The 461,373-nt window shown below is 65.2% G+C and carries 413 protein-coding genes, 4 tRNA genes, 3 rRNA genes, 2 pseudogenes and 1 riboswitch (2 of these 423 cut by a window edge); of the genes and pseudogenes, 290 read left to right on the top strand and 132 right to left on the bottom strand.

From position 1 onward, the window contains the following. Window positions 1-75 carry the 3' end of a rhomboid family intramembrane serine protease gene (locus H4V95_RS14460; RefSeq protein ID WP_196867779.1) on the top strand. Its footprint begins 522 nt before the window's first position, so the window shows 75 of its 597 coding nt (coding positions 523-597); the start codon falls outside the window, past its left edge; it ends in the stop codon at window positions 73-75. Window positions 76-84: 9 nt separating this feature from the next. Here H4V95_RS14460 and greA read toward each other — a convergent pair whose 3' ends face one another. Next, window positions 85-582 (bottom strand): transcription elongation factor GreA, encoded by a 498-nt coding sequence (gene greA / locus H4V95_RS14455; protein ID WP_196867778.1) that lies wholly within the window; start codon window positions 580-582, stop codon window positions 85-87. A 256-nt stretch (window positions 583-838) separates the two neighbouring features. Then, window positions 839-1,285 (bottom strand): DUF4307 domain-containing protein, encoded by a 447-nt coding sequence (locus H4V95_RS14450; protein WP_196867777.1) that lies wholly within the window; start codon window positions 1,283-1,285, stop codon window positions 839-841. Window positions 1,286-1,353: 68 nt separating this feature from the next. On the opposite strand from H4V95_RS14450, the gene mca reads away from it, so the two are divergent. Both mca and H4V95_RS14440 read left to right on the top strand, forming a co-directional pair. Beyond that, on the top strand, window positions 1,354-2,283 hold the full coding sequence (gene mca, locus H4V95_RS14445) for a mycothiol conjugate amidase Mca (RefSeq protein WP_196867776.1): 930 nt from the start codon (window positions 1,354-1,356) through the stop codon (window positions 2,281-2,283). A 132-nt stretch (window positions 2,284-2,415) separates the two neighbouring features. Then, the gene (locus tag H4V95_RS14440) at window positions 2,416-2,745 is read left to right on the top strand and encodes a hypothetical protein (protein ID WP_196867775.1); all 330 of its coding nucleotides are present in this window, start codon (window positions 2,416-2,418) and stop codon (window positions 2,743-2,745) included. 109 nt (window positions 2,746-2,854) lie between these two features. Here the strand turns inward: H4V95_RS14440 and H4V95_RS14435 are convergent, their stop codons facing one another. From H4V95_RS14435 to H4V95_RS14425, 3 genes are all read right to left on the bottom strand, one after another. After that, window positions 2,855-3,337, bottom strand: coding sequence for an SRPBCC family protein (locus tag H4V95_RS14435; RefSeq protein ID WP_209730920.1), 483 nt, complete (start codon window positions 3,335-3,337; stop codon window positions 2,855-2,857). Then, a complete protein-coding gene (locus H4V95_RS14430; RefSeq protein ID WP_395939843.1) occupies window positions 3,334-3,708 on the bottom strand; it encodes an ArsR/SmtB family transcription factor in 375 nt (124 codons plus the stop codon). The genes H4V95_RS14435 and H4V95_RS14430 overlap by 4 nt, the downstream gene beginning before the upstream one ends. Window positions 3,709-3,787: 79 nt before the next feature. Further along, window positions 3,788-4,441, bottom strand: a complete 654-nt coding sequence (locus H4V95_RS14425) for a hemolysin III family protein (RefSeq protein WP_209730919.1) — start codon at window positions 4,439-4,441, stop codon at window positions 3,788-3,790. A gap of 176 nt (window positions 4,442-4,617) precedes the next feature. Here H4V95_RS14425 and H4V95_RS14420 point away from each other — a divergent pair, with 176 nt between their 5' ends. Together H4V95_RS14420 and H4V95_RS14415 are read left to right on the top strand one after the other, a co-directional pair. Further along, window positions 4,618-5,391: an isoprenyl transferase gene (locus H4V95_RS14420; protein ID WP_196867772.1), complete on the top strand. Its 774-nt coding sequence runs from the start codon at window positions 4,618-4,620 to the stop codon at window positions 5,389-5,391. Between the two features lie 251 nt (window positions 5,392-5,642). Next, window positions 5,643-7,070: a PhoH family protein gene (locus H4V95_RS14415; RefSeq protein ID WP_245345721.1), complete on the top strand. Its 1,428-nt coding sequence runs from the start codon at window positions 5,643-5,645 to the stop codon at window positions 7,068-7,070. Between the two features lie 77 nt (window positions 7,071-7,147). Here the strand turns inward: H4V95_RS14415 and H4V95_RS14410 are convergent, their stop codons facing one another. Next, the gene (locus H4V95_RS14410) at window positions 7,148-7,891 is read right to left on the bottom strand and encodes a hypothetical protein (protein ID WP_196867771.1); all 744 of its coding nucleotides are present in this window, start codon (window positions 7,889-7,891) and stop codon (window positions 7,148-7,150) included. A gap of 59 nt (window positions 7,892-7,950) precedes the next feature. Between H4V95_RS14410 and H4V95_RS14405 the strand changes: the two genes are divergently transcribed. Next, window positions 7,951-8,463 (top strand): A24 family peptidase, encoded by a 513-nt coding sequence (locus H4V95_RS14405; protein WP_196867770.1) that lies wholly within the window; start codon window positions 7,951-7,953, stop codon window positions 8,461-8,463. 4 nt (window positions 8,464-8,467) lie between these two features. Then, window positions 8,468-8,938 carry an NUDIX domain-containing protein gene (locus H4V95_RS14400; protein ID WP_196867769.1) on the top strand — a complete coding sequence of 157 codons (471 nt, stop codon included), beginning with the start codon at window positions 8,468-8,470 and terminating at the stop codon, window positions 8,936-8,938. Here H4V95_RS14400 and H4V95_RS18470 read toward each other — a convergent pair. Beyond that, window positions 8,935-9,405 carry a hypothetical protein gene (locus H4V95_RS18470; RefSeq protein ID WP_395939884.1) on the bottom strand — a complete coding sequence of 157 codons (471 nt, stop codon included), beginning with the start codon at window positions 9,403-9,405 and terminating at the stop codon, window positions 8,935-8,937. The two genes, H4V95_RS14400 and H4V95_RS18470, sit on opposite strands and share 4 nt — an antisense overlap. Window positions 9,406-9,598: 193 nt before the next feature. On the opposite strand from H4V95_RS18470, the gene H4V95_RS14390 reads away from it, so the two are divergent. Then, window positions 9,599-9,778, top strand: coding sequence for a hypothetical protein (locus H4V95_RS14390; RefSeq protein WP_209731426.1), 180 nt, complete (start codon window positions 9,599-9,601; stop codon window positions 9,776-9,778). On the opposite strand, the gene H4V95_RS19010 is transcribed toward H4V95_RS14390, so the two are convergent. The 4 genes from H4V95_RS19010 to H4V95_RS14370 form a co-directional block, all read right to left on the bottom strand. Continuing rightward, window positions 9,715-9,906 (bottom strand): helix-turn-helix domain-containing protein, encoded by a 192-nt coding sequence (locus tag H4V95_RS19010; protein WP_209730918.1) that lies wholly within the window; start codon window positions 9,904-9,906, stop codon window positions 9,715-9,717. The genes H4V95_RS14390 and H4V95_RS19010 overlap by 64 nt on opposite strands. A gap of 88 nt (window positions 9,907-9,994) precedes the next feature. Continuing rightward, the gene (locus H4V95_RS14380; RefSeq protein WP_196867767.1) at window positions 9,995-11,422 is read right to left on the bottom strand and encodes a class II fumarate hydratase; all 1,428 of its coding nucleotides are present in this window, start codon (window positions 11,420-11,422) and stop codon (window positions 9,995-9,997) included. Between the two features lie 91 nt (window positions 11,423-11,513). Beyond that, the gene (locus tag H4V95_RS14375; protein WP_196867766.1) at window positions 11,514-12,128 is read right to left on the bottom strand and encodes a carbonic anhydrase; all 615 of its coding nucleotides are present in this window, start codon (window positions 12,126-12,128) and stop codon (window positions 11,514-11,516) included. Between the two features lie 38 nt (window positions 12,129-12,166). Beyond that, window positions 12,167-12,796, bottom strand: coding sequence for a DUF4245 domain-containing protein (locus H4V95_RS14370; RefSeq protein WP_312884051.1), 630 nt, complete (start codon window positions 12,794-12,796; stop codon window positions 12,167-12,169). A gap of 179 nt (window positions 12,797-12,975) precedes the next feature. On the opposite strand from H4V95_RS14370, the gene glpX reads away from it, so the two are divergent. Next, window positions 12,976-14,013 carry a class II fructose-bisphosphatase gene (gene glpX / locus H4V95_RS14365; protein WP_312884050.1) on the top strand — a complete coding sequence of 346 codons (1,038 nt, stop codon included), beginning with the start codon at window positions 12,976-12,978 and terminating at the stop codon, window positions 14,011-14,013. Window positions 14,014-14,095: 82 nt separating this feature from the next. Further along, window positions 14,096-15,148 (top strand): peptidoglycan bridge formation glycyltransferase FemA/FemB family protein, encoded by a 1,053-nt coding sequence (locus tag H4V95_RS14360; RefSeq protein WP_209730917.1) that lies wholly within the window; start codon window positions 14,096-14,098, stop codon window positions 15,146-15,148. Between the two features lie 34 nt (window positions 15,149-15,182). On the opposite strand, the gene H4V95_RS14355 is transcribed toward H4V95_RS14360, so the two are convergent. The 5 genes from H4V95_RS14355 to H4V95_RS14335 all read right to left on the bottom strand — a co-directional run bounded on the left by H4V95_RS14355 (window position 15,183) and on the right by H4V95_RS14335 (window position 21,588). Beyond that, window positions 15,183-16,820, bottom strand: a complete 1,638-nt coding sequence (locus H4V95_RS14355; RefSeq protein WP_209730916.1) for an ABC-F family ATP-binding cassette domain-containing protein — start codon at window positions 16,818-16,820, stop codon at window positions 15,183-15,185. Between the two features lie 194 nt (window positions 16,821-17,014). After that, window positions 17,015-18,277, bottom strand: coding sequence for a mannose-6-phosphate isomerase, class I (manA, locus tag H4V95_RS14350; RefSeq protein ID WP_196867763.1), 1,263 nt, complete (start codon window positions 18,275-18,277; stop codon window positions 17,015-17,017). Between the two features lie 13 nt (window positions 18,278-18,290). After that, entirely contained in the window at window positions 18,291-19,883 is a 1,593-nt protein-coding gene (locus H4V95_RS14345) for an LCP family protein (protein WP_196867762.1), read from the bottom strand. Next, window positions 19,880-20,410, bottom strand: coding sequence for a 5-(carboxyamino)imidazole ribonucleotide mutase (gene purE, locus H4V95_RS14340; RefSeq protein ID WP_196867761.1), 531 nt, complete (start codon window positions 20,408-20,410; stop codon window positions 19,880-19,882). The genes H4V95_RS14345 and purE overlap by 4 nt, the downstream gene beginning before the upstream one ends. Beyond that, window positions 20,407-21,588 carry a 5-(carboxyamino)imidazole ribonucleotide synthase gene (locus H4V95_RS14335; RefSeq protein ID WP_209730915.1) on the bottom strand — a complete coding sequence of 394 codons (1,182 nt, stop codon included), beginning with the start codon at window positions 21,586-21,588 and terminating at the stop codon, window positions 20,407-20,409. Before H4V95_RS14335 ends, purE begins: the two co-directional genes overlap by 4 nt. Window positions 21,589-21,782: 194 nt before the next feature. Here H4V95_RS14335 and H4V95_RS14330 point away from each other — a divergent pair, with 194 nt between their 5' ends. Further along, complete coding sequence (locus tag H4V95_RS14330; protein ID WP_196867759.1) at window positions 21,783-22,388, top strand: GtrA family protein; 606 nt, start codon at window positions 21,783-21,785, stop codon at window positions 22,386-22,388. On the opposite strand, the gene H4V95_RS14325 is transcribed toward H4V95_RS14330, so the two are convergent. Then, the gene (locus H4V95_RS14325; protein WP_209730914.1) at window positions 22,366-23,094 is read right to left on the bottom strand and encodes a TIGR03089 family protein; all 729 of its coding nucleotides are present in this window, start codon (window positions 23,092-23,094) and stop codon (window positions 22,366-22,368) included. The genes H4V95_RS14330 and H4V95_RS14325 overlap by 23 nt on opposite strands. Before the next feature lie 330 nt (window positions 23,095-23,424). Between H4V95_RS14325 and H4V95_RS18465 the strand changes: the two genes are divergently transcribed. The 3 genes from H4V95_RS18465 to H4V95_RS14310 are packed head-to-tail and all read left to right on the top strand — an operon-like array spanning window position 23,425 to window position 29,353. After that, window positions 23,425-24,012 carry a WhiB family transcriptional regulator gene (locus H4V95_RS18465; RefSeq protein WP_245345720.1) on the top strand — a complete coding sequence of 196 codons (588 nt, stop codon included), beginning with the start codon at window positions 23,425-23,427 and terminating at the stop codon, window positions 24,010-24,012. Window positions 24,013-24,041: 29 nt separating this feature from the next. Continuing rightward, window positions 24,042-27,641 (top strand): glycosyltransferase, encoded by a 3,600-nt coding sequence (locus H4V95_RS14315; RefSeq protein ID WP_395939842.1) that lies wholly within the window; start codon window positions 24,042-24,044, stop codon window positions 27,639-27,641. Further along, window positions 27,638-29,353, top strand: coding sequence for a DUF5719 family protein (locus tag H4V95_RS14310; RefSeq protein WP_245345719.1), 1,716 nt, complete (start codon window positions 27,638-27,640; stop codon window positions 29,351-29,353). Before H4V95_RS14315 ends, H4V95_RS14310 begins: the two co-directional genes overlap by 4 nt. A gap of 15 nt (window positions 29,354-29,368) precedes the next feature. Here H4V95_RS14310 and H4V95_RS14305 read toward each other — a convergent pair whose 3' ends face one another. Beyond that, entirely contained in the window at window positions 29,369-29,869 is a 501-nt protein-coding gene (locus H4V95_RS14305) for a metallopeptidase family protein (protein WP_196867757.1), read from the bottom strand. A gap of 113 nt (window positions 29,870-29,982) precedes the next feature. Between H4V95_RS14305 and H4V95_RS14300 the strand changes: the two genes are divergently transcribed. From H4V95_RS14300 to H4V95_RS14280, 5 genes are all read left to right on the top strand, one after another. Beyond that, entirely contained in the window at window positions 29,983-30,366 is a 384-nt protein-coding gene (locus tag H4V95_RS14300; RefSeq protein WP_209730913.1) for a DUF3499 domain-containing protein, read from the top strand. Between the two features lie 97 nt (window positions 30,367-30,463). Continuing rightward, window positions 30,464-30,688 (top strand): Trm112 family protein, encoded by a 225-nt coding sequence (locus H4V95_RS14295; protein WP_196867755.1) that lies wholly within the window; start codon window positions 30,464-30,466, stop codon window positions 30,686-30,688. 39 nt (window positions 30,689-30,727) lie between these two features. Then, the gene (gene ahcY, locus H4V95_RS14290) at window positions 30,728-32,224 is read left to right on the top strand and encodes an adenosylhomocysteinase (RefSeq protein ID WP_209730912.1); all 1,497 of its coding nucleotides are present in this window, start codon (window positions 30,728-30,730) and stop codon (window positions 32,222-32,224) included. Window positions 32,225-32,332: 108 nt separating this feature from the next. Beyond that, window positions 32,333-33,166, top strand: coding sequence for an Ig-like domain-containing protein (locus H4V95_RS14285; RefSeq protein WP_209730911.1), 834 nt, complete (start codon window positions 32,333-32,335; stop codon window positions 33,164-33,166). Window positions 33,167-33,173: 7 nt separating this feature from the next. Beyond that, window positions 33,174-33,611: a L,D-transpeptidase gene (locus tag H4V95_RS14280; RefSeq protein ID WP_209730910.1), complete on the top strand. Its 438-nt coding sequence runs from the start codon at window positions 33,174-33,176 to the stop codon at window positions 33,609-33,611. A gap of 85 nt (window positions 33,612-33,696) precedes the next feature. Here H4V95_RS14280 and H4V95_RS14275 read toward each other — a convergent pair whose 3' ends face one another. Beyond that, window positions 33,697-34,500, bottom strand: a complete 804-nt coding sequence (locus tag H4V95_RS14275; RefSeq protein WP_209730909.1) for an RDD family protein — start codon at window positions 34,498-34,500, stop codon at window positions 33,697-33,699. Window positions 34,501-34,639: 139 nt separating this feature from the next. Here H4V95_RS14275 and H4V95_RS14270 point away from each other — a divergent pair, with 139 nt between their 5' ends. The 3 genes from H4V95_RS14270 to H4V95_RS14260 all read left to right on the top strand — a co-directional run bounded on the left by H4V95_RS14270 (window position 34,640) and on the right by H4V95_RS14260 (window position 38,671). Next, window positions 34,640-35,632: a stage II sporulation protein M gene (locus tag H4V95_RS14270; protein ID WP_209730908.1), complete on the top strand. Its 993-nt coding sequence runs from the start codon at window positions 34,640-34,642 to the stop codon at window positions 35,630-35,632. A 172-nt stretch (window positions 35,633-35,804) separates the two neighbouring features. Continuing rightward, entirely contained in the window at window positions 35,805-37,517 is a 1,713-nt protein-coding gene (locus tag H4V95_RS18815) for a TIGR01906 family membrane protein (RefSeq protein ID WP_312884048.1), read from the top strand. Between the two features lie 596 nt (window positions 37,518-38,113). Further along, window positions 38,114-38,671, top strand: coding sequence for a DUF222 domain-containing protein (locus H4V95_RS14260; protein WP_245345718.1), 558 nt, complete (start codon window positions 38,114-38,116; stop codon window positions 38,669-38,671). A 51-nt stretch (window positions 38,672-38,722) separates the two neighbouring features. Here H4V95_RS14260 and istB read toward each other — a convergent pair whose 3' ends face one another. Both istB and istA read right to left on the bottom strand, forming a co-directional pair. Beyond that, window positions 38,723-39,502, bottom strand: coding sequence for an IS21-like element helper ATPase IstB (istB, locus tag H4V95_RS14255; protein WP_245345517.1), 780 nt, complete (start codon window positions 39,500-39,502; stop codon window positions 38,723-38,725). 20 nt (window positions 39,503-39,522) lie between these two features. Further along, a complete protein-coding gene (gene istA / locus H4V95_RS14250) occupies window positions 39,523-41,061 on the bottom strand; it encodes an IS21 family transposase (protein WP_312883904.1) in 1,539 nt (512 codons plus the stop codon). A gap of 109 nt (window positions 41,062-41,170) precedes the next feature. Between istA and H4V95_RS18460 the strand changes: the two genes are divergently transcribed. Further along, the gene (locus tag H4V95_RS18460; protein ID WP_312884047.1) at window positions 41,171-42,043 is read left to right on the top strand and encodes an HNH endonuclease signature motif containing protein; all 873 of its coding nucleotides are present in this window, start codon (window positions 41,171-41,173) and stop codon (window positions 42,041-42,043) included. 14 nt (window positions 42,044-42,057) lie between these two features. Here the strand turns inward: H4V95_RS18460 and H4V95_RS14240 are convergent, their stop codons facing one another. The 3 genes from H4V95_RS14240 to H4V95_RS14230 form a co-directional block, all read right to left on the bottom strand. After that, window positions 42,058-42,171, bottom strand: coding sequence for a pentapeptide repeat-containing protein (locus H4V95_RS14240; protein WP_209730907.1), 114 nt, complete (start codon window positions 42,169-42,171; stop codon window positions 42,058-42,060). An 80-nt stretch (window positions 42,172-42,251) separates the two neighbouring features. Further along, window positions 42,252-44,075 (bottom strand): long-chain fatty acid--CoA ligase, encoded by a 1,824-nt coding sequence (locus H4V95_RS14235; protein ID WP_196867749.1) that lies wholly within the window; start codon window positions 44,073-44,075, stop codon window positions 42,252-42,254. Between the two features lie 44 nt (window positions 44,076-44,119). Then, window positions 44,120-45,601 (bottom strand): dolichyl-phosphate-mannose--protein mannosyltransferase, encoded by a 1,482-nt coding sequence (locus tag H4V95_RS14230; RefSeq protein WP_245346202.1) that lies wholly within the window; start codon window positions 45,599-45,601, stop codon window positions 44,120-44,122. 281 nt (window positions 45,602-45,882) lie between these two features. Here H4V95_RS14230 and rsmI point away from each other — a divergent pair, with 281 nt between their 5' ends. Together rsmI and H4V95_RS14220 are read left to right on the top strand one after the other, a co-directional pair. Beyond that, window positions 45,883-46,764, top strand: coding sequence for a 16S rRNA (cytidine(1402)-2'-O)-methyltransferase (rsmI, locus tag H4V95_RS14225; RefSeq protein ID WP_312884106.1), 882 nt, complete (start codon window positions 45,883-45,885; stop codon window positions 46,762-46,764). 170 nt (window positions 46,765-46,934) lie between these two features. Continuing rightward, window positions 46,935-48,416 (top strand): NAD-dependent succinate-semialdehyde dehydrogenase, encoded by a 1,482-nt coding sequence (locus H4V95_RS14220; protein WP_209730905.1) that lies wholly within the window; start codon window positions 46,935-46,937, stop codon window positions 48,414-48,416. Window positions 48,417-48,447: 31 nt separating this feature from the next. Here H4V95_RS14220 and H4V95_RS14215 read toward each other — a convergent pair whose 3' ends face one another. From H4V95_RS14215 to H4V95_RS14205, 3 genes are read right to left on the bottom strand one after another with little or no spacing between them, the layout of a single operon-like run. Continuing rightward, window positions 48,448-50,880: a DUF3488 and transglutaminase-like domain-containing protein gene (locus H4V95_RS14215; protein ID WP_209730904.1), complete on the bottom strand. Its 2,433-nt coding sequence runs from the start codon at window positions 50,878-50,880 to the stop codon at window positions 48,448-48,450. Further along, on the bottom strand, window positions 50,877-52,334 hold the full coding sequence (locus H4V95_RS14210; RefSeq protein ID WP_196867745.1) for a DUF58 domain-containing protein: 1,458 nt from the start codon (window positions 52,332-52,334) through the stop codon (window positions 50,877-50,879). Before H4V95_RS14210 ends, H4V95_RS14215 begins: the two co-directional genes overlap by 4 nt. Window positions 52,335-52,341: 7 nt before the next feature. Further along, window positions 52,342-53,397 carry a MoxR family ATPase gene (locus H4V95_RS14205; protein ID WP_196867744.1) on the bottom strand — a complete coding sequence of 352 codons (1,056 nt, stop codon included), beginning with the start codon at window positions 53,395-53,397 and terminating at the stop codon, window positions 52,342-52,344. 178 nt (window positions 53,398-53,575) lie between these two features. On the opposite strand from H4V95_RS14205, the gene H4V95_RS14200 reads away from it, so the two are divergent. Both H4V95_RS14200 and rsmA read left to right on the top strand, forming a co-directional pair. Beyond that, entirely contained in the window at window positions 53,576-54,505 is a 930-nt protein-coding gene (locus H4V95_RS14200) for a TatD family hydrolase (RefSeq protein WP_209730903.1), read from the top strand. Between the two features lie 46 nt (window positions 54,506-54,551). Continuing rightward, entirely contained in the window at window positions 54,552-55,442 is an 891-nt protein-coding gene (gene rsmA, locus H4V95_RS14195; protein ID WP_209730902.1) for a 16S rRNA (adenine(1518)-N(6)/adenine(1519)-N(6))-dimethyltransferase RsmA, read from the top strand. A gap of 83 nt (window positions 55,443-55,525) precedes the next feature. Here rsmA and H4V95_RS14190 read toward each other — a convergent pair whose 3' ends face one another. The 3 genes from H4V95_RS14190 to H4V95_RS14180 are packed head-to-tail and all read right to left on the bottom strand — an operon-like array spanning window position 55,526 to window position 57,395. Then, window positions 55,526-56,113: a DUF3618 domain-containing protein gene (locus H4V95_RS14190; protein ID WP_209730901.1), complete on the bottom strand. Its 588-nt coding sequence runs from the start codon at window positions 56,111-56,113 to the stop codon at window positions 55,526-55,528. Then, a complete protein-coding gene (locus H4V95_RS14185; protein ID WP_209730900.1) occupies window positions 56,110-56,559 on the bottom strand; it encodes a phage holin family protein in 450 nt (149 codons plus the stop codon). Before H4V95_RS14185 ends, H4V95_RS14190 begins: the two co-directional genes overlap by 4 nt. Then, entirely contained in the window at window positions 56,559-57,395 is an 837-nt protein-coding gene (locus tag H4V95_RS14180) for a hypothetical protein (RefSeq protein WP_209730899.1), read from the bottom strand. Before H4V95_RS14180 ends, H4V95_RS14185 begins: the two co-directional genes overlap by 1 nt. Window positions 57,396-57,524: 129 nt before the next feature. Here H4V95_RS14180 and H4V95_RS14175 point away from each other — a divergent pair, with 129 nt between their 5' ends. The 5 genes from H4V95_RS14175 (at window position 57,525) to H4V95_RS14155 (ending at window position 63,162) form a co-directional block, all read left to right on the top strand. Next, window positions 57,525-58,499, top strand: coding sequence for a 4-(cytidine 5'-diphospho)-2-C-methyl-D-erythritol kinase (locus H4V95_RS14175; protein WP_196867955.1), 975 nt, complete (start codon window positions 57,525-57,527; stop codon window positions 58,497-58,499). Between the two features lie 65 nt (window positions 58,500-58,564). Continuing rightward, on the top strand, window positions 58,565-60,373 hold the full coding sequence (locus tag H4V95_RS14170) for an ATP-binding cassette domain-containing protein (protein ID WP_196867956.1): 1,809 nt from the start codon (window positions 58,565-58,567) through the stop codon (window positions 60,371-60,373). Window positions 60,374-60,470: 97 nt separating this feature from the next. Next, window positions 60,471-60,542 (top strand) — tRNA-Gln (locus H4V95_RS14165). Between the two features lie 197 nt (window positions 60,543-60,739). Continuing rightward, complete coding sequence (gene glmU / locus H4V95_RS14160; protein WP_245346199.1) at window positions 60,740-62,185, top strand: bifunctional UDP-N-acetylglucosamine diphosphorylase/glucosamine-1-phosphate N-acetyltransferase GlmU; 1,446 nt, start codon at window positions 60,740-60,742, stop codon at window positions 62,183-62,185. Beyond that, window positions 62,182-63,162: a ribose-phosphate diphosphokinase gene (locus H4V95_RS14155; protein ID WP_196867958.1), complete on the top strand. Its 981-nt coding sequence runs from the start codon at window positions 62,182-62,184 to the stop codon at window positions 63,160-63,162. Before glmU ends, H4V95_RS14155 begins: the two co-directional genes overlap by 4 nt. 40 nt (window positions 63,163-63,202) lie before the next feature. Here H4V95_RS14155 and H4V95_RS14150 read toward each other — a convergent pair whose 3' ends face one another. Then, window positions 63,203-64,516, bottom strand: a complete 1,314-nt coding sequence (locus H4V95_RS14150; RefSeq protein ID WP_196867959.1) for a UDP-glucose/GDP-mannose dehydrogenase family protein — start codon at window positions 64,514-64,516, stop codon at window positions 63,203-63,205. A 363-nt stretch (window positions 64,517-64,879) separates the two neighbouring features. Between H4V95_RS14150 and H4V95_RS14145 the strand changes: the two genes are divergently transcribed. The 14 genes from H4V95_RS14145 to H4V95_RS14080 all read left to right on the top strand — a co-directional run bounded on the left by H4V95_RS14145 (window position 64,880) and on the right by H4V95_RS14080 (window position 91,001). Then, entirely contained in the window at window positions 64,880-65,503 is a 624-nt protein-coding gene (locus H4V95_RS14145; protein ID WP_196867960.1) for a 50S ribosomal protein L25/general stress protein Ctc, read from the top strand. Between the two features lie 20 nt (window positions 65,504-65,523). After that, window positions 65,524-66,111 (top strand): aminoacyl-tRNA hydrolase, encoded by a 588-nt coding sequence (pth, locus tag H4V95_RS14140; RefSeq protein WP_209730898.1) that lies wholly within the window; start codon window positions 65,524-65,526, stop codon window positions 66,109-66,111. A 314-nt stretch (window positions 66,112-66,425) separates the two neighbouring features. Beyond that, entirely contained in the window at window positions 66,426-68,762 is a 2,337-nt protein-coding gene (locus tag H4V95_RS14135) for a LuxR family transcriptional regulator (protein ID WP_196867962.1), read from the top strand. Then, window positions 68,759-71,464 carry a LuxR C-terminal-related transcriptional regulator gene (locus tag H4V95_RS18810; protein ID WP_196867963.1) on the top strand — a complete coding sequence of 902 codons (2,706 nt, stop codon included), beginning with the start codon at window positions 68,759-68,761 and terminating at the stop codon, window positions 71,462-71,464. The genes H4V95_RS14135 and H4V95_RS18810 overlap by 4 nt, the downstream gene beginning before the upstream one ends. 455 nt (window positions 71,465-71,919) lie before the next feature. Then, on the top strand, window positions 71,920-74,571 hold the full coding sequence (locus tag H4V95_RS14125) for a LuxR C-terminal-related transcriptional regulator (protein ID WP_209730897.1): 2,652 nt from the start codon (window positions 71,920-71,922) through the stop codon (window positions 74,569-74,571). Further along, the gene (locus tag H4V95_RS14120; protein ID WP_209730896.1) at window positions 74,564-77,254 is read left to right on the top strand and encodes a LuxR C-terminal-related transcriptional regulator; all 2,691 of its coding nucleotides are present in this window, start codon (window positions 74,564-74,566) and stop codon (window positions 77,252-77,254) included. Before H4V95_RS14125 ends, H4V95_RS14120 begins: the two co-directional genes overlap by 8 nt. A gap of 695 nt (window positions 77,255-77,949) precedes the next feature. Then, window positions 77,950-79,368: a sugar transferase gene (locus H4V95_RS14115; protein WP_312884046.1), complete on the top strand. Its 1,419-nt coding sequence runs from the start codon at window positions 77,950-77,952 to the stop codon at window positions 79,366-79,368. Beyond that, the gene (locus H4V95_RS14110; RefSeq protein ID WP_196867967.1) at window positions 79,368-79,859 is read left to right on the top strand and encodes an adenylyltransferase/cytidyltransferase family protein; all 492 of its coding nucleotides are present in this window, start codon (window positions 79,368-79,370) and stop codon (window positions 79,857-79,859) included. Before H4V95_RS14115 ends, H4V95_RS14110 begins: the two co-directional genes overlap by 1 nt. Next, window positions 79,859-81,079, top strand: coding sequence for a DUF1972 domain-containing protein (locus tag H4V95_RS14105; RefSeq protein WP_245345717.1), 1,221 nt, complete (start codon window positions 79,859-79,861; stop codon window positions 81,077-81,079). Before H4V95_RS14110 ends, H4V95_RS14105 begins: the two co-directional genes overlap by 1 nt. Continuing rightward, complete coding sequence (locus H4V95_RS14100) at window positions 81,076-81,906, top strand: CDP-alcohol phosphatidyltransferase family protein (RefSeq protein WP_196867968.1); 831 nt, start codon at window positions 81,076-81,078, stop codon at window positions 81,904-81,906. The genes H4V95_RS14105 and H4V95_RS14100 overlap by 4 nt, the downstream gene beginning before the upstream one ends. Then, window positions 81,903-82,757 (top strand): hypothetical protein, encoded by an 855-nt coding sequence (locus tag H4V95_RS14095; RefSeq protein WP_209730894.1) that lies wholly within the window; start codon window positions 81,903-81,905, stop codon window positions 82,755-82,757. The genes H4V95_RS14100 and H4V95_RS14095 overlap by 4 nt, the downstream gene beginning before the upstream one ends. Before the next feature lie 2 nt (window positions 82,758-82,759). Beyond that, window positions 82,760-87,274 (top strand): PKD domain-containing protein, encoded by a 4,515-nt coding sequence (locus tag H4V95_RS14090; protein WP_312884045.1) that lies wholly within the window; start codon window positions 82,760-82,762, stop codon window positions 87,272-87,274. Window positions 87,275-87,451: 177 nt separating this feature from the next. Continuing rightward, window positions 87,452-88,327, top strand: coding sequence for a hypothetical protein (locus H4V95_RS14085; protein WP_209730893.1), 876 nt, complete (start codon window positions 87,452-87,454; stop codon window positions 88,325-88,327). A gap of 28 nt (window positions 88,328-88,355) precedes the next feature. After that, complete coding sequence (locus H4V95_RS14080) at window positions 88,356-91,001, top strand: PKD domain-containing protein (protein ID WP_209730892.1); 2,646 nt, start codon at window positions 88,356-88,358, stop codon at window positions 90,999-91,001. Here the strand turns inward: H4V95_RS14080 and H4V95_RS14075 are convergent. From H4V95_RS14075 to H4V95_RS14065, 3 genes are read right to left on the bottom strand one after another with little or no spacing between them, the layout of a single operon-like run. Further along, window positions 90,998-91,966, bottom strand: a complete 969-nt coding sequence (locus H4V95_RS14075) for a glycosyltransferase family 2 protein (RefSeq protein WP_245345716.1) — start codon at window positions 91,964-91,966, stop codon at window positions 90,998-91,000. The genes H4V95_RS14080 and H4V95_RS14075 overlap by 4 nt on opposite strands. Window positions 91,967-91,996: 30 nt before the next feature. Then, on the bottom strand, window positions 91,997-93,472 hold the full coding sequence (locus H4V95_RS14070; protein WP_196867798.1) for a lipopolysaccharide biosynthesis protein: 1,476 nt from the start codon (window positions 93,470-93,472) through the stop codon (window positions 91,997-91,999). Between the two features lie 26 nt (window positions 93,473-93,498). Continuing rightward, window positions 93,499-94,632, bottom strand: a complete 1,134-nt coding sequence (locus H4V95_RS14065) for a glycosyltransferase family 4 protein (protein WP_312884044.1) — start codon at window positions 94,630-94,632, stop codon at window positions 93,499-93,501. A 303-nt stretch (window positions 94,633-94,935) separates the two neighbouring features. Between H4V95_RS14065 and H4V95_RS14060 the strand changes: the two genes are divergently transcribed. From H4V95_RS14060 to sufU, 6 genes are all read left to right on the top strand, one after another. After that, a complete protein-coding gene (locus tag H4V95_RS14060) occupies window positions 94,936-96,324 on the top strand; it encodes a polysaccharide biosynthesis tyrosine autokinase (protein ID WP_209730891.1) in 1,389 nt (462 codons plus the stop codon). Between the two features lie 39 nt (window positions 96,325-96,363). Next, window positions 96,364-97,728, top strand: coding sequence for a hypothetical protein (locus tag H4V95_RS14055; RefSeq protein ID WP_209730890.1), 1,365 nt, complete (start codon window positions 96,364-96,366; stop codon window positions 97,726-97,728). Between the two features lie 3 nt (window positions 97,729-97,731). Continuing rightward, on the top strand, window positions 97,732-99,180 hold the full coding sequence (locus H4V95_RS14050; protein WP_209730889.1) for a glycerophosphodiester phosphodiesterase family protein: 1,449 nt from the start codon (window positions 97,732-97,734) through the stop codon (window positions 99,178-99,180). A gap of 327 nt (window positions 99,181-99,507) precedes the next feature. Continuing rightward, window positions 99,508-101,232 carry a hypothetical protein gene (locus tag H4V95_RS14045; RefSeq protein ID WP_209730888.1) on the top strand — a complete coding sequence of 575 codons (1,725 nt, stop codon included), beginning with the start codon at window positions 99,508-99,510 and terminating at the stop codon, window positions 101,230-101,232. A gap of 143 nt (window positions 101,233-101,375) precedes the next feature. Then, window positions 101,376-102,674, top strand: a complete 1,299-nt coding sequence (locus H4V95_RS14040; protein WP_245345715.1) for an aminotransferase class V-fold PLP-dependent enzyme — start codon at window positions 101,376-101,378, stop codon at window positions 102,672-102,674. Next, the gene (gene sufU / locus H4V95_RS14035) at window positions 102,674-103,126 is read left to right on the top strand and encodes a Fe-S cluster assembly sulfur transfer protein SufU (RefSeq protein ID WP_196867804.1); all 453 of its coding nucleotides are present in this window, start codon (window positions 102,674-102,676) and stop codon (window positions 103,124-103,126) included. Before H4V95_RS14040 ends, sufU begins: the two co-directional genes overlap by 1 nt. 18 nt (window positions 103,127-103,144) lie before the next feature. On the opposite strand, the gene nhaA is transcribed toward sufU, so the two are convergent. Genes nhaA through H4V95_RS14020 form a run of 3 tightly spaced genes read right to left on the bottom strand, consistent with a single transcriptional unit; the run spans window position 103,145 to window position 105,290 of the window. Continuing rightward, window positions 103,145-104,497: a Na+/H+ antiporter NhaA gene (gene nhaA / locus H4V95_RS14030; protein WP_196867805.1), complete on the bottom strand. Its 1,353-nt coding sequence runs from the start codon at window positions 104,495-104,497 to the stop codon at window positions 103,145-103,147. A gap of 54 nt (window positions 104,498-104,551) precedes the next feature. Next, window positions 104,552-104,773, bottom strand: coding sequence for an SCO4848 family membrane protein (locus tag H4V95_RS14025; protein ID WP_196867806.1), 222 nt, complete (start codon window positions 104,771-104,773; stop codon window positions 104,552-104,554). 13 nt (window positions 104,774-104,786) lie between these two features. Continuing rightward, window positions 104,787-105,290, bottom strand: coding sequence for a DUF2505 domain-containing protein (locus tag H4V95_RS14020; protein WP_196867807.1), 504 nt, complete (start codon window positions 105,288-105,290; stop codon window positions 104,787-104,789). Window positions 105,291-105,506: 216 nt separating this feature from the next. On the opposite strand from H4V95_RS14020, the gene mfd reads away from it, so the two are divergent. The 4 genes from mfd (at window position 105,507) to H4V95_RS14000 (ending at window position 112,712) form a co-directional block, all read left to right on the top strand. After that, window positions 105,507-109,136: a transcription-repair coupling factor gene (gene mfd, locus H4V95_RS14015; RefSeq protein WP_196867808.1), complete on the top strand. Its 3,630-nt coding sequence runs from the start codon at window positions 105,507-105,509 to the stop codon at window positions 109,134-109,136. A 164-nt stretch (window positions 109,137-109,300) separates the two neighbouring features. Then, complete coding sequence (gene deoC / locus H4V95_RS14010; protein ID WP_209730887.1) at window positions 109,301-110,320, top strand: deoxyribose-phosphate aldolase; 1,020 nt, start codon at window positions 109,301-109,303, stop codon at window positions 110,318-110,320. A gap of 11 nt (window positions 110,321-110,331) precedes the next feature. Beyond that, window positions 110,332-111,837 (top strand): aldehyde dehydrogenase family protein, encoded by a 1,506-nt coding sequence (locus H4V95_RS14005; RefSeq protein WP_209730886.1) that lies wholly within the window; start codon window positions 110,332-110,334, stop codon window positions 111,835-111,837. Continuing rightward, window positions 111,834-112,712, top strand: a complete 879-nt coding sequence (locus H4V95_RS14000) for an aldehyde dehydrogenase family protein (RefSeq protein WP_196867811.1) — start codon at window positions 111,834-111,836, stop codon at window positions 112,710-112,712. The genes H4V95_RS14005 and H4V95_RS14000 overlap by 4 nt, the downstream gene beginning before the upstream one ends. A gap of 114 nt (window positions 112,713-112,826) precedes the next feature. Here H4V95_RS14000 and H4V95_RS13995 read toward each other — a convergent pair whose 3' ends face one another. From H4V95_RS13995 to H4V95_RS13980, 4 genes are all read right to left on the bottom strand, one after another. Beyond that, a complete protein-coding gene (locus tag H4V95_RS13995; RefSeq protein ID WP_196867812.1) occupies window positions 112,827-113,108 on the bottom strand; it encodes a hypothetical protein in 282 nt (93 codons plus the stop codon). A 77-nt stretch (window positions 113,109-113,185) separates the two neighbouring features. Continuing rightward, window positions 113,186-113,506, bottom strand: a complete 321-nt coding sequence (locus tag H4V95_RS13990) for a winged helix-turn-helix domain-containing protein (RefSeq protein ID WP_196867813.1) — start codon at window positions 113,504-113,506, stop codon at window positions 113,186-113,188. A gap of 110 nt (window positions 113,507-113,616) precedes the next feature. Next, complete coding sequence (locus H4V95_RS13985) at window positions 113,617-115,353, bottom strand: phospho-sugar mutase (RefSeq protein ID WP_196867814.1); 1,737 nt, start codon at window positions 115,351-115,353, stop codon at window positions 113,617-113,619. Window positions 115,354-115,379: 26 nt separating this feature from the next. Beyond that, window positions 115,380-116,183 carry a purine-nucleoside phosphorylase gene (locus H4V95_RS13980; RefSeq protein WP_196867828.1) on the bottom strand — a complete coding sequence of 268 codons (804 nt, stop codon included), beginning with the start codon at window positions 116,181-116,183 and terminating at the stop codon, window positions 115,380-115,382. Between the two features lie 126 nt (window positions 116,184-116,309). Between H4V95_RS13980 and H4V95_RS13975 the strand changes: the two genes are divergently transcribed. The 4 genes from H4V95_RS13975 (at window position 116,310) to H4V95_RS13960 (ending at window position 121,379) form a co-directional block, all read left to right on the top strand. Continuing rightward, complete coding sequence (locus tag H4V95_RS13975) at window positions 116,310-117,710, top strand: NAD(P)H-quinone dehydrogenase (RefSeq protein WP_196867815.1); 1,401 nt, start codon at window positions 116,310-116,312, stop codon at window positions 117,708-117,710. Between the two features lie 180 nt (window positions 117,711-117,890). Continuing rightward, on the top strand, window positions 117,891-119,303 hold the full coding sequence (locus H4V95_RS13970) for an MFS transporter (RefSeq protein WP_196867816.1): 1,413 nt from the start codon (window positions 117,891-117,893) through the stop codon (window positions 119,301-119,303). Between the two features lie 127 nt (window positions 119,304-119,430). Next, the gene (locus H4V95_RS13965; RefSeq protein ID WP_196867817.1) at window positions 119,431-120,717 is read left to right on the top strand and encodes a serine/threonine-protein kinase; all 1,287 of its coding nucleotides are present in this window, start codon (window positions 119,431-119,433) and stop codon (window positions 120,715-120,717) included. Beyond that, window positions 120,714-121,379: a hypothetical protein gene (locus H4V95_RS13960; protein ID WP_196867818.1), complete on the top strand. Its 666-nt coding sequence runs from the start codon at window positions 120,714-120,716 to the stop codon at window positions 121,377-121,379. The genes H4V95_RS13965 and H4V95_RS13960 overlap by 4 nt, the downstream gene beginning before the upstream one ends. Before the next feature lie 50 nt (window positions 121,380-121,429). On the opposite strand, the gene H4V95_RS13955 is transcribed toward H4V95_RS13960, so the two are convergent. The 4 genes from H4V95_RS13955 to H4V95_RS13940 all read right to left on the bottom strand — a co-directional run bounded on the left by H4V95_RS13955 (window position 121,430) and on the right by H4V95_RS13940 (window position 127,239). Continuing rightward, entirely contained in the window at window positions 121,430-123,226 is a 1,797-nt protein-coding gene (locus H4V95_RS13955) for a biotin carboxylase N-terminal domain-containing protein (RefSeq protein WP_196867819.1), read from the bottom strand. Between the two features lie 170 nt (window positions 123,227-123,396). Then, on the bottom strand, window positions 123,397-124,023 hold the full coding sequence (locus tag H4V95_RS13950) for a nucleoside triphosphate pyrophosphatase (RefSeq protein ID WP_196867820.1): 627 nt from the start codon (window positions 124,021-124,023) through the stop codon (window positions 123,397-123,399). A gap of 60 nt (window positions 124,024-124,083) precedes the next feature. Beyond that, on the bottom strand, window positions 124,084-125,421 hold the full coding sequence (locus H4V95_RS13945) for a dicarboxylate/amino acid:cation symporter (protein ID WP_196867829.1): 1,338 nt from the start codon (window positions 125,419-125,421) through the stop codon (window positions 124,084-124,086). 147 nt (window positions 125,422-125,568) lie between these two features. Then, window positions 125,569-127,239: a DUF885 domain-containing protein gene (locus H4V95_RS13940; RefSeq protein ID WP_196867830.1), complete on the bottom strand. Its 1,671-nt coding sequence runs from the start codon at window positions 127,237-127,239 to the stop codon at window positions 125,569-125,571. 208 nt (window positions 127,240-127,447) lie between these two features. Between H4V95_RS13940 and H4V95_RS13935 the strand changes: the two genes are divergently transcribed. Continuing rightward, window positions 127,448-128,707, top strand: coding sequence for a serpin family protein (locus H4V95_RS13935; RefSeq protein ID WP_245345714.1), 1,260 nt, complete (start codon window positions 127,448-127,450; stop codon window positions 128,705-128,707). A 25-nt stretch (window positions 128,708-128,732) separates the two neighbouring features. Here the strand turns inward: H4V95_RS13935 and H4V95_RS13930 are convergent, their stop codons facing one another. The 3 genes from H4V95_RS13930 to H4V95_RS13920 all read right to left on the bottom strand — a co-directional run bounded on the left by H4V95_RS13930 (window position 128,733) and on the right by H4V95_RS13920 (window position 132,785). Then, window positions 128,733-130,823, bottom strand: a complete 2,091-nt coding sequence (locus tag H4V95_RS13930; RefSeq protein ID WP_245345713.1) for an acyltransferase family protein — start codon at window positions 130,821-130,823, stop codon at window positions 128,733-128,735. A gap of 73 nt (window positions 130,824-130,896) precedes the next feature. Further along, window positions 130,897-131,169: an acyl-CoA carboxylase subunit epsilon gene (locus H4V95_RS13925; protein WP_312884043.1), complete on the bottom strand. Its 273-nt coding sequence runs from the start codon at window positions 131,167-131,169 to the stop codon at window positions 130,897-130,899. Further along, window positions 131,166-132,785, bottom strand: coding sequence for an acyl-CoA carboxylase subunit beta (locus tag H4V95_RS13920; RefSeq protein WP_209730885.1), 1,620 nt, complete (start codon window positions 132,783-132,785; stop codon window positions 131,166-131,168). Before H4V95_RS13920 ends, H4V95_RS13925 begins: the two co-directional genes overlap by 4 nt. Before the next feature lie 211 nt (window positions 132,786-132,996). Between H4V95_RS13920 and H4V95_RS13915 the strand changes: the two genes are divergently transcribed. The 9 genes from H4V95_RS13915 (at window position 132,997) to H4V95_RS13875 (ending at window position 142,089) form a co-directional block, all read left to right on the top strand. Continuing rightward, window positions 132,997-133,857 (top strand): NAD(P)-dependent oxidoreductase, encoded by an 861-nt coding sequence (locus tag H4V95_RS13915; protein WP_196867822.1) that lies wholly within the window; start codon window positions 132,997-132,999, stop codon window positions 133,855-133,857. Window positions 133,858-133,938: 81 nt separating this feature from the next. Then, entirely contained in the window at window positions 133,939-134,820 is an 882-nt protein-coding gene (locus H4V95_RS13910; protein ID WP_196867823.1) for a biotin--[acetyl-CoA-carboxylase] ligase, read from the top strand. Between the two features lie 18 nt (window positions 134,821-134,838). Then, window positions 134,839-135,399 carry a PH domain-containing protein gene (locus H4V95_RS13905; RefSeq protein WP_209730884.1) on the top strand — a complete coding sequence of 187 codons (561 nt, stop codon included), beginning with the start codon at window positions 134,839-134,841 and terminating at the stop codon, window positions 135,397-135,399. A 34-nt stretch (window positions 135,400-135,433) separates the two neighbouring features. Next, the gene (locus tag H4V95_RS13900) at window positions 135,434-136,609 is read left to right on the top strand and encodes an adenylate/guanylate cyclase domain-containing protein (protein ID WP_196867834.1); all 1,176 of its coding nucleotides are present in this window, start codon (window positions 135,434-135,436) and stop codon (window positions 136,607-136,609) included. A 106-nt stretch (window positions 136,610-136,715) separates the two neighbouring features. Further along, window positions 136,716-137,471 carry a protein phosphatase 2C domain-containing protein gene (locus H4V95_RS13895; RefSeq protein ID WP_209730883.1) on the top strand — a complete coding sequence of 252 codons (756 nt, stop codon included), beginning with the start codon at window positions 136,716-136,718 and terminating at the stop codon, window positions 137,469-137,471. A 188-nt stretch (window positions 137,472-137,659) separates the two neighbouring features. Then, window positions 137,660-138,373, top strand: a complete 714-nt coding sequence (locus tag H4V95_RS13890) for a VOC family protein (protein WP_209730882.1) — start codon at window positions 137,660-137,662, stop codon at window positions 138,371-138,373. Between the two features lie 238 nt (window positions 138,374-138,611). Then, on the top strand, window positions 138,612-140,792 hold the full coding sequence (ligA, locus tag H4V95_RS13885; protein WP_312884042.1) for an NAD-dependent DNA ligase LigA: 2,181 nt from the start codon (window positions 138,612-138,614) through the stop codon (window positions 140,790-140,792). Continuing rightward, entirely contained in the window at window positions 140,789-141,640 is an 852-nt protein-coding gene (locus H4V95_RS13880; protein WP_196867259.1) for an inositol monophosphatase family protein, read from the top strand. The genes ligA and H4V95_RS13880 overlap by 4 nt, the downstream gene beginning before the upstream one ends. Next, window positions 141,637-142,089 carry a DUF2087 domain-containing protein gene (locus tag H4V95_RS13875; protein ID WP_196867260.1) on the top strand — a complete coding sequence of 151 codons (453 nt, stop codon included), beginning with the start codon at window positions 141,637-141,639 and terminating at the stop codon, window positions 142,087-142,089. The genes H4V95_RS13880 and H4V95_RS13875 overlap by 4 nt, the downstream gene beginning before the upstream one ends. 19 nt (window positions 142,090-142,108) lie before the next feature. Here H4V95_RS13875 and H4V95_RS13870 read toward each other — a convergent pair whose 3' ends face one another. The 3 genes from H4V95_RS13870 to H4V95_RS13860 form a co-directional block, all read right to left on the bottom strand. Further along, a complete protein-coding gene (locus tag H4V95_RS13870; protein ID WP_196867261.1) occupies window positions 142,109-142,945 on the bottom strand; it encodes a formate/nitrite transporter family protein in 837 nt (278 codons plus the stop codon). Window positions 142,946-143,047: 102 nt separating this feature from the next. Beyond that, window positions 143,048-143,440, bottom strand: coding sequence for a VOC family protein (locus tag H4V95_RS13865; RefSeq protein ID WP_196867262.1), 393 nt, complete (start codon window positions 143,438-143,440; stop codon window positions 143,048-143,050). Then, a complete protein-coding gene (locus H4V95_RS13860) occupies window positions 143,437-143,718 on the bottom strand; it encodes a helix-turn-helix transcriptional regulator (protein WP_196867263.1) in 282 nt (93 codons plus the stop codon). The genes H4V95_RS13865 and H4V95_RS13860 overlap by 4 nt, the downstream gene beginning before the upstream one ends. Window positions 143,719-143,775: 57 nt before the next feature. On the opposite strand from H4V95_RS13860, the gene H4V95_RS13855 reads away from it, so the two are divergent. The 5 genes from H4V95_RS13855 to H4V95_RS13835 all read left to right on the top strand — a co-directional run bounded on the left by H4V95_RS13855 (window position 143,776) and on the right by H4V95_RS13835 (window position 147,666). Beyond that, the gene (locus H4V95_RS13855) at window positions 143,776-144,462 is read left to right on the top strand and encodes an ABC transporter ATP-binding protein (RefSeq protein WP_245345712.1); all 687 of its coding nucleotides are present in this window, start codon (window positions 143,776-143,778) and stop codon (window positions 144,460-144,462) included. Further along, window positions 144,449-146,020, top strand: coding sequence for a DUF6297 family protein (locus H4V95_RS13850; protein ID WP_209730881.1), 1,572 nt, complete (start codon window positions 144,449-144,451; stop codon window positions 146,018-146,020). The genes H4V95_RS13855 and H4V95_RS13850 overlap by 14 nt, the downstream gene beginning before the upstream one ends. 94 nt (window positions 146,021-146,114) lie before the next feature. Beyond that, window positions 146,115-146,726, top strand: a complete 612-nt coding sequence (locus tag H4V95_RS13845; RefSeq protein ID WP_209730880.1) for a hypothetical protein — start codon at window positions 146,115-146,117, stop codon at window positions 146,724-146,726. Continuing rightward, entirely contained in the window at window positions 146,727-147,242 is a 516-nt protein-coding gene (locus H4V95_RS13840) for a GNAT family N-acetyltransferase (protein ID WP_196867266.1), read from the top strand. A 7-nt stretch (window positions 147,243-147,249) separates the two neighbouring features. After that, the gene (locus tag H4V95_RS13835; protein ID WP_196867267.1) at window positions 147,250-147,666 is read left to right on the top strand and encodes a hypothetical protein; all 417 of its coding nucleotides are present in this window, start codon (window positions 147,250-147,252) and stop codon (window positions 147,664-147,666) included. Window positions 147,667-148,081: 415 nt separating this feature from the next. Here the strand turns inward: H4V95_RS13835 and H4V95_RS13830 are convergent, their stop codons facing one another. Together H4V95_RS13830 and H4V95_RS13825 are read right to left on the bottom strand one after the other, a co-directional pair. Further along, a complete protein-coding gene (locus tag H4V95_RS13830) occupies window positions 148,082-148,420 on the bottom strand; it encodes a transcriptional regulator (protein ID WP_196867268.1) in 339 nt (112 codons plus the stop codon). Continuing rightward, window positions 148,410-148,874 (bottom strand): hypothetical protein, encoded by a 465-nt coding sequence (locus H4V95_RS13825; RefSeq protein ID WP_209730879.1) that lies wholly within the window; start codon window positions 148,872-148,874, stop codon window positions 148,410-148,412. Before H4V95_RS13825 ends, H4V95_RS13830 begins: the two co-directional genes overlap by 11 nt. Here H4V95_RS13825 and H4V95_RS13820 point away from each other — a divergent pair. The 13 genes from H4V95_RS13820 (at window position 148,873) to H4V95_RS13760 (ending at window position 170,858) form a co-directional block, all read left to right on the top strand. Next, window positions 148,873-149,133, top strand: coding sequence for a hypothetical protein (locus H4V95_RS13820; RefSeq protein WP_196867270.1), 261 nt, complete (start codon window positions 148,873-148,875; stop codon window positions 149,131-149,133). The two genes, H4V95_RS13825 and H4V95_RS13820, sit on opposite strands and share 2 nt — an antisense overlap. Window positions 149,134-149,295: 162 nt before the next feature. After that, window positions 149,296-150,924, top strand: a complete 1,629-nt coding sequence (locus H4V95_RS13815) for an HNH endonuclease signature motif containing protein (protein WP_209730878.1) — start codon at window positions 149,296-149,298, stop codon at window positions 150,922-150,924. Window positions 150,925-150,936: 12 nt separating this feature from the next. After that, window positions 150,937-151,527: a DUF1349 domain-containing protein gene (locus tag H4V95_RS13810; protein ID WP_196867272.1), complete on the top strand. Its 591-nt coding sequence runs from the start codon at window positions 150,937-150,939 to the stop codon at window positions 151,525-151,527. A 77-nt stretch (window positions 151,528-151,604) separates the two neighbouring features. Beyond that, window positions 151,605-151,901 carry an Asp-tRNA(Asn)/Glu-tRNA(Gln) amidotransferase subunit GatC gene (gene gatC, locus H4V95_RS13805; protein WP_171586331.1) on the top strand — a complete coding sequence of 99 codons (297 nt, stop codon included), beginning with the start codon at window positions 151,605-151,607 and terminating at the stop codon, window positions 151,899-151,901. Window positions 151,902-151,903: 2 nt separating this feature from the next. Continuing rightward, window positions 151,904-153,475, top strand: a complete 1,572-nt coding sequence (gene gatA / locus H4V95_RS13800; RefSeq protein WP_196867273.1) for an Asp-tRNA(Asn)/Glu-tRNA(Gln) amidotransferase subunit GatA — start codon at window positions 151,904-151,906, stop codon at window positions 153,473-153,475. Next, a complete protein-coding gene (gene gatB, locus H4V95_RS13795; protein WP_245345711.1) occupies window positions 153,475-154,989 on the top strand; it encodes an Asp-tRNA(Asn)/Glu-tRNA(Gln) amidotransferase subunit GatB in 1,515 nt (504 codons plus the stop codon). Before gatA ends, gatB begins: the two co-directional genes overlap by 1 nt. Window positions 154,990-155,091: 102 nt before the next feature. Next, window positions 155,092-156,045 (top strand): aminoglycoside phosphotransferase family protein, encoded by a 954-nt coding sequence (locus tag H4V95_RS13790; RefSeq protein WP_209730877.1) that lies wholly within the window; start codon window positions 155,092-155,094, stop codon window positions 156,043-156,045. Window position 156,046: 1 nt separating this feature from the next. Beyond that, complete coding sequence (locus H4V95_RS13785; protein ID WP_196867275.1) at window positions 156,047-156,799, top strand: hypothetical protein; 753 nt, start codon at window positions 156,047-156,049, stop codon at window positions 156,797-156,799. Window positions 156,800-156,923: 124 nt separating this feature from the next. After that, complete coding sequence (gene tdh / locus H4V95_RS13780) at window positions 156,924-157,967, top strand: L-threonine 3-dehydrogenase (protein WP_196867276.1); 1,044 nt, start codon at window positions 156,924-156,926, stop codon at window positions 157,965-157,967. An 11-nt stretch (window positions 157,968-157,978) separates the two neighbouring features. Next, a complete protein-coding gene (locus tag H4V95_RS13775) occupies window positions 157,979-159,175 on the top strand; it encodes a glycine C-acetyltransferase (RefSeq protein ID WP_196867277.1) in 1,197 nt (398 codons plus the stop codon). 20 nt (window positions 159,176-159,195) lie between these two features. Continuing rightward, window positions 159,196-160,269, top strand: a complete 1,074-nt coding sequence (locus H4V95_RS13770; protein ID WP_196867278.1) for an FAD-binding oxidoreductase — start codon at window positions 159,196-159,198, stop codon at window positions 160,267-160,269. Window positions 160,270-160,416: 147 nt separating this feature from the next. Then, on the top strand, window positions 160,417-167,235 hold the full coding sequence (locus H4V95_RS13765; RefSeq protein ID WP_209730876.1) for a hypothetical protein: 6,819 nt from the start codon (window positions 160,417-160,419) through the stop codon (window positions 167,233-167,235). Next, on the top strand, window positions 167,232-170,858 hold the full coding sequence (locus tag H4V95_RS13760) for a hypothetical protein (protein ID WP_209730875.1): 3,627 nt from the start codon (window positions 167,232-167,234) through the stop codon (window positions 170,856-170,858). The genes H4V95_RS13765 and H4V95_RS13760 overlap by 4 nt, the downstream gene beginning before the upstream one ends. Window positions 170,859-170,926: 68 nt before the next feature. Here the strand turns inward: H4V95_RS13760 and map are convergent, their stop codons facing one another. Then, entirely contained in the window at window positions 170,927-171,697 is a 771-nt protein-coding gene (map, locus tag H4V95_RS13755) for a type I methionyl aminopeptidase (RefSeq protein WP_196867281.1), read from the bottom strand. A 154-nt stretch (window positions 171,698-171,851) separates the two neighbouring features. Here map and H4V95_RS13750 point away from each other — a divergent pair, with 154 nt between their 5' ends. Continuing rightward, window positions 171,852-172,334, top strand: a complete 483-nt coding sequence (locus H4V95_RS13750; RefSeq protein WP_196867282.1) for a cation:proton antiporter regulatory subunit — start codon at window positions 171,852-171,854, stop codon at window positions 172,332-172,334. A gap of 7 nt (window positions 172,335-172,341) precedes the next feature. Then, the gene (locus H4V95_RS13745; RefSeq protein WP_196867283.1) at window positions 172,342-173,532 is read left to right on the top strand and encodes a cation:proton antiporter; all 1,191 of its coding nucleotides are present in this window, start codon (window positions 172,342-172,344) and stop codon (window positions 173,530-173,532) included. A gap of 22 nt (window positions 173,533-173,554) precedes the next feature. Here the strand turns inward: H4V95_RS13745 and H4V95_RS13740 are convergent, their stop codons facing one another. Continuing rightward, on the bottom strand, window positions 173,555-174,379 hold the full coding sequence (locus H4V95_RS13740; protein WP_196867284.1) for a siderophore-interacting protein: 825 nt from the start codon (window positions 174,377-174,379) through the stop codon (window positions 173,555-173,557). A gap of 54 nt (window positions 174,380-174,433) precedes the next feature. Then, entirely contained in the window at window positions 174,434-176,011 is a 1,578-nt protein-coding gene (hutH, locus tag H4V95_RS13735) for a histidine ammonia-lyase (RefSeq protein WP_209730874.1), read from the bottom strand. Window positions 176,012-176,136: 125 nt separating this feature from the next. On the opposite strand from hutH, the gene H4V95_RS13730 reads away from it, so the two are divergent. The 6 genes from H4V95_RS13730 (at window position 176,137) to H4V95_RS13705 (ending at window position 182,965) form a co-directional block, all read left to right on the top strand. Then, window positions 176,137-176,823: an IclR family transcriptional regulator gene (locus tag H4V95_RS13730; RefSeq protein WP_196867286.1), complete on the top strand. Its 687-nt coding sequence runs from the start codon at window positions 176,137-176,139 to the stop codon at window positions 176,821-176,823. Next, on the top strand, window positions 176,820-178,514 hold the full coding sequence (gene hutU, locus H4V95_RS13725; RefSeq protein ID WP_209730873.1) for a urocanate hydratase: 1,695 nt from the start codon (window positions 176,820-176,822) through the stop codon (window positions 178,512-178,514). Before H4V95_RS13730 ends, hutU begins: the two co-directional genes overlap by 4 nt. 168 nt (window positions 178,515-178,682) lie before the next feature. After that, window positions 178,683-179,909, top strand: coding sequence for an allantoate amidohydrolase (locus H4V95_RS13720; RefSeq protein WP_209730872.1), 1,227 nt, complete (start codon window positions 178,683-178,685; stop codon window positions 179,907-179,909). Then, window positions 179,906-181,255 (top strand): formimidoylglutamate deiminase, encoded by a 1,350-nt coding sequence (locus H4V95_RS13715; protein ID WP_196867289.1) that lies wholly within the window; start codon window positions 179,906-179,908, stop codon window positions 181,253-181,255. Before H4V95_RS13720 ends, H4V95_RS13715 begins: the two co-directional genes overlap by 4 nt. Then, complete coding sequence (locus tag H4V95_RS13710; RefSeq protein WP_196867290.1) at window positions 181,252-182,457, top strand: amidohydrolase family protein; 1,206 nt, start codon at window positions 181,252-181,254, stop codon at window positions 182,455-182,457. The genes H4V95_RS13715 and H4V95_RS13710 overlap by 4 nt, the downstream gene beginning before the upstream one ends. A 136-nt stretch (window positions 182,458-182,593) precedes the next feature. Further along, window positions 182,594-182,965, top strand: coding sequence for a glyoxalase superfamily protein (locus H4V95_RS13705; protein WP_196867291.1), 372 nt, complete (start codon window positions 182,594-182,596; stop codon window positions 182,963-182,965). A 28-nt stretch (window positions 182,966-182,993) separates the two neighbouring features. Here the strand turns inward: H4V95_RS13705 and H4V95_RS13700 are convergent, their stop codons facing one another. The 3 genes from H4V95_RS13700 to H4V95_RS13690 form a co-directional block, all read right to left on the bottom strand. Next, window positions 182,994-183,908, bottom strand: a complete 915-nt coding sequence (locus tag H4V95_RS13700) for a carbohydrate ABC transporter permease (protein WP_196867292.1) — start codon at window positions 183,906-183,908, stop codon at window positions 182,994-182,996. A 2-nt stretch (window positions 183,909-183,910) separates the two neighbouring features. Further along, window positions 183,911-184,846: a carbohydrate ABC transporter permease gene (locus tag H4V95_RS13695; protein WP_196867293.1), complete on the bottom strand. Its 936-nt coding sequence runs from the start codon at window positions 184,844-184,846 to the stop codon at window positions 183,911-183,913. An 86-nt stretch (window positions 184,847-184,932) separates the two neighbouring features. Next, window positions 184,933-186,180, bottom strand: coding sequence for an extracellular solute-binding protein (locus H4V95_RS13690; RefSeq protein ID WP_196867294.1), 1,248 nt, complete (start codon window positions 186,178-186,180; stop codon window positions 184,933-184,935). Window positions 186,181-186,475: 295 nt separating this feature from the next. Here H4V95_RS13690 and H4V95_RS13685 point away from each other — a divergent pair, with 295 nt between their 5' ends. From H4V95_RS13685 to H4V95_RS13660, 6 genes are read left to right on the top strand one after another with little or no spacing between them, the layout of a single operon-like run. Beyond that, window positions 186,476-187,396, top strand: a complete 921-nt coding sequence (locus tag H4V95_RS13685; protein ID WP_196867295.1) for an SIS domain-containing protein — start codon at window positions 186,476-186,478, stop codon at window positions 187,394-187,396. A gap of 5 nt (window positions 187,397-187,401) precedes the next feature. Beyond that, window positions 187,402-188,361: an ROK family protein gene (locus tag H4V95_RS13680; protein ID WP_196867296.1), complete on the top strand. Its 960-nt coding sequence runs from the start codon at window positions 187,402-187,404 to the stop codon at window positions 188,359-188,361. A gap of 35 nt (window positions 188,362-188,396) precedes the next feature. Further along, window positions 188,397-189,464 (top strand): hexose kinase, encoded by a 1,068-nt coding sequence (locus H4V95_RS13675; RefSeq protein ID WP_312884041.1) that lies wholly within the window; start codon window positions 188,397-188,399, stop codon window positions 189,462-189,464. Then, window positions 189,461-190,327, top strand: a complete 867-nt coding sequence (locus H4V95_RS13670) for a class II fructose-bisphosphate aldolase (protein WP_196867298.1) — start codon at window positions 189,461-189,463, stop codon at window positions 190,325-190,327. Before H4V95_RS13675 ends, H4V95_RS13670 begins: the two co-directional genes overlap by 4 nt. After that, window positions 190,324-191,124, top strand: a complete 801-nt coding sequence (locus tag H4V95_RS13665; protein WP_196867299.1) for a DeoR/GlpR family DNA-binding transcription regulator — start codon at window positions 190,324-190,326, stop codon at window positions 191,122-191,124. Before H4V95_RS13670 ends, H4V95_RS13665 begins: the two co-directional genes overlap by 4 nt. Before the next feature lie 29 nt (window positions 191,125-191,153). After that, complete coding sequence (locus H4V95_RS13660; protein WP_245345709.1) at window positions 191,154-191,963, top strand: CPBP family intramembrane glutamic endopeptidase; 810 nt, start codon at window positions 191,154-191,156, stop codon at window positions 191,961-191,963. Between the two features lie 60 nt (window positions 191,964-192,023). On the opposite strand, the gene H4V95_RS13655 is transcribed toward H4V95_RS13660, so the two are convergent. After that, on the bottom strand, window positions 192,024-192,665 hold the full coding sequence (locus tag H4V95_RS13655; protein WP_209730870.1) for a VOC family protein: 642 nt from the start codon (window positions 192,663-192,665) through the stop codon (window positions 192,024-192,026). A 131-nt stretch (window positions 192,666-192,796) separates the two neighbouring features. After that, a riboswitch (SAM riboswitch) is annotated at window positions 192,797-192,931 on the top strand. A gap of 54 nt (window positions 192,932-192,985) precedes the next feature. Between H4V95_RS13655 and H4V95_RS13650 the strand changes: the two genes are divergently transcribed. Beyond that, window positions 192,986-194,080, top strand: coding sequence for a homoserine O-acetyltransferase (locus tag H4V95_RS13650; protein WP_209731374.1), 1,095 nt, complete (start codon window positions 192,986-192,988; stop codon window positions 194,078-194,080). Here the strand turns inward: H4V95_RS13650 and H4V95_RS13645 are convergent. Beyond that, the gene (locus tag H4V95_RS13645) at window positions 194,077-194,922 is read right to left on the bottom strand and encodes an SGNH/GDSL hydrolase family protein (RefSeq protein WP_209730869.1); all 846 of its coding nucleotides are present in this window, start codon (window positions 194,920-194,922) and stop codon (window positions 194,077-194,079) included. The two genes, H4V95_RS13650 and H4V95_RS13645, sit on opposite strands and share 4 nt — an antisense overlap. Window positions 194,923-194,984: 62 nt before the next feature. On the opposite strand from H4V95_RS13645, the gene H4V95_RS13640 reads away from it, so the two are divergent. Further along, window positions 194,985-195,692, top strand: a complete 708-nt coding sequence (locus H4V95_RS13640) for an alpha/beta hydrolase (RefSeq protein WP_209730868.1) — start codon at window positions 194,985-194,987, stop codon at window positions 195,690-195,692. Between the two features lie 41 nt (window positions 195,693-195,733). Here the strand turns inward: H4V95_RS13640 and H4V95_RS13635 are convergent, their stop codons facing one another. Further along, on the bottom strand, window positions 195,734-195,979 hold the full coding sequence (locus H4V95_RS13635) for an RNA-binding S4 domain-containing protein (protein WP_196867303.1): 246 nt from the start codon (window positions 195,977-195,979) through the stop codon (window positions 195,734-195,736). Window positions 195,980-196,069: 90 nt separating this feature from the next. On the opposite strand from H4V95_RS13635, the gene H4V95_RS13630 reads away from it, so the two are divergent. From H4V95_RS13630 to H4V95_RS13620, 3 genes are all read left to right on the top strand, one after another. After that, a complete protein-coding gene (locus tag H4V95_RS13630) occupies window positions 196,070-197,038 on the top strand; it encodes a DMT family transporter (protein WP_196867304.1) in 969 nt (322 codons plus the stop codon). 199 nt (window positions 197,039-197,237) lie between these two features. Further along, window positions 197,238-198,626, top strand: a complete 1,389-nt coding sequence (locus H4V95_RS13625) for a glycine--tRNA ligase (protein WP_196867305.1) — start codon at window positions 197,238-197,240, stop codon at window positions 198,624-198,626. After that, complete coding sequence (locus H4V95_RS13620) at window positions 198,626-199,564, top strand: GNAT family N-acetyltransferase (RefSeq protein WP_209730867.1); 939 nt, start codon at window positions 198,626-198,628, stop codon at window positions 199,562-199,564. Before H4V95_RS13625 ends, H4V95_RS13620 begins: the two co-directional genes overlap by 1 nt. 9 nt (window positions 199,565-199,573) lie before the next feature. On the opposite strand, the gene H4V95_RS13615 is transcribed toward H4V95_RS13620, so the two are convergent. From H4V95_RS13615 to H4V95_RS13605, 3 genes are read right to left on the bottom strand one after another with little or no spacing between them, the layout of a single operon-like run. Further along, complete coding sequence (locus tag H4V95_RS13615) at window positions 199,574-200,413, bottom strand: lysophospholipid acyltransferase family protein (protein WP_209730866.1); 840 nt, start codon at window positions 200,411-200,413, stop codon at window positions 199,574-199,576. Then, window positions 200,410-201,240 (bottom strand): DUF1295 domain-containing protein, encoded by an 831-nt coding sequence (locus H4V95_RS13610; RefSeq protein ID WP_196867330.1) that lies wholly within the window; start codon window positions 201,238-201,240, stop codon window positions 200,410-200,412. Before H4V95_RS13610 ends, H4V95_RS13615 begins: the two co-directional genes overlap by 4 nt. Before the next feature lie 50 nt (window positions 201,241-201,290). Next, window positions 201,291-202,043 carry a dienelactone hydrolase family protein gene (locus tag H4V95_RS13605; RefSeq protein ID WP_209730865.1) on the bottom strand — a complete coding sequence of 251 codons (753 nt, stop codon included), beginning with the start codon at window positions 202,041-202,043 and terminating at the stop codon, window positions 201,291-201,293. Between the two features lie 195 nt (window positions 202,044-202,238). On the opposite strand from H4V95_RS13605, the gene H4V95_RS13600 reads away from it, so the two are divergent. From H4V95_RS13600 to H4V95_RS13575, 6 genes are all read left to right on the top strand, one after another. Beyond that, window positions 202,239-203,534: a YibE/F family protein gene (locus H4V95_RS13600; RefSeq protein ID WP_245346182.1), complete on the top strand. Its 1,296-nt coding sequence runs from the start codon at window positions 202,239-202,241 to the stop codon at window positions 203,532-203,534. Between the two features lie 84 nt (window positions 203,535-203,618). After that, window positions 203,619-204,815: a tRNA dihydrouridine synthase DusB gene (gene dusB, locus H4V95_RS13595; protein WP_196867332.1), complete on the top strand. Its 1,197-nt coding sequence runs from the start codon at window positions 203,619-203,621 to the stop codon at window positions 204,813-204,815. A 7-nt stretch (window positions 204,816-204,822) separates the two neighbouring features. Continuing rightward, window positions 204,823-206,106 (top strand): deoxyguanosinetriphosphate triphosphohydrolase, encoded by a 1,284-nt coding sequence (locus H4V95_RS13590; RefSeq protein ID WP_209731373.1) that lies wholly within the window; start codon window positions 204,823-204,825, stop codon window positions 206,104-206,106. Window positions 206,107-206,213: 107 nt separating this feature from the next. Beyond that, window positions 206,214-208,163 (top strand): DNA primase, encoded by a 1,950-nt coding sequence (gene dnaG / locus H4V95_RS13585; protein WP_209730864.1) that lies wholly within the window; start codon window positions 206,214-206,216, stop codon window positions 208,161-208,163. 55 nt (window positions 208,164-208,218) lie between these two features. Then, a tRNA-Asn gene (locus tag H4V95_RS13580) sits at window positions 208,219-208,294 on the top strand. 87 nt (window positions 208,295-208,381) lie between these two features. Then, window positions 208,382-209,851 carry an SDR family oxidoreductase gene (locus H4V95_RS13575; RefSeq protein ID WP_196867310.1) on the top strand — a complete coding sequence of 490 codons (1,470 nt, stop codon included), beginning with the start codon at window positions 208,382-208,384 and terminating at the stop codon, window positions 209,849-209,851. A gap of 67 nt (window positions 209,852-209,918) precedes the next feature. Here H4V95_RS13575 and H4V95_RS13570 read toward each other — a convergent pair whose 3' ends face one another. Beyond that, window positions 209,919-211,139, bottom strand: a complete 1,221-nt coding sequence (locus H4V95_RS13570; RefSeq protein WP_196867311.1) for a multidrug effflux MFS transporter — start codon at window positions 211,137-211,139, stop codon at window positions 209,919-209,921. 322 nt (window positions 211,140-211,461) lie between these two features. Here H4V95_RS13570 and H4V95_RS13565 point away from each other — a divergent pair, with 322 nt between their 5' ends. The 6 genes from H4V95_RS13565 to H4V95_RS13540 all read left to right on the top strand — a co-directional run bounded on the left by H4V95_RS13565 (window position 211,462) and on the right by H4V95_RS13540 (window position 216,765). Next, a complete protein-coding gene (locus H4V95_RS13565; protein WP_209730863.1) occupies window positions 211,462-212,265 on the top strand; it encodes a phage holin family protein in 804 nt (267 codons plus the stop codon). A gap of 74 nt (window positions 212,266-212,339) precedes the next feature. Beyond that, on the top strand, window positions 212,340-212,987 hold the full coding sequence (locus H4V95_RS13560; RefSeq protein ID WP_312884039.1) for a CDP-alcohol phosphatidyltransferase family protein: 648 nt from the start codon (window positions 212,340-212,342) through the stop codon (window positions 212,985-212,987). Between the two features lie 51 nt (window positions 212,988-213,038). Further along, window positions 213,039-213,932 carry a DMT family transporter gene (locus H4V95_RS13555; protein WP_196867313.1) on the top strand — a complete coding sequence of 298 codons (894 nt, stop codon included), beginning with the start codon at window positions 213,039-213,041 and terminating at the stop codon, window positions 213,930-213,932. Window positions 213,933-213,989: 57 nt separating this feature from the next. Beyond that, on the top strand, window positions 213,990-215,186 hold the full coding sequence (locus H4V95_RS13550; protein ID WP_196867314.1) for a glycosyltransferase: 1,197 nt from the start codon (window positions 213,990-213,992) through the stop codon (window positions 215,184-215,186). Window positions 215,187-215,259: 73 nt separating this feature from the next. Next, a tRNA-Ile gene (locus H4V95_RS13545) sits at window positions 215,260-215,333 on the top strand. 694 nt (window positions 215,334-216,027) lie between these two features. After that, on the top strand, window positions 216,028-216,765 hold the full coding sequence (locus H4V95_RS13540; RefSeq protein ID WP_196867315.1) for a flavodoxin family protein: 738 nt from the start codon (window positions 216,028-216,030) through the stop codon (window positions 216,763-216,765). A 46-nt stretch (window positions 216,766-216,811) separates the two neighbouring features. On the opposite strand, the gene H4V95_RS13535 is transcribed toward H4V95_RS13540, so the two are convergent. Next, complete coding sequence (locus H4V95_RS13535; protein WP_196867316.1) at window positions 216,812-218,164, bottom strand: NAD(P)/FAD-dependent oxidoreductase; 1,353 nt, start codon at window positions 218,162-218,164, stop codon at window positions 216,812-216,814. 1 nt (window position 218,165) lies between these two features. Next, the gene (locus H4V95_RS13530; protein WP_196867317.1) at window positions 218,166-218,495 is read right to left on the bottom strand and encodes a thioredoxin family protein; all 330 of its coding nucleotides are present in this window, start codon (window positions 218,493-218,495) and stop codon (window positions 218,166-218,168) included. 53 nt (window positions 218,496-218,548) lie between these two features. Here H4V95_RS13530 and H4V95_RS13525 point away from each other — a divergent pair, with 53 nt between their 5' ends. Then, entirely contained in the window at window positions 218,549-218,956 is a 408-nt protein-coding gene (locus H4V95_RS13525) for a heavy metal-responsive transcriptional regulator (protein WP_196867318.1), read from the top strand. Window positions 218,957-219,002: 46 nt separating this feature from the next. Here H4V95_RS13525 and H4V95_RS13520 read toward each other — a convergent pair whose 3' ends face one another. From H4V95_RS13520 to H4V95_RS13505, 4 genes are all read right to left on the bottom strand, one after another. Continuing rightward, entirely contained in the window at window positions 219,003-219,545 is a 543-nt protein-coding gene (locus H4V95_RS13520; RefSeq protein ID WP_196867319.1) for a carboxymuconolactone decarboxylase family protein, read from the bottom strand. A 105-nt stretch (window positions 219,546-219,650) separates the two neighbouring features. Beyond that, the gene (locus H4V95_RS13515; protein WP_245345708.1) at window positions 219,651-220,349 is read right to left on the bottom strand and encodes a Crp/Fnr family transcriptional regulator; all 699 of its coding nucleotides are present in this window, start codon (window positions 220,347-220,349) and stop codon (window positions 219,651-219,653) included. 98 nt (window positions 220,350-220,447) lie between these two features. Continuing rightward, the gene (locus H4V95_RS13510; protein WP_245345707.1) at window positions 220,448-220,915 is read right to left on the bottom strand and encodes a hypothetical protein; all 468 of its coding nucleotides are present in this window, start codon (window positions 220,913-220,915) and stop codon (window positions 220,448-220,450) included. Window positions 220,916-221,039: 124 nt separating this feature from the next. Then, complete coding sequence (locus H4V95_RS13505) at window positions 221,040-221,189, bottom strand: hypothetical protein (RefSeq protein WP_196867321.1); 150 nt, start codon at window positions 221,187-221,189, stop codon at window positions 221,040-221,042. 585 nt (window positions 221,190-221,774) lie between these two features. Between H4V95_RS13505 and H4V95_RS13500 the strand changes: the two genes are divergently transcribed. After that, a complete protein-coding gene (locus H4V95_RS13500; RefSeq protein ID WP_209730862.1) occupies window positions 221,775-222,920 on the top strand; it encodes a hypothetical protein in 1,146 nt (381 codons plus the stop codon). An 18-nt stretch (window positions 222,921-222,938) separates the two neighbouring features. On the opposite strand, the gene H4V95_RS13495 is transcribed toward H4V95_RS13500, so the two are convergent. The 3 genes from H4V95_RS13495 to H4V95_RS13485 form a co-directional block, all read right to left on the bottom strand. Beyond that, the gene (locus H4V95_RS13495; RefSeq protein ID WP_209730861.1) at window positions 222,939-223,238 is read right to left on the bottom strand and encodes an antibiotic biosynthesis monooxygenase; all 300 of its coding nucleotides are present in this window, start codon (window positions 223,236-223,238) and stop codon (window positions 222,939-222,941) included. A gap of 41 nt (window positions 223,239-223,279) precedes the next feature. After that, window positions 223,280-223,654, bottom strand: coding sequence for a co-chaperone YbbN (locus H4V95_RS13490; RefSeq protein WP_209730860.1), 375 nt, complete (start codon window positions 223,652-223,654; stop codon window positions 223,280-223,282). Window positions 223,655-223,715: 61 nt separating this feature from the next. Further along, complete coding sequence (locus tag H4V95_RS13485; protein ID WP_209730859.1) at window positions 223,716-224,366, bottom strand: cysteine hydrolase; 651 nt, start codon at window positions 224,364-224,366, stop codon at window positions 223,716-223,718. A 328-nt stretch (window positions 224,367-224,694) separates the two neighbouring features. On the opposite strand from H4V95_RS13485, the gene H4V95_RS13480 reads away from it, so the two are divergent. The 6 genes from H4V95_RS13480 to H4V95_RS13455 all read left to right on the top strand — a co-directional run bounded on the left by H4V95_RS13480 (window position 224,695) and on the right by H4V95_RS13455 (window position 229,757). Next, window positions 224,695-225,984, top strand: coding sequence for a bifunctional alpha/beta hydrolase/OsmC family protein (locus H4V95_RS13480; RefSeq protein WP_209730858.1), 1,290 nt, complete (start codon window positions 224,695-224,697; stop codon window positions 225,982-225,984). A 71-nt stretch (window positions 225,985-226,055) separates the two neighbouring features. Beyond that, window positions 226,056-226,442 (top strand): four-helix bundle copper-binding protein, encoded by a 387-nt coding sequence (locus tag H4V95_RS13475; protein WP_245345706.1) that lies wholly within the window; start codon window positions 226,056-226,058, stop codon window positions 226,440-226,442. Between the two features lie 133 nt (window positions 226,443-226,575). After that, a complete protein-coding gene (locus H4V95_RS13470; protein ID WP_209730857.1) occupies window positions 226,576-227,397 on the top strand; it encodes an alpha/beta fold hydrolase in 822 nt (273 codons plus the stop codon). Window positions 227,398-227,401: 4 nt separating this feature from the next. Then, the gene (locus tag H4V95_RS13465; protein ID WP_196868210.1) at window positions 227,402-228,076 is read left to right on the top strand and encodes a haloacid dehalogenase type II; all 675 of its coding nucleotides are present in this window, start codon (window positions 227,402-227,404) and stop codon (window positions 228,074-228,076) included. A gap of 127 nt (window positions 228,077-228,203) precedes the next feature. Next, entirely contained in the window at window positions 228,204-228,593 is a 390-nt protein-coding gene (locus tag H4V95_RS13460; protein WP_196868209.1) for a DUF1622 domain-containing protein, read from the top strand. Between the two features lie 426 nt (window positions 228,594-229,019). Continuing rightward, window positions 229,020-229,757: a hypothetical protein gene (locus tag H4V95_RS13455; RefSeq protein ID WP_209730856.1), complete on the top strand. Its 738-nt coding sequence runs from the start codon at window positions 229,020-229,022 to the stop codon at window positions 229,755-229,757. Window positions 229,758-229,855: 98 nt separating this feature from the next. On the opposite strand, the gene H4V95_RS13450 is transcribed toward H4V95_RS13455, so the two are convergent. Then, window positions 229,856-230,779: an IS30 family transposase gene (locus H4V95_RS13450; protein ID WP_312884105.1), complete on the bottom strand. Its 924-nt coding sequence runs from the start codon at window positions 230,777-230,779 to the stop codon at window positions 229,856-229,858. Between the two features lie 170 nt (window positions 230,780-230,949). Between H4V95_RS13450 and H4V95_RS18450 the strand changes: the two are divergent. The 3 genes and pseudogenes from H4V95_RS18450 to H4V95_RS13440 all read left to right on the top strand — a co-directional run. Beyond that, window positions 230,950-231,210: pseudogene (locus tag H4V95_RS18450) on the top strand (SRPBCC family protein); the annotation flags it as partial. A gap of 24 nt (window positions 231,211-231,234) precedes the next feature. Further along, window positions 231,235-231,378 carry a hypothetical protein gene (locus H4V95_RS18445; protein WP_245345705.1) on the top strand — a complete coding sequence of 48 codons (144 nt, stop codon included), beginning with the start codon at window positions 231,235-231,237 and terminating at the stop codon, window positions 231,376-231,378. 111 nt (window positions 231,379-231,489) lie between these two features. Then, window positions 231,490-231,654: pseudogene (locus H4V95_RS13440) on the top strand (recombinase family protein); the annotation flags it as partial. Window positions 231,655-231,854: 200 nt separating this feature from the next. On the opposite strand, the gene H4V95_RS13435 reads toward H4V95_RS13440, so the two are convergent. Genes H4V95_RS13435 through H4V95_RS13425 form a run of 3 tightly spaced genes read right to left on the bottom strand, consistent with a single transcriptional unit; the run spans window position 231,855 to window position 234,864 of the window. Continuing rightward, window positions 231,855-232,883 (bottom strand): ArsA family ATPase, encoded by a 1,029-nt coding sequence (locus tag H4V95_RS13435; protein ID WP_196866357.1) that lies wholly within the window; start codon window positions 232,881-232,883, stop codon window positions 231,855-231,857. Next, window positions 232,874-233,146 (bottom strand): cory-CC-star protein, encoded by a 273-nt coding sequence (locus H4V95_RS13430; protein ID WP_196866356.1) that lies wholly within the window; start codon window positions 233,144-233,146, stop codon window positions 232,874-232,876. Before H4V95_RS13430 ends, H4V95_RS13435 begins: the two co-directional genes overlap by 10 nt. Before the next feature lie 14 nt (window positions 233,147-233,160). Further along, complete coding sequence (locus H4V95_RS13425) at window positions 233,161-234,864, bottom strand: carbon starvation protein A (protein ID WP_209730855.1); 1,704 nt, start codon at window positions 234,862-234,864, stop codon at window positions 233,161-233,163. A 264-nt stretch (window positions 234,865-235,128) separates the two neighbouring features. On the opposite strand from H4V95_RS13425, the gene H4V95_RS13420 reads away from it, so the two are divergent. Next, window positions 235,129-236,319: an acyl-CoA dehydrogenase family protein gene (locus tag H4V95_RS13420; RefSeq protein ID WP_196866354.1), complete on the top strand. Its 1,191-nt coding sequence runs from the start codon at window positions 235,129-235,131 to the stop codon at window positions 236,317-236,319. A gap of 66 nt (window positions 236,320-236,385) precedes the next feature. Here H4V95_RS13420 and H4V95_RS13415 read toward each other — a convergent pair whose 3' ends face one another. Next, window positions 236,386-236,991, bottom strand: coding sequence for a murein hydrolase activator EnvC (locus H4V95_RS13415; protein WP_209730854.1), 606 nt, complete (start codon window positions 236,989-236,991; stop codon window positions 236,386-236,388). A 409-nt stretch (window positions 236,992-237,400) separates the two neighbouring features. Here H4V95_RS13415 and rpsB point away from each other — a divergent pair, with 409 nt between their 5' ends. The 6 genes from rpsB to H4V95_RS13385 all read left to right on the top strand — a co-directional run bounded on the left by rpsB (window position 237,401) and on the right by H4V95_RS13385 (window position 242,541). Continuing rightward, window positions 237,401-238,351 (top strand): 30S ribosomal protein S2, encoded by a 951-nt coding sequence (rpsB, locus tag H4V95_RS13410; RefSeq protein WP_209730853.1) that lies wholly within the window; start codon window positions 237,401-237,403, stop codon window positions 238,349-238,351. 107 nt (window positions 238,352-238,458) lie between these two features. Beyond that, window positions 238,459-239,295 carry a translation elongation factor Ts gene (tsf, locus tag H4V95_RS13405; protein ID WP_171586280.1) on the top strand — a complete coding sequence of 279 codons (837 nt, stop codon included), beginning with the start codon at window positions 238,459-238,461 and terminating at the stop codon, window positions 239,293-239,295. 165 nt (window positions 239,296-239,460) lie between these two features. Next, a complete protein-coding gene (gene pyrH / locus H4V95_RS13400; protein WP_196866351.1) occupies window positions 239,461-240,198 on the top strand; it encodes a UMP kinase in 738 nt (245 codons plus the stop codon). A 112-nt stretch (window positions 240,199-240,310) separates the two neighbouring features. Then, window positions 240,311-240,868, top strand: a complete 558-nt coding sequence (gene frr, locus H4V95_RS13395; protein WP_196866350.1) for a ribosome recycling factor — start codon at window positions 240,311-240,313, stop codon at window positions 240,866-240,868. Continuing rightward, window positions 240,868-241,926, top strand: a complete 1,059-nt coding sequence (locus H4V95_RS13390) for a phosphatidate cytidylyltransferase (protein WP_245345704.1) — start codon at window positions 240,868-240,870, stop codon at window positions 241,924-241,926. Before frr ends, H4V95_RS13390 begins: the two co-directional genes overlap by 1 nt. 36 nt (window positions 241,927-241,962) lie before the next feature. Beyond that, on the top strand, window positions 241,963-242,541 hold the full coding sequence (locus H4V95_RS13385; protein ID WP_196866349.1) for a DivIVA domain-containing protein: 579 nt from the start codon (window positions 241,963-241,965) through the stop codon (window positions 242,539-242,541). Window positions 242,542-242,548: 7 nt separating this feature from the next. On the opposite strand, the gene H4V95_RS13380 is transcribed toward H4V95_RS13385, so the two are convergent. Genes H4V95_RS13380 through H4V95_RS13365 form a run of 4 tightly spaced genes read right to left on the bottom strand, consistent with a single transcriptional unit; the run spans window position 242,549 to window position 246,406 of the window. Beyond that, a complete protein-coding gene (locus H4V95_RS13380; RefSeq protein ID WP_196866348.1) occupies window positions 242,549-244,036 on the bottom strand; it encodes a cation acetate symporter in 1,488 nt (495 codons plus the stop codon). A gap of 3 nt (window positions 244,037-244,039) precedes the next feature. After that, complete coding sequence (locus H4V95_RS13375) at window positions 244,040-244,423, bottom strand: hypothetical protein (protein WP_312884038.1); 384 nt, start codon at window positions 244,421-244,423, stop codon at window positions 244,040-244,042. Window positions 244,424-244,433: 10 nt separating this feature from the next. Beyond that, window positions 244,434-245,168 carry a LytTR family DNA-binding domain-containing protein gene (locus tag H4V95_RS13370; RefSeq protein ID WP_196866347.1) on the bottom strand — a complete coding sequence of 245 codons (735 nt, stop codon included), beginning with the start codon at window positions 245,166-245,168 and terminating at the stop codon, window positions 244,434-244,436. Between the two features lie 47 nt (window positions 245,169-245,215). Continuing rightward, on the bottom strand, window positions 245,216-246,406 hold the full coding sequence (locus tag H4V95_RS13365) for a sensor histidine kinase (protein WP_196866346.1): 1,191 nt from the start codon (window positions 246,404-246,406) through the stop codon (window positions 245,216-245,218). A 237-nt stretch (window positions 246,407-246,643) separates the two neighbouring features. On the opposite strand from H4V95_RS13365, the gene H4V95_RS13360 reads away from it, so the two are divergent. Together H4V95_RS13360 and H4V95_RS13355 are read left to right on the top strand one after the other, a co-directional pair. Continuing rightward, window positions 246,644-247,027 carry a DUF485 domain-containing protein gene (locus tag H4V95_RS13360; protein WP_196866345.1) on the top strand — a complete coding sequence of 128 codons (384 nt, stop codon included), beginning with the start codon at window positions 246,644-246,646 and terminating at the stop codon, window positions 247,025-247,027. Beyond that, window positions 247,024-248,646, top strand: coding sequence for a cation acetate symporter (locus tag H4V95_RS13355; RefSeq protein WP_196866344.1), 1,623 nt, complete (start codon window positions 247,024-247,026; stop codon window positions 248,644-248,646). The genes H4V95_RS13360 and H4V95_RS13355 overlap by 4 nt, the downstream gene beginning before the upstream one ends. 128 nt (window positions 248,647-248,774) lie before the next feature. Here the strand turns inward: H4V95_RS13355 and H4V95_RS13350 are convergent, their stop codons facing one another. After that, window positions 248,775-249,251, bottom strand: coding sequence for an Lrp/AsnC family transcriptional regulator (locus H4V95_RS13350; protein ID WP_196866343.1), 477 nt, complete (start codon window positions 249,249-249,251; stop codon window positions 248,775-248,777). A gap of 203 nt (window positions 249,252-249,454) precedes the next feature. Here H4V95_RS13350 and pdhA point away from each other — a divergent pair, with 203 nt between their 5' ends. Genes pdhA through H4V95_RS13335 form a run of 3 tightly spaced genes read left to right on the top strand, consistent with a single transcriptional unit; the run spans window position 249,455 to window position 253,118 of the window. Further along, window positions 249,455-250,579, top strand: a complete 1,125-nt coding sequence (pdhA, locus tag H4V95_RS13345) for a pyruvate dehydrogenase (acetyl-transferring) E1 component subunit alpha (protein WP_196866342.1) — start codon at window positions 249,455-249,457, stop codon at window positions 250,577-250,579. Beyond that, window positions 250,579-251,586 (top strand): alpha-ketoacid dehydrogenase subunit beta, encoded by a 1,008-nt coding sequence (locus H4V95_RS13340; protein WP_196866341.1) that lies wholly within the window; start codon window positions 250,579-250,581, stop codon window positions 251,584-251,586. Before pdhA ends, H4V95_RS13340 begins: the two co-directional genes overlap by 1 nt. 8 nt (window positions 251,587-251,594) lie before the next feature. Further along, complete coding sequence (locus tag H4V95_RS13335; protein ID WP_209730852.1) at window positions 251,595-253,118, top strand: dihydrolipoamide acetyltransferase family protein; 1,524 nt, start codon at window positions 251,595-251,597, stop codon at window positions 253,116-253,118. 172 nt (window positions 253,119-253,290) lie between these two features. Here the strand turns inward: H4V95_RS13335 and H4V95_RS13330 are convergent, their stop codons facing one another. Further along, the gene (locus tag H4V95_RS13330; RefSeq protein WP_196866340.1) at window positions 253,291-253,758 is read right to left on the bottom strand and encodes a GNAT family N-acetyltransferase; all 468 of its coding nucleotides are present in this window, start codon (window positions 253,756-253,758) and stop codon (window positions 253,291-253,293) included. A gap of 50 nt (window positions 253,759-253,808) precedes the next feature. Next, window positions 253,809-254,417 (bottom strand): TetR/AcrR family transcriptional regulator, encoded by a 609-nt coding sequence (locus H4V95_RS13325; RefSeq protein WP_196866339.1) that lies wholly within the window; start codon window positions 254,415-254,417, stop codon window positions 253,809-253,811. Between the two features lie 160 nt (window positions 254,418-254,577). On the opposite strand from H4V95_RS13325, the gene H4V95_RS13320 reads away from it, so the two are divergent. The 18 genes from H4V95_RS13320 (at window position 254,578) to H4V95_RS13235 (ending at window position 273,090) form a co-directional block, all read left to right on the top strand. Then, on the top strand, window positions 254,578-256,182 hold the full coding sequence (locus H4V95_RS13320; RefSeq protein WP_196866338.1) for a carboxyl transferase domain-containing protein: 1,605 nt from the start codon (window positions 254,578-254,580) through the stop codon (window positions 256,180-256,182). A 6-nt stretch (window positions 256,183-256,188) separates the two neighbouring features. After that, window positions 256,189-258,318 carry an acetyl/propionyl/methylcrotonyl-CoA carboxylase subunit alpha gene (locus H4V95_RS13315; protein WP_196866337.1) on the top strand — a complete coding sequence of 710 codons (2,130 nt, stop codon included), beginning with the start codon at window positions 256,189-256,191 and terminating at the stop codon, window positions 258,316-258,318. A 3-nt stretch (window positions 258,319-258,321) separates the two neighbouring features. Next, complete coding sequence (locus tag H4V95_RS13310; RefSeq protein ID WP_196866336.1) at window positions 258,322-259,482, top strand: acyl-CoA dehydrogenase family protein; 1,161 nt, start codon at window positions 258,322-258,324, stop codon at window positions 259,480-259,482. Between the two features lie 34 nt (window positions 259,483-259,516). Beyond that, window positions 259,517-260,323, top strand: coding sequence for a CoA transferase subunit A (locus H4V95_RS13305; RefSeq protein WP_196866335.1), 807 nt, complete (start codon window positions 259,517-259,519; stop codon window positions 260,321-260,323). A 3-nt stretch (window positions 260,324-260,326) separates the two neighbouring features. Further along, on the top strand, window positions 260,327-260,980 hold the full coding sequence (locus H4V95_RS13300; RefSeq protein WP_196866334.1) for a CoA transferase subunit B: 654 nt from the start codon (window positions 260,327-260,329) through the stop codon (window positions 260,978-260,980). Beyond that, window positions 260,973-261,497, top strand: a complete 525-nt coding sequence (locus H4V95_RS13295) for a MaoC family dehydratase (protein WP_196866333.1) — start codon at window positions 260,973-260,975, stop codon at window positions 261,495-261,497. The genes H4V95_RS13300 and H4V95_RS13295 overlap by 8 nt, the downstream gene beginning before the upstream one ends. Further along, a complete protein-coding gene (locus H4V95_RS13290; RefSeq protein WP_196866332.1) occupies window positions 261,494-262,312 on the top strand; it encodes a CoA ester lyase in 819 nt (272 codons plus the stop codon). The genes H4V95_RS13295 and H4V95_RS13290 overlap by 4 nt, the downstream gene beginning before the upstream one ends. A 66-nt stretch (window positions 262,313-262,378) precedes the next feature. After that, on the top strand, window positions 262,379-263,050 hold the full coding sequence (locus H4V95_RS13285; RefSeq protein ID WP_196866331.1) for an SDR family oxidoreductase: 672 nt from the start codon (window positions 262,379-262,381) through the stop codon (window positions 263,048-263,050). 144 nt (window positions 263,051-263,194) lie between these two features. Next, window positions 263,195-264,412, top strand: coding sequence for a 1-deoxy-D-xylulose-5-phosphate reductoisomerase (gene dxr, locus H4V95_RS13280; RefSeq protein ID WP_196866330.1), 1,218 nt, complete (start codon window positions 263,195-263,197; stop codon window positions 264,410-264,412). A 15-nt stretch (window positions 264,413-264,427) separates the two neighbouring features. Beyond that, window positions 264,428-265,783, top strand: a complete 1,356-nt coding sequence (locus H4V95_RS13275) for an RIP metalloprotease (protein ID WP_196866329.1) — start codon at window positions 264,428-264,430, stop codon at window positions 265,781-265,783. A gap of 92 nt (window positions 265,784-265,875) precedes the next feature. Next, window positions 265,876-266,484, top strand: coding sequence for a helix-turn-helix domain-containing protein (locus H4V95_RS13270; protein WP_196866328.1), 609 nt, complete (start codon window positions 265,876-265,878; stop codon window positions 266,482-266,484). A gap of 125 nt (window positions 266,485-266,609) precedes the next feature. Beyond that, window positions 266,610-267,071: a hypothetical protein gene (locus H4V95_RS13265; protein WP_196866327.1), complete on the top strand. Its 462-nt coding sequence runs from the start codon at window positions 266,610-266,612 to the stop codon at window positions 267,069-267,071. A 19-nt stretch (window positions 267,072-267,090) separates the two neighbouring features. Next, the gene (locus H4V95_RS13260; protein ID WP_196866326.1) at window positions 267,091-267,381 is read left to right on the top strand and encodes a YciI family protein; all 291 of its coding nucleotides are present in this window, start codon (window positions 267,091-267,093) and stop codon (window positions 267,379-267,381) included. A gap of 59 nt (window positions 267,382-267,440) precedes the next feature. Beyond that, window positions 267,441-268,607: a flavodoxin-dependent (E)-4-hydroxy-3-methylbut-2-enyl-diphosphate synthase gene (ispG, locus tag H4V95_RS13255; protein WP_171587380.1), complete on the top strand. Its 1,167-nt coding sequence runs from the start codon at window positions 267,441-267,443 to the stop codon at window positions 268,605-268,607. Continuing rightward, window positions 268,561-269,511: a GNAT family N-acetyltransferase gene (locus H4V95_RS13250; RefSeq protein WP_245345703.1), complete on the top strand. Its 951-nt coding sequence runs from the start codon at window positions 268,561-268,563 to the stop codon at window positions 269,509-269,511. Before ispG ends, H4V95_RS13250 begins: the two co-directional genes overlap by 47 nt. 60 nt (window positions 269,512-269,571) lie before the next feature. Further along, window positions 269,572-270,366: a hypothetical protein gene (locus H4V95_RS13245; RefSeq protein ID WP_209730851.1), complete on the top strand. Its 795-nt coding sequence runs from the start codon at window positions 269,572-269,574 to the stop codon at window positions 270,364-270,366. 108 nt (window positions 270,367-270,474) lie between these two features. Continuing rightward, window positions 270,475-272,274, top strand: coding sequence for a proline--tRNA ligase (locus H4V95_RS13240; RefSeq protein ID WP_209730850.1), 1,800 nt, complete (start codon window positions 270,475-270,477; stop codon window positions 272,272-272,274). 9 nt (window positions 272,275-272,283) lie between these two features. Next, the gene (locus H4V95_RS13235) at window positions 272,284-273,090 is read left to right on the top strand and encodes a sulfite exporter TauE/SafE family protein (RefSeq protein ID WP_196866323.1); all 807 of its coding nucleotides are present in this window, start codon (window positions 272,284-272,286) and stop codon (window positions 273,088-273,090) included. A gap of 89 nt (window positions 273,091-273,179) precedes the next feature. Here H4V95_RS13235 and H4V95_RS13230 read toward each other — a convergent pair whose 3' ends face one another. From H4V95_RS13230 to H4V95_RS18805, 3 genes are read right to left on the bottom strand one after another with little or no spacing between them, the layout of a single operon-like run. Next, entirely contained in the window at window positions 273,180-274,184 is a 1,005-nt protein-coding gene (locus H4V95_RS13230) for an aminoglycoside phosphotransferase family protein (RefSeq protein WP_196866322.1), read from the bottom strand. A 40-nt stretch (window positions 274,185-274,224) separates the two neighbouring features. Further along, window positions 274,225-274,998, bottom strand: coding sequence for a VIT1/CCC1 transporter family protein (locus H4V95_RS13225; RefSeq protein ID WP_209730849.1), 774 nt, complete (start codon window positions 274,996-274,998; stop codon window positions 274,225-274,227). Window positions 274,999-275,018: 20 nt separating this feature from the next. Continuing rightward, window positions 275,019-276,149: a DUF4439 domain-containing protein gene (locus tag H4V95_RS18805; protein WP_209730848.1), complete on the bottom strand. Its 1,131-nt coding sequence runs from the start codon at window positions 276,147-276,149 to the stop codon at window positions 275,019-275,021. A gap of 105 nt (window positions 276,150-276,254) precedes the next feature. Here H4V95_RS18805 and rimP point away from each other — a divergent pair, with 105 nt between their 5' ends. The 5 genes from rimP (at window position 276,255) to rbfA (ending at window position 282,149) form a co-directional block, all read left to right on the top strand. Next, window positions 276,255-276,929: a ribosome maturation factor RimP gene (rimP, locus tag H4V95_RS13215; RefSeq protein ID WP_209730847.1), complete on the top strand. Its 675-nt coding sequence runs from the start codon at window positions 276,255-276,257 to the stop codon at window positions 276,927-276,929. Next, entirely contained in the window at window positions 276,930-277,901 is a 972-nt protein-coding gene (gene nusA, locus H4V95_RS13210; RefSeq protein WP_196866318.1) for a transcription termination factor NusA, read from the top strand. A 68-nt stretch (window positions 277,902-277,969) separates the two neighbouring features. Continuing rightward, window positions 277,970-278,299 carry a YlxR family protein gene (locus H4V95_RS13205; RefSeq protein ID WP_196866317.1) on the top strand — a complete coding sequence of 110 codons (330 nt, stop codon included), beginning with the start codon at window positions 277,970-277,972 and terminating at the stop codon, window positions 278,297-278,299. A gap of 152 nt (window positions 278,300-278,451) precedes the next feature. After that, window positions 278,452-281,346 carry a translation initiation factor IF-2 gene (gene infB, locus H4V95_RS13200; RefSeq protein ID WP_209730846.1) on the top strand — a complete coding sequence of 965 codons (2,895 nt, stop codon included), beginning with the start codon at window positions 278,452-278,454 and terminating at the stop codon, window positions 281,344-281,346. A 338-nt stretch (window positions 281,347-281,684) separates the two neighbouring features. Beyond that, entirely contained in the window at window positions 281,685-282,149 is a 465-nt protein-coding gene (gene rbfA / locus H4V95_RS13195) for a 30S ribosome-binding factor RbfA (protein WP_196866315.1), read from the top strand. Window positions 282,150-282,241: 92 nt separating this feature from the next. Here rbfA and H4V95_RS13190 read toward each other — a convergent pair whose 3' ends face one another. Next, entirely contained in the window at window positions 282,242-283,429 is a 1,188-nt protein-coding gene (locus tag H4V95_RS13190) for a ScyD/ScyE family protein (protein WP_209730845.1), read from the bottom strand. A 183-nt stretch (window positions 283,430-283,612) separates the two neighbouring features. Next, entirely contained in the window at window positions 283,613-284,812 is a 1,200-nt protein-coding gene (locus H4V95_RS13185; RefSeq protein ID WP_209730844.1) for a pyridoxal phosphate-dependent aminotransferase, read from the bottom strand. A 127-nt stretch (window positions 284,813-284,939) separates the two neighbouring features. Here H4V95_RS13185 and truB point away from each other — a divergent pair, with 127 nt between their 5' ends. From truB to H4V95_RS13145, 8 genes are all read left to right on the top strand, one after another. Next, a complete protein-coding gene (truB, locus tag H4V95_RS13180; RefSeq protein ID WP_312884037.1) occupies window positions 284,940-285,920 on the top strand; it encodes a tRNA pseudouridine(55) synthase TruB in 981 nt (326 codons plus the stop codon). Then, window positions 285,917-286,288, top strand: a complete 372-nt coding sequence (locus H4V95_RS13175) for a hypothetical protein (RefSeq protein WP_209730842.1) — start codon at window positions 285,917-285,919, stop codon at window positions 286,286-286,288. The genes truB and H4V95_RS13175 overlap by 4 nt, the downstream gene beginning before the upstream one ends. Beyond that, window positions 286,285-286,755 (top strand): hypothetical protein, encoded by a 471-nt coding sequence (locus H4V95_RS13170; RefSeq protein WP_209730841.1) that lies wholly within the window; start codon window positions 286,285-286,287, stop codon window positions 286,753-286,755. Before H4V95_RS13175 ends, H4V95_RS13170 begins: the two co-directional genes overlap by 4 nt. A gap of 64 nt (window positions 286,756-286,819) precedes the next feature. Beyond that, window positions 286,820-287,491 carry a DUF4345 domain-containing protein gene (locus H4V95_RS13165; RefSeq protein WP_209730840.1) on the top strand — a complete coding sequence of 224 codons (672 nt, stop codon included), beginning with the start codon at window positions 286,820-286,822 and terminating at the stop codon, window positions 287,489-287,491. 73 nt (window positions 287,492-287,564) lie between these two features. Beyond that, the gene (locus H4V95_RS13160; protein ID WP_196866308.1) at window positions 287,565-288,557 is read left to right on the top strand and encodes a bifunctional riboflavin kinase/FAD synthetase; all 993 of its coding nucleotides are present in this window, start codon (window positions 287,565-287,567) and stop codon (window positions 288,555-288,557) included. 136 nt (window positions 288,558-288,693) lie between these two features. Beyond that, a complete protein-coding gene (gene rpsO, locus H4V95_RS13155; RefSeq protein WP_019483462.1) occupies window positions 288,694-288,963 on the top strand; it encodes a 30S ribosomal protein S15 in 270 nt (89 codons plus the stop codon). Window positions 288,964-289,244: 281 nt separating this feature from the next. Then, window positions 289,245-291,518, top strand: a complete 2,274-nt coding sequence (locus H4V95_RS13150) for a polyribonucleotide nucleotidyltransferase (RefSeq protein WP_196866307.1) — start codon at window positions 289,245-289,247, stop codon at window positions 291,516-291,518. A 3-nt stretch (window positions 291,519-291,521) separates the two neighbouring features. Continuing rightward, window positions 291,522-292,988, top strand: coding sequence for a pitrilysin family protein (locus H4V95_RS13145; protein ID WP_209730839.1), 1,467 nt, complete (start codon window positions 291,522-291,524; stop codon window positions 292,986-292,988). A gap of 96 nt (window positions 292,989-293,084) precedes the next feature. On the opposite strand, the gene H4V95_RS13140 is transcribed toward H4V95_RS13145, so the two are convergent. Genes H4V95_RS13140 through H4V95_RS13130 form a run of 3 tightly spaced genes read right to left on the bottom strand, consistent with a single transcriptional unit; the run spans window position 293,085 to window position 295,979 of the window. After that, window positions 293,085-293,972 carry a 3-hydroxyacyl-CoA dehydrogenase family protein gene (locus H4V95_RS13140; protein WP_209730838.1) on the bottom strand — a complete coding sequence of 296 codons (888 nt, stop codon included), beginning with the start codon at window positions 293,970-293,972 and terminating at the stop codon, window positions 293,085-293,087. Between the two features lie 2 nt (window positions 293,973-293,974). Continuing rightward, a complete protein-coding gene (locus H4V95_RS13135) occupies window positions 293,975-294,751 on the bottom strand; it encodes an enoyl-CoA hydratase/isomerase family protein (protein WP_209730837.1) in 777 nt (258 codons plus the stop codon). Window positions 294,752-294,761: 10 nt separating this feature from the next. Further along, window positions 294,762-295,979, bottom strand: coding sequence for an acyl-CoA dehydrogenase family protein (locus H4V95_RS13130; RefSeq protein WP_196866303.1), 1,218 nt, complete (start codon window positions 295,977-295,979; stop codon window positions 294,762-294,764). A gap of 276 nt (window positions 295,980-296,255) precedes the next feature. Here H4V95_RS13130 and H4V95_RS18435 point away from each other — a divergent pair, with 276 nt between their 5' ends. Then, entirely contained in the window at window positions 296,256-297,371 is a 1,116-nt protein-coding gene (locus H4V95_RS18435; protein ID WP_245345700.1) for a TAXI family TRAP transporter solute-binding subunit, read from the top strand. Beyond that, the gene (locus H4V95_RS13125) at window positions 297,361-299,388 is read left to right on the top strand and encodes a TRAP transporter permease (RefSeq protein WP_243400598.1); all 2,028 of its coding nucleotides are present in this window, start codon (window positions 297,361-297,363) and stop codon (window positions 299,386-299,388) included. The genes H4V95_RS18435 and H4V95_RS13125 overlap by 11 nt, the downstream gene beginning before the upstream one ends. 36 nt (window positions 299,389-299,424) lie before the next feature. On the opposite strand, the gene H4V95_RS13120 is transcribed toward H4V95_RS13125, so the two are convergent. Continuing rightward, window positions 299,425-300,333 (bottom strand): LysR substrate-binding domain-containing protein, encoded by a 909-nt coding sequence (locus H4V95_RS13120; RefSeq protein ID WP_209730835.1) that lies wholly within the window; start codon window positions 300,331-300,333, stop codon window positions 299,425-299,427. A 210-nt stretch (window positions 300,334-300,543) separates the two neighbouring features. Here H4V95_RS13120 and H4V95_RS13115 point away from each other — a divergent pair, with 210 nt between their 5' ends. From H4V95_RS13115 to H4V95_RS13105, 3 genes are read left to right on the top strand one after another with little or no spacing between them, the layout of a single operon-like run. Further along, window positions 300,544-301,746 carry a CaiB/BaiF CoA-transferase family protein gene (locus H4V95_RS13115; RefSeq protein ID WP_209730834.1) on the top strand — a complete coding sequence of 401 codons (1,203 nt, stop codon included), beginning with the start codon at window positions 300,544-300,546 and terminating at the stop codon, window positions 301,744-301,746. Window positions 301,747-301,782: 36 nt separating this feature from the next. Further along, window positions 301,783-302,988, top strand: a complete 1,206-nt coding sequence (locus H4V95_RS13110; RefSeq protein ID WP_196866300.1) for an acyl-CoA dehydrogenase family protein — start codon at window positions 301,783-301,785, stop codon at window positions 302,986-302,988. A gap of 40 nt (window positions 302,989-303,028) precedes the next feature. Then, window positions 303,029-304,207: an acetyl-CoA C-acyltransferase gene (locus H4V95_RS13105; protein ID WP_196866299.1), complete on the top strand. Its 1,179-nt coding sequence runs from the start codon at window positions 303,029-303,031 to the stop codon at window positions 304,205-304,207. Window positions 304,208-304,238: 31 nt separating this feature from the next. Here H4V95_RS13105 and H4V95_RS13100 read toward each other — a convergent pair whose 3' ends face one another. Further along, window positions 304,239-304,502, bottom strand: coding sequence for a MoaD/ThiS family protein (locus tag H4V95_RS13100; RefSeq protein WP_209730833.1), 264 nt, complete (start codon window positions 304,500-304,502; stop codon window positions 304,239-304,241). Beyond that, complete coding sequence (moaA, locus tag H4V95_RS13095; RefSeq protein ID WP_196866297.1) at window positions 304,503-305,582, bottom strand: GTP 3',8-cyclase MoaA; 1,080 nt, start codon at window positions 305,580-305,582, stop codon at window positions 304,503-304,505. It abuts the gene before it with no gap. Between the two features lie 93 nt (window positions 305,583-305,675). Here moaA and H4V95_RS13090 point away from each other — a divergent pair, with 93 nt between their 5' ends. The 7 genes from H4V95_RS13090 (at window position 305,676) to H4V95_RS13060 (ending at window position 311,498) form a co-directional block, all read left to right on the top strand. Continuing rightward, complete coding sequence (locus H4V95_RS13090) at window positions 305,676-307,259, top strand: molybdopterin-dependent oxidoreductase (protein ID WP_245345699.1); 1,584 nt, start codon at window positions 305,676-305,678, stop codon at window positions 307,257-307,259. Window positions 307,260-307,367: 108 nt separating this feature from the next. After that, window positions 307,368-308,729, top strand: a complete 1,362-nt coding sequence (gene glp, locus H4V95_RS13085) for a gephyrin-like molybdotransferase Glp (protein ID WP_196866296.1) — start codon at window positions 307,368-307,370, stop codon at window positions 308,727-308,729. 40 nt (window positions 308,730-308,769) lie between these two features. Continuing rightward, window positions 308,770-309,255 carry a cyclic pyranopterin monophosphate synthase MoaC gene (moaC, locus tag H4V95_RS13080; RefSeq protein WP_196866295.1) on the top strand — a complete coding sequence of 162 codons (486 nt, stop codon included), beginning with the start codon at window positions 308,770-308,772 and terminating at the stop codon, window positions 309,253-309,255. Then, window positions 309,252-309,734 carry a molybdenum cofactor biosynthesis protein B gene (locus tag H4V95_RS13075; protein ID WP_196866294.1) on the top strand — a complete coding sequence of 161 codons (483 nt, stop codon included), beginning with the start codon at window positions 309,252-309,254 and terminating at the stop codon, window positions 309,732-309,734. Before moaC ends, H4V95_RS13075 begins: the two co-directional genes overlap by 4 nt. After that, complete coding sequence (locus tag H4V95_RS13070; protein WP_196866293.1) at window positions 309,724-310,206, top strand: molybdenum cofactor biosynthesis protein MoaE; 483 nt, start codon at window positions 309,724-309,726, stop codon at window positions 310,204-310,206. The genes H4V95_RS13075 and H4V95_RS13070 overlap by 11 nt, the downstream gene beginning before the upstream one ends. A 42-nt stretch (window positions 310,207-310,248) precedes the next feature. Then, the gene (gene dapB / locus H4V95_RS13065) at window positions 310,249-311,007 is read left to right on the top strand and encodes a 4-hydroxy-tetrahydrodipicolinate reductase (RefSeq protein ID WP_196866292.1); all 759 of its coding nucleotides are present in this window, start codon (window positions 310,249-310,251) and stop codon (window positions 311,005-311,007) included. An 8-nt stretch (window positions 311,008-311,015) separates the two neighbouring features. After that, window positions 311,016-311,498: a hypothetical protein gene (locus H4V95_RS13060; protein WP_196866291.1), complete on the top strand. Its 483-nt coding sequence runs from the start codon at window positions 311,016-311,018 to the stop codon at window positions 311,496-311,498. A gap of 40 nt (window positions 311,499-311,538) precedes the next feature. Here H4V95_RS13060 and H4V95_RS13055 read toward each other — a convergent pair whose 3' ends face one another. Then, complete coding sequence (locus tag H4V95_RS13055; RefSeq protein WP_196866290.1) at window positions 311,539-312,714, bottom strand: heparan-alpha-glucosaminide N-acetyltransferase domain-containing protein; 1,176 nt, start codon at window positions 312,712-312,714, stop codon at window positions 311,539-311,541. Window positions 312,715-312,802: 88 nt separating this feature from the next. Between H4V95_RS13055 and dapA the strand changes: the two genes are divergently transcribed. The 6 genes from dapA to H4V95_RS13025 all read left to right on the top strand — a co-directional run bounded on the left by dapA (window position 312,803) and on the right by H4V95_RS13025 (window position 320,168). Next, entirely contained in the window at window positions 312,803-313,747 is a 945-nt protein-coding gene (gene dapA / locus H4V95_RS13050) for a 4-hydroxy-tetrahydrodipicolinate synthase (protein ID WP_196866289.1), read from the top strand. Beyond that, the gene (locus tag H4V95_RS13045; RefSeq protein ID WP_196866288.1) at window positions 313,744-315,435 is read left to right on the top strand and encodes a ribonuclease J; all 1,692 of its coding nucleotides are present in this window, start codon (window positions 313,744-313,746) and stop codon (window positions 315,433-315,435) included. The genes dapA and H4V95_RS13045 overlap by 4 nt, the downstream gene beginning before the upstream one ends. Before the next feature lie 63 nt (window positions 315,436-315,498). After that, entirely contained in the window at window positions 315,499-318,435 is a 2,937-nt protein-coding gene (locus H4V95_RS13040; RefSeq protein ID WP_209730832.1) for a DNA translocase FtsK, read from the top strand. A gap of 9 nt (window positions 318,436-318,444) precedes the next feature. Next, complete coding sequence (gene pgsA, locus H4V95_RS13035; protein WP_209730831.1) at window positions 318,445-319,071, top strand: CDP-diacylglycerol--glycerol-3-phosphate 3-phosphatidyltransferase; 627 nt, start codon at window positions 318,445-318,447, stop codon at window positions 319,069-319,071. 11 nt (window positions 319,072-319,082) lie between these two features. Next, window positions 319,083-319,601, top strand: coding sequence for a CinA family protein (locus tag H4V95_RS13030; RefSeq protein ID WP_196866285.1), 519 nt, complete (start codon window positions 319,083-319,085; stop codon window positions 319,599-319,601). A gap of 126 nt (window positions 319,602-319,727) precedes the next feature. Next, entirely contained in the window at window positions 319,728-320,168 is a 441-nt protein-coding gene (locus H4V95_RS13025) for a helix-turn-helix domain-containing protein (protein ID WP_192477265.1), read from the top strand. A 74-nt stretch (window positions 320,169-320,242) separates the two neighbouring features. On the opposite strand, the gene H4V95_RS13020 is transcribed toward H4V95_RS13025, so the two are convergent. Further along, window positions 320,243-320,716, bottom strand: a complete 474-nt coding sequence (locus tag H4V95_RS13020; protein WP_196866284.1) for a MarR family winged helix-turn-helix transcriptional regulator — start codon at window positions 320,714-320,716, stop codon at window positions 320,243-320,245. 109 nt (window positions 320,717-320,825) lie between these two features. On the opposite strand from H4V95_RS13020, the gene H4V95_RS13015 reads away from it, so the two are divergent. From H4V95_RS13015 to dapF, 7 genes are all read left to right on the top strand, one after another. Beyond that, complete coding sequence (locus H4V95_RS13015; RefSeq protein WP_196866283.1) at window positions 320,826-321,044, top strand: DUF3046 domain-containing protein; 219 nt, start codon at window positions 320,826-320,828, stop codon at window positions 321,042-321,044. Between the two features lie 190 nt (window positions 321,045-321,234). Next, window positions 321,235-322,308: a recombinase RecA gene (gene recA / locus H4V95_RS13010; RefSeq protein ID WP_196866282.1), complete on the top strand. Its 1,074-nt coding sequence runs from the start codon at window positions 321,235-321,237 to the stop codon at window positions 322,306-322,308. 246 nt (window positions 322,309-322,554) lie between these two features. Beyond that, window positions 322,555-323,091: a regulatory protein RecX gene (locus tag H4V95_RS13005; RefSeq protein WP_209730830.1), complete on the top strand. Its 537-nt coding sequence runs from the start codon at window positions 322,555-322,557 to the stop codon at window positions 323,089-323,091. Between the two features lie 204 nt (window positions 323,092-323,295). Beyond that, window positions 323,296-324,660 (top strand): lytic transglycosylase domain-containing protein, encoded by a 1,365-nt coding sequence (locus tag H4V95_RS18430; RefSeq protein WP_312884036.1) that lies wholly within the window; start codon window positions 323,296-323,298, stop codon window positions 324,658-324,660. A 60-nt stretch (window positions 324,661-324,720) separates the two neighbouring features. Continuing rightward, window positions 324,721-326,280 carry a tRNA (N6-isopentenyl adenosine(37)-C2)-methylthiotransferase MiaB gene (miaB, locus tag H4V95_RS12995; RefSeq protein WP_395939841.1) on the top strand — a complete coding sequence of 520 codons (1,560 nt, stop codon included), beginning with the start codon at window positions 324,721-324,723 and terminating at the stop codon, window positions 326,278-326,280. 2 nt (window positions 326,281-326,282) lie between these two features. Further along, window positions 326,283-327,212: a tRNA (adenosine(37)-N6)-dimethylallyltransferase MiaA gene (miaA, locus tag H4V95_RS12990; protein ID WP_209730829.1), complete on the top strand. Its 930-nt coding sequence runs from the start codon at window positions 326,283-326,285 to the stop codon at window positions 327,210-327,212. 4 nt (window positions 327,213-327,216) lie between these two features. Then, a complete protein-coding gene (gene dapF, locus H4V95_RS12985; RefSeq protein ID WP_209730828.1) occupies window positions 327,217-328,161 on the top strand; it encodes a diaminopimelate epimerase in 945 nt (314 codons plus the stop codon). Between the two features lie 24 nt (window positions 328,162-328,185). On the opposite strand, the gene H4V95_RS12980 is transcribed toward dapF, so the two are convergent. Continuing rightward, window positions 328,186-328,794 carry a class I SAM-dependent methyltransferase gene (locus H4V95_RS12980; protein ID WP_196866279.1) on the bottom strand — a complete coding sequence of 203 codons (609 nt, stop codon included), beginning with the start codon at window positions 328,792-328,794 and terminating at the stop codon, window positions 328,186-328,188. A gap of 77 nt (window positions 328,795-328,871) precedes the next feature. Beyond that, window positions 328,872-329,225, bottom strand: a complete 354-nt coding sequence (locus H4V95_RS12975) for a hypothetical protein (RefSeq protein ID WP_209730827.1) — start codon at window positions 329,223-329,225, stop codon at window positions 328,872-328,874. Window positions 329,226-329,368: 143 nt separating this feature from the next. Here H4V95_RS12975 and hflX point away from each other — a divergent pair, with 143 nt between their 5' ends. Continuing rightward, the gene (gene hflX, locus H4V95_RS12970; RefSeq protein ID WP_196866277.1) at window positions 329,369-330,913 is read left to right on the top strand and encodes a GTPase HflX; all 1,545 of its coding nucleotides are present in this window, start codon (window positions 329,369-329,371) and stop codon (window positions 330,911-330,913) included. Further along, a complete protein-coding gene (locus H4V95_RS12965; RefSeq protein WP_209730826.1) occupies window positions 330,906-332,924 on the top strand; it encodes an ATP-dependent DNA helicase in 2,019 nt (672 codons plus the stop codon). The genes hflX and H4V95_RS12965 overlap by 8 nt, the downstream gene beginning before the upstream one ends. Here the strand turns inward: H4V95_RS12965 and lexA are convergent. Next, complete coding sequence (gene lexA, locus H4V95_RS12960; RefSeq protein ID WP_245346162.1) at window positions 332,921-333,577, bottom strand: transcriptional repressor LexA; 657 nt, start codon at window positions 333,575-333,577, stop codon at window positions 332,921-332,923. The genes H4V95_RS12965 and lexA overlap by 4 nt on opposite strands. Before the next feature lie 452 nt (window positions 333,578-334,029). Between lexA and H4V95_RS12955 the strand changes: the two genes are divergently transcribed. From H4V95_RS12955 to H4V95_RS12920, 8 genes are all read left to right on the top strand, one after another. After that, on the top strand, window positions 334,030-334,389 hold the full coding sequence (locus H4V95_RS12955; RefSeq protein WP_196866275.1) for a LysM peptidoglycan-binding domain-containing protein: 360 nt from the start codon (window positions 334,030-334,032) through the stop codon (window positions 334,387-334,389). Between the two features lie 242 nt (window positions 334,390-334,631). Next, window positions 334,632-335,741, top strand: a complete 1,110-nt coding sequence (locus H4V95_RS12950) for a histidinol-phosphate transaminase (RefSeq protein WP_196866274.1) — start codon at window positions 334,632-334,634, stop codon at window positions 335,739-335,741. Window positions 335,742-335,852: 111 nt separating this feature from the next. Then, entirely contained in the window at window positions 335,853-336,470 is a 618-nt protein-coding gene (hisB, locus tag H4V95_RS12945; RefSeq protein ID WP_196866273.1) for an imidazoleglycerol-phosphate dehydratase HisB, read from the top strand. Continuing rightward, a complete protein-coding gene (gene hisH / locus H4V95_RS12940) occupies window positions 336,467-337,105 on the top strand; it encodes an imidazole glycerol phosphate synthase subunit HisH (protein WP_196866272.1) in 639 nt (212 codons plus the stop codon). The genes hisB and hisH overlap by 4 nt, the downstream gene beginning before the upstream one ends. Window positions 337,106-337,125: 20 nt before the next feature. Next, window positions 337,126-337,266 carry a hypothetical protein gene (locus H4V95_RS12935; RefSeq protein ID WP_196866370.1) on the top strand — a complete coding sequence of 47 codons (141 nt, stop codon included), beginning with the start codon at window positions 337,126-337,128 and terminating at the stop codon, window positions 337,264-337,266. A gap of 42 nt (window positions 337,267-337,308) precedes the next feature. Further along, window positions 337,309-338,067 (top strand): bifunctional 1-(5-phosphoribosyl)-5-((5-phosphoribosylamino)methylideneamino)imidazole-4-carboxamide isomerase/phosphoribosylanthranilate isomerase PriA, encoded by a 759-nt coding sequence (gene priA, locus H4V95_RS12930; RefSeq protein ID WP_196866271.1) that lies wholly within the window; start codon window positions 337,309-337,311, stop codon window positions 338,065-338,067. Further along, on the top strand, window positions 338,064-338,900 hold the full coding sequence (locus tag H4V95_RS12925) for an SseB family protein (protein WP_196866270.1): 837 nt from the start codon (window positions 338,064-338,066) through the stop codon (window positions 338,898-338,900). Before priA ends, H4V95_RS12925 begins: the two co-directional genes overlap by 4 nt. A 35-nt stretch (window positions 338,901-338,935) precedes the next feature. Continuing rightward, window positions 338,936-340,243 (top strand): MFS transporter, encoded by a 1,308-nt coding sequence (locus H4V95_RS12920; RefSeq protein WP_196866269.1) that lies wholly within the window; start codon window positions 338,936-338,938, stop codon window positions 340,241-340,243. A 3-nt stretch (window positions 340,244-340,246) separates the two neighbouring features. Here H4V95_RS12920 and H4V95_RS12915 read toward each other — a convergent pair whose 3' ends face one another. After that, the gene (locus H4V95_RS12915) at window positions 340,247-340,708 is read right to left on the bottom strand and encodes a DUF1844 domain-containing protein (RefSeq protein ID WP_196866268.1); all 462 of its coding nucleotides are present in this window, start codon (window positions 340,706-340,708) and stop codon (window positions 340,247-340,249) included. Between the two features lie 343 nt (window positions 340,709-341,051). Here H4V95_RS12915 and infC point away from each other — a divergent pair, with 343 nt between their 5' ends. The 4 genes from infC (at window position 341,052) to H4V95_RS12895 (ending at window position 343,878) form a co-directional block, all read left to right on the top strand. Next, window positions 341,052-342,056, top strand: a complete 1,005-nt coding sequence (gene infC, locus H4V95_RS12910) for a translation initiation factor IF-3 (protein WP_395939840.1) — start codon at window positions 341,052-341,054, stop codon at window positions 342,054-342,056. Window positions 342,057-342,167: 111 nt separating this feature from the next. Next, complete coding sequence (gene rpmI / locus H4V95_RS12905) at window positions 342,168-342,362, top strand: 50S ribosomal protein L35 (RefSeq protein ID WP_019483418.1); 195 nt, start codon at window positions 342,168-342,170, stop codon at window positions 342,360-342,362. A gap of 99 nt (window positions 342,363-342,461) precedes the next feature. Then, window positions 342,462-342,890 (top strand): 50S ribosomal protein L20, encoded by a 429-nt coding sequence (gene rplT / locus H4V95_RS12900; protein ID WP_196866267.1) that lies wholly within the window; start codon window positions 342,462-342,464, stop codon window positions 342,888-342,890. An 82-nt stretch (window positions 342,891-342,972) separates the two neighbouring features. Beyond that, window positions 342,973-343,878, top strand: coding sequence for an RNA methyltransferase (locus H4V95_RS12895; protein ID WP_196866266.1), 906 nt, complete (start codon window positions 342,973-342,975; stop codon window positions 343,876-343,878). Here H4V95_RS12895 and H4V95_RS12890 read toward each other — a convergent pair. Beyond that, window positions 343,871-345,100 carry an MFS transporter gene (locus H4V95_RS12890; protein WP_196866265.1) on the bottom strand — a complete coding sequence of 410 codons (1,230 nt, stop codon included), beginning with the start codon at window positions 345,098-345,100 and terminating at the stop codon, window positions 343,871-343,873. The two genes, H4V95_RS12895 and H4V95_RS12890, sit on opposite strands and share 8 nt — an antisense overlap. 102 nt (window positions 345,101-345,202) lie before the next feature. Between H4V95_RS12890 and H4V95_RS18685 the strand changes: the two genes are divergently transcribed. Then, window positions 345,203-345,328: a hypothetical protein gene (locus H4V95_RS18685; RefSeq protein WP_281064533.1), complete on the top strand. Its 126-nt coding sequence runs from the start codon at window positions 345,203-345,205 to the stop codon at window positions 345,326-345,328. Window positions 345,329-345,383: 55 nt separating this feature from the next. Next, window positions 345,384-345,827 carry a (deoxy)nucleoside triphosphate pyrophosphohydrolase gene (locus tag H4V95_RS12885; protein ID WP_196866264.1) on the top strand — a complete coding sequence of 148 codons (444 nt, stop codon included), beginning with the start codon at window positions 345,384-345,386 and terminating at the stop codon, window positions 345,825-345,827. Between the two features lie 44 nt (window positions 345,828-345,871). Here the strand turns inward: H4V95_RS12885 and H4V95_RS12880 are convergent, their stop codons facing one another. Beyond that, window positions 345,872-346,936 carry an Rv2578c family radical SAM protein gene (locus H4V95_RS12880; RefSeq protein WP_196866263.1) on the bottom strand — a complete coding sequence of 355 codons (1,065 nt, stop codon included), beginning with the start codon at window positions 346,934-346,936 and terminating at the stop codon, window positions 345,872-345,874. 85 nt (window positions 346,937-347,021) lie between these two features. Between H4V95_RS12880 and H4V95_RS12875 the strand changes: the two genes are divergently transcribed. Both H4V95_RS12875 and H4V95_RS12870 read left to right on the top strand, forming a co-directional pair. Further along, entirely contained in the window at window positions 347,022-348,035 is a 1,014-nt protein-coding gene (locus H4V95_RS12875) for an ABC transporter ATP-binding protein (RefSeq protein ID WP_196866359.1), read from the top strand. Window positions 348,036-348,079: 44 nt separating this feature from the next. Further along, a complete protein-coding gene (locus tag H4V95_RS12870) occupies window positions 348,080-348,907 on the top strand; it encodes an ABC transporter permease subunit (RefSeq protein WP_245345697.1) in 828 nt (275 codons plus the stop codon). A 69-nt stretch (window positions 348,908-348,976) separates the two neighbouring features. On the opposite strand, the gene H4V95_RS12865 is transcribed toward H4V95_RS12870, so the two are convergent. Further along, a complete protein-coding gene (locus H4V95_RS12865; protein WP_196866262.1) occupies window positions 348,977-350,596 on the bottom strand; it encodes an ABC transporter permease in 1,620 nt (539 codons plus the stop codon). 3 nt (window positions 350,597-350,599) lie between these two features. Next, window positions 350,600-351,595: an ABC transporter ATP-binding protein gene (locus H4V95_RS12860; protein WP_209730824.1), complete on the bottom strand. Its 996-nt coding sequence runs from the start codon at window positions 351,593-351,595 to the stop codon at window positions 350,600-350,602. A 212-nt stretch (window positions 351,596-351,807) separates the two neighbouring features. Between H4V95_RS12860 and H4V95_RS12855 the strand changes: the two genes are divergently transcribed. Both H4V95_RS12855 and pcp read left to right on the top strand, forming a co-directional pair. Further along, window positions 351,808-353,004, top strand: a complete 1,197-nt coding sequence (locus tag H4V95_RS12855; protein ID WP_209730823.1) for a cysteine desulfurase-like protein — start codon at window positions 351,808-351,810, stop codon at window positions 353,002-353,004. Between the two features lie 111 nt (window positions 353,005-353,115). Next, a complete protein-coding gene (pcp, locus tag H4V95_RS12850; RefSeq protein WP_196866259.1) occupies window positions 353,116-353,757 on the top strand; it encodes a pyroglutamyl-peptidase I in 642 nt (213 codons plus the stop codon). Between the two features lie 27 nt (window positions 353,758-353,784). Here pcp and H4V95_RS12845 read toward each other — a convergent pair whose 3' ends face one another. Both H4V95_RS12845 and H4V95_RS12840 read right to left on the bottom strand, forming a co-directional pair. Beyond that, window positions 353,785-354,798 carry an Ig-like domain-containing protein gene (locus H4V95_RS12845; RefSeq protein ID WP_209730822.1) on the bottom strand — a complete coding sequence of 338 codons (1,014 nt, stop codon included), beginning with the start codon at window positions 354,796-354,798 and terminating at the stop codon, window positions 353,785-353,787. Further along, window positions 354,795-355,496 (bottom strand): hypothetical protein, encoded by a 702-nt coding sequence (locus H4V95_RS12840; RefSeq protein ID WP_196866257.1) that lies wholly within the window; start codon window positions 355,494-355,496, stop codon window positions 354,795-354,797. The genes H4V95_RS12845 and H4V95_RS12840 overlap by 4 nt, the downstream gene beginning before the upstream one ends. Window positions 355,497-355,610: 114 nt before the next feature. Between H4V95_RS12840 and H4V95_RS12835 the strand changes: the two genes are divergently transcribed. Beyond that, window positions 355,611-357,113, top strand: a complete 1,503-nt coding sequence (locus tag H4V95_RS12835; RefSeq protein WP_196866256.1) for an HNH endonuclease signature motif containing protein — start codon at window positions 355,611-355,613, stop codon at window positions 357,111-357,113. Here H4V95_RS12835 and H4V95_RS12830 read toward each other — a convergent pair. Both H4V95_RS12830 and H4V95_RS12825 read right to left on the bottom strand, forming a co-directional pair. Further along, window positions 357,079-357,693, bottom strand: coding sequence for an SIMPL domain-containing protein (locus tag H4V95_RS12830; protein WP_196866255.1), 615 nt, complete (start codon window positions 357,691-357,693; stop codon window positions 357,079-357,081). The two genes, H4V95_RS12835 and H4V95_RS12830, sit on opposite strands and share 35 nt — an antisense overlap. A gap of 44 nt (window positions 357,694-357,737) precedes the next feature. Continuing rightward, window positions 357,738-358,217, bottom strand: coding sequence for a hypothetical protein (locus H4V95_RS12825; protein ID WP_196866254.1), 480 nt, complete (start codon window positions 358,215-358,217; stop codon window positions 357,738-357,740). Between the two features lie 154 nt (window positions 358,218-358,371). On the opposite strand from H4V95_RS12825, the gene pheS reads away from it, so the two are divergent. Both pheS and pheT read left to right on the top strand, forming a co-directional pair. Then, complete coding sequence (pheS, locus tag H4V95_RS12820) at window positions 358,372-359,463, top strand: phenylalanine--tRNA ligase subunit alpha (protein WP_196866253.1); 1,092 nt, start codon at window positions 358,372-358,374, stop codon at window positions 359,461-359,463. A 2-nt stretch (window positions 359,464-359,465) separates the two neighbouring features. Next, window positions 359,466-362,006, top strand: coding sequence for a phenylalanine--tRNA ligase subunit beta (pheT, locus tag H4V95_RS12815; protein WP_196866252.1), 2,541 nt, complete (start codon window positions 359,466-359,468; stop codon window positions 362,004-362,006). A 262-nt stretch (window positions 362,007-362,268) separates the two neighbouring features. Here pheT and H4V95_RS12810 read toward each other — a convergent pair whose 3' ends face one another. After that, window positions 362,269-363,234 (bottom strand): quinone oxidoreductase, encoded by a 966-nt coding sequence (locus H4V95_RS12810; RefSeq protein ID WP_196866251.1) that lies wholly within the window; start codon window positions 363,232-363,234, stop codon window positions 362,269-362,271. 123 nt (window positions 363,235-363,357) lie between these two features. On the opposite strand from H4V95_RS12810, the gene argC reads away from it, so the two are divergent. From argC to H4V95_RS12760, 10 genes are all read left to right on the top strand, one after another. Beyond that, on the top strand, window positions 363,358-364,389 hold the full coding sequence (gene argC, locus H4V95_RS12805) for an N-acetyl-gamma-glutamyl-phosphate reductase (RefSeq protein WP_196866250.1): 1,032 nt from the start codon (window positions 363,358-363,360) through the stop codon (window positions 364,387-364,389). Further along, window positions 364,386-365,555, top strand: coding sequence for a bifunctional glutamate N-acetyltransferase/amino-acid acetyltransferase ArgJ (gene argJ / locus H4V95_RS12800; protein ID WP_196866249.1), 1,170 nt, complete (start codon window positions 364,386-364,388; stop codon window positions 365,553-365,555). Before argC ends, argJ begins: the two co-directional genes overlap by 4 nt. Window positions 365,556-365,591: 36 nt before the next feature. Next, complete coding sequence (argB, locus tag H4V95_RS12795; RefSeq protein WP_196866248.1) at window positions 365,592-366,500, top strand: acetylglutamate kinase; 909 nt, start codon at window positions 365,592-365,594, stop codon at window positions 366,498-366,500. Beyond that, window positions 366,497-367,792: an acetylornithine transaminase gene (locus H4V95_RS12790; RefSeq protein WP_196866247.1), complete on the top strand. Its 1,296-nt coding sequence runs from the start codon at window positions 366,497-366,499 to the stop codon at window positions 367,790-367,792. Before argB ends, H4V95_RS12790 begins: the two co-directional genes overlap by 4 nt. Further along, window positions 367,789-368,754 carry an ornithine carbamoyltransferase gene (gene argF, locus H4V95_RS12785; protein ID WP_209730821.1) on the top strand — a complete coding sequence of 322 codons (966 nt, stop codon included), beginning with the start codon at window positions 367,789-367,791 and terminating at the stop codon, window positions 368,752-368,754. The genes H4V95_RS12790 and argF overlap by 4 nt, the downstream gene beginning before the upstream one ends. Continuing rightward, window positions 368,751-369,275: an arginine repressor gene (locus H4V95_RS12780; RefSeq protein WP_196866245.1), complete on the top strand. Its 525-nt coding sequence runs from the start codon at window positions 368,751-368,753 to the stop codon at window positions 369,273-369,275. Before argF ends, H4V95_RS12780 begins: the two co-directional genes overlap by 4 nt. Window positions 369,276-369,372: 97 nt before the next feature. Further along, window positions 369,373-370,575: an argininosuccinate synthase gene (locus H4V95_RS12775; protein ID WP_196866244.1), complete on the top strand. Its 1,203-nt coding sequence runs from the start codon at window positions 369,373-369,375 to the stop codon at window positions 370,573-370,575. Window positions 370,576-370,577: 2 nt separating this feature from the next. Beyond that, window positions 370,578-372,071 (top strand): argininosuccinate lyase, encoded by a 1,494-nt coding sequence (gene argH / locus H4V95_RS12770; RefSeq protein WP_196866243.1) that lies wholly within the window; start codon window positions 370,578-370,580, stop codon window positions 372,069-372,071. After that, the gene (locus tag H4V95_RS12765) at window positions 372,068-372,841 is read left to right on the top strand and encodes a maleylpyruvate isomerase family mycothiol-dependent enzyme (protein WP_196866242.1); all 774 of its coding nucleotides are present in this window, start codon (window positions 372,068-372,070) and stop codon (window positions 372,839-372,841) included. Before argH ends, H4V95_RS12765 begins: the two co-directional genes overlap by 4 nt. Window positions 372,842-372,902: 61 nt before the next feature. Then, window positions 372,903-373,778, top strand: a complete 876-nt coding sequence (locus H4V95_RS12760; protein WP_196866241.1) for an SRPBCC domain-containing protein — start codon at window positions 372,903-372,905, stop codon at window positions 373,776-373,778. On the opposite strand, the gene H4V95_RS12755 is transcribed toward H4V95_RS12760, so the two are convergent. After that, the gene (locus H4V95_RS12755) at window positions 373,751-374,332 is read right to left on the bottom strand and encodes a methylated-DNA--[protein]-cysteine S-methyltransferase (protein WP_196866240.1); all 582 of its coding nucleotides are present in this window, start codon (window positions 374,330-374,332) and stop codon (window positions 373,751-373,753) included. The two genes, H4V95_RS12760 and H4V95_RS12755, sit on opposite strands and share 28 nt — an antisense overlap. After that, complete coding sequence (locus tag H4V95_RS12750) at window positions 374,332-375,855, bottom strand: AlkA N-terminal domain-containing protein (RefSeq protein ID WP_196866239.1); 1,524 nt, start codon at window positions 375,853-375,855, stop codon at window positions 374,332-374,334. The genes H4V95_RS12755 and H4V95_RS12750 overlap by 1 nt, the downstream gene beginning before the upstream one ends. A 95-nt stretch (window positions 375,856-375,950) precedes the next feature. Here H4V95_RS12750 and H4V95_RS12745 point away from each other — a divergent pair, with 95 nt between their 5' ends. The 20 genes from H4V95_RS12745 to H4V95_RS12650 all read left to right on the top strand — a co-directional run bounded on the left by H4V95_RS12745 (window position 375,951) and on the right by H4V95_RS12650 (window position 400,579). Then, window positions 375,951-376,586, top strand: coding sequence for a DNA-3-methyladenine glycosylase (locus tag H4V95_RS12745; protein WP_209730820.1), 636 nt, complete (start codon window positions 375,951-375,953; stop codon window positions 376,584-376,586). Continuing rightward, complete coding sequence (locus tag H4V95_RS12740) at window positions 376,583-377,134, top strand: adenine phosphoribosyltransferase (RefSeq protein WP_312884033.1); 552 nt, start codon at window positions 376,583-376,585, stop codon at window positions 377,132-377,134. The genes H4V95_RS12745 and H4V95_RS12740 overlap by 4 nt, the downstream gene beginning before the upstream one ends. 76 nt (window positions 377,135-377,210) lie before the next feature. Then, entirely contained in the window at window positions 377,211-379,463 is a 2,253-nt protein-coding gene (locus tag H4V95_RS12735) for a UvrD-helicase domain-containing protein (RefSeq protein ID WP_209730819.1), read from the top strand. Window positions 379,464-379,476: 13 nt separating this feature from the next. After that, entirely contained in the window at window positions 379,477-380,817 is a 1,341-nt protein-coding gene (gene tyrS, locus H4V95_RS12730) for a tyrosine--tRNA ligase (protein WP_209730818.1), read from the top strand. Between the two features lie 481 nt (window positions 380,818-381,298). Next, window positions 381,299-382,825: ribosomal RNA gene (locus H4V95_RS12725) — 16S ribosomal RNA — on the top strand. Window positions 382,826-383,418: 593 nt separating this feature from the next. Continuing rightward, window positions 383,419-386,583 (top strand): 23S ribosomal RNA (locus H4V95_RS12720). Window positions 386,584-386,827: 244 nt separating this feature from the next. Next, a 5S ribosomal RNA gene (gene rrf, locus H4V95_RS12715) occupies window positions 386,828-386,944 on the top strand. The 16S, 23S and 5S rRNA genes sit together here, the layout of an rRNA operon. 209 nt (window positions 386,945-387,153) lie before the next feature. Continuing rightward, complete coding sequence (locus tag H4V95_RS18425) at window positions 387,154-388,647, top strand: hypothetical protein (RefSeq protein WP_245345695.1); 1,494 nt, start codon at window positions 387,154-387,156, stop codon at window positions 388,645-388,647. Continuing rightward, window positions 388,640-389,659, top strand: a complete 1,020-nt coding sequence (locus H4V95_RS12705; RefSeq protein ID WP_209730817.1) for an HAD-IIA family hydrolase — start codon at window positions 388,640-388,642, stop codon at window positions 389,657-389,659. Before H4V95_RS18425 ends, H4V95_RS12705 begins: the two co-directional genes overlap by 8 nt. After that, window positions 389,656-389,853: a hypothetical protein gene (locus H4V95_RS12700; protein WP_209730816.1), complete on the top strand. Its 198-nt coding sequence runs from the start codon at window positions 389,656-389,658 to the stop codon at window positions 389,851-389,853. The genes H4V95_RS12705 and H4V95_RS12700 overlap by 4 nt, the downstream gene beginning before the upstream one ends. Further along, complete coding sequence (locus tag H4V95_RS12695; RefSeq protein ID WP_209730815.1) at window positions 389,840-390,712, top strand: TlyA family RNA methyltransferase; 873 nt, start codon at window positions 389,840-389,842, stop codon at window positions 390,710-390,712. Before H4V95_RS12700 ends, H4V95_RS12695 begins: the two co-directional genes overlap by 14 nt. After that, window positions 390,709-391,632, top strand: coding sequence for an NAD kinase (locus tag H4V95_RS12690; protein WP_209730814.1), 924 nt, complete (start codon window positions 390,709-390,711; stop codon window positions 391,630-391,632). Before H4V95_RS12695 ends, H4V95_RS12690 begins: the two co-directional genes overlap by 4 nt. Then, window positions 391,633-393,360, top strand: coding sequence for a DNA repair protein RecN (gene recN / locus H4V95_RS12685; RefSeq protein WP_209730813.1), 1,728 nt, complete (start codon window positions 391,633-391,635; stop codon window positions 393,358-393,360). Beyond that, on the top strand, window positions 393,354-395,057 hold the full coding sequence (locus tag H4V95_RS12680) for a CTP synthase (protein ID WP_312884032.1): 1,704 nt from the start codon (window positions 393,354-393,356) through the stop codon (window positions 395,055-395,057). Before recN ends, H4V95_RS12680 begins: the two co-directional genes overlap by 7 nt. A 2-nt stretch (window positions 395,058-395,059) precedes the next feature. Then, complete coding sequence (locus H4V95_RS12675; protein WP_196867691.1) at window positions 395,060-395,752, top strand: NUDIX hydrolase; 693 nt, start codon at window positions 395,060-395,062, stop codon at window positions 395,750-395,752. Then, window positions 395,749-396,723: a site-specific tyrosine recombinase XerD gene (gene xerD / locus H4V95_RS12670; RefSeq protein WP_209730811.1), complete on the top strand. Its 975-nt coding sequence runs from the start codon at window positions 395,749-395,751 to the stop codon at window positions 396,721-396,723. The genes H4V95_RS12675 and xerD overlap by 4 nt, the downstream gene beginning before the upstream one ends. Window positions 396,724-396,817: 94 nt before the next feature. After that, window positions 396,818-397,324: a sigma-70 family RNA polymerase sigma factor gene (locus H4V95_RS12665; protein WP_312884031.1), complete on the top strand. Its 507-nt coding sequence runs from the start codon at window positions 396,818-396,820 to the stop codon at window positions 397,322-397,324. 1 nt (window position 397,325) lies between these two features. Next, window positions 397,326-398,570 (top strand): hypothetical protein, encoded by a 1,245-nt coding sequence (locus H4V95_RS12660; RefSeq protein ID WP_209730809.1) that lies wholly within the window; start codon window positions 397,326-397,328, stop codon window positions 398,568-398,570. A gap of 69 nt (window positions 398,571-398,639) precedes the next feature. After that, complete coding sequence (locus H4V95_RS12655) at window positions 398,640-399,116, top strand: 8-oxo-dGTP diphosphatase (RefSeq protein ID WP_209730808.1); 477 nt, start codon at window positions 398,640-398,642, stop codon at window positions 399,114-399,116. 155 nt (window positions 399,117-399,271) lie between these two features. After that, the gene (locus H4V95_RS12650) at window positions 399,272-400,579 is read left to right on the top strand and encodes an ISL3 family transposase (protein WP_196868266.1); all 1,308 of its coding nucleotides are present in this window, start codon (window positions 399,272-399,274) and stop codon (window positions 400,577-400,579) included. 55 nt (window positions 400,580-400,634) lie between these two features. On the opposite strand, the gene H4V95_RS12645 is transcribed toward H4V95_RS12650, so the two are convergent. From H4V95_RS12645 to H4V95_RS12630, 4 genes are read right to left on the bottom strand one after another with little or no spacing between them, the layout of a single operon-like run. Further along, window positions 400,635-401,783 (bottom strand): bifunctional 2-methylcitrate synthase/citrate synthase, encoded by a 1,149-nt coding sequence (locus H4V95_RS12645; protein ID WP_209730807.1) that lies wholly within the window; start codon window positions 401,781-401,783, stop codon window positions 400,635-400,637. Then, window positions 401,780-402,733: a methylisocitrate lyase gene (gene prpB, locus H4V95_RS12640; RefSeq protein ID WP_209730806.1), complete on the bottom strand. Its 954-nt coding sequence runs from the start codon at window positions 402,731-402,733 to the stop codon at window positions 401,780-401,782. Before prpB ends, H4V95_RS12645 begins: the two co-directional genes overlap by 4 nt. Then, the gene (locus H4V95_RS12635) at window positions 402,734-404,269 is read right to left on the bottom strand and encodes an MmgE/PrpD family protein (RefSeq protein WP_209730805.1); all 1,536 of its coding nucleotides are present in this window, start codon (window positions 404,267-404,269) and stop codon (window positions 402,734-402,736) included. It lies immediately after the preceding gene. Continuing rightward, window positions 404,262-404,945: a GntR family transcriptional regulator gene (locus H4V95_RS12630; RefSeq protein WP_209730804.1), complete on the bottom strand. Its 684-nt coding sequence runs from the start codon at window positions 404,943-404,945 to the stop codon at window positions 404,262-404,264. The genes H4V95_RS12635 and H4V95_RS12630 overlap by 8 nt, the downstream gene beginning before the upstream one ends. 257 nt (window positions 404,946-405,202) lie before the next feature. Between H4V95_RS12630 and H4V95_RS12625 the strand changes: the two genes are divergently transcribed. From H4V95_RS12625 to H4V95_RS12585, 9 genes are all read left to right on the top strand, one after another. Further along, window positions 405,203-407,182 carry an AMP-binding protein gene (locus tag H4V95_RS12625; protein WP_209730803.1) on the top strand — a complete coding sequence of 660 codons (1,980 nt, stop codon included), beginning with the start codon at window positions 405,203-405,205 and terminating at the stop codon, window positions 407,180-407,182. 137 nt (window positions 407,183-407,319) lie between these two features. Beyond that, complete coding sequence (locus H4V95_RS12620) at window positions 407,320-408,198, top strand: ParA family protein (protein ID WP_171585444.1); 879 nt, start codon at window positions 407,320-407,322, stop codon at window positions 408,196-408,198. A gap of 30 nt (window positions 408,199-408,228) precedes the next feature. Continuing rightward, on the top strand, window positions 408,229-409,089 hold the full coding sequence (locus H4V95_RS12615; RefSeq protein WP_209730802.1) for a ScpA family protein: 861 nt from the start codon (window positions 408,229-408,231) through the stop codon (window positions 409,087-409,089). Next, window positions 409,086-409,736: an SMC-Scp complex subunit ScpB gene (locus H4V95_RS12610; protein ID WP_196867702.1), complete on the top strand. Its 651-nt coding sequence runs from the start codon at window positions 409,086-409,088 to the stop codon at window positions 409,734-409,736. Before H4V95_RS12615 ends, H4V95_RS12610 begins: the two co-directional genes overlap by 4 nt. Window positions 409,737-409,760: 24 nt before the next feature. Continuing rightward, window positions 409,761-411,125: a pseudouridine synthase gene (locus H4V95_RS12605; protein ID WP_209730801.1), complete on the top strand. Its 1,365-nt coding sequence runs from the start codon at window positions 409,761-409,763 to the stop codon at window positions 411,123-411,125. A 3-nt stretch (window positions 411,126-411,128) separates the two neighbouring features. Next, a complete protein-coding gene (locus H4V95_RS12600; RefSeq protein ID WP_196867704.1) occupies window positions 411,129-412,241 on the top strand; it encodes a prephenate dehydrogenase in 1,113 nt (370 codons plus the stop codon). After that, on the top strand, window positions 412,238-412,933 hold the full coding sequence (gene cmk / locus H4V95_RS12595) for a (d)CMP kinase (RefSeq protein WP_209730800.1): 696 nt from the start codon (window positions 412,238-412,240) through the stop codon (window positions 412,931-412,933). Before H4V95_RS12600 ends, cmk begins: the two co-directional genes overlap by 4 nt. 17 nt (window positions 412,934-412,950) lie before the next feature. Beyond that, entirely contained in the window at window positions 412,951-414,495 is a 1,545-nt protein-coding gene (gene der, locus H4V95_RS12590) for a ribosome biogenesis GTPase Der (RefSeq protein ID WP_209730799.1), read from the top strand. Window positions 414,496-414,702: 207 nt separating this feature from the next. Further along, a tRNA-Pro gene (locus H4V95_RS12585) sits at window positions 414,703-414,776 on the top strand. Window positions 414,777-414,878: 102 nt separating this feature from the next. Here the strand turns inward: H4V95_RS12585 and H4V95_RS12580 are convergent. From H4V95_RS12580 to H4V95_RS12560, 5 genes are all read right to left on the bottom strand, one after another. Continuing rightward, window positions 414,879-415,169 (bottom strand): hypothetical protein, encoded by a 291-nt coding sequence (locus H4V95_RS12580; RefSeq protein WP_209730798.1) that lies wholly within the window; start codon window positions 415,167-415,169, stop codon window positions 414,879-414,881. 183 nt (window positions 415,170-415,352) lie between these two features. Then, entirely contained in the window at window positions 415,353-416,051 is a 699-nt protein-coding gene (locus H4V95_RS12575; protein WP_245345693.1) for a Crp/Fnr family transcriptional regulator, read from the bottom strand. A gap of 98 nt (window positions 416,052-416,149) precedes the next feature. Further along, the gene (locus H4V95_RS12570) at window positions 416,150-416,617 is read right to left on the bottom strand and encodes a hypothetical protein (protein ID WP_245345692.1); all 468 of its coding nucleotides are present in this window, start codon (window positions 416,615-416,617) and stop codon (window positions 416,150-416,152) included. Window positions 416,618-416,941: 324 nt separating this feature from the next. Further along, entirely contained in the window at window positions 416,942-417,643 is a 702-nt protein-coding gene (locus H4V95_RS12565) for a type 1 glutamine amidotransferase domain-containing protein (RefSeq protein ID WP_196867709.1), read from the bottom strand. A 244-nt stretch (window positions 417,644-417,887) separates the two neighbouring features. Then, window positions 417,888-418,412 carry a redoxin domain-containing protein gene (locus H4V95_RS12560; RefSeq protein ID WP_196867710.1) on the bottom strand — a complete coding sequence of 175 codons (525 nt, stop codon included), beginning with the start codon at window positions 418,410-418,412 and terminating at the stop codon, window positions 417,888-417,890. A 326-nt stretch (window positions 418,413-418,738) separates the two neighbouring features. On the opposite strand from H4V95_RS12560, the gene H4V95_RS12555 reads away from it, so the two are divergent. From H4V95_RS12555 to ligD, 4 genes are all read left to right on the top strand, one after another. After that, window positions 418,739-420,361, top strand: a complete 1,623-nt coding sequence (locus H4V95_RS12555; RefSeq protein ID WP_209730796.1) for a polysaccharide deacetylase family protein — start codon at window positions 418,739-418,741, stop codon at window positions 420,359-420,361. A 171-nt stretch (window positions 420,362-420,532) separates the two neighbouring features. After that, a complete protein-coding gene (locus H4V95_RS19005) occupies window positions 420,533-420,811 on the top strand; it encodes a CBS domain-containing protein (protein WP_395939839.1) in 279 nt (92 codons plus the stop codon). A gap of 192 nt (window positions 420,812-421,003) precedes the next feature. Next, window positions 421,004-421,510 carry a magnesium transporter gene (locus H4V95_RS12545; RefSeq protein ID WP_196867713.1) on the top strand — a complete coding sequence of 169 codons (507 nt, stop codon included), beginning with the start codon at window positions 421,004-421,006 and terminating at the stop codon, window positions 421,508-421,510. A gap of 825 nt (window positions 421,511-422,335) precedes the next feature. After that, a complete protein-coding gene (ligD, locus tag H4V95_RS12540; protein ID WP_196867714.1) occupies window positions 422,336-423,358 on the top strand; it encodes a non-homologous end-joining DNA ligase in 1,023 nt (340 codons plus the stop codon). 40 nt (window positions 423,359-423,398) lie between these two features. Here the strand turns inward: ligD and H4V95_RS12535 are convergent, their stop codons facing one another. Continuing rightward, window positions 423,399-424,445, bottom strand: coding sequence for an ATP-dependent DNA ligase (locus H4V95_RS12535; protein ID WP_196867715.1), 1,047 nt, complete (start codon window positions 424,443-424,445; stop codon window positions 423,399-423,401). Window positions 424,446-424,581: 136 nt separating this feature from the next. Here H4V95_RS12535 and gcvH point away from each other — a divergent pair, with 136 nt between their 5' ends. From gcvH to H4V95_RS12510, 5 genes are all read left to right on the top strand, one after another. Then, window positions 424,582-424,968 (top strand): glycine cleavage system protein GcvH, encoded by a 387-nt coding sequence (gene gcvH, locus H4V95_RS12530; protein ID WP_196867716.1) that lies wholly within the window; start codon window positions 424,582-424,584, stop codon window positions 424,966-424,968. Window positions 424,969-425,075: 107 nt separating this feature from the next. Beyond that, window positions 425,076-425,573 carry an FHA domain-containing protein gene (locus tag H4V95_RS12525; protein WP_196867717.1) on the top strand — a complete coding sequence of 166 codons (498 nt, stop codon included), beginning with the start codon at window positions 425,076-425,078 and terminating at the stop codon, window positions 425,571-425,573. Window positions 425,574-425,583: 10 nt separating this feature from the next. Next, complete coding sequence (locus H4V95_RS12520; protein WP_245345690.1) at window positions 425,584-426,333, top strand: MerR family transcriptional regulator; 750 nt, start codon at window positions 425,584-425,586, stop codon at window positions 426,331-426,333. A gap of 11 nt (window positions 426,334-426,344) precedes the next feature. Further along, window positions 426,345-426,854, top strand: a complete 510-nt coding sequence (locus H4V95_RS12515) for a bifunctional nuclease family protein (protein ID WP_209730795.1) — start codon at window positions 426,345-426,347, stop codon at window positions 426,852-426,854. Window positions 426,855-427,050: 196 nt separating this feature from the next. Continuing rightward, complete coding sequence (locus H4V95_RS12510) at window positions 427,051-427,644, top strand: MerR family transcriptional regulator (protein WP_196867719.1); 594 nt, start codon at window positions 427,051-427,053, stop codon at window positions 427,642-427,644. A gap of 71 nt (window positions 427,645-427,715) precedes the next feature. Here the strand turns inward: H4V95_RS12510 and H4V95_RS12505 are convergent, their stop codons facing one another. After that, window positions 427,716-428,552: a ParA family protein gene (locus H4V95_RS12505; protein WP_209730794.1), complete on the bottom strand. Its 837-nt coding sequence runs from the start codon at window positions 428,550-428,552 to the stop codon at window positions 427,716-427,718. A 209-nt stretch (window positions 428,553-428,761) separates the two neighbouring features. Here H4V95_RS12505 and H4V95_RS12500 point away from each other — a divergent pair, with 209 nt between their 5' ends. Next, window positions 428,762-432,169 (top strand): pyruvate carboxylase, encoded by a 3,408-nt coding sequence (locus tag H4V95_RS12500; protein WP_209730793.1) that lies wholly within the window; start codon window positions 428,762-428,764, stop codon window positions 432,167-432,169. 127 nt (window positions 432,170-432,296) lie between these two features. Beyond that, window positions 432,297-433,700, top strand: a complete 1,404-nt coding sequence (locus H4V95_RS12495; protein WP_209730792.1) for a mycothione reductase — start codon at window positions 432,297-432,299, stop codon at window positions 433,698-433,700. 5 nt (window positions 433,701-433,705) lie between these two features. Here H4V95_RS12495 and H4V95_RS12490 read toward each other — a convergent pair whose 3' ends face one another. Beyond that, entirely contained in the window at window positions 433,706-435,514 is a 1,809-nt protein-coding gene (locus H4V95_RS12490) for a long-chain fatty acid--CoA ligase (RefSeq protein ID WP_209730791.1), read from the bottom strand. A 138-nt stretch (window positions 435,515-435,652) separates the two neighbouring features. Between H4V95_RS12490 and H4V95_RS12485 the strand changes: the two genes are divergently transcribed. From H4V95_RS12485 to H4V95_RS12460, 6 genes are all read left to right on the top strand, one after another. Next, window positions 435,653-436,765, top strand: a complete 1,113-nt coding sequence (locus H4V95_RS12485; RefSeq protein ID WP_245345688.1) for an ROK family glucokinase — start codon at window positions 435,653-435,655, stop codon at window positions 436,763-436,765. A gap of 237 nt (window positions 436,766-437,002) precedes the next feature. After that, window positions 437,003-437,674 (top strand): DUF6318 family protein, encoded by a 672-nt coding sequence (locus H4V95_RS12480; protein WP_209730789.1) that lies wholly within the window; start codon window positions 437,003-437,005, stop codon window positions 437,672-437,674. 438 nt (window positions 437,675-438,112) lie between these two features. Then, window positions 438,113-438,628 carry a PKD domain-containing protein gene (locus H4V95_RS12475; RefSeq protein ID WP_209730788.1) on the top strand — a complete coding sequence of 172 codons (516 nt, stop codon included), beginning with the start codon at window positions 438,113-438,115 and terminating at the stop codon, window positions 438,626-438,628. A gap of 88 nt (window positions 438,629-438,716) precedes the next feature. Next, window positions 438,717-439,319 carry a helix-turn-helix domain-containing protein gene (locus tag H4V95_RS12470; protein ID WP_209730787.1) on the top strand — a complete coding sequence of 201 codons (603 nt, stop codon included), beginning with the start codon at window positions 438,717-438,719 and terminating at the stop codon, window positions 439,317-439,319. Then, window positions 439,316-440,047: a B3/4 domain-containing protein gene (locus tag H4V95_RS12465; protein ID WP_209730786.1), complete on the top strand. Its 732-nt coding sequence runs from the start codon at window positions 439,316-439,318 to the stop codon at window positions 440,045-440,047. The genes H4V95_RS12470 and H4V95_RS12465 overlap by 4 nt, the downstream gene beginning before the upstream one ends. After that, complete coding sequence (locus H4V95_RS12460; RefSeq protein WP_245345687.1) at window positions 440,044-440,931, top strand: DMT family transporter; 888 nt, start codon at window positions 440,044-440,046, stop codon at window positions 440,929-440,931. The genes H4V95_RS12465 and H4V95_RS12460 overlap by 4 nt, the downstream gene beginning before the upstream one ends. Before the next feature lie 47 nt (window positions 440,932-440,978). Here H4V95_RS12460 and H4V95_RS12455 read toward each other — a convergent pair whose 3' ends face one another. After that, window positions 440,979-441,470 (bottom strand): hypothetical protein, encoded by a 492-nt coding sequence (locus H4V95_RS12455; protein ID WP_209730785.1) that lies wholly within the window; start codon window positions 441,468-441,470, stop codon window positions 440,979-440,981. Further along, window positions 441,467-442,231: a carboxylesterase gene (locus tag H4V95_RS12450; RefSeq protein WP_209730784.1), complete on the bottom strand. Its 765-nt coding sequence runs from the start codon at window positions 442,229-442,231 to the stop codon at window positions 441,467-441,469. Before H4V95_RS12450 ends, H4V95_RS12455 begins: the two co-directional genes overlap by 4 nt. A gap of 132 nt (window positions 442,232-442,363) precedes the next feature. On the opposite strand from H4V95_RS12450, the gene H4V95_RS12445 reads away from it, so the two are divergent. Both H4V95_RS12445 and H4V95_RS12440 read left to right on the top strand, forming a co-directional pair. Then, window positions 442,364-443,215: a 1-acyl-sn-glycerol-3-phosphate acyltransferase gene (locus H4V95_RS12445; protein WP_209731364.1), complete on the top strand. Its 852-nt coding sequence runs from the start codon at window positions 442,364-442,366 to the stop codon at window positions 443,213-443,215. Window positions 443,216-443,554: 339 nt separating this feature from the next. Continuing rightward, entirely contained in the window at window positions 443,555-444,937 is a 1,383-nt protein-coding gene (locus tag H4V95_RS12440) for a class II 3-deoxy-7-phosphoheptulonate synthase (RefSeq protein WP_312884102.1), read from the top strand. A gap of 96 nt (window positions 444,938-445,033) precedes the next feature. On the opposite strand, the gene H4V95_RS12435 is transcribed toward H4V95_RS12440, so the two are convergent. Together H4V95_RS12435 and H4V95_RS12430 are read right to left on the bottom strand one after the other, a co-directional pair. Next, window positions 445,034-447,163, bottom strand: a complete 2,130-nt coding sequence (locus H4V95_RS12435) for a protein kinase domain-containing protein (protein ID WP_209730782.1) — start codon at window positions 447,161-447,163, stop codon at window positions 445,034-445,036. An 83-nt stretch (window positions 447,164-447,246) separates the two neighbouring features. Then, a complete protein-coding gene (locus H4V95_RS12430) occupies window positions 447,247-448,623 on the bottom strand; it encodes a LysM peptidoglycan-binding domain-containing protein (protein WP_209730781.1) in 1,377 nt (458 codons plus the stop codon). 261 nt (window positions 448,624-448,884) lie between these two features. Between H4V95_RS12430 and H4V95_RS12425 the strand changes: the two genes are divergently transcribed. Next, window positions 448,885-449,238, top strand: a complete 354-nt coding sequence (locus H4V95_RS12425) for an Rv2175c family DNA-binding protein (protein ID WP_196867734.1) — start codon at window positions 448,885-448,887, stop codon at window positions 449,236-449,238. 62 nt (window positions 449,239-449,300) lie between these two features. Here H4V95_RS12425 and H4V95_RS12420 read toward each other — a convergent pair whose 3' ends face one another. Continuing rightward, on the bottom strand, window positions 449,301-450,425 hold the full coding sequence (locus tag H4V95_RS12420) for a polyprenyl synthetase family protein (RefSeq protein WP_209730780.1): 1,125 nt from the start codon (window positions 450,423-450,425) through the stop codon (window positions 449,301-449,303). Between the two features lie 111 nt (window positions 450,426-450,536). Between H4V95_RS12420 and dinB the strand changes: the two genes are divergently transcribed. From dinB to murD, 10 genes are all read left to right on the top strand, one after another. Continuing rightward, entirely contained in the window at window positions 450,537-451,748 is a 1,212-nt protein-coding gene (gene dinB / locus H4V95_RS12415) for a DNA polymerase IV (protein ID WP_312884030.1), read from the top strand. Window positions 451,749-451,974: 226 nt separating this feature from the next. Then, a complete protein-coding gene (locus H4V95_RS12410; RefSeq protein ID WP_196867736.1) occupies window positions 451,975-452,355 on the top strand; it encodes a DUF3040 domain-containing protein in 381 nt (126 codons plus the stop codon). A gap of 355 nt (window positions 452,356-452,710) precedes the next feature. Further along, on the top strand, window positions 452,711-453,142 hold the full coding sequence (gene mraZ / locus H4V95_RS12405) for a division/cell wall cluster transcriptional repressor MraZ (RefSeq protein WP_196867950.1): 432 nt from the start codon (window positions 452,711-452,713) through the stop codon (window positions 453,140-453,142). A 199-nt stretch (window positions 453,143-453,341) separates the two neighbouring features. Then, on the top strand, window positions 453,342-454,352 hold the full coding sequence (rsmH, locus tag H4V95_RS12400; protein WP_209730779.1) for a 16S rRNA (cytosine(1402)-N(4))-methyltransferase RsmH: 1,011 nt from the start codon (window positions 453,342-453,344) through the stop codon (window positions 454,350-454,352). Further along, entirely contained in the window at window positions 454,349-454,984 is a 636-nt protein-coding gene (locus tag H4V95_RS12395; protein WP_209730778.1) for a hypothetical protein, read from the top strand. The genes rsmH and H4V95_RS12395 overlap by 4 nt, the downstream gene beginning before the upstream one ends. 45 nt (window positions 454,985-455,029) lie before the next feature. Then, the gene (locus H4V95_RS12390) at window positions 455,030-456,799 is read left to right on the top strand and encodes a penicillin-binding protein 2 (protein ID WP_209730777.1); all 1,770 of its coding nucleotides are present in this window, start codon (window positions 455,030-455,032) and stop codon (window positions 456,797-456,799) included. 75 nt (window positions 456,800-456,874) lie between these two features. Continuing rightward, on the top strand, window positions 456,875-458,494 hold the full coding sequence (locus H4V95_RS12385) for a UDP-N-acetylmuramoyl-L-alanyl-D-glutamate--2,6-diaminopimelate ligase (RefSeq protein WP_209731362.1): 1,620 nt from the start codon (window positions 456,875-456,877) through the stop codon (window positions 458,492-458,494). Between the two features lie 6 nt (window positions 458,495-458,500). After that, a complete protein-coding gene (gene murF, locus H4V95_RS12380) occupies window positions 458,501-460,027 on the top strand; it encodes a UDP-N-acetylmuramoyl-tripeptide--D-alanyl-D-alanine ligase (protein ID WP_209730776.1) in 1,527 nt (508 codons plus the stop codon). Further along, a complete protein-coding gene (mraY, locus tag H4V95_RS12375) occupies window positions 460,024-461,127 on the top strand; it encodes a phospho-N-acetylmuramoyl-pentapeptide-transferase (protein ID WP_209730775.1) in 1,104 nt (367 codons plus the stop codon). Before murF ends, mraY begins: the two co-directional genes overlap by 4 nt. Then, a protein-coding gene (gene murD / locus H4V95_RS12370) for a UDP-N-acetylmuramoyl-L-alanine--D-glutamate ligase (RefSeq protein WP_209730774.1) crosses the window boundary here: on the top strand, window positions 461,124-461,373 show its start. 1,301 nt of this gene lie beyond the right edge of the window; 250 of the gene's 1,551 nt are visible here — the first part of the coding sequence; its start codon is at window positions 461,124-461,126; its stop codon lies beyond the right edge, outside the window. Before mraY ends, murD begins: the two co-directional genes overlap by 4 nt.

Genomic DNA, 461,373 nt, shown 5'->3' with positions numbered 1-461,373 from the left:
CTCGCGGCCCTGGTACTGAAACGGCGGCCCGCCCCGGAGGGGACGGACCGCCGTCGGCAGTCAAGTGGGCGCTAGGGTGCTGGCTCAGCCGACGTAGGGCTTGGCCGAAAGGACCTCAACCTCGATGGACTTGCCGTTCGGGGCCGTGTAGGCGACTTTGTCACCGGACTTCTTGCCCTGGATGGCGGCGCCTAGCGGTGATTTTTCGCTGTACACATCGATGTCGGTATCCCCGGCTACCTCGCGGCTGCCCAGCAGGAAGGTGGAGTCGTCGCCGGCAATCCTGGCGTGGACCAGCATGCCCGGCTCCACAATGCCGTTGTCCTCGGGAGCTTCGCCGACGTGGGCGTTCTCGAGCAGGGCGGTGAGCTGACGGATGCGGGCCTCGGACTTGCCCTGTTCCTCCTTGGCGGCATGGTAGCCACCGTTCTCCTTCAGGTCCCCCTCGGAGCGGGCCTGCTCAATGCGGGCAACCACCTCGGTCCGGCCGGGGCCGGACAAATGCTCAAGCTCAGCCTTGAGGCGATCGTAGGACTCCTGGGTAAGCCATGCGACAGGTGCACTGTTGGTGGACACGGGCATCTCCTTAGCTATGTCCGGAACCCGACATACGGGAGGCTCCGGCATGGTGACAGCCTGCACAACGAGATGTAAGCAGGCTTAGCAACAAATAAAGGCTCCACCCTTGGATGACCACATACACCGTTGATCACCGGTAGGGGAGAGCCGAACGTATTGCCCCCAGTGTAGTCGGCTTCGTGAGGATAACCCAAGGTAGGGCAGGGGGGTCGCCCCGGAAATGTAGTGAAAACGAGACGTTTCGGCCGTGGCGGACAGGCTACGGCGAAGGTGTCCCCTCGAGGACCCAACAGGCGTTGACGCCCCCGGATACGCCGATGGCCTCGGTCCTCAGGAGAGTGCGGTGCGCGGTGGTCCGGCCTCCGTCGGTGCCTTCGTCGGTGCTGTTGGGGCCGATCTCGACCACCTGCCAGCCCACCACGGCGTAGGTCTCGCTGAGCACCTGGATGGCGCACTGCACGGCGGTCTCGGGGGCCTTCGTGATCTCGTAGTCGACGCTTGCACGCCCAGCGTCCTGGATGTTGAAGCCCACGTCCTTGCTCGACACCTCAGGAATGGCCGTCTGCACACTGAATACGGCCGTGGCCAGCACCGCGACACCCAGGGTGATCCAGATCAACCGCTTCCAGGTTCGGCGCGACAATCCCGGCTTGGGGGTGCCGTAGCGATTGGCTACTCTTGATACTGGCGGTTGGTTGGTATCCATCACACACCATTTTATCCCCGCCAGAATTTATCGCCTAAAGCGATTAACCAAAACCACAGGAGCAGTCGTTGCCCAGCCCGGAAAACACCCCATCATCCAGCGCGTCCGCACCGGGCCAGGGCTACCGTCTGCTGGCAGTCCACGCCCACCCCGACGATGAGTCGAGCAAGGGCGCGGCAACTATGGCTCGATACGCGGCCGACGGCGTCGAGGTCATGGTTGCCACCTGCACCGGCGGGGAGCGCGGAGACATCCTCAACGAAAAGGTTGCCGGTGAAGCCCACGCACTGCGTGACCTGGCAGGGCTGCGTCGTCTGGAAATGGCGCAGGCCGCCAGCGAGCTGGGCATCAGCCAGCGCTGGCTGGGCTTCACCGACTCGGGCCTGCCCGAGGGCGACCCGCTGCCGCCGCTACCTTTCGGCTGCTTTGCGCTGCAGCCCCTGGAGCGCGCGTCGGCGCCCCTGGTGAAACTGATCCGGGAATTCCGCCCGCACGTCATTCTGAGCTACGACGAAAACGGTGGGTACCCACATCCGGATCACATCATGGCCCACAAGGTGGCAGTCGAGGCCTACCACGCGGCCGGCGACCCCGACCGGTACCCGGGAACCGGGGATGCCTGGTCGCCCTCCAAGCTGTACTACGATCGCGCCTTCAACCCCGAACGGTTTCACGCACTCCACGTTGCATTGGAACGGGCCGGCCTGAAGTCGCCTTATGCGGAGCGGATCGCGGCCTGGCTGGAAGCCGATTCCGAGGGCCATCAGGCCCCGGCGCCAACCCACGAGACCACGACCCAGATCCAGTGCGGCGAATTCTTCGAACATCGCGAACGTGCGCTGCGCTCCCACCGCACCCAGGTTGACCCGGAGGGCTTCTTTTTTGCCGTTTCCTCCGACCTGCAGCGTCAGGTCTGGCCTTGGGAAGACTACTCACTGATCCACTCCCGGGTGGAATCCACACTGCCCGAAGCTGACTTCTTCGCGGGCATAGAATAGGTAGGTCTGGCCTGTGGCCCGTCGTTCCCCTGAAAGTGGTGCATTGTGAATTACCTGCTCAACCTGGCGTCTGCCGTGAGCCCCACTCCCGATCAAGAGGACGGGCTGAGGCCGGGACTTGATCCTTCCCAGGTGACTCCCGGACTGTTGGGTTTCCTCGCCACGCTGGTGTTGGTGGTGGCGGTCATCTTCCTGGTCAGGGATATGTCCCGCCGGATACGCCGGGTGCGATACCAGTCAATGGCGGACGACGCCGCGTCGGACGGCTCAGTGCCGGACGGCTCAAAGCCGGACGGAGCACGGCCGGACGTATCACGGCCGGACGGAGCGGCCGCTGACCGCTCCGAGATGCTGCTCGACGACGACAGTCTCGACGGCACTCAGGATCGGTCCAACGTGAACGACTCCGGAGCGCCGGGTACCTCCGACACCCGTCCGGGGTCTACGCCGAGCGACCGCTAGGTAGTCCCTGGGCGGCTGACGCAGCAGCGAGCCCCGATCCTGTCGAGGCCCAACAGCCAGACCCGATGCTGCCGGAGTGAAACTGTTGGGTCGATCCGGTGACTGTGAGTCAGACGTTCCCCGACGCGAGCAGCTCCTCCAGCCGTTCGTACCCCTCTGACATCCCTCCCTCCATCACCGAGGCAGCCATCCCGTCACGCGCCTGAAGGGTGGGATAGACCGCATGGCCGGCGAGCCGGCAGCGCCCGTTGCCGAGATCCTCGAAGGTGAGGAACTCGATGCTGACGACGTCCGGGTACCCGCCAAACTCGAAGGTCTGGATGGCGAACTCATTCTCCCGCACGGTGTGGAACACGCCGCTGAACGTGTAGGTCTCACCAGTGGGGCCGGTGTGCCGGTACAGGTAGGTTCCACCGGACCGGAAATCGTAGTGGTCAACCTCGATCGCGTTCCGGCGCGGTCCCAGCCATTTCCCGATCAGATCGGGCTTCGCATGGGCTTGAAAGACGAGCTTCACCGGGAAGTCGAACTCGCGCTCGAAGTCGATGAAGGGGAGTCCGTCGGGAACAGTGAGTTTCAATGCAGTGCTCATGATGAATCCTTTGTGCTCTCGTGGTGCTGGTTGCCGCTCGGAGCGGCCAGTGACTGCAGCACAGCGTCGAGGCTTCGGAACTGCTCTTCACGCACCAGACGGTACTGGTCAATCCAGGCGGTGAGGGCCTCCAACCGTGCGGGGTCCAGATGGACGGGCCGGCGTTGGGCATCCCGTGTGCGGGTGACCAACTGTGCCTGCTCGAGGACCTGGATGTGCTTCGAGATCGCCTGCTTGCTGATCTCGAAGGGTTCGGCCAGTTCGTTGACCGTGGCGGGTCCGCGGCTCAGCCGCGCGATGATGCGTCGCCGGGCAGGGTCGGCCAGGGCCAGGAAGGCCCGGTCAAGGAACTCGTCGACCGGATCATCCACGCTAATCAACCTAACTTTTGATCAACCAATTGGTTGATCAAGAGCGTACTCCAACGCCCAATGACGGTCAAGAGGTTCCTCAGACGGGATTCAAAACGGCGATGACAATGGCGATGAAGTGGACAGTAAACGCTGCCACCGTAAATGCGTGGAACAGTTCATGGAAGCCAAACCACGTTGCGCTGAAATTGGGCCGCTTCAGGGCGTAGAACACGGCGCCGGCGATATACAGAGCTCCGCCCACAATCATCAGGATTGTCGCCGCGGGACTCGCGGCGAAAAAGTCAGGCAGGTAGAACAGGGCACCCAACCCCAGGGCCACATAGACCGGTACATAAAGCCAGCGGGGAGCGTTCACCCACAGCACCCTGAACAGGACCCCAGCGATCGCACCCGACCAGATCACCCACAACAAGACGTTTGCCTTCGCCGGTTCCAGGAGGGCCCAGGCGAGTGGGGTGTAGCTCCCGGCGATCACCAACATGATATTGGTGTGGTCCAGGCGCTTGAGGACCACGCGGGTCCGGTCGGTCCAGGTGCCCGTGTGATAGACGGCGCTGATGCCGAACAGGAGCACTCCGGTGAACGCGTAGATGGCCGAGGTGATCTTTCCGGCTGCCGTAGGGGCGATCGCAACCAGGACAATTCCGGCCGCCAACGCCAGTGGAGTGGCGCCGGCGTGCAGCCAGCCGCGCAGCTTTGGTTTGAGGGCGCCGGGGGAGCTGAGGGTCATGCGGCAATTCTATCCGCCGGGCAGCTATGTTACTGCCCGGTAATGTGTCGATTGTGGGGAGTTCTGGTGAGCGCCACGGTATCGACGGCGGCGCATCGGGTCCATGACGGTACCTTTGGAGTAGATCAATCGAGCGACGCGCCGGTGCAGCCGAAGCACCTCAGGAAGTAGGACAGGTGAACCACCCCACGAAGTTTCCAGGATTCGCCTACAACTTCTATGAACGCAGGCTGCAGCGGTCCCTGAGCTCCGACCGGATTCCACACCACATTGGGGTGATGGTCGACGGTAACCGACGGTGGGCCAAGCTTGCGGGCGCCCCCACCCGCGACGGGCATCAGGCGGGAGCCGACAAGATCCACGAGTTCCTCGGGTGGTGCGAGGAACTCGGCGTCGAAGTAGTGACCCTCTACATGCTGTCCACCGACAACATGAGCCGGTCTCCGGAGGAGATCGAGCAACTCCTCGACATCATCGCCAACACCCTTGACCGGCTGGGGGAGAGCAACCGGGTGCGGGTGCAACCCGTCGGGGCGCTGGAACTGTTGCCGGCTGATCTGTCGGACAAGCTGTGCTCCCTTGCCACCCACACCCGTGACATCGACGGCCTGCACGTGAACGTTGCGGTGGGCTACGGCGGACGCCGGGAGATCGTCGACGCCGTGAAGGAGTTGCTCCTTGCCGCGGCGGCGGCCGGCCAAACCCTGCCCGAGGTCGCAGAGGGTCTTACCGACCAGCAGATCTCCTCTTTCCTCTACACGCGGGGGCAGCCGGACCCGGATCTGGTGATCAGGACCTCGGGAGAGCAGCGACTCTCAGGATTCCTGATGTGGCAAAGCGCGTACAGCGAGTTCTACTTCTGTGAAGCTCTGTGGCCCGATTTCCGCCGGGTTGACTTCCTCCGCGCACTGCGCGACTACGGGCGGCGCCAGAGACGGTTTGGCGGCTAAGGTCGCGGGCAAAAGTTCACCTCGAATTATTGCTCGACACGCCGCGTGATATCTTCCAGGCTCGGATGCCGGGCGTATTCTCGACTCCATCAGGGGGCACCAGCGCCGCCTGATGTGGAGGCCACCGATGCAGCGAACAGGGCACACCAGCACCTCGCCACGTCTGGGGAGGCCGTGCCAGGCCTCGAGGCCCCACTGCCTCACCCCTTCATCACAAGTCGGGGATTGCACGCCCCGCCCGTGGAGTCCACATGACAAGAACTGATACCCCGCAGCGTTCATTTGACTCAGACCACAGCCTCCCATCCACTGCCACCACGAAGGCCCGCACCAGCACTGATGATGAAGTCATCCTTGCCGAGGCGGGCCTTTCGTCTGTCGAGAGCCTCGGCAGCCGTAGCTACGTGGTGGACACCTCGGTACTGCTCTCGGATCCGCGGGCAATCCTGAGGTTCGCCGAACACGAGGTGATCTTGCCGATCGTGGTGATCAGCGAGCTGGAGGCCAAACGTAACGACCCCGAGCTGGGCTTCTTCGCGCGCAAGGCGCTTCGGTTGCTCGATGATTTGCGGGTGCAGCACCATGGGCTCAACCAGGCGATCCCTCTCGGGGAAGAGGGCGGAACGCTGCGGGTCGAGTTGAACCATATTTCCACCGAGGTGCTGCCCGCTGGCTTCAGAAGTTCAGACAACGATTCACGGATCCTTGCCGTAGCCAAGAACCTCTCGGACGAGGGCAGGAACGTCACTGTCGTCTCGAAGGACCTGCCGATGCGGGTCAAGGCCTCGGCGATGGGCCTGAAGGCCGACGAGTACCGGAGCGAACTGGTCACCGATTCCGGCTGGACCGGGGTCGCCGAGCTGGATGTGGCCGAGGCTGACGTCACCACACTCTACGACCACCAGCCGGTCTTCCTTCCGGCGGCCGCCGAGATGCCGGCCAACACCGGACTGGTGATGCACTCCCCGCGGGGGTCCGCCCTGGGTCGGGTCGGTGCGGACAAGCAGGTGCGTCTGGTCCGGGGCGACCGGGACGTCTTTGGCCTCCACGGCCGGTCAGCCGAGCAGCGGCTCGCTATTGACCTGCTGATGGATCCGGAGGTGGGGATCGTCTCGCTGGGCGGGCGCGCCGGGACCGGAAAATCGGCGCTGGCCCTCTGCGCTGGTCTGGAGGCAGTCTTGGAACGCCGTGAACACCGGAAAGTGGTGGTCTTCAGGCCGCTGTACGCCGTCGGTGGCCAGGAGCTGGGGTACCTGCCCGGCAGTGAGAGCGAAAAGATGAATCCCTGGGCGCAAGCCGTCTTCGACACGCTGGGTGCCCTCGTTTCCCAGGAGGTGGTGGAGGAAGTGATGGACCGCGGCATGCTCGAGGTGCTCCCGCTCACCCACATCAGGGGCCGTAGCCTGCACGATTCGTTCGTTATTGTCGACGAAGCCCAGTCACTGGAGAAAAATGTCCTTCTCACGGTGATGAGCAGGATCGGGCAGAACTCGAGGATTGTCCTGACCCACGATGTGGCTCAGCGCGACAACCTGCGGGTGGGGCGCCACGACGGGATTGCGGCGGTGGTCGAAACTCTGAAGGGACATCCGCTGTTCGGCCACATCACTCTCACCCGGTCGGAGCGGTCGCCAATCGCCGCGCTCGTCACCGAGCTTCTGGAGGGCGCCGAAATCTAGGAGGCAGGTCGGGAGCGCTCAGATCTGGGCACAGAAACCGGGAGTGCTCACGGAATGTCAGCTGATGCGGGGAGCGGTCAGCTGACATTCCACGGAATGTGGGAGCTGACGTCCGTGAGGCCCATGCCCGAGTCCACGAAATGGTCGTCGATCATGTACTCATCGACTCCCAGAATGCGCAGCCAGTGCCCGCCCCCGGCGAACGCCCCGTCCAGTGCCCGCGTCGACACGCAAATCCCCGTACCCAGGTCCACCTTCACCTCGGTATGGCCGCGACCGATCAGGGGGTAGCCCGGGGTGAAGGGTTTGTAGGTGAGGTTCGGCGTGACGATGGCGCTGAGCACCGGCCGGCCCTCGAATTCCTCCTCGACGACGTTCTCCAGCTCCACACGGTTGGCGAAGGGGGATTCGAAGGGGACGGGTGAATCGCCGGCGAACTCGACCGGGTCCAGCATGGCGGCCCACCGCGGGTCGCCGAACGCCGGTTCACCGTAGGCGGCCTCCGGACGCCTGAGCACAAAGCCGGCGTCGTTGTAGACGGGGGTGATCAGTCGCGGCGCCAGCAGCCACGACTTGCGGGTGGCGCTGACGTACAGCGCGTCGCGGGAGCCCGAGGTGCCGGTGGTGCTGTGCAGCAGCACGCCGTCGTCGTCCTCGACCCGCAGTGCCGCTGGCCGACGCAACCATGCCTTCAGCGGCCGGGAGTCCGATTCTGCACTTCGCCAGGCCACGACAAAGCGCAACGTCTCCCATTTCCACGGGGACGACCGGCACAGCGAACGGAACGTGGCTGCGGGGGTTGCGCTGTGTGTTGCCGACATATCCACAGTGTAACCGCCGCCATTCACGGCGCCGGGGTGCAGGCAGTAGCTTGGGATCCATGATCGAGATCATCGCCCGGTACGCCGCCGGGAGCTCGCTGGCGGCCCTGGTTCTCGCCCTGGCAGTGGGTGTCCTGCTGGCGGTGGGGCTCCGGCTCGCCGTCGTCGATCTTCGCACCCACCGGTTGCCGAATCGAATCATCTTCCCTACCTACCCGGTCGCCGCGGTGCTCCTGGGGATGAGTGCCCTGATCGCCGGAGAGCCAGCGCGGGTGCTCTCCATGCTCACCGGAGCGGTGCTGCTCTGGCTGCTCTACTTCATGCTGCGGGTCGCCTACCCGGCGGGAATGGGCTTCGGGGACGTCAAGCTCGCCGGCCTGCTGGGGCTGTATCTCGGTTTCGCCGGGTGGGGATACCTGCTGTGGGGGGCGTTCGCAGCGTTCTGCCTCGGCGGGCTGTGGGGGTTGGCCCTGATTGCCAGCCGTCGCGGCACCCTGAGGTCGGCGATTCCGTTTGGCCCGTTCATGATCGGCGGCGCGGTGCTGGTCCTGGCGCTCCCGTCGCTAGGCTGAGGGGATGCCGACCCCTGACTATGTCCTGTCCCTCCGCGAGAAGATCGGGCACGCACCGCTCTGGCTGCCCGGCGTCGGCGGCGTGGTGTTCGACGACGACGGCAGGGTGCTGCTCGGCAAACGCACCGACAACGGGCAGTGGACGGTGATCACCGGAATGCTCGAGCCCGGCGAGGAACCGGCGCCGGGGATCGTGCGGGAAATCCTTGAGGAAACCGGGGTGGTGGTACGGGTGGAGCATCTGATCCGGGTGGAGGTGGTGGGTCCGGTGACCTTCCCCAACGGAGACGTGTGCACCTTCCTTACGACCGACTTCAGCTGCCGGTACGTCTCGGGGGAGGCCCGTGTGAACGACGACGAGTCCACCGACGTGCAGTGGTTCCCCATCGACGACCTCCCGGAGTTGAACGCCCGGCACCGCCAGCTCATCGAGTCCGCCCGCACGGCTGACGGGGTTCCCCACTTCGTCAGCTAGCGGGAATCCGGTCCGGGAGCGGGTCGGGTCTCCGGGGCGGCGTCCGTGTCAGCTGCTGCCGCTGTCCCTCCGCCCGTGCCGTTCGCAGGGGTCCTGGCGGCGGACACCGAGGCCTGTTCACGCTCGAGGCGTTCGGCGTCCTCGCCGCCAATCGCTTCGCCCCTCGGGACCATGCCTGAGGTCTCGGACAGGGGAATGTGTTTGAGGGTGATCGCCAGGACCAGGGCGATGACCAGAAACGGTACGAGGTACCAGAACACCGGCGCGAGTGAGTTTGCGTAGTCGGCCACGATGGCGTCCCTGAGGGGGCCGCCGAGCTGTCCCGCGATGGTGGGCATCGCCGTCGAGACGATGGTCTGGTCGAGGCTCGCCAGCAGCATGCCGGCGATGAGTGCGGAGAAGATGATCCAGATGCGCTTCTGGGTCAGCAGCAGCGGCCCCGTTTCCGTCTGGGCGGTCGAGCTCATGGTGTTCCTTCGGGGGTGTGGTGTGGGCCGCCGGTGACAAAGAGATACCCTGCGGCGTCGATGTGGGATTCAAGGATGTCGCGGTAGCTTCGACCCTCCTCTGTCGCGCGATCAGGGCCGCGAACTCCTTGTTCCGGACCGCCGAGTCGCCGAACAGCTTCACGAGCAGCTGGGGTTCACGCTGCATGAGAGCGTGCATCTGCGGGAACTCCTCCCGCGTGATGGCCAGGCGCTCGCCGGTGGAGGCGGCCAGTTCGGCCAGCGCTCGGAGCAGTGGGACGGATCCGGCACTGGCAAGGAACGCGTCCATCAGGTCTTTTGGCTGATGGTCCTCGCTGTGGCCAAGCACCGCGTCTTCCTTGGTGGGAAGTAGTTGAAGAAGGTGCGCCGGGAAATGCCGACCTGCTCGCAGAGCTCTTCGACGGTGAACCCGCTGAGGCCCTTGTCGATGGTCAGCCGGCGGGCGGTGTCGCAGATCGCTGATCGGGTGTTTTCGAGCAAGAAACTGCCCCGGGGGAAAGGCGCGCCGATTGCTTGCGGCGGGTCTTTCCCCCGGGGCAGTTTTTGTACTCCAGGGACCTGGAGGAGGTTACTGCGGCGGGCGGGTCATCGACAGGACGTCGAGTGAGTCATCCAACTGCTGTTCGGTGAGTTCACCGCGCTCCACAAACCCGAGGGCGACGACGGCCTCCCGGACCGTCAGTCCCTCAGCCACTGCCTTCTTGGCGATCTTTGCGGCATTCTCGTAGCCGATGTACTTGTTCAACGGGGTCACGATCGAGGGGGAGGCCTCGGCGAGGAACCGGGCCCGTTCCTCGTTGGCGGTGATGCCGTCGATCATCTTGTCGGCCATCACCCGGGTGGAGGTGCTCAGGAGCCGCACCGATTCCAGGACGTTGCGGGCGATGACGGGGATGCCGACGTTGAGTTCGAACGCGCCGTTGGTGCCGGAAATGGCAACGGTGGCGTCGTTGCCCATCACCTGGGCGCACACCATGATGACCGCTTCGCAGATGACCGGGTTGACCTTGCCGGGCATGATTGATGACCCCGGCTGCAGGTCGGGCAGGGCGATCTCGCCGAGGCCCGTGTTGGGGCCGGAGCCCAGCCAGCGCAGATCGTTGTTGATCTTGGTCAGCGATACGGCGATGGTCCGCAGCATCCCCGACACCTCGACGAGGCCGTCACGGTTGGCCTGCGCCTCGAAGTGGTCGCGTGCCTCGGTCAGGGGCAACCCGGTGTCGCTGGCGAGGAGTTCGATGACCCGCGCCGGGAATCCGGCCGGGGTGTTGATGCCGGTGCCGACGGCGGTGCCGCCCAGGGGTACTTCGGCGACCCGGGGGAGGGAGGCGTGGATGCGCTCGACGCCGTAGCGCATCTGCGCGGCGTAGCCGCCGAACTCCTGGCCGAGGGTGACCGGCGTGGCGTCCATCAGGTGGGTGCGGCCGGACTTGACGACGGTCTTGAACTCGTCGGCCTTGCGTTCCAGCGATGCGGCCAGGTATTCCAGTGCGGGCACCAGGTCCTTCGTTAGCGCTGACGCAGCGGCCACATGCACCGAGGTGGGGAACACATCGTTGGAGGACTGGGAGGCGTTGACGTGGTCGTTCGGGTGAACAGTGGTTTCGCTGCCCGCGGCGGCGAGGGCGCGGGTCGCCAGGGTGGCGATGACCTCGTTGATGTTCATGTTCGACGACGTGCCGGAGCCGGTCTGGTAGATGTCGATCGGGAAGTCGCCGTCGTAGTGGCCCTGGGCGACTTCCTCGGCGGCGGCCTCGATGGCACGGGCACGCTCGTCGTCGAGCACTCCCAGCTCGGCGTTGGCAGTGGCGGCGGCCTTCTTGATCCGTGCCAGTGCTTCGATGTGGGCGCGCTCCAGGCGGGTGCCGGAGATGGGGAAGTTCTCCACGGCGCGTTGGGTTTGCGCACGGTACAGGGCGTTGACCGGAACCCGGACCTCGCCCATCGTGTCGTGTTCAATACGGAATTCGGCGTCGGATCCAGGCGATTGAGTCATGCGCCAATTCTCTCCGGTGGGGCTGCAGCGAACCAAATCCTACGCAGCACCAAATCCCTGGCGATAGCAAAACCCTAACGGGTTCTCCTTCCTACAGATCGCCGATGCCGGAGACGATCTCGGCCTTGCCGTCCTCCAGCCGGTAGGTCACACCCATCACGGCTGTTGAGCCCTTCTCGACGGCGTCGGCAATGACCCGCGACGAGTCGACCATGCGCTTCGAGGTCTGTTTGATGTGCTCGACAACCGTCGCGTTGAGATCGGTAACCCCGTTGCGGCGGGATGTGAGGACCGACGGTGTGATCCGCTCCACGAGTTCACGGAGGAAGCCCACCGGCATCACGCCGGAGTCGAGGGACTCAATGGTGGCCGATACGGCACCACAGCGATCGTGGCCGAGCACCACGATCAACGGCACGTTCAGCACACCGACACTGAACTCAAGGGAGCCCAGGACGGCGTCGTCGATGACCTGGCCGGCGGTGCGCACCACGAAGATGTCGCCCAGGCCCAGGTCGAAAATGATCTCAGCGGCCAGCCGGGAGTCCGAGCAGCCGAAGATGACGGCGAACGGGTGCTGGGTCTCGACCAGGGAGGCCCGGTGCAATGCGTCCTGGTTCGGATGCGAGGACGTCCCCGTGACGAACCGCTGGTTTCCTTCGCGTAGTCGCTGCCAGGCATCGGCAGGAGTCAGTTGGTGGTCCACGGCCCTACCTTACGCCGGATGACCCCGGTTTCCCGAGCCTATGACGCAGAGAGTTCGTCGATGAGCGCGGCGCCGAGCACATCGAACTCGGCGAGGTCGGCGGTGCCATTGAGGATCAGGGTGAAATCGTCGGTCTCGGAGGTCAGGAAGGAATCCCCTGATGAGGAGTCGAACAGCTCCCAGTCGAGGGTTTCGATGGTGCGCTGGCCCGAGAGCTGGGCGCCGTCGAGACGCTGGGCGGTCCAGGTGGGGTTCGCGTTGTCGGTCTGGGTGAGCTGGATGAACTGCCGTCCGGGGGTGAGGTAGCCGACCTCCCAGAAGGGGACGCCGTCACTGCCGCCCGGGTTCCACCGGGCAAAGTTGGAGGTCCAGCCGTCCGGCAGATCGGGTGCCAGTGGCACATAGCCGGCAATGTCAGCGGCCTCGGCTGAGACGTTCTGAACGTCGATGTCCCGGGCGTAGGTCTCAGCGGTATGGGTCGGGTTGAGCAACAGCACCGGGAGGACAAGGCCGAAGGTCGCGGCGATCGCGATGAGCATGCCGATCACGGTGGAGTTGGCCCGCTTCGCCTGCTTCTTGGTGAGGACAGGCGTGAACTGCGGGTCAGCGTCGGGACGGGGGTCGCTGTCGGCGGGATTGTTGGATGATCCGGGCTGGGGGGTGCTCACGGTTCTATTTTCCACCACACCAGGGGCGCCTGCCTAAACGATGGTCCGCGTGGAGCGCGGGGCGCCCGCCGTCACGCATAGTGCGGCTGGACCGGTGCCCACTATGATTGGGCGCAGGGGACAAGTCCCGCAGCTTTCGCCAGTGATGGCACAGCACCGCTTCGACGATGAGGATTGACGTGTCTAACACCGCCAAATCAGCCCAGTACTCAACGCTCTCGCGCGCCCTCGCCGTCGGCGACGACGAGCCGGACCGCAACCTTGCGCTGGAACTGGTGCGCGTGACCGAAGCCGCAGCGATTGCCGGGGGCCACTGGGTCGGCTACGGGGACAAGCTCAAAGCCGACGGTGCGGCGGTGGACGCCATGCGCTCCCTGCTCTCCACCGTCCACTTCAACGGCGTGGTGGTCATCGGTGAGGGCGAGAAGGATGAAGCCCCGATGCTGTTCAATGGCGAGCGGGTGGGCGACGGCAGCGGACCGGAGTGCGACGTCGCCGTCGACCCGATCGACGGGACCCGGCTGACGGCCCTCGGCATCAACAATGCAATCGCCGTTTTGGCAGTCGCCGAGCGCGGCACCATGTTCGACCCCTCCGCCGTGTTCTACATGGAGAAACTGGTCACCGGGCCCGAGGCCGCCGACATGGTCGACCTGCGCCTGCCTGTCAAACAAAACCTGCACCTGATCGCGAAGGCCAAGGGGAAGTCGGTCAACCAGGTCACCGTCATGATCCTGGACCGCGACCGTCACCGTCCGCTCGTCGACGAGATTCGCGCCGCCGGTGCGCGCACCAAGTTCATCATGGACGGGGACGTGGCCGGGGCCATTGCCGCGGCCCGTGAGGGCACCGACGTCGACGCCCTGATGGGAATCGGCGGCACCCCCGAGGGGATCGTGGCCGCCTGCGCCATCAAGTCCCTCGGCGGCGTCATCCAGGGCCGCCTGTGGCCCACCAGCGACGAGGAAAAGCAGAAGGCGCTCGACGCCGGCCACGACCTCGACCGGGTGATGTCCACCTCCGACCTCGTGACCAGCGACAACTGCTACTTCGCAGCGACCGGCATCACCGATGGCGACCTGGTGCGCGGCGTGCGTTACAACAAGGGCAAGGTCCTCACCCAGTCCATCGTGATGCGTTCCAAGTCCGGAACCATCCGCGTGGTCGATGGCGAGCACCAGGCTCATAAGTGGGAAAGCTACGCCCGCCTGAAGTAGGAGCACTGAGGGAACACGACAGACGTGGCCGGTCCGGGGTAGCACGTGAGGCTGCCCCGTGATCAGCGCTAGGGTTGAGGGCATGACCCTTTCTGTTGTGCAGTGCACCGACGCGTCCCGGTGGGACGCCTCCGTCAACGCCTTGCTTGGGCATCCCCAGCAGCTCTGGGGATGGGGCCAGACCAAGGCCAGCCATGGCTGGAGCGTCGACCGTGTCCTGGTGCAGGACGGCGGCGAACTCGTAGGATCAGCCCAGCTGCTGCTGCGGAAGCTGCCCCTGCCGTTCCGTGCGCTGGCCTACTGCCCGCGCGGACCGCAGACCCTCCCCGGACGGGAAGCGGAGGTGCTGGCCGCGCTGGAGGTCTACGCGCGCCGCGCCCATCGGCCGGTGGCGCTGAGCATCGAGCCGGACTGGGAGGCTGACGCCGCCCCGGCACGCGCCCTCGCTGGTGCGGGCTGGCGCAGCACCAAGAGCACCATCCTGATCGGGCGGACCCTCATTCTCGACCTCACCCTCAGCGAGGATGAACTGCTGGCCGCGATGAGCAAGAAGCACCGGCAGTACATCAGGAAGTCCGGGCGGGAGGACCTCCAGTACCGGGAAGTGACCCGCGCGGAACTTCCCGCCTGCCTCGCGGTCTACCGGCAGACCGCCGAACGTGCCGGGTTCGGCATCCATGAGGACCCCTACTACCTGGACATCTTCGACAACCTGGGAAGCGCGTCGCCCGTCTACGCGGCGTTCCAGGGCGACGACGTCGTGGCGTTCCTCTGGCTCTCGGCCAGCGACCATACCGTGTTCGAACTTTACGGCGGGATGACCGCCGCGGGTGAACACCTCCGCGCCAACTACGCGCTGAAGTGGCTGGCCATCCAGGCGATGAGGGAGCGCGGGGCGGCGCGCTATGACTTCAACGGGCTGCTGAACGACGGTGTCTCCAAGTTCAAAATGGGCTGGGCCAAGCACGAGAACCAGCTCGCCGGCACCTGGGACAAACCCCTCTCACCCCTCTACCCTGTGTATGCCCGGGCGATGCCGCTGGCCCGCGACGGGTTACGCTTCGCGCAGTCCACCGCGGCCAGGGTCAAGGCGACACTGATCTCAGGGATTCCGGGCCGGTCCCAGGCCCGCTGAGTCGGTTCGCTGAATCGGCCCGCTGAATTGACCGTTAGCTGGCGCTGACCTTCCCACCGGCGACCGTCCACCGGGTATCCAGCCGCACGTTCTCGAGCAGCCGGCGATCGTGCGAGACCAGGAGCAGTGCGCCGTCGTAGTGTTCCAGCGCTTCCTCCAGCTGTTCGATGGCCGGTAGGTCCAGATGGTTGGTCGGCTCGTCCAGCACCAGCAGGTTCACCCCGCGGGACTGGAGCAGTGCGAGCGCTGCCCGGGTGCGTTCACCGGGGGACAGGCTGGCCACCGTGCCGCCGACCTGGTCGGCCTTGAGCCCAAACTTCGCGAGGAGGGTCCTGACTTCGGCGCGGTTCAGGCTGGGCACCAGCGCCTCGAAGGCATCGCCGAGCTTCTCGGTCCCCGCAAACACGCCGCGCGCCTGGTCGATCTCGCCGACGGCAACACTCGCTCCCAGGGCCGCACCGCCGTCGTCGGGAACCAGTTGGCCCAGCAGCAAGGCCAGCAGAGTGGATTTCCCGGCACCGTTGGGGCCGGTGATCCCAATCCGGTCTCCGGCGTTGACCTGCAGTGATACCGGCCCGAGGGTGAACCCGCCGCGGCGCACCACCGCGCGGTTCAGGGTCGCCACCACCGAGCTGGAGCGGGGGGCCTGACCGATGCTGAATTGCAGCTGCCACTCCTTGCGCGGTTCGGCCACCTCATCAAGACGGGAAATCCGTGATTCCATCTGGCGGACCTTCTGCGCCTGCTTCTCCGAGGACTCCATGGACGCCCGGCGCCGGATCTTGTCATTGTCCGGACTCTTCTTCATCGCGTTCCGGACACCCTGGGAGCTCCATTCCCGCTGGGTGCGGGCACGGGAGACCAGATCGGCCTTCTTGTCAGCGAACTCCTCGTACGCCTCCCGCGCGTGGCGCCTTGCCACGGCGCGTTCCTCGAGGAACGCGTCATAGCCGCCGTCGTACACGGCGACACTGCCCTGCGCGAGGTCCAGTTCCACCACGGTGGTGATGCAGCGTGCCATAAACTCGCGGTCGTGGGAGACCAGGACGACGCCGCCCCGCAGGCCCCGCACAAACTCCTCCAGGCGGGCCAGTCCCGCCAGATCGAGATCGTTGGTGGGCTCATCCAGCAGGACGATGTCGAATCGGCTCAGCAGCAGTGCGGCCAGCGCCACCCGGGCGGCCTGCCCGCCGGACAGGCCGGTCATCGGCGTATCGAGGCCGAGGGTCAGGCCCAGCTCCGCGAGGACGGGCGGGATGCGTTCGGTGAGGTCCGCCGCGCCGCACGCCATCCAGCGGTCCAGGGCTGCCCCGTAGGCGTCGTTCGCGGCGCTGGTACCGGAGGCCAGCGCGTCGGCGGCGGCCTCCATGGCCGCGGTTGCCGCCGTCGTCCCGGTCCGGCGTCCCAGATAGCCCTCAATGGTTTCGCCGGGCAGTCGGTCGTGCTCCTGCGGCAGCCACCCCACGAAGGCGTCCGTGGGGGTGGTGGTGACCGTGCCGCCCAGGGGAGTGTCTGCCCCGGCGAGGAGCCTGAGCAGCGTGGACTTGCCGGCGCCATTCGCACCGACCACGCCAATGACGTCGCCGGGCGCGATCGTCAGATTCAGGCCGGAGAAGAGGGTGCGGTGGGCGTGTCCTCCGGAGAGGTCCTTTGCCACGAGGGAAGCAGTCACCCGTCCATCTTAGGGAAACCCGGCCAGCACCCCTGACCATCAGCCGTCGTCGGGACGGGGTCCACAGCGCAAAAAAGTGCCGGAGCTGCACGAAAGTGCTGACGCAGCAGCGGTTCTGCGGCTGCAGCACTTTTGCGGGGCAACCGGTCGGGGTGGAGCCTGGCAGGGGTGGGGTTTGGTAGGGGCGGTCCTGTTCAGCCGGGGAGGGTGACGGCGAAGGCCAGGGCGCCGTCGTCGTCGTTGTCGGCGTCCGGACCGGTACCAGAGGCGAGCTTCACCATGACGGGGGCCTCGTTGGCCGGGACGAAGGCACTGGATCCCCGGGGGACCAGGAGGTCACCCCGCGGTGAATCCAGGACGATGCTCCCGGAGACGGCGAGGACCAGCACGGGCCCGTTCTGGGCCAGCGGTACGTCGGAGGACGCCATCGAATCGGAGCCGGTGCGCAGGTCGAGGCGCTGCAGGGCAAACTCCTCGAAGGGCGGGCAGTACACCTCCTGGCCGAGTGGGGTATGGCGGACCTCGACGGCGGGTACCTTCGCCGTCTCGAACCGGACGGTGCGCAGCAGTTCGGGGACGTCAATGTGCTTGGGAGTGAGACCTCCGCGCAGGACGTTGTCTGAGGCTCCCATCACCTCAATTCCGAGGCCGCTGAGGTAGGCGTGAACGTTCCCGGCGGGCAGGTAGATGGCCTGGCCGGGTTGTAGCGACACCCGGTTCAGGAGCAGGGCGACCAGTACCCCGGGGTCGGTGGGGTAGTGCGCCGCGAGGTCTCTGACCGTCGCGGCATCCTTCCCGGGCGCATCGGCGAGGGCGGACGCGACGGCCTCCACCGCCTGCGGGGCGCCGTCGTCGGTGAGGAGGCGGGTGAAGGCGCTGCGCAGCGCCTCTCCCTGATCCGGGTGACGGAGGTCGCTGACGACGTCGGCCAGCAGCGCGGGGATGTCCACTCCGGAGCCCTCGACCACGGTGGCCAGGTGCTCAAACACGCCGGCGGCCTCCGACGCAGGACGGAACCCGCACAGCGCCTCGAAGGGGGTGAGGGCGAAGAGCATCTCCGGCTTGTGGAATCCGTCCCGGTAGTTCCGGTGGGGGGCATCGGCGGGAACCCCGGCGGCGTTCTCGGCCTCAAACCCGGCCGCCGCCTGGTCGCTGCTGGGATGGACCTGGAGTGAGAGGGGGGCGGCCGCGGCGAGCACCTTCAGCAGGAACGGGAGCCGGTCGCCGAAGTGCTCACGGGTTGCTGTTCCCAGGGCACGGTCCGGGTCCGCGGCGATCAGCCGGTCCAGCTCCTCCTGCGTGCCGTCCTCGAGCAGGACCCGCGACGGTGAATCCGGGTGGGCACCAATCCACAACTCCGCCTCCGGTCCACCCGTCGGAACCCGGCCGAGCAGCTCGGCAATTGCCGTTTCGGATCCCCAGGCGTAGGGCCGCAGGGTGTTCTCCAGCAGGTACATGGGTCTCGTTTCGTTAGGCGGGGCTGCATTCCCCATTGTTGTCCAGCAGGGTGCTGAGGGTCGGAATGTCACCGTTGATGGCCAGTTGTTGCAGGTATTCTTCGGTGACCTCGGGGTCGGTGAGCTGCGCAGGAACCATGCCTGGCAATTGCGTGGACTGGAAAACGGTCGTCATGTCCGGGGCGCCGGAAGTCCCCGGCACCGGCAGGTCCGCCGCTGAGGCAGAGACGTCCTCGGCGAGGGTCGCCTGGACCCGGGAATGAATTTCTTCGAAAACGGGATAGGTGACGAAGTTGTCGGCCGCGGTACCGAAGTCGGGTGGGCCGATGGTGAGGCGGCGGGTTTCATGGTTCTTGGCCTTCAGCGCCAGGTCCACGAAGCTCCCCAGCTGGTCCAGGGCGATGTCCGTTTCGACGATCTCGGCCCCGGCACTGGCCAGGTCCTCGAACCGGGTCAGCACGGTCGCTGGATCCAGCTGGGCGATCATCGCCTGCTGCACGCACTGCTGCCGGGCGATCCGGTGATAGTCGGTCACGAATTCCCGTGACCTGGCGTACCAGAGGGCCTGATACCCGTCGAGGGTCTGCACCCCGGGGGCGATCCACCCGGAGGGCGGGTAGTGCCGGATCGGGTTGGTGCCCGGAATCTCGGCGGAGGTAATGGGAACCCAGCCCCCGGCGTCAATGGTGATCCCGCCCATGGCGTCGATCACCTGTGAAAAGCCCTCCATGTCCACCAGAATGTAGGCCTGAACCTCAATGCCCAGAACCCCGCCGGCGGCGTCCATCATGGCTTCGGCGCCCGGGTCGTCGGAATCGGGATACAAGTCTGGGTGCTGCTGGGCGACCACCGGGTAGAGGCTGTTGATGATGCATTCGTCCCCGCAGTTGTACCCGTCCGGGTAGATCTGCCACAGCGGGGAGTCCTCGGTGAACGGGGCGTTCTGCAGGTTGCGGGGAATGCTGAAGGTGACGGCGGCGCCGGTGGAAGCGTCAACGCTGATCACCGAGATGCTGTCCGGCCGGCGGCCGGTGCGGTCCTCGCCGGCGTCGCCGCCCATCAGGAGGAAGTTGTAGCGGCCATCCACTGGGTCGAACGCGGGACCGGTCTGGAAGATAGAACCGAAGGTGCCGCGACTGACGTTGAGCAGGTAGGCACCGTAGGCGAGGGAGCCGCTGGTGACCACCATCAGGGCTACCAGCGATCCGGCCACCAGTGGACGCATCGATCGCTCCAGCAGGGGAGGCCTGATGATCCGCAGCGTGTTCAGGAACAGAATCGCCCAGGACACCGCCAGTGCCAGCAGGACGATGATCAGCACCAGCGACCACCACTGGTGGGTCACCACGCTCACCAGTACGGTGCGGTTGGTCGCGGCGACGACGATTCCTGCCACCACAGCCAGCCAGACAAAGAAGGTCACCACCAGGGCGCGCCGGCCCAGAGAGCGGTCGCCGGCAACGATCTGAGCGGAACCCGGCAACACCAGGGTCAGGAGGAGCAGGACGAACGCGCGTTTGGTGCGGACCCTGGGCGGGGCGGACTGGGGGTAGCGGACCGGGTCGGTCAGCTGCCAGTGACCCTCGGAGCCGGGGTGCTGGCTCATACGCCGCTGCCCTCCGGGGTCGCCGCCCGGGCGCGGAGCGCGGCCCCTTTGTCAACGGCGCTCTGCCGCAGATCGGAAGCGAAGACGACGAGCTCGCCACGGAGGCGGTCGGCCAGGTCCCCTTCGCCGGCCGCGAGGATCCGCACGGCGAGAAGCCCCGCGTTGCGGGCACCACCGATCGATACCGTCGCCACCGGAACCCCTGCGGGCATCTGCACGATCGACAGCAGCGAGTCCATCCCGTCAAGGAACTTCAACGGCACAGGGACACCAATCACGGGCAGAGGGGTGACCGACGCCAGCATCCCCGGCAGGTGGGCGGCGCCACCTGCACCAGCGATGACGACCCGAATCCCGCGCTCGTGGGCACCCTGCCCGTACGCGATCATCTCCGTGGGCATCCGGTGCGCGGACACCACGTCGACCTCGTAGGGAACCGAAAACTCGGTCAGGGCCTGCGCGGCGGCTTCCATGACCGGCCAGTCCGAATCGGAGCCCATCACCAGGCCCACCAGGGGGTTGTTCATGTGTTTTCCTTCCGCATTGCTGGACCGTCCTGCCCATCCCTGAGGATGGCTGCGGTCCGCTCCGCCCGGTCCCGGACGGTGGAGAGGCTTTCGCCGGCCAGTGCCACGGCATTGACGTGGCCGATCTTGCGACCCGGCCGGACATCCTTGCCGTAGGCATGGATTTTCGCGGCGGGTTCTGCCGCCAGTGCTACCGGGTAGGCACTATAGAGGTCAACGTTGCTGCCGCCCAGATAGTTCTTCATCACTGTCACCTCGCCCAGCGTCGCGGTGCTTCCCAGTGGCAGGTCCAGGACCGCCCGAAGATGCTGCTCGAACTGGCCGGTGACCGCACCGTCCATGGTCCAGTGGCCCGAGTTGTGGGGCCGCATGGCCAGTTCATTGACCATGAACCCTGCCTCGGTTCCGGGGGTCTGGAACAGCTCGACCGCCATCACCCCGGTCACCCCCAGCTCGTCGGCGATTCGCAGCGCAGCGGAACCAATCGTCGTCGCAAGGTCGGCGGGAAGGTCGGCAGCGGGCGCGATCACCTCGTCGCAGACGCCATCCACCTGGATCGAGTGCACCACGGGCCAGGCCCGGGACGAACCCGACGGGGTGCGGGCCACCAGGGCGGACAGTTCGCGGCTGAAGTCCACCTTGGCTTCGGCCAGCAGAGTGCCGCCCGTGAACCAGGAAGCTGCGCGGGAGGTGTCGGCAGGTGAGTCGAGGATCATGACGCCCTTGCCGTCGTAGCCGCCGCGCGGGGTCTTCAGGACCACCGGCCAGCCAATCCGGTCGCCGAACGCGCACAGTTCCGTCACCGAGGACACCTCGTCCCACTCCGGGTTGGGCAGGCCCAGCCGGTCGATGGCACGGCGCATCACGATTTTGTCCTGGGCGTGGGCGAGGGCGGACGACGGCGGCTGTACGTTCACGCCGTCGGCCTCCAGTGCCCGGAGCAGCTCCCCGGGGACGTGCTCGTGGTCGAAGGTCAGCACATCCACGCCGACGGCGAACGCTCTCAGCTCCTCGAGGCTGCGGTAGTCGCCCACCGTGGAGGAGGCGACGGCTGCCACCGCCGACACGTCGGGGCCTTCGGCCAGAACGTGCAGGGTGAAGCCGAGCTGGACTGCGGCAGGGGCCATCATGCGCGCCAGCTGGCCGCCGCCAACCACGCCGATTACAGGAAAAGTCACGTACTCAGGGTACCCACTGCCGGGCGCGGTACTGGCACGCTGGGCCCAGGTGGGGTGGGTTTCTAGGAAACTCCCATCCTTGGCAGCTAAAATGTTTCATTGGCCGTTGTGCATGCAGCATGGTGGTACCACCCCCTACGATTGCACGTCCGCGATCATGGGTTAACCAGCATGCAACCGGACCGCGGAGGGTCATGTTTTCCACAGTGGCAGAGCGCATCAGGGGCCTCGCGTCCCTGTTTTGGCGAGAGGTTGCCAAGTTTGGCGCCGTCGGCGGTGTGGCTTTTGTCATCGACAACGGCCTGTTCTGGTATCTGATCCACGGCCCCATGTCCGACAGTGAGGTCAAGGCTCGCTTCGTGTCAGCATCGGTGGCCACCGTTTTCGCCTGGATCGCGAACCGCTACTGGACCTTCCGGCGCCGTCGGCAGCCCAACCCGATGCGCGAACTGACCATGTTCGTGTTCATCAACCTGATCGGCATGGGGATCGCTGCCGGCTGTGTGTGGATCGCCAAGTACCCGATGGACATCACCGACCGCCCAACCCTGTTCTTCGCCGGCATTGTGGGGACAGTCCTCGCCACTATCCTCCGGTTCGTCGCCTACCGGTTCTGGGTGTTCAACGTGGAGCTCGATGAGGATCCGGCATTCAGCCACGACCGGGAACTATTCGGACAGCCAGGTGACAGGGCAGAGGAAGGACCGGTAAACGCGACAGCCGGCGCCGGATCAGGACCGGCAATTGTCGACAGCCTGAACGCGGAACCCCGCGAACCTACGCTCCCACGCGATCAGTAACCCGTTCGCTCGCCAGCAGGTCAGCGGACAGGTCAACAGTGGAGTGCACCACGATCAGCGTGCCGCCGGTGGTCCAGCAGTGCACGGCCGCAGCCAGAGTCGTCTCAAGGGGCAGCTCGGCCGGGACCAGGAGCACTCCGCCCGGAGTCCAGTCGCAGGCCTCAGCCCGATCGAAAAGCACCGCCATGCTCAAGTCCCCATCGGTGAGTTCCATCGCGGTCTGGTCCTCGATCGCTGGAGGAAGGTCGAGGAACTCATCCCCGTAGCCCCGTACCTCCGCCGCATAGTCAACGGCACCGGCGGGAATGGTTCCGGGGTACTTCAGGTCGAGGGCGCCCAGCGCCACCAGCACCAGCAGTTGGGCGGGCGAGTTCACCGCTACCGTGTCATCGGAGCTGACCACGATGTCCGCGGCGGGGTCGGCCGTGACCGGGCTGGCGGCCGGAACCGCACCCACCTGCCAGCAGGCCAGAGCCCACACCAGGGTCTTCCAGTGGCCCGGCAGCAACAGGCTGACCCGTGTCCCGGGTTCGGCGTCGAGTTCCTCGACCAGCAGGTTGGAGGTCTTCGCCACCCAGTTGTCCAGCACCCGGCCGGAGAGCTCAATGCGCTCACTGTTGGGGCCGTACCAGATCAGCCGGGGAGCCGAGGGGTTGACCGTGCGGAGCTGCTGCATGAGGTGGGGGACTGCCGTGGATGCTGTCATGGCGGGTTGACGCCTTCCTGGTGCCTGGGTGCGAATAATTTTTTTGGCGGAGCAACCCCCGAACGCGGATTTGCCAGTGTCACAGGGGACACGCCGCAGCCGAAGTGACAAACTCTCAGCGTGGCGTGAACGGGTTCCCGGGAAATAACTCTATAAGATTCCTCCCGGCGCTTGACTGAACACGTATTACACACGTGTAATTAGGTAACGGAAAGTTCCAGCACATCGGATACTTGGGCCGCACAGTCTCTCGCAAAACACCTTTTGCTCAGTAGTCGTGCCTGAATCCACCACAGTAGCTGCTGGAACGGCAACACCGGGAGGGCTGACATGGGACAGGCAGAAAAGGTCCACAACCGTACGACCATTGAGGCACAGGCTTCGGCGCGCTACGGCTCACGTGGCGTCCCCAGCGACTGGTTTGTCGACCCGGCAGACCCTGAGGCAGCAGAGCGGTACCGGCAGAGCACCGCAAGTTCACTTGAGGACCAGGCGACCGCCTTCCTGACTGCTCACGAAGATCTGACCGCTCACGGAGAGCTGGCGGACCCCGAGGGCGAGTCACCCTCGGCGCTCGTGGCGCCGCAGCGCTTCACCCCCAGTGAGGCCCCCGGGCCGAGCCGGCAGACAGCTGAGCGGAGCGATCAGGCCGTCTGGATCGGTCTCCCCGGTATCGGCCAGGATTTCGATGACGAGGGCGAGTTGGGCTGGCAGGCCGATTCGCTGTGCGCGCAGACCGACCCCGAGGCGTTCTTCCCCGAGAAGGGCGGGTCCACCCGGGACGCCAAAAAGGTCTGCGGCGCCTGCAACGTCCGCTCGCAGTGCCTTGAGTATGCGTTGGCCAACGATGAGCGCTTCGGTATCTGGGGTGGGCTTTCCGAGCGCGAGCGTCGTCGGCTACGAAAGCGAGCGGTCTGATTCTGCAGCACCCCCGCGTCACGGCCGTAGTGGTTGCCCACAACGGTTCAGCATTTCTTTCGGCCACCCTCGCGGCTCTGGGAGCGCAGGAGTACCCGGCCGATTTTGTGATTGGCGTCGACGCCGGGTCAACTGATGACTCGGCGTCCATTTTGCAGTTGGAATTGCCGGTCGGGTCCCCCGTGGTGGGGGCGCCGTCCCGCGCGGGCTTCGGAGCGGCGGTGCGGGTGGGTCTGGCCGAGATGCCGCAACGCCGCCCACCGGTTGACGGTCCGGATGCTGGCCACGAATGGCTGTGGCTTCTCCACGACGATTCGGCCCCCGAACCCCGGGCGCTGGAGGAGTTGCTCCTCGCCGTCGAACGCGCCCCCTCGGTCACCGTCGCTGGTTCCAAGCAGGTTCAGTGGGGCAACCGGCGGAAACTGGTCGACGTCGGGCTGTCCATCAGCCGGTGGGCTGAACGTCTGACGCTGATCGACGTCGACGAACTCGACCAGGGCCAGTACGACTCGCGGAGCGACGTGTTCGCCGTCAATTCCGCTGGCATGCTGATCCGGAGGGACATCTGGGACCTTCTGGAGGGGTTCGATCCGGCATTACCCGGCACCGGCGACGACGTCGACTTCTGCTGGCGGAACCGGCTCGCCGGACACCGCGTCGTGGTGGTCCCGAGCGCGGTCATCTGTCACGCCACCTCCCGCACCCACCCCACCGTGGCTGACCGTGCAGCCCGCAAGGCGGAGGTCTACCTGCGGTTAAAGCACTCGACCCTGTGGAAGCTCCCCTTCCTGGCGGTCGGGGCGATCATTGGCGGATTCGGCCGCCTGGTGCTGGGGCTCCTGGCCAAGGACCCCGGCTACGGGTTCAGCCAACTCTTCGCCAGCGTCTCAGCAGTCCTGCGTCCCGTTGACCTGCTGCGGTCCCGCCGCCGCGCCACCCGCACGAGGAAGCTCCCGCGCAGCACGGTCCGTGCGCTCCGTACCTCCCGCCGCGAAGTCTGGTCGCACCGCCGGTCGGTGATGGATGCCTTCTCGGCGAAGGGACACCTCAGCGAAGCCGAGATTGCCGACCAGCAGAGCGCCTACATTCCCTCCGGCGACGCCGTTGAAGACTTCAGTTCCCTGGCCGCACCATCGCGCACCTGGGTCGGCGTGGGCGCCATCGTGGCCGCCGTCGTCCTGACGGCCGTGTCCCTCGTGGGCCTCTTCCGGCTTATCGGTGCACCCGCGCTGGCTGGGGGAGCCCTGCTGCCGGTCTCCGCGTCGATGGCGGATATCTGGAGCAACGCGTCCACCTGGTGGATTCCCCTGGGGTCAGGAATGGCCGGGCATGGCGATCCCTTCGGATATGTCCTGTGGCTGCTCGCCGCCCTGGGGTTCGGCAACGGCAACGTCGCCCTGCTCATCCTGGTACTGCTGGCGCTCCCGCTGGCAGGACTCTCCGCCTGGTTCGCCGCCGGAGCACTGACCCGGAGCCGAAAACTGCGCTTGTGGGCAGCTTTCTTCTGGGCAGCCGTCCCGGCGCTGCAGGTGGCCCTGGGCAGTGGACGCCTTGGTGCGCTGCTGGTGCACCTGCTGCTGCCGCTGGCGGGACTGGCACTGATCCGCGCAGTGGGCGGGGCACGCGCACCGCGGCCGGGAGCCCACCCGCAGGCGTCCGGTGTGGCTCAGGCGACGTCGAGCCCGTACGCCTCCCAGTTTGACGACGACGACGCCTACGCCCGCCGGCGCCCGGTCGAAGTGATGCTGAAGCCGGGCATCAGCGGGATTCCCAGCTGGACCGCCGCCGCGACCGCCGGCCTCCTCCTGGCAGCGATCACGGCGGCGGCGCCGTCCCTGCTACCCCTGACCGTGGTGGGAATTCTCACCGCAGCCTTCCTGCTCCGCCGCCGCGCCAAGACCCTGTGGTGGTCCCTGCTGCCCCCGCTCGCCCTCTTCGTTCCCTTCATCGGCTCAACAGCTGACCAACTCCGCGCCGTGCTGGCCGATCCCGGCGTCCCCGTCCAGTTTGAAGCTGCCGCGCTGTGGCAGCAGCTACTCGGCTACCCGGTGGCCTTCGAACCGACGGCCACGCTCGCGGCCCTGCCGTTCCTCCCCGAGGGGCCGTGGGCGCTGGCCGCTGCCCTGCTGGTCGGCGGTCCACCCCTCCTGCTCGCTGCCGCGGCGCTGTTCCTGCCCGGCCGCGGCACCGTCCTGGCCCGTGGGTTCTGGCTCCTCGGCCTGTCCGCCCTGCTGCTCTCCACTGCCCTGTCATTTGTTGCCGTCTCGGTGGGGTCCTCAGCGCTGATTACCCCATTCACCGGACCGCTGGTCTCGGTGCTGGTGCTGTCCATGGCGGGAGCGGCCCTCATCGGAGCTGACAAGGGCCTCACCGCGCACCAGACCCGAACCGCACGCACGGCGCGTACGGACGCCTCCGCTCCACGCCGCCGCACCGGGCCCGCACTGGTTGCTGCAGCCGTGGTGCTGGGAATCGGGCCGGCGGTCAGTCTTGGCCTGTGGGTCATCCCGACGCCAGCTGATCCCGCAACCGTCACGCTGTCCGGCGATACCCTGACCACCGACACCCTGACCACCGACGGCCTGATCACCGACAGCACGTCGTCGACGGCGAGCACCGGTACCCGGTTCGGGGCTGACCTTCTCCTCGCGCCCAGCGCCGAGCGCACCCTTCCCGCAACAGCCGCTGACCGTGGGAACAGCCCCGAGCGCATCAAGTCCCTGGTGCTCACCGTGGACGGCAGCAACAACGTCAGTGCCGCGCTGATGCGCAGTAGTGGGACCACCCTTGACCAGCTCTCGCAGATTTACTCGGCCCGTGGCCTTTACGGCCCGCTGGGATCGGCCCAGCTGCGCGCGGACGACGAAGCGACCGCCGCCATCCGGAGCACCGTCGCCGTGATCGTGGCCGGTACCGGCTACGATCCCCGGGAGGAACTGAATCAGCTGGGCGTCGGATTCATTGTGCTTCAACAATCGGATTCAGCCGCCGAGGTACTCGCCGGACAGATTGACGCCGTGCCGGGCCTGGTCGCGGTGGGTAACACCACCTCGGGATGGCTGTGGAGGGTGGCGCCCATGACGGGTCCGGATGGCGCTGCCACGACGGCCGACAGCACCAGCCTGGAGAGCACCGCCGGAGCACGGGTGCGCATCGTCGACGCCGGAGGAAGCACCGTCGAGGCAGTCACCTCAGGGCCCAGCACCGTCTCGACGGTCATCCCGGCGGGCGATGCGCAGCGGTCCCTGGTGCTGGCGGAGCGCTCCGACGCCGGCTGGCGGGCCACCCTCGACGGAGTCGCGCTGACCCCGCGGACCACAGCCTGGTCCCAGGAGTTTGAGCTGCCCGCCGACGGCGGCCGGCTGGAGGTCAGCTATGTCACGGCGTGGGAACCCTGGGCAGGCATCGGGTCCGCGGTCATCATCGGCCTGACCGTCCTGCTGGCCATTCCGATGCCGTCACGCCCGCGCTTCGTCAGGGCCCACCCGGGCCGGCGCGGGCAGCCGGCCACCGTGGTGCCGCAGCCGGTAGGGGCTGACGCGTTCGTCTCCGACGGACAGCCCGCCGAATCCATGGGCGAGCAGCCAGTCGACGACACACCAATTCTCACCGGCCAGGGGCGACCATGACCGAACCGGGTGCACACCACCATGACCCTGCCAGTGCTGTGAACCGTCCGGCGACGGCTGACGCCGCAGACGTGACGGGAGCCGGCTCAGCGCCAGCCACCCGGCCACGATCCAGGCGGCGACGCCCGGACGCATTACGCCGGGGAACGGGGATCGGTGCATCAGTGATCCTTCTCGGTGCGTGCGGCGCCCTGGTGGTCGGGATCTCCGGGTTGGAGCTCACCGGCGCCGCAGCCCAGTTCCCTATCCCCGTCGCCGAGGTACCCGCGGGGGAGTACACCGGGATCTGCCCCGGCCCACCTCGCCTGATCGCCAGCGGCACCGCCCTCACCGACCCGGAGTTCAGCCCGGAGTCCGAAACCGCCAGCAGCGCGGTCAGCGCCCTGGTGCTGAGCAGCCTCGGGTCGGTCCTGCCCGGCAGTGACCTGACAGCACTCGGCGCGCGGGATCCTCTCGCCACCATTGCCAGCAGCGAATCCGGCGAGGATCCGGTCCCCGAATCGGTCACGGATGAGGATGGGCTGACAAACCGGACGGCCGGGGTGCTCGCAGACCAGCCAGTCGACGAGATGAGCGTCTTTTCCGCCCAGCCCGTGGGCAACCTCCCCGCCACCGCCGGCGCAGTAATCAGCTACCGCGCCACCGACGGCGACCTGGGAGGGCTCGCCCTGGCCCACTGCACCCCTCCCCGCAGCGACTTTTGGATCGTCGGCGCGTCCACCACGGTGGGGGCCACGGCCGTACTCACCCTGTCCAATCCGTCCGGCACCCCCGCAACGGTCGATCTCGAGCTCTACGGGGCAGCGGGGCCGATCGAGGCCGGCGGCAGCAGGGGTTTACTGATCGCGCCCGGAGCCACCGAGTCAATCGTGCTCGCCGGCCTGGCCACGAACCAGGACCAACTGGCCGTCCGCGTTCTGAGCGACGGCGGGAGGGTGACCGGACACATCCAGCAGAGCCTGCTCCGTGAGCTCACTCCCGGCGGGGTGGAGCTGCTTCAGCCCGCTGCACCCGCTGCCAGCACCCAGGTGATCTCGGGGGTGCGGGTCCAGGACGAGGACATCACCGACGAAATCACCGATCAGGACGGCTACGAAACTGCCACCCCTGGCCTGCAGGTAGTGGTGCCGGGCAGCACCGACGCCGTCGTGAACGTCAGGGTCTACGGGGCCAGCGGCGAGGTGGAACTTCCCGACGGCGGCGTCGCCACCGCCGCGGCGGGCACCGTGACCAGCGTGGCCCTGGACAGCCTCCCGGCGGGCGACTACACCATCGAGGTCACGGCCGATGTGCTCATATCCGCGACAGCACGGGTCAGCCGCGGCACCGAAGCTGAGGAACCGGTCGACTTCGGGTTCGCTCCGTCGGGAACCCGGCTCGGCAGCACCCAGGTAGCGGTGTTCCCAGCGGGCTCCCGTGCCGCCCTGACCTTCGGCGCCCCCACTGGCCGGTCGGAAGTGCAGCTCACTCCCGTTGATGAGGACGGAATACTGCTGGAGGAACAGACGGTCAGTATCGCCGGGGGCACCACCGTCACGGTGGCGGCAGCCGACCTCGGCGACGACGTCGTGGCGGTCCTCATCGCGGCCTCAGGCGACCCGGTGTACGGGGCGCAGGTGCACCAGATCGACAGCGAGCCGGGTATCTCGGTGACGCCCCTCCCACCCGGCAGCGGCGGTCAACCCAACGTTGCGGTCAATCTGGGGTACTAAGCGGCTCCGTGAAGGTCAGGCCTTGGACCGTCCGTAGGCAGGATCGACAGCTTCGGGCGTCATCCCCAACAGTTCGGCGGTCTGTTCAACCACCACATCGTGGACCAGCTCATTGGGAGGGATGAAGCCTCCCGCGGCGAGTTCCACCGGATGGCGGTACACAATGATGGTGGGGGGCCGGTTCGCGGCCCCGGGGATCGATGTGCCGAGCAGCCCGCGAAGCGAGTGGGCGGACATTGACTCAAGATTCGCGGGAATATCCTGCACCACCATCTGCAGGTCGAGGATCCGTTCACCCCAGAGCCGTTCCAGCCGCTGGGCCGATTCCATCACCCACTCATCGAACCGCTCGGCCCGGCTTCTGGCGCCGGGAAGGTGCGGCGGGATCAACTGCCCGCGCAAGCCGCGGCCATGGCGGTTACGGCGACGGCGGCTGAAACCCGGGCCGGAGGGTCGCGGCCGCGCGGCGTCGTCAGGGTCGTCCAGTCGCACCGAGAATGTAGAACTGTCCCGCATGTAATGACTGTAAACCCATTGGCCCCCAATGCAAGGGCCGGGGGCTCAGACGGCGCGCGGGCCCGCCCCGGGATCCCCGCCACCCTGGGGTTGAGCCGGTAGGCTCAACAGTCGTGGGATCCCTTCGAACTTGTTCACGCTCAGCCTGCCAGCACGCCGCAGTCGCAACGCTCACCTTCGTGTATGCCGATTCCACCGCGGTGCTGGGCCCGCTGGCCACCTACGCGGAACCGCATTGTTACGACTTATGCGCCACCCACGCCGAGACCCTCACCGTGCCACGGGGCTGGGAAGTAGTCCGGCTGGCGCTGCCTTCGGCCCGTGCCGAGCCCCACCCCGACGACCTGCTGGCACTCGTGGACGCGGTCCGTGAAGCTGCCACCGACCGGAGCCCCGAGACGGGTCCCGCCGTACGGGGCAGCAAGGGGGCACTTGAACCGCCTGCTAACGTCAGCAGCGTCCGGCGCGGTCACCTGCGGATCCTCCGGGAACAGTAGCTGGGCGGTTCAGCCAGGCAAGCCCCTCCCACTGTTCCCCGTGCGGGTTTCGCGCGCACGTTATCGGTGCAACCCGAGCCCGCGATAGTCTTGAGCCATGAGCTCCATATCCCCTGATCTGCTCGCTGTTCTCCGCTGCCCAGTCACCGGCTCAACCCTGGCCCACGAGGGGGAGTTTCTGGTCTCCTCGGAGCCCGACAGCACAGGAAGTCCGGTGCGATACAGCATCGACGAAGGCATCCCTGTGCTCCTCCGCCCCGAATTACTTGTAGCCGCGACCGCGGCTGGCTCCGACGAGCACGATGGGCCCCCAGCACACTAGTCCCTTCAGCAGCACCAACGAACAGGAATGCGCCACACCATGACCTTCGATTTCAAAGTTGCCGACCTCTCCCTCGCCGAGGCGGGACGCCACCAGATCCGTCTGGCCGAGCACGAGATGCCCGGCCTGATGGCCCTGCGCCGCGAGTTCGGTGCAAGCCAGCCATTGAAGGGCGCCCGCATTGCCGGCTCCCTGCACATGACCGTGCAGACCGCGGTCCTGATCGAAACCCTCACCGCTCTCGGCGCCGAGGTGCGGTGGGCTTCGTGCAACATTTTCTCCACCCAGGATGAGGCTGCCGCCGCGATGGTCGTCGGCACCGGCACCGCCGAGGAGCCAGCAGGAGTCCCGGTGTTCGCCTGGAAAAACGAGACCCTCGAAGAGTACTGGTGGACCACCACCCAGATCCTCAGCTGGCCTGGCGGCGCCGGCCACGGGCCGAACATGATCCTTGACGACGGCGGCGACGCCACCCTCCTGGTCCACAAGGGAGTGGAGTTCGAGGCCGCGGGAGAAGTGCCCGCGGGACCGAACGAGGACGATCTGGATTACTCCCACGAATTTTCTGTGGTGCTCGACGTGCTGCGCGGCACCCTGGCTGAGGATCCCGAGAAGTGGACCCGGATCGCCGCCGACATCAAGGGCGTCACCGAAGAGACCACCACCGGCGTCATGCGCCTGTACCAGTTGGCGCAGCAGGGCAAGCTGCTGTTCCCGGCCATCAACGTCAACGACTCCGTCACGAAGTCCAAGTTCGACAACAAGTACGGCATCCGCCACTCTCTCCCGGACGGTCTCAACCGGGCCACCGATGTGCTCATCGGCGGCAAGGTTGTCGTGGTGTGCGGCTACGGCGACGTCGGCAAGGGTGCCGCCGAGGCGCTTCGCGGCCAGGGCGGACGGGTGATCGTCACGGAGATCGACCCGATCTGCGCACTGCAGGCGGCAATGGACGGGTACCAGGTGGCCAAGCTGGAGAGCGTCCTGGCGCAGGGTGACATCTTCATCACCACCACCGGCAACAAGGACGTCATCATGGCGGACCACATGGCAAACATGAAGCACCAGGCCATCGTGGGCAACATTGGACACTTCGACAACGAGATCGATATCGCGGGCCTGGCCAAGATCCCGGGAGTCCGCAAGGTGGAGATCAAGCCTCAGGTGCACGAGTGGGTGTTCGCCGCCGATGAGGCTGCAGGCACCGCCGAGCACTCGATCATCATGCTGTCCGAGGGGCGTCTGCTGAACCTGGGCAACGCCACCGGCCACCCCTCGTTCGTGATGAGCAACTCGTTCGCCAACCAGACGATCGCCCAGATCGAGCTCTATACCAAGTGGATGCAGAACAACCTCGAAGGGACCCGCGAGTACGCGAACCAGGTCTACGTGCTCCCCAAGATCCTCGACGAAAAGGTGGCCCGGCTGCACCTCGACGCGATCGGGGTGGAGCTGACCGAGCTCACCAAGAGCCAGGCCGAATACCTGGATATTGATGCGTCGGGCCCCTACAAGTCGGACCACTACCGATACTAAATAGATAGCCCGACGTGGCTGCCACGTCGAATTGAACTGCAACGGCCACCCCAGGACGTAAAATCTGTCATGGGGTGGCCGGTTTTTTATTGGATGCAGGCAGGGTAGATGAGGGATCAGCAGCAGGGCATGAGTAAAAGCCATCAGGGCCTGGTCATTGGTGGGGTTTCGGTGGCAGCCATCCTGATCGCTGCGGCCGCCGCGGTAGCAGTGGCCCCCAATTGGGCAGGCACCGGTGACAACGTGCCTGCTGCCATCTCGACGTCCACGAGCGCTGCACCCACGCCAACCCCGACGACGGCATCAAATGCGCCCGAGCCGACCGTTGCAGCCGGTCTCGCCTACAACGCGTTTCCCGCTGACGGCGCTGCACAGGTGAACCCTGTGACCGCGCCGGAAATCCGTGCTGAGGGCGGCGTCATCGAAAGTGTCACCCTCCGGACTGCCGGCGGGGAGCCGGTGACCGGGACGCTCAGCGAGGACAACTCAGTCTGGACCGCCACCGACCGGCTCGCTTTCGCGACCGGCTACATCTTCGAGTTTGTGCTGTCGGATGCCGATGGGAACGCCGTGACCGAGTCGCACAGTTTCAGTACCGTCATGCCCGCCAATGAGGCGGACGCGGCGATGTATCCGCGGGACGGTTCGACAGTGGGAACCGGACAACCCATCGAGATCAACTTCAGCGAACCTGTCATTATCCGTGATGAGGTTGAGTCCGCGATTACCGTCACCAGTTCCAGCGGCCAGACCGGTGCGTTCTATTGGCTCAGCGACACCAAGGTGCGCTACCGGGCCGAAGAGTTCTGGGCGCCGAACAGCACGATCACCGTCGACATGGAACTATTCGGGGTCGACTACGGCAACGAGATGATCGGGAACTTTGACGACCAGCTCGTGTTCAACACCCACAACACCCGGCTGGCCGTCGTTCGACAATGAGACGAAAATGATGAAGGTCTACATCGACGGAAACCTCGCCGAAACGTTCCCCATCACGCTGGGCACCGAGGAATGGCCGTCGACCATCGGGTTCCACGTGGTGATGGAACAGTATGAGTCGACCAGGTTCACGGCCGAGTCTATTGGCCTGGAACCGGGCGACGAAGCCTACTACGAGCCCACCGTGGTGAACCACGCGAGCCGGATTTCCAACGGAGGGGCGTTCGTGCATGAGGCGCTTCCCGCGGCGCAGGAGGCGCTGGGCAACTTCAACGTCTCCCACGGCTGCATCGGAATGTCGCCGGAGGGGGCGAAGTACTTCTATGACACGTTCGGGCCCGGCGACGTGGTCGAGGTCCGCAACACCGGCTACGGTCCAATGTTCATGTGGGATGGCTTCGGGGACTGGAATACCCCGTGGAGTGAGTACAACAGCCAGCCCTAGAGGGTCACGCAGAGCCAGCCCCGGAGGGCCTGTCCTGCAGTGCGCGGCCTGCCGTGCTCGTCCTGCCGTGCACAGGCTCCGGTTGCTACTGGCTGAACGGCAGCTTGTGGAGCCGGTCGGTGGTCCGGGTGGTGCGTTCGCGCTGGCGGCGCAACCGGCTAAGGTCCCTGTTCCGGCGTTCGGCAAGCACCGCGTTGAGGAAATCCTCCGGGTGGGTGCCCGATGGGGGTGGCGGTGCAACAAAGGGTGAAACTTCCGTTGCCAGGTCGACGGCGAGGGTGTGGCGGGCCAGGGGAGTGAGCCGGGAGGCCTGACCGATGAACGCCGTCACGCGCCGGGCCAGCGCGTCCGGGAGTGCCATGACGTCGGCTGTGGCAAGCCAGCCTGCCAGCTGCGGGGGAACCACCGCGAGGGTTCGCGGTTTCTCCACCACCCGCTCGTGCATCGAGTATGTGCCGGCCAGGAGGTCGCCCAGCCTTTTGGAGCGTTCGTTGAACACGGCCACCAGGAAGGCAAGAGACCCGAACAGCAGGTAGATCTCGAGGACGCCGAGCATGCCGCGAATGAAGGCGTGCCGGAACCGGATGGCGCCGCCGTCGTCGCGAACTATCCGCAGCCCCATCACCAGCCGGCCGAGGGACTTGCCCCGGGTGATGGTCTCCACGGTCACCGGGACCACCAGTATCACGAAGATCAGGAGCACCAGCACCAGCGCCTGGGTCAGCGCCGGATCGAACGAGCCGCCCAGGGTCCCACTCACGCCCAGGATGATTGCCAGGACCAGGATCGCCTGGGCAACAATGTCGATGAGCAGGCTGATGCTCCGGGCGCCGAAGGAGGCAGGCCTGAGTTCGAGGACTACCGCCTCGCCAGTGACGACCGAACTCATACTGCGTCCCCCTGCCTTGTGCGCTTATACCCGCCCAGTTTGTCCCTCTGAAGCCCAACGCCCTCATCGAAGCCCGAACAGCGTCAGTGAGGGCTTTCCTTCTGAAGCTTATCTGGCGTCGCCCGGCTAAGCTGAACGGGTGGATGTCGATGCTTTCGTTGAGGTGAACCGCCCGGACTGGGAGCGGCTTGATGAGCTGGTGCGGCGGCGGAAACTCTCTGGCGCGGAGGCCGACGAACTGCTGGTCCTCTACCAGCGCACCTCCACCCACCTGTCAATGATCCGGTCGATTGCGCCCGAAAGTGCGCTCTCCGGTGCCCTGTCGATGCGGCTGTCGCGGGCGCGGACCCGCTTCACCGGTGCGCGCTCCAACTTCATGGAAGACGTCGCCGGGTTTTTCGTGGCGTCCCTCCCGGCAGCGTTTTACCGGGTCCGCTGGCTGACCGTCGTCGTCGGCGTGTTGTTTATCGGGGTCGCCTGGCTGTACGGGGCCTGGGTGGCAGGCACTCCCGGTGTCATCGCGGCGATGGGTGGTGACGAGTTCGCCGAGCAGTATGTGCAGGAAGATTTCGTCAACTATTACTTCGAGAATCCGGCGGCGTCGTTCGCGGGTCTGGTGTGGACCAACAACGCGTGGATTGCCCTGCAGGCGGTTGCCTTCGGGGTGACAGGCGTGTGGGCGCCATGGATCCTCTACCAGAATGCCCAGGCCGTGGGCATGGCCGGTGGCACGATGGCCGCCTATGGGGAGCTCGATACCTTCTTCATCTACATCCTGCCGCATGGACTCATGGAGCTTACAGCCATCTTCATTGCCGCCGCCGCAGGCCTGAGGCTGTTCTGGGCGTGGGTGTCGCCGGGCGCCCGGAGCCGCGCGAATGCGCTCGCCGAGGAGGGGCGCTCCCTGATCACCGTTGCGCTGGGCCTGGTGCTCGTCCTGTTCATCTCCGGACTGGTCGAGGGTTTCGTCACCCCCAGCCCACTGCCAGCCTGGCTGAGAATCAGCATCGGCTTCCTCGTGTTCGCTGCGTACTGGGTGTACACCCTCCTGCTCGGTCGCCGGGCGGTCAACGCGGGGTACACCGGCGACTTGTCGAGCATTGACCGCGGCGAGACCGTTCGCACGGCCTGAGGGTACCCACTGGCTTCGGCTGTTCCCGGTATGAGGGGTCCGGCGCCCAAGGTCCTGTGTCCAGCCGACTCCGGTTTCTGTTGCCCGACGTCGGTCCGGCCTCCGCAGGTAAACGGGGTTCGGCGGTACGCTCGAACGTAAGTACTTGCGCAATTTTCTAGGAGATAACCCAGTGGCTCAGAACGACGAGACCGACCAGCATCCCGGAGCTGACTCAACCTCCCCGGAGGCCAGCGCCGCTGCCACCCCAGCGCCCGTCGAATCTACCGAACCTGCTGACGAACCTGCCACTGCCTTGCGCAGTTCGCTGCCCATGCGCAAGGCAGGCACCATGCCGGATCTTAGCCGGTTCGAGGGTCGGACCATTGATGGCGACGAGGCGGAGAACGATCCGCATGATCGCGAGTCGGCCACGGCTGAGCCCGCGGACAGTGAGCCTTCGGGCGGCCTGCCCGCGGAAGGACAGCCTGCGGGAGGCCAGCGGGAAGATGCGCTCGCGAATGACGTCTCCGCGAACGACACCTCCTCGAACGAGACTCCCTCGAACGACACTCTTACTGGTCGCTCTTCTGACGCGGGAGGAGCCTACTTGTTTGCGGACGCGCAGAACACCTCCGACACTTTGGGCGCCCACGACGCCGATGATAGTCATGACACCCACAGCACCGCGGGCAACTACAGCACGGTAGATTCCAGCACTGGAGGCCACGACAGCACGGGTGACTCCAGCAGCGCGGGCCACGACAGCACGGGTGACTCCAGCACTCTTCCGGGTTCGCCGGTAGCCGCTGGTACTCACGCTGCTAATGCAGCCGCAGCTGGACCGGGTACCGATGAGGAGCACGAGGTCTCCTTGGCGCACAATGCCACCTCTGCTGAGACGGAGTCCTCGGAATCGGAGACCGTCGAGTCCGACGCTCAAGACGTTTCCGAGGCTAAAGAAGATCCCGAGTCGCACAGCTCCACCGCCACAGCGGTCGCTGCTCCCGTGTCGGCTGCGGCGGTTGCCAGTGCCGGGACTGAGGACGGCTCCCGCACGAGCAGCGACGACGCAGAGTCCGCCCCCTATGATCCGGAGCCCGAAACGGCAGCACTGTCCACCAGGGCATCCGAGGAGGAGGCACGCCGTCGGGCCGCCGAAAGAGACGGTGCGCTGACCGGAAAGCCGGTGATGGCGAGGGTTTTCCAGGTCCTCATTGCTATCTTCTTCCCCATCATCCTCCTGGCGGGCGCAATTCGGGCCGTCACATCACCGCTTTTCCTCTGGGTGGAGTACCACCGTCCCGGATTCCCCGCGGACGGATTCGGCTTCAACACTGAGGATCGCATGACCTACGGGTCCTACACGGTCGACTACATCCTCAACTGGGCACCCCCTCGTTATCTGGGCGAGCTGGTCAACGCCGACGGCGACCAGCTGTTCCTGGACAGCGAGGTGGGCCACATGCTTGACGTCAAGCTGGTCCTGGTGATCAGCTTCGCCGTGGCGCTGGCAATGCTCGTCTTCACCATTGCCGCCTGCTGGCACCTGGCACGCACCTATCCGGGTGGCGTCCGCCGCAGTCTCTTCGCCGGAGCCCTGACCACGCTGGTGTTGATGATTGCCCTCACGGTGACCGCCATCCTCGGCTGGCAGACCTTCTTCACCCAGGTGCATGCCCTGTTCTTCGCTGATGGTACCTGGACGTTCAGCGTGGACGACACCCTGATCAGGCTCTTCCCGGCGCAGTTCTGGATGGACGCCGCGATTACCGTGGCGGCACTCGTACTGATCGTCTCGGTGGTCACACTGATTCTGACCTGGCCTACCAAGGCCCGCCGGCAGAAGTCCCGCCTGGCAGCAGATGCTGCCCGGCAGCGTCAGATGGACTCGCTCTCACTCTAGGGGCGGGGCGTTTGACCGCTTCTGGTCGGGTGCAAAAAATACTTAAGAAAAGTTTTCCAGGCCCCCGGATCGGACCCTATTTTGGGGGTGGCGGGTGATGAACTTAAGGTATGAAAGGCAGAGAAGCTTCTTCTACCGGACCGGAGATCCCTCCCGGATCTGGCGCGGATTCCGCTTCCGATAGCGAGACCCCGGAAGCCACTGCGGACACGTCCACAGGAACTTCGACGGATACGCCTACGGATACCTCCACTGGGACTTACGCCGGGGCTTCCACCGGGTCTTCTTCTGGGTATGGGCCGGCCGGTCCGTTGGGTGTTGAGTCAGTGTGGACGGCCCCGGTCGTTGAACAGCCGGAGTCCAATTCGAGCGACACGGACCCGGCTGAAGCTAATCCGAACGATGCAGATCCCGCCGGAGAAGATTCTCCGGAGTCAGAATCCACTGAGTCGGAATCAGCAGAGTCTGATTCGGCGTGGTTGTTCTCTGAATCGTGGGGTTCCTTTCACCTGGGAGACGACCCGGATGAACGAGTCCGTTCCAGCAGTGCACCTCCCGCACTGACTGGGCAGCTTCAACTGGCGGCGGTGGGTGGTTTGGACGCCTGTCAGGCGTTGGACACGTTGAAAGACATCGACGAAGCACGGTCCTGGCTCGACGCCCAGGAAGCCAAGATTGTTACCCGGGTCCTGAACCTGCAAACCGAGCAAACCCGCCACGACCCCCGAGGTTGGGGTTACGAAACAACGCTCACCGCCACTGAAATTGGGGCGGCGTTGCATTTGCCGGACCGGACGGCCGGGTTCCTGGTCGAACACAGCACCCTGCTCACCCGGTACTACCCGGCCACCCTGGAGGCATTGGAGGCCGGGAAACTCAGCCGGCGGCACGCCTGGGCCGTCGTGGAGGAAGCGACCAGCATCCCCGACACCGACCCCACAGCGACAGCCGAGTTCGAGGCTCGGCTTATCGGGATGGCGTCCCTGACCACTGTGGTGAAGTTTCGGCAGCAGGCGAACCGGCTCCGGGAAAAACTCCACCCCGAAACGATCACCACCAGGCACAAGAGAGCCGTGAAGGAACGCGGGGTGTACTTGACCCCTTCCTACGACGGGATGGCCTGGCTCGAAGCCTACCTGGGAATAGCAAGTTGATTTGGCCCCGGGTTCGCCGCTTGTTTTGGCCCCACCCTGTTGGTGTTCCGGTCAGTTTTGCCGGGACTTGTTGATGGTCTGTTGGGTGGTTTTCAGCCGGTAGGAATCGGTGCCGGTGTTGATGATGTGGCCGCGGAAGGTCAGCCGGTCCACGACCGCCGCCGCGAGGCGCGGGTCGGTGAACGTCTGGCCCCACTCGCTGAACGGGGCGTTGCTTGCGCAGGCGATGGACGCCCGTTCTTCCCTGGCCGTGATGATCTGGAACAAAAGCTCGGCGCCGTGGGTATCGAGCTTGACGTAGCCGACCTCATCGAGGCAAAGGAGATCCAGGCGCGCGTATTTGCCCACCAGCTTTGATAGCTCCTTGTTGTCGGCAGCCTCGACGAGTTCGTTGACCAGCGCGGCCGTGGTGATGTAGCGGACCCGCCGTCCCTGCTCGGCGGCGGCCATGCCCAGGCCGATGAGCAGGTGTGTTTTCCCGGTCCCGGAATTGCCGAGGAGTACCAGTGGTTCCCCGGCATCGATCCACGCGCCGGTGGCCAGGTGTGTCAGGGTCGCCGGCGGCAGGTCAGGGATCTGGGCCAGGTCCAGGTCTTCGAGGCGTTTGCTGCGAGGGAACTTCGCTTCCTTGATCCGCCGGGCCCGGGCGCGGTTATCGCGTTCCTCGCATTCATAGGTCAGGACCTCGGCGAGGTAGGCCTGGTGGCTGAGGCGCTGCCGGGCGGCTTCGGCTGCCATGGACCCGGCGACCTGCGCGGTGCCTCTCAGATACAGGGTTTTGCAGGCTGCGCCGATCGCCGCCGCGGCGGCGGGCTCACTGAGCTGGCCCATGGACGGTCCTTGCCCGGCGCTCATCGGCTGCCCGCCGCGGCCAGCAGCCCGTCATAGCCGGCCAGCGAGGGCTCCCAGCGGTCGGGCAGGTGCCTGATCCGTCCGGAAACTTCATCAGGTAGCGCCGCCGGGACGTGGTGGAAGCTCTGGCTGGCACGGGCGTGGATGGCCAGATGATCGGGGTCGAAGTCCCCGGTCCTCACGGCGTTCTCCATGGCGCCGGTGACCGCGGCGGCCGGCAGGGTCCGGGCCATCAGCAGGACCTCGATCAGGGCCTTCGTGCCGGCCTTGTCGCCGAGCGCGGCCCGGGCCCTGTCCCAGTATTTCTGGTGGGCTCCGGTGAAGGCCCCGGAGGCGCGGGCGGCCATCAGCGCTGTTGCCCCGGCCAGGGCGCCGGGTTTGCGGGTGAGGACCTCAAGGTAGTGGTCCAGTTCCAGGACGTAGGAATACTTGTGGATGGCCCGGACGTGGGACGCGATCCGGGCGCCTTCGGCGAACATCTCGATGGTGCGGGCACCGAGCCGGACGCTGACCCGGCGCCCGGCATAGCGGGCCGGGACCGAGTAGTAGGACTGGCGGACGCAGACCTGGGACTTGTGGTCGGCCTTGAACGAGAACGTCGAGGCGGCCTCGAACGTGTCCGCCGGCAACGGCCGAAGCATGCCGGCTTCCTCCGCTGCCGCGGCACCGACGGTGACGGGGCGGCCCGTGATGACGCGGTGGTCGTCTTTGACATCGCAGCCAGCCATATACGCGTTCAGCCCGGCCAGGGTATCGAACTCCGGAACCGGGGTCAGCCAGCGGCGGCGGAACCTGCCGACTTCACCTTCGACGCCGCCCTTTTCGTGGGCGCCGTCGATGCCGGGCAGGCAGAAGAACGAGTCGAACCCGTAATGGGAGCGCAGGGCGATGAAGCGTTCGTTTTCCAGCCGTTCACGGCCCAGGATCACGGTGGTGACAGCGGGTTTGAGGTTGTCGTAGCGGATCATTTTGGCCGGGATCCCGCCGAAGCGTTCGAACGCGGTGTTATGCCCGTCCAGAAAGGACTCCTGCGACTGGTTCGCGTAGGCCACATGCGCGGCGCGTCCGGAGTAGGACAGCCGCATCACGAACATGAACAGCTTCGCCTGCACGCCGCCGATCACGGCCTGGAACTCGCCGAAATCGACCTCGGCTTCCCCGCCCGGGGTGTGGGTCTGCGGGACCGCGACGTCAGCCTGCGTGTCGACGAGCCCGCGGCGGATCCTGGCCACAGCGTGGGCGACCGTGGACTCGGCAACCACGACGCCGTGTTCATCGACCAGCCGCTGCCAGATCCGGCGGGCCGTGTGGCGCTGTTTGCGCGGTGACTTCTGGTCCGCGGTCAACCAGGCCCGGATGGTGTCCTCCCAGGGCCCCAGCTTCGGAGCCTTCCGCTCCGGCGTCTTCCGTGCCGGCGGCGTGGCCTCCGCCAACGCGGCCCGGACGGTACGGCGGTGAACGCCGTGCACCCGTGCCAACTCTCTGACCGACATATCTTTATCCCTCGCATCAAGGCGGATACGCTCGAATTGCTTCACTCTCGATCTCTCTTTCAAACCCGTTCCGATCTCTTCGTCTTGGCCGACAAAAAGAACGCTACGGGCGGGTCGAGGGTGGGGCCACTTCAAACGGCTAAAAGTCCCCTAAGTGGGGCCATTTCAGAGTGCCATACCCACCTACCTATCCCTCGACCAGGCTGCCGGGATTTTCCACCGCGTCGACACCGCCGCCCGCGCATTACAAGGCCCCGACGAATCCCGGACCCTCACCCAGTTACGCGCCGACGTCCTCACCGATGTCCTGACCAGCGCCGGCGCCACCGGGCACATGAGTGCCGTGGAACCCGCCACCGGAGAACCCGCCGGCGAGGCCGCTGCTACCGAAGAACCTGTCACCGACGGTGCCAGCGAACCGGATGGCACGGATAGCCCGGATGCAACAGGGGTGCCGGATGGAACAGGTGTGCCGGATGGCACGGGTGGGCTGGTGGGCCGTGGTGGTGCAGGTGCCTACTGGGGTGTGCAGGCGAAGGTGTTCGTTACTGTCCCTGTGATGACTCTCCTCGGCGGTGATGCACCGGGTGAACTCGAAGGGTACGGGCCGATCGACCCCGACACTGCCAGGAAACTCGCCGGGCACGCACCATCTTTCACGAGGATCCTCACTCACCCCTTCACCGGTGCCAGGCTCGGCGCCGACGCCACCACCTACCGGGTCCCCAAAGACCTCCAGGACGCAGTCAGAGTGCGGGACCGGACCTGCCGGCATCCGGGGTGTAACCGGTTGGCGGTGTTCTGCGAACTCGACCACACAACGCCTTGGTCACAAGGCGGGAAAACCAGCTACGGCAACCTGGCAGCGTTGTGTAAACGCCACCACAAGCTCAAATCCGAGGGCTACTGGCATTACCGACAACCTGAGCCAGGAATGATCATTGCGATCTCACCGATGGGCGAAACCTACCTCACCCGGCCAGATCCACCACCGGCACCACTCCCGGAAACCCCGCCACCCTTCTAAGTGAGCGCAGTCCTTCAAAGCCAGGCACGTTCCAGCCGGGCACGTTCCAGCAAGGCACGTTCCAGCCGGGCACGTTCCAGCAAGGCACGTTCCAGCCGGGCACGTTCCAGCAAGGCACGTTCCAGCAAGGCATGTTCCAGCCGGGAACGTTCCAGGACCCCTTGTTTCCGGCAGCACTGCTGTTCCAGAGGCAGATTGCTGCAACGGCTCAGGGGGTGCTGTAGAGGTTCTCCAGTTCGCTTTTCAGGTCGGCGACAACGGCTGCGCGCTTGAGTTTCAGGGTGGGGGTGAGGTAGCCGGAGTCCGGTCCAAAGTCCTGGTCGCGCACAGTGAACTTGCGGATCTGCTCGGCGGCAGAGACGTGGGAGTTGGCCTCGTCCACGGCGGACTGCAACTCCGCGCGAACCCCGGCATGTGATGCTGCCTCGGTGACGGTCAGCCCACCCAGACCTGCTTCCGTTCCCCAGGTCGCCACGGCTTCCGGGTCGAGCGTCAGGAACGCCCCGATAAAGGGCCGACCGTCACCCACCACGACCGCGTGGGCAATCAGCCGGTGTTCCCGGAGGGTCTCCTCCAGCGGCCCGGGCGCCACGTTCTTCCCACCAGCGGTGACCAGTAGGTCCTTCTTGCGGCCGGTGATGGTCAGGAACCCGTCCTCGTCCAGCTGGCCAACGTCGCCGGTCCGGAAGAAGCCGTCCTCGGTGAAGGCGTCAGCATTGGCTTGCTGATTGTTGTGATAACCCTTGAACACCCCCACGCCCTTGATCTGGATCTCGCCGTCGGTGTCCATCCGCACGGTGGTGCCAGGCATCGGAATGCCAACGCTGCCCACCCGGGTCAGTGCAACAGTGTTGGCCGTGCACGGCGCCGTGCTTTCGGTCAGACCGTACCCCTCCTGCACCTGGATACCCGCGCCGCGGAAGAAGTGCGCCAGGTGTTCGCTCAACGGGCTCGCGCCGGACACCGTGTAGGTCACTTCGCCACCAAAGACCCCCCTGAGTTTGGGGTAGAGCAGCCGGTTGAATAGTGCATGCTGTGCCTTGAGTACTACCGAGGGGCCACGGCCGCCACGGGCAGCAGTGTCCAGGGCCCGGGAGTAAGACACGGCTGTGGCGGCACTGATCTCGAACAGGCGGCCCTTGCCGGCATCTTTGGCTTTCTGCTCGGCGGTTGCGTAGATCTTCTCGAAGATGCGCGGCACGACCAGCAGGAACGTCGGCCGGTAGGCCGAAAGGTCCTCCAGCAAGTCGGCGGCGTTGGCCGTGTGTCCGAGCTTCACACCACCGGCCAGGCACACCACCTGGACAGCGCGGGCAAGCACATGCGCGAGTGGCAGGAACATCAGCGTCCGCGCGTCCTTCTCGCGGAGCAGCTCAGGCAGGAACTCAAGAGTGTTCACTGCAAACAGGGCGAAGTTCCCGTGCGTGATTTCGCAGCCCTTCGGGGCGCCGGTGGTCCCGGAGGTGTACACGAGCGACGCGACGTCGTCGAGGTTGCGGCTGGCACGGGCAGCTTCGAGCTCGTCATCCCCAATGGCCGATCCCTCCGAGACAAGCGCTGCAAAGGTGTCCCCGCCGTCGTCGTTGTTCATCAGGTACAGCCGATTGTCCGAATCCGTGCCACCGAGCGCGCTCCGGACCACCGCCGCTTTGGCGTCGTCCTCGACAAAGATGATGCCGGCGGCAGAGTCCTGAAGGATCCAGGCCACCTGCGACGCCGAGGAGGTCTCATAGATCGGAACGGTGACAGCCCCGGCGAACCAGATAGCGACGTCGGCCAGAGTCCACTCATATCGGGTTTTCGACATCACGGCGACCGTGTCACCGGGGCGCACCCCCCGTGAGATGAGCCCCTTGGCGAGAGCCTGCACCTGGTCGAGGAATTCGGACGCGCTGATGTCCTGCCACTGGCCACCCTTCTTCACCGAGTACAGGGCGCCGTCGGGAGCCCTGCGGTGCTGCTCCAGGAGCAGGTCCGTGACATTGGTGTCCGCGGGGAGGTTCACCAGGAGTTCGGTGGTTGATTCACGCATGGGGCAGGTTTGCCTTTCACTAGGTGCGTCGTCGGGATGCAAAATCAGATCCAGCTGGGCATCCACATGCGGAGCCGCCACTGGCTGTAGGGGATCAGTTCTGCCGTCCAGATTGGCAGGAAATAGGCAGAAAGCAATACCGCCGCCGCCACGAACCCGCCGACGAGGATCAGGCCCAGACGCCGCCGGCTGGGCGGTTCGAAGGGCCTACCCAACACCAGGCCCAGGCAGTACACCAGGCCAAGGATCAGGAACGGCTGGAACGCGATGGCGTAGAAGAAGAAGGTGGTGCGTTCCGGGTACAGGAACCAGGGCAGATAGCCGGCCGCGACGCCCGCCAGGATGGCGCCGGCGCGCCAGTCCCGCCGTCCCACCCAGTAGAAAACCAGCACGATCAGGGCGATTGCCGCCGACCACCAGATCAGCGGGTTCCCGACCGAGCTGATGGCCCGGGAGCAGGCGTCGACGGCGCACCCCTGATCGGCCCCCAGATCGCCCTTGTAATAGAAGGACACCGGGCGTCCCATCACGAGCCAGGACCAGGGAGTCGATTCGTAGGGGTGCTCGGAGCCGAGGCCCTCGTGGAAGGTATAGGCGGCCCGATGATAGTCGGCCAGCGATCTGATCGACGCTGGCAGCCACTCCCATGCGGGCGCCGGATGGTCTGCTGCCCACTGGCGGTTGTACGCATCGGAGGACAGGAACCAGCCGGTCCAAGACGCCAGGTACGTCAGCGCTGCGAGGGGCACCATCGAAGCAAACGCCTGCAGCCCGTCCCGCAGGATGGCACCCGTGATCCAGCGGTGCACTCCCACGATCCTGCGGGCGTTCATGTCCCACAGCACCGTCATCAGGCCAAAGACCGCTAGATAGGGGATCGCCGACCACTTGGTGCCGACCGCGAGTCCCAGGCTGATGCCTGCGACGATCCGCCACGGCCGGAAACCCAGCCACGGCCCATAGAGCAGGTCCGCCGCCGACGGCCGCCCCGTCGGGGACGCTGCAGCCCGCTCCGACACCTTCTCCGCAAGGGTCCGCCGCGCGCGATTCCGGTCCAGCAGCAGCGCACCGAAGGCGACCACCAGCCAGAACATCAGGAACACATCCAGCAGGGACGTGCGGGAGTGCACCAGGTGATGGCCATCGACCGCGGTCAGCAGCCCAGCTACCGCACCGAGGATGGGAGACCCAAAGAGCCGCTGGGCTATGAGGGCAATGAACAGGATGGACAGGGTCCCCACGAGGGCCGCCGAGAAACGCCAGCCGAACGGGTTGTCGGAACCAAACAGTGCCATCCCCAGGGCGATCATCCACTTCCCGACCGGCGGGTGCACCACGTAGTCGGGGCTGCCCAGGATGATCCCGGTATTGCCGCTGTTGAAATCGGCGTCGGGCTCCTCCGGCCATTCCCGCTCGTAGCCGGACAGGAGGTAGGAGTAGGCGTCCTTGACGTAGTACGTTTCATCGAACACCAGGGTTGCCGGGTCCCCCAACCGGACAAACCGCAGCACCCCGCCGATGACCATGACCGCTAGCGGCAACAACCAGCCGAGGAGTCCCAGCGGCAGGCGTTCACCCAGCAGGCGGCGTCGCAGCACCAGCGCGTCATAGGCAGTTCGGGGGGTATGTACCCAGTCATGAGCCGACACCGCTGCCACCGGTGGTGGGGTAACGGCGGTATGGCTCACCCTGCTTATGCTACTGCCAGTGGGTGATCCCGCCCTCGGTGATGCGGGTCTACGCTGGGATGGTGAACAGCACTGGGAACGAAGCGGATTCTGACGACGACTACACCGATGGCGATGACGTGTCCCACCCGGACTTCGAGCCAGCGGCCGACGTCGGGACCGTCCACCCGGGTGGACGGCTGGTGTTGGCCGCGACGCCGATCGGCAACGCGGCCGATGCATCCGCCCGCCTGGTGTCGCTCCTGCAAACCTCTGACATTGTCGCGGCCGAGGACACCCGCCGGTTGCAGCGCCTGCTGAGGGCGCTCGAGATCAGGGTGCCAGGGCGCATTATCAGCTATCACGAGCACAACGAGGCCAGCCGGACGGCCGAACTGCTCGAGCAGGTGCAGGACGGCAAGACCATTCTCATGGTGACCGACGCCGGCATGCCGTCGGTTTCCGATCCAGGCTACCGGCTGGTGGAGGCGGCGATCGCCGGCGGGGTCACTGTGACCATGGCGCCCGGCCCGTCGGCGGTGCTGACGGCGCTCGCCCTGTCAGGGCTGCCCACTGACCGTTTCTGCTTCGAAGGGTTCCTGCCACGCAAGACCGGTGAGCGGAACTCACGCCTGGCGGAGTTGGCTGACGAGCGACGCACCATGGTCTTCTTTGAGGCTCCGCACCGCCTGGAGGTGATGCTGAGGTCGCTGCACCAGGTTTTCGGCCCCGACCGTCCGGCGGCAGTGGCCCGGGAGCTTACCAAACGCTATGAACAGGTGCTGCGGGGTCCTCTGGCGGAACTCCTGGCATGGGCAGAAAGTACCGAGGTGAGGGGTGAGATTGCCGTCGTCGTCGGCGGTGCACCACCTGCCGCGCCAGCGAAACCGGAGGACCGGGTAGCCGCGGTCGCAACACTGATGGACCAGGGCATCCGGCTCAAGGACGCGGTGGCCGCGGTCGCTGAGGAGTCGCGGATCAGCAAGCGGGAACTCTACGCAGCGGTGATCGCGGCCCGCTGACCGGGCGATGGCGCCGGGCGGGCGTTGTGCACCCGGACAGCGGGAAGTAGATCCGGCCGTGCAGGCTGGCATGGACAGTCCTGCAAGCGCGGGACTAGCGTGGTGCCCAGGCGGCAGATCGGCCGCGTCATGAATTTCCCGCAACGAAGAACCTCTTGGAGGCACCGACTATGGCAGTTACCACCCAGCGTGAGCAGGAACTTTTGGCGCAGGTTCCCACCGGACTGCTGATTGGTGGTCACTGGCGGGACGCCTCCACCGGGAAGACCTTCGACATTGAGGACCCCGCCACCGGCGAAACCCTGCTCACCATTGCGGACGCCAGCCCCGAGGACGGCATGGCAGCGCTGGACGCCGCCGCCGCCGCGCAGGACAGCTGGGCCCGCACCGCACCCCGTGAGCGCGGCGAGATCCTGCGCCGGGCCTTTGACCTGGTCACCGCCCGGGCGGACGACTTCGCCCTCCTGATGACCATGGAAATGGGGAAGCCGCTGGCCGAAGCACGCGGCGAAGTGACCTACGGCGCCGAGTTCCTGCGCTGGTTCTCCGAGGAAGCAGTCCGGACCACCGGCAGGTACTCCACCTCGCCCGACGGCAAGACCCGTATCCTCGTCAACAAGAAGCCTGTGGGCCCGTGCCTGCTGATCACCCCGTGGAACTTCCCCCTCGCGATGGCCACCCGCAAGATCGCCCCAGCCATCGCCGCCGGCTGCACCATGGTGCTCAAGCCCGCCAACCTCACTCCGCTGACGTCGTCGCTGTTCGCCGCCGTCCTGGAAGAGGCGGGCCTGCCCAAGGGCGTGCTCAACGTCGTCCACACCTCCGACGCCCAGGGCGTCACCGGGCCACTGATCGAGGATCCCCGGCTCCGTAAGCTGTCCTTCACCGGCTCGACGCCGGTGGGCCGGAACCTGCTGGCCGCCGCAGCCAAGAACGTGCTGCGCACCTCGATGGAACTCGGTGGCAACGCCCCGTTCGTGGTCTTCGAAGACGCCGACGTCGACGCCGCCGTAGCCGGGGCGATGCTCGCGAAGCTCCGCAACATGGGCGAAGCCTGCACGGCTGCGAACAGGTTCATCATTCACTCATCGGTGGCCGGGGAGTTCGCCGAGAAGTTCGCGGCAAAGATGAAGACCCTCCAGACCGCTCGTGGCACCGAGGACAACTCGACCCTCGGCCCCCTGATCGACGAGAAGAGCCGGACCAAGGTCCATGAACTGGTGACATCGGCAGTCGACGACGGCGCGACGGTCGTCGTCGGCGGCGCAGCCGTCGAGGGGCCGGGCTACTTCTACCAGGCGACGGTGCTCACCGACGTGGCGCCGGGATCCCGGATCCTGCAGGAAGAGATCTTCGGGCCGGTCGCCCCGATCATCACCTTTGAAACCGAGGACGACGCCGTTCGCCTCGCCAACGACACCGAGTACGGGCTCGTTGCCTACGTTTTCACCCGGGACCTCAACCGCGGGCTGCGCATCGGTGAACGGCTGGATGTGGGGATGCTCGGGCTCAACGCCGGGGTGGTCTCCAACGCAGCCGCACCGTTCGGCGGCGTCAAGCAGTCCGGGCTCGGGCGCGAGGGCGGTTCCGAGGGCATCGAGGAGTACCTCTACACCCAGTACGTGGGCATCGCCGATCCGACGGCTTCCTGACGTTCCCGGGGCGCCAGCTGGCCACATACAGCTAGCCCCGGGCGTCACCGGACAGCGACCGGGGCAGCAACAGCGCCCTGATCCTGGTTGCCCGGCTGCTGCGGTCGCGGAGCGCCCCGGCAACCGACTGCACGTCGTCCCAGCCGTCGGGCGGGGCCAGCTTCGGTGTGGTTTCCGTCCGGATGCCTGCCGGGGCACCCCCACTGCTGGGGGCAGGTGTTGGTAAGGTTCCGGAGACCGCGCTCAGCAGCGTGGGGTCCGCGTACTGGGCGGCTTCGTAGGCGGTCCGGAGCCGGACGAGAGCAGACCCCGCCGCCCCGTCGATCCCCGTGGTGGCGGCCAGCCGGGCCGTGAAGGTCCGCGGGGTGTCGACGGGCAGGGCGGGGTGACCATAGTCGGCGGCGAGATCCACGACCTCTGCCCAGGCAAGTGCTGCGGCAGCCCTGCCCCCGCCAGCTCCACTGAAGCGGCGTCGACGGCGCTGGCGGCGCAACACCCGCAGTAGCAGCGGGACGAAGAGCAGCAGCACACTTCCGAGCAGGACGCCCAGGACGAGCGTCGAGGTGTCGCGGGCACGGTCAGCTGTCTCTGACTCCGGCGGCAGGTCCTCGGCACCCTGGTCGGGGGTGCCGATGGTGCCAGGATCCGTGAGCGGGTTCCCACCGGGATCCAGGTTATCGGGGTTGGTTGCAGGGGCCCCGGGCGCGAACGCCGTCTGCGCGTACTCCGGGACCACGCCGCGGGACGGGGTCGGTTCGAACTTCACCCAGCCGAGATCATCAAAGTACAGTTCGGGCCACGCATGGGCGTCCAATGAGGTGACCGTGAACTCGGTGAGTTCCACGCCGTCGGGACCGGAGACCGATTCGCCGGTCGGGGTGCCCGGCGCGTACCCGACAGCAACCCTGCTGGGGATCCCCACCACCCGGGCCATCACGGCCATCGCACCCGCGTAGTGGACGCAGTAGCCGGACTTCGACTCCAGGAAGCGCGCGACGACGTCGAGACTGTTGCCGTCATACCCGCCCTCCACCGGGGCGTCGACGGAGTAGGTGAACGACGGTCCCCGAAGGTAGCTCTGGATTGCCAGGGCCTGCTCGTAGGGATTGACGATATCTTCCGTCAGTTGCACGGCGGTCTGCTCGATGATCCCGGGGGTGGTGTCCGGCAGGCGAAGGAACTGGGCGTCGACTGCGCCTTCGGGCGCCGGGCCGACGGCCTGCAACCGGGATCGGGTGAGCGCTGGGCCGGCACTCCGGACGACGTACTGCTGCTGTGCCGTCGACCCGTTGTCGGTCGCGATGACGCTGTGGTTCAACGGGTCCCAGGACCAGCGGCCCGCCAGATCGGAGAAGCCCACCGGAGCGTAGGGCGCCAGCAGCCACGGGCTGGTGAACGTGTCCGTGGTGATCCGGGTGGTCGTGACGGCGCCCTCGTCGATGGCCGCCCGCACCTCCTCGGTGCCCATCTCCTCGACCCCGGGCAGCCTCACGCCGTACCGCTGATCAGGTTCCCAGCGCTCCCCATCGAAGTCCTCAAGGGTCACCGCCCGCAGGTACAGGGCCTCGGGGGAATTGGTGGCGTAGGTGATCCGGCCGAAACCGGTGGGGTTCCGTAGGTCATTTCCCAGCGTCACTACCGGATTCAGTCCGGTCGCTGTGCCCCAGAGATTGACCCGAGCACCCTGGGGGAACAACCCCACATTGAATCCGGGGATGGCCAGGGGCACCAGGATGGTCACCGCGAGGGCTGCCGCGCCGATCGACAGTCCACGGGCAAGCCGCCCGCCCGACGCGTCCCGCGACGCCCCAGGTGTCTGGCTATCCCGCCACTGGCTGCAACCCAGCAGGATCAGGAAGCCGACGACAGCCGCCACAAAACCGGGCACCACGACGCTTTGCGGCCGCACCACGGCCGGCACCACCAGGATCGCAAGCAACGCCAGGCCGCTGGTGGCGGGCATCCGCAGGGTGGTCGCCAGCGTGTCGGTGAGGATGGCGATCAGACCCACCGCGGCGCAGACCACCATAAAGATCCCGGTTCCCGGAAGGACCGGGGCCACCTGGGACACCACAGTGTTCTCCGCGTGGTTCAGCAGGACGGTGAGCCGGCCGGCGGCGCCCTCGCCGGGGAAGATGCCGAAGACGCTTTGAGCGGGGAAATACTGCCACACCAGTGCACCCACCAGTGCCACGATGCCTGCCGCGGGGACCAACGCACCGGGCAGCCGGGCGCTGCGCGCCGCGCCCATGACGATCAGCACGGCGCCCACGGTGAAGGCCAGCGGGTTCAGCCAGGTCCACCCGAACAGCACCGAGTTCAGGTTCAGCGAGGTCAGCATGACCGCGGCGAACACGGCCGCCGTCGACAGCCAGTGACGCTGATCCCTGCGGAGCCGCCCACCGGAGCGGGGCTCCACCCGTTGCGGCGTCGGCATGGCAGGGCGGGGGAGGGTTGAGGTCATGATCGACCTCCCGTCCAGCCGCCCGCGGACGGCACCGTGGTCTTGGCGGTCGAAGCGCTGGCCGCGCCGGGCGAATCGAAGTAGGTCCAGGCCGCCGTCAGGTCGGCGAAAGGAGAGACGGCTACCGCATGCCACCCCGCGGCGCGCAGAATCTCCATCACCGGGTGCAGGTCCTGGGGGCGGTCCGCGACGAGGATCGCAAACGACGCCGAACCGAACTCTGCTGCCGCCGCGAGGTCGTGCGCTTCCGCCGCCGTGATGGCGCCGAGGATGGCGAGCAACGGGCCGCGGTGTTTGTAGGTGGCCAGTTTGTCCATCATCGGGTCACCGAACGGCGTGAACCGGTTCGGGCCGGCCTGGGTGGACCGTGACGGGCTCGCGGGGCGCCGGGACGGGCGCCGGGTGGTCCCCCGTTTCGTCGGATCGGGGGAGAGTTCCAGGGCGGCCAGCCCCTCGGCGACGTTGTGGATGCCGGTTTGGCCCTGGTGCTCCTCGTCGTCCGGCCAGGGGGCGGAGACCGACGAACGCAGTGCTGGCGCACCGGTCTCGTCGACGAACCGCAGGGCATAGTTCCGCTCGAGCAGGTGCGCGGTGATGGACATGGCGGCGACCACCGCCCAGTCGAACCCGGGGGTGGAAAGCAGGGCTGTGCCGTCGTCGTTCTCGACCCCGAAGGCAGTATGGAAGCCGGAACTGTACCTGGCCTGCCGATGATCGAGGATCAGGGTGGCCTCCGGGGTGGTGACCGACTCTTCCTGGCGCACCATCAGTTCGTTGTGGCGGGCGGTGGCAGCCCAGTGGACCCGGCGCATCGGATCGCCGGCCCGGTACTCGCGGGTCATGACGTCGTCGTCGCTGGGGTTGGCGTTGCGCCGGGTCGCGGCGAACCCGTCGGCCCCGCGGGCACCTGTCAGTGGTGAAGGCGGCAGGTCCAGGGCGGCGGGGGTGACGACAAGCCGTTCCGTCCCTCCCAGCGTGTGCCGGGACATTCCCAGACCAAACGGGTCGGTGAAAGCGGCGGTCACCGGGCCGACGTCGTACACGCCGCGGGCGGAGGAGCGCAGCCGGTACTCGTAGTGGCTGGCACCCTGGGCCCCGGGATGGCGGGAGGGGAACTGGAACTGCGGTGCATCCCCGAACCGGGCGGGAATCCTTTCCTGCATCACCACCGTCCCGCTGAGCGGACCACTGGAGGCGACCGACAGGGTGACGGTGGAGGTGAACCCGGTTTCCATCGTTTGCGGGGCAAATGTTCGCTCCACCGTAAAACGGGGTTTGATCAGGCGCAGCATCAGCACAGACAGGAGGGGGAGGCAGACCAGGAGCACCCCCACGTAGAGCAGGTCCCGGCGGCCCAGGATCTGGGCGGTCAACAGCGCCAGGACACCTGTGATGACCAGCCCCCAACCACGCGAGGTGAGGACCCGGGAGGGCAGTCTGGCCAGCAGGTGCATGGCGGGCCTAGGTTCGAAGGTAGGAGTTCGAGGCAGCGCGTTCCACCGGTACCTTCGAGAGGATTCCCGCCACCACTGATTGGGGCGTCTCCCCGGTGCTCAGCGCCTTGCGGTCCAGGATCAGGCGGTGCGACAGGACCGGCTCGGCCACCGCCGCGACGTCGTCGGGCAGCACGAAATCCCTGCCGTGCAGCGCCGCCCCCGCTTTCGCGGCCCGGAGCAGCTGCAACAGGGCGCGGGGGCTGGCACCCAGACGCAACTGGTGGTGCCCGCGGGTACCGTGGCCGATGGCCACCGTGTACTCCCGCACCGCGGGGGAGACGTAGACGCGTCGCACCCGCTCCATCATCGCTGCAATATCAGCCACATTCGCGGTCGGCCGGACCGCTTCAAGAGGCGACACGGACTGGTGGGTCTGCAGCATCTGCAGTTCGGCATTCCGGTCCGGGTAACCCATGGAGATGCGGGCCATGAACCGGTCCCGCTGCGCTTCGGGCAAAGGGTAGGTGCCCTCCATCTCGATGGGATTCTGGGTTGCCACCACCATGAACGGCTCGTCGAGGCGATAGGTGCCGCCGTCGACAGTGACCTGGTGTTCCTCCATGCATTCCAGCAGGGCCGACTGCGTCTTGGCGGAGGCACGGTTGATCTCATCGCCGATGACAATGTTGGCAAACACCGGGCCCGGCCGAAACTCGAACCGGTGGGTGTCCTGGTTGTAGATCGACACGCCCGACACATCCGAGGGCAACAGGTCCGGGGTGAACTGGATCCGGTTGACCGTGCAGTTGATGGTCCGGGCGAGCGTCTTGGCCAACAGGGTCTTTCCTACTCCCGGCACATCTTCCAGCAGCAGGTGCCCCTGCGCCAGCAGCACCGTCAGGGCCAGGCGCGCGGCATCCGGCTTGCCGTCGATCACCGTGTTGATCGACCCCAGGATCCGGCCCGCCAACTCGTCGAAGTGTTCACCGGACATGGGGCGTGTGCCACCCGCGGGATCGTCACGATCGGTGGTGACGTTGGGTGAGGCATTCGGTGAGGCGTACTGATGGTGGGCGTCCATGCGAACCTTCCGCGAGCACTGCACCCCGGTGTGCAGCTGAGTCGGTCAGCCCTGGTCGGATGCCCACCGCCGGTTTGGCAGTGGGCACGCAGCAACTGCTTGAGTACAGATTACTAGGACAACTTGCGGCCGTGGGGATAAGTTCCGCACTCAGTTCGCGGGTGGTTAGGGTTGAGTCATGCCTCATACAGCCATTCCGGCGGCGTACCAACCGGCGCCGTCCCGCACGACTCCCGACGGCGGCGCACCCGACGCTGGCGGGCGGAGCCAAAAGCAGCAGTACCCGCCAGCACCCGAACCGCTTCCCGTTCCCGTGATGGACAACCACACGCATCTCGACTTCCGCAGCGGGCTACCCCTGGTCAGTGTCGCCGCGGCCCTCGACGCGGCGGAAGCGGTCGGCGTCTGCGGTGCGGTGCAGGTGGGATGTGACCTGGAATCCTCCCGTTTCACCGTTGAGGCCATTACGCAGGAGCCCCGCCTGCTGGGAGCGGTCGCGATCCACCCGAACGACGCCCCGCTGCTGGCCGAGCAGGGCGGACTCGAGGCTGCGCTCGCGGAGATCGAGCAGCTCGCCGCCCATCCGCGGGTCCGGGCGATTGGCGAAACTGGCCTCGACTACTACCGGACCGCCGCCGCGGGACTCGACAGCCAGCAGTACTCCTTCCGCCGTCATCTCGACATCGCCAAACGGCTGGACCTGGCGCTCCAGATCCATGACCGGGACGCCCACGACGACGTCGTCGCCACCCTGCGCTCGGAAGGTCCACCCGACCGGGTGGTCTTCCACTGCTTCTCCGGCGGTGCGGACCTGGCCCGGATCTGTAACGAGCACGGCTGGTACATGTCCTTTGCCGGGACTGTGACGTTCAAGAACGCCGACAATCTGCGGGACGCGCTGCGCATTGCCGACCCGTCGCTGGTGCTCACCGAGACCGACGCCCCCTTCCTGACCCCGCACCCGTTCCGCGGGCGACCCAATGCGCCGTACCTGGTGCCCTACACGGTCCGGTCGATGGCCGACGTCCTGGACACCGATCTGGCACGGCTCTGCCAGTCGATCGCCGACAACACCCGTCGGGTCTACGGCCAGTGGGCCGATCAGTGACGATGCGCAGTGATCAGGGGTGCGCCGCACGACTACCATGGTTTAGGTGACTGCGCCTTCCAAACCCCAGCCGATCCAGCCCCTGCTCGGCGCCGGTGACGTCCGCCGCCTGGCCGCCGCCCTGGATCTGAAGCCCACCAAGACGCTTGGCCAGAACTTTGTCATCGACGGGAACACCATCCGGCGGATTGTGGCTGCCGCCCACCTGGGCCCCGAGGAGACGGTGCTGGAGGTGGGTCCGGGTCTCGGATCGCTGACTCTGGGCCTCTTAGATGCCGCCCGTCGGGTGGTGGCGGTGGAGATTGACCCGGTGCTTGCGGCGCGGCTGCCCGAGACGGTGGCGCGCTGGCGACCGGATACCGCGGCAAACCTGGACGTGGTGCTCGCCGACGCCATGCGTGTCACGGAGCTCCCACATCCGCCGACAGCCCTGGTGGCCAATCTGCCCTACAACGTGGCGGTGCCCGTGGTCCTGAACCTGCTGGAGAATTTTCCGTCCCTGCGCCACGGCCTGGTCATGGTCCAGGACGAGGTTGCCGACCGGCTGGCCGCCGGACCGGGATCCAAAACCTATGGGGTGCCCTCGGTCAAGGCTGCGTGGTACTCGACGATGCGCAAGTCCGGGGTGATCGGCATGAACGTGTTCTGGCCGGCACCGAAGATTGCATCCGGCCTGGTGGGGTTTGTCAGGCATGATCCGCCGACGACTTCCGCCAGCCGGCGTGAGGTCTTCGCGGTGATCGACGCGGCCTTCGCCCAGCGGCGCAAAACTTTGCGCGCGGCGCTCGCCGGCTGGGCCGGAAGCTCGGTGCTTGCGGGGGAAGCTCTGGCGGCGGCCGGCGTTGACCCCAGCCTGCGCGGCGAAATGCTCGACATTGCCGCCTTCGCCCGGATCGCCGAGGCGAAGCCGGCGCAGCTCCCGCAGGGGCAGGCTTAGCCCAAGCCCGGATTTACGGCAGTGCGTGAGCGAAAGTGTGGCGTGCGGGCCTGGGCCCGCACGCCACACCAGGTGCCAGCCGCTTAGGAGCGGCTGGCCTCGTTCTGGACGTTGTCCTTCGCGTCCTGGGCCTTGCCCTTCACATCGGCTGCCGCGGATGTGCCTTCATTCTTGACGGTGTTGGCGGAGTTGGTGGCTGTTTCCTTCACCGAGTCCATTGCCTGCTGTGCCGGTTCCTTGAGGTCCTCGGCAACGGCCTTCGCTGCGTCGGTGACACTGCTGGTGAGGGGCTCAGCCTTCTCCTTCAGTGCAGCTGCAGCTTCCTTCTCCTTCTCGCTCGCCGGGATCAGCGAGGAGATGAGCATTCCGGCTCCGAAGGCGATCAGCCCGGCGGCCAGCGGGTTGCCCTGAGTCTTGCGGGTGAGCTGCTGAGGAGCATCCTGTACGGCGCCACTGACGTTGTTCGCAGCGGACCGGGTGCCAGCGGACGTCTGGTCCGCTGATCCCATGACCGAGGTCTTCAGGCCTCCCACCGCGTTGCGCACCTTGTCACCCTGACGCTGGGCGATGCTGGCGGGGCTTACCTTGTCGGCTACGGCATCGACGTCGGTGCCGAGCTCGCGGCGGGTCCGTTCGATGTCTGCACGAATCTGTTCTGGGGTCTGGTTCATGGGGTCTTCGCACCTGGTTTCAGAGTGGGGGGAATGTCTTTGACGGTTTCGGCGGTGACCGGTAGGCCGCGCACGCTCTTCAGTTCCTTTTTGCCGGTCAGGGCGAGGACGGCGGCGATGATGCCCCAGATGACTGCGACGATGACCGCAGACCAGCCCAGGCCAACAAGTTCAGCCAGTCCCCACATCAGTGCCAGGGACAGGAAGAGCAGCACAAAGTGGCCGGCGATGGCGGCGCCGCCCAACATGCCCGCGCCCTTGCCAGCCTTCGTGCCGCTTTCACGCAGTTCAGCCTTGGCGAGCTCCAGCTCCTGACGCATCAGGGTGGACAGATTACGAGTCACATCGCTGAGCAGCGATCCCAACGACTCATTGGCTGCCCGATCCTCGGCCGTGGTGTGTGACGGTTCGTACGCCTGGGATCCTCCGGTGTGAATACCGCTCATTAGCGCAGGTCCCTATCGAGTCGCTCGTTCTGGGTGCGGGTACCCGGGACGATGACTGGCTCGGCCGCCAACGGGTCCGCCAGCGGATCGTTCGAAATCTGCCGGGCGTCATCGGCCGAGGTCAGGCCGTTGTCCATCATCGGAGTTGTCTCGGTAGCGGGCGTGGCTGGTGCAAACGCTGGGCCAGTGCCGGCTGCGGGCTGAGAAGGCACGGTCGGTGGGTACTCCGGCGCCGGGTTGGCTGGCGTCGTGCTCGAAGAGTCCGATCCTGCGCCAGCAAGCCCACGGGTGAGGCGACCGGCGAGCAGGCCTGCTCCCGCAGCGACCATCAGGAAGGTACCCGGACGGCGACGGGCGAAGTCCTTGACCTCGTCCAGCAGCGATCCTGGATCCCGGCCTTCCAGCCAGCCAGCAACGTCTCCCGACCGCTGGGCAGCCTGGCGGACCAGGGAGTTGGCGGGGCCGTTATGGTCCCCGTTGTCTGCCATGGAAACCAGCTCATCACTGATGGACCGTAGTCCCTCGGCGGCTTTCTGCTGGCTCGCGCCCGCCTGATCCTTGAGGTCCGAACCGAGTTCGCCCAACAGGTTTTTCGCCTGCGTGCTGGCTTCAGCAGCAACATTCTTCGCCTCGGTGGTCGCAGTCTGGGCGACTCCCTGGGCTGCATTCAGCCCGTCGCGGCCCACCTTTTTGGCCTGGTCCTTCGCCTGGTCCTTGACACCGGCGGACCCGTTGCTCTCGCCGACCGGTGTGTTGCCTGCTGGTGAATCGGGCCGGACACGCTCGCCGGAGGGCGCAGCTGTCAGGGGATCCTCTGACCAATTCTGGGTAGTCATAGTTCTTCCTTCGGATAGTAATCCTGCTTACAAACTGCAATGTAAGCACGCTTACTATCTTTACGCAACGGTCAGGCAGGAGGCCGACAGGATTCCCGGTTCAGGGCCCGGTGATCTAGGTTGGAGACTATGGAGGTAGGCAAAACGGCAGGACTCTTCAGCGGTGCTCCCGCGAGGGTGAGCGTCCGCGCGCCCGGAAAGATCAACGTTTCGTTCAGGGTGGGGCCGCTTCGCGAGGACGGCTACCACAGCGTGGCGAGCGTGTACCTGGCCGTCTCCCTGTATGAGGAGGTCACCGCGACCGTCACGGCCGAGCCGGGCATCGTTGTTACGGTCAACGGGCAGGGATCTCTGAACCTGCCGGTCGAGAGCATCCCGCTGGATGCCACCAATCTTGCTGCGCGCGCTGCCACCCTGCTCGCTGATCTTAGCGGCGGCTCAACCGGGCTGCTGCTCGATATCACCAAGCGGGTGCCCGTGGCCGGGGGGATGGGTGGGGGGTCCGCTGATGCGGCTGCGACGCTCCTGGCCTGCGATGCCCTCTGGAACAGCGGATTCTCCCGGGACGAGCTCGCGGAAATGGCGGCCGACCTCGGCGCCGACGTCCCGTTTGCGCTGGTCGGCGGCACAGCGGTCGGAGTCGGGGTGGGGGAGCAGCTCACGCCAGCAATCTCGAAGACGCCCCTTCACTGGGTGCTCGTGACGTCCGCTTTTGGGCTCTCCACCCCCGAGGTCTACCGGACGCTCGACGAACTCCGGCTGCGGGACGGGACCGAACCGGCCACCCCGCCGGACATCGACCCGCGGATCCTCAGCGCGATGCGTGCAGGCGACGCGGTCGCACTCGCCGAACTACTCCACAACGACCTCCAGGCGGCGGCACTCGAACTGGCTCCGGATCTCGCCGGGATCCTGCAGGCGGGCACCGACGCGGGAGCCCTCGCCGGGCTGGTCTCCGGATCGGGGCCCACCATTGCGTTCCTCGCCGCGGACGAAGCGCATGCGGCAGCGCTCGCCGATCAGCTCTCGAGCGGCGGCTTGACCGCGACGGCAGTGCATGGTCCGGTGCACGGTGCCAGAATTGTTAACGACTACACCGCTTGACCCGTGGCCCTTGCAGGGGCCAGCTCAAGCCTTTCATCCCCCCACCATCAGGAAGCAGTACACCCTTGGCACATCTTCTGGGCGCTGAAAGCGTCAGCGTCACGTTTGCCACCCGCACCGTTCTCGACGGCGTTTCCCTCGGCATCGAGGATGGCGACCGGATCGGTATGGTCGGTCGCAACGGCGACGGCAAGTCCACCCTCATGCGTCTCCTGGCGCAGCGCGCCACCCCCGACGAGGGCCGGGTCACGCGCCGCCGCGACGTCCACGTGGGTTACCTGGACCAGACCGACGTCCTGGACGGCGACCTGAGTGTCGGCGAAGCAATCGTGGGCGACCAGGCGGACCACGAATGGGCCTCCAATCCCAAGATCCGCGACGTGATGGGCGGTCTGGTCGCTGAGGTTGACTGGCACGCCAAGGTCTCTTCGCTCTCCGGTGGGCAGAAGCGCCGGGTTGCCCTGGCTAAACTCCTGATTGGCGACGACGACGTCATCATGCTCGACGAGCCCACCAACCACCTCGACGTTGAGGGCGTGGCCTGGCTCGCCCGCCATCTGGCCGAGCGCTGGCGTCCCAGCGACGGCGGGCTCCTGGTCGTCACCCACGATCGCTGGTTCCTCGACGAAATCTGCACCCGCACCTGGGAGGTGCACGACGGCGTCGTCGACGGGTTCGACGGCGGTTACGCCGCCTACGTCCTCGCCCGGGCGGAGCGTGACCGGATGGACTCGGTGGTCGAAGGCAAGCGGCAGCAACTGGTCAAGAAGGAACTTGCCTGGCTGCGCCGCGGGGCCCCCGCACGGACCGCCAAACCGAAGTTCCGGATTGAGGCAGCAAACGCGTTGATCGCCGATGTGCCCGAGCCACGCGACTCCCTCGCCCTGAGCAAGATGGCCATGGCCCGGCAGGGCAAGGATGTCCTGGACCTTGAGGATGTCTCACTGGCGCTCGGAGAGAAGAATCTCTTCGACGGCATCACCCTGCGCCTCGCCCCCGGGCAGCGGCTGGGGCTGGTCGGGGTTAACGGGTCAGGCAAGACCACCCTGCTGCGGATGCTGAACGGCGAGGTGACCCCTGACGCCGGCAAGGTGAAGAAGGGCAAGACGGTCCAGACGGCAGTCCTTTCCCAGGAGGTCAAGGAACTCGACGAGCTGGAGCACTTGCGCGTCACCGAGGTCATCGAGCAGGAGAAGCGTGTTTTCAGCGTGGGTGGGCGTGAGGTGTCAGCCACCCAACTGGTGGAGCAGCTTGGTTTCACCAACGCGAAGCAGTGGACCAAGGTCAAGGACCTCTCCGGTGGTGAACGCCGCCGGCTGCAGCTGCTCCGCCTCCTGGTGGGTGAGCCCAATGTGTTGATGCTCGACGAGCCAACCAACGACCTGGACACTGACACCCTGGCGGCGATCGAGGACGTCCTGGACGGCTGGCCCGGCACCCTGGTGGTCGTCTCCCACGACCGGTATTTGCTGGAGCGGGTCACCGATTCGCAGATGGCGCTCCTGGGCGACGGTAAACTGCGTGACCTGCCGCGGGGAGTGGACCAGTACCTCGAACTGCGCCGCGCCGCGGAGTCCGGAGCAGGCGCTTCCCCCCTCAACGCTGACGATGCCCAGGCCAGCGCCGGATCGGCTACCGCGTACAGCTCCGAAGAGACACGCCAGGCGAAGAAGGACCTGACCCGCATCGAACGCCAGCTCGGCAAGGCCGCAGCGCAGGTGGAACGCATCCAGCAGCAGATGAATGACGGGGCCGGCGGTGACGTCGACTTCGACAAGATGGCCACGCTGAACACGAAGCTGCAGGCGGTCCAGGCCGAGCAGCAGGACCTGGAGCTGCAGTGGCTTGCAGCAGCCGAGGTCGTCGGGAAATAACACCGCAGCGGGGGCTTCCAAGTCGCAGGAAGCCCCCGACTCATGGCAAACTGGATAACCGTGCGTCCGGGACCCGAGAGGGGCTTGGTTGGCACAGTCCGCCCTGGTGTAATGGCAGCACCCCAGCCTTTGGAGCTGTGGAGTATAGGTTCGAATCCTATGGGCGGAACAATCGGAAAGTATTGCCGCGGGTAGTATTGCCGGTGTGAGCCTGTACTTTTCCGGTTGACAGTGAAAACTACAGGCAGGAGTGTCTCCTCAATGGGTCCGCAGACCTCAAACACCCACTCTCAGGAACAGATCCCCGAGGCAGGCGCGAAACGCCCAGCGGCAGTCATCGTGCTGGCCGCCGGAGCCGGAACACGAATGAAGTCCCGGACCCCGAAGATCCTCCACACCCTCGGCGGACGGTCAATGGTGGGGCACGCCGTCGCCGCCGCACGCGGCGTGGTCCCCGATGCACTCGCCGTCGTCGTCCGGCACGAACGCGATCGCGTTGCGGGCCATATCGCCGAGCTGGATCCGCAGGCAGTCATCGTCGACCAGGATGACGTGCCCGGCACCGGACGCGCCGTCCAGGTGGCCCTCGACGCCCTCGACGGGGACGCGGGCGCACCCCTGAAGGGCACGGTCGTGGTGACCTACGGCGATGTGCCCCTGCTGACCTCCGACACGCTCGCCCAGCTTATTGAGGCGCATATCGGCGGGGACAACGCCGTCACGGTGCTGACCGCGGTGCTCGGCGACGCCTCCGGTTACGGCCGTATCCTGCGGGCCGACGACGGCACGGTCACCGGGATCGTCGAGCACAAGGACGCGACCGACGCCCAGCGGACCATCAACGAAATCAACTCGGGAATCTATGCGTTCGACGCGGCGACCCTGCGTGACGCGCTGACCTCGGTGACCGCCGGCAACTCACAGGGCGAAATGTACCTGACAGATGTCCTGGGCATTGCCTCACGCCGGGGCGGTCGGGTGGCAGCAGTCGTCTCGGACGACCCGTGGCAGGTTGAAGGTGCCAACGACCGGGTGCAGCTCGCTGCACTCGGCGCTGAACTCAACCGGCGCACCCTCACCCGCTGGATGCGGGCAGGCGTATCGATTATCGACCCCGCTACCACCTGGATCGACACGTCGGTGCGCTTGGCCGAGGACGTGACGATCCTCCCCGGCACCCAGCTCCACGGTGCCTGCGATATCGCCCGGGACGCCGTCGTCGGCCCGGACAGCACCCTGACCGATGTCGTAGTCGGGGAGGGGGCGCGGGTACTGCGCACCCACGGGTCGGGCGCCCAGATCAGCGCCCGCGCCGCCGTCGGCCCATTCACTTACCTGCGGCCCGGCACGGTTCTCGGGGAGGACGGAAAGATCGGCGCGTTCTATGAGACCAAAAACGTGACCATCGGGCGCGGCTCCAAACTGTCCCACCTGGGGTATGCCGGGGACGCAGAGATCGGTGAAGACACCAACATTGGGTGCGGCAACATCACCGCCAATTACGACGGCGTCAACAAGCACCGCACCGTCATCGGCGCCAACGTGAGGACCGGATCGAACACGGTGTTCGTGGCGCCCGTCGTGGTCGGGGATGGTGCGTACACCGGTGCGGGCGCCGTCGTCCGCAACGACGTGCCCCCCGGCGCCCTCGCCATCAGCGTTGCACCGCAGCGCACGGCCGAGGGCTGGGTGCAGGCCAAACGGCCCGACACTGCCGCCGCCACCGCTGCCGCCGCAGCCCAGCGGGCTCCGGCCACCGCCGACCTCCCCAGCACGACCCCGGGCACCACAGACGAAAGCGACCGTTCATGAGTGAGATCACCGCACGCGGCGAAAAGAAACTGGTCCTGGCCTCCGGACGGGCCCACCCCGAACTGGCCGAGGAGATCGCCCAGACGCTTGGTACCGAGCTCCTCCCGATCTCCGCCTACGACTTCGCGAACGGCGAGATTTACGTCAGGTCCGGGGAGAGCGTGCGCGGCACCGACGTGTTCGTGATCCAGGCACATCCCGCGCCGCTGAACAACTGGCTGATGGAACAGCTGATCATGATCGATTCCCTGAAGCGGGCCTCGGCCAAGCGCATCACAGTGGTCTCCCCGTTCTACCCGTACGCACGGCAGGACAAAAAGGGCCGCGGCCGCGAACCGATCTCGGCCCGGCTTGTCGCCGACCTCTACAAGACAGCCGGCGCCAACCGCCTGATGTCGGTTGACCTGCACACGTCGCAGATCCAGGGCTTCTTCGACGGCCCAGTGGATCACCTGATGGCCATTCCGCTGCTTGCCGATTACATCCGTACCCGGGTCGACGCCGACAACGTCACTGTGGTCTCGCCCGATACCGGCAGGGTCCGGGTCGCCGAGCAGTGGGCCGAACGGCTGGGCGGATCGCCCCTGGCCTTCGTGCACAAGAGCCGTGACCTGACGGTCCCGAACCAGGCAGTCTCCAAGCAGGTGGTGGGCCAGGTTGAGGGTCGGACCTGCGTGCTGATCGACGACATGATCGACACGGGTGGAACCATTTCCGGCGCCGTCCAGGTGCTCAAGAACGCCGGTGCCAAAGATGTGATCATCGCCGCCACCCATGCTGTCTTCTCGGATCCGGCGGCCCGCCGCCTCTCGGAGTCCGGCGCCCGCGAGGTGGTGGTGACTAACACCCTGCCGATCCCCTCGGAGAAGAGGTTCCCCCAGCTCACCGTGCTGTCGATCGCACCGCTGATCGCCCGGGCCATCAGGGAAGTCTTCGACGACGGATCCGTGACCAGCCTGTTTGACGGCAACGCCTAGGGGCTGGTCCCGGAGTTACCCGGCGGGAGTCCGGTGTGAGTTATGGCCGGCCGATGCCCTGGTATTTCCAGCCGGCTGCACGCCACTGGACGGGGTCCAGGACGTTCCGTCCGTCGAGGATGTTCTTGCTGGCCACCTGCGTGGCCAGCTCCGCCGGATCGACTGAACGGTACTGGTCCCACTCAGTGAGAATGAGGAGCGCGTTGGCCTTCGCGACGGCTGCACCGAAGTCGGGTTCGTAGTTCAGCTCGGGGAACCGTCCCCTCGCGTTGGCCAGGGCCTCGGGGTCAGTCACCGTGACATCGGCGCCCTGGAGCTGGAGCTGGGCCGCGATGCTCAGGGCGGGGGAATCCCTCACGTCGTCGCTGTTGGGCTTGAATGCCACCCCCAGGACCGTGATGCGCTTGCCGAGCAGGGATCCGCCCACCAGCTGGCGGGTCAACTCAACTACCCGGATCCGACGTCGCAGGTTGATGTCGTCCACCTCGCGGAGGAACGTCAGCGCCTGGTCGGCACCCAGTTCACCGGCCCGGGCCATGAATGCGCGGATGTCCTTCGGGAGACAGCCACCGCCGAAGCCAATCCCCGCGTTAAGGAATTTGCGGCCAATCCGATCGTCCATGCCAATCGCGTCGGCGAGCAGGGTGACGTCCGCCCCGGCGGCGTCGCATACCTCTGCCATGGCGTTGATGAAGGAAATCTTGGTGGCGAGGAACGAGTTGGCGGCCGACTTGACCAGTTCCGCCGTCGCATAGTCGGCCACCAGTCGGCGTGTCCCCAGCCCCAGGGGGCCGGCATACACTTCATCGAGCAGGGCCGTCGCGCGGTTCCCGTCCTCCCCGGCGGGAACGCCGTAGACCAGGCGGTCAGGGCTGAGCGTGTCCTTCACGGCGAAGCCCTCCCGCAGGAACTCGGGATTCCAGGCCAGGCTGGCGTCCGGGAACCGGTCCAGCAGGTCATCGGCCAGCCGGGCTGCGGTGCCGACCGGAACCGTCGACTTGCCCACCACCAGGTTCCCCTCCTCGAGGGAGTCGACGAGGGAGGCAAAGGCGGCGTCCACGTACCGCAGATCGGCAGCGTACTCGCCCTTGCGCTGGGGGGTACCCACGCACAGGAAGTGCACCTGCGCTCCGCGGGCATCACTGATCTCGGAACTGAACTTCAACCGGCCCGTCTGGAGAACCTCGTCGAGAAGTTCTGGCAGGCCGGGCTCGAAGAAGTGTGACCGGCCGGCCTGCAACTCGCTGATCTTGCGTTCGTCGACATCGATAGCGACGACGTCGTGCCCCAGCTTTGCCATGCAGGCCGCGTGCACGGCTCCCAGGTAGCCACAACCTATTACTGAAATTCGCATGCTGATCCTTTGTCCGGCAGCTCCGGGGAGCTTTCGACGAGATGCTTCCCGCTGGTTGCTTGCCAGCGGTTCCAACAGACTTCAACGGTACGACTCACACATTAGAGGATGATGAGGAACCTCCTGCCGGTCCGGGCCCCAACGGATTCTGGAGCGCGGGTGCAGGGCAGGCCCGCAAGTGCTGTACCATTGAACGCGATGCCTAGGCGAGGGAGCATCCCGGTACCACCCGGGATTGTTCCGTGATCGACGGTGGTTAGTGACGAGAGTCCAACACTGAATGTGTTGACGATGAACTGTTTCTAGACAGCTGCCGATCGTTTGCCCAGCAACGATCCACTACTCGTCAACACAGGAGACTCAATGTCTGACCTCACACTCCCCGCAGAAGTACGCACTGAATTCGGCAAGGGCGCGGCGCGCCGTGCACGCCGCGAAGACAAAATCCCTGCGGTCATCTACGGCCACGGTGCGGATCCCATCCACGTACTGTTGCCTTCCAAAGCAACCACCCTCGCCCTGAGGACGTCCAACGCGCTGCTGACTCTCGATGTTGAAGGGGAGAAGCACCTGGCCCTGGCCAAGTACGTTGTCCGCAACCCACTGAAGCGCATCGTGGAGCACCTTGACCTACTCACCGTGCGTCAGGGCGAGAAGGTCACTGTTGACGTCTACATCCACGTCGAAGGCGAGCTGGCGCCGGGCGCCGTCATGAACCTCGAGCACAACTCGGTCGAGGTCGAAGCCGAAGCCACCCACCTGCCTGATTCCCTCACCGTCAACGTTGAGGGTCGCACCGTTGGCGAGCACATCCATGCCTCTGACATCGTGCTTCCCAAGGGCGTCACCCTGCTGATCGAAGCGGACACGCTGATCGTCAACATCAGCGAGCCGACCGTCCAGGATCTCGGCGATGAAGATGAAGAGACAGTTGCCGAGGGCGACGTTGTCGCTGCCTCCGGCGAGAAGTCCGAAGAGGGCGAGTAACTCCATCTACGGGAATACCCGTGGCGAATGACACGTGGCTGGTAGTCGGGCTCGGGAACCCAGGGCCCGACTACAGCCGCAACAGACACAATGTGGGTCAGATGGTTCTTGACACGCTGGGCGAACGGCTCGGCGGGAAATTCAAAAGCCACAAGGCGCACGCGGCTGTCCTCGAAGGCCGTCTGGGCATCGGCGGACCGAAGCTGATCCTCGCCAAGCCGTTGACCTACATGAATCTCTCCGGAGGCCCGGTCGGAGCCCTCTGCCGTTTCTACGACATACCCGCTGAACGGGTCATTGCCGTGCACGACGAGATCGACATCGACTTCAACACGGTCAAGCTGAAGGCTGGCGGCGGTGAGGGCGGACACAACGGTTTGCGGGACATCTCCAAGGTTCTCGGTACCAAGGACTACCTAAGGATCAGGGTCGGGGTGGGCCGCCCCCCGGGGCGGCAGGATGCAGCCGATCATGTGCTCCGTGACTTCGGAACGGTCGAAAAGAAGGAGCTGGGCTTCCTCCTCGAGGACGCGGCTGATGCCGTGGAATCGCTTATTACCGAGGGGCTTGTCAGCGCTCAGCAGAAATACCACTCGGCAGGGAAATAACGGATAAAATTAGATTCACGATCAGTGGTGACATGGTGAAATGATCCAGACCGCTGAGCCATTGCGGCCCCAAATGCGGGGGCCGACGTTGGGCGGCCTCTGAGACTGGGCCACCCCCATCCCAACGTCGGTCCCTTTTTTGATGCTCATCCTCGAAACGAAGACTGCCGAGTACCCCGGCCCTACGGATCCAAGTAGCCGATGCGTAGTGCGAGCGAAAAATTCGGGTAGTCGCTACTCATGCGGGTGCCGGGCGGGAGTTCTACCGTGATCAGTACTTCACAACGCTGGGAACGCGAAGAAAAGGTCTCTCAATGAGTTTCAACATCAGTACGCATGCCCACCCGCCTGCCCCGATTGAGTGGCGTCAGGCGTCTCCCGAGCCACGGACGGGGGCCAGCAGTGCGACGACGCCCCCGAGGGGCGCCCGCGCGTACCTTCCCCAAACTCTCAATGATCTGCTGCTGGAGGGGTCTGCCCCCTCATCGGTCCTGCTGACCGGCGAATCAGGAAGCGGCAAGACAGCACTCCTGCGGTCGATGGTGGACCACCTTCGGGCCACCGCCTGCCTGATCCACCTTCGGGGCTCTGGTCGTAACGTGCGGGAACCCTACGGTGCCCTTCGGGTCCTGCTGGCGGACACGGGAGAGCACGTCCTCAGCCATCCGGTCCGGGTGATCAGCGCCCTCACACGCGTGCTCAAAGGCAAGGCGCTGGGCCTACCCGTGATCGTTGTGGTCGACGACGCCCACTATCTGGACGAGGCGTCGACAACGGTGCTGGGCCAGATGGTGCAGGCCGGGACCATCCGGCTGGTCGCTGCCTGCAGCGATCTCGCGGACGCCCCCGTTTACTTCCAGACGTTGTCCCTGAAGGGCACCCTGGTGCGGATGGACCTGGCGCCCCTGTCCCAGCAGGAGGTCGCTGCGTACCTTGCGGCGACCCTCGGTGCCGGTGCGTCCCGGGCCTCGTCGCTCGCTCTGCACACCCACAGCGGCGGAAATCCCAGGCTTCTCGGCGCACTGGTGCGCGACTATGTCGCTGCTGGTGCGCTCAGCTGCGGTGCAGGCGTCTGGGTTCTGACCGCGGACAAGGTGCGGCCCAGCGAAGCCACCACCGCCCTGATCGCCGACCGGATTGTCATGCTTCAACCCGCCCAGCGCCGGCTGCTGGGCGCCCTCGCCGCCGCTGGGACGACACCACTCGCCGCCGTCCCAGGCGACGCCCTGGGAGATCTGGATGATCTCCAGGAGCAGGGAATGCTCTCCATTGCCAGCGACCGGTGGGCCACCGTCTCCGTGGCGACCCCGCTCCTCAGCGACGCGGTGCTCGGTCTGACGAACCCGGTCGATGGCTTCAGTCCCCACCTGGCAGCCAGCAGGTCCGCATCCGGCCCGCTGAGTCGACCGGTCGGCGAACCCCGAAAGCAGCAGGCAGCGAGAATCCTCGAGCGTGCACGCCAGGCCGCAGCCAAGGGCCATTTTCGGGATGTAGTGACCGAGCTGAAGTCTTCAGAGTTTATTCCCGGTGCGCTCGAGCCTGACCACCGTCGTCTGGCTGCCGCGTGGCTGTGCGAGGCGCTCGCGTTCACCGGCCGGGTGGATGATGCGAAGGAAGCTGCCGTTGCGCTGCACTCCGACATTGCCGGCCAACCGCCGCTGCCGTCCCGGATCGCCATGACGCTTGCTACCCTCGAGGCAGTGTCGGGCAACCTGACAGGTCTGCTGGAGGTGTCGGCGTACCACCTGCTGAGCCTGGGCCCCGGCACTGGAACCTATGAGGAGCTTGCCGAAGGACTGATCTACGCGGCGGCCGGACGACCCGCCGAGGCGGAGCCGTTACTCCACCCGGCACTGCGACAACTTCAGGTGCACGACCCCGCGGGTGCGGCGCCCCTCGCCGCCGCGGCGCTGGCCTTTGTCAGCGCTCCGGATAATCCGGCGCAGGCGGCTGACTACCTCGCGATCGCCAGTATCCCGTCCCGGACGGCATCCTGGACGGTGCGACGCCTGACCAAGCACTTCGCGGCGTTGGCCCTGGCGGGCACGGCATCGGCTGACCGGTCAGCTTTCGAATTGCGTGAGCTCAGCAGGGAGGACGCGGCGCTGGGCAATAGTTCCTGGGAGTTGATGACCCTGTGCGGCGCGATGCGGCAGGGAGACACCGGGGTTGCCCAGCCAATCCTCAAACTCAGCGCAACCTGCCAGGGACGGTTCGCTGCCCTGAGCCAGCTCTATGCCAAGGGCGTCGATGCGGAGGACGCAGAGCTGGTGTTGCAGGCAATGGAACTGGCGCAGCACCTCGGCGACCAGTCTTTTGCCCGTGACGCGGCCGCGTCGGCGGTGCAGCTCGCCGCCCAATCCGGCGAGCGCGCGACCATTGCCTACGTCGCGGACCGCGTTCGCGGCGTCGTCGGTGTGTCCGGCACCGCGCTCGGAGCACGGCGACAGCTTGCTTCCCTGACCCGGCGCGAGGTCGAAGTGGTCACCGCAGTGGTTGACGGCAAGACCAACCGGGACCTGGCACTAGCCATGGATGTCAGTGTCCGTACCGTCGAAGGACACCTGCACCGCGTGTACACGAAACTTCACGTCCGGACCAGGGCTGAGCTCCTGGCGAAGGTGAATCTCAGCACCGCGTTCAGACGGTGAACGCCCAGCTCGGGGCTGGCGGACTGATCGGGCGGTCCGCCGACATAGACCAGGTCTCAGCCAGCATTCTGGACCCGCTCATGAGCGGAGCCTGGGTGTGTGGCCCCGCCGGCATCGGCAAGTCGGCGGTGGCGTCACAGGTCCTGATGAGGCTGGAAGGCACGGTAGTGCCGCTGGCCATCCACGCGGATTCCTCGCTGAGTCGCGTACCCTATGGGGCGCTGGCGCCTCTACTGCTCGATTCAGCTCCCGGCGATCTCGAGTCCCGGCTGGCAGTACTGCGGCTGATCAGGGCAGCCCTGAACTCCGTTTCTTCTGAAGCCGGACTGCCGGTGCTGGTGACCGTCCACAGCGCCCACCACCTGGATCAGGAGAGCAGCCACCTCCTCGGCCAGCTCGCGTTGGCCCGGGAAATTCGCCTCCTGGTGCTCACCCGGTCACTGGGGAATGTGCCAGAGGAACTTTACTCACTCTGCCGGGACGGCCTGCTCATGCGGTGTGAACTTTCGGCGTTGGGCCGGGAACAGGTGGCAGTGCTCTCCCAGCGGGATCTGGGCGGGATTGTCAGTTCCAACGCAACTTCATTCCTCACCGATTGGTCCCAGGGGAATCCCGCTATCATCAGGGCGCTGATCTCCCACTTGCGCTCCACCAGGGCACTCGTTGAGCGCAACGGGGTGTGGCTGTTGGTTTCAACCCCGAAATCCGCCGGAGACGAACTGGTGGAGCGGGTCAAGGCGCTTCTCCTCGGCTGCACACCTGCTACTCGCGGAGCCATCGAAATGGTTGCAATGCTGGGAGGTATTCCCACCACCGCCGCACGGCATCTGCTGGACCCCACCGCCATGGAACAGGGGCTCGCGGTGAATCTCCTGGCCTATTCGGGACGGCCCGGCAGCCGCAGGAGCCGTGTCACGGTCGAACCGCGGGTGTATGGGGAAGTGATTCGACACCTCCTTCCTCCCGGTCGGCGGGTCGAGATCCTCAGAACCCTGCGAGCATCCCAGCATGGACGCGAGGTACTGGCAGCCGCGGGAGCCAGCACCAGTGTGGGCTGGGCAATGGATCTCGGCGATGGAATTCCGGATCAGGAGTTATTGGCAGCCGCCCAACAGGCCAACAACGGGTTCGCGCCCCGCCAGGCGCAACGATTCTCGGCAGCAGTCACCACGCCCGAGTTCGCCACGGCTACCAGGGTGGAATCGGCACGAAGTTTCCTGTACCTGGCCGACACCGAAGCGGCCGCCGCCGAGATTCGCGGACTCATCGAAGAGGCGGCAGATCCGGGGATCCTGGCGGAGGCCGCCGTCACCGAGGCCCAGATCACCCTGCAGCGAGGGGGCAGTGCTGAGGACCTCCTCGGTATCGCTGACCGCTGGGCGGTGGTGGGCCAGCGGTTGAACGCCGCCCAGAACCGGCAGGACGACCCAGCAAAGAGGGACCAGGTCGAGTGTGGCGCGGCGATCCTGAGGCACGTTTCGCACTGCCTGGCCGGTGACTACAGCACCGCGATCCGGGGCCTGCGCGGCATCGTCGGTGGCACGGTGCCCTCATCCACCGTTGGCCTGCTCTCGCGAATGTTGCTGGGAGAAGCCCTGGGTGCGACGGGAAAGACCGCTGAGGCAAAGGATCTGACCCTTGCAGCGGTTGCGACCACGGGGGAGAACGGGGACCTTGCCCGGCACTACCGCACCGCGATTACCCGCCATGGGGCGCTGCTGGTGCTGACCATGGACGAGGCAGGATTCGCACTCCTGCGCGAATCGTTTGACCAGTCAGCGCCGCCAGCACTGCAACACTTCGGCGGCAACCTGATGACGTTGCAGGGCGTGCTGGACTTCAGATGCGGGCGCATCGATGCTAGCTGTGACTTGCTGGCCGCCGGAATCGAGGAACTCCGACGCCACGACCCCGAGATGCTCCTCCCCCTGGCCCTGGGAACCGCCGCCTTTGCCAGCCGATTGGTGGGGGACAATGAGCGTGCCCTGGGGTACCTCCAGGACTACAGGGTGCTCCCGTACCGGGGGTTCCTGCCGCAGCGTTTGGTGGCGGACGGGTACATTTCCGCCGCCAAGTCGTGGTTGGCGGTGACGAACCAGGAGGTGGCGGCGATCGAGGCAGGAGCCGCCGAGGCAAAGTCACGGGGACTGGTCAACGCGGAGGCCGAGATCCTCGAACTGCTTTTCCTCCTGCAGCGTCCGGTTAGTGCCGGGCGCCTTGAGGAGTTGGCCAACGAACTGGGTGCCACCGACTCTGACACCATCCGCATCATCGCACTCGCTGCAGCTTCGTCAGACCCGGCCCAGCTTGTGGCGTCCGGGGCACAGGCACTCAGTGCCGGCCGGCATCTCCTGGCGGCCGAGTGCCTGGCGCGTGGCGCCTCAGAGTACGGACGGAGGGGGGAGGAAAGGGTGCAGCGTATGGTCCGACAGCAGCTGCGTGGCTTGATTCCCATGCTTGGAAGGGTCCGGACCCGTGCCGTCACCGATCAAGCCCTGACCCGGGTGGCCTTGACCCGTAGGGAACAGGAGATTGCCAGGCTTGCGGTGAGGGGTGCGTCCTCCCAGGAAATAGCCACCTATTTCACCGTTTCCCGCCGGACAGTTGAGGGACACCTCTACCGGATCTACCTCAAACTCGGCATCGGGGGCCGGGATGATCTGGTCATCGGGCTGTTGGAGGAAGGCTCCCACGAGCCTTAGAGCCGCGTAGACCGGGCGCTGAGTGAAGTAGCCGCTGGCACGAAGACGAGTAGCCACTACGCGTGTGGGGAAGGTATGTGGACCGTAGTCTGACTGTGTCACCCGGGCCATGTGCCCAGGGAGACCCTTTCCGCCCTCACCGGCGGAACCCATGGTCGGGCCGGCGGCGGCCAGCCTTCTGAGACCGGGCTGATCCCCAGCCCGCCGTCGGCCCTACCATGGGTAGTACCCTCACTCGATGCCGAGGCCAGGGTCCCGTGAGACCGCTCACATTTTTTGGCCACTTCGCGTGCCTTAATCCTCAATCCAGCGTATGGTTATTCCCAAGTACTTGAGAAGCTGAGGCGGACTCTGCAACTTTCGTCAAAGCTGGAACGGGGACCGTTTCCTCCTTCCTTGAATCTGTCGGGCTGGGACGACTCGCCGTGCCGACCTGCACCATGTAGTGGGGCGCTATGTTTGGTGTACAAGGAGCCTGGCCACTTGTTGGCCGGGACAGTGAGTTATCAGTTCTGCGGGATGCCGTGGTCCCTCAAGACTGCCAGGGCGCCGTTCTTACCGGCCAGGCAGGCATCGGCAAGACCGTGCTGGCGCAACGGGTCTCCCGCGACGTCGAGGCCAACTTTGATCTTCTCTACATCAGGGGGAGCGCACTCACCGCAGACATGCCTTACGGCGCACTGAACTTCGTGCTGAGCGACCTTGATGATGCGGCAGTCGACAATCCGCTCATCCTGCTGCGGAGCCTCCAGGAGCTCTTCGCTGGGCGGTCAGGCGGCAAACGGACCCTCATCCTTGTGGACAACATCGAGGATCTGGACAGTGCCTCGGCGACGGCGATTGCCCACCTGGTGAAGAGCGGGGCTGTGAAAGTGCTGCTCGTGTGCCAGACCCTCCACGCAGCTCCCGACGAGTTCAGCGACCTCTGGAAAGATGAGCTCATCCGCCGGGTGGATATCGAGCCCCTATCGCTGGCCGACACAGCGGAGCTGCTGACCCTCGGCCTTGGAGGGCCAGTCTCCCGGTCTGTCGTGCTCGACACCTGGCACGCCAGCGGGGGTAACCCGCTGTTTCTGCAAGCCATCGGCAGGGAACAGGTGGAGTCCGGGTACATCACTACCCAGGACGGAATCTGGGTGGCGGGTCCACGGAGGTCACCCGATCCCGGCCGCATCATCACTGAGCGGATCTCCACCCGTCTGGCCCGGCTGTCTCCCGACCAGCGACGAACCGCCGAGATCGTCTCCATCGTCGGGGCGATGCCACTGGAGCTGCTCTCCGATTTCGCCGGCGGGGACGAAGTGGACGCGCTGATGGAAACCGGGATCTTCGAGATCGAGCTGACGCAGCAACCCATGGTCCGGGTCGTCACCGGCCTGATCGGCGAGGTAATTCGACGCCAGGTACCCGTTGGCCGGAGCAGGGAGCTTGTCCAGCAGTTGGCTGCCGCCTCCCTCAAACTCCCCATGCCTGCACTGAGCCGGATGAACTATGCGGCCTGGTGCCTGGACAGTTCACTGGAGATTGACCCTGTCCTGGCGATCGAGGCGGCCCAGCTTGCGAACCGCTACTTCGACACGGAGGGTGCACTCCGGTTCCTTGGCGCGGTTCCGCCAGAGAAAGTGGGTGCTAGGGAAGTCACCGAAAAAGCGCGGGCCTATGGAATCCAGGGCGATACCATGCGGGCCCTGCAGATTCTGGACGCGTTCATCTCCTCGGAGCCCCAGGACCCGAACCTCCACGAGTGGGTGTCCATGCAGGTGCTCAGGTGCAGGTTGCTCAGCCGGGACCAGGTGAGGTTCGCCGAGGCGGATGTCCTTCTGGCGAAGATCCGCGAACGACTGATCCGGGAAGGACAGTCAGGCCTTGAGGGTCTTGCAGGCCTGCTCGCTGAGACGGACTTGCTCGACGCGGAGCTCAGCGCCCACAACGGGCGGTACGCAGCCATGATCGAGCCCATCGATGACCTCCTGAGACAGGGCGACTCAATGGATCCGACCGTCCGGCACCAGCTGTGCGGCTGGCTGGCCGAAGCCCTCAGCATGACGGGACGTCAGGACGACGCGGTGCAACTCAGCCGGTTGGTGGTATCCCGATTGGCGGACTCCACCGAGGACCCCCTGCTCGCCGAGTCAGCCCAGGTGCGGCTGTTCTCAGTCATGCTGATTTCTGGTCAGTGGGAGCGGTGTCTGGCGATGATCAGCGACCATCAGGAGGGATCTCTCGCGGGAATCTTCGATGGGACCTCGCTCGAGTTGGCGGAGGGCTGCCTGTATGCCTACGCCGGGCGTGGGACCGAGGCTCTGACCAAACTGCTCCCCGCACTGAGCCAACTGCGGATCCGCGATCGGCAGGAGTTCCTCAGCCTGGCCGAAGCGGCCACTGCCTATGCGTACACCCTCATCGGTGATGCCCAGCTGTCGATGTCCCACCTTGGGAAGGTGGACCTGGCCGCCCGGCGGTTCGACTGGCATACCGCGCGGGCCACCAGATACTTCTCCGTCCTGGCTTCGACTGCGACGCGGGACCGCCTGCAGGCCGCCGGGGAGATGCTCCAGCTGGCCGACGAGGACCGGGCGGCAGGCAACTTCGGACACGAACTGTTCTTCCTCTGCCAGGCGGTGCAACTGGGGATGACCGACGTCGGGGAGCGGCTTGCGACAAGCGGCATGGATGGCCAGGGAGTGTTCGCCGAAATCTGTGCCCTGTACGGCAAGGGAGTGGCCTCCGGCGACACCGCCCAGATCCTCAAGGCTGCGAAGCTGGCGGCCGACGTCGGTAATCAGCGGTTGGCCGCGGACGCAGCCAACCTGGTGCAGCGGATGTCGGCCGACAGCCCCGGTGAGGGGGAGAAGCGGGCCGCCATGGCGGCAAGCGGCATCCTGCGCACGGTGGGGCGCGGTGGCGGGGAGTTGCGCCAGCGCGTCCTGGACAAGCTCTCCGAACGTGAACGGAGCATCGCCCGGCTGGTTGCCGAAGGATCAAGCAACCGCGATATCGCGGCAATGCTGACGCTGTCCATCAGGACGGTCGAAGGGCATATGTATCAGGTGTATGCGAAGTTGGGGGTCTCCAACCGTAGCCAACTGAAGATGATCCTTGAATAGTCCTGAACCCGTGGTTGGCGTTACTCCGCCCTCCACCAATTTGGTCGGCAGGCAGCTCCTGGTCAGGGACATCCTGTCGAAACTGTCGGAGCCCCACCTGTTCGGCGCCATCGTGGTGGGTGATCCCGGGCTGGGTAAGACTGCGCTGGCCCGGACGGTTGCCGATGGACTGGGCGGGGACGTCACGGTGGTGCATATCGGTGCCCAGCCTTCGCTGAAAAAGGTGCCGTTCGGCGCGCTCGCTCCCTATCTGAGAGAACTGTCGGTGGCCGACGCCGGATCGCCCATCGCCATCTACCGCGCTTTGACCCGGCACCTGGGGCAACAGGGCACAGGCGGCACGGTTCCCCTGTTTATCGTGGACGACGCCCACGACCTCGACGACAGCACCAGTGTCCTCCTCGCACAGCTCATCGCCACCCGACGCGCCCGGGCCTTGGTGCTCGCCCGGCCCAACCCCGGCCCACCCTCGGAGTTCCTGGCGCTGTCCCACGACGGTATGCTGTACCGGTACGATCTCAATCCGCTGAACCGGCAGCAGATCCACGAACTATGTGTCAGGGAGCTGGGCGATGAGATCCTCTCCAGCGTGAGCGCCGTCCTCAGCAAGGCCTCCGAAGGCAACCCGATGTTTCTCCTGGCCCTGCTCCACCCCGATGCGCGGTCCAAGTACCTGGTGCAGCGGAACGGAGTATGGTGCCTTTCCGGTGAACGGCCCGGGATCGACCTGCGGCTCACGGACCTGATCCAGGGACAGCTCCGGGGCCGCTCGACGGCAGAGCTCGAGGTGCTGGAGACCGTCGCGCTCGCCGAGCCAGTAGCACTGAGCGTCCTTCGCGAAACCTGCGACCCCCTCGCCGTCGATACCCTGGTCGATGACCAGCTCCTCTCCCTTACCCCCGGCCCCGACCCGCGGGTGGCGCTCGCCCACCCGCTGTACGGGGAGGCTATCCGTGCGCAGGTGCCGATTGGTCGGAGCAATGCCATCCGCCGGCGTCTCCTCAAACTGATCGAGGACCAGGCCGATTCGATCGAAGGGTTCCTCCGCTGGGTGTCCTGGGGACTCGACTGCGGGGCCGTGCTTGACGACGCCACATTGCTGAAGGCCGCAATCGTGGCAAACCGGCTCTACGACCCCACCTTCGCGCTCCGTGCGGCGCGGGTGGTCCAGGCACCCGAGTTGAAGTCGCGTGCCCTGGTGGAAATTGCGCACGCGCGGATGACGCGCGGCGACTTCGCCTACGCACGCGAACTGGTTGACGAGGCCCTCATCAACTGCGGGAGCCTGCGGATCGCCAAGGAGGCTACCCTCCTGTCGATCGACCTGCGAATGAGGGGAGGAGGGAATTCCCAGGAGATTCGGGAGGACGTCCACCGTTGGGAGCAGACGGTGGACCGCATCGAACAGCAACGGAACGGATCGTCCAGCCGCTCCATCAGGCTCTCCCGGATGGGGAGCCAGATCCTGTCCTGTTTCGTGCTCAACCTGGAGGGGCATTACCTCGAGTCGGAAACCCATCTGGTCGCCATCAGAGACAACCCAGAGGGCACCGAGGAAACCCGTCTGGCTGCCCTGGCCCTGCTCGGTGAGGCACTCGGGTCGACGGGCCGGCCGCTGGCAGGTGCAGCCGCCACCACCGAGGCGCTCGAGATCATCGCGGCGAGCGGGCACCGCTTCCTGCGCCATCAGGAGTTCGTAATCACCCGGCACGGGATGTCACTGATCCGCGGCGGGCAGTGGAAGGCGATCGGCTCGCTCCTGGCCGCGTACTCGCAGGCCGCCGACGGCGGAATGGTGTACTTCGGCGGAATTCTTGAGTACTTCGAAGGCATCATTGCGCTGCGTCAGGGTCGGATGCGGACCGCACGGAAACGCCTGATGCTTGCTGTCGAAGGATTCCGTGAATCAGACATCGCCCAACTGCTGACCATGTCCACCGGGATGGCGGCCTACGCCTGCGCCATGGCGGGGGACACAGCGGGCGCCCAGCGCTACTCGAACGAGTTCGCAGCCCTTCCCGCCTATGGGTCGCTTCAGGCCCGGCTGCAGGGAAAAATTCACGCCGTGGGAGCGAACGCGCACCTGGTGGGCGCCTCGGCGGCGATCACAGAACTCCGACGGATCGCCGAGGACGCCGAGTCCACTGGCATGGCAACCCTCGCCGCGTCAGCATTCGAACTGGCGGTCCGCCTGGGCGACTCCGCCTCGCTCACCGCCCTGCAGCGAATCACCGCCACCTTCGAGGGGGCCGATGGAGCGATGGTCAACGCGATGGCCGCCGGGATGCTGGCCAAGGACCCCACTGCGCTGGAAGTTGCCGCCCAGCAAGCCCGGGACGCCGACTACTTCCTGATTGCCGCCGAATGCCTGGGTACGGCCATCAACCTATTGTCCGCGCAGGGCCAGACCCAGCGCTCCCGTGCATTGCAACCCACACTGAACGCTGTGGTGGACAAGCTGGAGGGACTGCACGGGCACCAATTCTCGGAGGCCCAGTCAGCCACCAAGCTGACCCAACGGGAACAGGATATCGTCACCCTTGCTTCCCGCGGCCACTCCAACCGCGACATTGCCGAACAGCACGGAGTGTCGGTACGCACCGTGGAAGGGCACCTGTACCGGATTTTCGCGAAGCTCGGCATCAGCCGCCGCGAGGACCTGCAGGATCTCAACCCGTCCTAAATTGACTTAGGTAGCACCCGCCAGACCGCCAGCGGATCCTGCGCGTCCGGCTCGGGTCCTGCGTGTCCGCGAGCCCAAGGCGGCCAGCGGACCAGGTACCGACAGCCTCGGGTCCATTGCCCGCACCCGGACCGCCGCGGGACTCGCGCGTAGCCGGCGGTCATCCAGCGAGTACTACCCGCGGCGGGGGTGCCAGCACGAGTAGTGCTACCTGCCGGAAGTCAGGTAGCTACCACTCGTGTCCGGTTCCGGGCGGATTCATAGGCTTGCCCCCGAAGGCAGTACTTGGGAATTGCAGTACTTGGGCATTTATGAAGCGGGTCTCGATATGTTGAACAACTCAACCTGCGGCGCAATCCGCCGGTTTTCTGGAGTTACGCGTTTCCACCTACTACCAGCTGGCGGAACAGTGGCCGGGCTAGGCCACGTCATTCCGTCCTGGACGCAGCGGGGAGCATGCCGGATGGTACCTGTCCAGCACCTCGGTATGCGTCCTCCTCATGCGGAGCCGGCGACGTCGGAGCCTTCCGAGACCAAGGCTCGTCCCCAGCCGTCGTCGGCTCCTTTCACGAAAGACGGCCGGCGTTTCAGCGCAGGCCGCCGGACAGCTGTGTGACATGTATCAGACTCAGGAACAGACCCTAAGATTCCCGTTCCCCGCGCTCACGCGGCGTCCCAGAGTCCGCGCAGCAGCCGTGTCGGGAGTTCCCTGGCGTCAGCGCTACCAGATGTCCCTGCGGGTCACCGACACCCTGATCATCCTCACGGCAGTGATCATCAGCACAGACTGGATCCTGAACAGCATGGTCAGCGGTGCGGCCACCACCGAAACAGTGACGTTCGCCGTTGCAGTCTGCGGGGGGTGGCTGGCCATGCTGTCAACGTTCAGGACCCGTGACCCGCGGCTGATCGGTGTGGGTGTCTCCGAATACAAGCGGATCGTTCAGGCGAGCGCCGCCACTTTCAGCTGGATGGCAGTCGCAGTGGTCCTGTTTGGTGCCCACGACTTCCGCAACTTCCTGATTATCACCCTCCCCGCTGGCCTGGTCGGGCTGCTGGGGAGCCGGTGGATCTGGCGGAACTGGCTCATGCGCCAGCGGGAGTTCGGACTGTTCCTGTCCAAGGTCATCGTGGTGGGACGGCACGACGACGTCCAGTACGTGGTCGGCCAGCTGGCGAAGAAGACCGGGGCGGTGTATGACGTCGTCGGGACCGTCCTGGAAGGCAAGGACCGGTCGCAGGTCATTCAGGCAGGCGAGCGGCAGATCCCGGTGGTCTACGGGCTGAGCAGGGTGGAAAAGTCGGTCGCCGACACCGGGGCCGATGCAGTGATCGTCGCTGGCCACCTCCACAAGGGAAGCAAATACATCCGTGAACTCGGTTGGCGGCTGGAACGCACGGCAACCGAACTGGTGCTGGCGTCAACGCTCACCAATGTTGCCGGCCCCCGGATCCAGATGCGTCCGGTTGAGGGCCTGCCCCTGATGCACGTCGAAATGCCACAGTTCGCTGGGGGACGCCACGTCGTGAAGCGGTTGATGGACGTGGTCGTGTCCCTTACAGCCCTGATCGCATTGGCCCCCGTCTTCGCCATCGTGGCGCTGCTGATCAGGCGCGACACTAAGGGCCCGGTGATTTTCAAGCAGCACCGTGTTGGCCGGGGATCCGCCGAGTTCCCGATGTACAAGTTCAGGTCGATGGTCACGACCGCGGAGGCGGACCTGTCCGGTCTCAAGGCATGCGACGAGGGCAACGGGGTCCTCTTCAAGATGCGTGACGATCCCCGGGTCACCCGGGTGGGCCGGTGGATCCGCAAGTACTCCATTGACGAACTCCCGCAGCTCCTCAACGTCCTCCGCGGTGACATGGCGCTGGTCGGGCCCCGGCCGCCGCTTCCCAGCGAGGTTTCTGGTTATGCAGGACATACCCACCGCCGGTTGTTCATCAAGCCAGGTCTCACAGGTCTCTGGCAGATCAGCGGCCGGTCGGATCTGGGCTGGGACGAGAGTGTTCGCCTCGACCTGTACTACGTCGAGAACTGGTCGGTCACCGGGGATCTGATGATCATGTGGCGAACCTTCAAAGTACTGGTCAAACCGACAGGAGCGTACTGATGACCTACGACTCAACAGGCAACGAGCAGGTGCAGGGTATCCGCATCGGGTACGCGGCGGGAGCCTTCGACCTGTTTCATGTGGGACACCTGAACATCCTGCGGCAGGCGAAATCCCGCTGTGACTTCCTCATCGCGGGGGTGGTCTCCGACGACATCCTTGAGGTCACGAAGGGACGCCGGCCTGTGATCCCCTTGGCCGAGCGGATGGAGATTGTCGAGAACATTGGCCTGGTCGACCGGGTCTGCGCCGAAACCGTACCGGACAAGATGGCCGTCTGGGATCAGCTGAGGTTCAACATCTTCTTCAAGGGCGACGACTGGCGGGGAACCGAGCGGGCTCGGCGGCTCGAACAGGAGTTCGCTGTGCGGAACGTCTCGGTCGTCTACTTTCCGTACACCGTCCACACCTCCAGTACCGCGCTACGGAGGGCCCTGGAGAACCTGAACCGTGAACACCACGAATATCCACTGTTGAATGGGACCAACTAATGTTGAAATCACTGAACAATCCGCTGGGCTCGCAGCGAATGACACCGCTCAGCATTGCGCTGGTCGGTACCCGGGGGGTACCCGCACGTTACGGCGGGTTCGAAACCTGCATCGAAGAGGTCGGCAGCCGCCTTGCGGCGATGGGCCATGAAGTGACCGTCTACTGCCGTCCGGTGACCCCAGCGGACGCTGACGTGCGGGAGCACCTCGGCATGCGGCTCGTCCATCTTCCGTCCCTGCGCAAGCGTTCGCTGGAAACCCTGAGCCACACCGGGTTGTCGGTTGGCCACTTGTTTCGGCACCGCACCGACGTCGCGATCGTGTTTAACGCGGCCAACGCGCCCTGGCTGCCCGTGATTCGCGCGGCCGGGATTCCCGTTGCCACCCACGTGGACGGTCTGGAATGGAAGCGTGCCAAATGGGGCAAGGTGGGGAAACGCTACTACCGCGCCGTCGAAGCGCTCGCCGTCAAATGGTCCGACGCGTTGATCGCCGACGCCATCGGCATTAAGGACTACTACCGTGAGCGGTTCAACGCACCCACCGAGTACATCGCCTACGGGGCACCGTTGATTGACAACCCCGCCAGCGACAAGGTGCAGGAGTTGGGCCTGGAGACCGGCAAATACCACCTGGTCGTGGCGCGGTTCGAGCCGGAAAACCACGTCCACCTGGTTGTTGATGGCTACCGCAGGAGTGCCGCCCAACTGCCCCTCGTGGTGGTGGGCACCGCACCCTACGCGGACACCTACATCCGGAAGGTCCACTCACTTGCCGATCAGCGGGTGCAGTTTCTTGGGGGAGTGTGGGATCAGGAACTCCTCGACCAGCTGTACGCCAACGCCCGGGTGTACTGGCACGGGCACTCGGTGGGCGGTACCAACCCCTCGCTGCTCCGCGCAATCGGTGCAGGAGCGGCCACCAACGCATTCCAAGTGGACTTCAATTCGGAAGTGCTGGGCGAGGCGGGCCGCTATTTCGCCGACAGCGACGACGTGATGCGCCTCGTGCACTCCGCCGAACGCGACCCCGTTGACTGCGAACGGCGTGGCCGGCTCGCACGGCGCGCTGCCGAACGGTACGACTGGGACGACGTCGCTGAACGCTACGAAAAGCTGTGCTACTCCCTGGCGAAGACCCCGGCGCGTCGTCTCGGCGGACGCCGCCGGACAGCCGACGCCACGAGCATTGTTACGGCACCCAAGGTGGTGACGACATGAGCCAGACTCTCACCGAACGCCGTTCCACCGGCGGGACCTATCGCCGGACAGTGCTGTCCCTGGCCGCCGCGCAGAAGGTCGCCGCACCCGGGGCCCCGCCCTACTCGGTCTACATCAACCGCCGTGCCGGGAGGTATCTTGCGGCCGCGTGCCACCGTGCCGGTCTGACCCCCAACGCCGTCAGCGTCATCAGCGCCGCATTCACCTTCACCGGAATCGGGATGATTGCCTTCGGGAACCTCTCCTGGGGGCTCGGGATTGCTGTCTGGCTTTGCCTGGCCGTCGGGTACGCGTTTGACGCGGCGGACGGACAGGTCGCTCGCTTGCGCGGCGGCGGATCGCTCTCCGGCGAATGGCTCGACCACGTGGTGGACAGCGCGAAGCTTTCCAGTATCCATCTGGCGGTACTGATCGGCGCCTACCGCGGCTTTGACCTGTCCAGCCCGCTCTGGCTGCTGGTTCCGTTGGGTTTCTGCGTGGTTGCAGCGGTTGCCTTCTTCTCCATGATCCTCAACGATCATCTGAAAGAAATCCACACCCTTAAAACCGGGGCGGTTCCCTCGAAAGGGTCGGGATCCCGGCTCAAGTCGCTGCTGCTGATTCCCACCGACTACGGGTTTTTGTGCCTCACCTTCGTCCTGCTCGGGGCGCCGTCAATCTTCATGGCCCTCTACACGGTGGTGTTTGTCGCCAACCTCGGCCACTTGGTCCTGGCGTCAGTCAAATGGTTTAGGGACATGGGCAGGCTTGATGCCACGGCCCGGAACCGCCCTGACGCACCCAGCAGGGCCCGCCACGCCGACGTCTCCGGGAGTGCAGCACAGTGAATGATCCAAGCGCAGTGAATGATCCGATTGACGCCGGTACACCGGAGGAGACAGCTCCCCACAGCACAGGACGAAAGGTTATGGCGGGGGTGCTGGCCTGTGGGCTGGCACTCACCCTGGGCATCGGCTATTTGGTGTCCAGCCAGGCAGCCACTGACGTCAGTGCTGAAGGCACCCCCACCCCCACCGTCTCCGTCCCAGCGGCGGGCACTGCATCGCCGACTGACGCCGGACCGGAGGAGCCGGACGCTTCGACACCCGCCAACGCCCCGTCGACCGAACCAGCTGCCGGGGACGAGGAGGCCGCGCCAGAGACCGACGAGGCAGCAGCGACCACCGATGCAGCAGCACCAGCCGATATCGAGTCCGCTGAGGCTGAGGAGGCTGAGGAGGCTGAGGAGGCCGCGACCACCGATGCGGAACTCGCCGCCATCGAACAGCCCGTGTCCGAGCCGGTGACCCTCGACGAGCCGTCCGCCTTCGCCAAGGGCATCACAGCGTCCGTGAGCTCGATGGAGGCAATCGACGCCGAAGCCTACGGGATCGGCGAGATCGCCGGACCGGCTCTGCGGTTCGTCATCACCGTGGAGAACACCACCGGCGAGGCGGTATCGCTGACCAACTCAGTGGTGAACGTCGAGTTTGGCCCGGACAGCCTGCCAGCGGTTCAACTGACTGGATCCGGTGCCACCGAATTCCCGGCAACCGTCGACGCGGGCGAATCCGCAGCGACCACCCTCGTCTTTTCGATTCCCGCCGATCAGCGGGACCAAGTACGGATTCTTTTCAACAGGGAAGCATCCTCCCCCATCGCTGCATTCGAAGGTGCGGCACCAGGCGAAGAAGGTTAGTCGTGAAAGCACAAGAACCGGCTCATCGGCGGACCGCGGGTCCTCTCCAGAATGCCCAGAAAAGTCCTGGAGGAAATACTCGATCGCTGTTCCGCAACCTCACCTCGCTGTTGTGCGCGCTCGCGGTAACCGTATCGATGGCCATCGTGGGAGTGACGCCCGCTGCAGCAGACAGCGCACCGATAGACCCTGCGAACCCAGCCAGCCCCACGACCGTGACCGCTGATGCGCTGCCGACGGTTCAGATCGACGGCGTTGTCTGGCAGCAAACCATCGTCGGCAATACTGTCTACGTGGCTGGCAACTTCACCACTGCACGCCCGGCTGGCTCCCCAGTGGGTGCGAATACCGTTCAGCGCAACAACATCCTCGCCTATGACATCCGCACCGGTGTGCTCATCGATTCTTTTGCGCCGAACCTCAATGGCCAGGCCACAGCGATTGCGTCTTCTCCGGACGGATTACGGATCTATGTAGGCGGCGCCTTTACCACCGTCAATGGCGCAACGGTGTGGCGGGTCGCGGCCCTGGATCCTTCCAACGGGCGCCTCCTGACGAATTTCGTGCCGAAGATGGACGCATCAGTGCGAGCCATCGTGGCGACAAACGACACAGTTTATCTTGGCGGTGTATTCACCGGAGTAGGCACCGTCGTCAGGTCCCGACTTGCCGCATTCAGAGCCACCGATGGCGCCCTGCTTGACTGGGCGCCAGTGGCCGGTGATGGACAGGTCAACGGCTTGGCCCTGTCACCCGATGGCACGAAGATGGTCGTTGGAGGATCGTTCACAACACTCAATGGCTCCAACCGTCCGGGATATGGTCTTGGCGCAGTGGACGTCGCGACGGGTCAATCCCTGCCTTTTCCGATCAACAATATCGTTCGCAACGGCGGCCCGAGTGGTTCCGTTACCAGTCTTGCGTCCGACTCCACAAACGTTTACGGCTCCGGTTATACCTTCGGGCGGGACAGTACACACGAGGGAGTTTTCTCGGTCAAGTGGTCGGACTTCTCTACTGACTGGATTCAGGACTGCCACGGTGACACCTATTCCGTATTTCCGGTGGGAGATGCCATCTATTCAGCTGGCCACGCCCACTACTGCGGGAATATCGGCGGGTTTCCCCAGGAAGCTCCGTGGCAATTTAACCGTGCTTTGGCATTCAGCAAGAGCGCCACGGGTACGATCACTGATGAACCATTCGGCTATACAAACTTCGAGGGCAACCCGTCACCGACGCTGCTGAACTGGTTTCCGACTATCCTCGACGGACGGTTCACCGGTCAGAACCAGGGGCCGTGGTCGGTCACTGGTAACAATCAGTACCTCGCCTATGGCGGCGAGTTTCCGTCAGTCAATGGCGCGGCGCAGCAAGGATTGGTTCGCTTCGCAGTGAAAGGGATTGCGCCGAACCTGCGGGGTCCCCGCGTAACCGGCACTAACTTCAATCCAACCCTGATTTCGACGGCGCCGGGAACAGTGCGTGTTCGCTGGCAGGCCAACTGGGACCAGGACAACAAGAACCTGACCTACCAGGTTCGCCGGGATACGGTCGTGATTCACACGAAATCACTGGAATCGACGTTCTGGGAGCGTCCGGGTATGTCCTTCACCGACACCGGTCTTGTGCCGGGTAGGCAGTATGGCTACCGGATCTTCGTCACGGATCCGGCTGGCAACGAGGTTCGTTCCGACACAGTGACTGTCACGGTGTCGGGCGAAGAACAGCAGGCCAGCGCCTATCAACAGACCGTGAAAAGGGATGAGCCAACAACACACTGGCGGCTGGGTGAACCAGTTGGTCCCACCGTATTCGATTCGGTGGGCGTAGAGGACCTGACGGCGTCCGCCGGGGTCACCTTCGGCACAGCAGGAGCCCTGAGCGGCGAGGCGAACACGAGTGTGAGGCTGAACGGCACCACGAGCGGCATTATTGCTAACCCAACCCGCGCCAAGCGGCCCAACACGTTCAGCACCGAGGCATGGATTAAGACCACCACTACGTCAGGTGGCAAGATCATTGGGTTCGGAAATGCACTCAGTACGTTGTCCGCTGATGTAGACCGGCATGTTTATATGGATAACCTCGGCAGAATTTTCTTCGGGGTTGCTCCGAAAGGTGTGCGGCGCACAGTCAATAGCACCACCCGTTACAACGACGGCGCCTGGCACCATGTCGTTGCAACTCTTGGGACAGGTGGAATGCAGCTTTACGTTGATGGCGCGCGCGTCGCTGGCCGCACCGACACCACGACGGGCAGATCATTTGACGGATACTGGAGGATTGGTGGCGACAACCTGGCGGGCTGGGCTTCAATTCCAACCAGCAGATACTTTCAGGGCGACATCGACGAAGTGGCAATCTACCCGACGGCCCTGAGCGCTGGGGCGGTCAAGACCCACTTCGACGCCGGAACCACCGGGGTATTGCTCAACGCGCCCCCAACGGCGGCGTTTACGTCGACGGTGAGTGGGTTGGGTGTTGCGGTGGATGGTTCGGGGTCGTCTGATTCTGATGGGACGGTTGCCGGGTATGCGTGGGACTTTGGCGATGGTGGCACGGGTACCGGGGTGAATGCGACGCATACCTATGCCACCGCTGGTACGTACACCGTGCGGTTGACGGTGACTGATGACGATGGTGCTACTCACAGCACCACGAAGGACGTCACAGTTGCTGCGGCGCCGGTGAATGTGGCTCCGGTGGCGGCGTTTACGTCAACGGTGGATGGGTTGAAGGTTTCGGTGGATGGTTCCGGGTCGACCGATTCGGATGGAACAGTTGCCGCTTACGCCTGGGATTTCGGCGATGGTGGCACAGGTAGCGGGGTGAACGCGACATATTCGTACGCGGCGGCCGGTACCTACACCGTGCGTCTTACGGTCACCGACGATGACGGTGCAACCCACAGTACGACCAAGGATGTGACGGTGGTTGCGCCTCCTGCAGGAAACGGGGTTCTGGCGGTGGATACGTTCGACCGCTCTGTTTCCTCGGGGTGGGGGACCTCTGATCAGGGCGGTGCGTGGACCCTGGCGGGTTCGGCGTCGTTGTTCTCGGTGGCGAATGGTGTTGGATCGATCCGGATGGCTAGCGCGGGTTCGGGTCCTTCCGCGTATTTGAACTCGGTGTCATCAACGAGCACCGAGTCCTTGGTGAAGTTCGGGTTGGACAAGATCGGATCCGGCGGTGGAACGTTCATGTATGTGGTGGGTCGGAGGGTTCCGACGGCGGAGTATCGGGGCAAGGCCTGGGTGTCATCGACGGGTGCTGTGACAGTTGATGCGACCCGGGTGGTCAACGGCGCAATGACCACTCTCGCGACGCGAACCGTGCCCGGGCTTCAACTCGCCGCGGGGGAGCAGCTGCAGGTGCGCGTGCAGGTCACGGGAACCTCTCCGACCACGATCAACGCGAAGGTGTGGAAGGTCGGTACCAGTGAGCCGGCAGCGTGGACGGTCACGGCGACCGATACCACAGCGGCATTGCAGGCTCCAGGAAGCGTTGCCCTGCTGACCTACCTCTCCGGGTCAGCGACCAACGCCCCGGTTACCGCCCGTTTCGATGACTTCACCGTAACCACCGTAGGGGCAGTTGCTGCGGCGCCGGTGAATGTGGCTCCGGTGGCGGCGTTTACGTCAACGGTGGATGGGTTGAAGGTTTCGGTGGATGGTTCCGGGTCGACCGATTCGGATGGAACAGTTGCCGCTTACGCCTGGGATTTCGGCGATGGTGGCACAGGTAGCGGGGTGAACGCGACATATTCGTACGCGGCGGCCGGTACCTACACCGTGCGTCTTACGGTCACCGACGATGACGGTGCAACCCACAGTACGACCAAGGATGTGACGGTGGTTGCGCCTCCTGCAGGAAACGGGGTTCTGGCGGTGGATACGTTCGACCGCTCTGTTTCCTCGGGGTGGGGGACCTCTGATCAGGGCGGTGCGTGGACCCTGGCGGGTTCGGCGTCGTTGTTCTCGGTGGCGAATGGTGTTGGATCGATCCGGATGGCTAGCGCGGGTTCGGGGCCTTCCGCGTATTTGAACTCGGTGTCATCAACGAGCACCGAGTCCTTGGTGAAGTTCGGGTTGGACAAGATCGGATCCGGCGGTGGAACGTTCATGTATGTGGTGGGTCGGAGGGTTCCGACGGCGGAGTATCGGGGCAAGGCCTGGGTGTCATCGACGGGTGCTGTGACAGTTGATGCGACCCGGGTGGTCAACGGCGCAATGACCACTCTCGCGACGCGAACCGTGCCCGGGCTTCAACTCGCCGCGGGGGAGCAGCTGCAGGTGCGCGTGCAGGTCACGGGAACCTCTCCGACCACGATCAACGCGAAGGTGTGGAAGGTCGGTACCAGTGAGCCGGCAGCGTGGACGGTCACGGCGACCGATACCACAGCGGCATTGCAGGCTCCAGGAAGCGTTGCCCTGCTGACCTACCTCTCCGGGTCAGCGACCAACGCCCCGGTTACCGCCCGTTTCGATGACTTCACCGTAACCACGGTGCCATAACAAATGTGTCTGGCCGGGTTCACCGTCACAAAGGAACCCGGCCAGCTTGGAAAGGATCGAATGAAACCCGGACCGTTCTCAGCTACACCGGCCCCATCGCCTCTTCGCCTAGGCGCCCGGATGCTGCGCAGAGGTACCCGCCGGTTCAGGAACCATCTCCTGTGGTTCTATCTCCGGATGCGCAATCTCACGGTACGCCGTGCGGTCACGGGGGCAACACCGGTAGCCGTATCCCTCACCACCTATGGGCGGCGTATCAACGCCGCCGCCATCGCTATTGAGTCGATTGCCCTCGGCAGTTCCAGACCTTCCCGGATCACGCTTTGGCTTGACGATCCTGAGCTATATGCAGCTCTTCCTGCAGCTCTGCGTCGACTCGAGCGCCGCGGATTAAAAATTTCGCTGACGGACAACCTGGGGCCGCACACCAAATACTTCCCGTACGTTAAATCGGTGCAGGACCACTACTTGCCGTTGGTCACGGCGGACGACGACATCATGTACCCGAGGTACTGGCTGCGCCGACTTTATGATGCCCATCTTAAACATCCGGCAAGTGTCAATTGCCACTGGGCAAGTAAGATTATTCTCGACGACGGCAAGCTGAACAGCTATCACACTTGGCCGAACTGCAAAGACACTGAACCGCGCTTCTCCAACTTCGGGCTCGGAGTTTCGGGGATCATCTACCCGCCGGAGATGCTGGTCGAACTGGCGAAACACGGGACAGCCTTTCGCGAGCTCAGCCCCACAGCCGATGACGTTTGGCTCCACTGGGTAGCGCTGCGCTCCGATTATCCGGTGCGTCAGATATCCGCAACTCCGCGACACTTCGCCTTGATACCCGGAACCCAGGCCGAGGCACTCATGAAGACCAATAATGTTGAAGGATCCGGCAACGATGCTTGGATCCACGGGCTTTACTCGGAGAGCGACCGGAGAAAAATTGCCGGCGTGTCATCCGTTGTGCCCGCGTTCGCCGTTACCGGCATTCGCGGGCGATCACACGGTCCGTTACCGGTCGCTGCCGGAAACAGACCGATCCTTCAGTAGTCCAGTGCTCGACTAAGGCAGGACCGTTATGACCGACTACCCAGCGTTACGGGAGGGGACGGTCCATAGCGCTGTCTCCGCCGGTCCAACCTTCAGGACCAGGCACGCAGGACGGGCCTTTACTGCTGCCGCATTGTGTCTTTTGCTAGCGTGTTCAATCGCGATCATCGGCGCGCCCGCTAGCGCAGATACAGCACCAGCGGACCCTCTAGACCCTGCTACCCCTGTCACAGTTTCATCCGATGCCCTGCCGACCGCTCAGATCAACGGCGTCGCCTGGCAGCAGGTCATCGTCGGCAACATCGTGTACGTGGCTGGCAAGTTCAGCACGGCGCGACCGGCTGGTGCGGCTCCGAACTCGAATACAGTCACGCGAAACAATATCCTGGCGTACAACTTGACCACTGGTGCGCTTCTGTCTTCCTTCGCGCCGAACCTCAACGGTCAGGCGCTCACCATCGCGGCTGCACCCAACGGCTCCCGGATATACGTGGGTGGCGATTTCACTTCGGTAAATGGAACCTCCCGGCTCCGGGCGGTAGCACTGGACCCTTCCTCCGGAGCGGTCATATCCAGTTTCAACCCTCGGATGGGCGGGTCAGTTCGAGCCATCTCCGCCACCAACGATACCGTCTACCTGGGTGGAACATTCGGTTCCGTCGGGTCAGCCTCGCGAACGCGGCTTGCTGCCGTGCGGGCGTCCGACGGCGGCCTCCTGCCGTGGAATCCGATAGCGAACGAGCGGGTGAACGCTCTGGTATTGTCGCCCGACGAAACACAGGTCATCATCGGGGGAGCTTTCACCACCCTCAACGGGTCCAACCGGCCGGGCTACGGCCTTGGGCGGGTGAATGCGACGACCGGTGCGTCCCTGACGCTCGGTGTTAATGATGTCATCCGCAATGCGGGCACGGATTCAGCAATCCTTTCCCTTTCCTCAGACGGAACCAACTTTTACGGCACTGGCTACATCTTCGGAACCGGAGGGAACCTGGAGGGGGCCTTCGCCGGAAACTGGTCAAACGGCAACCTCAAGTGGGTAGAAGACTGCCACGGCGATACGTACGGTGTCTGGGCCTCCTCCACCGCTGTATACACAGCGGGCCATGCCCACTACTGCGGCAACATCGGAGGATTCCCGCAAACCGAGCCGCGGACGTGGTGGCGCGCCGTGGCATTCAGCAAAGCTGCAACCCGAACCGCCACGGCCGACATCTACGGTTATCCTAGCTTCACGGGTCGGCCGGCACCGGAACTTCTCACCTGGTTCCCACAGTTGGATACCGGAACGGCGACGGGGCAGTCTCAGGGGCCATGGACAGTAACCGGCACTGAACAGTATGTTGCCATGGCCGGGGAGTTCCGGAATGTGAATGGCAGGGCACAACAGGGGCTCGTCCGGTTTGCGGTGCGTGACATCGCTCCCAATGATGACGGCCCCAGGATCTCAGGCAGCGCAACGAATCCAGCCTTGACCTATGTGCGGGCCGGTGAGGTGCGCGTACGGTGGCAGACCAACTGGGACCGCGACAACGAAAACCTCACCTATAGGGTCATCCGCGACGGCAATACAGCTACACCAGTGCACACCACCATCCGGCAGTCCACCTTCTGGAACCGGCCGAACGTCGAGTTCACCGATGTCGGGCTGTCAGCGGGAACCCACACCTATCGAATAGTCACCAGCGATCCGTTCGGAAATACGGTGGGCTCGGGCACGGTCAGCGTCAACGTTCCCGTGGGCAGCACAGAGCCACCAGCTAATGCAGCCCCGGCCGCATTGTTCACGTCTAACGTCAACGGTCTGACCGTCACGGTGGATGGTTCCGGGTCAAGTGATTCTGATGGGACGGTTGCTTCTTATGCGTGGGACTTTGGCGATGGTGGTACGGCGACCGGCGTCACTGCGGCCCATACCTACGCCACGGCGGGGACGTACAGTATCCGGCTCACTGTGCGGGACAACGACGGCGCCTCCGCCACAGTGGTGCGCCAGGTTGGAGTCTCCGCTGATAACCCGCCACCGGCGGGAGATACGCTGGCACGCGACGCTTTCGGACGGAACGTGGCATCGGGGTTCGGTTCTGCAGACCAGGGAGGAGCATGGGCACTGGGTGGTTCGGCATCCCTGTTCTCTGTCGGCAACGGTGTCGGAACGATCAACCTTAACCAGCCTGGGATTGGTCCGTCGGCGAGCCTCAACGCCATATCTTCGACCCGGACTGATTCCAGCGTGCAAGTGCAGTTGTCGAAAGTGGGCAGCGGCAGCGGAACCTATCTATGGCTGTCCGGTCGTACCGTGGGCGCTTCCGTACGCTATCAGGCGAAGCTGCATATCTCAGGAAGCGGCGCTGTCCGCCTGGACGCGACGCGGGTGGTGGGTGGTGGCGAAACGTCCCTGATGTCCCGGACGGTTCCAGGCATTCAGTACGTTGCGGGACAAAAATTACAGATCCGGCTGCGGGTCGTTGGGGTGTCGCCCACCATCATCACCGCAAAAGTCTGGACGGAAGGGACCGCGGAACCATCGGATTGGCTGGTGTCTGCTTCCGATTCAACCGCAGCCTTGCAGGTGGAGGGCGGCGTCGGCCTCTTCACCTACCTGTCGAGCGGCGCGGGGAATGCACCTGTCCTAGCCCAATTCGACAATCTGACGGTCGATCAGGTGCCCTAGCCGGCGGCGGCGGCGGTTGGTTGCGCCCGCCGGTACTCCCGGTACACGTAGCCAACCGCTCCCGACACCATTCCCGCGCCCCGGGCGATGGTACGCAACCCTTTGGCCCTGTGTTTTACCGACCCGGTCACTAACCCCTGAAAGCCTCGTACACACCCTCCGCCAATGCGGACTAGTCCAGCTGCGAGCAGCTTCAGACGCGACCGCAGTTGAACAAGGAGGCTGCCGTGGCTGCCGCTGGCCAGTTCAAGATCAACTCGGCTCCAGCTATTGCCGCTGCTGAACGCCCGTCGGAGCACCCAGGATCGAGTGAGTCGTTGAGCGGGTACGCGATCCATCACGATTGCTTCATCGCACCACACAATTTTGCCCCCTCGTTGCACCAGGAGCCGGGTGAACAGGGTGTCCTCGCCCCCCAACAACCCAAACCGGAGGTCGAAGTCCAGACCCATCGCTCGGACCTGATTCAGATCCAAGAGCAGGTTGTTCGTCGCTGCGACGGTGACAACAGTGCCAGTGGGCATTCTGCGGCGGATGAAAAATTCTCCCGCCATGATCCACCGCTCAGGCGGGTGGACGTATTCTGAGATGACCGGACCAACGACGGCGGCCGCTCCCGTGCTTCGCTGGACCTCCACGAGGAGGTCCAGCCAACCGCGCGACGGCAGCTCATCGTCGTCGATGAACACCAGCAGAGCCATCTCTCTGGCTTCAGCGAGTGCTCGGCTCCGGGCCGCGGCAATACCAGGAACCGGTTCGTGAACGTAACGCACCAGTTCTCGGTCTTTGCCCTCCACAAGAGCGCGGGCACCCGCATCCGGGTCATTGTCGATGACCAGGATGGTAGCCGGGATGCTGCTGGATCGCGCCTGGGAGATCAGCTCTGGTAGAGCTACGGCAAGATCATCGGGCCGGCGGTAGGTTAACACCGCGATTACCATCTGTTCCCGGCTGGAGATAGCCATGTTGCTCCTTTCGAGGTGAACTGTGATCGCCTATTTTCGCAGGTTGGTCAAAGTCCTCAGACGGGATAGAAAAACCAGGGTCCGCCGACGATGGAACGCTGTCAGCACCAGAATGGCCACACCCATGAAAGCGATGAATCCTGCAGCCAACCGGACGATGTCCGGCATTTCTAGAAGACCAACAGCGATGTAGGCCGCCGCACCCCACGCGCTGCAGTGAACCGCGGGCCAGATCGTCCCCAACTGCTCGCGGACGCTAGCGCCGCACAATCGTGATTGGATGATGAGAAGGACCGGTGTCAACAGAAACCCGCCGGCGGCGTAACCGACGGCCACCCAAAACAAACCAAACTGGAGTCCGACGATTATCCCCGTCACCTGGGCGATCGTCGCTAGAATCTCGTATTTCAAATTCAGGCCAGCTTTGCCCATGCCTCGCATCAGCGAAGGCGCAATGAAGAAGATGGTTTCCCGGGCGCCTGCTATCGCCAATACGCTGAGAAGCGGTGCCGCCTCGGCCCAAGCATCCCCGAGAACAAGTTGCACGAGGAGGGGGGAAGCACACGCTGTGAAGGCCATCACTGGCACCACGAGCATTGATAGCACTTGCATCGATTTGAGGAGGTTACCCGAGACAAGGTCTCGGTCAGTGGAAGTACGCGAGAATACGGGGAACATGACCCGATTCACTGTCTGGCCGAAGAGCATAACTGGCACAGCGAGCACCCTGTACGCCATCCCGTAAAGAGATAGCGAGGTTACTCCAAGAAATCTTCCAACCAGGATGTTGTCAATGTTGCGGGAGAAATAGGCCAAGGCGTTGACGCCGAAGATGCCCATGCTGAAGCGCAAAAGAGGCCGAACCTCGTTAAGGTGCAAATTCGGGGCAGGGCCCTTCGCAGCAACGAGCAAGATCAATCCCGCAACGATGTCAGTGGCAATCACCTGGTAAACCACAGCAAAGTAGCTGGCACCCAGAAGCGCCGCGGCCACACCGCAGATCGCACCGATCGCAGCGCCGACAATATCTGACACGGCCATACCGCGAAATTTGAGTTCCCGGGACAACATGGCGCGGGGGACAATACCGATCGCTTTGAGGGGAAGAGCGACAGCTAGTATCTGCAGGACAAAAACCAGCTCGGGGACGCTGAAGAAATCCGCCAGTGGAGGGGCTGCGAGCCAGGTGAGGGCTCCCAGCAGAATAGCAGTGATCAGATTCAGGGAGACGGTTGCGCCTGCCGCTCGGGGCGCCAGTTGCGGACGCTGAACAAGCGCGGCAGAGAGGCCCTGATCGAGGAGGAGCGTCACCAGGACGATGTAGATGCTCGCCACGCTGATGATTCCGTAGCTTGCAGGGCCAAGTAGTCTCGCCAGAACCAGGGCGCTGCAGATTTGGAAGCCCTGACGACCGATCACGGCGAGCAGCGACCAGCGGACACCATGGACAGCCTTCCCCTGATGGTATCCGTCGTTGGCCGCCGCTGGGCTGGTGCTCGGTGGCATGCCAGTCCGGTCGACCGATCCGCGTTTCACCGGGTTGCACACACAGTTCGCTCAATGAGATCGGAGAGGGCGTCGCGATAGGACTGCGTACTGTGTTTGGTTGCCGCCGCTGTGGAATCCAGTGCCGCGGTCCGGCGGAAGTAGTCCCACTCATTCACAACGCGATGGAGGGCGTCAGCGAGTTCCTGGACGCTGCCTGGACTCACGAACTGGGTACTCTGATAACCCTCTGCGGCCTCCTTGAGGCCGGAGGTTTCACTCACAACGAGGGGGCGGCCTGCCAGCAGTGTCTCGACCGCTGTGTTGCCGAAAGGCTCGTCGAGTCGTGATGGCACAACAGCCACATCCGAAGAAGCTCTGAACGCCGACACATCGTTGTGGAACCCGTGGAACGTCACGAATTCATCGAGGCCCTGGTGACCGACGCTATCCCTGAGGCTTTGCTCGTAGGGTTCGTATCCGGGATACACGGAACCGACGACGTCGAGCACTACCGGGACCGACCGCCGATGGAGTTCTCCGACTGCATCGATCACGACATCCACCCCCTTGCGATGGGACAGTCGGCCCACATAGAGCACTCTGAGAGGTTGCGGGCGATCGGCGCGCGCAGGTGATGCCGTGGCCGGTCCGGGAACGCCGTTGTAGACTATCTCGGCCCTTCCCCTCAACCGTGGGACTACGGATGCATGGACTCCAGCGCTGTACCGGCTGTTGGCAACAATTGCGGTGGCAGCCAAGAGGGGTGCGGCCAAAGCGATCCTGAGGATACGCGGAGCGCTCCCCTCCGCCTCATGGACGTGGGTGAGGACGGGGCGGCCACTGAGGCGCCCCAGGACTGGCCAGAGCGGAATTGTTATCGTATTAACGTAGATAATGTCGGGTTTAAATTCCAGGATGACGCGAATTCCTTTAACCGCGCCTATCAGAGAGGCAAAGACCAGCCGGATGACGCCAGCCGGGGATAAAAGACTTTTCCGGAGCACTGGGGAACTGCACCGGTAAACAATCACCCCTCGATCCTGTAGTTCCGGTACAAGAGGACCAGTGACAGGTAGCGCAACCGCAACGGTCCAATGCTGTTCCAGGAAACCATCGACGCTCTCTAAAAGAACCCGGTCTGTTCCGTACAACTCACTGCTTGGATGTGTGACCAGCACTCGCAATTTTTTATTCGTCACCTTGCATGCCCCCTGTCCAGAGGTGAAGCGGAGACCTGATAGCCCGGTCGAGGCGCGACACCGTGCATCTACGAATGATTGTATGCAGTTCTGTCAATGGGGTTACGCCCGCCTGAATTGTAGGTAATACTGATCCGAAGCGCTTACCTGTGCCCAAAGCCGGGTTCGCTCCCAGCCGTGTCCGAGTGTATTGCCCGGAGCGCGGCCAGGATCCTAGACGAAGGCAGGTCTCAACCAATGCTGCAGAATTCATTCGCCCGATCGGCACGCAGGAATTGGTGGATGATTCTCATTTCGGTTTTACTGTGCACCGGGATTGCGGGCGCAGTTACCGCCGCGACCGTCCCGGTCTATCAAAGCACCGTGCGGTTCTACGTCTTCGCTCCGACTGCGGAGGGGCAGACGGCCCTGCAGGCGGACGAACTCGCTCGCTTGCGAATCATCGGGTATGCGACCCTGCTGACCAGCGAAAAGATCGTTGAGCAGATTTCGAAGGCCAGTGGCGTTGAGGAATCCGTTGAGACGGTGACAGATATGATCAGCGCGAATGGCGACGCTGACACACTGATACTCACCGCGAATGTGCGAAGCGAAGACCAGGACGAAGCGACGGCACTTGCGTCATCGATTGCCACGAATTTTAATCGCCTGGTCAACGACCTTGAAGGCGCCGGAAGCCCTGAGGGTGCTGAAACCGTCCTCAATGTGGTTGCGGGACCAACCCAGGATGACAATCCTGTCTCTCCCAGCGAGATGCTGAACTACGGGCTGGGAATACTGGTCGGGCTGGCGCTGGGCGTGGGACTCATTATTCTTCGCAGCCGCGCTGACAACACGCTCCGCTCGATTGATAATCTCGAGGAAGCAAGCGGGCTGCAGCTTCTTTCGACGGTGCCCGCTGACCGAAAGGTGGATCGTGGAAGCCCCGGCGTGTCGGTCCGAAATTCCCTACAATTCGAAGCCTTCCGAAATCTGCGTACCAACCTTCATTTCCGTTCTGACGCCGACTCCTTACGGGTCATCGCCGTCACTTCAGCGACTGTCGGTGAGGGTGCGTCCACCGTTGCCTTCAATCTTGCTGCTGCCTGCGCGGAAGCGGGCTACCGGACTCTCCTTATCGAAACCGATATTCGCAACCCGCAGCTCGCGCCTGGTCTCGGATCCGTGCATAAAGACGGATTAGCAGAGGTGCTGCAGCACGGGCGTGAATTCGGATCGGTCATCAATTCCGGACCGTATGAACAACTCTCGATTATGTGCGCAGGCACGGCATCCGGCCGGGCCTCGGAACTCCTCAACGCCGCCGCTGTGGAGGCTGTCCTCAGGAAGGCCAAAGAGGCCTACGATCTGGTGGTCCTCGATACCGCTCCGCTTCTCCCCTTCGCGGACTCGCGAACGGTTGCCGCTCTCTCAGATGGGGTGATAGTCGTTGCCCGGTATGGCTACTCCACGCCCAACGGTGTGAGAGCGGGAGCGGAGACATTGGAACTGGTGGGTGCCAAGGTTCTGGGAATTGTCCTTAACGCTGTGCCTTTGCCCAAGCGGATACGAGCCCGCTTTTCATCAGAGCATGAAGGTCACACGGACGCGGACCCCACCGAAGACCCCGGCACCTTCCCCACAGAGCCAGAGAGCAAGGAAAAGCGCGGTCAGCATGTGGAGAGCCAATGACCAGCGCTGTAATTCGGGCGACTCGCCAGGGGGCCTAGGGTGCAGCTTCTTGCGTGGATAGGTCTCTGCTTTGCGGTTGCTTTTCTTCTGCGTAACCGGCCGACCGCCGCAATAATCTGCATCATTGCCCTCTGGTTTTTCGTTCCGACCGTGGGAAGTTACCTACTGACAGGCCAGCGCATCGGTCCGCTGACCTTCCATGCTGCGACCTGGTTGACGTTCGCCGTGATCTGCGTGCAGATGGTTCAGGATCCCCGGTCGTTGCTCAACGCGGTGGCACGCAACAGTTATCTGTTTCTCATCCTGCTGCTGGTCCTGGCGACTTCCCTTCTGACGACGAGGACAGTGCAGACCGGCGGCGGTATCGTCTTGCTCACCGATCAAATGATCGTCCCCGCGGTGCTCTTCCTGCTGATTATTTCCGTGGGAGGAAACTCCCCAACGCTGGTGTACACACTCCGCAACTTTCTGTTCCTGTTCGCCAGTATTGTGACGCTTATCGCGATGTGGCAGTGGTCTTCACAAAGCGTTCTGCTGTACGAATCAGGCTTCCTGACACAGTTCTGGTTCAACCCTGAAACTCAACGGTGGATGGGTACTTTCGACCAGCCACTGGCGTTGTCGCTTGTACTGTGTGCGCTGATGCCTTTGCTTGCCGGTGTCCGTAGGCTCTTCCTCGCGGTTCCGATGTTAGCGCTGTTCATGGCTGGAGTAATGATCACTCAGTCACGCGTAGGAATGATCGTTGCCTCTGCCGGAGCCGTCTATGCAATTGCCTTCTCCCGCCACCGGCGATCAATCAAAGCTCTTGTTCTAACTCTGGTGGGGGTGGGGTTTGTGGGCCTGCTCGCCTCACCTCTCGCTGCGGGAATACTCGAAAGGGTCGCCGACGACACCGGATCCACCGAGGCCAGAAACAAGGCTTATGGAGTGTTCGCCCGTGACTGGGAACAGTACTTTTTCACCGGGCAAGGTGTCACATCTAGCTATGAAATATCCGAGTACGCTGGCCTGCAGACCAGTTTTGAAAGCTCGGTGCTCATGTATGCCGTAGATATCGGAATCTTTTTTGCCATTCTGTACTTCGGTTTGCTGCTCTTCGTGGTGCTGAGGAATCACTCGAGACACCATGTCCCGGGACTTACTATTGCAGGACTTGTTGTAGCAATCATCCCGCACACCTACAGCGGACTCGCTACGCGGTCTGTTGCCGGCGTCGTCGTATGGACTGTCGTCGCCATGACGGTGATCGCGGCCCAACGATCGGTCGGCAATCCTCGAATCAGGACTAGCGCTGGGCAACGCCCGCGTTCACCAGCGGACGAAGATGTGCTCCCTGACTCCGCGGCTCAGCTGAAACCCCGGCACAGCATCGGTTCGGACACAAGCTGGATAGGTCGATGACAGATGGAATCGATCGAGAACGGACATTTGCTGTTTTCCCGGCGACGATTTCTTGCAGGCGCGTCCGGAGCGATCCTGCTCGCCGGATGCTCCGCTCGGAACCCCGTGCAGCAGGTACATCCGGTCCACACGGTTGACGGGCTGTTGGCAGAGGCGGTGTTCTATGTCGCGCACCGCGGCTCAATGGATAACTGGCCTGAACATACTGCTGATGCTTATACACAGTCGCTGGCCGCCGGAGCGAAGGCAATCGAGATTTCTCTTAGCGCAACCGCTGACGGAGAGCTCGTATGCCACCATGATCTCAATACACTCAGAATGACCGGCGTCGATCGGGTGATTGCCGAGACGAAATTCGATGGGCTTCGAAGTTTGCAGAACAATGCCCGACAGTGGCTCGGGCCCAATAGCTTCCTGCTGCCGATTCCGCGACTTCAGGACGTCCTGGACAGCCACGCTGCCCACTCGGTGATTTTCATTGAAGATAAGCAGGGGACGAACACGGCAGCTCTGCTGGACCTCATGGATTCCTATCCGGATTCCACCCAGCATTTTGTGTGGAAGCAGCCGGCATTGGTTGATGTTCCTGATGAGGTTACGCGGCGCGGATACAAAACATGGGGCTACTTACCCGCCGACGATTTCGGCGTTCTTGAGGAGGGCCTCGAAAGACTCGTGTCGAGGTATGACCTCCTCGGCATTCATCATTCGGCACCCGACGATCTCATTCGTACCTTGGTCCAGGGCGGTATACCCGTGATGGTGTGGGAAGTACACACACGCTCGATGCGAGACCGGCTTGTTGGCCTCGGCGTGAGGGGAATGATGTGCTCAAACATTCCGTATGTCACAACGTCAAGTGCGCGGTCCAGAGCGGATATCTTTGCGACCGGTCTGCGCGGTCACGGAGATTTGCCATGGGCGCTGGCCTGGACACACCAACCAGAAATTATCAGCTCCGGGTCGTCGATTCTCTTGGCGCATAGCGACAAGGCAAGCTACTGCATGGGATCGCTGTGTCCCGTCCCGACGTCAAATTACAGCATCAACTTTGAAATGCGCTGGCCCGAAACTTTACCCCGTGACAGGGACCACGCGGGGGTTGCTTTTGGGCAACGGGATGACTCGCCCTACCGGGTGCGGGCGCCCGCCGACTCTGGCGGATACCACCTGATTATTCGACGCGACGGAGAGCTTGTCCTTTTTGGCCGGGTGGCCGGCGAAGTTGACGGGTACCCGCTGGGCCGGGTTCTCACTTTGCCGCCAGTCGTTGGCGAGTGGATGCGCTTCCGCATTGAGGTCACTTCCAGCACCTTACGATGCGTCAGGCTGGATGACGGGAGTGGCACGGTGACTGCCCGAACCGATGTCTACCGTGGGGGATACTTTTCCCTGTGCCGCAACTACTGGGAATATCCTCCGGTCGAATTCCGCGGCGTGTCCGTAACTTAGTTTCCCCCCATAGATAGTGCGTTACGTTTCCGTGATACAGTCTTCCCTGACCATCGGCTATCGGAACCTGCCGGTGAGTTTTGGTTACAGGATCGTTCCCACCGCTCGGGTTGGGACGAGGTCATGGGTCGTGGTCCGTCCTCCCCAACGGAGAAGATCAACCAGGAAACTGGCTGGCACGATTCTGGTCAATTAACCACCCCAATTGCACGCCGCCTACGCGGCATAGCAGCGCACTGAACACTGAGAGCTGGGCTTAGTTGCTAGGAATGCGCGAGATCGTGATTTGCGTTCTTGCCACTCACCGCACCTACCAGAGGACCCTCTATGAGGAAAACAACCACCCGTACTATCGGATACTTGCTCGCAATCTCCCTCCTGCCCCTCACGGGCACGGCCGCCGTTGCAGCTGATGAGACGACATGCGACGCTATGAATCAAAACTTCTATCGGAGCATCAATCCTGGGAGCGGCGCCACACTTCTCAGTTCATCGACGGCTGAAATTGCTGCGGCCAAGGAAGACTTCGGCTTCACCGAGGAAACCGGACTGGTCTTTGCAGCCGCACCAGCCGCAGCCGAAGGGCTTCATCCGGTCTACCGGATGTATAAAGACGGCAACTTCGTCTGGATGCCTGATACCCCCGGTATCGGGGAGTACGAGAAGGCCATCAGCAACCACGCCTACCAGAGCCAGAAAATTGAGTTCTATGCCTCGACGACTGCTATGGACTGTGGAATCCCTGTGCACAGATTCCTGAAGGGCGACATTCACCGGTTCGCGACGACTCCGGCGGAACGGACCGCCCTTTCGGGGGATGGATGGGCTGACGAGGGCGTCAAGTTCTGGGTAGAGGCTCCGGACGCCACGGCAGCGCCGGTGGCTGCTCCGGCTCCGGCCCCCGCACCGGCACCTGCTCCGGCCCCCGCACCGGCACCTGCTCCGGCTCCCGCACCGGCACCTGCTCCGGCTCCCGCACCGGCACCTGCTCCGGCTCCCGCACCGGCACCTGCTCCGGCTCCTGCTCCGGCGCCTCCCGCCGCCAGCAATTGGGTGCTCTGGGAGAATGTGGCAAAGCCCGGCGAGAATATCAATACCGTCCTCGCGAAGCCCGAGCTCGCAGGGAAAGTTCTCAAACTCCCCGCAGGCGTCTTTGAAGTCTCCAACTTCCGTGACCCGGCTGCTGCGATCCGAGTGCCATCGACTGTCAAGGGCATCATCGGGGAGGGCCGCGACACAATCATCCGGATGAAAGCAAACACGTCTTCGTTCGGGTCGACGGTCCCGGCGCAGGGAAGCGGTCAAACAAACCAGCTCTACCTGATGAGAATGAACGATGGTCAGGACCAGATCCTCTCCGATTTCTGGCTTCAGGGAACAGTGCAGGGACACCTGTACAACGGCATCATGGTGGGCCAGTCATCGCCCGGAACCACGGTTCGGGACATCCTTATCACGGGCGTCCCGGGAGACGCAGGGACTCCTCCGGGAGAAACTTTCGGCCTCAACTGGTGGCGAGGTAGCGATTCCGTGACCCGGGACGTTGAAATCGATGGTTACCGCTGGACCGGTAACTCCTTTGGATCTCGTGTTAAAGGTCCCATCGTGGGGGCATCCCCCATTGGGTACAACAACCATGACCGGGCGAAGCTCTACAACGTGTTCACTCACGACTCCCTCGTCGGCATGCCGACCTTCTGGTACTCCAATAACGCGGAAACCTGGAACCTCCAGTCAATCCGCAACGTCACAGGGATCAATCATGAAGAGAGCTTCAACATTGTTCATAACCAGCCGGTGATTCACAGTTCGCACACCCGCCGCCACGTGAATTTCATGTCCAATCAGTCGGACGGAAAACTCACAATCATTGGTGCAATTACGGATGAGTGGATAAGCGGAAGCGAATCCGGGCCCATCGGGAAGGGAAAGCGAATTCTCATGCTGACCCCGAACAGTTACCGGACGACAAATGACAATACGATTAAGACACCGCCGAAGGTCGTTCTCGATGACGGTGTGACACCTGTGCCATATACCTGGGCACACTAGAAACTAGGCAGCACCACCCCTCATGTACCGGGCGCCCGGTCATCCCGACAGCGGGGTGACAGGGCGCCCAGTGCGTGAGGGGTAAACCTTCCGGTCGGGGCGCGTAGAGTGTAGGTGCCCGCGCAACCACTGAGGAGAAACGTTTGTCCATTCCGTCTGCTCCGCATCACCCTCTGACCGACACCGAGGTGCAGCGGATCCGCAACGACTTTCCGATCCTGGCTACCGAGGTCAATTCCCGGCCGCTCATCTACCTTGACTCCGGCGCCACCTCCCAAAATCCGTCGACCGTGCTGGAAGCGGAACAGGAGTTCTACGAGCAGCGAAACTCAGCCGTCCATCGTGGGGCGCACACGCTCGCCGTGGAGGCGACTGACGCCTACGAGGCGGCCCGGGAAACCGTTGCTGCCTTCGTCGGCGCCGCCGTGGACGAGATTGTGTGGACCTCCAATGCCACCGAGGCACTGAACCTGGTGGCGTACTCCTTCTCGAATGCATCAGTGGGACGTGGAGGACCCGCCGCTGAACGATTCATTCTGGGCCCCGGTGACGAGATCGTGGTGACCGAGATGGAGCACCACGCCAATCTGATCCCCTGGCAGGAGCTCGCCGCCCGCACCGGTGCCACGCTGCGCTGGATACCTGTGGACGACGACGGCGCGCTTCGGCTCGAGGACGCAACCGCCATCATCGGCCCCGCCACCAGGGTCGTCGCTTTCACCCATGCGTCAAACGTGCTCGGGACCATCAACCCGGTTGCTGAACTCGTTGCGATGGCGCGCCAGCATGGCGCCCTGACAGTCCTCGACGCGTGCCAGTCGGTGCCCCACCTGCCCGTCGACGTGCACGCGTTGGGCATCGACTTCATGGCCTTCTCCGGGCATAAGATGCTCGGACCCACCGGGATCGGGGCCCTGTATGGCCGTTCGGAGTTGCTCAACGCGATGCCACCCTTCCTCACCGGCGGGTCGATGATCACCACCGTCACGATGGAACGCGCCGAGTACCTTGAGGCGCCAGCACGCTTCGAGGCCGGGACCCAGCGGATTTCCCAGGCCATCGCCCTGGCGGCCGCAGCAAATTACCTCACCGAAACCGGGATGCGGCGGGTGCAGGAGTGGGAGGAAACCCTGGGCCGCCAATTGGTGGAAGGACTCAGCCAGCTGCCGGGCATCCGGGTACTGGGCCCAGCAGCAGGGACGGAGCGAATCGGATTGGCAGCGTTCGACGTCGACGGTGTCCACGCCCACGACGTCGGCCAGTATCTTGACCACGCGGGCATTGCGGTGCGGGTGGGCCACCACTGCGCCCAGCCCCTGCACCGCCGGCTCGGCCTGACGGCCAGCACACGCGCCAGCACCTACCTGTACAACACCAGCGACGAAGTGGATGCCTTCCTGGCGGCCGTCGCCGGTGTCCGCCCGTTTTTTGGAGTGAAGTGATGTCCGACGACCTGCAGCAGCTCTACCAACAGATCATCCTGGATCACGCGAAGGAACGCCACGGTGCTGGTCTGCGGGACCACGACGGCGCTGGCAACCAGGGGCAATCCCATCAGCTGAACCCGGTGTGCGGCGATGAGATCACGTTGCGAGCCGTCCTGGTGGACGGCACGCTCACCAGCGTCAGCTGGGATGGGGCCGGATGCGCAATTTCGATGTCGTCCGCGTCGGTCCTGACCGATCTGGTGGTCGGTCAGGACCGCGACACGGTGATGGACCTTGTGGACGAGTTCCGGACGGTGATGCGCTCACGGGGCAGGGTCCCCGCAAACGAGGAGGTGCTCGGGGACGCGGCAGCCCTGGCCGGAGTCTCCAAGTACCCTGCGCGGGTCAAGTGCGCCATGCTGGCGTGGGTGGCGCTGGAGGAAGCGCTGCTCGCGGCGAACCAGTAGGTCCACGCCCGATTAGCCCTAGCGGTCCCGCCCCTCGAAGAGGTCGGGCACGCCGTCGTTGTCCGCGTCCACCTGTTCGGCTTCCTCGATCCCGCGGTAATGCTTGTTCCGGCTCCGGAGGATCACTGTGGCGGCGAGGGCAGCGATCAGGGACGCGCCGAGAATGGCGACCTTCGCATGGTCGTTCTGCTCGGTTCCCTGGGCGAAACTGAGGTCATTGACCAGCAGCGACACGGTGAAGCCAACCCCTGCGAGCAGGCCCACTCCCAACAGGTCGATCCAGCGCAGATCCGGGTCCAGGTTGGCGCGGGTCGTTTTGGTGAGCACAAAGGTGGTCAGCAGGATCCCGATCGGTTTACCGATTACCAGTCCCGCGATAATGCCGAGGGTGACGGTGTCGCCGAGGGCCGACAGCAGGCCTTCGGTCCCACCAACCGCCACACCTGCCGAGAAGAACGCGAACACCGGGACAGCGAATCCGGTGGACAGCGGGCGGAAGCGGTGCTCGAATATTTCGGCCAGCCCCGGTTTGTTCGGCCGGGGCATCTTCACCGTGCCGTCCTTGGCCTTGCGGAGCACCGGCACGAGGAAGCCGAGCAGGACACCGGCGACCGTGGCGTGAACGCCCGACGCATGCATCAGGATCCAGGTGGCGATACCAATCGGGAGGAGGATCAGCCAGGCGGCAGGGGTGTGGCGGCCAAAGTACTTGGGGTTCTTCTGCGCCAGGAAGCCAAACAACGCCAGGGGCACCAGCATGAAGAGCAGGTAGGTGAACTCGACGTCGTCGGAGTAGAAGAAAGCGATGATGGCAATCGCGATGAGATCGTCCACGACGGCGAGGGTCAGGAGGAAAACTCGCAGCGCGCTGGGGAGGTGGGAGCTGATCACTGCCAGGACGGCGAGGGCAAAGGCGATGTCGGTTGCCGTCGGAATGGCCCACCCCCGCAAGGACTCGGGGGAGGACAGGTTCACGATCACGTAGAAGAGGGCGGGCACCAGGACGCCGCCGGCGGCAGCCGTCACCGGCACCACCGCCCGGCTGAACTTGCGCAGGTCACCAGCAACAAACTCCCGTTTCAGTTCGAGGCCCACCAGGAAAAAGAAGATGGCAAGCAGCCCGTCCGCGGCCCAGGCCCCGACGCTCAGCCGCAGATGCCAGGGCTCGTACCCAAACTCGAAATCCCGAATCGCGAAATAGCTGGCTGAGGCTGGCGAGTTAGCCCAGATCAGGGCCGCGACGGCGGCGATCAGCAGCAGGATGCCACCGACCGTTTCCTTGCGGAGGATCTCATTGAGCCGCAGGTACTCCGGGTAGCTCGACCTTTCGAGGACCCGCTTTGGTGCCTTTGGTTCCTGGTTGTTGCTCACGGTGCGACCTTCTCTGATTTCGCCAATTCGATACTGACAGCCAACTCGATGCTTCTAGCCAACCAGGGCGCGGACGCCGATCACGAGGGTGGCTACGCCCAGGATCATTGAGGTGGTAATCAGCATAAAGTGCACCTTGAGGAACCGGGTAGGTGCACCCGACTCATCTTTGGAACGTGGGTCCTTGAAGACGCGCCGCAGGAAGGGTGGCCAGACGATCAAAGTCCAGATGCCGGCCAGGATGAGGATCAGGGCCAGGGGGGTGGGAAGCGACATGGTGATGAACTCCTTAGCCCTGGCGGCTCTCGAGCCACTTGCGTGCCTCGGTGGCCTGAAGGTTCAGTGCCTTACCGATCATGGGTTCAGCCGCCGACGCGATCTTGGACCCCATGAAGGGGATCGACGAGCTGACGGTCCCGGTGAGGTCCACCCGGGTGTCGGCGCCGGCCGCGACCAGACGCTGTTCGGCGTCAACGGTGACCGGCACACCTGCGACGGTCATGGTGACCTTGGCGGTGCGGGACCCATCGGGCGTCGGAGCGGTCCAGTGTTCCGTCTGGGTGACGGTGAGGGACTCGCCGACAAACTTACGCACCATGTCCGGGAGGCGCTTCGTGGGAAGCGTCCGGACGGCGCTCAGGGTGAAGGCGGCGGCGGTGTCGCCGTCGACGGTGACCGACTTCAGGGTGCCGCCCACCTTCTCGCTAACGTGCTTCAGGAAAGCCTCGTCGGTGAAGACGCCGGTTACCGTGGCGGCGTCGTAGGGCAGGGTGGTCGAAGCGTTCAGTGCCAAGGTTCCTCCGTAATGGAAAGGCGGTGAGGTGGAATGCGGTTTGCGCCCCACCCATCCTAGGGCCTTCCCGGGCCGCCGGGTGGGTCCCACAGGGTAGGCTTGGGGTATCCCCGGAATTCGACAGAATTTCGGGCTTTTGTGCTGGATAAACCGGTCGGAACCGCCTACCGCGGCCACCGTTGTCCCCGGAAACTGTCGGATCCTCGAGGAGAACCATTGAGCCTGAACGGACTGCGCGCCGCACTGATCGAGGACACGTCGTTCGCCCGGGTGAGGACGAATGCCTCGCACGGGGTCGCTGACCGGAACACCGACCTGCAGATCGGCGCGCCGGCCGGTCTGCGGGCAGCCTTGTTGGCCGAAATGGTGGATGGTCTGGCCTCATCCTCAACTACAACTGACGGTAACGCCGAGGGAGGCGCCAGCACACCGGTAGTGCTGGCCGTCACCGCCACCGGCCGGGAGGCCGAAGACCTTGCCGCGGCACTCCGGAGCTATTTGCCGGTCGCCGACATCGAGGAGTTCCCCAGCTGGGAGACGCTGCCCCACGAACGTCTCTCGCCGCGGTCAGACACCGTGGGCCGCCGGCTGTCCGTCCTGCGCCGGCTCGCACACCCCGAGGGGTCACCCGTGCGGGTCATCATTGCGCCCATCCGCGCCGTCGTCCAGCCACTGGTCGCGGGCCTGGGCGAGTTGCAGCCGGTCACCCTGAGGGTCGGCCAGGACGCCGAGTTCACTGAGGTGGTCCGGGCCCTGTCCGACGCCGCCTACGCTCGCGTGGACATGGTCACCCATCGTGGTGAGTTCGCAGTGCGTGGCGGAATCATCGACGTGTTTCCGCCCACCGAGGACCATCCCCTGCGGATCGAGTTCTTCGGTGACGAGGTGGAAGCGATGCGCTGGTTCGCCGTCGCCGACCAGCGCTCGCTGGTCCGCGAGGAGGACGGCCAGCCGAGAATGCTCTTCGCCCCGCCCTGCCGGGAAATCCTGATCACCCCCTCGGTCATGTCCCGGGCAGCTAAACTCAAGGCAGACCTGCCCGCCGCCGCAGCGATGCTGGAAAAGATTGCCGGCGGCATCGCAGTGGAGGGGATGGAGTCGCTCGCCCCGGTGCTGGTCGATGCGATGGTGCCCCTGGTCGGTGAGCTGCCCGCCGGGTCGATCGCCGTCGTCATTGAGCCCGAGAAGGTGCGGACCCGCGCCCACGATCTGGCCGCCACCAATGAGGAGTTCCTTGAGGCAGCCTGGTCCACGGCGTCCGAGGGCGGCGCCGCACCGCTCGACCTCGGCGGCGCCCTGGGCGCCGATTTGCAGACGGCGAGCTTCAGGTCCCTGACCGATACCCGCTCGGCGGCGCTCGCGAACAAGGTCGCCTGGTGGTCAATTACCTCCTTCGGTTCCGACGAGTCGCTGCAGGAATTCCTTCCAGAGATCGACGCATTCACGGTGCGGGCACGAGAGCCCCGCGGCTACCAGGGCGACGTGGCCGAAATGATGGATTTCCTGGGCGGCCGCGTGCGCGACCAGTGGCGGGTGGTCGTAGCCACCGAGGGCCCCGGTCCGGCTGCGCGCCTCGCTGAACTGTTCCACGACCACGACATTCCGGCCGCCCGGGTGGATTCACTAGAGTCACCGCCACAGCCGGGGATCATCGAAATTACGACGGCGTCCGCGGGCAGGGGCTTCGTCCTCGACTCCCTCAAGCTGGGACTCCTGACCGAGGCTGACCTGCTGGGCCGCACCACTGCGTCCGGAACCCGGGACATGCGCAAAATGCCCTCCAAACGGCGCAACGCCGTCGATCCGTTGCAGCTCCGTGAGAACGACTATGTGGTGCACGAGCAGCACGGTGTGGCCCGTTTCGTTGAACTGCTGCAGCGTGCCACCGGGGCGGGGCCCACCAAGACCATCCGTGAGTACCTGGTGCTCGAGTACGCGCCCTCCAAGCGCGGCGCTCCCGGCGACCGGCTGTTTGTCCCCACAGACCAGCTCGACCAGGTCACCCGGTATGTGGGCGGGGATGCCCCGGCGCTCAGCAAGATGGGCGGATCCGACTGGGCGAGCACCAAGTCCAAGGCACGCAAGGCAGTCAAGGAGATCGCGGGGGAACTGATCCGGCTGTACTCGGCGCGGATGGCATCACGCGGCTTCGCCTTCTCCGCGGACACCCCCTGGCAGCGTGAGCTGGAAGAGGCGTTCCCCTACATCGAGACCCCCGACCAGCTGACCACCATCAACGAGGTCAAGGCGGATATGGAGCGCGAAGTGCCGATGGACCGGCTGGTCTCCGGCGACGTCGGCTACGGCAAGACGGAGATCGCGGTGCGGGCCGCCTTCAAGGCCGTCCAGGACGGCAAGCAGGTCGCGGTGCTGGTGCCGACCACGCTGCTGGTGCAACAGCACTACGAGACCTTCTCCGAACGGTTTTCCGGTTTTCCGGTGAGGGTCAAACCCCTGTCCCGGTTCCAGAGTGCCAAGGAATCGCGGGAGACCTCCGAGGGGATTGGTTCCGGCGCTGTCGACGTCGTCATCGGCACCCACCGGCTGCTGTCCAACCAGGTCCAGTTCAAGGACCTGGGCCTGGTCATCGTCGACGAGGAACAGCGTTTCGGCGTGGAACACAAGGAAGCGCTGAAGAAGATGCGCACCAACGTGGACGTGCTCGCGATGAGCGCGACCCCGATTCCCCGGACCCTCGAGATGTCGCTGACCGGTATCCGGGAAACTTCGACGCTGGCCACCCCACCCGAGGAACGGCACCCGGTGCTCACCTATGTGGGCCCCTACACGGACAAGCAGACCTCAGCAGCGGTGCGGCGCGAGCTGATGCGTGAGGGCCAGGTGTTTTTCGTCCACAACCGGGTGTCCTCGATCGACCGCACCGCTGCGCACCTCAAAGAGCTGGTGCCCGAGGCGCGGGTCGCCGTCGCGCACGGCCAGATGAGCGAGTCCCGGCTGGAACAGATCATCGTGGACTTCTGGGAAAAACGCTTCGACGTCCTCGTGTGCACCACCATCATCGAAACCGGGCTGGACATCTCCAATGCCAACACCCTGATCGTGGACCGGGCCGACAACTACGGCCTGTCCCAGTTGCACCAGCTCCGCGGCAGGGTGGGACGAGGGCGCGAACGTGCCTACGCCTACTTCCTCTACCCCTCGGAGAAGCCGTTGGGCGAGGTGGCACTGGAGCGGCTGAAGGCTGTCGCCTCCCATAACGAGCTCGGCGCCGGCATGCAGCTCGCACTGAAGGATCTTGAGATCCGCGGTGCAGGCAACATGCTTGGCGGGGAACAGTCCGGCCACATCCAGGGGGTGGGTTTCGACCTGTACATCCGGCTGGTCGGTGAGGCAGTCGCGGACTTCCGTGGCGACGCGGAGGAGAAGGCAGCGGAGATGAAGATCGAGTTGCCGGTCAACGCCCACCTGCCCCACGACTACGTACCGGGGGAGCGGCTGCGTCTGGAGGCCTACCGCAAGCTGGCCTCCGCGATCACCTACGACGCCATCGACGCCGTGGTGGAGGAACTGGGTGACCGGTACGGGGAGCCACCCGCTCCGGTGGTCAACCTGATTGCGGTCGCCCGGTTCCGGGTGGCGGCGCGTGCGGCAGGCCTGACCGATGTTGCGCTGCAGGGAAACTTCATCAAGTTTGCGCCGGCGGAGCTCCCGGAATCGAAGGAAATGCGGCTCAAGCGCATGTATCCGGGATCCTCGCTGAAACCAGCATTGAACGCGGCCTTGATCCCGAAGCCGAAGACCTCGCCGGTGGGCGGCCGGGACCTGTCCGACGCCGACATCCTTACCTGGGCGCAGAACGTCGTGGACGCGATCTTCACCGAGTAGGCGACGCCCTGCAGTGGTAAAGTCGAACCCGACCACACGGGTATGACCCCCTGTCCCACAGCCTGCGGAAACCAGCCGTTCAGCAGCGTCGCCGCGGCCCTGTTGCCCGGCTGTGGGAACCGTCCCGCCGTGGCACCGAACCGAAGTACGGAGAACACTCAACGATGGAAACTACTGCCACCGGGAGCACCGCCATAGCGCCTGCGTCACGGGCACTGGAAGTGATCGGCGGGGACCTGACCGAGAAGGCCCTGAAACGCTACCTCGAAGGCATTGCCGGTGTTGACGCCGTGGGCCTTGAGGCGCGTGCAGCGTCCCTCGGGACCCGGTCGATCAAGACCACCTCCAAGGCCTGGGCCCTGGACAAGATCATCTCCCTGATCGACCTGACCACTCTGGAGGGTGCCGACACGCCGGGCAAGGTGAGATCCCTCGTCGCCAAAGCGCTGGTTCCCGACGCCGATGACCTGTCCACCCCCCGGGTGGCAGCGGTCTGCGTGTACGGCGACATGGTGCCCCACGCCGTGGAGGCGCTGGGCAGGGCCCACGACGCGGACGCCGCGGGCAGGATCAACGTTGCGGCGGTCGCTACGGCCTTCCCGTCCGGGCGGGCCTCACGGTCGGTGAAGCTCTCCGACACCGCCGACGCGGTGGCGGCGGGTGCGGACGAGATCGACATGGTCATTGACCGTGGCGCGTTTCTCTCCGGGCGGTATGGCCTGGTCTTCGACGAGATCGTTGCGGTGAAGGAAGCCTGCCGCCGCGACGACGGTTCCTACGCCCACCTGAAGGTGATCCTCGAGACCGGGGAGCTGAACACGTACGACAACATCCGGCGCGCCTCGTGGCTTTCCATCCTGGCTGGCGGCGACTTCATCAAGACCTCCACCGGCAAGGTAGCCCCTGCGGCGACCCTCCCGGTCACCCTGTCGATGCTCGAAGTGGTCCGCGACTGGCACCGGCTCACCGGTGAGAAGATCGGGGTCAAGCCGGCCGGCGGCATCCGCACTTCCAAGGACGCCATCAAGTACCTGGTCACCGTCGCCGAAACGGTGGGGGAGGACTGGCTTCAGCCGGACCTGTTCCGCTTCGGCGCCTCCAGCCTCCTCAATGACGTGCTCCTGCAGCGTCAGAAGCTCACCAGCGGCAGCTACTCCGGCCCTGCCTACGTCACGATCGACTAAGGATCCAACCCATGACTTTTCTCGAGTACGCACCGGCCCCGGAGTCCACGGCCATCCTGGACCTCAAGAGCGAGTACGGCCTGTTCATCAACGGTGAGTTCGTTCCCGGCAACGGCGAATCCTTCACCACCATTTCCCCTGCCACCGAGCAGAAGATCACCACCATTTCGTGCGCCAGCGAGGCCGACGTCGACTCCGCCGTCGCCGCCGCCCGCCGCGCCTACGAGAAGACCTGGTCGAAGCTCTCGGGCACGGACCGGGGAAAGTACCTGTTCCGCATCGCCCGCCTGGTGCAGGAACGCGCCCGTGAACTGGCAGTCGCAGAAACCCTCGACAACGGCAAGCCGATCAAGGAAAGCCGCGACGTCGACGTGCCCCTGGTGGCCGCGTGGTTCTTCTACTACGCCGGCTGGGCCGACAAGCTCGACCACGCCGGAATGGGCCCCAACCCCCGCTCGCTGGGTGTCGCGGCACAGGTGATCCCGTGGAACTTCCCGCTGCTGATGCTGGCATGGAAAATCGCCCCGGCCCTGGCCGCGGGCAACACCGTGGTCCTCAAACCCGCCGAGACCACCTCCCTGACCGCGATGCTCTTCGCCGAGATCCTGCAGCAGGCCGACCTGCCAGCGGGTGTCGTCAACATTGTCACCGGAGCCGGTGCAACAGGCTCCGCCCTGGTCAACCACCCGGATGTGAACAAGGTCGCCTTCACCGGCTCCACCGCCGTCGGACGGTCCATCGCCCGTTCAACGGCCGGCACGGGCAAGAAACTCACCCTCGAGCTCGGCGGCAAGGGCGCGAACATCGTGTTCGACGACGCCCCCATCGACCAGGCCATCGAGGGCATCGTCAACGGGATCTTCTTCAACCAGGGGCAGGTCTGCTGCGCCGGATCCCGCCTGCTGGTCCAGGAATCGATCCACGACGAGGTGGTCGAACGGCTCAAGTCCCGCCTGTCCACGCTGCGCGTCGGTGACCCCCTCGACAAGAACACCGACATTGGTGCGATCAACTCGGCGTCCCAGCTCGGCCGGATGCGCGAGCTCTCCGACATTGGGGAGCAGGAGGGCGCCACCCGGTGGAGCCCCGACAGCAACCTGCCGCAGCAGGGTTTCTGGTTCCCGCCCACCATCTTCACCAACGTATCCACCAGCCACCGCATTGCCCGGGACGAGATCTTCGGACCGGTGCTCTCGGTGCTGACCTTCCGCACGCCGGCCGAAGCGATCGCGAAAGCCAACAACACCCCCTACGGCCTGTCAGCTGGCATCTGGTCGGACAAGGGCAGCCGCGTGCTCGCCGTCGCCGACAAGCTGCGCGCAGGAGTGATCTGGGCCAACACCTTCAACAAGTTCGACCCCGCCTCACCGTTTGGCGGCTACAAGGAATCCGGCTACGGCAGGGAGGGCGGTCGCCACGGTCTGGGCGCCTACCTGGCACCAGCGTCGTCGGGCGCTGCAGACAAGTCCGTCGTCTCGGCCCTCATGTCCAAGACCCCACTGGGAGGCTCCAAATGAGCGCTGCACGGCTAGGCGTACCGAAGACCTACAAGCTCTACATCGGCGGCAAGTTTGTCCGCAGCGAATCCGGACGCGTCTATGAGGTACCGACCAGGAAGGGTGGACCCCTGTTGAACACCGTCAATGCGGCCAAGGGCTCACGCAAGGACGCGCGCGACGCCGTCACCGCCGCCCGCGGGGCCGTCAGCGGCTGGGCCGGTACCTCCGGATACAACCGGGGCCAGGTGCTGTACCGCATCGCCGAGGTGCTCGATGGGCGCCGGGCCCAGTTTGCCGACGAAATTGCCGCGTCCGAGGGCGTCTCGGCCGCGGCCGCGATCGCCCAGGTCGACGAGGCGATTGACCTGTGGGTCTGGTACGCCGGCTGGGCGGACAAGTATGTCCAGGTGGCGGGCAACGCCAACCCGGTGTCCGGCCCCTACTTCAACCTGTCCACCCCCGAGCCCACCGGCGTGGTGGCGGTCATCGCACCGCAGGGCCCCGGCTCACTGATCGGTTTCGTCCGGGCGGTCGCGCCGGTGCTGGTCAGCGGCAACACCGCGGTGGTCATCGGCAACGAGCGGGCGCCCCTGGCCGCGCTCAGCCTCGGAGAGGTACTGGCCACCTCCGACGTGCCCGCCGGCGTCGTGAACATCCTCAGTGGTTCGCCAGCGGAAATCGCTCCGTGGCTGGCCTCGCATGCCGACGTCAACGCCCTGGACCTGCTCGGCGCCGAAAACCTGGACTGGGTGGACCTGCAGATCGCCGCTGCGGAAACGCTCAAGCGGGTGCTCCCTCCGGAGACCGGGCCCGACGCCGGTGCCCCCTCGATCGACCGGATCACCTTCTTCACCGAAACGAAGACCGTCTGGCACACCAAAGGTCTGATCTAGGCCTCCCGGCCCAGCTCCCACCCACACAAAAGTGGCGGACCTGCAGGGGAGTGGTTGCTCAACCACTTTCCTGCAGGTCCGCCACTTTTGTGTGCGGTTGTTGGGTGCCGGGGGCTACGCCTTGCGGTCGCCCTTGGCAAGGGCGGGGCCGGTATCGGAGCGTCCGAGGATTGCCTGGGGAATCCAGAACGCGAAGAAAAACAGGGTCAGGCAGACGGCGAACGCCCAGACATTGCTCTGGTCGAAGAAGGTCAGGGCGAAAATCGATCCGAGGAACAGGACCATCATCACGGCGAACGTCACCAGGTTGCTGGCGAGGTGGCCTTCCCCGGAGTGGGTGGGCTGCTTGGCCGGAGCGGACCGCTCCGGGGATGCCGAAGTCGTGGGGTGTGCCATTGAGTCTCCTCGGAGGTGTGCGAAACGATACTCCCTTAACCATAACTGCCCGTCGGCGTGAGGCAGCGCAGCGGCGCTCAGACCGGAATCCGGTAACCCCGTTTCACCACCGTCGCGACCAGCCGGGGATCCGGGAGCGCCTTCCGCAGCCGGCTGACCGTCATGTCGAGGGCGTGCGCGTCAGCGGCGCCCGGAAGCACCGAGGCCAGATGGGCCCTCGTCAAGACGGCCCCACGAGCTTCGAGGAGCGCCCCGAAGACTGCCATTGGCGCGGGCGCCAGGAGCACCGGCGTCCCGTTGATGCGCAGTGTGCTGCCTCGGAGTTCAATGCTCCCGTAGGAACCCTCGTACCGCAGAGCCCGGCGGGACGGGGATCCAGTGGGGTCTGCGAGCTGCATTGGTCGATCTCCGGGGCTTGATCGGTGGCTGGTACCACTTCACCGTAGGTAGCCCTGATTGCCCGGGTGTTTCGCGGAGGTGAACGCCGAAAAACAACCCGGGCGCCCGCCTACAGACCCAACGACTCCTCGACGTCCCGGAGGACCGCGTCCAGGCGTGCGCGTGCGATGACCTTGGCGTCCTCGAGTGCTGCGGCCGACTCGACCGGTTCCACTACCTCGAGGTAGCACTTCAGCTTCGGTTCGGTGCCGCTGGGGCGGATGATCACCCGGGTGTTGTCCCGGGTGAGGAACAGCAGTCCGTCGGTCGGTGGCAGTCCTGCATGGCCCAGGAGGAGGTCCTCGACAACGTCGATTGCCGAGTCGGCGAAGGCCTGCGGCGGGTTTTCCCGCAGCCGGTTCATCATGGCGCCCAGCAGCCCGAGACTGCCGACCCGGACGGACAGCTGGTCGCTGGCGTGTAACCCGTGCAGCAGTGACAGGTCGTCCAGCAGATCGAACAGGGTCCGGCCTGCCGCCTTGGTGGCTGCCGCCAACTCGGCCATGAGCAGGGCCGCAGAAATGCCGTCCTTGTCCCTGACCATCCCGGGCGCTACGCAGTAGCCCAGCGCCTCCTCATAGCCATACGTCAGGGAGGGAACACGCGAGATCCATTTGAACCCGGTGAGGGTTTCGGTGTGGGTGATGCCTGCGGCCGCGGCGATACCTGCCAGCAACCGTGAGGAGACGATCGAGTTGGCGAAGACCGGCGCGGGCGCGCCAGGTGCGGCGTCCTGGACCAGACGGGTGGCGAGGTGCTGGCCAAGCAGCGCCCCGGTTTCGTCCCCCCGGAGCATCCTCCACTCACCGGTGGCTGGATCCTTCGCGGCGACCGCCACCCGGTCGGCGTCGGGATCGTTGGCCAGCACCAGATCGGCGTCCTGGGCTTCCGCCGCAGCCAGGGCAAGGTCGAGGGCGCCCGGCTCCTCGGGGTTGGGGAAATCGACAGTCGGGAAGTCGGGGTCCGGTTCCGCCTGTTCGGCGACAACGTGGACGGTCCCGAAGCCTGCGGCGGCCAGCACGTCCTGCGCGGTCTTTCCGCCCACCCCGTGCAGGGGGGTCAGCACAATGGACAGGTCCCGGGCCGGGAACGCCTCGCGGTCGGCGAGACCCACCACGGAGGTCACGTAGTCCTTTGCGATGCTCTCGGGCAGGATGTTCCAGCCCCCGGGGGCCAGCACGATGCTGTCCAGGGTGCCGACCGCGGCGATCCGGTCGGCGATTTCGGCGTCCTGCGGTGCGACGATCTGTGCGCCCCGGCCGGCGTCGTCCACAGCGCGTCCGCCCAGGTAGACCTTGTAGCCGTTGTCCTGGGGCGGGTTGTGGCTGGCCGTCACCATCACCCCCACCTCGCATTCGAGGGCGCGCACCGCGTAGGCGAGCACCGGGGTCGGCAACTCGGTGGGCATCAGGAAGGTCTGGATGCCGGCGGCGGTGAAGACCGCGGCGGTCTCCTCAGCGAAGATCCGGGAATTGTGGCGGGCGTCGAATCCGACGACGGCGCGGGGAGCGTAGGCGCCGTCGGCGATCCCGAGCACATAGGCGGCGACACCGGCGGCTGCGCGGCGTACCACCACCCGGTTCATCCGGTTGGGCCCGGCGCCGAGAGCAGCCCGCAGGCCAGCGGTGCCGAACAGGAGCGGGCCGCTGAAACGGTCCTGCAGTTCCTGGGCCACCATGGTGGCGCTGTCGGCGTCGTCGTACCGCTCGAGAAGGGCCTGAAGTTCCGCCGTCGTCTGCGGGTCCGGATCCTCAGCGGCCCAGGCGCGGGCGGCAGCGAGGAGTGGTTGGTGGTCGGCGTGCGTCATGACTTCTGGTTACCTTTGGTCAGGTGCTAGAGCCGGCTGATGATGTCAGCAAGCAGGCGTGAAATGCGGGGCCCGGCGGCCGCGCCGGATTCGATGACCTCGGCGTGGCTCAGGGGTGTTGAACTGATGCCCGCCGCGAGGTTGGTGACCAGGGAGATCCCGAAGACCTCCATGCCGGCGTGCCGCGCGGCAATGGCTTCGAGCGCCGTGGACATGCCGACCAGGTCGGCGCCGATGGTCCTGGCATACCTGACCTCGGCCGGGGTCTCGTAGTGCGGGCCGGTGAACTGTGCGTAGACGCCCTCGTCCAGGGTGGGATCGACTTCGCGGGCGAGGTCGCGGATCCGCGGGGAGTACAGGTCGGTCAGGTCCACGAAGGTGGCGCCCTCAAGGGGGGAGGTGGCGGTGAGGTTCAGGTGGTCGCTGATCAGGACGGGGGTGCCGGGAGTCCACTGTTCCTGCAGCCCGCCGCACCCGTTCGTCAGCACCATCACCCTGGCCCCCGCAGCTGCTGCAGTGCGCACCCCGTGGACTACCGCCCTGACACCCTTGCCCTCGTAATAATGGGTGCGGGAGCCGACCACCAGCGCGCGCTTGCCCGACGTCGTCAGGACCGATCGCACCGTCCCCACATGTCCTTCGACCGCGGGGGCGGAGAACCCGGGGATGTCCGATGCCTTCAGGGTGTGGGTGGTCTCTCCAATGAGGTCGGCTGCTTCACCCCAGCCCGATCCCAGCACCAGGGCAATGTCGTGGGTATCGACGCCGGTTTCGGCGGCGATGTACTCCGCTGCGGCTCGTGCCAGGTCGAAGGGGTCGGTCGGCGTCATTGACGTGGAGTTCTCGATCACTGGTCAAACTTACCCTCAGTTCCCAGCCCGCGGCCACCGCCGGGGCGGGCGCGGACCACCTCAACCGTTTGAGAGCGCGGCAGCGATAGGACAGAATGGTCAGTTGTGACCAGCCAACTAGATTTCAGTGCCCTGCGAATTGCCATCCTGGGCGGCGGGCCCGGTGGATATGAGGCGGCGATGGTTGCTGCCTCACTCGGTGCGACCGTCACGATCGTGGAGCGCCAGGGGCTCGGCGGGGCTGCAGTCCTCACCGATGTGGTGCCATCCAAAACTCTGATCGCCACGGCTGACATCATGGCCCGCGTCGATTCCGCGCATGAGCTGGGCGTGCGGTTCGAGAATACCAAAGCTGCCTACGCGGACCTGGGCCAGGTCAATGAACGACTGCTGCGCCTCGCTGCCGAGCAGTCCGCCGACATCTCCCGGGCGCTGGAGCGGGTGGGAGTGAAGATCCTCATCGGCGAGGGGAAACTGCTCGACAACCACCGCCTGGAGGTCACGGCCGGCGACGAAACCACCACCGTCGAGGCGGACGCCATCCTCCTGTCGGTAGGCGCGCACCCCCGGGAGCTGCCCACGGCGCAGCCGGACGGTGAACGCATCTTCAACTGGACCCAGATCTACACCCTCACCGAGGTGCCGGAGCATCTCATCGTGGTCGGCTCCGGGGTCACCGGGGCCGAGTTCGCTTCCGCGTACGACGGTCTGGGATCCAAGGTCACCCTGATTTCAAGCCGCGACCGGGTGCTCCCCGGCGAGGATGCCGACGCCGCCGAGGTGCTCGAGAACGTCTTCCGGAACCGCGGCATGACAGTGCTCTCCGAGTGCCGCGCCCAGGGCGTCGAGCGGGTGGGCGACGGCGTCGTCGTCACCCTTTCGGACGGGCGGACCGTCGAGGGCAGTCACTGTCTCATCGCGGTCGGCTCCATCCCCAATACCGCGGGGATCGGGTTGGAGGATGCGGGAGTCCAGCTCACCGAGTCGGGGCACATCAAGGTCGACGGCGTCTCGCGCACCTCGGCCCCGAACGTGTACGCGGCGGGGGACTGCACGGGGGTGCTGGCGCTCGCGTCGGTGGCCGCCATGCAGGGCCGGATCGCGATGGCCCACCTGATGGGTGACAGCGTCACCCCGCTGAAGCTCAAGCAGGTTGCGTCCAATATTTTCACCGCCCCCGAAATTGCCACCGTGGGGGTCTCCGAGGCCGACGTCGAATCCGGCCGCTACCAGGGCGACGTCGTGAAGCTCTCCCTCCACACCAACGCCCGCGCGAAGATGATGAACGTGACCGACGGATTTGTGAAGATCATCTCCCGCAAGGGGTCCGGAACGGTGATCGGCGGCGTCGTCGTCGGGCCCCGCGCCTCGGAGCTGATTTTCCCGTTGGCCCTGGCCGTGACGAAAAAGCTGCACGTGGACGATGTGGCCAACACGTTCACCGTCTACCCGTCGCTGACCGGCTCAATCTCCGAAGCGGCACGACGCCTGCACGTCCGGCTCTAGAACCAAAAGTTCCCAGCACCGGGTTCCAAGAGTCAACGGTGCTGTGGCTTGTCTCACGGCTGAGCTGTCCACATACTGGACAATTTTATCCACCTGTTGGACCTTGCTGTTCTGATTGATGCATTCAGCCGCCTCATCGCGGTGCCATCAGGCCCGCCGTAATGAAAGAAAGCCGCAGACATGTCAACATCCCCGTCCGCCGTGGACGCCGGTGCTTCGACGCCGAAGAATCCCAAGGGCCGCGTCATCTTCGCGAGCCTCATCGGCACCACCATCGAGTTCTATGACTTCTATATTTACGCCACGGCGTCGGTGCTGGTCTTCCCGGCGCTCTTCTTCCCGGACGCTACTCCAGCGAATGCGCTCCTGAGCTCCTTCGCCGTCTTCGGCGTCGCCTTCGTGGCACGCCCGCTCGGATCGATCATCTTTGGCCACTACGGGGACCGGATCGGACGCAAGGGGACGCTGGTCGCGTCGCTGCTGACGATGGGTATTGCCACCTTCCTCATCGGTGTGCTGCCGACAGCGCAGGTGGATGGCTGGATCATCCTCGCGCCCGCACTGCTGGTGCTGCTGCGCTTCTTCCAGGGTCTTGCCCTGGGTGGCGAATGGAGCGGTGCCGCACTGCTCGCCACCGAGAACGCACCGAAAAACAAGCGCGCCGTCTACGGAACGTTCCCACAGTTGGGTGCTCCGATCGGCTTTATCCTCGCGAACCTGCTGTTCGTCTACCTGAACGCCACCCTCACCAACGAGGAGTTCCTGGCCTGGGGCTGGCGGGTGCCGTTCCTGCTCAGCGCCGTGCTGGTCATCGTTGGGCTGTACGTCAGGCTCAAACTCATCGAAAGCCACTCCTTCCAGCAGGTCAAGGACAAGGGCAAGGTAGTGAAACTGCCCCTCGCCAGCGTTTTCAAGCACCAGTGGCGTGCCCTGCTGCTCGGCACGTTCATTATGTTCGCCACCTACGTGCTGTTCTACCTGATGACCGCCTTCACGCTGACCTTCGGCACCACCCCGGCTACGGTCGAGGACGCACGGACGGCCGCTGAAGCTGCGGGACGAGGGTTCGACGACGCCGCCGCTGAGGCCTTCGTGCCGGGACTTGGCATTGCCCGCGGTGACTTCCTGATCATGCTCATCATCGGTGTGGTGTTCTTCGGCATCTTCACCCTGGTCTCCGGTCCGCTCGCCGAGAAGTTCGGCCGCCGGAAGATGCTGATGGCCACCACCATCGGGATCGCGCTGTTCGGGTTCACCTGGGTCCCGCTATTCGGTGCGGGCACCACCGGCGCGATGGCACTGCTGATCATCGGCTTTATCCTGATGGGTCTTACCTTCGGTCCGATGGCGGCGATCCTGCCGGAACTGTTCCCCGCCAACGTCCGCTACACCGGCTCGGCTGTCGCCTACAACATGTCAAGCGTCATCGGCGCGGCTCCGGCATCGTTTGTCGCCATCGCCCTGTGGCAACTGGCGGACGGCAGCACATTCCTGGTGGGCCTGTACCTCAGTGCGGCGGCGGTTGCCACGTTCGTTGCACTCTGGCTCAGCAGGGAAACCCGCGACCACGACTACGACAACAACGTGGCGTAACCGTTCCACCCCTTCACGACGGCGCGGCACATGTTGGTGCGGCGCCGTCGTCGTGACCGGGGAAGTCCGGTGGCGAGAAATAGGCTCCCACGTAGAATCGGTCAGGAAATCAACCAGCGGAGGCGGCATGAGTACCCAAGCACTGGCTGACGGACGCTACCTTCTGGGCAGCGTCCTCGGCGTCGGCGGGATGGCCGAGGTCTACCATGCCCGGGACACCCGGCTCGGCCGGGATGTGGCCGTGAAGCTGTTCCGTCCGGGGGTCGCCGACGGCGTCTCCCGCGGATCGGATGAGGCACGGCTGCTCGCGGACCTGCACCACCCGGGACTGGTGCGGGTGCTGGATATGGATTCGTCGAGTACGTCATCCGGTCCCACCTACCTGGTGATGGAACTCGTCGAGGGCCCCGACCTGGGCGCGATGCTCGCCGGCGGCGCGCTCCCGGCCGACGCCGTCCGCCTGGCCGGATGGGATGTTGCCCGGACACTTGCGTACATCCACCAGCGAGGCATCCTGCACCGCGACATCAAACCGTCGAACATCCTGACCCGGGCAGCCGATCCGGACAGTGGAGTCTTCGGCTACCTGCTCACCGACTTCGGTATCGCACGCTTCTACGACGCCGCCCGGCAGACCGCCACGGGGCAGACGGTCGGCACCGCCGCCTATCTGAGTCCTGAACAGGCGCGCGGCGGCACGGTCGGAACCCCGACCGACATCTACTCGCTCGGACTGGTCCTGCTGGAATGCCTCACGGGTGCCAGGGCCTACCCCGGGACGAGCCTGGAAGCCGCGGTCGCCCGGCTGCACCGGTCGCCCGCAATTCCGGCTGAACTCGGGCCGGCCTGGGAATCGTTGCTGTCACGGATGACCGCAGACAACCCCGAGGGTAGGCCTACCGCCGGTGCCATCGCGGCCGAGTTCGCCCAGTGGAAGGAGCCTTTACCCCGCACCGAGGTCCTCCGAGCGGACACTCCAGCGGCCAGGCAGTTTCAGCTCTCCCTGCCGGACGAACCCGGCCGGCAACCGGCGCCCACCACGGTCCTCGCGACAGGACCGGCTGCCACCGAGGCCCAACCAGCAGCCAGTGTCCGGCCCGCCGAATCCCGCGCGACCGCTGCGGAGGCCGGCGCCTCAGGTGAGCCCCGCGGTGGCCGGTCCGTCCGCAACCCGTCCTCGCAAGGCCGGCCCGGCTCATCCCAGCCCGGCTCTTCCCGACCCGGCTCTTCCCGACCCGGCCGGCGCCGGACCTGGCTGGTGGGTGTGCTCGCCGTCGTCGCCGTGGTGATCTTTGGTTTCGTCGCCATCCTCGGGATGAACCCGGGCGGACAGACGCCGGTGGAGGAGCTTCCCTCGGTGCCGGGGACCACCGGCGAACTTTTGAATGAACTTTACGAGCGGGTGCAACCATGAGCCGGGCACAGGCTCCGGGGAGGCGGCTCCAGCGGGTCCACGCTGGCCGGGTGCAACGTCAGTGGGCAGTGGCGACCTCCCTGGGTGCCGCGTTGCTCTTGTCGGGCTGTGGGGCGCCGGCGCTGGATTCGGACGCGGCCGCGAGCTTCCAGGCCTCGGTCCGGGAGATCGCCACGGCGGCGGCCGCCGGCGATCAGGTCGCCGCCACCCAGCTCACCACCGAGCTTCGCCAGGAAGTCACCGTGGCGCGGGGGCAGGGCACCGTCACGGCCGAACGGGCAACCCAGATCCAGTCGACCATTGACGAGTTGCTCCTGGCCATCGCGGCCGAGGTGGGCCAGACCGCTCCCATCGAGCCTGCACCTGTTCCTGAGCCCACCACAAACACGCCGGCGCCCTTGCCTGCTACCCCGGCTGAGACACCCACCCCGCCTGCCGGGCCGTCGCAGGACGACGACGGCGAGGACAGCGGGAATGGGGACGGCGGCGACGACGCCGGCGAGGACAGCGAGGATGCCGATCCCGCCAGCGACAAGGCGCAACGTGATGCTGAACGGGAGCGGGAGAAACAACAGCGCGAGCAGGAAAAGCTAGAGAAGGAACAGCTCGAGCAGGCCGAAAAGGAGCAGGAGCAACGCGAGGACGCCGACGACGACGGGTAGCCCTGGGAACCGGACGGTAGGACCGGCCCCGCAGAGCAGGTGTGCTGTGCCTAGTCGGAAATTGCGGCGATCACGGCTCCGGCCGCCACGGTGTCACCCGGGGCAGCGCTGAGACCGGACAGGGTGCCGGACTTGTGGGCGGTCAGGGGTTGTTCCATTTTCATTGCCTCCAGCACCACAATCAGGTCCCCCTCGGAGACGAGATCGCCGTCGGCCACTGCCACCTTGACGATGGTGCCCTGCATGGGGGAGGTGAGGTCGTCGCCGTCGGCTGAAGCCGTCGACCCGCCTCGTGTCCGCAGCGCCTTCTTCGGTTTGCCGGTGGTGGCCTGCCGGCCTGTTCCGCCGAGGCCCGCGGGCAGGACCACTTCAAGCCGCTTGCCGGCTACCTCAACCGTGATGCGCTGGCGGCCGCCGTCGTCGTCGGACGCTGAATCGGCCGCGTCCGCCGGGCTCCACGGCGCGATGGTGTTGGTGAACTCGGTTTCGATCCAGCGGGTGTGGACCGTGAACGGTCCGTCGGCCGGGGCGAACGCGGGGTCCGCGACGACGGCGGCGTGGAACGGCAGGACCGTCGGCATCCCGATGACGCGCATCTCAGCGAGGGCACGCCGGGCGCGTTGCAGTGCCTGGGTGCGGGTGGCGCCAGTGACGATGAGCTTGGCCAGCATTGAGTCGAAGTTCCCGCCAATCACTTCGCCGGCTTCGATCCCTGAATCGACCCGGATGCCGGGTCCGGTGGGGAGGGTAAGTGTCTGGACGGTGCCGGGGGCGGGCATGAAGTTCCGGCCGGCATCCTCGCCGTTGATCCGGAACTCAAAGGAATGGCCGCGGACGATCGGGTCGCTGTAGCCGAGGGCTTCGCCGCGGGCGAGGCGGAACTGCTCCCGGACCAGGTCGATGCCGGTGACCTCCTCGGAGACCGGGTGCTCGACCTGCAGCCGGGTGTTCACTTCCAGGAACGAGATGGTCCCGTCCTGACCTACCAGGAACTCGCACGTTCCGGCGCCCTGGTAGCCGGCCTCTTGAAGGATGGCCTTCGACGCCTCGTAGAGCCGGCGGTTCTGGTCCTCGCTGAGGAAAGGCGCCGGCGCTTCCTCGACCAGTTTCTGGTTGCGGCGCTGCAGCGAGCAGTCGCGGGTGGAGACGACGACGACGTTCCCGTGCGCGTCGGCGAGACACTGGGTCTCGACGTGGCGGGGTGCATCGAGGAACCGTTCGACGAAGCACTCGCCCCGTCCGAATGCGGCAGTGGCTTCGCGGACCGCTGAGTCGTAGGCCTCGGGGATGTCGGCTGCGTCCCGCACCACCTTGATGCCACGGCCACCGCCGCCGAAGGCGGCCTTGATGGCGAGGGGAAGCCCGAACTCGTCGGCGAAGTCCTGGACCTCGCGGACTGAGGCAACCGGGTCCTTCGTGCCGGGGACCAGGGGTGCGCCCACCCTCTCGGCAATGTGGCGGGCCTTGACCTTGTCACCGAGTTGGGAGATGGCCTCCGGCGACGGGCCGATCCAGGTGATCCCCGCCTCCATGACCTTGCGGGCAAAATCGGCGTTCTCGGACAGGAAGCCGTAGCCCGGGTGGATAGCGTCCGCGCCGCTGCGCTGGGCCGCTTCCAGGATGCGGTCCATCACCAGGTAGGAGTCGGCGGCGGTGCTGCCACCGAGACCATAGGCCTCGTCGGCCAGCCGGACGTGCAACGCGTCCCGGTCGGGGTCGGCGTAGACGGCAACCGACGCGAGGCCCTCGTCGCGGGCAGCGCGGATGATGCGCACGGCAATCTCACCGCGATTGGCGATCAGGACCTTGGTGACGGGGTGTGCAGCAGCGGAAAGGGACTCGCTCATGGTGTGGTCTGGCTCCTTCGTTTCTGTTCGGAGCCTAGCGCCATATTGTCGTTTATGCCCATAATCCATGCGGATAGCGCGTGTGGCGGGCTCATTCTTTGTAGGGATGCTACAAACGGAATCCTGACCGGACGCGTCGCCAGGTGAAGATCAGCCGGCGAAGGTGCGGACTAGGTCCAGAAGTCCATCACGGTGAGGTTTGCCGAGGCCAGCAACCCGCGCAGAGTCGAGACGCTCAGCCCGATGACGGCGTGCGGATCGCCGTCGACCCGGGTGATGAACGCCCCGCCCAGCCCGTCGATCGTGAATGACCCGGCGACCTGGAGCGGTTCGCCGGTGGCCACATAGGCGTCGATCTCGTCGTCGGACAGTTGGGCGAAGTGCACCGAGGCGGAGGCCACCGCACCCACCGTGGCGCCGGATCCGCCGTCGGAGGGATCACGGGTATCCACCAGCCAGTGGCCGGTGTGCAGCACGCCAAACGAGCCGCTCATCCGGCGGATCCGGGCACGCGCGATATCGGGTTCCCACGGTTTGCCGTGGGCAGCGCCCTCGAACTCGAAGATCGAGTCGCAGCCGATCACCAGCGCCCCCTCCGAGCCGTCCACCGCGGCGACCGCCTCTGCCTTGGCGCGGGCAAGGAGGAGGGAGGTGTCAAACGCATCGAGGGGCCCGTACCGTGCGGCGACCGCTTCCTCGTCAACGTCGGAGACCAGCACCGAGTGGCGGATGCCCGCATCGGACAGGACCTTGGTGCGGGCGGGAGAGGCGGAGGCGAGGATCAGGTGGGACGTCATACTTCAGCTTAGGCACGCCGGGGGCACCACGGTGAACCGTGGTGCCCCGACGTGCGCGAGCTAGCCGCGGGCGTCGGCCAGCTGTGGTGTGTTGGCAGATCCCGTTTCGGCGGCGGGGGAGTCATCGGCGAACGGGTCGCCGGTGCGGGGTGCGTTGTACAGGTCGGCGTCCAGGATGCCCTCGCGCTTGGCGACGATCGTGGGGATGAGCGCCTGGCCAGCCACGTTCAGGGCGGTTCGGCCCATGTCGAGGATTGGGTCGACGGCGAGCAGCAAGCCCACACCTGCCAGCGGCAGCCCGAGAGTGGAAAGGGTCAGCGTGAGCATCACGACAGCGCCGGTGGTCCCTGCCGTGGCCGCGGAACCGAGGACCGAGACAAGTGCAATCAGCAGGTACTGCGTCAGGCTCAGGTCGATCCCGAAGAACTGGGCAACGAAGAGGGCAGCAATGGCAGGGTAGATCGCGGCGCAGCCGTCCATTTTGGTGGTGGCGCCCAGCGGAACCGCGAACGAGGCGTAGGCGCGGGGAACGCCCAGGTTCCGCTCGGTGACCCGCTGCGTCAGGGGCAGGGTGCCAATTGAGGAGCGCGAGACGAACGCCAACTGGATGGCAGGCCACGCCCCGGAGAAATACTGCCGCACCGACAAACCGTGGGCCCGGATCAGGACCGGGTACACGACCAACATGACCAGGGCCAGTCCCAGATAGATGGCCAGCGTGAACTTGCCCAACGAGCCGATAGTGTCCCAGCCGTAAACCGCAACGGCGTTGCCGATCAGCCCGACGGTCCCGATCGGGGCAATGCGGATGATCCACCACAGCACCTTCTGGATGACGGCCAGCGCTGAGGCGGTGAAGTTCAGGAACGGTTCTGCAGGCTTGCCGACCTTGAGGGCGGCAATGCCGACGGCGACCGCGACCACCAGCACCTGGAGTACGTTGAAGCTCAGCGCCGTGGTCAGGTCACCCGACTCGCCAGCGGAGGTCGCCGCGCGCAGACCGAGGAAGTTGGCGGGGATGAGGCCCGTCAGGAACGCCCACCAGCTCCCGGTCCGGCCCGAGTACTCCTCGGGAGGGGTGGCACCGGTTCCCGCGCCCGGCTGGAAGAGGGAACCGAGGCCCATCCCGATGACGACGGCGATCAGAGCCGTGATCCCGAACCAGAGCAGGGTCTGTCCGGCGAGCCGCGCGGCGTTGTGCACCGCGCGGAGGTTGCTGATGGAGCTGACCACCGCGGTGAAAATCAACGGGACGACGGCGGCCTGCAGCAACGACACGTAGCTGCTGCCGATCGTGCCAAGGGTCGAGCCAAGTGCGGTGGGCGTCTCCTCGGTGTGGCCGGTGTACTTGGCCAGCAGGCCAAGACCCAGGCCGACGACCAGGGCCGCCGAGTTCAGCGGATCCGCGCTGCCCCGAGGAGGAGGATCGTTATTCCCGCTCCGAGTGTGACAAACCTCCGGTTACCGGTCCGGTGAGCAACCTGGACATCCGTGGCCAACGTGCCGGTATCGGATGTCCAGGTTGCTCACCAAACACCGTGGTCCCTAGCCGACCAGGGCCCGGCGTAGCGTGTCCAACCCGACGGACCCGAGGTTCAGCGCCCGGGTGTGGAAGCCGCGCAGATCAAACGCGTCGCCCTCGCGGCTCCGGACCTCGTCGCGGATCTGCTCCCAGAGCCGCTGCCCAATCTTGTACGAGGGGGCCTGGCCCGGCCAGCCCAGGTAGCGGTTGAACTCGAAGTCCAGCTGGCCCTCGGAGATGGCAATGTTCTTCTTCAGGAACTCATACCCCTTGTCGGGGGTCCAGGTGCCGGTGCCCCAGCGTTCGGGGACGTCCAGTTCCAGGTGAACCCCGATGTCGAAGACCACCCGTGCCGCCCGCATCCGCTGCGCATCGAGCATGCCCAGCCGGTCACCCGGGTGGTCGAGGTAACCCAGTTCCTGCATCAGCCGCTCTGCGTACAGTGCCCAGCCCTCGCCGTGGCCGGACACCCAGACCGCGTTGCGCCTCCAGTTGTTCAGCAGACCCCGCTGCATGGTTGCGGTCGCAATCTGCAGGTGATGCCCGGGGACGCCCTCGTGGTAGACGGTGGTCGTCTCTTTCCAGGTGGTGAAGGAGTCCTCTCCCTCGGGGACCGACCACCACATCCGGCCGGGGCGGGAAAAGTCGTCGCTGGGACCGGAGTAGTAGATGCCGCCCTCATGGGTGGGCGCGATCTTGCATTCGATCGTGCGCATGAGGTCGGGGATGTCGAAGTGGACTCCCGCCAGTTCATTCACTGCCTTGTCGGAGAGCTGCTGCATCCAGGACTGCAGCGCGTCAGTACCCTGCAGCTGCATTTCGGGCGTCTCATCGAGGATTTTCATGGCTTCCTCAATGGAGGCGCCTGGCTTGATCTCGTTGGCTACCGCTTCCTGCTCGGCGATCACCCGATCGAGTTCTTCGACCCCCCACTGATAGGTCTCTTCAAGATCGACGACGGCGCCCAGGAACCGGCGCGACATCAGCGCGTAGTGGTCCCGGCCGACCGCGTCCTTGGCTGGCGCGGCGGGGAGTAGCTCCTCCTGCAGGAAGGCACCGAGGCGTCCGTACGCGGCGCGGGCTGCGGCCGACCCGGCCATGAGGTCCTGGCGTACCCCGTCCGGCAGCTCACCGACCTCAAGGGAGGCGTTCGACACGAAATCATCAAAGAATCCGCCGTCCTCCGCGTACTTGGCGGTCTGGTCAATCACGATCCGGATCTGGCGGTCCGCCGGTACCAGGCCGCGGTCCTTGCCGGCGCGAAGCGAGGTGAGGTAGCCGCCGAGAGCGTCAGGAATGTTGTGCAGACGGCCAGCAATGTGACCCCACTGCTCGGCTGTCGCGGTGGGCATCAGGTCAAAGATCATCCTGATCTCCTGTGCCGGGGAGGCGAGGTTGTTCAGGTCCGCCAGGTTCAGGCCGGACTCGTGGATCTCGAGTTCAAGGCCGAGACGCTCCTGCATGGCGTCGAGGGTGACGCGGTCGACGTCGTCGGCGGGCTCCAGATCGGTGAGACGACCGAGTGTTTCCCTGGTGGCCTCGGCCCAGGCCTCAAGGCCTGCGGGGGAGTAGTCGCGGTATTCGGTTTCGTGGCCGGGGAAGCCGAGCTCGGTCGCGAAGCCCGGATCGAGCTGCAGCAGGGTCTCGGTATAGGCGTCGGCGACGGCGTCAATCGCGGTTTTCGCCCGGGTCATTGGCGTTGCGGGCGACTGGTTATCTGTGGCGGGGGTCTCATTATTCACAGGTCGAGCCTAGCCGTTTTGCCGTCAGAATGGTTGCTTTGGGCCACGTTGGTCGACCGTAACCGGATTGTGCCCTGCGTTCCCGCGACGGTCCCCCGGCCAGGGAAGTACTTTGGATCCAGTGGTGCTGGCGCGGGCAAGGAAACGAAGGATGGGATCGATGGTGCGAGTTCGCAGGGTCGTCGCAGTGGCCTGGCTCTCTGCCGCCGGGATGGCCCTGACGGGCTGCGCCCCCGCCGCCCCGGATCTCCTGAGCGCCGACGTCGAACGCGCGGCCGTCCAGGTGGGGGACTACCCGGCGGCAGTGGCCAGCCTGCGGGACTCATCCTTCCGTCTCGGCGCGATGATGCTCGCCGGCGCCGATCCGACCGACAACGCGGTGACGAGCCCCGTTAGCGCCCTGTCCACGCTCGCCATGCTACGTGCCGGGGCGGCGACGACGACGGCGGCGGAGATGGACGAGGTACTCGGCTTTCCCGCCGAGCACCGCGACGAGGCAATGAATGCGCTGCTGGCTCTCTGGCAGGAGTACGAAGGCAATCCCGGCACGGTGGACGAGGATGACCCGCCGGAAACACCGCTGCTGCACCTGGCGAACGGGACGTTCATTGATCGTGGCCTGACCGTGGGGGAGACCTTCCTTCAGACGCTTGCTGCCCAGTACGGTTCGGGCGTGTACCCGGTGGACTTCAGCGACGGCTCCACCGAACGGATCCTGAACGCGTGGGTCAGCGAGCATACCGGCGGCAGGATCGAGGAGGCGCCGCTGGACTACGATCCGCTGACCCGGGTCGCACTGCTGAACACCGTGTATTTCGCGGCGGCCTGGGCCACCCCCTTTGACCCCGTGGATACTGCTCCGGGGCCGTTCCAGCTCACCGACGGCGGGTCCATCCAGACAGACATGATGCGGCAGCTCGTGGTGGCCAACTACGCCTCCAGCTCTGGGTGGACCGCGATGGATCTGCCCTACAACAACGGTTTTTTCCTGCGGCTGATCCTTCCGGACGACGGCGCGACACCGGTGATGAGCGCACGCCAGCTGGTCGATGTCCGGGTGGGAATGGAGGGCGGATCACAGGTCGACGTCGGTCTGGTCCTGCCGAAGTTCGATCACCGGTACCACCAGGATCTGTTGCAGCTACTCTCCGGCATGGGCCTTACCGAGACCTTCGGCCAGGACCCGGACTTCAGTCCGATCAATCCGGGTCTTTTCGTCTCGGGGGCGGCGCAGGAGGCCACCATCACCGTGGCGGAGAAGGGCACGATCGCGGCGGCTGTCACACAGATCTCCATGGCCGAATCGGGGATGCCCACCCCCGACGTCGACCTCGTCTTCGACCGGCCATTTCAGTACCAGATCATCCACGCCGAGACCGGCATGCCCCTGTTCATGGGGACGGTGATGGACCCCCGCTGAGGAGGGGAGGACACCGGGCGCGCAGCTAGCCCAGCGACTCCAACAGCCGTCGTTCAAACTCGGGCACCATCGTCTTGAGGTACGTTTCGCTCAGGTGGTTGTCATCCATGTAGACCAGGACGTTGCCGATCACCGGTGGGCAGGTGCCGCCCGGGCAGATCAGATCGGTCATCTCGATCGAGTGCAGTGCCGGGGAGCGCGCCGCCAGTTCATCCACCGGGTTCACCGGCGCCAGCTTGTCCCCGACGTCGAAGGTGCAGGACGGGTGATCCTGCCCTGAGCTTTCCACACACTCCGGAATGTTGATCCCGAACCGTGGATTGTCGCGGATGGCGATGACCTGGGCGCCGTCGGCCATGATCTGCTGTGCGGCTTCCTCGTAGCCGGGAACGAGGCGGTCGTCGGGTCGGGTGTGGTGTGAGGATGAGGAGACGGTGAAGACCAGACCAGGATTCACCTCGTCCAGGTAGGCGAGCACCTCCGCGTTCCACTGGTCGCAGTTCTCGACCGGCTCCTGTCCGACCGGTGCACCGAAGGGACACTGCCCCTTGCGCAGCACCACGAGGTCCCAACCCTGGCGTTTGGCCACGGGCTCGATCGCGGCCACCCACTGCTGGGGGTGCGATGCCCCGACCACCACGGCCAGTTGGGTTGGGTTTTGCACTGTCGACTGGGTGCAGCCGGCCTGCAACGGGCCGAAGGAGGAGGCTTCGTACGCGCCGGAACAGTCCTCCTCGAGATTGACCCACTCCCTGTCGAGCGCCGTCATCAGCGGCATCAGGGGAGCCTGGTCATCACCGAAGGGAACAAATCCCTCCCGGAGGGAGGCCGCACCCGGATTATTGGCATCATCAGCGGCGGCGGTCGCCGCGGTGTGGATCTGCAACTGCCAGGCTCCCACCGGAACACCAACGACGATGGCGCACAGGGCGATGACGACGGCGGACCGCCTCCGCTTCCGGGCGGCCCACTTCAGCTGCCGGATGGGTTTGTCGATGAATCGGGTGGTCACCACCGCCCACAGCACTGACACGGTGATGATTACCAGGCCCGAGAACAGCCCGGCCGCCTCCTGATCCCGATTGATCAGGAAGACCACCAGCAGCGGCCAGTGGATCAGGTAGAGAGCGTAGGACGCGTCCCCCAACTGCACCAGCGGGCGCCAGGAGAGGAACCGGTCCACACCGAACCGTTTTCCGGTTCCACCCGCGACGATCACTGCCGCCGCGGCGAGGGTTGGCCAGAGCGCGATATAGCCGGGGAACTGCTGTTCCACCTGAAGGACGATTCCGACGGCGAACATGGCGATCATGCCGACCCAGCCCAGGACCACCCGGCTCAGTACGGGTAGCCGGAGGTAGGGCAACGTCAGCGCTATGAGGGATCCGAGGGCGAATTCCCATAGCCGGGTCCGGGTGTCGAAGTACGCAAAGGCCTGGTTTGTTGCGGTCTGCCATATGGAGTAGGCGAGCGACGAGGCGAATACCAGCCCGAACAGCCCGAGCAGGACGCGCCGCGGACTGATCCTGAACCGGTGGGCGGCGACGGCGGCGACCGCGAACAGCAGCGGCCACAGGATGAAGACCTGGCCCTGGATGGACAGCGACCAGAAGTGCTGGAACGGGCTTGCGGTGCTGTGGTCGGTGGCGTAGTAGTCGACCGAGTTCGCCGCGAGCAGCCAGTTCTGGAAATAGAAGAGGGAGGCCCACGCCTGGTCGAGGATTTCCGTCCAGCGTCCCCGGGGGACGAAGGCCATCACGGCTCCGAGGGTGACGACGATGGTCAGGGCGGCCATCGGCACCAGCCGCCGGAAGAGGTTGACCCAGTACCGCAGCAGGTCCAGCGGCGTTCCGGTTTCCAGCTTGCGGGTGAAGGAGAGGGTGAGGAGGAACGCGGAGATGAGGAGGAAGACGTCGACGCCGCCGGAGACCCGCCCCAGCCAGACGTGGTAGACGACCACCATCAACACGGCGAGGGCTCTCAGCCCCTGCACTTCGGGCCGGTAGCCGGATTTCACCGGGCCGGACTTCATCGGGCCGGACGTCACGGCACCGCGCGGCGGAAGAGGTTGAGCCGCCGTCGCCAGTGGCGCGCGGCCCAGGTACCTGCCGGTCATGTATCGATCTCCTCAGCCGACAGAACTACCTCACCATTCTAGTGGCAGGTGCTGCCGCGTCAGTCCACGGGGCTTAGCGGCCGCTGCGCTTCCAGGAGCCCGGTCCAGGCAGGGGTGCCAGGCGCAGTTGGTTCCGGCGGACCCAGGTGCGGTGTGGGGGCCCGGCGTCGGGTTCCGGGGACTCCATGGAGAGCGCGACGACGACGGCGGTCAGCGCCGCCAGCTCCTCAGCTGTCGGGATGCCGCGGACCACGGCGAACGCAGGCTCCGCAGGGACCGTGGTGTCCGGGGGAACAGCGGCGTCGTAGGCGGCGGAACGGCCGGGCCGGATCGGGGCAATGGTCACAGCGGGATATTCCCGTGCTTCTTGGCGGGATTGGTGGCCCGCTTGTCGCGCAGTGCCCGCAGCCCGCGGACAATCTGCTGCCGGGTGTCCGACGGCACGATTACCGCGTCAACGTAGCCCAGCTGTGCGGCCTGGTACGGGTTGAGGAGTTCTTCCTCGTACCGGGTGATCACCTCGGCGCGGGCGGCCTCGACGTCGCCGCCGGCGTCGGCCACCGACTTCAGCTGGCCGCGGTAGAGGATGTTCACTGCCCCCTGGGCGCCCATCACGCCGATCTGCGCGGTGGGCCAGGCCAGGTTGAGGTCAGCACCAAGCTTCTTGGAGCCCATCACGATGTAGGCGCCGCCGTACGCCTTGCGGGTGATGACGGTGAGCTTGGGGACAGTGGCTTCCGCGTAGGCATAGAGCAGTTTTGCGCCGCGGCGTATGATGCCGTTGAACTCCTGGTCCTTCCCGGGGAGGAAACCGGGCACATCCACGAGAGTCAGGATCGGGATGTTGAAGGCGTCACAGTTGCGGACAAAGCGGGCGGCCTTTTCGGATGCGGCAATATCCAGGGTGCCGGCGAACTGCAGCGGCTGGTTGGCGACGATCCCGATGGTGTGGCCCTCCACCCTGGCGTACCCGATCATCACGTTCGGGGCGTAGAGCGACTGCATCTCAAGGAAGTGGCCGTCGTCGACAATCGTCGAGATCACCGTGCGCATGTCGTAGGGCTGGTTCGCCGAATCCGGGATCAGGGCGTCGAGGTCCCCGTCCTCGGCCGTGAGCTCCAGCTGTTCGACGAACTCGGTGAGCGGTGCCTCGGCGAGGTTGTTCGAGGGCAGGAAGTCCAGCAGTTCCCTGACGAAGTCGATCGCGTCGCGTTCATCGGAGGCGAGGTACGCGGACGTCCCGGTGGTGGAGTTGTGCTGACGCGCGCCGCCGAGGGTCTCCATGTCAACATCTTCGCCCGTCACGGTCTTGATCACGTCGGGGCCGGTGATGAACATGTGGGAGGTCTTGTCCACCATCACCACATAGTCGGTGAGCGCGGGGGAGTAGGCGGCACCGCCCGCGCAGGGCCCCATGATCAGGGAGATTTGCGGGATGACCCCTGAAGCGTGGACATTGTTGCGGAAGATGTCGGCGAACATGGCCAGCGAGGACACGCCCTCCTGGATGCGGGCGCCGCCACCGTCGTTGATCCCGACCACCGGGCAGCCGTTCCGGAGCGCGAACTCCTGGACCTTGACGATCTTCTCGCCGTTGACCTGGCTCAGCGACCCACCGTAGACGGAAAAGTCCTGGCTGTAGACGGCGATCTGGCGGCCCTCCACCGTTGCATAACCCGAGACGACGCCGTCGCCCAAGGGTTTCTTCGCCTCCATGCCGAACGCCGTCGAGCGGTGGACCGCGAGGGCGTCGAACTCGACGAAGGACCCCGAGTCCACCAGCAGGTCGATGCGCTCGCGGGCGGTGTTCTTGCCCCGCGCATGCTGCTTCGCGACCGACTCGGGGCCGGACGGCTGCTGCGCGAGTCCCTCGCGGCGACGGAAATCGGCGAGCTTCCCTGCGGTGGTGGTGAGGTCGATCGAGTGATCCTGCGCGACCAACGGTACTGAGCCAGGCTGCATTGAGTCTCCGGGTTGACGGTGAACGGGCCGTTGCCGGGGTTAAGTAGGTTTTCCACAAAGCGCCCGGCGTTTCACCCAGTCTAGTGAGGGATATGGCCACCCGGACTGTAGGACACCTACAATTTCCGGTTCGTTGAGTTAGCTCCCCACCGCATGTTACCCGTGGGTAACAATTAGGTTCTCTAGCCCCCCGGCCCACTATTCTTGCTTCATGACCGCCAGCAACGACGCCCCACGTCAGTCCAGCCCAGCCACCCTCGAGGGTCGCACCATCCTCATGTCCGGAGGTAGCCGGGGGATCGGTCTAGCGATTGCCCTGCGCGCCGCGCGCGACGGTGCCAACATCGCTTTGATGGCCAAAACGGGGGAGCCGCACCCCAAGCTCGACGGCACGGTGTTCACCGCCGCCCAGCAGATCCGCGACGCCGGAGGCAGAGCCCTGCCCATCGTCGGCGACGTCAGGAACGACGACGACGTCGCGGCGGCAGTTGCCGCCACCACCGCCGAGTTCGGCGGGATCGACGTCGTCGTGAACAACGCCTCGGCAATCGATCTCTCCCCGACCCGGGACGTCAGCATGAAGCGGTATGACCTGATGGCCGACATCAACGTCAGAGGCACCTTCCTGCTGAGCAAACTCGCCCTGGATGCGCTCCTGGCGTCCGGGAACCCTCATATCCTGACCCTCTCGCCCCCGCTGAACCTTCAGCCGCGGTGGGCAGGGATTCACCTGGCCTACACGATGGCGAAGTACGGCATGAGCCTGACCACGCTGGGCCTGGCCGAGGAGTTCAAGGCCGAAGGAATCGCCGTGAACTCACTCTGGCCGCAGACCCTGATCGATACTGCGGCGATCCGCAACCTGCCCGGCGGAGATCAGATCGTGGGCGGGGCCCGCAGCGCCGACATCGTCGCCGACGCCGCCCACGCGATCCTGATCCGTCCGTCCCGGTCCTGCACCGGAAACTTCTTCACCGATGAAGGGGTGCTCCGGGAGGAAGGGATCACCGACTTCACCGGCTACAGCCTGGGCGCCCCCGAGGACCAACTGGTCCCCGACATTTTCCTGTAACCAGGCCACCCCTGGCGGCGCGGGGGCCCCGCCGAAACCGCACACGGGGCCGGCCAAAGCCACGCTGGGTAAGATCGCTGTATGACTTCCCGCTACTCCAACCTTGAACGCCCCGGTCTGGACGAAGCGGCGCTCCGGGACGCCCTGTGCGCACCCAAGGGTCCGTACGGCCGGCTCGACGTCGTCGCCGAGACCGGATCCACCAACACCGACCTGGTACGGCATGCCCAGCTCCGGGCCGACGAGTGGCCGGACCTCAGCGTCCTCACGGCCGAACAGCAGAGCGCCGGACGCGGTCGGCTGGATCGTGAGTGGATCGCCCCCGAGCGGTCCTCCCTGATCGTCAGCATCCTGTTGCGCCCCCACAACCCGCAGGGCAGGCCGCTGCCCACCCAGAGCTACTCCTGGCTGTCACTGCTCGCCGCGCTCGCGTTGGCGGAAAGCATTGAGGAACGCACCGAGATCAGTCCCCAGCTCAAATGGCCCAACGATGTGCTCGTCGACGGGCGGAAACTCGCCGGCGTGCTGGCGCAACTGGTCGCTGATGACCGCGGGGGGCCAGCAGCCGTCGTCGTCGGCGTGGGGGCGAACGTGTCCCTGACCGACCAGGAGCTGCCCGTCCCCAGCGCCACCAGCCTGTTGCTCGAGTACTCAACAACCACCGACCGCAACGTGCTGCTGCGGGCCTTCCTCCGCCGGCTCGCCGACCACTACGCCGCGTTCCAGGCGGTCGACGGCGACGCCCGCCGTGAGTGGGCCGACGGCACCACCCTCGCCCAGCGGGTGAGCGACCGCATGGTCACCCTGGGCGAGCACGTCAGGGTCGAACTGCCGGGCGGGATGGAACTGATGGGCCGTGCGCTGGGTCTTGACGCCCACGGCGCGCTGCTGATCCGCGACTACGACGACGAGCGGCACACGGTCACGGCGGGCGACGTCGTGCATGTGCGGCAGGTCCCCTGACGTGGGCAGCTGACCGTTGTGCGACTGAAACTTGCGCCGGGGGAGCATGTGATTGTGCGGACCCGCCCCCACCCGCGGCCACTGGCGCTGCCGTTCGTGGGAGTGCTGGTGGTGCTGGCGGCGACGGGGTTTGGGCTGGGGCTGCTGAGCCGGCAGGACCTCCCGCCGGTGGTGGTCGAATGGGTGCCGCTCGCGGTGGTCCTGGTCCTGGCGGTGGCAGCCCTGATCCTGCTGCGGATCTTCGTCCGGCCGATGATGCGCTGGTGGGGGACGCGCTATCTCCTGACCAGCCGCCGAATGATCACTCGCCGCGGGTTCTCAACCCGACGGGAGCATGAACTGGCGCTGGCCAGCATCTATCAGCTGGACACCTCCCAGACCCTGCTGCAGCGATCCACCGGCAGCGGAAACCTTACGGTGGACCTTGGCCGCGACCGGACCGTGGTGTTCCCTGACATGCCCCAGATCCACACGTTCAAGGAGTTCATGGTGGAGGCGATCGGCGACCTCCCACTGACTGTGATGTTTGATGGTGTAGACATGGAAGCTGACCCGGTGCACGACCTCGAGGGTTATTGATCGCCGGATGACAGCATGGACGGGAGACGAGCGAATGACGGCTGACGAGTTGTCCGACAGGGAACAGGACGAGCAGCAGCCCAGCCCTGCCCCGGAATCGATGGACTCCGAGGCACTTCGGAGCGACGAGCCTGGACCCGATGTTCCACAGCTCCAGGGTCCCCAGGTCGAGCTGAACCGTGAAGCGATCCGGAATTTGGAGATTGAACTGCTCGGCGCCGAGCGGACCCTGCGACGCCGTGACGTTGCCGCCCGCGCGGGGGTGTCACTGCTGTCGGCACGCAAGCTCTGGCGGGCCATGGGTTTCCCGAATATCTCCGACGAGGATGTTGCCTTCACGGAGAAGGACAAGGATGCACTGATCACCATCATCGAGCTGGTCCGCAGCGACAAGGTCTCCGAGAACGCCGCCATCTCCATCACCCGGGCCATTGGGCAGATGACTGACCGGATGGTTGTCTGGCAGATCGAGGCGCTGGTCGAAGAGATGGCGGCGCAGCGGCAGATCCCCGACGCCGTCGCCCGGAAGGCCCTGGTCGCTGAACTGCCCGACCTCATCGAGCCCCTGGAGAAGACCCTGGTCTACGCCTGGCGCCGGCAGCTGAACGCCGCGGTGCAGCGTCTGGCGCTGCGCGCCGAATCCGGGCTTCAGGCCAGCGCGGAGGGGCGGCTGGGCGACGAGGATGATGCCCCGCTGCCCCTGGCCCGCGCCGTCGGCTTCGCGGACCTTGTCTCCTACACGAGCCTGTCCCGGCAGATGAACGAGCGCACCCTGGCCCACCTGGTGCAGCGCTTCGAGAACGTCTGCGCCGAGATCATTTCGGTTGGTGGCGGCAGGCTCGTCAAGACCATCGGCGACGAGGTGCTCTACATCGCCGAGTCGCCGGAGGCCGGTGCCGAAATCTCGCTCGCCCTCGCCAAGGCGTTCACCGAGGATCACCTGCTGCCCTCCGCCCGCGTCTCAATGGTGTGGGGCCGCATCCTGTCCCGTCTCGGCGACATTTACGGGCCCACCGTGAACCTGGCGTCGCGTCTGACCTCCCTGGCGGAGCCCGGTACTGTCCTGATCGATGCGTCGACGGCGGCGACCCTGCGGGAGAACGAACGGTTCGTGCTCATCCCGCAAAAAGCGCGGACCATCAGGGGCTTCGGCGAAGTCACTCCGGTGACCCTCGCCCGGGGCACCGGCACCGGTCTGATCCTCGACTAGCCACGATGGGCAGTCCGGGGCACAGGCTCCAAGCGATGGTCGACTAGGGTATCCAAGTAACTACGTGACACATCGCATTTGACGAAAGCTAAATGGCAGGGCGGATATGACAACCGACAAGACACCGGCCGCGGGCCTCGACCTCACGGTGAGCTGCGGGTACGCGTCGGACGTCGGACTGCGCCGCGAGCACAACGAGGACTCGCTGATCGCTGCCAACCCCATCTTCGCCGTCGCCGACGGGATGGGTGGCCACGAGGCTGGCGAAGTGGCCAGCAGCATTTGTATCCGCACCCTTGGCGAGAGCCGGATCGCCGGCCACCCCCTTCCCGAACTCGACCCTGACGAGCTCCAGGAACTCCTGGTCCACTCCGATGAGCAGATCCGCGCGGAGACCGGCGGGCGAGCCGGTACCACCCTCAGCGGGACGGTGCTGGTGCAGGAGGCCGGCGTCCCCTACTGGCTGGTGTTCAACGTGGGCGATTCGCGCACCTACCGTTTCAGCCAGGGCGGCCTGGAGCAGATCACCATTGACCACTCCGAGGTGCAGGAGCTGGTGGACTATGGTCGGATCACGGCCGAGGAGGCCCTGACCCATCCGCGTCGGCATGTGGTCACCCGGGCGCTCGGTACCGGAACCGATATCGACGCCGACTTCTGGCTCATCCCCGCTACCCCGGGGGATCGTCTGCTGGTCTGCTCGGATGGTTTGATCAACGAGGTGGGGGATGAACAGATCTTCGACCTGCTCGTTTCGATCGCACACCCCCAGGAAGCCACCGATGCCCTGGTGCAGGCGGCGCTGAGGGCTGGCGGCCGGGACAATATTTCGGTCATCGTCGTGGATCTTGTAGGAAGCTAGGAAGCTAGGAAGCTAGGAAGCTAGGAAGCTAGGACGCTAGGACGCTACGGCGGCCGCGGTCATCTCGCACACGGCAGTGGATCAGGTCATGGTGACGAAAACGGGGCTGATCAATCACCAGGGATACGGTCCCGCGATCGGCCGGATTCGCAGGCAGCAAGATTATCGCTGGAGGTAGGGTGTGGACCATGTACCTGGAGAACATCGTCATTGACGCGATGGAGCCGCAACAGCTGGGGCGGTTCTGGGAGGCAGCGTTCGACGGCGAACAGCTCACCGACGAACCCGGCATCTACGAAACACGGCTCGCCACCGATGGCGGATTGGTCCTCGACCTGTGCTTCCAGCGGGTGCACGAACCGCCGTCGTCGGAACCCCGGATCCACCTGGATCTGCTCGGCGGGGATCGGCAGGCCGACGTCGTCGAGCGGTTGCTCAGCTTCGGTGCGCGGCATCTCGACATCGGACAGGGCGGGGTGCCCTGGACCGTGCTCGCCGATCCGGAAAGCAACGCCTTTTGCGTCATGAATGACCGGCCAGCCTATTCCAACACCGGACCGATTGCGGCCCTGCCGATCGATTCCGCCGATCCGGAGCGGGACGCGGCGTTCTGGTCGTGGCTCACCGGATGGCACCAGCTGGCCGGATCGCCCACCACGTTGCGGCACCCCTCCCACCGCGACCCCTTGCTGGAGTTCTGTCCCGAGCCTGCCCCGAAGGGAACCGCGAAGAACCGGCTTCATCTCGACGTCCGGCTCGACCCTGCAGACAACCCCGACGACGTCGCCGCGGGCATCACCAGCCGGGGCGGGCGGGAGCTCAACCCCGACTGGGGCGACCTGCCCTGGCGGATCTATGCCGACCCGTCGGGCAACGAGCTCTGCGTCCTGCCAGCCCGATAGCCTGGGGGCACCGAGGTTCTGCAAGTGATGTTGGACAACGGTTGATGACCGAAGGAGAAGGATGATGGGTTTACTTGGTTGATTTGCGTCTGGTTCTTCCACCCGATCCGGAGAACAGTCCACCGGATAAGCCGTTGCTTGAGAATTACGTGGCTTGTCCTGATGGTGCCCTAGTGTCCGGGCACTACACCTAGCCGCACAACAAGCATCCTGCTTACTACTGAGGCAAGATAGGACTGTGGCCAGAACAGCTGATAACCCAGACATCGAACTTGCTCCGGATCAGACCCCGGTAGATTCCCTGCGGGAGGAGTACAACTCTCTGGCTGAAGAGGTGCGCCGTCACCGGTTTGCCTACTACAACGAGAACGCGCCGACTATTTCGGATGCCGAATTTGACGAGCTGTTCCGACGGCTGGAGAAGATCGAAGCGCTTCACCCCGAACTGGTAGCCAACGATTCACCAACCCAGGAAGTGGGCGGTGACGCGTCCTCCGCATTCGCGGCCGTGGACCACCTGCAGCGGATGTACAGCCTGGAGGACGTCTTCTCACTCGACGAACTGGATGTCTGGGTGAGCCGCGCTGCCGCCAGCGTCGAATCCGTGAGCCCGGGCAGCACCATCAGCTGGCTGACGGAGTTGAAGATCGACGGCCTGGCGGTCAACCTGCTCTACCGGAAGGGGGAGCTGGTGCGCGCCGCCACCCGCGGCGACGGCACCACGGGTGAGGACATCACCCACAACGTCCTGACCATCAAGTCGATCCCCCGGGTCCTGGCCGGAACTGGCCACCCTGCCGAGATGGAGGTCCGTGGCGAGGTCTTCTTCCCCTCCACGGCGTTCGCCCAGCTCAACGAGCGGATGGTTGCCGCGGGGAAGGCTCCGTTTGCCAACCCCCGTAACGCTGCGGCCGGCTCCCTCCGCCAGAAGGACCCGGCACTGACCGCCGAGCGGCCACTAGATATGTACGTGCACGGTATCGGTGTCCGCGAGGGTCTGGCAGCGCAGTCCCAATCGGAAACCTACGGTCTGCTGAAGGGGTGGGGCTTGCCCACCTCGCCCTACTACAGGGTGCTCGACGACGCCCCGGCGGTGGTCGACTTCATCGAGCACTATGGGAAACACCGGCATGAAGTGTTGCACGAGATCGACGGCATCGTCGTCAAGGTCGATGATTTCGCGTTGCAGCGGGCCCTCGGGCACACCTCCAGGGTGCCCCGCTGGTCGGTAGCCTTTAAATACCCACCGGAAGAGGTCAACACCCGGCTGCTCGACATCCGGGTGAACGTGGGCCGGACCGGTCGCGTCACGCCGTTCGGGATGATGGAACCGGTCAAGGTTGCTGGCTCCACCGTCGAAATGGCGACCCTGCACAACCAGGATGTGGTCAAGGCCAAGGGAGTCCTGATCGGGGACATGGTGGTGCTGCGCAAGGCAGGGGATGTGATCCCGGAGATCGTGGGCCCCGTCGTCGCCCTTCGTGACGGCACCGAACGCGAGTTCGTCATGCCGACCGAGTGCCCGTCCTGCGGAACTCCGCTGGCCCCGGCGAAGGAGGGCGACGTTGACATCCGGTGCCCCAACGCCCGGTCCTGCCCGTCGCAGCTGCGGGAGCGGGTCTTCCACCTCGCAGGCCGAGGGGGCTTCGACATTGAGGCCCTCGGGTGGGAAGCGGCGATCGCGCTCACCCAGCCCGCCGAGCCGACCGACCCGCCGCTCACCTCCGAGGCGCAGCTGTTCGACCTGACCCCCGAGGCGCTCGCCGACGTGCGGATCCTGCGGGACAAGCGGGTCAAGGGCGAGGTGGTCGGCAAGGAGCTGGTGCCCTATTTCTACACCAAGGGAACCGCGAAGAAGCCGTCCGAACCCAGCGCCAATACCCGGCGGCTGTTCACCGAGCTGGAGAAGGCAAGGCAGCAGCCACTGTGGCGTGTCCTGGTCGCCCTGTCGGTCAGGCATGTGGGACCGACGGCCTCGCGTGCCCTGGCCACAGCGTTCGGCTCAATGGATCGGGTCCGGGCCGCGTCAGAAGAGGAACTGGCGAACGTCGACGGCGTCGGCCCCACCATTGCCGCGGCGCTGACCGAGTGGTTCGCTGAGGACTGGCACCGGGAGATCGTTGACGCGTGGGCCGCCGCGGGTGTGCGCATGGAGGACGACGTCGACACCTCCATGCCGCGCACCCTGGAGGGCGTGACCGTTGTCGTCACCGGGTCGCTGGAACGCTATAGCCGGGATGAAGCGAAAGAGGCGATCATCCAGCGCGGCGGCAAGGCATCTGGTTCTGTCTCGAAGAACACCCACTATGTGGTGGCGGGGGAAAACGCCGGCACCAAACTGGACAAGGCCGAAGCCCTGGGGCTCACGGTGTTGGACGAGGAAGGCTTCACCCGGCTGCTCGAGGAGGGCCCAGCGTGAGCGCATCCCCGACGGAGCTGCTGCACCTGGCAAAACAGGCTGCCTCCGCGGGAGCGGACGTGTTGGCGCGTCGGACTGTCGAGGCGTTGGGTTCGCAGAACAAGAGCTCGGACAGCGATTGGGTGACTGCGTTTGATCTGGCGGCCGAACGTGCCGTGCGGAATGTTATCTCCCGGTCCCGTCCCCACGATGTGATCACCGGTGAGGAGCTCGGAACCACTGTTCCCGACAGGGCCTCTGGAACCGACCGGGTGCGGTGGTCCATCGACCCGCTGGACGGCACCACCAACTTCATTCGCAATATTGTCTACTACTGCACGTCGGTGGCGGCCGCCGATGCTGACGGCCGGTGGCTGGCCGGGGTGGTCCATGCCCCGGCGCTGGACCGGGTGTACTGGGCAGCGGCCGGGCAGGGTGCCTGGGTGAGGGATCATGGCCGGATAACCCGTCTGGCGGGCCCGGAGAGCGGACGGATTGGCGCCCTGCTGGGTACCGGTTTCACCTACGACGCCGCATCCCGGGCTCAGCAGGTGGGGGAGTTGTCCTCACTCCTGGCGGGATTTGGGGACGTCCGGCGGCTGGGATCCGCGGCACTTGACCTGTGCATGGTTGCTGATGGCACCCTCGACGGGTATCTGGAACGCGGACTGAACGAACACGATTGGGCTGCTGGCGCCCTCATCGCCGAGGAGGCCGGTGCAGCGGTGCTCCGCCCGGATCTCACCTCCGAGCTCGACGGCGGCCCGGATGCAGCCGAGCGGTTTGGGGGCGTCACCGCTGCCGGAACACCGCAGCTGGTGCAACGCGCCGCAGCGTTGACCCTGAACCCGTCGGGGAGCAGCGAATGACGCCCAGTTGGCAGAAGGCGTTCTCCACCCTCTCAGCCCCTCGGCTGCGCGAACTCTACGCCGCTGCTGTGCTCGGCCAGCACTCCGATGCGTCGTCGAAGGAACTGGAGAAACTTCACGCGGCGGCGCTGCTGAATACGGACGGCACGGTGAATGCCGACCTGTTCCAGGAGGTGCTGGGCGCAACGGCACGGAAAAAGCCGCAGGGCGTTGACCGGTTCTTCCTCGACGGCCAGCTCGACGGGTTGCCGCGGAACCCTGCGGAGCGCACAGCGGTGCTCGAGCACCTGACCGAACGGCTCATTCCCGCGGACCAGGAGCTCTCCGAACGAGAAGTGAACCTGGTGCTGGCCACCGTCACCCGGGACATCCCCGCCCTGCGTCGCGCACTGGTGGACCAGGGCCATCTGGCCAGGCGCCCGGACGGGACCGGGTACCGACGCGCCTGACCACGGCCCGCCGACGTCGTCAGCTGTTGTGCGGAGCGTCCGGATCCGCTGGAGCCTCGTCCCGGCGCTTCTCGATCAGTTCCTTGGTGCGCACCAGGCGGAGCAGGGTTACGAGGAGGAGTCCGCCGAGCATGTTGAATGCCAGGGTGTAACCAAACCAGCCGAGCCATTGCAGGTAGCTGATGTCGGCGCCGGAATGGATCGCGGCGAAGATCAGGAGGGAATCCAGGATGGAGTGGAACAGCTGCAGGCCTGCCAGCAGAAATCCGCCGATCACCGTTGCCACGATCTTGGCGACGTCGTTCGATGTTCCCTGCTGCATCCGGCTCATCAGGGTGATGGTGCTGCCGCCCAGCACGGCCAGCGCGACCACCTGCATGGAGAACGGCGCATCAATGAAATGGTGGGCACTCTCGGCGACCGTCTCATTCCACTCCGGGAACGCCTGCATGACTATCCAGACGAAGGCCCAGCCGCTGACCAGGTTCGCCACAAGGGTTCCACCCCACAGCTTGGCCAGCTGCGTCACGCTGCCCTCCTTCGCGACGACGGCCGCGACCGGCATCAGAAAGTTCTCGGTGAACAGTTCGCTGTGCGCCAGGAACAGGGCGACGAGGCCCACGCTGAACGCGAGCCCGGCGAGCAGATGATCGCCCGTCTCGTGCAGCACCGCCAGGTAGGCCATGATGCCCAACCCGATTTCGAACCCCCCGAACACCCCGGTCACAAGGATGTTGCGGAAGGTGCGTTGCAGCCGCTCGGCACCCTCTTCGACTGTGTTGTCGAACGATTCCTTCAGCTCATCCTCGACCGGGGCGTCAGTGTCCCCTAGTTCCCGCCTGCGTGCTTCGCTCACGACGCCTCTCCCTGTGTTAGATGGGAGTGATCTCCCGAATCAGCGCTATCAACTAGAGGAATCGTAGCAACCGGGGGAGCTGCGCCCATTGCAACATCGTGATCATGGCTGCTTAATTTCGACGAGCTGGATCAGGTTGCCGCAGGTGTCGTCGAAGACGGCCATGACGGCCGTGCCGATGTCGGTGGGAGGCAGGGTAAAGACCACTCCCTTTTCGGTCAGCCGGGCATACTCGGACTCGAGGTCCTCCACCGCGAACTGCGCCAGCGGGATTCCGTCCTCAACCAGCGCATCGCGGTATGGCTTCACTGCGGGGTGGCTTGACGGTTCGAGGAGGAGTTCGGGGCTGTCGGGGGATTCGGGTGACCGGACGGTCAGCCAGAAATCGTCACCCAGCGGGATGTCGTGGCCTTTGGTGAAGCCAAGGACGTCGGTGTAGAAGGCTAACGCCGCTCGCTGGTCGTTAACGAACAGGCTGGTCAGGGCAATTTTCATTCGGTCCTCTTCTCGGTGGGCCATCTGCCGGTGATTTCGGTGAGCGGTCCAGGATTGAAATAGTGGAACTTGGAGCGGCCGCGCCGCTCGGTCAGCACCAGATGGGCTGACTCCAGTACTGCCAGGTGCTGCGAGATGGCCTGTCGGGTCAGGCTTCGCTGGTGTCGCATGGCGAGCACCGAACATAGATCGAACAGGGTCTGCCCGTCGCGGACGGAGAGCTCGTCAAGGATGATCCGCCGCGTTTCGTCGTCGAGAGCGTGGAAGACATCAGCCATGAATCCACTATAGGCAAGTATCGGCTTGCATATCAATGGCCATACTACGATGAGCGAATGGCTGAACTGGGGGCAGTACTTCAGGCCACGGGTCTCCTCGTTGGCTATTTCAGGGCGCCGGTGTGCGGTGCGGTGTCGGTGGCGGTCCAGCCCGGTGAGGTTCTCGGGATCGTCGGAGTCAATGGCGCGGGCAAGTCGACGGTCGTCCGGACGCTTGCCGGCCGTCAGCCCGCGCTGGCTGGTGACGTGCTGGTGCGGGGTTTGCCGGCGGTTCCGGACGCGGTAATGTTCCGGCGCCAGGTGTCTGCAGTGTTCGACGACGACCTGTTCTTTCCCGCCCTCACGGTCCGTGAGCATCTGCTGCTGGTCGCACGAGGCCATTCACTGGATGCCCCGGACGAAAGGGTCACCGCCGAACTGGAGTTCTTCGGACTTCGGGACCGGGCGGACGTGGTCCCGGATTCCCTGTCCTCCGGGCAGCGGCGGCGGCTCCTCCTGGCAGCCGGACTCATCCGTCCGTCTTCCCTCCTGATCCTCGACGAACCCGAACAACGGCTCGACCCGGTCATGCGCGATGCGCTTGCGCAGCGGATCAGCGACCATGCGGACGCCGGCGCCGCCGTGGTGCTGGTGACCCACGATCCGCGGCTGCTGGTGCAGACCGCATCGACCTGCCTGGTCATTGACGACGTCGTCGAGCAGCTCGACCCTGACCAGGGAGCTGCGATCATTGCCGGCTCCTGACGCGCTTCGGCTGCGACCAGCTGCCAATGAGGACGAGGACGGGACCCTCGCCACCGCCCGAGCCGTCGTCGCATTTACCCGCACGTCGTCCCGCCGGTACAACCGGGCCCGGACCTCGGTCGGCGGCCTGTTCGTCGACATCTACTCGAACACCCTGGCGCTGGGCTGCGTGCTCGCGATCGCCGGCTCATTTGTGTTTGCTCTGCGCGACGAGATTGCCCGACGGGATCCTGCGCAGGGTGGCCTTGCCGACCAGCAGTGGCAGATCCTTCCGGCCGAGGTCCTGTGGATCCTGTTGACCTACCTCGCGTTGAACGGCTTGCTGACCCTGACGAGGCGGCTGGGACCGGCATCGGTGAGTTCCAGCGAGGGATCCTGGTGGCGGCCCCTGCCGGTCGACCGGCGGCCGATGGTTCTGCCGGGCCTCATCCGCCTCATCGGCGGGGCGGGGGTGGCCGGTCCTGCGGCCTACCTTCCGTTCAGTCTGCTCACCGCTTTGGACCGGACACCTACGGGGCATCTCCTTACCGCTGGAACGTTTGGGTTGGTTGCGGTGATCGTGGTCGGCGGAGGAGCGCTGCTGCAGCTGCGGGCGAGTTCCGGCCGACGTGATGTTCTCTGGCCGGCGCTGGCTCTGCTACCCCTCGCGGTGTTGCCGTCGCTGGGTCCTGCCGTCTGGCCGCCACTGGTGGCGTGTGCCCTCGCGATCGGGATGCTGGCCTACTCGCTGCCGAAGGTTGGTGCAGTGGCAGGGGCCGAGCTGGTACGCGGGGGAGGCGTGTCCGGCCACGCCGGGGCTTCAGTGTTCCTCCTGGACATTAACGAGCTCAGCCGGGCATTGGCGGCCAGCCCGCGCCACACCGCCTCGATGCGGGGCGCGAAGATATACGCCCGCCAGGGGTTGGGGCCTCGGTCGGCGATCGCGCGCGCCGATATTGTTGCGTTCCTGCGGTTGCAGCCAGGGGTAGCGGGGCCGCTGGTCTGGTTGGGGGCATGTCTTGCTCTGGTGCTGGCTGATGCGGCCTTGCCCGCCGTCGTGCAACTGCTGGTCATCGTGGTTGCGGGATGCGTCACGAGTGCAGGAATGGGGGTCGTCGCGCGGCGGACGGCGCTGGTCCCGGAGCTGGATCTGCTGCTTCCGGTCTCCACCTCGGTGGTGATGCTCAGCCGGACCCTGATGCCGGCCGTCGCGATGAGCGCCTGGATGGTGGCTCTGACCGGTGCACTGACCATCGTCGGTGTCGGTGGGCCGGCCCTGATTCTGCTGGGAGCGGTGGCCGGCCTCGGGATGGGGGCCGGATCCGTCAGGGCCGCAACCCGTCCAGCGACTGACTGGACGGCCCCAGCCGCAGAAACGCCCTTCGGCCCCGTCCCCCGAACCCAGATTGCGGCGTTGTTCCGGGGCGCCGATGTGACGGTCCTATCCATGCTGCCGCTGCTGTTGGCCCTGTACATCGGGAACGTCTATCCGTGGCTGGTCGGGGTGCAGATAGCGATTAGTGCTGCGGCTATAGTGATCCAGATGGCAGCAAAATCCACCACCCAGTCAGGAGCCTGAGCCCGTGTTTTCTCCGAGAGTGACCCAGCACTGGTTCCCGGTAGATCTGGTCCCGGGGGCCTCAGGGAGTGTCCAGATAGTCATAGATCCGTCATTGGCTGAGGACCGCGCGGTGACAGTGTTGCATGTCGCGGAAGGCCCCAGCCTGCTCACTCTCACACCCGGACGGGCCCAGCACCTTGGCGTCTCTCCCAACCAGACGGTCCGCACCGAGGACCTCGCGCCGCGGCTCGCTGCCGCGGGAATCAGGCTGAACGGTCCGGACTGCCTGTTCTACCTTCCCGCCACCGATCACGAAGCAGTCCGGTGTGAACCCAGTCTCGAGGGCACTCGGCAGCTCACGCCGGACGACCACGAGGCCTTTGCCCGCTTCACGGGTCAGGCACCCGCCGCGGACCTGGACGAAGCGTTCGTCGAACTCGATCACTGGCTCGCGTTCGGCACCTTCAGCGGGGGCCGGCTGGTCGCCGCCGCGAGCATGTATCCCTGGCGCGCCATCAGCTCGATGGCCCTCCAGCTGGGCTACGAACCGCAGTATCGCTGCCAACGGGACAACGGGACAACGTGGCGTCGGCTGCGTTGGCTGAATCGGCGGGATTCGTCCGCTTCGGCGAATGGGACGTTGTGGAGAAGAACCCGGACGTGTAGCAGAATTGGAAGGCGGCATTCCGGCGTCGTGCCCGTCCGCCTTCCCAATGAGGATTAGATGACCCCCACAGCACCAACCGACCTCGTGATCCGACCCGTCACTGCAGCGGATTACGACGACGTCCGCCGCATCACCTGCGCCGCCTACCTTGAGGCAGGGTACTTCGAGGGACCGGACCACCCGTACCTGCGGGTACTGGCCGACGTCGAACACCGTGCCGAGCACGCCGAAATCTGGGTGGCCGAGCAGGATGCGGCGGTGGTGGCGTCCGTGGCGATCACGTTTGAGGGCCAGCGCTACACGGATATCGCCGTTGCCGGCGAGCTGGAGTTCCGTATGCTCGCCGTGGACCCGGCCTGCCAAAGGGGCGGGGTGGGCCGGCAGATGGTCGAAGCGATCATCGGGCACGCGCGGTCGCTGGACGGCATTACGGCAGTATCCCTGACCAGTGGGTCCGACATGACCCGCGCGCATGCGCTGTACCGGTCGTTAGGTTTTGAACGCCAGCCCGAACGGGACTGGTGGGTACGGGACGAGGAAATTCTTCTCTGGGTCTTCCGGCTGACCCTTTAGCCGAACGATGAAACTTCGGAGTCACACCCAGGGCCGGGCACAGCGAACGCTCCTGATCGTCGGCGTGATCGCGCTCAGCGCTGGTCTGTGGGTGGGCTGGTTCGCCTGGGACACGGGCTACCAGATCGACCCGGAGACCGGTTCGGCGTCAGGCCCCTACGAGCCTTGGCAGGTGATCGGGTGTGTTGTTTCGTGGGCAGCCCTTGGCTGGGTCGCGAACAAGTTCCTCGCGCCGGCCATTGTCATCCTCGCCATGCCCGCGGGATTCACCGGCGCGTTTGCCATCACCTCCGCCTCCGCCGACTACTCAGGGCTCTGGCTGGTGGGTGCGATTCTCGTCGCGTTTGGCACCCTTGCAGGAACCGTGCTTCTGGTCGCCGCGCTGAATTGGCGCAGACCCGCCGCCAAAGGATCTGCCAGCTAGGCGCAAGCCGGTTTCAGCCCCCGAGATCAGGTGCCGTACCCACTGCGAACGAACTTTGGTCAGGATTTCCACAGTATTCTCTCAGGTTGGCACTTTTTAGCATTCTTGCGCGCGACGGTGCGGCACTATGTGTGTATGAAACGATCTGTCGTTGGGGGGCAACGTTTGTTTCCGTGGGTCTGGCTGCCGCCATCGTCGTCAGCACTCTCGCCGTCTCGGTAAGTCGGCAGCCAGACAACCCCACGACTGCACCTGACCTGAGCGTGCACTCCCAAGTTCCTTACTGCCGTAATACGCCTCGGAATGACGGTTCTATTCCGAGTCTGCTCAGTAATCCGGAACCTACCGGCCCGCTCCGCCACCATCAGCGGCTAGGCCGGTCTCCGCATCGGATCGATGCCAGCATGGTAAGAGGTCAGTGGCCGTAGTCGCTCGTTCCCGCTGCGATGGCCTGCAGGGCAGCGAGATGGGAATCGAAAGCGATTCTCCCCTGAGGTGTCAGGGATAGCCAGCTGACCCGACGTGCATCTGCACGGCCAGCCGAGGACGACTTCGTCATGGCGACAAAACCGCCGTCGCTCAGCACCTTCAGGTGTTTCGACAGCGCCGCGTCGCCGATGTTGAGGGAGTCCCGAATCGCTGGGAAGTCTGCACTTTTCACGTTCCGGAGAAGTCCACAGATCCTGAAACGCAACGGTGCATGAATCAGCTCGTTGAACACCGCACCCGTGGTGTCAGCAGTCTCAGCGGGCACTGCGGATCCGGTTGACGGCACTTCGCATGAAGTAGTGGGCGCCCAGGGCCCCTGCTCCGAAAGCAGCTGCAGCGGGAGCGATGACCCACCAGAGCAGGCCGAAAGATACGAGCCCCAGTGAAACGCTAAGCATGAGCAGGCAAAAGACCAAGGTCGCGGCGTAGATCAGCCACGCCGCCCAGCCGATTCTGGCCAACCTCACGCCCGTCGCCCGTTGGTAGAGGTAGACCACCAAGATTCCGACAATGATCAGCAGGGCTGAGTTGCCCGATCGGTTGTCTCCTGCCGCGGGTGAGACGACACAGATTGCCGCGAGAGCACCGAACGCAGGCGCTGCCCAGCTGGGCGTGGTCATGCGGTCGATGAGGGCTGAGCGGTCCTTGTCGACGTCGGCCAACAGCGCAGCAGCGGAGCTTGACTGATCGGCTGCTGATGGAGGCAAGTTATTTTCCATGGTGGAAAGTGTAATTACTTTCCGCTGCGGAAAGCAACTGCCATGGGCAGCGGACGACGTCGTCAACCACCGTCACGGCGCCGTCGGAGTTTGCGGCGGATTCTCTGAGGTCGAGTTGTTACGAGTCCCTGCCTGCGGCGCGAGTCTCGGGCGAGGCGGCGTGCGGGCCCTCACCCCGGAGGCAGTAAAGGGCCTTGATCTCGATTTGGTGATCCTGGTGATCCTGGTTGATCCGGAGGCTTTGGTGCGGACTCCCTGATGCTCTCCAATTTGATGCGCCGGCGCCCTCATGAACTATGAATATGGGGGCTATTTCAGCGGCCGCGGAGTGACTATCTGGGTTCGAATATTTGTTCGAGAGGTTTGTCCACATAGCCCTTAGTTCCGCAGGAATGTCGGTGGGGTTTGGGACAATAGAGGTATGGAAGGCAGGGCAGCTCCATCACCGAAACGGAGGGGAATCCCCTCCCGGGTGACGGCTGCGCGGGGAGCCTCGGGTGCTTGTCGTGAACCTGAGCGCGGCCGACTCTCTGGTGCTGCGGACGGCATTCCTGTCGATTCTTCTTCTGCTACGTCTGCCGGTGCTGCTCCGACGAGCAACACTCCTGTGAGCACCCTTGCCGGGGTTGGCCGTGAGCGTTCCACCCGGGCCCTTGCCGAAGCGCTGAACTCTCTGAAACCGGCTCGGGATGCGGTGGGGTTGATTGATCAGTTGCGGGAGTTGGAGGATCTGAAGTCGGCGATTGCTGGGGTGCAGGCCCGGATCACGGTTGCGATTGACGTCGCTGAACGCGACACCCAAACCCTCGCCGGGGTACCCGCCGCCGAGCGAGGCAAAGGGGTGGGGGCGCAGGTCGCGTTGGCGAGGCGTGAGTCCCCGTCTCGGGGCAGCCGGCTCCTCGGTTTGGCGCGGGCGCTGGTGACGGAGATGCCCCACACGCTGGCGGCCCTTCACACGGGTCAGTTGAATGAGTGGCGGGCGACCCTGTTGGTGAAAGAGACTGCGTGCCTCAGTAGTGTTGACCGTGCTGCCGTGGATGAAGAGCTATCAGCTGATACGGGTAGGTTCACCGGGTGTGGGGATAAGGCGATCATCGCAGCGGTGAAGGCAGCCGCGTACCGGCGGGATCCCCGGTCGGTGGTGAACCGGGCCGCCCACGCCGTGACGGAGCGGTGTGTGAGTATCCGGCCGGCACCGGACACCATGGCCTATTTGACCGCGTTGCTTCCGGTGAAGGAAGCCGTCGCCACCTACGCCGCGTTGACTCGTCACGCTGACACGGTCCGGGGTGCTGGTGACCCGAGGTCTAGGGGTCAGGTGATGGCCGATACCCTCGTCGAACGCGTCACCGGTGTCCCCGGGGGTATCAGCCGGGTCGAGTTGCAGCTCATCATGACCGACCGTGCCCTCTTCCAAGGCGACAGCGAACCAGCCAGGATCCCCGGCTACGGCATCGTCCCCTCCAGCTGGGCACGAAACCTCATCCAGGCAGAAACACCGACCAGCCCAGCAACCAGCCCAGCAAACAGCCAGGACGGAACGAAAAGTTCGACCGGGTCAGGGTCAGCTGGTGGCACTGGCACTGGTCCGAAAGGTCAAAGCCGGTCGGGGCAAGGAGGTTCGGCTTTCGACGTGTGGTTGCGTCGCCTCTACACGGCACCATCGACCGGGGACCTGGTGGCGATGGATTCCACGGCCCGGCTCTTCACGAAAGCGCAACGCCGGTTTATCACCGCCCGGGATGACACCTGCCGGACCCCGTACTGCGACGCCCCGATCTGCCACATCGATCACATCGTCCCCTGGCATCGCGGCGGGCCGACATCGATCGGCAATGGGGCTGGACTCTGCGAAGCATGCAACCACACCAAAGAACACCCCGGCTGGGCTGTAGCCCCCGCACCCGGACCGAGACATCAGCTCAAAACCACCACCCCCACCGGCCACACCTACCACTCCACCGCACCACCCCTACCCGGAGAGCGGCCCGGCCCGCGACGGGAACGAAGTCTCGGTGGGGGAGCCTTGTCCCAGCAGCCGGGCTCCTGAAAGAGTGATGACATGAGAACTGTCGCGTGGTCCGAGGGACGCTGGACAACAGAGCCAGAGAATGTGCGCACCTCCGATGAGGGACTATTCGTGACCGCTAAGGAGGGCAGCGATGCATGGCGGACAACCTCGTACGGCTTCATTCATGACACCGAACACGCACTGCTCCGGCCAGTAAGTGTGGGCGAAGCAGTCGAGGTGGCCTTCCGCCTCGACTTCCCCGCGCAATTCGACCAGGCCGGTGTCTTCCTCAAAACAGATGACAAGAACTGGATCAAGGCCGGGGTCGAATGCAGTGATGGTGAGCCGGGTCTGGGCGCAGTAGTCACCCGCGGCGAATCCGACTGGTCACTATCACCGGTTCCGGGATGGGCCGGGCGGATCGTGACGGTGCGCGCCAGTTTGGCCCCCGGAGCGGTGACTATCCGAGCCAGGGTCGACGAGGAACCCTGGAGGCTGGTCCGCGTTGCGCCGTTCGCAACCGATGGGATCCTGGAGGCGGGACCGTTTTGTTGTGCTCCAACCCGGCCCGGACTGGTGGTCCACTTCCTTGGCTGGCGTACGACAGACGCTGACACCGCGCTTCACGCTGGGGAATCGTAACGCCCCGCCGAATCGGCCGCTGCTCACACCGCACGTAGACTTGAGCCAAACACCAATTCATTGACCATGGGAGATTTATGGCTGAGATCAACCGTGAGGACGTTGCGCACCTGGCGCGGCTGGCCCACATCGATATGAGCGCCGAAGAGCTGGACCGGATGACCGGTGAGCTGGCAGTAATTGTCGACTCGATCAAGCGGGTGAGCGAGGTGGCAGGCGACGACATTCCCACCACCAGCCACCCCATCCCGCTGAGCAACGTGTACCGCGAGGACGTGGTCGGCGAGACCCTCACCAACGAGGAAGCCCTCTCCGGCGCCCCCGACAACGCCGACGGACGCTTCAAGGTCCCAGCAATCCTGGACGGGGAATAGCCATGACTGAACTGATTCGGCTGAGCGCTGCAGCGCTCGCCCAGAAACTCGCCTCCCGAGAAATCTCAGCGGTCGAAGCCACCCAGGCCCACCTCGACCGGATCGCCCACGTCGACGGCGGCGACGACGGCGTCCACGCCTTCCTGCACGTCAATACCGATGAGGCACTCGCCGTCGCGGCTGGGGTAGACAAATCCCGCGCTAACTCTGAGGAACTCCACGCGCTGGCCGGCGTCCCGATCGCCGTCAAGGATCTGATCGTTACGAAGGGCCAGCCGACCACTGCCGGTTCCAGGATCCTCGAGGGCTGGCACAGCCCCTATGACGCGACGGTGATCCGCCGCCTCCGCGCGGCCGGAATGCCGATCCTGGGCAAGACCAACCTCGACGAGTTCGCCATGGGCTCCTCCACCGAACACTCCGCCTACGGACCCACCCGCAACCCATGGGACCTGGACCGGATCCCCGGCGGATCGGGCGGTGGCTCGGCTGCCGCCGTCGCCGCCTTCGAAGCACCTCTCGCCCTCGGCACCGACACCGGCGGCTCCATCCGCCAGCCCGGCGCCGTCACCGGCACCGTCGGCGTGAAGCCCACCTACGGTGGAGTTTCCCGTTACGGCGCCATCGCGATGGCGTCGTCGCTGGACCAGATCGGCCCCGTTTCGCGGACCGTCCTGGACTCCGCGCTGCTCCACGAGGTCATCGGCGGCCACGACCCCAATGACTCCACGTCGCTCACCGACCCCCTCGGCGCGCTGGTCGAGGCTGCCCGTCTGGGCAACGTCGAAGGCATGCGCATCGGTGTTATCAAGGAACTGCAGGGCGAGGGCTACCAGGCCGGCGTCCTGACCCGGTTCCAGGAGTCGCTGGAGCTGCTGCGCGGTGCAGGGGCCGAAATCGTTGAGGTTTCCTGCCCCAACTTCGAATACGCCCTGGGCGCTTACTACCTGATCATGCCCTCCGAGGCATCCTCGAACCTGGCCAAGTACGACGGCGTCCGGTTTGGTCTGCGGGTAGTGCCCGACGGTGCGCCCACCATTGAGCGCGTCATGGGAGCCACCCGTGCCGCCGGGTTTGGCGACGAAGTGAAACGCCGCATCATCCTGGGCACCTACGCACTGAGCGCCGGCTACTACGACGCCTACTACGGATCAGCGCAGAAGGTCCGTACCCTGATCCAGAGGGACTTCGACAACGCGTTCAAGCAGGCCGACGTCCTGATTTCCCCGACGTCGCCCACCACCGCCTTTAAACTGGGTGAGAAGCTCAACGATCCGCTGGCCATGTACCTGAACGACGTCGCAACCATCCCCGCCAACATGGCAGGCGTACCGGGGCTGTCGCTGCCCGGCGGCCTTGCCGACGAGGACGGCCTTCCCGTTGGCATCCAGTTGCTGGCTCCGGCCCGCCAGGATGCCCGGTTGTACCGGGTGGGAGCGGTGCTCGAATCGCTGCTCGAAGCCAGCTGGGGCGGCCCCCTGCTGGACCGCGCACCTGTCCTGAGGCCTGACGCTTTGCAGCCCGGCGGCGCAGCCGACCGCGTGGAGACCAGCACTGTAGGAGGAACCAACTGATGGTTATCGCAACCGAAGAAGTGCTCTCATTCGAGGAAGCACTTGAGAAGTACGATCCGGTGCTGGGGTTCGAGGTCCACGTGGAGCTGAACACGCAGACCAAGATGTTCTCCTCCGCGCCCAACGCGTTCGGAGACACCCCCAACACCAATGTCACCCCGGTGGACCTTGGCCTGCCCGGCGTCCTGCCGGTGGTGAACCGGGTGGCCGTTGAGTCCTCCATCAAGATTGGGCTGGCTCTGGGCTGCAAAATCGCCGAAAAGTGCTATTTCGCCCGGAAGAACTATTTCTACCCGGACACCCCGAAGAACTTCCAGACCTCCCAGTACGATGACCCGATCGCTTACGACGGCTCCATCGACATTGAGCTGGCCGACGGCACGGTGTTCACGGTCGAGATCGAGCGCGCCCACATGGAAGAGGACGCCGGAAAGCTCACCCACATGGGTGGCTCCACCGGCCGGATACAGGGCGCCGAGTTCTCCCTCGTGGACTACAACCGTGCCGGTGTTCCGTTGGTCGAAATCGTCACGAAGCCGATCGTCGGTGCCGGTGCCCGTGCCCCCGAGCTCGCCAAGGCCTACGTCGCAGCGATCCGCGAGATCGTGAAAAACCTGGGCGTATCCGACGCGAAGATGGAGCGCGGCAACGTCCGTTGCGACGCCAACGTCTCCCTCAAGCCCAAAGGGCAGGAGAAGTTCGGCACCCGCACCGAGACGAAGAACGTCAACTCGCTGCGCGCCGTCGAGCACGCTGTCCGGTACGAGATCCAGCGCCACGCCGCGGTGCTCGACTCGGGAACCCCGATCACCCAGGAAACCCGTCACTGGCACGAGGACACGCGGTCGACGACGTCGGGCCGCCCCAAGTCCGATGCCGACGACTACCGCTACTTCCCGGAACCCGATCTGGTTCCCATCGTCACCACCGAGGAGTGGATTGAGCGGCTCCGCGCCGAACTGCCCGAGCCGCCGGCTGAACGCCGCAAGCGGCTGCAGCAGGACTGGGGCTACTCCGACGCTGAGTTCCGCGACGTCGTCAACGCCGGCGTGATGTCCTCGATCGAGGACACTATCGCCGCCGGGGTCAAGCCAGCCGTCGCCCGCAAGTGGTGGATGGGCGAGATTTCCCGTCGTGCGAAGGTGGCCGATGTCGAGCCGTCCGAGCTGGGTGTCACCCCCGAGCTGATCGTCGAGCTGAACTCGCTGATCGAGTCGGGCAAGATCAACGACAAGCTCTCCCGTGAGGTGCTCGACGGTGTCCTCGCCGGTGAGGGCACCCCCACCGAAGTGGTGGAGGCCCGCGGGCTGGCAGTTGTTTCCGACGACGGACCGCTGCTCGAGGCTATCGACGCGGCGCTGGCCGCCCAGCCGGACGTTGCGGACAAGATCCGCGGCGGCAAGGTGCAGGCTGTCGGGGCAATCGTCGGCGGCGTCATGAAGGCAACCCGTGGCCAGGCCGACGCCGGCCGGGTGCGGGAGCTGATCCTGCAGCGCCTCGGCGTCGAGGGCTAACGGCCCTTACCCTCCTTGGGGTGAGCAACCTGGACAATTTGGGTCAACATTTTCCTCTCGAATGTCCAGGTTGCTCACCGCTTCTCACCAGAAAGGACCCTCGTGGCGAATAGGCCGGCCGCCGAGGTGCTGATTACCGCTGACCTGGTCCGGGAGCTCCTGGGGGAGCAGCATCCGGACCTCGCCGAGCTGCCCCTGAACGCCGTCGCCGAAGGCTGGGATAACGTCATTTTCCGGCTGGGGAGCGACCTCTCGGTCAGGCTGCCCCGCCGCGAGGCCGCCGCCCAGCTGGCCAGGAACGAGCAGGCGTGGCTGCCACGGTTGTTGTCCGACCAGCCCGGCGCCGACCCCGGCGCCCAGCCGCCCGAATCACCCCTGCGCTTCGCGTCGACGCCGGTACGGGTGGGGGAGCCGTCGTCGTCGTACCCCTGGCACTGGAGTATCACGACGTGGGTTGAGGGCGCTGTCGGGACGCAAATTCCGCTGGGGGACCGCACCCCGGCGGCGGAGGACCTTGCCGACTTCGTGCTGGCCTTTCAGCAGCCAGCTCCGGAGGATGCTCCCCGCAATCCTGTGCGCGGCGGTGCGCTCGGCGACCGGGACAGCGCCCTCCAGCAGCGCCTTGCCGCCCTTGAACTGCCCACCGCAGACCTCCTCGACCTGTGGCGGGAGCTGCGCGACTCACCGGCCTGGGACGGCACTGCCCTCTGGCTCCACGGCGACCTGCACGCCGCGAATCTGGTGTTGGGGCCGGACAAGAAGCTGGCGGCAGTCTTGGACTTCGGCGACCTGGGCAGCGGTGATCCCGCCACCGATCTGGCCGCCGCGTGGCTGGTCTTCGACCGGTACGGCCGCCGCGTGTTCCAGAACCGGATCAACGCCGCTCGTCCCACCTCGGACGCCACTTGGCAGCGGGCCCGGGGCTGGGCGCTGTGCATCGGCGCGGCGATGGCCGCGCACTCCGATGACGACGCCGCGTTCCAGACAATGGGCCAGCAGGTCCTGCACTCCGTGCTCGTTGACCATGGGACCCGGCTCGCAGGGGGTGCACGCTGACATGTCGCACTGGACCCACCTGTCCCGCGTCCAGACCGAGGGCGATAACCACGTCATGGAGGACGCCTGCGGATACCGGGGCAACGCCGCCTGGATGGTCGACGGCGCCACCTCACTCCTGGAAGAAATAGACCTCCCCGGCGCCTCGAACCCATCCTGGTATGCACAGGTCCTGAACCTCGCGCTGGCCGAACACGCCGGACCCACCGACCCCCGTGCTGTCCTTGCGGCGGCGCTGGCCACCGTTGACGAACTGGGGCAACGGCTGGTGGGCAGCCGATCCCACTTTTTCCCCAGCGCGGCCGTTTCACTCGTCACGGCCGACGACGACGGAGGCGTGCAGGTCCTCAGTCTCGCCGACTGTCATGTCGTGGCCCGCCGCGACGACGGTAGCATCCTGCACGTTGGCACGCCGATCAGCGAGCCTACCGGCACCCGCGCCGAGCATGAACAGGCGAGACGGGAGCGGAACACCGAACAGGGTATCTGGGTGGCCCGGCGGGAACCCGAAGCCGCCGAGCGGGCCAGTCTGGTCCGGGTGGGGAACGCCCACACGGTCGCGCTGGCGTCCGACGGCGCCTGGCGGGCAGTCGACCTTGGCCTGGTGGTGAGCCCGGAAGCGTTCCTTGATGCGGTCAGCACCCCCGAGGGCGCGCAGGAGCTGATGCTGACATTGCGCATCACCCAGCTGGAGATTGGCGAGGCCGCAGACGACGCTTCGGTGATGTGCGTGGCCCTGCAGGACGAGGCCTGATCCCCGGAGCAGACGCACCCCGGCTGATACGCTGACGAGGGTGCCACAGCACCACTTGAGATGAACTGCACGCGCCAGGGCGTACCACGCTGGACCCGCGTGCCGGTGGAAGGAATACCCCTCAGTGAAGGCGCTTTACAAGTCCGGTCCGCAGCCCGGCTTCGAGCTGATCGACCGTCCCGAACCCACACCGGGACTTGGTGAAGTCAAGATCCGCGTGATGACCACCGGGATCTGTGGCACCGACCTCCACATCGAGTCCTGGGACCAGTGGGCGGCCAGCACCATCAGCGCACCACTCATTCCCGGCCACGAGTTCTACGGCGAAGTGGTTGAGCTCGGCTCCGGGGTGCGGGACGTCAAGGTGGGGGACAGGGTCTCCGGCGAGGGTCACATTGTCTGCGGCACCTGCCGCAACTGCCGTGCCGGCCGACGCCAGATGTGTATCCGGACCGCGAGCGTCGGGGTGCAGCGCGACGGTGCCTTCGCCGAGTTCGTGGTGATTCCCGAACCAAACGTCTGGGTCCACCCCGCCGGCATCACCCCCGAACTGGGCGCCGTGTTCGACCCCTTCGGCAACGCCGTACACACCGCATTGAGCTTCCCCTTGGTGGGCGAGGATGTGCTGATCACCGGCGCGGGACCCATCGGGCTGATGGCCGCGGCCGTCGCCCGCCACGCCGGAGCCCGCTACATCGCCGTCACCGACGTGTTTCAGCCGCGGCTGGACCTGGCCCTAGCAGTGGGTGCCGACCTTGCCGTCAACGTAGCCACCACCCGGATCGCCGACGCCCAGCGCCAGCTCGGAATGCGGGAGGGATTCGACGTCGGGATGGAAATGTCGGGCCATCCCACCGCGCTACCCGAAATGATCGACAACATGAACCATGGCGGCCGCATCGCCATGCTTGGCCTCCCCTCGGCGGACATCACCATCGACTGGGCCAAGGTGGTCACCCACATGCTCACGCTGAAGGGCATCTACGGGCGTGAGATGTTCGAAACCTGGTACGCCATGAGCGCCATGCTGCAATCCAACCCCGTCCTGCAGCAGGCCATCTCGAGCGTCGTCACCGACATTCTGCCCGCCTCCGCGTGGCAGCAAGGCTTTAACACCGCACGCAACGGGGCCAGCGGCAAAGTGGTCCTCGACTGGACCGGATTCTAAGGAGCAACGCGATGTACACGAGCATTCAGGAACAGCTGACCGAGGAACTGGACGGCATCCGCAGCGCGGGCCTGTTCAAGAACGAACGGCGGATTTCCTCTCCGCAGTCCAACCACATCGAGGCGGCCACCCTCGAGGGCGCCCCGCAGCGGGTGCTGAACTTCTGCGCCAACAATTATCTGGGGCTCGCCGACCACCCCGACATCATCGCCGCCGCCAAACAGGCGCTCGACGAGCGCGGGTTCGGCATGGCCTCGGTACGGTTCATCTGCGGCACCCAGGACCTCCACCTGGAACTGGAGGCGCGGGTGTCCCGGTTCCTGGGCACCGAGGACACCATCCTTTTCTCCTCCTGCTTCGATGCCAACGGCGGAGTCTTCGAATCCCTGCTGACCGCCGAGGACGCCGTGATTTCCGACGCGTTGAACCACGCCTCCATCATCGACGGGATCCGCCTGTCCAAGGCCCAGCGGTACCGGTACGCGAACCGCGACATGGCTGATCTGGAAGCAAAGCTGAAGGAAGCCGCGGGCGCGCGCCGCACCCTGATCGTCACCGACGGCGTGTTCTCCATGGACGGCTACCTCGCCCCGCTGGAAGCCATCTGCGACCTCGCCGACCAGTATGGCGCCATGGTGATGGTTGATGACTCCCACGCTGTCGGCTTCATGGGGGAGACCGGGGCCGGAACCCCCGAGCACGCCGGCGTCTCCAGCCGGGTGGACATCTACACCGGAACGTTCGGCAAGGCGTTGGGCGGCGCCTCGGGCGGCTACGTCGCAGCGCACGCAGAGATTGTGGCACTGCTGCGGCAGCGGGCGCGGCCGTACCTGTTCTCCAACTCGCTGGCGCCCTCGATCGTCGCCGCCACCCTGACCGCACTGGACCTGGTTCAAAACAGTGCCGATCTGCGGGCACAGCTTGAGGAAAACTCGGCCCTCTTCCGGCGCCGGATGACCGAGGAAGGCTTCGAACTGCTCGACGGCGAGCACGCGATCATCCCGGTGATGTTCGGCGACGCGGCCCAGGCAGCCAAGGCAGCTGACGCCATGCTGGCGCGCGGCGTGTTTGTCACTGCCTTCAGCTTCCCGGTGGTGCCCCGCGGCGCCGCCCGAATCCGGGTCCAGCTCTCCGCCGCCCACAGCGCCGAGGACATTGAGGCCTGCGTGCAGGCCTTCATCGGCGCCCGCGACGACGTCGCCGCCTAGTGCCCGGGTAGGCTGCTGCTATGGCACTCAACGCTGATGTTCTGATTGTGGGCGGCGGCATCGCCGGGCTGTCCCTCGCCTCGCAGCTGGCGGGACGCTGCACCGTCGTGCTGGTGGAGGCGGAGCAGAATCTTGCCTATCACGCCTCATCCCGGTCGGCCCGGCAGCTCATTCCCAGCTATGGGCCCCCAGAAGTGCAACAGCTGACCAGCCGCACCCTGGATCTGCTGCGGGTCGTTGAAGAGGAACACCAGCAGCACTTTCTGACCCCGCGCAGCTTCATGCTGGTCGGGTCGCAGCAGGACGTCGCCGACCGCTCCAGCGGCGCGATGACCGCCATCAGCCAGGATGAGGCGCTGGCCCTGTGCCCCCACCTCCGCCCGGAGAGCTTCGCTGCCGCAGGCATCGACACCACCTCGGTGGGCCTGGATGCCGAAGCCCTGATCGATTTCCACCGGCGCACCGCGCTCGACGCTGGTACGACGATCCTGACCGGCGCCAAAGTCCACTCCGCCCAGCGGATGGGCAACGGCTGGAGCGTCGGCGCCGGTCCCCACGCCATCCACGCAACGGTGGTCGTGAACGCGGCGGGCGCGTGGGCCGACGAACTCGCTGTGGTCTCGGGAGTCGAGATCCAGGGATTGCGCCCCTATCGCCGGACCGCCGCCGTCGCGCAGCTGACCCACGAGCTGGCCCCCGGGACACCGATGGTCGCGGCGGCCGACGACAGTTTCTACTTCCGCCGCGAAGGAGCCGGCCTGTTGATCTCGCCGTGCGAATCAGTGCCGAGCCCACCCGTTGATGCCCAGCCCGTCCCCGCCGACCTGGACGCACTCCTGCAGAAACTCAACGAGGCAACCACCCTGGGGATTACCTCCATCGACCGGGCCTGGACCGGGCTCCGCACCTCCTCCAAAGCAGGGCTGCCAGTGGTCGGGTTCGACCCGGAGGCAGAAGGGTTCTTCTGGCTAGCTGGCCAGGGCGGTTACGGGTTTCAGACGTCGTCGGGAATCGCCGAGTTGGCGGCCAGGCTGATCCTGGGCGAGGCGGGAACCACCTCACCCCTTGTGGATGCTCTGCGCCCCACCCGCTAAACCAGGAAGCCCCACACCGGGAAGCCCGGCACCGGACACCTCAGGCCCCGAAGAAAATTCCCGCCGGTTGCGGTTGTCGGGTTTCTTCTGCGGGTCCATACTCGTCTCATTCTGACGTGCTTGGACAGCCGCTGAGGAGTTGACGCAATGCCTTCACTACTCGATACGCTCACCCCCCTGTTGGGGGATGGCACAGATCTCGGCGATTTCGGTGACGCCCTCGACGAATTCACCGTCGACGATGCGCAGAACCCCTCCAATCCCGGCGGCATTACCGTCACCGGAACGGTGTCCTTCGCCGCGGGGCTGAGACTCGGCGTCGACGTCGTCAGTAAACGGCTGGTCTGGACACCCGCCGCAACCGCCGGGGGAGAGGACGCCTTCGGGGAGAACTCCTGGATTGACGTCCGCAACACCACCCTCGCTTTTGAACTGCAGGTCCCCGGGCTCGACGGCGAGGATTTCACCCTGGACCTGAGCTTGAGCAACATCGTGCTGAAAGCTCCCTTCCTCAGGGGCGCCCGACATGCCAGCCCGGGGGAGTTGGTCCCCGACCCGCAGAACCCTGAGGTCACCTTCACCCTGCCGGATGTCGAGTTCCAGATCTTCGGCGCAGCCGGCGCCACCGACGCCAAATTCCTCGGTCTGGGTAACACGGGAACCGACGACCCAGCGATCGCTGCTTTCGTGACCATGCAGCCCCCGTTTGCGTTCATCGGATCCACGGACGTCGTGGGGTTCGGGTTCCGCTCCGGCCTGCTGGACCTCTCAGGCGATGCCACGCCTCCCGCTGTCCTTGACCTCCTCAACCTCGGCGCCGAATGGCAGGGCCTTTACCTGCCGGAAATCCGACTCTTCGTCGCCCCGAACGGTGCCCGAGATCTCTGCGTTGACGCAGGCGCCAGGAATCTCCTCATTGGATTCGGGGAGACCTCAGGTGTGTCCGGCGACTTCGACCTGACCGTCGCCTACCAGGGGGCCGGTGCGCTCAGACTCGGCGCACGCTTCTACGACGCGGCCGGGCGCTGCTACTCACCGGAGGGTACAGGAGATACCCGCACGGTCACCCTGCCACCGCTGACCCGGATGGTCGCCGACGTCGACGGCGGACTGGCGCCCTTCACGTTCACCATCTCCATCGACGACGTCGCGCAGGCGACGGGCAGGGTCGCCGACATTGATCTCTCGGCGGACGCCAGCCAGCGCATTGTCATTACCGTCAGGGATGGAAGCGGCACCCCACAGACGGCCACCCTCACGCTGACGACGTCGGCCCTCGCCTCGGTGCCGGGCGGCGGCACCAACGCACGGCTGCGCACCCTCGGCACCACTACCGGCTCGGTACCCGCCGCGTCGCCACGGTTGCGGATCGACTCCGAGACTGCGGCGGGCACGACGACGACAGTCGTCCTTGCCCTCGACGTGGACACAGCAGCTGCGGCCACCATCGAATGGCGAGTCAACGGTGGAACCCCCACAACAGGACCCACGCTGTCCGTCCCGGTTGGACCCGGGCAGCGCTTCGCGGTGCAGGCACGGTTGCCCGGCTCAAGCACTGTCGGAAACGCCACCGCCTACTATCGTTTCGACACCCCCGACCCCGGTGCTGAAGCCTCGGCACAAAGCCGATCCGCTCCTGCGCCCAATGCCGGAGCCACCACACCCTGGACGGCGGGCACCGACACTGACGACACACTCCGACCACTTCTCGCCGCGCTTCCCACCGGCCACCCCGTCACCATCAGGGGGTACGCCAGTTTCGAGGGCGCCGATACCCCCACCGTGCGCCAGTACAACGAACGCCTCGCCCGCCGCCGTGCCGACGCACTGCAGCTACGGATTGAACGACTGTGCCAGGAGCCAGCCCTCGCCGGCCGGAACCCCTCGATTACCGCGTCCGCCGACATGGCGGGGTGGACCAGTCAGGGGCCAGCCCTCAACGTCCGACGGACCTTCTGGAAGGCAGAGGCAACCTGGCCACCGGTCACCACCGGGGACACGCTGGTCACCGCCGAACTGTGGCGCGAGGAAACCACGGGGCCAGGCACCGACCTGACCACTCCCGATTCCGACTCCGGCACCAGGACCAACCCGCCCTCGTGGTTCCGGAAGCTCGGGACGGTAGTCAGGATTGTCAGGAACACCTTCGTCTCCTGTGAAGTGTTTGGCGAGTTCGACATCCAGACACCGGCCGAGAACCGGCTCGCCGGTGAAATGACTCCGGGACGCGAGGAGCTGAGCGCCGCCCGGGCCATCGGCCGGAATCCCGCAGACGGCATCATCAGGATCCGTTTCCTGATCGAAATCGATGAGGCTGTCGGCTCGGTGAAGATCACCGCCCAGTACGGGGCGCACCCCGAAGACACCGACGGCCTGTACCTGTGGGGGATCCGCCCCGGGGAACCGCTGCAGGACCCGGAATTCGGGCTGGACTTCTTCGGTGCAACAGTTGTCTTGATGCCGCTGCTGTCTGAAACCGCCGGGGCCGTCGCCAACGAGGGCGGGATCGCCCAGATGGGCGTTACAGCAGCGATGCTCGGCATTCCGGCAGCAATCGCTGCCACGCGGATCGTCAAGACCGAACGGGTGGTGTGGCATGGTGGCGAAGTCCTCCTGAACGCTGTCCCGGGAGCCAACGAACTGGTGGTGCTCTTCGACATCGAAGCTGCCATCTCCATGAACATCTTCGACCTCGTGACCATCACCAGGGAAGCCCCGCTGACCGTTCGTTACAAGGCCGTCGGAATCAGATTGGGCGACGGCCTCGCAGGGCAACCGTTCCAGTTCCGCCCCGTGTTCGACGCCTCCAAGGGCTACTCGATCGACGTGTCGGGTCCCGGCGGTCTCAACATCGCCGAACCGCTTGGCGAGCTCCTCCAGGTACTCGGCGCCCGGGTGGCCCGCAACAATCCACTGATCTTCGAGATCGACCTGGGCTTTGCCGTCGACCTGGGTGTCGTCAGCATTGATCGCGCCCGGCTGCGCGTCGCTTTCGAACCATTCACCTTCGCCATCACCGCCTTCGGAGCCTCCATCGACATTCCAGGCGCCCTGGCCGGAAAAGGGTATCTCGAGCTGAGCCAGACCGAAGTCAAAGGGCAGCTGGACCTGACACTTGTCCCGGTATCGGTGCGGATCGCGGCCGGAGTGGGCGTGGCCAACATCAGCGTTGAGGAGGGTGGACCAGCGACAGGGGTGATCGTGACCCTTGAGGTGGAGTTCCCGGTCGCCATCCCGCTGGGGCAGAGCGGCATCGGGATCTACGGGTTCATGGGGCTGTTCGCCATGAACTACTCCCGCGACATGACCGGTATCGACACCTCGAACATGGCTCCCGCGCTGGCCTGGCTCCGGGCCACCGGGGGCAACCCCCTGAACGTGGAGTTCTGGAAGCCTGAGGTAAACGCCTGGGCATTCGGGGTCGGCGCGATCCTCGGCACCATGGGCAGCAGCGTGATCTTCAACCTCAAGGGTCTGATCATGCTGGAGCTACCCGGTCCGCGGCTGTTGCTGATCATGAAGGCGAAGCTCCTGGCTGTCATGCCAGCCCTCGGCGGCAACGCGGAGGGTGTCTTCCTCGCTGTGATCGACCTCGACATGGGGCGTGGGACCCTCACCATCGGGATCTCCATCGACTTTAGTATCTCCCCACTGCTGGAACTCCACATCCCAGTGGAAGCCTTCTTCAACTTCACCGATGTTGCGGACTGGCACCTGTACCTCGGGCGGCAAAGCAGCCCCATCCACGCCAACATTCTGGAAGTCTTCGACGGCACAGGGTACCTGATGATTTCCGGCAACGGACTCGCCCTGGAGAACCTGCCGGAGGTCTACGGTTTCTCCATCGGCACCGGCCTTCATGTTTCCTTCGAATGGGGAGACCGCAGCAGCGGTCTCTACGCAGAACTCGCCGCAGGCTTCGACGCCGTCGTGGGCTTCGACCCGTTCTGCCTTGCCGGCATCCTGTACGTCAGGGGAAGCCTTCACCTCTTCATCATCGAGGTGAGCGCGTGGGCCAAGCTTGAGGTCTTCGTAGGGGAGAAGATGATCGGCGGCAACCCGGCCAAGGTGTCCCGCATCAGCGGTGAGATCTGCGGCCGGGTGAAGTTCCTGTTCTTCTCGGTACAGGGCTGCGTCACCTTCGAACTCGGCGAAACGGTGATCCAGACCCCGCCGCCACCACCCCTTGTCGAAATGCTCAAACTCGTCGGCAGATCGCCCGCGCTGGTCCAGGGCTCCGGCGTCGACAAACCCATCGACAGTGGCCTGGCTGACGCCGCAGAGTCACTCGCGGACCTGAACCCGGGAATGGGAGTGCCCCTGGACGCTATTCCCGTGCTGATGATGAACCTGCCGCCGGTACCCGACCCAGCGACGCGGTTCAAGGGCGAGGTGCTGGCAGGCAGTACCGGGGTTGCACCCGGCGGGTGGGTCAAGAAGGGGTCTGCCTCCTACAAGTTCACCCTTACCTCGGTCACGCTGGACGCGGTGGACCCCGACGACGGTGGCGTGTTGCCGGGCGGGTTCACCGACGGATCGACGCCCGCCACGTGGTGGGCGCAAAAGAGCGGCGACACCGCGTTGTCGGCGCAGCTTGCCCTGCTGAGCTGGCTCCCCGAAGGGACCCCCAAGGCCGTCGAAACCGGGTACACCCTCGAAGAGTCAGTCACGGACAGCTGGGGGACCATCTGCGACCCCCTTGCACCGCCGACGTCGGTTCTGTTCACTTTCCTGGGCGAACCCCTGGGGCCGTCCGACGCCGGTTGGCATCTTGCCGGGACGCCGTGGCCCGACCCGCCGGGCAGCCATCGTTCGACACCCCCCGCCACGCAGCTGTCCGTCACCGAGCGCTGGCGCTCGGGCGACTTCTCGGTGGATAGCCTGCTCGCCGTCGTTCCGGCCCAGGTGGAGGGCCTGGCCGTCTCCTGCCCCGAGGGCGGCGATCCTCACCGGACCGCTTCGATCCCGGCAGGTACCGACGACGGCGAGAACCCGGTCCTCGCCGCGATCGGCGGGAAGGAACCGGAGGACACGGTGCTGCCCCGGATCGACTGGGGCGATCTGATCACCAAGCCGGATCCGGATCTTACCGTCCACCGGGCGCAACTGTTGGATGGCGTTCCCATCGAGCAGGGCCGTGCGAAGTGCTCTTCCCGGGCGCTCGCCGCACCCGTCTATGACGCCCGGGAACCGATGCACCACGGGGACGATGAGCGGAAACAGGACATTCACGAGGGGTGGAAAGCAACAGGATTCCAGCCGGGCCCCCTCGACAATGCCGTCGTCCTGCACACAGGCCCTTTCGCGCAAGCAGTGCTGTTCCTGCTGGTGCGCAGGGAGTTGCTTGAGGGAGGGCTGGTGGTCTGCACGTACGACGCCGACGAAAACGAGCTGTCCAGGGAACCCGTCACCCCCGCAGCCACCAGCCTTCCACCGCGGTGGACCGATGTTGCCGGCCCCTGGTCCCGTGATGCGTTTCTGCTCCGTCAGCAGGCCACCGCCATGGCCCGTCTGGGCTACCTCGGTGTCCTCGTCGATGTGAAAGGCGATGAGGCTGCCGACCACGTCCAGATCGGGATGCCTCCGGAGGAGGCAATCAATGAACGCCTCGACGTGCGCGGCTACTACGTGGCCGGCACCGAACTGACCACCTTCGCCGAGTACCTGCGGTACGACTGGGACCAGAGAGACCGTGGCTCGCGGCAGGGCGCCATCGCCAATGTGCTCGGTGGAGACACGGACGACCACGCCCTGCTTCACCCCGCTACCGTCTACCGCGCCACTGTCGGCTACTCGGTGCAGGCACGGCCGGTGCTCCCGGACGGATCCGACGGGCCGGCAGCCGACGTGCCCAGCTCCCCGCAGGAGTTCTTCTTCAGGACCGACAACCTCCCGCCCCGCCGGCTCGACCCCTGGATTCTCGGCAGTACCCCCCAGGAAGGTGAACAGCACTTCCCCACCGGGGAACCGATCAGGATCATTTTCGGGACCACCAACGTGGTCAGGATGTTTGCCGCCTATGGCAAGCGGCTCCAGGTACGGCTTCGCTCCTCCGCCTTCCGGCCTATCCAGGCGAAGCCCGGCTTTGCCCACCCCCTCGTGTTGCTTCCCTGGACACCCGGAGCAGACACCAACCCGGACCTCGTCGCGGCGGCGGTCCTCTCACCCTGGGAGCAGGCGCTCGCCGGGGTATTGACGGGCAGCTGCATCCCGGTGGACGAGGAGCGGGTGAGGCACTCGGTGGTGACAGTAGGAGTTGAACTCGAGAGCTACACCGACTACATCATGGATGTGGAAATCGCCGATCTGACGTCGCCGGACGGCGCGCAGGGGGAGGTGATCTGGCGACGGTCCTTCAGCACCGGAGCGTTTACCACCGTCGACGAGTTCAGCGGATCCTTTGCCGACGCCAGGATTGCGCACCGGTACGCCGCGCCGGGCGCGCTCCAGAACGTCGCCGCTTCCTTCGCTGCCCGCCCGCCGGAGGGCGCCGAACTGGATCAGGCGCTTTCCCTGGCGGGGCTGGAGCCGATGGGAGTGCCCAGATCGGGCCAGATTGTGGTGTTCTGGGAAACGGCGGCCGCCGCTGGCTCAATCCCACAGCCGGCAGCCGTGCTGCTCGATGCATCAGAGCCCATGTGGCGAAGCCGGGCGGTGGCGGTCGAAGAGGTGGATTCGGCGGTAGCAGGGAACCGCCGTTACACGATGGTGCAACGCAGGTGGCTGGAACTCGCAGAAGGAGCCAGCCCTGACGCCATCGTGGACCGGATTGTCCAGGCGCCCGGAGGCCAGCGGGCACTGATCTCCCTCAAACCGGGATCCCGGGGCAAGCGGCTAAGCCTGGTTCTTGACCGTCTGGCTCAACCGGAGACGTATCTCGACGGGCCAACCGCCGCCGACATTGCCTATTCCGTCGCCGACCTATTGCTCACCACCGCACCGTGGGAAGAGACCGACCGATCATGAGCTACGTATTCAACCCACGCCGGTTCCAAGCCGAGGGCGTCGCCATCAATTGGGCAGTGCACGCCCGCGCTATCGGCGGGCTCAAGGAGTATTCGCGCACCCTGAAGGTCAGACCGGCGAACGTGCAGCTGCGGTGGCTGCCGAATCAGGAGATCGGCATTCCCAGCCGACCCTTCAGCGTGTGGCGCCGGGCCACAATGCGGTCGGAATTCACCGACCTGGACTTTCGCACAGTTGTCATCCCCTCGCTCGGTGGGCGCACCTTGGTGACCTGGCCCGGAGCCCGGCTGGTGACAGTGGCGCTGTCCCTGGGGGGCAGCGCCGGCTACATCTACGCCTTTGCCGGCTGGCCCAGCACCTCCGGAGCCGTGGCTGTCAGACGTTTTGAACCCGGTGCTGGAACGGTCCGGATCGGCGCCAGTGCCATGGACGGCCTGCTGGTAGACCCGGGCATCAGCATCGAATCTCTCCTGGGCACCGACCTGTCGCAGTATGACGAGGGGATGGGCTGGGAGGAGCTGGAGCAGGTGGGACTCCCTGTTGACGGTGCACGGTGGACGGGGACGTCCTACGGCAGCCACCTGCAGGGCATGCTGGTCGACGGATCCGGCTCCGTGCCAGCGCTCACCGACCCCGTCACCGCCGCGGAGCAGCGGCTGGAGCGGGGCGCGCCGTCGTCGGGCTGGGACCCGCAACTGGCTGCCGGAATCACCGCGCCGGGGTGGCAGGAGCCTGACTTCAGAGCTGTCATCGCTGACGCGAACGACTCGCTGGTGCACCACCTCGCGGTCATTTCCAACTCCCACCCGCCGCGGGACCACGCGGGGCGAACCATCGCCGTGACCATGCCGCCGCCCGCCAACTCAAGTGGCGGCACCGCGCCGGGCGATCCCACCACCTCCCTGGTCTCACCCTGGGGGATGACCCTGCTCGCCGCCGGAACCGATCCCTATGCCGCGTTGGCGCTGGGCATGGGTACCGCGTACGGGCCCGATGACCTCCCGAAGGACGATCACGGCGAGCGCAACGGCTACGACTTCCTGGTGACCGCCACCTACGAAAAAGGGCTCGATGGGCAGTCGGCCGAACGCACCTACGCGGCGGTGATTCCCTCGCCGCAGCCGGGAATCGCACCCCTGGCTCCGGCCGGCCAGACGGTCCAGAAAATGGGGTATCTGCGCCCGGCAGCCAGGGACCTACCCTGGCGGACCTCCCTGCGCACGGGGTGGGAGCGACCACCGGTCACCCCGCTGGCCCGCCCCCGCAGTTACGCCTTCGCCCGGCTGTCCCGACCTGGGGACCTCGCGGCGTCGTCGCTGCTCCCTCCTCGGATCGGCGGCGGGTGGCTGCCGGGAGTGATCAACGATGCCCAGGTGGAGGGTGATCCGGCACCTCACAAGATCTCGGCAGTGGACCGTGAGATTCCGATCCCACCCGATCCGGGCAGCATCTCACCGACCTACTCGGTGGCACACCAGGATCTCTACGGGCTGTGGAGCAAGTGGCGGTCTGCCAGCGCCGCAGTCAGTCAACCGGCAGTTGACGCCGTAAGAATTGTCAGCGCCGCACTGACGGCAGTCGGCAGCCCGACGGCAGGAAGCCCAGTTTCCGGGCAACTGGAGGTTGAGTTCCTGTGGGATTTCTCAGCCAGAGGGCCACAGACCATCAGGTTTGCCGGCAGACTGTTCGCCGCCCCGCTGCACGGCGCGAAGCCGCCCGATACCTCGGTGCCCGCCAGGATGCAGCGCAGCCTGGGTGGTGGGGGAGCATTTGTCGACGTCGAGTTCACCGGGGACCAGGCTCAGCACGCCGGGGTGCCGCTGACAGGTCTTAATCTGGCGGGCGACGCAGTGGTGCCAATGGGCCCCGCCGGGCAGGGGGAGCGGGAACGGCGTTACCGGCTGCGCGTTCCCGGTTTCACCCTGGACTTCGATGCGTCGGGGCACATTGGGCTGGCACTCTGGGCCGTTGGGCGGGAACGTGTTGCACCGCACCGGTGGGGGGACTGGCCCGCCGATCCCAGTGTCGTCACGACCTCCGATCCCCGCCCTCCGGTGGTCATCATGGACAGCCTCCCCACGGTTGCACTGGGTAGCCTCCCGGACGCCAATGGGGAATCACACGCGCGGCTCTCCTGGTCGGCTGCCGGATCGGTCGCCGGCTACGCAATCTACGAGTCCACTGAAACCAAACTGGGGCAGACCGCGGGACTGCCCCCAGCGGACCTGGAAACCACTCTGTCCGAGCGGCTCGAGGCGATGAAGGGCGTGTTCAACGCCGACCCGTCCCGGCGAGCGTTCACCCGCCGGAACTCCACCCTGATCACCGGGACCTCGTCCGATGTGACCCTGCCTCGCGGTACCACGGACATCCACGTCTTCGTGGTCATTGGGGTCAGTGCCGGCCAGATCGAGGCGCCCTGGCCGTCCGGCTCCAGTGCCGCCGACCAGTGGTTTGCCTATGCCATCCCGCGCCGGTCGCGGCCGGCACCGCCAACCCTCGAACTCCATGCGCTGCAGGAGGGAGGAATCTACAAGACGCGGGTGCTGGTGGGCGCTCGCGACGGCGCACCGGTGACCCGGGTGGAACTGCACCGGGTCCGCGTGGACGAGGCGGTCGCAACACTCGGGACCATGGGGCCGCCCGTGGCGGCTGTGTCGGCGGGCACCCCCGGGTGGACAGTCGGCCCGGGACCGGCACCCGGCGGAGGAATCCGGACCCTTGATGGCTTCGACGTCCCCACCGGTTCCTGGAAACGCGTCTGGTACCGGGCGACAGCCTGGAGCAGTGACGACCCGTCACGGGGCGTCCTCGGGGACCGTTCGGACGCCAGCTCGGCCGCGTGGGTGGTGGTTCCCCCAGCCGGCCCCCCTGACCTCTCCACCCTCGATCTCTTACCCGGCCCAGCGGGTGCGGGGGAGGCCGTGGTCAGCTGGACCAGCCGCGCACCGGCCACCCGCAGTCCGCTCGGCACCCACCGGATCACCGTGTCCGCAACCGTCCCGCCAGGCGCTACGCTGATCAACTCGTCCGAGCAGCTTGGCCTGGTAACAGAGGTGGAGCCAGCGACAGGGTCGGGATTCTGGCGGATCGAGGGCGTAGGCGGTGCCGGAACCGGCTATCGGGCACTTCTCCGTCGCGACGATCCAGGGGATACCGTCGAGGTGAGTGTGACAATCACCGACCCCCTCGGCCGGACCACCACCGAAACGGTGACCGTCCCACCAGGGGCACTGCTCCCTGCGCCGGAGGTGACCGGGCTAGCCCTTGCCCGCCGTCAACCCCTCGCAGGCGCGCTCGCCGAGTGGACGAGCAACACGCCACCGGTTGCCACTCCCGCCGGTTCCTTCCGGCTGCGCGTGACCCTGCAGCCCCGGGTGATCACTCCGTTCCCGGGCCGGCGGCCCCGGCCGGTGGTGATTGACATGTTTCTGGAAGATGTGCCGGTGGCCAACCCGACAACAGCCTCCACGAGGACCCTCGTGGGGCGGTATCCAGGGCGGGCTGGCGAATACTGGGTGTACAGCCCTGCGGTCCCGGAGCGGATCACCGTCGGGCTGGGCTCCCCGGATGGCCGAAGCGCTGAGCAAACCATCGCGCTGCGGCGGCCGGTGCGCCGCTAGGTACACCGCTAGTGGCGTCAGCACCTGCACCGCACCCTCACGTGCACAATTGTCAGCGGTTCGCGCCGTCAGCGGGGAAGAGTGAGAATCTCGGCCCCATCCTCGGTGATGGCGATCGTGTGCTCGCTGTGCGCGGTCCGGCAGCCGGTGGCGCTGCGAAGCGTCCATCCATCGGCGTCGGTCACCAGGGTGGCGGTGTCCGCCATGATCCAGGGCTCAAGTGCGAGCAGTAGTCCGGGGCGCAACACGTAGCCGCGACCCGGCCGCCCGGTGTTCGGGATGTGGGGGTCCTGGTGCATGGTCGACCCGATGCCATGGCCACCGAACTCGGTGTTGATGGGGTATCCGGCGTCGCTGAGCACCGTCCCGATGGCATACGAGAGGTCGCCGATGCGCGCGCCGGGGCCGGCCGCGGCGATCCCCGCACGCAGGGCCTTTTCGGTAGTGCTGATCATGGCGACGCTTTCTGCGGGGCGCGAGTCACCCACGATGAAACTGATTGCCGAGTCCGCTGCGACTCCACGTTTGGAGACCGCCAGGTCGAGCGTGAGCAGGTCCCCGTCGGCGAGTGCGTAGTCGTGGGGGAGGCCGTGCAGCACCGCGTCATTGACTGCCGTGCAGATGTAGTGCCCGAACGGGCCGCTTCCAAAGGAGGGTGCGTAATCCACGTAGCAGGACTGTGCCCCGGCGTCGGCGATCATCGTCTTTGTCCACGCGTCGATGTCCAGCAGATTGGTGCCGACCGTGGCGCGGCTTTTCATCGTCTGCAGAATCTCGCCTACCAGGGCACCGGTGTCCCTGGCTCGGGTCAGTTCGCTGGGGCTCAGGATCTCAATCATTCGGCGCCTTTCCTACGCAATGCTCATGCACCCACCCACTATCCCGGTAAGTGGAGACTCAGGGCAACCGGCCCGCTCTCTGGGCGGATCGGGCCGGTCATCACTCGGCACTCCCTGCGGGTGGAATGTCGCGGACAAGGTCTAGGATTAAGCCATGAAGGTCGACAAAACGCCGCTACCAGGAATCGGTATACGCAAGGAGATTGTGACGTCGTCGGGGCGCCGCATCGGAACAGTCACACAGCGCGACGGCGAGACCGCGCTCATTATCTCCCGACAGGACGACCCGGATGCCTGTCTGGTGTCCATCCCGCTCACGGCCGACGAATCAGCAACCCTCGGCAACCTGCTCGGCGCCCACCAACTGGTGGCCCAGTTGACCGAGGAGCACCGTGATCTACCGGGGGTGAACACCCGGCAATTCCTTATCACCCGCGGTTCACCCTTCGAGGGTTACCGCCTCGGCGATACCCGGATGAGAACCCGCACCGGCGCATCAGTGGTGGCGGCGCTGCGCGACGGCAAGGTCGAGCCGTCGCCAACCCCCGATTTCGTTTTGAAGGACGGGGACCTGCTGGTCGCCGTCGGAACGTCGGAGGGCCTGGAAGCGGCCGCCGAAATCCTCGGCGGCGGCTGATTCCGGCTTGGAGGCCGGTAGTGCGCTGACGCTGATCGAACTGGGGGCCGTGTTCTTCTGCCTCGGCATCCTGGCACGGCTGGCCGGACGGATCGGCCTCTCACCCATCCCGCTCTACCTTCTCGGTGGCCTCTTCTTCGGTCACGGCGGTTTCATCGAACTGGATGGGCTGAACGAGTTCAGCGAGATCGCCAGCGAGATCGGCGTGATCCTGCTGCTGCTCATGCTCGGCCTCGAGTACACGGCCAAGGAACTGGTCACCGGTCTCCGGCAATCCTGGCTCGCCGGGGTCCTGGACATTGTCCTGAACTTCACCCCCGGCGCCGTAGTGGCGCTGCTCCTCGGCTGGGGCCCGGTGGGTGCCATGGTGATGGGCGGCGTCACCTACATTTCGTCGTCGGGAATTGTGGCGAAGGTGCTGACCGACCTGGGGCGGCTGGGCAACCGGGAAACCCCGGTCATCCTGTCCCTGCTGGTGTTCGAAGACCTCGCCATGGCCGTGTACCTGCCCATCCTGACCACAGTCCTCGCCGGCGCCAGCTTCGCCGGCGGGATGCAGGCGGTCGGAATCTCGCTGGTGGTGGTCACGGTGGTGCTCATTATCGCCCTGCGGTTCGGGAACGTGGTTTCGGCGATTGTGGACAGCAAGGACCGCGAGGTCTTCCTTCTCACGGTGCTCGGTTCGGCACTCCTGGTGGCTGGCGTCGCGGCAGCGATGCAGGTATCGGCGGCCGTGGGGGCTTTCCTCCTCGGAATCGCCATCTCGGGGGCCACCGCGACGAACGCCACCCGGCTCCTCGAACCACTGCGCGACCTGTTCGCCGCGATCTTCTTTGTGGTGTTCGGTCTCAACACCGATCCGGCAACCATCCCCCCGGTGCTGGGGATCGCGATCCTCCTGGTGCTCATCACGTCGATCACCAAGATTGCCACCGGCTGGTGGGCGGCCCGCCAGCACGGCGTGGGACGGCTGGGGCGGGCACGGGCCGGCGTCGTCCTGATCGCCCGCGGTGAGTTCTCGATCGTGATCGCCGGCCTGGCCGTCGCGTCGGGGGCGATCACCGGCGAGCTGGCTGCCCTGGCTACCGCCTATGTGCTCCTGACAGCGGTCCTCGGACCGATTGCTGCCCGCCTGGTCGAACCGGTGATGGGTCGGCTGCAGCGCAGGCCCCGGCCGGACCCGTTACCGGCCACCTAACCGGTGTGGGGGCGCGCGGACCTCAGTCGAGGATCTTGCCGACCGGTTCGCGCTTCTCCGCCTGGAACCGGTCCTCGGTGCGGCCCAGCGCCCAATAGCCGGACAGCGACACCTGGCTGCGCTCCAGGCCGTGCTTGACGAAGAACACATCCCGCAGTTGCTTCATTGACTCCCGCTCGCCGTGGGCAAAGACGTGCACCCGGCCCTCACGCCAGGATGCCTGCTGGAGGGCAGCGGCCAGGAGGGTCCCCGCCGTCGCCCCGCGACGGCACAGCCAGACGAGTTCCACACCGGACGGGGCGGTGAGATCGAGGCGGTCGGGCTCCCCCTCCACCTCGATGAACACCAGCCCGACGGCGTCAGCAGGCAGGGACTCGAGCGCCGCAGCCACCGCGGGCAGTGCAGTTTCGTCGGCGGCGAATAGGTACCAGTCGGCATCCGGGTTGGGGGAGTAGCCGCCACCGGGTCCGGTCACCACCAGGGTGTCTCCGGGCTGGGCCGACGCCGCCCACGGTCCGGCGAGGCCCTCGTCGCCATGCACCACAAAGTCGATGGCCAGCTGCTGGGCAGCGTAGTCCACCCACCGGAGGGTGTAGGTCCGGGTGACCGGCAGGTCGGCGGGGTCGAGTGTGGCGCGGAGTACCTGGTGGTCGTACGGCGGCACCAGCCCCAGCTCGGATTTGGCGAAGTGGATCTTCACGTACCGGTCGGTGAAGTCATTGCGGCCAAACGTGGCGAACCCGTCACCGCCGGCAACCACCCGCACCATGGCCGGGGACAACCACTCGGTGCGCTGAACGGTCAGGATGAACTGGGGTTTGGGCTTGCGTATTGGGGCGACGCTCACTGGGTGGATCTCCTTGGCGGGTATGTCCCAAGGCTAGCAACCCGGCGCTTCGGGTTAGGCCAGGGGCCCGCCCAGGGCGTCCTGCACGGCGGTGACCAGTGAGCCGTTGTCGACCAGTACCCGCACCGCTTCTATCTCGGGTGCGAGATAGCGGTCGGTGTCCGGTCCATCAACCACGTTCCGGACCACCGCCCGCGCCGCATGGATGGCCACTGCACTGCGTGAGGTGGCCAGGCCGCCGTCGCGCATGTCCAGCGCACGGGCGGCTGTCAGGATCTCGATCGCCAGGACCCGGGTCAGGCCGTCCAGGGCGCGCCGGAGTTTCAGCCCGGCCGCCCACCCCATGGAGACGTGGTCCTCCTGCATGGCCGACGAGGGGATCGAATCCACTGACGCTGGATTTGCGAGCCGCTTGAGCTCCGACACAATCCCGGCCTGCGTGTACTGGGCGATCATGTGTCCGGAATCGACCCCGGGGTCGTGCGCCAGGAAGGGGTTCAACCCGTGGCTGCGGGCCTTGTCGAGGAACCGGTCGGTGCGGCGCTCGCTCATTGAGGCCACATCGGCGACGGCGATGGCGAGGAAGTCCAGCGCGTAACCGACCGGGGCGCCGTGAAAGTTGCCGTTGGACTCGACCCGGCCGTCGACGGTGACCACCGGGTTGTCGATGGCGGAGCCCAGCTCGATGGCCGCTACCGACTCGACGTGGGCGAGGGTGGAGCGGGCGGCCCCATGCACCTGCGGAGCGCAGCGCAGCGAGTACGCGTCCTGGACCCGGGTGCTGCGGTGGGCGCTGAGCTCTGAGGCAGAGTGTTCCTGGATCAGTGGTGACCCATCGAGCAGTTGGCGGATGTTGGCGGCCGATGAAATCTGGCCCGGATGGGGGCGCAGTGCGTGGAGGTCAGCGGCGAACACGCCGTCCGTGCCGAGCAGCCCCTCGACGCTCATGGCTGCGGCGAGATCGGCCGTCTTCAACAGGCGGTGGAGGTCAGCCGACGCCAGGATCAGCATGCCGAGCATGCCGTCGGTGCCGTTGATCAGGGCCAGCCCCTCCTTTTCGCGGAGCTCCACCGGGGTGATTCCGGCGGCGTCGAGGGCCTCGCCGGCGGGACGGAGGACGCCGTCGCCGTCGCGCACGTCACCCTCGCCCATCAGGGCAAGCGCAATGTGCGACAGCGGTGCCAGATCGCCGGAGCAGCCCAGCGAGCCGTATTCGCCGATGACCGGGGTGATCCCCGCGTTCAGGAGCGCCGCGTAAGTCTGTGCCACGAGGGGGCGGACGCCGGTCCGGCCGGTGGCCATCGTGGAGAGCCGTCCGAGCATCAGCCCGCGGACCACCTCCCGGTCCACCTCAGCGCCCGAAGAGGCGGCATGGCTGCGGATCAGGCTCCGCTGCAGCTGGGTGCGCTGTGCCACCGGGATATGGGTGGTCGCCAGGGCGCCGAAGCCGGTGGACACGCCGTAGTGGGGCATCGGGTCGTTCACGAGGTCCTCGATCACCCGCCGGGAGGCTTCCATCGCGGTGATCGACTCCCGAAGGAGGTCGACCCTTGCGCCGTGCCGTGCCACCGTGACGACGTCGTCGGGCCGGAGGGCGCCGACGCCCACGTTGACGGTCTGAGTGCTGCCCACCTGCGGACCCGCTTTCACAAGAAGTCTTGCCAATGAATGAAAAGAGCGTTTCAATAAGTGAAATGCATTCCGTCCTGCAATGCAAGACCCACGCACCGAATCACCCGCTCTAGGAGGCGCACCGAATGGCCGATGCATCGACCCGCACCGTCGAACGCGCGCTCCTGCTCCTGGGAGCTGTCTGCGAAAGGGGTGCGGTCAGCCTGGCCGACGCCGCCCGCGACGCGTCGCTCTCAGCCTCCACCGCACTTCGTCTGCTGCGCACCCTGGAAGCCACTGGTTTCGTCCGGAAGGACGACGACGGCTACCGGCCCGGCATGCGCATCGTCCAGCTCGGAGCCCAGGCACTCAGCCACGAGTCACTCGTGTCGCTGTCCGGTGCTGCGCTGGACCGGCTGGTGGCTGGCACGGGGGAGTCCGCCTACCTCAACGTCCCCGCTGACGACGGGCACGGCATCTACATCGCCGTCCGCGAAGGCACACACTCGGTCAGGCACACCAGCTGGGTGGGCCGGCGCATCCCGCTGACCGGCACTGCCGCCGGCAGGGTACTTGCCGGGGAGGCGCCGGCGTGTGGCTACGTGGTGGTCCGCAACGGCGTCGAACCTGACGTCACGGCCGTCGCCGCCCCCGTCATGATCGGGGACCGGATCGCCGCCTCGCTGAGCGTGGTGGTCCCCAGCTACCGCATCAGTGAGCACCAGGCGGAAATCCTCGGCCAACTGGTCGCCGCCGAAGCATCGGGCATCCTCAACACGTCCACTACCCCCACACATCCGGGACACCTCACCATCGACGGAGAATCCGCATGAGCACCTCATTCACCCAGCACGACCCCACCCGCTCCATCCGTGCCGCCCGTGGCACCACCCTCACCGCCAAGAGCTGGCAAACCGAGGCACCCCTGCGGATGCTGATGAACAACCTCGATCCTGAGGTCGCCGAGCGCCCCGAGGACCTGGTCGTCTACGGGGGCACTGGCCGTGCCGCGCGCAGCTGGGAAGCCTACGACGCGATCGTCCGGTCCCTGGAGGACCTGGAGGATGACGAGACGCTGCTGGTGCAGTCGGGCAAACCGGTGGGCATTTTCCGCACCAACACGTGGGCGCCGCGGGTGCTGCTGGCCAACTCCAACCTGGTGGGGGACTGGGCCACCTGGCCCGAGTTCCGCAAGCTCGAAGCCGAGGGCCTGATGATGTACGGGCAAATGACCGCTGGCTCCTGGATTTATATCGGCACCCAGGGCATCCTGCAGGGGACCTACGAGACCTTCGCGGCGATTGCCCGGAAACTGTTCAAGTCCCCGACCGCCACGCTGGCCGGGACGCTGACCCTGACCGCCGGCTGCGGCGGCATGGGTGGTGCTCAGCCGCTCGCCGTCAAACTGAACGGTGGTGCGGTGCTGATTGTCGACGTCGACCGGTCCCGGCTGGAGCGCCGCGCCGCGAAACGCTACCTTGACGTCGTCGCCACGGACCTTGAGGACGGCCTGCGTCAGGTGCTGGCCGCCAAGGAGGGCAAGCGCGCCCTGTCGGTCGGCGTCGTTGGCAATGCTGCCGAGGTCTTCCCGGAGCTCCTGCGCCGCCACCTAGCTGGAGAGCTCACCATCGACATCGTCACCGACCAGACCTCCGCCCATGACCCGTTGAGCTATCTGCCCGAGGGCGTGTCGATCGACGAGTGGGACCGGGAAGCGAAGGGCGATCCGGACGGCTTTACCAAGAAGGCGCAGACCTCGATGGCCCACCACGTCGAGGCGATGGTCGGTTTCCAGGACGCCGGCGCCGAGGTCTTCGACTACGGCAACTCCATCCGTGACGAAGCCCGGCAGGGCGGTTACCCGCGGGCGTTCGAGTTTCCCGGCTTCGTCCCGGCCTACATCCGGCCGCTGTTCTGCGAGGGCATGGGTCCGTTCCGCTGGGTGGCACTGTCCGGTGACCCGGCCGACATCGCCGTTACCGACGCGGCACTGAAGGAGCTGTTCCCCGAGAACGCCCACCTGCACCGCTGGCTCGACGCCGCCGGCGACCTGGTCGAGTTCGAGGGCCTCCCGGCGCGGATCTGCTGGCTCGGCTACGGTGACCGGGCCAAGGCCGGGCTCCTCTTCAACCAGCTCGTCGCCGACGGCAAGGTATCAGCGCCGATCGTCATCGGCCGCGATCACCTCGACTCCGGGTCGGTGGCCTCACCCTACCGGGAGACCGAGGCGATGGCCGACGGATCCGACGCCGTCGCGGACTGGCCCCTTCTCAACGCCCTCCTGAACACTTCCTCGGGCGCCACCTGGGTGTCGATCCACCACGGCGGCGGGGTCGGCATTGGCCGGTCCATCCACGCTGGCCAGGTATCCGTGGCCGACGGGACGCCGCTCGCCGCCGAGAAGCTTCAACGGCTGCTCACCAATGACCCCGGGATGGGGGTGATCCGTCACGTCGACGCCGGATACCAGCGCGCGTCCGACGTCGCGGCGGAGCGTGGAGTGCGGATCCCCATGGCAGACTGACTCATCTGGCGCTTGGGGCCTTCGGCTCCCTGCCGCCGGCTCGGCAAAGATTTCCGCTGGCTCGTTCCTCGCTACCGGAAATCCAACTCGCCTACACACCTGGCCGCTGCAGCGGCCAGTTCGCCCCAAGGTCGGTGGCTGCGCAGGGTTATTGGAAAGGCATTTTTTATGAATACCGTCAGCTCGATGCTTGAGTCGATTTCCGACGTCGGACGCGACTCCCACCGGGGTGGGTATTCCCGGCCGGTGTATTCCGGAGCCGAACTCGAGCTGCGCGAATGGTTCACCGCCGAAGCCTCACAGCGTGGCCTTGAGGTCAGCACCGACCGCAACGGCATCATGTGGGGCTGGTGGGATGCCGCGGCGGGGGACCGGACCGGCGCCCTGGTCACCGGGAGCCACCTCGATTCGGTGCCCGGCGGTGGGCCGTTTGACGGACCGCTCGGCGTGAGCGCTGCGCTCGCCGCCGTCGACGTCCTGAAGGAACGCGGCGTCGAGCCGCGCCGGTCTCTCGCGGTCGCCGTCTTCCCGGAGGAGGAAGGGTCCCGGTTTGGGGTGGCCTGTCTCGGATCACGGCTCCTGACCGGTGCCATCGACGCCGACAAGGTGCGGAACCTCAAGGACCCCGACGGCAACACCTTCGCCGACGTCAGCCGCGCCCACGGACTGGACCCGGCACGCCTTGGCCGCGACGAGGACGCCCTCCGGACCATCGGCGACTTCGTCGAACTCCACGTCGAACAGGGCCGGGCGCTGATCGACCTGGACGCGCCGGTCGGCGTCGGCTCCTCCATCCTTGGGCACGGACGCTGGCGGCTGAGCGTCGAGGGCCAGGGCAACCACGCCGGTACCACCCTGATGGCAGACCGTGCGGACCCGATGATCGTCGCCGCGCAGATTATCCTGGCCATCAAGCGGGTCGCCGGAGCACAGGACGACGCCCGCGCCACCGTCGGGCGGCTGCAGCCTGTCCCGGGCGGCACCAACGTCATCGCCTCCCGTGTGGACCTGTGGCTCGATGTCCGCCACCCGGACGACGCCGTCACCGCGGCCCTCGTCGAGTCGATCCACGGTCAGGCCCAAAAGGCGGCAGCGTTCGAGGGGTGTGCAGTGACCCTCACGGAGGAATCCTTCAGCAGCACCGTCCACTTCGATGTACCCCTGCAACGCCAGCTGCAGAACTCACTGCGCCGGTCGAACGGCGGGAATCAGGTGCCCGCACTGCCCACCGGCGCCGGCCACGACGCCGGAGTGCTGGCCGGGTACAGCCCCTCGGCCATGGTCTACATCCGCAATCCGACCGGCATCAGCCACTCGCCGGAAGAGTACGTCGAACGCGACGACGCCGACCTCGCAGCCACCGCACTCGCCGACGTACTGGAAGACCTGCTGTGACCACATTCTGGTGTGAACAGGCCTGGGTTGCTGGGCAGGGCATCCAGCCACGCGTACGCATCGAGGCCGACGACGCCGGCTCCATCGCCGGCGTGACTTGCGACGTTGACGCGGCACCCGGCGACAACAGGGACCTCGCCGGGGTGGTCTTCCCCGCCGCCGCCAACGCCCACTCGCACGCGTTCCACCGGGTACTCCGGGGCCGCACCCACGACAACGGCGGCGACTTCTGGGTCTGGCGGGAAGAGATGTACCGCGCGGCCGGAACACTGACTCCCGGGAACTATGAACGGCTCGCCACGGCGGTCTTCGCCGAAATGGTGGTCACCGGCTGGTCCAGCGTCGCCGAATTTCACTACGTGCACCACCGGCCGGGCGGGGCTCCCTATGGGGCACCCGACGAGCGGCCGCACGCCATGGAGCTGGCTTTGTGCCGCGCCGCGGTCGCTGCGGGAATCCGGCTGACCCTGCTGGACACCTGCTACCTGGTCGGCGGCATTGGAAAGCCGTTGAGCGCCGATCAGGAACGGTTCGGTGACGCCCACGCCGGTGCCTGGCTGGAGCGGTTCGCCGACCTGCGCCGGACCGTCGCCGCCCAGTTCGACCCGGGGTTCGTCACCGTCGGGGCAGCCCTGCACTCGGTCCGCGCCGTCCCGGAAACAGCCCTGCGCCTCCTCGCGGCAGGCCTCCCCACCGATGTCCCAGTCCACATCCACCTGTCCGAACAACCCGCCGAAAACGCTGACTGCGAAAAGCACTACGGCACTACACCGACGGGACTGCTCCAGAAGGTCGGGTTTCTCTCCGACCGGCTGAGCGTGGTCCATGCCACCCACCTCACCGATCAGGACATCGCCCTGCTGGGAGGGTCCGGAACCACAGCAGTCATCTGTCCCACCACCGAGGCGGACCTGGCCGACGGGATCGGCCCCGCCCGCGCCCTGCAGGATGCCGGTGCGAGGATCGCGCTCGGCACCGACCAGCACGCAGTGATCGACCCGTGGCTGGAAATGCGGGCCCTCGAACAGGGGGAACGGCTGGGCTCGGGCCAGCGCGGCCGGTTCAGCCCCGCCAGCCTGCTCGACGCCGCCACCACCGGGGCAGCCCGCGCGATGGCCACCCCCGTGGCTGCCATCGAGATTGGGCGTCCCTGCGACCTGGTCAGCGTGAACCCGATGTCGCTGCGCACGGCCGGATCCACCCCCGGCCAGCTCCCGCTCACCGCCACCGCCGCTGACGTGGGAGCCGTCGTCGTCGCCGGTCATCTGGTGGCACGCGACGGACACCATCACGCGCTCGGCGACCCGGGCGCCCTGCTGGCCGCCGCCCTGGAAGGACACGCATGAGCATCGTGATCACCAACATCGGTGAACTCTCCACCCAGGACCGTGAGCTCACGGTCCTCAGGGACGCCGCAGTGGTGTTCGAAGGGGAACGAATCAGCTGGATTGGCGCGGCGGCCGATGCGCCAGCCGCCGATGACAGGATCGACGCGCAGGGGCGTGCAGGGCTCCCGGGCTGGGTGGACAGTCACACCCATCTGGTCTTCGCAGGGGACCGCACCGCCGAATTCGAGGCACGGATGGCGGGCGAAGACTACGCCGCCGGCGGCATCGCCGTCACCACCGACGCCACCCGGGCCGCATCGGATGATGACCTCACCCGGCTGGTCCTCGGCCGGGTCGCCGAAGCCAACGCGGGCGGCACCACCTACCTGGAAACCAAGACCGGGTACGGGCTCGACGTCGAGCATGAGGCCCGCAGCGCCCGCATCGCCGCGGGCGTCGTCGATGAGGTGACCTACCTCGGCGCCCACCTCGTCCCCACCGGGATCGACCCGGATGACTATGTGCGCCTGGTCTGCGGTCCGATGCTCGACGCCGTCCGCCCCTACGTCAGCTGGGCCGACGTGTTCTGCGAGCGTGGTGCCTTCACCGCCGGACAGTCCCGCGAGATCCTCGCCGCCTGCCGGGAGGCGGGGCTGGGCCTTCGGGTCCACGGGAACCAGTTGGGCCACGGCGAGGGTGTGCAGCTCGCCGTCGAGTTCGGCGCCGCCAGCGTGGACCACGTGAACTACCTCAACGAGGCCGACATCGCCGCGCTTGCCGGTACCTGGTCCGGGTACGACGACGGCTCCGGACCCCGGGGGACGGTGGCCGGCTGCCTACCCGCCTGCGACCTGTCCACCCGCCAGCCCCTGGCGCCCGGGCGCGCGTTGCTGGATGCCGGCGTCCAGATCGCGTTGGCCTCCAACTGCAATCCCGGCACCTCCTACACCACATCGATGGCCTACTGCGTGACCACCGCCGTCCTGCAGATGGGGCTCAGCGTCCACGAGGCCGTCCGCGCCGCCACTTTCGGGGGCGCGCTGGCTCTCCACCGGGAAACCGGGGCCGACGACGACGGCGCCCGCGCGGTCGGATCCCTCGCCGTCGGGCATCGGGCCGACCTGCAACTGCTCAGCGCCCCATCGGTCACCCATCTGGCCTACCGCCCGGGAGTGCCCCTGACCCACGCCGTCTGGAAACGGGGCGCCCGGATCGTCTGAGCGGAGTCAGCGGATTCAAACCTTCTCAGCAGTTGCCAGTCACGCGACTGCGGACGAAAGCTGACCTCAATAGGCCCTAGGCTGTGGAGCAGTTTCCGCCACCGGGTGGACCCTAGGACCAGGAGAGGACTGCGAAATGGACTGGAAGATTGAGGTTGTTCCGATCCCCGTCACTGATGTTGACCGGGCCAAAGCCTTTTACGTTGACCAGGTGGGCTTCATTGCCGACCAGGACCATCAGGTCGACGAGAACGTCAGATTCGTCCAGCTCACCCCACCGGGATCCGCCTGCTCGTTGGTGATGGGGACCGGCCTGACCGAGATGGCTCCGGGGACACAAAAGGGGGTCATGATCGTGGTCCCCAACGCCGACGACGCCCTCAGACACCTCGCGGACAACGGCGTATCTGCGCGCGGTGTCGAGGAAATGGAGTGGGGCCGGTTCGTCTACTTCGCCGACCCCGACGGCAACGAGTGGACTCTCCAGGAACTGCCGAACTACTCCTGAGCGCGACCGCTGGGCTTCACCGCAGGGGCTACTTCACTGCTCCTGCGGTGAGGCCACCGATCAGGCGCTTCTCGATCAGCGCGAACAGGATGATCACCGGAATGATAGCAACAATTGAAATACCAAACACGTACTGCCACGAGGTGGCATACTGACCGATGAACTTGGTCAGTGCCACCGATAGCGGCTGATTCTCCGCGGTCGACATGATCACCAGGGAAGCCGCGAACTCGTTCCAGGACGATACAAAGGTGAAGATGACGGCGGTGACGATGCCCGGCCAGACCAGCGGCAGGTTCACGCGGAACATCACCGTGAGCTTTCCTGCGCCGTCCAGCTGCGCCGCCTCATCGATTTCCTTCGGGATCGCCGCGAAGAAGCTGTGCATGATCCAGAGGGCGAAGGAGAGGTTGAAGGCCGCGTTGATCAGGATCATGGCCAGCCAGGTGTCGTTGATCCCCAAGAGCAACATTTCACGAAACAGGCCGGCGGTCAGCACCGCTGGCTGCAGCATCTGGGTGACGATGACCAGGAACAAGAACACAGTCTTTCCCGGGAAGCGGAACCTGGCCGTGTAGTACGCCGCGGGGGTTGCCACCAGAAGGACGAGGAGGGTCGCAAACACCGCAATGATGATCGTGGAGATCAGGTTGTAGGGCAACGGCGTTTCGGGGGTGCCCCACATGGTTGCATAGTTGCTCCATTGCAGGCCCTCGGTGGGGAAGTAGGCGGGTGGCACAGAAAGGATTTCTGACCGGGTCTTCAGGGAGCCCACCAGCATGATGCCGTAGGGCAGCAGGAACACGAGCGCGACGATGGCGCCGATCACCATCCGGAGACCCATTTTGCGGCCGGAGACCTGATCGGCGCCGTACCGTTTCTGCCGTGCTTTCACTGGGGGCAGTGCTGAGCGTTCCGATTCGTTGAGCGTGGTCGTCGACATGCCTAGACCTCCTTCATCGGCTTGACGATTTTCACGTACGCCGCAACGATCACGATGACGATGGCGAAGTTGACCACGCTGAGGGCACTGGCAATGTCCACCCGTCGATCAAACTGCAGCACCTTGAAGATGTAGGTCATGAGGGTATCCGCCTGATACCCAGGGATCGATCCAGTGATAATCCTGAGGATCGGGAGGTTGTTGAATACGTTGATGATGTTGATCAAGACGGCCACGGCAAGAGCCCCCCGAAGCTGGGGCAGCACAATGCTGAAGTAGGTGCGGATAGGCCCGGCCCCGTCCATCTTGGCTGCCTCGAGGGCGTCCTCCGGAACTGACTGCAAGCCAGCGAGCAACGTATAGGCAGTAAACGGGATCGATACGAACACTGCCACAATGATCGCCACTCCGAGGGCCGGAAGGACGTTCTTGGTGAACCCATACGGCGAGTCGAGGATCCCGATGTCCACCAGGAAGGCGTTCATGATCCCGTAGTTGCTGTCGAGGCCGTAATAGAAAACGGTGGTGGTCATCACCACGCTGGCCGCCCAGGGAACAACCACTGCCATCCGGACGAGGGTGCGGCCGGGGAAGGGTTTGTTCAGAAACTGGGCCAGGATCAGTGAGAGGAGCACTGTCAGCGATACCACCACCACCACCCAGACCACTGTGTTCAGCAGCACGCGCGGCAGATTGGGATCAGAGAACACATCAGCGAAGTTGGCGAACCCCGCGGACCCCTGGTCGATCCCGCTCCGGCTGATTTCCCGGGTGGAGTTGTAGATCATGAACCCGGCCGGGAAGATCACGATCGCGAAGATCAGAAGCAGTACCGGCCCAATCCAGGGGAGGGCGGCAGGAAGACCGTCGGAGTTCTGGCGGCGGCGTTTGCGTCCGGGGGACGCGGCCGGGCCGGCCAGCACGGGCTGTGCGCTCATCGTAAATAGCTCATATCTCTACCGCCAATGGTTATGGGCAGGCGCCGGTGCGGGCCCTGATGGACCGCACCGGCGCCGGCTGCTGGCTACTCGGCTGCTGCGTCAGCTTCCGCTTGAATCTGCTCGAGTACTTCCGCTGGTTCCATCCCCTGGCCCAACTGGCCGAACAGGCTCTTGAATGCGCCATCGGTGGCGTTCCAGGCCGGGTTGGAGGTCGGGTAGAACACTGCACTTGGCAGCATGTCCAGGAACGGCGCCAGGGTTTCATCGCCGGACATCTGCTCGGCACCGGAAATGGTGGTCGGCAGGAACCCTTCGGCGCTGACCCATTCGACGTAGTTGTCCTCGGCGAAGAAGAAGTCCATGAACGCGGTCACGGCCTCGGCCTTATCGCCGTCGTTCTCGAACGACATCAGCCGGTCTGCGACACCCAGTGTGGCCGGTTCGCCCGACGCGGTGGGGATGTTCGCCAAACCGTAGTTCAGGTCAGGGTTCTCGGCTTCGATTTGTCCGACGGTCTGTGGCAGACCGTAAACCATTCCAATCTGGCCCTGAATGAACACGTTGATCATCGGGGTGCGCTGGGTGGCTCCCGGATCGGACTGGGTCAGTCCGTCGTCAATCATGCGTTTCATGAACTCGACTGCCTCGAGGTTTTCAGGCGTATCAACGGTGATCTCGCTTTCATCGCCGAATCCGCCGCCGTTGCCAGCCATCCAGATCAGCGCTTCACCCTGGGCTTCCTCGGAGCCGAGTGGCATGCCGTAACCGGGGGTTCCGGTCTCGGTGATAGCGTCAGCGGCATCGTAGAGTTCATCCCAGGTGGTGGGTGCACCGTCAACGCCGGCTTCTTCGAACAGGTCCTCGTTGTAGAACAGGGCCCGTGCGGACGCCAGCAACGGCAGAGCGTACTGGGTCCCGTCAAACTCCTCGTTGACCGCAAAGGACTCCTGGAAATCTTCGAGAGTTTCGGGTGAGGCGATTTCCTCGGCCGGGTAGAGCAGCCCTTCCTCGGCGAAGGCTGCAAAAGCGCCACCGTTGTAGATGTCCGGTGCCTCGCCGGCCTGGATCTGAGTGTTCAGGACCGACTCAAGGTTCTCCCACGATTCGACCTGAAGGTTGACTGAGATGTCCTCGTTGGCGGCCTCGAACTCCTCGATGACGCCTTCCCATAGAGCCCTGCTGTTATCGGAATAGCTGGGTACCAGTAGGTCCAGGGAGGTGCTGCCCTCCGCATCACCACCGCTGTCTCCGCCACCGAAGCCGCAGGAGCTGAGCATAAGTCCGGCGACCGCCACACTGGCGACCATCCCGGTACGAATTGATTTCTTCATGGTTTCCTCGTTTTCCCAAAGGTGGCTCAGCAGCTATGGCTGTCCGGAATACTTGCAACAAGTTGACGGTATTGCCTTCAGAATGAGCATTACTGTTCATCCGTTGTGGAACGATACTTGCGTGATCCACGTCTCACGTCAAGCGGGCGCGCGGATCGATATCCGAGCGTTATGGCGTCAGTACTGCCAAAAGCCGCCTTACAGTGGTTAGATTGATACTGATTGCTTTACCCTTTGAAACGTCATACCCAATCAACTGCGGATCATGCCGCTGTAAACCGCACAGGAGCTCCCGATGCCCCACTCCGCCCCCCAGGTTCCCGAATCCGCAGGGACGCACATGGATCGCGAGCTCCACTCCCAGCCCGCCGTCTGGCGTCAAGCCATTGAGCAGGCAGCCGCTGAGCACCTTCTTCCCGCCGACGGCGAAAGGGTCGCTGTGATCGGCTGCGGCACGTCCTGGTTCATGGCACAAAGCTATGCCGCCGCCAGGGAAGGTGCAGGCAAAGGTCTGACCGATGCGTTTGCAGCCTCCGAGGCGGCAGTGGTGGCTGGCCGCGGCTACGACGCCGTCGTCGCCATCTCCCGATCCGGCACCACCACCGAGGTGCTCGAACTCATGACGGAGCTCAAGGGGACCCTCCGGATCATCGCCGTCATCGGCGATACCAGCTCCCCGGCCATCGGGCTCGCCGACGCCGTCGTCGCCCTGCCCTACGCGGATGAGGAGTCGGTGGTCCAGACCCGCTTTGCCACCGCCGCACTCGCTTACCTTCTGGCGTCACTGGGAATCGACCTGGGCGAAGCGGTCACCGATGCGACCGCAGCACTTGAGCTGGACATCAGCCCCGAGATGCTCGACGCCGAGCAATTCACCTTCCTGGGGACCGGCTGGACCGTGGGGCTTGCCCACGAGGCCGGGCTGAAGATGCGTGAGGGCGTGCAGGGCTGGACCGAGTCCTACCCCGCAAAGGAGTACCGCCACGGGCCCATCTCGATCGCCGCCCCCGGCCGGGTGGTGTGGTTGTTCGGAGACGACGTCGTTGGGCTGGCCGAGGACGTCGCACCCACCGGCGCGGACTACATCAACACCGGGCGCCACCCGCTCGCCGACCTGGCCCTGATCCACAAGATCACCCTCGCCCGGGCCCGCGCCCGTGGGCTGGACCCGGACCTGCCCCGTAACCTGACCCGCTCAGTGATCCTGGACTCCTAGTACCGATGACCGACCACCCGGCGACGACGGCGGACCCGGCGCCAGCGCCCGCGACGGACCTGGTGCTGGCCATCGACGTGGGCGGCACCGACCTGAAGTCGGCCCTCGCCGACCCGGACGGGACTCTCCTCGACATCCGGCGTACCCCCACCCCCGCTCCCTCCTGCATCCCCGGGGAAAGCATCGTGGAGCGCGCGGCCGAGCTACTCGCCGACTACCGCGCCGCCTGGCCGGCCCACCGCATCGGCGCCATCGGCCTGATCGCCCCCGGGCTGGTCGACGAAGTCAATGGCGTCGGGATCTACTCGGCGAACCTCGGCTGGCGTGACTTCCCGTTTGCCCAGCGACTTCAGGAGGCCACGGGCCTCCCCGTCACCTACGCGCACGACGTCGGCGCCGCCGGCGACGCCGAGATGCGCTTCGGTGCGGCCCGCGGGTTCGCCGACGTCGTCGTCGTGATCATTGGGACGGGGATCGCCGGCGCGGTGTTCTGCGGTGGCGTGCGCGTGCAGGCCGGCGGATATGCCGGAGAGCTGGGGCATGCCCGGGTGCCCGGTGGGCTGGCGTGCACCTGCGGTGTGCACGGGTGCCTGGAAACCCTGGGCTCGGCGGGAGCGATCGCCCGCCGCTATGCCGATCAGAGCAACCAGTCGGTCACCGGTGCGCAGGACGTGTTCGAGGCCGCGGCCGCGGGGGACCCGGCCGCCCAACAGGTGATTGACGACGCCGTCGCCGCGCTGGCCTTCAGCATCAGCCAGCTCGTCGCGATTCTCGGCACCGAGGCAGTGGTGATCGGCGGCGGACTGGCCCAGGCCGGTGAGGCGCTATTCGGCCCACTGCGCCGGGAGCTTGAGGGGAACCTTTCCTTCCATCGTCGTCCGGTCCTCCTGGCGGCACGGATGGGCCAGGACGCCGGCCTAATCGGCGCGGCGCTGCGCGCCCGCAGCCTCCTGGACGCGCCATGACAGGGGTGCTGCGCCCCCGCGGGACAATTGTGACCGTGACGGCAAACCCGGCGGTCGACCTGACCTATGCCGTGCCGCGGCTGGTTCCCGGCTCATCCCACCGGGTGGGTGAGCCCCTGCTGCGCGCTGGCGGAAAGGGGCTCAACGTCGCGCGGGTGCTGAACCAGGCGGGGTATCGGACGGTCGCAGTGGCACCGGTTGGTGGCCTGTCCGGTTCCGAGTTCCGGGACGAACTCGTTGCCAGCGGGGTCCCCCATGCATTGACCACGACGGCGGCCGCCACCCGTCGGAGCATGGCATTCGTCGACCGCGAGGCCGGGCAGACCAGCATCTTTAACGAGGCCGGACGCCCCCTCTCGGACACCGAGTGGGGTGCGCTCCGTGCTGCGCTCGAAGCCCAGCTCGACGGTGCCGGTGCACTGGTGGGTTCCGGCAGCCTGCCCGAGGGTGCGCCAGCGGACTTCTACCCATCCCTCGTGCGGCGCGCCCGGGAGCAGGGCATCCCCAGCATTATCGATACCTCCGGCGACGCGCTGCTGGCGGCGGCCGACGCCGGCGCGGACCTCCTCAAGCCCAACCATCACGAACTGCTGGCAGCGACCGGTGCCACGACGCTCGACGACGGCGCCCGACAGCTGTTGAGCCGCGGCGCGGGTGCCGTAGTGGTCAGCTGCGGGGAGGACGGCATGGCCCTGCACCGGACCAGGAGACCTACCCTGTGGGCCTCCCTGCCACGGGTGGACGGGAATCCGACCGGCGCGGGGGACGCCGCGGTTGCCGCTCTCGCCGTCGTGCTCGCCTCGAGCGCCACCTCCGCCGCAGGCGTCGCTGCCACCGACATTGATGCCGACACCGACACCGACGCCGCCTCCGACCAAGGCGACGAGACCCTGCTGCGGCTGGCCACCGCCTGGTCGGCCGCCGCGGTCCTGATGCCGGCCGCGGGAGAGCTGCACGCCAGCTTCCCGGAGCTGGTCGCAGCGGTCACCATCACGCCGGCCCTTACGACCCCGGCCCCTAACACCCCCGCCCTCACGACCCCAGAGCCAAACACCCCGGACCGGCCCACGAGCCCCCACGCACAGCAGGAGCCCCGACCATGAGCCTCACACCGACACGCGATCTGATGGCCGCTGCTGTTGCCGCCGGGACGGGCCTCGGCGCCTTCAACGTGATCCATCTGGAAACCGCCGAAGCGCTGGTGGCCGGCGCGGAGGCGGCGGGACTCCCGGTGATCCTGCAGATTTCCGAAAACTGCGTCAAATACCACCGGCAGCTGGAGCCGATCGCCCTGGCCACCCTCGCGATCGCCCGGTCGGCGAGCGTGCCGGTCGCCGTCCACCTCGACCACGCCGAGGACCCGGAGTTGGCCCTCGCCGCCGTTGACCTGGGTTTCGGGTCCGTGATGTACGACGGCGCCGCCCTGCCTTTCGCGGACAACGTCGCCACCACCTCGCGGGTCGCCGCCTATGCCCGGGAACGCGGTGTGTATGTCGAGGCCGAACTGGGACAGATCGGCGGGAAGGACGGCGCCCACGCGCCGGGAGTCCGCACCGACCCGGGGGAGGCCGCCGCCTTCGTGACGGCAACGGGCGTGGACGCCCTCGCCGTCGCCGTCGGCTCGTCCCACGCCATGACACAGCGCAGCGCCGAACTGGACCTGGTACGGATCGCAGCCCTGAAATCAGTCCTTGAGGTGCCGCTGGTGCTCCACGGGTCATCGGGGGTCTCCGACGCGAACCTCACCGCGGCAATCCGGGCCGGGATGACGAAGATCAATGTCTCAACCCACCTGAACCAGCTGGCCACCCGCGCCGTCCGCCTGTATCTCGAGCACAACCCGTCGGCGGTCGACCCGCGCAAGTACCTCGCTGCCGGACGTGCCGCCATCGAACCTGAGACGGCCCGGTTACTCACCCTTTTCGCCGCCGCGGGCTCAGCACCCGGGAAGGGGCAGGCACGATGAAACGTGCAGAGCGGCTCACCGCCATCCTTGACCTTCTGTCTGTGGCCAGCCAGGTGGATGTCGAGGAGATCGTCACCAAGCTCAAGGTGTCACCGGCGACCGCCCGGCGGGACCTGGACAGCCTCGCGGAGCAGCGGCTGCTGACCCGTACCCACGGTGGCGCCAGCATCGAGGCCGTCGCCTACGACCTGCCCGGCCGCTACAACAGGGACGCCCACGCGGACCAGAAACGGGCCATCGCCCAGGCGGCAAGCGACCTCATTCCCAAGGGCGCGGTGATCGGGCTGTGCGGGGGGACCACCAGCACTGCGATCGCCTCGGCCCTGAGCAAGCGCAGCGACCTGATGGAACCGTCCACCAAGCCCACCCTCACGGTCGTGACCAACGCGATCAACATTGCAGCCCAGCTGGTGGTCCGGCCCAACTTCAAGATCATGGTCACCGGTGGGATCGTCAATCCGCGATCCTACGAGCTGGTGGGATCCTATGCCGACGCGGTGCTGCAGCGGGTAGCTCTGGACCTCGCGTTCGTCGGGGTGAACGGCCTGGACCCGGTCGTCGGCCCCACCATCAGTGATGAGGGGGAGGCGGCAGTTAACGCGATGGTCGCCAAGCGGGCAACCACCGCCTATGTGGTCGCGGACTCGTCGAAAATCGGCACCCGTTGCTTCGCCACCATGACCGGTTACACCTTCAGCAACCTGATCACCGACTCCGGGATTACCGACGCCCAGCGGCAGTCGTTCGAGGATCACGGCACCACGGTGATCGTGGCGCCGATGGTGGCCACCGAATAGCCACAGGAGCTCCCACTAGGATGGCTGCCATGCCCACCGATGCCACCCACCCGCCCGCACGGCCCGCTCCCGGCGCCGTCGGGAGTGCCTCACCCGGCCAGCGCCGCCGGATCACCGCGGAGATCGCGATTGTCCTGGGACTGTCCCTTGGCCAGTCGGCGGTCTACTCGGTAGTGAACCTGCTCGACAAACTGAGCCAGGCTCCGCTGGCGTCCCAGACCACGCGGCTCAACCCCGTGCTCAACGACCGGCAGTATTTCGATCTCGTTTACCAGCTGCTGGGCATCTTCTTTGCCCTCATCCCGGTGTTCCTGGTGCTGTTCCTGCTCACGGAGCCCGGCAAATCGGCGTTCAGGACGCTGGGGTTCACCTTCAGTCGGCCCCGGGTCGACTTCGGGCTCGGTTTCGGCCTGGCCGTCCTGATCGGGGCGGGCACGCTGGGCGTGTACGCGGGCGGCAGGGCGCTGGGTATCACGACGGCGATCGAACCGGCGGCGCTCGACGCGTACTGGTGGACGGTGCCGGTGCTCATGCTGTCGGCACTGCGCCATGCGGTTGTCGAGGAGGTGATCGTGGTGGGGTATCTGTTCCACCGGCTGCGCCAGCTCGGATGGTCGACGCCGGTGATCATCGTCAGCAGCGCCCTGCTGCGCGGCAGCTACCACCTGTACCAGGGGTTCGGGCCGTTTATCGGCAACTTCATCATGGGGCTGATCTTCGGGTACGCCTACACCCGCACCAAACGGGTGATGCCGCTGGTAATTGCCCACGCGCTGCTGGACATTGCGGGTTTCGTTGGCTTTGCCCTCTTCGGGTCGGCGATCGGTATCGGCGACTAGGGGAACCCGACCCGCCCCGGCCCGGTGGGCCGGGGCCGTAATTTGGTGAGCGGGGACGGGCTAGATTTCAACCAGGCCGCTGGCAGCCTCGAAGGTCACCGACATCACGCCGGGAGTGCCGTTCGGGGCCACCCAGCGCACCGCGACACCATCCAGCGGATCGGTGGCGGGGGTCCCCAGCCATTCGGCGATCCGATCGGGTGACCCGGCGATGGTCAACGAGTCGAGCCGGACCGACGTTGGGCGGGCATGCGAGGGGTGCAGCGCCTCGGTCCCGTCATCCCACCTCAACATGTAGGGAACCTGGGGGTCGGCGATCAAACCCTTGATGCCGATCTGCTGCCACGTCAGTTCCTGTCCGTCCGGGAACTTGCGGTTTCCGGGAACCGCGCTGCGGCCGAGCCGCTCCTCAAACGGGGCCAGGTCGTCGACCGCGACGCACCACCCCATCCAGCCTCCACCGGCTTCGGAGCGCGCACGGACCGCCTGGCCGAAGGGCGCCTTGTCTGACGCGGGGTGGTTGAGTACCTCGACCACCTCAAGGTATTGGCCATTCAGCAAAGGGAAAATCATGTTCCGCGTGCCGAAGCGGGGGTGCACACCGCCCTTGACCGGTTCGATGCCCAGGGCAGCGGAAATCCTCCCCGCTGTCGCTACGAGGCCGTCGGGTTCACAAGCATATGAGACATGGTCCAAGCGCATGGCCCTAGTTTTGCACTTTGTGATGTGTGTCTCGACTTAGGGTCGCCTAACCTCTTGATGGGCCCCGCTGTCGCGGTAGATTGCGTTCACATATTTGCACCGGGACGGCTTCTTCGGGTTATCTAGAAGCAGGTCACGAGTGCCAGCACGGAGCGGATTACCGTTCCACCAGAGCCCCGGCTTGCTGGACGGCAACCCTCCTTCGCGGCGGGGTGCCCCGGGTGACGACCAGGCGGCGGGCAAGGTGTCCGGCGCAAGCGCGGACTTCGAGGCGGGCGGTTTCAGTGACAACTCTTCACACGACCCAACAGGGCAGCACCATGCATTCGCGCCGGGACGGGACGGTGCAGACCCGCAGCCTGGGCCCCTTCACCTGCGAGACCGGGGGATACCTCCCCGAACTCACCCTCGCCTACGAAACCTGGGGCACCCTCAACGCGGATGCCTCCAACGCGGTCCTGATCCAGCACGCACTGACGGGCAGCTCCCATGTCGCCCGGGGCGATTCGGACGAGGACGGCTGGTGGGACCAGCTGGTCGGCCCGGGCAAGACTATCGATACCACCAGGTACTTCGCCGTGTCGATCAACATGCTCGGCGGGTGCTACGGGTCCACCGGCCCCGCCAGCCTCGATCCCGACGGCGTCCCCTGGGGATCGCGGTTCCCGTTCCTGACGGTGCGGGATTCCGTGCGGGCCGAAGCGCTGCTGGCGGATGCACTGGGAATCGGGACCTGGCATTCGGTGCTTGGGGGGTCCCTGGGTGGGGCCAGGGCCCTCGAGTGGGCACTGATGTATCCGGATCGGGTGGAACGATGCGCAGTCATCGCGTGCACGGCGTCGAGCTCCGCGGAACAGATCGCCTTCGGCCAGGCCCAGCTCGCTGCCATCCGCCTGGACCCCGGGTTCGCCGGCGGCGACTACTACCCCGGCAGCGGGCCCACCGCGGGGCTGGGGCTGGCGCGACGGATCGCCCACATCACCTACCGGTCCGAACCCGAGCTTGAGTACCGGTTCGGCCGGGCACCCCAGAGTCCGGAGGTCCCCTTCGGCTCCACCGATCCGGCGGCCCGTGGCCGCTACCAGGTGGAGAGCTACCTTGATCATCAGGCTGACAAACTGGTGGACCGCTTCGACGCCAACAGCTATGTTGCCTTGACCGAAGCCCTGATGGGTCACGACGCGGCTCGCGATCGTGGCTCGCTGCACGCAGCGGTGCAGTTGGCGCGGGCGCAGTTCTTCATCGCCGCGGTGGACTCGGACCGGCTTTACTATCCCAGCCAGTCCCAGCTCCTGGCGGACGCGCTGCCCGGAGAGGTACCCGTGCACCTGATCACCTCACCGATCGGTCACGACGCGTTCCTCACCGAGGTCAGCCAGCTCCACGACAGGCTGCGGGACGCCTTCTACTCCTAGCCGCCCGCGCCCGGCGGCATACCCGGACCGAAGATGGGCGCGGCATCCGGACGCTTCGCCAGTATGTCGTCACCGGCCGACTGGCGGCGGAGCCGGCGCAACACCCAGGGAACGAAGTACACCTTCGCCCAGACGAGGTCCTCTGTACGGGCTGCACGCCAGCTCTTGTGGGGCAGGGGCTGCGGTTTCAGTGGAGTCAGGGAATGCGGCACGGCGAGGGTCTCCAGCACCATCATCGCGATCGTGTGGTGGCCCAGAGGAGAGAAATGCAGGCGGTCCCCGTCCCACATCTGCATGTCGACCAGTTGGCGCAACGCCCACAGGTCGGCGATCAACGCGTCGTGGCGCGCCGCGATGATCCGCAGGTTTTCATTGAAGATGGCGGTCCGGGATCTGAAGTTCCCCAGGACCGACTCGCGCGCGTCCGGTCCGGTGAACAGCACTACCGTCGCATGGTCGGCGCTGAGTTGTTCGACGGCGCTGTCCAGTTGTTCGGCGAGCCGGTCGGGATCGCCGCCCGGACGGATCAGGTCGTTGCCGCCCGCCGAAATGGTGATCAGGTCCGGCCGCAACGCCAGCGCGGGCTCCACCTGCTGATCGACAATCTGGTGCAGGAGCCGCCCGCGGACCGCGAGGTTGGCATACGCGAAGTCCTCACGGCTCAGGGCAAGTTCCTCTGCCACCCGGTCGGCCCAGCCCCGGTTGCCGCCGACGCTCTCGGGGTTCGGATCGCCGATTCCCTCGGTGAATGAATCACCCAGCGCAACGTAACGCGTCCAGGGGTGGGGAGTGGCGTTTCCGGCGGGATGGGGTTCCGGTGGCTGGTACAGGTTCCGGTTCATCCTCCTATCCTGTAGCAGTCCCCGGCTGGGTGCCACCGGTGGGCGCATGCCAGAATACTTCAATGACTCTTTCGGATACCCCCCACACATCAGCCGAGCAAGCCACCGGGCCGGCCTGGGATCCGGTAGTCCTGTGGTCCCGTCCCGAGGAGGAGAGGCAGGGGACCGCCCTGCTGGTGATGTTCCACGGGCACCTTGCCAACGAGGAAGACCTGATGGGCCTGGTGGACCACCTCCCCGCCGACCTGACCGTAGCCTCCGTCCGTGCCCCCCACGCGCAGGGACCCGGATTCACCTGGTTCCCCCTCAGCCAGGACACCGGGTACTCGGTGGACCTGGTCACTGACTCGGTCGCCCGGGTGGCCGCCTGGCTGGATTCGGTGAAGTCGGTGCACCCAAGCGTGTCCCTGCTCGGGTTCTCCATGGGGATGGCCGTAGCGACCACCCTGCTGCGCCACCGCCCCCGGGACTTCACCACCGTCGTCGGCCTGTCAGGTTTCGTGGTGCCCGCCGACGGAAGCGACTTCTTCCACGACGACGACGTCGCGGCCCACCCGGTGCCGCTGTTCTGGGGCCGGGACCAGGATGACCCGGTGATCACTGGGGACCGGATCGAGTTCACCCACCGCTGGGCTGTCGCGCACACCAGCCTCACCAAGGTGCTGTACGCGGGGATCGGCCACAGCATCAGCGTCAGGGAACTGGCGCACGTCAAGGAATTCCTTGAACTGACGGTGTTCGGAATCGAACCGCAACCTAGCCGGGGGTAATCACGGCCGGGAAGGGCCGCGGTTCAACAGCAGCGCTGGTCTCAGCCGCTGGTGATTCTCACCGAGACACCGTTGACGGTCACCACGTCGCCGGGGTGCAGTTGGGCGCCACGGCGCTCCTCGATCGCCCCGTTGACCTTCACCAGGCCATGATCGATGAGTTCCTTGGCTTGCGTACCGTCCTCAGCGAGGTTTGCCAGCTTCAGGAGTTGGCCCAACCGGATCATGTCATCCGAGATCTGGATGGTGTCGGCGGCGGTGGGGTCGACGTCGTGGGATTTGCTCATTGAACCATTCTGCCTTGCCGGGCATCTTGCTGCTGGCCAGCGACCGCAGGCGCATCAGTTGGGCCAGCCACGCTGCCATAGGATCAGTAGGTGTCACACCACCCCCGGCTTCCCCTCGTCCCCGGCCTGCTTCTCGCCGTCGGGGCTGGCGTAGCCATCCCCCTGCAGGGCAGGATCAACGGCGCACTCGGGACCCAGCTGGCCGACGGGGCCGCGGCAGCGCTGGTCAGTTTCAGTACGGGGCTCGTCCTGATGGTGGTCATCACCTGTGCGCTACCCCGGGGCAGGGCCGGTTTCCGTCAGATCGCTCCGGCGGTGCGGGAACGACGGTTCCCGCCCATCTACCTCGCCGCAGGCACCGTCGGTGCCTTCTTTGTCTTCTCCCAGTCCCTGACCATCGGCGTCCTGGGTGTGGCGTTGTTCACTGTCGCGGCGGTGATGGGCCAGACGCTCAGCGGCCTGCTCGCTGACCGGGCTGGCATTGGCCCGGCCGGCAAGCGGCCGCTGACGCTCATGCGGCTGATCGGTACCGCGCTAGCCGTCGCCTCGGTGGTGTGGGCAGTATCTCCCCGTTTTGGTGCTTCCGGTGACGTGCAGTCCTGGCTGATTCCGGTTCTGCTCCCGGTTGCCGCAGGGTTTCTCATCAGCTTCCAGCAGGCCATGAACGGCACCGCGGCCGTCCATTACGGGACTCCGATCACCGCCACCCTCCTGAATTTCGTCTCGGGCACGTCGGTACTGCTGGTCGCCTGGCTGATCAAGGTTCTGGTCGCCGGGCCGGGGGAGGCACTGCCCACCGAGTGGTGGTACTACCTGGGCGGCCCGCTCGGGTGTATCTTCATCGGGCTCGGCGCGGTCCTGGTCCGGAGCCTCGGCGTGCTCCTGACCGGGTTGGGAATGATCGCTGGACAACTGGTCGGATCGCTCGTCCTCGACCTCGTGTTCCCGACTTCGGGAACCGTGGTGGAAGTGGCCACGGTGGCCGGGCCCCTCCTGACCCTCGTCGCCATTGTGCTGACCACGCTGCCGTGGCCCCGGCGCGCGCTGCGCTTCCGCTGACCGCGGACCTCGCCCGGCGGCTCGTGAATCTGTGTCGGGACGCCACTGAACCCTGCGCCGGGACGCCGTCCCGACCACCTCGGTAGGCTAGGGTTGAACCTTCGATTCGTGCAGGCCGCAGCCCATTCCTGGGCCGTCTCAGACCTGCCGGGCACCACCACGGACCGCACCCAGCGGCCTGTAGAAATGGAGAACCACCTTGGCCAAGAACCAGTCCGCACTCGACCCCATCATTTCCCTGGCGAAACGCCGCGGATTCGTCTTCCAGGCGGGGGAAATCTACGGCGGATCACGGTCGGCCTGGGATTATGGTCCGCTCGGCGCGGAACTGAAGGAAAACATCAAGCGCCAGTGGTGGCAGTCGGTGGTCCGTGGCCGCGACGACGTCGTCGGCCTCGACTCCTCGGTGATCCTGCCCCGTAAGGTGTGGGAGGCCTCCGGCCACGTGGACGTGTTCAGCGACCCCCTGGTGGAGTGCCTGAGCTGCCACAAACGGTTCCGTGCCGACCACCTCGAGGAAGAGTACGAGGAGAAGAAGGGCCGGGCCCCCGAGAACGGCCTCAAGGACATTGCCTGCGCCAACTGCGGCACCCGCGGCGAGTGGACCGAACCGCAGGAGTTCTCCGGTCTGCTGAAAACCTTCCTGGGCCCCGTCGCGAACGAGGAGGGGATGCACTACCTGCGCCCCGAAACCGCGCAGGGCATCTTTGTGAACTTCAACAATGTCCTCAACACGTCCCGGAAGAAGCCGCCGTTCGGCATCGGCCAGATCGGCAAGAGCTTCCGCAACGAGATCACGCCGGGCAACTTCATCTTCCGCACCCGTGAGTTTGAGCAGATGGAGATGGAATTCTTCGTCGAACCAGGCACCGACGACGAGTGGCACGAGTACTGGATCAAGAACCGCCTCGACTGGTACACCGATCTAGGCATCAACGAGGACAACCTGCGCCTGTTCGTCCACCCGCTGGAGAAGCTCAGCCACTACTCCAAGGGCACCACCGACATCGAATACCGGTTCGGCTTCCAGGGCTCCGAGTGGGGCGAGCTGGAAGGAATAGCGAACCGCACCGACTTCGACCTCTCCACCCACTCGAAGCACTCGGGCACCGACCTGAGCTACTTCAACCAGGGCACCAACGAGCGGTACACGCCGTACGTGATCGAGCCGGCCGCGGGACTGACCCGGTCCTTCATGGCGTTCCTGGTGGACGCCTACACCGAGGATGAGGCACCCAACTCCAAGGGCGGCGTCGACAAGCGCACCGTCCTGAAGCTGGACCCGCGCCTCGCCCCGGTCAAGGCCGCCGTCCTGCCGCTGAGCCGCAACGAGGACCTGTCACCGAAGGCCAAGGATCTGGCGGCGCAGTTGCGCAGGAACTGGAACATCGACTTCGACGACGCCGGCGCCATTGGCCGCCGCTACCGCCGTCAGGATGAGATCGGCACCCCGTTCTGCATCACCGTCGACTTCGACACCCTCGATGACCAGGCCGTCACCATCCGCGAACGCGACACGATGGCCCAGGAACGCGTGTCACTTGACCAGGTTCAGGGTTACCTCGCCGCACGGCTGATCGGCTCCTGATGGCACTGAACTACCGTGAGTGGCGCGAAGGAGACGACCTGGAGCTCATCCAGCTCTGGGGCGGACCCGAGAACGCGCAGGTGGAACAGGCCAGAGCGCTGTTCCGGCCCTCCTCCAACGCCCCGTGGCTGCGCTGCATCGTTGCCGAGGACACCGTGGGCACCGGCTCAGTGGGCAGCGACGCGGGGGTCCCCGTCGCCGCTGCGTACGTCTTCGAACCGAAGCTGCACAACCAGCGGCTGTGGGCGTACGTCGAGGTGGCGGCCGACCACCGGCGCGCCGGTGTCGGGTCCACCCTGCTGGCGATGCTGCGGAATGAGGCGGCCGGCTCTCCGTCGGGCGCCACCGCGCTGCGGGCGAAGGTGATTCCCGGGTCCACCGGCGGTGACTTCGCCCTCGCGTCGGGGCTGGCACCGATCCAGCGCTCCCGCATCGTCCGGGTGGAACCCGGTGCGTTGGCGCTTCCGGTCTTCGAGGACAACGGTGGCCCGCAGCTGGATGAAGCGGCGACCGGGTCGGTGGAACTGACCACCGCCGTCGCCGCCTGGTACAATGCGGTGCACGCCTGGGATCCTGCGCACATGACCCTGGGACAGGCCCAGCAGTACCTGCTCGCCGACACCACTGGTGCCGGGGGAGCAGTGGTCCTCAGGGACAAGCCGCAGGCCGACGGCGGCAGGATTGCCGCGTTTGCCATCAGCTACACCCAGACCCGGACCGACGACCCCGCTGATGTCCTCGTGGGGTACGACCCGACGATGGCCCCCGCGGAGCAGGAGGCCGCAGTGGCCTCCTTGCTGGCGATGCTGGTGCATCAGTTCCCGGTGCTCGTCGAGGTGGACGATTCGATGACCGCACTGGTCAAAGTGATCGACCCACTCCTGGCGATGGGGACCGCGAGCGTGAGCGCACCCGAAACGCTGGTCGTCAGCGACTAGCGGGGGAAGCTACTGGCGCTCGTGGCGGCCGGTCGCCCGGTCGTGGGCGTCGGCCGCGATGCGCTCCTCTTCGGTCATGGCGCCTCCGCCCAGGTGGGCCGGGTGCCACCAGGCGCCGGGCTCGGGGACCAGCGGGAAGCCGGCGATGCCGCGGTCAATGCCGTCCTGGAGTTCGGCGCGCAGCTGCTCGGTTTCGATGACGACGTCGGTATCGGCGCCGTGCCGGATCGGTTTGCTGATGTGGACCCGGACCGGTGCGCGGAAGACGGTCTTCAGCGACAGTTTCTGGCCCCGGCTCATCAGGCGGTGGGACCCCCACACCGAGATCGGGATAATGGGCACCCCGGCTTCGGCCGCGAGGCGTACCGCGCCGGTCTTCAGTTCCCGGACGGTGTAGCTGCGGCTGACGCCCGCCTCGGGCAGGATTGCCACATATTCGCCGGCCTTCAGCTTCTCAAGCGCACCCTGGTAGGCCGCACTGCCGGCACTGCGGTCGACGATCACGTGACCGGCTGCGCGGATGGCGGGGCCGGCAAACCAGTGCGACCCGGCGCCCTTGGTGACGAGGAACCGCATCTGGGCGCGGGCATGCCGCCAGAGCACCAGTTCCGCGAACGCGAAGTCGAGGTACCCGAAGTGGGTGACGGCGACGACAGCACCCTGCCCCGGTACCGGACGTCGTGACTTGCCATTCAGTGGTCCGCGCGGCAGGAGGTTCTCCTCGCCGGTGACAATCACCCGGATCCGGAAAACGAACTGCAGCGTCTGCCCGGTGTGCACGATCATCCGGTAGAAGCGGTCATTGGGCTGGGGCTGCCAGCGCCCGATCTTCTCAGTGAGTCGACTCATGATGATGCACCTCGTCCGGGTTTGGGGGGAAGGGGAAAGAAACCGCTGGTGTTCTCGATGTACTCCCGGTACCCGGGACGGCTGCTGAGCCGTTTTTCGGTCAGGGGCTTGCCGGTCTTGTTGGACAGGGTCCAGAACATCAGGGCGGGGGAGAGGATGGTCAGCACGCCGGGCCACGAGTCGGCGGCCACCAGGAACAGTCCCACCCAGACGGCGGCGTCCCCGAAATAGTTCGGGTGGCGGGTGTAGCGCCAGAGGCCCCTGTCCATCACCGTGCCCTTGTTCGCCGGGTTACCCCGGAACGCTGCCATCTGGTAGTCGCCGACGGTTTCGAAGAAGAAACCGACCAGCCAGATCACCGCTCCCACCCAGGCCAGCCAGCCCAGCGGCCCGGTCGAATACATGGCCACCTGGATGGGCAGGGAGACGAAGAGCATCACGATGCCCTGCGTCAGATAGATCTTTCGCAGCGCGTAGGCGTTGCGGGAGCCCGGCGCATCACTGAGCATGTCCTCGTAGCGTGGGTCTTCGGCACCGTCGCGGGCACGCCAGCCGATGAATCCGGCCAGGCGCAACCCCCAGGCAGCGGTGAGGATGAGCATCAGCGCGCGGCGGCCGTCGTCGCCCGCTGACGCTCCCGACACGTCGGCCGACGTGATGAAGGTGATGACCGCAATCACCACAAAGCCGAGCCCCCACGCCGTATCGATGACCGAGTGGCGCTTCTGGACCTGTGCCAGCGCGAAGGTCGCGGCCAGCAGCACGACGACGCCGAGCGTCGCCCAGCCGAAGCCGGCAGCAAAGCTGAGGAACGGGAATTCAGGCATCGTTCACCTTTGATGGATGGAGTGGGACGGGCCGGTCAGGCAGTCATGGCCTAGACCGTGATGGATAGGGGTTGGTCGCTGGCCAGCAGGTCCCGGGCAGGGAGGGTGCCGGCCGGTGGTACTGACGCGCCCGTGTCCTCCATGAAGGTTTTCAGCACAAAGGAGGCGGTGAGCTCGTGCCACAGCCGGGCCTTCGTGACCATGAAATGTCCGGCCTGAGTGACCGTGACATAGTGCAGCTCCTTGGCCAGCCCCCGCGCCCGCTGGGCGTACCGGTACGACTGCCGCTGGGAGGTCCACCGGTCCTGGTCGCCGTGCAGGATCAGCACGCGCCTGCCGTCGACGGGATCCTCGGGGGTGGTGTCGCTGAGCCAGGGGGCGAGGGACACCACGGCGCGCACCTGTGGATCATCGGCGACGCAGAGGGCAACCAGTCCGCCCATCGAATGGCCGACCAGATAGATGGGCACCCCCGGATGGCGGTCACGGATCGCGGCCAGAGCCCAACGGGCATCGTGCAGGGGTGACATTTCCTGGCCGTTCCATCCCCTGACGCTGTTCCGCAGGGACCACACTTCCAGGCCGTGGCGCTTGCCGCGGCGATGGATCAGGGCGGCGAAAGGGATCATCCGCACGGGACTCAGATGGCGGGCGCGTACCGGCTCGAAGCTGTTCGCCCGACCGCCATGCAACACCAGCGCGACGCCGGTGACCGGGCCGGAGCCCTTGCGGACGGTGATGACCGGGGCATGCGCGACGGTTCCTGCGGGAACCTCGCTTGATTCACTGAACCGTTCTTTCATCTGTCCTTTTCCGCCTACCGCTTGGTCGAACTCATCCTGGTAATAGCTTATGTCCCGAACGGGGTGTGGGGTCCCCGCGTAGAATTCCGGAGGGCACGAAAAGAGTGCACTCTCTTAACACCTTGGACAGCTAGGAACTTCGTGGGCCACAGCCACACTCAGGACACAGGGAATTCGGAGCTGAGCGAGAAAACGATGGGTGCCCGACGGCGGGCGAACCTGCTGCTCTCAGCCATTCTCGTGCCCCTCGGAATCCTGACGGTGATCGGCATGATCCTGCTGTGGCCCAGCGGGGACCGCAGCAACGTCACCATCGCGAATCCCTATGCCACCGCAGACGGCGTCTCCATCGACACGGGGGAGGTCGAACGGATTTCCCTGGAGGACTGTCCGTCCTCCCAACCCACCGTCGACGCCGGCGGGGTTGCGCAGCAATGCCAGGTCGCCTACACGCTGCCGGACGCCGGCGGGGCGGCGGTCCCGGTCGAGGTTTCCCCCGAACTGGCCCGCGCCAACGCGGTGGAGCCCGGAGACCGGATCCGCTTCCTGAACCTGGAGGGGGTCATCCAGGGCGGAAGCGCGCCCTACATTTTCATGGACTTCGTCAGGACCATCCCGATGATCTGGCTCGCCGTCCTCTACGCGGTGGTGGTGGTCGCCGTCGCCCGCTGGCGTGGGCTGCGGGCGATGATCGGCCTGGTCGGCGCCCTGATCGTCCTGGCCCAGTTCATCCTGCCCGGCCTGGTGGAAGGCAAACCGCCGCTGCTGCTGGCACTGGTCGGGTCGGTGGTGATCATGATCGGGGTCCTCTACTTTGCCCATGGCTTCTCCGCCAGGACCTCGACGGCCCTGCTGGGCACCCTGTTCGGCCTGTCCATCACGGCGCTGCTCGCCGCGTGGGCCACCGAATCGATCTACCTGTTCGGGGTGGGGGACGAGAACGCCTACGCGCTGGTCAACGCCTCCGGTGACGTGTCAATCTCCGGGATCATCATGTGCGGGCTGATCATCTCCGGACTGGGAGTCCTCAACGATGTGACTATCACCCAGTCGTCGGCGGTGTGGGAGCTGTATGAGTTGGCCCCCAACACCTCGGCCCGCAGGCTTTTCGCCGGTGCCATGCGGATTGGCCGCGACCATATCGCCTCCACCGTGTACACCATCGCGTTCGCCTACGCGGGGGCGGCGCTGCCGCTGCTGATCCTGGTCTCGCTCTATGAACGCACCGTCCTGGAGAACCTCACCAGCGGGGAGCTCGCGGAGGAGGTGGTCCGCACCCTGGTGGGCTCCATCGGCCTGGTGCTCGCGATTCCTGCCACCACCCTGATCGCCGTCCTGGTGGTCAAGGCGGTGGGAATCACCCGGCAGAGGGGGCACGACGACGGCGGGCAGCGACCTGCGGCGCTCGCCGCCGAGAGCGCGGCGGTCCAGCCGGCCAGCGGGAACCCGCCGGCTGATACCCGGAGTGCCCGGCGGGATCGAAGCGGCTGAGGGGCCCGGGCGCGCCGGGACGAACGAAACGCTTCCCGATTTGCCTCAGCTTGCGACAATGGAGAGGTGACTGTTGTATCAACCCTGCCCGGAGTAACCGAGGCGCACGCCCCCGGCTCCCCAGCTGAAACCCGACTCGATCTGCCCCCGCTGCAGCTCGGCAACATTACCGTGAAGACCCCCGTCGTCCTCGCGCCGATGGCCGGGATCACCAACACAGCGTTCCGCCGCCTCTGCCGCGAGTACGGTGGCGGGCTGTACGTCTCCGAAATGGTGACCTCCCGCGCCCTGGTGGAACGGAATCCCGAGTCCCTGCGGATCATCTCGCACGACGACGACGAGGCAGTGCGCTCTGTCCAGCTCTACGGCGTCGACCCGGTCACCGTGGGCGCGGCGGTCAGGATTCTGGTCGAGGAAGACCGGGCCGACCACATCGATCTGAACTTTGGTTGCCCCGTCCCGAAGGTCACCCGGAAGGGTGGCGGTGCGGCACTGCCCTGGAAGCTCGACCTGTTCACCGGCATCGTCCAGACAGCGGTCCGGGAAGCCTCGAAGGGCGACATCCCGCTGACCATCAAGATGCGCAAGGGGATCGACGAGGATCACCTGACCTTCCGCGAGGCGGGGAAGATCGCCCGCGACAGTGGCGTCGCAGCCGTGGCGCTGCACGGTAGGACAGCCTCCCAGTTCTACTCTGGCAAGGCCGACTGGAACGCCATCGCGGAACTCCGTGAGGCGCTCCCGGACATCCCGGTGCTCGGCAACGGCGACATCTGGTCGGCGGAGGACGCCATCCGGATGGTGCGGCAGACCGGCGTCGACGGCGTCGTCATTGGACGCGGCTGCCAGGGCAGGCCGTGGTTGTTCGGAGACCTGATGAACGCCTTCGAGGGGGAGAGCAGCAGGCACCAGCCCGGCCTCGGGCAGGTGGCCGACACCGTCTACCGGCACGCGGAACTGCTGGTCGACACCTTCGGCAACGAGATGATGGCGCTGCGGGATATTCGCAAGCACATGGCCTGGTATTTCAAGGGTTACGTGGTCGGAGGGGAGCTGCGCGCCAAGCTGGCCGCCGTCCCCACCCTCGAGGTGCTGCGCGAACTGCTGGCCGAGCTGGACGCCGGTTCCCCCTACCCGGGAGCCGACGCCGAAGGCCCACGAGGCCGTGCCGGCAGCCCCAAGAAGACCTCCCTGCCGCAGGACTGGCTGACCTCACGGGCACTGAACGACGCGCAGCAGGCGGACATTTCCGCCGCGGAAGTGGATATCTCAGGTGGCTGAGCCCGGCATGAGCTTCCCGAACGCGCCGGTCACCCCCGGCTACACCGACGCCGACATGCAGCGGTGGGTTGACGAACCCGCCAAGAGCACGCACCGGTCCCACTTCGAGCGTGACCGCGCCCGGGTGCTGCACTCCTCCGCGCTCCGGCGCCTCGGCGCGAAGACCCAGGTGGTGGCCCCCGATACCGACGACTTCGTCCGCACCCGCCTGACCCACAGCCTCGAGGTCGCCCAGGTGGGGCGCGAACTGGGCCGCGCGCTGGGTTGCGACCCGGACATTGTCGACGCCGCCTGCCTGGCACACGATCTCGGCCACCCGCCCTTCGGCCACAACGGCGAATCCACGCTGAACGACCTGGCACATGCTGTCGGCGGGTTCGAGGGCAACGCCCAGACCCTGCGCCTGCTCACCCGGCTTGAGCCGAAGGTGATCCGCGCCGACGGTACCCCCGCCGGCCTCAACCTCACCCGCGCCAGCCTCGATGCCGCCGCGAAGTACCCGTGGACCGCCGCCAACGCCCCGGTACGGCACGGGCAGCGCACCTCCAAGTTCGGTGCCTACGAGGACGATCTCCCGGTCTTCGAGTGGCTCCGGCAGGGCGCCCCGGCCGGTCAGTCCTGTCTTGAGGCGCAGGTCATGGACCTGGCCGACGACATCTCCTACTCGGTGCACGACGTCGAGGACGCCATCGTGGCCGGACACTTCCAGCTGAAGCAGATGGACAACTCCGACACGCGTGCCCGGGTGGTCGGCTACACCCAGCAGTGGTACCTCCCGGACAGCGATGCCGCAGCCATCGACGCGGCCCTCACCCGGCTTGAGGCGACCGATACCTGGGTGCGCGACGCGGACGGCAGCAGGCGGTCGATGGCCGCCCTGAAGAACATGACCAGCCAGCTGATCGGCCGGTTCTGCCTGAGCGCCCTCGCGGCCACCCGCGCCATCTACGGCCACAATCCACTCACCCGCTACCACGCGGAAATGGTGGTGCCCGAGGAAACGGAGCTGGAGATTGCCGTCATGAAGGGCCTGGCCACCACGTTTGTGATGACCACCGAACGGCGCCAGCCGGTCTACGAACGCCAGCGGGAGGTACTCAGCTCGCTGGTCGCCCAGATGGCCGCCGCCGGGGACCGGTTCCTGGAACCGACCTTCGCTGCGGACTGGAAGGACGCGCCCGACGACGACGCCCGGCTCCGGGTGGTCATCGACCAGGTGGCGTCCCTTACCGACGCCTCGGCGCTGGCCCTCCACCGGCGCGCCGTTGGACCTGTTCCGTCCCTCTGGTAGCAGCCCCCGCGCTTTCCTGGACCTGGTCCCGCGCTTCGGGCGGGACTGGTCCTGCACAGGTATTGCTGGCGCGCCCGCACCCCATCGCTGACGCATAGACTGTTTTCATGGCCGGACTCATCAAGCGCGAAGACATCGATGAGGTACGCCAACGCACTGACATCAAGGAAATCGTTGACGGCTACGTCACCCTGAAGTCCGCCGGTGTGGGCTCCTACAAGGGCCTGTGTCCCTTCCACGACGAGCGTTCGCCGTCGTTCCACGTCCGTCCGCAGATGGGCTCCTACCACTGTTTCGGCTGCGGTGAGGGCGGCGACGTGATCTCGTTTGTCCAGAAGATGGACCACACCTCGTTCTCCGAAACCGTCGAAAAGCTCGCCTCCCGGATCGGGTTTGAGCTGCGGTATGAGGACGGCGGCACCGGCCCCCGGCGGGAAGATATCGGGCGGCGCCAGCGCATGCTGGACGCCCACAAGATCGCCGCCGAGTTCTACCGCGACCAGCTCCTGACCCAGGGCGCCGCGGCGGGGCGCCGGTTCCTGCAGGACCGGGGATTCGACCGGGCGGCCGCCGAACTGTTCGGGGTGGGCTACGCGCCGCAGGGCTGGGACGGACTGCTGACCCTCCTCACCGGCAAGGGCTTCACCCAGGACGAGCTGAAACTTACCGGCATGTTCAGCGTCTCCTCCAACAACGCGGGGCGCATCTACGACAGGTTCCGCGGCCGCCTGATCTGGCCGATCCGTGACATCACCGGCGACACCGTGGGATTCGGGGCCAGGAAGCTCTACGAGGAGGACCAGGGGCCCAAGTACCTCAACACCCCCGAAACCTCGCTCTACCGCAAATCCCAGGTGCTCTACGGCATCGACCTGGCGAAGCGGGAAATCGCCAAGACCCGCCAGCTCGTGGTGGTCGAGGGTTACACCGACGTGATGGCATGCCACCTCGCTGGGGTGGGGACCGCCGTCGCGACCTGCGGCACCGCGTTCGGCGCCGACCACATCAAGATCGCCCGCCGGCTCCTGTCGGACGACGGCTCCGGTGGGGAAGTGGTCTTCACCTTCGACGGCGACGCCGCCGGGCAGAAGGCCGCCCTGCGCGCCTTCGAGGAGGACCAGCGGTTCGTCGCGCAGACCTACGTGGCGGTGGAGCCCAGCGGCGCCGATCCCTGCGAGCTACGGCAGACCAAGGGCGACGACGCCGTCCGTGGCCTGATCTCGTCAAGGCGTCCCCTGTTTGAGTTCGCCATCCAGGCTTCCTTCAGCAACTACGACCTGTCCACCGGCGAGGGGCAGGTCAACGCCCTGCGGCATGCCGCCCCGATTGTCGCGCGGATCCGGGACGTCTCGCTGCGGTCCATCTACACGCGGGAGCTGTCCCGCTGGCTCGGGATGCAGTTCGTCGGCGAGGACCAGGTGGCTCGCGCAGTGGCGTCAGCCGCCCGCAAGGGGACCGGGGTGAGTAGTGGCCCCGGCGGAATGTCGGTTGCGCCGTCCCGCGAGGGCGCAGCGCCGTCGTCGTCGGCCGGATCCAGCAACGGCACCGCCGACGCGCCGAGCGGCGAAGCAGAGGCCCCGCACTTCCCCCGACCGGACCCCAAAGACCCGATTGGCCGGATGGAGCGGGAAGTCCTCGAGGTGGTGCTGCAGTACCCGAACCTTTTGGAACCGGTGCACTGGGAGCGGTTTGCGGAGTCGGGGTTCTCGGAGCGTGTCTACGGGGTGCTGAAGGACGCTGTGCAGGCCGCCGGCGCCGCGGGTGTGGATCCGGCCCAGTGGGTGGAACGGGTCCGGCAGGAGGTCCCTGAGGTGCTGCGCGGGCTGGTCACCGAACTGGCTGTCACCCCGCTGCCATCGAAAGCCGAGGACGCACTGGCCCTCTACTGCCGTGACATCGTGAACCGGCTCTTCGAGCTGCGCATCACCCGGCTCAAAGCCGAGATGCAGGGGAAACTGCAGCGCGTTGATGCTGCTGCCGACCCCGAGCAATACGTCCAGTTGCAGCGTGACCTGCTGGCGCTGGAGATGCGCCGTCGTCAGCTGCGCTCCGACTGATTCCCGGCCAATTTCACTTACCCGCACTTGGTATGTAAAGTTGTATCTGCTGCTTTCCTCCGTAGCTCAATTGGCAGAGCATTCGACTGTTAATCGAAGGGTTACTGGTTCAAGTCCAGTCGGAGGAGCCACTAAACCCCTTCCCACCAGCTTCGTGCTGGAGGGAAGGGGTTTTTCTTTTGTCGTGAGTCACCAGGTTCGAGGCGTATTCTGGGGAAATGGAACAAGACAGCAAACTGATCTTAGTCACCGGCGCTACCGGGTATATCGGTGGCCGGCTGGTCTCCCGTCTGGTCGCCGAAGGCCACACCGTGCGTGTGCTGGTGCGCTCCCCGCAGAAGCTCAAGGACGTCCCCTGGACCTCTTCGGTGGAAGTGGTGGAGGGCGACCTCGAAGACGAAGAATCGTTGACCAAGGCGTGCGATGGGGTCGACACCCTGTACTACCTGGTCCACTCAATGGGGACCGGGAAAGGCTTTGAGACCAAGGAATCGAACATTGCTTCCCTGGTCTCCCGGGCCGCCACCAAGGCTGGGGTGGTGCGGATGGTCTACCTGGGTGGTTTGCACCCGTCGGATGTGAAACTCTCCACCCACATGCGCTCCCGCGAAGAGGTGGGACGCATCCTGCTGGAATCCGGGACGCCCACCATCGCCTATCAGGCCGGTGTGGTCATCGGTTCCGGGTCCGCGTCATTCGAAATGATCAGGCACCTCTCCGATGTCCTGCCCGTGATGCCAGCACCCAAGTGGGTGCTCAACCGGATCGAGCCCATCGCTGTCCGCGACGTCCTGCACTACCTGATCGGCGCACTCTCCCTGCCCGCCGACCTGAACCGGACCTTCGACATCGGCTCGCGGAACGTGCTGTCCTACGCCGAAATGATGAACCAGTACGCGGTCGAAGCAGGCCTGCCGCGCCGCAAGATCCTCGCCCTGCCGGTGCTGACCCCCCGGCTGGCTGGCCACTGGGTGAACCTGGTCACGCCGATCCCTCGGGTGATGGCGATGCCGCTCATCGAATCGCTCCAGCACGATGCAATCACCGCCGAGCACGATATTGACGACTACCTTCCGGTGCCCGACGGCGGTCTGACCGACTACCGTACCGCGGTGAACCTGGCGCTGGGCAAGGAACGCGGGGGAGAGGTGGAAACCAGCTGGGCAGGAGCATCGCGGCTTGACACTGCGGCCGATCCGCTGCCCACCGACCCGGAATGGGCTGGTCGCACGGTCTTCACCGACGTCCAGGTCTACCAGTCCAAGGCGTCACCCGAACGTCTCTGGAAGGTCATTGAAGGCATCGGCGGAGACAACGGCTGGTACTCCCTTCCCGTCGCCTGGGCTGCCCGTGGCTGGATGGACAAGCTGGTGGGCGGCGTCGGGCTTCGCCGCGGCCGGCGCCACAACGATCAGCTGCTGACCGGCGACCCATTGGACTTCTGGCGGGTCGAGGAAATCGTCAGAGGTGAGCGTCTGCGCCTGCGCGCGGAGATGAGGCTCCCGGGCCGTGCCTGGCTGGAGATGTCAGTGCGCCCCGATGGCACCGGCAGCGAATACACCCAGCGCGCGGTGTTCTTCCCGAGGGGTCTTGCGGGCCGGCTGTACTGGCTGGGTGTGCTCCCGTTCCACGGCACCATCTTCAAGTCGATGGCCCGGAACATCTCCAGCAAGGCCGAACGGAGCTAACCGCGGTCTACCCCTGCGCCGCCTGGCGCAGGGGTAGACGTCGCAAGACCAGTCGCTGCTGTTGGAGTTACTGGAGCGCAGGGACGGTGCGCGGCCTGACCACGGTCCACAGGAACACCACTGCAGCACCGATGCAGACCGCCATCACGGAACCCATTGTGGTGGCTGAGACGCCGAGCAGACCGACCACTGGAGAGATCGCACCCGCCAGACCGAACGTGACGGCGCCCAGGAGCGATGCTGCAGTTCCGGCCTGGGCACCGTGGTTGGCCAGCGCCAGTACCTGCACGCAGGGGAATGTGAATCCTGCCGACATGATGTAGAACCACAGCGGCACCATGATGCCCCACAAACCGAACCCCAGCTGGGCGAACAGCACGATGAGCAGCGACATCAGCAGCATCGACGCGGTCGAGTACACCATCACCCACTGGGGGCCGATCCGCCGCAGGATCCGTGCACTGATCTGCACGCCCGCGACAATGCCGAGCGAATTCACCGCGAAAAGCAGCCCGTACTGCTGCTCGCTGAAGTTGTAGGTGCCCTGGAACAGGAACGGCGACGCCGACAGGTACGAAAACAGTCCCGAGAAGTTCATTCCGCCCACCAGCAGGACACCAATGAAGATCCGGTCGGTGAGCACCGCACGATAACGCTGCAGAGCGGTGGCACCTGAATTGCCCCGCCGGTCCGCGGGCAGGGTTTCGATGAGGAACACCGACGCACCGATGATCACCAGCACCCCGTAGCCTGCGAGGAACCAGAAAATCCCCGGCCAGGGCATGACGAGCAGCAGCGACGACCCGATCACCGGAGCAAAGATGGGCGCCAACCCGTTAACGAGCGCCATGTAGGAGAGCATTCTCACCAGCGGGTACCCGCTGAACAGATCGCGAAGCATGGCCATGGCGACGACGCCGCCTCCGGCCGCTCCTATGCCCTGCAACACCCGGAAGACCATCAGCATCGTGATGTCGGTTGCCATCGCGGCACCCAGCGAGGCGAGGATATGGACGCTTGTCGCCAGAATCAGCGGTACCCGTCGTCCCACCTTGTCACTGAGCGGGCCGACAATCAGCTGCCCCACGGCGAACCCGACGATCGTGCCGGTCAAGGTCAGCTGCACCGCCGCCTCGGTGACACCGAGATCGCTCTGCAGGGACGGAAACGCTGGCAGGTACAGGTCGATGGTGAAAGGGCCCAGGGCGGTGAGGGAGCCGAGAATCACTACATAGATCAGTTTTTGGCGCCGGGTCAGGGAATCTCCGGGGTGGGTCACGGTGCTCAACTGGTGCCTATCCGACCAAGGTCTTACCTTGCGTCACGGGTGGCCGGGGGGGCCTCAAAGGATGGTGGTGGGGGACTGCCGCTGGGATGGCACGCTGAATCTCATCCGAAAAAGAGGGGGAGGGACAACGGACCACGGTGTCGCCTGTACCATCTTAGGCGCGAACGCCCACGAGCTGTCACTACCCTGTCACTAAGGGTGCTTGCTATTGACGTAGGCTTACCCAAGTGGAATTAGCCGGTCAATGGTAATTTTAGGAAAAGGTTTACGCAGCTTGCAGGTTCGCTCAGCGGCCTGTTGGACGAGGGATGGAGGCAGAGCTATGGATAGCTCCGCTAGCGCACGAGGCACGGCAACTTCAAACAAGCCATCGGTCTTTGGGCTGATCAAGCTTCTGGCCAGGCTGACACCACGACAGTTCGGCGACGAATTCTCGATGGCGCTCGAGCAGATGAAGCAGAAGGGCGTCAAGGCCGGGATCGCCGCCGCGTTCCTCGCGGTGGCAGTACTTTTCCTCGCCTTCCTCTCCGTCGCTCTGATCGCCGCAGCGATCCTGGGCCTTTCCACCATCATGGACGGCTGGCTGGCCGCACTGCTGGTTGCAGGACTGTTCCTGGTCGTCGTGGTCATTGCCGCACTGATAGGTGTCTCCCGATTCAAGAAGGCACTGCCGTTGCTGCCCGAGGACGCCATCCGTGGCGTTCGCTACGACATCGGTGTGCTGCGTGAGGGTCGGAGCTTCGATCCCGCAACCCTCGACGTCAAGAAGCCCAAAGAAGAAAAGGCCGACGACAAGCCCGAGGACAGCAAGCCCAAGGAGCCAACGCCGTCGTACGGCGAGCTGCGTCGCCGCTCCGGCACCCGCCGTGACCACATGGCCGACCTGCGCGACGATCTGGGGCGCGGCCTCGATTTCAAGTCGCTGTGGAACCGCACCAAGGCTTCGGCCAAGACCGGGGCAGGCCGCCTCTCGGAGCAGGCGCGCTCCTTGGTACCTGCACGCACCTCCACCGACAGCGAGCCTTCGCACAACGTGAGCCTCGCCGATCGCTGGAAGCCGCTCTCAGTCGTGGCAGGTTCGGTGGCCGCGATTGTCGTCATGGTGAGGAAACTGGTCTCCCGCTAGGCGGCACTCGCCGTCGTCCCGGACGAAGCGTCCCGGACGCCCCCTCTACCTGCATAATGGAGGTGGAGGGGATAGTGATCAGACTTATTGGGGCCGGGGCCAGACCGGGGCACGAAAACAACGAACTGACCACCTTCTGGACACTGCCCAACGTTGTGACGGTAGTCCGGTTCCTGGGGGTTCCGCTATTCGTCTACTTCATTGTGCAGAACGAAGATGCCCTCGCGGTGATCACCCTCGTCATCCTTGGCTCGACCGACTGGATCGACGGGTACATCGCCCGCCGCTTCGACCAGGTGTCGACAGTGGGAAAGTGGCTCGATCCGATTGCCGACCGGACCGCCCTGATCGTTATTGCGGTCACCTTCGTGGTCGACGGGATAGCACCCGCCTGGCTGGTCTGGGCCATCGTAATCCCCGATGCCATCCTGATCCTGAACGCGTTGATCCTGTTCCGGGGTCCCCTTCACCTTCCGGTCACCAACGTCGGAAAAATCCGCACCGCACTGCTGCTGATCGGCTCGCCGATGCTGTTGCTCCATCGGGTGCCGGGCTTCGACCTGGACTGGCTGATCGTGACAGCCCATGTCCTGCTTTTCCTGGGGTGCGTAGGGCATCTCATCGCGTTTTTCGGGTACTTCACCGCAGCGCACCGCAAGTATCGCTCGGAGGGTAGATCCGCAGGATCCTCCCGAGCTGGTGCGGCTGATGCCACCCAGTAGTTATCGCAGCACGCCGGTTAACGCGATCCTCTCCCGCGTGAAAGTTGGCGCATGGTCTGGCTAGCCGTTCTCCTCGCCCTGATCGGGGCCTGTTTCCTCGCCGTGGGGGCGCAGCGCCAGGGGAGCGCGGTGCGCTCCAACACGGGTGGTCTGTCCCTGAACTCCAAGGGATTCGTCCGGCTACTGCGCAACCCACGCTGGGTCCTGGGATTGATCCTGCTGGTGATGGGGATGGCCCTGAACGTGGTTGCCCTCAGCATGGCAAGCCTCACCGTGGTGCAACCAATCGGCGCGATCGCGCTGGTGATCACCACCGTCGTCAATTCCAAGGACCAGGGCATCAGGCTCAACCGGGCGACCATCGTAGCCATCGCGGCCTGCGTCAGCGGCAGTGCCGTGTTTGTCCTGCTGGCCGTCAATGTCACCCGAAAGAACCATTCAGTACTTCCTGAGCAGGAACTCTTCACGGTGCTCCTGCTGGCCGTCGCCGTCGCCGTGTTTGGATCGTTGGCGGTGATGTTCCGCCGGCGGCTGGGTGCCTTCGCCTACATCCTCGGAGCGGGAGTTCTCTTCGGATTTGTCGCGGTACTGACGAAGATCATCGCCACCCACCTCCTGGACCCCAATGGCCGTTTCCTGCTCAACGTGCCGCCGTACACGCTGATCGCCATCGCGGTGGCTGCTGCGCTCGGGTCCTGGTTTGTGCAGAGCGCCTATGCCACCGGCCCACCAGACCTGGTCATCGCCGGGCTGACCGTGATCGACCCGATCGTCGGCATCGCAATCGGCATCGTGATTCTTGGTGAGCTGCAACCCGACGTGCAATCAGTCATCGCAATTGCCATGGGGATGGCCGCATTGGTTGCTATTGTGGGGGTCATTGCGCTGTCCCGCCATCATCCCGACGTGGTGCAGCGGCAAAAAGAACTACGACGCCGGCGCTAGCTGAGGCAGAATCCGCCCAGCCGCCCCATCCGCCAGTAACCCACCGAGGAACCCACCGTGAGCCACCCGGCAGATAAATTACCGTTGACGATCCTGATTGCCGCCGAGACGTATCCGCCCAACATCAATGGCGCAGCGCAGTTCGGCTACCGGTTGGCGAAGGGAATGTATTCGCGCGGCCACAACGTCCACGTTCTGGCGCCCAACACCGAGAACGGCAAGAGCTTCACCGAGGCCGACGGCGAGTGGCCGGTGCACCGGCTGAAGTCGCACGCCGTCCCCACCCACGACTACTGGCGAATCTGCCTCCCGTGGGAAATCAAACGGGACATCAGTATGCTGTTCGACCGGGTCCAGCCCGACGTCGTCCATATCCAGTGCCACTACATGGTGGGGGAGTACACCCTCTACGAAGCGGTGAAGCGCGGCATCCGTGTTGTTGCCACCAACCACTTTATGCCGGAGAACCTCAATCCGTTCCTGCCCTTCCCCGAGTGGTTCAAGAAGATCGTTGCCAGGAATTCCTGGCGGGACATGGGCAAGGTTATGGGCAAGGCGGCAGTCGTCACGACGCCGACGCCCCTGGCTGCGAAGGCGATGCACGAGCACGCGTTCCTGCGCAAGGTGGTCCCGCTGTCCAACGGCATCGACTCGGCGGCCTATGAGCTTAATCCCGGCGAAACGATCGAACCTCGGGACTATCCGACGGTCCTCTTCGTAGGGCGGCTTGCCGAGGAAAAGCACGTCGACGTGTTGATCGACGCGGTAGCCAAGACGCCGCCGTCACTCAATGTCCATCTCGAGATCGTTGGCGGCGGCGAGGTGAAGACGGCTCTCCAGGCGCAGGTGGCCCGGCTGGGCCTCGGTGGAAGGGTTGTGTTCCGCGGGCTGATTACCGACGAGGAGCTCCGGCAGGCGTATCTCAGGGCAGCCATCTTCTGCCAGCCCGGTACCGCCGAACTCCAGTCGCTGGTCACTCTGGAGGCGATGTCCGCCTCAACCCCGGTGCTGTTGGCCAACGCCATGGCGTTGCCGCACCTGGTGGACCACGGGGTCAACGGCTACCTGTTCACCCCGCACGACAGCGGCGAACTCGCCGATCGCATCACGCAGCTCCTGAGCCTGCCCCCGGAGGACCTCGACCGGATGGGCAAAGCGAGCCGCTCGATGGTGGACGTGCACTCGCTGTCAGCCACCCTCGCGACGTTCGAGGGCCTGTACTACGGTGACTCGCTGGATGCCGAAGCGGTCTAGCGAGGGTCTAGCGGCGGTTAGCCAAGGGCTGGTGTGTCGTTAGAATGAACAGTGCGCCCCGAGCGCACGGCAAGGGGCTGTAGCTCAGCTGGTTAGAGCAGCGGACTCATAATCCGTTTGTCCTGGGTTCAAGCCCCAGCAGCCCTACCGAAAAGAGCCCCTGGCCTGCGGAAACGCGGATCAGGGGTTCTTTGCTTTGGGGGTCTCGACGGGTAACGAATCGAGATGTGCACCCGCCGCGGTGCAGGGAACAAGGGCCGGTGTCCTAGAAGTTGCCCCCCCCCAGCTCTCTAGGGCGCCGGCACACCTACGTTAGAGCGCAGCACTGACACTCATTCACCGCTCGTGATCCGGCGGAGCCGCCAGCCGTCAGCAGGTGGATCTGAGCTGATATCGAATTCCAGGGTGGGGGAGACCGGGCCGTCTTGAGCTTGGAACCGCCACGACCGGGTAGTGATGAGACTGCCCTGACCGTTCACGGGTGTGTTTCCTGGCTCCCACCAGCTGCGGGTGCTGGACCAGCTCACCGGTTCCCCGACTGCCTGCCAGATCCGGCCATGCCACCGCCTCGCCAGAAGAGCGCCGCCGCCTGTATTTCTTCAGCGCTGGGGCGTGCTACGCTCTCTCTTCTGAGAGCTGCTTTCTTCACGAAGCATCAGAGATGTGGACTGCCCCGGCTCGAGCTGATCGAAGTGGTCGTAGAGTATGTGCTCTGGATTACATAGTGGGTACTTCGATGGGCCTATCGTGGTGTCTACTCGTTCAAGCTGGATTGGCGACCGACCCCCGGACTGCTGAACGATCTGTGGGTTTATGTTTCCCAGATAGGAGCACCTTTTAGATGGCCGATAGTGTGAAGTCCGTGAGCGGTGACGATGAGTTCACTGGTCTGAGGGCAATGTTCCTCAACTGCACTTTAAAGCGTACTCCCGAGTTGAGCCACACGTCCGGGTTGATCGGCCTGAGTGCCGATTTGATGCGGTCGAAGGGTGTTCATGTGGATATTGTGCGGCCGATTGATCTTCCGGTGGCGACGGGTGTGTACCCAGATATGAGAGATCACGGTTGGGACGAAGACGCCTGGCCGACCATTTTCGAGAAAATTGAACAGGCAGACATTCTGGTGCTTGCGGGCCCAATCTGGCTTGGAGACAACAGCTCGGTGATGAAACAGATCATTGAACGTCTTTACGCGATGTCGGGGATAACGAACTCCCGCGGACAGTACGTCTATTACGGGAAGGTGGGTGGTGCTTTGTTGACGGGGAACGAGGACGGCGTCAAGCACTGCGCGATGAACATTCTCTATAGCCTCCAGCACATCGGGATGACCATTCCTCCGGCGGCGGACGCTGGATGGATCGGAGAAGCGGGACCGGGTCCGAGCTATCTGGACGAAGGATCGGGCGGCCCTGAGAATGATTTCACCAATCGCAACACCGCCTTCATGACGTGGAACCTGCTTCATATGGCTCGCATCTTGAAAATGGTTGGAGGCATACCGGCTGAGGGGAACATGCCTGAGGCGTGGAAGAAAGGCGACAGGTTTGGTCTGGAGGCGAACCCGGAATACCGGTAGCTTCAACAGCTATGCCTGGTGTTGCCTGCATAGCTATTTCGGGCGCCTAGAGGATCGAGCCTAAATCTGACCCGACCGACGGGTAGGTCGCTGTTGTCGATTTCAGCTGGCGGGTGGTGAGGCCGTGTTTCATGGCCACGCTGATGGTGTTGGCTAGTTCGGCGTATCCGGTGCCGAAGAGATGCGCGCCGACGATCTGATCGGTTGACTTGTCGATCAGGATTTTCGATGCTCCGCTGGTTTCCCCTATGCGGTAGTTCGTGTACCAGCGGCTGGTATCGGTGTAGCGGACGTCTATGTCCAGACCATTGTCCTTAGCTGCGTGTTCGAGTATGCCGAGGCGGACCAGCTCGGGAATGGTGAAGACTGTCGTCGGGATGGCGGTGTAGTCCGGGATCATGGTGCTCGATTGGAGCATGTTGGATGCTGCAACTTTTGCTTCAAACACTGCGACCGGGGTCAGCGGCATACCTGGGGTGTCAGCTGAATCGCCGGCTGCGTAGACGGCGGGATTGGTGGTGCTCTGGAGATGGCCGGCAACCTGGACTCCTTCGGGCCCATAGGCGACGTTTCCTGCTTCGAGGTTTAGCCGGGATAGGTCTGGGACTCGGCCCGCGCCGTGAACGACGATGTCGGCTTCAATTGTTGATGACTTGCCACTTTGATTGAGGTGTATGTGGAATCCGTTGTCTGACCTGACGACGCCTGTAATGGTCGTGTTGCGCTGAACGGTGACACCTGATTCTGTGCCCCGCGCTATGAGTAGGTCAACGAGGTCCGGATCGAAGTTCTTCAGTGGCCGGGAGCCGCGATCAAGGATGAGGGTGGAGCTTCCGGCTCGGGCGGCGATATGAGCGAATTCGAAGGAGATGAAACCTCCCCCGACGAAAACGATCCGGGGCGGCAGCCGCTGAAGGTTGAGAAAGTTCGTACTGTCTATGAGATGTTCTGCCCCGGGGAAAACCAACGGCCGGGGTGCGGCTCCGGTGGCCACAAGAATTTTCCCCGCTTCGTACGATGCTCCGGCGACGTCGATTCGTGTCGGGGCGGTGAAGGCGGCGGTCCCGTGGAGGGTCTGCACCCCAGCAGAGTGGAGGTTTTCCTCCATGGTCTCGGGGATCGGGTGGGTGAAGCCGTGTTTGTGTTCCATCAGTTCCTGCCAGTTGATGGACATGGTTCCGGGGTCCACCCCTTTACCGCTCATGAGCCGGGCAGCCTCTATTACCTCGGCGCCACGCCTGAGGATTTTTTTGGGATCGCATCCGCGCAGGGCACAGGTACCGCCGTAGGGACGGGAATCCACGATTGCAACATTCCACCCATTCGACGCGCATTTGGTCGCGGCGGCGATTCCAGCCATCCCGGCACCAATGACCAGAAGGTCAACATCAGTAGTCATCTCACACCTCTTTCTGGTCTGAAAGTTGAGCCGTTGCCGGTGGTAGCGCTGCTCTGAGCTGGTCGATGGTTGGGGCGCCGGCTGGTCCGTCTGGGGTGAGGTATCGACGGCAGGCCAGTCCGACTGGTGCGCCAGGGGCGGCAAAAACGTCGATGTCGTTGATCCGGATGCTTGGCGACCCGTGGAAGCCAGCGCGTGCGGCGTCGTCGGCGGTTTCGATTTTTTGGAGTGAGAGGACGATGTCGGTGCGTTCTCCAGTCAACGTGACGAGTCGTTCGTGGGCGAGGGTCCAGTTGGGGCAGCCATCGAAATACTGCAGGATGATCTTCATGCTCCAACGGTAAACCTTATAGTCAACTAGAAGGTCAAGGGTTAGACTAGGGCATGCGGATTGGAGAAATTGGAGCGCTGGCGGGCGTGGATAGTCAGACCATCCGGTTCTATGAGCGTGAGGGTCTTCTGCCGGATCCTCGCCGCGAACCAAACGGCTACCGCAGTTACGATTCAGCGGTGGTGGGTCGTTTGCAGTTCATCCGGTCGGCTCAGGGAGCAGGACTGACGTTGGCTGAGATTTCGAGCACGCTGCGGCTACGTGACGCAGGTGAGGTGCCGTGCGCCCACGTTTGTGCTCTCCTGGCACAGAAACTCGTCGATGTTCAGATTCGTCAACGCGAACTGGCGGCCTTGTCCGCGGAGCTTAGCGAGATGATCGAGACGAGTCGGAGCCTTGACCCTGGTGATTGTTTCGACGCGAATGTTTGCCACATCATTACACCGTTGGAGGGCATGTAGACCCTGTCGCGAACGGGCGGCAGGGTCTACATGGGTTTGTGGGGAGTTAGAGGCTTGGTGCGGCTGGGATGTCGAGGTCGGTGTCGACGAGGTGGTTGAAGTAGTTGGTGAACAGGTTCAGGGCCACGTGGGTGGAGAGTTCGGTGAGTTCGGTGTCTGTCCATCCGGCGTCGAGGGCGGTTTGCCAGTCTGCGTCCTTGACCGACCCTTTGTTTGCTGTGGCCTGCCGGGTTAGTTCCAGCAGGGTTGAGAGTTTGTCGTCGAAGTCGATATTGCCGTTGCGGATGGCGATGGTCTGGTCCTCGGTGAGCCCGGCGGCTTTGGCGCCCATGGTGTGTGCGGACTGGCAGTAGGTGCATTCGTCGACGTTGCCGACTACCAGAGCAATGGCTTCTCTGGTGCGTGGGTCGAAGGTACCGTAGTCGCCGATGACCTGCTGGAGGGCGACGTAGGACTGCAGGACAACGGGGGAGTGGGCCATGGCGCCGTGAATGTTCAGGACTTTCCCGAACTGTTTTCCCAGAGCAGCGAGTTCGTTGCTGCTTTCCTTGGGAGCGGTTTCGGGAGTGTGGACGGTAACGCGGGTCATGGTGTTCCTTCTTTGGGGGTTGACTACAGGAAAGTGTTCGGTGGCGGGCTTTCGCGGGCACGACTGAAAGGTTGGTGTTGGGCTGATGTGGTGGCGCCCGAGGGGTTAGGAGGTGGTGCGGGAGATTCGGCGCAGTCCTTGGGCGTCTTCGATGATGATCCGGCCGCGGCCTTGCCGGAGCAGTTTTTTGGCAGCGAAGTCGGACATGGTTTTGCTGGTGGCTTCGCGGGTTGCTCCGAGCAGTCCAGCAAGTTGTTCGTGGGTGAGTTTCACGGCTACCGAGTGCGTGAATCTGTTGCGGGGGGCGGCGTCGGCGAGTTTGAGTAAGGTCGCTGCGGTGCGGGCTGAAAGGGGGCGCAGGGCCATGTCGGTGAGACGTTCTTCCAACCTGGCGACTTGTTCGCCGAGTAGGCGGGAGATTTTCACCGCCAGTTTGGGGTTTGAGAGGAAGTGGTTTTCGACATCTGCTGCGCTGAGCTGGCACACGGTTGATTCTTCAAGTGCTTCGGCATAGTTGTCGTACATTTGCATGCCTATCAGCACCATCTCACCGAACACCGCGCCGGGTTCAAGGATTGCGATGGTGAGAGTTTTTCCATCCTCGGCTACCCGGAAAATTCGGATCCGCCCTGCTTTGAGGATGAACAGGGCTTTGATGGGTTGGCTTTGGCTGAAGACGAGTTCACCACTGTGAAAGAGCCGGGGCGGAGACACCCTGTCGAGATTATCCATGTCCTCGGCTGTGAGGTCAGCGAAGAGCTCCACAGCGTTGAGGCAGCTGAAGGGCTCCCCGGTTTCGGTCAAGGGTTCTTTCTCCCGTTCATGTGGCGCCCAAGGCGTCGTAGGTTTGCTGGCTGCGGACACGATGGTGGTGGAGCAGGCTGCCAACAGGTTCGGCGTGGTCACCGGCCACGTCGGATAATGAGGGCGGCTACCAGTCCCAGAATAAGGCCATAGACTGCGTGCCCCATCAGCGAGGCACCGGATCCCGCGTCGAGAGCGAATATGGGCATACCCATCATGGTGGGCATGATCAGCAGTGGGCCAAGAACCCACCACAGCATGCCATAGACGCCGCCCACGACGGTGCTGATAACCAAGCCTTTTTTCAGGAGTCCAGCACCGGGTACCGTCAGGGTGAGGCCGATCAGGACTGAAATCGTCAGGTGGACCAGGAAGCCGACGATCGCCGAGTTTGAGCCGACCAGTGAGGCAATCATGCCCAGCATGCCCATGGTGGCCATCAGGAACCCGAATACGATCCCGCCGGCAAGACCGCCGACGGCCCCGGCCAGGACACGGGTTCCAATTGAGGGGCCGGGGTCAGTCGCGGATCTTTTCGCCCGCGTCTCGCTATGTGGTGAACTCATGTCCTTGCCTTCCTATCCGTGGTATCCAACGATGATAGACAGGCCAGCACTGAGAGTTCTGCAATCTAGGACACAGTGGGCATCAGGCGACGGGCATCAGGGGACGAAGTCGTGTGCCCAGCTGCTACCCGGTGACGGCCCACCCGGTGATGTTGACGAGTTGTAGTCCGACATCCTGACCTATCCAGATGTCGGGGTCGCCCGGAACCTCGATGGTGAGCGCTGCTGAGGGCCCGTTGGGTTGGTTTGATCCGTGGCCAGTGACGTGGACCAACGTATGCGCACCATGCAAAGACCCGTCGGCCTGGCCACTGCCCTGACGCCTTTGGCCAAAGCGGCATGCTGGCTCGGCAGATCCGACATCGATGCCACCCGTGAACAGCCGTGGAACGCGACTGCGCTGACGTTAGTGCGGCCTCCGCCCGCGGCGGACACCTGCAGATCCGTGCCGGAACGCGCATCGCAGGCACCTAACCACTTCCGCCGGGGCGTAGGGTGGTCGCATTGCGATACGACGCTGGAACTGCACTCAAGTGACGGCGCAGGGGTAGTCAGGACACACGCTCAGCACAGTGAAGTGATTAATTAGTGAAGGAAGTAGCTCATGGTCCTGGATTTCCTGGCGGAACTGGAAGTACGCACCCGACCCGTGCACCCGGAGTCCCGGGCCGCGATGCAGGCTCGCTGGGATGCTCTCCCTGACCACGTCAAGACCGCGAACCAGTTGCTGGGTCGGGGGGCCGTTGGATGCGAAGGGACTCACGGGGTTTTCCCGAAATGTAATCTGACCTGTTCTCCGTGCTATCACTCGGCGGAGGCTAATCAGGTCCGCGTAGATGGGACCCACACCCTTCGCGAGGTGGCCCGGCAGATGGAATATCTTCGCAGTGTCCGTGGCCCCCGCGCTCATGCGCAGCTCATCGGTGGTGAGGTGAGCTTGTTGGAGGCGGACGATCATGCGGCGGCGCTGCAGGCGATGCGAGCTAACGGCCGCGAACCGATGTCCATGACTCACGGCGATTTTGATTATTCCTACCTGCTGGCTGTGGTCCTCGGACCGGACGGGAAGCCGCGCTTCGACCGGGTATCTTTTGCCGCTCATTTTGATTCATTGATGAGGGGACGACGAGGCGCCGTACGCCCACGTAGCGAAGCCGAACTGGAACCCTTCCGTCTGAAGTTCGCGGGTATGTTCGCGGATCTCCGCCGGGATTATGGGGTTTACTCTTACCTCGCCCATAACATGACAGTGACGCCGTCAAACCTCGGCGAGGTGGCTGAGGTGACCGCATCGGTGCTACCGATGCCCTACAACATGCTCTCTTTCCAGCCTGCTGCGTTCATGGGGGACGACCGCCGCTGGAAAGAGGACTTCGACGAGATCAGCATTGACGACGTGTGGGAGCAGATTGAACACGGTGCGGGCCAGAAGCTCCCTTGGCAGGGCACCCAGTTCGGCGACCCGCGGTGCAACCGCTATACGACGGGCGTGTCGGCGGAAGGCACCTTTGCGGTCGCCATCGATCCAGCAGATCCAGCAGATATTGCCGCCCGCGACCGTCTGCTCGACCACCACGGCGGCATGTTTTTCGGAGGTCAACCCCGGTTGGTCCTTGCAGCGCGCATCCTGCGTGCAGCATTGCGACACCCTGGCGACGCGGCTGTTCTCGCTGGGCTCGGCCGGCGCATTATCAAACGGGCCGGAGGGATCCGGGCGGTGTGGCGTGCATGGCGAAGCAAGCGTCTCGGCGTCAAAACCTTCGTTGTGCATAACTTCATGGACTCGAAGGTTGTTGCGCCCGCGTGGGCGCTCATGGAACAAGGTGAAGTCAGCGATGATCCCGCTGTCCGCGAGGCCCAGGAACGGCTGGGTGCCTGTATGTACACCATGGCCCACCCGCAGACGGGCCAGCTCGTGCCCGCCTGCACCCAGCACTCCGTCCTGGACCCCGACGAAAACAGGGAACTACGGACCTTACTCCCTCTAAGAGTCAGAAACGGGTGACCACCCGCCCCAAAACATCTAGTGAGGATCCACGGTGTCCGCGTCGAAGTGAATCATTCCCACGGACGTGACGTGGACTTGTAGCAAGGCCAAGACGGTGCGTCCCTGCTCGGTGTCGGGGAAAACCTCGGTGTGATCGCTCAGAGAGTCCCATCCCACCCGAAGCAAATAGATGTCGGGCTGGTCGACGCTGGGGTGCAGGTCTACCGACCGGCACCCCTGAACAGCCAGGAGGTTTTCCCGGATAGCTGGATACGTGGCACGGAATTCTTCATGCCCGTCGGGGCGGATAGTGAGTTGAGCATGTTCATAAACCAAGTACTGGTCCTGTCTGTCGGGTGATGGGTATGTCTTACCAGCTAGTTGCCAATTCGGGATTTATCCTCCACGAGACCCTGACGGATGGCTTGCATGTCGAGTGCTCTGACATCGGTAATGACTTCCTCCAGGGCGGCCGCGTCGAGCGCTCCTGGCTGTGAGAAGACCAGTACCTTGTCACGGAAAGCCATCAAGGTGGGTATGGAGCTGATCCCGGCCTGTGCGGCAAGTGTTTGTTCGGCTTCCGTGTCGACTTTCGAGAATGCAACATCCGGGTGGTTGTCGGATGCTGCACCGTAGGTGGGGGCGAACATGCGGCAGGGTGCACACCAGCCGGCCCAGAAGTCGATTAGGACGATTTCATTGGTGTCGAGAACTGATTCGAAGGTCCTGCTGGTGATGTCAATGGTTGCCATCGGATTACTCCTTAATAGTGGACGGGGTCTGGAAAGGAAATACTGTCTGGGCATCCCAAGTTCAGGCGGACATAGCAGCGAGGGCCTCGCGGGTGGTCAGCACGGCGCCAGCGATGTAATTAAAATTGGTCATCGCGGCGGCATACCCGTCTCCCAGCTCGGGGTGTTGCGCGGCCGCCGTGGCGTCAGAGACTACAGCCACGTCAAACCCCTGCTCCAACAGTTCCCGTAGGTGGCTTTCGACGCAGAGGTTGGCCGACATTCCCGCGAGGATCACTTTGCTGATCCCACGCTTACGCAATTGCAGTACCAGGTCGTTTTGTTCGGGACCGTACACCTTATGAGGACTGCACACGACGGTCTTGCCATCCTGAATGTAGGGCTTGTACTGTTCCAGCCAGTCAGCGCCGGAACCTTCGAAACCATCCAAGTTCAGCGGGCCGGGACGGTTGAACATTCCGATCTCGTGCATCTTCGTTTCCAGCGTTCCACCGAACTCCCACAGGTGGTCATGGGGGAAATAGTAGTGCGGTGAAATGAACACTTTGTAGCCGACGGTTTTCGACGCGGCGAGCAGCTGATCGATGTGCTGGACGGTGTTATTCTCCTGGACACTGTTGCCGACTAGTTCCCAGGTGACACCGTCGGAGCTAAGGAAATCGTTTTGCGGGTCGGTCAGCACGAGTGCTGTCGTGGACGGGTCAAATTGCATGGCTCTCCTCAGATGAGTGTTGAATCCCCAACGGAATTCCATCCAAACGCTAGGACGCCACCGCACATTGTTCTGTAAGCCAGGACACCGTTCCCAGACACAGCCAGGAACTGAGCCCAACTGCCAAAGATCGGATCCTCGTCTGGAGACTGACGCGGCGGATCGTGAACACTGTGGGGACAGGATCTGTATTCCAGGACACAGAACTTCGGGCAGGTGGCGCATATCGTTCCCTGAAGCCACGGCGAACCCGCTATGGATATGAAAAGCTTCGGAAGAAGAATCGAGTCGGTGTGATGGGCATGAAAGACAATGGAGATGAGCAGCAATGGCCGGACACGGCGAGAAAGTCGAATTCCTTGGTTCCCAGGGAGCTTTACTGGCGGCACGGCTCGATCTGCCGGAGTCCCAGCCCCTGGCCTACGCCTTGTTCGCGCATTGTTTTACCTGCAGCAAGGACGTGCTCGCAGCTGCGAGAATTTCCCGGGCGCTCACCGATTACGGTATTGCCGTTCTCCGATTCGATTTCACTGGGCTCGGCCAATCAGGTGGCGACTTCGCCAATACGAACTTCAGCTCCAACATTGAAGATCTGATTCACGCTGCCGACTATCTTCGCAAAGGTTTCACGGCCCCGTCGATTCTGATTGGACACTCGCTCGGTGGGGCCGCGGTGCTCGCCGTGGCCGCTCAAATACCTGAGGTGCGGGCGGTGGTCACCATCGGCGCCCCAGCTGACCCCGACCACCTTGTGCATCTGTTGGGGGAGAGCAGGGCAGAGATTGAAACCTCAGGGGAGGCAGACGTTATCCTCGGCGACAGACCGTTCCGCATCCGCCGGCAATTCCTCGACGATATTGCCGCGCAGCCGCAAGCCGACCGCATTCGTCAGCTATGCTCGGCGCTGTTAGTCATGCATTCGCCCAGTGACACTACCGTGGACGCGGATAACGCGCGGCGCATCTACGAGACGGCTCGTCACCCGAAGTCGTTCGTTGCCCTCGATGGGGCCGACCATCTACTCACCGACCCTGCCGATGCTGCGTTCGCTGCTTCAATGCTTGCAACGTGGGCACACCGCTTCGCCTTCGCTGTGCCCACGGATTCGGGTCTTCCGCGCGCAGTTGATGACCCAGCTGAAGGACTCGTCGTCGTGGCTGAGACAGGAGTCGGAGCATTCGCCCAGGAAGTGATGGTCGGCGGGCACCGGTTGAGCGCGGATGAACCCGCCCCGATCGGTACCGATACCGGCCCGTCGCCCTACGAATTCCTACTAGCCAGCCTGGGCGCCTGCACTTCGATGACCGTCAGGATGTATGCTGACCGCAAGAAATGGCCGTTGGAAAAGGTGACGGTTTCACTGCGACACAGCAGAATCCACGCACAGGACTGCGCCGACTGCGAGACCGAAACGGGAAAGTTGGATCGAATCGAACGGGTCATCCGCTTCGACGGCGACCTCGACGAGGATCAGCGTCAACGATTGCGCGAAATCGCCGACAAGTGCCCAGTCCACCGCACCCTACGCTCGGAAATCCTCATCGGAACGATAATTTCCGACACAGACCCTGGACGGACCAGCTTCCGGGACAACCCGGAGACGAAGGTGCTGAAATGAATAGTCGCAATATTGAACAGTCTGAATATGACGGCACTTCTGTGGGAGAAACTATGAGTACGACTAGATCCATGATGGCCGCACACCCCGACGGTGAGCCGTCATTGGGCCAAGCGATGACCGCATGCATTGAAGCTGCCTTCTCCTGCGCACAGGCAAGCGACGCCTGCGCGGACGCCTGCATGGCAGAAGAGACGGTAGCTGAATTGCGGAAGTGTATTCGTCTCAACTTGGACTGTGCTGAACTTTGCGTCACCACCGGCCGGTTCCTTTCCCGGCTGACCGACGTCGACGGCAATCTGCTGAAGACAATCCTTATGGCATGTAGAGACTTCTGCACCACAAGCGCTATCGAAAATGAAAAACACGCCGAGACCTACCCATCCTGCCGGATCGCTGCCGAGGAATGCCGCCGCTGCGAACAAGCCTGCCAAGATCTACTTCCACGGCCATTCTGAAGTCAGCAAACCCTTTCCACGTCTTCACCGATGTTGCATCGCCGAACAGGCGGTCTGGTTAAGCTGGCAGGGTGGGCTTATTCCGGCGCCGTCATGGAAGAGCGATGCCCCGCAATGGTGATTGGAGAAGTGCGTGGAAACACGATCGACAATGATTAACGGCAGGCGCGCCCGATGGGCGGAGCACGGTACGGGCAGTCCCGTCGTTCTTGTGCACGGCATCCCCACCTCGCCCCGGCTCTGGCGCCACGTCATGCCGCTGGTCGACGGCAAAACACTGGCATGGGAAATGCCCGGCTACGGATCGAGCATCCCCGATGGGAAAGACCTCGACATCGGTCTGTCAGCTCAGGCTGAATACCTGGTGGAGTGGATTGAATCCCTTGACCTGGACGAACCACCGGTCCTGGTTGGCCACGATCTCGGCGGAGGAGTTGCACAGATTGCCACCGTGCGGGCAGCGGAACGCTTCGCCGGGCTGGTCCTCACCAATTCTGTGTCCTACGATTCGTGGCCCATTCCCAGTGTGAAGGCGATGCAGCGGGTGGCACCGGTGTTGGCGGTTTTACCACAGCTGCTGATGTACCCGACGTTCGTCCAGTTGATCCACCGCGGGCATGATGACCGGAATATCGCCCTGGAATCCCTCGCGGAGCACTGGGGACCGTATGTAGCCCAAGGTGCGGCGCGAAGCATGATGCGCCAAGTCTCCGCCCTCAACGTTCAGGACACCCTAGACATCGCCGACCGGTTGGCGGCCCTGAACCTACCGGCACGGGTGGTGTGGGGTGAAGCCGATGCGTTCCAGAAGATCAAGTACGGGGAACGGCTCGCCGCTGATCTCGGAGCGGACCTTATCCGAATACCGGGAGGGAAGCATTTCACTCCTGAGGACCACCCGCAGGCCATCGCCGCCGCCATCAACTCGCTTCTTACCGAAAGCCGAAAGGACTAACCGAATGACCGCTACACCATCCGTCATCGTTTTCGACGTCAATGAAACCCTCTCCGACATGGGCCCTCTTGCGGAGGCATTCAACCGCGCAGGGGCACCTGCTTCCCTTGCACGACTGTGGTTTACGGAAGTCCTCCGCGACGGATTCGCCCTCACCGCCGCCGGGAACAACCCTGCGTTCGCTGACCTTGCCACCGACAATCTTTCCCGCCACCTAGCCCAAACTTCAGGACAAGGGGACTACCAAAAGCAGATCGAAGCGATCATGGGAGTCTTCAAGAATCTCCCCTTGCATCCGGATGCAGCCCCCGGCATTAAGGCGCTCAGCCGCATCACCCAGCTGATAACCCTCAGCAACGGTGCCACCTCGGTGGCGGAGGACCTCCTGGAACGGGGAGGCGTTCAGGATAAGTTCTCCCGGTTCCTCAGTGTCCAGGACGCACCCCGGTGGAAGCCAGCGAGCGAGGCATACGACTATGCGGCCCGTGAGCTCAACCAATCAGCGAACCAACTATTGCTCGTTGCCGTGCACCCATGGGACATTCACGGCGCGAATGTCGCCGGATTGCAAACCGCGTGGATTAATCGCGAGGGTGCTTCTTACCCCTCCTACTTCACGCCACCGGACATCGAAGCCGAGGATCTTTTAGTTCTCGCAGACAAGATCGCCGCGCGTTGAAATCGGGTTTCATGCCAGCCCGGATCACAAGTTGAAGCCGCATACTCAATGTCCGGAGAGTAAATAAAATCGTAAACTAAGTCGCTGACCGTTCTGCACCTTTAAGCGGTCGAGATGGGCGGAACAGATGGATTTGCAGAACGTCGTAGAAATCATTGGTACCGGCATCGAGGTTGCGGGAGTCCTTGTTATTGTTGCGGGCATGCTCGTGGCGACGTTGCTCGCGGCAGCGGCGCTAATGAAACGAAAAGAGCGCGACATCTATGACACCTACCGACGGCGTTTGGGACGGTCGATCTTGCTCGGCCTTGAGTTCCTCGTCGCCGGAGACATCATTCGCACGGTCGCAGTAACCCCAACCTTTTACTCCGTAGGTGTCCTCGCACTCATTGTTCTCATCCGAACTTTCCTTAGCTTCTCGCTTGAACTAGAGATCACAGGAAAATGGCCTTGGCAAAAGTCCAGCTTCAATAAACACGCTATGAAACAAAGCCCACCGCCAACGACGTTCCACTGAACCAGGTCGTTCCGCCCAACCCGACAGGCCACACCCATGCCTAAACCAGACGGTACCGTGCAATCCCGCACATGACGACGCTGCGATTTAGCACCGATTCCCAGCTTCGGCGCCAGCGCCTTACAGGCGGTATAAACGGAGGGATATTCGGAAAACCGATCCGCTACCATGCGAACTGCACGAACGCGGACTTCGGGAGGAAACTGCCTGGGCCTAGTTACCATCTTTCTCACAGAAGATAGCAGCATCAAACCCGGGACGGTCAGACAATCGGTGTGCCGTCAACCCTGATCCTCAAGCCGCCCCAGAACTGATTGAAAGTCAGATGGCCGTTGCCGTGGGTGAGAGTCACGAGTGTCCAACCTTTTTGGGCTGGGGCCTTAATTCGATTAGACGTGGGTTACCAACCGGTGTAAACGTGGACGTATGAAAGCCGACATCAACTTTTATTTCGACCCGGTCTGCCCTTTCGCCTGGATGACGAGCAAGTGGGTGCGGCAGGTGCAGGCGCAGCGCGACTACACCGTGGACTGGCGGTTCTTCTCGTTGCGTTTGATCAACTCCGAGGTTGACTATGACGCGCATTTTCCGCCTGAGTACGAGGCCGGACACACGGCGGGGCTCCGGCTTCTGCGGGTGGCGGCCCGGGCACGTGCGGAGCATGGCCGCGAGTCGATGGCCGAGTTGTATGCTGCGTTCGGAGCGCACATCTTCGATTCTGCCTTAGACCCGGTCGACCAGCGCACCGAGGGTGAAGTGCGTGAGCGGCGTGGGACACGTGAGTTCTTGGAGCCGATCCTCGCCGAAGCTGGCTTGCCCCTGGCACTGGCGGAGGCTCTCGACGACGAGTCCTGGGACAGCGAGATCCGCCAGGAGACAGATGAGGCGCTAGCGCTGACGGGTAAGGATGTGGGCACGCCCATCATTCACTTTGAGCCGCCGGCTGGGGTGGCCTTCTTCGGGCCGGTGATCAGCCGGCTACCAGAGGAAGATTCGGCCGCCGAGCTGTGGGACCATGTGGTCGGGCTGGCACGCTTCCCTGGTTTCGCGGAGCTCAAGCGGAGCCTGCGCGAGCAGCCACAGCTTGCTGCCTTTGGTGTCAACGCCGATACGGTCGGTCAGCAGGAGGACTGGCACGGTGGCAGCCGACGCCAGAAGAAGTGATCGGTCTGTGAGGATGGACCGATGAGTCGGACAAGCATGCGCCATCACCAGGAGTCCGTCGCGGTTCGGGCGTCAGCCGAGACGTTCTACGCTTGGTGTCAAGCGGTGGTAGCAACGTTGTCGTTGAGTAGTTTGGTGAATACTTCTCGTGGTGTGAGGTAGCCCAGAGTGGCGCGGGGTCGGTCGTTGAGTTCGTCGGCGATGGCGTCGAGGTAGGGCTGGTGGCTGGTGATCTCGATGCCTTTGGGTAGGTACTCCCGGATGAGGCGGTTGGTGTTCTCGTTCGTGCCCCGTTCCCAGGGAGAGTGGGGGTGGGCGAAGTACACGGGCAGGTCCGTGGCCACGGTGAGTTGGGCGTGGCGGGCCATCTCGGTGCCCTGGTCCCAGGTCAGCGCACCGCGCATCAGCGCTGGCAGGTCGTTGACCCGATCGATGAGCACATCCGCCAGGCCAGCGGCCTTTTTACCCTCGGGCAGGCCCAGCATGATCAGGAACCTGCTGGAGCGCTCCACCAGGGTCGCGACAGCTGTTTTGCCGGCCTTACCGACTACCAGGTCACCTTCCCACGATCCTGGGACGCGGCGGTCGGAGGCGATCTCTGGCCGGTCATCGATGCTGACCATCCCGATGATCCTCCCGCCGGTACGCTCACCCAGAGGCCGGCGGCGTTTACGCATGGTGCGCTTGGATTGCAGGATGATCCCTTCGCGTGCGAGCTCGCCTTTGGGCATCGCGTAGATCCACCGGTAGATCGCTTCGTGGGACACGGTCCGGCCTTGGGCGTCGGGGGATTTGACCATGGGTTCAACGCTGGAGTCCGTGGCCTCCAAAAGCAAACGCCCAGCGATCTGACGTGGTGTCCGAGACCGGAAGAGGTCAGCTTTCACCCGGGCCAGAAGGACCGGGTCCGCGTTGATTTTGCGTATCTGCGGACGCTTACGACGCGTCTCGGCCTTACAGTCCGCGGCCACGGGTTTGTAGCCGCGGGTCTTCGTGGAGTTCCGGAGCCGCTCCCGCCACACGATCGTATGGTCACGACCGATCTCCGTCCCGATCTGACGGTCCGTATGGCCCGCCCGAATCCCCACCGCAATGTCCGCCCGATCAGCAAAAGGTTAACAACCTCCGCGCCACCAGCAACTCCCTCTACCCAACAATGTTTGTTGCTACGAGGCTATGACACCAAGACGACCTGGTCTCCGACATCACCCGCACCGGCGAGTGGAGTCCGGTATGTACGTCGTGTTGGTGGGATGACGAGGTCGACGCCGGCCAGGTCGGTTCCTGGTTCACCGGGCGTAATGAGCTCCCGCACCGTTCTTGGGAGACCCGCTCACAGGTCGTCGCTGCCGATCGCGGTCGCGAGTTCGCCTGGGTGGTGGGTGGGAGCTTGGTCCGTTGGGGTTTTACTCTCATTCCAGCAAATACCGGGACGGCCCTGGGCGAGTCTTGGGAATTTCTGCCGGCCGGGATAGCCATGTTCGAGGAGAAGTATGGTGACGGGGCGTACGTTCAGATTACCGACCGCACTCAGCAGGCGCTCGATGGCATCCCGAAATCGCTTGCCGCGATAAAGCGGATCGCCGAGTCCATTGCTGCAGCTGAGGAAGCCCGGTCATGACCGGGTTACTCGGCGCGGCCAGCTGAACCCGAGTCGCAACCCAGCGAGGCTAGCCAGGTTGCTGGACCCCAAGCGGGCAGGTCAAATAGCGCTGCGAAAAACACGCCAGATATGTCTGCAGTTCACAGATACGCACGCGTATCCACCAACGAACAAGACCTCACCGCCCAACGCAACTCCCTCGTCTCACTGAATGTGCCCGAAGACCGGATCTACGTCGACCACGGACTCACCGGCACCAACCGTGAAAGACCAGAATTCGACGAAGCCCTCGCAGGTGGAATTGGCTCATACATGCGTCTCATTAGGCACTCAGACTGGGCTAGCGTCGGGATGTGGACAAACCGCGTTGCCAAGTACTTTCCTGCGCCCCAGCCACCGCGATAAGCATCTTCTGAATCAAAGATCCGAAGAATGTCAGACCTTTCGCTTATTGATCCCGGCAGTACTTCTGCCTTGAACCGAGATGAGAACCGCTAGTCCGACGCGGGGATGAGGGCGGTACCGAACCGTTCGAGCGCCTGTTCTCCCACAATGTCTCCTGGCAGCAAGGGCACTTGCAGCAGCGGGATGTCCGGCAGGGACTCGCGCAGGGTCGCCAGGTGGGCGTCTTCCAGCGTGCGTCGGTCCGCGAGGAAACCGCCGGCGTCGGAGGGTGATCGTTTGTTGACCACCAGCGCGCCCACATGGACGCCTGCGCGGACCAATTGCTGGTGCAACTCCACGGTCTCAAGCACGGGTAGCCTCTCGGCGGCGAGGACGATGGCAAAGGCGCAGCGCTGCTCGTCGACGAGGACCGTGCGCAGCGATTCGAAGCGCTCACGTCGGCGCAGGAGAATCCGTCGAATTTGCGCATCGCGCTCTTCCGCCGGCTCTGGTGACCGTTCGGTGCCCAGGATGGCCTCTGCTGCATCACGGTCTTCCAGGCCGCGCAGCGCGGCGCCGAAGCGCTCTGACCGTCCCCGACGCCGCAGCAACCCTTCGGTCCATGCAGACATGATTTCGGGAAGGGCCATCAGGCGTGCAGTGTGTCCTGACGGTGCGGTGTCAAAGACGACGAGGTCATACTCGCGGAGTCCAAGGTCTACCAGCTCTGCGATGCGCTCCAGGACCGCGGATTCGTGCGCTCCGGGGGAGTCCCGGGCGAGCTGCATGTGTTTGTCGACCTCACCGGCGAGGTGCTCGGGCATGAGCTTGCGGATGGTGGTCCCCACGGCTGCGAGGTGCGCCTCAGTGGTGGCGATCGGGTCTACTTCAATCCCATCGAGGGCGCCGGGTTTCCCCGGGCCGGCGTTGATCCCCCGTGCGAGGGAAGTGATCCGGTCCCCGACAGGGCGTTCCCAAAGGTGACCCAGGTTGTGGGCTGGGTCGGTGGAGACGACGAGCACCCGTCGGCCCGCACGGGCCTGGGCGAGCGCGACGGCGGAGGCGACGGCGGTCTTGCCCACGCCGCCCTTCCCGCCCACGAAGAGCACCCGACGGGCAGCGGCCAGGTCTAGCAGCACGAGATGTGGTCGAGTGGCGAACGTTCCATGCCCATCCGGCGGTGCCAGTCGTGAAATCGGTCATACACCACTGGCAGTAGTTCCACCGTGTAGTAGCTTGCGGGGTTGGGCACGCCCAGCGCCTCCGAGAGGACCAGCATCATGAAAAGATCCTCCTCATCCCGCTGTGCACGGGCGAACGTCCGCCGGTAGGGCGCCATGTAGAACTCGTGCAACCCGGCCCGTACATGCTCCTGTGCGGTCCGCAGCCGGTGCAGGAACATGTACGGGATCACTGTTAGGAGCGCGTCCGGGCACTGGCTCGTTCGCGCTCATCATCTTCCAGCTCCGGCGGGTTCTTCTTTGCCTGCACCATGGCGATGGCTGACTCGAAGATTACCCATACCGCGGCAATCAAGATGATCACGTCAAGCACGAGTAGCAGCCAGTTCTCGGCAGCGTAGAACTGGCCCATCTGAACGATAAGTGCGTAGACGGACATCACCAGCAGGAACAGGAGCGGCACGAGCACGGGAGTGACGGGGCGGCCCTTACGTAGGAGGATCACGGCGATCATCGATAGGGTCAGGCCTGCCAGCAACTGGTTGGTGGTGCCGAACAGCGGCCAGATCAGCATGCCGCCCGCACCGTCTGCGCCTGCGCCGAAGGTCAGGCCCATGGCGATGGCCAGCACAATCACCGTTGCCACCAACTTGTTGATAGTGACTCCCATGATGCTTGCCGCTTCCTGCACGACGAAACGCTGCAGACGGATGCCGGTGTCCATGGTGGTCGCCGCGAAGAGGACAGCCATTGTCGCGAGGATGGTGGCGCTCAGCCCTGCAGGAATACCTAGGCCGCTGTTGACGATGGCGCCGCCGCCTTCAACGAACGCGCCCACCCCACCCTGGCCGAATGCACTGTAGACCTGCTCCCAGTCCGCGATGGTGCGGAAGCCCGCCGTCGTGGCGATGATCGCACCCAGTGCCAGCAGACCCTCTCCAACGGCCCCGAAGTAGCCGACGAAGCGGGCATCCGTCTCCTTATTGAGTTGTTTGGAGGACGTGCCCGAGGAGACGATGCCGTGGAATCCAGAGATCGCTCCGCATGCAATGGTGACGAAGAGCAACGGGATGAGGCTGGGGGTGCCCTCCGGTACGGCCTCATTGAAAGCGGGAGCCACCAGGGTTGGGGCCGAGATCAGGATTGCGCCATAGAGGATGCCGAGGGCGATGAACAACTGGAGGCCGTTGATGTAGTCGCGTGGCTGCAGGAGCATCCAGACGGGCAGGACCGAGGCAACGCCGGCGTAGAGGAACAGAACCACGATCCAGAAGGAGGTGGCCGAGAGTCCGAGGATTGTCTCCGGCAGGACCACCGGGAACTGGTCCCCGATCAGGATCAGGGCGTAAAGGGCGACGACGCCCACAACGGAGACCAACGGGAGGCTCCACTTGAAGCGATAGATGGCCTGACCGATGAGGAGGGCGACGATGATCGCACCCCAGGTAGGTATGACGGCGGTAGGGGTGCTGGTAAGCAGGCCGGAGATCACCACGGCGAATGCGGCATTGACCATGAGCAGCACGAGGAAGATGATCACCAGGAAAAGGTTGCGCCCACGCGGACCAATGTATTTTCCGGAGAGCGACCCGATGGACTGGCCCTTGTGCCGGGATGATGCCCACAGTGCACCTAAGTCATGAGCGCCGGCGAAGAAGACTGTGCCGATGGTCACCCAGAGGAAGGCTGGCATCCAACCCCAGATGACGGCAATGGCGGGGCCCACGATGGGGGCAGCGCCGGCCACCGAGGTGAAGTGGTGGCCCCAGAGGACGTATTTGTTCGTGGGTACGTAATCAACCCCGTCGCTCAGCTCATGAGCAGGAGTGACAAAAGACTCCTGCAATTTGTAGATGCGACGGCCGAGGAACCGTGAGTACAAAAAATACCCAAGGGTCATCATGGCGACGCCAGTCAGCGCAAGGACGACGGAATTCATGACGCTCCGATCTAGTGGGCCCCCAGTGGGTGTGACCTAGACTATATGTATTTTTCGTCGTCGTCGCCAGAAACGTTTACCCGATACTGACGATGGTCAGCTCGGGCCAGAAACGAGGATTTTTGGCGCCGCGCCCCCTACCGAAGCCAAAGTCCCCGGAACATCCTGTTCCGGGGACTTTGCTGTGTGCTGCCCAATTGGCAGGGAAGTTACTCGTGGGTAACATAGTCGTGAGAACTACTGGACGACCAAAAGGACACCCTCATGAGCAAGCCGGTCATCGATGTAAACAACCTGCCGTACGCCGACGGCGACTTTTACTCCTTCGAGGCGCTACTGAGCCAGAAGGAACGAGACCGGCTGGACGAGGTTCGTCAGTTCCTCAACACCGAGGTGAAGCCTCACGCCACTGGATGGTGGAACGAGGCAACCTTCCCACAGCACCTCATCCCGAAGCTCGCCGAACTGGACGTCATGAGCCCCGTTCGCCGCCAGGGCTATTCCAACCTGTTCGCGGGGCTGGTGCACGCCGAATTCACGCGTGCCGACACTTCGATCGCTACCTTCATGGGCGTCCACGATGGCCTGTTCACCGGGTCAATCGAGGAGCTCGCCTCGGAGGAGCAGCAGGAAGCCTGGCTGCCGGACATCTACTCGATGAAGAAGATCGGCGCCTTCGGCCTGACCGAGCCCTTGGGCGGGTCCGACGTAGCAGGCGGCACCCGCACCACGGCCCGCCGTGAGGGTGACAACTGGATCCTCAACGGGGCGAAGCGATGGATCGGCAACGCCACCTTCTCCGACTGGGTGGTCATCTACGCACGGGACCTCGCCGACAACCAGGTCAAGGGATTCCTCGTCGACACCAAGCTCGAGGGCTACCGCGCCACCAAGATCGAAAACAAGATCGCCCTGCGCTCTGTCGAAAACGCTGACATCACTCTGGACAACCTCGTGGTCCACGATGACTTCCACCTGAAGGGTGCCAACAGCTTCAAGGACACGAACAAGGTCCTGAAGGTCACCCGTCTGTCGGTAGCCTGGCAGGCCGTGGGACAGCAGCTTGCAGCGTTCGACGTCGCCCGGCGCTACACGGTTGAACGCCACCAGTTTGGGCGTCCCCTCGCCTCCTTCCAGCTGGTCCAGCAGCAGCTGGTCGAGATGCTGGGCAACACGGTCAGCTCAATGGGCATGATGGTTCGGCTGGCCCAGCTGGAGGACGAAGGTCAGGCCAAGGACGAACAGTCGGCGCTGGCCAAGGCCTTCACCACCGCACGGATGCGGGAGACCGTTGCAATGGGGCGCAGCCTGCTCGGCGGCAACGGCATTGTGACCGACTACGAGATGGCCAAGATCTTCTCCGACGCCGAAGCCGTGTACTCCTACGAGGGAACCCACGAGATCAACACGCTCGTCACGGGCCGTTCGATTACCGGGATCGCCGCGTTCGTCTAATCCGGCGCACCCTTCGTGCCTGACCCCGGTGCCGAACCCTTGCCTAGTACAGGTGAAGGTTCGGCATCAAGGGCCATGCAACGGCAGAAGGACCGACGGTCGACGATCCGTGACGTAGTTCAACGGATTTACATACTCCCCGTCGACCCGCACACCCCAGTGCAGACAGCTCGACGGACAGTGGGAAGTGGCCGCGTGCGAACCGGATCCGTGCGAACCGGATCCGCTAGCGAGAGTGCCGAGCAGTTGCCCCTCCCGGACCACCCGACCGCGGTCCAGGATGGCATTTACCGGTTCGAAGCTGCTGAGCACCCCACCTCCGTGGTCCACCGTGACCACCGGCCGGTCCACGACCCAGCCAGCGAACACCACCCTTCCTGTCGCAGGGCTAAGTATCCGGGCCGCTTCATCCGCCGCCAGATCGACGCCCCGGTGCCCAGGCAGCCACGGCTGCTCCGGGCGATCGAACTGCCTCAAGACCACGGGGGTGGGGGAGAGCGGCCAGCTCCACGGCGGTTCATACTCCTGACCCGACGCTGCTGACGTTGCCAATGTTGTTGTTACTACTGGCACCTGCCGCTGTGCAGGAGCCGACGAACCAGTGAGTGCCAGCGCCGTGACCAGCAACGTCGCCAACAGGGCCAGCCGGTGGAGCCACGATCGCGACGTCATTCCCTCAGTGTTTCCCCGTCCGAGTAGCCGTGGGGTGCCATCGAGAGAAATGTGGGTATCCGCAGCGGGTTACGAGACCCGCCAGCGACCTACCGCCCGCCGCCTCTGGCGCGTCCCGGGTGATGTCAGCCCTGTAGTACACTCGATACAGCAGTTTGCTGCGATTCTGCGTGCCCGGAGAACATCCGGACGGGAATGGATCGCCAGCAGCTGACTACGCGTACTACGTTCCCCCGCAACCCTCATGGAAGCGAAGGGCACGGGTCCAACGGTCCGGACAATCGTCCGGTGCTGGGCCAGTGGGTGAAAACCAACGGGTACCAGGAGTGACGTTCAACCCGAACGGAACACTAGCAACCGTCAACAGGCAGAACAGGCGCTTCGCGCCCTGCCGATAGAAAGGAACGACATGCCAGTCGTTACCATGCGTCAGCTGCTCGACAGCGGCGTACATTTTGGCCACCAGACCCGTCGCTGGAACCCGAAGATGAAGCGCTTTATCTTCACCGAGCGCAACGGCATCTACATCATCGACCTGCAGCAGTCACTGTCCTACATTGACCGCGCATACGAGTTCATCAAGGCCACCGTTGCACACGGCGGAACTGTCCTCTTCGTCGGTACGAAGAAGCAGGCACAGGAAGCCATCGCCGAGCAGGCTACCCGCGTGGGCCAGCCCTACGTCAACCAGCGCTGGCTCGGTGGCATGCTCACCAACTTCCAGACCGTCTCCAAGCGCATCCAGCGCATGAAGGAGCTCGAGGAAATTGACTTCGACGATGTGGCCGGTTCCGGGCACACCAAGAAGGAACTCCTCCTCCTCCGCCGCGAACTCACCAAGCTGGAAACCAACCTCGGTGGTATCCGCAACCTGACCAAGGCTCCCTCGGTCGTGTGGATCGTTGACACGAAGAAGGAACACCTGGCCATCGACGAGGCCAAGAAGCTCGGCATCCCCGTCGTCGCGATCCTCGACACCAACTGCGATCCCGACGAAGTTGATTTCCCGATCCCCGGCAACGATGACGCCATCCGCGCCGTCCACCTGCTGACCCGCGTGGTTGCAGACGCCGTTGCAGAGGGCCTGATCGCCCGTCACAACCGCTCCGGCGGAAACGACGCCGAGGCAGCCGCTGAGCCCATGGCCGAGTGGGAGCGCGAACTGCTGGGCGATAGCTCCACCCCCGCAGCTGACGCTGCACCTGCCGAGGCAGCACCAGCAGCAGAAGAAGCACCAGCAGCAGAAGAAGCACCAGCAGAAGCCGCAACCGAGGAAGCCCCAGCAGCTGAAGAAGCTCCTGCCGCAACCGAGGAAACCCCCGCAGCCGACGAAGCTCCGGCAGCAGACGACAGCAAGTAACTGGATTCGGGGGTGCGGGTGAAAATCCGCACCCCCTTCTCCATGTGCCCGGGCGTCACCGCCTGCAGGCATAGCTCTTCTTAGACACAACATACTTAGGAGTTCATATGGCGAACTACACCGCCGCCGATATCAAGGCCCTCCGCGAGCGCACCGGCGCTGGCATGATGGACGTAAAGAAAGCCCTCGACGAGGCTGACGGCGATGCCGGCAAGGCTATGGAGCTCATCCGCATCAAGGGCCTGAAGGGCGCAACCAAGCGCGAAGGCCGTTCAACCGCAGAGGGCCTCGTGGCAGCCAAGGTCGACGGCAACGTGGGCGTCATGGTTGAGGTCAACTGCGAAACCGACTTCGTGGCCAAGGCTGGCCCCTTCGTCGAGTTCTCGAACAAGGTCCTCGCCGCAGCGATCGAATCCGGCGCTTCCGACGTCGACACCCTCCTTGCGTACACGGTTGACGGCAAGCCCGTCTCCGAGCACGTCATTGAAGCTGGCGCGCTGCTGGGCGAGAAGGTAGCCATCCGCCGCCTGTCGCGCATCGAGGGCAACATTGTTGACGCTTACCTGCACAAGACCTCCAAGGATCTTCCCGCGCAGGTCGGCGTCCTGTTCGCCGTCGAGGGCGAAGGCGACGCAGCCAAGGAAGCCGCTCACGACATCGCGGTTCACATTGCTGCATACTCACCGACGTACCTCGTCCGCGACGACGTACCAGCAGAACTCGTTGAAACCGAACGGCGCATTGCCGACGAGACCGCACGCGCCGAGGGTAAGCCCGAAGCTGCACTGACCAAGATTGTCGAAGGCCGCCTGACGGGCTTCTTCAAGGAGGGTGTGCTCGTGGACCAGGCTTTCGCCAAGGACGCCAAGAAGTCGGTCGCGCAGGTGCTGACCGAAGCCAACGCCAAGCCAAGTGCATTCGCCCGGTTCCGGGTCGGAGCCTAGGTCCGGATAGGCCAGGCAGGTAGTTGAATGAAGGGGTGGTCACCACGGTGACCACCCCTTTTTCCTGCCCTGGCTTCTCGCCAGCGTTTCCCGCGGGGGAGCATTGCCTGCGCCCCCGCAACGTATTCTTTTAGCAACAACCCCACAATTGCCCTGGGAGGCACAATGGACAACCTTGATATGGGCACTCATGACCAGCCAAACCGCCGTCGGGTGCTGCTGAAGCTTTCCGGTGAGGTGTTCGGCGGCGGAAAGCTGGGAGTCGATCCGGAAACCGTACGTTCAGTGGCCAAGCAGATCGCCGCAACGGTCGGGCAGGTCGAAGTGGCCATCGTGGTCGGTGGAGGCAACTTCTTCCGGGGCGCTGAACTGTCGCAAAGCGGGATGGACCGCTCACGCGCCGACTATATGGGCATGCTGGGCACCGTGATGAACTGCCTCGCCCTCCAGGACTTCCTGGAGCAGGCGGGGGTGGAAACCCGGGTACAAAGCGCCATCACCATGGGGCAGGTCGCTGAGGCTTATATTCCGCGCCGGGCCATTCGCCATCTGGAGAAGGGCCGCGTCGTGATCTTCGGTGCCGGTGCCGGCCTGCCGTACTTCTCCACCGACACGGTTGCCGCCCAGCGTGCCCTGGAGGTGCACGCTGACCTGGTGCTCATGGCCAAGAGCGGGGTCGACGGCGTCTACACCGCGGACCCGCACAAGGACCCGACCGCCAAGAAGCTCGAGACCCTCTCCTACGATGAGGCACTCCGCCAGGACATCCGGGTCATGGATCAGACGGCTATGACCATGTGCAAGGACAACGACCTGTCGATGGTCGTCTTCGGCATGGAGGGCGAGGGGAATGTGACCCGGGCGATCCTCGGTGAAAAAATCGGCACCGTCGTCACCACATAGGCGCCCGGCCGCCCTGCCTGCCCTTCCCGGGCGGTCCATGTGAACTAGGATTGAAAACTGAACCGGACAACGCGCGGCTGTAGCCCAGTCGGCGAACAGCTTAGGAGCTACAGTGATCGACGAGACATTGCAAGAGGCCACCCTGAAAATGGACAAGGCTGTGGAAGCGGCGAAAGAGGACTTCGCGACGATCCGCACCGGACGCGCCAACGCCTCGTTGTTCTCCAAAGTCATGGTGAACTACTACGGGGCCCCGACACCGCTCCAGCAGCTGGCCTCATTCCAGAACCCCGAGGCACGGACCCTCCTGATTACCCCCTTCGACCGGGCGGCATTGAACGACATCGAGCGGGCGCTGCGCGACTCCGACGTCGGCGCCAACCCCTCCAACGACGGCAACATCATCCGGGTGGTTCTCCCCGAGCTGACCGAAGAGCGCCGCAAAGAGTACGTCAAGCTGGTCAAGACCAAGGCCGAAGACGCCAAGATTGCGATCCGTAACATCCGCCGCAAGGCCAAGGACGGGATCGACAAGTCAGTGAAGGACGGCGACGCCGGCGAGGACGAGGGGGCACGCGGCGAAAAGGAACTGGATCAGCGCACCAAGTCCCACACCGACATGATTGACGAACTGCTCAAGCGCAAGGAAACCGAGCTGCTTGAGGTCTAATGAGCGACACCCACCACTCCGCTAACACTGGCGGCCCGCCCGCTCCTCAGGTGAAGGCAGGGTCCACAGCAGGCGAGGCGACCCCTGATCACGGGGATGCGTCCGAACCTGACCCGACGGAGCCCGCGGTTGGTGGCCAGCCCGACGCCGGCCCACCGACTGGAGGGCGCGGCTGGCGAGCCCCCGGCACCCGTCAGATCCGACGCCGGACGGGCCGCAAAAAAACGGGCCAGCCGAAGGCGCCCTCGCGGGCCGGGAGGAACCTGCCAGCTGCTACGGCAGTTGGTGTTGCCCTGCTCGGTTCAGTGCTGGGAGGAATTCTCTACCTGCCGCTAGCCTTCGTCGCGATCACCACGGCGTTCGCGCTGGTCGGGGTCTGGGAGGTGTCCCGGGCTCTTGAGGTACGCCAGATCCGGTTGCCGCTGGCCCCCACCATCGGCGCGACCATCGCGCTGCCCTTCGCCGCGTACCTGGGCGGCCCGGAGGCCCTGGCCTACGCCGTCGTCTTCTCCACCACCATCCTTGCGCTGTGGCGGAGTCTCGACCCTACCCCCGACGCCGCCCGATCCATCATGGCCGGGGTCTTCGTGGTGCTCTGGGTGCCGCTGCTCCTCAGTTTCGCGATGCTCCTGCTCCAGGAACCCTCGGGCAAGCTGCTGGTGGCGACCCTGCTCCTGCTGGTGGTTGCCAACGACACGTTCGGCTACCTGGTCGGTGCTTTCTTCGGCAAACACGCGATGGCGCCCAAGATCAGCCCCAAGAAATCCTGGGAAGGCTTCGCCGGATCCGTGGGCGGTGCCGTCGTGGTGGGTATGATCGCCGCCGTCTTCCTGCTGGACCGGCCCTGGTGGTTCGGTCTGATCCTGGCCGTGGCCACGGTGTCCGCAGCGACGGCCGGTGATCTCGCCGAGTCAATGATCAAGCGCGAGCTCGGAGTCAAGGACATGGGCAACATCCTGCCCGGACACGGGGGAATGATGGATCGGCTCGACTCAATCGTGTTTGCCTCCCCGGTTGCCTTCGTGCTGTCGGTTACATTGGTACCGGGTTTCCTCTAACCCAGGGTCGAGAACTTATGAAGGATTCAGAACACCATGGACGAAGCTCGCCAGGGCAGCTCTCCCTTCGCTCGGGTGGGGCGCCGGCAGTACGGGTACAACCTGCGGCAGGTGGACGGCTTCCTGACCCGCACACGGGAGTACTACAACACTGAGGACCCGGCACACGGCCCTGTCACCAGCGCCGACGTCCGCTCCATGGCGTTCGATCCGGCCAAGGGTGGCTACGAGCCCCAGGCCGTTGACGCAGCCCTGGACAGGCTCGAGGACGTTTTCGCGCAGCGGGAGCGGGACCGGGTCATCGAATCCCACGGCGAGGACGCCTGGCTGATGCAGATCGGCCGGTCCGCGGCCGTCCTGCGGGGCAGGTTGCACCGCCCGGCTGGCGACAGGTTCAGGCGGCCCACCAAGAAGAAGACTGCCAGCTACAACGTTGACGACGTCGACGCCCTTTGCGACCGGCTGCGCGGCTACTTCGAAAACGATGTCCCCCTGAGCGTTGACGTCGTCAGGCGCGCCGTCTTCCGGGAGGCGAAGGGCGCCGAAGGCTACGAGGAAAGCCAGGTCGACGCGTTCATGGACCGCGTGGTCGGCCTGATGGCCGCGATCGACTAGATCGGTCTCATCCGGGCGGTTGCACCGGTTCGGGAGTGTGCAACCGGGCGAGGACCCGTGACACGCTTCCCGGAGTCCTGGCAGCAGTGAGCCGGGAGACGATGATGGTCACTGCAAACGCCGCCGGCACCGTCCATAGCGCGGGCTGCTCCAGCCACTCATAGCGGGCAGACTCATCGCCCAGGGCGGCCGCGGTAAGGATTGATCCACCGCACAGCACCGCGCCGGCGAGCATGCCGGAGACTGCCCCCACATCGGTGAGCCCGCGCCACCAGATCCCGAGCAGCAGCAGCGGGCAGATGGTCGATGCCGTGAAGGCGAACACCATGCTGACGCTTCCCGCCAGGGCCAGTGTATTGGTCGCCAGAGCCAGGAGCAGCGGGATCGCCGCAGAAATGACAGCCGCCAGCCGGAACCCCTTGACGCTGCCCTGAAAGAATTCCTGGCTGACCACCCCGGCGAGGGAGACCACCAACCCACTCGTTGTCGACAGGAACGCCGCGAAGGCACCAGCGGTGACCAGGGCCGACAGCAGGTCACCGGCGGTTCCCTCGAAGATCCGGCTTGGCAACAGCAGTACCGTCGCGTCGGCGGCGCCGTCGGCCGCCAGATCCGGGGTGTAGATCCGCCCGAGGATCCCGTACATCGTGGGGAACAGGTAGAACACCGACAAAAGCCCCAGCACGATCAGGGTGGTTCGGCGCGCAGATGCTCCGTCCGGATTGGTGTAGAAACGCACCAGCACGTGTGGCAGACCGAGGGTCCCGAAGAGCAGTGCGATGACCAACGAGATGTTGCGGTACAGCGAGGCGTCGCCGCCGAGGTTCAGTTCGGCCGCGAACACCGCACCGGAGTCGGTGATCGGGCTGCCGTCGGCGGTCAGCCGCAGCAGGATGAACACTATCGGCACCGCTAGTGCAGTGAGTTTGAGCCAGTACTGGAAGGCCTGGACAAAGGTGATGGAGCGCATCCCTCCGGTGACAACGCTCAGGCACACCACGACGACCACCGCGACGGCGCCCACCCATGGCGGCAGGCCCGTGGTGATCTGGACGGTGAGGGCCGCGCCGTGCAGTTGCGGCACGATGTACAGCCAGCCGACGACGACGACAAGGAGGCTGGTCACGCGCCTGACCATCAACGATTCCAGGCGGGCCTCGGCGAAGTCGGGGATCGTGTACGCACCGGACCGGCGCAGGGGAGCGGCAACGAAGAGCAGCAGCATCAGGTATCCGGCGGTGTAACCGATCGGGAACCAGAGGGCGTCGACGCCGGAGATCAGGATCAGTCCGGCCACGCCGAGGAAGCTCGCCGCCGACAGATATTCGCCGCCGATCGCCGACGCATTCCACCAGGGGCGAACCGTGCGGGAGGCGACATAGAAGTCACCGGTGGTCCGCGAGATCCGCAACCCGTAGATCCCGATCAGCACGGTGCTCAGCGAAACCAGGGTCAACGCAACATAGCCGACCACCGGATTGAGTTCGGCGTTCACAACCTACTCCTCATCGACCAGGTCCCTGAAGCGCATCTCGTTGCGGGACGCACTGCGCACATAGAGGGCAGCGCAGCTGATGACCAGCGGGTATACCCCCACCCCCAGCAGCAGCCAGGGCACCGGTACCGTAAAGACTGACAGGTCGCCGATCTGCGGGAAAACGGCCAGCAGCAACGGAATGCTGATCAGGATGACCAGGAAACCCGACGCCACCACGACGGCCAGCCGGAACTGCGAGCGGATCAGCGACCTGACAAACAGTTCTCCCACCTCCGATTGCTCGGCCATTTCCCGGGTCACCGGGTAGGAGCCGGGGTGCAGCCGGGCTGCGCTACGCGGCGCCGTCACCCGGACCCGCTGGGGTGGACCCTCAGCGGGGTTCACGGGGTCCACCTCACTGCTGCCGGGGCCGGAGGCGGGTCGCTTCAAGCTTGTCCCGCACCACGGGCAGATGCCGGCGGCTGACAGGAAGCTCGGCGTCGCCCACCAGCAGGGACGCCCGGCCGGCACCAATCTTGACCTGCTGGACCTGGTTCATCGCCACCAGATAGGAGCGGTGGATGCGCAGGAAGCCCGCCTCGGCCCACTGGTGTTCCAGGTCGTTCAGGGGAATCCGGATCAGGTAGCTCGACTCGGCGGTGTGCAGCCGGGCGTAGTCACCCTGTGCCTGGACATAGCGGACCTCGTCTCGTCTGATCATCCGGCTGATGCCGCCCTGGTCAACGGTGATCACGTCGGGTGCGGCGGCGGTGCCATCCTTGCCCGCCTCGATAAGTTCGCAAATCCGCCGCACCGATTCGGCGAGGCGTTCCATCCGGACCGGCTTGAGCAGGTAGTCGACCGCACGGAGGTCGAACGCCTCCAGTGCCCTGTCCTCGTCGGCGGTTACGAAGACGACGGCGGGCGGCCGGCTGAACCGCGAGATCACCCGGGCAATGTCCAGGCCCGAGAGGGCAGGCATGTGGATGTCCAGGAACAGGGCATCAACGTCGTGGGTCTCCAGAGCGCGCAGCGCCTCGGCGCCGCTCGACGCGCGGTGGATGGTACCGATCCGGGCATCCTTGGCGAGCAGAAAAGCCAGTTCCTCGACTGCGGGGAGCTCATCGTCGGCGATGACAACATTGACCATGCGCTCCAGATTACGCGTCCCACCGGCCCACCGGGTGACCGACGTGCTCAGGTGTGGTGGTCGGGTTGCGACTTCGGGATCCGCAGGGTGATCATGGTTCCCGCACCGACCGCTGTGTCGATAGTGAGCCCGTGGTCCTCGCCGTAGACCTGGCGCAGCCGCTGATCCACGTTCCGTAGACCCACGTGCACCCCTTCGGTACGCCCGGCCAGGACCGAACGCAGATAGTCGGGGTCGATCCCCACGCCGTCGTCCTCGATGGTGACCTCGGCGAACGCGCCGGCGTCGTGGGCAGTGATGGTGATGTGGCCCCTCCCATCAGTGGATTCCAGACCATGGCGGACCGCGTTCTCCACCAGGGGTTGCAGGCTGAGGAAAGGAATCACTGTGCTCAACACCTCGGGGCCAATCTCCAGGCTGACCTTCAGCCGGTCCCCGAACCGAGCCCGCTCCAACAGCAGGTACCGGTCGATCGACTTCAGTTCCTCGGCAACCGTGGTGAAGTCGCCGTGCCGCCGGAAGGAGTACCTGGTGAAATCGGCGAACTCCACCACCAGCTCCCGGGCTCGGGTCGGATCGGTGTTGATGAAGGACGCGATGGCGTTCAGGGAGTTGTAGATGAAGTGGGGGCTGATCTGGGCGCGCAGTGCGCGTACCTCAGCTTCCATCAGTAGTGTCCTGGAGGAGTCGAGCTCGGCGAGCTCCACCTGGGTGGACACCCAGCCGGCCACTTCATTGGCGGCACGCACCAGCCCCGCATTCACATAGGGCGCGAACGCACCCACGGTGCCCACCACCCGGTTGTCGACCCGGATGGGTGAGATCACCAGCTGTCCGTCGCCGGGGACCGCGCCGGGGTCGCCAAGCTGGGCCTCCCTGAAAATCTGGGTGCGGCCGCTGGCGAGCACCTGCTGCACCAGCTCCATGATCTGGGCGGGCTGCTCCCGGCCGCCGTCCCAGGCGAGTACCGCATTCTCGTCGGTCATCAGGAGGGTGTCACACCGCAGGAGGCTCCGCAGATGCTTGCTGGCCTTTGACGCCCCGGCGGCGGTCAGGCCGGCACGGAGATGCTCCGAGGCGAGCGCCGCAGTATGGAGGGTGGCGTAGGTGGCACGGTCGGCGTCGGATCCTAGATCGCGGTAGGACCGGGAGAGTTTGAATCCCAGGCCCGCGACCACCGCGATCGTGAGGACAACAATGGCGCCCACCAGGGCGGTGTCGACGGCGGTGCTGAACATTGCTCTACAGTAGCCGTCGGCGGCGCTCCCCAGCGGCTCCTGGGGCTTCCATTCGCCGCAGGAGGTGGCCGCTCACCGCAAGTGAGTGTTCACTGGGCGATGAGCGGTCCTGCGGTATTGGAGAACTGCGCCCGGAGGGCCCATGGTGATGGGAGTCACACCTTTACGCGACCGATGCAACTCCTGGACCCTTCGGAGTCGGCCTGGCGCGGAAGACGTTCTCAACGAGGAGGAATCATGGCTACCGAGCCATCGCCGCCGGACGCTCATACAGCAGCGCCCGTCGACTTCACCGCATATCAGCAGAATCCCCAGTTCAAGGAGCTACGGAAGCGCCACCGCAGCTTCGTTTTCCCAATGGCGGTCTTCTTTCTGCTCTGGTATTTCCTGTATGTACTGCTGGCGTCCTACGCCACCGACTTCATGTCGACCCCGGTCTGGGGAAACATCAACATCGGCCTGATCATGGGGCTGCTGCAGTTCGTCACCACCTTCGCCATCACCATGGGGTACGTCACCTACGCCAACCGGAAGCTGGACCCGATCGCCGCGGACATCCGCCACGAGCTTGAGGTCACCGCACCGGAGATCTTCGTCGAAAAGCCAGGAGCGAACAAATGATGCCGCTGTCCCTGCCGATGCAGACGGTCGAGAGCACCCAGGTTGGTGAGCCGTGGCTGAACATGACCATTTTCGGTCTGTTCGTCGCCGTCACCCTGGTGATCGTGCTCCGGGCAAGCCGTAATACCAAGACCGCCGCCGACTACTACGCGGCCGGCCGGTCCTTCAGCGGACCGCAGAACGGTACCGCCATTGCGGGCGACTACCTGTCGGCGGCGTCGTTCCTCGGCATCGTCGGTGCCATCGCCATCAACGGCTACGACGGCTTCCTCTACTCCATCGGCTTCCTCGTCGCCTGGCTGGTAGCGCTGCTGCTCGTCGCCGAACTGCTGCGCAACACGGGCAAGTTCACCATGGCCGACGTCCTGTCGTTCCGGCTGCGCCAGCGTCCGGTGCGCATTGCTGCCGCCATCACCACCCTTGCCGTCTGCTTCTTCTACCTGCTGGCGCAGATGGCCGGCGCGGGCGGACTGGTGTCGCTTCTGCTGGGAATCGACGACCGGATCGGCCAGTCCCTGGTGATCACCGTCGTCGGCGGGCTGATGATCGTCTATGTACTGATCGGCGGCATGAAGGGCACCACCTGGGTGCAGATCATCAAGGCCGTCATGCTGATCACCGGCGCGTTCGTGATGACCATCTGGGTCCTCGCAATCCACAACTTCAACCTGTCCACCCTGCTCGGTGCCGCGATGGAGACCGCGGGCAACCCCGAGATCATCAACCCGGGCCTTCAGTACGGGGTCAGCTCCACGTCGCAGCTGGACTTCGTCTCGCTCGCCCTGGCGCTGGTCCTCGGTACGGCTGCACTGCCTCACGTCCTGATGCGGTTCTACACGGTGCCGACTGCCAAGGAAGCCCGCCGCTCAGTGGTGTGGGCCATTTGGCTCATCGGCGGGTTCTACCTGTTCACCCTGGTGCTCGGTTACGGTGCAGGTGCCCTCATCGGCGCCGACCGCATCACCGCCGCCCCCGGTGGAGTCAACTCGGCGGCACCGCTGCTCGCGTTCGAACTGGGCGGACCAATCCTGCTCGGCGTGATTTCGGCGGTCGCCTTCGCCACCATCCTCGCGGTGGTTGCCGGACTGACGATCACCGCAGCGGCATCCTTCGCCCACGACATCTACGCGAACGTGATCCGCAAGGGCAACCTTGACCCCGACGGTGAGGTGAAGGTGGCACGACGCACCGTCGTCGTCATCGGGATCCTGTCCATCCTTGGCGGCATCGGCGCCCAGGGGCAGAACATCGCCTTCCTGGTCGCCCTGGCCTTCGCTGTCGCAGCCAGTGCCAACCTGCCCACCATCCTCTACTCGCTCTTCTGGAAGCGCTTCAACACCCAGGGTGCAATCTGGAGCATGTACGGCGGACTTGGGTCGGCAATGCTGCTCATCGCCTTCTCGCCGGTTGTCTCGGGCCGGGAAACCTCGATGATCCAGGGCGCCGACTTCGTCCTGTTCCCGCTGAACAACCCGGGCATCGTTTCCATCCCGCTCGCGTTCTTCCTCGGCTGGCTGGGTAGCGTCCTGGCCAAGACCACCGAGGATCCGCAGAAGCAGGCGGAAATGGAAGTCAGGTCCCTTACCGGGGTCGGCGCGGAAAAGGCCACCGAACACTAGGTCGGTCTTCGCGGACGTCTCACTGGCAACAGGCCGGTCCGATACCTTTCGGACCGGCCTGTTGCTCTGCGTGGGGGCTTAGCTTGACCCTGTTGCTATGGGCGGGCTAGCTTGCTCCGGGTGGGGGCCTAGCTTGAGGCCCGGGGGCCCCGTTCCAGCAGCGGCTCCACCCGGAAGGGGACCAGCTCGCCCATGGCCAGGGAGGTGTCGCACCGTTCCACGCCGTCACAGCCGAGGATTTTTCCGTTGATCCTGAACAGGTCCTCCGCGTCGGCACAGACCACCCTGACCAGGATGTCGGCTTGGCCGGTCAGCCCGTAGGCTTCCAGCACTTCGGGGATGCCGGCGAGCTGCTCGGTGATGGTCGCCAGCTTCTGCTGCTGCACATGCACGTGAATAAACGCCATCAACGGGTAGCCGAGCGCAACCGGATTGATCCGACGCTCGAAGGAGAGGAACACCGACTTCTTCTCCAGTTGGGCCATCCGAGCCTGCACCGTATTGCGCGATAGCCCCAACTTCTGGGCCAGCGCCACCACCGTGCGTCGCGGGTCTTTCGCCAGCGCAATCAGGAGGCGGGTGTCGGTGGAATCCAAGGGTTGCATAATGCGCAATGCTAACACGGCCGCCGTCGTCAATATCGGGCATTCTGCTCAGTCAAACGAAGATCGGTTGTGCTCGATGGGCCCTGTGAGTAGGGTCACAGTATCTTTGGGTAAAGACGCCCAGGGGTCAAGGTCGGGCCAGTCGAACGGATCCCAAGCGATCCGTTCACGGTCAAGACCCAATCGATGAAGGTTGTGTAATTGTGCCTCTGAATGACACCGCTTCCGCCGGGGAAGACACGCTGATCCAGCTCCTCTCGCCCTCGGGTGTCCGGCGGGAGAACAGTGACTACGACCGGTGGGTCGCCGACGTCGATGGCCCAGCGCTGCAGGCGTTGTACGAGGACATGGTGGTGGTCCGCCGGATTGATGCCGAGGCGACCGCGCTGCAGCGGCAGGGCGAACTGGCCCTCTGGCCGCCGCTGCTGGGGCAGGAGGCAGCCCAGATCGGCTCCGGCCGCGCGCTCCGCGAGGACGACTTTGTCTTCTCCAGCTACCGGGAGAACGCCGTCGCCTACTGCCGGGGAGTGGATTTCACCGACATCCTGCGGGTGTGGCGGGGCAACGCCTCCTCGGGCTGGGATCCCTTCACCATCAACATGGCCACCCCCCAGGTCATCATCGGCGCTCAGACCCTGCACGCCACCGGGTACGCGATGGGCATCCAGAACGACGGCGCCGACTCGGTGGCCGTCACCTACTTCGGGGATGGCGCCACCAGCCAGGGCGATGTCAACGAGGCAATGGTCTTCGCTGCCAGCTACCAGGCACCGGTCATCTTCTTCTGCCAGAACAACCACTGGGCAATCTCCGAGCCCGTGGGCCTGCAGGCTCACGTTCCGATCGCCAACCGGGCCCCCGGGTTCGGCATCCCCTCGGTGCGCGTCGACGGCAACGACGTGCTGGCCTGCCTGGCGGTCACCCGGCAGGCGCTGAACCGGGCCAGGACCGGCGGGGGACCGAGCTTCATCGAAGCCGTCACCTACCGGATGGGACCCCACACCACCGCCGATGATCCCACCAAGTACCGTGACGCCAACGAACTGGAGGACTGGGCGGCGAAGGACCCAATTTCCCGGTTGGCAACACTGCTCCAGTCGATGGGCCTGATGACCGACGAATTCGTGGCGGCGGTGAACACGAAGGCGGCCGAGGTCGCAGCGAAGCTCCGCTCTGGCTGCATCGAAATGCCCGAGCCCGAGCCGATGGACGTCTTCAAACACGTCTACAGCACCCCCAACTCCTGGCTGGACCGTCAGCAGGAGAACTATGGCCGTTATCTCGCCACCTTTGAGTCGGACCCCGCAGCCACGGAAGGAAGCCACTAATGTCCACCATGACATTCGGCCGGGCCATCAACGCCGGCCTGCGCAGGGCAATGGAACACGACCCGAAGGTGATCCTCATGGGCGAGGACATCGGCAAGCTGGGTGGCGTTTTCAGGATCACCGAGGGGCTGCAGAAGGACTTCGGCGAGCACCGGGTGCTGGACACTCCGCTGGCGGAATCGGCCATCATGGGGACCGCCGTCGGGATGGCCTACCGCGGCTACCGCCCCGTGGTCGAAATCCAGTTCGACGGGTTCATCTACCCGGCCTTCGACCAGATAGTCTGTCAGGTCGCCAAGCTTCACTACCGCACCCAGGGTGCCGTGAAGATGCCCATCACCATCCGGGTGCCGTTTGGTGGCGGCATCGGGTCGCCCGAGCATCACTCGGAATCGCCCGAAGCCTATTTCACCCACACCTCGGGCCTGAGGGTCATCAGCGTCTCCAATCCACAGGACGCGTACACGATGATCCAGCAGGCCATCGCCAGCGATGACCCCGTCCTGTACTTCGAGCCGAAGCGGCGGTACCACGCCAGGGGCGAGGTGGATGAGTCGGTCGACCTCGCAGCGACCTCCATGGAAGACGCCCATGTGGTTTCCCCGGGAAGCGACGTCACCCTGGTGACCTACGGCCCGCTGGTTCCTACCGCGCGGGACGCAGCGATCGCCGCGTCCGACGACGGGCTGTCAGTGGAGGTCATCGACCTGCGGTCGCTGGCCCCGATCGACTTCGCGACGATCGAGGCGTCGGTGCGGAAGACCGGCCGGTTGGTGATCACCCACGAGGCGGCACAGTCGGGTGGGCTGGGCGCGGAAATCGCGGCCAGCATCACCGAGCGCTGCTTCAACTATCTGGAGCACGCACCGGTCCGGGTAACCGGCTTCGACATCCCGTACCCGTACTCCAAACTGGAATTCCATCACCTGCCCGACCTGGATCGGATTCTCGACGGCGTGGACCGCGTCATGGGACGACCCAATTCGCTGAGCGGGCTCGAAAGGTAGTGGCAACTGTGATTAAGGAATTCAGGCTCCCCGACCTGGGCGAGGGACTGACCGAGTCGGAAATTGTGAGCTGGCATGTCGCCGAGGGCGACATCGTCGAGCTGAACCAGATCATTGCCGACGTGGAGACCGCCAAGGCGGTGGTGGAACTACCATCACCCTACGCAGGGGTGGTGGCGCGGTTGCATGAGCAGCCAGGCACCGTAGTGGAAGTCGGTGCCCCGATCATCTCGTTCGATGTTCAGTCGGTCGGTGGCTCCGATAGTGGGGGAGCAGGTGTTGGTGGCCCCGCCGCAGCGGATTCCGATGGTGCGGGCGGTGGCGACGACGGTGCCCCTGCCAAACGCGAGCCCAACCTCGTGGGTTATGGTGCCGCGGTCGAAAAGGGTGGACGGCCTTCCCGGCGCCCCCGTGGCGGGTCTGCCGGTGCTTCACCGGCATCCGCGGCGTCGGCATCCGCGGCGTCGGCACCAGTGGAGCCGACGGCAGTGGAGCCGGCGGCCCCAGAGCAACCAATGCCAGCACCAATGCCAGCACCGAAGCCAGCACCGGAGCCGGCATCAGCGCCAGCAGCACCTGTTGCGCCGGAGCCGGCGTCAGCTGTCGCGCCGGAGTCGGCAGGCACAGCAGCCCCGGAGCGGCCCCGCTCCACGCCGCCGGTGCGGAAACTTGCGCGTGATCTTGGGGTTGAGTTGGCATCGGTCACCGGGACCGGGCCGAACGGCCTGATCACCCGCGAGGATGTGCTCTCGGCGGCGGACAGCGACCAGGGAGCGACCTCCGGCATCGTCGGATCCGAGGCAGCGCCCCAGCCGCCCGCGACCCTTGGGCACCGTGAAACCAGGACCCCGATCAAGGGAATGCGCAAGCACACCGCGGCTGCGATGGTCGCCAGCGCGTTCACCGCACCGCACGTCACCGAGTTCCTGACCATCGACGTCACCCCCACCATGGACCTGGTGGCACGTTTGAAGGCCAGCAGGGCTTTCGCCGACGTGAAGATCACCCCGCTGACCCTCGTGGCCAAGGCGTTGTGCATTGCCGTGGACCGCAACCCCACGGTCAATACCCGCTGGGACGAGGCGGGCGCCGAGATCGTGCAGCATCACTATGTGAACCTGGGGATTGCCGCAGCCACCCCGCGCGGGCTGATGGTGCCCAACCTCAAGGACGCCGACCGGATGTCCCTGCTGGAGCTCGCCCGGGCCCTGACCACGCTGACCGAGACGGCCCGCGCCGGGAAAACCAGTCCGTCGGACCTCTCGGGTGGCACCATCTCCATCACCAATGTGGGAGTGTTCGGGATCGACGCCGGAACACCGATCCTCAACCCGGGGGAGGCGGCCATCCTCGCGATGGGTGCCGTGCGACGGACGCCGTGGGAATATCAGGGCGACATTGCGTTGCGCTCGGTGATGACGCTCAGCCTGTCGTTCGACCATCGCCTGGTGGATGGCGAGCAGGGGTCACGCTTCCTCGCCGACATCGGCACGATCCTGTCCGATCCCGGGATGGTCCTGACGATGATCTAGTGGACCGGGCGGGGCCCTCAGGGGCGCCGCCGGGTCGAGAATTCGCAGGGGTACGCCTGATCCGGTGAGCAAGGTGGACCGGGCGGGTCAACCTGGGCAATCGTGGCCGGCCTTTCCCTCACCGAGGTCGAGGTTGCTGCGGATGGTCCAGGTTGCTCACCGGCGTCTACCGCTAGCGGAGTTCGAGAACCAGTTCCTTGACGACGGCGCCGCGGGCATTGGCGAATCCCTGGACCTCACCGATGTGCTCGAAGCCGTAGCGTTCGAGGATCCTGATGGAGTTGACGTTGTCCACCACGGCGCGTGCCCGGATAGGCCGGTCAGTGAACTCCTCGAGGAATAGCCCCACGGCTGCCGTCGTAATGCCCTGACCCCAGCGGGCCTTGTCGATCCAGTAGCTGATCTCGGGGGTCTCGTCGTTGCGGTACGCAAGGATGCTTCCCACAACAACGCCGTCGTTGAGGATGGTGCGCACGGTGATCTGGGGGTCGTTCAGGATGTTCTGCCAGTGGTGATTGAACACCCCACGGTCTGCGGGGTTCTTGGCCGTGAACGCAGCCATGTGGTTGGCGCTGGGATCGAGCTGATGGGTGAAAAACTCGTCCAGGTCGGAGGGTTCAACGGCGCGTAGTGAAGTCACATCGAACTTTCGGTTAGGTGTCGGGTAGAAACAGGTTACTAGGCAATCGGCTAGGCATTAAGCGCCGACCAGGCCATCTTCTCCAGCAGCGACCGCAGATCGGCGATATCGTTGTCGGTCTTCCGGCGGTTCGTGGTGTGCGGGGTGGAGTTGATCAGCCCGAAGGCGGCGTGAGCCTTTCGTCGAAGGTGGCCGGGGTCGGCGTCCGGCAGGAGCTGGGCCATGACATCCACCCACACTTCCACATATTGACGCTGCAGGAACCGCACCGTGTGCTCGTCCTCGGGGGAGAGGCTGTTCAGGTCGCGGTCCTGCACCCGGATGACGTTGGCGTTGCGCAGCGCGAAGTCAACCTGAAACCGGATGAGTCCCCGGAGTGCTGACGCCGGATCGGCTGCCTCCGCGACGACCGCGTTGCTTCCCTGGAGCAAGTCTTCGCTGACCCCTGCCAGGAGGGCGGCAAGAACTGCCGGTTTGCCGCTGAAGTGGCGATACACCGCGGGGCCGCTGACACCGGCCGCGGCACCCAGGTCCTCGATCGACACCCCGTTGTAGCCCCGTTCGGCGAAGAGCTCGGCCGCGGCGTCGAGCAGCGCAGCGCGTCGGGACGCTTTCGCCCGGCTGCGCCCGGTGATCCGGCCTGGAGCCGAAGCTTCCATGGGTGCCCCATCTCGTCCGGCCGCGGAGACCGGTGATCTTATTTTGGTGGACAAGTCGGTTATTAGCTACTAACCTAAACTCAGTTAGTACACACTAACTGAAAAGCCTTCCAACCGACGGTTAGCTCGCCGATGAGCAACCGGTCAGGGAAAGACCTCGATGCAGACGCTGACTTCCCAGGTAGATCCCACCAGCCCCGGCTTTCGCGAGAACGACAGTGCGCAACGGGGTCTGGTGGACGAATTACGCGACCGGCTTGCGGAGGCGGCTCTCGGAGGCCCAGCCCGTTCCCGTGAACGGCACGTGGCCCGCGGCAAGCTCCTCCCGCGCGAGCGCATCGACCAGTTGCTCGACGACGGCAGTCCCTTTCTGGAGATCGCGCCACTGGCTGCCAACGGTCTGTACGACGACGAATGCCCGGGCGCCGGGGTCATCGCCGGCGTTGGTCTGGTCCACGGCCGCCATGTCCTCGTGATCTCGAACGATGCAACGGTCAAGGGCGGCACCTACTACCCGCTCACCGTCAAGAAGCACCTCCGTGCCCAGGAAATCGCGCTGGAAAACAACCTGCCATGCGTCTACCTGGTGGACTCCGGCGGAGCGTTCCTGCCGAAACAGGACGAGGTGTTTCCGGACCGGGAACACTTCGGCCGTATCTTCTTCAACCAGGCCACCATGTCCGCCCGGAAGATTCCGCAGATCGCCGCCGTCATGGGCTCCTGCACCGCGGGCGGCGCCTACGTTCCAGCGATGAGCGACGAGACGGTCATCGTCCGTAACCAGGGCACCATCTTCCTCGGAGGACCGCCGCTGGTGAAAGCGGCAATCGGAGAAATTGTCACCGCCGAGGAGCTGGGCGGGGGAGACGTCCACTCGAAAATCTCGGGCGTCACCGACCACCTCGCCGAAAATGATGCCCACGCGCTCGAGATTGTCCGGGACATCATCTCCACGCTGCCCCGGAACCAGCCTGCCTGGGACATCACGCGGTCAATCGAACCTGCAGTCGATCCAGACGAGGTCTACGGAGCCGTCCCGACAGATGTCAACGCCTCCTACGATGCCCGCGAGGTCATCGCCCGGCTCGTGGACGGCAGCGGGTTCCATGAATTCAAGAAGGAGTACGGCGCCACCCTGGTGACCGGCTTCGCTACCCTACACGGCCACCAGGTGGGGATTGTCGCCAATAACGGAGTGCTGTTCAGTGAATCCGCCCTCAAGGGCGCTCACTTCATCGAGCTGTGCGACCAACGTGGCATCCCCCTGATCTTCCTGCAGAACCTCTCGGGCTTCATGGTCGGCCGCGACTACGAAGCCGGTGGCATCGCGAAGAACGGCGCCAAGATGGTGACCGCCGTCGCCACCTGCCGGGTCCCCAAACTGACGGTCGTCGTCGGCGGGTCCTTCGGCGCAGGCAACTACTCGATGTGTGGCCGTGCCTACTCCCCGCGTTTCCTGTGGATGTGGCCCTCCAGCCGGATCTCGGTGATGGGCGGCAACCAGGCCTCCTCGGTGCTGGCCACCGTCAAGCGTGACCAGCTGGAAGGGCGGGGCGAGGAGTGGAGCGCCGACGACGAAGAGGCCTTCAAGGCCCCCATCCGCGACCAGTACGAGGAGCAGGGCAGTCCCTACTACTCGACCGCCCGGCTCTGGGACGACGGCATTATTGACCCCGCGGATACCCGCACGGTGCTCGGCCTCGCGTTGGACGTCTGTGCCAACGCCCCGGTCCGGGACACCTCCTTCGGCCTCTTCCGGATGTGAGCGCAGATGCTACCGATTGAACCAACCACTGATACCACCCTGCCCGGGACGGCTGTGCCCGAAACAGCCCTGTTCACGACAGTGCTCGTTGCCAACCGTGGCGAGATCGCCTGCCGGGTCATCAGGTCCCTCAGGGCACTCGGCATCAGGTCAGTGGCGGTCTACAGCGACGCCGACGCCGGTGCCCTCCACGTGCGTGAGGCCGACGAAGCGGTCCGGATCGGCCCGGCCGCCCCGGCGCAGAGCTACCTCTCCATCGACGCGATCCTTGAGGCCTGCCGCCGGACGGGCGCGCAGGCCGTTCATCCCGGGTATGGGTTCCTCAGCGAGAACCAGGGGTTCGCCCAGGCGCTCAGTGATGCTGGCCTTGCCTTCATTGGCCCCTCGGTGCACGCCCTGAACGTGATGGGTGACAAGATCCGGTCCAAAAACCACGTGATGGACCATGGAGTGCCGGTGGTGCCCGGCATCGCCCAGCCGGGCCTGACCGACCAGCAGCTGCTCGACGCGGCCGCCGACGTTGGTTTCCCGCTGCTGATCAAACCCTCGGCGGGCGGCGGCGGCAAGGGAATGCACGTCGTCGAGCGTCAGGAAGACCTGGCAGCCACCCTGCCGACCGCCAGGCGGGTCGCTGCCTCGGCGTTCGGGGATGACACCCTGTTCCTTGAGCGCCTGATCCTCACCCCGCGGCACATCGAGGTGCAGGTACTCGCTGACAACCACGGCAACGTCATTCACCTGGGGGAGCGGGAATGCTCCCTGCAGCGCCGGCACCAGAAAGTCATTGAGGAGGCTCCCTCACCACTCCTGGACGATGCCACCCGGATCCGCATCGGTGAGGCTGCCTGCAACGCCGCGCGCAGCGTCGACTACAGCGGGGCGGGAACCGTTGAGTTCCTGGTATCGGCCGACGCGCCGGACGAATTCTTTTTCATGGAAATGAATACCCGCCTCCAGGTCGAGCACCCGGTCACGGAGATGATCACCGGTATCGATCTGGTCCAGTGGCAGGTCCGTATTGCAGCCGGCGACAAGCTCACCCTCACCCAGGAGGACGTGGTGCTGACCGGCCACGCCGTCGAGGCCCGGGTTTACGCCGAGGATCCCGAGGCTGACTTCCTGCCCTCCACCGGGACAGTGGCCGGGCTGTCCGAACCCCGGGGCGAGGGCATCCGGGTGGATAGCTCGCTGCTCACCGGGCTCGAAGTTTCCGCGAGCTACGACCCAATGCTCTCCAAGGTCATCGCGTGGGGACGCAACCGCACCGAGGCTCTGGACCGTTTGGACCGTGCGCTCGCCGACACGGTGGTGCTCGGTGTCAACACCAATATCGAGTACCTCAAGCTGCTGATCAACGACGACGACGTCCGCGCCGGACGCCTCGACACCACCATGATCGAGCGGAAGCTGCCGGGACTGGCCTTCCGCCGCATCAGTGACGAGGAACTCTCGATTCTCGCTGCGGTCGATGCTGGCGGGAGTGCCAGCGAAAGCGACGGCGGACCGTACGGCGTGCGCGACGGCGTCGTCGCGTCGCCCTGGGCCCGCCGCGACGGCTGGCGGATTGGAGCCCACCGGCCCCGACGTCTGAACCTTGCTGTCTCGCCCGACGACGTCCGCGAGGTTCTGGTGACGCCGGCCCGGAGCGGGTTCGAGGTCAGGATCGGGGACGGCAACACTCGCTTCGTGACCTACGACCCCGTGCAGGGGACAGTGACAGTTGACGGAATCCGTCGCAACGCGGCGATCGAACGTGGGGCAGGCAGGATCTGGTACGCCGACGCCGGCTGGTCCACGTCGGTACGGAGCCTCAGCAGGACCGAGCGTCTCGAAGCCCAGCTGTCGCGGATCGCCCGCGCCGAAGGCACTGCAGACCCCGAGGTGCGCTCGACGATGCCCGGAACGGTCACGTCGGTGGCGGTTGCCGACGGCGACACGGTCGACGCCGGCCAGACCCTGCTCAGCGTCGAGGCCATGAAGATGGAGCACCAGCTCACCGCATCGGTTGCCGGTACCGTCTCGATCCACCTCAAACCCGGCGACCTCGTCAAAGCCAACCAGATCGTCGCCCGAATCCACGTGACGGAAACCCTGCCCGACCCTGCGGACTCACCGAAAATGAAAGAAGAACTGTAAGCCATGAATTTTGAACTCAGCGAGGACTACCAGGACCTGGTGGACACTGTCCGCGAATTCGCGGACGAAGTTGTCGCGCCGGTGTCCGCCAAGCACGACGAAGAGCACAGCTTCCCGTACGCCGTCGTCGACCAGATGGCCGACATGGGCCTGTTCGGGCTGCCCTTCCCCGAGGAATTCGGCGGGATGGGAGGCGACTACTTCGCCCTGTGCCTCGCCCTGGAACAGCTGGCCCGGGTGGATCAGTCCGTGGCCATCACCCTCGAGGCAGGGGTCTCCCTCGGCGCGATGCCGGTTTACCGGTTCGGCACCGAGGAGCAGAAACGTGAATGGCTGCCCATGCTGGCCAGTGGCAAGGCCCTCGGTGGCTTCGGTCTGACCGAGTCCGAGGCTGGTTCGGACGCCTCGGGCACCAAAACGACCGCGAAGCTCGTGAACGGCGAATGGGTCATCAACGGCACCAAGGAGTTCATCACCAACTCCGGCACCGACATCACCCGGCTGGTCACCGTCACGGCTGTCACCGACACCGTCACGCGCGAGGACGGTTCGGTGAAGAAGGAAATCTCCACCATCCTCGTCCCGTCCGACACACCAGGTTTCACGGCAGAGAAGGCATACAACAAGGTGGGCTGGAACGCCTCCGACACCCACCCGCTCACCCTGACCGACGTGCACGTTCCGGAGGCGAACCTGCTGGGCATGCGTGGCCGCGGCTACGCGAACTTCCTCCAGATCCTCGATGAGGGCCGCATTGCCATCGCCGCGCTCGCCACCGGTGCCGCGCAGGGCTGTGTCGAGGAATCGATCAAGTACGCCAAGGAGCGTCAGGCGTTCGGCACCAATATCGGGTCGTTCCAGTCGATCCAGTTCAAGATCGCCCGGATGCAGGCCAGGGCGCACACCGCCCGGTTGGCCTACTACGACGCCGCGTCACGCATGCTGGCCGGCAAGCCGTTCAAGACGCAGGCATCCATCGCTAAGCTGGTGGCTGGTGAAGCTGCCATGGACAACGCCCGCGACGCCACCCAGATCTTCGGCGGCTACGGATTCATCAACGAGTTCACCGTGTCACGCCACTACCGCGATTCGAAGATTCTCGAAGTGGGCGAGGGGACAACCGAGGTTCAGCTGATGCTGATCGCCCGGGAACTCGGTCTCTAGCCCCACGCCACACGCCAGTACCTAAGGAGTTACAGTGATCGACAAAGTTGTTGCGACGGCTGCCGAAGCGGTAGCCGATATCCCCGATGGTGCGTCACTTGCCGTCGGCGGGTTTGGCCTCTGCGGAATCCCGGTTGCCCTGATCAGTGCCCTGCACGAGCAGGGCACCACCGATCTGGAAACCATCAGCAACAACTGCGGGGTGGACAACTGGGGGCTCGGCGTTCTCCTCTTCGATGGGCGGATCCGTCGCACCATCAGCTCCTACGTGGGCGAGAACAAGGAGTTTGCCCGCCAGTACCTCTCCGGTGAGCTGGAGGTGGAACTGACCCCGCAGGGCACCCTTGCCGAGCGGTTGCGCGCGGGGGGCGCCGGGATCCCCGCGTTCTACACTCCCGCCGGGGTCGGCACGCAGGTGAGCGAGGGTGGGTTGCCGCAGAATTACGACGACGCCGGGAACGTTACGAAGGCTTCAGCGCCGAAGGAAGTACGCACCTTCGGCGGCCAGGACTATGTGCTGGAGGAGTCGGTCAACCCCGATTACGCGCTTGTTCATGCCTGGAAGGGTGACCGGCACGGCAACCTGGTGTTCCACGCCACCGCGATGAACTTCAACCCGTTGTGCGCCCAGGCCGGGAAGATCACCATCGCCGAGGTGGAGGAACTGGTGGAACCAGGCGAACTCGACCCCGCGCAGGTTCACATCCCTGGGATCTTTGTCCAACGCGTGGTGCTGGCCGCGAACCCGGAAAAGCGGATCGAGAAGCGCACCGTATCACTCGCTTCCGAGGCACCTACCGAATCCAACCCTGCCGACTCCACTTCTGCAAAGGCGGTCTGAGACATGGCACTGACACGAAACGAACTCGCTGCCCGCGTCGCCCTTGAGCTGGAGAACGGTCAGTACGTCAACCTGGGCATCGGTATGCCGACGTTGATTCCGAACTACATCCCCGACGGTGTCGAGGTGGTGCTCCACTCCGAGAACGGGATTCTCGGCGTCGGGCCCTATCCCACCGAGGAGCAGCTGGATCCGGACCTGATCAACGCGGGCAAGGAAACGGTGACCGCGAACGCCGGGGCCGCCTACTTCGATTCAGCGGCGTCTTTCGGCATGATCCGCGGCGGCCACGTTGACGTGGCGGTCCTCGGGGCAATGGAGGTCGCTGCGAACGGGGATCTCGCCAACTGGATGATTCCCGGCAAGATGGTCAAGGGTATGGGTGGCGCCATGGACCTGGTCTTCGGTGCGAAGCGTGTCATCGTGATGATGGAACACGTTGACCGCAGCGGCAAGCCAAAGATTGTCAGCAGCTGTTCACTTCCCTTGACCGGCAAGGGGTGCGTCAACCGGATCATCACCGATCTTGCGGTGATCGACGTCGACGCCGACCGTAACGGTGGCACCCTGGTGTTGCGGGAGACCGCGCCAGGGGTGACCGTCGATGAGGTCCTCGCGGCAACGGGAGCGCCTCTGGAGGTTGACCTGCATGGCTGAGACTGACGCGGCGAACATCCAGAGGGAAGCGCCCGAGCGTGCCGTGGTGGAGCAGCGTGGGCTCTATTTTGAGGAACTCGACACCGAGGTGGTGTATTCGCATCGGCCAGGACGCACCCTGACAGAGACCGATAACGTCCTGTTTACGACGATGACCATGAACACGCAGGCCCTCCATCTCGACGCGGCGTGGAGTTCGACGCAACCCTTTGGGCAGCGGCTGATGAACTCGATGCTGACACTGGCGACCGTCGTCGGGCAGTCGGTCCCGCAGCTGACCCAGGGGACCATCGTGGCGCAACTGGGGATGACCGATGTGCGGTTCCCGCACCCGCTGTTCCACGGGGACACCCTGTACACGGACACGGTGGTGACCGAGAAGCGGCTTTCGGCGTCGCGGCCCGGCCAGGGCATCGTCACGATGGAACACACCGGCCGGAATCAGGACGGCACCGTCGTCGCACTGGTCACCAGAAGCGTTCTGATGTGGACCAGGGAAGGGCACCTGAGCTCATGAAGACCTTTACCATGGGGCCGTCGCTGCTGTTCTGTCCCGCCGACCGGCCGGAGCGGTTCGCGAAGGCGGCTGACCGTGCGGACGCAGTGATCCTTGACCTCGAGGATGCGGTAGCTCCGGACGGCAAGGCCGCGGCGCGGGAAGCGGTGGCGGTGAGCACGCTTGACCCTTCGCGCACTATCGTGCGGATCAACCCTGCGTCGTCAGGCGACTACGCGCCCGACGTCGAGATGCTCAAGCACACGCCGTATCGCACCGTGATGCTGGCCAAGGCTGAATCGGCTGCCGATCTCTGGGGATTGAGTGCGTTTTCGGTTGTCGCCCTGTGCGAGACAGCGGTAGGGGTGCTGAACGCGCAGGCGATCGCGGCCGAACCGAATGTGGTGGCGTTGATGTGGGGTGCCGAGGATCTGGTCGCGTCGTTGGGCGGGTCGTCCAGCCGGACAGCTGACGGCTCCTATCGGCACGTGGCGCTGCAGGCCCGATCCCAGGTGTTGTTGGCCGCGGCTGCCGCGGGCAAGGCGGCGATGGACTCGGTGTATATCAACATTGCCGATCTGGACGGGTTGGCGGCCGAGTCCCAGGATGCAGTGGCTTCGGGATTTGGGTCGAAGGCCTGCATTCATCCGAGTCAGGCGCCGGTGATCCGTCAGGCGTATCGGCCGTCGGCTGAGGAAGTCGACTATGCCCGGGCAATCCTTACCGAGGCAGCCCAGAGCGGCGGCGTCTTTCAGTTTCAGGGTCGGATGATCGATGGGCCGATCCTTCGTCATGCCGAGCAGACCCTGGCACGGGCTGGGGAACTGCCCGGATAATCCTGCCAGCCTCGGCTGAAGATCAGTTCCGGGAATTTGTGAAGGTCCGTTCACCGTTACCCCTATATGAGAACAGTGATAGCAGGAGCCCACGGAAAAATTGCCCGCGAACTTACCCGCCAGCTTGTTCAACAGGGTCACGAGGTTGTCGGACTGGTCCGCAACCCGGAGCAGAACACAGACATTGAGAACGACGGCGGCACCCCGGTAGTGGTCGACCTCGAGTCGAGTACGCCCGACGAGCTCGCCCAGGTGCTGACTGGAGCCGACGCTGTCGTTTTCGCAGCCGGCGCAGGCCCAGACAGCAGTGCGGAACGGAAAGACTCGGTCGATCGCGGAGCCTCAGTGCTGCTGGCAGACGCCGCAGAGATTGCCGGCGTCAAGCGGTTCGTCCAGGTTTCCTCGATGGGAGCCGACTCGGTTCGGGACGGCCAGCGCCCTGACGGACTCGACGACATCTTCTACGCCTACCTTCAGGCCAAGCTCGCCGCAGAGGAAGACCTGGCGGCAAGGTCGTCCTTCAGCTGGACGGTTATCCGCCCGGGTGGACTGACCGACGACGCCGCGACCGGCAGGGTGCGGCTTACTTCGAAGACCGGCCAGGGGTCGGTGCCACGCAAGGACGTGGCTACGGTCATCGCGGCGTTGCTCGACAGCAAGCTCGGGGACCGACAGGTGCTGGAGCTGATCTCCGGCGAGGAAACCATCGCCGACGCGCTCGCCTCCATCAGCCGCTAACCAGCGACCCGCTCACCAGCAACCCCGCTCACCAGCGGTCCGCTCAACAGAAACGGCCCTTGGGCTCAGGAACTGCCATCGCAACCGGCGGGCCTGAGCCTGAGGGCCGTTTTTGCGTCCGGCCCCGTGCGCGATACTTGAACCATGGAATTTATCGCCCCAGCCACTGGACGACGCCGGGTGGTCATTCTCGGCTCCACCGGCTCCATCGGCACCCAGGCCATCGACGTGATCCGGCAGGCACCCGAGCGCTTCATCGTCACCGCCATCTCGGCCGGCGGAGGCAACCTGACGCTGTTGGCAGAGCAGGCTGTCGCGGTCAACGCCCAGGCTGTCGCCTCGGCCTCCGGCACCGACGCCGGACTCAGCGACGCCATCCGCAAGGCTGCCGCCGCAGTTCCGGCAGCAAAAAACTATTCGCCGCAACTGTTCACCGGGCCCGACGCCTCAGCCCATCTCGCCGCCTGGCCCGACGCCGACGTCGTCCTCAATGGGATCACCGGTTCCATCGGGCTCGCGCCAACTCTCGCGGCGCTCAAGGCCGGACACCTGTTGGCCCTGGCCAATAAGGAATCCCTCATCGTGGGCGGCCAACTGGTCCACGACGTCGCCGCTGAAGGCCAGATTGTTCCCGTCGACTCGGAGCACTCGGCCATTGCCCAGTGCCTTCGCTCCGGCAGTGCAGCAGAGGTCGACCGGCTGATTCTCACCGCATCCGGCGGACCCTTCCGGGGCAAGGCGCGGAAGGACCTGCAGAGCGTCACCCCGCAGCAGGCCCTTGCCCACCCAACCTGGGACATGGGCAGGATGGTCACCACCAATTCCGCCACCATGGTCAATAAGGCGCTGGAGGTCATTGAGGCCCATCTGCTGTTCGGCATCCCGCTGGAACAGATTGACGTCGTCGTGCACCCACAGTCGATCATCCACTCGATGGTGCAGTTCACCGACGGGTCAACCATCGCCCAGGCCTCACCGCCCGATATGCGCCTGCCCATTGCCCTCGGCATCGGGTGGCCGCACCGCATCCCGGGTGCGGCAACCCCGTGTGACTGGACCACCGCCGCCTCCTGGACCTTCGAACCCCTCGACGAGGAAGCCTTCCCGGCCGTGCGGCTGGCCAAGGCGGCTGCGGCGCGCGGGGGAACGGCGATGGCAGTCTTCAACGCCGCCAACGAGGAGGCCGTCGAGGCTTTTCACAGCGGAGCCATAGGTTTCACTGACATTGTGGATACGGTGGAGGCCATCACCGCCGAGCATGACAGTGGCGGGCCACTCACTCTCAGCAGCGTGCTCGACGCCGAGAAACGGGCACGCACACTCGCCCGGATTCGTTGTGGTGTGCAGGATCAGTACAGCTAAGCCAAAGGAACCACGTTGTCCATTCTGCTCTTCGTTCTGGGAGTACTTTTCGTTGCAGTAGGCATTGCGGCGTCCATTGCTCTGCACGAAGTGGGGCATCTTGTCCCCGCCAAGCTTTTCAGGGTCCGCGTCACCCAGTACATGATCGGATTCGGACCCACCCTCTTCTCCCGCCGTCGCGGCGACACCGAATACGGGTTCAAGGCCATCCCCCTGGGGGGATATGTGGCGATGGTGGGGATGTTTCCACCCGCCAAGAACGACGACGTCGACTCCGGCACCGCGGTCCGGCCGTCCAGCACCGGGATGTTCCAGCAGCTCACCAACGACGCCCGGCAGGCCGCCGCCGAGCAGCTCCGTCCAGGTGATGAGAACCGGGTCTTCTACAAGTTGCCCATCTGGAAGCGGATCGTCATCATGCTCGGTGGGCCGGTGATGAACCTGCTGATCGGCGTCATCATGTTCGCCGTCCTCATCATGGGCTTCGGATCGCCCCAGGCGACCACCACGGTCTCCGAGGTGTACGAGTGTGTGGTCCCCGCCAGCCAGCAGGCGTCAACCGGCCAGACCTCGTGCACGGCTGACGATCCCGCGGCCCCCGCGTTCGAGGCGGGCCTGCAGCCAGGCGACCGCGTGGTGAGCTATGACGGCCAGGAAGTCACCGACTGGACCGAGCTCTCCGCCTGGATCCGGGATACGGCTGGCGCCGAAACGGACGTCACCTACGTGCGCGACGGCGAAACCATCAACACCACGATCACGCCACTGCTGACCGAACGTCCGGTGCCCGACATTGACGGCCGCCCCAAGCTCGACGCCGACGGCAATCCGGTGCTGGAAGCCGTGGGATTCATCGGCGTCGGCTCACAGCAGGAACTGGTCCCCGGCCCCGCCAGCGAAGTGTTGCCGGCGGTCGGCGAGAATGTCGTCGCGGTGACCGGGGTGGTGATCAACCTCCCGCAGCGGGTCGTCGAGGTGGGGCAGGCCGCATTCTCGGATGCTCCGCGCGATCCGGAGGGACCCATCAGCGTGGTCGGCGTCGGCCGGATCGCCGGCGAGGTCTCCGCCATGGACGAGATCCCGATCGAGTCCCGCGTGGCAACCCTGGTCGGGCTGGTGGGCGGCGTCAATATTGCCCTGTTTGTGTTCAACCTCATCCCCTTGCTGCCCCTCGACGGCGGACACATCGCCGGTGCGCTCTGGGAGGGACTCCGCCGGACCTTCGCGCGGCTGTTCAGGCGCCCCGACCCCGGCCCCTTCGACATGGCGAAACTCCTCCCGCTCACCTATGTGGTGGCCGTGTTGCTGATGGGAATGGGCGCGTTGCTGATTTACGCCGACATCGTGAAGCCGGTCGACCTCTTCGGCTAGCCAGTCTTCCCGACCCACCTGAAGACCGGTTGTAAATCAATTTGAGTACCAAATAGGTTGATATTTAATTTACAACCCAATATGGTTGTCATATGTTCGTGCTGACGATTGACCAGAAAGGCAGTTCGCACGCCGACGACGGCGTTCCCAGGTTGCTCCAGTTGCTGCGGCAGGTGCCGGTGATCGTTCCCTTCGACCGGTCGGTGGGGGATGAGGCGCAGGGAGTGCTCGAATCGCCCGAGGCAGTGGTGGACGCCGCCCTGCTGTGCCTGCGGGCGGGCGGCTGGTACGTGGGCATTGGGGTGGGCGACGTCGACCTACCGCTGCCAGCGACTGCCCGGGAAGGCCGGGGTGCAGCCTTTGTTGCCGCCCGCGCCGCCGTCGAGCGCGCCAAGAAGGCGGGGGACCGGGCCGCCGTCGCCGTGGAGGGTGGACTCGGGGCCGCCGACGCCGAAGGCGTACTGATGCTGATTGGGCTGCACGTGATGAAGCGAACCGCTGCTGAATGGCGGATCCTGGACCAGTTGGAACCCAACAAGTGGGGGAGCCAAACCGCAGCGGCACGCCGGCTGGGCATCACCACCCAGGCCGTCAGCAAGGCGGTTGCCCGTTCGGCGTGGGTCGAGGAGTGGGCCGCCCGGCCGGCTGCCGCCGTCCTGCTGGCCCGCGCGGATGCGGGGGAGGCAGCTACCCCAGGGTGAAGCGTCGTACCCGTCCGGTGTCGTACCCAGACGGTAGAGTCCCGGAGTGAAGGCTGCAGTCGGGATGCCTCAGTAGGGGATCCCCAGCCGGCCTGTGATGCGAAAGCCGCGACGGAGGACGAGAGATGGAAGCGCTGTGGGTGATACTGACGCTGCTCGTGGCAGCCGGAGTGGGGTGGCCTGTCACGATCGGTGTGTTGAAGGTCGCACGATCGGTCGACGAGCACGGTGAATCCACAGGGCAGCAGCGGACTGTCGACTACGGGACACCCGGCAAGACCCTCACGATTGTGGTCCCGGCCCAGCCCGCACACCAGCCCGGCACCCCGGCAAACCCTGCGATGCCCCGGCCGGGTGTCCTGCGGGGTGGCCTGGTGATCGGGATCCTGGAGCGGCTCGGCGTCGCCGCAGCCATCCTTGCCAACGAGCCCGTGGCCATTGCCTACGTCGTGGCGATCAAGGGCCTGGGCCGCTACTCCGAACTGAAGGAAACGCCCGCGGTCGCTGAGCGGTTCATCATCGGCACCCTCGCATCACTGCTGTGGGCTGCGGCCGTCGCCGTCCTCGCGGCGAGGTACCTGCTGTAATCACGTATAAGGTGGTTCTATGAGTGTTTTCGCAGTGGAATACGTGTATGGCCCTGATACCTCCGACCTACGCGACGAGCACCGGCCAGCTCACCGCGAATGGCTGACCGGTCTGGTAGGGGAAGGTCGCGTGCTCGCGTCCGGCGCATTCGCCGACGGAGCCGGCGCACTCCTGATCTTCACCGCTGAGAACGAGCAGTCGCTCAACGATCTGGTAAGCCAGGATCCGTTCGCGCTGGTTGGCGCCATCGCAGCAGTCAAGGCCACCGAGTGGAAACCCGGCATCGGCCTGCTGTCGCAGTACGCCTGAGCCCAACCTCGCAACCTGTAAATACTTGATGTACCGATGAACTACACATGGAGGATCCTTTGACCTCGGTCAGTTTAGGAATGCCAGCCGCACCGCCGCCCGTCCTTGCTCCGCGCCGCAAAACCCGGCAGATCAAGGTCGGCTCCGTGGGCGTTGGATCGGATTCGCCTATCAGCATCCAGTCCATGACCACCACCCCCACCACCGACATCAACGCGACGCTCCAGCAGATCGCAGAACTGACGGCCACCGGTTGCGACATTGTCCGGGTCGCCTGCCCGTCTGCCGACGACGCCGCGGCGCTGCCGATCATCGCCAGGAAGTCCCAGATTCCGGTCATCGCCGATATCCACTTCCAGCCGAAGTATGTGTTCGCGGCGATCGATGCCGGGTGCGCAGCAGTCCGGGTCAACCCCGGCAACATCAGGAAGTTCGACGATCAGATCAAGGAGATCGCCGCAGCGGCCAAGGCTGCCGGCACCTCGATCCGGATCGGCGTCAACGCCGGGTCGCTCGACCCGCGGCTGATGGAAAAGTACGGCAAAGCCACCCCCGAAGCGCTCGTCGAATCGGCGGTCTGGGAAGCCTCACTCTTCGAGGAACACGACTTCCACGACTTCAAGATCTCGGTCAAGCACAACGACCCGGTGATCATGGTGCGTGCCTACGAGCTGCTGGCCGAGCGCGGCGACTGGCCCCTTCACCTGGGCGTCACCGAGGCCGGGCCGGCCTTCCAGGGCACCATCAAGTCGGCGACAGCCTTCGGAGCCCTCCTGGCCAAAGGCATCGGCGACACCATCCGCGTCTCCCTGTCGGCACCGCCGGTTGAGGAAATCAAGGTGGGCAATCAGATCCTGCAGTCGCTGAACCTGCGACCCCGCAAGCTGGAAATTGTGTCCTGCCCTTCCTGCGGCCGCGCCCAGGTGGATGTCTACACCCTCGCCGAGCAGGTCACTGCCGGCCTGGAAGGGATGGAAATTCCCTTGCGCGTCGCGGTGATGGGCTGTGTCGTCAACGGTCCCGGCGAAGCACGTGAAGCCGACCTCGGTGTTGCGTCCGGAAACGGAAAAGGCCAGATTTTCGTCAAGGGACAGGTCATCAAGACTGTTCCCGAGGACCAGATTGTTGAGACACTCATTGAAGAGGCCATGAGAATAGCTGAGGAGATGGGGGAAGCTGATGGCGAGACTGCTGGCCAGGGTGGCCCCATGGTTACCGTCAGTTAGGTCGCACGCAGAGCAACCCGACGCGACCGGACCAGACGCTGCCGGGGCTGCCGCTACGGGTACCGCAGTGGATGACGGCTTCCTGACGCTCGACAAGGAACACAACGAGGCGCTCGGCCGCCTGGTTGACCGGGACCCGACGTCGAATGTCTTCATCGCATCCCACCTGGAAGCCTCCCGTGGCTTGTCTCCGTCCTACGCGGGCGGCGAAGTGATCGGAATGTTCAGGGCAGGGGAACTCGTCTCGGCTTGCTGGGCCGGCGTCAACTTGGTGCCGATCGGGGTGTCCCCGGACGATGGCGCGGCGCTCGGCACCCACCTGGGCGCCTCCGGCCGAAAGTTTTCCTCCATCTTCGGGCCAGCCGACGCGGTCCTGGCCATCTGGTCGACCCTGCGGCTGCACAGCCCGGAGCCGTTCGATGTGCGGCCCCAGCAGCCGCTGCTGGCCATCACCGGAACGCCCAAGGTAGACCCGGCGCCGGGACTCCGGTTCACCCGCGAGGATGAGCTGGATGTGATCGTTCCTGCCTGTGCCGCCATGTTCGAAGAGGAAGTCGGGTACTCGCCCTTCACCGGCGGCGGCGATCATTACCGTCGCCGCGTCGCCTCCCTGGTTCGCCGGCAGGCGTCCCTCGCCGATTTCGACGACGACGGCCAGGTGATCTTCAAGGCCGAGCTCGGCACCGTCTCGAGCACCACCGTCCAGATCCAGGGGGTCTGGATGAACCCGGCCTACCGTGGACAGGGGCTCAGCGCCCGCTACCTCGCCGCCGTCGTCATTGCCGCACAGCAGCGCGCGCCAGTGGTGAGTCTGTACGTCAACTCGTTCAACACGCGCGCTCTCTCCGCCTACCGGACGGTGGGCTTCGAAGAAGTGGGCACCTTCGCCACGGTGCTGCTGTGAAGGCGGCGCTGTTGTGAAAGTGACGCTGTCGTGAAAGACCGGAGGCGACGCCCGCTCACCGTGCTCTCGTGTGCTGCGCTCATCGCCGTCGGGGGCTGCAGCGCTGGCCCGGACATTGACGAACTCCCCGCTCCCGCCACGCTGTCAGCCGAACCGACCGACGGAGCCGAACCCACTGAGGCCGCCGAACCAACTGTCGATCCCACCAGTACGGAACCGGCCGGGACCGATCCCACGACGATTGCCCAGCCGAACACCGAATACACCCCCGAGGAACTGGTTGCTGCGCTGACGGCGGTGGATGAGGAGCAGTCACTCGCCGGGGTGATTCTTCCTGACTCGGACATTCGCGACCTGGTGGACCGGGCCGGAACCGAGGCGCCCAGCGACCTGACGGTGACCCCCGAGGAATGCAACGTCTTCGCCGACACCGACGTCGTCGGGCCTGCCCTCAGTGCCTCGCTCGCCGTCATGACCTTCGCCGGGGCCTCCTCCCTGCAGCCCGACTCGCTCAGCCTCACCAGCCACGGGTCCGACGACGTCATCCAGGACCAGCTTGCGGCCAACCGCAGCCAGCTCGCGGAGTGCTCCGAGTTCGAGATGGACATCGCCGGTGAAGTGGTCACGGCGGCCGTCACCGAGCAACGGGTGACTACCAACGCCGACAGGACCTTCGCCGTCCGGACCGTGGTTCGGATCCCCGGGACCATTCAGGAGACCGTCTCCCTGACCGCACTGATCGGCACCACCACGATCAACGTCACAGTCGGCAGCTCCGGTGACAACGCGGAGGATCTGACCCGGGGTGAGGAGCTCGTCGACGCGACGGTCGCCGCGCTGCGGAGCCTGCAGTAAGGCACCGTCGGGCGCCCGTGTCATCAGGTGCCTCCCGAAACAGTTAGATTGGTATCTGATTGTAAAGCTGCCCCCGGCAGTCAGTGCTGAAGAAACGGATTTTAACGCGTGGTCCTTCGACTCTCCACCCTCTTCCTGCGCACCCTGCGCGAGGACCCCTCCGACGCAGAGGTCGCCAGCCACCGGCTCCTCGTGCGGGCCGGCTACATCCGGAGGGCAGCCCCCGGCATCTACAGCTGGTTGCCGCTGGGGCTGAGGGTGCTTGGCAAGGTGGAGACCATTATCCGTGAGGAGATGGCAGGCATCGGCGCGCAGGAGGTGCACTTCCCCGCACTGCTGCCCAAGGAGCCCTACGAGGCGACGAACCGGTGGACCGAGTACGGCGACGGCATCTTCAGGCTCCAGGACCGCAAGGGAGCCGACTACCTGCTGGCACCAACCCATGAGGAGATGTTCACCCTCCTGGTCAAGGACCTGTACAACTCGTACAAGGACCTACCGCTGAGCCTGTTCCAGATCCAGTCCAAGTACCGGGACGAGGCCAGGCCCCGTGCCGGCTTGCTGCGCGGCCGTGAATTCATCATGAAGGATTCCTACTCCTTCGACATCGACGACGCCGGGCTGGAGCGCAGCTACCAGCTGCACCGTGCCGCCTATCTGCGCATCTTCGAACGGCTCGGCCTCACCATCGTGCCCGTCGCGGCGACCGCCGGCGCCATGGGTGGGTCCAAGAGCGAAGAATTCCTGCACCCCTCGGAAATTGGCGAGGACACCTTCGTCGCTTCCGAGGGCGGCTACACCGCAAACGTCGAGGCGGTCACCACTGTCGTCCCGGACGAGGTCGATTTCTCCGGAGCCGCAGCCGCAGAAATCAAGGACACCCCTGATACCTCGACCATCGATACCCTGGTGAACCACGCGAACGAGGCCCTGGCCCGTGACGGCGGCCCCTGGACTGCTGCTGACACCCTGAAGAACGTGGTGCTGGCCGCCATCCTGCCCACCGGTGAGCGCCGGCTGGTCATCATCGGCCTGCCGGGTGACCGGACGGTCGATGTGAAGCGCATCGAAGCGAACCTTGCACCGCACCTCGAGGTGGGCGGCGAAGTGATGGTGGAGCCTGCCACCGACGAGGACCTGAGGAAGCATCCGGGCCTGGTCAAGGGGTACATCGGCCCCGGAGTGAGCCTGGACGCCCCGGTGCTCGGCGCCGACGGGTCAACGGGGATCACCTACCTGGTGGACCCCCGCATCGTGGCGGGAACGTCCTGGATCACCGGCGCCAACGTCAGGGGCAAACACGTCTTCGGCCTGGTCGCCTCCCGCGACTTCACCTGGGACGGGACCATCGAGGCTGTGGAGGTGCGCGACGGCGACGAGGCCCCCGACGGTTCGGGCCCGCTCAAGGCGGCCCGCGGCATCGAGATGGGCCACATCTTCCAGCTGGGCCGGAAGTATGCCGAGGCACTGAACCTGAAGGTCCTCGACCAGAACGGGAAGCTTGCCACCGTCACGATGGGCTCCTATGGCGTAGGTGTCACCCGGGCAATTGCTGCTCTGGCCGAATCGAACCGCGACGACAAGGGCATCATCTGGCCGAGGAACGTTGCCCCGGCGGACATCCACCTGGTCGCCACGGGCAAGGGCGAGGAAATCTTCGCCGCGGCCAACCAACTTGCCGAGGACCTTTCGGCTGCCGGTCTCGAGGTCATGTACGACGACCGGCCCAAGGTCTCCCCGGGCGTCAAGTTCGGTGATGCCGAGCTGATCGGCGTGCCAACCATCGTCGTGGTCGGGCGCGGCCTGGCCGACGGAGTGGTGGAGGTCAAGGACCGCCGCAGTGGTGAGGCAGAGAACATTGCGGTGGCGGACGTCGTGGAACACCTTCGCCGCCTCGTCAACTCCTAGCAGGGCCGGGTGAGCTCCGGGCTGGAGGAAATCCAGCTCGCGACGATCCTCCTGGTGGTGGTTGCCGGGTTCGCTGCTGGCTGGGTCGACGCGGTGGTCGGCGGCGGCGGCCTGCTCCAGCTGCCAGCACTGCTCCTGGTCCCGGGGATCACCCCGGTCCAGGCGCTGGCCACCAACAAGATGGGTTCGCTGTTCGGCACCACCACCAGTGCCATCACCTACTACCGGCGGGCCAAACCCGATCTGAGGACGGCTCTGCCGATGGCGGGGATAGCGCTGGTCGGCGGGTTTGGTGGTGCGATCATTGCGACGTCGTTGCCGTCGTCAGTGTTCAAGCCCATCATTGTTGTCGCACTCATCGCGGTGGCGGTGTTCACGGCGTTCCGGCCCACCGTCGGAACCCTGACCAAACTGCGTCATACCGGCGGCCGGCACTATGGGACGGCCGCAGCGATCGGTCTGGTGATCGGATTCTACGACGGGCTGATCGGCCCGGGGACCGGTTCTTTCCTGATCATCGCGATGGTCACCTTGCTCGGTTACAGCTTCCTCGACGCCAGCGCCAAGTCGAAGATCGTGAACCTTGCCACCAACTTTGGTGCGCTGATGTTCTTCCTCCCCAATGGCTCCCTGCTGTGGGGCCTGGGCCTGGTGCTGGGGTTGGCCAACATGGTCGGTGGCTATGTGGGGTCACGGATGGCCATCACCCAGGGCAGCAAATTCATCAGAATCGTCTTCCTCGTGGTGGTCAGCGCGCTGATCGCAAAGCTTGGGTACGACGTGTGGGTGGAAAACGTGCAGCCAGCGCTGCAGTAATTTCAAGCTGCAGTAATTCCAAGCTGACGTCATTCCGAGCTGCAGTGATACTGGCGCTGCCGGCCCGGGGCAGCGACCCCAGCCCCGCTTCAGGGCCGGGCCAGATCCGCTGCAGCGGGCAGTTCCGGGAGGGTACGGCGCAGCAGCGTGCTGGCCACCCACAGTGAACGCTGGGCGTTGTCCCGGTGTCCAGCTTCCACGGCGGAGAGGGCGTTCTGGACCTCCCGGACCACTGCCCAATCCCGTGCCAGAAGTGGGTCGAGGCCTGCTGCGAATGCCAGATCCGAGCACCGCTCCCGCAGATGGCCCTCCGGGTCGCCCGGGAACAGATCCCCAATCCGGTTCCACAGCATCGGGGCTACCGCAAACTCGGCGTCGCCTACCAGCGGCTTGGGATCGATGGCCAGGTAGCCCGCGGATCCGGTGGCATCAGAGTCCATCCGGCGCAGGATGTTGAGGTAGTGCAGGTCCGAGTGCACGAGAACATCCCGCTCGGACCGTCGCCCCACGGCTCCCCGTACCTGGCACACCTCCAGTGCGCATTCAAGGAGCCACCGGTCGAAGGGCCGTCCCAGCAGATCCCAGTCCGCAGGCATCGTGTCGGTCCACATCTCCGCCTGGGCGGCCACCGACGGAATGTCCCGCCACAGCTCACTCCCGTCCGGTGTCAGGGCCAGCTCCCGGACCAATCCACCCCAGATGGCGGCTGTCTCGTCCAGTGGCAGCCCGGCGAGAGACCGGTCTCCGTCCAGCCGCTCCAGCAGCAGCACGTAGTCATCGCGGGACGCCTCGAGCAGCCGCACCGCGCCCCGGCCTCCCCACAGGGTTAACGCATCGGGCTCGGTGAGTGCTTCGTCGTGGGGGATGCTGATCTTCAGGACGGCGGCGCTGCCATCGGCGCAGCGGACCGGCACTACCAGGGCCGCGCTACCGACCCAGGGCGGGGTGTCGCCCGGCAAGTCGATGCTGAGCCCCCACTCGGCGAGCGCGGTCCGGGCCAGGTCCCGCCACCTGTTCAGCCAGCCGTGCCCGGACGGCAGCTCGCGGGCGCCGCGAACCAGGGCGGAGGGGAGCTCGATCGCTGATACGTCCACGATCCCCAGTCTAGGCTCAGAGCGCTGACCCGGCGGGGAGCTAGACGAGGTTGCTCGCACCCAGGAGTGACCCAATCAGGTAGGTCGCGGCGAGCGCCAACGCACCCCCAATGACCACTCGCAGGGACGCGCGGAGCCTGGACGCGCCACCGATGGCTGCTCCCACCGCACCGGTGATCGACAGGGCTACCAGGACGGCAATGAAGGTGGTCGGAACCCGCCACTGCAGCGGTGGCAGCAGGATGGCAAGGAGGGGCAGGATGGCGCCCAGGATGAAGGCCGCGGCGGAGGCGAACGCGGCATTCCAGGCGCTCACCACGTCGGTCTCCTTGATACCCAATTCGGCGTCGAGGTGGGCTGCCAGCGCGTCGTGGCTGGTCAGTTCCACGGCGACGGTGTGTGCTGTGGCGGGCGTGAGCCCGCGTCCCTCATAGATGGCAGCAAGTTCGGCAAGCTCCTCCTCGGGTTGTTCGCTCAGTTCCCGCCGCTCCTTTTCGATCAACGCCCGCTGGCTGTCGCTCTGGCTGCTCACCGACACGTATTCGCCGAGCGCCATGGAGAGGGCACCACCGACCAGTGCCGCCAGGCCCGCGGTGAGGATCGGCCCGGGCGCATTGGTCACCCCTGCCACACCGACCACCACCGCTGCCACCGATACGATCCCGTCGTTGGCACCCAGGACCCCGGCCCGCAGCCAGTTCAGCCGGTGGGCCAGGTCGCTGCGGTGGGGCTCGTCTCCGTGGAGTGTGGCTGGGACCCCCGACAGGCCACCGGTATCCTCTGTTGCTGCCCTGCCCGTGCCGGACTCTTCCATGGTGGCTACCTTTCGTCTGCTCAGTCGATGATGCCGGGAAATGCTTCAAGGGTGCTGGTGGTCAACTGCCGCTGCTCGGCGACGTCGCTGAACCGTTCGACCGCCCACAGCCGTGCGGGTCCGTCAGTTAGTCCGACCAGATCCGCGTACATCCTCACCAGCTCCGTGTTCAGCCGGTTCAGGGTGCCCGTCGGGTCGTCAAAGAAGCCGGCGTCGAGGGCGTACGCGGGGATTTGCGTCGGCAGTTGTGTGCACGCCAGCCCCTGGAGGATACCCTCGCCCGCTAGCGCGGCGACGGCGTGCTGCTCGGCACGGTCGGTGAGCGGCGCGCCGTCGGCGATGCGCGCCGCTGCAACCTCGTAGGCGTACGCGGTCTGGTGCTCGGCGGACACCGCTGCACTGAGGTGCTCTGCCGCAGGCGGGTCGACGGGGTCCGTGGCAGTGCACTCGGGCTGCTGGCCGGGAGGGGCCGTTGGCAGCTGCTCCCATTCCGGTACCTCCAGGCCCTGCAGTCCTGCTAAGGACAGCGCCTGATGCCGCTGGCTGACGGCCACCGACGCGAGCAGACGCGCTATACCCGGTTCCGCGCCGACCGAGGCCTCCCGGTTCTGTTGTGCAGCGGAGAACAGGTCGGCCACGAAACTGGTGGGCGTGGGTGCCGGTTTCGAAATCGCTGTGGCCGGGGCGGAGCCGGCCGGCGCGGAGCCGTCCTTGGCTTCGGGTGCCCCGGGGGAGTCCCGACCCTCCCCTCCGGCGGGTTCTGTGGATGATGTGGCGGCGGAAACGGTGGGGGAGGAAACCGGCGAAAGGACAGGATGCCGGAGCGCCGTGGCCTGCTCCTGCAGCAGATCGGCCGTTGCAGCATAGGCGTCGCCGACGCCCGGACTGTCGGCGGCCGCACCGTCGGAAAGAATTGTTGCTTCGGCAGCGAGGTCGGTTGCAGATACTTCCGCATCCACCTGGGCCTGTTCTGTGAGCGACAGCTGAGGCGGGCCGGGGTCGGGGGGACCATCCAGGTTTAGCCCGAGGGCGATCACCAGGACGAAGGCGAGGACCAGGGCGAGGGTGCGGACAGTCCGGTGTGCGACGCCGCGGGCGACACCACGGGCAACGCCGAGGCCGGAACGCCGGGGGCCAGAAGAGTCCTTCACAACTCTTGATGATGTCACGATCCCCGCCCGTTCGGCGGCTGGTACCCCGTATTTGGTTCAAAGTCGCTACGCTAGAGCTACAACATCATCGAGTGGGAGGCAGCAATGGCGGTTCGGCCGGGCAATGACAGTCCGCCTGCGGCAAGTACGCTGCAGCAACAAGCGCGTGACGCGGACAACCAGGTGGAATCGACCAGGCTCACAGCGCTGCTGCAGCCCACCGTCGAGCAGCACGGGCTCTTCCTTGAGGCCGTGGAGATCAAGTCCGCTGGATCGGAACGCATGGTCAACGTGGTTGTTGACCTGCCGGAAGATCAGACCGGCAGCGTCAACCTCGACCTGATATCCGACGTCGCACACGACGTCTCACTGGCCATGGATGCAGACACGCATGACCACGGGCGGCCCTACAGCCTTGAGGTTTCCTCACCGGGTGTGTCCCGACCGCTCACAGAGCCCCGCCACTGGCGCCGGAACGTGGGCCGCATGGTCACTGTCCGCCAGCTCAAAGGGGACGACATTACCGGGCGGCTTCTGGAAGTCAGCGGGGACAGCGTCCGGCTAACCCCCCAGATCCCGGTGAAGAAGGGGATGAAGCCGAAGACCGGCGACCCCCTGACCCTGCCTCTTGCGGGCATCCGCAAAGGCACCGTGCAGGTTGAGTTCGCGCACCTGGACGACACGCACCCAGATGAATCGCCTCTTGACGACAGCGGGGACGAGGGCACCTTCGACGATTCCCGCCCCACCACCATCACACCCACAGCTTCGGAGAACTAAATGGATATTGATATGAGTGCGCTCAGGCTGCTGGAGCGAGAACGGGAGATCCCGTTGGAGCTCCTGATCCCCACCATCGAGCAGGCACTGCTGGTCGCGTACCACAAGACCGCGGGATCGCAGGATACCGCGCGCGCTGAACTGGATCGCAAGAGCGGACACGTCACCATCTGGGCGACCGAGACCGACGACGACGGCGCCCCGGTCGGCGAGTTTGATGACACCCCCACGGGCTTCGGCAGGATTGCGGCGAGCACCGCGCGGCAGATCATTCTCCAGCGCCTCCGTGATGCGGAAGATGACAACATCCTGGGCGAGTTCCGCGGGAAAGAGGGCGAGCTGGTCGCAGGGATGATCCAGCAGGGCACCAACCCGCACATGATCCAGGTCAACCTCGGATCGGTGGAGGCGCTGCTTCCACCACCCGAGCAGGTGCCGGGGGAGAAGTACCTGCACGGCGCGCGGTTGCGTGCCTTCGTCGTCGACGTTCACCGCGGCATGAAGGGTCCCTCAATCACCCTGTCCCGGTCGCATCCGGGATTGGTCCGGAAACTGTTCGAACTGGAAGTACCCGAGATCGCCGACCACACGGTCGAAATTGTCGCGCTGGCCCGCGAGGCCGGGCACCGCACCAAGATCGCGGTGAAAGCAAAGGTTCCAGGCGTGAACGCCAAGGGTGCCTGCATTGGTGAGATGGGTTCCCGTGTCCGGGCGGTCATGAACGAGCTCAACGACGAAAAGATCGACATCGTCGACTACAGCGACGATCCAGCCACCTTCATTGCCAGTTCGTTGTCGCCCTCACGCGTCTCGTCGGTCACCATCACCGACGAGAGCACCCGGTCAGCGCGGGTGGTGGTACCCGATTACCAGCTGTCGCTGGCTATCGGCAAAGAGGGTCAGAACGCTCGACTGGCAGCGAAACTGACCGGGTGGCGGATCGACATTGTGTCCGACGCCGTCAAGGCCTGAAGACCGGGTAGTGCTGCCAATGCGGCCTTGCCTGCCGAAAAGAGCTAGAATGGAAGAGGCTTAGGTCATTGCCATCCCAACGTGCCGCGATCAGAACGTGCGTCGGTTGCCGGAAACGTGATGACCAGGCTGTTTTGCTGCGGTTGGTGAGAGGAAATCCGGACGGCTCCAACGTCGTCGTGATTGATGATCGCCGCCGACTCTCCGGTAGAGGTGCGTGGTTGCACCCCACGCCGGCGTGCCTGGAGCAGGCCCTCAAGAGGGGTGCTTTCAACCGAGCCTTTCGGGGTCAGGTTGACCCTCGCGAAGTCGAGGACCGGCTCCACACACTCAAGGAAGCTTCGCTACGGAGCCACCCTAAAGAAACCGTCCCCCCTGAAAGCGGGTCAGAAAACTGATGGATTCCCGATGAGTACCCAGCGATGAGTGCCCAACGATGAACAATCTGTTGAGCTTTGCAATCGGATTTTCAGTTGCCCCGGCGGCTGTGGTCTGCAGTAGGAAATAGTTGGTTCGTGCCTGACTCGGTGCGGACCGAGACAGGAGAAATGTGGCTAAGGTCCGCGTACACGAGCTCGCCAAAGAGCTCGGAATTACTTCGAAAGATGCAGTAGCCAAGCTGCAGGAACTGGGCGAATTCGTCCGTTCCGCCTCGTCAACAATCGAGGCACCCGTCGTGAAGAAACTTCGCGGCGCTTTCCCGGCAGCACCCGCTGCCGCACCCGCAGCAGCAGCCAAGCCTGCCGCTGATCCGGCGCCCGCCAAGGCCGCGCCGGCACCTGCAGCAAGCCCAGCGGCTTCCACCCCTGCCCCGCCGAAGTCAGCCTCACCGGCTACTCCCGGTCCGAAGGCACCGGAGAAGGACCGCAAGGACACCCCCGCAGCCACCCCCGAACCAGCCGCCGCCCCGGCAGCGGCCCCGGCGGCTCCAGCAGCTGCTGAGCCAACAGCCCCGGAAGCCTCGTCGGCAGCCAAGCCGGGCGCACGCCCGGCACCCAAGCCGGCCGAGGCGCAGGCTCCTGCCGCGCGTTCCGGTTCGGCGGCCCGACCCGGTGCTCCCCGACCAGGCAACAACCCGTTCGCACCCTCGCAGGGCATGCCCCGCTCGGGTCGCGGCGACGGCGACCGCTCCGGCGGACCCCGCCCCGGCAACAACCCCTTTGCGCCATCCCAGGGCATGCCGCGTCCGGGACGCCGTGACGACGCGGCCGGCCAGCGGCCAGCCGCTGGTGCTGGCGGACCCCGCCCGGCAACCGGTGCTGGTGGCCCACGGCCAGCGGCAGGCTCGGCGCGTCCGGGCGGTCCCCGTCCGGCAGCTGGCGCACCAGGATCACGTCCAACGCCGGGCATGATGCCCAACCGCACCGAACGCCCAGCGGCCCCAGGCCGTGGCGGCGCGGCGCGCCCAGGTGGCGGACCAGGCCGTGGCGGCCCAGGTGGCGCACCCGGTGCCGGTGGCGGCGCACCCGCCGGCGGCGGCTTCGGCAAGGGCGGTCGCGGACGCGGCGGCACTGCCGGTGCTTTCGGTAAGGGCGGCGCAGGACGCGGCAAGCAGCGCAAGTCGAAGCGTGCAAAGCGTCAGGAACTGGAGCAGATGTCAGCTCCGTCCCTGGGCGGCGTCAGCGTACCCCGCGGCGACGGCAACACTGTTGTCCGGTTGCGTCGTGGCTCCTCACTCTCCGAGTTCGCCGAGAAGATAGATGCGAACCCGGCGGCACTGGTCACGGTCCTGTTCCACCTTGGTGAAATGGCGACCGCCACCCAGTCCCTCGACGAAGGCACCTTCGAGGTGCTCGGCACGGAACTGGGTTACAAGATCCAGGTCGTTTCGCCGGAGGACGAGGAGCGCGAGCTGCTCGGCAACTTCGACATCGACATCGACGCCGAACTCGAAGCCGAGGGTGACACCCAGCTGGAGGCCCGTCCTCCAGTGGTCACCGTCATGGGCCACGTCGACCACGGTAAGACGCGCCTGCTGGATGCGATCCGCAAGTCGAACGTCGTCGAAGGCGAGCACGGCGGCATCACCCAGCACATCGGTGCCTACCAGATCGACCACGAGCATGAGGGCACCGAGCGCGCCATCACGTTCATTGACACCCCCGGCCACGAGGCGTTCACCGCCATGCGTGCCCGTGGTGCCAAGGTCACCGACATCGCGGTCCTGGTTGTCGCGGCCGACGACGGCGTCATGCCCCAGACGGTTGAGGCACTGAACCACGCCCAGGCGGCCAACGTGCCGATCGTCGTCGCAGTGAACAAGATCGACCGCGAAGGGGCCAACCCCGACAAGGTCAAGGGTCAGCTCACCGAGTACGGTCTGGTCCCCGAGGAATACGGTGGCGACACCATGTTCGTCCACGTGTCGGCGCTCAAGGGTGAAGGCATCGACGAACTGCTCGAAGCTGTCCTCTTGACCGCTGACGCTGCACTCGACATGCGGGCCAACCCGAACAAGGACGCCCGCGGTATCGCCATCGAAGCCAACCTGGACAAGGGCCGCGGTGCTGTTGCAACCGTGCTGGTCCAGTCCGGAACGCTGAACGTCGGCGACACGATCGTCGCCGGTGTGGCGCACGGACGTGTCCGGGCGATGTTCAACGAGGACGGCGACAACGTCATGGTCGCAGGACCATCCCGCCCCGTTCAGGTGCTGGGCCTCTCGACGGTGCCGCGCGCCGGTGACACCTTCCTGGTGACACCTGACGAGCGGACCGGCCGCCAGATCGCCGAGAAGCGTGAAGCAGCCGACCGTAACGCAGCCCTGGCGAAGCGCCGCAAGCGCATCAGCCTCGAGGACTTCGACCAGGCCGTCGCAGACGGCAAGGTCGACACCCTCAACCTCATCCTCAAGGGCGACGTCTCCGGTGCTGTCGAAGCACTCGAAGATTCTCTGCTCAAGATCGATGTGGGCGATGGAGTTGCGCTGCGGGTCATCCACCGTGGCGTCGGCGCCATCACGCAGAACGACGTCAACCTGGCCACCGTGGACTCGGCGATCATCATCGGGTTCAACGTCCGGCCAGCCGAGCGGGTGGCAGACCTTGCCGACCGCGAAGGTGTCGACCTGCGCTTCTACTCGGTCATCTACGCAGCAATCGATGACATTGAGGCAGCACTCAAGGGCATGCTCAAGCCCGAGTACGAAGAAGCGCAACTCGGAACCGCAGAGATCCGGGAAGTCTTCAGGTCCTCGAAGTTCGGCAACATTGCCGGATCGATCGTCCGCTCCGGTGTCATCCGCAGGAACTCCAAGGCACGTCTGGTCCGCGACGGGACGGTTGTCGGCGACAACCTCACGGTCGAGTCTCTACGTCGCTTCAAGGACGATGCCACCGAGGTCCGCACGGACTTCGAGTGTGGTATCGGCCTCGGGTCCTTCAATGACGTCAAGGAAGGCGACATTGTCGAGACCTACGAGATGCGCGAGAAGCCGCGCGTCTAGGTTGTTGAAGTTGTGGGCGGGCGCCCCGGGATCCGGGGCGCCTTTGCCCATTTCGCTGCTGGGGCCGCAGGAGAAATCCGGCGGCCCTTGCCCACTTCGCGCCCGCACTCTGGACTTGGTGTTTAGTTTTCCGGTCGGCGGGCGCTCAGACGCCCACCAACCATGGGCTGCCGGATTTCTCCAACGGCTCGGGTTGGGCGTCTGGCCCGGCCGCCGGATATCGACGACGGCCGCGCGTCACAGATTGCGCGATTTGATCGCCCGGTAGCCAACCATGGCGTTCCCGGGCGTCCCTGAAGTACCCGTTTTAGTAATTGTTTAGGCAAGAGGAGTTAGTTATGGCAGATCCGGCACGGGCTTCACGGCTCGCCCAACGGATTAAGGTAATTGTCGCTGAGGCTCTGCGCCGCCGGGTCAAGGATCCACGGCTCGAGGCCGTGACCATCACGGATGCACGGGTCACCAACGACCTCCAGCACGCGACCCTGTACTACACGGTCTTCGGCGATGCAGACGAGCAGGCTGCCACCCGCACCGCCCTCGAGTCGGCCCGCGGTGTGCTGCGGTCAGAGGTGGGACGGAACATCACCGCCCGCCTGACGCCGACCCTCGAATTCGTTCCCGACGAAATCCCGGTCAACGCGAGCCATCTCGAAGAGCTGCTGCGGACTGCCCGGGAGCGTGACGCGGAAGTTGCCGCGATCGCCCAGGGCGCAAAGTTCGCGGGGGACGCGGACCCGTACCGCAAACCGGACGAGGACGACGACGAGGCTGAGCCGGCGAATCCCGACGCCGCCAAGTAGGTCAGTACACATTAGGCCAGTACACACGGGAGGGCGGGTCCGCAGCAGCGGACCCGCCCTCCCGGCGTTAACACTGGTTGAATTCCTGCTGGTCAGTCCTGGTTGGCGTCGGCCGTGTCACCGGTCGGTTCCTGCCCGGACGGGTACCAGCCGTGTCCGCCGTTGAGCTTCACCTTGATCACCTTCCCGTCGGGAGGTGTCCCTTCTCCGGGGAGGACATCGGTGGTGGCGTACAGGGTCGACCCCCGCAGCTCGACCTCTGCGGGCAGGGGGACCTCCAGCAGCGGCTGCGCCGTTGACGATCCACGGGGGATGACCGAAATCCGGTTCGCGAACAGCTCAGCCACGTAGATGTTCCCGCCCCCGTCCACTGCCACCCCGGTGGGGGTGACCAGCCCGGTAGCCACCTGGGTGGCGGTGCCCTTCCACAGGTTGACGGCGAACACGGAGCCGAGGGCTCCGAGCGACGGATCCTCCGGCCCGCCGGGTAGCGAGGTCACATAGAGCTTGCCGTTCCACCCGATCTCGATGTCAGTGGGCACCGGTTCCAGGTAGTAGGTGGAGCCCACAGCGCACGGATCGAGTCCGAGCGCCGCCGCCCGTTCCTCGTTGATTTCGAGGGGGATTGCGGGCAGGACCGCGACGGTGGACACCTTGCCCCACCGGTCAACCCTGAAGATCGCATTGGCTCCAGCATCCGCTACGAGTACCTGGGAGCCGAGGGCCACGGTGGCATAGGGGTTGGAATCCTGGGCTCCGGGGTACCGTGCGAAGGGACCCAGATTGACCTGTGCGGCCAGGCACTCCTCGTCCAGGTCCCTGAACCCGTAGATGGTGCCGCCGTCAGGATTCGCCGCACGTTCATACGCGGCGATGTCGGTGATGGTCCTGACCTTGCCGCGCCTGTCAATGGACTTCAGAAGGGACTCGTTGGCTGCCGGTATGCCCTCACCCGCGCCAACAGTCATCGTGTAATAGGTGGTTCCCCCGAAGCGGGACACCGAGCCTGAGAAGTAGCCGGGCATGGCATCGAGTTGCTGGATCGAACCATCCGCCGCGATGCGGTCGACGGTCCCGCCGAAGGACTGGGCGACGTCGAACGATTTCCCAGGTCCGAGGGCGAGCCGCAGGGGCGACAGGAGGCCATCGGCCAGGGTGGTGGTCTTACCCGGTGTGGGGAGGGGTTTGCTGTATCCCCAGGAATGCGCGGGGCCGGCTCCGAGCCCCAGGGTCGCCGCGAGTGCAATGGATGCGAGCGCGGCGGAGGTTGCTTTTTTCACGGTGTATCTCCTCAACATTGACGAAAGTGACAACGTGAGACCTTTTTCCGGCGAGAACGCCGCGCGCCCCATGCCCCCAAATCGTCCGCCTAAGCGTCATTCTGGGACGGTAGACCACCGAAACATTCACAGGATAGACCCAGTCAACTTTGATGTAAATGTCAGCCAGAAACTGAGCTGGTTCTAGTCGTGGTGGCGTGGTGGGCGGCCAGGGAGTCGCGACAGACCCTCCACCAGCTCATCGGTATCGCCACACAGCGAGATGCGAATCCACCCTTCACCTATCGAACCGAAGGCGGTGCCCGGAGCGACCGCAACACCCTGCTCCCTCAGCAGCCGGTGCACCCAGTCCCTGACGTTTCCGTCGGTGGCGTGGGAGAGGTCGGCCCACAGGTAGAACGCGCCCTGCGCGTCGAGGAAGTCGATTCCCAGCGCTGCCAGGACCGCCGACGCAGCGTCCCGATTGCGGCGGTAATGCTCCAGCGCGGTGGCGACATAGTCCTGGGGCCCGGTCAGGGCCGCCAGGGCCGAATACTGCGAGGACGCCGCAACGCAGGAGACGATCGATTCCATGACATTGTCCAGACGCTGCTGCATCCCCGGCGGGGTGATCAACGCACCAACCCGGATCCCGGTCAGTCCGTACGTCTTGGACAGGGTCACCGAGGTGAAGACCCGCGCCGAGGAATCTATCGGGCAGTCAGCCGACCCGTCAGCGGATCCCGACCCATCAAAGCGTGCTGGGCTGACGTGGGGCACATCGTAGGTGAACGACTCGTAGCACTCGTCGGAAATGACCCACAGGTCATGCGCCCGGGCGAACTCCATCAGCGCCCGGGTCAGGTCCTCGCTGAACACCGCGCCCAGTGGGTTGGACGGCGAATTGAGGACCAGCACCCGGGTACGGGGCCCGACGAGCCGCTCCAGGTCCTCAACCCGTGGCTGGAACCCGTGCCCGGCGTGGAGCGGGTACTCCACCGGGACCGCATGGAGCAGGCGGGCTGTCATCCCGAACGTGGGGTACCCGGGGTTCGGAATCAGGACTTCATCCCCGACCCCGAGCAACAGGCTCATCGCCAGGTGTAGGCCCTGCTGCGCGCCGGCCGTCACGTACACTCGCGCCGGATCCACGTCGACTGAATTCTGGTCGCCGAACCGCTTGGCGAAGGCTTCCCGCAGCGGTGCGATGCCGGCGTTGGGTGTGTAGTTCGTCTCATCCCGGTCAAGCGCGGCCATCCCCGCCTCCAGCACATGCCGCGCCACCGCGAACCCTGGTTCGCCGATACTGAGGACGATCGCGCCGGGGGTGGCCCAGGCGGCCTGCGTGATTTCGCGGATCTGGTTCGGTGGCAGCGCAGCGGCGTGGGTCGAGATGTTCGGCATGGGCCTAGCGTATCGCCGCCAGGGTGGGCTGGCCGCCGACGACCCGGCGGCGCAGCCGCTCCCTATCCGTCCCGGTGGGCTCCGCCGCCGGACGGTGGCCCACTACATCCCGCCTATACTGAGAGGCGTGAATTCCGGGCAAGTCCACTCAGGACTGATTATCGTGGACAAGCCTCAGGGCTGGACCAGCCATGACGTGGTGAGCAAGATGAGGCGGCTCGCGGGAACCCGGAAGGTGGGCCACGCGGGCACCCTCGACCCGATGGCGACAGGGGTGCTGGTGGTCGGCATCAACCGCGCGACCCGGCTGCTGACCTTTGTGGTGGGCACCTCGAAGACCTACACGGCCACCATCAGGCTCGGCCAGTCAACAGTGACCGACGATGCCGAGGGCGACGTCGTCACCACCACCTCGGCCGCCGATATCACTGGCGAGGCCATTCGCGCAGGAGTTGCGGCCCTCACCGGCGACATCGAACAGGTTCCCAGCAGCGTGAGCGCCATCAAGGTCAAGGGTCAGCGCGCCTATACCCGGGTCCGCTCCGGCGAGGACGTTGTCCTCGCGGCCCGTCCCGTGACCATCCACCGGTTCGAGCTTCACGACATGCGGACCGTGACAGACCCGGACGCCGATGAGACCTTGCTGGACCTCGATGTCACCGTCGAATGCAGTTCCGGCACCTACATCCGCGCCCTGGCCCGTGACCTGGGCCGGGCGCTCGGGGTCGGCGGCCACCTGACCGCGCTCCGGCGCACCCAGGTGGGGCCCTACTCTTTGGACCAGGCTTCCACCCTCGAGGAACTCGCCACCGACCTGCGGCTCCTCCCTATCAACGACGCGGCACGGGTCCTGTTCACCCCGCGGGAACTCTCCGCTGGCGAGGCGCTCGACCTGTCCCACGGACGGTTTATCCCGGCCGGGGACGACGGCGGTCCGGTGGCGGCGTTCGCTCCCGACGGCACCCTGGTTGCCCTGCTGAAAAACTCGGCCGACCGGGCGCGCCCCCTGCTGGTCTTCGCCCCCGGCAACGAGACCTCCGCCGGTGAGAACGGCACTGCCTCCGACGGGAACAGCGCAACCGCCGGCGAGAACGGCACCCCCTCATGATCGTGGACGGGTTTTTCATTGCCGGCGTGATCGTTTGCGTGGTCTCGGCGGTCATCTGCTTCGGCGCGGCGGCGATCCGGCAGCCGCCCAACGACGTCACCATCCTCTCTGTCGCTGCCGTCGAACTGTTCCTGCTGGTCTACGGTGTGGCAGCCATCATCAGGCAGACCGGTGGCGAGCCGATTGCCGGGGAGACCTGGGAGTTCTGGGGCTACCTCCTCACCGCGCTGTGTATCCCGCTGGCCGGGTTCTGGTGGGCCATCCTGGAGCGCAGCCGATGGAGCAACGTGGTACTCGGCGCCGTCGGGATCACCGTCTTCGTTATGCTGTTCCGGATGGAACAGATCTGGGACCGGGTGCCCCTGTGAGCACGCGCCGCACTGAAACGTCCCCGGTAGGGCCCTCTCGTCACCGCAACAGCGGTCCGGGTCGCCTACTGATTGCCGTCTACGGTATTTTCGCCCTCGCGGCAACCGCACGGGCCGTCTTCCAGATCAGCACCAAGTTCGCCGAAGCCCCGCTGGCTTACCTCCTGACCGCCCTCGCGGCCGGCGTGTATGTCCTCGCCACGGTGTCCCTGGCGATGCCCGGGCGGCGTTGGTACTGGATCTCGGTGGGCGCGGTCGGCCTGGAACTGGTCGGTGTGCTGACCATCGGGCTGTTCAGCCTCCTTGACCCCGAGGCGTTCCCCAACGACACGGTCTGGTCGCTCTTTGGACGCGGGTACGGCTTCGTTCCCCTGCTCCTGCCGGTGCTGGGGCTCTGGTGGCTCTATCTCAACCGGCGCGGGCGGGCAGCTGAACCCGCCACCGAGCGGGCCAGCCCCACTGCGTGAGAGTATGTCAGCAGCACACAGATTTCACCTTCGACCAGTAGCGGCACATCCATAAGGGAGCCTCATGTCCAGCCCAGAGAATCACCCCACCGGCAATCCACAGGACAGCACCCGTCCAGGCTCCGGCAGCAAGCCGTCCAGTCCAGCGGCTGGTCAGTCACGCCCTGCTGGGAGCCAGCCGGCCCCCGGTCAGTCACGCCCTGCTGGGAGCCAGCCGAGCCCCGCCCCCGGAGCATCGTCCCGGACCGCTACGCCGTCGTCGGATCCGAAAACGGCTGCGAAGAGCTCGAAGAAGGCCACCAAACCCAAGTCGGCCAAGGGGGAGTGGGGCGTCTTCCGGACAGTCGTCGTCCTGGTCGGGCTGATCCTCGCCGGTTTCGGCGCGTACTACCTGATCACCGGGACCTCGGGCCTGCCCGACACCGATATTGGCACCCCCAGCCCCACCCTGGAAAGCCAGTTCCGGTTCTTCGCCGCGATGATGGTGGGTGTTGGTGCCGCGTTCATCACCATCGGTGTGAAGTTCGAATGGGCGAACATGCTGTGGATGGTCTGCCTGATGGTCTTCATCGGCGGGATTGGCCGCGTCCTGTCCTGGGCATTCTCCGGGACCCCGCACTACATGATGATCATCCTGATGGTCATCGAACTCGCTTTCCCGGCCGCCCTGCTGGTCTGGCACCGGTACATCGCGAAGACCACTGAAATCCGCAACGAGTACGCCGCCCGCGGCTAATCAGCCCACGGGCGGCACGCTGTGCCGGCGCACTGCCGGGCAGCACTGAACGAAGAAACGAAAGAGGAGATGCGTGTACTACTGGAATGACCTGACCAGTGTTCCGAATGGTTTTGGTCCATCTGTGGTCACCATCGGCAACTTCGACGGCGTCCACATCGGGCACCAGCGGGTGTTGCAGCACCTGGTTGCAGCGGCGGAGTCGCACCATGCCGCGGCGGTGGTGGTGTCCTTCGAACCGCACCCGGCAAAGGTCCACCGCCCGGATCAGGCGCCCGAGCTCATCATGGGCCTCGAGGACCGGATTGAAACCCTCGCCACCACCGGCATCCAGGCATTGGTCATGATGCACTACACGCTGGAACTGGCGGCAAACACCCCCGAGGAGTTTGTCACCAAGGTCTTCGTCGACGCCCTGGACGCACGGGCAGTCGTGGTGGGACGGGACGTCAGGTTTGGCCGTGACAACAGCGGTGACCTGGACACCATGCGGGAACTCGGCGCGAAGCTCGGCTTCGAAGTGATCGTCATCGACGACTTCGGTGCCAGCCCCACCGAACCCACCGAGGCCGACGGCGACCGGCGCTGCTCCTCCACCTGGGTCCGCGAAGCGCTGGAGGACGGCGACGTCGCCACGGCGGCACGGATCCTCGGGCGTCCGCACCGGATGCGGGGAGAAGTGGTGCACGGTGCCGCCCGGGGGAGGGAGCTGGGCTACCCGACCGCCAACCTGTCCCCGGACTCCGGAGGCTACATTCCCGCTGACGGAATCTACGCCGGGTGGCTGCTGGATGAAGCGGGGACCCGCTGGCCGGCTGCCATCTCGGTGGGGTCGAACCCCACCTTCGAGGGCGTCAGCCGGCACGTTGAAGCCCACGTCATTGACCGGCCCCAGGAAGAGGTCTCCGACTTCGACCTGTACGGGCAGATCATCATCGTCGAGTTCACCCAGCGGCTCCGGGGAATGGTCGCCTACACCGGGCCCGAGGCGCTGATCGCACAAATGCACCTGGACGTCGTACGCACGCGCGAGGTCCTTTCGACAGAACAACACCACAGCAGGTAAACTCGAACGTGGATCCGGCTGCAGTCCGTGGTGGCTGGATCTTTCTGTGTCCATGGCTCGGCAGCGAAGCTCCAAGTGAATTTAGCTGCCGTGAAGACCAGGAAAATTGTTCACGGTACAACTCTAGGAGTTTATTGTGGCCCTTGACGCCGCTATCAAGCAGGAAATCATCAAGGAATATGCAACCGGGGAAGCCGATACCGGCTCACCTGAGGTGCAGATTGCTATGCTGTCCCGCCGTATTCTCGACCTGACCGAACACCTCAAGATGCACAAGCACGACCACCACACGCGTCGTGGCCTGCTCCTGATGGTTGGACGCCGTCGTCGTCTGCTGGACTACCTGCGCAAGACTGACATCACGCGCTACCGTACGCTCATCGAGCGTCTCGGCCTGCGCCGCTAGTAACACACGTGGGGCGGCGCCTTCCTTGAAGGGAAGGAGCCGCCTTCCACATGTGGCCACCGGCCACACGAACAACTCAACACATTGGAGCCAGGCAGGCACCGCGCATTCGCGGTCCTCGGTAGTGGTCTCCGGGAGCAGACGGCACGTCCAGCACACTTTGGTGCCGACGATGCGTGAGTTCCCGTGGATCTCGATCGAAGACCGGATGCGATACCCACCGCGAAGACGGTGGGCAGGTTCCGGCAAGGCTCGCTAAACAGAAACGGAGGTGACTCTCTATGGAGGGTCCCGAAATCCAATTCGCCGAAGCCGTTATTGACAACGGCCGGTTCGGCAAGCGCACCGTACGGTTCGAGACTGGCCGCCTTGCACAGCAGGCAGCTGGCGCCGCAATGGTGTACATCGACGAAGACACCGCACTCCTGTCAGCAACGACCGCTGGCAAGCACCCCCGCGAAGGCTTCGACTTCTTCCCCCTGACCGTCGACGTTGAAGAGCGCATGTACGCCGCAGGGCGTATCCCAGGTTCCTTCTTCCGCCGCGAAGGCCGCCCCTCCACCGAGGCGATCCTCGCCTGCCGGCTGATGGACCGCCCACTGCGCCCGGCGTTCGTGAAGGGCCTCCGCAACGAGGTCCAGATCGTCGTCACCGTTCTGGCGATCAACCCCGACGTGCGGTATGACGTCGTCGCAATCAACGCGGCGTCGATGTCCACGCAGCTCTCCGGCCTTCCCTTCTCCGGTCCCATCGGCGGTGTCCGCGTGGCACTCGTGTCCGACGGCAGCGGCGAAGACCAGTGGATTGCCTTCCCGAAGCACTCCGAGCTCGAGAACTCGGTCTTCGACATGGTCGTCGCCGGCCGCGTTGTCAGCGGACCCGAGGGCGACGACGTCGCCATCATGATGGTCGAGGCTGAAGCTACCGACAACTCGTGGAAGCTCATCAAGGAAGACGGTGCCACCGCACCGACCGAAGAGATCGTGGCCGATGGACTGGAAGCGGCAAAGCCGTACATCCGCGCCCTCTGTGACGCGCAGGCTGACCTTGCCGGCCGCGCCGCCAAGCCAACCGTCGACTTCCCGGTCTTCCTCGACTACCAGGACGACGTCTTCGCAGCAGTGGAGTCGGCAGCAGCAGCCAAGCTGACCGAGGTCTTCCAGATCGCTGACAAAAAGGAGCGCGACCTCGCCTCCGACGCACTCAAGGACAGCGTCACCGCTGACCTCGCCGGGCAGTTCGAAGGCCGCGAGAAGGAACTCTCAGCTGCTTTCCGCTCGGTCACCAAGAGCGTTGTCCGCCAGCGCATCCTCAAGGACCAGATCCGTATCGACGGCCGTGGCCTGAGCGACATCCGCCAGCTCACTGCCGAAGTTGAGGTGCTGCCCCGGGTCCACGGTTCGGCAATCTTCGAGCGCGGCGAAACCCAGATCATGGGCATCACCACGCTGAACATGCTCAAGATGGAACAGCAGATCGACTCGTTGTCGCCGGTAACGCGCAAGCGCTACATGCACAACTACAACTTCCCTCCCTACTCCACCGGTGAAACCGGCCGCGTCGGTTCGCCGAAGCGCCGCGAAATCGGTCACGGTGCCCTCGCAGAGCGTGCCCTCATGCCGGTTCTGCCGAGCCGTGAGGAATTCCCGTACGCCATCCGCCAGGTCTCCGAGGCGCTGAGCTCCAACGGCTCGACGTCGATGGGCTCGGTCTGTGCCTCAACCCTGTCGCTGCTGAACGCCGGTGTGCCCCTGAAGGCACCCGTCGCCGGTATCGCCATGGGCCTGGTGTCCGACGTCGTCGACGGTCAGACCCGCTACGCGGCGCTGACCGACATCCTCGGCGCCGAAGATGCTTTCGGTGACATGGACTTCAAGGTTGCCGGTACCGCCGAGTTCGTCACAGCGATCCAGCTGGACACCAAACTCGACGGCATCCCCGCCTCGGTGCTCGCCGCAGCACTGAAGCAGGCCCGCGAAGCCCGCCTGCACATCCTGGGTGTCCTTGAGGCAGCCATCGACGTGCCGGACGAGCTCTCCGAGTTCGCGCCACGCATCATCTCGGTGAAGATCCCGGTTGACAAGATCGGCGAGGTCATTGGCCCCAAGGGCAAGATGATCAACCAGATCCAGGAAGACACCGGCGCTGACATCTCCATTGAAGATGACGGCACCGTCCTGATCGGCGCCACCAACGGTGGTGCGGCCGAGGCTGCACGCGCCGCGGTGAACGCCATCGCCAACCCTCAGGTTCCTGAGATTGGCGAGCGGTACCTGGGTACGGTCGTCAAGACCACCACCTTCGGTGCCTTCGTCTCCCTGACCCCGGGCAAGGATGGGCTGCTCCACATCTCCGAGCTGCGCAAGCTGGCCAACGGCAAGCGCGTCGACAACGTCGACGACATTGTCTCGGTGGGCCAGAAGGTCCAGGTTGAAATCACCAAGATCGACGACCGCGGAAAGCTTTCGCTCTCCCCAGTGGTTGCCGACGACGCCGCCGCCGCCGACGATGCTTCGGCAGTCTCGGTCGGCTCAGCAGAGGGCGACGACAACTAACGAATGGCTGTATTAGCTAACAACGCCTCCGGCTCCGTTCCCGACACTTCGTCGGGAACGGGGCCGTTGGCCGTTTCACACGAGAATCGCACCGGCCCTTCCTCCATCCTCCTGCCGTTGGTGCCCACCCCTGCGCCCACGGCCGGCGGCTCGGCCCAGGCGCAGGACCCGACCCTTGTCGCTGGAACCCTGGGCGGCGCCGTCGTGCGCCGTTCGGTGCTCCCCGGCGGTGTGCGTGTCCTCACCGAGGCGATGCCCGGCCAACGGTCGGCGACCATCGGATTCTGGGTGGGCGTCGGATCCCGCGATGAGGCGGCGGGCCAGCACGGCTCAACCCACTTCCTGGAGCACCTGCTCTTCAAGGGCACCACCCGACGCACGGCACTCGACATTGCCGAGGCGTTCGATGAGGTGGGCGGGGAGTGCAACGCTGCCACGGCGAAGGAGCACACCTGCTACTTTGCCCGCGTGCTGGACGCCGACCTGCCCATGGCGATCGACGTCATCGCTGACATGGTGACCAGCGCGGTGATCGACGCCGACGAGCTGGAGCAGGAACGCGATGTCATTCTCGAGGAAATCGCCATGGACAGCGACGACCCCGCCGACGTCGCGCACGAAGAGTTCGTCGAGGCGGTCCTGGGGTCACACCCACTGGGCCGGCCCATCGGCGGCACACCCGAGGCGATCAAGGCGGTACCCCGCGAGTCGGTCCTGGACCACTACCGCAGGTACTACCGTCCCTCCGAACTCGTGGTCACCGCAGCAGGCGGACTGGACCACGAGGTGGTCTGCTCCCTGGTGCTCGACGCGCTGCGCACCGCCGGATGGACCCTCGACGAGGATGCGCTGCCCGTTGCCCGGCGGTCCGATACGCCGGTCGCCATCGAGAGTACCGGCGGGATCCGAGTGATCCGCCGCGCGGTGGAGCAGGCGAACATCCTGGTGGGCTGCCCATCGATTACCGCGACCGACGAGCGGCGGTTCGTCATGAGCGTCCTGAACGCTGTGCTGGGCGGGGGAATGTCATCGCGGCTGTTCCAGGAGATCCGGGAAAAGCGGGGACTGGTCTACTCGACCTACTCTTTCTCGGCCTCCTACGCGGATGCCGGGTACTTCGCGATGTACGCGGGCTGTTCCCCAGCGAAGACCGGGCAGGTGATCGACCTGCTCGGTGCCGAACTGGACCGGCTCGCCGCTGAGGGCATCTCAGCCGACGAGCTGCGCCGCGCGGTTGGGCAGCTCTCCGGGGGCATGGTGATGGCGCTGGAGGACAGTGGCTCGCGGATGTCGCGGCTGGGCAGGGCTGAACTGGTGTCGGGGGAGTTCCTGGGACTGGACGAGGTGCTGGCCCGGATCAACGCGGTCACCGGGGATCAGGTGCGGGAACTGGCGGCCGAGCTGGCTGCCGCTCCGCGCACCATCACGGTCGTCGGACCGTTCGACACACCGACGGACTTCGGTCACTAGCGGTCCTGCACAGAATCTTCGAACGCGCCCCTGTTCAGCAGGGGCGCGTTTGAGGATCATGACTGAACGGTGTGACAGGGCGCGAGCGGGGTGCCTCTAGCTGCCCTCGGTGTACTCGTACCAGCCCTTCCCGGTCTTTCGGCCGTAGTGCCCGGCTTCGTAGAGCTCGGTAAGGGCCGGATGCGGCAGGTCGGCGGGATCCCCGGTCTCCTGATGATGGGCCTGCCTGATCAGGTAGGCGACATCGAGGCCCACCAGGTCCATCAATTCGAAGGGGCCCATGGGGTGACCCAACGCAGTCTTGGCCGCCGTGTCAATGTCTTCAAAACTCGCTATGCCGCCGTCGTACAGTTTCAGCGCCTCGGTGCGCAACGCGCCCAGCAGGCGGTTCGCGACGAACCCGGGGATCTCGCGGTTGATCAGGATTGGCGCTTTGCCCAGCCGTGCGGCGAGGCCCATTGCGGTGTCCACTGTCTGCTGGGAGGTGCTCTCGTGGCGCACCACCTCGACGCATTTCATGACCAGGGCTGGATTGAAGAAGTGCATGTTGCAGACCCGGTCCGGGCGCCCGGTGGCATCCGCCACTTTCGATGAGCCCAGCGTGGAGGAATTGGTAGCCAACACTGCATGGGCTGGTGCGTACTCATCGAGTTCCCGGAAGATCTCCCGTTTGATATCCAGTTTTTCCACTGCTGCCTCGATGACGAAGTCAGCAGTCGAGGCGGCATCCCTGAGGCTGGTGGTGAAGCTCATCCGGTTCAACGCAGCGTCCGCTGCGCCGCGTTCGAGGCGGCCTTTGGCAACGCTGCGGTCGAGCCGCAGTGAGAGCTCCTCACTCGCCGGCGCCAGCATCCGCTCCGAGATGTCCTGGACGGTGACCTGATACCCGGCCAGCGCGCCGACCAATCCGATTTGGGAGCCCATGGCGCCCGCACCCACGACGAGGATGCGGTGAATTTTCTGAAGATCAGGTGTCGTTTCCATAGCTACTTTCCTACGTATCTGGCTGAGCGTTTTTCGAGGAATGCTGCGGTGCCTTCTGCTTTGTCCTGGGTGGTGTACAGGAGCGACTGCGCAAGCCGCTCCAGGAGAAGCCCGGTCTGCTGATCGGTGTCAAAGCCGTGTTTCACCACCATTTTGGCCAGGCGGACTGCCAGCGGACCCTTCGCCAGGATGGTGTCGGCGGTTTTCCTCACCGTATCCATCAGGTCCGACGACGGGACGACGTCGGTCACCAGCCCCATGCCCAGAGCCTCGGGTGCGTCAACCAGCCTCCCGGTCAGGATGAGTTCCACGGCGCGCCCCCGGCCCACCAGCCTCGACAACCGCTGAGTTCCACCCGCGCCGGGAATGATGCCAAGATTGGTTTCCGGCAGGGCAAACCGGCTACCTTCTACCGCTATCCGGATGTCACACGCCATCGCAAGTTCGAGCCCCCCACCGAGCGCATACCCGTTGATGGCGGCGATGGTCGGCAGCTCGTAAGCCTCGATGGTGTCGTAGAGCCGCTGCATCCTGCCGGAGAGGCCATCAACCAGGGTGTAGTTGGCTAACTGGTTGATGTCGGCGCCAGCAATAAACGCCTTCCCCCCGGCACCGGTAAAGATCACCGCGCCCACTCCTTCGTCGTCAAGGAAGAGGTCCAGGGCGCCGGCGATCTCGTCCAGGACAACCCGGTTGAGGGCATTGCGGCTCGCCGGGCGATTGATGGTGATGATGCCCAACCCGTTGATGGACTCGGCGCTGATCAGGGTGAATTCCATGACGGCGCCTCTACCTGAACGCAGGAATGCCGGTGAGGTGGCTGCCCAGAATCAGGGTGTGCACCTCATCAGTACCCTCATAAGTGCGCACACTCTCCAAGTTGTTGGCGTGGCGCAGTGGCGAATAGTCGAGGGTCACGCCGTTGCCGCCCAGAACGGTCCGAGCCTCGCGTGCGATGGCGATGGCTTCCCGCACATTGTTGAGTTTGCCTACTGAAATCTGTTCAGGCCGCAGGGTGCCTGCGTCCTTTAGCCGGCCGATGTGAATGGCGAGCAGGACACCCTTCTGGATTTCCAGCACCATGTTGACCAGTTTCTCCTGGGTGAGTTGATAGGAGGCAAGCGGCTTGTCGAACTGCAGACGTCCCTGTGAGTAGTCCAGTGCGGCCTGGTAGCTGTCACGGGCCGCACCCATGGCACCCCAGATAATTCCGTACCGCGCCTCGTTCAGGCAGGAGAACGGGCCGCGCAAGCCTTTTGCCCCGGGGAGGATTGCGGTGTCGGGGAGCCGGATATCCGTCATGACGATGTCGCACTGAACCGAGGCGCGCATGGAGAGCTTGGAGGTGATTGGGGTTGCCACGAAGCCGGGGGAGTCAGTGGGCACCAGGAACCCGCGAACACCGTCGTCCGTCATTGCCCAGATCACAGCCACCTGGGCAATAGACGCCAGACCAATCCAGCGCTTCTCGCCACTGAGAATCCAGGACGCTCCCTCCTTGCGGGCGAACGTCTTCATGGCGGATGGGTCGCTGCCTGCGGTTGGCTCCGTGAGACCGAAGCAACCGATCGTGCGGCCGGTAGCCATGGACGGCAGCCAATGATTCTTCTGCTCTTCGGAGCCCCACTTGTGGATGGCGCTCATCGCCAGTGAGCCCTGCACACTGACGAGCGTCCGGATGCCTGAATCACCGGCTTCCAGTTCCATGGCGGCCACGCCGTATTCGACAGCCGTGCGCCCGGGGCAGCCGTACCCGTGAAGGTGCATGCCCAGCACTCCCAGGTCACCGAGCTCGTGCATTATTTCGGTGGGGAAGGAAGCGCTCTCGTACCACTGGGCGATGTTGGGCTTGATCCTGGTGTCCACAAAGGCCCTGACCGTCGCCTGAACGGCTAGCTCCTGGGTACTGAGTAGTCCGTTGAGCTGCAGGACGTCGGAGGTGTCGGGGACGTTCGCGACATCCGGTAGTGCCGAAGCGACAGGGGATTCGTTGAGTGCTGCCGTCATGGGGGTCTCCTTCAAAAATGTAGTGACTGCCCTCACTCTCTCAGGAGTATTACAGCTAATCCAATACCAAAGCCGGGCATCATTGATACCCAATCGAAAACAAATCTTCGAGAGGGCGTCCTGTCCATCACTTCATTCAGGGTATGAATCTCCGGCGAATTAGGTATTGGAAGTATGGGTGACCCTTCTGGGAGAGTGACGTAGATAACACTTTCAGGCAACTGGTCCATGGCAGTAAGGCATATCGCCGGCAGCCGGATCTCCTAGGGGCTTTCAATGAAGAAAATCTTGACCTGTACCGTGCTGGCCGGAGTCCTCGTCGCTGGCATCGTTACCAGCAGTTCGCCCGACAGCCGCGCTGACCCGAATTCCCAGCTGGTGATGACTACCTACGGTGTGGGAACCGGAACCTACAACGACCTTGCCGCTGTATCGGACAGTCTCACCCGTGTGCAGGGCACCCAGGTTCGTATCCTCACCTCCGACACATCGATCGGGCGGGTTGCTCCACTGAAGGCTGGCAGCGCTCAGTTCAGCCGGATGGGGGACGAATACTACTTCGGATTCGAGGGCATCCAGGACTTCTCCAGCGAGAACTGGGGCCCCCAGGATCTCCGCGTGGTGTGGGCACCCATGGGAAATTATGGGCTGATGACCCGCACCGACGCTGGCATCGAAACCTTCGAGGACCTCAAAGGAAAAAAATTCCCCCGGGTCACAGCCAATACCTCAATTAACCTCAAGCTGGAGGCCTACCTTGCCTACGGCGGCCTGACCTGGGATGACGTCGAACCCGTCGACGTAAGTTACAGCGACCAGACCGAGGCGCTGAAGACCGGTCGGCTGGATGTCCTGTTCAGCAGTGCCTATGGCTCCAACCTGGAAGAGCTCGCCAGCACGGTGGACGTCGACTGGATGAGCATGAACGACGATTCCCCCGAAAAGATGGCAGCCGTCAACGCGATCGCCCCGATGGTGACCATCGGCGAGTTTTCGGGAGCCCCGGGAATGGAGGAGGGGGACTCGGCAAAAAATTTCGCCTACACCGTCCCGATCTCCACCTATGCGCACACCGATGAGCAGCAGGTCTATGACCTGGTGAAAGCCATGGACGAAAACTTTGACCGCTATGAAAACACCACACCGTCCGCTGGTGAGTTTGCCCTCGACAAGGTGCTCACCGAGCCCCTGGTGGTCCCGTTTCATCCCGGGACCGTGAGGTATCTCGAGGAACAGGGCATGTGGACCGAAGAGGCTGAACAACGCAATGCCGAACTTGTCGAACGGCAGGCCGCATTGCAGGAAGGCTGGGAAACATTCATCGGACCGGCTGACAAGGAAAACCTGGCCCAGGAATGGACCGCATGGAAGGAAGAACACCTTGACGATTGAGACTGCGCCTCCCGCTGGGACGACAACCGATGCGCCGCCGCGGCTGAACGGCCCCTGGCGGGCAGTGGTGGTGGTGTTCACTGTTCTCGGCATCCTGCTCTCAATGAACCAGGTGTTCTTTTGGGATCTCTTCGGTGTCACACTGCTCACGCACGCCTATCTGTACTACATGCTGACCTGCTTCCTGGCCATCGCGTTCATCATCTTCCCGGCGTCAAAGTCCGTGACGTTGCCGGCCGCTGACGATGGTGTCGGGCCTCGACCAAGGCCTGCCGCGCTGGCCTGGTACGACGTCGTTCTGTTCGCCGCGACGCTGGTGGTCACCGTCTACTTCGGCGTCAACGCCGAGACCATCCTGAATCTGGGATGGGATTACGCGGCGCCGCCGCTGGCAGCCGTCTTCAGCGTGGTGCTGTGGGGGCTGGCGATCGAGGCATTGCGGCGCACAGCCGGGTCAGCGGTTGCGGTCATCGCGTTCCTGTTCTCTGTGTATCCGATGTTCTCTTCCCGGATGCCCTTCGGATTTCTGCAGGGCATCTCCCATGATTTCCGGACCACAGCCCAGATCCATGCGGTGGGCGTCGAAGGGATCATGGGCCTGCCGCTGCAAACCGCAGCCAGCATCCTGATCGGATTCCTGCTCTTCGGGGTGATTCTCCGGCACACCGGCGGATCGACGTTCTTCCACAATCTGGCCCAATCCCTGTTTGGTGGTGCACGCGGCGGCGCCGCCAAGGTGTCGGTGGCCAGCAGCGCGTCCATGGGCATGATGAGCGGCAGCGCCGTCTCGAATGTGCTCACCACCGGGCCCATGACCATCCCGGCCATGATCAAGGCCGGGTTTTCGCCCCGGTACGCAGGGGCGGTTGAGGCCACAGCGTCATCCGGCGGATCCATTACCCCGCCGGTGATGGGCACCGCGGCGTTCCTGATGATTTCCTTTGTGGGTGTCCCCTACAAGGAAATTCTGATCGCCGCGACTATTCCCGCAATCCTGTACTACGTGGGCATCTACCTTCAGATTGATGCCTATTCCTCCAGGAAGGGCCTGGCGGGGCTGCCGAAGTCCAAACTGCCCAGGTTTGGTCCGGTGATGGCCTCGGGCTGGCCGTACCTTGCCTCACTTGTCATGTTGACCGCCCTTCTGGTGGTCACCACGGAAACGCAGGCACCGTTCTGGGTGGCCGGTGCCCTGGTGGTCTACGGGATGGTCAAGCGGGAGGGCAGGCTCACGCCACGCCGGTTCGTCGATATGCTTTTCGACTGCGGCAGGACCATCAGCGAAATCCTGGGCATCATCGCGGGGGTGGGGCTCATTGTTGGCGGGCTCAACATGTCCGGGGTAACTCTCTCACTGGCCAGGGAACTGCTGGTCCTGGTCGGGGACAACGTGGTGCTGATGCTCATTGCCGGTGCCGTGACCTGCTTCATCCTGGGCATGGGTATGACCGTTTCCGCGGCCTACGTGTTCCTGGCAATTGTCATGGTCCCCGCCGTCGTCGAACTCGGTATCGATCCGATCGCAGCCCACCTGTTCGTCATCTATTGGGCCGCAGTCTCCTACATCACGCCGCCGGTGGCGCTCGCGTCGTTTGCCGCCGCCGGGATCGCCGGTTCCGACCCGATGAAGACCAGCGTCTCCGCAATGAAGCTGGGGGCAGTGAAGTACATCGTGCCGTTTGGGTTTGCGCTGAATCCGGCGCTGGTTGCCCAGGCCCCGTTGCCGGAGATTGTGATGGCGTTCAGTCTCAGCCTGATCGGTGTCTACGCTCTGGCCTGTGCCTTCGAAGGGTGGGTGCTTGGCATGGGCCGGCGGTTGCCGATGCTGCTGCGCGTCGTCTCAGCTGTCGCCGGTGTCAGCCTGATGATGCCGGGAGTGGCCGCCGCGGCCCTCGGTGGGGTGCTGCTGGGTGTGGTTTTACTCCTGACCTTCATTGCCCTCCGCAAGGACGGACAAACCCCGACGGCGGCGGCGCCCACCCACGCGGAGGGCCGGCTGCAGTCGCTCTCAGAGTAAACACTGGAGGTGCGGCCTGGGCGGGATTCGGCCCGCTCAGGCCGGGGACGGCTCCGGCGAAGGCATCAGGGCCTCTGAAAGGCGCAGGACCTCGCGCAGCGCTGGACTGCTGTCATCGCTGCGCCAGATCAGACGCAGCAGGATGGGTTCGGCCGGATCCTCAAGGGGGACAAACACCACCCCCGGGTAGGACACGTTGTCCGGGACAGAGGACACAGTAAGGGCGCAGCCGATGTCTGCGGCGACCAACGACAGCAGCGTGGACGTATCGGGTGCAGCCTGCACGATCGAGGGCACAAAGCCAGCACCGTGGGAAAGCCGATCGAGATGTTCCCTGAGGACTGCCCCCGGGTCCGGCGGCAAGGCAACAAAATCCTCGGTGGCAAAATCTGTCATCCGGACCGACGTCCGGTGAGCCAGCCTATGGTTTGACGGCAGCGCAATCACCAGAGTCTCCCGGGCCACGGTCCGCGATTCGATCCCCGAGGGTAGGAAGCTCCACCGGCCCAGGCCGATGTCCATGGTGCCCGCAATGACCTCATTCAAGGCAGGGACGGCGTAGTAGGAGCTGTATAGCTCAATGTCGATTCCGGGGTGGGTCTGCCTGACCAGCTTGGCCAGCTTGCCCACCATGACGTGGGAGGACACACCCGCGAAAGCCACCCGGACCCTCCCGGTCTCACCCTTGCCTGCCGAAGTCACTGCCGATCGCGCCCTGCGACAGGCTGACATGATCTCCTCTGCCGGGGCCAGCAGCGCCTGGCCCGCAGTCGTGAGTTTCACGCTTCGGGTGCTGCGCTCAAAAAGGGTTGCACCCAGCTCGCGTTCAAGATTCTTGATGGTGCGGCTCAGTGGTGGCTGGGCGATGTGCAGACGTTCCGCGGCACGGCCGAAGTGCAGTTCCTGGGCGACGGCGAGGAAGGCGCGGACTTGCTGTATTTCCATAACCCTGAATTATTGTCGGCGTTGCTACCACGAGTCAATGATTGGGGCTGAAAAAGCTATCAATCATTGAGCTATCGGTGTGAAGTATGGGGAAGAGTGTCAAGAGATTATTCCTGAAATCGTAAAAATAGTCGACACAATTTGTATTGGACGCGAGCTTGGGCCTCTGCGAGGGTGGTGACATACGACACATGTGATGGAGGATCAACTATGGCGGAAGCTGCAGCGGACACGCTGAACGAAATCTTTGGACGCACCGGGAGTGGTCCGCTGAGCGGAGTGGTCGTTGCGGATTTCAGCAGGGTGCTGGCGGGTCCGTACTGCACGATGCTGCTCGCCGATATGGGCGCCACAGTGATCAAGGTCGAGTCTCCGGACGGGGACGATGCCCGGACCTGGAAGCCGCCGGTACGCGACGAGGAGAGCACGTTCTTCCTCTCCGTCAACCGGAACAAACACTCGATCACCCTGGACTTCAACGAGCCCTCGGACCTTGCCCTCGCACAGCAGCTGGCCGCCCGGGCCGACATAGTCGTCGAGAACTTCAAGCCCCATGGACTGGAGCGCTACGGTCTCGACTACGCCGCGATTGCCGATCTCAATCCCACGGTCATCTACGCCTCGATCACGGGCTTCGGAACCGGTGCGGGCGCCGCGCTCCCCGGTTATGACCTCCTGGTGCAGGCGGCCTCCGGGATGATGAGCCTCACCGGCGGCCAGGAGACGGAACCGTACCGTGCCGGGTTGGCAATGTTCGACGTCATCACTGGCTTGCACGCCAGCACGGGAATTCTTGGAGCGCTCCATCACCGCACCACCACCGGGGAAGGGCAGCGTGTGGAGCTGAATCTGCTGTCCTCAGCCCTGTCGGGGATGGTCAACCAATCCGCGGCCTATGTCACTGGCGGTGTCATTCCCACCCGGATGGGTAACGAACACCCCAGCCTCTACCCCTACGAGCCGATGCTGACCGGTGACGGCCGGCTGGTCATCGCCGCAGCCAACAACGGCCAGTTTGCGCGGCTCTGCGCCGTGCTTGAGGTACCCGAACTGGCGCAGGACCAACGGTTCTCCTCCGCGGAGCAACGCAACGCTCACCGGTCGGAGCTGCGCATCCTCCTCGAAGTGCAGCTGGCAGCCCGCTCGGCCGAGGAATGGTTCCCCCTCCTTTCCGGTGCGGGGTTGCCCTGTGCGCCCATCCAGGATGTGAAGGGCGGGGTGGACCTTGCCGACAGGTTGGGCCTTGATCCAGTGGTACTCCCGGGCGAGAACGAACGACAGATTCCGACCGTTCGACACCCGGTGAGTTTCTCCCGGACGCCTGCCACCTACGATTTGGCTCCGCCGATGCTGGGCTCCAGCTCGGACCTGGTGCGCGGCTGGCTTGCCCAGCAGCTCACCGCAGCCCGCTGAACTTTCCCAGACCCGACGACGACAGATGAGGACCCCATGAGCACTACCGCCCAGAGCGCTGATCCCGTGAACGTTGACTACTACCTTCTTGATGAGCTCCTGTCCGAGGAGGAGGTGCTGATCCGGAAGAAAGTCCGCGGCTTCGTCGATACATCGGTGCTTCCGGTGATCAACGACTACTGGGAAGCTGCGCAGTTTCCCTTTGAACTGGTCCCCGGCATTGCCCAGCTCGGAATCGTTGGTTCCACCATCGAGGGCTACGGTTGCCCCGGGCTGAGCAGGCTGGCCGCGGGAATGGTTTCCGTTGAGATGTCGCGCGGTGACGGCAGCCTCAATACGTTCATCGGAGTGCAGTCGGGGCTGTCGATGGGCACCATCAACATGCTCGGCAACGAGGAACAGAAGCAGCGGTGGCTGCCCGGCATGGCAACGCTGGACAAGATTGGCGCGTTTGGCCTGACTGAGCCGGACCATGGGTCGGACTCGGTGGCGCTTGAAACCACAGCCCGACGGGAAGGTGAGCACTACGTCCTGAACGGCCGCAAGCGGTGGATCGGGAACGCCAACATCGCCGACGTCGTCATCATCTGGGCGCGCGATGAAGCAGACAACAAGGTCAATGGCTTCATTCTGGAAAAGAATGACGACGGCACCTACCCGGATGGATACACCACCGAACTCATCACCGGAAAAATCGGCAAGCGGGCCATCTGGCAGCCCGATGTGATGATCGACAACGTCCGCATCCCGGCCGAGAACAAGCTCGCCGAGGCTCACTCCTTCAGGGACGTGACCCGGGTACTGACGGCAACCCGCAGCGGGGCATCCTGGGAAGCCGTGGGCCACGGCATTGCTGCCTACGAAGCTGCGGTTTCTTATGCCACGCAGCGGGTGCAGTTCGGCAAGCCGATCGCGGGCTTCCAGCTGGTGCAGAACAAGCTCGCCAACATGCTCTCCGAGCTGACAGCGATGCAGTTGATCTGTTTCCGCCTTGCCACCCTCGCGGATCAGGGAAAAATGACCAGCCCCATGGCCTCACTCGCGAAGATGCATACCGCCCAGAAGGCTCGCTGGATCTGTCTGCAGGCCCGGGACATTCTGGGTGGGAATGGGTTGCTGCTGGAAAACCATGTGGCCCGCCACATGACCGACATGGAGGTGGTGCACACCTACGAGGGGACCGACTCCATCCAGTCGCTGCTGATCGGGCGCGACATCACCGGCATCTCCGCGTTCGCCTGACCCCGCCCATCCAGCCAACACCTCAACCAAGGGACACCCAATGAATGAAGCTTTTCTTGTCGGAGGAGTGAGAACTCCTGTCGGCCGTTATGGTGGCGCCCTGTCATCGGTGCGACCGGATGACCTTGCGGCTTTGGTGGTCCGGGAGTCCCTGCAACGTGCGGGCGTGGACCCGCAGGCCGTCGACGAAGTGATTCTGGGCTGCGTCAACCAGTCCGGCGAAGACAACCGGAACGTGGCGCGGATGGCAACGCTACTGGCCGGGTTGCCGGACACGGTTCCCGGCCTGACCGTCAACCGGCTGTGCGCGTCAGGGCTGAGCGCCATTTTGATCGCCTCCCAGATGATCAAGTCCGGTGCCGCTGATGTGGTCATTGCAGGCGGGGTGGAGTCCATGACCCGCGCACCGTGGGTGATGGAAAAACCAGTGAAGGCCTTCGCCCGGCCCGGCGAAATTGCTGACACCTCCCTGGGTTGGCGATTCACCAACCCGCGCTTCAGCGACCAGCAAAAGCTGTCGATGCCGGAAACCGCTGAAGAAGTGGCGTCGCTGGATGGCATCACCCGGGAAGATGCTGATGCGTTCGCGGTGAAATCCCATCAGAATGCCCTGGCGGCCATTGCTGCGGGGCGGTTCACCCAGGAGCTTCTGCCCGTTGAAACGAAGACCGGCGTTGTCGACCAGGACGAGGGTCCCCGGCCAGGTACATCGCTGGAAACTTTGGCCTCGCTTCGTTCGGTCGTGCGGCCGGGCGGGATCGTCACGGCAGGAAACGCGAGCTCACTCAACGACGGGGCGTCCGCCATCGTCGTCGCCAGCGAGAGCGCGGTGAAGCGGTTCGGTCTGGTTCCCCGGGCACGCGTCGTGGACGGCGCATCAGCGGGAGTGCCGCCGGAAATCATGGGCATCGGTCCGGTACCCGCGACGGAGAAGGTGCTTTCCCGGGCCGGCTGGGGGATCGACGACATCGGTGCGGTGGAGCTCAATGAGGCGTTCGCCACCCAGTCGTTGGCCTGCATCCGCAGGCTGGGTCTCGACCCGGGGATTGTGAACAGCGACGGCGGCGCCATCGCCCTCGGGCATGCGCTGGGTTCATCGGGTGCACGGATCGCTATCACCCTGCTCGGACGGATGGAACGCGAGCAGGCGGACCGGGGGCTCGCGACCATGTGCGTGGGGGTCGGCCAGGGCACGGCGATGCTGTTGGAGCGCGTCTAGCGCGTGGTCCGGGGGTGGAGACGGGCTGAGGCTACCCGCCGGCGAAGGGCGGCAGGATGTCCAGGACGTCGTCGGCGGTCAGCACCCGACCGCGGTCCCGGAGGGCCACCTCATTCAGGAGGAAGCTGCTCCGGGCGAGAACTTCGGGCATCGCCGGCCCGCCAGCCCGAACCGGCTGCGGGTACCGGGCGGTGATGCGCTCGAGCACCGTGTCGAGCGACCCTGCTGCGAGGTCGAGGCGCTCTTCTGCAACACCGGCTGCGGCTTGCGCGGCGCCGAAATATCGAACCAGCATCTAGCCGCCTATCGCGCTCATGCTGCGGTCCGGCTGGACGAAGTCCTCCGAGCCGAGTCCCACATGGCCCATCCCGTGGGCTTTCGGCTTGGCCCACATGGCGTCCTGCCAGCGGGCGGCGATGGCGTCGTCGTCGGCGTCTGAGCGCAACAGGTCCCGCAGATCGGTCTCCTCGCGGGAGAACAGGCAACTCATGATCTTCCCCTCGGCGGTGACCCGGGTCCGCCGGCAGTCGGCGCAGAACGGCTCGGTGACGGAGGCGATAATGCCAACGGTTCCGACGACGATGTCCGGCGCAGCGATCCGCCGCACCTCCCAGCGTTCGGCGGGGGCGCCGTCACGGTTGCGCGGATCGGAGGTGAGCACGAACTGCTGCTCCAGCAGGGTCCGCATTTCCAGGGCGGTGATCATGCCGTCCCGGGTCCAGCCGTGGTCGGCGTCGAGGGGCATCTGCTCGATGAAGCGCAGCTCGAAGCCCTTGGAGACGGCCCACTCGAGCAGGTCGGGTGCCTCATGGTCGTTGATGCCGCGCATCAGCACAGCGTTGATCTTGACGAGGCCCAGCCCCACCTCAGCTGCTGCCTCGATGCCGCGCAGCACCCGGTCGAGGAACGGGCGCCGGGTCAGCTGGGCGAACGTGTCGGGGTGGAGCGAATCCATCGACACATTGATCCTGCTCAACCCTGCATCCTTGAGCGCCTGTGCCTTCTTGTCCAGTCCCAGCCCGTTGGTGGTCATGGAGATGGGAAGATCCGCGTGGTTGGCGCGGATGTCGCTGATGATCTGCAGCAGGTCGGCGCGGACCAGCGGCTCACCGCCGGTCAGGCGCAGCTCGCGGACCCCGAGCGTGTCGACGCCGATCCGGACCAGCCGGACAATCTCCTCCCGGGAGAGAACCGCCGATTTCTGCAGCCAGTCCAGGCCCTCAGCGGGCATGCAATAGGTGCAGCGAAGATTGCATTTGTCGGTCAACGACAGGCGCATGTCAGTGGCCTTGCGACCAAAACTGTCCATGAGCCCCGGCCCGGCATCCGTGGGACGCTGGACCCCGATGTGCGGCATACCCAGTTCAATTCCCATTTTTCGAGATTACGCCCTTTCAGCTGAGCCCACTATTCGGTGGGGGCTTATTCTCGCCTGGCGAACTGAAGGGCGGTCGCAGACGTTGGGCTAATGACGATAGAAGAGACAGGACGGTGCACCGGTATGGGACGGATCAACGGGTGGGCGGCACTGTCCGGGCTGGTTGCGGTGGCGATCGCAGTGATCGCCGCCGAACTGACCGCCGCTCTGGTCAGCCCGTCGGTCTCCCCGGTGACAGCGGTCGGCTCAACGGTGATCGACGTGCTGCCGCCCGGCGTCAAGGACTGGGCGATTGAGACGTTCGGCACGGCCGACAAACTGATCTTCCTGATCACCATGTTTGTGATCATTGCGGGGGTGGCCGCCGGAGCCGGAATCCTTGAGTACCGGTGGCGTCGGAGCGGCGCGGCCCTGGTGCTGGTCTTCGGGCTGGCGGGCATCGCCGCCGTCGCTGCGCGGCCGCAGTCCTCGACCGCCGCGTTCGCAGCCCCGGTGGTGGCCCTGGTGCTCGGCGTCATGTTAGTCACCGTCCTGACCGACCGGTTGGTGGCCTGGCAGCCCCGCCGGGCGGCCGACGTCGGGACCCCCGGACCGGTGGCACGACGAAGGTTCCTCCTGGGTGTGGGCGTGGGCGGCGCGGTGGCGGCACTCGCGGGGACGGCCGCATCCCTGGTCCGGAACAGCCAGTCGCTCGTGACGCAGGCCCGGGACCAGATCCGGCTACCGGCACCCGACGCCGTCGCGGGACGGGCCGCGGCGGTCATCCCGGCGGGCGCGGATCTCGGGGTCGACGGTGTCCCGCCACTGGTGACGCCCAACGACAACTACTACCGGATCGATACCGCACTGGTGGTGCCGGTGGTGGACCCTGGCACCTGGCGGCTACGGGTCACCGGGATGGTGGACCGGGAGGTCGAGCTGACCTTCGACGAACTCCTGGCCAAGCCCCTGGTCGAAAGCTACATCACCCTCGCCTGCGTTTCGAACGTGGTGGGCGGTGACCTGATCGGCAACGCCAAATGGCTCGGCTGGCCGGTCCGCGAACTGCTGGCCATGGCGGGTGTGCAGGATGGGGCCGACATGGTGCTTTCGCGCAGCGTCGACGGGTTCACCGCCAGCACCCCGCTGGACGCCATGACTGACGACCGGGACTCGTTGATCGCCATCGGGATGAACGGTGAAACCCTCCCCGTTGAGCACGGCTTCCCCGTCCGTCTGGTGGTTCCCGGGCTGTACGGTTTCGTCTCGGCGACCAAATGGGTGACCGAACTGAAGGTCACCAGGTACGACGACGACGTCGCCTACTGGTCCACCCGTGGCTGGTCCGAGCGGGGCCCGGTGAAGACCTCGTCCCGGATCGACGTGCCACGGGAACGGTCGAGCGTGGCCGCGGGAACGGTCCAGATCGCCGGATACGCGTGGGCCCAACACCGGGGGATCGAAGCGGTCCAGGTGAGGGTGGATGAGGGATCCTGGCAGCCCGCGGCGCTGGCCGCCGAAATCTCACGGGACACCTGGCGGCAGTTCAGCGCCGCTGTGGACCTGGCCCCCGGATCCCATACGGTGCAGGTCCGCGCCGTCGACCGTACCGGAGCCGTGCAGGTGGACCGCGTGGCGCCGGTCACACCCGACGGCGCCACGGGTCTGCACTCGGTGACCTTCACTGTTTCCTGAGGGAGCCCGGATCTCCTGTCTTTTACGTCTCGCCTCATCCCAGCCATCGCCGTCGGCAGGGCCTAGGGTGGAGATCCAGAGGCAACCGTCACGGCAGGTAGGGATCCCATGATCAGAAGCGTCGAGGAACACCAGCAGGCAGTGCTGGGACTGCTCCGCTACAGCAGCAGCTACCCGGCTGATAGCCGGACGGACCAGGACGGCGGCGGAACCGAGCTCCCGCTGGCGGCCGCCCGCGGCCGGGTGCTCGCCGTCGACCTGCAGGCTCCGGTCAGCCTGCCCCCGTTTGATAACTCGCAGATGGACGGGTACGCGGTCCACGTCGACGACCTGAACCCAACCGGTGGCACGTCAGGACGAAGCCTGAGGGTGGGAGCGCCCATCCCGGCGGGCATCGAACCGCCGGACCTGGTGCAGGGGAGTGCGGCGCCCATCATGACCGGCGCGATGATCCCGGGAAACACCGGTGCCATCGTCCCGATCGAACGGGTCACCCCGGCCCAGTTCTACTCAGCGGCCGACTACGAGGCGGACACCGAACTCGCCGTCGACCTACCCGAAACCGTGGAACCTGGTGCCTACATCCGCCGTGCCGGCAGCGACATCCCCACCGGCACCACCGCCCTGACCGCCGGGACGCTCCTCGGCCCCGCCCAGCTGGGCCTGCTCGCCGCCTGCGGAATCGCCACGGTCCCGGTGCGCCGCCAGTTCACCGTCTTGCTGCTCACCACCGGGGACGAGGTCCAGGAACCCGGCAGCACCCGGCAACCGGGGAAGATCTTCGACGCCAACACCACCCTGTTGGAAACCGCACTCCTCGATGCGGGCGCCGCAGTGATCAGGCACCGGCTGATGGATGACAATCCCACGCTGCTCCGGGAAGCGCTGGCGGCCGTCGCGGACAGCGGCATCCACCTGATCCTCACCACCGGCGGCATCAGCCAGGGTGCGTACGAGGTGGTGAAACAGGCGCTGGCCAACAGCAGCGTCGAATTCCTCTCCGTCACCATGCAGCCCGGCGGGCCGCAGGCGTTGGGAACCATCGGCGGTGTGCCGTTCCTCGGATTCCCGGGCAACCCGGTCAGTGCCCTCGTATCCTTCGAGATGTTCCTCCGGCCGGCCCTCACCGCCGTCGCCGGTGTCCCGCACCCCCGGGTGGTCCTCACCGCTGCCCTTGAGGAGGAGGTGAGCTCGCCGGAAGCCAAACACCAGGTCCGCCGTGGCTGGTATACCCCCCGCGCAGCAGCCGGTGAGCCGGTGGGTACGGTTAGGCTGGTGGGTGGCCCCGGATCACACCTGATCCATGCGCTGGCCGAATCGAACGTCCTGGTCCAGCTGCCCGTCGGCACCGGAAGCCTCGCGGCGGGGGACCTGGTCTCCGTGTGGCTCGTCGACGGGATGCACGGCGCGCCGTCGTTCGGGATTCCTGCAGCGCACCCGCTCGCTGTGGCCGGGCCCGGGAACACCTGAGCGTGGGAAGACCCCCTCACCGAGAACTGATAAGGACAGCATGACCGAGAACACCAGCCCGGCGTCACTGAGCCACGTCCGGGAGGATGGCAGCGCGCACATGGTCGACGTTTCGGCGAAGGCCGAAACCACTCGCGAAGCCACCGCACAGGCCGTCCTGCACACCACAACGGAGGTGGTCGGACTGATCACCGCCGGTGGCCTGCCCAAGGGCGACGCTCTGGCTGTCGCCCGGGTCGCCGGCATCATGGCCGCCAAGCAGACGTCCTCGCTGATCCCGCTCTGCCACCCCTTGCCGCTGAGCAAAATCACCGTGGACTTCGACGCCCGGGACGCTGCCGTGACCATCAGCTGCGCGGTCAAGACCACCGCCGTCACCGGCGTCGAAATGGAAGCCCTGACCGGGGCGTCGCTGGCGGCTCTCGCCCTGTACGACATGATCAAGGCGGTGGACAAGCGGGCGGTCATCACCGACACGAAGGTCCTGGCGAAGTCCGGCGGGAAAAGCGGGGACTGGACGGCATGAGCGCCCAGCGCACCGCAGCGGTGATTATCGCGTCCACCCGTGCCGCAGCCGGCATCTACCAGGACGAGTGTGGTCCTCTCATCCAGAGCTGGCTCGTCGATCACGGCTTCGCACCCCAGCAGACCCGGGTGGTGCCCGACGGCGACCCGGTGGGTCAGGCGATCGGCGCCGTTCTTGGCGATTCGCCCTCAGTGGTGATCACCAGCGGCGGTACCGGTCTGAGCCCGGACGACGCCACCCCCGAACAGACCGAGCCGTACCTGCAGCGCCACCTGCCCGGGATCATGGAAGCCGTTCGCCGGCGGGGGGCCGAGAAGGTTCCGACAGCAGCGCTCAGCCGCGGCTTCGCCGGAACCGTAGGCCGCACCTTCGTGATCAACCTGCCCGGGTCACCCGGAGGGGTGCGTGACGGGCTGGCCGTGCTCGAACCAATGCTGGGGCACATCTGCTCCCAGCTGGAAGGAAAAAATGAACACTAGCCACGTGGTGCATGTGTCCCTGGCGGCCGGGCCCATCAGCCTCGACGCCGCCCTGGCGGAGGTCGACTCCCCGGACTGCGGTGCCGTTGTGGGTTTCGGTGGAGTGGTAAGGAACCACGACGGCGGCCGGGATGTCACCTCCCTGAGCTACTCGGCCCACCCGAGCGCCGAGCGGATCATCGCGGACATCGCCGACACCATGGCCGCCAAATACGAGGGCGTCCGGATCTGGGTAGCGCACCGGATCGGACCCCTGGTGATCGGTGACCCTGCCCTGGTGGCAGCGGTCGCGTCCCCGCACCGCGGCGAAGCCTTCGCCGCCTGCTCGGAACTGGTGGACACCGTCAAGGAGCAGGTTCCCATCTGGAAGGAACAGTTCTTCACCGACGGCACCGTCGAATGGGTCGGCGCCGGCGGCACGGACACCGCCGGGGGCACGGACACCGCCGGCGGCACCGGGACTGCCTCCTGACCCAAATGGGCAGGGGAGTAGCCGTTCAGTAGGCTGGGGTGTATGACTGAACAACTTGCCGTGGCCGTGCTGGGCGCCACCGGACGGATGGGGTCGGAGGCCGTCAAAGCCATCGACGCCGCACCGGACCTGGACCTCGTCGCAGCCCTCGGCCGCGAGGATTCGCTGGACACCCTGGTTGCGTCGGGAGCGCAGTGCATCGTCGACCTGTCGGTCCCCGATGCCACATTCGACAACGTGGCGTTCGCCGTCGAGCGTGGCATCCACGCGGTGGTGGGAACCACCGGGTGGGACGAGGCGCGTCTTGAGCGGCTTGCCGCACTCCTCGCCGACCAGCCCGCCACGGGCGTGCTGATCGCCCCGAATTTCGCCCTCGGTTCAGTGCTGGCCAGCGCCTTCGCTGCCCGGGCGGCACGCTACTTCGAGTCGGTCGAGATTGTCGAGCTTCACCACCCCGACAAGGTGGACGCGCCCTCGGGCACAGCAGTCCGGACCGCCGCCCTGATCGCACAGGCACGCCGGGAAGCCGGGGTCCCGGCGAGCCCCGACGCGACCACCAGCGAGCGCGCCGGTGCCCGCGGAGCCGACGTCGACGGCGTCCGGGTGCATTCGGTGCGCCTGCGCGGCCTGGTGGCGCATCAGGAGGTGCTGCTCGGCGGAGTCGGGGAACAGCTCACCATCCGACACGACTCGTACCACCGTGAGTCCTTCATGCCCGGCGTCCTGCTGGGCGTCCGCACCGTCCCCTCCCGCCCCGGCCTGACGGTCGGGCTGGACGGCTACCTCGATCTGGAAGCGTGAAACCCCGCATGGCTGAACCCGTTGGATTTCTGGGCACGGTGAAGCGCCACCGCGCCAAAGTAGGGGTGGCCCTGGTGAGCCTGCTGCTCATCTTCTGGCTGGTCATCGCTCTGCAGCGCAGCGTCATCCTGCTCACCGACCCGGACCTGGTGGCGAAAGCCCTCGGGGTGGCGTACCTGCTGCTGCCCCTGATCGGCGGCTGGGCCATGATCCGTGAACTGCTGTTCGGCATGCAGACCTCGAAAATGGCCACCGAGCTCGACGCCGAGGGAGGTCTTCCGATCGACGACCTGCCACGGACCCCCGCCGGGCGGATTGTCCGTGCCGCAGCCGACGAACGGTTCCCCGCCTACCAGGCGGAGGTGGAGGCGGCGCCCGAGGACTGGCGCAGCTGGTTCAGGCTGTCCTGCGCTTACGACGCCGCGGGCGACCGGACCCGCGCCCGCCGGTCCATGAGGACTGCCGGAAAGCTGTACAAGACGGCCCAGTAGCTGCGCTCCGGCGCGGACACCCCGGTTTCGGGCACACCACTTACTTACTGTTGAGTCCCGACCGCGCCGCCCGGGACGCGCCCGAGGTCAGCAGTTCCAGCGGCCCCCGGGCGTTGATCCTCAGAAACAGAATGCCGAGGATGACAAACACCAGCACCTGTCCCCAGTAGACGAGGGACGGGTCGGGCGCGGGTTCCTGGGCATCGACCACGCTCATCGTCCAGACATGCATGGTGTAGAGGGTCAGGGTCATCGCACCGGGCCCGGACAAGGGCAGCAACACCGACTCGTATCGGCGGGTGGCGAGCAGGCACAGCCCAATGACCAGTGCGGAAGTGCCACCGGTGTGCAGCAGGTCCAGTGGAGATCCCGAGTGGGGGGCGCTGACAGCCAGCCACCACCAGGAGCCGGACTGGTCCACCCCGGTCAGGCTGACATTCATCATCGCCCCCAGGGGGTATCTGCTGCCGTCGGGGGTCTCCAGCAGGGCAGCCAGGCCGCCCAGGGGCCCGAGCAGGTAGCCGCTGACCAGTTTCGCTGCGACGGCCACCGCAGCGCCTCCGGCCAACAACCCCAGCTGCACCCGGAGGTCCAGCAGCCGCAGGCGGCCGATCACCATCCCGATCAGGAGGTAGCTCAGCCACTGCAGCGCCGGGTAGTACCCGGTCACCGTGATGTCAGCCAGCAGCGTCGCTGGCTGCAGCAGCGTCTCGAACAGGGGATTACCGCCCACCGAGGACGGCGAAACCGTCTCGGCGATCCACGGACGGAGCAGGTACGCGACAACCGGGGACAGGAGGGTCCAGCCGATCGCCCACCAGGCGAGCTGCCTCACGGGCAGCGACACGAACGGCAGCGCGATCAGGAAGAGCACCCCATAGTGGAACAGGATGATCGCGATGTTGGTTTCCAGCCCGCCCAGCATCAGGCCGATCGCCATGATCACCGCCGCACGGGCAGCGATGCCCCGCCGGCCCATCGACAGCCTCTGGCGGTGGTGGACCCGGTCGCCTCCGGTCAGCAGGGCCAGGCCAAGACCGGCGACGACGGCGAACAAGGCCGACGCCTTCCCGGAAAAGACCAGTGCCACCCAGGAGGCATCCGCGGTGCCAGCGATGTACAGGGGAAATATGTGGGTGCTCATCATCCCGAAGAGGGCAATACCGCGGGCGGCGTCGACCCCGATCAGACGCCGGGAGACCTTGGGGGATGCCATGATCTGATCGTCTCACAGCGGCCCTGACTGCCGCGGCGGAAGGGCGCAGCGGCGACTTAACAGTTTCGAACCGGGTAACGTTTTACCCATGGCCCTCACCAATTCCCAGACTCTTCCCTTCGGCACCCTGGTCACCGCGATGGTGACCCCGTTCCATCAGGACGGCAGCGTCGACTTCGACGCCACCGCCCAGCTGGCCACTGCGCTGGTCGACGACGGCTGCGATGGTCTGGTGATCTCGGGCACGACCGGTGAAACCTCAACCCTTGAGGATCAGGAGAAGGAAGACCTGTTCCGGGTGGTCGTGGAAGCAGTGGGCGGACGGGCGAAGGTCATCGCCGGTACCGGCACCAACCACACCTCCCACTCCGTCGAGATGGCCCAGCGCGCCGCCCGCGCCGGCGTCGACGGACAACTGGTGGTCACCCCGTACTACAACAAGCCCACCCAGGCGGGTGTGCTGGCCCACTTCGAGGCCGTCGCCGGGGCCACCGACCTGCCGATCATGATCTACGACATTCCGGGCCGGTCGGGTATTCCCATCCACACCGAAACCATGATCCGGTTGGCCGACAACCCGAAGATCGTGGCGCTCAAGGACGCCAAGGCGGACTTCGCCGAAATCACCCGCGTGCTCGCCAACACCACCCTCGACGTGTACTCGGGCGACGACGGCCTCACCTTGCCATGGATGATCGCCGGCGGTGTCGGGGTGGTCAGCGTGAGCGCCCACGTTGCCACCGCACAGTTCCGGGCCCTGGTGGACGCCGCAGCCGCCGGTGACGTGACCACCGCCCGCCGCATCCATTTCGAGCTGGACCCGGTGGTCCGTGCCGTCATGACCCACATTCCCGGTGCCGTGTCGGCCAAGCAGATCCTCAAGATGCAGGGCCTCATCCCGAACGCCGTCGTTCGGCTGCCCCTTGTGGGACCCTCCGCCGTCGAAATGGAAACCGTGCTCGCCGACCTTGCCGAAGCGGGGATGAACTTCGCCCGCCCGCGCACCAGCCGCCACAATGGAACGCCGGCATGACGGTTTCCGCTGCCACGGCGCTCATCACCCCGCCCGACCTCGCAGCGGGGGTGCTGCGCATCGTCCCCCTGGGTGGTCTCGGTGAAATTGGCCGGAACATGGCGGTGTTCGAACTGGACGGCAAGCTGCTCATCGTCGACTGTGGTGTGCTGTTTCCCGAGGAAACCCAGCCCGGGGTCGACCTGATCCTCCCCGACTTCTCCTACATCGAGGACCGGCTCGACGACGTCGTCGGCCTGGTCCTGACGCACGGCCATGAAGACCACATCGGCGCGGTGCCGTATTTGCTGCGGCTCAAGAAAGACATTCCGCTGATCGGCTCGCAGCTCACGCTGGCCCTGATCGAGGCGAAACTCCAGGAACACCGGATTACTCCCTACACCCTCACGGTCACCGAGGGCCAGATCGAACAGTTCGGACCGTTCGAATGCGAGTTCGTGGCCGTCAACCATTCAATCCCCGACGCCCTGGCGGTCTTCATCCGCACCACGGCGGGGAACGTCCTGCACACCGGCGACTTCAAGATGGACCAGCTGCCGCTCGACGGGCGGATCACCGACCTGCGGGCGTTCGCCCGGCTGGGCGAGGAGGGGGTCGACCTGTTCATGGTCGATTCCACCAACGCCGACGTGCCTGGATTCACCACCGCGGAGCGCGAGATCGGGCCGGTACTGAACCGGTTGTTCGGCCAGGTCAGCAAGCGGATCATCGTCGCCTCGTTCTCCTCCCACATCCACCGGGTGCAGCAGGTCCTGGACGCCGCCGAGGCGCACGACAGGAAGGTGTGCTTCGCCGGACGCTCGATGGTGCGGAACATGACCATCGCCGCAAAACTGGGCTACCTCAGGGTTCCCGAGGGGATCCTCGTGGACATCAAGAACGTCGACGCCCTCCCTGACCACAAGGTGGTGCTCATGTCCACCGGATCGCAGGGCGAGCCAATGGCCGCCCTGTCCCGGATGGCCAACGGCGACCACCGGATCACCGTCGGCAAGGGCGACACGGTGATCCTGGCGTCCTCCCTGATCCCCGGCAACGAGAACGCTGTTTTCCGGGTCATCAACGGGCTGCTGAAACTCGGCGCCGACGTCGTCCACAAGGGCAACGAAAAGGTGCACGTCTCCGGCCACGCAGCCGCCGGGGAACTGCTGTACTGCTACAACATCCTCAAGCCCCGCAACGTGATGCCGGTGCATGGGGAGACCCGGCACCTGATCGCCAATGCCCGGCTCGCCGAGCAGACAGGTGTGCCCGCCGAGAACGTGCTGCTGACCGACGACGGGTCGGTCATCGACCTGGTGGACGGTGTCGCCCGCATTGTGGGGTCCGTGGAGTGCGGGTTCATCTACGTGGATGGGTCGAGTATCGGGGAGATCACCGACGCCGACCTGAAGGACCGCCGCATTCTCGGCGAGGAGGGGTTCATCTCCATCGTCACGGTGGTGAACCGGAGTACCGGCAAGATCGTCTCCGGACCGGACATCCACGCCCGCGGATTCGCCGAGGACGATTCGGTGTTCGACGAGATCAAGCCGAAGCTGAACGCGGCCCTCGAGGAAGCGGTCATGAGCAACAAGGACCACTCGGTCTACCAGTTGCAGCAGGTGGTCCGCCGGGTGATCGGCACCTGGGTCAACCGCCGCTACCGCCGTCGGCCGATGATCATCCCGGTGGTCCTGGAGGCGTAGAGCCGTTCGGCCCTGCCGCGTTTGTCCCGGGATTCCGGGGCCAAGTCCGGTACCGTTGCCTCTATGGCGACTCGTACTTCCCCGGGCCCCAGTGGTTCACAGCAGTCGCGCGGTAAGAACACCTCGGCTGCTGCGCGTTCAACTTCGGGCCGAAGCGGTGCTAACAAAAGCGGTGGCAACACCCGGCAACCGACCAAAAAGCAGCCTGTGCTGCCCAGCGACACCGGGTCCGGTGACTCCCTGCCGCTGCCCCTGCGCGTCCTGAGGGGACTGTGGATGGGCACCGCCCACATGGTCGCGTCCGGCATCCGCAAGTTCGGCCACGATGTCCACCCCGAGAAGGAGTTGCGTCGGGACGGCACCGGCCTGTTCCTGATAATCCTCAGTGTGGCTGTTGCCGCCGTCGAGTGGTGGGCCCTCACCGGACCCGGTGCCGACGTGGTACACGCGGTCTCCGCTGGCACCTTCGGCTGGATGGCGCTGCTGGTGCCGTTCATGCTGCTGATCGGTGCCGTCCGCCTGTTCAGGTACCCCGAAAACCACCGGGCCAACAACCGGGTGGGGATCGGCATGACCATCGCCCTGTTCGCGGGCTCCGGTATCGCGCACTTCTCCGGCGGGGCTCCGGCCCTCGCCGACGGCTTTGAACGGCTCTGGCAGGCCGGAGGAGTGGTCGGTTTCCTGGTCGCCGGTCCGCTGAGCGGCCTCCTCACCATTTGGCCGGTGATTATTCTGCTGAGCGTGCTGATCTTCCTGAGCGTGCTGATAGTCACCGCCACCCCGTTCCGTCACATTCCGTCCCGGCTCCGTGCCCTCTATGAGCACCTGATGGGGCAGGACCTGATCGAGAAGGACCGGCAGCATGGGAACGGGTCGGCTGACGACAACGCGACCGAACAACATGACCAGAGCTACCTCGACCAGCGGCACTCGGCGCCCGCCAGGAAGCCCAAGCGGAAAATGCGGCTCTTCGGCCGGGACAAACCGGCCGGGCCGACCCAGGCCGAACTGGACGGCTACGTCGGCGACGAGGCGTTTGAACGCGCCGTCCTCGATGACGAGGACGGCCCGGACGAGGCGCAGCGCAGCCTCACGTCCCGCCAGGCGGCCGCCCGCGACACTGCAGCCGTGCCGGCCGAGCCGCGGGTCCCGCCCGGGGTCCGCCGCCCTACCCAGCAGGAACGTGCCACCGAGAAGATCAAGCAGGAACATGGCCTGATCCCGGACGGCGGCAGCGACGCGCACCCGGCCACCGAGGCGATGGCGGTCCTGCCCACCGCCGCGCCGCATGTCCCCTCGACGCCCGTCCAGCCGCAGGTTCCGCCCACCCCCATGCCGCAGCGCACCGAGCAGCTGCAGCTGGCAGGCGACGTCACCTACACCCTGCCGCCCTCCGATTACCTGCCCGCCGGAACTCCTCCCAAGGAACGTTCCGAGGCCAACGACTCGGTGGTCGCAGCCCTGACCCACACCCTCGACCAGTTCCACGTCGACGCGAAGGTGACCGGTTTTTCCCGAGGTCCCACTGTCACCCGCTACGAGATTGAGCTGGCGCCGGGCACCAAGGTGGAACGCGTTACGGCCCTGTCCAAGAACATCTCCTACGCCGTCGCGAGTTCCGACGTCCGGATCCTGTCCCCGATTCCCGGCAAATCGGCGATCGGCATCGAAATCCCCAACACGGACCGTGAGACCGTGTCGCTGGGCGATGTGCTGCGCTCCGGCAACGCCCGCAAGACCGACCACCCGATGGTGATGGGCGTCGGCAAGGATGTGGAGGGCGGCTTCGTCGTCGCGAATCTGGCCAAGATGCCGCACCTGCTGGTCGCTGGTGCCACCGGTGCTGGTAAGTCGTCGTTCGTGAACTCGATGATCACCTCCATCCTGATGCGTTCCACCCCCGATGAGGTGCGCATGGTCATGGTGGACCCCAAGCGGGTGGAACTCACCGCCTACGAGGGTGTCCCTCACCTGATCACCCCCATCATCACCAGTCCCAAGAAGGCCGCCGAGGCGCTGCAGTGGGTGGTCCGTGAAATGGACACCCGCTACGACGATCTGGCGAACTACGGCTACAAGCACATTGACGACTTCAACAAGGCGGTCCGCAACGGGAAGGTGGTCCCGCCCGAAGGCTCCAAGCGCGTGGTGCGCCCGTATCCGTACCTGCTGGTCATCGTCGACGAGCTCGCCGACCTGATGATGGTGGCGCCACGCGACGTCGAGGACTCGATCGTGCGCATCACCCAGCTCGCCCGGGCCGCAGGTATCCACCTGGTGCTCGCCACCCAGCGGCCGTCCGTCGACGTGGTCACCGGCCTGATCAAGGCAAACGTGCCCTCCCGGATGGCGTTCGCGACGTCGTCGGTCACTGACTCCCGGGTGGTCCTGGACCAGCCGGGCGCCGAGAAGCTGATCGGCCAGGGCGACGCCCTCTTCCTGCCGATGGGTGCCTCCAAGCCGATGCGCGTCCAGGGCGCCTGGGTCACCGAATCGGAAATCCACCGGGTGGTTGAGCACGTCAAGGGCCAGCTGAAGGCCAACTACCGCGAGGACGTTGCGGTCGAGGCGCCCAAGAAGCAGATCGACGATGACATCGGCGACGATCTCGATGTTCTCCTGCAGGCTACCGAGCTGGTGGTCACCACCCAGTTCGGGTCCACCTCCATGCTGCAACGCAAGCTACGGGTCGGGTTCGCGAAGGCGGGCCGGCTGATGGACCTGCTGGAGTCCCGCGGGGTGGTGGGCCCTTCCGAGGGTTCGAAGGCCCGCGATGTGCTCGTCAAACCGGATGATCTGGCCGGGGTGCTCGGCGCCATGCGTGGCGACGGGCCAATCTCGGTACCCGACGAACCGGCGGCGGGTGCCGGTGCCTCCGGCGCGCCGATCGATCTGGTGGCCGACGACCTCGAGTCCCGCCGCCAGGCGGGTCAGTACCATGACGGATCGGACGACGACGATGACGGTTCCACTGACGCCTGGAGCCTCACGGGAAGGTAGCCTAGTGCCGTGAGTATTCCTCCGGCCCAACAGGTCCCCACCCTGAACATCGCCAACGTCCTGACGGTGGTGCGAATCTTGCTGGTTCCGTTCTTCATCTGGTTCCTGCTCCTCGACGAGAGCGCCGACGACGGGTCCGGTGGGTTGTTCCGCTGGCTCGCGGTGGCGGTCTTCGCGGTCGCCATCTACACCGACAAGCTCGACGGCGACCTGGCACGGAGTCGGGGATTGATCACCGACTTCGGGAAGATCGCCGACCCGATCGCCGACAAACTGCTGATCGGTGCCGCCCTGATCCTGCTCTCAATCCTCGGGGAACTCTGGTGGTGGGTCACCATCGTGATCCTCGTCCGCGAACTCGGTATCACCGTGCTGCGGTTCGCGGTCATCCGGTACGGCGTGATGCCCGCATCACGGGGTGGGAAACTCAAGACTGTGATCCAGACGTTCGCCATTTTCCTGTACCTGCTCCCGCTGGCCGGGCTGGTCGGCGAATGGTACAACTGGCTCGCGGTCGCGGTGATGCTCGCGGCCGTCGCCGTCACCGTCGTGACCGGTCTGGACTACATCGTCCAGGCCATCCGGTTGCGTCGGAGCGCCCGCGCGTCCGGGCAACCGGGCGACCCGACGTCGTAACCGCGACGCCGATGCCCAGCTCCTTCCCCGCCGGGCCCGCTGCTGAGGTGGTCCGGCTGGCAACCGGCCTTCGCCTCACCCTCGCGACCGCCGAATCCCTGACGGCCGGCATGGTGTGCGCCGCGCTGGGCGCGGTGCCCGGTGCTTCGGCCGTGCTGCAGGGCGGGGCCGTGACCTACCAGAACGACATCAAGGTGGGTGTGCTCGGCGTCGACCCCGCGGGGCTTGCCACCACCGGTGCCGTGGACGCCGACGTCGCCCGCCAGATGGCCGACGGAGCGCGCCGGGTCTTCGGTGCCGATCTCGCAGTCTCCACCACCGGCGCCGCTGGTCCCGAACCCCACGGCGGCAAGCCGGTGGGGACGGTGTTTGTCGCGGTGGCGTCGGCGGACGGCACCAGCGTTCAGGAGTACCTGTTCGACGGCGACCGGGAGACTGTGCGTGCCCTCGCGTGCGGCGCCGCCCTCGAACAGATGGCTGCTCTGTTACGGGCACGGGTCCGGGCGCAGGACCCCGGGAACAAAATGTAGGACCGAACAGTTATCATTACTGTCAGCCATTGAACAGGTTGGCAGCTTAGGCTTGAAACTACCAAGCCGGTCCAGCTCCCTAAGGAGACACCGGATCAAATGCAACGAGGGAGCATGGCGATTCAGATGGTAAAGCAACCCGTATCCATAAACGGCGTAGTCCGTTGGCGGGATGTGGGGTTGGCGGAAGATGCACAGCGCAAGCCGAAGGAGCGCAAAATGGTAGTGCTACGCCATGAGATCGGCGATGTCCTGCGGGATGTCCGCCAGCGGCAGGGCCGCACGCTGCGCGAGGTTTCGCACAGTGCTCGAGTCTCACTCGGTTACCTCAGTGAGGTGGAGCGGGGCCAGAAGGAAGCATCTTCGGAGCTCCTGTCCTCCATTTGCACGGCGCTCGACGTTCCGTTGTCCCTCATGCTCCGCGAAGTCAGCGATCGTCTCGCAGAAGCTGAGGGCGTCTCAGTACCCGACACGGTGCCCCAGGAATTCGCCCGCGCGTTTGTTGGCGACCTTCCGGATGATCTGTCCGACGATTTCAGCCGCGGTCTGGCAACGACCAACCGTTAGGCCCGAAGCAGTATTCTCAGTACCTAAACGCAGCCCGCCGGGGTCATCCCGGTGGGCTGTGTTGTGCGTTCCGCCTACCAGTTGTCCTTGGTGTAGGTCTCGTTGAGCTGGGCGATCAGGGTGCCCAGGGTGGTGAGATCCTTGACATCCCAGTCCTCCATCAGATGATGGAACGCCTCCTTGCGGGCCGTCTGGGCTGTCACGAGCTGCTTCGACCCGGCAGGGGTCAGCGTGATCGACTGGGCCCGGCCATCCAGGGGGTCGGCTTCCTTCTGTACCAGCCCGAGCTGTTCGAGCATGGCGATCTGTCGGCTGACCGATGGCTTCCCGACGCCGATGCTCGCGGCGATGTCCGTGAGGCGCATCGCCCCCTCGCGTTGCAGGATCACCAGCAGCCCGTAGGCGGCAGGTTCCATGTCCGGGTGAACACGCCGGGCAACCTTGTAGGAGTTCGACCGTGCCCTCCGCCAGAGCATGCTCAGTTGTTGTTCAAGCGCCTGAATGGCAGTGTCTACGGCGGGGTCGGCTTCTCGGTGCTCGGCTGTCATGTGGTTCATTCTATGGTTTCCGACACAATCGCCCACCAATGGGGTCCAAAAGTGCCACTCCGTGCCGTCGAAGGACGACCGGCTCCGGGGAAAATGAGAGGATGACCAGATGCGTACCAGTGCCTTTTGGCGGCTTATGGATGACGAGTTCGGCGGCGGATACTCCCGCACCCTGGCCCGCACCATCGTCCTCGCCGGTCTTGGCGGCCGGACGCCCGAGGAGGCCCTTGCGGCAGGGATCAGCCCCCGCGAGGTCTGGACGGCGGTCTGTGACCTGCAGGATGTCCCCCAGGAGCGGCGCCTGGGCAGGGATATCACCCCGAAGTAGTCCCGCCGGAGCCCTGACACGCCGCACCACGTTATTCGAATATTTGTTCGGGTAGGACTATCATTTGATAGAGACGGTGGTCGTGGTTATCCACATACGCCGTGAAGCTTCTCAATTTGTCAGTGCCCCGGGCTACCGTCGAATTGAACACGAAAACGGCCGCTACGGCCACAATCAACTGAGGTGAAGAATGGCCGCACCAGCAGACCGCGAGAAAGCTCTCGAAGCAGCACTCGCGCAGATCGACAAGCAGTATGGCAAAGGTTCGGTGATGCGTCTGGGCGATGAGGTGCGCGCCCCCATCGAAACCATCTCCACCAGCTCCATCGCACTGGATGCCGCGCTGGGCATAGGCGGACTTCCCCGGGGCAGGGTCGTCGAGATTTATGGACCTGAGTCCTCGGGTAAGACCACCCTGGCGCTCCACGCTGTCGCCAATGCACAGCGCAACGGCGGCATCGCGGCATTCATCGACGCTGAGCACGCCCTCGATCCCGAATACGCCAAGCGGCTCGGCGTCGACACCGACGCACTCCTGGTCTCCCAGCCGGATACCGGCGAGCAGGCGCTGGAGATCATGGACATGCTGATTGGTTCCGGCTCGATCGACGTGGTGGTGATTGACTCGGTTGCGGCGCTGGTGCCCCGTGCTGAGATTGAGGGCGACATGGGCGACAGCCACGTGGGTCTTCAGGCACGACTGATGAGCCAGGCGCTCCGGAAGATCACCGGCCGTCTTGCCCAGAGCAAGACCACGGCGATCTTCATCAACCAGCTGCGCGAGAAAATCGGTGTGTTCTTCGGTAGCCCGGAAACCACCACGGGTGGCAAGGCGCTGAAGTTCTACGCCTCCATCCGCATTGATGTCCGTCGGATTGAGACCCTCAAGGAAGGCGCGGTGCCGGTGGGTAACCGGACCCGGGCCAAGGTGGTCAAGAACAAGATGGCACCGCCCTTCAAGCAGGCCGAGTTCGACATCCTGTACGGCTACGGAATCTCCCGTGAGGGTGGGCTGATCGACGTCGGTGTGGAGAACGGGCTGGTGAAGAAGTCCGGTGCCTGGTTCACCTACGACGGTGACCAGCTGGGTCAGGGCAAGGAAAACGCCCGGAAGTTCCTGCTGGATAACCCGGACCTGACCGACGAGCTGGAACGCCGCATCAGGGAGAAGCTGGGTGTGGGCGCTGCCGCCGAGGACGCAACCGTTGAACCCAAGGCAAAGGCGGAGCCCAAGCTGAAGGCGGTCAGCGGAGAGAACCGCTAGGCAGCCGTGCCTTTCGGACAGAACAGCGGCAAGGGGTCCTTTGGGCAAAGCTCCGGCAAAGGATCCTTCGGGCAAAGCTCCGGCAAGGGATCCTTCGGGCAGAGTAGCGGGCTGGGAGCCAAGCGCACGTCCGGGGGAACCCGAAAGACCACGGCTGCTAAGTCCCCAGGCCCAAAGTCTCCAGCCCGAAAGTCGTCTGCGCCAAAGGGGGATGGCGGGGGAGCCGCAGACGCGGACCCCTACGCCATGGCCCGGTCGATAGTCCTGCGCCAGCTCACCTTGGCACCGAAGAGCCGGCACCAGCTCGCCTCCAAACTAGCGGAGCGGGAGGTGCCGGACAAGGTGGCAGCCGCGGTGCTGGACCGGTTCGAGGAGGTCGAGCTGATCGATGACGCCGAGTTCGCCATGATGTGGGTGCGGAGCCGCGCAGCGACACGGTCGCTGGCACGCAGCGCCCTGAAGAGGGAACTGGCCGGGAAGGGAATCCACGGGGACCTTGCCGAGGACGCGCTGGCCCAGGTCAGCGACGACGAGGAGCGGGAGGCCGCCGAGCAGCTGGTACGCCGCAAGTACCGCCCCCTCGCCAGCGCCGGTGACCGGGCCAGCCGTGACAAGGAAACCCGGCGGCTGGTGAGCATGCTCGCCCGGAAGGGCTACAGTCCGTCCCTCGCCTTCGGGGTGGTGAAGGCTGTGCTCGACGATGTGGCCGAGCGTGAGGACGAGTACGAGAACGAGGGCTTCGACGCGGTGGCCAGCGACAGCTCGGAGCTCGATTTTCGGTAGGCCAAGCCAGGGCAGACTCGGTTTGGCCAGGCCAGGCCAGATCCGGCGCAGGTCGGGCCGCCGGTTCGGGTGCCGGGCCTGCACGCACTCCCCGATGCGCCGCGCCGTTACCCATTCGTTCCCTTAATCCGCCGGGTGAGGTATGGCGGACCCAGATCGCCGAACTGTAGGCTGAACATCCTTATGATCGGGCTGGGGCGCGGGGTGACTGCTGCACGGACGGGCGCTGGTGCAGCGTTGGCCGTGCTGGCTCTTGGCGCCTCGCTCCTGACGGCCATTGCCCCGGCGGCCGCGCAGGACTTTCCCACCTGGGAGGAGATCCGCGCCGCCAAGGACAACACCTCGGCCAAGCAGGCCCAGGTCGTCGAGATCGAATCCCTGCTGGATGGACTGCAATCCAACTCAGCCGAATTGGGAGACGCTGCGGTGCACTCGGCCGCCGAACACGCACAGGCCGCCCAGGAGCTGCGCGCGAGTGAGCGGCTCTCGGATACCCTCGCCGTCCAGCTGGCCGGCGCCGAAGCGGAATCGGAAGACCTGCATCGGGCTGCGGGCGCCGCGGCCGCCCTCTCCTACAAGACCGGAAGCGCCAACACGGGCATGCTTGTCCTGCTGGATCCTGAGGGGGCCATGGACCTGCTCGACCGCATGATGGTGCTCGAAAGGGTGACCGACCGCGCCGCTGGGTCCTACAGCGACGCCGTTGCAGCCGAACGTGAGGTTGAGTCCCTCAGGGACCAATACGACGCTGCCACCGACCGGCACCGGGAACTTGCCACCGAGGCCGCCCAACGGCTCACCGACGCCCAGGAGGACGACACCGCGGCGCGGGCAGCGGTGCAGGAACACCAGTCACGGTCCGCCGAGCTGTTCGAACAACTGGCCGAGCTCAAGGACACCACCGCCAGCCTGGAAGCCGAGCGCATCACCGGGCTGGCGGAACAGGCAGCCTTCCTCGAACAGCAGGCGGCGGCCGAGGCAGCCGCCAAGGCACGTGAGGCTGCAGCTGCTTTATCGGCCACCATCGCCCCGCCCCGCGCTCCGGCACCCCCAGCCGTGGCGGCCCCAGCGCCACAGCCGACGCCCGCTCCACGCCCCACCCCGCCTGCGCCCGTTCCGACCACACCAGCACCTGCTCCCGCTCCGAGGCCGGCACCGGCCCCCGCCCCAGCGCCCGCTCCCAGGCCAGCGCCGGGCCCAGCTCCCGAGCCGGTGCCCGCCCCCGCGCCCGCCCCCGCGCCGGCGCCCGGCCCGCTTGTTGACGACCCCGCCGGCGCCCAGGCCTACGCTTCCTCGCGCCTACCCTCCTTCGGTTGGGACAACGGCCAGTTCCAATGCCTGGTCAGCCTGTGGAACAAGGAATCCCGCTGGCTGACCAGTGCCAACAACCCCTACAGCGGGGCGTACGGGATACCGCAGTCGCTGCCCGGCAGCAAGATGGCCAGTTCCGGCGCCGACTGGCGCACCAACTACCGCACCCAGATCGAATGGGGGCTCGGGTACATCGATGGCCGCTACGGGTCCCCGTGCGCCGCCTGGCAGCACTCCCAGCGCGTCAACTGGTACTAGACGCCCGGATCGGCTGAGATCCGATTGTGGGGGTCGGCCGGGCGCACGTACCCTTAACAGGTGAGTCTCATTACCCCCACCCTTCCCCCCGGTCTCCCCGCCACGTCGGCGGGCGCGGCTGAAGCCCCGACCTCGGAAGTAGGGCGCACCTACGAGGTGCGCACCTATGGCTGCCAGATGAACGTCCACGATTCCGAGCGGATCTCGGGCCTCCTGGAGGACGCCGGCTATACCGCTGCCACCGACGCGCAGGCCGACGTCGTCGTCTTCAATACCTGCGCGGTGCGGGAAAACGCGGACAACAAGCTGTACGGCAACCTGGGGATGCTCGCCTCTGTGAAGGAAACCCACCCCGGCATGCAGATCGCCGTCGGGGGATGCCTGGCCCAGAAGGACCGCGAAACCATCCTGGCGAAGGCACCCTGGGTCGACGCGGTCTTCGGTACCCACAACGTCGGTGCACTTCCCGCTCTCCTGGAGCGGGCACGCCACAACAATGAGGCGCAGCTGGAGATCCTCGAATCCCTGGACGTCTTCCCCTCCACCCTTCCCACCAAGCGCGACGCCGTGTACTCCGGCTGGGTGTCCATCTCTGTCGGGTGCAACAACACCTGCACCTTCTGCATCGTGCCGGCACTGCGCGGCAAGGAGCGCGACCGGAGGCCAGGGGACATTCTCGCTGAGATCGAAGCGCTGGTCGCCGACGGGGCCATCGAGGTAACGCTGCTCGGCCAGAACGTGAACTCCTACGGCGTAGAGTTCGGCGACCGGGGGGCCTTCGCAAAACTACTCCGCGCGTGCGGCAGCATCGAGGGCCTCGAACGGGTCAGGTTCACCAGCCCCCACCCGGCGGCGTTCACCGACGACGTCATCGACGCGATGGCTGAAACGCCCAACGTGATGCCCCAGCTGCACATGCCCCTGCAATCCGGCTCCGACAGCGTCCTGAAGGCCATGCGCCGTTCCTACCGGTCCACCAAGTTTCTGGGCATCCTGGACCGGGTACGGGAAAAGATTCCGCACGCCTCAATCTCCACGGACATTATTGTGGGGTTCCCCGGCGAAACGGAGGAGGACTTCCAGGGCACGCTCGACGTCGTCGAGAAGTCCCGTTTCGCGACCGCCTTCACCTTCCAGTACTCCAAGCGTCCGGGCACCCCCGCCGCCGACCTGCCCGGGCAGATTCCCAAGGCCGTGGTGCAGGAACGGTTCGAGCGGCTCACCGCGTTGCAGGACCGCATCGCCGCCGAGGAGAACGCGATGCAGCTGGGGCGCAGCGTCGAGCTGATGGTGACAGCCCAGCAGGGCCGCAAAGCCAGCGAGACCCACCGCCTGTCCGGGCGCGCCCGCGACCAGCGACTGGTCCACTTCTCGGTACCCGACGGCGTCACGCCTCCCCGGCCGGGCGACCTGGTCACAGTCACCGTCACCGAGGCGGCAGCATTCCACCTGGTCGCCGACCCGGCGACCGCGGCAGACATCCAGATCAGGCGGTCACGGGCCGGCGATGCGTGGGATAGGTCACAGGCCGACTCCTGCGGTGCGCCCACTCCCGGCACGACCTCGCCAGGTGCCGCAGTATCGCTGGGAATGCCCACGCTCCCCGTCCGCGGCGCCTAGCGTTGCCAACCACCGAGCCCACCGGTCCGCCCCTGGTCGCCGTCGTCGGTCCCACCGGGTCCGGCAAGTCCTCGATCGGCATCGATCTGGCCCGCAGGTTCGACGGTGAGATCATCAACGCGGACTCCATGCAGTTCTACCGCGGCATGGATATTGGCACCGCCAAGGTGACCCTTGAGGAACGGCTCGGGGTCCCGCACCATCTGCTCGACACGCTCGACGTGCGGGATGAAGCAAGCGTGGCCGCGTACCAGGAGCAGGCGCGGGCGGCGGTCGACGACATCCGCGGGCGCGGCCGGATGCCGATCCTGGTCGGCGGATCCGGTCTCTACCTCCGGGCGGCCCTGGACGTCCTGGAATTTCCGGGCACGGATGCAGCCATCCGCACCCGGTTGGAGGATGAGCTTGCCCGCGCGGGAGCCGACCCCCTGCGCGAGCGGCTGGCCGACGTCGACCCGGTGTCCGCGGGGCGGGACCTCGACCCACGGCGCCTGATCCGCGCACTCGAAGTCCATGAGGTCACCGGCCGACCGTTCAGCTCCTTCATGCCGCAACGCCGGTACCACCAGCCGGCACTGCAGATCGGCCTGCAGGTTGACCGGGCTCTGTTGCGGGAACGGCTCGCCACCAGGGTCCACACCATGGTGGACAACGGATTACTCGACGAAGTCGCCACCCTCGACAGCCAGGGCCTGCGCACCGGCCGCACCGCGTCACGGGCCCTCGGCTACGCCCAGTTCCTGCGCGTCCTTGACGGGGAGTGGACCGCAGACGAAGCAGCCAGTGACACCATCGACGCCACCCGACGCTTCGCCCGCCGACAGCTCACCTGGTTCCGGGCCGACCCGCGCATCACCTGGCTCGATTGGGAGGACCCGCTCCTCGCCACCCGGGCCGCAGATCACATCCGGCACACGTTAGGCCTATCCTAGAGTGGTGACTACACGACCCGATGCACTCCTTTCCCCCGCACCCAGCGCCCTCGCGGGGGTGGCCTTCACCAAGGGGCACGGCACCGGCAACGACTTCATCCTGGTCACTGATCCCGACGGTGAATTACAGATCCGTCCCGACGACGTCGTCGCCGTCTGTGACCGGCACCGCGGGATCGGCGCCGACGGGCTGATCCGGGCCATCAGGTCCCACCATCTGCCCGAGGGACGCGCGCTGCTCCAAAGCGACCCGTCCGCCGAATGGTTCATGGACTACCGCAATGCGGACGGTTCGCTCTCCGAGATGTGCGGCAACGGCGTCCGGGTGTTCGTCCACCTGCTGGTCTCCACCGGGCTCCTCACCCTCGCCGAGGGTGCAACGGCGTCCATTGCCACCCGCGGTGGCATCAAAGTGGTGGAGCGTTCCGCCGACGGCTACTCGGTGGACATGGGCCCCTGGGAGTTTATCTTCCCGGGGGAGGCGGCCTCCAGGGCCACCGATTCGCTGGTGGAGACCGACGGGCTGGAGGTGCCGCGGCCGGCCCTGTCCATCAGCATGGGCAACCCTCACACGGTGGTCGCACTCGCCGAACCCTCCGAACTGGATGCCGCGCGCCTGTTCACGCCCCCACTCGTCGAGCCAGCCCCCGTTGAGGGGACCAACGTCGAGTATGTGGTGCCCCACGACCCGCTCGTTCACGACGGCGTCGGACGCGTCCGGATGCGGGTCCACGAGCGGGGCGTGGGGGAGACCCTGTCCTGTGGGACCGGGGCGTGCGCCGCAGCGGCAGCCACCCGGTTCTGGGCCGGTGCAGGGGCCCCTCTCGCCTGGAGCGTCGACGTGCCGGGCGGCGTCGTCGGGGTCCGTTTCCATGCGGGACCCGAGGGACGCGAACACGTGAGCCTTAGCGGGCCGGCCGTCCTGGTGGCAACCGGGACGTTCCTCTAGGCCGGTCTAAGCCGGCCGGTTATCTCAGGAACTGAGCCGCTCCACCTGGATGATCCTGAAGGACTTCGAGGAGGCAGTCCTCGACACCTCGTACCCAACTCCCAGCTGATCGCCCAGCCACTTCTGCAGGGAATCCGCGCCGAGGTTCTTCTGCACCACGAGGAAAGCCGACCCGCCCGTGGAGAGCCGGGGGAGCCACTTCAGCAGCAGCGCATGCAACTCGTCCTTGCCTACCCGGATCGGTGGGTTTGACCAGATCGTGTCGAAGGTGGCTCCGGCGTCCACCTCTTCGGGGCGTTGGGCGACGACGTTGCGCAGCCCCAGCAGTTTCGCGTTCTCGGCAGTGAGCGCCAGGGCGCGTTCGTTCACATCGACGGCAACCACCTCGGCGTCGGGCGCCTTCAGAGCAAGGGTCAGCGCCAGTGGCCCCCAGCCACAGCCAATGTCCAGCATGCGGGTGCCCTCGGGGTCGGGCGCCTCAGCCAGGAGAATGCGGGTGCCCTTATCGAGGCCGTCCGCGCTGAAAATGCCTGACGAGGTCACCAGGGTGCGCTCCACTCCGGCCAGGACCGTGCGGAGCGGCTTTCGGATTTCCGGGCCGGACGGCTGGGCGCTGAAGTAGTGGGAATCCATAACAAACCAGCGTAGTCGAGCACCCGGCCCTTTCACGTATGACGTAACCAACGGGACCGATGGGCGACCCCAGGGGCTCAGCCTCCCCACCAGCCGACGCCCTGGGCGTCGTAGACGAGATCCGCTGCGACGGAACCGAGGGGCTCGGCCACATCATAATCCGCCATGTCACGGCCCGCCTCGACCGGGTCGTCGACCGAAAGGAACGACCGGCCCCTGATCAACCCGGCCTGCTGCCCACCGGGGGACAGATAGACGATCGAGATGGTGTCCCCGTCAACCCACGCGTCGTCGACCCGTACCTGCTCCCATTCCGTGGGACCGCCATCCCGCAACCGTTCCAGGCAGGACAGGAGCACGGTCTCCAGCCAGGAGGGCGCTGGCAGGGCGCGAAGCTCCCGGATCAGGGAGTGATGGCGGGCCGAATACATGCCGAGATCCTATCGTTGGCAGCCCGGGACCACGGCAACCCGGCGGGCCGGTGGAACAAATGACCGATTGCGCGCTCAGTGAATTGCCTCACCCGATCCGCGGGTGGGCGACTACCATTGAAGGACACCACTTTAGGGAGCGTATGTCCACGAGTAACGGGGGACCGGCCACGCCGGAACCGGAGATTGGCCCAGCCGAGATCCAGGCAGTCATCGACAGGATCCTGGCGAAAGACGAAGCAGCGTCCGCGAAGGCAGCGGGCAACCGATTCGCCAGCGCCGCGACAGGGCAGGATCATGAGCGGTCGTCCTACGACGGCGATCAGCAGGATCTTGAGGAGCGTCGCGCACTGCGGCGCGTCGCGGGACTGTCCACCGAGCTGGAAGACGTCACCGAGGTCGAATACCGGCAGCTCCGCCTGGAGCGTGTGGTGTTGGCTGGACTGTGGAGCGAAGGCACCGCTGAGGATGCCGAAAACTCGTTGCGGGAACTGTCAGCCCTAGCGGCCACCGCCGGCTCCGAGGTGCTCGACGGGATCGTCCAGCGCCGTCTCAAGCCGGACCCCGGCACCTTCCTCGGCTCGGGCAAGGCCCAGGAGCTCAAGGATATCGTGGTGGCTACCGGTGCAGACACGGTGATCGTCGACAGCGAGCTTTCGCCCTCCCAGCGCCGCGGTCTGGAGGACATCGTCAAGGTCAAGGTCATCGACCGGACCGCCCTCATCCTGGACATCTTTGCGCAGCATGCCAAGTCCCGCGAGGGCAAGGCCCAGGTGGAACTCGCCCAGCTCGAGTATCTGTTGCCACGGCTGCGTGGCTGGGGCGACTCGATGTCCCGGCAGGCTGGTGGCCAGGTGGGTGGCGCCGGTGCGGGTATGGGTTCCCGTGGCCCCGGTGAAACGAAAATCGAACTGGACCGTCGGAAGATCCGTACCCGGATGGCGAAGCTGCGTCGGGAAATCAGCGGCATGTTGCCGGCCCGGGAAACGAAGCGCGCGAACCGCCGTCGCAATGAGATTCCGTCGGTCGCGATCGCCGGTTACACCAACGCAGGCAAGTCCTCGCTGCTGAACCGCCTGACCGACGCCGGGGTGCTCGTGGAGAACGCCCTGTTCGCCACCCTCGATCCCACGGTTCGGAAGGCGGAAACCGCCGACGGACTCGGCTACACCCTGGCCGACACGGTCGGGTTCGTCAGGTCGCTGCCGACCCAGCTGGTCGAAGCGTTCCGGTCCACGCTGGAGGAGATCGCCGATTCCGACCTGATCCTGCACGTCGTGGATGTCTCCCACCCGGACCCGGAGGGCCAGATCGCCGCCGTCCGCGAGGTCCTCGCCGAGGTCGACGCCCGCAAGGTCCCCGAGATCATCGTCCTGAACAAGGCCGACGCCGCAGATCCGTTTGTGATCGAGCGCCTGCGTCAGCGCGAACCACGGCACGTGGTGGTCTCGGCCCGCACCGGGCAGGGCATCCCCGAGCTCCTGGAAGCCATCAGTGCCGCCATTCCCCGCCCCAGTGTGAAGCTGACCCTTCTGGTGCCCTATGAGCGCGGCGACGTCGTGAGCCGCCTGCACCAGTCCGACGCCGAGATCCTCAATCTCGAGCACATGGAGTCGGGAACCCGGCTCGACGTGATGGTGCGCGAGGGTCTCGCCGCTGACCTGGAGGAATTCCGCCAGCATGCCTGAGAGCGGCGCCACCGGGCCGCTGGAACTCCTCGATGCCGCAGTCGAAGCCATGGGTGGTGAGAACCGCACCGGCCAGCACGAGATGACGCAGCGGGTCGCCGAGGCGCTCAATTCCGGCGACCACCTGCTGGTCCAGGCGGGAACGGGTACCGGCAAGTCTCTGGCCTACCTCATTCCGCTGATCTCCCACGCCCTGACCCACGACAAGCCAGCAATCGTGTCGACGGCGACCCTCGCCCTCCAGGCTCAGATAGTCGGCCGGGATGTGCCCCGGCTCCTGAAGGCGTTAAACGGCAAACTGCCGCGCCCGGTGGACGTTGTCCTCCTCAAGGGCCGCGGGAACTACGTCTGCAAGCACAAGACCGGCGGCGGCTTCCCTGAGGAAGGGGCCCCCGACGCGCTCTTCAGCCTCGGTGAGGACACCGCTGCACCCCACCCGGCGGCAGGCCCGGCCACACCGCTGGGCCGCGAGGTGGTCCGGCTCCGGGAATGGGCGGAGGACACTGAGACGGGTGACCGCGACGAACTTACCCCTGGCGTCAGCGAGCAGGCCTGGCGTCAGGTGTCGGTGAGCAGCATGGAGTGTCTGGGAGCCCAGAAATGCCCTGTTGCAGCTGAATGTTTCAGCGAGCGGGCCCGGGCGAAGGCGGGGGACGCCGACATCGTCATTACCAACCACGCCATGCTGGCCATCAGCGCGTTCGAAGGGCTGGCCGTCCTGCCCGAGTACGACGTGGTGGTCATTGATGAGGCACACGAACTGCATGACAGGGTCACGGGCGCGGTCTCCGGGCAGCTTTCGACCGGCATGATCTCCGCCGCTGCCTCAGCGGCGCGCCGACACCTGTCAGTGAGCGCTGAACCCCTGGATTCAGCGAACCGCTTCTTCGAGTCGACGGTCGAGGGCATCCCTTCCGGCCTGATGGCTGCAGGCCTCACCGAGGACCAGGAATCCGCCATCACGCAGGTCCGTGAGGCCTGCCGCGCGGTGCTCTCGGATGCGAAGGGGGATGGCCCAACCCCGGCGGACGGTGGCCGGCAGATGGCCAAGTCCCATGTCATGGCGGTCTTTGAACTGTGTGAACGACTGCTCACCGCGACCCCCGCTGGGGAAGTGCTGTGGGCGTCACGGCCCAGCACCTTCTCTCCGGGTACCGGGTATTCGCAGCCTGACGACACTGCGCCCGCCACGATCAACATTGCGCCGCTCTCCGTCGCAGGGAAATTGCGGGAGGGGCTCTTCGCCGACCACACGGTGGTGCTGACGTCGGCGACCCTCGCCATCGGTTCCGAGTTCGGACCGGTCGCCGGTTCGCTGGGGCTTGCCGGGGCGTCTGCGCCCTCCTGGACCGGGGTCGACGTCGGCAGTCCGTTCGACTACCCGAAGCAGGGCGTGCTCTACGTGGCGAAGGATCTGCCCAAGCCTGAGCGTGGCACCTCGCCGGCCCAACTCGATGAGCTGGAGGTGCTTCTCAAGGCCTCCCGGGGTGGGGCACTCGGGTTGTTCTCGTCCCGCCGCGCCGCGGAAGAAGCGGCAGAGGCGCTGCGACCCCGGGTCGACTTCGACATCCTGTGCCAGGGCGACTCCTCGATGTCCGCCCTGGTCAAGCAGTTTTCCGATGAGCCGGACACCTGCCTGTTCGGCACCATGTCGTTGTGGCAGGGAGTGGACGTGCCCGGCAGGTCCTGCCGACTCGTGACCATCGACCGGATTCCGTTCCCCCGGCCCGACGACCCCCTGATGACAGCCCGGACGAGGGCGGTGGCCAAGGCTGGCGGCAACGGCTTCATGAGCGTTTCCGCGACGCATGCGGCTGTCCGGCTCGCCCAGGGCGCCGGACGGCTGATCCGCGCGACCGAAGACAAGGGGGTGGTGGCGATCCTGGACTCCAGGCTGGCCAACGCACGGTACGGCTCGTTCCTACGTGCCGCACTTCCCCCGTTCTGGTCCACCACCGATCGCGCGACGGCGCTAGGGGTCCTGGAGCGTCTGGCTGGCGAGCCCCGCTAGAGGGCGCGCATCACCGAGACGACCTTGCCCATAATGGTGGCCTGATCGCCGAGGATCGGCTCGTACTGGGTGTTCTGCGGCAGGAGCCAGGTGTGGCCGTCACGCTGGCGGAACGTTTTCACCGTCGCCTCGTCGTCCAGCAGTGCTGCCACGATGTCACCGTTCTGGGCTTCCTGCTGCCGACGGACCACCACCCAGTCGCCGTCGCAGATCGCCGCGTCGATCATTGAGTCCCCATAAACGCGAAGCATGAACAGGTCGCCGTGGCCCACCAGCTGCCGCGGCAGCGGCATGACGTCCTCGACCACTTGGTCCGCGAGGACGGGCCCACCAGCAGCAATCCGGCCGACCATGGGAACCATTGCAGCGTCAATGGCACCGCCGATCTCGGTTGGAGCTCCCGCAGCGGTCCCAGCGGCGGCGCCCTTCTGGTCGTGATCAAGGGTGAGGGGCAGCAGGATCTCCATCGCGCGGGGCCGCTTCGGATCCCGCCTTAGGTACCCCATCCTTTCCAGCTGCGAGAGCTGGTGGGTGACGCTTGACAGGCTCGCCAGCCCCACCGTGTCTCCGATCTCGCGCATGGACGGGGGATAGCCGTTGGTGCCGATCGCCCGCTGGATGGTCTCCAGGATTTTCTTCTGCCGGACGGTCATTCCCTTGGGCACCTGCCGACCCCGGGGGCGGCCACGGGCGGGGAGGGCCGTGGGAGCCAGGTCGGAGGTCTGTTCATCCAGTGGTCCGTCGGACTCTTTCACGGTCGCTGTCCCTTCGATAAGAATCCAGGTGACCCGGCGGATCCTGATGTTTTCAGGGGCCGAGCTTATTTTGTCAGTGGCGGATGATGTGCTGATTTCTGCTGGAACCAAACCATCATCCTTGCCCTAACGGTATGGGAGTTAGGACACGTTTTCAAACATTTGTTCGATCGTGTCTCGACAAAGTTCGTCAATGAGTGCTAAAAATAAACAAGCAGTAATTCGAAGATAAGTTCGAACAAAACGGGTTCACCCGGTTTTACAGTCGAACAGGATCCCCGGCCCGTTGGCCGGGCCCGGCCGCAGCGCCGGGATCGAATGGACTGATTCGAGTACAGAGAGGTGTATCCATGTCTGTCATCACCACACACCAAGATTCCCCCGCCCGTGACACCAGCCGCGCAAAACTGCGGCTCACCCGCCGCGGCAGGCTCCTGTTGGTCGGCCTGCCGATCGTGCTGCTGGCATCAGCCGCCCTCATGTTGTCCGGCTTCTTCAACTCCCCGGCGAAGGCCTCCAGCGAACACGGTGAATTCACCCAGACCGTCAGCGTGAGCGTAGCCTCCGGCGAAACCATCTGGCACCTGGCCACCGAGTTTGCTCCCGAGCGGGACCCACGCGACGTCGTGGCCGAGATCGTCGAACTGAACAGCCTCAGCACCTCGGTACTGCAGGCTGGGCAGCAGCTGGATATCCCGTCCGGACGGTGACCCGCAGCACCCTCGCAGAAGCACCCTCGCAGCGCAATTCACTGCCGGCCCGTCAGGTCACTGCCGGCCCGTCAATATAGCCAACCCGGTCCGCCAGCTTTCGGCCGCCGACGCGGTGCGCCAACGGTTGTGCGCTTACCTGCCAACATGGACTTGCCTGTCAGCGTGGCCTTGCAGGTGGTAGCGCGGACTTGCAGGTGGCCCGATTCTGTACTGGCGGGCTCCGCGCTTAACCTTGAGAGGTGAGCGAACAGTTTGAGCGGTTGAGCCGATTGCCCCTACGCGACGATCTCCGGGGGAAGCACCCTTACGGTGCCCCCCAGCTGGACGTCCCGATCCTCCTGAATGTCAACGAGAACACCTACGGGGTCCCGGACGAGGTGCGGGAGGCAATCATCGCTGCGATCAGCCATGAGGTCGGCGGCCTGAACCGGTACCCGGACCGGGAGTTCACCGAGCTCCGCACCAACCTGGCCCGGTACCTGGGCCACGGGCTGACTCCGGACAACCTCTGGGCGGCGAACGGGTCCAATGAGGTGCTGCAGCACCTTCTGCAGGCTTTCGGGGGGCCGGGTCGGTCCGCGATTGGCTTCCCGCCGACCTACTCCATGTATCCGCTCCTTGCCAGCAGCACCGGCACCCGGTACATCGCCGGGGAAGGAAACGGGCAGTTTGATCTCAGTGCCGGCGATGCTGCCCGCCAGGTACAGCAGTCCGGGGCAAACATCGTTTTCCTTTGCTCGCCCAACAATCCCACCGGTTCCGCCCTTGGGCTGGACGTCGTGGAAGCCGTTTATGAGGCCAGCGAGGACGCCCAGGCGATCGTGATCGTCGATGAAGCCTACGCAGAGTTTGCCCACACCGGCACGGTCAGCGCCCTGACCCTACTGGAGGGCCGCGAGCGCCTCGTGGTGTCCCGCACCATGAGCAAGGCCTTTGCCATGGCCGGAACCCGTCTCGGTTATCTGGCGTCCGCACCCGAGGTTACTGATGCGCTGCGGCTGGTCCGCCTGCCATATCACCTCTCGGCAGTGACGCAGGCGACCGCCAACGCCGCCCTGACCCACTCCGGGAAGCTGCTTGCCAATGTGGAAAACATCAAGGCGCAGCGGGACCGGATCGTCGAGAGCCTGCGGGGTCTGGGACTGTCACCGGTCCCGTCGGACGCCAACTTCGTCCTCTTCGGAGGTCTTGAGGATCCACAACGTATCTGGCAGGGCCTGCTCGACGCGGGCGTCCTGATCCGTGACGTTGGCATCCCCGGCCATCTGAGGGTCACGGCCGGTACCGAGACCGAAACCACAGTGTTCCTTGACACTCTGGGATCGTTGCTGGGCAGGACCGTCTCCTAGACTGGTAGGAGACCGTGCCCAGCGGCATCGCGCGTTGGCGACACGAACCACCGCATCACCCAGCACCCATCCGCTATGCACCAAGCGAAACGAACCAACCGAAGGACAGTCATGAGCGTGGAAACCACCGTCGGACGCACTGCGAGCCGGGAGCGGGCCACCAGCGAATCATCGGTCTTCGTCCAGGTGGATCTGGACGGCACAGGCCGAGCGGAGATCAGCACCTCGGTGCCGTTCTACGACCACATGCTGACAGCCCTGGCGAAGCACTCCCTGATCGACCTGACGGTCCGTGCCACTGGCGATACCCACATTGACGTCCACCACACCGTCGAGGACGTAGCCATCACCCTCGGCGAAGTGCTCCGGGAGGCCCTGGGCAGCAAGGCCGGGATCCGCCGGTTCGGCGAAGCGACGGTTCCCCTTGATGAGGCGCTGGCCAACGCGGTCGTCGACATCTCAGGCAGGCCCTATCTGGTGCACACCGGCGAACCCGCAGGCCAGGAGTACCACCTGATCGGTGGACACTTCACCGGCTCGCTGACCCGCCACGTCTTCGAGGCCATCACCCTGCACGCCCAGATCTGCTTGCACATGACCGTCCTTGGCGGGAGGGACCCGCACCACATCGTTGAGGCCCAGTTCAAGGCATTTGCCCGCGCCCTCAGGGCTGCGGTGGAGCCTGACCCACGGGTGGAGGGCATTCCGTCTACCAAGGGGGCGCTATGAGTGCCCCACGTGTCACCGTCCTGGACTACGGTTCCGGGAACATCCGATCGGCGGTCCGTGCCCTTGAGCACGTCGGGGCCGACGTCACGCTCAGCGCCAAGCCCGACGACGTGCTCAACGCCGACGGACTGGTCGTGCCCGGCGTCGGGGCCTTCGCGACGGTGATGAAGGGGCTCAAGGACGTCGATGCCCTCCGGATGATCGGTCGACGGGTCGCCGGCGGTCGCCCGGTCCTGGGGATCTGCGTCGGACTGCAGATCCTCTTCGACGAGGGCGTCGAACACGGTGTCCGCTCCGCAGGCATGGGTGAATGGCCTGGAACCGTCGAGCGGCTCCAGGCCGACGTCGTCCCCCACATGGGCTGGAATACCGTCAAGGCACCTGTCGGGTCCCGCCTCTTTGAGGGGATCGACAACGAACGGTTCTATTTCGTGCACTCCTATGGGGTGCAGCAGTGGAAGTTTGACGTCACCCAGCCGGCCATGAAGCCGCCGCTGGTGACCTGGGCAGACCATGGTGGACCGTTCATTGCGGCCGTCGAAAACGGTCCGCTGAGCGCCACCCAGTTCCACCCCGAAAAGTCGGGTGACGCTGGGGCGGCCCTGCTGTCGAACTGGACAGCAGGGCTCCGTTAGCCATGTGGAGCATAGTGCTGATGGGACTTGCTGGCCTGCTGATCGGTGGGGCCATCTCCTTCCGGGCGCAGGAATTGCCCAAGTTCCTGATCATCAGCTTCTGGGTGCTTGCCGGAATGGCCCTGCTCGGCGCCTACCTGCTGACCCTCACCGACATCTGATCCTGAAGACATCCGACAGCTACGAAAGAGTCCCAACACCTGATGAGCCCCTTTACCGAATCACCCATTCTTGAACTGCTGCCAGCTGTTGACGTCGTCGATGGTCAGGCAGTCCGCCTGGTCCAGGGCGAGGCGGGCAGTGAAACTGGCTACGGCGACGCCCTCGAAGCAGCCCTCGCCTGGCAGCACGATGGTGCCGAGTGGGTCCACCTGGTGGACCTGGATGCCGCGTTTGGCCGGGGATCCAACCGGGACCTGCTGGGCCGCGTGGTCGACCAGCTCGACATCAAAGTCGAGCTCTCCGGCGGCATTCGCGACGACGCCAGCCTTGACGCGGCACTTGAGCTCGGTGCGCACCGGGTGAACCTTGGCACTGCGGCGCTTGAAGATCCCGAATGGACCGCTTCCGCCATCGCCCGCTACGGCGACAAGATTGCCGTCGGCCTGGACGTGCGCGGCACCACCCTCGCAGCCCGCGGCTGGACCCAGGAGGGCGGGGATCTATGGGAAGTTCTGCAGCGCCTCGAAGACGCCGGCTGCTCCCGGTATGTCGTCACCGATGTGACCAAGGACGGCACGCTCCGCGGACCGAACCTCGAACTCCTTCAGCAGGTACTGGAACGCACCTCGCGGCCGGTCGTGGCGTCCGGTGGCATCTCCAGCCTGGAAGACCTCGCGGCGCTGCGCCAGCTGGTCCCGCAGGGGCTGGAAGGGGCGATTGTCGGGAAGGCGCTGTATGCGGGGGCTTTCACCCTGCCCCAGGCGCTAGACATCGCCGGCCACCCGGCGCCGCGCGTGTGAGCGAACGGCACCTCCCGGCGCACATTGCCGCCGCCCTTGCCGGCAATACCGCCGACTCGGCCGGGCAGGCCTGGGAAGGCCGTGACCTGAGTGGCGACGGCAACCCGCTGCACAACTTCGACGACGACGACGGCGCCGCCCCACCCGCCTACACCGCGGCAGTCAACCGGCTGTTGACCGGAGACGGTGATGAGGCGGCGGTGCTCGCTGCGCTGGCCGGAGTCCGTGTCTTCGTGCCAGTGGTCGCCCAACTGGTGGCTGGGGGAGACCCCGCACATGGTGGGGACAAGGAAGCCGACATGGCCCTGGTGACCCTGAAGGCACCTGATGGCCGAAGTGCCCTGCCGGTGTTCAGCTCCACCGCAGCGCTCACCGCATGGCACCCGGAGGCCAGGCCGGTGGCGGTCTATGCCCCCCGCGCGGCACTCTCGGCGGTGGCTGACAACTCGGAACTGCTGGTCATTGATCCCGGAGCGCATTTCACCTTCGTGGTCCGCCGGCCGGCCCTCTGGGCACTGGCCCAACAGATTCCCTGGGAGCCCGCCTACAGGGATCCGCGGATTGCCGAACTGGTGGCCCTGGCTACCGGCGAGGAACCGGCCATCCTGCGGGCGGCCGTGGGCCCTGGCAGCGGGGTTCGGGCCCGGGCGGCAGACGGTACACTGGCATCCGGCGGCGGCCCGGGGCCAGAGGTGCGACTCCAGATCACCCTTCGTGACGGACTGGCCGAAGACGCCGTCCGCACAGTGGTCCAGCGGCTTCAGGACAACCTGCGCGGCAATACAGAATTTGTGGAACGGGTCGACTCACTTGAGGTGGTGCTGACCCGCTGAGAACGTGCGGGCGGACCCGCAGAAGAGGGAACACAGTGAACTTTGCCCTCTACCGGGAGCTCCTTCGCATCGTCCCGGTGCGGCGCCTGCTCATCGTGGGGATGATCGCCCGGTTCCCGCATTCAGCGGCGGGCGTCCTGCTGACCCTGCACGTGGTGCAGACCCTCGATCGCGGCTACGCCGAGGCTGGCGCCGTCGCCGCCTTGCTGACGATTGGGATCGCCGTTGGTGCGCCCTGGCGGGGCCGCCGGGTCGACAGTGCGGGGCTCCGAAAGGCCCTGATCCCCTCGGTCATCGCCGAGGCGGTGATCTGGTCGGTTGCTCCCCAACTGTCTTACGAATGGCTGCTCCTCGCCGCACTGGTTGGCGGCCTGTTCACCCTGCCCGCGTTCTCGGTGGTCAGGCAGTCCCTCGGCGTCATGGTCACCGGCGAGAAGCGGCGTACCGCGTTCACCCTCGACGCCATCGGCACCGAAATGATCTTCATGGTGGGCCCGGCGCTGGGCGTGATCCTGGCAACCCAGGTCTCCACGGTGCTGGGACTTACCCTCGTGGGACTGGCCACCGCCGGGGCCGGCCTGTTCCTGATGTGGTTCAACCCGCCGACCCGTACCGAGCAGCTTGGCGCCTCCGCGGCCGCGCCTACCGAGGCCGAAGACGAGGCTGCCGCCGTCGGGGCGCTGGTCGCTGCGGCCCCGGCCCATGTCACTGAGGCGTCGGCTGAACTTCATCCGGGTAGACGTACCGCCGCCGGGCCAGCGGCTTTGAAGGACCGGATGGCCGGGAGCTTCGGCTGGCTCTCAGTTGCCGTTGCGGTGGTCCTGGTGGTCGCCGCCGGAGCAGGACTGGTGTTGGCCGGGACCGAGGTCGGGATTGTGGCAGCGCTCGAGGAAACCGGGCGAGAGGGCGAACTCGGGCTGGTCTTCGCCGCCTGGTGCGCAGCATCGGTGGTCGGTGGGCTGGTCTACGGAGCGCTGCGCCGGCCAGTGTCACCCCTGGTGCTGTTGCTGCTCATGGGGCTGTTCACCATTCCGATGGGGTTCGCAGAAAACACCCTGGCACTGTGTCTCCTGTCGATCCTGCCCGGTTTCCTGTGCGCACCGGTGCTATCCGCCGCATCGGAACGGGTGGCAGACCTGGTGGTCGAGGAACGCCGTGGGGAGGCGATGGGCTGGTACGGCTCGGCGCTCACCTCAGGTGTGGCGCTCGGGGCGCCGCTGGCGGGTATCACCATTGACACGGTGGGACCCTCCGCCGCGTTCACCACCGTGGGGTCAGTCGCGGTCACCATCTGTGTCCTCGGCCTCGGCGCCCAGCAGGTACGACGCCGACGTGCGGCGTGAGAGCTAGTTGACGGCCCCGGTGAACTTCTCCCCGGGTCCCTTCCCGGGGGCGTCCTGGATGACCGAAGCCTCACGGAACGCCAGCTGGAGCGACCGCAGGCCGTCGCGCAGCGGGCCGGCGTGCTGGCCGCCAATCTCTGGTGCGGCCGCGGTGACAAACCCGGCGAGGGCGGTGATGATTTTCCGGGCCTCGTCCAGATCCTTGAGCTCCTCCGCGTCGTCGCCTTCGGCCAGGCCGCACTTCACCGCGGCGGCACTCATCAGGTGCAGGGCGCTGGTCATGATCAATTCGACGGCGCTTACCTCGGCAATGTCGCGCCGGACCTGGCGGCCGTCGTCGTCCGTTGGCTGCCCGGCAGCGCTCGGCTGCGTTGGTTCGCTGGCTGCGCTGGCGGAATCGCCGTTGTCGGCGGGGGACTGGAAGACATTGCGGGCGCTGTCTGGATTACTGGCGGGGGTGCTCATGCTGGTAAGCTTGTCACAGACCGACTGGAGGTCGCTATTTCCTGCGCCCGCACGGGGCATGAAAAAGATCACTTCCAGTTTGCAAGCGGAGTCCTCTCCCACCCGCGATTGCCAGGTGTTTCGTTTCGAAGCATGGTGGCAGCCGGGTAATAGGTCGGTGCGTACGGCGCGGGATTGCTTTCCTGTCAGTACGGCCCCACTGTAGTGGGCTCACCGATCATCGAGGCCTCTGATTGCACTGCAATCGGGGGCCTTCTTCTGTTGCGGTGGGTAACACTTCATAAGATTTCAGGAGCAACACATTAGCGAGCCAAGAATCAATGATCGTATCCGCGTCCCTGAGGTGCGGTTGGTAGGACCTGCGGGCGAACAGGTAGGCATCGTCCGTATTGAGGATGCTCTCCGTCTTGCCTCCGAGTCAGACCTTGATCTTGTTGAGGTTGCACCGCAGGCCAAGCCTCCGGTTGCCAAGCTGATGGATTTTGGCAAGTACAAGTACGAAGCCGCCGTCAAGGCTCGTGAGGCGCGCAAGAACCAGACGAATACCGTTCTCAAGGAGATCCGGTTCCGCCTGAAGATTGACACCCACGACTACGAGACCAAGCGCGGACATGCAATGCGTTTCCTGGGTGCCGGTGACAAGGTCAAGGCCATGATCCAGTTCCGTGGACGTGAGCAGCAGCGCCCCGAGATGGGTATCCGCCTGCTGCAGAAGTTCGCGGAAGACGTTGCCGAGGTGGGCATCGTGGAGTCGACTCCGCGAATCGACGGCCGCAACATGGTGATGGTCATCGGTCCGGTCAAGAACAAGGCCGAAGCGAAGGCTGAGGCTCGACGCGCCACCCAGCGTGCCGACGCCAAGGCAGCGAACGAGGCTGTGAAGGCTGGTACGGAGAAGGTTGACACCACTCCGGACAAGGCGCCAATGACGCAGAGCCTCGCCGACCTGCTTCCTGACGGCTATTCGACGACGGCCTCGCAGGAGGCTGCAGAAGAAGCAGCAGCGCAGAAAGTGATCGACGCCGAGGTTGCAGCGAAGGAAGCCGCAGCCCAGGAGATCGTCGATCGCGAGAAGGCGGTCCAGGACAAGGCGGACAAGGAAGCTGCAGCAGCCGAGGCCGCGAAGGCGGCGAAGGCTGCTGAGAAGGCTGCCGCCGACGCACCCAAAGCCCCGGCCAAGCCCAAGACAGCAGAGAAGCCAGCGCCGGCCGCCAAGCCTGCCGCGGCGCCGAAGCCGATGGCAACCCCGAAGCCAATGGCGATGCCCAAGCCAGCAACACCAAAGCCTGCCAGCAAGGCTGCTCCCCGGAGCACGCCGAGCCGGCCTAAGCCAGGAACCTCCGACTAGGGATCCAGATCCCCGGAGCCACCCGGCGCCCTAATAAACCCGCAGGCACCCCCGCGGGTGCCGTACGAACCGCCCGCAGTCGCGGGCGGAAACCAAAGGAGATCGGTTCTCATGCCGAAGATGAAGACCCACAGCGGTGTCAAAAAGCGTTTCAAGCTGACCGGAAGCGGCAAGCTCAAGCGCCAGCAGGCCAACCGCCGTCACTACCTGGAGCACAAGCCCTCCACCCTGACCCGCCGTCTCGGCAGCGACAAGATCGTCTCGAAGGCCGACACCAAGGTCATCAAAAAGATGCTGGGCATCTAACTCACCAACCAACTTAACCGGGACAGGCCCAGTGCACTGCTGTTTGCAGGACAGGGCAACACCAAGATGTTCCGGTAGATCTACTGAAGGAGTACGCACGTGGCACGTGTGAAGCGGGCGGTAAACGCCCATAAAAAGCGTCGGGTTATTCTCGAGCGGGCGAAGGGTTACCGGGGGCAGCGTTCACGCCTATACCGTAAGGCCAAAGAGCAGCTCCTGCACTCGTTTGTCTACAGCTACGGCGACCGCCGCAAGCGCAAGGGCGATTTCCGTCGCCTCTGGATCCAGCGCATCAACGCTGCGTCCCGCGCCAACGGCCTGACCTACAACCGTCTGATCCAGGGCCTGAAGGCCGCTGAGATCCAGGTTGACCGCCGGATGCTGGCCGAGCTTGCAGTTTCCGACGCCAATGCGTTCGCCGCACTGGTGCAGATTGCCAAGGATTCGCTGCCTGCCGACACTTCGGCACCCGCTGGCGCCGAGGCCTCATCGGCCAAGGCACCAAAGAAGGCACCCGCCAAGGCATAGCCTGACGGCTTGGGCATAACGCCCCCCAGCTGCCGGGTTGACCGGATTACTGGGAAAACTGAATAACTGAGAACATCAGTACATGACTAACACCGGACGCCCCGCGGCACCGCCCATGACCAACCCCCGAGCTGATCGGGTGAAGGAAGTGGCACGACTCGCGGGGCGTCCGGCCCGCTTAAGGCAGGGCAGGTTTCTCGCTGAAGGGCCGCAGTCCGTCCGCGAGGCGCTGAGCCTGCATTCGGCTCGGCATGCCGCGGGTGAGCCTTCGGTGGTCGAGGAACTGTTCATCACCGAGGAGTGCCTTGAACGGCACGCTGAACTGGGCCTCTTTGAGGGCCAACCCGCGCCCCGGCTGGTCACCGAGGAGGTCCTCGCCGCCATGTCCTCGACCGTGACCCCCCAGGGTGTCATCGCCGTCTGCGCCTTTGTCGACGTGTCCCTGGAAACGGTGCTCGCGACTGAACCACGGCTGATCGCCGTGATGGTTGAGGTCCGCGACCCCGGCAACGCCGGTACGATCCTTCGGGCGGCCGACTCGGCCGGTGCCGACGCGGTGGTGCTGACGTCGTCGTCCGTGGACCTGTACAACCCGAAAGCGGTTCGCTCCACCGTGGGATCGCTGTTCCATCTTCCCGTGGTGATGGGAGCCGATCTGGAACTGGTGCTCTCCTCCCTGAGGGAACACGGGATCACAGTATTGGCGGCCGACGGGTATGGGAACGTGGACCTCGACGTGCTGCAGGAAGGGAGCGCCCGACGCCGGCTGGCGCCTGGCAACGACGGGCAGGGTGCTGACGCGGCACAACTGGAGGCGCGGACGGCATGGCTGTTCGGCAACGAAGCGCAGGGGCTGCCCGACGACGTTTTGCGGGGGGCTGATCACCGGGTGTCGGTGCCCATCTACGGGCGGGCTGAGAGCCTCAACGTCGGCACGGCAGCGACCGTCTGCCTCTACGCGTCGGCCAGGGCGCAGCGCCTCAGCTGACCGACACCGGCTCGGCAGGCTCGGCCGCTGCCGCCCGGGTGCGCCGGTCGATACGGCCGCTGGCCAGCGCGACACCGAGACCAATTGCCGCGAGCACCGCACCGACCAGGGCCGGCGCGGTGTAGCCCCACCCAAGTTCGATGACGACGCCACCGAGGAACGCGCCCAACGCGTTCGCCGTGTTCAGGGCGGCGTGATTCAGGGAGGACGCGAGCGACGGGGCGTCGGGCGAGACATCGAGCAGTCGGACCTGGAGCGATGGGATGAGCATTGCGCCAATCGCGCCTACCAGGAAGACGAAGAGCAATGCCGTCGGTGCCCACTGGACGGCGAAGGAGAACGCCACCAGCGTGAGGGCGATGACGCCCATCACCCAGTAGATGGTGCCCATCACGGAAATGTCCGCCAGGCGGCCGCCAACAATATTTCCGGTCACCATGCCGAGACCGTAGAGGGCGACGACGATCGGCAGCGTTGCCGACGGAAGCCCTGTCACTTCGGTCATGGTGGGGGAAATGTAGGAGTAGACGGCGAAGAAGCCGCCGAAGCCGACGATGCCGATCAGCAGGGTCATCCAGACCTGGAGATGCTTCAACGCGCCAAGTTCGCCCCGGATGGAGGCGCCCTTCTTGACCTGCAGGTGGGGGACGCTCCGCGTGATCATCACGATGGTGAGCACTCCGATTGCTCCCACCAGCAGGAACATGGTGCGCCAGCCGAAGAGCTGGCCCAGCCAGGTGGCGATCGGCACGCCAATCACGTTGGCGATGCTCAGACCCAGCATCACCATCGCGACGGCGTGCGCCCGACGGGTCGGCGCTGAGAGCGAGGCGGCGATCACTGCAGCCAGGCCAAAGTAGGCGCCGTGCGGCAGGCCGGACAGGAAACGGGACAGCAGGAGCCAGCCGTATTCGCTGGCGAAGTAGGACGACAGGTTGCCGACGGTGAAGACGACCATCAGCCCGATGGCCATTCCTTTGCGGGGCAGTCGTGCCCCCAGCGCGGCGAGCAGGGGTGCACCGACGACGACGCCGATCGCGTAGGCAGAGATGACATGTCCGCCCTCGCTGTCGCTGATATTGAGGGCCCCGGTCATCTCCGCGAGGAGGCCCATGATGGCGAACTCGGTGGTGCCGATGCCAAAGCCGCCCATCGCCAGCGCAAGGATGGCAAGGTTCAGCTGCCGGGGGGACAGGGGGGAGGTGCGTCGGGCATCAGACATGGAACTCGATTCGGCGGCATGGGATGAAGAAGGAGGCGAAGTCCTGTAGGGCGCAACGCGTCGACGCCGTTGTCTATTTCAACTCTAGCCTTGCCTGGGCTGGTGCCGCCTTCCCGTGTGACGGCAACGGCCCAGGCTGTGCAGCAGACCGAACCTGTCGATGTAAGGAAGATCATGGCTGCTGGCGCGAAGGGTGACCAGCCGAACAACCAGGTCCGGGCACTCTGACGGGGCCGCCCGGCGAACAACTGGACTCGCTGGACGCGCCAGCTACACTCGGTTCGTGCCTGCAGAGAACCTACCGCGCCAGATCGTCGGCGCCGCGATCGTTGATTCCCTCGTCCGCCCCACCCGGCTGCTCGCCGCGCGTCGGACGGCTCCCGAACAGTTCGCCGGGATGTGGGAGTTCCCCGGCGGCAAGGTGGAGGCGGGGGAGTCGGACACCGCTGCCCTCCACCGGGAGTTGCTGGAGGAGCTCGGGGTGACAGTTCTGCTGGGGGCAGAGGTGGTTGGGCCCGTTCCCGGGGGCTGGCCGCTCAACGAGCGCGCCGTGATGCGGGTCTGGCTCGCCGAGGTTGCCACCGGCGAGCCTGTGCCGCTTGAGGATCACGATCTACTGTCATGGGTGCCTCTTGGAGGATCGGACGAACTGGTGAACCTGGCCTGGATCCCGGCGGACCGTCCCATCGTTGACGCTCTGCTGACCCAGGTAAGCGTCCCACACTAGATCTGCGCGCTACTAGAACTGGGCTGCCTTAGAACTGGGCCGTACTAGAACAGTGTTGGCTCTGAGCCTGCTGCACGTGATGGTGGGGAGAGAGCCGTCGGGGAACCCGCCTCACCGTCGTCGGGTGTCCCGGGCTGAAGCTCACGGAAGAATTGCGCGCCAGAGGTGAACCCGTGTCTGGCCCGGTGGTGCCGGATTCTGCCCGACAGCCAGGTCCGGTATTCCTTCGACGCGTAGCTGCCTCCGCGGTAGAGCCGCTGATAGCGGCCTACGAGCTGTGGATGGTTGGCTGCCAGCCAGTCCATGTACCACTCGCGGGCACCAGGACGCAGATGGAGCGCACCCGCCGAGACTCCGCTGGCTCCCGCCGCCGCCAGGGCCCCAAACAGTGCAGCAAGGGCTTCATCGCTATCCGTTAGCCACGGCAGGATCGGCATCGCCAGGACGCCGCAGGGCAGGCCGGCATCACGGAGCCGACTGATCAGCTCCAGCCTGGCCTTGGGAGTAGGTGTTCCTGGCTCCACCGCATGGGCCAGCGCCGGGTCAATGATCGCGAGCGAAATGCCCATCCCTATCTCCACCGAGGACGACGCCTGCTTCAACAGCGGGATGTCCCGGGCCAGCAAGGTCCCCTTCGTGAGGATGGAGAAGGGTGTCCCCGAATCGGCCAGCGCGGTGATGATGTCGGGCATCAACTGGTAACGCCCCTCAGCACGCTGGTAGGGGTCGGTGTTGGTGCCCATCGCCACATGTTCGCGTCGCCACGAGCGGCGAGACACCTCGAGCCGCACCACTTCCCCGGCGTTGGTCTTCACCACGAGCTGGGAATCGAAGTCCAGCCCGGTATCGAGGTTCAGGTAGCTGTGGGTCTTGCGGGCGAAGCAATAGACGCAGGCATGTGAGCAGCCACGGTAGGGGTTGATGGTCCAGTGAAATGGCATGCTGGAGGTGCCCGGAACCTTGTTGAGGACCGACTTCGCCAGCACTTCGTGGAAGGTGATCCCGGCGAAGTCGGGTGTCCTGACTGTCCGTACCAGGCCGCTCAGGGGGAGCAGCGCCTCCTGGGGAACCGGCGCCGTCGTCGTCGTACTCTGCCCAACCCATCGCATAAATACATTAGAACATATCTTCTAATGTATTTGATAGGAGCGTACTTGTATGCTGTGGGTCCAGGGTAAGAAGGGGGTCTGCGCCATGGGCCAGGTGATCGAAGTTGATGGTCTCCGGAAGTCGTTCGGGCGCCGGGAGGTGCTGCATGGCATCGGCTTCGGGGTGGAGCGTGGAGAGGTATTCGGCGTCATCGGCCCCAACGGTGCCGGGAAGACCACCACCATGCGGTGCCTGCTGGACATCATTCGCCCCAGTTCCGGAAACATCAGGATCCTGGGCCAGGACCCCGGCGCAGCCGGACCGAGGCTCCGCCGCCGGATCGGGTACCTGCCGGGGGAGCTGTTCCTTGAGCAGCGGATCACCGGGCGACGGCTCCTGGCGCACTATGCAGCGATCAGCGGCACGGTTCGGCCGGGGCGGGCTGACGAACTCGCGGAACGGTTCAATCTTGACCTGGACCGCCATACCCGGAAGCTTTCCAAGGGCAACAAGCAGAAGCTCGGGCTGGTCCAGGCCTTCATGCATGATCCCGACGTGTTGATTCTGGACGAGCCCACCAGCGGGCTTGATCCGCTGATCCAGCAGGAGTTCCGCTCGCTGCTGCGCGAGGTCCAGCACAACGGTCAGACGGTTTTCCTCAGTTCGCACGTCCTGAGCGAGGTCCAGCAGGCGGCGGACAGGGTGGCCATCCTGCGCGACGGCGACATCGTGCGCATCTCATCGGTCGCCGACCTGCGGGAGGGTGCCCACCGGCAGGTCAGGATTTCGGTGACTGGCGTCCCCCCGGCCGAGGTGGAGTTGCTGCTCCGGGACGTGCCGGGACTCCACCTGAAGCATGTCCACGCCGCCGGGGAGCTCACGGAGGTTTCGGCGACCCATGAGGGAGCCATCCAGCCGCTGATCCAGGCCCTCGCACCGCTGCAACTGGCGGATCTGGTCATCGAGGAACCCGATCTCGAGGAATCGGTTCTCACCCTGTACGGTTCAACCGCGAAGGGCGGCGCTGGGGAAATCGCAGCTGGCAGCGCCGAACGCGCACCGGGGGCACACGCAGCTGGCGCTGCCGGCACCCGCGGCGGCGAACGGACCCTGCCATGACTCATTCGGCACCCGCGGCCCGGGACCGGTCCAAGACACCGCCTTTGTCGACACCGCCTTTGTCAGCACTGCCCCTTTCGACACTGCCCCTGTTCCGACGGGCACTCCTCGATCACTGGCGTTCCACGGTGGCCTGGGCGGTGGGGCTCGCCGCGGCCATCATGCTGTACCTGCCGCTGTTTCCCTCTCTCGGGAACAGCGCTGAGATGCAGGACCTGATCAACGCGCTCCCTCCGGAGATGACCCGGGCACTGAACTATGATCAGATCGCCTCCGGCTCCGGGTACACACAGGCCACAATTTTTGGTCTGATCGGCTTTCTGCTGATGACCATCGCCTCAGTGTCCTGGGGCGCTTCGGCGGTGGCCGGCGACGAGGAATCCGGCCAACTTGAGCTCACGCTCGCCCACGCAGTGAACAGGCCCCAGGTAGTACTAGAGCGGGCGCTGGCGATCGGGGTGCGGATCGTGCTGCTCTCGGCTGTGGTCTTTGGCCTGGTCTGGCTGCTGATTGGACCGGCACAGCTGGAGATAGACACCGCGCACCTGTTCGGCGCCACGGTCCTGTTCGCGGGGCTCGCGCTGCTCAGTGGCATGACGGCGCTTTTTGTCGGGGCGATGAGCGGCAGGAAGATGTACGGGACCGCCGCAGGCGCAGCAGTGGCCGTCCTGGGCTACGTGTTGAACGCCGTCGGACGCCAAAGCCCTGATCTGGAGTGGCTGTTGAACCTCTCCCCCTATCACTGGGCCTACGGCAACTCACCGGTCGCCAACGGCGCGGATTGGGGCGCGGCTTTCTGGTTGTGGGCGATCTCAGCTGCGCTCGCCGGTCTCAGCGCGGTGGCGCTGAACCGGCGCGACGTCGGTATCTAACGTCGTTCTCTGAGGTGGGAATGTGACCTTCGGATGCGACGTGATCTGGCGCTGGAAGCGAAGTGCCTGCTAGGTCGTAAGGTCACGGTGCTGGATCAGGTAGGCGGCGAGACCCACGCCTGCCAGCGCGATGAGAGTCATGCTGAGAGCGGGCACCGGGTCGAAGGCCTCTACTGGCATGGCGGGCGAGTGGTGGAAGGGGCTGAGCGCCTGAAGCCACTCGGGGAGTCCCAGGAGTTCTCCGAATTGCCCAAGGATTAACCCGGCGACCAGCAACCCCCACCCCACCGGCGCGCTCCACCGGGGGATCGTCGCAAAGGCAATCGCTGGCGCCGCCACGAAGACAGCGGCGGCCGGAACGTGTGCCAGGCTGGCGGCCAGCAGCTCGGTCCCCGGGGTGCCGGTCATCCCGGCGAGCCAGAATCCGAGGGTAGCCGCACAGCCCGCAACCGCCGCGACCGCCGCCGCTGAGGAGAGCGCCAGCACCAGGTTGGCGGTCAGCCAGCTGGTCCTGGACAGGGGAACGGCCAGCAATAGTTCAGCCCTCCCCTCGGCCTCCTCCGCGCGCATCCGCAGCACCCCCTGAATTCCGGCGGCGGCCGCCAGAACCCCTGCGATGCCAATCAGCGCAGCGGTGAACACGTAGACAATCTGGGCTTCGATCCCTGGCACCAGGCGGCCGATCAGTTCCGCTAGCGAATTGTTGCCCTCTACGGCATCCGTGACCACCGGCCCGAGTCCACCCGCGATGCCTCCCATGACCGCCGCGCCGACACACCACCCGATCAATGTGGAGCGCTGAAGGTTCCATGCCAGGCCAATCAGCGACCGCCCACCGGCACCGGCCCGGGGTCGGCCCGCTCGTTCCGGCAGCAAGCTGGCACCGAGATCCCGCCGTCCCCGGATGAGCAGGACGACCACCGCTAACACTGCAGCGGACACCGCCAACGCGACCAATGGCAGCAGATCGGGGGCGGTAAAGGGTCGGGAACGCTGCCCCCACCCGATGGGGGACAGGACCGAGATCCAGCCGCTCGTGACCCGCGTGAGCTCCGTGTTCGGTGTCCCGAGGGCGTCGCCGACGCCCCTGAGCAGGTACGCCGCCCCCACCAGGGAAGCCGCCGCCCCATTGGCGCTCCGCCCCGATGGCATTAGCTGCGCCATTAACCCGGCGACGGGCACGAAGAACAATCCGACGGTCCCGACGGCGGCCCCAGCCGTCAGGGAACCGGGGCCAGGCAGGCCCGCAGCGGTGCAACCCGCAGCTACGCACCCGGCCAGAATAAGGTTCGCCGCGCATCCCACCAGCAGTGTCGCGCCCAATGATGCGGAGCGGGGGAGTGGTGTGGAACCGATCAGTTCGGCCCTCCCCAACTCCTCGTCGGCCCGGGTATGCCGAACCACCAAAAGGGTACTCATCAATCCGGCGAGCAACGCGGTGAAGGCATAGCCCTGGAAGAACACCACAGCCCCCATACCGGAGCCGTCGGGGAGACCGCGAAGAAACAGCAGGGACGGGTTGGCGGTGGCCACAGCCATAATCGCCCGCCGGTCGCCCTCCTCGCTGAACTCTGAAGAGACGGCTCCCGCGGTGGCGAAGCCAAGCAGCCCGATACCGAGGATCCAGATCGGCAACAGGATCCGGTCCCGCCGGACCTGGGCGACGGCGAGGCGGAGCAGGCCAGGCATGAGTCAATCCCGCCCGGTTTGTCCGTCGCCGGCCCGTCCCGCACCGGTCCGGCCAGCGCCGGTCTGTCCCGCGCCGGGACGCTGGCGAAGGGTCCCACTGGTGGCTGCTGGTTCGGCATAGTGACGGAGGAAGAGCGACTCCAACGACGGCGGGGACACCGACAGGCCACTCGGCCGTGCGGCGGCAACTGCCTCCAGAATGGTCGGTAGGGAGGGAGCCTCGACCTCGAACTCCAGAGCGCCGCCGTCGTCGTGGATTTCCTGGACGCCGGGCAGGGCGGCGAGAAGATCCGCACTGACGCCCTCCACCCGAAAGTGGGTCAGCTTCAGATGTCGCAGGTCGGCCAGGGTGCCCGATTCCACCACCCGACCCGCACGGATGATGGTGACCCGGTCGCAGAGTTGTTCCACTTCGCTCAGAATGTGGCTCGAAAGCAGCACCGTTGCGCCCTCGGAATGCACCCGGCGGACCTCGCGGCGGAAAGCATTCTCCATGATCGGATCCAGGCCGGCGCTGGGCTCGTCCAGGACATAGAGCTTGGCGGGCCGCGCGAAGGCGGCAATCAACGCCACTTTCTGCCGGTTACCTTTTGAATAGGTGCGGGTCTTTCGACGGGGGTCAAACTCGAACTCGTCAATCAACCGGCTGCGCTCGGTCTCATCCGCGCCACCACGCAATCCGGTCAGCAGATCGATCACCTCACCGCCGGAGAGGTTGGGCCAAAGGCTCACGTCCCCGGGGACATAGGCAAGGTCCCGGTGGCAGCGGACGGGGTCCTGCCACGGATCCGTCCCGAAGACGCTTGCAGTTCCTGCGGTCGGACGGATGAGCCCGAGGAGAATTCGGAGGGTCGTCGATTTTCCTGCGCCATTGGGTCCGAGGAACCCGTGCACCTCACCGGCAGAGACCGAGAGGTCGAGACCGTCCAGCGCGCGGGTTCGGCCGAAGTCTTTCTCCAGCCGACATACCTCGATGATCGGATCTGATGCTTCAGCCATAGCGCGTCCGTTCACCCACCCGCCGACAACGACACGGCCGTTTCCGCGGCGTTCCTGGGGCTCGCTGCCCTCGGGTCAACCTGACATCGACGGATACTGGACACAGCCTACAAGCGCCACAGCGCAGCGGATAGGGCTCTACCGCATTCGTCAGGTTTGCCGGTTCCACCCTAGGCTGGAGCCCACGCCTGCCAGCTAGCCGAAAGGGCCCCATGCCGCTCGACGTCGAAAGTCTGCGTTCCCATTTCCCCGCACTGTCCTCGGGGATTGCCCACTTTGACGGACCCGGCGGCACGCAGACGCCGGGCGTCGTCGGGCAGGCGATCGCCGATACCCTGACCAGCCCGCTCTCCATCCGTGGAAGCTCGGTCGCGTCGGAGCGTAATGCGGATGCGGCGGTGCTCGGCTTCAGGCAGGCCATGGCTGATCTCCTCAACGCGGATCCGCTGGGGATCGTGTATGGGCGCAGCGCCACCGCGCTGACCTACGACTTCGCCAAACACCTGAGCGCCGGATGGGGGCCCGGCGACGAGGTGATCGTCACCCGCCTCGACCATGACTGCAACGTCCGACCCTGGGTCCAGGCCGCCGAACGGCAGGGAGCAGTGGTCCGCTGGATGAGTTTCGACCCCCAGACCTCCGAGCTGGACCTCGACGGCCTGAGGGCAGCCCTAAGGCCCGCCACGCGGCTCGTCGCGGTCACCGCCGCCTCCAACCTGCTGGGTACCATGCCTGACATTGCCGCCATCGCAGAGCTGACCCACGACTCCGGTGCGCTCCTTTACGTGGACGGGGTGCACTATGCTGCCCATGCCAGCGTCGACGTGCAGGCGCTGGGCGCCGACTTCTTTGTCTGCTCGCCGTACAAATTTCTGGGCCCCCACTGCGGTGTCCTCGCCGCAGCGCCAGCCCTGCTGGAGACCCTTGTCCCGGAGAAGCTGCTGCCCTCCACCAACGCGGTGCCAGAGCGCTTCGAGCTGGGTACCCTGCCCTACGAGATGCTGGCCGGGACGACGGCGGCCGTTGACTTCACTGCCGCCCTCGGGGACGGTGGATCGCGACGGGAGCAACTCCAGGCGGCCCACCATGACATCGGAGCGCACGAAGCGTCACTGCTGAAGATCCTCGAGGCGGCGCTCGCCGAGATGCCAGCGGTGACGGTCCACTCCCGGGCCGCAGTCCGGACGTCCACCCTGCTTCTCACCTTTGCCGATCGAAGCGCCGCCGACGCCAGCCGGTTCCTCGCTGGCCGGGACATCCTGGTGCCAGCGAGTAACTTCTACGCTATTGAGGCGTCGAACGTGTTGGGGCTCGGAGACACTGGTGGCTTGAGGGTGGGGTTGGCGCCCTACACGAACCTCGACGACGTACGGCGGTTGATCGAGGGTCTGACCGCGTTCTTCGGCTAGCCCGGTACAGGCTGGTTCGGGAGAGAAAAGTGGCGCACCGGCAAACGCGCTGTCGGGCAGCCACTCATCTGTGGGTCCGCCACTCGTTGGGGCAGCGCCTAGGCTTGACCCATGATTCTCTTCACAGGATTCGAGCCCTTCGGTGGGGAAGCCCTCAACCCCTCCTGGCTTGCGGCGCAGGAAGCCGCCGCGGCCCTGCGGGCGGTGGGCAGTGCGGCTGTCGCCGTTGAGCTGCCCTGTACCTTCGGGGAAAGCCTCACCAGGCTGCGGGAAGCGGTGAGCGAACACCGCCCCGGGTTGGTCCTTTGCGTCGGGCAGGCGGGAGGCCGCGCCAGGATTTCCCTGGAGCGGGTAGCGATCAACGTCGACGACGCCCGCATCCCCGACAACGCCGGCAACCAGCCCGTTGACAGCCCCATCCGTCCCGGCGGCCCCGCAGCGTATTTCTCCACCCTGCCAATCAAACAGGCGCTGCAGGATCTGACCGTCGCCGGTATTGCCGCCGAAGTGTCCCAAACCGCTGGGACCTACGTCTGCAACCACGTGTTCTACGGGCTGATGGACCTGCTGTCCGCCAGCGGCGACGGTACGCGCGGCGGGTTCATCCACGTGCCGTACACCCCGGACCAGGCCGCCGTCCACGGCGCGCCGGGAATGCCGGTGGCCGAGATGGCCGACGCGCTGGTCCTCATTGCCCAAACCAGTCAGACGACGACGTCGGACCTGCGTCTTGCCGCCGGAGCGGAACACTAGGGTGCTGCCCGGTGGACCTCCGCTGGATTACTCGATGATCGGTTCGCAGCGGGCGGTCACCGTCGCGGTACCCACCAATCCCTCGGCCTGTGCCGTGATCACCGCTGCTCCCTCCGCGTTAGGAATAGGAGAAACCAGGCCTGATGCGTCCACGGGAAAATCATCCCGGTCCGACGCCCACGCGATCGCTCCCACGTCAACCGGCTCACCGGACGCGGTGACGGCGACCCCGCTCAGCTGCTGAGCTGTCGGGGGGCAGACCTCTGCGGCAGCCGGCTGCACGAGCAGACGGACCGGAGGATCCGGTGGAGCCAGGATCGTGAGCGGTACCGAGCTCCGCAACCCGTTCCATTCCGCGGTGATCTGGGTCTTACCCGGTGCAATCCCCGTTGCCTGACCTGTCTCCGTCACCGACGCCACCGATAGATCAGCTGACCCCCACTGCACGGCCCCGGTGATCTCCTGGGCGCTGCCGTCGCTGAACTGCGCCACTGCAAGATACTGCTGGGACACGCCCAGGTCCATTGCCTGGTTGGTGGGGGTGACGATGATTGACTCGACGGCCACGTCTGCCGGCAGGACGGTCAGCGTGGCCTGGGCTGACCTGCCGTCCGACGAACCGGAGATGGTGGCCGTTCCGGGACTGACGGCGGTGGCCAGCCCCATCCCGTCGATGGTGGCGACCCCGGGATTCAGGGATTCCCACACCGGCTGGCCCTCGATGCTCCGGGACATGCCACCCTCGAGAATGACTGACGCTGTGAAGTTCACGGTCCCACCCGGGGCCACTCTCGCCTCCGTCGGCTGGATGATCAGACTGCCGACCTCCTCGGGCACCGCTTGCACGCCGATCCATCCCGGGATGGAGGCAACCCCCGCACTCATGACGATTACTGCCGACACGGCGGCCGTGAACACCAGTACGATCCGCCGCTGATAGGCCCGCATACCGTCACGTAGTGCGCGGTCGATGAACGCAGGAAAGGTGTGCGCCCGGTCGCCTGCACCCGCTGCGAGGTGTTCGCGGAGTTGCCTGTTCATTGAGTGCCATGCAGCTCTTCGGCCCTGGCGGTACCGCTGCGCAGATCGGCGCGGACCTGGTCGATCGAACGGTCGGTAAGGGTTGCAATCTGGCCCGATGACAGGCCCGCAAAGTCGTGGAGCACGACGGCGATTCGCTCCGGCAGGTCCAGGGCGCCCAAAAGAGATCCGCCGCCGCCGTTCGACCGGACCTCACGCCGATTCCACCGACGGTCAGCCGAGACAAGCTTCACGAGCAGGCAGATCACGTAGGGGCGCAGGTCGCCGGTCACAGGGCCCCTCCATGCCGCGGTTGCCTTGGCCCAGGAAGCCTCCAGCAGGCGCTGGGCCATGGCAGGGTCGTCGCAGAGAAGGTGGGCACAGAGTTCAAGGTCGCTTCGCTGCCGCTGGAACTCCTGCCGCAGCGAGTCTTCACGGTTGGAGACTGCGGTAGTCACCCGGATCCCAAGAGGAAATCCAAACTCCACTTCCTTTACGGCGGGGAGAACCACCGCCGACAGAATCAGGGCGGTACCGAGGATGATCAGCCCCAGGCCGTAAAGTCCCAGTTCAAGGATTCCTGATCCGGCGAGGCCGCTCCCGAGCGAATCGAAGGGCCACAGAGTTCCGGCGAGGATCAGGGTGGCCCCTGAGAGCCCGAGGGCCAGTCGTTTGGGAGTGAGCGATGGTCGCCACGACCGGCGAGGAACTTCACACACAATTCACCCGATTCAGCCCGACCCCGCTCACTTGATAGCACGAAAGGTGTTATCCGGCTGTTATTGCTGCGCCAAATCTCTGGTAATAGAACATAAATTCGAATAAAATAGAGTATGAGTATCACTCATCTGGACGTCGAACCCCGGCCAGCCGACGTCGTCGGGTCCCTACGGGACACCCTGCTGGCCTTCGCGGGCAAATTCGCGGACCAGGCAAGCCTCATGAGCACGCTTGAGCTGGCTAATACTGTCGCAGCGGTAGAGAAACTTTCGCACGTGGTCGAGTATCTGCAGGTCCTTGGTGCCCGGGCTGTGGACTGGCAAAACATCGCAGCCACTGGAGAGTCTGCCCAGACAACAACCTGGAACATTCCGGCTGCTGGCGGCGGACAAACGGTGAGCGAATTCCGGGACACGCCTGACTATCTGCGGGCACGGCTGCTGATCGGGCGGTCTGAGGCACGTCGGCGCCTTCGGCTGGCCGCCAGCGTAGTACCTCCCCGGTTTCTGAACGGCACCACCGGGACGCCACGTCTGGAGCACCTCAGTGCGGCGATGGGTGACGGGCAGATCGGCGACCAAGCGGCGGTAATCATCAGCGAGAGCATCGAACGGGTGCGCCCAGCAGCGACGACGCCACAGGCACAGGACCTGCTGGCGGCGATGGAGCGTGCCCTGACCGCGCAGGCCGTCGAATCAGATACTGACGTCCTGAGGGTTGTTGCACGGCACTGGGAAGCAGCCCTAGATCAGGATGGACGGGAGCCCAGCGATGAACTCCTCAGAAGTCGCCAGGGAGTATTTCTCAAGGGAATGAGGAGCGGTCTCCACCGGCTCGAAATCGTTGCCACCGAAGGGCAATTCGAAGTCCTCACCACAGCCATGAACACGGCGGCCAACCCTCGGATAGCAATCAATCAGACGCAGGAAGCAGATCATGACGCCGGTTCCGCCCCAGACGGTCTAACCCCAGAAGTGCGTACCCCCGATGGGCGCACCCGTGCGCAGATGCTCCTCGACGGCTTGGTCGGCGCCTGTCGGCTCGCGCTGACAACTTCTGAGCTCCCCGCGACGGGTGGTCACCGGCCGCAGGTGATGGTGACCATTGGCTTCGAGGAACTGCTCGGGAGGGTGAACGGAACCGGTCACGCTGTCTTCGCCGGTCCGGTCAGTCCGGGCACTGTCCGGCGGATTGCCTGCGATGCGGACATCGTCCCCGTGGTGCTGGGCGGCAGTGGTGAAATCCTGGATGTGGGACGTGCGCGTAGGTTCTTCGGGCCCGGCCTTCGTCGGGCATTGATTGCCAGGGACAAGGGCTGCAGCTTTCCTGACTGCATGATTCCGGCGGTGTGGTGCGAAGCCCACCACATCGACCCCTGGTCGGCATCCGGGCGAACCCGGATCAGCAACGGGGTACTGCTCTGCGGTCATCACCATGACCTGATGGATCAGGGCAACTGGACGATCGACATGCGGCGGGGCATCCCGTGGTTCATTCCGCCACCGTATGTGGATCCCGAGCGCAAACCACGGCGCAATCGCTACCGACATGTCTCAGTATCTACCGCCCATCTCAGCGCTACTAGTCTGCCGGAGCAATCCTCCAGCGAACCGTGACAGTACTGACAACCTCGGCTGCGCCTGGTTCAATCGGCATGGACTGTTCGGCGGCCAGCACCGCGTGGCGGCCCACGGGGGCAGGGGCCGTCCCGCCACCCTCAGTTATTTCTTCGACCACGCCGAGGGTGCACCCGGCCAGCTGTGCCCACTGGAGGGCGCGCTCGCGGGCGTCCTGCCACGCCGCCTCCTGCGCGAGCCGCGCTCGGGCTGACGGGTCGGAAAACCCGAAGACGAGCGAATTGATCCTGACGTCGTCGCCACCGGCATGCACCACGGCGTCCAGCACCGCCGACGCCGAGGCAGGATTATCGATGGTGACGGCAAGCTCCTGCGAGGCAACGTAGCCGCTGACCCGCTGCTCCTGGTTGTCAGCCCAGACAATCTCCGCGCGCAGGCCGACCTGCCGGGTCGACCGCTTCAGCGACGGCATCTGGTGTGCGTCGATCGCCCCAAGAACCCGGGACGCGGCGTCGGCGGCCCGCAAATAGGCATCGGGCGCGGTGGGCCGGCGAACCTCCACCTCGATCCGCAAATGGAGACGGTCTGGTGGAGCGCTCGCCGTGCCGGTACCGGTCACAGTGATAGTCGGACCCGGAGTACTGGGACCTGGAGTGCTGGTGTTCATCGGGCACCCAATCGGTTGATGGCCGCCAGCGCCCGACGGCGAAGCGGTTGGAGCGTTGTCGAGAGCTGCCGGACGGGACGCTCGACATATCCACCGGCGGCCAACCCGGCGTGGCGTTCAAAAATGTTCAGTGATGCCGGGTCGCCGGTGCGCAGCAGGGAAATCGCTGCGGCAGCGAAATACAGGGGGAGGAAGGGAAGCCCAAGGCAGAGCGCGTACTGGGTGCTATGACGGGCTTCGTGGGCCAGCAGTCCCGGGCGGGGCATTCCTGCGGTTGCAGGGGCACGAAACAGCACGGTGTTGCCCACGGTGAAAGCACTCGCCACCGGGAGGGTACCGGTGTAGCTGAAGGCCAGGAAGAGGCCCTCGGGGCCGCGGCGGATATCGCAGCCCTTGGCCTTCGCAAGGAGAAGTCCGGCCCCAGTGGACAGGTTCGTCCAGTTGAGCAGCCATCGCATCTGGTGGGCCGGCGTCATGTCAGCCATCCTAGTACCGGTGCTGTGGGCCAGCGCTGTGTGCCCATTAAGGACTCTGCGCCGGTGTTAGCTAGACTTGCACCGTCTGCCAACGGTCACCGGATCCGCGGTGAAACACCTGTTGCCCACCACCACTGAAGGTATGAACATCTCGATGTCTGACTCCACACAGCCGGGCGGACCCGCCCACGCGACGTCCGCCGTCGTCGACGTTCCTTCGCCGCTGGATGCCGAAGCGATCGGTGCCACGGTGGACCGCGCGCTTAGCGACATCTCCGCGGCCCCCGACCTGGACGCACTCAAGCAGGTCCGGATTGCCCACACCGGCGACAAGTCACCTCTCAGCCTCGCGAACCGGGGCATCGGTGCCCTCGCCAAGGAGGAGAAGGCTGCAGCCGGCAAGAACATCGGCCCGGCCCGCGGTCGGATCAACGCTGCGCTCGCCGCCCGCACCGCCGAACTCGAAGCGGAACGTGACGCACGCATCCTCGTCGAGGAAGCGGTGGACGTCACGGCAGCCCCGCGACGTCGTCGTGCCGGCGCCCGCCATCCGCTGTCCACCCTGCAGGAACGCGTCAGTGACATCTTTGTCGGCATGGGCTGGGAAATCGCCGAAGGCCCCGAGCTGGAATCGGAGTGGTTCAACTTCGATGCCCTTAACTTCTTGCCGGATCACCCGGCCCGCGACATGCAGGACACTTTTTTTGTCGAGCCCCCGGAAGCGCACCTGCTCCTGCGCACGCACACCTCGCCGGTCCAGGTGCGCTCCATGCTTGAGCGTCCCTTGCCGCTGTACGTGCTGTGCCCCGGCAAGGTGTTCCGCACCGACGAACTCGATGCGACCCATACGCCTGTGTTCCACCAGTTCGAGGGCCTGGCCATCGACCGGAACCTCAGCATGGCCGATCTGCGCGGGACCCTCGAGCACTTCGCACGCCTGATGTTCGGCGACGACGCCCAGATCCGGCTGCGCCCGAACTTCTTCCCCTTCACCGAACCTTCAGCCGAACTCGACATTTGGCACCCCGGTGCCAAGGGCGGGCCGCAATGGATTGAATGGGGCGGTTGCGGAATGGTCCACCCCAATGTGCTGCGTGCCGCAGGCATCGACCCCGAGGAGTTCTCCGGGTTCGCCTTCGGCATGGGCATTGAACGCACCCTCATGTTCCGCAACGAGGTAGGGGACATGCGGGACATGATTGAGGGCGATGTACGGTTCAGCGAGCACTTCGGGATGGAGATCTAAGCATGCGTATTCCACTTTCCTGGTTGCGTGAATTCGCACAGGTCCCAGCCGGTGCCACCGCCGAAGACGTGATGGCCGAACTGGTTAAGGTTGGCCTGGAAGAAGAAGCGGTCCACCGGCCTACCGACACCCTGTCCGGGCCCGTCGTCGTCGGCCAGGTGCTCTCGATCGTCAAAGAACCACAGACCAACGGTAAAACCATCAACTGGTGCCAGGTCCGGGTGGTCCCCGAGGGACAGCCCCAGACCCTGTCCAACGAGGGCATTGACCCCTCCGGCGTGCAGGGCATTGTCTGTGGCGCCCACAACTTCGTCGAGGGCGACAAGGTGGTGGTCACCCTGCCGGGTGCCGTGCTGCCCGGCGACTTCCGCATCGCCGCCCGCAAAACCTATGGTCACGTCTCGGCAGGAATGATCGCCTCGGTGCGCGAGCTTGGCATCGGTGACGACCACGACGGCATCCTTGTGCTCTCCACCCTGGGGTTGGACCCGGAGGTCGGCTCGGACGCGATGGAACTGCTCGGCCTCTACGATCAGGCCGCAGAAATCAACGTCACCCCGGACCGCAGCTACTGCTTCTCGATCCGGGGGGTCGCCCGCGAGTACGCCCACGCCACCGGGACCGCCTTCACTGACCCGGCAACCCGGGTCAGTGCGCCGACAACACTGTCCGGTGGTTACCCCGTCACGCTGAGCGACGACTCGCCGATCTACGGCCGCCCCGGTTGCGACAGGTTCGTGGCCCGCACAGTGACGGGCGTTGACGCCACCCGTCCCACGCCGCCGTGGATGGCCTCCCGGCTGCGGCTGGCCGGAATCCGGTCGATCTCGCTGCCCGTGGACATCTCCAACTACGTGATGCTCGAACTGGGTCAGCCCATCCACTGCTACGACCAGGACAAGCTCTCCGGCGGCATCGTGGTCCGCCGGGCAACTGCGGGGGAGACCCTCAAGACCCTCGACGACAAGGTCCGCAAGCTCGACGTCGAAGACCTCCTGATCGCGGACGCCTCCGGCGGCATCGGCATCGCCGGTGTCATGGGTGGCGCCGACACCGAGGTCTCCGACGCCACCAGTACGGTCCTCGTGGAGGCAGCACACTTCGACGAGGTGTCGATCGCCCGGTCGCGCCGCCGCCACAAGCTGCCGTCCGAGGCATCGAAACGTTTTGAGCGAGGCGTGGACTGGCAGGTCGCAGGCATCGCAGCCCAGCGCGTGGTCGACCTGCTGGTCGAGCTCGCCGGCGGCACCGCCGAGGACGCCGGAACAGACGTTGGCACCCAGCCAGGCGCCGTCGTCATCGATCTGCCCGCCGGCTACCCGGCCCGCCGGATCGGGATGGACTTCACCGACGAGCAGATCACCGGCGCGCTCACCGATCTGGGAGCGGGGGTGGTAGCGCACGACGGCGGCCACACCGTCACCGCGCCGAGCTGGCGCCAGGACCTCCAGATCAAGGACGACCTCACCGAGGAAATTGCCCGCCTGGTGGGCTATGACAGGATCCCCTCCCGGCTTCCGATCGCTCCTCCGGGCAGCGGCCTATCCCGTGTGCAGGTGCAGCGCCGCCGCGTCCTGCAGGCGCTGGCCGACTCAGGGCTGACCGAGGTGCTGTCCTACCCGTTCGTGTCTTCGGAGAGCAACACCACCTTCGGTTCGGCCGACGGGTCGGAGCAGCCGTCGGTCAAGCTGGCCAATCCGTTGAGCGCCGAACTGGGCTTCCTGCGCCGCTCGGTGCTTCCCGGTCTGATCGAGGTGGCCAAACGGAACCACTCACGCGGGTTCCGTGACCTGGCACTCTATGAGGCCGGGCTGGTGTTCCTGCCGCAGGGTGCCGTGGGCAGCAGCGAGATCCCGCCACTGGGTACCCGACCCTCCGCGGAAGTCCTTGACGGGCTCTACGACGGGCTGCCCGACCAGCCGCTGACCATCGCCGCGGTCTTCACCGGCAATGACTCACCAGCCGGAGCCAACCACCAGCCACGCCCATGGGACTGGGCCGATGCCTTGGATACGGTCCGCCTGGTGGCCGACGTTGTGGGTGTGGACCTTGAGATTTCGCAGGGCGAGCACCAGGCGTTCCACCCCGGCCGGACGGCCCGGATTTCGCTGCGGACCGGTGAACTGGTCGGCTATGCCGGCGAGCTTCACCCGAAGCTACTCGCTGCCCAGGATCTGCCTGCACGGACGGTGGCGCTGGAAATCAACGCCGACCTGTTGTTCGAAGCGGCTCCGGACGTGATTGTGGCGAAGCACCTCTCGACGTTCCCGGCCACCACCCAGGATGTGGCGCTTGTCGTCGACGGCTCGCTGCCGGCCGACGATGTTCTGTCCACCCTGCGCGAGGGGGCAGGGGAGCTCCTCGAGGAGGTGCACCTGTTCGACGTATACGACGGTGCGGGCATCGAGGACGGGCACAAGTCGCTGGCATTCGCGCTGCGGTTCAGGGCGCCGGACCGCACCCTGACCGCCGATGAGGCAAGTGCCTCCCGCGACGCGGCAGTCCACCTCGCCGCCGAACGGCACGGGGCCGTTCAGCGCTAGCCGGTTGTGGGCTGGCCCGTCCGGGGCTGGTCGTTCTCGGGTTGGTCGTTGTGGGCTGGCCTGTCCGGGGCTGGTCGTTGTGGGGTGGCCTGTACACGGCTGGTCGCCGGAGCTTCCCGGGTCGGGTCTGCTGTTAGGGCGTGCAGGTTTCCCCAGGTTGTGCGGCATCAAGCGCAGACCCGCGGCGTGTTTGACTCAACACGCCGCGGTCTGCCGAGAAGGTGGGGAAACCTGCGCGGGGCCATCCCCGATGCACGCAGCCCTAGGGGATGAGCAACAGTTTCCCGGTCGTTTTGCGTGCCTCAAGATCCTCGTGTGCCTGGGCTGCCGCTTCCAGTGGATAGGTTCCCCCGATCCTGACCTGCAGGGAGCCCTCCACCACGGCCGCGAAGACCTCGGAGAAGCGCCAGCGCCGTTCCTCGACGCTCAGCAGGTGGTCGAGCAGCTTCGGGCGGGTGAGGTAGACCGACCCGGCGGACGCCAGCCGCTGTGGGTCGAACGCTGGAACCGCGCCGGACGCAGCCCCGAACAGGACCAGCGTGCCGCGCTTCCGCAGTGACGCGAGCGACCCGTCGAAGGTCGCCTTGCCCACGCCGTCGTACACCACATCCACCCCCACGCCGTTGGTCAGCTCACGCACCGCGGTGTCGAACCCGTCATACCGGAGCACCTCGTCGGCGCCCGCCTCACGGGCCAGTACCTCCTTGTCCTGGGTGGAGACGGTGGTGATGACCCGTGCACCCTTGGCCTTGAGCAGCTGGATCAACAGCAACCCCACCCCGCCGGCGCCCGCGTGGGTAAGCACCGTCTGGCCCAGCTGCACCTTGAACGTGGTGTTGATCAGGTAGTGGGCGGTCATGCCCTGCAGGGGGAGTGCCGCGGCGGTCTCGAGGCTGACCCCCTCCGGGACGGGCACCGCCTTATCGGCCTCGACGAGAGTGAACTGGGCATAGGTGCCCACCCCTTCCGCGAAGGCGACCCGGTCGCCGACCGCGAATCCCGTTGTCTCGGGGCCCATCGCCACTACCTCGCCAGCGGCCTCGGCGCCCGGCGTGAACGGGTACCGCACCGGGTAGTAGCCGCTGCGCTGATAGGTCTCGATGTAGTTGATGCCAGCTGCAGCCACCCGGACCAGCAGCTCTGACCCGGCAGGGCTGGGCTTGTCCACCTCGGCCACGGCCAGTACTTCGGGACCGCCGGCCTGCTGGGCAACAATGGCTGTGGGCATCGTGACTCTCCTTCATCGGGATAACTGAAGCTCTCACCCCATGCTAGATCGACCGCAACCTCACACACGGCATTGGTGCATACTTATGTGGCACTGTGTATATTCCTGTTGTAGGGTTGAGTCATGACTATTTCGGTGGCAGTTTCCGGGGCAAGCGGCTATGCCGGCGGCGAGGTGCTGCGGTTGCTCGCGTCCCACCCCTCCGTGACCATCGGCGCGATCACCGCCCACAGCAGCGCTGGCTCCCGGCTCGGAGAGCTGCAGCCCCATCTGCATGCACTGAGCGATCGCCTGCTCGAGGAAACCACTGTGGAGAACCTCGCCGGGCACGATGTCGTTTTCCTCGCCCTGCCGCATGGCGCCAGCGCCGACATCGCCGCCCAGCTTCCGGCCACCACCCTGGTGATTGACGCCGGCGCCGACCACCGCCTTACCGACCCCGCCGCCTGGGAAAAGTTCTACGGCTCCGTCCACGCCGGCACCTGGCCGTACGGGCTCCCCGAGCTGCCCGGCCACCGCGAACTGCTGCGCGGTGCCCGCCGGGTCGCCGTCCCCGGGTGCTATCCCACCAGCTCACTGCTCGCGCTGGCCCCCGGCTACGCGGCCGGTCTGCTGCAGCCCGACGACGTCGTCATCGTCGCTGCGTCAGGCACTTCGGGTGCGGGTAAAGCGGTCAAGGCGCATCTGTTGGGCTCCGAGGTGATGGGCGGCATGAGCCCCTACGGCGTCGGTGGAGCCCACCGCCACACCCCCGAAATCGAGCAGGGGCTGTCCCTCGCCGCTGGCCAGCAGGTGAAGGTGTCGTTTACCCCCACGCTCGCGCCGATGGCCCGCGGCATCCTCACCACCGCCACGGCCAAAGTGGTCCCCGGCACCACCGCCGAGCAGCTCCGGGACGCCTATACCGCTGCCTACGACGACGAACCTTTTGTCACGGTGCTGCCCGAGGGGCAGTGGCCGGCCACCAAGGCGGTCCTCGGCTCCAACTACGCCAACCTCCAACTCGCCTTCGACGACCACGCCGGCCGCGTAATTGTCACCTGCGTGATAGACAACCTCACCAAGGGCACCGCCGGCGGAGCCATCCAGTCCATGAACATCGCCCTGGGTCTCCCCGAGACCGCCGGGCTCACACTGCAGGGAGTTGCACCATGAGCATCACCGCACCCGCCGGATTCCGGGCCGCAGGCACCGCCGCTGGCCTTAAAACGTCGGGCAAGTCCGATGTGGCGGTGGTGGTCAATGACGGACCACTGCAGCACGCTGCAGCAGTCTTCACCTCGAACCGGGTCGCCGCCGCCCCGGTGCACTGGTCCCGCCAGGTAGTCTCCGACGGCCGGGTGGACGCGGTAGTGCTCAACTCCGGTGGAGCCAACGCCTGCACCGGAGCCGAGGGGTTCCAGAACACCCACGCCACCGCCGAGTACGCGGGCGACGCACTGCAGATCTCGTCGGGTGACGTCTTCGTCTGCTCCACCGGACTGATCGGTGAGCAGCTGCCGATGGACAAGCTCCTCCCCGGGGTGAAGGACGCCATCGCGCAACTCTCCACCGGCGGCGGACTGGCAGCGGCCGAAGCCATCATGACCACCGACTCGGTGCCCAAGCAGGCCCGCCACCCTGCCACGGCCGACGCGCCCAGCGAGGGCTACTCGATCGGCGGCATGGCCAAGGGCGCGGGCATGCTCGCCCCGGGGCTGGCGACGATGCTGGTGGTCCTGACCACGGACGCCGTACTGGATCCAAGCCAGCTGGACGCAGCCCTGCGCGAGGCAACCCGACTGACGTTTGACCGGACCGACTCGGACGGCTGCATGTCCACCAACGACACGGTGGTGCTGCTCGCCTCAGGCGCATCAGGGGTCACCCCCGACGCCGCCGAGTTCACCCGTTCGCTCACCGAGGTCTGCCATTCCCTGGCGCAGCAACTCATCAAGGACGCCGAGGGTGCCAGCCACGACATCGCGGTCACCGCCGTCAACGCGGCAACCGTGCGCGACGCCGAAACGGTCTGCCGCTCGGTGGCCCGCTCCAACCTGTTCAAGACGGCAATCTTCGGCAACGATCCCAACTGGGGGCGGGTGCTGGCCGCCGTCGGTACCACCGATGCCGCCTTCGAACCGGACCAGCTGAACGTCTCAATGAACGGGGTGCAGATCTGCCGCGACGGCGGTATCGGCGACTCGCGGGACCTGGTGGACCTCACCGGCCGGGACGTCACGGTGGAGATCGACCTCCGGGCCGGCGCAGAGACCGCCACCATCTGGACCAACGACCTCACGCACGAGTACGTGCACGAAAACTCGGCGTACTCGTCGTAGCGAGTATCCGCCCCCAGCTGTCACCAGAAGGACGTCATGAACTCAGTCATTGCCGCGCAGGATAAGGCGGAGACGCTCATCGAGGCGCTGCCGTGGATCCAACGGTTCGCGGGCACCACGATGGTGATCAAATACGGCGGAAACGCCATGGTCAACGACGACCTGCGCCGCGCCTTCGCCGAGGACATTGTTTTCCTCCACCATGTAGGCATCCGGCCCGTCGTCGTCCATGGTGGCGGACCCCAGATCAGTTCGATGCTGCAGCGGCTCGGAATTGAGTCAGAGTTCAAGGGCGGCCTGCGCGTTACCACCCCGGAAACCATGGATGTGGTCAGGATGGTGCTCACCGGCCAGGTGGGACGCGAACTCGTGGGACTGATCAACTCGCACGGACCCTACGCGGTGGGGCTCTCGGGTGAGGACGGCGGTCTGCTGCAGGCCACCCGTACCGGCACCGTCGTCGACGGCGTCGACGTGGACTTGGGACTGGTCGGCGAGGTGGTGGGGGTCAACCCGGCCGCGATCCTCGACATCCTTGAGGCCGGCCGGATCCCCGTCATCTCAACGGTCGCCCCGGAAATTGACGACGACGGCGACGGCACCAACCAGGTGCTCAACGTCAACGCTGACACGGCCGCCGCCGCACTGGCCCAGGCACTGCGCGCCTCCAAACTGGTGATTCTCACCGACGTCGAGGGGCTGTACGCCAACTGGCCCGACAAATCCTCGCTGATTTCCTCCCTCACCGCCGGCCAACTTCGCACCATGCTGCCGCAGCTGGAATCCGGCATGATCCCCAAGATGAGCGCCTGCCTCGCAGCGGTCGACGGCGGGGTGGCCCGGGCGCATATTGTCGACGGCAGGCTGGCCCACTCCATGCTGCTGGAAACCTTCACCACCGCAGGGATCGGCACCCAGGTAGTACCGGACGAGGACGGATCATGACGGATCTTCATCAGAATGAACCCAGCCCGAACCATCCCAGCCCCAGCGGACAGCTCGACGCCGTGCTGGACCACCAGGCGTCGGGCGCCGACTGGCTCACCCGGTACAGCGCTTCCCTGTTGGGCGTCTTTGGCACTCCGCAACGGGTCCTCGTCCGCGGCACCGGGTGCACCGTGTGGGACGCCGACGGGAAGGAATACCTCGATCTGCTCGGCGGGATCGCCGTCAACGCGCTCGGCCATGCTCACCCGTTCGTCACCTCGGTGATCACCAGCCAGCTCGCGACGCTCGGCCACGTCTCGAACTTCTTCACCAGCCCCACCCAGATTGCCCTGGCCGAAAAGTTGCTGCAGCTCGCTGCAGCACCCGCCGGGTCGAAGGTCTTCTTCGCCAACTCAGGCACCGAGGCCGTTGAGGCAGCCTTCAAGCTCGCCCGCCGTAACAGCGCGCCCGCTCAGGACGGCAAACCCGCACGCACCCGAATCCTCGCCCTCGACGGCGCGTTCCACGGCCGCACCATGGGGGCCCTGGCACTGACCGCAAAGCAGGCCTACCGGGAACCCTTCGAACCACTGCCCGGCGGTGTTGAACACCTGCCGTTCGGGAGTATCGAGGCCTTGGTCAACGCCGTCGACGAAACGGTCGCGGCAGTCGTCATCGAACCGATTCAGGGGGAGGCAGGAGTCCGGCCGTTGCCGCCGGGGTACCTGCAGGCAGCACGCGAAATCACCAGCAGAGCCGGGGCACTGCTGATCCTCGATGAGGTGCAGACCGGCATTGGCCGCACCGGCTCCTGGTTCGCCCACCAGCCCAGCGGGGTGGTCCCGGACGCCATGACCCTCGCCAAGGGACTCGGCGGCGGGTTCCCCATCGGCGCGCTCGTCACGTTCGGCGACACGGTGTCGTCCCTGTTCGCCCCCGGCCAGCACGGCACCACCTTCGGCGGAAACCCCGTCGCAACCGCCGCGGCGCTGGCCACCCTGCACACCATCGAAACCACTGGACTCCTCAGCCACGCGCACGACGTCGGCGCCTGGCTGCGGGACCGGCTCGCCGCCGTGGACCAGGTCACCGAGGTCCGCGGGGAGGGCCTGCTGATCGGCTTCGACCTGGAAGGCGACTACGCGGCCGCAGCCGTTACCGAGGCGCTGCAGCAGGGATTCATCGTGAACTCACCCACCCCCAACACGCTGCGCATGGCGCCGCCGCTGATCCTCACTCAGGACCAGGCGGCCACGTTCATCGCCGCGTTGCCCGGCATCCTGAAGACCGCAAAGGACATTACCCCATGACCCGCCACTTCCTGATCGACACCGACCTTTCACAGGCCGAGCAGACCGAGGTGCTGGACCTCGCCGCCGAGCTCAAACAGGCGCCCTACTCGCGGAGCCCCTACGCCGGAATCGGCACCGACGGAGCCGCCACCACGGGGCGGCAGACCGTCGCGGTGATCTTCGACAAGACCTCCACCCGCACCCGCGTGTCCTTTGCCACCGGCATCGCCGACCTGGGCGGGGTCCCGCTGATCATCGGGGCGGGGGAGTCACAGCTGGGCCACAAGGAATCCATCACCGACACCGCCAAGGTACTTGATCGCATGGTGTCCACCATCGTCTGGCGCACCTACGCCCAGGCCGGGCTGGAGGAGATGGCCGCCGCCTCGAAGGTCCCGGTGATCAACGCCCTCTCCGACGACTACCACCCGTGCCAACTCCTCGCCGACCTGCTGACCATCCGCGAGCACAAGGGCACCCTCGCCGGTCTCACCCTCGCCTACCTGGGTGACGCCGCCAACAACATGGCCAACTCCTACCTGCTCGCCGGGGTCACCGCCGGGATGCACGTCCGCGTCGCAGGCCCGGAGGGGCACCTGCCCCAGCAGTCGGTGATCGACCTGGCCACCGCCCGGGCCGCTGAAACCGGAGGGTCCGTCCTGGTCACCACCGATGCGGCGACCGCCCTGGCCGACGCCGACGTCGTCGCCACCGACACCTGGATCTCGATGGGCCAGGAACCCGACAGCGCCAGCGCCAAGGACGCCACCTATGAGCTGTTCAGCAGCTATGGAGTGGACGCGGCGGCGATGGCGCACGCCGCGCCCGACGCCGTCGTCCTGCACTGCCTGCCGGCCTACCGCGGCTACGAGATCGCCGCCGACGTCATCGACGGCCCCCAGTCAGTGGTCTGGGACGAGGCCGAAAACCGGCTGCACGCCCAGAAGGCCCTGATGGTGTGGCTGATGGACCGGCGATGACCCAGCTCCAGCCCACCACCAAGACGGCACGGCAGGCCCGGATCCGGGCCATCCTTACCGGCCAGTCGGTCAGGTCGCAGGCGGAACTGGCGTCCCTCCTGGCCGACGACGGCGTCCTCGTTACCCAGGCGACCCTGTCCCGTGACCTGGTGGAACTCGGGGCGGTGCGCGTCCGCGCCAGCGAGGGCACCCTCGTGTACGCCGTCCCGGCCGAAGGCGGCGGCAGGACACCGCAGAGTGGCGTTACCCAGGAAGTCCTCGACTCCCGGCTGTCCCGGCTCTGCTCGGAACTGCTGGTCACCGCCGAAGCATCCGGGAACCTCGTGGTGCTGCGGACCCCGCCCGGTGCCGCAAACTTCCTGGCCCTGGCCATTGACCACTCGGTGATGCCCTCGGTCCTGGGCAGCATCGCCGGGGATGACACCATTATGCTGGTGACCCGCGACCCGGCCGGTGGGCCGGATGTGGCGGCCCGCTTCCGGCAATTCGCACAGGACCCCATGCACAAACCCGTTTCCTGACCATCCGACACCAGTACCACCACTTGAACCACCACTTGAACCACTACCGAACCGTTTTCTTGACCGATCACATCCCTACACCCCAGGAGCAACACCCATGACTGAACGCATTGTTCTCGCCTACTCCGGCGGACTCGACACCTCGGTAGCCATCGGCTGGATCGCCGAAGCCACCGGCGCCGAGGTCATCGCCGTCGCCGTCGACGTCGGACAGGGCGGCGAATCCCTCGAAGAGATCCGCCAGCGCGCCCTCGACTGCGGCGCGGTCGAAGCCTACGTGGCCGACGCCCGCGACGAATTCGCCAACGACTACTGCATGCCCGCACTCAAGGCCAACGCCCTTTACATGGACGCCTACCCGCTGGTGTCCGCCGTGTCCCGTCCGGTGATCGTCAAGCACCTGGTGGCGGCAGCCCGCGAATTCGGCGCAACCACCGTGGCCCATGGCTGCACCGGCAAGGGCAACGACCAGGTGCGGTTCGAGGTGGGTATCCAGACCCTCGGCCCCGACCTGCGCTGCATCGCCCCCGTGCGTGACCTGGCCCTGACCCGGGACAAGGCGATCACCTTCGCCGAGGAGCACAACCTCCCCATCCAGACCACCAAGAAGAACCCGTTCTCCATTGACCAGAACGTCTGGGGCCGCGCCGTCGAGACCGGCTTCCTCGAGGACATCTGGAACGGCCCCTCGAAGGACGTCTACGAGTACACGGATTCCCCCGAGTTCTCCCCGGCGGCCGACGAGGCGACCATCACCTTCCGTGAAGGTATCCCCGTCGCCATCGACGGCCTTGCCGTCACCCCGCTGCAGGCCATCGAGCAGCTGAACCGCCGCGCCGGCGCACAGGGCGTAGGCCGGATCGACATCGTCGAAGACCGCCTAGTCGGTATCAAGAGCCGCGAAATCTACGAGGCGCCCGGCGCCATGGCCCTCATCGCCGCGCACCGCGAACTTGAAAATGTCACGGTGGAACGCGAGCAGGCACGGTTCAAGAAGACCGTCGGCCAGCGCTGGACCGAGCTGGTCTACGACGGCCAGTGGTTCTCCCCGCTGAAGCGCTCCCTTGACACCTTCATCGAGGACACCCAGAAGTACGTCTCCGGTGACATCCGGATGGACCTCCACGGCGGGCGCGCCACGGTTACCGGGCGCAAGTCCGACACCTCGCTGTACGACTTCAGCCTGGCCACCTACGACACCGGCGACACGTTCGACCAGTCGATGGCCCGCGGCTTCATCGAGATCTTCGGCCTGTCCTCGAAGGTGGCTTCCGGCCGCGACGAGCGGGCGGGTCAGTAGCAATGGCTTCAGCCTCCACCAACGAGGGAGCCCTCTGGGGCGGCCGGTTCGACGGCGGACCCGCCGACGCGCTGGCCGCCCTGAGCAAGTCGACCCATTTCGACTGGCGTCTGGCCCTGTACGACATTGCCGGATCCCGGGCGCACGCCCGGGTCCTGCACCGTGCAAGCCTGCTCGATGACGGCGAACTCGCCGGCATGCTCGCGGCCCTCGACGTGCTCGACGCCGATGTCCGTTCCGGCGCCTACACGCCCGCCGAGTCGGACGAGGACGTGCACGGCTCGCTGGAACGCGGTCTGATCGAACGCGCCGGCGTCCAGCTCGGCGGCAAGCTCCGGGCCGGCCGGTCCCGCAACGACCAGGTCGCCACCCTGGGGAGGATGTACCTCCGGGACCATGCGCGGATCGTCGCCGGCGGGGTGCTGGCGACCATCGAGGCTCTGGTGCAGCAGGCCGAGGACCACCTGCGGGTCCCCATGCCGGGCCGCACCCACCTGCAGCACGCCCAGCCGGTCCTGCTGAGCCACCACCTGCTCGCCCACGCCTGGGCACTGCTACGCGACGTGCAGCGGTTGCAGGACTGGGACAAGCGGGCCGCCGTATCACCCTACGGCTCCGGTGCCCTGGCGGGTTCCTCGCTGGGCCTGGACCCGCAGGCAGTGGCAGCGGAGCTGGGCTTCTCCTCGGCGACCCACAACTCGATTGACGGCACCGCGGCGCGGGATGTCTATGCGGAGTTCGCGTGGATCGCGTCGATGATCGGGGTAGACCTGTCCCGGATCAGTGAAGAGGTGATCCTGTGGGCGACGAAGGAGTTTTCCTTCGTCACCCTGCACGACTCGTACTCCACCGGGTCGTCGATCATGCCGCAGAAGAAGAACCCGGACGTCGCCGAACTGGCACGGGGCAAGGCTGGCCGGCTGATCGGCAACCTCACCGGGCTGCTCGCCACCCTCAAGGGGCTGCCGCTGGCCTACAACCGTGACCTCCAGGAGGACAAGGAGCCGGTCTTCGACGCGACCGACACCCTCGAAGTGCTCCTCCCTGCCGTCTCGGGAATGATCGCGACCCTGACGTTCAACACCGAGCGCATGGCGTCCCTGGCACCGCAGGGCTTCGCCCTGGCCACGGACATCGCTGAATGGCTGGTCCGCCAGGGGGTCCCGTTCCGGGAAGCCCACGAGCTTTCCGGCGCTGCCGTCCGGCTGGCTGAAAGCCGTGGGGTGGAACTCTGGGATCTCAGCGACGATGATTACGCCTCCATTTCCGTGCACCTCACCCCGGGCGTCCGCGAGGTGCTGACGGTTGAGGGGTCCCTGAACAGCCGGGACTCGCAGGGTGGTACCGCCCCCGCGGCGGTGGAACGCCAGCTGGAGGCCCTCCGCGATGAGCTTGCCGGCGTTGCCAGCTTCCTCCCGGCGGTGCGGGGTACCCTCGAGAACAAGGATCGTGCGCACACGCCCGTCGCAGGGCCAGACGAAGAGGACCCGCAGTGATTGAACACCTCATCCGCGAAGTATCAGCCGGGCTCGCCGTGGCGGGCGAAGACCTGAAAGCAACCGTCAAGGGACTGGACGAAGACTCGTTCGGTGAACCGACGGCGCTGCCCGGCTGGTCGCGGGCCCACGTTGTGGCCCATACGGAGGGGATTTCCCGGGCCATGCAGCGGCAGGTGGAACACGCCGCGCAGGGCAGCCTGATCGAGCTGTATGACGGCGGCTTTGAGGGCCGGGTGCAGGCGATCGAGGCCCGGGCGCAGCGTCCCGTGGCGGAGCAGGTTCAGTCGCTGGTGGCAGCGGTTGACGCCGCCGTCGGCGCGTTCGAGCATGCCCGCGACCACTGGGAGGCGAAAATCTCCTACCGGGACGGTACCGTGTCCGACGGTGCTCTCGCCCTGTGGCGGGAGCTGGTCATCCACGCCACCGACCTCGACGCCGGCACCACCTCCCGCGACTGGAGCGACCGCTTCTGCCACTACCTGATCGATTTCCTCGCCGCCCGGGTCCCCGAGGACACCGCGCTGACGCTGCACCCGCTGGGCCAGGAACCGATCATTGTGCGTGCCACCGACGCGGGCAACGGCGCTACCGGCACCACCGGAACCACCGCCACCGTCGTCGTCACCGGCACGCTGCAGGACATCGCAGCCTGGCTTGCTGGCCGTGAACCGGTCGGCGGCCTCGAGGCGACCGACGCGGCCGACGCAGCCGACACCGTAAGTCTCCCGGACCTCGGCCCGTGGCCAGCGGCGGTGGCACCCCGGTAAAACCCTTCCGGAACGGTTGGGGCCTGAGGTAGGTTGGGATCACCCTGTCGCAGGAGGCAGCATGGAATCTCAACTCACCGGCGAGTTGCAGCGTGTAGCGGCGTCCCACCGTGCCGAACCGCTGGGCCGGATTGAACGGCTGAGAGACGGGTATGTGCTGGCGTTCGACCGGCAGTTCGACTATCCACGCTCCTACGTCTGGAACCTCCTTACTGAACCCGCACAGGTGGCCAGGTGGCTCGGCAAGCTCACCCCGGGGTGGGAGCTGGGCAAGGAGTATTCGCTGGACATGGGCGGCGATCTATCGGCCGGCACCGTCCTGCAGCTCAATTCGCCCACCAGCCTCCAGATCACCTGGGACGACAACATGGGCCTGGAATCGCTGCTGGAATGGCGGGTGCTCGAGTGCGACGGCGGTGCGCTGTTCCAGCTGCGGGCCCGTTCGGAAACCGCCGCCTTCCTCACCGAGGGCGCTGCCGGATGGCAGCTCATCCTGGACGCCCTCGACCACGTCGCCGCCGGACGGCCACCGGGTCCGGACGCCGACTGGGCCACGCTCCGCGACGCCTACGCCGCAGAGTTCCACCTCTCCCACACCATGGGCGAATTGGAGACCACCGACGGCGTCACCATGATCCATTTCGACCGGCGCTTCGAGGCGGGGCTGCCGAAGGTCAAGGACGCCCTCACCGCGGACCCGTCCCAGCAGACACGGGTCGAACAGGCCGAAGTGGATTTCACCGCCACCGGCCCCGTCACGATGCTCACCGTACGGCACGTGGTCGAGGACCCGGGCGAGACCGCCACGCTGATGGCCAGCTGGCACGCTCACCTCGACGCGGTGGGGGTGGACCTCGACGGCGACACCCCGCACATCAGCGTCCGTAAGCTGCGGGTGCTCGAGGACTTCTACCGGGCCAACACCGCTGCTGAGTGACCCGCCTCCCGGGCGAGGAGGCTCGTCTTGACTTCCAGGCCCCACCGAAAGCCGCCGAGTGAACCGTCGGTGCGGATCACCCGGTGGCAGGGCACAAAGAGGGCAGCCGCGTTCCTGGCGCACGCGCCGGCCGCGGCACGCACGGCGCTGGCGTTTCCGGCAAGCCCGGCGTACTGCGCATAGGTCACCGGGCGGCCGGGGGTAACGGTGCGCAGCATGTCCCAGGCGTGGCTGCGGAAGGGACCCGACACCTGCCGGACCGGGACCGCATCGATCGCCGTGATGTCGCCGTCGTAGTAGGAGCTCACCGCTGCGGTGATCGGCCCCAGCTCGCCAGGGTCAACCACGATCGGCGCCGTTGCCGGTCGCAGGGCCGGGTGAATCTGTCCGGTCAGGTCGGCCAGATCGGAGGTCCACCCTGAGGCAAGCACCGCGCCGTCCAGTTCCAGGATGGTGAACGGGCCATCCGGGGTGGAAACCGTCGTCTGCCGGGAAGCGGAAGCGGCGGGTGCGGTCGGAACCCGTGTGGTCAATGCTGGATCGGGAAGCGTCATCAAGGTGTTGCCTTTGCTCGGGGATGGGCGGGTGGATGGTTGGCGGCGACCCGCCAGAGATGCAGGGTGGCGTAGGAGCGCCACGGGATGAAACGTTCAAGGGTGGCCGTGACGTTGGCCGGTTGGGCCTGGCTGGCCCGCCCGGTGAGGGCCGCCCAGCCATTCCGGATTGCCGCGTCGTTGGTCAGCTGGATATCGGTGGCGCCGAGTACCCGCATTGCCACATACCTCACGGTCCAGGGGCCAATCCCCGGCAGCGGGAGAAGCTTTCGTTCGAGGTCGGCGACGCCGTCCTCGACCCCGATCTGCAGGCTACCGTCGGCCAGCGCGGAGCTCACCCGGAGGATACTGTCGGTCCGGCGGGCCGGACCCTTCAGCAGGCCCGCACCGCCGTCGGCCACTTGCTCAGCCGTCGGAAACAGCCGGTGGAGCTCCGCATCTCCTGCCCGGTGGGGCGCCAGCGTCGACGGTGTGCCAAGGACGGCCAACCGGTGCAGGGCTGTGCGTGCCGCCTTGACGGTGATCTGCTGTCCGATCATGGCCCGGATGAGGATCTCGTGAGCGTCGACGGATCCTGGGAGGCGGATCCCCGGAATCTGCTGCACCCTGCCGGCGAGCATCGGGTCGGATCCGAGGACGTCGTCCACGGCCAGGGGATCCGCGTCCAGGTCGAACAGCCGACGGATCCGGGACAGCAGCACCGGCAGGTCGGGCAGCCTTTCCACTGACACGGTCACCGCGAGGGCGGGCAGGCCGCGGGGCGCCGTCGCAAGCCGGGCGCTGAACCAGCCCTGCCCGCCAGGTAGCTGCACCAGCCTCTCGTACCGGTCGACGGTGGCGTGCTCCGCGCCGTCGACGGCTCGAACCCGCAGGAACTCGAAGATGCCCGGATCGTAGGGGACGCGCAACGGGAGGAGAAGTGACAGCGTGGTGCCCGCCCCTCCCGGGTCGGAAGACTCCTGGACAGTCCGGGCACGGGCGCGAAGATCGGTTGGGGTGAGGGCAAACACCTCCTGCACTGTGTCATTGAACTGCCGGACACTGCTGAACCCCGCGGCGAAGGCAATGTCCGCAAACTTCAGGCCTGACGAGGTCAGCAGGGAGCGGGCCGTTTGGGCTCGGGTTGCCCGGGCCAGGGCCAGCGGTCCCGCACCGAGCTCCTGATGCAGGATCCGGTGTAGCTGGCGGGTCGAGTAGCCGAGCCGGGCGGCCAGGCCAGGCACCCCCGTCCGATCCACCTCGCCGTCGGAGATCAACCGCATGGCCCGCGCCGCCGCGTCCGAGCGGAGGTTCCAGTCGGGGGTGCCGGGAACAGCCTCGGGCAGGCAGCGCTTGCACGCCCTGTAGCCGGCCTGATGGGCGGCGGCCGAGGTCTGATAGAAGGTCACATTGGCAGGTTTGGGGGTGCGGGCCGGGCACGAGGGACGACAGTAGATCCTCGTGGTGGCCACGGCGGTGACGAACTGTCCGTCGAAGCGGGTGTCGCGCGAGTCAATCGCCCGATAGCGCTGCCAGAAGTCCATCACCCCATCGTTGCAGGTTCGGCCACCGGCAGCTAGCGGGAATCGGACACGACCGTGGCGGCAGTGGGTGGGGCGGTTTGCTACGGTCTTGTGCTGTGGAAACGAACACCGACCGAAGCCGGCTGGCCCGTCCAGCCACCGCCGTTGCACCGACCCTGCTGGGCGGTCTGTTCAGCCACGACGACGGCGTAAGCCGGGTCACGGTCAGGATCACCGAGGTGGAGGCTTACCTTGGCGCAGACGACCCCGGATCCCACGCCTTCCGCGGCCAGACACCCCGGAACTCGAGCATGTTCGGCGCCCCCGGACACCTGTACGTGTATTTCACCTATGGCATGCACTACTGCGCCAACGTGGTCTGTGGTGAGCCGGGCCAGCCCACCGGGCTACTGCTGCGGGCGGGGGAGATTGTCGAGGGCCACGAGACGGCCCGGGCGCGCCGCAAATCCCCGCGGCTGGACCTGGATCTGGCCCGCGGCCCGGCCCGGCTGGCGCAGGCTTTGGGCCTGGACCGCACGCTCGACGGCGCCGACCTGTTCGCCGGTCCGCTGTCCCTCACCCTCCCGGGCACGCCGGTGGACCAGGCAGCGTTCTCGAGTGGGCCGCGCGTTGGAGTAGCGGGTGCGGGTGGCAGCACGGCGTACCCGTGGCGCTACTGGCTGACTGACGATCCGACGGTGTCCCGCTACCGCGCGGCGAAGCCGCGCGCAGCCCGTACAGTTAATGGGTGAATATTTCAGTACCCGCCGGCTCGGACACCACAGCGCAGGACTACATCGAACGGCTCTGCCTCACGGTTCAGGACTTTCCACGTCCGGGCATCAGCTTTCGCGATCTCACTCCGGTGTTTGGGGATCCAGCAGCGTTCCGCGCAGTGATCGATGACCTGGTCCGCCCCTTCGCGGGGGAGTTCGATCTGGTGGCTGGCATCGAGGCACGCGGGTTCCTGCTGGCTGCAGCCGTCGCCTACGCCACGGGGACCGGCGTCATGGCAGTCCGGAAACCCGGCAAGCTGCCCCGGTCGGTCCTCTCCGAGTCCTACAGCCTCGAGTACGGGGACGCGGTCCTGGAAATCCACCAGGGGGACGTCGTTCCCGGCACCCGTGTCCTGGTGCTCGACGACGTTTTGGCGACGGGCGGCACGCTCGGCGCCGCCACCCGGTTGTTTGAAACCGCCGGTGCCGAGGTCATCGGGTGCGCCGTGGTCCTCGAGCTCGCAGCATTGACGGGACGGGCGCGGGTGCCGCGGTATCGCGTCCACGCCACCGTTTCCGCCTAGGATTCACTGACCATGCCAAAAGCGGCACCGTCCCTGTAGAATTGACGGTCTGCCTTTGGCGAGAGGGAAACGAATTATGCATCACACATCCACGGCCCGCAACGAGCTGGAGCACGAGCGCGGCTATGTCGCGGGGCTCTACCAACGGCTTGATGAACTCCGCGCCGAAAAGCGCGGGCAGCTCGCCGAGGTGCGCCGTTCCCTGTCAGCCGGATCCCACCAGAACCGGTCCGAACGCGATGCCTTCGCCACCATGTACGAGGATCGGCTCGCCCAGCTCAACGCCGTCGACGACCGACTGGTGTTCGGGCGCCTGGACCTCGACACCGGGGACGAGCGCTACATCGGCAGGATCGGCCTGTCTACCGCAGACCTACAGCAGCTCATGGTCGACTGGCGGGCACCGGAGGCCGGCACCTTCTACCAGGCAACCGCCTTCGAACGGATGGGGGTGCGCCGCCGTCGTCATCTGATCCTTTCCCGGCGCAACGTCCTGGCCATCGAGGATGACGTACTGGACGTTGCCCTGCTCACCGAGGATGACTCCCTGCAGGGCGAAGGAGCCCTCCTCGCCGCCCTCAACTCCAAGCGCACCGGGCAAATGTCCGACATTGTCGGCACCATCCAGGCCGAGCAGGACCGGGTGATCAGGGCGCCGCTACAGGGCGTCGTCGTCGTCCAGGGCGGACCCGGTACGGGCAAGACCGCTGTCGCACTGCACCGTGCCGCCTACCTGCTTTACACGCACCGCGAACGGCTGAAGTCAGCCGGTGTGTTGCTGGTTGGTCCGACCAATGCGTTCATGAAGTACATCGAACGGGTGCTCCCCTCTCTGGGGGAGACCGGCGTGGTGATGGCCAGCATCGGCAGCCTGATGCCCGGCATCACGGCAGTCCAGGAGCCCACCGAGACTGCCGCCGAAATCAAGGGACGCCTTGAGATGGTGGATGTGCTGCGCCGCGCGTTGGCCAACCGCCAGCGCGTGCCGGCGGAGGACAAACGGCTCAACGTCGAAGGCACGATCCTGACCCTTGCACCTCGGCAGGTGCGCAAGGCGCGCGAACGTGCCCGTGCCACCGGCAAACCCCACAACGAAGCCCGGGTCACCTTCGTGAAGATCCTGCTGAGAGAACTGACCGAGCAGCTCACCGAACAGCTGGAGGAATCGTCGGGGGCGGGCAACACCGCAGACCGGTCCTATCTGGCTGAGGACGTCCGCAGTTCCCGGGATGTCAGGATTGCCCTCAACCTGGCATGGATGCCCCTCACCCCCGAGAAGTTCGTCGCCGAACTTCTCACCAAACCGGGGATCCTGGCGGCCGCCGCTCCGGGTTTCAGCGACGCCGAGGTCGAAGCGCTCACGCGCCCCGCCGACGCGCCCTGGACCGAAGCCGACGTGGCCCTGCTGGACGAGGCCGCCGAACTGCTCGGAGATCTGGACGCGTCGGCCGGACGCGACAACGCCGCCCGGGATCAGGAACGACGCCGGGACCTGGCGAACGCCGAGCGCACGCTCGAGAACGTCAACGAGTCGCTCGCCGACTCGGGCGTCGACGGCGTGCTGACCGCCGAGGACCTCGCTGACCACAACGCCGTGACCGAAGCCCGGTTGAGCGCAGCCGAACGCGCCTCCGTCGACCGGACGTGGGCCTTCGGGCACATCGTGGTGGACGAGGCGCAGGAATTGTCCCCCATGCAGTGGCGGGTGCTCATGCGCCGCTGCCCCCTGAAGTCCTTCACCATTGTCGGCGACATTGCGCAGACAAGCTCGGCCGCCGGGTCCAACTCGTGGCAGCAGGCGCTGGAACCGTTTGTGGGGGACCGGTGGCAGCTCGAGGAACTTACCGTCAACTACCGCACCCCTGCCCAGATCGCTGAGGCAGCCGCGCGGATGGCCAACGCCGCCGGACTGGTCGTCTCGGCACCCAAGGCAGTGCGGGAGGGTCGCTGGGCGCCGGTAGTGGATCGGGTTCCCGAGCTCATCCCGGCGCTGCTGACCGCGGTACCCGAAGAGCTCGCGGCGATTGAGGGCGGGTTGCTTGCGGTCATCACCCCTGAGCGTGTGCACGCTCAGGTGCGCTCTGCCCTGACCGCTGTCTACGGGCAACGGGTCGGGTTCGGCGCCGGCAGTACCGGGCAGGACATTGTGGTCACCACCCCGCGGGAGGCCAAGGGGCTGGAGTTTGACGGCGTCGTGGTCCTGGAACCAGCGGAAATGCTCGACCCCCGGTCCATCCGGGTCGGCGACCTGTACGTCTCAATGACCCGCCCCACCCAGCGGCTGCGTCTTATTGCCACCGGAGAAATACCGGCAGGCATCGAGGACTGATAATTTAGAGTCTGTGTCCCACCTAACTGAAACCACAGACCCCGGCCTCGCCGCACTCCTAAGCGACCAGCACAACGACCCATCCTTCGCCAACGTCTGGCAGGAATTGAAGTGGCGTGGGTTGGTCCAGGTCTCCACCGACGAGGACGAACTGGAGAAGGCCCTCGCGGGCGATCCGGTGACTTTCTACTGTGGGTTCGACCCCACCGCACCCAGCCTGCACCTCGGGCACCTGGTGCAACTACTCACCATGAGGCGGCTCCAGCTTGCCGGACACCATGCACTCGGGCTGGTAGGAGGCTCCACGGGGCTGATCGGTGACCCCCGCCCCACCTCGGAGCGGGCACTGAACACACCCGAGACGGTCGCCGAGTGGGTGGAGAAGCTGCGGGCCCAGGTGCAGAAGTACCTCGACTTCGACGGCGAAAACCCTGCCCGGATGGTCAACAACCTGGACTGGACCGCACCGCTGAGCGCTATCGACTTCCTGCGGGAAATCGGCAAGCACTACCGGGTGGGCACCATGCTGGCCAAGGATGCTGTCAGCGCGCGGCTGAACTCGGACGCCGGTATCAGCTACACCGAGTTCAGCTACCAGATCCTGCAGGGACTGGACTTCCTGGAGCTGTACCGCAGTTACGGGTGCACCCTGCAGACCGGGGGATCGGACCAGTGGGGCAATCTGACCAGCGGCACCGACCTTATCAGGCGGTCCGAGGGGAAAAGCGTTCACGCCATCGGCACCCCGCTGATCACCAACTCGGATGGCACCAAGTTTGGCAAGAGCGAGGGTAACGCCATCTGGATTGACGCCCAGCTGACGAGCCCCTACGCCTTCTACCAGTTCTGGCTCAACACCGCCGACGCCGACGTGGTGGGCCGGCTGAAGGTCTTCACGTTCAAGACGCGTGAGGAGATCGAGGAACTTGGCAGGGCTGCGCAGGAGCGTCCCCATTTGCGCGAAGCCCAGCGGGCGCTGGCGTTTGAGGTGAACTCCCTGGTCCATGGGGTGGGCGCCACCGAAAAAGTGATCGCTGCCTCGGCGGCGCTCTTCGGTCAGGGCGAACTGGCCGACCTGGACGAGACCACCCTGACGGCGGCGATCGCGGAGCTGCCCAAGGCAACCGTCCCGGCGGATGCCCTGGGCATCATTGACCTGCTGGTGGCCAGCGGTCTCTCGGCCAGCAACTCCGCGGCCCGCCGCACGGTGGGTGAAGGTGGCGCCTACGTCAACAACGTGAAGGTCCAGGATCCGGACACGGTGATGGGACCCGATTCGCTGTTGCATGGGCGGTATTTGGTGCTGCGGCGTGGCAAGCGCACGCTCGCCACGGTCGACGTCCAACCGGTCTAACCCCGGGCTTCTCGGCCCTGCCCACGAGGATTTGCGAACACCCAGATCCACGTGTAATGTTTTCTGAGTTGCCGCCATTGAGTGGCAACCAACCCCTTCGAAAAATTCATCGGTGGATCCGGCGTGTGCTCAGCACAGAAGCCAGAAATACCGTACATTTTCGTCGGTTCATTCGGTTGTTTTTGTGAAAATCTGGAAATACTGCGGATTTGACAAAGATAATGCGGATGGAATAACTTTAGATAAGTCGCAGCGAGGAAATGTAAATAGAAAGTTTATTTACAGATAAATCGAATTGCGCCTGTTGTTTGAGAACTCAATAGTGTGCCATGTTTGTTGATACCGATTGTTTTATTGATTGGTTGAATTTGGCTGCATGATGCCACCCCGTGGTGTTGTGTGGTTGTTTTTGGCTGGTTTCGAATTTTGCGCGTGCCTGTTTACTGGTTTTTCCTGGTGGTGGGTGCGTGTCTGTAATGCATTTACGGAGAGTTTGATCCTGGCTCAGGATGAACGCTGGCGGCGTGCTTAACACATGCAAGTCGAACGATGATCCCAGCTTGCTGGGGGATTAGTGGCGAACGGGTGAGTAACACGTGAGTAACCTGCCCTTGACTCTGGGATAAGCCTGGGAAACCGGGTCTAATACTGGATATGACCTTCTGGCGCATGCCATGTTGGTGGAAAGCTTTATTGCGGTTTTGGATGGACTCGCGGCCTATCAGCTTGTTGGTGGGGTAATGGCCTACCAAGGCGACGACGGGTAGCCGGCCTGAGAGGGTGGACGGCCACACTGGGACTGAGACACGGCCCAGACTCCTACGGGAGGCAGCAGTGGGGAATATTGCACAATGGGCGCAAGCCTGATGCAGCGACGCCGCGTGGGGGATGAAGGCCTTCGGGTTGTAAACCTCTTTCAGTAGGGAAGAAGCGAAAGTGACGGTACCTGCAGAAGAAGCGCCGGCTAACTACGTGCCAGCAGCCGCGGTAATACGTAGGGCGCAAGCGTTATCCGGAATTATTGGGCGTAAAGAGCTCGTAGGCGGTTTGTCGCGTCTGCCGTGAAAGTCCGGGGCTTAACCCCGGATCTGCGGTGGGTACGGGCAGACTAGAGTGATGTAGGGGAGACTGGAATTCCTGGTGTAGCGGTGAAATGCGCAGATATCAGGAGGAACACCGATGGCGAAGGCAGGTCTCTGGGCATTAACTGACGCTGAGGAGCGAAAGCATGGGGAGCGAACAGGATTAGATACCCTGGTAGTCCATGCCGTAAACGTTGGGCACTAGGTGTGGGGGACATTCCACGTTTTCCGCGCCGTAGCTAACGCATTAAGTGCCCCGCCTGGGGAGTACGGCCGCAAGGCTAAAACTCAAAGGAATTGACGGGGGCCCGCACAAGCGGCGGAGCATGCGGATTAATTCGATGCAACGCGAAGAACCTTACCAAGGCTTGACATGAACTGGAACAGCGCAGAGATGTGTTGGCCGCTTGCGGCCGGTTTACAGGTGGTGCATGGTTGTCGTCAGCTCGTGTCGTGAGATGTTGGGTTAAGTCCCGCAACGAGCGCAACCCTCGTTCTATGTTGCCAGCGCGTTATGGCGGGGACTCATAGGAGACTGCCGGGGTCAACTCGGAGGAAGGTGGGGACGACGTCAAATCATCATGCCCCTTATGTCTTGGGCTTCACGCATGCTACAATGGCCGGTACAAAGGGTTGCGATACTGTGAGGTGGAGCTAATCCCAAAAAGCCGGTCTCAGTTCGGATTGAGGTCTGCAACTCGACCTCATGAAGTCGGAGTCGCTAGTAATCGCAGATCAGCAACGCTGCGGTGAATACGTTCCCGGGCCTTGTACACACCGCCCGTCAAGTCACGAAAGTTGGTAACACCCGAAGCCGGTGGCCTAACCCCCTTGTGGGGAGGGAGCTGTCGAAGGTGGGACCGGCGATTGGGACTAAGTCGTAACAAGGTAGCCGTACCGGAAGGTGCGGCTGGATCACCTCCTTTCTAAGGAGCACCTCGAGCCTGTTCTCATTGGCCCTGTGTGGTTGGTGGGGGGTTCGTAGGAGTATGGCCTATTGCGCGGGCGTTTGTTCCGCGGTGGGCTGCTCAAGGGTGGAATATCAATGAATAGGTGCCTGGTGGCGCTGGCTGGCAGTTGAGTACGGTCATCCTTTCGGGGGTGGTGTGGAAAGGGTGTTGGTTGGTGGTGATCGGGTTTATCGTATGGCACACTGTTGGGTCCTGAAATAACAGGGCCCTGATTCTCGTGCACGTCTTACATGTGTTGTTCTTCTCCTGCTGTTTGGTGGGGGTGGGGCGGGGTGTGTGGGTGGTGTGGGTTGGGTTGGGGTGTTGGTGTTTCTGGTTTTTCCCTGCCATGGCAGCGGGATCCTTTGAATGCATGCTGGTGGTTTGATCTGTTTGGGTCGGGCTGGTTGGTGTGTGTGGGGGGTCTGTGCTGGTGGTGTGGGGTTGTTGGTTGAGAACTGCATAGTGGACGAGAGCATCTTAAAAATAAGAAGCAATTTCAAAAAATCTTGGTTTCAGACTTTATGTTTGTTTCCATGGTTTTCTCGATATGTTTTTTGATCTTTTGTGGTCAAGTTTTTAAGGGCACACGGTGGATGCCTTGGCATCAGGAGCCGAAGAAGGACGTGGGAATCTGCGATAAGCCTGGGGGAGTCGATAACCGGACTGTGAGCCCAGGATTTCCGAATGGGGAAACCCCGCCTGGCCAGCGATGGACCGGGTGACCCGCATCTGAACACATAGGGTGCGTGGAGGGAACGTGGGGAAGTGAAACATCTCAGTACCCACAGGAAGAGAAAACAATAGTGATTCCGTTAGTAGTGGCGAGCGAACGCGGATGAGGCTAAACCAGTGGTGTGTGATAGCCGGCGGGCGTTGCATCACTGGGGTTGCGGGACTTTCCGTTCTGATTCTGCCGGATCAGTGAAATGAGTGCAGGCGTATAGGTGAACGGTCTTGAAAGGCCGGCCGGAGAGGGTGTAAGTCCCGTAACCGTAATGCGTGCTGCCGTTTGGAGAGTATCCCAAGTAGTACGGGGCCCGAGAAATCCCGTGCGAATCTGCCAGGACCACCTGGTAAGCCTAAATACTCCCTGATGACCGATAGCGGACAAGTACCGTGAGGGAAAGGTGAAAAGTACCCCGGGAGGGGAGTGAAACAGTACCTGAAACCGTGTGCCTACAATCCGTCAGAGCGTTGTCATCCCTTCGGGGGTGGTGGTGTGATGGCGTGCCTTTTGAAGAATGAGCCTGCGAGTTAGTGTTACGTCGCGAGGTTAACCCGTGTGGGGAAGCCGTAGCGAAAGCGAGTCTGAATAGGGCGAGTGAGTGGCGTGATCTAGACCCGAAGCGAAGTGATCTACCCATGGCCAGGTTGAAGCGACGGTAAGACGTCGTGGAGGACCGAACCCACTTCAGTTGAAAATGGAGGGGATGAGCTGTGGGTAGGGGTGAAAGGCCAATCAAACTTCGTGATAGCTGGTTCTCCCCGAAATGCATTTAGGTGCAGCGTTGCGTGTTTCTTACCGGAGGTAGAGCTACTGGATGGCTAATGGGCCCTACAAGGTTACTGACGTCAGCCAAACTCCGAATGCCGGTAAGTGAGAGCGCAGCAGTGAGACTGTGGGGGATAAGCTTCATAGTCGAGAGGGAAACAGCCCAGACCACCAACTAAGGCCCCTAAGCGTGTGCTAAGTGGGAAAGGATGTGGAGTTGCGAAGACAACCAGGAGGTTGGCTTAGAAGCAGCCATCCTTGAAAGAGTGCGTAATAGCTCACTGGTCAAGTGATTCCGCGCCGACAATGTAGCGGGGCTCAAGTACACCGCCGAAGTTGTGGATTTCAGATATTAGCTAAGCCGGAGACTTGTTCTCCTGAGTTCAGGCGTCTGGAGTGGTAGGGGAGCGTCGTGTGGGCGGTGAAGTCGCGGTGTAAACCAGCGGTGGAGCCTACACGAGTGAGAATGCAGGCATGAGTAGCGAAAGACGGGTGAGAAACCCGTCCGCCGAATGATCAAGGGTTCCAGGGTCAAGCTAATCTGCCCTGGGTAAGTCGGGACCTAAGGCGAGGCCGACAGGCGTAGTCGATGGACAACGGGTTGATATTCCCGTACCGGCGAAAAACCGCCCATACTGAGCAGGGGATACTAACCGCCCAATACCTGACTGCCCACCCTTCGGGGTGACGTGGTTTTTGGTGGAGCGCGGGACCTGATCCTGGGAGGTAAGCGTATTAACAGGTGTGACGCAGGAAGGTAGCCGGGCCGGGCGATGGTTGCCCCGGTCTAAGGATGTAGGAGGGACCATAGGCAAATCCGTGGTCCTGGTTTTGATACCGTCTCTGAGACCCGATGGGCCCCGTTATGCGGGGATCCGGTGATCCTATGCTGCCTAGAAAAGCATCGGCGCGAGGTTTTAGCCGCCCGTACCCCAAACCGACACAGGTGATCAGGTAGAGAATACTAAGGCGATCGAGAGAATTATGGTTAAGGAACTCGGCAAAATGCCCCCGTAACTTCGGGAGAAGGGGGGCCTCACCCGTGACCGACACTTGCTGTTGTGAGCGTTGTGGGGCCGCAGAGACCAGGGGGAAGCGACTGTTTACTAAAAACACAGGTCCGTGCGAAGTCGCAAGACGATGTATACGGACTGACTCCTGCCCGGTGCTGGAAGGTTAAGAGGACCGGTTAGTGCCCTTCGGGGTGCGAAGCTGGGAATTTAAGCCCCAGTAAACGGCGGTGGTAACTATAACCATCCTAAGGTAGCGAAATTCCTTGTCGGGTAAGTTCCGACCTGCACGAATGGAGTAACGACTTCCCCGCTGTCTCAACCATAAGCTCGGCGAAATTGCACTACGAGTAAAGATGCTCGTTACGCGCAGCAGGACGGAAAGACCCCGAGACCTTCACTATAGTTTGGTATTGGTGTTCGGTGTGGCTTGTGTAGGATAGGTGGGAGACTGTGAACCCTGGACGCTAGTTCAGGGGGAGTCATCGTTGAAATACCACTCTGGTCATACTGGATATCTAACTTCGGCCCGTAATCCGGGTCAGGGACAGTGCCTGATGGGTAGTTTAACTGGGGCGGTTGCCTCCTAAAAAGTAACGGAGGCGCCCAAAGGTTCCCTCAGCCTGGTTGGCAATCAGGTGTCGAGTGTAAGTGCACAAGGGAGCTTGACTGTGAGAGAGACATCTCAAGCAGGGACGAAAGTCGGGACTAGTGATCCGGCGGTACATTGTGGAATGGCCGTCGCTCAACGGATAAAAGGTACCTCGGGGATAACAGGCTGATCTTGCCCAAGAGTCCATATCGACGGCATGGTTTGGCACCTCGATGTCGGCTCGTCGCATCCTGGGGCTGGAGTAGGTCCCAAGGGTTGGGCTGTTCGCCCATTAAAGCGGTACGCGAGCTGGGTTTAGAACGTCGTGAGACAGTTCGGTCCCTATCCGCTGCGCGCGCAGGAAATTTGAGAAGGGCTGTCCTTAGTACGAGAGGACCGGGACGGACGAACCTCTGGTGTGTCAGTTGTACTGCCAAGTGCACCGCTGATTAGCTACGTTCGGATGGGATAACCGCTGAAAGCATCTAAGCGGGAAGCCTGCTTCGAGATGAGATTTCCATACACATTTGTGTGAGAGGCCCCCAGCCAGACCACTGGGTTGATAGGCCGGACGTGGAAGCAAGGACTAACGACTTGTGAAGCTGACCGGTACTAATAAGCCGATAACTTACACCACACACACCACCCGTGAACGGCATCAAAAGACGTTCACACCCCGGATGGTGTAAAAGATATGCTGCTTTCGTCCACTATGCGGTTCCCAACCAACAACAGGAACCACCCCCACCATAAAACCGTGGGGGAACAACAGAATACAGGAAACAACCACTGAAAATGTTGTAACCACAAACTTCCCACCCCCGGATACGGGTGCGGTCCACACCAGGACCAACCACACCAGGGGGAACGGGTAAAAGGGTTACGGCGGTCACAGCGTGGGGGAAACGCCCGGTCCCATTCCGAACCCGGAAGCTAAGACCCACAGCGCCGATGGTACTGCACCCGAGAGAGTGTGGGAGAGTAGGACGCCGCCGGACAACCATTAGACGAAAGGCCCCACCCCACGGTGGGGCCTTCCGCACTTAACCACCCCACCACAGGCGGCACTTAGCCCGCGGCCCCTACAATGGGTAGGGAAGTAATCGGCAGGCTCAGCGAAGCCCGCCACCAGATATAGATTCATAGAGAGACCGAACGGACGCTGCAGATATGCAGGTCTGTTTGATATGAGAGGAACCGCGTAGCCATGGCCGACCAAGACCGCAATCAGGGGGCGGACCGGGCAGATCGCCGGCCCGATCGAACAGGTACGCAGGGTGGCCGGTCGTTTGGCAAGCAGAGCGATGCTCCCCGAGGCTCCGGGTCCCGCGATGACCGGTCCGCAGGGTATCGAGGCGCCCGTCCCACCACCGGTGGAACAGGCGCGCCACGGGATAGTCAGCGCGATGGCCAACGCGGCGGATCCTCGACCGGCGGCAGAAGCGCCGGCGGGTTCTCTGCGGGACGCGGTGCGGGCGCGACGCGCGGCCCCCGCGACGAAAACAGGGGCGGATCCGAACGCACCGAAACCGGGAAACGTTCGTTCAATGCCCGGGACCTGCGCAGCGCCAACCGGCCTGACCGTGAGCGGTCCCCGAACATCGACGAGGATGTCACCGGTGCCGAACTTGACCGGGTCACCCGGGCGCAGATCCGCAACCTTGAAGAGAAAAGCGCGGAATGGGTGGCACGCCACCTGGTGATGGCCGGCCGCCTCCTGGAGGACGAACCCGAACTGGCCTTCCAGCATGCACTTGCCGCCAGCCGTCGCGGAGGCCGGCTCGCCGTCGTCCGCGAGGCAGTAGGGCTCACTGCCTATGCCGCAGGACACTATGGGGAAGCTCTCCGCGAGTTCCGTACTTACCGCCGCATCAGCGGCTCCAACGATCACCTGCCCGTCATGGCCGACTGCGAACGCGGCCTCGGACGGCCCGACCGTGCATTGGATCTGGCGCGCTCTGAAGAAGCCGAGGGGCTCAGCTCGGCTGGCAAGGCGGAGCTCGCCATGGTGGTATCCGGGGCGCGCACTGACCTTGGGCAGTTCGACGCTGCCGTCGGAGCGCTCGAAATCAGTCAGCTCGACCGCAACCGCGCCTTCAGCTACAGCCCCCGTCTCTTCCGCGCCTACGCCGAAGCGCTGGCTGCCGTCGGACGGACTGCCGAGGCCGATCAGTGGCGTCGTCAGGCAGGCATTGCCGACAGTGCCCTGGGCCTCGGAGACTTCGCCGAACCGGACATCTTCGACCTTGCTGGCGACGACGAAGAGATTCCTGACGCCTCCGCGGCCAAACGGCGGGTTGCCTCCGCTCCGGCCAGCAGTCCCGGCAACGCGCCGCTGACAGAACGGCAGGCCGGGCAGGCAGTGGATTACGACACTGACTCTGACGATGACCCGGATGATGCAGCTGATTCAAACGAGCTGCCCACAGTGGTCTCCAGCGATGACGACATGCCGGCGGAAGGCTCAGAGCCCGCACCGGGCGGGGGACAGGGCGCCGAAGAGACACCGGGTGAGGACGCGCCACGCGCACCGGTCACCTGGCGATCGCTGAACAGGCCGGCCCCGGTTCGGGCACGGACCCAACCCACCGAGGTCGAGCAGCATTCCACCACGGGAGACGATGCAGTGGTCCCTGCCGGTGATTCAGCCACGGCTCCCGCTGACGACGACGAGCAGGACACCGAAAGGAACCATGACTGAGGCTTCACTGATCTCTTCCTACGACGCGCTGCTGGCCGACCTGGATGGTGTGGTGTACGCGGGTCCCCACGCCATTCCTGGAGCGGTGGAGTCGTTGGAACGTCTGGCGGGTGCCGGCGTCGCCCTGGCGTACATCACCAACAACGCGTCCCGCTCGTCTGAGCAGGTGGCCGCTCACCTGCGTGAGCTCGGGGCCCCGGCGACCGCAGGCCAGGTGTTCGGGTCCGCCCTTGCCGGGGCCGAGCTGCTGGCCACGCTGGTACCCGAGGGATCGACAGTCCTGGTGACCGGCAGCCAGACCCTCATTGATCAGGTTGCTGCCCAGGGAATGATCCCGGTGACCTCGGCTGAGCCCACCCCCGCGGCAGTGATCCAGGGCTTCGACCCGGGGCTTGCCTGGAAGGATCTCGCCGAAACCGCCTACGCGGTGGCTGGCGGTGCGGTCTGGGTAGCCACCAACACCGACCTGTCCATCCCGCAGACCCGCGGCATCGCCCCCGGAAACGGGGCGCTCGTCGCGGCAGTCACCGCCGCGACCGGCGAGACTCCCGTCGTGGCAGGCAAGCCCGAAGCGCCGCTGTTCACCACTGCGGCGAAGCACCTCGGGGTGAGCCGGCCGCTGGTGGTGGGAGACCGCCTCGACACCGACATCCTGGGCGGCAACCGGGCCCGCATGGACACCGCGTTGGTGCTCACCGGCGTCGACACCGCGAGGACGGCGTTGGCCGCGGTCACCGACGAACGCCCCCGGTTCCTCCTGGCCAGCCTGGCTGACCTTTACGAACCGTACCCGGACATCACCGTGGTTGACGGGGTGCACAGCTGCGGCACGGCGTCAGCCTGGGTGGAGCGCGGAGTGCTCCACCTGACAGGGCAAAGCGAGAGCCTTGAGACGTGGCGGGCGGCCTGCAGCGCCTGGTGGAGTGCCAACCCGGACATCACCACCGCCACGCAGCCCGAACTCGTGATGTCCGACGGTCCCCGGGTGCTCGCCGAAGACCCCCAGCGATGACCGACGACGACGCCCCGGTGTTCCCGCCCGCGCCGGATCCCACCGGTGACAGTAGCGTTGATGCCCTGACCGGTCGGCTGACCGCCCTCCACGATCTTCCGGTCGACGAACACAACGCGCTCTACACAGGCCTGCACAACGATCTGCTGGGCGAGCTCAACGCCGACCCCGCCGAGGACCATGACACGCCTTGACCAGGCCCTCGTGGTGCGGGGTCTCGCCCGTTCCCGGTCTCAGGCCTCCCAGCTGATCGCTGCCGGGCGGGTCCGCCGCGACGGCGTCGTCCAGGCGAAGGCCGCCGCCAAAGTCGCGGAGACCGAGCACCTGACCGTCGACACCGGCGGGGCCCCCGACTTCGTCAGCCGGGCCGGGGTGAAGCTCGACGGCGCCCTGCGCGCGTTCAGCTCGATCCAGGTGGAGGGGAAGCAGTGCCTGGACGCGGGCGCCTCGACCGGAGGGTTCACCGAGGTGCTCCTGCGCGCGGGGGCGGCGCGCGTTGCCGCCGTCGACGTCGGGCACGGGCAGCTGGTCGACAAGCTACGCCGGGACCCTCGGGTGAAAGTGGTCGAAGGTCTCAACGTGCGCCAGCTGGAGCCCGAGGCCATCGGAGGGCTCGCCGAGCTGACGGTGGCCGATCTGTCCTTCATCTCCCTCACCCTGGTGCTGTTGCCACTGGCACGTGCCACGCGGCCAGGTGGGGACATGGTCCTGCTCATCAAACCCCAGTTCGAGGTGGGCAAGGGGAAACTCAACTCCTCGGGCGTGGTCGCCTCCGAGGAGGAGCGGAGGCGGGCAGTTGGCCTGGTGGTCCGCCACGCGTTGGGGCTGGGGCTCACCATTGCGGGTCTGATTCGCAGTCCGCTGCCGGGCCAGGACGGAAATGTTGAGTTCTTTGTGTGGATAACCGTGCCCATGGGACCGTTGGTGCCTAGGATCGAGGAGGAGCAAGATCTCCTGACCTTGCAGGTGCTGGACTCCAGCACTGGATTGACCGATGCCCGGCTAGTTACCGGCACGCCGCACGGCGCACTGGATACGACGGAGCCTCAATGACACGACGGATACTGGTTCTCGCCCACACCGGGCGACGGGACGCAATGACTGCTGCTCAGGAGGCCTGCACGCAGCTGCACCACGCCGGGCTGATCCCCGTCATGCGGGTCGAGGAACTCAAGGACATCCAGGACGAGTACGGGGTGCTGGCCGCCCCGACCGAGACCCTGGGGGTCGACGTCGGGCTGGAGGGCATCGAGCTGGGGATGGTGCTCGGTGGTGACGGCACCATCCTGCGCGCCGCGGAGCTGGTCCGCGGATCCGAAGTCCCCCTGCTGGGGGTCAACCTGGGCCATGTCGGGTTCCTCGCCGAAAGCGAGCGGGCCGACCTGACGGAGACCGTGCGGCGCGTCGTCGACCGGGATTACACCGTCGAAGAGCGCATGACGATCGACGTCCAGGTCTGGCAGGGCGACGTCCTCGTCTCCCAGACGTGGGCGCTCAACGAGGCGGCGGTCGAGAAGGCCAGCCGTGAACGGATGATCGAGGTGGTGATGGAGGTCGATGGCCGTCCCGTCAGCTCGTTCGGCTGTGATGGGGTGGTCATGGCAACCCCCACCGGGTCCACGGCGTACGCGTTCTCATCCGGTGGCCCAGTGGTCTGGCCCGAGCTGGAGGCCCTCCTGATGGTGCCGATCAGCGCCCACGCGCTGTTCACCAAGCCGCTGGTCATCGCCCCGACCTCGGTGCTGGCAGTGGAAATCCTGACCCGCACCGACGCTGCCGGTGTCCTGTGGTGCGACGGCCGGCGTACGGTCCATCTGCCGCCAGGAGCGCGGGTGGAGGTCCGCCGCTGCGGCACCCCGGTCCGGCTGGCACGGACCCTGCTGTCCCCGTTTTCCGAACGCCTGGTCAATAAGTTTTCGCTCCCCACGCAGGGCTGGCGAGGCCCTGCCAGCCACGCAGGAGGCACGAGCTAGATGATCGAAGAAATCCGTATCCGCGACCTGGGCGTCATCACCGATGCCACGCTCCACCTCTCCGGTGGGTTCACCGTGGTGACCGGCGAAACCGGTGCCGGCAAAACCATGGTGGTCACTGCCCTGGGTCTGCTGCTCGGTGCCCGCGCCGACGCCGGCGCAGTGCGCCTCGGGGCGAAGGCAGCGTCAGCCGAGGCGGTCCTCAGGATTGCCCCGCAGAGCACCGCTGCGCTGCGCGCTGCGGAAGCCGGCGGCGAACTGGAGGAATCAGACGGGTCAGCCGAACTCATCGTCGCGCGGACGGTCAACGGCGAAGGCCGCAGCCGCGCCTACGTCGGCGGCAGGTCCGCCCCCGCGGGGGTCCTCGCGGAACTCGGTGCCGCCCTCGTGGTGGTGCACGGCCAGTCGGACCAGCTGCGCCTCAAGACCGCGACCGCCCAGCGCGAAGCTCTCGACAAGTTCGCCGGGCCATCGCTCTCCACGGCGCTGACCCGGTACCAGGAAAGCTACCGTCGCCTGCAGGACGCGGTTGCCGAGCTGGACCGGCTGCGCACCGACTCGCGGGAGCGGCTCCGCGACGCCGAGTCGCTGCAGGCAGCACTCGAAGAGATCGAAGCCCTGGCGCCCCAACCCGGTGAGGACGAGAACCTCAAGGCGGAGTCCATGCGGCTGGGAAACGTCGAGGAGCTCCGCACCGCGGCGTACAAGGCCCACCAGGCGCTCGTGTCGGGGGAATTCGCGGACGACCAGGACGCCACAGTGCTCGTTGACGCCGCCAAACGCCAACTCGAATCGGCGGGGGACCATGACCCGGCGCTGGCCGCACTGGCCGGCCGGCTCGCCGAGGTGGGCTACATCCTCACCGACATCTCCACGGAACTCTCCGGATACAGTGCGTCCCTCGACAGCGACGGGCCGGGTCGGCTCGCCGAGGTCGAATCCCGGCGGGCTGAACTGGCCGTCCTGGTCCGCAAATACGCGCCCAGCATCGATGAGGTTCTGGAGTGGGCCGAGGCCGGGCAGCTCCGGCTCGGTGAGCTCGGGGACGATTCCACCCGGATCGAAGCCCTCACCGCGGAGATCGACACCCTCGAGGAGAAGGTTGCGGGGCAGGCCAAGGAGCTGACCGTCCTGCGCACCAGCGCGGCAGCAACCCTTGCTGAACGGGTCACCGACGAACTGTCAGCCCTCGCGATGGCCGCCGCCAGCCTGGTCATCGAGGTGACGCCCGGTGAACGGAGCTTGTTCGGCGCCGATTCACTTGCCTTCCTCCTGCAGCCGCACCCCGGTTCGCCAGCCCGACCGCTGGGCAAGGGTGCCTCAGGCGGTGAACTCTCACGCGTGATGCTCGCCATCGAAGTAGTGCTCGCCGCCGTCGACCCGGTTCCCACGTTCGTCTTCGACGAAGTGGATGCGGGAGTAGGCGGCAAGGCAGCGGTCGAAATCGGCCGACGGCTGGCCATGCTCGCCGAACATGTGCAGGTGATTGTGGTCACCCACCTGCCACAGGTGGCCGCCTTCGCGTCCCAGCACATCCGGGTGACGAAAAACGTGTCGGCAACCGCCGCGGGGGACGGAGTCACCGCCAGCGACGTCGAAGTCCTGCCCGAAGCCGAGCGGGTCCGTGAACTGGCACGGATGCTCGCGGGCCAGGAAGAGTCGGCCACCGCACAGGCACACGCCGAAGAACTGATCGCAGACGCAGCGCGGACAGCGTCGAAGTGCTAGGCTCGAACTCCGTGGTGCAATCAACAAATTCCCGGTTCCAGAAGTCCGCCAAGACTACCAAGCACGTCTTCGTGACGGGCGGCGTAGCATCCTCCCTCGGGAAGGGACTGACAGCTTCAAGCCTCGGTCATCTTCTCCGTGCGCGTGGCCTATCCGTCACAATGCAGAAGCTTGACCCGTACCTCAACGTGGACCCGGGCACCATGAATCCCTTCCAACACGGCGAGGTCTTCGTGACCGACGACGGCGCCGAGACGGACCTCGACATCGGCCACTACGAGCGCTTCCTCGACGAGAGCCTCGACGGGTCAGCGAACGTCACCACCGGCCAGATCTACTCCACGGTCATCGCCAAGGAACGCCGCGGCGAGTACCTCGGTGACACGGTGCAGGTCATTCCCCACATCACCGACGAGATCAAACGTCGGATGCGGCTGCCCTCCGAACCCGTCGAGGCGAAGAAGGCCCCCGACGTCATCATCACCGAGATCGGTGGCACCGTCGGCGACATCGAATCACAGCCCTTCCTTGAGGCCGCACGGCAGGTGCGCCAGGACATTGGCCGCAACAACGTGTTCTTCCTGCACGTCTCCCTGGTGCCGTACATCGGCCCGTCCCAGGAACTGAAAACCAAGCCCACCCAGCACTCCGTGGCCATGCTGCGATCCATCGGTATCCAGCCGGACGCGATCGTCATCAGGTCGGACCGGGAGGTCCCGGATGCGATGCGGGAAAAGATCGGCCGGATGTGCGACGTCGACATTGACGCCGTCGTGAACGCCGCCGACGCCGCCAGCATTTACGACATTCCCAAGACCCTTCACGCCCAGGGACTCGACGCGTACATCGTCCAGGCCCTGGACTTGAAGTTCAAGGACGTCAACTGGACCAAGTGGAACAAACTGCTCGACGCCGTGCACCACCCCAAGCACACGGTTGAGATCGCACTGGTGGGCAAGTACATCGACCTCCCCGATGCCTACCTGTCGGTGACCGAGGCGCTGCGTGCCGGCGGTTTCGCCAACAAGTCCAAGGTCATCATCCGCTGGGTACCCTCCGACGACTGCGACACCCCGGAAGGTGCCGCAAAGGCCCTCGACGGCGCCGACGCGATCTGCGTGCCGGGAGGCTTCGGCATCCGAGGCCTGGAAGGCAAGTTGGGCGCCCTGAAGTACGCCCGCGAAAACTCGGTTCCCACCCTGGGGCTCTGCCTCGGCCTGCAGTGCATGGTCATCGAGTACGCCCGCAACGTGGTGGGCCTCGAAGGCGCGTCCTCCAGCGAGTTCGATCCTGACACCGAGTACCCGGTCATCGCCACGATGGCAGAACAGTTGCACATCGTCGACGGCGACGGCGACATGGGCGGCACCATGCGCCTCGGCCTGTGGGAGGCGAAGCTCGACGAAGGCTCGGTCGTGGCCCGCACCTACGGCAAGACCACCGTCAGCGAACGGCACCGTCATCGCTACGAGGTCAACAACGACTTCCGGGACAAGATCGCAGCCGCAGGAATGGTGTTCTCCGGGACCTCTCCCGATGGCAACCTGGTCGAGTTTGTTGAACTCCCCAAGGAAACCCACCCGTACTACGTTTCCACCCAGGCCCACCCGGAGCTCAGCTCACGGCCCACCCGGCCGCATCCGCTGTTCGCCGGTCTGGTCAAGGCCGCGCTGCTCCGCCGCGGAGTCAAGGCCTGACCATGGGCGATCCGTCGACCCGGCCCCTCGCCGACCAGCAAAGCCCCCGGCGGCTGCTGGACTCGTCGGTGGTCTATGAAGGACGGATCTGGAACGTCGTCAGTGACACGTTCTCCCTGGTCGACGACGAGGATCACGAACAGCTGGTTCGCGACTACATCGAGCATCCCGGCGCGGTCGCCGTGCTCGCAATGAACGACGCGGGCCAGGTGCTCCTGATCAACCAGTACCGGCACCCGGTGCGGATGACCCTGTGGGAGATCCCGGCCGGTTTACTGGACGTTCCCGGCGAGGACTTCGTGGCCGCTGCGGCCCGGGAACTCGCTGAGGAAGCCGATCTGGGTGCGGAGCAGTGGAACGTCCTCACCGACCTGTTCCTGTCACCCGGCTCGTCCAGCGAGGCGCTGCGCATCTATTTGGCGAGGGGCGTCACCGACATCCACCCCGATGCACGGCACGAACGGACCCACGAGGAAGCCGAGATTGAAATGGTATGGGTGGACCTGGACGACGCCGTCGATGGTGTTCTGGCAGGCCGGATCCACAGCCCGTCGGCCATCGCGGCAGTCCTCGCCGCGGCGGCGGCCCGCAGCACCGGGTACGACCGGTTGCGGCCCGCCGATGAACCGTGGCCGGAACATGCCAGCCAGCACCACACCTGGCCCAACGGATCGGTCCTGAAGAGCCGATCATGACGGCCCCTGCAACGCGCACCGCTGTCGATGAGCTGCGGGAGACCGGCCCCGGACGGCTGATGAGCGAATACCTCCAGCACATGGCCGTGGAGCGTGGCCTGTCGGTGAACACGCTCGCCGCGTACCGGCGTGACTTGCTGCGGTACCACCGGTTCCTCGTGGCCCGTGCCATCACCGAGGTACAGCGGATCACCCGGCACGACATTTCGGCGTTCGCCCAGGCTATCTCCACGGGATCGGATGGCCTCGCTCCGCTGAGTCCACGCTCGGCTGCGCGCACCGTCGTCGCCGTCCGTGGCCTCCACCGGTTCTGGGCGCTCGAAGGGATCTGCGCGGCCGACCCCGCCCACGATGTGCACCCGCCCATCGCCGGGAAACGGCTGCCCAAGGCCATCTCGGTGGACGAGGTGACCCGGATCCTTGAGGCGGTCAATACCGATACTCCGGGCGGCCAGCGGGACCGGGCGTTGCTGGAATTCCTGTACTCGACCGGGTCCCGGATCAGCGAGGCGGTCGGTCTCGACGTCGACGACGTATCGGTCGATGAGGCGCTGGAGGGTCCCGCCGTTGTGCGACTGTTCGGTAAGGGGTCCAAGGAGCGGATGGTGCCGCTGGGATCGTATGCGGCGAAGGCCATCGACTCGTACCTGGTGCGGGCCCGGCCGGCGCTCTCGGCGAACGGCAGGGGGAACCCGGCGCTGTTCCTGAACCTGCGGGGCGGGCGGCTCAGTCGGCAGAGTGCGTGGACCATCCTGAAGTCGGCCGCCGAGAAGGCGGGAGTTACCGGGGAGGTGTCGCCGCACACCCTGCGGCACTCGTTCGCCACACACCTCTTGGAGGGCGGCGCCGACGTGCGCGTGGTCCAGGAGTTGCTGGGACACGCCTCGGTCACCACCACCCAGGTGTACACGCTGGTCACTGCGGATACACTCCGCGAGGTGTATGCTGCTGCGCATCCACGCGCCCTCTAAACAGACGGCAAAGTAACCGGGCCACTTTCGTAACCTTGGCGGGTTTGTCGGAAACTAACGGTGCATGAACAGGTTAGTGATGTCAGGGGGCCAAGTGTTGCAGCATGACGAAGGCGTTTTTGCCGCACTGCATAGGGAGCATCGCCCGCGCGTTTTCAACTACATCAACCGCCGGATCAACAGTCGCGAAGCGGCTGAAGAGCTGACCAACGATGTCTTCCGCGTCGCCTGGCAACGCAACCCGGATCCCGCGGAAGTGACCATCGCCTGGCTCCTGGCCGTGGCCCACCATCTGGTCGGTAATGAGTACCGACGCCGGGAGCGCTCCGAGATGCTCATGCAGCGGATCCGTGCCATCGCAGTGCTGGAATCGCGCACCGAACAGGGTGCCCAGCAGCAGACGGTGGCTGACGCCCTGCTGGGGTTGCGGGACAAGGAACGGGAGATCCTGCTCCTGGCGTACTGGGATGATCTGCCCGTGGCGGATATTGCCCAGGTTCTCGCCTGCAGTCCGTCCACTGCGAAAGTCCGCCTGCACCGGGCCCGCAAGGCGTTCGCCGCCCAGCTACCCTCCGCACTGATGGCTGAAGGAGGTGCCTGACATGGACCATATCGAAAACCTGATCCGGGGACTCGACCCGCTGCGTGCAGAGGGCAGGGCCCACCGTGAGACTGGGACTCCTTCAGACTCAGGCACTGACCCGGTACAGGGTGCTGCTTCACAGGTCTTCAGCGATGACCAGGATGAGCAAGGCTCAACGGTGGTGTCGATGAACCGGCGACGCCGGTGGACGGTAGTCGCAGGAGTCGCGGCGGCTGCAGCGGCAGTGGCAGCCGCCGTCGTCATCGGGGGAAATTTCGGCGCCACCCCGCCCCTCCCGGCGGATGAACCGGAGCCGATAGCGACCGGCCTAGGCACTCCATCGGCTACACCGTCGGGCGATCCCACCCCCACGCCCGCGCCCACGACAACGGTGGCCGCCGGGTCGCCGCTCGCAACCTACACACCTGCTGGAGAGGGCTCGGACGCCGCGCTGCTGACCGGAAGGCTGGTTCTCGACGATGGCTGCCTCTACATCGAGGCTTCTGGTTCCCCGAGGGTCCTGCCCTACTTCCCGAACACGGACACCTCCTTTGCCGACGGGATCCTGTCTTTCTTCGGCACTGACTATGCACTGGGGCAGGAGATCGCGCTGGGGGGCGGTGGCTCTTCCGGTTCCATCCCCGTTGATGGAACCGACGGCTACTACACCCCCGAATCGTGTGAATCGGACAGCCAGTGGATCGTGTCACAGGTTCCCCCATCGGCTTTCGAGAAACCCTCCCCAGACCCCGCACCGGAACCGTACCTGGCCGCCGAAATGGGATTATCGGTGGAGGTTCCCGCCGACTGGGAGATTGTTGAGGGCGTCCAGGGGCTGGACATTCTGAGCCCCAGCGGGGAGGTGGTGTCGAACCTGCAACGCTCGGCCGAGGGTGGAATCGGCGGTGCCTGCCAGGAGCCCGCCGTACCCTGGCAAGAGGTCCGTTCGATTCCGGTCTCTATCGATACGCCCGCGGGGCCAGTCGACGCCAAGTTTGTGCTCCGGGTATTCACCGGTGAACGTTTGGTGGGGACCAGCGCATTGGTGCTGGCGGACGACCCGACCTCCGGCGAGGGATGCATGCTCTACAACGTCATCTCCAACGGTGAGGTGGGATTACTTTCCCTGACAAATAACTTCCAGCTCTCGCCCTCCGGGTCGGGTCGGGTCTTCGCATCCTTGGCCGAGGCCGAGGCATACGCCGGGTCGGCGGAATTCGACGCCCTCGCAGCCATCGCGGACTCGATCGTCATTACCGACTAGCCAATCCATCCTCACACCCCTGCCGGGCACTCGGTTCGGTAGGGGATCGGGAGGCTACACTGGGGCCTGATGAAACCCCGCCACGTCGCACTGTGCTTCCTGTTCCGGACCACCGAGGCAGGAAACGAAGTGCTGCTCGGGCTGAAGAAGTCCGGGTTTGGAGCCGGCAGGATTGTGACCCTGGGCGGTGGCGTGGAACCTGGGGAAACGGCAGCCCAGGCGGCGGTGCGCGAGGTCGCCGAAGAGTCGGGCGTCGTCGTCGATGTGGTCAACCTGACCCAGCTGGGCCGGGTACGCTGGCGCTTCCCCTCCCAGCCAGCAGCCGACATGGACGCGGAAATCTTCACCGCCGTTGAGTGGTCAGGGACTCCCGAGCCCACTGTCGAGGTGGAGCCCGCCTGGTACCCGGTCAACGATTTGCCGTGGGAGGGGATGTGGGAGGACGCGCAACACTGGCTGGGGTCGGTCATCGACGGCACACCGCTGGACGTCCTCGTCACCCTCAACCAGGACAACGAAACCGTGAGCAGCGCAGTCTTCGCCTGACCCGCCTGGTTCATCGGATAGACCAGGGTTACCGGGCTCATCGCAATTGAGGGTGTAGTCGGGGTGTGAGCGGGATGGGCGCGTCGGTCACGGGATAGGGGTCGAGGCCTTCCGATGATGGAAGTTCTCACGCTCGCCATCCGGAAGACCTCAACGTGTTCAACGCTACCTTCGCTGCACCCGATCTGAGCACGTTCTGCCGACTCGATGAACTCGGTCTGGAAGCCATCGGTCAGGAGGTGAAGCCCGATGGTGCGGTGCTGGTTTGCGAGGTAGTGGAACCGGACTCGTGGTGCCGGCGCTGCGGAGCCCAAGGCGCTGCACGGGACATGGTGACCCGGCGCCTGGCGCACGAACCGTTCGGCTGGCGGCCAACGACGCTGCTGATCCGGGTCCGCCGCTACCGGTGCACCGGATGCGCTCACGTGTGGCGGCAGGACACCGCTAAGGCCGCCGAGCCGCGGGCGAAACTCTCCCGACGGGGCCTGCGCTGGGCGCTGGCCGGGATCGTGTGTCAACACCTCACCGTCGCCCGGGTCGCCGAGGGCCTTGGGGTGTCGTGGAATACCGCGAACACCGCGGTCCTGGCCGAGGGAAAGCGGGTCTTGATCGATGACCCGGACCGGTTCGACGGGGTGAAGGTGATCGGCGTCGATGAGCACGTGTGGCGGCATACCCGCCGCGGGGACAAGTACGTGACCGTCATCATCGATCTCACGCCGATTCGCGAAAAGACTGGGCCGTCAAGGTTGTTGGACATGGTCGAGGGCCGCTCAAAGGCCGTGTTCAAGCAGTGGTTAGCCAAACGCCCACAGGCGTGGCGGGACGGGGTGGAAGTCGTCGCCATGGACGGATTCACCGGCTTCAGAACCGCGGCCGCCGAGGAGCTTCCCAGCGCGGTGGCGGTCATGGACCCGTTCCACGTCGTCCGTCTCGCCGGGGACGCGTTGGATGGGTGCCGACGCCGGATCCAGCAAGCTACCTGCGGTCACCGCGGACGCAAGGGCGACCCGCTCTACAGCTCACGGCGGACCCTGCATACGGGGGCGGACCTGCTCACCGACAAACAGGAACAACGCCTCACCGACCTGTTCACCACGGACACTCACGTCCAAGTCGAGGCAACCTGGGGCATCTACCAGCGGATGATTGCTGCCTACCGGCACGAGGACCGGGCCCGAGGACACGAGTTGATGCAAGCACTTATCGAATCGGTCAGCGACGGTGTCCCGGCCGCGCTCACCGAGATCCGCACTCTGGGCCGGACCCTCAAACGCCGGGCCGCCGACGTCCTGGCGTACTTCGACCGGCCCGGCACCAGCAACGGACCCACCGAAGCCATGAACGGCCGCCTCGAACACCTCCGAGGCTCAGCCCTGGGCTTCCGCAATATCGCCAACTACATCGCCCGCTCACTCCTGGAAACCGGCGGCTTCAGACCCCGACTACACCCTCAATTATGAAGAGCCGGTTACCGGATCGGGTCCCCCATCCAGGGGACCCGATCTGAAACCGGGGCTAGGGGACCTGGCGCTGCTCCGGACCGTTGTAGGCGCTGAGCGGACGGATCAGGGAGTTCGAAGCGGTCTGCTCCATGATGTGGGCGGTCCATCCCGTGATCCGTGCGGCGATGAACAGGGGCGTGAACATCTCGGTGTCGAAACCCATCAGGTGATAGGTGGGGCCGGCCGGGTAGTCGAGGTTGGGCTTGATGCTCTTCGCCTCGTCCATCGCGGTTTCCAGCCCGCTGTACAAACCGAGCAGTTCCGGCCGACCAAAGTGCTCGACCATTGAGTCCAGCGCGGACTTCATCGTGGGAACCCGCGAGTCACCGTTCTTGTAGACCCGGTGGCCGAAGCCCATCACCTTCTTCTTCTGGGCGAGGGCATCCTCCATCCACGCCTTCGCGCGGGCGGCAGCCTCCTCGCGGGACTCGTCGGTGCGGATGCCGATCTCCTCGAACGTGTGCATGACGGCCTCGTTCGCCCCGCCGTGCAGCGGTCCCTTGAGGGCACCGATTGCACCCGTCACCGCCGAGTGGAGGTCAGCCAGGGTGGACGTGATGACCCGGGCGGTGAAGGTCGACGCGTTGAACGAGTGCTCCGCATAAAGCACCATCGACACGTTGAACGCGTTGACCACCTCGGGCGCTGCCTCCTCGCCGAAGGTCATCCAGAGGAAATTGGCCGAATAGTCGAGATCGTCCCGTGGGGCCACAATGTCGTCACCATGGCGACGGCGCTGGTCGTAGGCGACCACGGCAGGGAACGCCGCGAACAGTTCCATCGCCTTTTCGAGGTTGGCCTCGGGAGAGGAATCCGATGCTTTGGGATGGTTTGCTCCGAGTACCGACACGGCGGTACGGGCAACGTCCATCGGGTGGCAGGTGGTGGACAGCAGGTCGATCGCGGCCTTGACGTTGTCGGCCAGCGCGCGGTGGCTGCGCTCGAATGAGGTGAACTCGGCGAGCTGGTCCTCCGTTGGCAGTTCGCCGTGCCACATCAGGTAGGCGACTTCCTCGAAGCTGCAGTTGGCAGCGAGTTCCTGCACCGGGTACCCGCGGTACAGCAGGGAGTTGGTGTCGGAGTTGACCATTGAGATAGCTGTGGTGTCGACCGTGACTCCGGCTAGCCCTTTGTAGATCTGCGTTTCTGTCGTTTCTGTCATGGTGACTCCTGTTCAACGGCGGAAGGGGCCTGCTGCGTCGCGTGCTCCGGTGAACCGGGCACCTGAAAATTGAAAACCGAGGTGTCAAAACGGTTGTAAGCCTCGTAGTCCACGAGCTCGTATAGCCGGGCCCGGGTCTGCATGGCACCGACGGCGCCCTGCTGGGTGCCGTCGGCCTTGATGATTTCCAGCGTACGCTCCGCCGCGCCCATTGCACTACGCAGCAAGGTCACGGGATAGATGACCATGTTGACGCCGGCCGAGGCTAGCTGGTCCAGGGTGAACAGCTCGCTCTTCCCGAACTCGGTCATGTTGGCGAGGATGGGGACGTCGACGGCATCGCGGATGGCCTGGAATTCGGTCAGGTCCCGCATTGCCTCGGGGAAGATGGCGTCGGCGCCGGCGTCGACCAGGGCCTTCGCCCGGTCCTTGGCCGCGTCGAGGCTGTCGGTGCCGCGGATGTCGGTGCGGGCCATGATGAGGAAGTTCGGATCCCGGCGTGCGTCGGCTGCGGCCCGGATGCGCTTGGTCGCCGTGTCCAGGTCCACCACATTCTTGCCGTCCAGGTGGCCGCACCGTTTGGGGTTGAACTGGTCTTCGATGTGGCACCCCGCGAGCCCGGCGTTTTCCAGTTCCTGAATGCTGCGTGCAACATTCATGGGCTCGCCGAAGCCGGTGTCGGCGTCGACAATTGACGGCAGATCGGTCATCCGGGCGATCTGCCCGGCACGGGTGGCCACCTCGGTCAGGGTTGTCAGGCCGATATCGGGCAGGCCCAGATCATTGGCGAGGACCGCGCCGGAGATGTAAACGCCGTCGAACCCCTTGTCCTCGATCAGCCGCGCCGACAGTGGATTGAACGCACCGGGGAACTGCTGGATGCGTCCTGAGGCGAGCCCCTCCCGGAAGGCGATGCGCTTCTGCTCGGGGGTAGTCGATGAGTACAACATTTAGAACAGTCCCTTCGGGGCGGTGGCGGGGTCGATCACGCCGGGGGCGGCGACCAGGTTGAGCTGGTCCAGTTCGCCGGCAACCAGCTCGGGGAGACGCTCGACGACGGCGAGGAACCTGTCGATCTCGGCTTCGTCGACAATCCGGTGCCCGTCCTGGCCGGCGGCCAGGGTGCGGAGCTTGTTGATGTATTGCTCCCGGGCGAACGGGCGGGCACCCAGGGGGTGGGCGTCGGCGACGGCCAGCTCATCGGTGATGACCGTTCCATCGGTCAGGGTGATCTCCACCCGGCCGCCGAAGGCTTTCTCGCTGATGTCCAGGGAGTGGTAGCGCCGGGTCCACTCCGGGTCCTCGAGGGTGGTGACCTTGTGCCAGAGTGCCACGGTGTCGCTCCGGCCAGCCCGCTCGGGGGTGTAGGAGTCGACGTGGTGCCAGGAGCCGTCCTGCAGGGCCACCGTGAAGATATAGGGGATCGAGTGGTCGAGGGTTTCGCGGGAAGCGGTGGGATCGTATTTCTGCGGGTCGTTCGCCCCGGATCCGATGACGTTGTGGGTGTGGTGTGAGGTGTGGATGACGATCGACTGCACCAGCTCCGGGTCGGTGGCCTCGGGGTGCGCTGCGTTAAGTTTGCGGGCGAGGTCGATCAGGGCCTGCGCCTGGTACTCGGCGGAGTGCTCCTTGGTATAGGTGTCGAGGATGGCACGCTTCGGTTCGCCTGCGGCGGGCAGTGGCACCTCGTAGCGGCCGTCGGGGCCGTCCAGCAGCCACGCGATGAAACCGTCTTCACCCTCGTAGATGGGGGTGGGGGAGGTCTGGCCGCGCATCGCCCGGTCCGCCGCCTCGACCGCCATCTTTCCGGCGAATGCTGGGGCGTGGGCCTTCCAGGTGGAGATCTCGCCCTTCCGGGACTGCCGGGTGGCGGTGGTGGTGTGCACGGCCTGACCGATGGACTGGAAGATGGTCTCGACGTCGAGATCCAGCAGGGTGCCGATGCCGGCGACGGCGGACGGGCCGAGGTGCGCTACGTGGTCGATCTTGTGCTTGTGGAGGCAGATGGCTTTGACCAGGTCCACCTGGATCTCGTAGCCGGTGGTGATGGCGCGCAGCAGGTCCCGTCCGGACCGGCCGGCGTGCTGGGCGACGGCGAGGATCGGCGGGATGTTGTCGCCCGGGTGCGAATAGTCTGCGGCCAGGAACGTGTCATGGTAATCCAGTTCGCGGACGGCGACGCCGTTGGCCCAGGCGGCCCACTCCGGGGAGGACTTTTCCTGGATCCCGAAGATGGTGGCGCCCGCACCGTGGGACGACGACGGGTGGCTGGTGGCCTGCGCACGCGCAGCTACCACCGGGGCACGGTTGAAGGAGGCAACCGCCACCGAGGCGTTGTCGATGATGCGGTTGATGACCATGTCGGCGACGTCGGCATCCACCTCCACCTGGTCGGCGGCGACCAGTGCCAACCGGTAGGCGAGCTGCCCCTCGCGGACCAGGTTTTCGTCGCTGCGGTGGGTACGGACCAGATGATGTTCAACCATTGAGGTGAGCCTTTCGGGGTGGGACGGTGCCGGCGTCGAAGCTGTGTTTCGAGGCCAGTAGATGGTCAAGACTGTTGTGGAGGTGGATGGTGGTGGCCGCGGCGGCCCGGTCGGGGTTGCCGCGGGCGATGGACCGGGCAATCTGGGCGTGTTCGGCGGCGGAAGCCAGCAACCGGTCGCTGTTGTCTTTCGCGAGCCTCCTGATCCGAACCAGTTGGGCACGCAGCTGGTTCTGGGCCTGGCGGAGGAACTGGTTGTCAGCGGCGTCGTCGACGGCGTCATCCAGGTCGGAAACCAGGGCGTAGTAGTCGCGTTGATCCGGGTCCTCCCCGGTGATGAGGTTTCCTGCGGTTTCGAAGCGGTCAGCGAGCGCGGTGAACACTCCCGGATCGCGGCGGTTCGCGGCCAGCTCGGCGGCCTTGCAATCCAGTGCCAGCCGGACGTCGAAAAGCTGGGTCATCTTCTCCAGCGAGATATCGGTGACAACGACGCCACGGCCGGTCTGCGCCGCGGTGAGCCCCTCTGCACCCAGCCGGGCGAGTGCCTCCCGCAGGGGTGTCCGGGAGACGCCAAGCCGGGCCGATTGCTCCACCTCGGCGAGCACGGTGCCGGGGACCAGCCGCCACTCGACAATGTCGGATTTCAGCGCAGCATACGCTCTGTCGCTGGCTCGCACTGATCCTCCTGTCGTCGTTGACGTGACCCTGGAAACTGCTACTCTGTCTAGCAAATGTATACACAGGGGCTCTGAAGTGCAAGATAAGCGGCCTTTCGCGGCGAGTAAATGATAGCTGTGTATACATGCCAATCGTCCGCCGAGTGGTGAGTTCTGAAGATTTTGAGGGCCCTGGATCATCCGAGCTCACGGTTCGGGTCAGGGGTGGCGGGCCTCAGTAGGATGACAGCACAACACATCGACGTGGAGGACACCGGATGAGCCAGGACTATCGCACGCTGCATCGCCAAAGCCTTGAGGCTCCGGACGTGTTCTGGCTTGACGCGGCGCGCGCCGTTGACTGGGTCCAGGAGCCCTCCACTGCGTTGGACAGCAGCGCGGCGCCGCTCCACCGCTGGTTTCCCGACGGCGAACTCAACACGTCCTACAATGCGCTGGACCGCCACGTGGAAGCGGGTCGTGGCGACAGTACCGCCCTGATCTACGATTCGGCGATGCTTGGTCTGGTGCGGCAGTACACCTATTCGGAGCTCCGCGATGAGGTAGCGTGCTTCGCCGGAGTGCTGCGCGCCCAGGGAGTGGCAAAGGGGGACCGGGTAGTGATCTACCTGCCCATGGTGCCCGAGGCGCTCATCGCGATGCTGGCCACCGCCCGGCTTGGCGCAATCCACTCAGTGGTTTTCGGTGGGTTTGCCGCGAAGGAACTCGCCTCCCGGATCCAGGACGCACGCCCCACGGTGGTGGTGACGGCGTCGGGTGGTCTGGAGCCGCGCGGGCCGATTGAGTACCTGCCAGCCGTCGACGAGGCACTGAGTCTGGGCGATCACCGGGTGGGTGCAGTGATCGTGAAGTCCCGGAAGGGGTTTGTTCACCAGGTGTCCGAATACGGTTCGGCGTCGGACGCCCATGGATCGGACACACTCGGATCGGACACGCGTGGATCGGACACAGCATGGCTGGACTGGGACACCGAACTTGCCACCGCCGAGCCCGCCGATCCGGTGCCTGTCCTCGCGACCGACCCGCTCTACATCCTGTACACGTCGGGCACCACAGGGTCGCCCAAGGGCGTGGTGCGGGACAACGGCGGCCACGCCGTGGCTCTGACCTGGTCGATCAGGAACATCTTCGGCATCGGCCCGGGAGATGTGATGCTGACGGCGTCCGACGTCGGGTGGGTGGTGGGCCACTCCTACATCGTCTACGCCCCGCTGCTCGCGGGTGCCACCACTGTGCTGTACGAGGGGAAACCGGTGGGCACCCCCGATGCGGGTGCGTTCTGGAGGTTGATCAACGACCACCGCATCAACGTCCTGTTCACAGCGCCCACCGCACTGCGTGCGGTCCGGAAGGTGGATCCGGACGCGGCCCTGCTCTCGGGCTATGACATCTCCAGCCTCCGGTTGCTGTTCTGCGCGGGGGAGCGGCTCGACATTGACACCTACCGCTGGGCAGGCAAGACGCTCGGTGTCCCCGTGATCGACAACTGGTGGCAGACCGAGACCGGCTGGCCCATCTGCGCCAATCCGCGGGGCATCCAGGAACTTCCCCTGAAACCGGGGTCACCGACCCTGCCGCAGCCGGGATACAACCTGGTGATTCTCGACGCCGGCGGGCAGGAAGTGCCCGTCGGGACGGAAGGCAACATCGCGTTGCGGCTCCCACTTCCGCCGGGAACGCTCCCCACGCTCTGGGGAAGTGACGAACGCTACATCAGCTCGTATCTCAGCGCGTTTGACGGCTTTTATGTCACCGGTGATTCCGGCTACGTCGACGACGATGGCTACGTCTTCGTGATGGGCCGCACCGACGACATCATCAACGTGGCCGGGCACCGGCTGTCCACCGGCGCCATCGAACAGGTGCTGGCGCAGCACCCTGCCGTCGCCGAGTGCGCGGTGATTGGCCTGGCGGATCCGCTGAAGGGCCAGCGCGCCAGCGGCTACGTGGTGCTGAAAGCGGGGGTGCACATTGATCCCGCCGCGCTGGAACAGGAACTGGTTGCCCTGGTGCGGACCCAGATCGGGCCGGTCGCCGACTTCAAGCAGGCCATGGTGGTGGACGGGTTACCGAAAACGCGCTCCGGGAAAATTCTTCGCAAGACCATGCGGCAGATGGCCTCCGGGGAGGATTACGTGGTGCCCTCCACCATCGAGGACCAGAGTGTGCTTGATGCCATGGAGCCGATCCTCCGGCCAGACGCGGCCCCCTCCGCCCCCACGATTCCAGAAGGTTAGACCTCAGGTTGAAACTAAAGGCTCGCGGTCAGGTGCAACGGATTTCCCCGCGCGGATGCGGCACCGGTTGTAACGTTGAGGGCAGGTAAGAGGCAAAACTTTCAATAACGCGAATAAACGGAAGCGTGGATACATACGTGAGTAGCGAACAGGGTTCCACAACTCTGAAGGACGTCGAGATCGGGCCGACGGGCCGCCCGGTCACAGTGTTTCCCGAACCACCGGTCCTGTCCTCACACGGGCCGGCCCGTGTGATTGCGATGGTGAACCAGAAGGGTGGTGTCGGCAAGACCACTTCCACCATCAACCTGGGCGCAGCGCTCGCCGAAGCCGGACGCCGGGTACTCCTGGTCGATTTCGACCCGCAGGGCGCACTCTCAGCGGGTCTGGGCACCAACCCTCACGAGCTCGATGTGACCGTCTACAACGTACTGATGGACCGCAAGGTGCAGATCCAGGACGCGATCCAGACCACCGCGTTCGAAAATGTCGACCTGTTGCCCGCCAACATCGACCTGTCGGCCGCTGAGGTGCAGCTGGTCAACGAGGTGGCCCGTGAACAGGTACTGGATCGTGCCCTCCGGAAGGTGTCGGACGACTATGACGTCATCCTGATCGACTGCCAGCCCTCTCTGGGGCTCCTGACGGTCAATGCGCTCACCGCAGCGCACGGCGTGATCATCCCGCTGATCTGCGAATTCTTTGCACTGCGTGCGGTCGCCCTGCTGGTCGAAACGATCGAGAAGGTCCAGGACCGGTTGAACCCCCGTCTTCAGGTGGATGGCGTTCTGGCCACCATGTACGACGCTCGGACCCTGCACAGCCGCGAAGTCATCGCACGGCTGGTAGAGGCGTTCGGAGACAAGGTGTTCGAAACGGTCATCAAGCGCACCATCAAGTTCGCTGACGCCACGGTCGCGGCCGAACCCATCACGTCCTACGCGGCGAACCACTCGGGAGCCGACTCCTATCGCCGACTGGCGAAGGAACTGATCTCGCGCGGCGGCGCCCCCTAACGATGCAGCGCGCTGCGCAGCCCACCTCTCATGCATGACGTCCGTCCCGACGCGGCGGAGCCAACCGGTTTCACGGTCCGGCTGGAGAACTTCAACGGGCCGTTCGACCTGTTGCTTGGGCTCATCTCCAAGCATGAGCTGGACATCACCGAGATAGCCCTGGCGACGGTCACCGACGAGTTCATCGGCTACATCAAGGCGTTTCAGGGGACCGACGCGGATTTTTCGCTCGATGAAGCCAGCGAATTTCTGGTGATTGCTGCCACACTGCTGGATTTGAAGGCCGCGCGGCTCCTACCGGACGGCGAGGTGGAGGACGACGAGGACGTCGCGCTGCTCGAAGCGCGGGATCTGCTGTTCGCCCGGCTGCTGCAGTACAAGGCTTTCAAGGAGATCGCCCGACAGCTGGGGGAGCGACTGGCCGAGGAAGGCAAACAGTTCCCACGGCAGGTGAGCCTTGAGCCCGCCTTCGCGTCGATGCTGCCTGAACTGACCTGGCGCACCACCCCGCAACAGTTCGCGAGACTCGCGGCCAAGGCGCTGGAGCCCCGTGAGCCTGCTCCCACCGAGGTGGGTATCGCCCACCTGCACGGCTCAACGGTCAGCGTCCGTGAACAGGCCGAGCTGTTGGGGATCCGGCTGCGGCGGGGGCACCCGCTCTCCTTCCGCCAGCTCACCCAGGACGCGGAGGACATGCTCACGGTGGTGGTCAGGTTCCTGGCGTTGCTGGAAATGTTCCGCGATGCCGTGATCTCCTTTGATCAGGGCGCACCGCTGGGGAACCTGACCGTGCGGTGGTCCGCCGACTTCGAGAACTGGTCACCGGCGTCGATCAGTGAGGAATACGACCAGCCAGCCCCCACCCCACCCGCACTGGAAGGACCGAGTTGAAAGACCACCAGCCAGACGTCGACGAACCCCTTTTTGACGCCTCGGGCGAGCCGGGTGGCCTCAAAGCCGCCCTCGAGGCGGTGCTGATGGTGGTCGACGAACCGGTCACCGCAACGCAGCTTGCCACCGCCCTGCTGGTGCCGGTTGACGAGGTGCGCGAGCTGCTGGTGGAACTGCAGCAGGAGTATGACGGCTATACTGGTCAGGGCCCGGAAGGGCACACCACCGAACCGGCGTCTTCACAGCCGCGTGGCTTCGAGCTACGCAGCGTCGCCGGAGGATGGCGAATTTTCTCGCGCAGCACGTTTGCGCCGGTAGTGGCGAAGTTCGTGCTCGAAGGACAAAGCGCCCGCCTGTCACAGGCAGCTTTGGAAACCCTCGCCGTCATCGCCTATCGGCAACCGGTGTCTCGGGCAAGAGTTTCGGGAATCCGCGGAGTGAACGTGGATTCGGTGGTACGCACCCTGGCGCTCCGCGGTTTGATCGCCGAAGCGGCAACCGATCCTGAAACAGGCGCAATCCTGTACGGAACAACCCAGTACTTTCTGGAAAGATTAGGGATAGGCAGCGTTGCCGACCTGCCGCAGCTTTCACCACATCTACCCGGGTTGGAAAACCTCGGTGACTTTGATGACACCACTTACTAAATACGCTAGCTAAAAGGATATTCAATGACACAGGCGCCACGTTCCGGCTCCGGCCGCAACAACCCCAAACGCGACGAAGGCGGTCCCCGCGAGGGCGCGCCCCGCGGCGGGTCTGCACGCGGCGGTGCCCCCCGCGCCGGTTCGGGGTCAGCGCGCGGCCGTTCGGCACGTGACGCCTTTGGCCGTGGTTCGGCCGCAGGCGCCGGGCGCGACGGTGACTCCCGCCCAGGCTCGTCACGCGATGGCGCCGGCCGCGGCGCCGGTTCGGACCGCGCCGGTTCCGACCGTGCCGGTTCGGAGCGTTTCGGTGCGGAGCGCGCTGGCGAACGTCGCGGCCCAGCACGTGAAGGCGCCAAGCGTCAGGGTCCCGCCCGGGGCAGCGCTGCGCGCGGGAAACCAGCTCGCGACGGTGCACCCCGCGGCGAACGGCCAACCGGTGGCGGCTACCGCGGTTCGGCTGAAGGTTCCGGCGAGGGCCGCCCGTTCGCTAACCGCACGCCCAAGCCCGCTGGGGCCAAGAAGGCCGGCAACCGGCAGAAGCCTGCCGGGCCCAAGGCCTTCGGCCGTGAACGTTTCGGCAAGAGCCTCGGACCGGTCCGCCGCCCCAAGGCCCAGGGTCCCAAGGCGCTGCCCGTGGACCGGCTCGACGTCCACAACCCCGACGGCGTGCGCCTGCAGAAGATCATGGCCTCGGCGGGAGTGGCCTCGCGCCGCGTCTGTGAGGAAATGATCGAGGACGGCCGCGTCGAGGTTGACGGCACCATCGTCACCGATCTTGGCGTCCGCGTCGATCCCGCGAAGGTGGCCATCCACGTGGACGGCATCCGGCTGCAGCTCAATGACCACCTGGTGTATTACGTCTTCAACAAGCCCAAGGGCGTCGTCTGCACCATGGAGGACCCCGAGGGTCGTCCCTGCATCAGTGACTACCTGAAGAACAAGAACGAAAACGAGCGGCTCTTCCACGTGGGCCGTCTCGACGTCAACACCGAGGGGCTGCTGCTCCTGACGAACGACGGCGAACTCACCAACCGCCTCACCCACCCGTCCTATGAGGTTCCCAAGACCTACCTGGTGCAGGTGCGGGGACCGATGGCCCACGGTATCGGTGCGCAGATGCGTGAAGGCATCGAACTCGAGGACGGCATTGCCAGCGTCGACTCGTTCCGCCTGGTCGACTCCACCCCGGGACACATTCTGGTGGAGGTAGTCCTCCACTCCGGCCGCAACCGCGTGGTCCGCCGCCTGTTCGAAGCTGTCGGCCACCCCGTTGAGCGTCTTGTCCGCACCCAGGTGGGCCCCATCCGGGTCAACGACCAGCGCCAGGGCAGCATCCGGGTCCTCGGTAACCAGGAAGTCGGACACCTGCTGGCAGCGGTGGGACTCTAATACATGCCTGGCGCTAACAACGGCGGCACCCACCTGTCCGGTCCCGTGCTCATTGTGGGCACGGGGCTTTTGGGCGCCAGCATAGGGCTGGGGCTGCGGGCGCGGGGGATCGACGTCGTCCTCACCGACATCTCACCGTCCACCCAGGCGGTGGCCGAGGATATCGGCGCGGGACGCTCCCTCACCCCGGCCGAGTCCCTCGACCCGGAGCTTGTTGTCATCGCTGCACCACCCGATGTCACTGCGGACCTGGGGATCAAGGCCCTCTCCGACTACCCGAACGCCGTCGTCGTCGACATCGCCAGTGTGAAAGCGTCGGTGCTTGACGAGCTGGAAACCGCTGTCGACGAAACGGCGCTCAGCCGGTACGTGGGGACCCACCCCATGGCGGGTCGCGAGAAGTCGGGACCGGTCGCCGCCAGCGCCGAACTCTTCACGAGCATGCCGTGGGTGGTATGTGCGGGCACACAGAGCACCGCCGCCGCAGTCAGGACCGCCGAGGCGCTGGCGATTGACCTTGGCGCCGTCGTCGCGCGCATGAGCGCCGAGGAGCACGACCAGTCGGTCGCGCTGATCTCCCACCTGCCGCAGGTGCTGTCCTCATTGGTGGCCAGCCGGTTGCAGGATTCACCGCCGCACGCCCTCGCCCTGGCCGGCAACGGGCTGCGCGACGTCACCCGGATTGCCGCCAGCGACCCGCGGCTCTGGGTCCAGATTCTCTCCGCCAACGCCGAACGGCTGGTCGAGATCCTGTACGGGGTGCGCGAGGACCTGAACCGGCTGATCGGCACCCTCGAGAACCCCACCGGCGCGGGCTCCCGCCTCGACATGGCGCAACTGATTTCCGAGGGCAACGTGGGCCAGGCCCGCATCCCCGGCAAGCACGGTACTCCACCCGAGGCGTTCGCCCGCATGACGGTCCTGGTCGACGACGTCCCCGGACAGATCGCGCGCCTGCTCACCGAGATTGGCGACGCCGGGATCAACCTTGAGGATCTTCGGCTGGAACACTCGCCCGGACGTCAGGTCGGCATGGCCGAAATATCCGTGGTGCCCGGCAAACGGCATGACCTTCTCGAGTTCCTCACCGCCAATGGTTGGAAAGTGGTCCAGTGAACACCCCCCATTCCTTGTTCCGCATCGGCAAGTCACTCGTCGTTGCCATCGACGGGCCCTCGGGCTCCGGCAAGTCCAGCGTCAGCCGGGAGGCCGCGCGTCAGCTGCACGCCGCCTACCTCGACACCGGTGCCATGTACCGGGCGGTCACCTGGCACTGCCTGGCGGAAGGGGTGGACCTGGACGACGGCGCCGCTGTCGAGCACGCCGCCCGCACCATCGAGTTGGGCATCAGCACCAAGCCGGATCACGAGTCCGTGACGGTCGGCGGCACTGATGTCACCGACGCGATCCGGGAGCCCCGGGTGTCCGACGCCGTCTCGGCCGTCGCCACCACCATGGGCGCCCGCAGCGAACTGATCCGTCGGCAACGCCAGATCATTGCCGACTCGGGTCACCGGATCGTCGCCGAGGGCAGGGACATCACCACCGTCGTCGCGCCCGACGCGGAAGTGCGCATCCTGCTGACCGCGAGCGATGCAGCACGCCTGCGCCGCCGCGGCGACCAGCTCGGCGGCACGCAGACCGACGCTCAGCTGCACGACCAGGTCCTGGGCAGGGACACCAAGGACTCGGCAGTAGTTAATTTTCACCAGGCCGCAGATGGCGTGGTTACCGTAGATTCATCGGAACTCGATTTTGAGCAGACCATCACGGCCGTGCTCGACGTCGTTCGAACCGTTGCACACTGACACAAAGGAATGCACTCATGACTGACAACCAGGCCCGCCCTGACACTGAAGGGGCAGAAGAGTTTGAGCCGACCGGCGAGGACTCGATTGCGGAGCGCCTGGCCGGAATCGACGACGACGAAGCGGAGGTCCGCGCCCGGTCCCTCCGGGCAGGACTCGACGACTATGAGCTCGACGAAGAGGACGCGGCGCTGCTTTCCCTGCAGCCCGAGAACTACGACGCCGACGCGCCGTTGCGCCTCGACCCGGTCCTCGCCATCGTGGGTCGGCCCAACGTGGGCAAGTCCACCCTGGTGAACCGCATCCTCGGTCGCCGCGAAGCAGTCGTCGAGGACACCCCCGGCGTCACCCGTGACCGGGTCATGTACTCGGCGACCTGGAACGGCCGTGGATTCACGCTCGTGGACACCGGCGGCTGGGAGCACGACGCCCGGGGCATCCACGCCCGGGTCGCCGACCAGGCCGAGATCGCCGTCGACATGGCCGACGCCGTCCTCCTGGTGGTCGACGCGACGGTTGGCGCCACTGCCACCGACGAAGCCATCGTGCAGATGCTGCGCAAGAAGAAGAAGCCGGTCATCCTGGTCGCCAACAAGGTGGACGACATCCAGAACGAAGCCGACGCCGCCACCCTGTGGGGTCTGGGCTTCGGTCAGCCGTGGCCCGTCTCGGCCCTCCACGGCCGCGGTACCGGCGACATGCTGGACCAGGCACTCGAGGTGCTGCCGAAGTTCTCGGCCCACGGTGGACTGGAACGTTCCGGCGGACCCCGACGCGTGGCGTTGATCGGCCGTCCCAACGTTGGCAAGTCCTCGCTGCTGAACAAGCTGGCTGGCAGCGACCGGGTAGTGGTGGATCCGCTGGCGGGCACCACCCGTGACCCCGTCGACGAGATGATCGAGCTCGATGGCCGCGTCTGGCGCTTCGTGGACACCGCCGGCATCCGCCGCCGCGTGCACATGGCGCAGGGCGCCGACTTCTACGCGTCGCTGCGTACCCAGTCGGCGCTGGAAAAGGCCGAGGTCGCCGTCGTGCTGCTGGCCGTTGACGAGGTGCTCAGCGAGCAGGACATCCGTATCCTCAACCTCGCCATGGAATCCGGCCGGGCGCTGGTGCTGGCGTTCAACAAGTGGGACCTGATGGATGACGAGCGGCGCCGCTACCTGGAGCGCGAGATCGAACAGGATCTGGCGCACGTGGAGTGGGCGCCCCGGGTGAACATCTCAGCGCTGACGGGCTGGCATAAGGACCGGCTGACCCCGGCCCTGGACCGCGCGCTGGAGTCGTGGGACACCCGCATTCCAACCGGACGCCTCAACGCGTTCCTCGGCGAGCTGGTTGCGGCCCACCCGCACCCGGTCCGTGGAGGAAAGCAGCCACGTATCCTCTTCGGCACGCAGGCCTCCTCGCGTCCGCCGAAGTTCGTGCTGTTCACCACCGGGTTCCTGGACCCGGGCTACCGCCGCTTCATCCAGCGTCGCCTGCGGGAGACCTTCGGCTTCGAAGGAACGCCGATTGAGGTCAGCATGCGGGTTCGTGAGAAGCGCGGCAAGAAGAAGTAGTCCGCTTCCGTCCAACTTTCCCCGGGTATCCGACCCACGACCGCGTGTCGCGGCGAACACGCCGACTGCTCGACGTCGACGGTGCGAGTACCTGGGGAAAGATGCACACCATGGCGGAATGGAGATCCACGTGCTACCCGGTTCGTTCAAGGGCACCGGTATGCGATAGGATTCTTCAGGTGGTTCAGCCGGTATCGGCTGGCCAATCGGGATGTGGCGCAGCTTGGTAGCGCACTTGACTGGGGGTCAAGGGGTCGCAGGTTCAAATCCTGTCATCCCGACAGCGAAAAACCCTGCCGATCTAGGCTTTGCAGCCCGGATCGGCGGGGTTTTTCTTTGCCCGATTGTGTTGTGATCAAATCTCTTCGGAACCGCCCCCGGGACTATCTTTGCTCCAGAACCCGCCGACGCACCTTACTGGCATCCACCCAGGCGTACCGGGCGAGGCTCTTCTCAACCCATTGGATGCGGACGGCCGCGTCGGTCCACCCGAGGGCGAAGGCCTTGACCGTGGCTGTGCCGCCGTCAGCGTAGGTAAGGTCGGTCCACAGCGGGATCGTTGCCTCGGTGGTATGCACGTCCGCCGGGTCAGGTGCATGCACCTGCAGGGGCCGCCGCCAGTTGCGGGCACCGGGAGCCATGCCCCAGCTGTCACCGTGAAACTTATGCGCCATGGACACGAGGATAGCCCCGGCCAATGACAAAGAGGTCTCCGGGTTTAGCATCCCGGCACCAATGACCAGAAGTCGACAGCAGTAGCCATCTCACAGCACCGTTGGAGGACATGTAGACCCTGCCGCGAACGGACGGCAGGGTCTACATGGGTTTGTGAGGCTGATGTGCCACCGCCCGAGGGGTTACGAGGTGGTGCGGGAGATTCGGCGCAGTCCTTCGGCGTCTTCGATGATAATCCGGCCGCGGCCTTGCCGGAGCAGTTTTTTGGCAGCGAAGTCGGACATGGTTTTGCTGGTGGCTTCGCGGGTTGCTCCGAGCAGTCCAGCAAGTTGTTCGTGGGTGAGTTTCACGGCTACCGAGTGCGTGAACCTGCTGCGGGGAGCCGCGTCGGCGAGTTTGAGTAAGGTCGCTGCGGTGCGGGCTGAAAGGGGGCGCAGGGCCATGTCGGTGAGACGTTCTTCCAACCTGGCGACTTGTTCGCCGAGTAGGCGGGAGATTTTCACCGCCAGTTTGGGGTTTGAGAGGAAGTGGTTTTCGACATCTGCTGCGCTGAGCTGGCACACGGTTGATTCTTCGAGCGCTTCGGCATAGTTGTCGTACATTTGCATGCCTATCAGCACCATCTCACCGAACACCGCGCCGGGTTCAAGGATTGCGATGGTGAGAGTTTTTCCATCCTCGGCTACCCGGAAAATTCGGATCCGCCCTGCTTTGAGGATGAACAGGGCTTTGATGGGTTGGCTTTGGCTGAAGACGAGTTCACCACTGTGAAAGAGCCGGGGCGGAGACACCCTGTCGAGATTATCCATGTCCTCGGCTGTGAGGTCAGCGAAGAGCTCCACAGCGTTGAGGCAGCTGAAGGGCTCTCCGGTTTCGGTCAAGGGTTCTTTCTCCCGTTCATGTGGCGCCCAAGGCGTCGTAGGTTTGCTGGCTGCGGACACGATGGTGGTGGAGCAGGCTGCCAACAGGTTCGGCGTGGTCACCGGCCACGTCGGATGATGAGGGTGGCTACCAGTCCCAGAATAAGGCCATAGACTGCGTGCCCCATCAGCGAGGCACCGGATCCCGCGTCGAGGGTGAAAAGGGGCATACCCATCATGGTGGGCATGATCAGCAGTGGGCCAAGAACCCACCACAGCATGCCATAGACAATGCCCACGACGGTGCAGATAACCAAGCCTTTTTTCAGGAGTCCAGCACCGGGTACCGTCAGGGTGAGGCCGATCAATATTGAAATCGTCAGGTGGACCAGGAAGCCGACGATCGCCGAGTTTGAGCCGACCAGTGAGGCAATCATGCCCAGCATGCCCATGGTGGCCATGAGGAACCCGAATACGATCCCGCCGGCAAGACCGCCGACGGCCCCGGCCAGGACACGGGTTCCAATTGAGGGGCCGGGGTCAGTTGCGGATCTTTTCGCCCGCGTCTCGCTATGTGGTGAACTCATGTCCTTGCCTTCCTATCCGTGGTATCCAACGATGATAGACAGGCCAGCACTGAGAGTTCTGCAATCTAGGACACAGTGGGGATCAGGGGACGAGATCATGGGCTTGGCTGTTGCTGGATGACGGCCCACCCGGTGGTGTTGGGAAACTCCGTGATCCGTGGCTGGTCCAGTGCTCCCCCCGCCAGCCCACCAGGGCCAGCGCGGGGGCGCACCGGGATCGTTCCCAGGCTAGGGCGAGGCCGACCTTGGCGGAATAGCGGTGGCGGGTACCTGGGAGGGTGTTTGCCGCAGACGGCGCCCTATCCGCCGCCTGCGGTGATTGGCTTATTCGGCTAGGGCGTTGATGACGGCGACGGCGACGTCGTGGCTGGATTGGGGGTTCTGGCCGCTAATCAGGTTGCCGTCGCGCACCACGAAGGATGACCAGTCAGGGCCCAGCTCCACTACGGCGCCCTGCTCCTGCAATGCGGTCTCCACGAACCACGGGGTGTTCTCCCCGGTTCCCCCGGATAGCTCCTCTTTGTTGGTGAACACGGTCATCCGCCGGCCCTCGAAGGCGAACCTTCCGTTTCCGTCCACTGCACTGAGCAATCCGGCAGGACCGTGGCAGAACGGAGCGATGATTCGCCCGCTGTCGTTGGCGGCGATCAGGATGCGGCCAAGGTCCTCGTTCTGAAACAGGTCAGCCATCGGGCCGTGCCCGCCTGGCAGGACCACGGCGTCGTAAATCGCGGCGTCCACTTCGGCGAGGACCAGCGTTGCGGATAGTTCATCGTCGATGGAGGTGATGTACTCCCGGAACTCATCGACTTTCTCCTGCCCTCCGGCCATTTCCGGGGCGAGGCTGACCTGGTCGAACGTCGGCTTTACCCCGCCAGGGGAGGCGATGTGGACCGTGTGTCCGGCGCCGAGGAGGGTCCGGTGGGAAACCACCAGTTCCTCGGCCCACACCCCGGTAGGGTGCTGACTACCGTCCTTCATCGTCAGGGAATCAGCGGCCGAAACGACCATCAGAATCTTTGCCATGGTGTTTTTCTCCTTTGTGATAGCAGGTAGGCCCACGCACGGAAATGTAAAGGAACCTGTGCTTAGGACCCCCGTACGGGTTCTTTTGAGGGGTCATGCGGTGAGGGTGGTCTAGTCGGTGGGGGCTTGGGAGCCCTGTGCGGTTCATCCGTAGCAGGTGCTGGGACCGGCTTTGCAACGGCCACATTCAGATGCGGCACAAGGTTTGCCTGGGAAGGCCTGCAGGATAACTAAGCGGGCGTTGTCAGGCGGCTCCACGCGCCGGATAGTTATGTTCCTGAGCGTAACGGACGCCGGTGATGATCTCGTCGATGGCAGGGCGACCAAAAGGCATGGTGGCGGTGCTTGCCCAAAACAGGGTCCGGTCCTGGTCGAGGATATAGACTCCTGGCTCGTTGAAAAGCGCCGGCTCGCCGTCGTTTATTGCTTGGGATAGGTTCAGGCCCCAATCACGGGCGGCTGCTTCGGTGAGCCCATATGCGACAGGAACACTGTTAAGGTGCCATTGGTCCACCACCTGATCGCTGCGCTCTTGCGTCTCCATGCTGACAGCCAGAACGCGTCCGATGCCAGCCGCCTTGAGATCACCAAGGCGCCGGTCGAGTTCGGTCAGCTGCTGACGACAGATCGGACAGTGCAGTCCACGGTAAAACACCACCATGGTAAAACGGCCGCCAGCTCCGGTCCCGAGGCTGAGATCACCGGTAGTTCCTCCGCGGACCAAGGCCAGGTCAAGTTCAGGTACGGGCTGCGTGGGAAGAAGTCTCATACCCCGCACAACCAGCCCCGCAACGTGGGTATTCCCCGTTATCCGCCGTCACTGCTCAACCACTCGAACGGTGACCGGCCCAGGACCCAAGTGATGGAGCAAGGTATCTATCGGGCAACGAACTTGGGTCCAGGTCGACGCGTCGATGTCTTCGAACCGCACCCTCAGATGTGGTGGAGAAGATGTTGGGGGGAAGTAGAGCGACGCTACAGGCGAGGTGAGCGGATCACGGACCAAAGACTCTATCTAACCGGGGCCAACGGGAGTTAGGTAGGAGCTGGGTAGGAAAGCCCCTCTACTGGCGACTTGAGAGGAAGGGGCACAAGATGAGCGGGAGCATCATTGCAGGATTGCGAGGGGGTGCCGCGGCTGCGAAGCGGAGCGTCCTCGTAGGCGGTCTCGTGTCAGGGCTCGTCCTCACCGGTGTGGTTTCACCGGGGAGCGCGGTCGTAGCACCGCATCACATCGCTTCAGAGACGACCGTCGAAGAGTCACCTGCCGCACTGCCGGCGCAGACTCTGCCGTCCAACCCCTCCATCCGCTTTTCGTCGCCATACCGGATTGGGTATGGATGGACAGCCTCACGCACGATCTCGGTCGGTGACTGGGACGGCAACGGCTTCAGCGATCTCATGCTGATCGCGACCGATGGCCGCCTCTTCTACTACGCGGCCAACGCTCGCGAGGGTTTCGCCTCCCCCCGCCAGATTGGGAACGGCTGGCTGGTCGCCGAGAGCGTCCAGGGTGGCGTGGACTGGAATCGTGACGGTGCGCTCGACCTGATCGCACGTTTCAAAGACGGGCGGTTGATGCTGTACCCGGGCAACGGCTCGGGTGGATTCCTCGCTGCGCGCCAGATCGGCCATGGTTGGCTGGCCTTGCGGACGTGGACGCCGGTCCAGCAGTCCGTCAATGGATTTCCCGCTGTCATGGCCACCGACACGGCCGGCATTATGCACGTCTACCCGACCAACGGCACCGGTGGCTTCCTTCCCCGTATCAGACTGGGTGGAGGCTGGCTCCCCATGCGCCAGGTCGTGGGAGCGGGCGACTGGGACAAGAACGGCCGCTCTGACCTGCTCGTTGTGGACAGCGAGGCCAGATTGCGCCTCTATGCCGCCTCATCCAGCGGCACATCGTTCCCCATGACACAGATCGGAACGGGGTGGTCCGCCTTCCCGAAGATCTTCGCCACTCAGCTCGATCCTCGTGCCCAGACGATCTGGGCGGTGCGGACGGACGGCGCCCTGTATGCCTATCCCGCGAAGTACAGCGGGCCCAACGCCGCATTCAAGCCATGGCCATCCGTCCCCGCTAAATGGGATGACACCGACTGGGAGACCTTCCCCACGACGCGCCCCGTCGTGGCCCTCACCTTCGACGGCGGTGCCTCCAATGCGGGGGTGACCTCCATCCTCAACACTCTCGATCGGTATGACGCCACGGCGTCCTTCTTCGTGACCGGCCAGTTCGCGCGTGCATATCCTGCCAGCGTGCGTGCCATGGCAGCTGAGGGATACCCCGTCGGCAACCACTCCAACACCCACCCGTACTTCCCGCAGCTCACCAACGAGGCCATCCGGCTCGAACTGGCGCGAGCGGAGGCCGCCATCTGGCCGCTCACCGGCAAGACGACCATGCCCTACTTCCGGTTCCCCTACGGCGATCGGACTCCACTCGACATCGACGTCGTCAACGGCTTCGGTTACGTCCCGTTCCGTTGGACGGTGGACACGCTGGGCTGGCAGGGGACATCCGGCGGCATCACCGCCTCGATTGTGTGCCAGCGGGTCCTGAACACGGCTCGGCCCGGCCAGATTGTTCTGATGCACGTGGGTTCCAACCCGAACGACGGCACCACCCTCGACGCCGCCGCCCTGCCCTGCATCATCGAAGGGTTGCGAGCGCGAGGCTACGGCTTCGTCTCGGTGGAGGCGCTGCTGGACTGATGGAGCGCTGCATCACCGGTGCGCGTCGCCCGACGAACCGGTGTGTAACCCCAGCTCGGGTCCGTCAACAGGCGACTTGGCCGGCGACCTTTGTGCCAGCGGCAGTCTCGCTGATCCCCTATCCTTTGGTTCACCTGGGTAGCGGCTCTACGAAGTGGAGAAGGGTTTCCGATGACGGTTCTTAATCCTGGCGATTCAACTCAATTCCGGACGGCGGCTCAACACACCACACGCCGGGTGCCCACTGCACACCCCGATGAATCAGTCGGCGAGGCACTGGATGACATGCGCGGGCAGCACTACGATTGTGCCGCGGTGATCGCCGTGCTGACGGGGGACCAACTCCTCGGTCTGGTCACCATCGAGCGGTTGTTGGCCGCCCCGACGACTGCTGTGGTGAGCCAGCTCATGGACTCCCAGCCACCAATTGTCGCTTCCACAACGGTTTAGGAACGGGCGGCGTGGAAGGCAGTCCAACACAACGAACCCACCCTCGCCGTCGTCGACGACGGTCGATTCGTCGGCCTCGTACCTGCCACCGCCCTCCTGGAAGTCCTGCTGACCGAGCACGAAGAAGACCTGGCCCGCCTCGGCGGTTTTCTTCGGTCCACCTCGGTTGCCCGGACGACGACAGTGGAACCCGTGCTGCTTCGGTTGTGGCACCGCCTTCCCTGGCTCATCGTGGGGCTCATCGGAGCCCTGATTGCAGCGGGAGTGGTCGGTAATTTCGAAGCGGATCTCGCGGAGCACGTCCTGATCGCCTTTTTCGTCCCCGGGGTGGTCTACCTCGCCGACGCGATCGGTACGCAGACCGAGGCGCTGGTGATCCGAGGTCTGTCCCTCGGCGTGGGAATCCGCAGGATCGCAGGACGGGAAATTGCCACCGGAGTGATCCTTGGCGTACTCCTCGGCGGGGTGTCCCTGATTGTCGTCGGATTGATCTGGCAGGACTGGCAGGTGGCCGTATCGGTTGCGGTCTCCCTCCTTGCCGCCGCGTCAATCGCGACGATCATTGCCTTGGTGCTGCCCTGGATTATCAGTAGGTTCGGGAAGGACCCAGCGTTTGGGTCCGGCCCCCTGGCGACGGTGATCCAGGACATTCTGACGGTGACGATCTACCTCGCGACCGCTTCCGCCCTCGTGGTGTGACGCCGGCTGCCACCACTGATCAGGTTTTGCCCCAGGTGCGCCAAGCAGTTCTGGCCGGCTGAGGGCGTCGTCCCTGTGCACCCCGGGCACAAGATGCGCCCTGATCGTCCCCGGGACACTGACCAGTCCGAGTACCCAGCTGAGAGCACGAACATACGCCAACGCACGCTCGGCTCCGTCCCATTCATAGACTCCGCGGTAACAACCATGCTGGTCGTTAGTCATCCACAGCTTCGAGGTGAATCCAGGGAACCCGACAAACATCGGAAGATTCAGCCAGCTTTCCAGACGGAAAGCCAGGTGTGCTGGGCCGCGAATCCCTCTGAGGACGAATCCGACCACCAGTACCGTGGGGGTTTTTGCAGATCCGGTATCGACCCGGGTCTCCCGATAGACCCAAGCGGAACTGCCGTCAGCGAAGTGGATTGTCCGCCCGACATTTCGCCGTGGATGATGAAGTCGACGCGATGTCAGCAACTGGATAGTGCCGATCGCGCTGGCGAGCACTTGCGGGATCGCTTGATGAGCAGTTGTCGGCGGGACGGCATCCCGGTGGGCTGCAAATGGTGGCGAAGGTTGGGAAGGATACGTGGGGTCTTCCGCATCAGATCCGCACATGTGCAACCTTCCAGCTGTCGACGGACGTCCCCTTCGCCCAAAGGTAGGGGCCTCGTGACACACCGTCAAGGCGCAAACAATCCGTTGAGTTGGATCCGCGGGAGGCTCCGGGGTCGAGCCGGGAAGGGGCTGGTCGAACACGCTTACAAAGCTAGGCCAGTGCCAGAAATAGGTGGTGGGAGGCCCGTCCGGGAGTATGTTGTAGCTATGGCATCTGAGGCGACAGTCCTGACCGTTGACGGCCCCCATGGCTCCCGGGATGTGCGGATCTCCAGTCCCAGCCGGGTGCTATGGCTTGACCTCGGGATTACCAAGCTGGACCTGGCCAAGTACCTGGTCGAGGTGGGGGAGTCCTTCGTCGCTGCCAATGGTGACCGTCCCCTGGCCCTGCAGCGGTTCAAGGACGGAATCGGCGGCGAGCAGTTCTTCTCCAAGAATCCACCCAAGGGTGCCCCCGAGTACATCCGGTCGGTGATGGTCATCTATCCCAGCGCCAGGTCTCACCCGCAGCTCGTCATCGACGAGCCTGCCGCCGCCGTCTGGGCCGCCCAGATGAACACGATCGTCTTTCACCCCTGGCCGTCGCGGGCCGACAATTCGGACAATCCGGACCAGCTGCGGATTGATCTGGACCCGCAACCGGGCACTGATTTCGACGACGCCATCCCTGCCGCGATCGAGCTACGGAAGGTGCTGCAGGAAGCCGGTCTCGAGGCGTTCATCAAAACCTCAGGCAACCGTGGGCTGCACGTCTTCGCCCCGATCGAACCGGTCCGGGAGTTCCTGGACGTCCGCCACGCGGTGATTGCCGCGGCCCGTGAGCTGGAACGCCGGATGCCCGACGCCGTCACGACGGCGTGGTGGAAGGAAGAACGCGGCGAAAAAGTGTTCGTCGACTTCAACCAGGCCAACCGCGACCGCACCATCGCCGGTGCCTACAGCCCTCGGGCCCTCGCCCATGCCCCGGTGTCATGCCCAATCGAGTGGGATGAGCTGGAGAACGCCGACCCCCGTAACTACACCGTCCTCACCGTGCCGGAACGGCTCAAAACCATCGGCGACCCGTGGGCACGTTTCCACGACAAGCCGGGCTCCATTGATGAGCTGCTGAGCTGGTGGCAGCGCGACCTCGACTCGGGCCTCGGCGAACTCCCGTTCCCGCCCGACTATCCCAAAATGCCGGGGGAGCCGTCCCGCGTCCAGCCCAGCCGTGCCAAGAAGGACAAGTAGGGCAAATAGGACAAATAGGGCAAATAGGGCGTCAGTACACCTAGGCCAGAACCTCGCTTAGGTCGTACGCCACGGGGACCTCCAATTGCTCGAACGTACACGACTCCGGGTCGCGGTCCGGCCGCCACCGGGAGAACTGGGCGGTGTGCCGGAACCGTGAGCCCTCCATCTGGTCATACCTGACCTCCATCACCCGCCGGGGGTGCAGGCGCACAAACGACACATCCTTGCTCCCGCTGAACCTGCTGCGGTCGGTTTCACCACGCACCGCGCCGCCGTCGGCGTCCCGCACGACGTCGGGCTCCAGCTCCTCCACCAGCTCCAGCCGCCGTTTGTTGGTGAACGCTGAGGCGCCACCGACATTGCGCAGCTCGCCGTCGTCGTACAGTCCGAGCAACAGGGAGCCGACACCGGCACCACTGGTGTGCACCCGGTAGCCGAGGACGACGACGTCGGCACTGCGGTGGTGCTTGATCTTGAGCATGCGGCGCTTTCCGGGCTCGTACCCGGCGTCGAGCGGCTTGGCGACCACACCGTCGAGCCCCGCGCCTTCGAACTCGACCAGCCAGCGGCGGGCGAGGTCCACGTCATGGGTGGTCTGTGACAGGTGGACGGGTGCGCTGAACCCGTCCGCTATCCGTTCCAGGGCGGCGCGGCGTTCGGCGAAGGGGGAGTCGAGAAGGTTTCCGGAGCCGTCCGCCAGGAGGTCAAACGCGATAAACGACGCGGGGGTCTCCTCCGCGAGCAGGCGGACCCGGCTCTCGGCGGGATGGATGCGCTGGGACAGGGCCTCCCAGTCCAGGCGCTCATTGCCCGGGGACCCGGTGCGCACCACAATCTCGCCATCCACCACGCAGCGCTCGGGGAGGGAGACCTTCAGTGCCTCAACAAGTTCGGGAAAGTACCGGGTGAGCATCTTGGACCCGCGGCTACCGATGTCCACGGTGTCGCCGTCGCGGTGGATGATGGCCCGGAAACCGTCCCACTTCGGTTCGTACAACAGGCCGCCGGTCACGCTGTCGGGTGCGGGCACCTCGCTGACGGCTTTCGCGAGCATGGGCTGGAGGGGGAAGGGTAGATCGGTCATTCACTGATCTTTCCTCACTCAGCGGTCCGTGGGTAGGGCGAACCTGCCCATCGACCAGGCGTTATGCCTATACTCGATCAGTGGCATCCCCAGGACGTCGCGCCCAGTCGGACCGGAGTATGACGAAAGGCTGCCCATGAGCAACGTTCCAGAGAATCTTCAGTACACCTCCGACCACGAGTGGGTGACCACGCCAAGCAACGACGGTGTGGTCCGCGTGGGGATCACCGATTTCGCGCAGGATGCCCTCGGAGACGTGGTCTACGTCCAGATGCCGGAAGCCGGCTCACCGGTCACCGCTGCCGATGTGGTGGGTGAGGTCGAATCCACCAAGAGCGTCAGCGACATTTACGCCCCCGTCACCGGTGAAGTGGTGGCACGCAACGAAGCCCTCGAGGACAACCCGGCGCTCATCAACTCCGATCCGTACGGCGAAGGATGGCTCCTCGAAATAAAGGTCACCGATCCCTCGGTTGTGGATGAACTCCTGAGTTCAACGGAGTACTCACAGCAGGTAGGCTAGAGGGACCGGGCACGTCCGGCACAGCTAGGCAAAATCACCGTTGCAAGGACACGGTGGCCAATCGGTCTTTCGACCGGTTGGCTACATATTTTGGGGAGGGAACACCAATGGTTGGCAACGAGAACGCAGCCACGAATGGCGGATCAGAGCAGCAGGCGCCGTCGCCGGAGACCACCACCATCGGAATCCCTGCACTGGCTCCTCCAGCCGTCGTGGACCCCAAGCTTTCCGCCGAAGAGCAGGCAGCGGTTACTGCGCTGCCCAGCAGCTCGGCCTTGCTCATCGCTCACAGTGGTCCCAACTCCGGTGCGCGATTCCTCCTCGACCAGGATCTGACCACCGCCGGTCGACACCCCAACGCCGACATTTTCCTCGACGACGTCACGGTATCGCGCAAGCACGCCGAGTTTGAGCGGGTCGACGGCGGGTTCACGGTCAGCGACACCCGTAGCCTCAACGGCACCTACGTCAGCAATGATCGGGTGGACAGCGTGTTGCTGCGCAACGGCAACGAGATTCAGATCGGCAAGTTCCGTTTGACCTTCTACAGCGCCCAGACCGCAGCAGCGCAGCAGCCACCAGTCCAGCCACTCGGACAGGAATAGGTCCCGCTGCATGCCCTCACCCCAGTCAGCACGGCGCACCGTAGGCATCGCTCCCGAGCGAGTCCACGGCAACGTGCTCAACATCGGCGAGGTCCTGACGGAACTGTCCGAGGACTTCCCGCAAATCACCGCGTCCAAAATCAGGTTCCTTGAAGAGAAGGGGCTGATTTCGCCCCAGCGCACCCGCGCCGGGTACCGCAAATATGCACCGCACGATGTTGAGCGCCTCCGGTTCGTGCTTGCGCTCCAACGCGACCAGTACCTGCCGCTGAAAGTCATCAAGGACTACGTCGACGCGATCGACCGCGGCGAGCAGCCCGAATCGCTCCCCGGCGGGATGACCCTTTCGCCCCGGATGGTCTCCGAGCAGCTGTCCCGCGACCTGCACTCCTATACGCGTTCACTCACGCTTGAAACCCTGACGGCAGAGGCAGGGGCCAGGCATGCTCTCGTCCTCGACCTGGTGGGCTTCGGGCTGATCGCCCCCGTCGATGGGCGATTCGACGAGCACGCTCTGCGGATCACGCGGGCGTGCGTGCTGCTCGAAGGTCACGGAATCGAACCCCGTCACCTCCGCCCGTTCCGCGCGGCCGCTGACCGCGAACTGGGCCTCGTCGAGCGGGTGGTTGCACCCGTCGCCTCCCGGCGTGACGTCGCCTCGAAGGCCCGCGCCGCCGAAATGGCCCGTGAGATCAGCGAGCTGTGCCTGAACCTGCACACGGCGCTGGTTCAGGGACAAATTTCCCGCATGGATAGCTGAGGCGGCCCACAATGCTTGAAGTAGAAGTTGTCGGAGTACGGATCGAACTGCCCTCCAACCAACCGCTGGTCCTTCTCAAGGAGACCCAGGGGGAGCGCCACATTCCGATCTGGATCGGCGCGCCCGAAGCCAGCGCCATCGCGTTCGTCCAGCAGGGCATCGTCCCGCCGCGCCCCATGACCCACGATCTGTTGGTCAGCGTGGTCAACGCCCTCGGCCGGTCCGTCCGGCAGGTGCAGCTCACCTCTGTGGAAGACACGGTCTTCCACGCCGAGTTGGTGTTCGACGACGGCACCACGGTGAGCTCCCGGGCCTCCGACGCCATCGCCGTGGCGCTCCGCGTTCCCTGCCCCATCTACTGCGCATCCTCGGTCATGGACGAGGCCGGCGTCGAGATCACCGAGGCAACCGAGCACGACGACGACGAGACCCCCGCCACCCCACCGGTGAACGCCGAACGGGAACTGCGTCAGTTCCGCGAGTTCCTTGCAGACGTCGAGCCGGAGGATTTCGAGCGCTGACGGCCCGACACGCCAAACTCTTTAGGGCCTGCATCTTTGACCTGGGGTGCCCGGCAATCTAACGTCGAATCATACGGTTCCATTGCACTACCAATGAACTCAGGGCAAACTTGAGAGCAAACCCTGAGAATTCTGGTGTATGTCGGATGCTGCCGTGCCTAGTATTCCAACGGTGAACAGAACGAGGAGGCAGCACGTGAGTCCCAAAGGCGACGCCGGTACGGGTTCCAACGCGGTTGCGGCCGGAACTGGCATCCCTACCAGCGCACAGGGCCTCCTCTTCACCGAAGACCTCCCCATCCTCGACGAGGATGCCGGCTATCGCGGCCCCACCGCCTGCAAGGCCGCTGGCATTACCTACCGGCAGCTCGACTACTGGGCCCGCACCGGGCTGGTTGAACCTGCGGTGCGGGGCGCCTCCGGATCCGGCACCCAGCGCCTGTACGGCTTCCGTGACATCCTGGTGCTCAAGGTGGTCAAGCGCCTCCTCGACACCGGCGTCTCCCTGCAGCAGATCCGAACAGCGATCGAACACCTCCGCGAACGTGGCGTCGAAGACCTGGCCCAGATCACCCTGATGAGCGACGGCGCCAGCGTCTACGAGTGCACCTCCGCCGAGGAAGTCATCGACCTGGTCCAGGGCGGGCAGGGAGTCTTCGGCATCGCCGTCGGTAAGGTCTGGCGAGAAGTGGAAGGCAGCCTTGCGGCACTTCCCAGCGAACACGCCGCCGATCAGGATTTCCCGGACGACGAGCTCAGCAAACGCCGGGCCACCCGCAAAATCAGCTAGCTTCCCGCTTCACAGCAGCTAGGCCCCCCTTTTCTTGGGGCAGACCCATCATCACCGGGCCCGTCAAGCCATCAGGCGCGACGCGCCACCCGGCTCCGTAGCCGCCCCGAGTCGACCACATTTCTGAGCAGTTCATCAAAGTACCCGGAAGTCTGGCGTGCCAATTCCCCTGGCCAGTGGTGTACCGAGTGGGCGGCACCCTGGATCTGCTGCCAGTTCTCCTGATCGGTGATGATCGGGCTCAACAGAAGGTCACCGAACATCTGCCGCATCTCAGCGAGCCGGAAGGTATGTTCGTTCGAATTCGGGCGGACCCGGTTGGCGACAATCCCGGCGGTGGACAGGTTCGGCGCGAACTCGCGCTTGAACAACTCGATGGCCCGCATGGTCCGTTCAGTGCCGGCCACGGAGAACAGGGCCGGCTCTGCGACCAGCAGCACCCGGTTGCTGGCGGTCCACGCCATCCGGGTCAGGCCGTTCAGGGACGGGGGGCAATCGATCAGGACCAGGCCGTACCCCTCCACCCGGGACAGCAGGGTGCTCAGGCGGCGCAGGTCCCGCCTTCCGAGATCTGGCCGGTCATAGATTCCCGAGTAGGCGGAGCCCACTGCTACGTCCAGGACAGTCTTCGCGCCCGACGTCGACCGGTTGTGTTGCCGTGCGGAGGCTACCCAGCCGCTCGGCGCCACATTGCCCGGAAGGTCGCCGCGGCGGGCGTTCCCCAGCAACCGCCCGATGTCGATCCGGTCGGCTGGCTTCACGCCAATGCCGGTGGTGGCGTCAGCATGGGGGTCCAGATCCACCACCAGGGTCGGAATGCCGGCTGCCAGCGCTGCTGATGCCAGTCCCAGGGTGACCGAGGTCTTACCGACGCCGCCCTTGAGGCTGCTGATGCTCACTACTTGCACTTATTAACCCAACACCTAACATCTCGTCGATCTACACTCCCATCATAGGTTGACCAGGTGCCGTTATGAAGCCAGCAAGCGCCGCCTCCAGAACACGATGTTGCGAAGGGTTAAGGGTGGAACCCCACAGCGCGGTAGGGTGAGCAGTGCCGTGATGTAGCACACGGTCGCAGGTATCCACTGGTGAGATGCACGTCCGCAGGAGAGCGATGTTTTCGAAGATTCTGGTAGCAAATCGTGGCGAGATCGCCATCCGTGCCTTCCGTGCTGGCTTTGAAGTCGGCGCGAAGACAGTTGCAGTTTTTCCTTACGAGGATCGTGGCTCGATCCATCGTCAGAAGGCTGACGAGGCTTACCTCATTGGGGAGGAGGGCCACCCGGTGCGTGCTTACCTGGACGTGGAGGAAATCGTTCGGGTTGCCAAGGAATCTGGTTGCGACGCGATTTATCCGGGGTACGGGTTCCTGTCCGAGAACCCTGGGCTGGCCCGGGCGGCTGAGGAGGCGGGTATTACCTTTGTTGGGCCGCCGGCGGATGTGCTGGAACTTGCCGGTAACAAGGTCCATGCTTTGGAGGCTGCCCGTAAGGCCGGTATCCCGGTGCTGAAGTCTTCCCAGCCGAGCGCCGATCTGGATGAGCTCATTGCGGCCGCGGACGAGATCGGGTTCCCGATCTTCGCCAAGGCGGTCGCTGGCGGTGGTGGGCGCGGGATGCGCCGGGTGGACAAGCGGGAGGGGCTTCGGGAAGCGCTCGAAGCGGCGATGCGGGAGGCCGATTCGGCGTTCGGTGATCCGACCATGTTCCTGGAGCAGGCGGTGTTGCGGCCCCGTCACATCGAGGTGCAGATCCTGGCTGATGCCCAGGGCAACGTGATGCACTTGTTTGAGCGTGATTGTTCTATCCAGCGCCGCCACCAGAAGGTTATTGAGATTGCCCCGGCCCCTAACCTTGACGAGGGTATCCGGCAGGCTTTGCACCGGGATGCTGTCGCGTTCGCGAAGGCGTTGGGTTACGTGAACGCGGGTACGGTCGAGTTTCTTGTGGACACGGTGGGGGAGCGGGCTGGCCAGCACGTGTTCATTGAGATGAATCCGCGTATCCAGGTGGAGCACACGGTCACCGAGGAGATCACCGATGTTGACCTGGTGCAGGCGCAGCTGCGCATCGCCGCCGGTGAGTCCCTGGCCGATCTGGGTCTGAGCCAGGACAGTGTCCAGGTGCGCGGCGCCGCCCTGCAGAGCCGTATTACCACCGAGGATCCCGCGAATGGTTTCCGGCCCGACGTCGGGCAGATCACCGCGTACCGGTCTGCTGGCGGTGCGGGGGTGCGGCTCGACGGCGGTACCGTGTATGCGGGCGCCGAGATCAGCCCCCATTTCGATTCCATGTTGGTGAAGTTGACCTGTCGTGGCCGGGACCACAAGTCCGCGGTGACCCGCGCCCGGCGTGCCCTGGCCGAGTTCCGGGTGCGCGGGGTGTCGACGAACATTTCGTTCCTGCAGGCCGTCCTGGATGATCCGGACTTCATTGCCGGGGACGTCGCCACGAACTTCATCGATGAACGCCCCGAGTTGCTGACGGCCAGGGTGTCCGCGGACCGGGGCACGAAACTGCTCACCTGGCTTGCCGACGTGACCGTGAACAAACCCCACGGCGAACGGCTCGTGGAGATCGACCCGGCCGAGAAGCTCCCCGTCGCTGGCGAGGACGACGCCGCCCCGGGCCCCGGATCGCGGCAGCGGCTGCAGGAGCTCGGACCTGAGAAGTTCGCCGCGGAGCTTCGCGCGCAGACCGCCGTGGCTGTCACGGACACCACGTTCCGCGACGCGCACCAGTCGCTGCTCGCCACCCGGGTGCGTACCCGGGATCTGGTGGCTGCCGGCGATGCCGTGTCCCGGCAGATGCCCCAATTGCTCTCGGTGGAAGCGTGGGGTGGGGCCACCTACGACGTTGCGCTGCGGTTCCTCGGCGAGGAACCGTGGGAGCGTCTGGCGGCTCTGCGGAAGGAACTGCCCAACATCTGCCTGCAGATGCTCCTCCGGGGACGCAACACGGTCGGTTACACCCCGTACCCCGAGGAAGTCACCGAGGCCTTCGTGAAGGAAGCGGCGGAGACCGGGATCGACATTTTCAGGATCTTCGATGCCCTGAACGACGTCTCACAGATGGAACCGGCCATCCGCGCGGTCCGCGCCACCGGCACCGCCGTCGCGGAAGTGGCCCTGTGCTACACCTCGAACATGCTCGACCCTGAGGAGAAGCTCTACACGCTGGAGTACTACCTGGAGTTGGCGCAGCGGATGGTCGACGCCGGCGCCCACATCCTGGCGATCAAGGACATGGCCGGACTGCTGCGCCCCGCCGCGGCCGCGCAGCTGGTCACTGCCCTGCGGGAACGCTTTGACCTGCCGGTCCACCTGCACACCCACGACACGGCCGGCGGACAGCTCGCTACCCTGCTGGCCGCGGTCGACGCGGGCGTCGACGCCGTCGACGTCGCCAGCGCCTCCCTGGCCGGGACCACCAGCCAGCCCTCGGCGTCAGCCCTGGTCGCGGCTCTGGCCAACACCGAACGCGACACCGGTATCTCGCTGGCGGACGTGTGTTCGCTGGAACCCTATTGGGAAGCGGTCCGCCGGGTCTACGCACCCTTCGAGTCCGGGCTCCCCGGTCCCACCGGTCGGGTCTACCGTCACGAAATTCCGGGAGGTCAGCTCTCGAACCTGCGGCAGCAAGCCATCGCGTTGGGCCTCGGGGAACGGTTCGAGGCCATCGAGGACATGTACACCGAAGCGGACCGGATGCTCGGGCGCCTGGTGAAGGTCACCCCGTCATCGAAGGTGGTCGGGGACCTCGCGCTGCAGCTCGTGGGCACCAACGTGGACCCCGCGGACTTCGAGGAGAACCCGCAGAACTACGACATCCCCGACTCCGTGATTGGCTTCCTCAGCGGTGAACTCGGCGATCCTCCCGGCGGCTGGCCCGAACCCTTCCGCACCAAAGCGCTGCAGGGCCGCGAGGTCAAGGTCCGGGACACCGAACTCAGCAGCGAGGATCAGGCAGCCCTGACCGGTGAATCGACGCTGCGGCGCGCCACCTTGAACCGGTTGCTGTTCGCCGGGCCCACCAAGGATTTCCTGGCCACCCGCGAAACCTACGGCGACGTCTCCGTCCTGGACACCCGGGACTACCTCTACGGCCTGCAGCAGGGCAGCGAGCACGTCATCGCCCTCGAGAAGGGCGTCCGGCTTATCGCCACCCTCAGCGCCGTGTCCGAGGCAGACGAGAAGGGCATGCGCACCGTGATGTGCACGCTCAACGGTCAGATGCGCCCCGTCGTCGTCAGAGACCGCAGCATCCACAGCGACGTCAAGGCAGCCGAGAAAGCCGACAAGTCCAACCCCGGCCAAATCGCGGCACCCTTCGCCGGGGCCGTCACCATCACGGTCGCCGAGGGAGACACCATCGAACAAGGCGCCACGATCGCCTCCATCGAGGCCATGAAAATGGAAGCCGGCATCACCACACCAGTCGCCGGCACAGTCAAACGCATCGCCGTCGAAAAGGTCTCACAAGTCCAAGGTGGCGACCTGCTGATCGTGGTGGAGCCGGCTTAGCCGTTGCCTCAGCGCGGGGGAGGGTGCGCTAGTGTTTTGCTGGAGACCAGGCGCCGCTTCGCTGCGCCCCGCTGACCCTGTGAGGAACCATGGCCCTGCAAGAACGCTCCGCTAACGGCGGCCGCCGATGACCCACTACGACCTGGTCATTGTCGGATCCGGATCCGGGAACAGCCTCATCACCCCGGACTGGGACGACCGCAAGGTGGCCATCATTGACGGGGGAACCTTCGGCGGAACCTGCCTCAACGTAGGGTGTATTCCCACGAAAATGTTCGTCTACCCGGCCGAACAGGCCACCGACGCGCGCGAGGCCTCCCGGCTGGGCGTCGACCTGGAACTACGCGACGTGCACTGGCGGGCCATCCGCGACCGGATCTTCACCCGCATCGACGCCATCTCCCAGGCCGGACGAAACTACCGGGCGGAGGAGCTGGAGAATGTCACCCTCTACGAGGACTACGTCCGGTTCACCGGCGACAAGTCGTTCGTCACTGACGCGGGCGAAGAGATCCACGCCGACCAGGTGGTCATCGCCACCGGTTCGCGCGCGGTCCTGCCTGACATCCCGGGGATCACCCTGCCGCAGGTCCACACATCCGACACCATCATGCGGCTGGAGGAGCTGCCGGCGCGGATCCTGATCCTCGGCGGAGGCTACGTCGCCGCGGAGTTTGCGCACATCTTCGGTGCGTTCGGGTCGGCTGTCACGGTGGTCAACCGCTCCGGGAGCCTGCTGCGGTCACTCGATGACAGTGTGTCCGAGGCGTTCACCGCCGAAGCATCCCGCCAGTGGGACGTGGTGCTCAACCATACGGTCGCCTCGCTCACCGCCAACGACGACGGCTCGGTCCGCGCGGTGCTCACGGGCGACGACGACGACCGCGTGCTCGACGTCGACGTCGTCCTGGTCGCCGCGGGCAGGGAACCCAACACCGGCCGCCTGGCGGCGGCCGACGCCGGGCTTGACCTGGAAGCCGATGGCCGCCTCGTGGTCGACTCACACCAGCGGGTGCTCCGGGACGGCGTGCCAGTGGATGGGGTGTGGGCGCTGGGGGACGTCAGCAACAGGTTCCAGCTCAAACACGTCGCCAACCATGAGGCGCGGATTGTCGCGCACAACGTTGCCCACCCCGACGATCTGCGCAGCAGCGACCACCGGTTCGTTCCCGCGGCCGTTTTCACCCACCCGCAGATCGCCGTCGTCGGACTGACGGAAGCTGAGGCGCTGGCGAAGGCGGAGGCCGAAGGGTTCGAGGTCACCGTTGCCGTGCAACAGTACGGGTCTACCGCCTACGGCTGGGCCATGGAGGACACCACCGGTTTCGTGAAGCTCATCGCCGACCAGCGCACCGGTCACCTGCTGGGTGCCCACATTATGGGGCACGAAGCGTCAATGATTATCCAGCCACTGATCCAGGCGATGTCCTTCGGCCTGGACGCCCAGACCATGGCCAGCGGCCAGTACTGGGTTCACCCGGCCCTCACGGAGGTCGTCGAGAACGCGCTCCTGTCCCTGAAGGCCGGGTAAATCCGCTACGAGCGTGGTGTCGAGTAGATCCCTTCGACCACCGAGGAGTAGTCCTTCAGGACCTGGGCCCGCTTGATTTTCAGCGACGGTGTCAGGTGGCCGCTGGTTTCGGTGAAGTCGGTGGCCACGATGCGGAAGGCCTTGATTGACTCCGCCTGCGACACGTTCGCGTTGGCCTGATCCACCAGCTGCTGGACCTCAGCCGTGACGAGTGGGTGCTCGGCGGCCTGGGCGACGGTGGTGTCCTTGGGCAGCTGGTGGCGGTCCAGCCAGCCTGGGAGGGCCTCCTCGTCGAGGGTGATCAGGGCGGAAATGAATGCCCGGTGATCCCCGACGACCACGCACTGCGACACCAGGGCGTTGGAGCGGATGGTGTCTTCCAGCTGCGCCGGGATCACGTTCTTGCCGCCGGCCGTGACAATGATTTCCTTCTTGCGGCCGGTGATCTTCAGGAATCCCTCGTCATCGAGTTCGCCGATGTCGCCGGTACGGAACCAGCCGTCGGCGAACGCTTCCTCGGACAGGTCATCACGCTTGTAGTAGCCGCGCATCACGCAGACACCCTTGGCGAGGATCTCGCCGTCGTCGGCAATTTTCACGGCGTTGCCGGGAAGCGGGGCGCCCACGGTGCCAATCTTGATCTTCTTTGGGGTGCTCACGGTGATCGGGGCGGTGGTCTCGGTAAGACCGTAACCCTCGAGAACCATCAGGCCGATGCCGTGGAAGAAATGGCCCAGCCGGTCGCCGAGCGGCGCGCCGCCGGAGACGGCGTGCTCCACGCGCCCGCCCATCGCCTCACGGATCTTGCTGAACAGGATCCGGTCGAAAACGGCGTGTTTCACCTTCAGCATCAGCGGGACCTTACCGGCCTGATCTGCCTTGGACCATTCGATGGCCACCTTGGCGCCGGCATGGAAGATCTTGCCCTTGCCGCCATCCTCGGCCTTGAGCATCGAATTGTTGTAGACCTTCTCGAAGACCCGGGGGACCGCGAGGATGAAGGAGGGCTTGTAGCTTTGCAGGTCCGGGAGCAGATTCTTCACGTCGGGGGTGTGTGCCACCGTGGCTCCGACCGCGACGCAGAGGACCGAGATGAACCTGGCGAACACGTGGGCCAGGGGGAGGAACATGATGGTCTGCGCGCCTTCGTGCGCAACCTCGGGAAGCGCTGCACCCGCGTTGACCGAGAGCTCGACGAAGTTTCCGTGGGTCAGTTCACAGCCCTTGGGTTTGCCGGTGGTGCCGGACGTGTAGATGATCGTGGCGACGTCGTCGAGGCCGGCCGTCCGGCGTCGGGCGTCGAGGGCGTCGTCGTCGATACCGGTGCCGGCACTGCGGAGGGCATCGAGCCCGTTGCCGTCGAGCTGCCACACGTGCTGGGCACCTGGGATGTTGGCTGCGGCCGAAGCCTGGCGGACCACGTTCTCGTGCCGCGCCGATTCGACGAACGCCGCGACGGCACCCGAATCCTCGAGGATCCAGCCCACCTGGGAGGGGGAAGAGGTCTCGTAGACGGGAACCGAGATGGCGCCAGCGAACCAGATCGAGAAGTCAACCAGTGACCATTCGTAGCGGGTGCGCGCCATGATGGCGACGCGGTCGCCGGCCTGCACACCGCTGGCCATCAACCCCTTGGCCAGCAACTGGACGTCAGCGAGGAATTCAGTCGCCCGGATGTCCTGCCATTCCCCGGCGCTGTCCTTCTTCGAGAACAGCGCGGGATTGGAAGGCTTCGAAGCCTGTTTGACCACCAACTCCGTGATATTGCTGTCACGGGGGGTGTCCACCAGGACGGGGACGCTGTATTCGCGCACGACTATCTCCTTTGATATCTCCAAAATCTGCGGGATTTCTTTAGCCTATAGGTTCCACAGGCGTAAATACTCTCCAGTAATGTACGAATCGGTAACGGTCACGCAACGCCAACAGCAGACGCAGGAAGAGGACCACCCATGATCAGGCAGACGGATGCCGCAGCACCGCCCCGGCCGCGGGGGCAGCCGCGCGTTCCCGGACCGGGTGGCAGACAGGGTAGACGTCGCCCAGGGGTGGCAGCTGGTCCAGTTGATTCGCGGAACTTCCTGCGAAGGGGACTGGCGATTGGCATCGATATTGGCGGGACCAAGGTCGCCGCCGGTGTGGTCGACATCCGCGGAAATATCCTGGCCCAGGCACGCCGGGACACCCCTGGTCATGACCCACGGCATGTGGAGGCGGTCATTGCCGAACTGGTGGCCGAGCTCTCAGTGGGATACCGCATCCGGTCCGTCGGGATCGGTGCGGCCGGCTGGATGGATCTGACCAACGGGACCGTGTTGTTCAGCCCCCACTTAGCCTGGCGGAACGAACCACTGCGCCAGAATCTCGAGCAGATCCTTCGCCGCCGGGTCACTGTAGTCAACGACGCCGACGCCGCCGCTTGGGCTGAGTGGCGCTTCGGCGCCGGGCAGGGGGAGAGCCGGCTCGTCTGCATCACCCTCGGCACAGGCATTGGCGGGGCGATGATCATGGACGGCGCGTTGGAGCGTGGGCGCTTTGGCGTGGCCGGAGAGTTTGGGCACCAGATCATCGTGCCGCAGGGGCATAGGTGCGAGTGCGGAAACCGTGGGTGCTGGGAACAGTACGCGTCAGGCAATGCCCTCGGGCGCGAAGCCCGCGAGCTGGCGACGGCGAATTCCCCGGTGGCACAGGCCCTATTGCGCGAGGTCGACGGCGATCCCCAGCTCATTACCGGGGCTGTGGTGACCAAGCTGGCGCTTGAAGGGGATCCTGCCTGCCGTGAACTCGTCGACGACGTCGGGCAGTGGCTTGGGCTTGGACTTGCCAACCTGGCAGCGGCGCTGGACCCCGGGACGTTTGTGGTGGGCGGCGGACTGGGGGCAGCGGGCGACCTGCTGCTGGAACCGGCCCGCCGGGCTTTCGCGCGGAACCTGACGGGCCGTGGGTTCCGTCCCGCCGCCCGGGTGGAAGCCGCAGCGTTGGGGCCCTATGCGGGGCTGGTAGGGGCGGCGGATCTGTCCCGGCTGAGTCCGCGACTGAGGGGTGCGCGTACCTCCCGGATCTGACCATTTTTGGTTTGTGGATAACCGTTTGCAAATTCTTGGATTCCGCTATTCTGTTGTCTTTCGATTGCTTCGACTCGGCCCCAAATCCCCGGGAGTCACAGTGTCACAGCCTCGTAGCATGCTCCAGCCCGGCGGTTCGATCCAGCCCTGTAGCTTGATTCGGCCCTGCAGTTTGATCCAGTCCTTCAGCGTAATTCAGCCCTGCGGTTGTGTTCGCCCGCGTTTCGGGAGATTCCGGTGAGTCGCGGAACCGGGCTGCAGCGAGGCTCGGCCGTTGTCATGGCCGTCGTTCTCGGGTATCTCATGACGGGCTGCGAGGGCGATGCATCGCCGCCCGGCCCCAGCGCGACGGTGACCTCGGCCTCGGCTCCGGAGCAGACCACCAGCACTTCACCTCCGCCGATGACTACACCGCCGGAACCCACCACGCCCGAGCCGACCGCCGCCTCGTCAGACGGTCCAGCTGCCAACATCCCGGTCCCAGAAAAACCCGCACTTGCCGACGAGAACTCGGTGGAGGGCTTGGAGGCGTTCACCGAGTACTGGTTCGAGCTTTTCAGCTACGGATACATCACCAACGACTGGGATGAGTTCCTAGAGATCACTGACAGCGGTTGCGGAACCTGCGGCAACGTAGTCGAGGGTGTTCAGGAACAATTCGCTGCCGGCGGTTGGGCAGCCGGAGGGGAAGCTGAAGTCCTCACTTTTTCCTCCGATTTTGAACTGAATACGGCTGGCTCTATCAATTCATTTGTCGAAGTGGGGCAAGACGAGGTGACCCTGTTCTCGCAGTCCGGTGAGGCTGTCGGCGAGTCGCCACGCTCTGAACCAAGTATCGATGTCCTGATCGCCACCTATGAGCAGGGTGGGTGGATCATGCTCGATTTCGGATCACCAGAGGGAACGTGACGTCGTATGAGCAATGCATGTATAGGCACTTCAATTGCAGTAATTGTCGGTTTCTCTTCCTCACTATTCCTCTTCGCGGCACCTGTTCTCGCAGCTGAAAACGAATCGGGCATTACCTTCGACGAGTCCAACGTGAGTGCAAAGAACGTCACTCGAGAGTCCCAAGGTGGTTCCGGCGATTCAGGGGGGCGGGAGTCTTCTGGAGCTACTAACGCCTACCTTCCCACTGATGACGGGATTGATTACACCTACGAGCGGGTCTGCACCGCTGGATCCCAAGACTTCATGGATCCCGGATACTGTGTGCAATTGAACGCCCAGTGTGATGCACGGGCCGACGGAATGTTGGTGCAGTGGATTGAGGTGAACCGGAACAACAGCCCACCCACAGAGACTGCTACGGGACGGAGTGGGTGCCTCTACCCGGGGCAACCACCGGTGCCACCGACTGCAGACACCCTTGAGGAAGCACCGATCATTATCACGCTGACTGAGTTCGAGAGTCAGCCGATGGTGGCTGCGGGTGTCTTCTCACAGCCTGACCAGTTCGGGTTGAGGAACGCGCACAGCAACCTCTACGCCGTCGCCAATGACCAGGACTTCACTTTCGAGTTTCAGAACGCCCAGATTGACCTGCGTGCGTGGCCAGTCTCCTACGAATGGTCCTACGGCGACGGGACAAGCCTGACCACCGCCAACCCCGGAAGTGCGGTGCCGGGCGATGGGTTTGATACCGAGACCCCCACGAGTCATAGGTATACGGAAACCGGCGACTACTTCGTGCAGCTGGACACGCTATTCGCTGGAGACTACTCAGTTGATGGTGGCCCGTGGCTCCCGATCGCAGGTCTCGCCCGGGTCTCATCGGAACCACACCTGATGAGTATCTGGCGCAGTGAGCGGCACAGCGTCGCTGAGACCTGCCTTGAGAACCCCTCCGGAGTTGGCTGCTGACACGCTGACAGGAATCATTCGGAATGCGCATCTTCATAGAGGGGCCACCGAAACGCATACTGCACTAATAGTGCAGTATGCTGCACTCGTGGATGCAACTACTACCGCGCTGGCAGCGGCAATCGGTGGACGGGTCAAACAGGAGCGACAGTCCCGCTCCCTAACGCTCGGGCAGCTGGCCGAGGCCGCAGGAGTTAGCCGACGAATGGTGATCAATGTAGAACAGGGCGCCGTGAACCCAAGTGTCGGCACGCTTTTACGGATCAGCGACGCCCTAGGGATTGGTCTTCCGGCGCTGGTCGAGTCGCCTACGCCGAAACCCGTCACGGTCACCAGGAGTGGCGAAGGAGCCGCCCTCTGGACTTCGGAAGCCGGCGGCCGCGGCAGTCTCGTAGCGGGCACCGAATCACCGGACGTCGTGGAACTCTGGGACTGGGTCATGGTGCCCGGAGACCACCATCCGAGCGAGCCCCACTCTGAGGGGACCAAGGAATTACTTCAGGTGCAGGAAGGGTCGCTCACGGTAATGGTCGACGACCAGCCAATCGTGCTCGAACCGGGAGACGCTCTGTCCTTCCCCGGCGATGTTGACCACTCCTATCGGAACGACGGCGCCGAACCCACACGGTTCACCATGGCTGTTTTCGAGCCCGGCGTCGGGCTGGGACATTCGAGCGGAGGGAAGCAATGAATAGCCAAAGCGCGCTCCAGCAACTGATGGACTCCAGCCAGGTGGATGCCGAGGTATTCACCTTGCGCCCGGACTACCGGGCCGTCCTTATTGCCGTCGATGGCCTGGTGCCCGGCCCCAGTGACAACGTCAGCGAAGCACTCCTGCAATCAGCTGAAACGTTCGCGGGCCAGCTTTTGGCCGCGGGACCAGTGGAGGAGTTGCCGCACGTGGCGGCGTGGCGCGACACCTACCGGGCCTTCGGCGCCAAACCCCAGCGCACCAGGAACAGCCTGGAGGCCCTGGTGCGTCGGACGGCAACCGGGTTGCCCCGGGTGAACCGTCTCACCGATGTGTACAACGCGGTCTCGGTCCTGCACCAGATCCCCCTGGGCGGTGAGGACCTGGCGGGCTACGTTGGCGCGCCACGACTGATCCGCGCCACCGGAACCGAACCATTCGATACCGCAACCGGGGAAGAAGCGACGGCGGAGCACCCGGAGCCAGGAGAAGTGGTGTGGTGTGATGACGCGGGAGTCACCTGCCGGCGCTGGAACTGGCGCCAGGGACGGCGAACTCAACTCCATGACCACACCACACGTGCGCTGTTCATTCTTGACGCACTGGCACCTATGTCGGACGATGCGCTGGGCCAAGCCACCGCTGAACTGTGCACCCAGCTGGAGCGGCTCGGCGCCGAGGTGCAGGTAGCCAGACGGCTCATCGAGGCCCCCCGGGAACGGCCATGACCAGGACACAACTCGTCCCGCCATGGGGACTGGCGGTCACCGCGATGCTTTCGGTCCAGCTCGGCTCCGCCCTGTCCGTCGACATGATCGGAACCGTCGGACCCGCTGGAACAGCCTGGCTGCGGCTGAGCATGGGAGCGATTATCCTGATCCTGCTGGTCCGTCCGCCGCTCCGCACGATCCGCCGGCAGGACGTTCCGACCATCCTTGGCCTCGGACTCGCAACCGGGGTCATGACCGTCGGGTTCCTTGCCGCACTGGAGCACATCGACCTGGGAACCGCGGTGGCGATCGAGTTCCTTGGACCGCTGACCGTCGCAGCGATCCGCAGCCACCAACGAAGCGCGCTGGTGTGGCCAGCGCTCGCTCTGCTCGGTGTGGTCCTGATGACCCAGCCCTGGCGGGGAGAGTTCGACCCCACCGGGGTGGGGTTCGCGGCAATAGCTGCCGTGGGGTGGGCGGTCTACATTCTGCTGACACAGCGCATCGGTGACCGGTTCACAGGGATCGGCTCCCTGTCACTCACCGTACCGATCGCGGCACTCGCTGCGGCGACCATCGGCATTCCCCAGGCTGTCGGGGAGATTACTCCGGGCATCCTCGTCGCGGCGTTGGGACTGGCGATCCTGCTGCCGGTGCTGCCCTTCGCCCTGGAAATGCTCGCACTGCGCCGGATGACCCCGGCAGCTTTCGGAACCCTGATGGCGCTGGAGCCGGCGTTCGGGATGCTGCTGGGCCTGATCATTCTTCAGCAGCAGCTGGGAGCCCTGCAGATTATCGGGATTGCCTTGGTGGTGCTGGCCGGCGCGGCCGCGCAGCGAGGAGGTCGGCGCGATCACCACTCAGCTACCCCGCAGGCCGAGACGCTGCACGTTCCCGGGTGACCGAAGCCAAAGGGCTACCGGAGCAATAGCTTCTCAGGGCAATGCAGCTAGACCTCTGCGCCGTTATCGTCGAAATCCCGGGTCTTGGGCAGCCGGAAAATGAGGAACGCCACCGAGACCAGGAAGATGGCCAAGACTCCCAGCATCATCATGAGCGGAGCTGCTCGCCAGAACATGGCAAGCAGCAGCAGGGCGATTGGTCCACCGACGGCACCGAACCAGGCGAGCACCAGGAGCGGTTCTCCGCTGCCCAGAGCTGGCGGCTCCGGCGGGTGATACCCCTCGTCTTCGTCGTCGTCGGGCTCCTGGGGGGTGTAGTCCCGTGGACCCCCGGGGGAGCGGCGGGGCTGATTCTCGAACAGCGCGCGCACCCGCTCCTGATCGGACATCCCTACTCCCGCGTTCCGTTCTGGTGCCGGTTCGGGGGCTTCTCCGCCCGCTCTGTCCGGCGCACTGGGAGTCTGCTCCAGCCGCGCCACCAGATCCTGCCAGACGGCATCGTCGGTGGACTCGTTGGGTTCCTGACCTCGGGGTGTCATGCGGTGCTACCTGCCGTCACGTGCTGGATGAATTGCGCTGAGCGTTCAAAAATCGACTGCGCGTCATGGTCCATGGTCGCAACATGATAGCTGTTCTCCAAACGGACAATCTCCAGTTCAGCACTCCCAATCCGCTGTTGCAATACCTCTATGCTGCTCTCCGGTACCACCGGGTCGACTGATGAACGAAAAACCAGGGTCGAGGCGGTAATGGTGGGCAGCTGTGCCACCGTCTCCCGGAAAAGTCTCGAGAGCTGCCCGACGGCGGCGACGGGGGTCCGCGCATAGGCACCCTCGTCCACCCCTTCCTTCTTGATGTTGTTGGCAATCGCGGGCACCGAGCGCATCACATACTTCAGCAGCCCCGCGTAGCGCGCCCGCGGGTCGGCGATGGTCAGGCCGGGATTGACGACGACGACGCCGGCCACTGGCTGCAGTGCGGCCAACCGTAGAGCGAGGGCCCCGCCCATCGAGAGTCCCGCGGCGACGATCACGTCGGTCGACTGTTCCAGTTCCCGGTAGCTGGCCTCATAGCTGGCGTACCAGCGCTGCCAGGGAGTGCGGGCAAGCTCCTGCCAGGTAGTTCCGTGCCCGGCAAGCAGCGGTAGCCTCACGGCGTACCCCTGGTCGGCCAGATACTGCGCCCATTCCAGCAGGCTGACCGGGGATCCGGTGAAGCCGTGGCTCATCACCACTCCGATGCGGGAGTTTTCCCCGAAACCGTCGTTGGAGAAGGCGACTGGGCTGGCACTGGATGTCATAGCCCCATCGTGCCACCTGCTGTCGATGCCTTACCAGCGGATACGCCCCTTAGAGTAGTCTCTCAAGGAAAAGCGCGATCATCAGTGGGGGATTCCCGTGTGGTCCCGTCCGGGTCTAGGAAGGCTGTCAGCGTGTTTTATTGGTTCATGAAACGGATCATTGTGGGTCCGATTCTGGGTCTGATTTTCCGTCCGTGGGTAAAGGGAATGGACAATGTCCCGGCGGAGGGCCCGGCCGTACTGGTCAGCAACCACCTCTCCTTCTCCGACTCCATTTTTCTTCCCATCGCTGTGCCCCGTCCGGTGATCTTTCTGGCCAAATCCGAGTACTTCACGGGGAAGGGGATGAAAGGCAAACTCACCGCGCTGTTCTTTCGCCTCTCCAACCAGCTCCCGATGGACCGTTCGGGAGGTGCTGCCTCGTCCTCATCACTGAGCGCAGGGGAAGCGGTGCTCAATGGCGGCGGCATCCTGGGTATCTACCCCGAGGGAACCCGCAGCCCGGATGGGCGGCTGTACCGCGGAAAGACGGGCGTTGCCAAACTGGTCCTGGCTACGGGTGTCCCAGTGATTCCGGTGGCGATGATCGGCACCGACAAGGTGCAGCCCATCGGTAGGCGCATCCCCAATATCCGCCGGATCGGCATCATTGTTGGCGAACCCCTGGACTTCTCCCGCTATAAGGGGTTGGCGGAGGACCGTTTTGTCCAGCGGTCAGTGACCGATGAGATCATGTACGAACTCATGAGGCTCTCCGGCCAGGAGTACGTGGACGTGTACGCGAGCAGCGTCAAAGAAAAGCTTGCCGCAGCGAAGGTGACAGAGAAGAAGGCCACAGAGAAGAAGGATACTGAGAAGAAAGCTTCGGAGAAGAAGGAATCTGAGAAGAAAGCTTCGGAGAAGAAGGCCGCAGATATGAAGGCGACCGGGTACGAAGACGGCCGGCACGAAGATCGCAGGGCCCGAGCTGAGGGGCTCGACTGAGAAGGCTGGAACCGAGAAGGCTGGAACCGGGATGGCCACGGCTGAGGCTTCCGGGACTGACAAGCACTCGGTTCGCGGCAGACTCGCCAGCATCAAGCTACCGTCCTGGCTGACCCGCAGCCGGTAGCGCTCCGGTGCCTTCCCTTAACCTGCAGGCGGCGCCCCCGCTGTAGCCCGGCCCGCACTACTCTGCCACCCGTGGAAGCCTGTCCCTCCACAGTCCTCACCGCGTGCGACGGGCCGAGTAACGGGCGGCACAATATGACAACGCCGCCTGGCTGCGTGACGGCCCTGGCTACCTCGGGTTGCCTGAACCATTACGCTTAACTGGTGACTGATATCCTCGCACCCACCGATTCCACCGTTCCCTCAGCCGGGCAGAGCAGCCAGCAGGCCGACCCCATGCTCGACCATTGGCGCGAGTTGCCAATTTCGCAGCAGCCCTCCTGGCAGGACAGCAGCGTGTATTCGGCCTCCGTCAAGGAGCTTTCCACCCTTCCGCCGCTCGTCTTCGCTGGCGAGGTTGACGTGCTGCGCAGCCGCCTGGCCGCCGCTGCACAGGGGAAGGCATTCCTGCTTCAGGGCGGCGACTGCGCCGAAACCTTCGAAGGCGCGACCGCAGACCGGATCAGCGCCCGCGTGCGGACGATCCTCCAGATGGCAGTGGTATTGACCTATGGCGCCTCGCTCCCTGTCATCAAGATGGGTCGGATGGCCGGACAGTTCGCCAAGCCCCGCTCATCGAACGACGAGACCCGCGAAGGCGTTACCCTGCCGGCCTACCGCGGCGACATGGTCAACGGCTATGAGTTCACCCCTGAATCGCGGGGCCATGACGCTTCCCGCATGGTCAAGGCGTACCATACGTCCGCATCGACCCTGAACTTGATCCGCGCCTTCACCCAGGGCGGTTTTGCCGACCTGCGCCTGGTGCATCACTGGAACAAGGGATTCACCGCCAACCCCGCCCACTCGCGTTACGAGTCGCTGGCCCGTGAGATTGACCGCGCCGTCCGTTTTATGGACGCATGTGGCACTGATTTCGAAGCGCTGAAGCGGGTGGAGTTCTTCGCCAGCCATGAGGCGCTGCTGCTCGATTACGAGCGCGCTCTCACCCGGACCGACTCCCGCACGGGGCTGCCGTACGACACTTCAGCCCACTTCCTGTGGATTGGGGAGCGCACCCGCGACATCGACAGCGCGCACATCGACTTCCTCTCCAGGGTCCGCAACCCGATCGGCGTCAAGCTTGGCCCGGGCACGTCCCCAGACGATGCGCTGGCCCTGATCGACAAGCTCGACCCCAACCGCGAACCGGGTCGCCTGACCTTCATCACCCGGATGGGCGCCGGCAATATCCGGGAGAAGCTGCCCAAGCTGGTCCAGAAGGTCACCGACTCCGGCGCTCAGGTGCTGTGGGTCTCCGACCCGATGCACGGGAACACGGTCACTTCACCGAACGGCTACAAGACCCGCAACTTCGACGACGTCATGGATGAGGTCCGTGGCTTCTTTGAGGTGCACAACTCCCTGGGCACCTTCCCGGGTGGCCTGCACGTCGAAATGACGGGCGACGACGTCGCCGAGTGCCTGGGTGGCGCTGATCCTGTGGACCAGGAAGCCTTCCTGGAGCGCTACGAATCGGTCTGCGATCCCCGCCTCAACCACATGCAGTCCCTCGAGATGGCATTCCTGGTTGCCGGAGCACTTTCCAAGAGCTAGCAGTTCACCACAAAGGCGAAGCGGCAACGCTTCGCCTTTGTGGTGACCGGATGCATTTCCGCGACGCAACCCGGTCAGCTCGAGAATGAGCGTCGGCTACGTGACGGTGATGGTGACCGTCGACCCCTCGGGCTGTTCACCGGTGAGGTCCTGGCCCGCCACCAGCCCAAGGACCGAGCTACCGAAGGTGTAGTCCACGACGACGACGAAGCCGGCCGCCTCGAGCTCGGCCACGGCCGCTTCCTCCCGCTGGGAGAACACGTTGGGTACTTCCACGAGGCGCGGGCCAAGGGACAACGTGAGTGTCACCGTCTGGCCACGGGTGAGCTGGCCGCCGGATGGGCTCTGCCCGACGACGGCACCCTCTGGGAGGTCCCGGCTGTTCTCGCCGTCGGGCGCGACGGCGGCGACCAGCCCGGCGGCCTCGATCGCTTCAACAGCATCCGCCCGGGAAAGCCCCGAGACCACCGGGACATCGATGGGCTGCGGTCCCTGCGACACCACAAGGTTGACCGATGTGCCGCGGGGAGACTGCTCGCCGGCGGCGGGTGTTTGGCTGATGACCAGCCCGTCGGCGACGTCGGTACTGAACTCCCGGGTGATCTCACCGATTGCCAGTTCGGTTCCGTCGAGCTGTGCCGTCGCGGACGCCTCACTGCGGCTGACCACGTTGGGAACCTCGAACAGTTCGGGACCCTTGGAGACAAATAGTTCCACCGACTCGTAGCGGCGGAGCTGCGTTCGTGCTGCCGGTTCACTGCGGATCACCAGCCCTGACTCCACCTCATCATGGAACTCCTCCTCCGAGCGGGGGGAGTCGAGGCCGTTCTCGGCCAACAGGAGTTCCGCTTGCGCCACCGAGCGGTTGACGACGTCGGGCATGGTGGCCAGGGCGCCGGGACCGACGCCGAAGAACCACCCGACCCCGGCGGCCAACCCCGCGAGGAGGAGCAGCAGCACAATCCAGAGCGCGTTGCGGCGACCCCGGTTTCCCGGGTGGAGAGATTTCTCGGGCCGCTGGGCCGCCTTGGCCTGCTGTTTCTGATAGACCTTGAAGTCCCGCGCTGCCGCCTTGTCACGGGTCTTCGGGTCCGGCTCTTTCGGGGGTGTGGACTGGGGTGCTGACTGGGGTTCCGGAGTAGTCCGGAAAGCGCGGGTGTGCTGGACGTCGTGCGCGATCACCGATGTCCTGAACTGGTCGGCCCCGATCACTTCGGTCGGTCGCGGGCTGCGGCGTGCGCCGATTACCTCGGTGGCGCCGCCCCCGGAGACGGTATCGATCGCTTCGGTGCCGCCGGGCTTTCCACCGGCCACCGCCGCGGGAGTATCGTCCCTGCGCTCGTCGTCGGGGAGTTCGAAGTCCAGCTGCTCGTCGGTGAGGGTGGTCCGGATGTGCCTGAGTTCGCCGAGGAGGGCGTTGCCATCGATAGGGCGATCCTCCGGGTCAACCGAGGTGCACCACTGGACCAGCTCGTCGATGTCCGCAGCCAGCCCGGGCACCAGCGTGGAGGGGGCGGGCACCGTGGAGTTGGCGTGCTGCAGGGCCACCCGGATGGGAACATCGCCGGTGTAGGGCTGCCTTCCCGTCAGCAGTTCGAACAGCATGATGCCGGCCGAGTAGATATCGCTGCGGGCGTCAGCACCTCCGCCGGTGACCAGCTCGGGGGACAGGTAGGCGACAGTGCCGATCAGGGTGCCGGTGTTGGTGGTGGTGGAGACCGCGCGGGCCAGACCGAAGTCCGCGATTTTGATCCGCCCGTTGCTGGCCAGCAGCACGTTCTCTGGTTTCACGTCGCGGTGTACCAGCCCGACGTCGTGCGCCGCACCCAGTCCTTCGACCACGGGATCCATCATGGCCAGGGCGATCCGCGGGGTGAGCCGTCCCTTCTCCCGCAGTAGGTCCCGAAGCGTTTTGCCTGGCACATATTCCATGACGAGGTAGGCGAGGGACCGCTCGGGGGAGTCCTCGGCGCCCTGGTCCAGGACGCCCACCACGTGGGGGTGGGATAGCCGCGCCGCGGACTTCGCCTCGCGTTCGAAACGGTCCAGGAAGCTGGCGTCCTCGGCAAGATGGGGGTACAGGATTTTCAGTGCCACGTCCCGGTCAAGGCGCTGGTCGGTGGCTCGATAGACAGTTGACATGCCGCCCCGGGCAAGGCGCGACAGGACGAGATATCGCCCGTCCACCACCGAGCCCACCAGCGGGTCGTTCTGCCGTTCATGCACCCTTTGATCCTAAGTGCAGACATGGAACGGGGTGGAATCGACACCCGATTCCACCCCGTTTCACCGGTCGTCCCGTCAGGGACCTACCGCAGGTTCGCCTGGTGCGACTTGATCGCTGCGACGTAGCTCTTGGTGTCGCTGAACATGCCGTGGGTGCTCACTGAGTACTGCCCCTGGTAGTAGGACGCAATGGCATCCTCCAGGTTGGGGCTGGTGCGGATCAAGGACTTCAGGATGGCAACGCCGGCGGTGGCGTTGTCATGGGGGTCCAGCAGGTTCAGCTTCCGTCCCACCAGGTCCGACGCCCATTCGCCTGACATGGGGATGACCTGCATGGCACCGATCGCGTTGGCCGGGGAGACCGCGCGCTGGTTGAATCCTGATTCCTGGTACGACACGGCAAGTGCGAGGCTCGGATCCACGCCCATCGAGCGGGCGGTGTCAGCAACGATGGTTTTCATTGCCCCGTTGCTTGGAACGGGCAGGGAATTCAGCAGGTGCTTGTTCCGGTTCGCCTCCGACACCACGTGCTGGGGGTAGGTGTAGTGCAGGAACGTGGACGGTACCAGGTCAGCCGGGGGCGCGGTCTCGGCAGCGGGTGCCGTAGTGGGTGCGGCTGCTCCGGGAATGGTCAGCTTCTTGCCCGGGTGGATCATGGTTGTCGCGTTGAGCTTGTTGGCCTTCAGGAGTGCGCCAAGGCTCACCTTGTGCTTTGCAGCGATGGCACCGAGGGTATCTCCGCCCTTGATCGTGTAGGACCCGGTGGATGCAGTCGCTGCTGGCTTGGGTGCCGCCGGTGTGATCTCGGTTGAGGCCACCGAGACCTCGGTCGAGCCGCCAAGCTTGAGCTTCTGGCCGGGGTGAATGATTGAAGTCATCGACAGCGAATTGGCCTTCAGGATTGTTCCGAGGCTGACTCCGTGTGATGCCGCGATGGCGCTCAGTGTGTCACCGGCCCGGACCGTATATCCGGCTGCTGCGGCGGGCTGCGTTTTCTGGGCGGGCTTCGCCGCAGTCTTGCTGGCTGGCGCGCCGCTCAGTTTGAGCTTCTGGCCCGGGTGAATCAGCGTGCTGGCGCTCAGGCCATTCGCGGTGAGGACCGAACCGGTGTCTACTCCGTGCTTCAGTGCGATACCGCTGATCGTGTCGCCGGCCTTGACCGTGTAGGTCTTCGGGGCGCTCTGGGCGGGCGCCACGAAGCTTGGAATCCGGGCGGCGACATTGTTCGTGACGGACGTCAGGTTCGCCGGGACAGTCACCGCAGGAGCCAGGCGTGGTGCCTGTAGGGCGCTGGTCGCGACGGGTGCGGCGCTGGCGGGCTGAGCCAGCGCGACGGCGGAGAACAGCATTGCCGGGATGGCTGCGGTGGATACCGCAATGTTGAAGCGGCTGGAAAGGCGGGTGCCCCTGGCACGTGCCTGGGATCCGAACAGCGGCGATGACGAGCGCTGGGCAGTCATGGTCTAAACCTCAATCTTTGGTCAACGGGACGGGCCGCGCCGATGGCCGAAACAGGCCCGATCAACTTGGTCGTCGGGTCCTCAATCAAAATCATCTGATGGTGCGCGAGAGTCGAAAGTTACTGGTGTTACTGGTGTGACTCATGAGAATCTACACCACAAGTTGCCTAGCACAATAGTCCTAGGTCACACCTTGACAGCGCTATCGGCGTGTCGATGCGAGAAGTGGAGTGGCGGCCCTACTTCTGGCACCCTTAGGGGGTGAATGAACTCGAAGAACTTGTGCCCGCATGGTTGAACCTTCCGGAGGTGGCACTCGAACTGGATGTGCCCATCACCAAGGTCCATGGCCTCCTCGACGAGAAGTCGCTGATTGCCCTCCGCAGCAAGGAGCGGAATGTCCGAAGCGTCCCCGCGGAATTCATTTTCGAGGGCACGGTGGTGGACAGCCTCAAGGGGACCATTATTGTCCTCGCCGATTCCGGCTTCAGCGACGAGGATATCGTCCGGTGGTTGTTTACCCCTGATGAGTCGCTGCCGGGACGTCCCATCGACGCGCTTCGGGAAGGTCGAAAGACCGAGATCCGACGCCGTGCGCAGGCGGCCGCCTGGTAGGACCAGGCAATCCCACTCTCAGCGGGCACAACGGCAGTGGGTGGTAACGCGGGTGGCGCCAGTCAGGCCGACCGGCTCACCGCCGCGGTTGCCAAACCGGACAGGGCTGTGCGGCAGACATCGTCCAGCTCAAGCTGGCCCAGGGCAGCGGTGGATGCATCCCAGCGGTCGGCAATCAGCGACTCGACCGCGTGCAGTGCCCCCGACGTGGAGATCGCATCCCGCAGCCGGTTGACGCCGTCGTCATCCAGATCGGCGAGGCCCAGGGTGGAATTGATCAACTGATGGTCGGCGGGGCTGCCGTCCTTGAGCGCCTGAGCTATCAGGAGGGTTCGCTTGCCCTCGCGCAGATCGTCCCCGGCTGGCTTGCCCGTGACCAGCGGGTCACCGAACACGCCAAGGACGTCGTCCCTGAGCTGGAATGCCTCGCCGAGCGGCAGTGAGAAAGCCGAATAACCCCTCAGCTGCGCGGCACCGGCACCCGCGAGGGCTCCTCCGAGGCCCAGCGGATGTTCGATTGAATACTTCGCCGACTTGAACCTGACAATCTGTTGCGCCCGCTCGGCGGCCTCGGCCGGTGTCCGGTCCGGGCCTACAGCTTCCTCCAGCAGATCCAGGTACTGGCCTGCCATGACCTCCGTGCGCATCCGGTTGAAGATTGCCCGGGCCTCAGTACCCGAACCGGCGTTCGCCCCGATGGCTGAAAACTGCTCCTCGCTGAAGGAAAGGCACATGTCGCCGGTCAGGATCGCTGCTGACACCCCGAACCGGTCCGGACTCAGATGCCACCGGTTGCCCTGGTGGAGGGTTCCGAACTGGCGGTGGACGCTTGGTGACCCTCGGCGCGTGTCGGAGCGGTCGATCACGTCGTCGTGAATCAACGCAGCTGCCTGGAACAGTTCGAGGGCTACACCTGCCAGGATGGGCTCGGTGGCCCCGGCTGCCCCGCCGGCGCCCCGGAAGCCCCAATAGCAGAGTAATGCCCGCAGCCGCTTGCCGCCCGCCGTGAGCCGGGTGATCGCCGCGGCTGGCTCGAGGGCATCCCCGGCTATCGAGACAAGGATTTCGCGCTGTCGGGAGAGGAACCCGTCCAGGCCGGCGGTCACGTCGGCGCGGTAGGTGGACTGCTCCGAGGTAACCAGCTGCTCGACCGAGCCCTCTTCGACAAATGGATTTGTAGCGGTCATGGGCTCTCCTCTGGGTGCGGGCAAGAGTCCGCGCCAGTGCGCAGCGCGCATTTCCCTGGCCGGGGCGATCTCCGGGCTCACTCCATCCTAGTGACTGGCTACGATTGGACTGTGAATGTTGGGCCCAGGGCGAATCTTCCGGATGCTGAGTGCACCATCCTCCATGTGGACATGGATGCGTTCTATGTTGCGGTGGAGTTGCTGGACCGGCCTGATCTGGTCGGTGCGCCAGTGATTGTTGGTTCTCCCAGCGGCCGGTCGGTGGTGCTGTCCGCATCCTATGAGGCGCGACGTTTCGGGGTGCGATCCGCCATGCCGATGTCCGCAGCGATGCGCCTGTGCCCGCAGGGCATCATCCTCGAACCCCACCACGACAAGTACGCGGCGGTATCCAGTTCGGTGATGGCCATTTTCGGCACCATTACCCCCTTCGTTGAACAACTCAGCGTCGACGAAGCGTTCCTTGATATCTCTGGGTCGATGCGCCGGCTGGGTGGGCCGCGCGATATCGGCGAGCTGATCAGGACCAGAATCAGGAGCGAACTGGGGATCACCGCCAGCGTGGGGGCGGCCACTACCAAGTTTGTCGCCAAAATCGCTTCCACCAGGTCCAAGCCCAATGGCCTCCTCGTGATCCGCGGCGAGGAGACCGTTGCCTACCTGCATACCCTTCCAGTGTCAGCACTCTGGGGGGTGGGCGCGAAAACCCAGGAAGTCCTGGCGCGGCTGGGGATTCGGACGGTGGAGGATCTAGCGCAGACCCCCGTGTCCTCCTTGCGCAAGCTGCTCGGGGTAACCGGTCAGCACGTCTACGATCTGGCCTGGGGGAGGGACCCGAGAACCGTCTCGGTCACGCGTCAGGAGAAGACCATCGGCGCCGAGGAAACCTTCGCCAACGATGTCAGCGATAATCCCACGCTGCATACCGAGATGCTTCGGTTGTCCCATCGCACCGCCGCGCGCCTGCGCGCGGCACACCTGCAGTGCGGCGGCGTGGCCATCAAGCTGCGTTACGCCGATTTCTCCACCCTGACCAGGACGAAGCGGCTCAGCGAGCCTACCGACAGCGCCAATGCCATCTACCTTGCGTCGCTGTCCCTGCTCGATGCCCTCGGTGAGCGTCCGATGAGCGTGCGCCTGGTCGGCGTGCGGGCGGACCAGTTGGAGCCCTCCTCCGGGTCTGGTCATCAGCTGACCATTGACCGCCGGGACGAGAACTGGCGGTTGGCGGAGTCGGCGCTCGACGAGGTTAACCGGAAGTTCGGCAAGGCTGCAATTCAGCCAGCCCAGCTCTTCAGCCGGCCCCGGGATTCCTCGTCCTGAAGCGTTCAGCGGGCCCCAGTGCCAAAGCCCCCAACGGGTCCGCGAAGCTGGTGACTTTCCCTTGCGGGCATTGCGATCTATCCTTAGAGCAAAGGTCAATTTTAGCCATCTGTATCGGTTGAATCGGGGCCCGGACACAGGTGTTCCTGTGGCAGGGAACTCGATGTATCGGGTACTCGTTGGTTGGGGTGAGGGACCAGAGTTAATTAACCGTATGGAGGCAGTGATGGCACTCTCGGAACACGAACAGAGGCTGCTTGATCAGCTGGAGCAGCAGCTACACGCCGACGATCCAAAGTTTGCCAGTTCAATGGCGTCGAGCACACCGCGATCGATGTCGACGCGGAGAATTGTGATCGGCGCACTGATGGCTGTTGCAGGGATCCTGATCCTGCTGCTGGGCGTCGCGAACCAGATCATCCTGGTGGGCGTGGCAGGTTTCCTTGTGATGGGCGCAGGCGTATATTTCGCTACCACCCGGTCCAAGGAAAGTGAAGCTTCTCCGATGCCCCGGGGCGCCTCAAAGGCAGCACCCGTCAATCGAAGCGGTGGCTTTCTGAGTACCCTCGAAGAGAAGTGGGACGAGCGGAAACGCGAACAGCCCTGACCTTCGAGGTAGGGGTGCCCTAGGGCCCTCCACTTTGATCCACCGTGGCCCCGAAGGCCACACTCAGCACCTCTGATAGACCCGCCACGGCGGGTCTATCGACGTTTAAGGGCCAGTCGGGACCTTCGGGCGGCATTCCGCCCCCTCGGGGGTGGGGTCCGCGGGTCCGATATGGGTGATTTCCCTCCACTTCCCACCACCGGTCAAGATCCTTTCAAACACAGGAAATTGTCAGGAAATTTACCGCGCTGAAGGGCCAAAATGGATTGACGGGGGAGGGATGTGGAGTAAAGTGGTGGTTATAAGAGTGTAGTGGTGCCGTGAGGTGCTTTCCGGATCGGATGGGCGGTAGCAGATGTTCCTTGGAACTCATCTGCCACGTCTTGATGAGAAGGGCAGGTTGATCCTCCCAGCGAAATTTCGTGATGAACTTTCCGACGGGCTGGTATTGACCAGGGGCCAGGAACGGTGCATCTACGTTTTTAGTCAGCGCGAGTTTGAACAGCTTCACGAGCAGATGCGGTCGGCGCCGCTGTCGTCACGGCAATCACGTGATTACAGCAGGGTTTTCCTGTCCGGTGCGTCCGATGAGGTTCCGGACAAGCAGGGGCGCATCACCATTCCGCAGGCGCTCCGCACCTACGCGGGCCTGGGTCGGGAACTGGCAGTAATTGGTGCGGGCAGCCGGGCCGAGATCTGGGACGCCGCAGCCTGGGACAACTACCTGGCGGAGAAGGAGAACGCGTTCTCCGAGACCGACGAGGAAGCACTTCCCGGGTTCTTCTAGAACACAGCAGGACCCAGCACCACCGAGGTAAAAGCAGGACAGCAGGATGGATTCTTGAACAAGATCTCCAGCCGCCCGGCGCACGTTTCACCTGGATCACCTTCCCCGGAGCCAGGCGGACACAGCGCCTGGTCGGAGGGGGATCTGGTCCAAGAAGCACAGACAAACCAATACGCAAGACCGAGGAAGGAGCGAACGGATGAGCGACGATCGCCCTACCGGTGAACGACACGTCCCGGTATTGCGTGAACGTTGCATCTCGCTCCTCGAACCAGCCGTCCTCGCGGCCGTTGCTGCGGGCCGCACCCCGGTGGTTGTTGACGCCACCCTGGGTATGGGCGGGCATTCCGAATCGATGCTGGAGCGGTTCCCGCAGGCGCACCTCGTCGGCATTGACCGCGATCTGCAGGCCATCGCGCTTGCGGGTGAGCGGCTCGCATCCTTTTCCGGACGAACCGACCTGGTGCACGCGGTCTATGACGAGCTTCCTGACGTCCTGGAGGACCTGGGCATCGACTCCGTCGACGGGGTCCTGTTTGATCTGGGGGTCTCTTCCCTGCAGCTCGACGAGCGGGACCGCGGATTCGCGTACTCCTATGACGCCCCGCTGGATATGCGGATGGACACCAGTACCGGTCAGACCGCCGCCGACGTCGTCAATTCCTACCCCGAAGCCGAGCTGCTGCGAATCATCAGGGCCTGGGGTGAGGAGAAGTTCGCCGGCCGGATCGCCTCAGCAATCGTTTCCGCACGGCGGGAAACGCCCTTCACCTCCACCGGGCACCTGGTGGAGGTCATTCGGGCAGTGGTGCCCGCGGGGGCGGCCCGGACGGGTGGACACCCCGCCAAACGAACCTTCCAGGCACTGCGGATCGAGGTCAACGAGGAACTGACGGTACTGACCCGCGCGGTTCCCGCAGCCATCGACGCACTCAACGTCGGCGGGCGGGTGGTGGCCATGTCGTATCACTCGCTGGAAGACAAGATCGTCAAGACCGCATTCACCGCAGGCACCCGGTCCTCGGCCCCCGTGGGTTTTCCCGTGGAGCTCGAGGAGCACAAGCCGTACCTCAAGTCGCTGACGCGGGGAACTGAAGCTCCCACCGAGCTGGAGATCGAAGAAAACCCGCGGGCCGCATCGGCGAAGCTGCGGGCCGTTGAACGTATCAAAAAAGAGTCTCGAAACACCAATGACAGGAATGCATCATGAGCCAGCAACTCGCTGAATCCTACGCGCCGCTGGCTACCCCACGTCTGGGAGGCGCATCGTCCCAGCAGGTCAGGACACCGTTGTCGCTGGTCCCGGCAGGCCCGGCCCGACGCCGGATCCCCTTCGCAGTATTCAGCATGCTCGCCCTGGTCGGTGCCTTGGTTACGGTGCTGATGCTGAACATTTCAGTGTCGAGCAGCCAGTATGAGCTAGTTGATCTGCGAAACCAGCAGATCGCGCTGAGCCAGGAAAACCAGGCCCTCACCCAGCAGATGGAAGACCTCCAGGCGCCGCAGAACCTTGCCGCGGAAGCCAGGGAACTCGGCATGGTGGCCTCCCCGGGATTCGGCGCGATTGATGTAGATTCGATGAAAATTGCCGGTACCCCAGAAGCTGCTACGAAGGGTGGTGAGCCGTTGGCGCTGATCGCAGCACCCGACGTGTCCACCACCAGCGGGGCCGCTGCCGGAGCGCCAGCCGCCGACGCCTCAGCGGGGGATGCACCACCAGCACCCGTCGCTGACGAGGCTCCCGCGGAAGCCGAGGAGCCGGTCATTCAGTCCGAGCAACCGCAGGCAATCGAACTCAATGGCGGGTCGATTCCTGCTCCCCAGCAAGGCACCGGCGGGTAACACGCACGATCACCGATCACCGGCAAGACACCGAAGGAAATTGAAGTGGCTACAGCAACAGAGCACGACAAATTCCGGGTGACTCTCGGCGCGAAGCGGCTACGGGTTGGCCTGGCTTTCGTCCTGATTCTGTTGCTGGTGCTCGGCGTCCGGCTGTTCCAGGTTCAGGCACTTGACCTGGGTGGAATGGCCCAGGTTGGTCTGAACAAGCGGCTGGAATCCTTCCCGGTGCAACCCGTACGCGGTGACATCCTTGACAGCAAGGGAAATTACCTGGCCCGGAGCGTTGAACGGTTCGACATTGTCGTCGACCAGAGGCTCGCCGAAGGTGACACCTTCGCACGGATCAACGCCGACGGCGACCGCGAAGAGGTGACCATGGACGAAGGGTTCGCCGAGCTATCGGAGATCCTCGGCCAGGACGCGGCAGACCTCGAAGCGGCAATAATCGGGGACAAGAAGTTCGGGTACGTCGCCCGGTCGGTCACCCCCGAGGTGAAGAACAAAGCCCTGGCCGTGCGCATGCCGGGCGTTTACGCGGACGCGATCAGCCTCCGAACCTACCCTTCGGGGCCGGTCGCCGGATCGATCGTCGGTTTTGTTGGCTCCGAGAACGAAGGACTTGAGCTGACCCAGAATGACGTCCTCACGGGGGAGCCGGGTAGCCGCACCTTCGAGATCGGCGGCGACGGTATCCGCATCCCTTACGCCACCAATGAGGACGTTCCCGCCAAGGACGGAAAGTCCGTCAAGCTGACCATCGACCAGGATCTGCAGTGGTTCGCCCAGCAGACCATCGCCTCCCAGGTGGAGGAGTACAACGCCGAGTGGGGCAACATCGTGGTCGTCGAGGCGGACACCGGCGGCATCGTCGCCATGGCCGAGTCAACGACCATGGACCCGAACAATCCCGGTGCCACCGAACCCGAGTTCCGTAAACCCCTCTCGGTGACATCCTCGTTCGAACCCGGCTCCACGACCAAGCTGATCACCATGGCCGCGGGTCTGGAAGAGGGGATCATTGAACCCACCAGCGAGTTCCTGCTCCCCAACACGTACACGGTTGATAACCAGACCTTCAAAGATGCCTTCGAGCACGGCGAGGAACGGCGGACCGCCGCCGGCATTTTCGCCAAGTCAATGAACACCGGCACGGTCATGATCGGCGAACAGCTCACCAAGCAGCAACGCTACGACTGGCTGACCAAGTTCGGGATCGGCCAGCCCCTCGACGTCGGGCTGAACGGCGAAACCAGCGGCATCCTCGCCCAGCCGGAAGACTGGGACGACCGCCAGCAGTACACGGTGCTCTTCGGCCAGGGACTCGCCCAGACTGCCCTCCATACCGCCATGGTGTACCAGACCATCGCGAACGACGGCGTCCGGTTGAAGCCGCGCCTGATCGACTCCTACATCGACCCCGACGGTACCGAGCACAAGGTCCCGCAGGACGAGGGGGTCGAAGTGGTCTCGACCGAAACCTCGGCGCAGCTCCAGAAAATGCTCGAAACCGTCACCGTGGATGGTTCGGGTGCCTCCGGAGCCCTGGACCAGTACCGGGTCGGCTCAAAAACCGGCACTGCCGAGGCCCCCAGCGCATCGGGCGGCTACGACGGGTTCACCCTCACCTACGCCGGCATGGCACCGATGGAGGACCCCGAGTACGTCGTGGTGATCACGCTGCAACGCCCGCAGGGTGACCTGTACTATCTGATTCCGGGGGAGTCCTTCCAGAAAGTCATGGAACAGGTGTTGAACGCGAGGAACGTCGCGCCGTCCACCGGCAAGCCCAAGACCTACCCCGTCGAGTACTAGCCCGGAGCAACATACGTGCCAACAAATGAAGAACCCGCCGCGCAGCCCACTGAGGCGGCGCAGGCCGACGCGGGGATGCGCCCTGCCGAGGTGACCCCGGTCCCGCTGGACACCGCCTTCAGTCGTCTCCCCGCCGGGCTGCCGGCCATCCACCAGGTTCCTGCCGCCAGCCAGCACGACGGCGGTGCAGCCCGGGTTTCGGTCACCGGGGTGTCTATCGACTCGCGGCTGGTCCGCCCCGGCGACCTCTACATCGCCCTGCCCGGAACCGGCAGGCACGGCGCCTCCTTCACGGCACGTGCTCTGCACGCGGGAGCCGTGGCGGTACTCACCGACGAGTCGGGCCTGGCTGGGGCCGCCGACGCCGCCGGCAGCACCCCGCTGTTCCGCTCCGAGGACCTGCGGTCACTGGTGGGTCCCCTCTCGGCGATCATCTTCAACAGCCAGCCCACCGATTCCCCCCGCCCCACCCTGTTCGGCGTCACGGGCACCAACGGGAAAACCACCACCACCTACTTCATCAACGCCCTGCTGGAGGGGCTGGGCCAGACCACCGGACTGATGGGAACCATCGAAATCCATGCCGGTGGGCAACCCATCGCCAGTGCGCTCACCACCCCAGAATCTCCGCAGGTGCATGGCATCCTCGGCCTGATGCGCGAGCGGGGAATCCAGACCGCGGCGATGGAGGTGTCCTCCCACGCTATCGAGTACCGCCGGATCGACGGCGTACGGTTCGATGTCGCCGGTTTCACCAACCTGACCCAGGACCACCTTGACCTGCACGGCACCATGGACGAGTACTTCGCGGTCAAGGCTGCCCTGTTCCAGGCTGAGTTCTCACGCCGCGCGGTCGTCATCGTCGACGACCCGTGGGGCAGGAAACTGGTGGAGGAAGCCAGTAGCGACGTCGTAACGCTCAGCACCGATCCCAGCATGGCTCAGACCCAAAGTGCCGACTGGACGGTGGGCGACGTGGTACGCCACGGGCTCGGCCACCGGTTCACCCTGCGGGGGCCGTCGGGGGAACTCCTGCGCCTTCACTCTGGCCTGCCCGGAACGTTCAACATTTCCAATGCGGCCCTCGCCACGGTGATGGTGCTGGCCTCCGGCGTCGACCCCCACGAGCTGCAGCGGGCAGCCGACCGCTCGGATCCGTTTTCGGCTGCCGTACCGGGGCGGATGCAGCTGATCGGTGACAGCCCGGCAGCGATTGTCGACTTCGCCCATAACCCTGACGCGCTGGCCCGCACCCTGGAATCGGTCCGACCACCAGCGGCGGGTGCCCGGCTGATCGTCGCCTTCGGCGCCACCGGCCAGCGGGACCAAACCAAGCGACCCATCATGGGTGCCACCGCAGCCCGGCTCGCCGACGTCGTCATCGTCACCGACGACGACCCCCATGACGAGGACGAAGCGGAGATCAGGCAGGGCGTCCTCGCCGGCGCCCGGCAGGCACGCGACGCCGAAAACCTGGCCTGCGAGATCCTCGAGATCCACCCTCGCGCCGAGGCGATTGACCGCGCGGTGGCGCTGGCGGGACCGACCGACACCGTACTGATCGCTGGCCGCGGCCACGAGGTCTGGCAGGAGGTCAAAGGCGTGAACCTGCCCCTCGACGACCGGGTGGAACTGGCCCGGGCGTTGACACGCCATGGATTCTCTGTCCATCCCAGCCACAAGATAGAATCCTAGACCGTCATGATTGAACTAAGCGCAGCCGAAATCGCGGCAATCACCAGGGGTGCCTTGACCCCCGCAGCCGCAGCCCAGCAGACCCTCACCGTGACCTCCGTCTCGGTGGATTCCCGTGAGGTCCAGGCCGGCGGTCTCTTCGTCGCCAAGCCCGGCGAAATAGCCGACGGTCACCAGTTCGTGCCCCAGGCGTTCCGGAACGGAGCCGTCCTGGCCCTGGTGGAGCGCCCGGTCCCGCAGGACCAGACCGACGGTCCCGCCGACTACCCGGCCGTCGTCGTCGACGACGTCGTCCTCGCGATGGGTCGCCTCGCTGCCGAGGTGGTCCGGCGCCTGCGCGCCCACTCGCCCCTGACCGTCATCGGCATTACCGGGTCCGCGGGCAAGACCACCACGAAGGACCTCCTGGCCGGTATCCTCGCTGATCAGGCTCCCACGGTGGCGCCGGTCGGTTCGTACAACGGCGAAGTGGGTGTTCCGCTCACCGTCTTCGGCGCGGAGTACGGCACCCGGTATCTCATCATCGAGATGGGTGCCACCAAGATCGGGCAGATCACCTACCTCGCAGAAATGGTGGCCCCCGACATCGGTGTGGTCCTCGGGGTCGGAAGCGCCCACGCCGGAGAATTCGGCGGTGTGGAGAACATTGCCCGGGCAAAGTCGGAACTGGTCCGTGCTCTCCCGGCATCCGGAACCGCCGTGATCAACGCCGACGACGCCCGCGTGCTCGCCATGGAATCGGTCACCGCGGCGCAACGGCTCTACTTCACCTCCGACTCCTCCCAGCTTCCCGACGGCGGCCCGGCCGTCCGGGCGACGGCGGTCACCACCACTGCCGAGGGCCACCCCGCGTTCGACCTCGTGGTACCCACCGCCGACGGCGACACCACCCACCCGGTCTCCGCGAAGCTCATCGGCACCCACCAGATCACGAACCTCCTCGCCGCTGCGTCGGTAGCCACAGCCCTCGGCGTCCCCGGCGCCGACATCGCCGCAGCACTCTCCCGCCTGCAGGCCCAGAGCCGCTGGCGGATGGAACGCTCCGAACGGGCCGATGGCGTCACCATCATCAACGACGCCTACAACGCCAACCCCGAATCGATGCGCGCGGCGCTCCGCACCCTGGCCGAACTCGGCCGGGGACGGCGCACCTGGGCCGTGCTGGGGGAGATGCTCGAACTGGGGGACGACTCCATCGCCGAGCACGACGCCGTCGGCCGGGTAGTGGTCCGCCTGAACATCACCAAGCTCCTCGTGGTCGGGATGGGCGCCCGCGCCCTCTACAACGGAGCAGTCCTCGAAGGGTCTTGGGGGGACGAGGTCCTCTTCGCCGCAGACGTCGCCGAGGCCGAGACGATGCTGGCCGCGGAACTGCAGCCGGGGGACCTGGTGCTGTTCAAGTCCTCCAACGGCTCCGGGCTTCGATTCCTGGGCGATCGGATAGCATTGTCATCGACCGAAACACCCACCACTGCCATGCCTGGAACATCAGCGCCCGGCCCGACTGACCTCCAAGGGAGGCCGCAGCTGTGATTGCGCTACTGATCGGCTCCGCCATGGGGCTGGTGCTGGCCCTCGTGGGTACACCCCTGTTCATCCGCCTGCTGGTGAACCGCGGCTACGGACAGTTCATCCGCGACGACGGACCCACTGCGCACCACACCAAGCGCGGCACGCCGACCATGGGTGGCGCCGTCATTGTCGGCTCGGTGCTCCTCGCCTACTTCGTAACCCACCTCCTGATGATGATGGTGGGGGTGTCCACCGGGCCGTCCGCGTCCGGACTGCTGTTGCTCATGCTGATGGTCGGGATGGGAATTGTCGGGTTTTTTGATGACTACATCAAGATCTCCAAGCAGCGCAGCCTCGGCCTGAGCGCGCCCGCCAAGATCGCAGGGCAGACGCTGGTCGGCGTCATCTTCGCCGTCCTCGCCCTGGGCTTCCCGAACGAGAACGGCAGGACCCCCGCGTCGACCGCCATCTCGTTCATCCGTGACACGTCGGTGGACCTGGCATTCGCCGGGACCATTGTCGGAGCGGTGCTCTTCGTCATCTGGTCCAACCTGATCATCACGGCCGCCAGCAACGGCGTGAACCTCGCCGACGGCCTCGACGGCCTGGCCGCCGGGGCGGCGGTCCTGGTGTTCGGCGCCTACATGCTGATGGGCATCTGGCAGTCCAACCAGAGCTGCGCCCTGGACGAGGTGTCCCGCAGCGTCTGCTACACCGTGCGCGATCCCCTCGATCTGGCCCTGATCGCCGGCACCATGTGCGGCGCGCTCGTCGGCTTCCTCTGGTGGAACACCTCCCCAGCCAAAATTTTCATGGGCGACACCGGGTCCCTCGCAATCGGCGGCGCCATCGCCGGCTTCGCCATCCTCTCCCGCACCCAGCTTCTCCTCGTGATCCTCGCCGGCCTGTTCGTCATGATCACCCTGTCGGTCATCATCCAGGTGGGCTACTTCAAACTCTCCGGCGGCAAGCGCGTCTTCAAGATGGCCCCGCTCCAGCACCACTTCGAGCTCAAGGGCTGGCAGGAAGTGACGGTGGTGGTCAGGTTCTGGATCCTGGCCGGGCTGTTCGTGGCAGTGGCCCTTGGAATCTTCTACGCCGAATGGGTAGTTCTTCTATGACCGTGACCCCTGACCTCGACGCCCTGACCACCTGGGACTCCGACTGGGCGGGTCTCCGGGTCGCCGTCACCGGGATCGGCCTCACCGGCTTCTCGGTGGCCGACACCCTGATCGAGCTCGGCGCCCGCGTCGTCGTCGTCGACGGATCAGCCACTGACGAGAACCGGGCCAAGGCCGACACCCTGACCATCGTCGGCGCCGTCGACGTCCTGCTTGGCGACGATCACGTTGCAGCGCTACCCCTAA

The sequence above is a fragment of the Arthrobacter sp. CAN_C5 genome (assembly GCF_017875735.1).
Lineage (GTDB): Bacteria > Actinomycetota > Actinomycetes > Actinomycetales > Micrococcaceae > Arthrobacter_D.
Note: the sequence above shows the minus strand (reverse complement) of the source record. Positions and strands in the feature narration are given on the sequence as shown.

Excerpts from the sequence above, each read along its gene's own strand:
- greA (WP_196867778.1), bottom strand. The coding sequence starts at position 582 with ATGCCCGTGTCCACCAACAGTGCACCTGTCGCATGGCTTACCCAGGAG.
- H4V95_RS14450 (WP_196867777.1), bottom strand. The coding sequence starts at position 1,285 with ATGGATACCAACCAACCGCCAGTATCAAGAGTAGCCAATCGCTACGGC.
- H4V95_RS14435 (WP_209730920.1), bottom strand. The coding sequence starts at position 3,337 with ATGAGCACTGCATTGAAACTCACTGTTCCCGACGGACTCCCCTTCATC.
- H4V95_RS14425 (WP_209730919.1), bottom strand. The coding sequence starts at position 4,441 with ATGACCCTCAGCTCCCCCGGCGCCCTCAAACCAAAGCTGCGCGGCTGG.
- H4V95_RS14415 (WP_245345721.1), top strand. The coding sequence starts at position 5,643 with ATGACAAGAACTGATACCCCGCAGCGTTCATTTGACTCAGACCACAGC.
- H4V95_RS14410 (WP_196867771.1), bottom strand. The coding sequence starts at position 7,891 with ATGTCGGCAACACACAGCGCAACCCCCGCAGCCACGTTCCGTTCGCTG.
- H4V95_RS14405 (WP_196867770.1), top strand. The coding sequence starts at position 7,951 with ATGATCGAGATCATCGCCCGGTACGCCGCCGGGAGCTCGCTGGCGGCC.
- H4V95_RS14400 (WP_196867769.1), top strand. The coding sequence starts at position 8,468 with ATGCCGACCCCTGACTATGTCCTGTCCCTCCGCGAGAAGATCGGGCAC.
- H4V95_RS18470 (WP_395939884.1), bottom strand. The coding sequence starts at position 9,405 with ATGAGCTCGACCGCCCAGACGGAAACGGGGCCGCTGCTGCTGACCCAG.
- H4V95_RS14380 (WP_196867767.1), bottom strand. The coding sequence starts at position 11,422 with ATGACTCAATCGCCTGGATCCGACGCCGAATTCCGTATTGAACACGAC.
- H4V95_RS14360 (WP_209730917.1), top strand. The coding sequence starts at position 14,096 with ATGACCCTTTCTGTTGTGCAGTGCACCGACGCGTCCCGGTGGGACGCC.
- manA (WP_196867763.1), bottom strand. The coding sequence starts at position 18,277 with ATGTACCTGCTGGAGAACACCCTGCGGCCCTACGCCTGGGGATCCGAA.
- H4V95_RS14345 (WP_196867762.1), bottom strand. The coding sequence starts at position 19,883 with ATGAGCCAGCACCCCGGCTCCGAGGGTCACTGGCAGCTGACCGACCCG.
- purE (WP_196867761.1), bottom strand. The coding sequence starts at position 20,410 with ATGAACAACCCCCTGGTGGGCCTGGTGATGGGCTCCGATTCGGACTGG.
- H4V95_RS14330 (WP_196867759.1), top strand. The coding sequence starts at position 21,783 with ATGTTTTCCACAGTGGCAGAGCGCATCAGGGGCCTCGCGTCCCTGTTT.
- H4V95_RS14325 (WP_209730914.1), bottom strand. The coding sequence starts at position 23,094 with ATGACAGCATCCACGGCAGTCCCCCACCTCATGCAGCAGCTCCGCACG.
- H4V95_RS18465 (WP_245345720.1), top strand. The coding sequence starts at position 23,425 with ATGGGACAGGCAGAAAAGGTCCACAACCGTACGACCATTGAGGCACAG.
- H4V95_RS14310 (WP_245345719.1), top strand. The coding sequence starts at position 27,638 with ATGACCGAACCGGGTGCACACCACCATGACCCTGCCAGTGCTGTGAAC.
- H4V95_RS14305 (WP_196867757.1), bottom strand. The coding sequence starts at position 29,869 with ATGCGGGACAGTTCTACATTCTCGGTGCGACTGGACGACCCTGACGAC.
- H4V95_RS14295 (WP_196867755.1), top strand. The coding sequence starts at position 30,464 with ATGAGCTCCATATCCCCTGATCTGCTCGCTGTTCTCCGCTGCCCAGTC.
- ahcY (WP_209730912.1), top strand. The coding sequence starts at position 30,728 with ATGACCTTCGATTTCAAAGTTGCCGACCTCTCCCTCGCCGAGGCGGGA.
- H4V95_RS14285 (WP_209730911.1), top strand. The coding sequence starts at position 32,333 with ATGAGGGATCAGCAGCAGGGCATGAGTAAAAGCCATCAGGGCCTGGTC.
- H4V95_RS14280 (WP_209730910.1), top strand. The coding sequence starts at position 33,174 with ATGATGAAGGTCTACATCGACGGAAACCTCGCCGAAACGTTCCCCATC.
- H4V95_RS14275 (WP_209730909.1), bottom strand. The coding sequence starts at position 34,500 with ATGAGTTCGGTCGTCACTGGCGAGGCGGTAGTCCTCGAACTCAGGCCT.
- istB (WP_245345517.1), bottom strand. The coding sequence starts at position 39,502 with ATGGGCCAGCTCAGTGAGCCCGCCGCCGCGGCGGCGATCGGCGCAGCC.
- H4V95_RS14235 (WP_196867749.1), bottom strand. The coding sequence starts at position 44,075 with ATGCGTGAATCAACCACCGAACTCCTGGTGAACCTCCCCGCGGACACC.
- H4V95_RS14230 (WP_245346202.1), bottom strand. The coding sequence starts at position 45,601 with ATGGTCATCGGCGGGGTGCTGCGGTTTGTCCGGTTGGGGGACCCGGCA.
- H4V95_RS14220 (WP_209730905.1), top strand. The coding sequence starts at position 46,935 with ATGGCAGTTACCACCCAGCGTGAGCAGGAACTTTTGGCGCAGGTTCCC.
- H4V95_RS14215 (WP_209730904.1), bottom strand. The coding sequence starts at position 50,880 with ATGACCTCAACCCTCCCCCGCCCTGCCATGCCGACGCCGCAACGGGTG.
- H4V95_RS14210 (WP_196867745.1), bottom strand. The coding sequence starts at position 52,334 with ATGCACCTGCTGGCCAGACTGCCCTCCCGGGTCCTCACCTCGCGTGGT.
- H4V95_RS14205 (WP_196867744.1), bottom strand. The coding sequence starts at position 53,397 with ATGGACGCCCACCATCAGTACGCCTCACCGAATGCCTCACCCAACGTC.
- H4V95_RS14200 (WP_209730903.1), top strand. The coding sequence starts at position 53,576 with ATGCCTCATACAGCCATTCCGGCGGCGTACCAACCGGCGCCGTCCCGC.
- H4V95_RS14190 (WP_209730901.1), bottom strand. The coding sequence starts at position 56,113 with ATGAACCAGACCCCAGAACAGATTCGTGCAGACATCGAACGGACCCGC.
- H4V95_RS14185 (WP_209730900.1), bottom strand. The coding sequence starts at position 56,559 with ATGAGCGGTATTCACACCGGAGGATCCCAGGCGTACGAACCGTCACAC.
- H4V95_RS14180 (WP_209730899.1), bottom strand. The coding sequence starts at position 57,395 with ATGACTACCCAGAATTGGTCAGAGGATCCCCTGACAGCTGCGCCCTCC.
- H4V95_RS14175 (WP_196867955.1), top strand. The coding sequence starts at position 57,525 with ATGGAGGTAGGCAAAACGGCAGGACTCTTCAGCGGTGCTCCCGCGAGG.
- glmU (WP_245346199.1), top strand. The coding sequence starts at position 60,740 with ATGAAGTCCCGGACCCCGAAGATCCTCCACACCCTCGGCGGACGGTCA.
- H4V95_RS14155 (WP_196867958.1), top strand. The coding sequence starts at position 62,182 with ATGAGTGAGATCACCGCACGCGGCGAAAAGAAACTGGTCCTGGCCTCC.
- H4V95_RS14150 (WP_196867959.1), bottom strand. The coding sequence starts at position 64,516 with ATGCGAATTTCAGTAATAGGTTGTGGCTACCTGGGAGCCGTGCACGCG.
- H4V95_RS14145 (WP_196867960.1), top strand. The coding sequence starts at position 64,880 with ATGTCTGACCTCACACTCCCCGCAGAAGTACGCACTGAATTCGGCAAG.
- H4V95_RS14135 (WP_196867962.1), top strand. The coding sequence starts at position 66,426 with ATGAGTTTCAACATCAGTACGCATGCCCACCCGCCTGCCCCGATTGAG.
- H4V95_RS14125 (WP_209730897.1), top strand. The coding sequence starts at position 71,920 with ATGTTTGGTGTACAAGGAGCCTGGCCACTTGTTGGCCGGGACAGTGAG.
- H4V95_RS14110 (WP_196867967.1), top strand. The coding sequence starts at position 79,368 with ATGACCTACGACTCAACAGGCAACGAGCAGGTGCAGGGTATCCGCATC.
- H4V95_RS14105 (WP_245345717.1), top strand. The coding sequence starts at position 79,859 with ATGTTGAAATCACTGAACAATCCGCTGGGCTCGCAGCGAATGACACCG.
- H4V95_RS14100 (WP_196867968.1), top strand. The coding sequence starts at position 81,076 with ATGAGCCAGACTCTCACCGAACGCCGTTCCACCGGCGGGACCTATCGC.
- H4V95_RS14085 (WP_209730893.1), top strand. The coding sequence starts at position 87,452 with ATGCGCAATCTCACGGTACGCCGTGCGGTCACGGGGGCAACACCGGTA.
- H4V95_RS14080 (WP_209730892.1), top strand. The coding sequence starts at position 88,356 with ATGACCGACTACCCAGCGTTACGGGAGGGGACGGTCCATAGCGCTGTC.
- H4V95_RS14075 (WP_245345716.1), bottom strand. The coding sequence starts at position 91,966 with ATGGCTATCTCCAGCCGGGAACAGATGGTAATCGCGGTGTTAACCTAC.
- H4V95_RS14070 (WP_196867798.1), bottom strand. The coding sequence starts at position 93,472 with ATGCCACCGAGCACCAGCCCAGCGGCGGCCAACGACGGATACCATCAG.
- H4V95_RS14060 (WP_209730891.1), top strand. The coding sequence starts at position 94,936 with ATGATTCTCATTTCGGTTTTACTGTGCACCGGGATTGCGGGCGCAGTT.
- H4V95_RS14050 (WP_209730889.1), top strand. The coding sequence starts at position 97,732 with ATGGAATCGATCGAGAACGGACATTTGCTGTTTTCCCGGCGACGATTT.
- H4V95_RS14045 (WP_209730888.1), top strand. The coding sequence starts at position 99,508 with ATGAGGAAAACAACCACCCGTACTATCGGATACTTGCTCGCAATCTCC.
- sufU (WP_196867804.1), top strand. The coding sequence starts at position 102,674 with ATGTCCGACGACCTGCAGCAGCTCTACCAACAGATCATCCTGGATCAC.
- H4V95_RS14025 (WP_196867806.1), bottom strand. The coding sequence starts at position 104,773 with ATGTCGCTTCCCACCCCCCTGGCCCTGATCCTCATCCTGGCCGGCATC.
- deoC (WP_209730887.1), top strand. The coding sequence starts at position 109,301 with ATGGAAACTACTGCCACCGGGAGCACCGCCATAGCGCCTGCGTCACGG.
- H4V95_RS14005 (WP_209730886.1), top strand. The coding sequence starts at position 110,332 with ATGACTTTTCTCGAGTACGCACCGGCCCCGGAGTCCACGGCCATCCTG.
- H4V95_RS14000 (WP_196867811.1), top strand. The coding sequence starts at position 111,834 with ATGAGCGCTGCACGGCTAGGCGTACCGAAGACCTACAAGCTCTACATC.
- H4V95_RS13995 (WP_196867812.1), bottom strand. The coding sequence starts at position 113,108 with ATGGCACACCCCACGACTTCGGCATCCCCGGAGCGGTCCGCTCCGGCC.
- H4V95_RS13990 (WP_196867813.1), bottom strand. The coding sequence starts at position 113,506 with ATGCAGCTCGCAGACCCCACTGGATCCCCGTCCCGCCGGGCTCTGCGG.
- H4V95_RS13985 (WP_196867814.1), bottom strand. The coding sequence starts at position 115,353 with ATGACGCACGCCGACCACCAACCACTCCTCGCTGCCGCCCGCGCCTGG.
- H4V95_RS13980 (WP_196867828.1), bottom strand. The coding sequence starts at position 116,183 with ATGACGCCGACCGACCCCTTCGACCTGGCACGAGCCGCAGCGGAGTAC.
- H4V95_RS13970 (WP_196867816.1), top strand. The coding sequence starts at position 117,891 with ATGTCAACATCCCCGTCCGCCGTGGACGCCGGTGCTTCGACGCCGAAG.
- H4V95_RS13965 (WP_196867817.1), top strand. The coding sequence starts at position 119,431 with ATGAGTACCCAAGCACTGGCTGACGGACGCTACCTTCTGGGCAGCGTC.
- H4V95_RS13960 (WP_196867818.1), top strand. The coding sequence starts at position 120,714 with ATGAGCCGGGCACAGGCTCCGGGGAGGCGGCTCCAGCGGGTCCACGCT.
- H4V95_RS13955 (WP_196867819.1), bottom strand. The coding sequence starts at position 123,226 with ATGAGCGAGTCCCTTTCCGCTGCTGCACACCCCGTCACCAAGGTCCTG.
- H4V95_RS13950 (WP_196867820.1), bottom strand. The coding sequence starts at position 124,023 with ATGACGTCCCACCTGATCCTCGCCTCCGCCTCTCCCGCCCGCACCAAG.
- H4V95_RS13940 (WP_196867830.1), bottom strand. The coding sequence starts at position 127,239 with ATGACCCGGGCGAAAACCGCGATTGACGCCGTCGCCGACGCCTATACC.
- H4V95_RS13935 (WP_245345714.1), top strand. The coding sequence starts at position 127,448 with ATGGTGCGAGTTCGCAGGGTCGTCGCAGTGGCCTGGCTCTCTGCCGCC.
- H4V95_RS13930 (WP_245345713.1), bottom strand. The coding sequence starts at position 130,823 with ATGACCGGCAGGTACCTGGGCCGCGCGCCACTGGCGACGGCGGCTCAA.
- H4V95_RS13920 (WP_209730885.1), bottom strand. The coding sequence starts at position 132,785 with ATGCAGCCTGGCTCAGTACCGTTGGTCGCGCAGGATCACTCGATCGAC.
- H4V95_RS13915 (WP_196867822.1), top strand. The coding sequence starts at position 132,997 with ATGACCGCCAGCAACGACGCCCCACGTCAGTCCAGCCCAGCCACCCTC.
- H4V95_RS13910 (WP_196867823.1), top strand. The coding sequence starts at position 133,939 with ATGACTTCCCGCTACTCCAACCTTGAACGCCCCGGTCTGGACGAAGCG.
- H4V95_RS13900 (WP_196867834.1), top strand. The coding sequence starts at position 135,434 with ATGACGGCTGACGAGTTGTCCGACAGGGAACAGGACGAGCAGCAGCCC.
- H4V95_RS13895 (WP_209730883.1), top strand. The coding sequence starts at position 136,716 with ATGACAACCGACAAGACACCGGCCGCGGGCCTCGACCTCACGGTGAGC.
- H4V95_RS13890 (WP_209730882.1), top strand. The coding sequence starts at position 137,660 with ATGTACCTGGAGAACATCGTCATTGACGCGATGGAGCCGCAACAGCTG.
- H4V95_RS13875 (WP_196867260.1), top strand. The coding sequence starts at position 141,637 with ATGACGCCCAGTTGGCAGAAGGCGTTCTCCACCCTCTCAGCCCCTCGG.
- H4V95_RS13865 (WP_196867262.1), bottom strand. The coding sequence starts at position 143,440 with ATGAAAATTGCCCTGACCAGCCTGTTCGTTAACGACCAGCGAGCGGCG.
- H4V95_RS13860 (WP_196867263.1), bottom strand. The coding sequence starts at position 143,718 with ATGGCTGATGTCTTCCACGCTCTCGACGACGAAACGCGGCGGATCATC.
- H4V95_RS13855 (WP_245345712.1), top strand. The coding sequence starts at position 143,776 with ATGGCTGAACTGGGGGCAGTACTTCAGGCCACGGGTCTCCTCGTTGGC.
- H4V95_RS13840 (WP_196867266.1), top strand. The coding sequence starts at position 146,727 with ATGACCCCCACAGCACCAACCGACCTCGTGATCCGACCCGTCACTGCA.
- H4V95_RS13835 (WP_196867267.1), top strand. The coding sequence starts at position 147,250 with ATGAAACTTCGGAGTCACACCCAGGGCCGGGCACAGCGAACGCTCCTG.
- H4V95_RS13820 (WP_196867270.1), top strand. The coding sequence starts at position 148,873 with ATGGTGGAAAGTGTAATTACTTTCCGCTGCGGAAAGCAACTGCCATGG.
- H4V95_RS13825 (WP_209730879.1), bottom strand. The coding sequence starts at position 148,874 with ATGGAAAATAACTTGCCTCCATCAGCAGCCGATCAGTCAAGCTCCGCT.
- H4V95_RS13815 (WP_209730878.1), top strand. The coding sequence starts at position 149,296 with ATGGAAGGCAGGGCAGCTCCATCACCGAAACGGAGGGGAATCCCCTCC.
- H4V95_RS13810 (WP_196867272.1), top strand. The coding sequence starts at position 150,937 with ATGAGAACTGTCGCGTGGTCCGAGGGACGCTGGACAACAGAGCCAGAG.
- gatC (WP_171586331.1), top strand. The coding sequence starts at position 151,605 with ATGGCTGAGATCAACCGTGAGGACGTTGCGCACCTGGCGCGGCTGGCC.
- gatA (WP_196867273.1), top strand. The coding sequence starts at position 151,904 with ATGACTGAACTGATTCGGCTGAGCGCTGCAGCGCTCGCCCAGAAACTC.
- gatB (WP_245345711.1), top strand. The coding sequence starts at position 153,475 with ATGGTTATCGCAACCGAAGAAGTGCTCTCATTCGAGGAAGCACTTGAG.
- H4V95_RS13785 (WP_196867275.1), top strand. The coding sequence starts at position 156,047 with ATGTCGCACTGGACCCACCTGTCCCGCGTCCAGACCGAGGGCGATAAC.
- H4V95_RS13775 (WP_196867277.1), top strand. The coding sequence starts at position 157,979 with ATGTACACGAGCATTCAGGAACAGCTGACCGAGGAACTGGACGGCATC.
- H4V95_RS13770 (WP_196867278.1), top strand. The coding sequence starts at position 159,196 with ATGGCACTCAACGCTGATGTTCTGATTGTGGGCGGCGGCATCGCCGGG.
- H4V95_RS13765 (WP_209730876.1), top strand. The coding sequence starts at position 160,417 with ATGCCTTCACTACTCGATACGCTCACCCCCCTGTTGGGGGATGGCACA.
- H4V95_RS13760 (WP_209730875.1), top strand. The coding sequence starts at position 167,232 with ATGAGCTACGTATTCAACCCACGCCGGTTCCAAGCCGAGGGCGTCGCC.
- map (WP_196867281.1), bottom strand. The coding sequence starts at position 171,697 with ATGATTGAGATCCTGAGCCCCAGCGAACTGACCCGAGCCAGGGACACC.
- H4V95_RS13750 (WP_196867282.1), top strand. The coding sequence starts at position 171,852 with ATGAAGGTCGACAAAACGCCGCTACCAGGAATCGGTATACGCAAGGAG.
- H4V95_RS13730 (WP_196867286.1), top strand. The coding sequence starts at position 176,137 with ATGGCCGATGCATCGACCCGCACCGTCGAACGCGCGCTCCTGCTCCTG.
- hutU (WP_209730873.1), top strand. The coding sequence starts at position 176,820 with ATGAGCACCTCATTCACCCAGCACGACCCCACCCGCTCCATCCGTGCC.
- H4V95_RS13720 (WP_209730872.1), top strand. The coding sequence starts at position 178,683 with ATGAATACCGTCAGCTCGATGCTTGAGTCGATTTCCGACGTCGGACGC.
- H4V95_RS13710 (WP_196867290.1), top strand. The coding sequence starts at position 181,252 with ATGAGCATCGTGATCACCAACATCGGTGAACTCTCCACCCAGGACCGT.
- H4V95_RS13705 (WP_196867291.1), top strand. The coding sequence starts at position 182,594 with ATGGACTGGAAGATTGAGGTTGTTCCGATCCCCGTCACTGATGTTGAC.
- H4V95_RS13700 (WP_196867292.1), bottom strand. The coding sequence starts at position 183,908 with ATGTCGACGACCACGCTCAACGAATCGGAACGCTCAGCACTGCCCCCA.
- H4V95_RS13695 (WP_196867293.1), bottom strand. The coding sequence starts at position 184,846 with ATGAGCGCACAGCCCGTGCTGGCCGGCCCGGCCGCGTCCCCCGGACGC.
- H4V95_RS13690 (WP_196867294.1), bottom strand. The coding sequence starts at position 186,180 with ATGAAGAAATCAATTCGTACCGGGATGGTCGCCAGTGTGGCGGTCGCC.
- H4V95_RS13685 (WP_196867295.1), top strand. The coding sequence starts at position 186,476 with ATGCCCCACTCCGCCCCCCAGGTTCCCGAATCCGCAGGGACGCACATG.
- H4V95_RS13680 (WP_196867296.1), top strand. The coding sequence starts at position 187,402 with ATGACCGACCACCCGGCGACGACGGCGGACCCGGCGCCAGCGCCCGCG.
- H4V95_RS13670 (WP_196867298.1), top strand. The coding sequence starts at position 189,461 with ATGAGCCTCACACCGACACGCGATCTGATGGCCGCTGCTGTTGCCGCC.
- H4V95_RS13665 (WP_196867299.1), top strand. The coding sequence starts at position 190,324 with ATGAAACGTGCAGAGCGGCTCACCGCCATCCTTGACCTTCTGTCTGTG.
- H4V95_RS13660 (WP_245345709.1), top strand. The coding sequence starts at position 191,154 with ATGCCCACCGATGCCACCCACCCGCCCGCACGGCCCGCTCCCGGCGCC.
- H4V95_RS13655 (WP_209730870.1), bottom strand. The coding sequence starts at position 192,665 with ATGCGCTTGGACCATGTCTCATATGCTTGTGAACCCGACGGCCTCGTA.
- H4V95_RS13650 (WP_209731374.1), top strand. The coding sequence starts at position 192,986 with ATGCATTCGCGCCGGGACGGGACGGTGCAGACCCGCAGCCTGGGCCCC.
- H4V95_RS13645 (WP_209730869.1), bottom strand. The coding sequence starts at position 194,922 with ATGAACCGGAACCTGTACCAGCCACCGGAACCCCATCCCGCCGGAAAC.
- H4V95_RS13640 (WP_209730868.1), top strand. The coding sequence starts at position 194,985 with ATGACTCTTTCGGATACCCCCCACACATCAGCCGAGCAAGCCACCGGG.
- H4V95_RS13635 (WP_196867303.1), bottom strand. The coding sequence starts at position 195,979 with ATGAGCAAATCCCACGACGTCGACCCCACCGCCGCCGACACCATCCAG.
- H4V95_RS13620 (WP_209730867.1), top strand. The coding sequence starts at position 198,626 with ATGGCACTGAACTACCGTGAGTGGCGCGAAGGAGACGACCTGGAGCTC.
- H4V95_RS13615 (WP_209730866.1), bottom strand. The coding sequence starts at position 200,413 with ATGAGTCGACTCACTGAGAAGATCGGGCGCTGGCAGCCCCAGCCCAAT.
- H4V95_RS13610 (WP_196867330.1), bottom strand. The coding sequence starts at position 201,240 with ATGCCTGAATTCCCGTTCCTCAGCTTTGCTGCCGGCTTCGGCTGGGCG.
- H4V95_RS13605 (WP_209730865.1), bottom strand. The coding sequence starts at position 202,043 with ATGAAAGAACGGTTCAGTGAATCAAGCGAGGTTCCCGCAGGAACCGTC.
- H4V95_RS13600 (WP_245346182.1), top strand. The coding sequence starts at position 202,239 with ATGGGTGCCCGACGGCGGGCGAACCTGCTGCTCTCAGCCATTCTCGTG.
- H4V95_RS13590 (WP_209731373.1), top strand. The coding sequence starts at position 204,823 with ATGAGCTTCCCGAACGCGCCGGTCACCCCCGGCTACACCGACGCCGAC.
- dnaG (WP_209730864.1), top strand. The coding sequence starts at position 206,214 with ATGGCCGGACTCATCAAGCGCGAAGACATCGATGAGGTACGCCAACGC.
- H4V95_RS13575 (WP_196867310.1), top strand. The coding sequence starts at position 208,382 with ATGGAACAAGACAGCAAACTGATCTTAGTCACCGGCGCTACCGGGTAT.
- H4V95_RS13565 (WP_209730863.1), top strand. The coding sequence starts at position 211,462 with ATGGATAGCTCCGCTAGCGCACGAGGCACGGCAACTTCAAACAAGCCA.
- H4V95_RS13555 (WP_196867313.1), top strand. The coding sequence starts at position 213,039 with ATGGTCTGGCTAGCCGTTCTCCTCGCCCTGATCGGGGCCTGTTTCCTC.
- H4V95_RS13540 (WP_196867315.1), top strand. The coding sequence starts at position 216,028 with ATGGCCGATAGTGTGAAGTCCGTGAGCGGTGACGATGAGTTCACTGGT.
- H4V95_RS13535 (WP_196867316.1), bottom strand. The coding sequence starts at position 218,164 with ATGACTACTGATGTTGACCTTCTGGTCATTGGTGCCGGGATGGCTGGA.
- H4V95_RS13530 (WP_196867317.1), bottom strand. The coding sequence starts at position 218,495 with ATGAAGATCATCCTGCAGTATTTCGATGGCTGCCCCAACTGGACCCTC.
- H4V95_RS13525 (WP_196867318.1), top strand. The coding sequence starts at position 218,549 with ATGCGGATTGGAGAAATTGGAGCGCTGGCGGGCGTGGATAGTCAGACC.
- H4V95_RS13520 (WP_196867319.1), bottom strand. The coding sequence starts at position 219,545 with ATGACCCGCGTTACCGTCCACACTCCCGAAACCGCTCCCAAGGAAAGC.
- H4V95_RS13510 (WP_245345707.1), bottom strand. The coding sequence starts at position 220,915 with ATGAGTTCACCACATAGCGAGACGCGGGCGAAAAGATCCGCGACTGAC.
- H4V95_RS13490 (WP_209730860.1), bottom strand. The coding sequence starts at position 223,654 with ATGGCAACCATTGACATCACCAGCAGGACCTTCGAATCAGTTCTCGAC.
- H4V95_RS13485 (WP_209730859.1), bottom strand. The coding sequence starts at position 224,366 with ATGCAATTTGACCCGTCCACGACAGCACTCGTGCTGACCGACCCGCAA.
- H4V95_RS13480 (WP_209730858.1), top strand. The coding sequence starts at position 224,695 with ATGGCCGGACACGGCGAGAAAGTCGAATTCCTTGGTTCCCAGGGAGCT.
- H4V95_RS13475 (WP_245345706.1), top strand. The coding sequence starts at position 226,056 with ATGATGGCCGCACACCCCGACGGTGAGCCGTCATTGGGCCAAGCGATG.
- H4V95_RS13465 (WP_196868210.1), top strand. The coding sequence starts at position 227,402 with ATGACCGCTACACCATCCGTCATCGTTTTCGACGTCAATGAAACCCTC.
- H4V95_RS13460 (WP_196868209.1), top strand. The coding sequence starts at position 228,204 with ATGGATTTGCAGAACGTCGTAGAAATCATTGGTACCGGCATCGAGGTT.
- H4V95_RS13455 (WP_209730856.1), top strand. The coding sequence starts at position 229,020 with ATGAAAGCCGACATCAACTTTTATTTCGACCCGGTCTGCCCTTTCGCC.
- H4V95_RS18445 (WP_245345705.1), top strand. The coding sequence starts at position 231,235 with ATGTTCGAGGAGAAGTATGGTGACGGGGCGTACGTTCAGATTACCGAC.
- H4V95_RS13430 (WP_196866356.1), bottom strand. The coding sequence starts at position 233,146 with ATGTTCCTGCACCGGCTGCGGACCGCACAGGAGCATGTACGGGCCGGG.
- H4V95_RS13425 (WP_209730855.1), bottom strand. The coding sequence starts at position 234,864 with ATGAATTCCGTCGTCCTTGCGCTGACTGGCGTCGCCATGATGACCCTT.
- H4V95_RS13420 (WP_196866354.1), top strand. The coding sequence starts at position 235,129 with ATGAGCAAGCCGGTCATCGATGTAAACAACCTGCCGTACGCCGACGGC.
- H4V95_RS13415 (WP_209730854.1), bottom strand. The coding sequence starts at position 236,991 with ATGACGTCGCGATCGTGGCTCCACCGGCTGGCCCTGTTGGCGACGTTG.
- rpsB (WP_209730853.1), top strand. The coding sequence starts at position 237,401 with ATGCCAGTCGTTACCATGCGTCAGCTGCTCGACAGCGGCGTACATTTT.
- tsf (WP_171586280.1), top strand. The coding sequence starts at position 238,459 with ATGGCGAACTACACCGCCGCCGATATCAAGGCCCTCCGCGAGCGCACC.
- pyrH (WP_196866351.1), top strand. The coding sequence starts at position 239,461 with ATGGACAACCTTGATATGGGCACTCATGACCAGCCAAACCGCCGTCGG.
- H4V95_RS13390 (WP_245345704.1), top strand. The coding sequence starts at position 240,868 with ATGAGCGACACCCACCACTCCGCTAACACTGGCGGCCCGCCCGCTCCT.
- H4V95_RS13385 (WP_196866349.1), top strand. The coding sequence starts at position 241,963 with ATGGACGAAGCTCGCCAGGGCAGCTCTCCCTTCGCTCGGGTGGGGCGC.
- H4V95_RS13370 (WP_196866347.1), bottom strand. The coding sequence starts at position 245,168 with ATGGTCAATGTTGTCATCGCCGACGATGAGCTCCCCGCAGTCGAGGAA.
- H4V95_RS13365 (WP_196866346.1), bottom strand. The coding sequence starts at position 246,406 with ATGTTCAGCACCGCCGTCGACACCGCCCTGGTGGGCGCCATTGTTGTC.
- H4V95_RS13360 (WP_196866345.1), top strand. The coding sequence starts at position 246,644 with ATGGCTACCGAGCCATCGCCGCCGGACGCTCATACAGCAGCGCCCGTC.
- H4V95_RS13355 (WP_196866344.1), top strand. The coding sequence starts at position 247,024 with ATGATGCCGCTGTCCCTGCCGATGCAGACGGTCGAGAGCACCCAGGTT.
- H4V95_RS13350 (WP_196866343.1), bottom strand. The coding sequence starts at position 249,251 with ATGCAACCCTTGGATTCCACCGACACCCGCCTCCTGATTGCGCTGGCG.
- H4V95_RS13340 (WP_196866341.1), top strand. The coding sequence starts at position 250,579 with ATGTCCACCATGACATTCGGCCGGGCCATCAACGCCGGCCTGCGCAGG.
- H4V95_RS13325 (WP_196866339.1), bottom strand. The coding sequence starts at position 254,417 with ATGGAAGCTTCGGCTCCAGGCCGGATCACCGGGCGCAGCCGGGCGAAA.
- H4V95_RS13320 (WP_196866338.1), top strand. The coding sequence starts at position 254,578 with ATGCAGACGCTGACTTCCCAGGTAGATCCCACCAGCCCCGGCTTTCGC.
- H4V95_RS13315 (WP_196866337.1), top strand. The coding sequence starts at position 256,189 with ATGCTACCGATTGAACCAACCACTGATACCACCCTGCCCGGGACGGCT.
- H4V95_RS13310 (WP_196866336.1), top strand. The coding sequence starts at position 258,322 with ATGAATTTTGAACTCAGCGAGGACTACCAGGACCTGGTGGACACTGTC.
- H4V95_RS13300 (WP_196866334.1), top strand. The coding sequence starts at position 260,327 with ATGGCACTGACACGAAACGAACTCGCTGCCCGCGTCGCCCTTGAGCTG.
- H4V95_RS13295 (WP_196866333.1), top strand. The coding sequence starts at position 260,973 with ATGGCTGAGACTGACGCGGCGAACATCCAGAGGGAAGCGCCCGAGCGT.
- H4V95_RS13290 (WP_196866332.1), top strand. The coding sequence starts at position 261,494 with ATGAAGACCTTTACCATGGGGCCGTCGCTGCTGTTCTGTCCCGCCGAC.
- H4V95_RS13285 (WP_196866331.1), top strand. The coding sequence starts at position 262,379 with ATGAGAACAGTGATAGCAGGAGCCCACGGAAAAATTGCCCGCGAACTT.
- dxr (WP_196866330.1), top strand. The coding sequence starts at position 263,195 with ATGGAATTTATCGCCCCAGCCACTGGACGACGCCGGGTGGTCATTCTC.
- H4V95_RS13270 (WP_196866328.1), top strand. The coding sequence starts at position 265,876 with ATGTTCGTGCTGACGATTGACCAGAAAGGCAGTTCGCACGCCGACGAC.
- H4V95_RS13265 (WP_196866327.1), top strand. The coding sequence starts at position 266,610 with ATGGAAGCGCTGTGGGTGATACTGACGCTGCTCGTGGCAGCCGGAGTG.
- H4V95_RS13260 (WP_196866326.1), top strand. The coding sequence starts at position 267,091 with ATGAGTGTTTTCGCAGTGGAATACGTGTATGGCCCTGATACCTCCGAC.
- H4V95_RS13250 (WP_245345703.1), top strand. The coding sequence starts at position 268,561 with ATGGCGAGACTGCTGGCCAGGGTGGCCCCATGGTTACCGTCAGTTAGG.
- H4V95_RS13225 (WP_209730849.1), bottom strand. The coding sequence starts at position 274,998 with ATGGAAGAGTCCGGCACGGGCAGGGCAGCAACAGAGGATACCGGTGGC.
- rimP (WP_209730847.1), top strand. The coding sequence starts at position 276,255 with ATGGCGGTTCGGCCGGGCAATGACAGTCCGCCTGCGGCAAGTACGCTG.
- nusA (WP_196866318.1), top strand. The coding sequence starts at position 276,930 with ATGGATATTGATATGAGTGCGCTCAGGCTGCTGGAGCGAGAACGGGAG.
- rbfA (WP_196866315.1), top strand. The coding sequence starts at position 281,685 with ATGGCAGATCCGGCACGGGCTTCACGGCTCGCCCAACGGATTAAGGTA.
- H4V95_RS13185 (WP_209730844.1), bottom strand. The coding sequence starts at position 284,812 with ATGCCGAACATCTCGACCCACGCCGCTGCGCTGCCACCGAACCAGATC.
- H4V95_RS13175 (WP_209730842.1), top strand. The coding sequence starts at position 285,917 with ATGATCGTGGACGGGTTTTTCATTGCCGGCGTGATCGTTTGCGTGGTC.
- H4V95_RS13165 (WP_209730840.1), top strand. The coding sequence starts at position 286,820 with ATGTCCAGCCCAGAGAATCACCCCACCGGCAATCCACAGGACAGCACC.
- H4V95_RS13150 (WP_196866307.1), top strand. The coding sequence starts at position 289,245 with ATGGAGGGTCCCGAAATCCAATTCGCCGAAGCCGTTATTGACAACGGC.
- H4V95_RS13145 (WP_209730839.1), top strand. The coding sequence starts at position 291,522 with ATGGCTGTATTAGCTAACAACGCCTCCGGCTCCGTTCCCGACACTTCG.
- H4V95_RS13140 (WP_209730838.1), bottom strand. The coding sequence starts at position 293,972 with ATGGAAACGACACCTGATCTTCAGAAAATTCACCGCATCCTCGTCGTG.
- H4V95_RS13135 (WP_209730837.1), bottom strand. The coding sequence starts at position 294,751 with ATGGAATTCACCCTGATCAGCGCCGAGTCCATCAACGGGTTGGGCATC.
- H4V95_RS13130 (WP_196866303.1), bottom strand. The coding sequence starts at position 295,979 with ATGACGGCAGCACTCAACGAATCCCCTGTCGCTTCGGCACTACCGGAT.
- H4V95_RS18435 (WP_245345700.1), top strand. The coding sequence starts at position 296,256 with ATGAAGAAAATCTTGACCTGTACCGTGCTGGCCGGAGTCCTCGTCGCT.
- H4V95_RS13120 (WP_209730835.1), bottom strand. The coding sequence starts at position 300,333 with ATGGAAATACAGCAAGTCCGCGCCTTCCTCGCCGTCGCCCAGGAACTG.
- H4V95_RS13115 (WP_209730834.1), top strand. The coding sequence starts at position 300,544 with ATGGCGGAAGCTGCAGCGGACACGCTGAACGAAATCTTTGGACGCACC.
- H4V95_RS13110 (WP_196866300.1), top strand. The coding sequence starts at position 301,783 with ATGAGCACTACCGCCCAGAGCGCTGATCCCGTGAACGTTGACTACTAC.
- H4V95_RS13105 (WP_196866299.1), top strand. The coding sequence starts at position 303,029 with ATGAATGAAGCTTTTCTTGTCGGAGGAGTGAGAACTCCTGTCGGCCGT.
- H4V95_RS13100 (WP_209730833.1), bottom strand. The coding sequence starts at position 304,502 with ATGCTGGTTCGATATTTCGGCGCCGCGCAAGCCGCAGCCGGTGTTGCA.
- moaA (WP_196866297.1), bottom strand. The coding sequence starts at position 305,582 with ATGGGAATTGAACTGGGTATGCCGCACATCGGGGTCCAGCGTCCCACG.
- H4V95_RS13090 (WP_245345699.1), top strand. The coding sequence starts at position 305,676 with ATGACGATAGAAGAGACAGGACGGTGCACCGGTATGGGACGGATCAAC.
- glp (WP_196866296.1), top strand. The coding sequence starts at position 307,368 with ATGATCAGAAGCGTCGAGGAACACCAGCAGGCAGTGCTGGGACTGCTC.
- moaC (WP_196866295.1), top strand. The coding sequence starts at position 308,770 with ATGACCGAGAACACCAGCCCGGCGTCACTGAGCCACGTCCGGGAGGAT.
- H4V95_RS13075 (WP_196866294.1), top strand. The coding sequence starts at position 309,252 with ATGAGCGCCCAGCGCACCGCAGCGGTGATTATCGCGTCCACCCGTGCC.
- H4V95_RS13070 (WP_196866293.1), top strand. The coding sequence starts at position 309,724 with ATGAACACTAGCCACGTGGTGCATGTGTCCCTGGCGGCCGGGCCCATC.
- dapB (WP_196866292.1), top strand. The coding sequence starts at position 310,249 with ATGACTGAACAACTTGCCGTGGCCGTGCTGGGCGCCACCGGACGGATG.
- H4V95_RS13060 (WP_196866291.1), top strand. The coding sequence starts at position 311,016 with ATGGCTGAACCCGTTGGATTTCTGGGCACGGTGAAGCGCCACCGCGCC.
- H4V95_RS13055 (WP_196866290.1), bottom strand. The coding sequence starts at position 312,714 with ATGGCATCCCCCAAGGTCTCCCGGCGTCTGATCGGGGTCGACGCCGCC.
- dapA (WP_196866289.1), top strand. The coding sequence starts at position 312,803 with ATGGCCCTCACCAATTCCCAGACTCTTCCCTTCGGCACCCTGGTCACC.
- H4V95_RS13045 (WP_196866288.1), top strand. The coding sequence starts at position 313,744 with ATGACGGTTTCCGCTGCCACGGCGCTCATCACCCCGCCCGACCTCGCA.
- H4V95_RS13040 (WP_209730832.1), top strand. The coding sequence starts at position 315,499 with ATGGCGACTCGTACTTCCCCGGGCCCCAGTGGTTCACAGCAGTCGCGC.
- H4V95_RS13030 (WP_196866285.1), top strand. The coding sequence starts at position 319,083 with ATGCCCAGCTCCTTCCCCGCCGGGCCCGCTGCTGAGGTGGTCCGGCTG.
- H4V95_RS13025 (WP_192477265.1), top strand. The coding sequence starts at position 319,728 with ATGGTAAAGCAACCCGTATCCATAAACGGCGTAGTCCGTTGGCGGGAT.
- H4V95_RS13020 (WP_196866284.1), bottom strand. The coding sequence starts at position 320,716 with ATGACAGCCGAGCACCGAGAAGCCGACCCCGCCGTAGACACTGCCATT.
- H4V95_RS13015 (WP_196866283.1), top strand. The coding sequence starts at position 320,826 with ATGCGTACCAGTGCCTTTTGGCGGCTTATGGATGACGAGTTCGGCGGC.
- recA (WP_196866282.1), top strand. The coding sequence starts at position 321,235 with ATGGCCGCACCAGCAGACCGCGAGAAAGCTCTCGAAGCAGCACTCGCG.
- H4V95_RS13005 (WP_209730830.1), top strand. The coding sequence starts at position 322,555 with ATGGCCCGGTCGATAGTCCTGCGCCAGCTCACCTTGGCACCGAAGAGC.
- H4V95_RS12980 (WP_196866279.1), bottom strand. The coding sequence starts at position 328,794 with ATGGATTCCCACTACTTCAGCGCCCAGCCGTCCGGCCCGGAAATCCGA.
- H4V95_RS12975 (WP_209730827.1), bottom strand. The coding sequence starts at position 329,225 with ATGTATTCGGCCCGCCATCACTCCCTGATCCGGGAGCTTCGCGCCCTG.
- hflX (WP_196866277.1), top strand. The coding sequence starts at position 329,369 with ATGTCCACGAGTAACGGGGGACCGGCCACGCCGGAACCGGAGATTGGC.
- H4V95_RS12965 (WP_209730826.1), top strand. The coding sequence starts at position 330,906 with ATGCCTGAGAGCGGCGCCACCGGGCCGCTGGAACTCCTCGATGCCGCA.
- lexA (WP_245346162.1), bottom strand. The coding sequence starts at position 333,577 with ATGACCGTCCGGCAGAAGAAAATCCTGGAGACCATCCAGCGGGCGATC.
- H4V95_RS12955 (WP_196866275.1), top strand. The coding sequence starts at position 334,030 with ATGTCTGTCATCACCACACACCAAGATTCCCCCGCCCGTGACACCAGC.
- hisB (WP_196866273.1), top strand. The coding sequence starts at position 335,853 with ATGAGCGTGGAAACCACCGTCGGACGCACTGCGAGCCGGGAGCGGGCC.
- hisH (WP_196866272.1), top strand. The coding sequence starts at position 336,467 with ATGAGTGCCCCACGTGTCACCGTCCTGGACTACGGTTCCGGGAACATC.
- H4V95_RS12935 (WP_196866370.1), top strand. The coding sequence starts at position 337,126 with ATGGGACTTGCTGGCCTGCTGATCGGTGGGGCCATCTCCTTCCGGGCG.
- priA (WP_196866271.1), top strand. The coding sequence starts at position 337,309 with ATGAGCCCCTTTACCGAATCACCCATTCTTGAACTGCTGCCAGCTGTT.
- H4V95_RS12915 (WP_196866268.1), bottom strand. The coding sequence starts at position 340,708 with ATGAGCACCCCCGCCAGTAATCCAGACAGCGCCCGCAATGTCTTCCAG.
- rpmI (WP_019483418.1), top strand. The coding sequence starts at position 342,168 with ATGCCGAAGATGAAGACCCACAGCGGTGTCAAAAAGCGTTTCAAGCTG.
- H4V95_RS12895 (WP_196866266.1), top strand. The coding sequence starts at position 342,973 with ATGACTAACACCGGACGCCCCGCGGCACCGCCCATGACCAACCCCCGA.
- H4V95_RS12890 (WP_196866265.1), bottom strand. The coding sequence starts at position 345,100 with ATGTCTGATGCCCGACGCACCTCCCCCCTGTCCCCCCGGCAGCTGAAC.
- H4V95_RS12880 (WP_196866263.1), bottom strand. The coding sequence starts at position 346,936 with ATGCGATGGGTTGGGCAGAGTACGACGACGACGGCGCCGGTTCCCCAG.
- H4V95_RS12875 (WP_196866359.1), top strand. The coding sequence starts at position 347,022 with ATGGGCCAGGTGATCGAAGTTGATGGTCTCCGGAAGTCGTTCGGGCGC.
- H4V95_RS12865 (WP_196866262.1), bottom strand. The coding sequence starts at position 350,596 with ATGCCTGGCCTGCTCCGCCTCGCCGTCGCCCAGGTCCGGCGGGACCGG.
- H4V95_RS12860 (WP_209730824.1), bottom strand. The coding sequence starts at position 351,595 with ATGGCTGAAGCATCAGATCCGATCATCGAGGTATGTCGGCTGGAGAAA.
- H4V95_RS12855 (WP_209730823.1), top strand. The coding sequence starts at position 351,808 with ATGCCGCTCGACGTCGAAAGTCTGCGTTCCCATTTCCCCGCACTGTCC.
- pcp (WP_196866259.1), top strand. The coding sequence starts at position 353,116 with ATGATTCTCTTCACAGGATTCGAGCCCTTCGGTGGGGAAGCCCTCAAC.
- H4V95_RS12845 (WP_209730822.1), bottom strand. The coding sequence starts at position 354,798 with ATGAACAGGCAACTCCGCGAACACCTCGCAGCGGGTGCAGGCGACCGG.
- H4V95_RS12835 (WP_196866256.1), top strand. The coding sequence starts at position 355,611 with ATGAGTATCACTCATCTGGACGTCGAACCCCGGCCAGCCGACGTCGTC.
- H4V95_RS12825 (WP_196866254.1), bottom strand. The coding sequence starts at position 358,217 with ATGACGCCGGCCCACCAGATGCGATGGCTGCTCAACTGGACGAACCTG.
- pheS (WP_196866253.1), top strand. The coding sequence starts at position 358,372 with ATGTCTGACTCCACACAGCCGGGCGGACCCGCCCACGCGACGTCCGCC.
- pheT (WP_196866252.1), top strand. The coding sequence starts at position 359,466 with ATGCGTATTCCACTTTCCTGGTTGCGTGAATTCGCACAGGTCCCAGCC.
- H4V95_RS12810 (WP_196866251.1), bottom strand. The coding sequence starts at position 363,234 with ATGCCCACAGCCATTGTTGCCCAGCAGGCCGGCGGTCCCGAAGTACTG.
- argC (WP_196866250.1), top strand. The coding sequence starts at position 363,358 with ATGACTATTTCGGTGGCAGTTTCCGGGGCAAGCGGCTATGCCGGCGGC.
- argJ (WP_196866249.1), top strand. The coding sequence starts at position 364,386 with ATGAGCATCACCGCACCCGCCGGATTCCGGGCCGCAGGCACCGCCGCT.
- argB (WP_196866248.1), top strand. The coding sequence starts at position 365,592 with ATGAACTCAGTCATTGCCGCGCAGGATAAGGCGGAGACGCTCATCGAG.
- H4V95_RS12790 (WP_196866247.1), top strand. The coding sequence starts at position 366,497 with ATGACGGATCTTCATCAGAATGAACCCAGCCCGAACCATCCCAGCCCC.
- argF (WP_209730821.1), top strand. The coding sequence starts at position 367,789 with ATGACCCGCCACTTCCTGATCGACACCGACCTTTCACAGGCCGAGCAG.
- H4V95_RS12780 (WP_196866245.1), top strand. The coding sequence starts at position 368,751 with ATGACCCAGCTCCAGCCCACCACCAAGACGGCACGGCAGGCCCGGATC.
- H4V95_RS12775 (WP_196866244.1), top strand. The coding sequence starts at position 369,373 with ATGACTGAACGCATTGTTCTCGCCTACTCCGGCGGACTCGACACCTCG.
- argH (WP_196866243.1), top strand. The coding sequence starts at position 370,578 with ATGGCTTCAGCCTCCACCAACGAGGGAGCCCTCTGGGGCGGCCGGTTC.
- H4V95_RS12760 (WP_196866241.1), top strand. The coding sequence starts at position 372,903 with ATGGAATCTCAACTCACCGGCGAGTTGCAGCGTGTAGCGGCGTCCCAC.
- H4V95_RS12755 (WP_196866240.1), bottom strand. The coding sequence starts at position 374,332 with ATGACGCTTCCCGATCCAGCATTGACCACACGGGTTCCGACCGCACCC.
- H4V95_RS12750 (WP_196866239.1), bottom strand. The coding sequence starts at position 375,855 with ATGGACTTCTGGCAGCGCTATCGGGCGATTGACTCGCGCGACACCCGC.
- H4V95_RS12735 (WP_209730819.1), top strand. The coding sequence starts at position 377,211 with ATGCATCACACATCCACGGCCCGCAACGAGCTGGAGCACGAGCGCGGC.
- H4V95_RS18425 (WP_245345695.1), top strand. The coding sequence starts at position 387,154 with ATGGCCGACCAAGACCGCAATCAGGGGGCGGACCGGGCAGATCGCCGG.
- H4V95_RS12705 (WP_209730817.1), top strand. The coding sequence starts at position 388,640 with ATGACTGAGGCTTCACTGATCTCTTCCTACGACGCGCTGCTGGCCGAC.
- H4V95_RS12700 (WP_209730816.1), top strand. The coding sequence starts at position 389,656 with ATGACCGACGACGACGCCCCGGTGTTCCCGCCCGCGCCGGATCCCACC.
- H4V95_RS12695 (WP_209730815.1), top strand. The coding sequence starts at position 389,840 with ATGACACGCCTTGACCAGGCCCTCGTGGTGCGGGGTCTCGCCCGTTCC.
- H4V95_RS12690 (WP_209730814.1), top strand. The coding sequence starts at position 390,709 with ATGACACGACGGATACTGGTTCTCGCCCACACCGGGCGACGGGACGCA.
- recN (WP_209730813.1), top strand. The coding sequence starts at position 391,633 with ATGATCGAAGAAATCCGTATCCGCGACCTGGGCGTCATCACCGATGCC.
- H4V95_RS12675 (WP_196867691.1), top strand. The coding sequence starts at position 395,060 with ATGGGCGATCCGTCGACCCGGCCCCTCGCCGACCAGCAAAGCCCCCGG.
- xerD (WP_209730811.1), top strand. The coding sequence starts at position 395,749 with ATGACGGCCCCTGCAACGCGCACCGCTGTCGATGAGCTGCGGGAGACC.
- H4V95_RS12660 (WP_209730809.1), top strand. The coding sequence starts at position 397,326 with ATGGACCATATCGAAAACCTGATCCGGGGACTCGACCCGCTGCGTGCA.
- H4V95_RS12655 (WP_209730808.1), top strand. The coding sequence starts at position 398,640 with ATGAAACCCCGCCACGTCGCACTGTGCTTCCTGTTCCGGACCACCGAG.
- H4V95_RS12645 (WP_209730807.1), bottom strand. The coding sequence starts at position 401,783 with ATGACAGAAACGACAGAAACGCAGATCTACAAAGGGCTAGCCGGAGTC.
- prpB (WP_209730806.1), bottom strand. The coding sequence starts at position 402,733 with ATGTTGTACTCATCGACTACCCCCGAGCAGAAGCGCATCGCCTTCCGG.
- H4V95_RS12635 (WP_209730805.1), bottom strand. The coding sequence starts at position 404,269 with ATGGTTGAACATCATCTGGTCCGTACCCACCGCAGCGACGAAAACCTG.
- H4V95_RS12625 (WP_209730803.1), top strand. The coding sequence starts at position 405,203 with ATGAGCCAGGACTATCGCACGCTGCATCGCCAAAGCCTTGAGGCTCCG.
- H4V95_RS12615 (WP_209730802.1), top strand. The coding sequence starts at position 408,229 with ATGCATGACGTCCGTCCCGACGCGGCGGAGCCAACCGGTTTCACGGTC.
- H4V95_RS12605 (WP_209730801.1), top strand. The coding sequence starts at position 409,761 with ATGACACAGGCGCCACGTTCCGGCTCCGGCCGCAACAACCCCAAACGC.
- H4V95_RS12600 (WP_196867704.1), top strand. The coding sequence starts at position 411,129 with ATGCCTGGCGCTAACAACGGCGGCACCCACCTGTCCGGTCCCGTGCTC.
- der (WP_209730799.1), top strand. The coding sequence starts at position 412,951 with ATGACTGACAACCAGGCCCGCCCTGACACTGAAGGGGCAGAAGAGTTT.
- H4V95_RS12580 (WP_209730798.1), bottom strand. The coding sequence starts at position 415,169 with ATGGCGCATAAGTTTCACGGTGACAGCTGGGGCATGGCTCCCGGTGCC.
- H4V95_RS12570 (WP_245345692.1), bottom strand. The coding sequence starts at position 416,617 with ATGAGTTCACCACATAGCGAGACGCGGGCGAAAAGATCCGCAACTGAC.
- H4V95_RS12565 (WP_196867709.1), bottom strand. The coding sequence starts at position 417,643 with ATGGCAAAGATTCTGATGGTCGTTTCGGCCGCTGATTCCCTGACGATG.
- H4V95_RS12560 (WP_196867710.1), bottom strand. The coding sequence starts at position 418,412 with ATGAGACTTCTTCCCACGCAGCCCGTACCTGAACTTGACCTGGCCTTG.
- H4V95_RS12555 (WP_209730796.1), top strand. The coding sequence starts at position 418,739 with ATGAGCGGGAGCATCATTGCAGGATTGCGAGGGGGTGCCGCGGCTGCG.
- H4V95_RS19005 (WP_395939839.1), top strand. The coding sequence starts at position 420,533 with ATGACGGTTCTTAATCCTGGCGATTCAACTCAATTCCGGACGGCGGCT.
- ligD (WP_196867714.1), top strand. The coding sequence starts at position 422,336 with ATGGCATCTGAGGCGACAGTCCTGACCGTTGACGGCCCCCATGGCTCC.
- H4V95_RS12535 (WP_196867715.1), bottom strand. The coding sequence starts at position 424,445 with ATGACCGATCTACCCTTCCCCCTCCAGCCCATGCTCGCGAAAGCCGTC.
- gcvH (WP_196867716.1), top strand. The coding sequence starts at position 424,582 with ATGAGCAACGTTCCAGAGAATCTTCAGTACACCTCCGACCACGAGTGG.
- H4V95_RS12525 (WP_196867717.1), top strand. The coding sequence starts at position 425,076 with ATGGTTGGCAACGAGAACGCAGCCACGAATGGCGGATCAGAGCAGCAG.
- H4V95_RS12520 (WP_245345690.1), top strand. The coding sequence starts at position 425,584 with ATGCCCTCACCCCAGTCAGCACGGCGCACCGTAGGCATCGCTCCCGAG.
- H4V95_RS12515 (WP_209730795.1), top strand. The coding sequence starts at position 426,345 with ATGCTTGAAGTAGAAGTTGTCGGAGTACGGATCGAACTGCCCTCCAAC.
- H4V95_RS12500 (WP_209730793.1), top strand. The coding sequence starts at position 428,762 with ATGTTTTCGAAGATTCTGGTAGCAAATCGTGGCGAGATCGCCATCCGT.
- H4V95_RS12495 (WP_209730792.1), top strand. The coding sequence starts at position 432,297 with ATGACCCACTACGACCTGGTCATTGTCGGATCCGGATCCGGGAACAGC.
- H4V95_RS12485 (WP_245345688.1), top strand. The coding sequence starts at position 435,653 with ATGATCAGGCAGACGGATGCCGCAGCACCGCCCCGGCCGCGGGGGCAG.
- H4V95_RS12465 (WP_209730786.1), top strand. The coding sequence starts at position 439,316 with ATGAATAGCCAAAGCGCGCTCCAGCAACTGATGGACTCCAGCCAGGTG.
- H4V95_RS12460 (WP_245345687.1), top strand. The coding sequence starts at position 440,044 with ATGACCAGGACACAACTCGTCCCGCCATGGGGACTGGCGGTCACCGCG.
- H4V95_RS12455 (WP_209730785.1), bottom strand. The coding sequence starts at position 441,470 with ATGACACCCCGAGGTCAGGAACCCAACGAGTCCACCGACGATGCCGTC.
- H4V95_RS12450 (WP_209730784.1), bottom strand. The coding sequence starts at position 442,231 with ATGACATCCAGTGCCAGCCCAGTCGCCTTCTCCAACGACGGTTTCGGG.
- H4V95_RS12430 (WP_209730781.1), bottom strand. The coding sequence starts at position 448,623 with ATGACTGCCCAGCGCTCGTCATCGCCGCTGTTCGGATCCCAGGCACGT.
- H4V95_RS12420 (WP_209730780.1), bottom strand. The coding sequence starts at position 450,425 with ATGACCGCTACAAATCCATTTGTCGAAGAGGGCTCGGTCGAGCAGCTG.
- H4V95_RS12410 (WP_196867736.1), top strand. The coding sequence starts at position 451,975 with ATGGCACTCTCGGAACACGAACAGAGGCTGCTTGATCAGCTGGAGCAG.
- mraZ (WP_196867950.1), top strand. The coding sequence starts at position 452,711 with ATGTTCCTTGGAACTCATCTGCCACGTCTTGATGAGAAGGGCAGGTTG.
- rsmH (WP_209730779.1), top strand. The coding sequence starts at position 453,342 with ATGAGCGACGATCGCCCTACCGGTGAACGACACGTCCCGGTATTGCGT.
- H4V95_RS12395 (WP_209730778.1), top strand. The coding sequence starts at position 454,349 with ATGAGCCAGCAACTCGCTGAATCCTACGCGCCGCTGGCTACCCCACGT.
- H4V95_RS12385 (WP_209731362.1), top strand. The coding sequence starts at position 456,875 with ATGCGCCCTGCCGAGGTGACCCCGGTCCCGCTGGACACCGCCTTCAGT.
- murF (WP_209730776.1), top strand. The coding sequence starts at position 458,501 with ATGATTGAACTAAGCGCAGCCGAAATCGCGGCAATCACCAGGGGTGCC.